Origin of the sequence: Bacillus sp. 22446 (assembly GCF_052044955.1) — a bacterium.
GTDB classification, from domain to species: Bacteria; Bacillota; Bacilli; order Bacillales; family Bacillaceae; genus Bacillus; species Bacillus altitudinis.
Window position 1 is genome coordinate 1 of record NZ_JBQEOD010000003.1, and the last position, 404478, is coordinate 404478.

The following is a 404478-nucleotide window of genomic DNA, read 5'->3' on the forward strand; positions in this document are numbered from 1 at the left end:
AGGTTTTCTATCACGCTGAAAAGAAGACAAAGGGCTAAAATAAAGTTCATTTTAGCCCTTTGTCAACAATCTGAGGAACTGCTTTGTGCAGTTCCTCAGTATTCAGACAAACCCCATATTCGTACTGCCTAGACTGCAAAGGTTTCCAACAATCTAAGGAATGCCTGTTTACATCAACCAATTCATAGCCCGCTGGACGTCATAAAGAAGGGTCATGATGAGAAAAAATAAGGCGATCGGTGTGATGGCAATGATAAAGGCCTGCCATATTCTCAGCTTCATCACAGCGACAAGGCCTAAAACAGCCATCCCAAATATCCATGTCTTGGTATACGCATCAACCAGTGGTAAAACACTGAGATAATACCATACTTCATAGTGCTGGTCTAAATAGGGTGAGATTTTCACAAATGTATACGGACCAAGCAACCCCACAGTAAAAATCCAAGTAAGAGCAAATAAGGTGGAAGGAAAAATGACCGTCAGTGTGCAAGCTTTGAGCACATCTCGATACGGCGCTTTACTGCCAAAAAACAGTCGTCCTAACCACTGTAAAATGAATGAACCGAAAAATAGAAGAAAATTGCCTACTAAAATACCAAAACCTGCTCCGTGTAACAGAATAAAAGGATATGGAATATGATTGCCCATATACTCACTAAAATACCCTTCGTACATCCAGCTTGTACCAGCGATACTTGCAAGGAGTATCATCAGCCACATGGGAATAGAGGTATGTTCATATGAGCGAATAATCGTTTTTGTCGCGACAAAAATTTTAAAGAATCGAAAAAAACCTTTTGCTTCCTCTTCTTGGGAGAGATCACTCTTCATATACTCCAATGTTCTTTACTCCTTTAATACACATAAATGATTACTTATATTACCAAAATTTTTACGTTTTTCAAAGATAGATCATGAAAAAAATCCAATTTTATAAAAAATAGGTCACTCTACAGTCTCTTTAAGAGGAGACACATATGATAACCATAGTTTAAAAGAGACCGAGGTGAAAACATTGACGAAAGTAACGGTCATTATGACGAGCTACAACAAAGCGGCCTACGTTGGCAGATCAATTGAAGCGGTGCTGCAGCAGACCTTGTCAGACCTTGAACTTTTTATCATGGATGATGGATCAAACGAACAAACTCTTGCTGCTATTGAGCCTTTCCGTAAAGATCCACGCGTCCATTTTATCCAAAGCGGGGTGAAAACGCTGGAGGAAAGAACGGCGAAAACACGCTATGCCGTCCTCATTAATCAAGCATTAGAACAGGCAAAGGGCGAGTATATTTCCTATGCCACAGATGACAATGTCTATGCACCAGACCGTTTAGAGAAGCTCACGAAATATTTAGATGCTCGTCCGAATGAAGAAATTGTCTATTCTAGTTCAAAAGTTATCTATTTAAATAGCGAAAAAGAGCCAGTAAAGGAAACGATTCGACCTGCGCAAACGGTGCAGTGGAATGCACCTTGTGCCATTGATCACTGCTCGGTTGTACATCGTGCATCCATTTTAACAAAGATTCAAGCTGAGTTTGGATCCTACTGGGACGAGAGTCCGAATTTTTATCGAATAGGGGATGCGCGGTTCTTTTTTAGATTAAATCACTTTTATCCGTTCTACCCTTTTGATGAGGTATTGGATACAAACTACATCACAGAACAGTCTATTCATTATCAGTTGGCAGAAGATGAGAAAAGCGATTTTATTCAAGCACTTCCTCCGCAGTCTACCTGCAGGGAGCTCCGCCATATATTAAAACAAAGACATGGGAGGTGACCTTAAGTGTCGCATTATATTCATCATTATTGGCAGGTGTACTTTGAGTATGTGAATCTGATGAAAGACTTATCCTATCGCCACATACCCCTTGGATTAATCAGTAATTTTTATCAATACATCAGCCCTGAAGTGAGGGAACGTATGGAAGATGAGGCGTTTGGTGAAGAGCTGACAACGACTTGTCCAAAGCCGCAAGACATTCAGCCATTTTTTGATCAGCATAAACAGCAGATCAAGCGTATCCCTTATCGTCCGAGTCATGGAAAGGTGCTGCTTCACTTTGAACACCTGCGTTTTACTGAACACAATTACATGCGGTTCCATCCGAACCAAACAGTGGTGCTCGCGCGCTGGAAGAAGGCTGATTATTTCGGATTACCAGTGATCAGCAAGCCGGAATTAGCCGGAGAGGTTAATAAAGAAGCTCATGTTGAATATATTGAAAAAGCAAATGCTCTATTGAAACCTTACGCCCACCATCCTGTCTTTGGCAATGTCTTTTTTAGAGAAAAGCTTCGGAAGGACATTGTGCAATTTATTGATGTGATTGACCAAATAGAAACGCTATTTGAGATGCAGCCGATCACAGCTGTCGTGGTTGGTACGACGGAGGACGCCTACAGCCGTGTGCTCGCCTTGCAAACCGTGAAGCGCCATCTCACAAGTATTTGTCTTCAGCACGGTGCGCTCATGGGAGACGAAGCCTTTTTGCCGATTTTCACCACCTGCCACGGGGTGTTTGGAAAATATGAAAAGGACTGGTATGTAGACAAAGGCTGTCAGCCTGAGCAGGTGGAGATCACAGGTCACCCGAGATTTGATTTGGTGCAGGAGCGAACACCGCTTCAACAGGAAATGGTCTTTCGTAAATTGAACTTCAATCCTGCCAAAAAGACTGTGCTCGTGGCAACACAGCCGTTTTCAGAAGCCTTTTACGGTGATGTTCTTAAAACGATTGCAAAACGGAAAGACATTCAGCTGATTATGAAGCCGCATCCGTGGGAAATCGCTCGAAATCGATTAAATGACTACACAGCGATTGAACGTGCGGGGAACCATGTGAGATTAATTAAAAAAGAGATCGACTTGTATGACCTCCTGCCGTATATGGATATGGTCATTACGCTCACATCAACAGTTGGTCTGGAAGCAATGCTCTTTAAAAAGAGTGTACTGATTGGAAAAATGACAGAAGGCAGAAGATACCCTTATTACGAGTCGCTTGGCAGCTGCCACATGGAAAACCCTATTGAGCTGGCCGATAAAGCGATCCGTATTTTATCGGATGAACAAGAAATGAAGCTGGCGAAACAGCAAGGGGCTCGTTTCATTCAAGAACATTATCCGCATGCACAATCGACCGATGTTCTGCTTTCTCTGCTCAAAACAAAAACAGGCGTGGATTTTCAGAGATGAAGATAGGGGTGTGCAAGCGATATGGGACAAAAGAGAGCACAATTTCTTCCTTATGCACTGCCTTTTATTGAACAGGAAGAAATTGATGAAGTCATTGGAACATTAAAGTCCGGCTGGTTGTCCACCGGACCAAAAGTTAGACAGTTTGAAGAAGAGTTTAGGCAGCTGACTGGAGCGAAGCACGCGATAGCAGTTAATTCATGTACAGCTGCTCTATTTTTAGCGTTAAAGGCGAGAGGTATTGGAGCTGGTGATGAGGTCATCACAACGCCTCTGACGTTCTGCGCAACAGCCAATACGATCATCCATACGGGGGCAGCCCCTATTTTCGTGGATATTGATCCGGCGACACTCAATCTAGATGCGAAAAAATTAGAAGCGGCCATTACACCACATACGAAAGCGGTTGTCCCTGTACATTTTGCTGGTCAATCGTGTGATATGGACCGAATTTTAACGATTGCCAAAAAGTATGATTTGTTCGTGCTGGAGGATGCCGCTCATGCCCTCTATACGACCTATCATGATCAACCTATTGGATCGATTGGTGATGCGACCGCTTTTAGTTTTTATGCAACGAAAAACATAGCGACTGGTGAAGGCGGCATGCTGACGACAAATGATGATGCACTTGCGGCTAGAATCAGAAGGCTGGCGCTTCACGGCATGAGTAAGGGAGCGTGGAATCGTTATGGAGAAAAGGGAACATGGTATTACGAGGTCGAGGAACCGGGCTATAAAATGAACATGTTTGACGTGCAAGCATCGTTAGGGCTCGTTCAGCTAAGCCGGTTGAAGGAGATGCAGACACGCAGAGAACAGATTGCGAAGACATACAATCAGGCATTTCAACATGAAGCTGGTCTCATCTTGCCGCCTGTACATGATGAGGGAAGACATGCGTGGCATTTATATGTGCTGCAAGTTGATCCAAAAGAAGCACTGGTCACACGCGATGACATGATTGATCAGCTGCAAAAGGAATATAAAATCGGCACGAGTGTTCATTTTATTCCCGTTCACTTGCATCCATATTATCAAGAGACCTACAACCATTCACCAGAGGATTTCCCTGAGGCACTCACTTATTACAAACGAACGCTTTCGCTCCCGCTCTATCCAAGTATGACAGATGAAGATGTGCAGGATGTCATCACCGCAGTCGTGTCAATTTTAAAAGACAAGAAGGCCTCTTCATGAAAGTCGTTCATGCAATAGACGATCAGGTGCTGGCAGCTTGGCTGAAAACATATGGTCATGAAGCGGAACGCATGGCAGGATTCAAGCAGTTTGCTCTTGTCAGCGGCGCTAAGCTCAAAGCAGTGCTGTTATACGATTGGTCCAAATGGGAGAGCGGCATTTTTGATAAGCATATTTTTCATGTGAAGTTTGTGGAAGCTGAATCAGCGCTGCTCTTTAAAGAATTGATGGAAAGATTCATCAATTGGATGAGAACAGAAAAATGTGATTTTTTCTTTTTACGTCTTGAGGCGGCTGATCTTGAAAAAAACCGCATTGTTCAAAAACTATCCCATGTGTATTATGTCGGTGGTCTCACTAGGCTTGAGGCACCGCCAGCCCTCATGGAGATGCCATCATCAGATCAAGATGTGGTGATGGGTGTGCCAGATGAAAAGGATTACGATGAGGCGGTATTACTAGGTGATCAGGCTTTTGTGAAAAGCCGTTATGCCCTTGATCCATATTTAGACCAGCGTGTTGTTCAGCATTTTTATCAGGAATGGATGAGAAACAACCTACTTGGACGCGCAGATATTAACCTCGTTGCCAAGGTGAATGATGAAGTGGTTGGCTTAATTCAAGGTATGACAAAGGGGCATGAGATGTGGCTTGAGCTTTTTGCGATTAGACCGGATGTTCAAGGAAAAGGGATCGGAAAAAAGCTGTTTATTGAGATGATGAAAGTGTCTCATCACAGAGGGCATCACTTCATTTCTGCGGGGACACAGCTTCATAATACGACAGCCATCCAGCTGTACGAAAAGATGGGGTTTAGGACAACAAATGCCTTTTTGTATTACCATGTGTGGCCGAAAAAAGGAGAGAGGTAAGATGGCGCATTTCTATATTGGAGATCGCAAAGTGGGAGATGGTGCGCCTGTCTTTATCATTGCAGAGGCAGGTATTAACCATGATGGAAAGCTGGATCAGGCACTTGCTTTAATTGATGTGGCAAAAGAAGCAGGGGCTGATGCGGTGAAGTTTCAAATGTTTCAAGCGGATCGGATGTATCAAAAGGAACCGGGGTTATACGAAACGGCCAAAGGAGAAGAAGTGTCTATTTTTTCTTTAGTGGAACAAATGGAGCTGCCGCCAGAATGGCTACCTGTCTTATTGACACGTTGTAAGGAAAAAGGACTGATGTTTTTAAGCACCGTGTGTGACGAAGAATCGGCTGATTTATTGAATCAAACGAATCCACCTGCTTTTAAACTGGCATCCTATGAAATCAACCATTTGCCTCTTTTGCGTCATACGGCTTCTTTTCAAAAGCCAATCATTTTTTCAACAGCTGGGGCCACCATTGCAGATGTTCATGAAGCATACGAAACGATTACGAGCCAGCAAAATAAGCAAGTCGCTATCATGCATTGTGTGGCAAAGTATCCAGCGCCTAGAGCATATACGAACCTGCGGGTGATTCAAACCTTAAAATCCGCTTTCCCTGAAGCAGTCATTGGTTTTTCAGATCATAGTGAACACCCGACAGAAGCGCCAGTAGCCGCTGTGAAGCTCGGGGCAGCAATGATTGAAAAACATTTTACAATAGATAAAACATTACCCGGAGCGGATCATTCATTTGCTCTTAATCCGGAAGAATTAAAGGAAATGGTTCAGCACATTCGAGCGGCAGAAAGGCAGCGGAATCAAGCAGAAATAGACGTTCATTCATTACCAGAGGAGCTTCTTGGCAGTTCTTATAAAACGACAACAGCCATTGAAGGACAAATTCGAGAATTTGCGTATCGAGGAATTTTTACGACAAAAGGCATTGCAAAGGGCGAAACCCTCACTTCAGAAAATCTAGCTGTGCTGCGCCCTGGACAAAAAAATCAGGGGTTGCATCCGCGATATATGCCGGTTCTACTTGGCACAAAGGCTGTGAGAGACATCCCAGCTCATACAGGTGTTTCGTGGAAAGACGTACTCACGCAGGAGTCTCATGATGATGCATGATGTGCTTTTTGTCATTCAGGCTAGGATGGGGTCAACAAGACTGCCCAAAAAAGTGATGAAACCGATCGGCGGCATGGCGCTGATTGATTTGATTGTGGAGCGGGTGAAGCAATCAGATGATTACCATCACAAAATGCAAAATCTTATGATTGCCACAACGGTCGAGCCAGAGGATGACTATTTGGCTCAATACTGTATGTCAAAGGGTTATAAGGTGTTTCGAGGTAGTGAGGCAGATGTGCTTGAGCGGTTTGCGCAGATTGTCCGCCAATTTGAACCTAAAACGGTTGTACGTTTAACGGGGGACAATCCATTTATAGATCCTTCGCTTTTGTCGAAAATGCTTGAAAAACATAGACAGGAAAAGGCTGATTACACATATACGAACGGAACACCACTCGGTATTTCCGGGGAAATGATTGAGGCATCTATTTTATGTGAAATCGACAAATTTCCCCTCACTTATTCAGAACGTGAGCATGTCACGCTGTATATCAGAAAGCATCCCGAGCAATTTCACCTTCAATTATTCACACCGCCCAAAGAACTTGCATATCCTGCTTATCGATTCACGATTGATACAGAAGAAGATTATGTGTTTGCTACCCGTTTATTAGAGAAAGCTGGTGGTTCTATTGCTGTGCCGACAGCTGAGCTCATTTCCATCTGTGAACAACATCCAGACATTGTTCGTTTGAATCAATCTGTGAGACAGAAGGATGCTGAATGAACAAAAAAATCATGATTGTTGTTTATGGGGGTTTTTTAAGAGGAATGGGTCATGTCGTCAGAATGAAACGTTTGGCAAAAGAACTGCTTCAGGAAGGGGACGATTTATATTTCTATACAAATGATCAGATTTGTGTAGAAATGCTTTCGAACCCAGAGTGGCACGTTCAGATGGTGCATGAGTCGAATGCGCTTCTACAAATCCAACAAGACATCAAAAAGCTAAAGCCTGACCTTTTAGTCATAGATGTCCTTGATTGTGATCTTCAGTTTCTTCAAACGATCAAAGATTCCTGCGATAGTGCGAGGCTGGTCTTATTTGAGGAAAAAAGAGAGGAAGCCTGTCAGCTTGCAGACACGGTCATAAACGGCATTTATGGCGGTCTGGACGGGAAGCACGAGCAGCTTAATGGCACGGCTTATTATCATGGAACGCCCTATTTATTGTTAGATCACGAGATTAATCGATTCAAAGACACATATGAGGTTCGGAAAGAATGTAAAAAGGTGGTCATCAGCCTTGGCGGTAGTGATCCGTGCGGCCTGTTATCAAAGGCTGTATCGGCGCTTCTTCAAACAAATCACCTAGACATTTTAGCGGTCGCAGGAAAAGCCTCTCACATCAAAGAGCAAGTAGAGGCAGAACATATCCAATTCATTCAACATACAGATCAACTACCGGTTCTTTTATCAGAAGCTGATGTGGCTATCGTAGCAGGCGGTATGACGTTATATGAGGTAATTTGTATCGGGGTGCCCAGCATTGTCCTATCGCAAGTAGACCACCAAGCAGTGACAGCGAGCATGTTTGCGCAAAAGGGCGCTTGTTTTCACCTTGGATTAGGTGACCTTGTGGAAGAAAAAGACCTGTTGCAAGCTGTTCAAAAACTGTCTGACAGCTATTTTCTCCGCAGAAGCATTCATCTTAATGGACGTTCACTCATTGATGGAAAAGGAATCGAACGAGTGAAAAACATTCTTATACACCTCATGAATTCACACCAAAAAGAACATAAGGATGTGTAGATGTGAAGGGAGTTATTTTAGCAGGAGGAAAAGGATCACGGCTGGCACCATTAACGAAGATTTTCAACAAACACTTGCTGCCGGTTGGTCCATACCCGATGATTTATTGGTCATTATTCAAACTGAAAGAAGCAGGAATTGTAGATGTGATGCTGATTTCACAGGAAGAACAAATACCGTTGTTTCAAAAGTTACTGGAAGATGATTGTGAACTTGGGATGAACATTGTGTATCAAGTACAGCCAGAAGCGTCTGGTATTTCCGATGGTTTATCCTATGCAAAGCCCTTTGCTCAAGGGGAAAAATTTGTGCTGATGCTTGGTGATAATGTATTTGAAGATTCATTACGCCCTTTTGTCGACGTCTTTCGGCAACAAGAAAGCGGAGCCAAGGTTTTATTGAAAGAGGTGGCAGATCCAAAACGGTTTGGCATTGCAGAAATTGATCCTGCTCATCACCGAATTTTATCAATAGAAGAAAAGCCAGAGCACCCGAGGTCATCTTACTGCGTCACGGGCATCTATTTTTATGATCAAGACGTCTTTCAATATATCGAGGAAATCTCGCCGTCAGATCGAGGTGAACTAGAGATTACTGATGTGAATAATCTCTACATCTCAAATAGCCAGCTGACCTATGATATGTTAAAAGGGTGGTGGATTGATGCAGGAACACATGAATCTCTCCACGAAGCATCTACAAAAATGTTTGAAACGATGAAGGAAAAAGAGGGATACGAATGACTAAGTCTTATTTAATTACAGGTGGAGCAGGGTTTATTGGACTGAATTTTGTGAAGCTGCTGCTTCAAGAATCCGATGTCCGGCTTACCGTATTTGATAAATTAACATATGCCAGTCATCCAGAGGAGATGGAATATTTATCAAAGCTACCTCATTTCCGTTTTGTTCAGGGAGATATTACGCTGCAAGACGAACTAGATCAAGTATTTGATGAAGCCTATGATGCCATCATTCATTTCGCAGCAGAATCACATGTTGATCGCAGTATTGAGTCAGCAGAACCCTTTATCCAAACAAATGTCCTTGGTACCTATCGTATGCTTGAAGCTGTCTTAAAGGGAAAGGCGAAAAAACTTATTCATATTTCGACAGATGAAGTATATGGAGATTTGGAGCCGGATGATCCTGCTTTCACAGAACAAACACCACTTTCACCGAATAATCCTTATTCAGCAAGCAAGGCAAGTTCAGACTTGCTTGTGAAATCTTATATCCACACCCACCAACTACCCGCAATGATCACAAGATGCAGCAACAACTACGGACCTTATCAGCATGAAGAAAAATTAATCCCAACCATTATAAGAAAAGCGGTCAATGGTGAAAAGATTCCGATTTACGGAGACGGCCAGCAGATCCGCGATTGGCTGTATGTAGAGGATCATGCGAGAGCCGTAAAACAAGTAGTAGAAAACGGAACAGCCGGTCAGGTGTACAATATTGGCGGCGGCAACGAGAAAACAAATCTTGATTTAACCAAAACCATTCTCACACATCTAGGCATCTCTCATGACCAAATCGCGTTTATTCAAGACCGGAAAGGGCATGACAGGCGGTATGCCATTGATGCCAGTAAGTTAAAAGAAGAGCTTGGCTGGGTGCAGGCAACTTCATTCGAAAAAGGTATCGAAAAAACGATCGATTGGTATCGTGCCAAATATGATCAAAGTGAAGAAGGGTGACCGATGAAAGTTTTAATCACCGGTGCAGGCGGCCAATTAGGGAAAGAATTGACGAAACAGCTGAAAGAAAAAGACATCACAGTCATTGCTTTAACAAGGAGTATGTTGAATATCACAGATCAACAGGCAGTCAGACATGCAATGAGACATTTCTGTCCGGATATTGTTGTCAGTGCGGCTGCTTATACGTCTGTGGATCAATGCGAAACAGAAACGGAAAAAGCCTATCTTGTGAATGGGATTGGCGCCTACTATACAGCGCTTGAAGCTAAAAACGTAGGGGCTGATGTATTACATGTCAGCACAGATTATGTGTTTGATGGGCAAGCGGATACCCCTTACCAAGTTGATGCACAAGCAGATCCGCAAACCATTTATGGGAAAAGTAAAAAACTTGGAGAAGAATTGATTCATCTTGTGTCAGATGAAGTGAAGATCATTCGGACATCGTGGCTTTATGGACATGAGGGACATAACTTTGTGAATACCATTCTTCGGCTGGCTGAAACGAAGGATCATTTGCGCATCGTCAATGATCAGTTAGGGTCTCCTACTTATACAAAGGATGCCGCAGAAGCTTTGATTCACTTGTTTGACCAGAAAGCAGGTATTTATCATGTCAGTAACCGAGCAAGCTGTTCATGGTTTGACTTTGCGGCAGAAATTGTGGCAGCAAGCGGTCTGTCTACGATAATTGAGCCCATTTCCACTGAAGAGTATGGCTTCCAAACACCTCGGCCCGCCTACTCTGTTTTAGACCTGCAAGCGATTGAAGCGACAGGCTGGAAGCCAAGACATTGGAAGGATGCACTTCACGAATACTTGCAGAAAGAAGGGAGATTCGAGCAGCATGATTGATGGTGTACAAACGAAAAAACTCTTGAAACATTGTGATGATCGCGGCTTTTTCGCAGAGCTTATTCGAGATGACGAACCGATGCTAAAACGATTTGGGCAGGCGTCGTGGTCGAAAAGTTTCCCAGGAGTGATCAAAGCCTTTCATTATCATGAAAAACAAGACGATGTTTGGTTTTTCCCAGCAGGTCATGCACAGGTCGTTTTATACGATTTAAGAGAGGATTCCCCGACAAAGGGTCAAACCGATGTGTATTATATGGGAGAAGATAATCCGATGCTGCTCCTCATCCCAAAGGGAGTTGCCCATGGCTACCGCGTATTAGGGGAGACGCCGCTGCAGATTGTGTATTTTACAACAGAATCGTACGACCCAAAAAACCCAGATGAGAAGAGAATTGCGTGGAATGATGAGGCGATCGGATTTAATTGGGAAACGACATTTAAATAGAGAAGAGAGGCCTTTCGCAGGAGAAAGGTCTTTTTTTGTTGAAATACATTCTGTATGTGTCATTTTATGTATATTGATGAAAAGGGATGTGGATGAGTTTGTCTAAAAGAATTGCATTTGTAACAGGGGCAAGTACAGGCATTGGAAAGGCAATCGCAATAAAACTTGCCGCCCAGAGCGATATGAAGGTGATCATCAACTCTAGAAATATGGCCTCACTTGAACAGACGAAACAGCACATTCAAGATATGACAGAAACAAAGGAACCGCTGTCTCTATTCTGTGGAGATATGTCGGTTGAAGCGGTGAGGTCGGAAGCCTTTGAAGAAATAGAAAAGGAGTTTGGCAGACTCGATGTGCTGATCAATAACATTCCAGGAGGAAAACCAGATACATTTGATTCATGTGAACCTGACCAGATGCTGGCTGCTTTCTCCCAAAAAGCCATCGCCTACGTAGATACAATGAAGCGTGCAGTAGCATTGATGAAAAGACATGAATATGGACGGATCATTCAAATTGTCGGGAACCTGTGGAAGGAACCTGGTGAACAAATGTTTACGAATAGTATGATGAATGCAGCGATTATTAATGCCAGTAAAAATGCAGCGACACAGCTTGCGTCGTCTAGTATTACGGTGAATTGTTTAAATCCTGGTTTTATTGCAACCGATCGGTATGAACAATTTATCGGCAATATGATGACGAAGCAGGGAGTGTCACGAGAGCAGGCTGTACAAGCTGTCGCATCAGGTATCCCAATGCAAAGAGTAGGCTCAGCGAGTGAGATGGCGTCATTGGCAGCTTTTATGGCATCAGAGGAAGCTTCTTATATCACAGGCCAACAAATCTCCGTAGACGGTGGAACGATGAAAAGTATATAAACTGAAAAAAACCCGCTATAGGCGGGTTTTTTGATGAAATCGAATGGGGAGGATGGACAGACGGTCGATAAAGAGAGCAAGCTCTTCAATCGGGGCAACCATGGAAATGCGTACATGACGGCTCCCATTGGCTCCAAATACTCCTCCAGGCGTGACGACAACATCGGCATGTTCGAGTAAATAGTCAGCAAAGGCATGAGAATGTTCAAAGTCATCAGGAATCGGAGCCCATAAATAAAAGGCGCCGGGTGGACGTTTGATTGTCCAGCCAAGCTTTCTCGCCGCTTGCCGGATGAAGAAATTGATTCGTTCAAGGTATACCGCCCTTAATGATTGAATATGACGGTCATCACTTTGCAAGGCAGCAGTCGCAGCATGTTGAAATCCGCCATACATACTGACAAACACGTGGTCTTGAAAGGTGTTGATGGCTTGGATGATCTCCTCATTTCCAACAGCAAAGGCGACTCTCCATCCTGCCATATTAAAAGTCTTTGATAGAGAATATAATTCGACGCCTACACTTTTCCCGAGAGGAGTATTCATGAAGCTCACGGGTGTTTGTTCATAATGAAATGACCCATAGGCGAAATCATGAATAACATACAGTTCGTGAGCGGCCGCAAAGGTAGCAGCCTCTTCAAAGAATGCCTCATTTGCGACAGCACCCGTGGGGTTATTCGGATAATTCAAGAACAGTACTTTTGCTTTTTTGACTACGTCACGATCAATAGAGGAGAGATCTGGTAAATAGCCATTTTTCTCTTCAAGTATGATACTGTATGGCTGGGCGTCCGCCATCAAAATGCCTGAATGATATTCAGGGTATCCTGGATCGGGAACGAGTGCGATATCTCCTGGATCAAGCAGACACTGACTCATGACATACAGTCCCGTTTTTCCGCCAGTGAAAAGAGCAATTTCCTTCTGCGGATCAATCTCAGCACCGAATTCCGATCTATAAAAATCTGCAATGGCTTGTTTGAAAAAGTCAAAGCCTCTAAAAGGGGCATATTGTTGAAATGGCAAAACACCCGCTGACTCCTGTAGGGCACTCACGATATGGGCAGGAGTTGGTAGATCAGGGTTTCCCTGACCTAGATTCATGATGTTTGCTCCGTTTTTTGTCTTTTGAGCAATTTTTTCAAAGACGGTGCCGAATTTCTGTTCAGGCAGCCGTTCAATCATTTTAGATGCTAACATTTTCACCACAGCAGCCTCTCTTTCTATCCCTTCACTAATTCATCCATTAACTGAATCGTTGCCTGTTTCTGAATGTTGCGGATGGACGCGGCAACGTCTTGTGAGGATGATCCTTTTAATTCAAGAGATACGATTCCATTAAAAGCTTCAAATAAAGCAAGATCCACCATAGTCCCTTTGGCAGGGAATGATTGACTGACAATCGCAGTATCTCCAACGAATGCCCCTTCTGGAATAGACACATGATCAATGGTAATATGTGTGGCTTCAGGTGGGATAAGCCCACTCTCTTTAAAATGCTGAGGGTACAGGTGGCAGTCCGCTACATAAAATGTATGTCCAGAAAGCAGCTGTTTTGGCAGTACAGCCTTTTTACCATCAACTAATACATCAATCAATAGCTTGGCCATATCGACGCCAAAGACCTTTTTAATATTCGGGATCATATTCCAGCCAGCGAATCGAGCCGCTGATTCGATCAGTCCAGTTTCTCGATTTTTCATGAGTTTGATTTCTGTATGGGTTGCACAATGTTCAAGACCTAGTCCTTCATTTGCCTTTCTTGCTGCTTCAATGATGATTTGTTTTGCTTCATTGTCTAAGATCGTCGGAGTGATATGAGCCGTTTCTGTAAAACCGATTTGAGGGGTTTTATCATGTATGACAAAAGGGAGATATTCGCCCTCTACGACCAGCCCTTCTACACTGACATAATCAGCATATCCTTCATCTTCATACCAATCTTCGTAAGCACCCTCTAAATACGTTTCAGCGACAAACGGTGCTTCATACGTGACAGCGTCTGGGACTGGTATGGTTTCCAAATACGATTGTACTTGTAAAAACAGATCATCACTTCCAGCCTTGTCATGAAACAAGGTGACGCCAATAGAACTGGCTAAATATGTAGGCTTTAAAATGAGCGGTGTTCCGATAGACTCAATGGCTTTTTGGAAATCAGATAAAGTCGTGACAGGCTGAGTTTTCACCGCTTTGACGCCAGAGGCGTTGAATGCAGCCCTCATTTGGCTTTTATCACGCGCCATTTCGGCTGCCTTGACACCAGCACCTCGCAGCCCAAGACGTTCAGCGGCCTTTGCCATCGGTGCAATGAATAATTCATTATTGGTCGTGATTGCATCTGCTTTGAAAAAGGAAGCCACTCGAATGAAGTCTTCCACAACTTCTTCTTCTGATTTTGGATAATCATCATGTGCCCAGTAAATAGAATCAGGGTGTTCAAAAGAAGGGTGTGTCTCAAAATAATCACGGTCTTTGATGACGGCAATGGAGTATTTTTCGATTAGCTCGGCATGTCCCTTTGTAATCGCAAAGGGTCTCGGGATATAAGAAACGATATGATACGATGCCGCCACGCTTTCATAAAACATATGGGGCGGGCACCCACCTAGATCAGCAATGACAAGTACAGTTTTTTTACTCAATGAAAGCACTCCTTTTATCTAGCGGTGTAACCGCCATCTGCTGTGACGACACTTCCAGTCATATAGCTGGATAGATCAGAGGCGAGAAAGAGCATCACGCCAGCAATTTCTTCAGGTTTTCCAAGCCGCAGCATAGGGTTCACCTTTGCTTTTTCCTTTTTGACGATCTCGAGACTTTCTGTGTGGTTGTCTAAAAAGGACTTCTCGTTTAATGGTGTATCAATGATGCCAGGGGCAATACAATTCACCCTGATTTGATGAGCGGCATAGTCAATGGCCATTGATTTGGTGAGCTGAATGACACCGCCTTTTGTTGCGTTGTATGCAGGAATGTCAGGCCAGCCCACAAGACCTCCGACAGATCCGGTATTGATAATACTTCCACTCTTCTTTTCAAGCATATGCGGCAATGTATGCTTACTCATGAGAAAGACGCCGGTCAGGTTGACCTGAAGAATACGATGCCAATCCTCCAGTGCCATCTCATGAATAGGTGAGACAATTTCGATGCCTGCATTGTTAATGAGGACATCAATGGCACCGAATCGGCTCAGCACGCTCTGAACGGTTTGGTGACAGTCAGACTCCTTCGTAATATCTGTTTTAAAAAATGCAAGGTGCTCATGCGGCAATGATTCAATTAGTTGGTTGCCGCTGCTTTCATTGATGTCAGCGACAGCTACTTTTGCTCCATGCTCGAGGAAGAGCTTGACAGCAGCAAGCCCAATCCCCGACGCACCCCCTGTAATGAGGACAACTTTTCCATCCAGCTTCATTTCTTCACCTTAGATGCTTTTGGTTTTAAGCGATTATAGCGAGGAGGGAAGAAGAGATTAATAGACTTTGATGCTTCTGGCTTTCGATTGATGGCCCCATGATCTTCCCTTGGATCACAGAAATAGGTGGTGCCAAATTCCATCTTTTCTGTAAAGCCTTCGATTGTCATATCATACCCTCCGCTGATGCAAATGCCGATTTGTTCATTTCTATGTTTATGAAAAGGCATTTCTCCACCGTTTCCAGGGATATTGGCAATCATCAGCTCCATCCAATCCTCCACAAAAAAAGTCACTTCCATGCCAGGGAGTAAATCCCGTGTTTTGAAAATGTCTAAGAAATAAGTGGGGGGAGCTGTATATTCTTCGTCATCCTTTAATCTCTTAATATCAATGGCGATCACTTCTTCATCTGTCAGATTTGAAGCGCCGTGAGGGACAAACGGTGGTGCGATATAGGCTGATTCTAATGGGGTGAGCAGTTGAGTCGATTGGCCGACAGTCATTTGAAGCTCGCCCTTTAACACAATACCGATTTGTGCTTCGGGATGTTCGTGAGGTTCAATGATCGTGCGGGGAGGGACGTATGAAATTAACACTTCCGTACCGCCTCTTACAGTGGAATATTGGATAACGCCATTATCCCATTCTAATTTTTTCGCTTGAGGAAAATATCGTTCTTGCGTCTTTTGTTCAGTTTGCATCTTACATCTCTCCTTTTCCGAATATGGACCAGCTCATGGGTATACTTTTAAACGTTCGAATGAAGATGAGGCCATATGTGGCTCTTGCCACCTCATTCGTTAAAGCAAAATCAAATTCGCCGTCTCTTACTTTCTGCGCGGCAGTACTTGTAGAATTAACAAGTTCAAATTCAGCATTTTGGTGAATGAAATATTGAATTAAATTGACAGGTGCAGGATGTGAGACAATTTTTAATTGGTGGAGCATTTGTTCATTGAATGGGAAATCAGGTCTGACAGCCAAACCATACATGGGCGTGTCACATCTGAAAATTTGTAAAAGCTGTAGATCTGGTCTCATGTAGAAGTGTTTGATGCCTTCATATGCGTGTGGGACGAGAGTAAATTGAAGTGGTTGAGAGAGAGTATGTTCAATGCAAGTTTCGAATGTGTCATAAAGGGATAGTTTCATATGAGTGCCGAGTGTAGTGGTGGATTGAGAGATGAAATGTTTTGCTGCGTATTCACTGCTTGTCCCCTTAGGGCCTAGAGTGTTGACTGTAAACATCTTAGGTGAAGGGCTTGGCTCTTCTTTGAAATGAAACACATCATCATTCTTTAGGATCATGTTTACCATCCAATCTTTTTCAAATTTTTACTAGATTATAAAATTTAAAATTGGTAATTGTCAACAAATTTTATAAAAAATGTAATATATGATGATATTAAAAATTGATCTAAAAAACTGCACATATCGAGATGTGCAGTGAAATGTGCTTACGTTTCAAGTGTAGTTGGCTGTTTTTTCTGTAAGGCGCGTTCTCGTTTATAGCTGACGAAGCTGATGATAAAACCAACAAGTGTGATCAATGCACAGACAAGACCTACCGTATGATATCCGAAATGGACATAAACGGGTCCCATCAGTGCGGAACCGAGCATAACAGCAAGGTTGGAGGCCAGGCTGTAAAAAGCCATCACTTTCCCGCGATGGGTTTGAGAGCAGTCGCTTAGAACGGTGCTTAGAAGCGTGACAGATAAGCTTTGCATAGCACCCCAAATAAATAGGGCGAAAATCAGCAACATCCACGAGAATGGCGCATAAGGAAGCAAGGCTAGAACAAGCGCAATTCCACCCAGCACAAAGACAAGGGAACGGGTTTTACCGAACCAGTCTGCTAATTTTCCAGTAAACATACTCATAGAAAAGCCGACGCCATAAGCCATAATAAGAAGTCCAGCTGTTGATTGTCCGCCATCAAACAGACTTTGCAAATAAGCACCTAAAAACGAGTACATGCCGTAAAATCCAAGCATATTGCAAAACGTCACAGTCAAATAGGCAGGCACACGATCAATTTTCAAAGCTCCCCATAAAGAGCCTGTTTTCTCTCTAGCTTGAGGTGCCTTCGGATCAGCTGCTCTGACTTGTTTTCTTGATTCAAGGATGACAAGCAGCAGGACAATGAGACTCATCATAGCGAAGATCCAAAACGTCCAGCGCCAGTTTAAACTCTGGCCGATAAAGGCGCCAATGGGCACACCAAGGACAAGAGAAAGAGACCAGCTCGAAACAATGAGTCCCATCACTTTGCCGCGATATTCGTATGGAACCCGGTCGCCCACAAGAGCATAGGCTGTTGGCACAAATACACCAGTTGCCAGCCCTGAAATAGCACGGCCTGCAAAAAACACGGTCAAATTTGGGGCAGCAGCACACATCACTGTTCCAATCAAAAAGAAAGACAGCCCAATCATCAAACACAGCTCTCTTGAATATCGGTCCCCTAAAGGAACGAGCAGCGGAGCTCCAACCAGCACAGCTAACCCATAAATGCTGATGGTTAGAGCGAGAACATCAAGAGAGTGCTGAAAGGAGTTTGATAAATCAGGCAGCAGTGGTGAAATCACCAGTTCCTCCGATCCCGCCGCAAAAACGCCAAGTGTGAGTGCAATGGCAAGTGTGATGGGAAATGTTTTAGAAGCCTGGCTGTCTAAAGATTCTTTCATCAAGTGATCCCTCCATACTTGCTTTTTCATTTAATTCCGTTAAAATAAATTCTACCATTATTTAGTTTTATTTTACATTTCGTATCATAAGTATCTTCATAAAATACTTTTCAAATGGAACGATTTTGGGATAGGAGCGTAACGAATGAAAATCACCGATGTGGATGTGCATATTTTAAACGAATTGAGAGGAGATGCCCGCTTATCAATGAGGGAATTGTCCAAACGAGTGAATTTATCAGCACCTGCGGTAGCAGAAAGAGTGCGAAAACTAGAGGATGCAGGGATTATCGAAGGGTATTCTGTTCAAGTCAATTATAAAAAGCTGGGTCTGATGATAGACTGTTTACTGGAAGTCACCGTATTAAATGGGGAGTATCAGCGTTTTGTGACATTTATGAACCAGCATCCACGTGCGTTCTTTGCTTATCGAGTGGCAGGACAGTCCTGTTTTTTCATTAAGCTGTCTGTTTCTTCTCTTGAAGAAATTGAAGCGTTTATTCAAGATGTGTCTGGCTTTACAAAAACGGTCTCTCATATTGTCTTATCAGAGCATTCCTTTACCCATCCCATTCAGGAACGTGTGAAACAAATAGAAGAGCCAGAAATGACCGTGGTGAAATAGAAAAAGGACCTGCCCTCAGGTCCTTTTGATTCGTTTATCTGACTGGTAGCTCATGATCGTAATGATCAATCCAATGAATGTTACACCTGCCGCAAAGAGCGAGACAAGCTGTAAATGTGTGATTTCGATAGCAAGACCGCCAAGCGCTGCACCGCCTGCATTTCCAATATTAAAGGCAGAATGACTGAGCGTTGATGCGAGTGTCGGGGCTTCATGTGCCATGTTCATCGTGCGGTATTGCAAGGTAGGAACGAGAATAAATGAAATGATTCCCCAAACAAAAATCGTCAGCACGGCAGGCACTTTAAAGGCAGATGTATATGTGAATAACAACAGGACAGTCATCAGCAAGATCAATGTGACGATAATACTCGGCATCAGCTTCCAGTCGGCAAGCTTTCCGCCGACTAAATTCCCAATGGTGACCCCAAGCCCAAAGAGGACAAGAATGAGGGTGACCCCGTTTTCCTGAAAGCCAGTCACTTGCAGCAGGATCGGGCTGATATACGTAAAGGCGGTAAACACACCCGCAAAACCGAATATCGTCATCGCAAAGGAGACGAGAACCTGCGGCTTTTTCAACACCGATATTTCATTTCGAATATCTAATACTTCTTCCTTCGATTGATTTGGTACTAAACTGATTATACCGATTAAGGAGATGAGACCAATGACGGCAATGACGAGAAATGACATGCGCCAGCCGAATTGATTTCCGATAAAGGTGCCAAATGGCACACCCAGTACATTGGCTACTGTCAGTCCTGTAAACATGAAGCTGATCGCACTTGCGCTTCGCTCCTTAGGAACGAGCCGTGCAGCCATAATGGCGCCGACACCAAAGAAGGTACCATGAGCAAATGACGTTAAAATACGTGCAGCCATCAAGAGACCATAAGAAGACGATACAGCTGCGACAGCATTTCCTGCTACGAAAAGAATCATTAATAGAATGAGGAGACGTTTTCTCGACATTTTTCCAGTTGATAACGTTAAAATAGGGCCGCCAACTGCGACACCGAGTGCATATCCGGTAATCAGCTGACCTGAAGCAGAAATAGATACATGAAGATCATTTGCGACATTTGGCAAAAGTCCCATGATCACAAATTCAGTCATGCCAATCGAAAACGCACCGAGCGTTAACGCAAAAATAGCGATGGGGAAGTTTTTCATGATGAGATCACCTTTCTAAACAAATACATAAAAAGGCTTCGGAGAGTTCCGAAGCCTTAAGAGTTTATCATACATGGAAATAAGACGCTAGTTGCTCGTTTGCTAATCGATTTCCAACAAAGAAGGAACCAAATTCGCCGTAACGTGCACTCACTTCATCAAATCGCATTTCGTAAACCAATTTTTTAAATTGAAGCACATCATCAGAGAAAAGAGTGACGCCCCACTCATAATCATCAAAGCCAACAGAACCTGTAATGATCTGTTTTACTTTCCCAGCATAGCTTCTGCCAATTAAACCATGGCTTCTCATAAGGGATTTACGTTCATCCATTGAAAGCATGTACCAGTTGTCATTGCCAGAACGTCTTTTATCCATTGGATAGAAACAGACATATTGAGAAGAAGGAAGCTCTGGATAGAGGCGCGCACGTACATGCGGGTTCTCGTAAGGGTCTCCGCCATCTCCGCCTCCTGCTAAGTAGTTGCTGAGTTCAACAACTGACACGTAAGAATAAGCTGGAATCGTAAACTCGGCTAGTCGTGTCTTGTTAAATTCAAGTTCAATTTCACCCAGTTCTTCCATAGTCGGACGTAAAATCATGAGCATAATATCTGCTTTTTGGCCGACAATACTATAGATTGTTTGGCTTCCAGCCTGATTGTGCTCAGCTGTTTTCCATTTTTCTAATAGACCTGTGAACTCATGAATGATGGCTTGACGCTCATCGCTTGTCAGCAACTTCCAAGCTGTCCAGTCGATCGTTCTAAAATCATGCAGTGCATACCAGCCGTCTAGTGTTTGAGCTGCTTCATTTGTAGTATGTTGTTCGCTCATTTCTTTCACTCCTATTTACAGTTTTCCATCTGTTCCAACTATAACATAGTTTGTCCAAATGAAGATGTGATCAAAACTTGAACGACGAAAACGCTTTTCTAGAAATTGATTTAATTAGTTTGAAAAATAAGAATTTAAATTGTAAGCGCTATAATGTAAGTTGGTAGTTTGAATTTATGTAGAAGAAGAGTATGCTTAAAAGAGAACGCTTTTTTTGTAAAATCAAGGAGGGTATTGAAGTGGCAGATATTTTTTCAACAGTTCAGGAAAAGGTTGCAGGTAAAGGAGTTAAGATCGTTTTTCCTGAGGGAATGGACGAACGCATTCTAACAGCCGTTCAAAAACTAGCAGATGGCAAAGTTTTGCAGCCAATTGTTGTAGGTAAGAAGGAAGAAGTAGAAGCAAAAGCAAAAGAATTAGGTCTTACACTTGATGGTGTTGACGTGTATGATCCTCATACATATGAAGGTTTTGAAGATCTTGTACAAGCTTTCGTCGAAAGACGTAAAGGCAAAGCGACAGAAGAGCAAGCGAGAAAAGCATTACTGGATGAAAACTACTTCGGTACAATGCTTGTGTATAAAGGTCTTGCAGACGGCCTTGTAAGCGGAGCAGCACACTCAACTGCTGACACAGTGCGTCCAGCACTTCAAATCATTAAAACAAAAGAAGGCGTAAAGAAAACTTCTGGCGTTTTCATTATGGCTCGCGGCGAAGAGCAATATGTGTTTGCTGATTGTGCGATCAACATTGCACCAGACAGCCAAGATCTTGCTGAAATTGCGATCGAAAGTGCAAACACAGCAAAAATGTTTGACATCGAACCACGTGTAGCAATGCTTAGCTTCTCTACAAAAGGTTCAGCAAAATCAGACGAAACAGACAAAGTATCTGAAGCGGTTCGCATTGCAAAAGAAAAAGCACCTGAGCTTGTTCTTGATGGAGAGTTCCAATTCGATGCAGCTTTCGTTCCTTCAGTGGCAGCGAAAAAAGCACCAGATTCCGTCATCAAAGGCGATGCTAGCGTATTTGTTTTCCCTAGCCTTGAAGCTGGAAACATTGGCTACAAAATTGCCCAGCGCTTAGGTAACTTTGAAGCTGTAGGTCCAATCCTACAAGGTCTAAATCAGCCAGTAAACGATCTTTCAAGAGGCTGTAATGCCGAAGACGTTTACAATCTTGCGCTTATCACAGCAGCTCAAGCACTATAAAATAGCATCTCGACTAGAGCAGTCAGTACGATAGATTCGTGCTGGCTGTTTTTTTATTTTGTCCAAATGTGTACAATAAAGGGTGAAAAGAAAACACGAATCGTAGATAAAGCCGATAGGATAGGCAGGTGCTATAATGGAGGATTTAATATATAAACTTCAGCATAAGGTCGCACTTTTAACCGATGCGCAGAGGAGAATTGCAGATTATATCGTACAAAATCCAATGGAAGTCGCTTTTTTAACTGTCGATAAATTGGCGTCAAAAGTCGGGACGAGTACAGCAACGATCATGCGATTCTCTGCTGCTGTGGGGTATTCCGGTTTTTCTGAGTTCCAAAAAGAGCTTCAATCAGCTATGAAGCATAAAGCCGACCCTCAAACGAGACTTGAAGCGAATCTCAAGCATTCAAATAAGAATAAGCTCTTGCATGACCATGTAGAACTTCAATTTCAAAATATCCAGTACGCACTAGACAATATCACGGAAGAAACCTTTCAGCAGATTGTTGGGAAAATAGCCAGCGCACGACACGTTTTGTGTACAAGTGTTCGAAGTGGAAGACCTGTTGGCGAATACATGTCGTTAGGAATCAATCGGCTATTGGGGAATTGCCAGTATATTGATGCAGATCAAAGTGACTGGGTGGATGATTTGGTTCATTTTAACTCGGGTGATTTCATTATAGCTGTCAGCTATCCGCGCTATGCAAAGCGTATGAAAGATTTGATGGAAGCAGCGAAGTCTTATGGGGTGGAAGTCCTTTTAATCACAGACAGTTACAGCTCTCCATTAACCAAATATGCACAATATGTATTACCATGTTCCTCAGCAAGTGTCGGCTCTCATAACTCTGTCGTATCTGCTATCTTTATCGTCGATTACATTTTAAGTGCCTTAGCGATGAATGATCCTGAAAGAACAAAACCACGTTTAGATCAAATCAATCATATGTTAACGAAAATGAGTTACCACACAACACATTAGTCGTGTGGAACTCATTTTTTATTTTTTGAAAGCGCTTTACTAATTGAAAACGAGGTGGTATGATCATATCACAAAAGTAATAAATATTACTTTAATAAAAATAAGTGTAATGAATATAACTCAAAGGGGATGGTGGAAACAATGAGTACTGTTCATTTCGTGTCAAATGATCTTATCGCTAGGGCAAAAAAGCTTAACTCGACATTGCTGTCAGACGTAATGGGGTGCACCGGCGCGATGGATCATCAAATCAAACCAGTTGCGAAAGGCATGAATGTAGTCGGCACAGCTTTTACTGTTAGCTTACGGCCAGGCGATAATTTATTTCTTCATCAAGCGATCTACTCTGCTAAAGAAGGAGATGTACTGATTGTTGATGGGAAAGACCATAAGGGTCATGCCTATTTAGGGGAATTGATGGCACATTCAGCAAAGGCTGTAGGAATAGAAGGAATCGTGATTGACGGGCTCGTTCGCGACAAAATCGCTTTAGAGGAGCTGGCTTTGCCAATCTACAGTAAGGGATTTATGCCAAACGGACCTTATAAAGATGGTCCTGGGGAATTAAATCAAACCATCTCGTGCGGCGGTGTCAAAGTAGCCCCAGGTGATCTAGTCATTGCTGACGATGATGGAGTCGTCATCGTTCCAAAGGAAAGGGCGGAACACCTGCTGACACTAGCGGAAGAGAAACAAGCGTATGAACATCAGAGATTAAAAACGATTCAACAGTATGTGGACGAAGGAAAGCAAGACATCAGTCTCTTAGCACCGGCATGGTTGGAAGGCAGAATGAAAAAATTTCAAGGATAGGGGAATCGGTGATGAAAATAGGCTTTATCGGATATGGTGAAGCAGCATATGAGCTGTCAACGGGATTGAAAACAGAAGGATTAGACCAATTTTATGCGTATGATGTCCTATTACAAAGTGAGAAATTAGCTGGCTCATTGAAAGAAAAAGCATCGCAAACAGGCGTTCAATTAACGAGCAGTATTAGCGAAGTCATTGAGAAATCTGATCTTGTGATTGCAGCTGTACCAGCGAATAAAACCTTAGAAGTGGCACAATCCGTATCGGGAAGTTTGAAAAAGAATCAATTATATGTAGATGTATCGGCATCAACACCAGACATCAAAAAACAAGTAGCAAACGAAATTGAAAAGCAAGAAGCGCTATTTGTAGATGCCGCCATGCTAGGGCCTCTTCCAATCAACAAACACAAGGTTCCGATCACGGCAAGCGGCAGTGGAGTTGACCAATTCATGAAAGTAATGAATGCTTATGGTATGAATATCACAAAAATTAGTGACCAGCCAGGAGATGCTTCGGCACTAAAGCTAATCAGAAGCATTTATATGAAGGGGATTGTCGGTCTCTTGATTGAATTTTTGGAAATTTCCAAAAAATATAATGTGGAACATCAAGTGATTTCTTCATTAAGCGATACAATCGATAGCAAAAGTTTTGAAGAGACCATGAACCGTCTTGTGACAGGGAGTGCATTGCATGCAAAAAGACGGGCGATTGAGCTGCTTGGCTCTATTGAAATGCTAGATGAAGCAGAGATTGATGCCAGCATGTCTCGGGCAGCACAACAGAAGCTTGAGAGATTAGCAGACTTTCACTTTGCTGAACGATTTGACGGGGTAAAACCTGCTAGCTGGGAAGAAGTCATTGACGTGATGCAGCAAGGGGAATAAATTGTAAGCGTTTTATTTAATAAAGGGGAGGCGAAGAAACGATATGGGTTTTATTGCGTTGATTGTGTTCATAGCTGTCATCATTATATGGAATGTTATGGTGAAACGGAATATGGGAGAAGCCATGCTACTAGGCTTTATTGCGACCACATTATTTGGCGGATTGGATGCGTTAAGACTTTTCTGGGATGGTTTAATATTTGCATCCACATATGAGGTGCTTTATGCAGCTGTCGCATTTGTATTCATGGCCTATTTAATCGAAAAGTTGGAATTAATTCATGCACTCTTACGAATCCTAAATTCGGTTGTAGGTAAACTTCCTGGCGGAGCGGCTTATATGAGTACGTTAGGTTCAGCAGTGTTAGGCGCTCTTTCAGGTTCAAATTCTGCAAACACAGCTGCGACTGGCTCTATCACCGCCTCTTGGATGATTAAATCCGGGTGGAGCCGGACTCATACGGCCACGATTCTAGCAGGGAATGGCGGACTTGGAGCGGCACTGCCTCCGAACTCTTCCATGTTTATCATGCTTGGGTTTGCACCAGTTGCCGCCCTTGTATCTGAGGGAGATTTATATATTGCCCTTCTAATAGGAGGACTGTATCAAGTCGTATACCGATTTATTTTGGTGTATCTTCTGGTGAAAAAGAATAAAATTCAGGCCATGCCGCCAGATGATATTCTTCCTTTCTGGGAAGCGGTGAAACAAGGGTGGAAGTCGATCTTTATTTTTTTCGGTGCCTTGATTCCTATCATGATCACCATTGGTCCGTTGGCAAACTACTTAAAAAGTAATCCAAACATCGGACCGGAGGCAATGGATCAAATTTCTTTAATTACGTGGATTCCGATTCTCATGATATTAATTAGTCTAACAATTGGAAGAAAAAAGGCGTCTGCACTTGATTGGTCTCAGTTTTTCAAGTCGGCTATTCCTAAGTTTACAACGATCGGCGCTTTGATGCTGTTTGCAGTGGCTGCTAGTCAAGTGCTTGCTGAATTAGGGCTCGCAGATGATTTGACGCAAATCACATCAGTACTTGCCATTCCGAAATGGCTCATGGTGCTCATTGTGGGTGTTCTTGTCACACTGGTGGCAGGCCCTCTATCTTCAACAGCGACATTAACAGCAGTTGGGCTTGTCTCATTTTCAGCTTTAATCTCAGTTGGAGTGGACCCAGTTGTGGCTGTAGTTTCCATTCTTGCTTTTTCATCAACAGAAGGCGCTTCCCCGCCTGCATCAGGGTCCATATTTATCGCTTCTGGTCTAGCAGGGGCCAGACCAGAAAAAACCTTTATCCCACTGATCCTCTATTATATGCTTCCGATCGTTGGCATTGGCTGGCTCATTGGAATGGAGATACTTCCCGTATAGAAAGGAGAAACAGATGAGAGTATTGATGGAATTCTTATTTAAAGTGCTGCTTGTCCTATTCCTAACGTCAGGAACGTTGTTGGTATTCGGTCAAATACTAGGAATACTCTTGCAAAAGGGAGATATGATCATTGCTAGTACGAACCTATTTAAAAATCCAACACTGGTGTTAAGTGCCTTTTTTAGCCTTGTCGGGTTTTCACTCCATTATATCCCTGAGAAGAAAGACGCTGCATGTAACGATCATGACCCAGCATCAGTCACTGAAACTTTAAAATAACCATCAAAAGCTGGATCCTATCGAAGGATTCAGCTTTTTTATGTGAATTAGGTATAAAAACCCAATACATACGATTCGTTTTTAAGTGAATTCGTTTTCAATCATATGCCTCTTGTGCTAGTAAATGGTAACATAACGGAGGACTATTTGAGGAATAGAGGTGTTTGACGATGTCTGGAGCTATCATCGGTTATACAACAGCCTTGTATTCGTTAAAGGCAGACATATCCATAAAAAAAGAACAAATCATAGAACTGAACATGTGTCGAAAAGAAATCAAAGAAGCAAAGTCTGCTCTGGCAGATGCTAACAAGAAAATGACTCATCCAGATTTGACTTCACATACATGGTTTGGCCATCTCGCAGATACGTTTGATGACATTCGAAACGAGATGGCATCCGCCAGTCAAGAGATAAAAAGTGTACAGCTGACCAATCTAGTGAACCGAATTGATGAGAAAATTAGCGACTTAAAATCAGAGATCCATTCATTAGAACATGAAATTCATTCGGTTGAAAGAAAAATAGAGAAAGAAAAGCAGAAACAACTGGAAGAAAAAAGAGGGTAGTCACATGAGCAGAGAAATTAAAATAGATGCCAGTCAGGTCAAACGAGTATTGCAGCATGCAAAACAATCAGGCGCTCAAATGAATGCAACACTTCCAACAACCATCAAAGGAAGAAATCAGCTCCTGACGGCAGACACATTAGAAAAAATCAATCAGCAGCTGAACGAATTAAGTACATCCTATATAGACATTCTTCAGAAACAACTTGTACAAACAGAACAAGCGGTGAACACCATGATCGAAACGGACAAGGCGCTTGCTTCCAGCAGTAAAAGAAAATAAAGGAGAACGCAATGAAAACCCTTGATGCTTTTGCGCTAATAAACGGAATTGACCAAACGCTGAATACATTAAAGCAGCAATCACAACAGATTAGCTCCATTGAAAAACAAATCCAACAGATCATCTCACTTGATGGCGCACTAAAGGGAGAGGCGGGACAAGCCATCCGCTCCTTTTATACAGAATGCCATATTCCCTTCCTGCAATTTTTTCAGGTTGTCATTGAGGAATACAGCTCTGCGCTCAAACAAACAAAGCAGGCACTTCATACCCTTGAATCAAATCAGCACGGCTTTATATCACAAGCATTTATTGAACACGAACTTGATCAAGGCTTAAAAAAAGCGGAGCGAGCGATTTCTGAAATCGTATCAGAGGCGAATCACGCCATTGGCAGAGTTGGTCATATTGTTCACTTGCCAAGTGTAGACGAATCAGCTTTTCAGCAAAACTATCAAAAGGCATGGCTTGAGACCTCAAGAACCATTGGTCTGCTTCATGCATTTGACAGGGAGCAGACAAGTGCTTTGCAAGAAACAAAAAGCTCCCTTCAAACAATGAAACAATTCATCAACACGCTAAGCACCATGTTCACCGGCCCAAAAATCGACATCACGAGTTATCAAAAAGGGTCTATTTTCAAAAATGGAAAAGAAGAAAAAATAAGCAACACGATCAGCGGATTGAATGACAAAATAGACAACACGAAAGAAAACCCGATGATGATCATGCTGAAGAAGCTGAGAGAGAAACAACAGGCGAATGTGGAGACGGTGGTTCGGGACGAATCTCATAAAAACATTAATCAACAAGTCACAGCAAACGATCCATCACTTACAATATTGCAAAGGGAAGCTGTGAACGGGAAAAACAAGATTCATAGAGACATCAGGGTCGTAAATGGTAAACTATATAACGTAAAAGGCATCAAAAAGCTAAAAGAATTCGACATCGCTGATGAAGTCGTCACAGATCCGTCGAACATTGATTTTATAGGCGGGAGATACACCGTTTACGCCAATAAACAAATCATTCGAACGTATATCGCAAACGGCGAAGTAAGAATAGAAGAAGTAGATAAAATCCCAGAAAGCCGGAGCCGAGGCAATGCGAAACGCATATTAGACGGTGAAGTTGTCTCAACAACCGAAAACATCATCCTAGAATACAGCGGAATCTATGACGGTTATCGAGCCGTCACCGGCAAAGACCCTGAAACCAGCAAAAATATTAGCAGCACCGACCAAGCCCTATCCGCAGCCTCTATTATCCCATTTATGAAAATCATTAAAGGCGGGAAATATGTTTTTAAGATAGATCAAGGGAAGAATGTGGTGAAGAGGGTTGAGAAGACAAGAAAGGGTACGGGTGAACTGATTAAATTCAAAGGTGATGAAGCTATTATTCATTTTGAAAAGCATAGTAAAGAGATAATGGGTGCAATGGGCAAAAACAAATACAATATCAAAAATTATCTTGAAGATGCAAATCACCTTATTCAAAAGGGACAATATGTACCAGAACTGAATGGATATGTAAGAATTGTTGGTGGAAAGGGAAGTGCAAAATACGGATTTGTTGGGCTCGATAGAAAAACAGGAAATATCACCACATTTCATATAAAATCGGTTAAAGAAATTTCTAAAAAAGCACCAAGTTTAGGGATAAAAACAAAGAAGTAAAAAAAGGGTGATCGTATTGAAAATAAAAAAAATAAACTGGATTTCACAAGAAGCCTCAGAAGCTGAAGTGATTGTAACAGATGGCGAACTGGAAATAATGTGTTTTGCTCAACCATTAAATTACCTTGAAGAAAATGAACTATTAGAACCTATTTATTGTTTAGATGTGTCAGACTTAGTGAAAGCTGAATTGTCAGAGTATAGAATTGAAAAATTAGATGATAATTTCAGTTATAGTTTTTTAGGACAATTAATTGATAAGCGTGATGAAAAAGTGAAGGTTGGCGGACTTTTATTAGAATTGGATTACAATATACCGGGAGATATAAATGAAGGCGATTTTATAAGTTTTAATTGTCAACGGTTAGATATTTATTAGTATGAGCCAAAGTCTTAAGGAGCATTAAATGCACAAAAAACAAGAACTAACAAAACAAATCCAAACGGTCATCAACATCCTAGAAAAAGAATATTCGCAAGAGATCAATCAAGGTGTACTTGAATTAATATATAGAAGATACAAGAATGCCCAAAGAATCATGCAAGCCAATGATGATCTCCAAAAAGTCTTTATCATTGGCGGAGTTAGGGCTTACTTGGATAGTCATAATGATTATCTAAATCCATTTTTAGATGAATTACATAAAGCGGAAAGTCTACTAAAAGAATTGTTGTATTGATTATATAGTGATAGGTAGAAGTCTTTGTATTAGAAAGCGATACAAAAACACAGAAAGGAATTCGTATGAATCAGAAAAAACACATCAACAAAAAAACAGTCAATTGGCTATTAAGCATCAGTGTTCTTCTCGTCATTGGGACAGCTTTTATGAGAGGGGTTTATGTCCCACATGCCGGTTCGGATTATCGAGGTTTTCCCATTGATTGGCTAGTCCTGCATTCAAATTATGGTGCTGAATTTCTATTTTTAGGTTTTATACTCGATGTCATCATTTTCTATTTTCTATTAAAGGTGCTCCTGCGGGTGTATAAAAGGATTATGACAAAATCAGCTGAATAAACGCTAGTTCAACCTTTTAGGAGGCGTTCAAAATGATTCATTTTTCTCAGATTCCCAACCTGGTCATAAACAAACCAGCAAGTGACATACATATCAAAGAGGCAGAAGCTGAACTAAATATGATGTTTCCTCATGCTCATCAAGTCTTACTGAAACAATCAAATGGATGTTCCATTGGAGGCGACCTGCTTTTATACGGAACTGAAGACATAGTGGAACGCAATAAAACATGGGAAGTCCATCATTATGCAAGCGGCTATGTAGCCATTGGTGACGATGGCGGCGGGCGAGTATTTCTTATGCGGCAGGCAGAAGAGGAGCAAAAAGTGTGGATTGTCGATGCTGGTGTGATGGACCCTCAGCATGCGGAATTGGTGGCTGAAGACTTGTTAAGTTGGGTAAGTCACGGCTGTTGCATAGAAGTTTAGTCTATTAAGGAGATGATCGATTTGCCGTGGAACACATTGATCGCTGCGGGCCTCGTGGTTGGGGTTCCTGTCGTTTTGATTGCAGCTGTTTATTTCATCTCGAAAAGGAAGAACAAGAAAACCAAAGCATCCAGTTGAAAAGCTCTGTGACGTTCCTTGTCATAGAGCTTTTTTCTCTCTCATTCTCCCTCCATGTTATAATAAACACAGTTTATGAACGAGAGGATATGCAGGACATGAAAAATGAACCTATTGAGTTACTGACACAGCCGACATGGCGAATCATAGATCAATCGAGCCTTGGACTCTATGTAGATCCAAAGCAATCTTTTGCGATGGATGATACGCTTTGTGCGTCGGTCGGGAAAGGACTCTCACCAGCGACAGCGCGTTCTTGGGTGCACCACAATACGATCGTTCTTGGGATTCAGGATACAAGACTTCCATTTCTCCAAGATGGTGTAAAGCTTCTTGAGGAAGAGGGATATCGCGTGATTGTACGCAATTCAGGCGGTCTTGCTGTTGTGCTGGATGAAGGCGTACTAAATGTGTCTTTAATCTTTGCGGAACAAAAGAAGGGCATTGATATTGACCGAGGATATGATGCGATGGTGGAATTGATCCGCCGGATGCTGTCGATGTATGAGGTGGACATTGAAGCCTATGAAATTGTCGGCTCTTACTGTCCAGGTAGCTACGATTTGAGCATCAATGGAAAGAAATTTGCCGGCATTTCTCAGCGTAGATTACGCGGGGGGGTCGCTGTGCAAATCTATTTGTGTGCAGATGGAAGCGGCCGGGAACGAGCTGATTTGATTCGCCGTTTTTATGAGGCGGCCTTAAAGGATAAACGGCATGAGGTGAAAGCGGTATTCCCTGATATACAGCCTGATACGATGGCATCCCTATCAGAATTAACTGGAAAACCCATTGACTGTGCGCTTCTCATGCGTCTTTTACTAGAAGAACTTCAAAAGCTGAGCGAGCAACTGACCGCTTCAGGGTTGACCACCGAGGAACAACTGGAGTTTGAGAAAAACATGACGCGGATGATTGAGCGGAATGAGAAAGTGTTCTCGTAAACATATCTTTCCATCTTAAAAATAAGGGTGATGTAATGGAAACGAAACTTCTGAAAGCGATTGAACTTCGAGAAAGTGGACAACTTCAAGAATCCAATGACATGCTCATCCGTCTTGTAGAAAAGTATCCAAATCATGCCTCCATTCACTATCAATGTGCTTGGAGTTATGATGTGTTAGGGAAGGAAAAACAAGCTGTCTTTTTTTATGAGAGGGCGCTTGAGCTAGGTTTGTCTTCAGAAGAAAGAGAAGATGCTTTTTTAGGATTAGGAAGTACATACAGAACCTTAGGGGAATATGAAAAGTCAAAACAGATATTCCTCCATGCGATGGAAGCTTATCCGCATAATAAAGCCATTCAAACGTTTTATGCCATGACTTTGTATAATTTAAATGAACATAGCAAAGCAATGGAAATATTACTGAACTGTTTAACTGAGACGACAAACGATCCTGCTATTTTGAGTTATCGAAAGGCCATTGACTTTTATTCAAATCAGTTAGATCGATTGTGGAAATGATTTATATAGACATGGAGGGGCAATGTAATGGAAGAATCCCCTCCTTTGCTATGACATTTTATATGAGATAGTCCTTTATGACATAAGAAAGAAGGAAAATGTTTTGTCATTCATCACCACGTATTACCCGCTGTTTATGCTTTGTATTTTGTCTCTTTTGTATATGATATATCGTATCCAGCCAATGGCTTCTACTGTGAAAAAAATCATCATTGTGCTATGTGTGTTAACAAATGCTGCCTATATTTGCTGGCGTCTCTTCTTTACATTGCCGCATGAAGGTACTTTTAATATTGTCATGGGCATTTTGCTTGTTGCCTGTGAATGCATTGGGTTTATCCAGCTGCTTGTGTTTTATACACTTGTTTGGAAGCCTTCAAATCGGAAACAAGTCATGATCAGTGATCTTGAAAGGCTGCCAACAGTTGATATTTTCATAGCTACATATAATGAACCGATTGAGGTGCTGAAACGCACTGTTGCAGGTTGTTTGAATCTCTCTTATCCGAAGGAAAGCGTTCAAATTTATTTATGTGATGATGGCAATAGGGAAGCTGTAGAGCAGCTTGCTTCTGAGTTTGGTGTTCATTATCTGACAAGAACAGATAACAGATTTGCTAAGGCAGGTAATTTAAATCATGCGATGTCTCAAACGGATGGAGAGCTGATTCTGACACTTGATGCAGATATGGTCCCTCTTCCTTCCTTTTTAGAAAAAACAGTGCCCTATTTTCATGATGGAGCAACTGCGTTTGTTCAAGTTCCACAGGCGTTTTATAACGAAGATCCTTTCCAATATAATATGTTCTCGAAAGATCGAATTCCAAATGAGCAGGACTTCTTCATGCAAACTCTCCAAGCTGGTAAGGATCGGTTTAATGCCGTCATGTATGTTGGGAGTAATACGGTATTTAGAAGAACGGCATTAGATGAAATTGGCGGATTTGCTACTGGAGTGATTACAGAAGACATGGCAACAGGAATGCTTCTCCAGGGGAAATTCAAATCTGTGTCTGTCGGAGAAGTATTAGCCGTCGGTCTGGCACCTGAAAGCTGGCTTGATCTGTTAAAGCAGAGAGATCGCTGGTCGAGAGGGAACATTCAGTGTGCCCGTAAGTTTAATCCTTTGAAGGTGCGCGGCTTAACGATTATGCAGCGCGTTCTTTATTTAGATGGCATTGTGTATTGGTTTAACGGTTTGTTTAAAATGATTTATATTCTCACACCGATTTTGTTTTTATTGTTTGGTATTCAAAGTTTCTGGGCAGATTTCCAGTCCGTTTTCATGTTTTGGCTGCCGGCGTTCTTTAGCTCGTATTTAGCATTTAAACTTGTGTCGAATCAAAAAAGAAGTATGTTTTGGAGTCATATTTATGAAAGTTCAATGGCATTCCACTTAGCTGGTGTGGCACTCAGTGAACTGTTCTTGAAGAAACGTGTTGAATTTCTGGTGACACCGAAGGGAATTCAAACGGACAAAAGGCATTTTCATTTGAAAACGATGATTCCCCATCTGATCTTCTTGCTGCTCTCATTGCTTGCCCTTGTGAAAATAGGTTACGATGTGAAGGTAAATGGGACGATGAACGCTGATCTCATGTTGATTAATATTTTTTGGGTGCTTTATAACGGTGCAGGCTTATTCATGGCACTGCTTGTGGCGTTTGATCGTCCGCGTTATCGGAAATCAGAGCGATTTGTCATTGAAAAAGAGGGGCATCTTCGTTCTGATCATCAAGATCAGTCTATTGCTTGTTTTCTACTAGATATGAGTGATTCAGGTGCGCGTCTATCCATTCCATTGGACCAAGCGTCTTCTCTATATCAAGGACAAACGCAATTGTTTTTTTCAGAGAATGAAAGCGTGTCGTGTGATGTGGTTTGGAGCTATCCAGAGGGAGACAAGCTGATGGTTGGTGTTGCTTTTACTGACACACAAAAATCAGAGTATTTATCACTGATCCGTTTCTTATTCACACGAGAGCATGTAGCGATGACGGATCGTGAGAAAAAATCGTATGCCGTTCGGACGTTTCTCCGCTTTTTAAGAGAAACGGAGAAGGTACCAAAGGCTCTGCGTCGCAAATGGATGAGAAGGCCATTGCAAGGTGTGACAGGCACGATCGCCTATGAGGACAGACTAGAAGAGAAGGTGCCGGTGATCATACATGATATCAGTTTATCTGGGTGCAAAATTGAGTTTGAAGATTCAATTGAATTAAATGGGAAAGTGCTGATCACCATTGACACAGAATCTCTAACGGATCAGCCGGCGATTGCGATTTGGACATCACAAAAACGTAGACGTACAATGGCCGGACTCAAGTTTGTTCAGCCTGAAATCAAGCAGATAGAAGAAAGAGAGGGAGTGGTTTCTTGAAATCCAAAAATGGCGGTTATCTCTATTTATTATGGCTTCCTGTCATCATAGGAGCCGGCTACTGCATTTCGCTTTTCGTGCCGTTTCTTCAACCTGTACTGACGCTTGGTATCGCAGGGCTTTATATTTTTATCTTTGGTGATTTTCAGGTGAGGCAAGTTAGGTATATTTTTATGTTCGTCTTCTTGATCAATGTCCTTTTTAGTGTGATGCTATTTTTGGATATTTAAAAAAGTGCTTCCCGCAGGTGGGGAGCACTTTTTGGTTATTCAGCCATTTTTTCAAGGTTGCCGTTCCGGTCCATTTTAAAGGTTGGTGCGGCACTGTCGTCCTCTTCAAACAAAACTAGTTTTCTTGCACGGTTCATGATTTTGACGAGTGTTTCATAATCTTCTTGAATGGTGAGCTGATCCTTTTCAAGCTTTTTCACTTCAGCTTCTAGTTGAGCCACTTTATGTGAAAGTTCGTTGTTTTCTCGTTTTAACCGGCTGTTTTCCATCCGTAAGGCAGAGGATTGCTGTCCATCGCCTTCATAGCGGCGTAAGAAATCAATGATATCCTCAATGGTTAACTCTTGGCGCTGCCCAAATGGATTGGATTCTGGCTTTTTCTCTGTCACTTGAGAAGCCTGTGACAATAAATGTGATAAACTAGCTAACTCTTCATTGTAGCTTTGATCCACAAACTGAAGCTGGTCGGCTGTTTCGGCTGCAGATGCAAACGTTTCTTCTTGCGCAGGTTCCAGTTCTTGAGAGAACTCTTCCTGTGTGATCGTTTCTTCAACTTGCGGCTGATAGAGCAAACGTTTTTTCGCAGGTTGTCCATTGCCGAGTGCACGCATGCGTTGTTTACGCTGTTTTTTGGCAAGTGCCAATGCTTTTTCATATTGATGCCGCACGACAGCATTCCATCTAAATCCGCATGCCGCTGAGGTACGGTTTAGCTTGTCTCCAACTTCTTCAAATGCGTTCAGCTGTGTACTGCCCTCTCTGACGTGACGTAAGACGGTTTCTGCCAGAAGGAGATCATTTTCCTCTGACCAAGCATCTTGTCTTTGTTTTGACATGTGTTTAAACCCCCATAAGATTTGATGGTATTAGATTAGCCAAGTTGAAGAAGGTTTATACAAGTTTGCTAAAAGGATAGTGGAAAATACTAGCTTTTATGTGAATACGTCTCTGTGCTGACAATGCTTCTTGCAACTCCAGTCGCTTCGATGTACAATGTTGGGTGGTATATTATTCACTCTTAGTTGTCCAACTGTTTCATATAGAATGAAGTTTCATCATTGAAAGGAAGCGTAAGAACATGGCTAATGAGTTTCGCGTATGTGACGATTGTGATGCGACGAACCTAAAAACGTTATTGCCTCGACTTAAATCGGTTGACCCTGATGCAAAAATTGAGATTGGCTGTCAATCGTATTGCGGTCCAGGACGAAAAAAGGCTTTTGCGTTTGTGAACAATCGCCCATTATCCGCACCAACAGAAGATGAGTTACTCGAAAAGGTTCAAAAAAAAGTCAAATAAATGTCACTGAATGTGTTCAGTCGACCTAAAAAGAGGTCCGTCCCTGTCAGGTCGGGCTTTTTACGTCCGTTCAATCTATGAGAACACATTCGCCAGCAAATTCAAGGATGTTTTCGGGAAAAGTTACCCGATATAATAGAAACACGTCTTAAAAAAAGAGGGACGAAACGATGGCGTATCCAAAAGGGAAATTATCCGAAGAAAAGGTATTTAAAGATCCTGTGCACCGCTATGTTCACGTACGGGATGCATTGATATGGGATTTAATCGGAACGAGAGAGTTCCAGCGCCTTAGACGAATTAAACAGCTAGGCACCACTTATTTAACGTTTCATGGGGCAGAACACAGCCGATTTAATCATTCACTCGGTGTATACGAGATTGTCAGACGAATTGTGGATGATGTGTTTAAAGGAAGACCCGAATGGGATGAAGGGGAGCGTGAGCTTGTACTGAGTGCCGCCCTGCTTCATGACCTTGGACATGGTCCGTTTTCTCATTCCTTTGAAAAGGTCTTTCATTTAGATCATGAATCGTTTACAAGAGATATCATTTTAGGGCAGACGGAAGTAAATGAAGTGCTGCGCCGGGTCAGTGACGATTTTCCAAAGCATGTAGCAGAAGTCATTGCCAAAACGTATCAAAACAAACAGGTGGTCAGTTTGATTTCAAGTCAAATTGATGCCGACCGAATGGATTACTTGCAGCGTGATGCTTACTATACAGGCGTCAGCTATGGTCACTTTGATATGGAACGTATTTTACGCGTGATGCGTCCAAGAGAAGATCAGATTGTGATGAAACAGAGCGGAATGCATGCCGTAGAGGATTATATTATGAGCCGCTATCAAATGTACTGGCAAGTGTATTTCCACCCAGTGACCCGCAGCGCGGAGGTCATTTTAACAAAAATCCTCCATCGTGCAAAAGAGCTGCATGAAACTGGCTACATTTTTACACATGCCCCGGTTCATTTTTATTCAATTTTTGAAGGAAATGTCACCACAGAGGACTATATTAAGCTGGATGAATCCATTGTCTTATTTTATTTTCAGGCGTGGGAAGATGAAGAAGATCACGTGCTGGCTGATTTGTGCCGCCGTTTTATGAACCGCCGTTTATTCCAATATACAGAGTTTAATCCAAACGAAGAAATGACGAAATATTTCAAGCTGACGGCTTTGTTCAAAGAAGCAGGAATTGATCCTGACTATTATTTAGTGGTCGATTCTTCCTCTGATTTGCCTTATGACTTTTATAGACCGGGCGAAGAAGAAGAGCGGCTGCCGATCCACCTTTTGACGCAAAGTGGTCATATTAAAGAACTGTCGAGACAGTCAGATATTGTTGACGCCATTTCCGGTAAACGAAGAACCGATCATAAACTTTATTTCCCGATGGACTTAATTGTAGATATGTCGGAAAAAGCTGAAGAAAAGAAGGCGATCATGAAGCTGCTTGGATTGGGATAAGGAAGTACTGAAAAAGGAGATGTCGGGAATTTGTTGAAAGAGCATGCAAAGTTGATGAAGGTGTTCTCTGAATCTGGGGAAATCGTTGGACGGAAGAAGCTGCAAAAAATGATTTACATAGCAAAAAAGCTAGATTTGCCTTTTTACGAGAAATACGATTTTCATTTTTATGGCCCCTATTCAGAGGAGTTGACGCTCAGAATTGAAGAGCTGTGCAACCTTGGATTCTTGGACGAAATGAAGGAAAAAAAGGGCGGATACTATCAATATCGCTATTCGCTGACGGACAATGGGAAAGAGTTTCTCGATCAGTGTGAAGTGGACATGCCTGACCTCAAAGTGCTGACGCAGCAGATGAATGAGCAATCGTCTCGTTTTCTAGAGCTTGTCTCAACGATTTTATACTTTGATGATCTGCCAAAAGATGAGGTAAAGGAAAAGGTCTTCACCATTAAAAGCAAGCAGCGCTATACGGACGAAGAATTTGAGGCAGCCCTTGCTTATATTGATCAGTTGAAGGAATTGAACTAACGACAAGAACCAGTTTGTGATAGCCAATGGCTAGAACAGACTGGTTTTTATTTTGCACGCATATAGAAACAGAAACAAGTCGACCTCATGGATCGACTTGTTTTTTAGGAATGATGATAAGAAAATCTTGCTAAAAATTGTTTTGTCCGTTCTTCTTTCGTCTGTTCAAAGACTTCTTCTGGTGTGCCTGATTCGACAATCACACCATCTTCCATGAAAATGACCCTGTCGGCAATATCATAGGCAAAGCTCATCTCATGCGTGACGATGATCATGGTGACGCCTGTTTGTGCCACTTGTTTAATGACGTCAAGTGTTTCACCTACAAGCTCGGGATCTAAAGCGGAGGTCGGCTCATCAAACAAAATGACCTCCGGATTCAATGCAAGTGCTCTTGCAATGCCTACTCGCTGCTGCTGTCCGCCAGATAATTGATGCGGATAGGCATCTTTTTTCTCTAGTAACCCTACTTTTTTGAGCAATTGGAGTGCTGTGTCATAGGCTTGGTCTTTCGGTTGTTTACGGGCAATGACTAAGCCTTCCATGACATTCTCAATTGCTGTTTTATGAATAAACAGGTCGTATTGCTGAAAGACCATGGCTGTTTTTCTGCGAATTGCTAGAATGTCTTTCGGTTTTGCTTGATTGAATGTGACAGTGGTGTGATGAATGCTGATCTCGCCTTGATCCGCACGCTCAAGAAAATTTAAGCATCTGAGAAATGTTGATTTCCCAGAGCCGCTCGGTCCTAAAATGACAACGACTTCGCCTTTTTCTACCGTTAAATCAATTCCCTTTAGAATTTGGTTTTGACCGAATGCTTTATGCACTTGTTTGATGTGAATCATGCGAACCGCCCCCTTTTACTTTTGTGTACATATTTCTCATATCCAGCAGTGATGGCTTCAATAGAGGCACACAAAGCCCAGTAAATAAGGGCAACAGCAATGTATGCTTCAAGATAACGGTAATTCACATTGGCTTTGATTAAAGCGCCGTTTAAAATATCGACCACAGATACCATAGAGACGAGAGAAGAGGCTTTGATTAAACTGATGAGCATGTTGTTCAGTAAAGGAAGAGAGATGGGAAAGACTTGTGGAATGATCACTCTTCGCAACACCTGCCTGCCTGTGAAACCAACGGATAGAGCGGCATCAAATTGACCCTTTGGGATGGACGCAAGAGAGCTTCGAAATATCTCTGATAACCCGCTGACGGCATATAAAGAAAGGGCGAAAATGGCAATCCATCGTCTATCTAAATCGCTAAAACGGATGGGCAGCGAAAGAGATGCAGCCAATTGATCGAGCGAATCGGAAAAAATAAGATAAGATACGAGCAAAATTAATACAACAGGAATGGCTTTAAAAATCGCCACAAACCATTTGAACAATGGAGACAATACAGGCACTTGATAAAAACGGATAAGGGCAATACCAAAGCCACAGATGGAGCCGAATACTAGCGGAAGAAAGCCTAATAGCAGCGTCGTTGGCAAATAATGAAGTGCGGCTACAAAGGCCTGAAACATAAAAGCAACGTCAAAATCCACTCAGATCGCTCCTTTCTTATGATGTAGTAAAGTCTCCGCCCAATATTTTTTTAGACAATTCAGCGAGCTTGCCGTTATCAATCAGTTTTTGCAGGGCTTGATCAATGTCCTTTTGAAGTTTTGTATTGTTTTTTTGGTATAAATAATACGTTTTAGATACGTTTACAGGCTTTCCGGATGTCACAAGATGAGCATTGAACTGTTTGTTTAGCTTATTGACGTCATACTTTGTGAGTAAGGCAGCATCGACCGTGCCATTCTGCAGGTTTTTGACTAAAATTTCGTTCCCGCCATCCCCGTAGACAATGTCAATTTTCCGATCATGCTTTGCGTTATATTGCTCTAGCAGATAAGCGAAATTACTTCCTGTAGAGGTGTGCACTTTGTGTCCAGCTAAATCGTCCAGGCTTTGAAAGTCATGACCGGATGCTTTATTCACCACCACATAGCTTGTATAATCTGTGTAGCCAACTTTTCCAAATAGATATTTCTTCTGACGCTCGTCATTGATTTCATATTGGTGTGCAGCGAGATCAACTTTACCGGCATCTAAAGCAGGCAGAATATTTTTAAACTCAAAGGATTCATATTTAAACTTATATTGTGGCAGCAGCTGATCCACTTCATCTAATACAGCCTTCTCGTAGCCTGTTAATTTGCCGTTTTCATCTAAGTAAACGAAGGGTTGATAGGCGTTCCCTGTCCCGATGACGATTTCTTTTGCATCTGGGTCATTATTGTTTGCTTCTGCTTTGATTTCATCCGATTGCTCATTATTTCCGCAGGCGGCAAGGAGCAATGAACCAAGTAGAAGCAGGCCGATGATGTAATGATTACTGAATATTCTGTTATTTTTCATGTAAATTCCTCCTCAGTTTATTTTGCACGTTTTTCTACAGTAAAGGCCGCTTCGGCTCTTTTTAAGGGAAGCAATGCCGTCTGACGCTGTTTTTTTGTTTTCGGTGTATTGATCCGTTTTTCCAATAGGTCAAATGATTTTTCTAACACCATACTTAAAATGATAAATATAACGGCAGCAATAAAGTATCCTTCTAATACGCGATAGTATAAAGCCCCTAATGTTTGAACCTTTCCGATCATGTCCATCACACCTAATGTAAAGGCGAGGGAGGTATTTTGTAATAAGTTGACAATGGCCACGCCGATATTAGGAAGGGCGATTCTCCCTGCTTGAGGAATAAGCGTTCTTCTATAAATCTGCCATTTCGTCAGTCCAATCGAGGCGGCCGCTTCATATTGAGATGCTGGGACACTCGATAGGGCAGATCGGAATATTTCTGAAAAATACCCAGCTGTATTGAGTCCATATGTAATATACAGAAAGATCAATTTGTTCCACATGGAGATATCAAGCCCTATTGTTGCAAGCACACCAGGCAGGCCATAAAACACAATAAACATTTGAACAAGGATAGGTGTTCCACGAATAAATGAGACATAAATTGCACTGAGCTGATGCAGGATGGGAATACGCTCAATTCGAAAATAAGCAAGAATGAATCCAAGAAAACTGCCAATCAAAGTGGCAAATAAAACGATCAGTAAGGTTGTTGGAAGGGCTGACAATACTTTAGGGAAGAGTGTGACGACATACTCCCATTTGAAAAACTCCCCCATGTTGAATCACCTCCTATGTTGAAGTCGTTTGGACTTTTTCTTCTGAGGGCGGTGCGCCTAATATGGCGGCATCGAACCGTTCAGGGATGAGGACTTTATACATTAATACACCTAAGTCGCCATTATCGGCTTCACGTTCAATATATGCTGTATAGCCTTTTCGTTCGTACATCTCTAGAAGCCAGGGGTGTTTCCGGCCAGAAGTACCCAGTGTGTATGCTGGTGCTTTAAATGTCTGCCGGAGCAAGGTGTTTTCTACATAATCGAGCAGCTTATTTCCGATCCCTTGACCGGCTAAATCAGGAGCTGTGGCAAACCACCAAACAAATGGATAGCCTGAAACCGGTTGAGTGCTCTCCCATGGAAAACGTATGGTGATGGTTGATATGAGCCGCCCGTCTCGTTCTAACACAACAGCAACGGATTGTTTGATGTTTTCTGTGACCATTTCAAGTGTGGCGTTCGTGGATGGCCAATCAATGCCCATTTCTCCAAGCGGTTTAAATGCACTGGACAGCAATTCTAGAAAAGCCGGTGCATCTTCTTCGGTAGCGATGCGAAAAATATCTCGACTCATGACAAACCTCCAATCAAAAGGGTAGTGTGTAATGTCAGCTCAACGCTTTTCGTAAAGCATCGATATCTGGATTCAGCAATGCTTGATACACGTGGGGATCACGGCTGATTTCTACTACTGGCACGTAACGGACGCCGTATTTTTCTTCTAAAATATTTCTGTAATGATCATGTTCTGTTACATCAATGGTTGAATAAGTAATGTGCTGTTCGTTGAAATAGGACTGAATGTCCTGACAATAGCTGCATCCATTTTTGCTCCATAAAATGATTTTTTGATTATTTGACATTAGACGCTCACCTCTTGGTTTATTTGGTTTTTGGCTGTTAGTTCATGATCAAATGCTTCTTTTAATAATGTGATAGACGCTATTCTTGCCTCAATGTCTACAATCGGAGATAGCACAATGAACTCATTGATATCATATGTCTCGGCTAGTTCAGTCAGCCGGCGATGAACGGTTTCTTTTGTGCCAGCGGTATAACCGGTTTTTTGAACGTGAATGTTGTAGTGTTCCTTGTTTGTTCCTTTCACCAGCTTTTCTGCATCTTCTAGTGACGTCACATTAAGCTTTCTTCCATCGGAAAAGGAGACCTTTACTGTTTCCTTTTGCTTGATGTACGAGAGGGCTTGTTCGTGGTCTTCTGCTATAGATACGGTGATGGCGAGAAGAAATTGCTGGTGCGTGTTCTGTGTCTTGAATTTTTGAAAAGTCTCTCTTGCTTCTTTTAATAATGCGTCATCCCCGTTAATAAAATAGGCAAACACAAAGGATATCCCAAGTTTTGCTGCGAATTCCGCGCTCTCAATACTGCCGCCTAGAAGGAACATGTCGGGTGATACGCTAGGAATTGGCTGAGCATTTAATTCATTTGCTTGTTCAGTAAGATACGTTTTGAGATCCACTAATTTTTGAGAAAAGTCTTTCCGTGACGCTTGATAATCTTCCTGAAGCGCTTGTGTCGAGAGGTTCAACCCTCCCGGTGCTTTCCCAACGCCTAAATCGACTCTGCCAGGCGCTAGTGATGCCAATACATGAAATGTTTCAGCCACCTTAAACGGGCTGTAATGCTGAAGCATGACACCGCCAGACCCAATTCGCAAATGGTTCGTTTTTGCTAAAAGATAACCAGCGAGGGCTTCAGGGGATGATCCTGCCACTTGAGAATTATTGTGATGTTCAGACACCCAAAACCTGTGATAACCAAGCTGATCTGCTGCTTCAGCCAATCTGACAGTATGCTGAATACCGGTCTCTGCTTTCTCGTTTTCACTGACGAGGCTTTGATCAAGAATACTAAGGGTGAGCGACATTGGCTGTTCCTCCTATTAGACTTTGATATTGAGATAGTGCGAGATTTAATCTGTTTGTGGCATCTGGATCAAGCACATAGCTATCTGAATCCTGCTTTGTGACCTGTTGATCGACAACATACACGCCAGATTGAACGACGGTTGCACCGAGTTGATGAATGATAGGTTTAAGTGCATATTCAATGACGAGCAAATGTCCGTATGTTCCTCCTAAAACACAGGGAAGAACGGGTTTCCCTTGTAACGCTTTCTGGGGGAGTAGATCTAAAAAAGTTTTTAAAATACCGGAAAAAGACGCTTTGTAGACAGGTGTTAACACAATGACACCGTCGCTCTCATTCACAAGCTCAATGGCTTTGACAATGTCTTCGTTTGAAAAATCTGCTCCTATTAAGGCACTGCTAGGAAGCTGGTGGACTTGAATGACATGAACATCAATCCCATGTAACGCCAAACGATGATGGATATGTTGCAGGACACCGGTTAACCGAGATTGGACGGAATGCCCGCCTGCTATAATCGTTACTTTTGCCAATTCATCTCCTCCATTTCTGATAATTCCTCCTAAACAACTTGGAATAGTTGATAATATAAATTATAATAAGGCAAACCAATAGAAAAGTATAATTAGTAATCATAAATACACGATTCAGATATTTAAAATATAGGGAGAAGAGGGGTTTTCATGGAGATTCGAGCGATACGCACCTTTGCCACGATCGTGAAATACGGAAATTTTTTAAAAGCAGCAGAAGCGCTGAATTATTCTCAGCCAACCATCACTTTGCACATCAAACATTTAGAAGAGGAAATTGGAGAGAAGCTTCTAGAAAGAGGGAAGACCTTAAAGTTAACAGCATCAGGACAGCTTTTTTATGAAAGAGCCAATTCTTTACTCAATGAATATGAGAAATTGACGAAAACACTCCAAGATTTAGAAGTGGGCATTGCGGGGTTCATTCGCATCGGTGTTTCTGAGCCTACAGCCAGCTTAGAATTTCCTGCACTTATTGCAGAATTCAAGGAAAGGTTTCCTAATGTAGAATTTTCTGTGCAAGTAGCGGATGCGAATACGTTGAGTTCCTTACTTTCTCATGATGAGATTGATTTTGCGATTTGCGGAGCACCAGAAGCTTCGATGGAGAATAGCTATAAGCCTCTTTTTCAAGATGATATCGTGCTGCTCGTCCCGTCTTCCCATCGATTAGCGGAAAAAGGGGTAGTGGAGGTGACAGATTTAAAGGATGAGACCATTTTATTCACGCCACACAATTGCCCCATCCGTATTCAAATTGAACAACAAATCGTCGATGTCATTGGGACCAATTACAATAAGTTAGAGATTACGAGCAGCATGTCCCATAAACATTATGTTCAGGCTGGATTAGGTGTCTCTCTTTTTACACGAACTGCTCATTCCTTTACCCTTCCAGGCACAAAGGTATTAGAAATAAAGGGCATTCATGTTTCCCCGCCAGTTGGTCTATTGAGGAAAACAAATGATTCGCCAGGAAGAGCCGTACTTCAATTCATTGATCTCATCGAAAATCGACTTCATCAACCAACATGAAAAGAGGGGTAGCCTTTGAGCTAACCCCTCTTTTCATGTTTATTTCACGGTTTGTTTAAGAAACTGATTTTTCTTAATAGGCAGACCCAAATTTTCACGAAGGGTATGAGCTGGATAATTCGGGTCGTAATATCCTCTTTCTACTAATATCGGAATGACGTGTTCCGTCCATTCAGATAAACCGCTTGCTAGAATAGGCGCGCCAAAAATAAATCCATCTGCGGCATCTTCTTCGATCCATTGGATCAGCTGGTCTGCCACTTGTTCATAAGTTCCGAAAAAAGCACTTTTGGGAGTGGTCACTCGTAGAGCGACTTCTCTTAAGGTCAAGTTTTGTTCTTTCGCCATTTTTTTAATCGATTCTGTTGTGGATTGAAAGCTGTTTGAACCGGCATCACCGATATCAGGAAATGGCTCATCAAGTGGAAATTGACTGAAGTCCAAGTGATCAAAGAACCTGCCCAGGTAATGAAGGGCTTCTTCAATAGAAACCAGATGTTGAATGGCTTCATATTTTTCTTCTGCTTCTTCGACTGTTCTCCCTGTAATCGGGTGGATGCCAGGGAAAATTTTGATATCAGCTGGATTTCTGCCCAGCGCTGCGGCTCTATTTTTCACGTCGCGGTAATATGCTTTCGCCTTCTCAAGTGAGTCTGCATTCGTAAATACTGCGTCCGCTTCTTTTGCGGCTAGATCCTTTCCTGCCTCTGACGCACCTGCCTGAAAAATCACGGGCTGACCTTGTTCAGATCGTTCGATATTCAAAGGACCTTTGACAGAAAAGTGTTTGCCATGATGGTTTAATGTGTGCAGTTTATCCCGATCGAAGAAAACCCCTGTTGATCGATCTCTTATAAAAGCATCTTCTTCCCATGAGCTCCATAGGCCGTTCACTACTTTTAAGTATTCTTCTGCAATTTCATATCGAAGTGAATGGCTTGGATGCGGACGAATGATGTGATTTTCAGCAGAGCCTTCAAGTGGGGAAGTCACAACATTCCATCCGGCCCGGCCTTTACTTAATTTATCTAGGGATGCGAATTGCCGTGCAATGGTAAAGGGCTCACTGTAAGAAGTGGATACGGTGCCCACAAGTCCAATCTGTTTCGTGACCGCTGCAAGAGCGGATAAGATGGTTAATGGTTCAAATCGGTTCAAGAAATGAGGAATTGAATGTTCATGAATATATAAGCCATCTGCGACAAAGACAAAACGGAAACCCGCTGCTTCTGCCTTTTTTGTCATTGCTTGATAATAATCAATGTTCACACTTGCATCTGATGGAACGGATTCATCCTTCCATGCATTCATATGACCTCCTGGACCATGTAACATTAATCCAAATTGTATGTGCTTGTTTTCAGACATGTGGATCGTCCCTTCTGTTTTGAAGTAGCATTGTTTTTATGTTCTTTATCATAAGGGAGAATCGCAAAGAAGTATAATTCGTATCAGTAAAGTCTGAATTTATCTTTTCTAATATCAATTTTTGCTTCTTTATATGGTGTGGCTGGGTCTATGACATCATTTTAGGAAAAGGCGGATGATTACTATGTAAATGACCCAGACCAAAAGTGCTGTTTTTTGATGAAATGTGTGTCAAAATATCCGAAAAATTAGTGAAAATGACATGATTCGACTTTCTTCCTGTATATCCAATTCCCTGTTTTTGACTGAATAGAAGGAAAATGGTGAATTTTCAGTGAATATATAACCTTGTGAAAAACAAAGGAGGGATAGGAATGAAAAAGCGTTCAGTCTTTTTGTCATTTTTATTGGTAGGTAGTTTGTTACCGGGGGTAAGTTCAGCTTCAGCACCAGTTGCAAGTGCAGGTCATGGGCATGATCATGGTCATGCGCCGTTCGAAACACATATTAGTGAAGGGTTGCCAAAGGCAAACGATTTTAAAGATTTGACGAAGGCACCTCCTATTGAAAGAGATGTGACAACAAAAATTTTAGACGAGTCTGGTAAACAGGTAGGGTCTAGAACCTTTAAAGCAAATACAGGAGATTCGATTTCAACAAAAGCTAGTACAGGCAGTCAGAAAGTGACCGTCTACGCAGTAGCTGATGCGCAGTATCGTGCGAAATATAGTGATTGGCAGACGCGCATTGTCAGCATCATTGAGCAAGCGGATGTGACATTTAACCGTGATCATGATGTGGACTTTGTCGTACAAGCCGTAGGGTCTTGGACGTCTTCAGGATCAAATGCATCACAAATTTTGTCTAACCTTCAGCGCAGCTTTGATGGCAGAGGATACGATTTTGTCACAGGATTTACAGCAAATCCAAACTTTGATGCTGGCGGAATCGCTTATGTTTACAATAGTGCACCGAGCGGAAGTGCATTCAGTGTCAACCTTGATCAAGGAACAGCGAATACAGCAAAAGCGGCTACACATGAATACGGCCATAACTTTGGTTTGCCGCATGACCCTCAAGGCAGCGGAATTGTCTGCCTAATGAATTATGATTATTCTTACACTGTCGATTACTTCGATGCGGCTCATAAAAATCAAGTGAACCGTAATAAAGCTTGGTACAGATAAGGTAAGAGACAAAAGGACAAACACCGAAAAAGTGTTTGTCCTTTTTATATGCTTACAGGTCGCTCATTCGCTTTCCTGCTACAGCATAATGTTCTTTTTTCATTTCTTCAATAATGACAGAGACTTTTTCTGCACCTGCGCCTGTTGTTTCAACAACGGCATCTGTGACTTTCTCCACAAGAGCTCTTTTCTGCTCATCTGTTCTTCCTTCAAGCATTTGAACGGTGATAATCGGCATGATGGCAACCTCCTTTTTCCTGTAGTGCTACGCTTCCCTTTAGTTTGAGGGACTTCTTATAGTATACTGAATGAAGTAAATCATTGTATAGAAAGAAAGAGGGATTCATGCCTTTGGACCAATTTCTTGTTTATCCATTAGAACTGATTCCATATGTCGCCATTACGCTTGTTGTGGCTTTTACGATGCACGAGCTGGCGCATGCATATGTTGCGTATCGTTTTGGAGATCCGACAGCTAAAAATCAAGGCAGACTGACGCTCAATCCATTGAAGCACCTTGATATTTTCGGGACGATCTTGATCTTTGTGGCTGGGTTTGGCTGGGCGAGGCCTGTACCTGTGAATCGGTACCATTTCAAAAACCCGCGCTTAGCAGGAATCTGCGTCTCGATTGCTGGCCCATTAAGTAACTTGGTGTTGGCGTTTCTAGGCTTTTTTGTGTATGTGCTTCTTCAGAAATTTGGCGGGGAGTCGCTCATGCGCTTTGAGCCGGGGATCGATTATTTCTTCCAAATCTTTATTAACTTGAACGTGATTTTGTTCCTATTTAACTTATTACCGATCCCGCCGCTGGATGGATATCGTATTATTGAGGATGTTGTCAGTCCCGGCATCCGTGCAAAGATGACGCAATTTGAACAGTATGGAATCATCATTTTCCTCATCTTCGTCATCACGCCGCTAGGTCAGTTTGTTTTTGGCCCTTTGATCGGAATGCGTAATCAAATTATTGACTGGTTTAATCTTATTTTGAAGCCGCTGCTTTAGGAGGTTTAGTGAATGGAAGGTAAAAAGAAGAAACCAATTGGTTTTAATATCATTAAAAAAACAGATGCAACGGATGGGCATGGAGGTTTTGGGGCAGGTGCCCTCAGCCTTGATAATATCTCGCCAGTGATCATTGATGTGGAGGAAAAGGAAGCCGTCATTGATATTGGTGCGATGCATGCAAGAAGTGCCGTCGAAAAAGGAATTAAATTTTTAAAAACCAAAGAAGAGGTACCTAACGGAAAACCGTATTGGCTCGTATGGGTGACGATTGACCGTAGAGAAGAGGGACCATATTATGCTGGTGTCACAGCTTGTGAAATGACGGTTGACCGCTCGATCCGCAGAGGATATAAATCACTTCCTGAGCATGTGAATTTAATGGATAAATCCATGAAGCGTAAAATCGTTGTCAGTCATATGGATGATGGTTCGAAAAAGGTGCTCGCTGATTTCTTGAAGAGTCACAATGAGGCGTTATGGGAAGCATCCACAGATGAATTAAAAGAAGGATTGGCTGTTCCTGAGTAATTGTGAAATTTTTGTGAAGAATGATGAATGGATACCAATTCCAGTCGTTTTTTCAGTAAACTGGTGTTAAAGCTAGGACATGGAGAATCCCGAGATGCAGATCTCGGGGTTTTTCATGTCCATTTTTAACGTTTCAGCCACTTTTCCCACCATTTCTTAGGCTGTTGATCCTGAGCCGTGTCTTGCTCAGATGCTTTGTTCTCGGCACCATAGCAGACACCGGTCGGCTCCGTTCCTTCTATAAAATAGGTAAATACCTTTGATTCGCATCCTGGGCCTGCGAGATCACCGGTTTGTGGATTGATATATACGCCTTTTACACCGTCTGGCGGCATGAAGGAGGAGGCTGGCTGGTTTGAGAGGGCTGATTCCATAAAGGAAGCCCATATCTTTTTCGCATAGGCGGTTTCTTTGACCGAGTCAATGGTGCGTCCTTTATCATAGCCGGTCCACACACCTGTGACGAGCTGGGGAGAGAAGCCGATCATCCAGCTGTCAGCGCCTGTCGTCCCTGATTTTCCTCCATAATTTCTGGTAAGATCTTTTGAAATGGTACGTCCTGTGACACTTGTATAGCCATTTAATTGATCATTGAACATCCCTGACATCATGTCAGTGGTGACAAATGCTGCTTTTTCATCTAGTACTTGCTCTCGTTTTTGTTTCTCCTCAAATAGTACGTTGCCCTTTGCGTCCGTTACTTTCGTAATAAAGGTTGGTTTGACGCGTTTTCCTCCATTGACCAGCATCGCGTAAGCATTGGTCATTTCGATTGGTTTGACAGGTGAGGTACCTAGCGCAAGTGAAGGCACTTGATCTAGTTTTTCGTGAATCCCAAACGCCTTGCCTGCACGTACGAGCTGTTCCATTCCTAAAAATAGATGGGTTTTGACCGCATAAATGTTATCAGATAGAGCCAAAGCCTGAAGCATCGTAATACCGTCATTGGCGTAATAGCCGTGATAGTTGCTTGGTGAATAAGCAGCGCCGCTTCCTTGCTCATCCAGTTCAAAAACGGTTTCCTCACTGCGCATCACCGTTGCTGGTGTAAACCCATTTTGCAAAGCCATGTAATAGAGAAGTGGTTTCATTGTTGAACCCGGCTGTCTTTTTGCTTGTGTGACCCGATTGAATGGGCTTTTCTCGTAATCTCTCCCGCCTATGAGGGCGAGCACATGCCCTGTTTGGGGATGGATGGCGGTTAAGCCAATTTGGATACCTGATTCAGAATCCATGATGTTGGTTAAAGTCTTTTCAGCGATTTTTTGTAATTCAGGTTGTAAGGTCGTTTCGATATGAAGACCATACGTTTCAATTTGTTCCTCGGTTAAACCCAGCGTTTGTTTCAGTTCGCGAATGACATCATCATAAAAATACGGGGCCAACTTTGCTTGCAGCTGCTTTTGCTTGAGCGGGCGATAGGACAGCTTTTCCTTGCTGGCATCAGCAGCCGCTTTTTTTGTGATCATGCCATCCTCTTGCATTTGCTTTAGGATCATCTTTTTTCTTGCTTCGGCTCTTTCTTCGTTCACATAAGGGGAGTAGAGAGAAGGCCCCTTAGGAATACCGGCAAGCAAGGCAGACTCAGCTAAAGTTAAGTTCTTCGCTTTTTTTCCAAAGTAAAGGCGGGATGCCGCTTCCACGCCGTATGCGCCGTGGCCATAATAAATGGTGTTCAAGTATCCTTCTAATATCTCATCTTTTGTATAGTTTTGTTCTAAGCGGATCGTGTAAAAGGCTTCATTCCACTTTCGCTTCCATGTTTTATCATGATCTAAATATAAATTTCGTGCGTATTGCTGGGTGATCGTGCTGGCGCCTTGTACCTTTGCCATTGCACGAATGTCTGCCACCGCAGCACCCGCCATGCGTTTCACATCAAAGCCGTGATGCTGATAAAAGGTTTTATCCTCAACCGCGACCACTGCCTGCTGTATATGAGGGGACATGTCCTTTAACGGAACCCAATATCTCTTTTCTCCAAAGCTTGATTCGCCAAGTTTAGACCCATCGGCTGCATAAATGGTCGTGGATTGGGGAACTTGAACAGAGGGAGCGCCTTGCCACTTAGCAAGTAAAAGAATCGTCAAAAAGACTGTGCCTGCAAATAGAAAAGCGAGCAAGCCGATAAAAAAACAGGCTCGAATCGTTTTCACGGTCATGCGGATTTTTTTATTACTCATGATTGTGTCCATGCAAAGCCCCCATTTTGACGGTTTTTTATCAGTATGGGACAAAGAAAACCGTTTTAAACAGGCGACTGCAAGGGTGCGCTTTAAAAATGAAGTTATCTCATGCGGTTCTTTACAATTTGATATGAATCCACTATACTTTTTTCTTGGACAATCGATATAGTCATAGCCGATAAAAGGCGCTAACAATAGATGTTTGTTTATTATTGGATGAGAGGAAGATGAACAATGAGCGAACTTTGGTATACAGAGAAGCAAACGAAGAATTTTGGCATTACATTGAAGGTGAACAAAACCCTTCACACAGAACAAACAGATTTTCAGCATTTAGAAATGGTGGAAACAGAAGAGTTTGGCAATATGCTGTTTTTAGACGGTATGGTGATGACATCAGAGAAAGATGAGTTTGTATACCACGAAATGGTGGCGCATGTTCCTCTTTTCACTCATCCAAACCCGGAAAATGTCCTTGTCGTAGGCGGAGGAGACGGTGGTGTTATTCGTGAAATCCTGAAGCATCCAAGTGTGAAAAAAGCGACACTTGTTGATATTGATGGCAAGGTCATTGAATACTCGAAGAAGTTCCTTCCTTCAATTGCTGGGAAACTAGACGATCCTCGTGTAGATGTAAAAGTCGGAGACGGCTTTATGCACATTGCGGAAGCCGACAACGAATATGACGTGATCATGGTTGACTCAACTGAGCCAGTTGGACCAGCTGTGAACTTGTTCTCTAAAGGTTTCTATGCAGGAATCTCAAAAGCACTAAAAGAAGACGGTATTTTCGTTGCACAGACGGACAACCCTTGGTTCACACCTGAGTTAATTACAAATGTACAGCGTGATGTAAAAGAAATTTTCCCGATTACCAAGCTATACACAGCGAATATCCCAACATATCCAAGCGGTCTTTGGACATTTACCATTGGTTCTAAGAAGTATGATCCACTAGCTGTAGAAGACAGCCGCTTCTTTGATATTGATACGAAATATTACACAAAAGAATTGCACAAAGCGGCATTCGTTCTGCCGAAATTTGTGAGCGATTTAATCAAATAAATCAAGCGAAATGGAAATGCGCAAATGTCAGTTTGCGCATTTTTTGAAGCGTAAAAGGAGGAATCTTGCATGAGATTCGACGAGGCTTATTCAGGAAAAGTGTTTATTGGAAGTCATCCGACATGGGAAGATGCGAAAGTCATTTTATACGGGATGCCGATGGATTGGACCGTCAGTTACCGTCCAGGCTCACGTTTTGGCCCGAACCGTATTCGTGAAGTATCCATTGGATTAGAGGAATACAGCCCTTATTTAGATCGTGAACTGCACGAGGTGCCATTCTTTGATGCTGGCGACATCCCGCTTCCATTTGGCAATGCACAGAAAAGCTTAGATTTAATTGAAGAGTATGTCGACAGCATTTTAGAAAAAGGGAAGTTTCCATTAGGAATGGGCGGCGAGCATCTTGTGTCTTGGCCGGTTTTCCGTGCGATGTATAAGAAATACCCTGATTTGGCCATCATCCATATGGACGCACATACCGATCTTCGTGAGGAATATGAGGGTGAGCCGCTTTCACATTCGACACCGATTCGTAAAGTGGCAGGACTTATTGGACCTGAAAATGTATACTCTTTCGGCATCCGTTCAGGGATGAAAGAAGAATTTGAATGGGCAAAAAAAGCAGGCATGCACATTTCTAAATTTGAAGTGCTGGAGCCATTGAAACAAGTATTACCAAAGCTGAAAGGCCGTCCAGTTTATGTGACAATTGACATTGATGTACTTGACCCAGCTCATGCACCTGGTACAGGAACGGTAGATGCTGGCGGTATTACGTCAAAAGAACTGCTGGCATCTATTCATGCCATTGCTGGTTCTGATGTGCATGTCGTCGGTGCAGACCTTGTAGAGGTAGCGCCTGTATATGATCATTCCGATCAAACGGCGAATACAGCAAGCAAACTTTTACGTGAAATGCTGCTTGGTTTTGTGAAATAACATTGATAGAGGAGCTTGTCATCTCATATGGACAAGCTCTTTTTTTACATTGGTGACATGATAAAGGAGGCAGGTCATGTTTTCTTCTGTATTGATGGTATTACTCGCTTTATGTGTATTAGCGGCAGGCTTTCTTACGTTGAAAAGAGAGCTTGCAGCGAGTCCGCCCACGTTCACCTCGAAAAAAGAGGCAAAGGATGAGATGGTTCATCTGTTTCAGGATCGAGGCTTTTTCTATCTTACTGGCATAGCGCTGTTTATGCTATTTGTTTATAAGCAAGGGCATCTTCTCCCATTTGATTTCTTTCAGGCATTTTTGGCAAGTTCAGGTATCCAAGCACTGTTTTATCTCATTAATCGAAAAAGCGCAGGGCTCAAGACTGGACTCGTGATAGGCGTGAGCTTCATTTTTCTTTTTTTCTAAAGAGACAGGTGAAGATAAAAAATGGGGTATCATCCACACGAAGATGAGAAATGATGGGATGATAGGCAATCGGGATTATGGTATACTATTTTAGTTAAACGGGTCTTAGCAAAGGAAGTGCAAAATGACACAAAACCAAATTTCAATTCATGTAAAGTCAGTGATGAAACCAGAGGCGGAACCGGCTGAAACGATCGAATTCCGAACAACTGGAACGTATCAAGAGAAGAATGACAAAACGTATCTCACTTACCATGAAGAACATGAAATGGGTCAAGTAAAAACTGTTGTCAAAATAAGTGAAAAAGAAATCTTTGTCATGAGATCAGGTGCAATTCAAATGAAGCAGCGCTTTCTCACTGGAGAAACGACCGTGACACATTACACGATGCCATTTGGCACACTTCAGCTCGATGTGCACACACATGGTATTGATCTTGATGTAGACAATGGGCTTCTACACATTACGTACGATATGCTGACAGGTGAAGATCAAAAGCATTTACATACATTATCGATTTCATATAAGGAGGATTTACGTTCATGAATATCGCAGAACAGGTCAAAGATGCGTTAAAAGAAGAAATCATTGCGGCAGTCGTCAAAGCAGGACTTGCTGATGAAAGCCAGGTGCCGGATGTTCTTTTGGAAGTGCCAAAAGACAAAACTCACGGTGATTATTCCACTAATATGGCGATGCAGCTTGCTCGCATTGCGAAAAAAGCACCACGTCAAATCGCCGAGGACATTGTGAATGCATTTGACAAAGGCAAAGCGTCAATTGAAAAACTGGACATCGCAGGTCCAGGATTCATCAACTTTTATATGAACAATCAATATTTAACAAAGCTTATTCCAGCTGTTCTTGAGGCAAAAGAGGCTTATGGCGAAACGAATACAGGCGGCGGTCAAAAAGTGCAAGTCGAATTCGTCTCAGCCAACCCAACAGGTGACCTTCACCTTGGACATGCCCGCGGCGCAGCTGTAGGAGATTCTCTTTGCAACATCCTTGATAAAGCAGGCTTCGACGTGAGCCGTGAATACTATATCAACGATGCAGGCAATCAGATCAATAATCTTGCTCTATCTGTAGAAGTACGCTACTTTGAGGCGCTCGGTCTTGAAAAAGAAATGCCAGAGGACGGGTACAGAGGAGAAGACATCAAAGGCATCGGGCAGAAACTTGCGGATGAATTTGGTGACCGTTTCGTGCATGAATCAGAAGAAGAGCGTATGAAATTCTTCCGTGAGTACGGTTTAAAATATGAACTAGAAAAACTACGTGTCGACCTAGAGAATTTCCGTGTCCCATTTGATGTGTGGTATTCTGAAACGTCTTTATATGAAAACGGAAAAATCGAACCAGCGCTAGAAACACTTCGCGCTAAAGGCTATGTCTTTGAAGAAGATGGCGCAACATGGTTACGTTCAACTGATTTTGGTGATGACAAGGACCGTGTCCTGATTAAAAAAGACGGCAGCTTCACGTACTTGCTTCCAGATATCGCATATCACAAGGACAAATTGGACAGAGGTTTTGACCAGCTCATCAACATTTGGGGAGCGGATCATCACGGCTACATTCCTCGAATGAAAGCGGCGATCCAAGCACTCGGATATCCAGAGGACAAACTGGAAGTCGAAATCATTCAGCTCGTTCACCTTTACAAAAACGGTGAAAAGATGAAGATGAGTAAACGTACAGGTAAAGCCGTCACAATGCGTGACTTGATTGAAGAAGTGGGCTTAGATGCCACTCGTTATTTCTTTGCGATGAGAAGTGCGGCGACACATATGGACTTTGACTTAGACTTAGCGATTTCTACGTCTAACGAAAACCCTGTGTACTACGCGCAATATGCACATGCGAGAATTTGCAGCATGCTCCGTCAAGGGGAAGAAAAAGGCTACGAGCCAAACCTTGAAAAAGCAGATTTCTCTCACATTCAGTCCGATAAAGAATACGATCTTCTGAAAATCATCGGCAGCTTCCCAGAGGTTGTAGCAGAAGCAGCAGAAAAACGTATTCCGCACCGCGTCACAAACTATATCTATGATCTAGCATCAGCCCTTCACAGCTTCTACAACGCCGAGAAGGTCATTGATGTTGAAAATGAAACAAAAACAACAGCACGTCTATCGCTCATGAAAGCAACACAAATTACGCTTGCGAATGCATTAAAACTTATCGGCGTATCTGCGCCAGAGAAGATGTAGTGGAATGAAGGAAAGCCCCGCTCTATTTTATGAGCGGGGCTTCTTTATATAAAAAACCCGCTATTCTCGAGAGATAGCGGGTTTTGAAAATTAACCAAGCGTATTAATAATGTTAGAAATAGAATCGAATAATTGGCTAAGTACATCAGAGAACATAGTTTGTATCCTCCCTTCGGCAAGCATGTAGTATGTGTGCGTTAATGGAATTATCCAAGTGTATTAATAATGTTAGAGATAGAATCGAATAATTGGCTAAGTACATCAGAGAACATGTTTTTGCCTCCTCTCTTTTCTTTTTACATCTACTTAACGAAGGGGATGAAAGGTTGGATCACTTTTTCTAAAAAAATTTTAAAAAGAAATAAAGGCATAGAAAAAGCACCCCATATGTGGGTGATTTTTTAGGTTTTATTTATGCATGAACACGCCATTGTATTTGTCCGCCGTCGCAGGAGAGCTCGGCACTCCCGCCAATCGGCAAGGTGAAGACCGGCTGTGTATGTCCGATATCGACATCGTAAATCACTGGAATGTGTTGAAGCATTGGGTGCTTATCTAGAATGAACCTCAAATGTTCCTCTGTCATCTTGGATTTCTTTTGAAAACGTCCGATGATTAACCCTTTAATGGATTCGGCATGCTGCAAGAGCGAGGCAAGGTCTCTGGCGAACATTTCAGGAAAGACCAAGTCATCATCCTCCACAAATAAGATGGCATCCTTGAGGTGAGGTATAAAGGGTGTCCCTTGCAGTAAGTTCAGTGTACAAAGATTTCCGCCATATAAGGTACCTTCAGCTGTTCCTTCCTGATAAATCCCCCATGTTGTCTGATGAAACTGCCTATTTGCTTGATCAAGATACCACGCATCATCACTCCACTTTGTAGAAGGGGTGACATCAAATGGCTCGCTACTCATCACGCACGCTTGAAACATGGCTGTCTGCTCCTCTTGTCCTTGTTCCATTTGGAAACTAGAGAAATGAGGACCTGAGTACGTCACCATGTCACATTTGGCGGTAATGGCGTTTGCAAGTGCGGTAATATCACTGTAGCCGCAAAGAACTTTTGGGTGCTGACGAATCAAATCATAATCTATATAAGGCAAAAGCTCATTGCAGTTAAAGCCGCCGATTGCTGTCAAAATGCCGTCGACTTCATCATTTGAGAATGCCTCATGTAGATCAGATAAACGGTGTTCAATAGAAGAAGAGGAATGCAGATCACATTCAAACACGTGTTGTCCAAAAGAAACAGTGAACCCTAATGCCTCTAAACGTTTTTTCGCCTGAGCTATTCCTTCTTCTGATAAAATGCTGGCACTTCGGCTTGGAGCAATTACCCGAATGTGGCTTCCCTTTTTTAAAGCAGATGGTGTACGCATAAGTCATTCGTCCTTTCCTTCACATATTTTCCATTATATCGGATCAAAACGCTCCAGTCTGTAAAAGCTAAAAGAAAGCAGCAAACCGTGCGTTTCAGACGAGCTGTGCAAAGGGTATGGAAAAGAAAAAGACAGAATGAGGGCGGAGAATGTGAAAAAGAGGAGACTGGAATTTCTATTTTTATATTTCATGATATTCGGGGCATATGTGGTGTTTTGGTGGCCGGTTCCAGCGTGGGGTTTTCAGCTTTACGCAGCTAGTTATATCGCCATCATTTTATTTAGTATTATTTCGCTTATGCTAGAGAACCGGACATCACAGCACACGCTGTTATGGATGTATGTACTGATCTTTTTCCCGATCATCGGCTATATGTTTTATTTGTTCTCGGGGCAGCTTTATGTCAAAGGACATTTGTTTAAATCAAAGAGAATGTATAACCGAGAAAAATTACGCAGAATATCAGAGCTTGAGAGTAAGCCGGATGAGACGCGTTTAACCGATAATCAGCGTGCTTTTTTTCATTACACAGAAAAAGCGACAGGGATGCATGTAAATACAAATAGTGATATGGAGATTTTAAAGAATGGAGAGGAAACCTTTCCTCGTATTTTTGAAGAATTAAAAAAGGCAAAAACGTTCATCCATATAGAATATTACATGTTCAAATCTGATTTCCTCGGTCACCGGATGATGGAGATCCTGATTGAAAAAGTGAAAGAAGGAGTAGAGGTTCGATTCATCTATGATGCGGCTGGCAGCATTCGCTTCTCACGAAAAGATATTAAACGATTGAAGCAGGCGGGGATAAAGGTCGCTCCTTTTCTGCCATTAAAATACGGATTCTTTAATCAAAAATTCAATTTCCGAAATCACCGAAAAATCGTGATTATTGATGGAGAAACAGGATTTGTTGGTGGGCTCAATGTCGGGAAGGAATATGTAGGACGCGATGAAAACATCGGCTTTTGGCGTGACACGCATACGATGTTAAAGGGTGAAGCCGTTCAGACACTTCACTCCATATTTATGCTGGACTGGGAGTATGTATCAGATGAAGTGTTAATTGATGATCCGAAGTATCACACCCCGCATCCTGTGACAGGAGAAGATGTCATTCAGGTCGTGCCGACTGGACCTGATATGAAGGAAAGTATGAGTGATTTATATGACGCACTCATTTCGAATGCACAGCAATTTGTTTGGATTGCGACGCCTTATTTTGTCCCAAATGAATCCATTCGCACAGCGTTAAAAATTGCGGCGACAAGAGGGGTGGATGTGCGTGTGATGGTGCCTGAGATTAATGATGGATTTCTCACGCAATACGCCACACGATCTTATTTTTCTGAGCTTTTGAAAGAGGGCATCAAGGTATATCACTATCAAAAAGGGTTCATGCATCAAAAGGTCATGATTGCAGACGGAGAACTTGCCTCTGTCGGAACGGCCAATGTTGATATGAGAAGCTTCCAACTCAATTTTGAGGTCAATGTCTTTACAGCGGCAAAGAAACCGATCGAACAATTGATGGCTCATTATGAGGAAGATATGAAAGAATGTGAGCAAATGGGGCCAGTTCATTTTTATAAAAGGGGCTTAAAGGAACGTTTAAAGGAATCGTTTGCGCGATTGTTTTCAGGTGTATTGTGAGGGCTTCCAGGGAAAGAAATCATTTCCTGATCTAGTATTTCGATAATGATTCCTCTATAATTGAAAATGATTATCAATTATAGAGGAAGTGAGGTTCTTTTACATATGCTAAAGCGCTTTTTTGCCTATTACAGGCCCTATCGTGGTCTGTTCTTTTTAGATTTCTTTTGCGCTGTTGCCGTTGGGCTCATGGAACTAGGTTTCCCGCTGATCGTGAACTACTTCATTGATACATTATTACCAACAGGGAACTGGACGGTCATTGCCTGGACCGCACTTGCGCTGTTTGTCATTTACGCACTCAGCTCAGTGATGCAATTTATCGTGTCGTATTGGGGGCACATGCTTGGCATTAACATTGAGACCGATATGAGAAAAAAGCTATTTGATCATTTTCAGCGTCTGTCCTTTAAATTTTTTGATAACAACAAAACGGGTAAGCTTATGTCTCGAATGACAAATGACCTCATGTACATTGGTGAGGTGGCGCATCACGGACCTGAGGATTTGTTTATTGCGATTATGACCATTCTTGGCGCCTTTGCCGTCATGCTCATGATTAACTGGCAGCTTGCCATTTTAACCTTCTTGATTATGCCAGTCATCATCTGGTTAGCCCTTCATTTTAATAAAAAAATGACACAGGCGATTACACAACTCAACAATGACATTGGAGATTTTCATGCAAGGGTTGAAAACAATATTGGCGGTATTCGTCTTGTTCAAGCCTTTGCAAATGAACATTTTGAGAAAAAGCGTTTTGCTGAAAACAACAACCGCTTTCGAAAAGCGAAACTTCTTTCCTATAAAATTATGTCAGTTAACGGATCAATCAGCTATATTCTCACAAGACTTGTGACGCTGTTTGTCCTTCTGGCAGGTACATGGTTTGTTCTTCAAGGTCAATTAACGGCAGGCGGATTTATCGCCTTTGTCTTGATCACAAATGTGCTATTCAGACCCATTGATAAGATCAACACGGTGATTGAAATGTATCCAAAAGGCATTGCCGGTTTTAAAAGCTATGTCGATTTGCTTGAAACAGAGCCAGATGTGAAGGATACAGAAGGAGCACGTGATCTTTACGGCTTGAAAGGTGAAATTGAGTATCGAAACGTGACATTTGGCTACGATGAGCACAGTCATGTATTGAAGGATATCGACTTGAAGATTAAACAAGGGGAAACTGTTGCGTTTGTCGGGCCATCAGGAGCGGGGAAATCGACCATTTGCAGTCTGCTGCCTCGTTTTTATGATGTGGACGAAGGAGACATCACCATTGATGGTGTGAGCACAAAATCGATGACTTTGTCCTCTTTAAGACAGCAGATTGGCATTGTGCAGCAGGATGTCTTTTTATTCTCAGGCACCATTCGTGAGAATATTGCGTACGGCAACCTAGAAGCGAGTGATGCAGACATTTGGGAGGCGGTGCGACGTGCCCATTTAGAGGAGCTCGTTCAGCGTTTCCCAGAAGGGTTGAATACGGTCATTGGTGAACGCGGCGTTAAGCTATCCGGCGGTCAAAAGCAACGCCTGTCAATTGCACGGATGTTTTTGAAAAACCCGTCTATTCTTATTTTGGATGAAGCGACGTCAGCACTTGATACAGAAACAGAAAAAGCAATCCAAGACGCACTAAGCGAACTGGCAGTCGGCCGGACGACACTCGTCATTGCTCACCGCCTTGCGACAATTAAACATGCAGATCGAATCATCGTCGTGACAGAGGAAGGCATTGAAGAACAAGGCCGTCACCAAGATTTAATTCAAATGGGCGGTGTATACAGCAGACTGCACGAAGCGCAGTTTGGTCATTGAAGAGAAGTGATTGAATGAGTCCAGCTATTAAGCTGGGCTCTTTTTCATATTGAGATATTTGCAACGCTGGCCATCAGTTTTACTGTCATCATATTTGGCCTGTTTAAGCTGTTAAATTGAAGTGTACTTTATTTTTAAATCTTAGCCCTTTTGAAAAAGGGCTTTTTTTGCTAGGATAGTAAAAACTCGTGTAGGAAGGATCTGATGGAATGAAGGGGCTTCGGCGTTTACAGAAGGGCGATAAAATAGGTATTTATTCTCCCTCAAGTCCAGCATCTGCTACCTCGCCTCTTAGGTATGAGCGGGCGAAGGAATGGCTTGAACAAAAAGGATTCATTGTGGTACCAGGATCATTAACAGGGAAAGAGGATCACTATCGTTCGGGAACGATTCAAGAACGAGCAGCTGAGCTGAATGAGCTGATGGCGAGAGAAGATTTGTCCTGTATCATGTCGATGATCGGGGGGACGAACTCGAATAGTTTGCTGCCTTATCTCGACTTTGAGCTGCTGATGAAGCATCCGAAAATCATGATTGGTTATTCAGATGCGACGGCGATTCTTTTAGCGGCTTATGAAAAAACGGGTCTGCCTGTTTTTTACGGGCCTGCACTTGTGCCGTCTTTTGGAGAGTTTGAACCATTTGTCAATCATACATATCAATCTTTCGAGGACATTCTCATTCATCCGCAGCCCATCCCATATCAGGTGAAAAAACCGCCCTTCTGGACGGACGAACGGATCAACTGGGAAGAGAAAATACGAGAAAAAGAAAAACGTCCAAACGATTGGATGTGCGTCATTGAAGGGCAGGCAGAAGGCAGACTGATCGGCGGGAACCTAAATGCCATGTATGGCATATGGGGAAGTGAATTCATGCCTCAAATCCAAAAGGGCGATATCCTTCTCATTGAAGATTGTATGAAAACCGCCTCCATCGTCGAAAAGAACTTCTCTCTGTTAAAGATAAATGGTGTGTTTGAACGGGTATCTGGTATCCTTTTAGGGAAACATGAGCTGTTTGATGATGAAGGAACGGGCAAAAGGCCGCACGATCTATTACTTGAAGTACTGGGAGATACAAAGAGGCCGCTCATCGCGGAATTTGACAGTGCCCATACGCATCCGATGCTCACGATGCCAATCGGTACACAAGTAAAAATGAATGCAGCGTCAGGCGAGGTTTGGCTGACAGAAGCATGGATATAAGAAAAAGAGCAGCCTTAAGGCTGCCCCAGCGTGTAGACAAACCCTCGCATTCGGTGTCAGTCCTGCGTGCCGGTGCTCACGAATGTGACATTCGCTCCGCGCCGGTACTCGTCCTTCCTAGACTGCAAAGGTTTTCAACTACGCTGAAAAGAAGACAAAGGGATAAAATAAAGTTCATTTTATCCCTTTGTCAGCCTAAGGCTGCCTTTCTTTACGATTACGAAGCATTCTCTTTTTCAAATGGCTGAAGAAGGTCTTGTGCCTCTTTTCCTTCTACCACGATTAAATAGTCTGATTCTAAATGAGTGAGCCTAAAGGTTTCTAGCTCTACGATGTTCTTAATGTTGCACATTGTTTTTTTAGAATATACATATAAACGATGCTGAGCGTGCTGGCACTTTTCGTATAGAGAAATAAGCTTATGTAAATTCAATGCTTTCGCAGCAATTCGGATTGAATAGATTTGTGACATCTTCATATCCTCCTGTTAAATACTTTCTCACAATAGCTTTGTTACCCCCGTTGCGATAGAGGTAAACCTTTCTCTACGATTTCCACTCAATGGTGCCTCCGCCCGTCCGCCGATTGCCTCTGATCGCTGACAGCTCCTCAACAAGACGGAGTAAGGCCTGATCCTTTTTCTTTGCCTCAATCATAAAATCCACATCACGACCATACGGCTTTAAAGCTTGAAAAAGTGGCAATACAAAGGACATCTCCACTCCATCCGCATGGCTTCGTATCGCCTTTTCTGATTTTGGTGAGGATAAGTGGATTTTAGGCGGTATGCCAGTGTTTGCCCACGTGTCAAACACTCTTGGCAGAATGTCATCAAGTGACGCATCATCATCTTTGTTTGCCATGTGATGGTGGTAATCAAATACAAACGGGATGCCATGCTTTTCACAAACATCAAGCGTTTCTAATGACGTGTATGTTTTGTCATCATTTTCAAGCGTCATTCTCGCCTTGATATGTGCAGGAAGCTGCTTTATATTGTCATCAAAACGCTGTAAAGCAGATGCCTTGTCACCATATGCACCTCCGACATGAATGTTCATATAGCCTTCCTTTTCAAGCTTCATGGCCTCAAGCATTTCATAATGATAGGTCATATCGATGACGGCATTTTCTGTAATGGATGGCTTTGGACTTGTGAACAAAGTAAATTGATTGGGGTGAAAGCTCACTCGTAATCCGTGCCGCTTTACGAGTTGACCAATCTCTAGAAATTCTTTGCGAAAGGGTGTCACAAAGTCCCACCGCACCTCAGGATGGGTGGCGAGCGGGACAATCGAGCTTGAAAAACGGTAAAGCGGAATATCATGGGCAATCGCAAAATAAAGCGTTCTTAATGTATTGACGAGGTTGGCTTTCGTCGTTCGCAATAGAGCCTCTGTCCTCTCTTCCTTTGAGAGCTTACTGTATCTTGCAAAGGTCAGCGACTTGGCAGGTGAAGCTTCCCATAAAGTGACGGCGTTGGATACATAACCAAATCGATAACGCATAGGTCAACTCCTTTATAAAAAATACGAGAACATGGCGCCTATCCACTCAATTGGACGCGTGAGAAGTGGGCGCTGTTTGTATTTTTCTTCAGTCATCAGTTCTGACACTTCCATGTGTTCACGAATCTTTTCCTCTACATGTGCGGTGAAGGCGGGATCATCAATGGCCACATCCACTTCTTCGTTGAAAAACAAACTTCGTTTATCAAAGTTCGCCGTACTGATCATACAGCGGCTATGATCGATGAGAATGGCTTTCGCATGATAAAACCCTTTATAAAAACGATACACAAGACATCCAGCAGCGATCAGATCTTTCAAATAATGAAATCCAGCTTCTTTCACAAGCGGGTGATCTGCCTTCATTGGGATGATGATGTCGACAGTCACGCCTCGCTTCCGTGCGTCAAGAAGGGCGCTTAGAAGAGGAGCTGATGGAATAAAATAGGGCGTGCAGATGGTGATTTGCTTTTTCGCCTGTTGAATATCGTGAAGAAATAAGGCTTCTAAAGAAAAACCTGCCGTCGCACGTGTAGTGCACTGTAATGTTCCCGGTTCCAGTGTAGGAAAAACCTCGTATTGCAGCTGGTGAATACCAGATGACCGGTACAAATCATTCAGAAACACATGCTGTAGGTCTGCGACAACCTGTCCTGTCATTCGCAGGTGATAGTCTTTCCAAATGCCAAACCTGCCGTTTTTCCCTACATATTCATCGCCGATATTAAACCCGCCAATGTAGCCGATCTTCCCATCGATCACCGTGATCTTCCGGTGATTTCTCATGTTCAAGCGATAAATGAAAAAAGGAAAACGTGGTTTGTTTAAAAAGTAAAATTGAATGCCGCTTTTCTCGAGCATCTGAATGGATGTTTGATCAAATGGATAGGAGCCTAACCGATCTGTGAGCAAAAAAACCGAAACACCTTGCTCTGCTTTCGCTTTAAGTGCTTGCAGAATCCTTTGCCCAATCTTGTCGTTCTTTACAATAAAGAACATCATATGAATAGAAGAAGAGGCTTGCTGTATATCCGTAAGCAGCTGATCAAACAGTGGTTCGCCATCATGATAAAAAACTGCATCGCCGCTTGTTTGGTCAAAAGACCGTTCAAAAGCATGGGTCGAAAAATATTTTCTCCCTATATAAAGATCTAGCCTGACGAGTAGAACAATGACGAAGACGACGAGTAGAATGATCAATGCGATCATGAAGGTTCCTCCTTTTTTACATATGACGATAGTGTACCCAAATGGGCAAAAAATATTGACTGAATACTCATTCATTATTTATGATAGAGGTACAACATGGAAACGGAACAAAGTGGGTTTTGGGGAATGAAAGGGGGAGCAAGATGAATAGCCTTTTAATTGTTAACTTGATTGCATTTGCGGCAGTGACCGCTTACGCTGTGTATTTGTTTATTTATCTCATTCGAACACGAGCGGCGTATATTCGTCTTGGCAAAAAAGAAGAATTTCAAAAAGACATGAAAAAACGCTTAGAACGTGTTTGGGTGAATGTGTTTGGGCAAAAGAAACTGCTGAAGGACAAGAAGAGCGGCATCATTCATGTGCTGTTTTTCTATGGATTTATTTTAGTGCAGTTCGGAGCCCTTGATTTTATTATGAAGGGACTTGTTCCAGACAGCGGGCTACCATTAGGTCCGCTTTACGGTGTCTTTACGTTCTTCCAAGAGGTAGTCACACTTCTCATTTTAGTGGCGGTGGTTTGGGCGTTCCATAGAAGATATGTCGAGAAGTTAGTCCGTTTAAAAAGGGGCTTTAAATCAGGGCTTGTCCTTTTGTTTATTGGCGGATTGATGCTGACCGTATTACTGGGAAACGGAATGAACATCATTTGGCATGGGCACTCACTATCAGCAACTGAGCCAATTGCTTCCGGCATTGCTTTCTTGCTGGGCTGGCTTTCACCACTTGCAGCAACAATTGTGTTCTATGTCGCATGGTGGGTGCATCTTCTTATTTTACTGACGTTCTTAGTGTACGTCCCGCAGTCTAAGCACGCCCATCTCATCGCTGGCCCGGTCAACGTATTTGTCAGCAGATTGGACCCGCCAGGCAAACTGCAAAAAATTGATTTTGAAGATGAGACACAAGAAACGTTCGGCGTTGGGAAAATTGAAGATTTCCGTCAATCTCAGCTGATCGATCTTTACGCTTGTGTGGAGTGCGGGCGCTGTACGAATATGTGCCCGGCGACAGGGACGGGGAAAATGCTGTCTCCAATGGATTTGATTTTACGATTAAGAGATCATTTAACAAATAAAGGGGCTGCCATTACTTCAAAGACACCGTGGGTTCCGCAGCTTGCTTTCAAGCAGACGACAGGAAATCAGCTGGCGATGCAGGCAAGAGGAGCTGGAGCGGAAGAATCTGCGGCGAGCGCAATGTATCATCCTTCTCTCATTGGTGAGGTCATTACAGAAGAAGAAATCTGGGCATGCACGACATGCCGAAACTGTGAAGATCAGTGTCCTGTCATGAACGAACACGTCGACAAAATCATTGATATGCGCAGATACTTAGTACTGACAGAAGGAAAAATGGATGCAGATGCACAGCGTGCGATGACAAGCATCGAGCGCCAAGGGAACCCATGGGGATTGAACCGAAAAGAAAGAGAAAACTGGCGTGAACTAAGAGAAGATGTGCATGTTCCGACAGTGAAAGAACTGAAAAAAGCAGATCAGACCTTTGACTATTTATTCTGGGTTGGATCGATGGGGGCATATGACAATAGAAGCCAAAAGATTGCTCTTGCCTTTGCAAAACTGCTCAATGAAGCAGGGGTTTCTTTTGCCATCCTAGGCAATAAAGAGAAAAACTCAGGCGATACACCGAGAAGACTTGGGAATGAATTTTTGTTCCAAGAGCTTGCTGCAAAAAACATCGAAGAATTCCAAAAAAATGACGTAACCAAAATCGTCACGATCGATCCGCATGCTTACAATTTATTTAAAAATGAATACCCAGACTTTGGACTTGAGGCAGAGGTGTATCATCATACAGAATTACTGGCAGAGCTAGTAAAAGAGGGAAAATTAACGCCTATTCATGAAGTGAACGAGGTCATTACTTTCCACGATTCTTGCTACCTAGGCAGATATAACGAGGTCTATGATCCGCCAAGAGATATTTTAAAAGCCATTCCGGGTGTGACACTGAAAGAAATGGAACGGAATCGTGAATCGGGGATGTGCTGTGGTGCCGGCGGCGGCTTAATGTGGATGGAAGAAGAGACAGGTACTCGGATTAACACAGCGAGAACGGAGCAGGCCTTACAGGTACAGCCATCCATCATCAGCTCAGGATGCCCATATTGTTTAACCATGCTTGGGGATGGGACGAAAGCGAAGGAAGTAGAAGAGCAGGTCGGCACATTTGATGTCGCAGAACTTCTTGAAAAATCAGTGTTTGGCGAAACGAGAACGCAGGCTTCATAAAGGTGTCAGGCCGATGGATCGACTGTCCATCGGCCGATAAATACCGAATTTTTAAGAGCTGTCTAGCATTTATGTAAGCGGTAACAAATAGGAGGGGAAAGAAATGAGCACGACGGTCATTGTATCTGGAGCGAGAACACCATTTGGGAAAATAGGTGGAACTTTAAGTCGTTTGACTGCTGCAGAATTAGGCGGGATGACGATAAAAGCTGCGCTGGAAAGAGCCTCAAATGTTCATGAAGTGGATGAAGTCATCATGGGCAGTGTCCTTCAAGGAGGACAAGGTCAAATTCCTTCAAGACAGGCAGCTAGACATGCAGATCTTCCTTGGTCGGTTCCGACGCAAACCATCAACAAAGTCTGTGCTTCAGGAATGCGCAGTGTCACGACAGCCGATCAAATCATTCGAGCGGGAGATGCCAATGTGATCGTGGCAGGCGGTATGGAATCCATGTCTCATGCTCCTTATCTTCTGAAAAAAGCACGATGGGGTTACAAAATGGGAGATGGTGCTGTACAAGATGCCATGATTTTAGATGGATTAACCTGTTCGTTTATAGGTGTTCATATGGGTGAGTATGGAAGCATGGCGGCGAAAGAGCTTGGCATTACACGAGAAGAACAAGACCTTTGGGCGTTAAGAAGTCATGAACGAGCCATTGAGGCGCAAAAAAGCGGCTTTTTTAAAAATGAGATCATCCCCGTTACCGTCAAGAATAAAAAAGGAGATCAGCTGATTTCAGAAGATGAAGCCCCGAGGCGTGATACGTCATATGAACGTTTGTCAAAACTGATGCCCGTTTTCGATCAGGCAGGTACGATTACCGCTGGCAATGCACCGGGTGTCAATGATGGTGCAAGTGCGCTTCTATTAATGAAAGACACATACGCCATGCAGCAAGGTGAAAAACCTCTAGCAGTTGTGCTTGGGCATGCGCAAGTGGCAGTAGAGGCAAAGGACTTTCCGAAAACACCAGCCTATGCCATCGAAAAAGTGTTAAAGAAAACAGGGAAGCGAGTAGAGGATATCGATTTGTTTGAAATCAATGAGGCTTTTTCAGCGGTTGCATTGGCATGCGAAAAAATGCTTGGGCTGGATCGGCGGAAAATGAATGTGAACGGAGGGGCAGTCGCGATTGGTCACCCGATTGGAGCAAGCGGAACACGTATTATATTGACCTTGATCCATGCACTCAGACAAAGAGGCGGCGGGATCGGCATTGCGGCGATTTGCAGCGGCGGGGGTCAAGGTGATGCGATCATGATCAAGGTGGATTAAAAGGGAGGCGTTCATTGTCATGAGTATAGAAGAGACCGTCATGGTCGTTGGGGCTGGTCAAATGGGCTCGGGTATTGCCCAAGTATTTGCACAGTCAGGTTATACCGTCCTGCTCCATGATACGGAAGAGGAGCAGATTCATCGAGCCATTTCCTCTATGACCAAACAACTGACGAAACGAGCAGAAAAAGGAAAGCTGGCACATCAGGCAGTCCGTGATATTACACAGCGATTGGCTGTTTCAACAGATCTAAAGGATGTACAGCAGACGCATTTAGTGATTGAAGCCGCATCTGAACAAATGAAGATCAAAAAACAAATCTTTGAAACCCTCGATCAATTTGCACCTGATGACACGATATTTGCGACAAATACGTCTTCCTTGTCAATCACAGAATTAGCAGCCGTGACGAAACGGCCAGAGAAAGTGATTGGCATGCATTTTATGAATCCAGTTCCCGTGATGAAACTTGTGGAAGTGATCCGTGCGCTACAAACGGATGATGCCACGTACCAATTTGTTTTTGGCACCGCAAAGACATTAGACAAAACCCCAATTGAAGTGGAAGACTTCCCTGGGTTTGTGTCAAATCGCATTTTGATGCCGATGATCAATGAAGCCATTTATACCCTTTATGAAGGCGTGGCAGATGTAGAAAGTATTGACGGCATCATGACGCTTGGAATGAACCATCCAATGGGCCCTCTTCGTCTCGCCGACCTCATCGGGCTCGATACTTGTTTATTTATTATGAATACCCTTCACGAGGGTCTTGGAGATAGCAAATATCGACCTTGTCCTCTTTTGAAAAAATACGTGAACGCAGGCTGGCTGGGCAAAAAGACAAAGAGAGGTTTTTACACTTACCACGACCACTCATAGGGGGAGTCAAGATGGATGTGCTGCTGACAGAAAAACAACGTCTTTGGAGAAAACGAATAGCAGAATTTGCACGCCAGCATGTATTCCCTGAAATAGAAGCGATGGAACAGGGCGTGTTCCCGAAAACGCTTTTAGCTGAAATGGGTCGGCAAGGCTTTTTAGGCATTCCGATCCCAGATAAGTATCACGGATTAGGGGCAGATTTCACAACCTATATCATGGCGATTCATGAATTATCCAAAGTAAGTGCAACCATCGGTGTCATTGTATCCGTTCATACATCTGTTGTGACGATGCCGATTTTGGCGTTTGGAACGACTGAACAAAAAGAATCCTACGTTCCCAAGCTTGCGTCCGGGCAGAAGCTGGGCGCCTTTTGTCTAACTGAACCGAAGGCAGGATCAGATGCCTCTAGTATTCAGTTGAAAGCAGAGCGCACAGACGATCACTATGTATTAAATGGAACGAAAATTTTTATCACAAGCGGCGGTGAAGCGGAAGTCTATCTTGTATTTGCCGTGACAGACCCTGCTTCTGCTAAGAAAAATATATCAGCGTTCATTGTGGAGAACGGGACACCAGGATTTACGATCGGAAAAGATGAGAAGAAGATGGGCCTGCATGGATCAAAAACAGTCACACTTCATTTTGACGGTGTTCGAATTCCAAAAAAACAGCTGCTCGGTGCAGAAGGAGAAGGCTTTAGGATTGCCATGTCTAGCTTAAATGCGGGGAGAATTGGCATTGCGGCTCAAAGCCTTGGCATTGCAGAAGCCGCATTAGCTGAGGCGGTGACGTATTTAAAGCAGCACCCAGCTGGCCTTGAAACGACCATTCGGTTGGGCGATCTGGGCACCAAGCTGGAAGCGGCAAAACTTCTTGTCTATCAAGCGGCTTCTTATAAAGAGGCCAATCGCCCTGTCACGAAGGAAGCGTCGATGGCGAAGTTATTTGCATCTAAAACAGCGGTTGATATTAGTACTGAAGTCATCCATTTGCTTGGTCTAGCCGGTTACACGAAGCAATACCGAGCAGAGCAGTACTTTCGTGATGCGAAAATTTGTGAGATTTATGAAGGAACAAGTGAAATACAAAGGCTGGTTATTTGTAAACAGCTAATATGAAGTGAGGTGGCTCATGATGCAGTTCCAATTAAGTGACGAACACGAAATGATACAAAAAATGGTGAGAGATTTTGCGAAAAATGAAGTGGAGCCAACAGCAGCAGAGCGAGATGAAACAGAATCGTATGATCCCGCTATTTTTCGTCAAATGGCGGAGCTTGGTTTAACGGGAATCCCTTGGCCAGAAGAAAATGGGGGGATTGGTAGTGATTATTTGGCCTATGTCATAGCGGTTGAAGAGCTCTCACGAGTGTGCGCCTCAACAGGCGTCACCCTATCTGCTCACACATCACTCGCCTCATGGCCAATCTATACATTCGGAACAGATGAGCAAAAGGAGACGTATTTAAAGCCGCTTGCAGAGGGACAGAAGATCGGCGCATACGCACTGACCGAGAGCGGCTCGGGCTCAGATGCCGGCGGAATGAAAACAACAGCAGTAAAAGCAGGGAATGAATACGTCTTGAACGGGGCAAAGATTTTTATTACCAATGGAGGCATTGCGGATTATTATATTGTGTTTGCTGTTACTGACCAGGATGCTTCATCGCGCAATACAACCGCTTTTATTGTAGAAAAAGAGACGCAAGGCTTCTCAATCGGCAAAAAAGAAAGCAAACTGGGCATCCGCTCATCGCCAACGACAGAAATCATCTTTGAAGACTGTCGTATACCCGAAAGGAACCGGCTTGGTCAAGAAGGCGAAGGTTTTAAGATAGCGATGATGACACTTGACGGCGGCAGAAACGGTATTGCCGCACAAGCTGTTGGCATTGCTCAAGGTGCTCTGGATGCAGCAGTCAATTATGCAAAGGAGCGTAAACAATTCGGCAAACCAATCATTCAGCAGCAAGGCATTGCTTTTAAGTTAGCGGATATGGCAACGGCAATTGAGGCCTCAAGACTGCTCACCTATCAGGCAGCATGGCTTGAAACGAAAGGGCTTCCGTATGGGAAAGAATCAGCTATGTCCAAGCTCTTTGCCGGTGATACAGCCATGAAGGTGACGACAGAAGCTGTACAAATCTTCGGCGGATACGGCTATACAAAGGATTACCCAGTTGAACGATACATGCGTGATGCGAAAATCACTCAAATCTATGAAGGTACACAAGAAATCCAGCGGCTGGTCATCTCACGGAAACTGCTAGATATGTAGAAACCAAGTAAAGACCACCTGATATGAGGTGGTCTGTTTTTATGATCTCATATCACCTGATCACTATGGTAAAATTGGGAAAAGAACCAAAATGGAGGTTATCATGATGAACACAACATTTATTGGCATTTTAGGAATCGTCACGATGATCATATGGATTATGGTCTCCACAGAGCTTTCAAAGTCTCCAAAAAGGAAGGAAGAAAAAGAAAACAGCCGCAGAAAACTCATTGTACTCGTGTCTGCGGGCACTTTATTCACCGTACCTTTGGTTTTTTCACTCATTCAGAATATCCAGCTGTAACATATCCATTCGACTAAACCGCTGCTGTCTGTTTTAATTTCACCCATTTGAAAAAAACAAAACGGACAAGCGGTCCCATAATCAACATTTGCAAAGGGAACGCCAACATGACATTATGACCGAAAATCGTTAAGTAATCAGATAGAATCGATTGTGTTTGAAATCCTGTGCTGATGCTTTGAACGACATATCCGCATAATGACATGAGACACACCATCCCAAACACGATAAAGATAGAAAGAGTGAGAATAAAATAGATTTTCTTGCCTTTTGGGGCAAAACGGTTGGCTGCTTTTTTTGCTGAAGGCCCAACAATACACATCTCAATCAACAACGTGATGGCAAAACCGATCACATAGGTGAGTACACCTTCTAACCATGTCATATGTCCAAGCCGTCCATTTAGAAATAGGTTATAAAAGAACATCACTGAAAACATACAAAAACACATCAAGACACCAAATTGTATATCTTCTTTTTTTGTCATTGGCAATTCGATCAACCTCTCAAAATTAGTCTTTTTATTATAGATTTCTGTTTCAATTCGTCGTAAGTGAACATTTTGTGAAGGAATAAATCCCCTTTTTTAAGAAGAGTAAATGGCTTTGTATTCATCAAAAGAGAAGACAAAAAAGCATGCAAAACGTGTGCTCCACACATGAATTATGCCAATTCGGCGCAAATGATTGACCGCTAGAGGCTCCTCTTGTGAAAAAATCAAAAATTAACATCAATAAAGGTGGCATAAACTCCCCTAATTTGTTTATAATGAGAGGTATGGTTTGTCGTAAGAATAAGGTATAAATACTTATTATTTCACTGATAAATGGATACATACATGTAATAGAAAGGGAGTGTCTGACCTTGAGTTTGAAAGAATACTCACAGGAACAGCTCAAACAAATGTCTTTAGTTGAACTTGCTTATGAAATTTTCAGAGACAGCAAAACGCCGATTACGTTTTCCGAGTTAATAGATGAAATGGTCCGTTTACAAGGGATACAAAAATCTGATCTTGATGATCGACTTGCTCAATTTTATACAGACTTAAATATAGATGGCCGCTTTATTTCGTTAGGTGATCAGAGATGGGGACTTCGCAGCTGGTATCCAGTTGATCAAATCGAAGAAGAAGTTCAGCCAGCTGTGAAAACAAAAGCGAAAAAGAAAAAAACAAAAGCTGCTGTCGTTGAAGAAGACTTCGATGATATTGAAGAGGAAGAAGAAATCGACGAGCTTGAAGAAGATCTTGATCTTGTTGAAGACGACGAGGACCTTGACCTAGATGATGAAGAAATCGATGAAGAGATAGAAGACTTCGACGAAGATGATGATGAAGATGATGACGGCTTAACGGAAATTGATGAAGACGATTTAGACGATGATGAGGAAGACAAATAACCCTCACAAACCGGTCCTGAAAACAGGACAAAACCGTCTTGACTTTCCAGAGCGAACTATGTAGTATGTATTTTGGGCTCTCTAAAAAAGAGTACGTAAAGATACGTTCATTTACGCTCCCTTTCATTTATTTGAAAGGGAGCTTTCTTATTTTTCAAGAGATTTAGGGATACACTCTAAAAGGATGAAGCTGTGCATGTCTAGTCATGCAAGGGTAAAAAAGAGAGGAGCATACGAAATGACAAAGTATATTTTTGTAACAGGAGGAGTTGTTTCCTCACTTGGAAAAGGGATCACGGCTGCATCGTTAGGCCGCCTTCTGAAAAATAGAGGGATGGATGTCACCATTCAAAAATTTGATCCATATATCAACGTAGACCCAGGGACAATGAGTCCATATCAGCACGGTGAGGTATTTGTCACAGACGACGGTGCTGAAACAGATCTTGACTTAGGTCACTACGAGCGCTTCATTGACATTAACTTGAATAAATACAGCAACGTCACAACTGGTAAAATCTATTCTACAGTCCTGAAAAAAGAGCGCCGCGGCGACTATTTAGGTGGAACCGTACAGGTCATTCCCCACATTACAAATGAAATCAAAGACCGTGTGTACCGTGCAGGGAAAGAAACGGGTGCAGATGTGGTCATTACAGAAATCGGTGGAACAGTTGGAGATATCGAATCCCTTCCATTCCTAGAAGCGATTCGTCAAATGAAGAGTGACATCGGCCGTGAAAACGTGATGTACATTCATTGTACCCTTGTTCCTTACATCCGTGCTGCAGGAGAACTGAAAACAAAACCAACACAGCATAGTGTAAAAGAACTTCGTAGTCTAGGTATTCAGCCAAACGTCATTGTGGTCAGAACTGAAATGCCATTGGCACAAGACATGAAGGACAAAATTGCGCTATTCTGTGATATTGATACGAAAGCAGTCATCGAATGTCAGGATGCAGATACCCTTTATTCGATTCCGCTTGATTTACAAAAACAAGGATTAGACAAGCTTGTATGTGAGCACATGAAGCTTGACTGTCAAGATGCGGACATGACGGAGTGGACGGCGCTTGTTGATAAAGTGCAAAACCTGTCAAAACAAGTCACGATTGGTCTTGTAGGGAAATATGTTGAGCTGCAAGATGCATACATTTCTGTCGTTGAATCACTTCGTCATGCGGGCTATGCATTTGATGCGGATGTTCAAATCAAATGGATCAACGCAGAAGAAGTCACAGCAGAAAATATGGCTGATTTCGCTCAAGATGTAGACGGCATTATTGTTCCTGGAGGCTTCGGAGACCGCGGAGTAGAAGGGAAAATCATTGCAACACAATATGCGCGCGAAAACAAAGTGCCATTCTTCGGAATTTGCTTAGGTATGCAAGTCGCATCTATCGAATATGCGAGAAACGTACTAGGTTTAGAGGGAGCGCATTCCGCTGAAATTGATCCAGAAACAGCATTCCCAATCATCGACCTTCTTCCAGAACAGAAGGATGTTGATGACTTAGGTGGAACACTTCGCCTCGGCCTATACCCTTGTAAATTAAACGAAGACTCAAAAGCATTTGCTGCATACAATGACGAAGTCGTGTACGAACGCCACCGTCATCGCTATGAGTTTAATAACGAATTCAGACAGCAAATGGAAGCAGCAGGTTTTGTCTTCTCTGGTACAAGCCCAGACGGACGCCTTGTTGAAATCATTGAACTGAAGGATCACCCATGGTTCCTTGCTTCTCAGTTCCACCCAGAATTCATTTCAAGACCGACAAGACCACAGCCGTTATTTAGAGATTTCGTTGGTGCTTCACTACAGGCATCTGAATCAAAATAAAACAAAAAACTGCCGAGAATAGCATCTTCTCGGCAGTTTTTTTATTCATATTCCTCAACGATTTCTTTCACAGTAAACGATAGAGCATGGTAGACATATAAGCAGGTCATCAGTGCAGGATAGCCGAACCTTGTTCCATCTTCTGCAGGCACAAGTGGTTTTTTGAGCTGAAAATCAATGTGGACATCACAATGGTCTTCAATGAATGATGTTTCCTTTTGTGCAGGACCGACCCCGACAATAGGTGTACCTTGTTCGTGCAGCTCTTTGACAAGGGATTGAATCTCTTGATCTTCTGGATCTGAATAAAATAAAAGCACCCTGTCACTTGGATGAAGTAAGCTGCGCTCCTTTTGATCCAGCGGCAGAACCTTCGCACCCGGAAACGGCTCCTTGCTCTCAGATGCCTCTAAGGCTACAGCCGCCAGTTCATTCTTGCCATGAAAATACACGGCATGTCCACTGACAACGGCCTGAGCAAGAAGGCGTGCACCGTCTTCGATCGCTTCGGCCTGTTTATCTCCAATACGTGAAAAAATACCTGATAATTGGGTAGTGAAAATTTTTAACAAGACTCATTTCCTCCTTCTGTCAGATCATTTTATAATAGAATATAAAGAGAATATTAGGAAAAATGCTCAGAAAATGTCGTAAAGTAAACTATTATAATTAAAGGAAATGTGAAAATCAAACAGAATTATTTAACAACAGCTCTTTTTATGGCGAAAAATGAAAGCAATGGGGTGTAACAGATGAATGAGAAAATTTTAATTGTCGATGATCAGTACGGTATTAGAATATTGCTAAATGAAGTGTTTCATAAAGAAGGCTATCAAACCTTTCAAGCCGCTAACGGACTGCAGGCATTAGATATTGTGAAAAACCATAGACCAAACCTCGTCCTGCTTGATATGAAGATTCCCGGAATGGATGGCATTGAGATTTTAAAACGCATGAAATTAATTGATGAAGACATCCGCGTGATCATTATGATCAGCTTATGGCGAACTAGATATGATTCAAGAGTCTAAAGAGCTCGGTGCATTAACGCATTTTGCTAAACCATTTGATATTGATGAAATCCGTGATGCAGTCAAAGAATACTTGCCACTCGAAACAAATGGCTAGATGGAAATGATTGAATCAAGTCATTCTGTTGCCGATTTGTCGAATAATTGGTATTCTAGATAAGAAGAAGAAAGCGATCTGACTTTGAAAGTTTACATATGGCGAGAAATTCTGGTCATGCTAGGGTGGAGAGCTTTTTTTAGTAAGCAAATTAGCTACATAGGGAGGATTTTTCATCATGCCTTTAGTTTCAATGACAGAAATGTTGAAAGACGCAAAGGAAAAAGGTTACGCTGTTGGACAGTTTAACTTAAATAACTTAGAATTCACGCAAGCGATTTTACAAGCTGCTGAAGAAGAGAAATCTCCAGTGATTTTAGGAGTATCTGAAGGAGCAGGACGCTACATGGGCGGCTTCAAAACAGTTGTCGCAATGGTAAAAGCGTTAATCGAAGAATATAATGTAACAGTTCCTGTTGCGATTCATTTAGATCACGGTTCAAGCTTTGAATCTTGTGCAAAAGCGATTCATGCAGGATTTACTTCTGTGATGATTGATGCTTCTCACCATCCATTTGATGAGAATGTAGCGACAACTGCAAAAGTGGTTGAGCTTGCACATTTCCACGGTGTATCTGTAGAAGCTGAGCTTGGAACTGTTGGTGGACAAGAAGACGACGTCATCGCTGAGGGCGTTATTTATGCTGATCCAAAAGAGTGCCAAGAGCTTGTAGAACGTACTGGTATTGACTGCCTTGCGCCTGCACTAGGTTCAGTTCATGGTCCATACAAAGGTGAACCAAACCTTGGTTTCGCCGAAATGGAAGAAATCGGTAAAACAACTGGACTTCCACTTGTTCTTCACGGCGGAACAGGTATCCCAACTGCTGACATCAAGCGTGCGATTTCACTTGGTACAGCAAAAATCAATGTAAACACTGAAAACCAAATTGCTTCTGCGAAAGCAGTTCGCGAAACACTTGCTGCAAAAACAGAAGAGTATGATCCACGTAAATATCTTGGACCAGCTCGTGACGCAATTAAAGCGACTGTTATCGGCAAAATGCGTGAATTTGGTTCTTCTAACCAAGCATAATTTGATGAGAACCGAAAGCCGCCTGAGTCACAGGCGGTTTTCTCCATATCTTGAGAAAGCGCAATCAAATTTACATTTCAGACAATTTATTGATAGGAGAGTGGCACAGTTATGTTATTTTTCGTAGACACAGCGAATATCGCAGACATCAAAGAGGCACACGAGCTTGGCATTTTAGCAGGCGTGACAACAAACCCTAGTTTAGTAGCGAAAGAAAAGGACGTATCGTTCCACGACCGCCTTCGTGAAATCACTGACGTGGTATCAGGTTCAGTTAGTGCGGAAGTCATTTCCCTCAAAGCAGAAGAAATGATCGAAGAAGGAAAAGAGCTTGCTGCTATTGCACCAAATATTACAGTTAAAATCCCAATGACAACAGACGGTCTTAAAGCGGTCAAAGCGTTAACAGACCTTGGGATTAAAACAAACGTCACGTTGATTTTTAGTGCAAACCAGGCACTTCTTGCAGCTAGAGCTGGTGCGACGTATGTCTCTCCATTCCTCGGCCGCTTAGATGACATTGGCCAAAATGGTCTTGATCTCATTAGTGAAGTGAAAACCATTTTTGATGTTCATGGATTAGATACACAAATCATTGCTGCATCCATTCGTCACCCGCAGCATGTGACAGAAGCTGCGCTTAGAGGTGCTCATATCGGCACAATGCCGCTGAAAGTCATCAAGCAGCTGACAAAACACCCATTAACGGATGCAGGCATTGAGCAATTTTTAGCAGACTGGAATAAATAAGTGATTGTGGCAGACGGATACCCATCCGTTTGCCGCAGTTTTCCTTAAATACGCTAAGAAATGTTTTGTGCAAAGAAGAGAACATCACAGCCTCGCAAAGCTTCGATTATTTTTCTTCCGACAAATTTCGTTTAACCTGTATTCTTTCTCTTGATATTGGCTAAATTTTGGACAAGACCTTTTAAAGCGCGACATCCACAAACAGTATAACTCCAACAGTGATCTTCTTTAAGAAGGGAGACAAATATGGAAAAGTTAAACATTGCCGGCGGTGACCCCTTGCGCGGGACCGTACATATTAGTGGTGCGAAAAATAGTGCTGTGGCACTGATTCCTGCCACGATTCTCGCTGATTCTCCAGTAACCATTGAAGGCCTTCCGCATATTTCAGATATTGACACATTACGAGATCTGTTAGAAGAGATTGGCGGAAAGGTCACGTTTGAAAAAGGTGAGATGGTTGTCAATCCTGCCTCCATGATCAGTATGCCGCTTCCTAATGGGAAAGTGAAGAAACTACGAGCATCCTATTATTTAATGGGCGCCATGCTCGGTAGATTCAAGCAGGCTGTCATTGGATTGCCAGGGGGATGTCACTTAGGACCTAGACCGATCGATCAGCATATCAAAGGCTTTGAAGCACTTGGAGCCGAGGTGACAAACGAACAGGGTGCGATTTATTTGCGCGCTGAAAAATTAGTCGGAGCCCGTATTTATCTTGATGTTGTCAGTGTAGGTGCGACCATCAACATCATGCTGGCAGCCGTGCTAGCTGAAGGGAAAACAGTGATTGAAAATGCCGCAAAAGAACCCGAAATTATTGATGTAGCGACACTGCTTGCAAGCATGGGAGCTAAAATCAAAGGTGCGGGGACGGATGTGATTCGGATCGAAGGTGTGGAATCTCTTCACGGCTGCAGGCATTCCATCATCCCTGACCGCATAGAAGCAGGTACATTTTTAATTGCAGGTGCAGCGATGGGGGATGAAGTTGTGCTTGATAATGTGATCCCAACTCATTTAGAATCAATTACGGCGAAACTTAGAGAGATGGGATTCACAATTGAAACAAGCAACGATCAAATGCTGATCGTTGGCAGAAATGAAGGACTCAAGCCTGTCGATATCAAAACCCTTGTGTATCCGGGCTTTCCGACCGATCTTCAACAGCCGATGACGGCTTTGTTAACAAAGGCGAAAGGCACGAGTGTCGTGACAGATACCATTTACTCTGCCCGTTTTAAACACATTGACGAATTGCGTCGAATGGGTGCTAATATGAAGGTGGAAGGAAGATCTGCCATTATTACAGGTCAAACGCAGCTTCAAGGTGCAAAGGTCAAAGCAAGTGATCTGCGAGCAGGTGCTTGTCTCGTTGTTGCAGGGTTAATGGCAGACGGTGTGACCGAAATCACAGGGCTTGAACATATAGACAGAGGATATAGTATGCTTGAGGAGAAGCTTGAAGGCTTGGGTGCAACCATCTGGCGTGAAAAGCTGAATGACCAAGAAATAGAAGAACTTCAAAATTCATAAGGCTTTGACTGTGAGAGGAGATTTGGACAAAAATGGAAAGAAGTTTATCGATGGAACTAGTACGGGTGACAGAAGCAGCTGCATTAAAATCTGCTCGTTGGATGGGTAGAGGTTTAAAAGACGAAGCGGATGATGCTGCAACAAGTGCCATGCGTGATGTATTTGATACGATTCCGATGAAGGGAACTGTGGTCATCGGCGAGGGAGAAATGGACGAAGCGCCAATGCTTTATATTGGGGAAAAGCTTGGAAACGGATATGGACCTCGCGTGGATGTCGCTGTTGATCCATTGGAAGGAACAAATATTGTGGCAAGCGGCGGCTGGAATGCTTTAGCTGTTATCGCTGTTGCAGATCATGGCAACTTGCTGAATGCACCTGATATGTACATGGATAAGATCGCAGTAGGTCCAGAAGCGGTAGGCTGCATCGACATTGAAGCGCCTGTCATTGACAATCTTCGTGCTGTTGCAAAAGCGAAAAACAAAGATATTGAAGATGTTGTTGCGACAATTTTAAACAGAGAGCGACATGAAAAGATCATTGCTGAGCTGAGAGAAGCTGGTGCAAGAATCAAGCTGATCGATGATGGTGACGTTGCAGGAGCCATTAATACAGCATTTGATCACACAGGTGTTGATATTCTATTTGGTTCAGGTGGAGCGCCTGAAGGTGTCCTTTCTGCTGTTGCGTTAAAAGCACTTGGTGGAGAAATCCACGGTAAGCTTCTTCCACAAAATGAAGAAGAGCTGAGACGCTGTGAGAAAATGGGGCTGGATGTTGGAAAAGTCCTCAGAATGGAAGACCTTGTGAAAGGCGATGACGCCATTTTTGCAGCGACAGGTGTAACAGATGGCGAGCTATTAAAAGGTGTTCAATTTAAAGGCTCTGTTGGAACAACACATAGTGTTGTCATGCGTGCGAAATCAGGTACTGTTCGATTCGTCGATGGCAGACACAGTTTAAAGAAAAAACCGAATCTTGTCATTCGTCCGTAATCTGAAAGCGGGTATTCTTTACCCGCTTTTCATATAGGTGTCAAATATATATCATTTTCTTTTTAAAGTTGAATATTCCCTGCAAATGAGGTAAAACTAAAGAGTGCTGCGAAATTTTCTGCGAATTTACTTCTTTTAAGCTTCAACAAGTTTAAATACTGCCGCATCATGACGATATACTCATTATCCTTCTCTATGTTGACAAAGCTCAATTTCACATTGTTCCTATCTTTACGATAAAACGAGTGGGAGCGTTACCATGAGAGCGAGGTCATTCCAACAAAAACGGAATTAAAAGCTAATCAAATACAATGGTCATGCATTTGTAATGAAATACATTGACTAGAAAAGTGTGGTGTCCATATTGAAAGATGTTTCGATTTCATCTTTGGAAAATATGAAATTAAAAGAGCTGTATGAGTTAGCAAAAAAGTACAAAATCTCTTATTACAGCAAACTAACAAAAAAAGAATTAATTTTTGCCATCTTAAAGGCGAATGCTGAGCAAGAGGATCTCTTATTTATGGAAGGGGTTCTAGAAATTATTCAGTCAGAGGGATTTGGTTTCTTAAGACCAATTAACTACTCCCCAAGTTCTGAAGACATTTATATTTCAGCTTCACAAATCAGACGCTTTGATTTAAGAAATGGTGATAAGGTGTCTGGAAAGGTACGACCTCCAAAAGAGAATGAACGCTACTATGGCCTCCTTCATGTCGAAGCGGTAAATGGGGACGACCCAGAATCAGCTAAGGAACGTGTTCACTTTCCTGCACTCACGCCGCTATTCCCTGATCGTCAAATGATTCTTGAAACACAGCCTAATCACCTGTCTACTAGAATTATGGATATGATGGCGCCAGTTGGGTTTGGGCAACGTGGTTTAATTGTTGCACCGCCTAAGGCTGGGAAAACCATTTTGCTCAAAGAAATTGCCAACAGCATCTCTGAAAATCATCCAGAGGCAGAACTGATTGTTCTTCTTATTGACGAACGTCCAGAGGAAGTAACAGATATCGAACGATCTGTTGCAGGTGATGTCGTTAGCTCAACCTTTGACGAAGTACCGGAAAACCACATTAAAGTAGCAGAGCTTGTATTAGAGCGTGCGATGCGTCTAGTTGAACATAAAAAAGATGTTATCATCTTAATGGACAGCATCACAAGACTTGCCCGTGCATACAACCTGGTCATTCCACCAAGCGGCCGAACGCTTTCTGGCGGTATTGATCCAGCTGCTTTCCATCGCCCAAAACGTTTCTTTGGTGCTGCGCGTAACATCGAAGAAGGTGGAAGCTTGACCATTTTAGCTACTGCACTTGTTGATACGGGATCACGTATGGATGATGTGATTTATGAAGAGTTTAAAGGAACAGGAAACATGGAGCTCCATTTAGATCGTTCTCTTGCAGAAAGAAGAATTTTCCCAGCCATCGACATTCGTCGTTCCGGTACAAGAAAAGAAGAACTGCTTGTGCCTAAAGAGCATCTTGATCGTCTATGGGCGATGAGAAAATCGATGTCAGATACACCTGATTTCGCTGAGAAATTCATGCGCAAAATGAGAAAAACAAAGACAAACCAAGAATTTTTCGATATTTTAACGCAAGAATGGAAACAAGCAAATATGTCTGCATCAAGAAGATAGCTTCCTGAAAAAATACATTTGCAATCATAGACTCACACTGTTATAATTTTATCATGTGCGTTTCAGAATTTATTCTGAGATATTAACTCTGTTTCCGAATTGGATTCAGGGCGGAAGGAGATGACAGTAGATGAAAACAGGAATTCATCCTAACTACAAAAAAGCTACAGTCAAATGCGCTTGTGGAAATGAGTTTGAAACTGGATCAGTAAAAGAAGAGGTACGCATCGAGATTTGCTCTGAGTGCCATCCTTTCTATACAGGCCGTCAAAAATTCGCTTCTGCTGATGGACGTGTTGACCGCTTTAACAAAAAATACGGTCTTAAGTAATAATAGATACAATAAACAGGCAGGAATCCGTTCTTGCCTGTTTTTTTACGTGGATTGATGGAACTTTAAAACGGGGGAGAAGACCTTATGTATGTGATGAAACAAAGCGGTTGGCTTGAAGTCATCTGCGGAAGTATGTTTTCTGGAAAGTCGGAAGAATTGATTCGGAGAGCCAAAAGAGCCACCTTTGCCAAACAAGAAGTAAAAATATTCAAACCAGCGATTGATAACCGGTATAGCACAAGCTCAGTTGTGTCACATAACGGTTCATCCGTCGATGGGATTGCAGTAACCTCACCAAAAGACATAATAACGCACATATCAGAACGAACCGATGTCATTGGCATTGATGAGGTGCAATTTTTTGATGAGACAATCATTGATATTGTCACTCAATTGGCTGATAAAGGCTACCGAGTCATTGTTGCAGGCCTTGATCAAGACTTCAGAGGAGAGCCATTTGGTGTTGTTCCGCATTTAATGGCATGTGCAGAGCTTGTAACAAAACTTCAAGCAGTTTGTTCGGTATGCGGCTCCCCAGCGAGTAGAACACAACGCTTGATCGACGGTAAACCCGCATCCTATGATGATCCCATTATTTTAGTAGGTGCGCAGGAATCATACGAAGCACGATGCAGACATCACCATGAAGTACCAAAATTAGATGTTGGTACAACACTTGACAATTAAAAAAATAGCAAATGCCGCTGTGTTTCGTTTTTCGAGATTTTGGCTGAACACCCATCATTTGTACTTAAATAAATTAAATAACGCTACGAAAAAATTATCTAATTTTCAACGCTTGCGTTTTGGTATAAGCAGGCATAAAATGACTAACTGTAGTGTAAAGCATTTAAACGAAAAGTTCGATTTCTTGTCATAATTTTTTTGATTAAGGATTTTTCTCCTTGATCGTTCTTTGTATTAATAGTTCACTTTATTTATATTTTAGAAAGAGGGTAGTTTTTGATGAACAACGTGAAGAAAACAAAAGAAGGGTACCTCGAAACCACTTTGACAGGTAAAGATGTATTATCGATTCCAACGTTGAACAAAGGCGTTGCTTTCTCTGAAGAAGAAAGACAAGAGCTTGGACTAGAAGGATTACTTCCTCCAACTGTTCTGACTTTAGAACAGCAAGCAGAGAGAGCATACAAGCAATTTCTAGCTCAGCCAGATCGTCTTCGTCAAAACGTATACTTAAGTGATTTGCAAAACCGTAACGAAGTATTATTCTATAAGCTTCTAACGGACAAGCTTCGTGAAATGCTTCCTGTTGTTTACACACCAACTGTTGGTGAAGCGATTCAAGAATACAGCCATGAATACAGAAGACCTCATGGTGTCTACCTTTCAATCGACAACATTGACGGCATTGAGAAAGCATTTGAAAACTTACATGCAACAGCAGGCGACATCGACCTCATCGTAGCAACTGACTCTGAGAGTATTCTTGGAATTGGTGACTGGGGTGTTGGTGGTATCAACATCGCAATTGGTAAACTAGCTGTTTACACGGCTGCAGCAGGAATTGATCCAAGCCGCGTGATTCCAGTTGTGTTAGATGTTGGAACTAACAATGAAAAATTATTAAATGATCCATTGTACATCGGGAACCACCACAAACGTGTACAAGGTGAAAAATACGAAGAGTTCATTGATGCGTATGTAAAAGCAGCACTTAAATTCTTCCCGAAAGCATTGCTTCACTGGGAAGACCTTGGAAACAAAAATGCGCGTAACATCATGAAAAAATACAACGACAACATCTTAACTTTTAATGATGATATCCAAGGTACTGGTGCCATTACTTTAGCGGGTGTTCTTGCAGCTGTCAAGAAAACTGGTACTCAATTGAAAGATCACCGTGTGATGATTTTCGGAGCTGGATCTGCTGGAATCGGAATCGCCGATCAAATGCGTGACACAATGGTTCTTGAAGGTCTAAGTGAAGATGAAGCAAACAATGCATTCTGGACGTTAGACTACAGAGGATTGCTAACAGATCAGTTTGAAGATGAAGTGCTTGATTTCCAAAAACCATACCTTCGTTCTTCTGATGAAGTAGAAGGCTGGGCTCGTGATGAAAAAGGACAAATCTCATTTGCTGAAGCTGTTCGCAGGGTGAAGCCAACCATTCTTATTGGTACATCAGGTCAAGGCGGCGCATTCACTGAAGAAATTATTAAAGAAATCGCAGCTCATACTGAGCGTCCAGTGATCATGCCGATGTCTAACCCAACTCCACTTGCTGAAGCAGTACCGGAAGATCTATTCAAATGGACAGACGGTCGTGCGCTTGTTGCAACTGGAAGCCCATTCGAAAATGTCGAGTATAACGGAATTGAACATGAAATCGGACAATCAAACAATGCGTTCGTTTTCCCTGGACTTGGTCTTGGTTCAATCGTAACGGAATCAAAAATCATCACAAAAGGCATGTTCGTTGCTTCAGCGGATGCGATTGCTGAAATGGTTGATCATGATAAACCAGGTGCTGGTCTACTTCCAAGCATTGATAAGTTACAAGAAGTTTCTATCAAAGTAGCTATTGAAGTGGCAAAAGCAGCAATTAAAGATGGTGTCGCAAGAAAAACACCTGAAAACATTGAACAAGCTGTGAAAGATGCTATGTGGATTCCTGAATATAAAAAAATTGTAAGAGCATAATAAAATGTGTAACGCGGCATTGTTTCGGGTAATGTAAGCAATGCCGCTATAAAATAAGAAACATGTAAAGGATTCAAGGAGGAATAGTAAGATGGACTTTTTAAATATTTTGATCCTCCTAGCACCGATTTTTTTCGTTATCGCGCTGGGTTGGTTCGCAGGGAACTTCGGCAGCTATGACGCTAAATCTGCAAAAGGTGTAAGTACACTTGTTACAAAGTATGCTTTGCCAGCGCACTTTATCGCCAGCATTCTGTCAACACCAAAAGATAAATTCTATAGTCAAATTCCATTTTTCGTTGCATTGATTTTCGGAATCGTAGGCTTTTATATCATTATCCTTTTAGTTACGAAATTTGCTTTTAAATATGATTTAACAGATTCATCTGTTTTCTCATTAAACTCAGCACAACCGACCTTTGCATTTATGGGGATTCCGGTCTTGGGCAGTTTATTTGGGGCTCAAGAAGTTGCAATTCCGATTGCTATTACCGGAATAGTTGTAAATGCATTGCTTGATCCAATTGCTATTATTGTGTCAACTGTCGGTGAAAAAACAAAAGGAAAAGCCAAAGACGGCGAAAGTTTCCTAAAAATGACGACGAAAGCGATTTTACACGGCTTATCAGAGCCGCTTGCGCTTGCACCGTTAGCAAGTATCATTCTTGTTCTTTTAGGATTTAAACTTCCTGAAATCGGACATGAAATGCTAGAGGAAATTGGAAGTGTGACATCAGGGGTTGCGCTCTTTGCAGTCGGTGTCACAGTCGGTATCCGCAAGATTAAACTGAGCTTACCAGCTTTCAGTATCGCATTGCTCAAAGTAGCTGTACAACCGTTACTTATGTATTTCATCGCCATTCTTATGGGTCTTTCGGCGGATGAAATTACAAAAGCTGTATTACTTGTTGCCTTCCCAGGTTCAGCTGTTGCGGCCATGATCGCCACTCGATTTGAGAAACAGGAAGCAGAAACAGCATCCGCATTTGTGATCAGTGCGATCATGTCACTCATTACATTACCAATCATTATTGCACTTACCGTATAATATAGTAGAAAGGCTGCCTCGTTAGGCAGCCTTTCTTAGCGAAATGAATGAAACAGAGGGAAGAGTGCACGCTTTTTTTTCATTTCGGGGTGTGCCTTTTCCTTTTCTTCTTCTTTTGATGGTTTTGGTTTTGTCAATGTGGCTGTGAGGCGTTCTAATTTTGCAGTTAATTCTTCAATTTCTCTTCTGTGCTGGAGGAGCTGGTAGGAAACGCCTTCATCTGCTTTCTTAGCGAGTTTCCGTTCCATTTCTTGAAAACGCGCTTCAATATGACTGACGTGTGATTGCTCTTGAAGGAGCTGTTTCATTTGTTTTTCTAAGGCTTCTATCCGTTTTGATGAGTCAGAAGTTTCTACAGTAGGTGATAATTGCTGGGCGGTTTCTTCATGGATCGGCAGTCTAATGTCATGGAGAATCACACCTTCGTTCATTTGGTGTTGGACCTCTTTGAGCAGCTGGACAATGTCATCATGAAATTCATAATGTCCTAGTTCATTCCGGGCGACAGGGATGTTGAGCTGTTTGACCCAGCGCTGAATGGTTTTTGAAGATACACCAATTTCCTTTGCAACCTCATTTGTATTCAAACCAAATGCCCTCCCTTTTTTCAATTACAAGTACCATTCTCTTTCGTGAGCATCCGTTCCTTCACGTTAGACAAAACAAGTAACCAATCGCCAAAGATCGTGTTTTCTAGTGAAAAATTGCAGAAAATCAATTGTTTTGGAAATTTTTTTGACTGTCATACCCCGCTATACTATAATTAGACTGTTACGCACAAAACAGAGGTGAAGACCATGTTAGACCGTTTAAAATCAATTGAAGAACGCTATGAAAAGCTAAATGAATATTTAAGTGACCCTGAAGTGGTGAACGACCCTAAGAAGCTTCGTGAATATTCGAAGGAACAATCTGATATTCAAGAAACTGTTGAGGTATATAGACAATATCGTGCGGCATATGATCAGCTAAGTGATGCGAAAGCCATGCTGGAAGATAAGCTCGATGCCGATATGCGCGACATGGTCAAAGAAGAAATTTCAGAGCTCACAGAGGAAACAGAACGTTTAGAAGACGAGCTGAAAATCTTACTCATCCCGAAAGATCCGAATGACGATAAGAACGTTATTGTGGAGGTTCGTGGTGCAGCGGGCGGAGAAGAGGCTGCACTGTTTGCAGGAAACCTGTACCGGATGTACAGCCGTTATGCTGAAATGCAAGGCTGGAAAACGGAAGTCATGGAAGCGAGTGTCACTGGAACTGGCGGTTATAAGGAGATCATCTTTATGATTAGCGGTAAAGGTGCATATTCTAAACTAAAGTTTGAAAACGGTGCACACCGCGTGCAGCGTGTTCCTGAAACTGAGTCAGGCGGCCGTATTCATACATCAACAGCGACAGTTGCTGTATTACCAGAAGCTGAGGAAGTTGAAATTGATATCCACGAAAAAGATATTCGTGTGGATACATTCGCATCAAGCGGACCAGGGGGACAAAGTGTTAATACCACAATGTCTGCTGTTCGTTTGACTCACCTTCCAACCGGTGTAGTGGTTTCCTGTCAGGATGAGAAATCACAAATCAAAAACAAAGAAAAAGCGATGAAAGTTTTGCGTGCGAGAATTTATGATAAATTCCAGCGCGAAGCCCAAGCTGAATATGATCAAACCCGTAAATCTGCTGTTGGAACAGGGGATCGTTCAGAGCGTATCCGTACGTACAATTTCCCGCAAAACCGCGTGACGGACCACCGTATCGGATTGACGATTCAAAAGCTTGATCAAATTTTAGAAGGAAAACTTGACGAGGTCATTGATGCATTAATTATGGAAGACCAAGCAAGAAAACTTCAAAATGCAAAATAAAGAGCGAACGATCTTTGAAGCCCTTAAATGGGCTTCTTCTTTGTTAACGGAAGCGGGCAGAGACCAAAACGCAGCAGAGTTAATGTTGATGCATGTGCTTGGATGGAGCAGAAGTGAACTTCTTGCCCGTTTTCATGATCCACTGCCAGAGGAGCAAGATTCTCAATTCAGCAAGTTCGTCGCACAGCACAAGCGTGGAGTGCCTGTGCAGCATTTAACGGGTGTTGAATTTTTTTATGGGCGTCCTTTTGAGGTAAACAAACACGTTCTGATTCCTCGTCCTGAAACGGAGGAAGTGGTGCTGGCGGCATTGAATATGATGAATCGCGTTTTTCCTAATGATCAGGCGCTCAAAGCTGTTGATGTAGGAACAGGTAGCGGTGCAATTGCGATTACGTTAGCTCTTGAAAAAGAATCTCTCACTGTGACAGCGACGGATATTTCACATGAAGCACTTGAAGTAGCAAAGCGAAATCAAGAAGCGCTTGGTGCAGACGTTCATTTTGTCCAAGGGGATTTACTTGAACCGATTATGGCTCAAGGTATCAAAGTCGATGTGTTTATTTCCAATCCGCCTTATATTGCGGCAGAAGAAATGGATGGTTTATCAGAGGTTGTCACAAAGCATGAACCTGTCAATGCGCTGACAGATGGGCGTGATGGCCTGTGGTTTTATGAGCGTATCGCCTGTGATCTCCACAAGGTACTTCATCAGCAAGCAGTGGTTGTCTTTGAAATAGGACATACACAAGCACAAGATGTAAAAGCGCTTCTTTTGCAGGCGTTCCCTTCAGCTGATGTTCATATCATTAAGGATATCAACGGAAAGGATCGAGCAGTTTGCGCACACATTCAAAACGGAAGTCCGGCTGAATAAAGTCGGACTATTTTATTATGTAAAGATGAAACTTATGGTAAAAGGGAAACGTATATATAGAAGAATGAACATTCTGATCATGATTTTTTACATAAATTTGTTTTGAAGGAGCGAATGGTGTGAACAGAAGGTATGCGATGGTGTTGGTCATCGTCAGTGTACTATTGATTGTGAGTGCTTGCGGTAAACCGAGCTTTAAAAAAGAAGCAGCAGCATTTGGGGAAAACTATAAAAAAGCACAATACACAGTGAATCGGACGGATGACCTATCTGACATGAAGGAGAAGTTGAAGGATTATTTAACCGAGCATGAATATCAAGAATATACACAAGACAGCATGTTTCCAAGTGTATTAGAAGCAGCAAAAGATCAAGATTGTCAAATTAAACTGAAAAAAATTACGTTTACACCTTCAGATGAAAGCGATGACAGGATTGAATTTGACTATGAAATGATCATTCAATTTATTGACCATAAAGGAAAGGTCAAAAAGGAAATTGAGAAAAAAGGCGCAATGACAGTGATCAAAACAGATGCGGGATTAAAAATCAGCCGAGATTGGGATGGGAGACTGTACCCTTCCGATTACCAATCCTCACTAAAAAGCCGTTCATAAGTTGTTGAATGGCTTTTTTGCATGCAGAAAAAACATTGATTCGCTCACCTCATGTAGTTGCTTTTTACTCATAATCTATTAAAAAAATCATTTTTGCTGTTTACGAGATGCGTTTCCTGGACACAATGTTTGTAGCGAAGAGAAAAAGTGGGGGGAACACATCATGTTCAAAAGTAAAATGATGATTTGTCTTTATATGTTTCTATTATTATGTGGTGCTTTTGCAAACCTTGGAAAAGAGGAGACGGCGGCTGCTTCTGCCAATCAGCCTGTTGTGATTCCAGATGAAGCCATTCGTTTACGCATTTTAGCCAACAGTGACCGGTCGGCAGATCAAGATGTGAAACGAAGTATTCGAGATGAGGTCAATGCCAATATAACGGAGTGGGTGAAAGACCTCACATCCATTGAAGAAGCCAGACGTGTGATTCGTTCAAAGCTTCCAGACATCAATCGTATCGCCAAAGCAAAATTAAAGGAACAACACATTGATCAATCCGTATCGGTCAGCTTTCAAAAAGCCTCATTTCCAACAAAGCTATATGGCAACTTTGTTTATCCTGCTGGGAAATATGAAGCCATTTTGATTACGTTAGGGGAAGGAGACGGAGCCAATTGGTGGTGTGTGTTATTCCCGCCTCTCTGCTTTATCGATTTTTCAAACGGAGAAGCGATCGCCTCACCAGAAGGAGATGATAAAGAGCAGGTAGCCGCAGAGCCATCAAATGAATCTGTCAATGAAGTGGTAAAAGAAGAAGAGACGGGTGAAGTGAAATTCTTTCTGTTCGAATGGGTCTCTAGTCTTTTCTCTTAAAAAAGGTCTAAATCTGTTTTTGCCTCATAGAGTTGAAGTAAGAGAACAAAAAGAGGTGAAAGCATGTATTATCAATTAAGAATAGCGACAGAAGAAGATGCCCCGGCTATTAATGCTTTTCTTGAAAAAGGCCAAGCAAAAGGCGGGGTGACGATTGCAGAGCGTACGTCATTTGTGGTCATGGAAGATGCAGACGGTGAGCTTGCAGGCTGTTTAGGTCTTGAACGACTAAATGAACAAGAAGGATTGCTAAGATCACTTGTGATATCAGATAAACTCGGCCAGGGGCATATCGTTTCTCTATTCCAAAGTGTTCAAACGCTAGGGGAAAAGCAAGGTGTGGACACCTTTTATGTTGTAGCCAATCACTCCTCTTCACATGATTTTTTAGCGCTGATGGGCTTTACGCCTATAGAGGAAATCCCAGAAAGTGTGTGGGTATCTGCGCATGCAAAAGAGTCGTTGGGAAAAGAGCAGGCGGTTGTGCTGCAAAAAACAGCTAGTTAATCACAAAACACCGGACTTATTCACATACTTATCCACTGTAAAACAAGCGTTATCCACAAATCGTGGACAACGCTTGTTTTATTTAGCATCATCTTTTATACTTTCAAAAGGATAATTGAGATATATCAACAGTTTTATCTTTTTTAAAAGGAGTTTGTATGATGTTAAATACAAAAAGGTGGTCTGTGGATTTAAAAAAGGATTTATCCACATACTATCCACAAATTGAACAAGCAGCTCTGTTGTTGCGGCAGAATGAAGTGGTCGCTTTTCCGACAGAAACGGTTTATGGACTAGGGGCAAATGCAAAAGAGACAGAGGCTGTGAAGAAAATTTATGAAGCGAAAGGACGCCCAAGTGATAATCCGTTGATTGTTCACATTGCGGATGTTCAACAGCTTCATGAATTTGCGCAAATAGAAAATGAAAAAGTAACAGCGCTGATGGATGCCTTTTGGCCAGGCGCTCTCACCATTGTTCTACCTTGTAAGCCGGGCACATTATCAAAGCAGGTGACGGCAGGTTTAACGACAGTAGGCGTAAGAATGCCTGATCATCCTGTTGCGCTTGAACTCATCCGAGCAGCTGGTCTGCCAATTGCCGCGCCTAGTGCCAACCGTTCGGGAAAACCGTCGCCGACACTTGCGGATCATGTCGCGAGTGATCTTGATGGGAAAATTGCTGGCATTGTCGATGGTGGTTCAACAGGTATTGGCGTGGAGTCAACGGTTGTATCCTGTATAGACGAGATTCCAGTGATCTTAAGGCCGGGCGGTATTACAAAAGAAGCGTTAGAAGAGGTCGTAGGAACGGTCAACATGGATCCAGGGCTGACGAAAAAGGATGAGGCGCCAGTATCGCCGGGAATGAAATACACACATTATGCACCTGAAGCACAAATGTATATATTTCATGGAAGTGATGAAGACATGCAGCTGCACATTCAGAAGTACCGAGCTGAAGGGCTAAAAGTAGGTGTGCTGACGACAGAAGAAAAGAAGGAATGGTTTGCGGCAGATGTAATCTTTAGCTGTGGATGGAGAGAAAAGCCTGAAACGGTTGCGGCAAACTTATATCGTGTGCTAAGACAATTTGACAAAACGGATGTAGACTTGATCATTTCAGAAGCCTTCTCAGAGCAGGGAGTTGGTTCTGCGATCATGAACCGTCTGCAAAAAGCGGCAGGAGGGCGTACTCTCTCTTCGTTCAAATAGTTCTAACCTTTCTTGGACAAACATAGGTTAAAGGAGAATGCGTGTCCAAGGGGGATTTACATGAATGAACTAGCTGGCGAATTGCTGACACTCAGTATCATGGCTTTTGCACTTGGAATGGATGCCTTTTCGGTTGGACTCGGCATGGGGATGATTCAGCTGAGATTCCGCCAGATCCTTTATATTGGACTTGTCATTGGGATATTTCATATGTTTATGCCTCTTTTTGGCATGCTGACAGGTCAGCTTTTATCTGGCTGGCTTGGGCTCCTAGCAACCTATATTGGCGGGGCGCTGCTTTTGGTGCTGGGTCTGCAAATGATCATCGCTTCTATCCGAAAAGAAGATAAGCCATTTATCGCACCTGTTGGGGCCGGTCTCGTTCTTTTTGCAACAAGTGTGAGTTTAGATAGTTTTTCCGTTGGCTTAAGCCTGGGGATTTACGGTTCTCGGGTGTTGATGACCATTTTATTGTTTGGTTTTTTTAGTATGATGCTCACATGGCTTGGATTATTACTCGGTAAACAGGTTCGGTCATGGGTAGGTTCATACAGCGGGGCGCTTGGCGGATTGATTTTACTAGCCTTTGGAATCAAATTATTATTTCCGCTCTAGCCAGTCTCCTTACATAACATGTAGAATGAAATGCTATATAATAGAAGAAAAGGAGGTCGAAAGATGAATATCTTATTTGTTTGTACGGGAAATACTTGCAGAAGTCCGATGGCTCAAGCCCTTTTTTCCTCCATTGCAGATGAAAAAGGCTTACAGGTCACTGTAAAATCAGCGGGCATCTTCGCCTCTGATGCAGGGAAGGCTTCTCCTCAAGCAGTCGAAGCATTATTTGAGAAAAGCATTCCACTCAATCACTCGTCGTCTAAACTAACAGAAGAACTTCTTCATGAAGCAGATTATGTCTTCACCATGACGATTCAGCATAAACAGTTGATTGTGGAGCAATATGCTCATGTGAAAGACAAGGTCTTCACTCTAAAAGAATTTGCGACAGGATCAGAAGGTGACGTGTCGGATCCATTTGGAGGGAGCCTCTCCATTTATCAGGAGACACGAGATGAACTAGAAACGCTATTGTATCAACTTGCTAAAAAGCTTAAACAGGATCACAAATCCTCATAAATGGACAACCTGTAAAACCGTTGCGCAAACGGTTTTTCTGCTTTTGTTTGCAAATGACTAGGCAGAGGTTAAAATATAACTGTAAATAAAAAATGAATGTAAGACATGACAGATTAACTCACCCTTAGGAGGAATTGCCCGATGAAAGTAGCCATTGCATCCGATCACGGCGGAACGAATATTCGTGAAGAAATCAAACAACTAATGGATGAATTAAAGATTGAATACATTGATATGGGTTGTGAATGTGGATCAGGTTCTGTAGACTACCCTGACTATGCTTTTCCTGTAGCCAATATGGTGGCAAACGGGGAAGTCGATCGCGGCATTTTGATTTGCGGGACAGGTATTGGTATGAGTATTTCAGCAAACAAAGTGAAAGGCATCCGCTGTGCACTGGCGCATGATACATTCAGTGCAAAGGCGACGAGAGAACATAACGATACAAATGTTCTTGCGATGGGAGAACGAGTCATTGGACCAGGATTGGCAAGAGAGATTGCTCACATTTGGCTGACAACAGAATTTACTGCAGGACGTCATGCTGTGCGGATTGGTAAAATCGCTGATTACGAAGAAAAGCACCTGTAAGGAGCGCTTAACATGAACATTGGTCAAGATTGGCTTGAAATGTTAAAAGAGTTTCATCAAACAGTTGAACTGCGAGCCGGCCACATTTTAGTGATTGGCTGCAGTACATCAGAAGTGGCTGGCGAGCACATTGGGACAGCGGGAAGTGAGCAAATTGCTGAAGCTATTTATCAAGAGCTCGATCAACTGAGACGCGAGACAGGAATCGAATTGGCCTTCCAATGCTGCGAGCATTTGAATCGTGCCCTCGTTGTGGAAGAAGAGGTGGCGTACCGGCTTAACTTAGAAATTGTAGCGGCAGTACCTGTCCGTAAGGCGGGTGGTTCTATGGCGGCGCATGCGTATCAGCAAATGGAACACCCTGTGCTGGTTGAATCCATTTCAGCGCATGCAGGGATTGATATCGGTGATACATTAATCGGTATGCACTTAAAGCGGGTAGCCGTACCGGTCCGTCTCAGTCGTCATCAATTAGGACAAGCACATGTGACGTTTGCAAAAACTCGTCCAAAGCTGATTGGCGGAGAACGAGCCGTTTATACAAGATCATAGTTCGGATATATTTCTAATATAATGTTGAATGATGAAGACGCTCCACCCCTTGAATATTCGGGTTTTCATAAAAAAGAAGTCGATTTTCCAAAAAAAACTTTTACATTTTACTCAAAAACCGTGTACAATGAGATGGTGAAAACATCGAATGGAAATAGATTGGAGAGGATTTCGCTGATGAAACATTTACCTGAGCAAGACGCACAAGTATTCAAAGCAATTCAACTAGAGCGGAAACGCCAGCAGGACAAAATCGAATTAATTGCATCAGAAAACTTCGTAAGCGAAGCAGTCATGGAAGCACAGGGCTCTGTCTTAACAAACAAATATGCAGAAGGTTACCCTGGTAAACGCTACTATGGCGGCTGTGAACATGTAGACGTTGTAGAAGATATCGCACGTGACCGCGCAAAAGAAATTTTTGGCGCTGAGTATGTGAACGTACAGCCTCACTCAGGAGCTCAAGCGAATATGGCCGTATACTTTACAATCCTTGAGCATGGCGATACAGTGCTAGGCATGAACTTATCACATGGCGGGCATTTAACACATGGAAGCCCTGTAAACTTTAGCGGCGTACAGTACAACTTTGTAGAATACGGTGTAGATAAAGAAACACAACATATCGACTACCAAGATGTACTTGAAAAAGCACGTGAGCATAAGCCGAAACTAATCGTAGCGGGGGCAAGTGCTTACCCACGTCAAATTGATTTCAAAAAGTTCCGTGAAATTGCCGATGAAGTCGGTGCTTACTTTATGGTGGACATGGCTCACATCGCGGGTCTTGTTGCAGCAGGTCTTCATCCAAATCCAGTTCCTTACGCTGATTTTGTGACAACGACAACTCACAAAACATTGCGCGGACCTCGCGGCGGAATGATTCTATGCCGTGAAGAGTTTGGTAAAAAGATCGACAAATCGATCTTCCCTGGTATTCAAGGTGGACCACTCATGCATGTGATCTCTGCAAAAGCTGTTTCTTTCGGTGAAGTATTGAACGGAGATTTCAAAACATATGCACAAAACGTGATTGATAACGCAAAACAACTAGCTGAAACACTTTTATCTGAGGATATTCAGCTTGTATCTGGTGGAACAGATAACCATCTTGTTCTCATCGACTTGCGCTCTCTTGGCATTACAGGAAAAATTGCAGAAAACGTTCTTGATGAAATTGGTATCACGGTGAACAAAAATGCAATTCCATATGATCCAGAGAAACCATTTGTTACAAGTGGTGTACGTGTAGGTACAGCAGCAGTGACAAGCCGTGGCTTCGATCAAGAAGCGATGAAAGAAGTCGGTTCCATTATTGCGCTTGCTCTGAAACATCATGAAGATGAAGCGAAATTAGAAGAGGCGAAAAAGCGTGTATCTGATCTGACAGCTCGTTTCCCTCTATATCAAGAATTAGATTATTAAGATGCAGACCCATTTGCCTATTTTTGGCATGTGGGTTTTTTTTGTAGGATTTGCGAATCATATTGAAAGATGATGTCTTTTTATGTAGAATTGTAGGAAGTGTGCAAAGTTCACCGGAAGATGACAGAAAAGGAGTTGTAGCAAGCAATGGCAAAGGTTTATGTATTTGATCACCCGCTTATTCAGCACAAACTTACATATATTCGTGACGTTCATACAGGAACAAAAGAATTTAGAGAGCTAGTGGATGAAGTCGCAACATTAATGGCATTTGAAATCACAAGAGACTTACCGCTTGAAGAGGTAGATGTAGAAACACCTGTACAAGTCGCTAAATCAAACGTGATCTCAGGTAAAAAACTCGGAGTTGTGCCGATTTTAAGAGCAGGTCTTGGAATGGTAGACGGGATTTTGAAACTCATTCCAGCTGCCAAAGTGGGACATGTCGGTTTATACCGTGATCCGAAGACATTAAAGCCTGTTGAATATTATGTGAAGCTTCCATCTGATGTGGAAGAGCGTGAATTTATCGTAGTAGACCCAATGCTTGCAACGGGCGGATCAGCTGTAGAAGCATTAAACAGCTTGAAAAAACGCGGTGCGAAAAACATCCGCTTCATGTGTCTGATTGCTGCGCCAGAAGGTGTAGAAGAAATGCAAAAACATCATCCAGATGTTGATATCTACATTGCGGCATTAGATGAGAAGTTAAACGAAAAAGGTTACATCATCCCAGGTCTTGGTGATGCTGGTGACCGTATGTATGGAACAAAATAAGAAAGATTCATGAAAAGCCCACATGCAAACGTGCATGTGGGCTTTTTTGAAAAATATGACAAACGGTTGATATCGTTCTTAGAAAAATCAATGTATACTGAACATTAGCAGTTTTTTTGAATGAATGTCACAACTCTCCTAAAGTTTGATGAAATTGTGAACATTTTGTGTGCTCTCTCATTATAGAAAAGTTTTTTAACTTTCAACGGATTGACACATCATAGACGCTATTGTATGCTAAACGAGGGTATTATGGTAAGGTTTTCATAGCCTATAGCACTCTACTAATCCTCATTGTGAACCCTTTAATAATCAGGGTTTGTATCAGCGAATGAAGCAGAATCCCATAGATCTAAAGATTTCAAGTCTGATTGCACAATTAGACCGATGGGTGATTGATTTTTTTCAAATAGGACGGCTTATCATAAGCGTCTTCTACGCAGTTTTCATCACCATTTATCACCTTTTTTACAATATTTTTCATCGGGAGTCAGATGAATGAACGATCCAAACGTCATTTTCCGCAGACAGAGTAAATATATGTTCTATTTATTGGCAATTTTTGTGTTTGGCTATGCCATGCCTGGTTTTAAACCACTGTTTCTTGGTTTCATTATCGGCACAATTTTTGCTTTCTTTAATTTATTCCTGCTTATTCGGAGAATGCATGCTTTTGATCGAGCAGTTAAAAAAGGAAAATCTATTCGTTCAATGGGAAGTACAGCCAGGTGGGCCAACGCAATTCTCGCAGTAGCGATTGCTTGGCGTTACCCTAACGAAGTTCATCTGGCAGGTGTTGTTATAGGATTAATGACAATATATCCTGTCATTATGATAGATTCCTTCATTCAACTTAAACGTTCTACTATGGAAGAGAGGTGAATACTCTTTGGGTCACAGTTCAAAAACTACAGAATTTTTAGGGTTAACGTTCAACTTATCCAATGTTCTCATGATTACGATTGCTAGTATCATCGTTCTTCTCATAGCGGTGCTGACTACTCGTGTTCTGGCTATTCGTCCGACAAAGGCGCAGAACTTCATGGAATGGATTGTTGATTTTGTTCGAAATATCATAGGTAGTTCGATGGACATGAAAACAGGAGCCCCATTTCTAGCGCTTGGCGTTACATTACTCATGTACATATTTGTTTCAAACATGCTTGGACTGCCATTCTCGATTACGGTCGATCACAACTTATGGTGGAAATCACCAACTGCTGATCCTGCAATCACAATGACACTAGCGGTTATGGTCATGGGATTGACACACTACTATGGTGTTAAAGCAAAAGGAGTCAAGGAATATACAAAAGACTACTTTAGACCAATCCCACTTTTAGTACCGCTGAAAATTATTGAAGAATTTGCAAACACATTAACACTTGGTTTGCGTCTTTATGGAAATATTTTCGCTGGAGAGATTCTTCTTGGTTTACTTGCAGGACTTGCGACTAATTTCTATTCGCAAAACCTTGCATTAGGTATCATTGGTACATTAGGTGCCATCGTGCCGATGATTGTATGGCAGGCATTCAGTTTGTTTGTCGGAACCATCCAGGCATTTATCTTCACCATGCTGACAATGGTGTATATCTCCCATAAAGTCAGCGACGAACACTAAAAAATTGAGAGTCCAAAAAGGACGTTATTTTAAAGGAGGAGCTTTTTAATGAATTTAATAGCAGCAGCAATTGCAATCGGTTTAGGAGCACTAGGAGCAGGTATTGGTAACGGTCTAATCGTATCTAAAACAGTTGAAGGAATCGCTCGTCAGCCAGAAGCTGGTAGAGAACTAAGAACTCTTATGTTCATCGGGGTAGCTTTAGTTGAGGCACTTCCAATTATCGCTGTCGTTATCGCATTCTTGGCATTCTTTGGTTAATATGTGAGAAGCGTTCTAATATGAATTTTAATGGCGAAGATCAGATTAGTTCGAAACTTCGCCATTCCTTTATGTTTTGTTTCTTAACATATTATTTAAAGAAGGGAGTTGCCGTACTAAATGTCTCAGTTACCAGTAGTTTTAGGAGCAGGTCTAAACACCGGAGATATCATATTCCAGCTGATCGCTATGCTCATCCTGCTTGCACTTTTAAAGAAATTTGCGCTTAAGCCTTTATTAGGGATTATGAAACAGCGTGAAGATTATATAGGAAATGAAATTTCAAGTGCTGAAGAAAAACACGTTCAAGCTGAAAAGCTTCTTGAAGAACAACGTGTCTTATTGAAAGAAGCACGCGAAGAATCACATACACTCATCGAAAATGCGAAAAAGATTGGTGAGAAACAAAAAGAAGACATCATTCAAGCAGCACGTCAAGAATCAGAGCGTTTGAAAGAGTCTGCTAGAACTGAAATCGTGAAAGAAAAAGAACAAGCTGTGGCTGCACTGCGCGAGCAAGTTGCATCACTTTCTGTATTAATTGCTTCTAAAGTGATTGAAAAAGAACTTGATGAGCAAGCACAAGAGAAATTGATCCAAGAGTATCTTAAAGAGGCAGGCGAAAGCCGATGAGCGTGACTATTGTCTCTAAGCGTTACGCTTCTGCTCTTTTTGACATCGTTCTTGCTTCTTCGGCAGTAGACGAAACTGAAAAAGAGCTGAATGAGATCAAAAAAGTTCTCAAGGCTGACCAAGAATTAAATGACTTTCTTGTTCATCCGAAGATTACGGCAGACAAAAAGAAACATCTGATTGCAGAAGCTTTCAAAGGTGTTTCGACATATGTTTTGCACACAATGTATTTACTGATTGACCGTGGACGCACGAATATTTTTCCTGAAATGGCGTCTGAGTTTGTGAAACTTGCAAACCGTACGAAACAAATAGACGATGCGATCGTGTATTCAGTGAAACCGCTCAGCGGAGCTGAAATTCAATCTTTATCTGAAGTATTTGCCAAAAAAGCCGGAGTCACATCACTGCGTGTAGAAAACGTGATTGACAAGGATCTAATAGGCGGAGTGAAAATCCGTATCGGAAACCGCATTTATGACGGCAGTGTCAGCGGAAAGCTTTCCCGCATTGAACGTCAGCTTGCAGGCGAAAATCGTTAGAAGGGGTGAAACCTTAGTGAGTATCAAAGCTGAAGAGATTAGCGCGCTGATAAAGCAGCAAATCCAAAACTATCAATCTGAAATTGAAGTAAAAGATGTCGGTACAGTCATTCAAGTAGGGGACGGTATCGCGCGTGTACATGGCCTTGACAACATTATGGCAGGAGAGCTTGTTGAGTTCTCTAACGGTGTAATGGGTATGGCTCAAAACCTTGAGGAGTCTAACGTAGGTATCGTAATCTTAGGACCTTACAAAGATATCCGTGAAGGTGACGACGTAAAACGTACAGGTCGTATCATGGAGGTTCCAGTAGGAGAAGAGTTAATCGGACGTATTGTGAACCCACTTGGTCAGCCTGTTGATGGACTAGGTCCAATTTTAACAAGCAAAACACGTCCAATCGAAAGTGAAGCACCAGGCGTTATGGATCGTAAATCGGTACATGAGCCGCTTCAAACGGGAATTAAAGCAATTGATGCCTTGATTCCAATCGGACGCGGACAGCGTGAATTGATCATTGGGGACCGTCAAACAGGTAAAACATCTGTTGCAATCGATACGATCCTTAACCAAAAAGATCAAGACATGATCTGTATCTATGTAGCGATCGGACAAAAAGAATCAACTGTTCGTGGTGTTGTTGAAACACTTCGTAAGCATGGTGCGCTTGACTACACAATCGTTGTCACAGCTTCTGCATCACAGCCAGCTCCACTTCTTTACCTTGCTCCTTATGCAGGTGTAACGATGGGTGAGGAATTCATGTATAACGGCAAGCATGTGCTTGTTGTGTATGATGACCTTTCTAAACAAGCGGCAGCTTACCGTGAGCTTTCATTATTGCTTCGTCGTCCTCCAGGTCGTGAAGCATTCCCTGGTGATGTTTTCTATCTTCACTCTCGTTTATTAGAGCGTGCAGCGAAGCTTAGTGATGAAAAGGGTGGCGGTTCTATCACAGCATTGCCTTTCGTAGAAACGCAAGCTGGTGATATCTCTGCATATATCCCAACAAACGTTATCTCAATCACAGATGGACAGATCTTCTTACAATCTGATCTCTTCTTCTCAGGCGTACGTCCAGCGGTAAACGCAGGATTGTCTGTATCTCGTGTAGGTGGTTCTGCACAAATCAAAGCGATGAAAAAGGTAGCAGGTACACTTCGTCTGGATCTTGCTTCTTATCGTGAGCTTGAAGCATTCGCTCAGTTTGGATCTGATCTAGACCAAGCGACTCAAGCTAAATTAAACCGTGGTGCTAGAACAGTTGAAGTCTTAAAACAAGACTTGAACAAACCGCTGAAAGTTGAAAAACAAGTAGCGATTCTTTATGCACTGACAAGAGGATACTTAGATGATGTAGCGATTGCTGATGTCAAACGCTTTGAAGCTGAGTTATTCATGTACATTGAAGAAAACCATAAAGACTTGTTTGACACAATCTCTCAAACAGGAAACATGCCTGCTGATGAAGAGTGGAAAGCAGCGATCGAAGGCTTTAAACGTACGTTTGCACCAAGCAACTAATTAGTAATCTTTCCGAGAGAAAAAGATTCTCTTTTTCTCTCTTTTCACGTAAATGAACACGGATTCCTGAAAAAAGGTGGTGAAATCTTTGGCCTCATTACGCGATATTAAGTCAAGGATCACGTCAACAAAAAAATCGAGTCAGATCACAAAAGCGATGCAAATGGTATCAGCTGCGAAACTGAATCGTGCTGAAAATAATGCGAAGTCCTTTGTTCCTTACATGGAGAAAATCCAAGAAGTCGTTGCGGCAATCGCAACTGGAACAAGTGCTAAGCACCCAATGCTTCTTTCCAGACCTGTTAAGAAAACAGGGTATCTCGTCATTACATCTGATCGAGGACTTGCAGGACCTTTTAACAGCTCGATTTTACGTGCCGCTTACCAAGCCATTCAATCTCGTCATCAATCTGCTGATGAATATGCGGTGATTGTGATTGGTAAAATCGGACGCGACTTCTTCAAAAAGCGTGGTATTCCAGTTATTTCTGAAGTAACAGGGCTTGGAGACGAAGTAGCGTTTGCTGATATTAAAGAATTAGCAAGCAGTACAGTGCAAATGTTCTCTGATGAAGCGTTTGATGAGCTTTACATGTTCTATAACCATTTCGTCAGTGCCATTTCACAAGAAGTAACAGAGAAAAAATTATTGCCGCTAACGGACCTTTCGGCCGCAGCGACACCAAATAAACGTTCCGCATCTTATGAGTTTGAGCCTTCTGAAGAAGAAATTCTTGAAGTTCTCCTTCCTCAATATGCAGAGAGTTTGATTTTCGGTGCGCTTCTTGACAGCAAAGCAAGTGAACATGCTGCAAGGATGACAGCAATGAAGAGTGCAACAGACAACGCAAAAGAATTGATCGACAGCCTGACACTCTCTTACAACCGTGCTCGTCAAGCAGCGATTACACAAGAGATTACAGAAATTGTCGGCGGAGCAGCTGCCTTAGAATAGAAATAATTGTCAGGAGGGAATGCAATGAAAACAGGACGCATCAGTCAGATCATGGGACCAGTCGTAGACGTTCGTTTTGAAGACGGTCACTTGCCTGAGATTTATAATGCGATCAAAGTTTCGCATAAAGCGGAAAGCGAAAGTGAAGTTGATATCGACTTAACTTTAGAAGTAGCACTACATTTAGGTGATGATACAGTGAGAACCATCGCAATGGCATCAACAGACGGTGTGAAGCGCGGTATGGAAGCTGTAGACCTTGGAAAACCAATTTCAGTACCAGTTGGTAACGTAACACTTGGACGTGTATTCAACGTACTGGGAGATAACATTGACTTAGATGAGCCACTTGGTGTGGAAGCGCAAAGAGACCCAATCCACAGACAAGCGCCTTCTTTTGATCAACTTTCTACAGAAGTTGAAATTCTTGAAACAGGTATCAAAGTTGTTGACCTTCTTGCTCCTTACATCAAAGGTGGAAAGATCGGTCTATTCGGTGGAGCCGGTGTTGGTAAAACCGTTCTGATTCAAGAATTGATCAACAACATCGCACAAGAACACGGCGGTATTTCTGTATTCGCTGGTGTTGGAGAGCGTACACGTGAAGGAAATGACCTTTACTACGAAATGAAAGATTCTGGCGTTATCGAAAAAACAGCGATGGTCTTCGGCCAAATGAACGAGCCACCAGGTGCACGTATGCGTGTAGCTCTAACTGGTTTGACAATGGCAGAGCATTTCCGTGATGAACAAGGTCAAGACGTATTGTTCTTTATCGATAACATCTATCGCTTTACACAAGCAGGTTCTGAAGTATCAGCCCTTCTTGGACGTATGCCTTCAGCGGTAGGTTATCAGCCAACTCTTGCAACAGAAATGGGTCAGCTTCAAGAGCGTATCACGTCTACAAACGTAGGATCGGTTACATCGATTCAAGCGATCTATGTACCTGCGGATGACTATACAGATCCAGCTCCAGCTACAACGTTCGCTCACCTTGATGCAACGACAAACCTTGAGCGTAAGTTGACAGAGATGGGGATTTACCCAGCGGTAGATCCACTTGCTTCAACATCTCGTGCCCTTGCACCTGAGATTGTTGGCGAAGAGCATTATGCGATCGCGCGTGAAGTTCAGCAAACATTACAGCGTTATAAAGAATTGCAAGATATCATTGCCATTTTAGGTATGGATGAATTATCTGAGGACGATAAGCTTGTGGTACACAGAGCTCGTCGTGTTCAATTCTTCCTATCTCAAAACTTCCACGTAGCAGAACAGTTCACTGGCCAAAAAGGTTCTTATGTGCCATTGCAAGAAACTGTTAAAGGCTTCAAGGAAATCTTATCTGGTAAATACGATCACCTTCCAGAAGATGCATTCCGCTTAGTCGGCCGCATTGAAGAAGTGGTTGAAAAAGCCAAAGAGATGGGTGTAGAGGCCTAATCTGGTCCTTAGGAGGGTAAAAGCATGAAGACCGTTCAAGTCAATATCGTTACTCCCGACGGCCCAGTGTATGAAGCGGATGTGGAAATGGTCAGTGTAAGAGCAGAAAGCGGTGAGCTTGGGATTTTAGCTGGCCACGTTCCAATGGTTGCTCCGCTAAAAATCGGTGCAGTTCGCTTAAAACATAGTGGATCAACTGAATTGGTTGCAGTAAGCGGTGGATTTGTTGAAGTTCGCCCCGAAAAAGTAACCATTCTTGCTCAGGCTGCTGAAACATCAGACAAAGTTGATGTAGATCGTGCAAAATCAGCGAAACAGCGTGCTGAAGAGCATTTGAACCACCCGAATGAAAGTGATGTACGCAGGGCGGAACTCGCATTAAAACGGGCATTAAACCGTTTAAATGTAGCAGGGAAATAAAACAGAAAATCCTTCTTATCACAGTGATAAGAAGGATTTTTTTTAGGATGACATGAGAGATTGATACATCGACACATACGGATGAGATGCTTGCTTTTCTAGATATAACTGCTCGCAAAATTGCGTACTGCAATGCCATGTTTTATTATTTCTGCGTAAGCCAAGCGTATATTGGTGCGAAGAGTCCATATAAGGCCGCACGACCCAGTCAGCATCTGAATGATGACGGATGATAACCTCTCCTAAATACACACTCATCATCGCTTCTAATGCATCTATTGGCATTTTCCACTCAGCAAAAAGCTGCTGACGGAAGGCATCGAAGTATAATGACTCTAACTGATAAAGGCTTTCCTCTGAGTAATCCAAAGAAATGTTATGAAAATGACACAATTGTGCTAATTCTTCTAGCTGTGTCTGTCTATAATCAAAGTAGAAAGCAATGGCTTCCCATTCATGTTCAAATGAGGGAACCAGTTCTCCGTACAAATCAACAAAGTCAGGAAAAGAATCTTTCAAATATGATCAGCTCCTTCCACCGCAGTATATCATCTCCTTCGCATCAGAATAAGAGGGGATTCACTCTAAATGTAGCTCTTTTTTCCAAATGATTCATCTTTCCGATTTTGGAGGATATAATGAAAGGGAGTTTTCCTTTACAGAAATCAATAAAAGGAGGATTCAAGTGTATGGAAGACATAGGACAACAAGCAATTGTCAGTATTGTGATCCACCTATTTTTTATTGCCATTACGTGGTGGGCATTGCTTGCGGTGAATATCGATCCACTGATTAAAAAAGGAAAAATTATTCAAGCTAGATTGCTCATGATGCTGATCACGATTGCTATTGCATCGGCAGTCAGCAATTTCTTCCTTGATTATTTAAATTTCTCCAGACAAATCCCTTATATGTTTTAACATAAAAGGTTTGGTCACTGCCTTCTGCGGGAACGTAAAAAGAAGTGTCAAAAATATGGCCTTTGATGACTTTTCCACGTATGCATTGATCTCCTTGCGGCAACACTTGTAGCAAGGGGGAATGACAAGTGAGAAAGTATTTAAAAGGTTGGCCATTATTTGCATTTATTCTTTTTTTTGTTCTGATGATTCAAGGTGTTCGGGCGGAAGAAACATCCACGCTCGCCCAAATAGCAGAAGGTATGAAAAACCAGCAAATCGAAGTAAGTGGATGGACGCTTCATGCCAAAACAAATATAGACATTTCATCCGAACAATTTTCAAAAAAAGTGAAACGTTTGAAAGACGAACTACGACAGTATGAGTGGACCGAAAAAAAAGAGAAACATGTCACCAAAGTCACAGGAATTTACAAAGATGAAAAAAATGATACATTATCGAAAATTTTACTCGTGAAGACCGACACAAAATCAAACCAAAAGTCGTATTTATTATATGAGCAAAAAGGTGCTCGCCCACTGAATACCTGGGAGCATACATATGATCAGTTCGTACGTCATGCAAAAAGCATATTACAAGAAAAATTTGTGATTTTTACTTGTCTCGATGGTCATGTAAATGGTATGATGGATGTTGTTTTGCAAAAAAAAGCTGAAATGATAGCAAATGAATTTCAAGCAAAACCTGTTGAGTATCTCGTTGAGTCTAATTTTGTGTCGCTTTCCGCTTACACAGAGAAGTGGGAACAGTTCATTATGACTTCAAATGATAAAATGAATGTTCAAATTGCCATCAGAAGTTCGGAAATGAACGAAAATCATACGATTACGGTTGGCACACCAATCGTAACGACTGAATATTAATATAGAGAATTTGGGACGCGGAGGGGAAGACCTTGGAAAAAATCATCGTCCGCGGCGGTCAAAAGTTAAACGGCACAGTTAAAGTAGAAGGCGCAAAAAATGCCGTTTTACCAGTTATCGCTGCATCTTTGTTAGCAAGTACAGAAAAAAGCGTAATTTGTGATGTACCTACGCTCTCCGATGTATATACAATCAATGAAGTGTTACGTCATTTAGGAGCAGAAGTACATTTTGAAAATAACGAAGTATCAGTAGATGCATCTCATGCACTAGAAACTGAGGCTCCGTTTGAGTACGTCCGTAAAATGAGAGCATCTGTGCTCGTCATGGGACCACTTTTAGCTAGAACAGGTCATGCAAGAGTTGCATTACCTGGTGGTTGTGCGATTGGTTCAAGACCAATTGATCAGCATTTAAAAGGCTTTGAAGCAATGGGAGCTAAAATTCAAGTAGGTAATGGTTTCATCGAGGCTGAAGTAAATGGCCGTTTAAAAGGTGCAAAAATCTATTTGGATTTCCCAAGTGTAGGGGCAACTGAAAACATCATCATGGCAGCAGCATTGGCTGAAGGAACGACGATTTTAGAAAACGTAGCAAAAGAACCTGAAATTGTTGATTTGGCAAACTACATCAATGCCATGGGCGGTAAGGTTCGCGGTGCTGGAACTGGTACAATCAAAATCGAAGGTGTAGAAACACTTCACGGTGCAAAACACAACATCATCCCTGACCGAATTGAAGCTGGTACATTTATGGTGGCAGCAGCCATTACTGAAGGAAATGTTCTTGTAAAAGGCGCTGTGCCTGAGCACATGACTTCACTTGTGGCGAAAATGGAAGAAATGGGTATTCAGATCATTGAAGAAGAAGAAGGTTTAAGAGTCATTGGACCATCTGAGCTCAAGCCAATCGATCTAAAAACAATGCCGCATCCTGGTTTCCCAACGGATATGCAATCTCAGATGATGGCGCTATTGCTTCGTGCAAACGGAACAAGCATGATCACAGAAACTGTGTTTGAAAATCGTTTTATGCATGCTGAAGAATTCCGCCGCATGAATGGCGATATTAAAATTGAGGGTCGCTCTGTGATAATCAATGGACCTGTTCAACTTCAAGGTGCTGAAGTGGCAGCGACTGATTTAAGAGCAGGAGCAGCACTTGTACTTGCTGGATTAGTGGCAGAAGGTCATACACGTGTCACTGAATTGAAGCATATTGACCGTGGATATGTGAACTTCCACCAAAAACTAGCAGCAATCGGTGCAGACATTGAAAGAGTAAATGATGAATCAGCAGATGTGACACAAGAACAAGTTGTATCAGATCTAAACGCATAATCATAAAAGAAATCAGTGTGTCCATTTGGGCATGCTGATTTTTTTTTAGAATCATAGACTGGTTGCATTTTCAAAAGCTTATCATTAGTGTATCCAATCGTTTTAAATTTTATTCATAAAGACGAACAGTAAATCAAATGATGAAGAGCACAAACATATCAGCAAAAGACTTGTCCAATGAATGAAAGAAGCTGTCATATTAGCTTGTCCTTGCCCATAGGATAAAAGAGATTCAATGACAAATGGGGGCAGCCAATATGAAACCAATGATATGGACAATCGCAGGAATTTGCATCATCATTTTAATGATTCCAACCTTACTCGTGTTGCCGACGTTCCAAGGAAAACCAGCAGCCAGCCAACACGTAGCAGCAGAACCATCAGTTAAAAAAGAAGTGAAAGGTTCAGTCAAATTGAAACAATCACCCGTCTCCATTCCCGTCTACCGTTCAGCGCATCAGCAGGTAGAAAACATCCCCTTAGAAGAGTATGTGATCGGTGTCGTCGCTTCTGAAATGCCAGCCGATTTTGAAATAGAGGCGCTCAAGGCACAGGCACTCGCCGCTAGAACGTATATCGTCAGACAAATGATCATTGATAAAACCGTCAAATCTCCACAGGGTTCTCTTGTAGATGACACCCAAATGTTCCAAGTGTACAAAAATAAACAGGAACTGAAGAAAATTTGGGGAAAAGCGTACAATTGGAAATTAAAAAAGGTCACAGAAGCGGTTGCCAGTACACAAGGGAAAGTACTGACGTATGACGAAAAACCAATTGATGCTTCCTTCTTTTCAACAAGTAATGGGAAAACCGAAAATGCAGAAGCTTATTGGAAAAATGAAATCCCTTATTTGAAAAGCGTCTCAAGCAAATGGGACGAAAAATCACCCAAATTCCAAAACAAGAAAACCATCACAGTGAGCGAATTTCAGCAAAAACTGGGTGTGACCCTTGGCCAGCAGCAGGTGGGAGAAATTGTAGAACGAACACCAGGCAATCAAGTAGCCAAAGCCGTCATTAACGGAAAAACATTGTCGGGCAGAGACATTCGCGAATCACTAGGATTGCACTCGGCAGACTTTACATGGGAACGAAAGGGTCAGCAAATCGTGATTACGACAAAAGGGTATGGCCATGGTGTGGGCATGAGTCAGTATGGTGCACATTATATGGCACAGTCAGGCAAAAAAGTAGAGGCGATCGTGAAACATTATTATCAAGGGATAAAAATTGAATCAGCTGATCGCTTTCTGAACACATATATGGCTAAGAAATAAAAGCAAAGGTGCCTCAAAATGGGGGCATCTTTTTTTTATGTGTAAAGAGGTTTGAACAGAATGTGACAAATTGCGACTTAAGACGCACCTCAGGAAATCTTAAACATTTACATCCCGACAAGAACCGATGGCCGATACAAAGCCCCTCGAAAGAATGAGAAAACGTGGGTGACAAAAGAGTCGTTAGGTGAATATATCTAGACATCTGACAGAATTTTAGTGATTTTGATGAAAGAGAAAAAGGGATCGAGTCCTATACCATTCCAAGACAGAATATTTTACGATTAAGATGTTTCAATCAAATACATAAGGAGGAAGGAAAAGCATGTTGAAAAAAGTATTTACACTCGTAACCTTAGCTGTATTGACATTATCAATGTCAATCTCTTCACCAGTATTTGCAGAAGCAGCATCAGCCAAAAAACATAAGAAAGATGTAAGAGTGACGATCTTACTTGATGCAAGTGGAAGTATGGCAAGAAAAGTGGATGGAGAGCGCAAATTCGATTTAGCAAAACAAGAGGTATTTAAATTTGCTCAGTCTCTTCCGAAAGATGCTAAAATCCGTATGAGCTTGTTTGGATCTGAAGGAAACAACAAAAACTCAGGTAAAGCTCAATCATGTGAAGTCATTAGAGGCGTTTATGGCGTTCAGCCTTATGAAAAGGATAGTTTCGAAAACTCTCTAAACGGTCTTGGACCAAATGGCTGGACACCGATTGCACGTGCTCTTGAAAGTGCAAAGCAAGCGGATAAGCAGCTTCATAAGGGAACAAAACACATTGTGTACTTAATTACTGATGGTGAAGAAACTTGTGGTGGAGATCCAGTGAAAGTAGCGAAAGAGCTTCATAACTCAAAGGGATCTACTGTAGTCAATGTGATTGGATTAGACTTTAACGATGGCTATGAAGGTCAATTGAAGCAAGTAGCTAAAGCTGGTAAAGGTCATTACTACCAAGCAAGCACTGGGAAAGAAATGGGTTCTATCCTTACAGCAGAATCATTAAAACTACACGAATAACTTGCTGAAGAAAAGGGAAACGATTGATTGATGCTTTCGTTTCTCTTTTTCTGTACAAATGAAAAAAAGGGAGATTTTTTAATGAAAAGAAATATTATATTAACCATTTTAGCGAGTCTTGTTCTGCTTCTTTCTTCACCAGCTCATGCTGTAACGAAAAAGGAGCCTGCTCATGTGGTGATTTTACTTGATTTAAGCGGAAGCATGGCACAATCGGTTGAAGGCGAAAAGAAAATCGATATCGCAAAACGCTCGATCCAAAGTTTCGCAAGTATTTTATCAGAAGATACACAAGTCTTGCTTCGTGTTTTTGGTCATGAAGGAACGAATAAAAATGCAGGAAAAGCCGTTTCTTGTGCAAGTTCCGAAGCAGTTTATGGATTTGGAACATATGAGCAAGCAACCTTTCAACAAGCGCTAAATGTGTATGGTCCAACAGGCTGGACACCACTTGCCAAAGCATTAACTGATACGAAACAAGATTTTGAAGATCACCAAGCTAAAGGAAAAAATATTGTATATGTTGTCAGCGATGGTGAGGAAACATGTGGCGGAAGCCCATCACAAGCAGCGAAGCAATTACATGAAGAAGGTATTGACACAATCGTCAATATCATTGGCTTCGATGTAAATGAAAAAGAAGAAAAAAGTCTAAAATCTGTTGCCAAAGCTGGTGGTGGACAATATCAACCAGCAGCAAATGCAGAAGAATTGAATCATATTCTTCAAAAAGAAGCGAACGCTTTTGGTCAATAAGATGTGAATAGACAGCTGGGGAGAAACCCCCAGCTGTTTTTTCATAAAGGATCAATTTAAAGTCGTTTCTAATTCATCAATCCGTTTCTCCACGTAGTGCTGATCTTTTCTTGCATGAAAGGTTTCGGCTTTTTCTAATATCGCGGTGGTATTGTATTCTGGAATCTGGGAATAGCTTTCGTAAACTCCTTTTGGTATTAACACGTTTCCTTCAGGCCAATAAACTGCAATATTTCCACGTTTCAGCTCTCCGAATTGAGCAACTCCTTGGTAGGATCCATATTGATTGAAAAGGACAACAGGATCGCCTTCTTGGACGTAAAGCTCTTTCGCATCTTCTTCATTCATCAAGATAGAATGCCGCTTTCCACCATTAAAGGCATCCTTTTCACTGTAAATCATAGAGTTGAATTGCTTGCCTCGTCTTGTCGTGATATTGAAATGCCCCTCAGTTTTTCGATATTGGGGCAGCTGTGCTGGGAGCAGGTGTCCTTTTCCATCCGGTGTTGGACACACCCCATCTTCGCAAAGCCATGCGCCACCCCATTGAAAGACATCCCCTTTATGACGCAAATGCTGGATCCCATCATAGTTCCGATTTGCGATGGCAATCTCACGACGAATGTCTTCAGCATGGTCAAAATGAATCAGCTTCGCATCTTCTGGACGAACCCTTTTTGCTAGGTCAATATAAATGTCCCATTCAGCTCTGGCTTCTTCAATGCGTGGCCCTTCAATTTCCGGACTGAAATACACCATGCGTTCCGTACTGGTTGATGTACCGCCGCCTGGCTGTTCATATCTTGTCATTGCAGGCAGAACAATCACAGTCTCTTCTGCTTCTACCAGTGTAGAGGTGTTCAAAATAATATCTTGATGGACACGGAGTTCAAGCTCGGATAGTGCTTTTTCAATCGCTTCAGGATTTGGCATTGTTTCTAAAAAGTTTCCACCGCTAGTAAACAGCATCTTCAGCTTTTGCGGGTGTTCTTTTGGAAGAGCCATTTTTTCAAATGATTGCCCAATCGTGTCACCATGCCATTTTGGAATATCAAATCCCCATATCTTCTCGATTCTTTTAATATTCTCTTCATCAAAATCACTGCCGGGCAATACGAATGGATCGGCACCCATTTCGCCTGAACCTTGGACACCGCTATGGCCACGAATAGGCATAACGCCACAATGTTTTCTGCCAATAAACCCGCGTAACATGGCAAGGTTTGCGACTTGTGATATATTATCAGTGGCAAAGCGATGCTGAGTGAGACCCATACTCCAAATAAACACCCCTGAATTGGCATTGGCAAGCAGTACAGCGAATTCCTTCATTCTTTCTTTAGATAAGCCTGACGATGCTTCGAGATCCGACCATTTTAACTGAGTGACATGCTGCTTTACATCTTTTATGCCGGTTGTATGCGCTTGGATAAATTCATGGTCAAGAGCGGAATGGGGCGCTTGCTCCTCCATATCAAACCAATGTTTGATGACACCATTCATAAACGCAATATCGCCGCCTATATTGACTTGATAAAAATCATCCGCTATTTTTGTGCCGAATAAAGCACTTTCTGGAATAGAAGGGACCCAATATTTTTCCATTGCAGGCTCTTTATATGGATTGATGACAATGATTTTGGTTCCTTTCTTTTTAGCGGCGTACATATATTTAGTCGAAACCGGCTGGTTGTTTGCTGCAACAGAGCCCCAAAATATCAATACATCTGTTCCAATCCAATCACTATAATTACAGCTGGATGCACCTATACCCAGGGAGCGTTTAAGAGCGGTTTTGCTTGGTGAATGGCAAATACGAGAAGCATTATCGATATGATTTGTTCCAATAAATCGCGCAGCTTTCGCCGCAGTATAGTACACTTCATTTGTAATCCCTCTAGCCGTTAAATAGAAAGCAAGTTGACGTTTATCAATCGATTTGATTTTAGCGGCGATTTGATCTAATGCACTATCCCAAGAAATGCGTGTAAAGGCATTCTCACCTTTTTTTCGAATCAGTGGATAAGGAATACGCCCAAGTTTTCGAAGAGACGTGCTATCCATTTGTTTGAGCCGCTCAATATCTTCGAACCATTTTGGATCAATAGCTGGCATTGTGTTAAGCCGTAGCACATTCAGTCTTGTAGTGCATATATGGGGTCCTGCTAGTGTTTGATCGTATAAACCTGATACACCAAGAGCACAGCCGTCACAAACGCCCTGAGTCAATATACGGTACGCATAAGGAAGATTATCTTTGTTCTCCCATGCCACTTTCATTGTGTCTCGAATGTGTTTCGGTTTTACTTTTCCGAGCCCCATAGGAGCAAAAGAGGCCCATAGCTTTGGTGAGGGTTTTTTGTTGAGTTTAATAGGCCCCTTGTGTTTTGTTTTTCCCATGATATCGTCACCCTCCTATCATTTTGTAAAGCGTTTTCATATCTAAAAATTACCTGTAGATTGTCATTCTGTCAAATTCATATTAAGAGCGGACCGTGACAGAAGAAGGAGCAGTAAGATTTGATTCACGAAGTTGTTTAATATCCTTCCGAATGAGAAGAGATATGATAAACGCAATGAAAAATAGGCCGGAGAAGACCATGAGACTTTGTGTGTAATTGCCTGTAATGTCACGAATAAAGGAGGAAAATAAAGGTCCTGCTAAACCAGCAGCGGCCCAAGCGGTGAGAATATAACCGTGTATGGCACCTAGCTGCTTCGTACCAAATAAATCTCCGATATAGGCTGGAATTGAAGCAAACCCTCCTCCGTAGCACGTATAAATGATTGCCATCACGATTGAAAAGATGAGCGGTTCTTTTAAGTTGGGAAGTAAGGGAAAAGCAATGAGCTGTATAGTAAAGAAAATCGTATACGTATTTGGCCTTCCGATATAATCAGAGAAGGATGCCCATCCGATCCGTCCTAGCCCATTAAAAGCACCTAAAATTCCAACAAGAGTAGCTGCTGCACCGGCCGTGAAACCAACATTTTCTTGAGCAAGCGGTGATGCTACAGAAATAATAGCAATTCCGCATGTGATATTGATAAAGAGCATGATCCACAAATAATAAAAGCGCCGTGTTTTAATGGCTTCATTTGCGGTGAGCTGTGATAAATCTTGAGGAATTTTCCTTTGGCTTGTTTTTAGCACGTTAAATTGTTTGACATCATCAGGTGTTGGTGGTGATAAATAAAGAGATGAAACGACCATGATGATAAAATAAGAGATTCCGAGAATATAGAAGGTGTTTGCAATATCAACTTTTTCAATGAGAAATTGAATAATGGGACTGCAAATCAGAGAAGCAAACCCAAAGCCCATAATGGCTAAACCCGTTGCGAGTCCTCTTCGATCTGGAAACCATTTGACTAATGTTGATACTGGAGCAATATAGCCTACACCTAATCCGATTCCAGCGAGTACACCATAAAATAAATAGAGGAGAGGTAATGAAGACATGTGGACAGCAAACCCTGATCCAGTCATCCCAATGCCGAAGAAAATAGCTGAGAAGAGCCCTGATGCCCTCGGCCCATACTTTTCAACGAAATGCCCCATAAAGGCAGCCGATAAACCTAAAAATAAAATAGCGATGCTAAATGTCAGGCTTATTTCTGTTAATGACCATTGAAAGGTTTGATGTAAAGGATTCGTAAAAACACTCCACGCATAAACAGATCCGATAGATAAATGAATCCCCACAGCACTTGTAGCGATCAGCCAACGATTTTTTGTTTTATTCATTGTGTTCCCTCCATATAAAGCAAACAAAAAGTTTGATAAGATAGAAATATGTTACATTTTTATGACTTTTTAAAATAATATCACAATTCGTCTGGTTCATATAACTAAATTTGTGTTGAAAGGAAGATCAGATCATGAATCCTTCTGTTAAAACGAAACGGCGCATACACCAATATCGCAAAGGTCAAATGACATGTAAAACAGATGAAGTTGTAGAAGAATTCCCTTTAACCGTGCTGGTGAATGGTGAAGAGTTTGTCACACTCGTTTGTTCACCGGATCATTTGAAAGAATTGGTGATCGGTTTTTTAGCTTCAGAAGGAGTCATTCGATTTGAAAAAGAGATTAAAAGGTTTACAATAGATGAAAGTATGGGTTTTGCATATGTTGACTTACATCACACAACTCAGTTCCAATCCTCAGATTTTACAAAACGAGTGATCGGATCTTGCTGTGGGAAAGGAAGACATTTTTATTTTCTCCAAGATGTGAAGACGGCAAAAACAGCCATTGACCGAATCAGTATTTCTGCTGAAACTTGTATTCATTTAATGAAATGTTTACAGGAGGAAAGTCAGTTATTTCAACATACTGGTGGTGTCCATAATGCTGGACTGTGTGATACAGAAAAGCTATTCATCACTAGGACGGATATAGGACGGCATAATGCGTTGGATAAAATCTATGGATATTGTTTACTTCATAAAATCCCACTGAGAGATAAAATCCTTGTATTTAGCGGCCGGATATCGTCTGAAGTTCTGTTGAAGGCAGCAAAATTAGGGGTATCAATCGTCATATCAAAATCAGCTCCTACTGAGTTAGCACTTAAAATGGCAGAAGAATTAAATATAACAACAGTTGGATTCGTAAGAGGAGAATCTTTTAATATCTATACTCATCATCAGCGTATTACAGAATAGGAGGCTAAGTATGGTCAGTATTTTGGATAAAAGACATCGACCATTGCGCGATTTAAGAATATCCGTAACAGATCGCTGTAATTTTAGATGTACGTACTGTATGCCTGCTGAAATCTTTGGACCAGATTATCCTTTTTTAGATAAAGAAGAGCTGCTTAGCTTCGAGGAAATTGAACGACTTGCTGCGCTTTTTGCAAAGGAATTAGGTGTGGTGAAATTACGTATTACGGGCGGTGAACCTTTAATGCGTAAAGATTTGCCCGTTTTGATAGAAAAACTCGCAAAAATTCCAGGTATTGAAGACATCGCTATGACAACCAATGGAACGCTGTTACCGTTGTACGCAGAGAAGCTAAAGAAAGCAGGTCTGAATAGAGTCACCATTAGTTTAGATTCTTTAAATCCAGATCGTTTTAAGCAGATGAATGGAAGACACATTTCTATCCAAAAAGTATTTGATGGGATAGAGGCTGCAAAAAAAGCTGGACTTGCTATTAAGATCAATATGGTTGTCCAAAAAGGTGTGAATGATCAAGATATCTTACCAATGGCAGCCTATTTTAAAAAAGAAGGACACATTCTACGATTTATTGAATTCATGGATGTTGGCAATACGAACAAATGGAATCTCAAGCATGTATTGACGAAAAAAGAGATTATGGAGCTAATTCATTCAAAATACCCTATCAAACCAGAACCCCCTCGATATCAAGGTGAAGTAGCCAAGCGTTATTTTTATGAGGATGGGTCAGGAGAGATTGGCATTATTTCTTCCGTTTCAGATGCTTTTTGTGGATCGTGTAATAGAGCTAGACTATCTGCACGTGGCGAATTATTCACCTGTCTTTTTGCATCATCGGGCTTTGATCTGAGACGATTCATCCGTAATTCAGAAAATGATGAATATCTAGTGAACATATTGAAGGAACTTTGGTCAAACAGACAGGATCAATATTCAGCTGAGAGAGAGCAAAAGAAAGATCAGAAAAAAGTTGAGATGTCCTACATCGGCGGGTAATGACAACAAAGTATCATGATCATCGATTTTTGAAAAGAAGAGAAAATGCTATAATCACTGTTGAAAATCTTCTTTTAACATCAGGACAATCTTTCCTATAAGCTCATCCCCATAAAAAAACAGCAGAGATTCTGCTGTTTTTTTAAAATGCTATTTTGTACCTCAAAATTGACGGAGTAAGGATGAAAAAAAGATTTTTATTCATTTTGTCCTGCTTTACATTGACAGGAACTATGCTAAGATCAAATCAATCTTTACCAACTCGATTTTTTCACTCCTGGAATCTGTCCTTTATAGGCAAGCTCACGAAAAGCAATTCGAGACATTTTAAATTTTCTCAAGTAACCTCTAGGACGGCCAGTTAATTCACAGCGGTTTTTTAAGCGAGTGGGTGAAGAGTCTCTAGGTAGTTTCTGCAAAGCTTCATAGTCACCTTTTTCTTTTAGCTCTTTCCTTAATTGTGCATATTTCAAAACGAGCTGCTGCCGCTTTTTTTCTTTTGCAATTTTTGATTTCTTTGCCATTTAAAACCCTCCTGGTTTAAGTGTGTATGTTCCATTGAAAGGGGTCTTCAAACGTTGTCCAATCTTGATCAAATTCTTCAGGTGTGAGTAAGCATTGATCTAGTGTACGAATAATATCTGCTTTAGGTAAATCTACACCGATAAAGACAAGTTTTGTATGTCGATCACCAAACTCTGCATCCCACTCATCTAGAATGTCTGGTTCCTGATTTAAGATCCGTGATCGTTCTTGCTCAGGCAAGGCAGCAATCCAGTATGCGATTGGTTCAATTGCCACAGATTTTCCGGCTTGTGAAATTAAAATGGTTAAATCATGATGTGTCGCTAGCCATGTAAATCCTTTCGCTCGAACGATTTGCTCTGGCATTTGATCTAACCATGCATTCAGTCTGCCAGTATGAAAAGGAAGCCTTCTTTCATAAACAAAAGATGAGATTTGGTATTCTTCTGTTTCAGGCGTATGCTGAGAGTGTCCAGCATTGATTTCTTTGATCCAGCCCGCAGAAGCACTAGATTTTTCAAAATCGAATAAACCAGTATTCAAAATATCACTAGGCTGTACGTTACCTTTAGAGGTTCTAATAATGGTTGCTTCTGGTTGAAGTTTGGTTAGCACGTGCTCAAGCCGATCTAGTTCTGATGCCGATACAAGATCACATTTATTGATAATGAGCACATCACAAAATTCAATTTGATCAATAAGTAAATTGGAAATCTCTCGTTCATCATCATCTGAAACTGCTTCTTTACGATCCAATAAACTTTCTCCTGACTGGAAATCTGTCCAGAAACGGTTTGCATCTACCACCGTTACCATCGTGTCTAATCTGCAAAAACGTGTCAAATCTATGCCCATTTCTTCATCAATGTAAGAGAAAGTTTGAGCGACAGGAATTGGTTCACTAATACCTGTAGATTCAATGACAATATAATCGATATTCCCAGCCTTACAAAGGCGTTCTACTTCAATTAATAAATCTTCTCTCAATGTGCAACAAATACAACCATTAGATAGTTCAACCAGTTTCTCATCTGATCGAGAGAGTTCTCCGCCTTGCTTAACTAATTCTGCATCAATATTTATTTCGCTCATGTCATTGACAATAACAGCTACTTTTAGACCTTTACGATTCTGAAGAACATGATTTAATATCGTGGTTTTTCCAGCTCCTAAAAAGCCGCTTAGAACTGTGACAGGTATTCTCTTATCCATTTGGTTTAGTCCTTTTGAACATAATCATTTTGTATGCCGCCTCGCTTAAATAGTAATCGTTACGATTTGAATCCCGAAAATTATTTTGTTTCCCGATGAAGGGTGTATTTCTTTAATCGTGGAGAATATTTTTTAACTCCAATCTGTCTGGGTTCGTTCGTTTATTTTTTGTAGTGATATAGTTTCTGTCACCTGTTTCTGTACAGGCTAAGGTGATTTTCACGCGCATAAGTGCTATAACCCTCCTTTATTCCGTAATGATTACGATTTGTATTTTAAAATGATAAAGGCTGATTGTCAAGTTTAGTATCAAGGCTATGCCAACTCAAATAAAAAAGGGGTATCGCATTTTATTGATACCCCTTTCTATTAATAAAAGTCACCAAGTTCTTCTTCGTAATAATCTTCGTACTGTTGGACATCGGTAGGAAGCTCTTGGAGAAAGGCTAGCCCGCCTAGTATAAACATCAAAACGATAGCGATGAATGAGAGAATAACTGCGGCAATACTTGAAATGGCAAACAGTGTCTGCATTTTCATCATCTTAGCATATTGTTCCAATAATTCTTCGTAAGAAGTATCAGGCGCTTGAATCAATTGTTCAGCTGCTTTCACGGATTTTTGGACATGAATTCCCATCATAATCAGAAAAACGCCAATGGCAGCAGGAAGAACAAGCCAAAACCCACTGAGGATGGATAGACCACCTGAAATATAAAGAAAGATGCTCCCAACCTTTCCCCACTTTGTTATTGAATGAAGAGATTGAATGATTTTCTCAGTTTGTTGCAATTGTGTTCACTCCTTTATGTATTCACTCTATATCATACTTGAGCAAGTAGTACTTTAGGAAGAGTGAATTGACCTTATTTCTATCTTTTATTTACTTTTTATGGATAAATAAATTATTTTCGAATAAGAAAAAAGTAACAATTACTACAATTATAATCGAAAAATTTTGTCGTAAATAAGAAAAGTAGTTTGAAGTAATTAGAAAATTTATCAAAATATGTTGTTAGTTGTCTATCAATTGGTTATTATTGTATTGTATTACCATAAAAATTGGAAGGTGGAATTCATATGTTAGATCGAATTTTAAACAAAATGACCAATGTTCAACCTGCAGCTGCTAGATGTATTTTGCAAAGATTGGTAACTTCTTGCCAATCAGCACCAACTTGTTTCCTTCAAGGCGTTGGAACTTTCCGTTACTATGTGGATCGTGACACAGGTGAGATTTGTACTAGCCAAGAACGCGTTAAATGTGGCTGCTAAATTTAAGTATCTTATTTATTAGGGTGTGAACGCATGAGCATAACTCCAATTTCATTAGTAACAAATGCTATGCAGACGTCAAATAAGCGTCAAGCAGGCCATACATCAAATTCTTTTTTGACCCAAGCAGCGCAAATTGTTCAAGGCGACCATTCTCCAGAAGAGAGAAAGGCGTTATTTCAACAACTGACTTTAGTTCAGCAAGGAAAAGATTTAGAGCTTCATGTTTCTAAATTAAAGGAACTAGAGAAAGAGGTTCAAAAAGAGGGGTCTTCTTCCGTTACTGTGAATCAGCACGGTGATCAAGTTGACATTTCAAATGAAGCTCGCAGTGAGTTTGAACAAGCTGAGGAACAAACATCCGCTTCAAGCGAAGCTAATGAAATCGCTGCAGAGGAAAAAGGGAAGGATGTTCAGCCAAATTCACAATAATAAAAAATGAGGCATGTGTTTGATGCTCTTCACATGCCTCATTTATCTTTAGTTTGCAGCTAGTCTTGAATAAAGACCGTCTGGAAAAGGTGCTGCATATGAGATGGTATCATTGTCTTCTACCATGATGTAGAACGGAAACTCCTGAATTTGGAATGCGTTTATCAATTGTTCGTCTACCGGAATAATTCGCAAGTTTGTTTCGTTATCACGATATAATTCTTGGTCCTTTTTTTGCCCGTTTTTCAACAAAATACTCAATGAAACGTTTAGTTTACGCTGCTTTTTTGTTTCTAGGAATTGTTCGAGTGATGGAATGCAGTGCGGACATGCTGTGTCAGTGAAGATCAGTAATTGTTGTGTACGATTTGTTTGCAGCAGATCATTCATGTGAATGGGTGATGGCTGTTCGAGAAGTGGATGCGCAAGTTTCTGCCCCACGTGTTTTATAGGTAAAATGATAAGCTGCATCTGTTGTTTTAAATAGATGATAATTCCAGCCGTTAATAGAAGACTGCAAATCATAAGAGCGAGCTGTATAAGAAAAATTGAATTCATCGTATATCGTCCTCTCAAAGTGAAGTTACGCAAAGCTATCATATTACAAATATCAAAAATATGTCAATTATACTAAATGGTGTAAGGTGGAGCATCTCATGAGTACAGTGAACCATTGTTTATATGCAATCTCCTATACTTGGGAAAAAAGTCGTTCTTATCTTCTTTTAACTTTGTTCATTCAAGTGATCGTTGGTTTTATGCCTTTGGCTAGTGTCTGGATTATTCAAACTTTGATTAATGAAATTATTTTATTTATGACGTCTTCAGGTGACATCCAAAAGGTTTTGTGGTTATTTGGACTGCAAATGGTCATTGTGATTTTAGGATATGGACTTCAATTCATTCTTCAGCTTAGTCAACAGAAAGCGACAAATCTGATTGGTCTGCATTTGAAAGGTGAATTGCTTCAAAAAGCGATAAGACTGCCGTTTATTACGTTTGAGCACCCGTCCTTTTACAATGAAAGTCAACGTGTGATGAACAGTCATCAGCATGTTCTCAGTATGGTGAGAAGTATTTTTACAATGATGAGCGCGTTGATTACTGTTGTATCACTTCTTATTTATATGATCGGTATTCATTGGGGCTTAGCGGTCATATTGTTCTTGTTTACCTTGCCTGTATTATGGATTGAACTTTTCTTTGGAGGCGCACGTTATCGATTAAATCGTTTGTTAACGGCTAATGATCGAAGAGAAATGTATGTATCTGATCTCGTCGCACAGCGAGATTCTTTAAAGGAAGTTCGTTTATATGGAATAGGGAATTATCTTCTTCAAAAGTGGAGAGGTCACTACGTTAAAAGTGCAGATGAAAAATATAATTTGCTGAAACGCCAAGTGCGCTGGGAGATGGCAGGCGGGTTGCTCATGACATTGGCCTATGTGTGCTGTGGTTTATTGATTGTCTTTCTTATTTTTCAAAAAAAATTAGCTGCGGGTACGTTTGTTGCAGTGCTACAAGCTGTACAAAACATTCAAAGTGGGTTTCAAGATTTAACGAGGGAATGTTCTAGTTTATATGAAACGAGCCTATATGTTGATGAAATGAGAGCTTTTCAAAAGAGAGAAGAGGAAATGCATGAACAGACGGAAGAGGCAGCATCGCTTCAGGGAATTGAGCATATCCAGTCCATTACATTAGACAATCTCTCTTTTACTTATCCGAATATGAAAAAACCAGCGATTGAGCATATTCATTTTCATATGAATAAAGGTGAACGAATTGCATTAGTAGGAGATAATGGGTCCGGTAAAACCACTTTAATCAAATGTTTAACCGGCTTATACGATCCAGATCAACAGAATATGCACAAAGTCAATGGAGAGGATATTTCCACCATCCATAAAAAGACCTATCATGCGAGAATGGCTGTTCTTTTTCAAGATTTTATGAAGTACGAATTCACTGTGAGAGAAAACATAGGGTTTGGCCGTATTGATGATATAGAAGAGGAAGAGCGGTTGATTTCAGCCGCCCGTCAAGCAGGTATAGAGAAAAGAATTAATGAAATGGAAGACACATATGATGCGCAGCTAGGTCGCTTTTTTGAAGAGGGACATGAATTGTCTGGCGGACAATGGCAAAAGCTTGCGATGGCGAGAACCTTCTTTAGAGAAAGTGATTTTATTATTTTAGATGAACCGACCTCTGCTCTCGATCCATTGTCGGAGATCTCACTCATTCGAAAGTTGTTCGATCATACGCAGGATCAAGGTGTTTTGTTTATTACACATCGTATGGGAGCGGCCCGCTTAGCAGACCGTATCATCGTCATGAAAGATGGTGCTTTCATTGAAGAGGGCAACCATGATGAACTGATGGCATTACACGGAGAATACAGAAGGCTATACGAGGCACAATCTCAACTATTTCAACAAAAGGAGATGGTGTAAGGTGAGTGTCTTTTATTTCATAGGAGTCTATTTACTAGGAATCATTTTTGCAGGTGCATGGCTGGATAAAGCAAGGAAACAGAAGGCACATGTCCAGCAGATCAATGCTTATCGGCTGCTGCCGCCTTCTTTCGCGGCACCCATGTTTTATGTATTTTTGTTGATTGAGTTGGTTTGTACGATTCATTTGTTTATATGGAACATGTCTGTCCTGCCTGCAGTGGGCCTTACAGCCCTGTTATGTATTTACTCTGGAGCGGTTACGTTCAATTTAATGAGGGGGCATCGTGATATTTCGTGCGGTTGTGGAGGATTACTGGAAAACGATCGCCTGCATTGGGGGATTGTGATTCGTAATCTGCTGATGCTTACTCTTGTGGCAGGGTTATTTTATGTACATCCTAGTGTTGAAATGATTTCATTGCGGTTGAAAATGATTTGTTTTCTCATTGCAGCGGCTGTCTGTTTGATCATAGCGGTCAGCCAAGAAATTGTGCTATTGAAGCGAAAGTGGATCGACTCATTCCAGATTGCAGATGGATCAATTATAGAAGGAGATAAAATGAAATGACAGATATTTTATTAATCATTGTGTTATTAATTGTCATTGCCCAGCTGGCTGTCGTGTTTTTGCTTGCCCGTTTTATCGGGAGATTTATGAATAAAATAAAATCTCTTGATGGAATTGAATTGAAGGAAGCGGATATTGGTGACCCGGCTCCGTTATTTCGCAGTTATTCGCATGTAGGTGAAAAGGTGATCTTGAAGGAGTATTTGCAAAATGGGCGAGCTGTGATGCTGTTATTTGTGAATTCTACTTGTATGACTTGTAAAAGTATTTTGTCTGATGTGCAGCCTCAAACTTCACATGATGATGCTCATGTGATTGTTATTAATGGAGATGAACAAGCCGATGATGCCTCGCTTCTTCAATTGCTGCCGGAGCAAGCTGTTTATATGCGCTCATCACAAATTATGGAGTTGTATGGGGTAACAGTTGTTCCGCAAGCGCTTCTGATTGATGAACATGGTATCATTCTGAAAAGAAAATCGCTTCAAAATGCGGAGCAATTTGAGCAGTTGGTGCATGCTTCATAAAAAAAGCGTCTCTTTCTTCAAGAGACGCTCCGTTTATAATTCTTTTCCTAAAATATCTAAGTCGTACCGATTGCCGTCCATTTCTGCGATGCGTGGCAAATGTCCCCAAGTCTCAAAGCCGTGCTTCTTAAATAATTTGATGCTGGCTTCGTTGTGGCCAAAAATAAAGGCAAGTAACGTTCGGATGCCTAATGAGGGTGCCAATTCGAGCGCCTCTTGTAAGAACAGTGACCCTAAACCTTTTCCTCGATAGTTTTGGTTCAAGTAAATACTCATTTCAACCGTACCGTTGTATGCGGGTCTGCCGTAAAACGTTTCAAAACTGAGCCAGCCGTAGATATTTCCTTCCTTATCTGTTTTCACATAGAGAGGACGTTTCTCTGAATGATTCAAAAACCACTGACGGCGGTCTTCTACTGTAACAGGTTCTGTATCGGCCGTTACTTCTCTTGAAGCAATCGTTGAATTGTAGATATCGACGATCTCTTTGAGGTCATCTTCTGTTGCCATGCGGTTGAAAGTTTTCACCATATGTACCTCCATCTTTTTTCATTCATCATACATATTATTGATGCGATTGCGCAAAATAAAAAGAAAAATGATTTCGTGTGTATATATTTTTTGAAAAGTGTTCAGAATGTTGCTGAGGTGATGAAAAATGAGAGAGGAAGAAAAGAAACGTACTTCCAAAATCACAAAAGTTCAGCAATTTTTCCGTAAGCGCTGGGTATTCCCTGCTATTTACTTGGTCAGCGCAGCGGTCGTGTTAACAGCCGTTCTTTGGTATCAAGCTGTATCGAAAGATGTGAAAGACCAACTATCTGATGGAAATCAAACAGGACAAGAACAGCGTGATGATGCCGTTGAAGTTGGAAAGCCAATTGAAAATGTCGCTATGCCGGTCCAGAATTCTGAGAATGTTTCTGTCGTGAAAAAGTTCTATGAAGCAGATGCTGATCAAAAAGAAAAAGAAGCAGCACTTGTAAACTATAATAACACCTATACCTTAAGCAAAGGTATTGATCTTGCAGATAAAGATGGCAAAGTGTTTGATGTCACAGCTGCTCTTAGTGGAACAGTCGTTCAGGCGAAAAAAGATCCAGTTCTCGGTCACGTTGTTGAAATTGAACATGAAGATGGATTGTCTACTGTGTATCAATCGTTGTCTCAAGTGAGTGTAAAAGAAGGCGATGAAGTAAAGCAGAATGATGTCATCGGTGCTTCTGGTAAGAATCTATATGGTGCTGAAAGCGGCAACCATGTTCACTTTGAAATTCGTATGGAAGGTTTAGCGCTTAATCCACTTAGCTTCATTGATAAGCCTGTTTCTTCCATTGAAAAAGCAGCGCAAGAAGTGACGGAAGAAGCAAAAGAACCTGCTCAGCCAAAAGCTGATGACAAAATGAAGGAACCTGCTGCTGACGATAAGGCAAAAGAGCCGGCTGAAGAAAAATCTGAAGATAAGTCTGATGAGAAGGGGAAATCCTCTGATCAAGAAAAGTCTTCAGATTCCTCTAAAGACCGCAGTCAGTCAGAAGAAACAAAACAATCTTAATGTCATGTCAGATCCTCTGTGTAGATAAATGCACAGAGGTTTTTTTCTGTCTTTAAAAAACCTCCGCCATATGGCGGAGGGGATGCTATAAGGCGGCAGGTCCTTCTTCACCTGTCCGAATGTTGATTGTATTTTCTATCTCATATATAAAAATCTTCCCATCCCCTGGTTCGCCTGTACGCAGTACTTTCTGTGCTGTTTCCACGACCTGTTCAACAGGTACTTTGCTTAAGACGATTTCAATCTTTAAACGTTCGTACACATTGCTTTCCTTTTTGACGCCACGGTATAGTTCCGTATGTCCCTTTTGTAAACCGCAGCCGTGCACATTGGAAAAGGTAATCGAGGTGACACCAATCTTTCCAAGCTCCACCTTTAATGTTTCAAAATTAGCTGGACGTGTGACAATCTCCACTTTATACATTTTGCTCATAGAGACACCCCTTTTTCTTTAATCTTGATATGCTTTTTCGCCGTGCATCGTTAAATCAAGACCGACTGATTCTTCTTCTTCAGTTGCGCGAATCTTGAAGAAGATGTTGACGACTTTGATGATCACGTATGTGACAACTGCAACAAAGACGTATGTGGCCACGATGGCGACAACTTGTTTCCAAAGTAAGCTTGGATCGCCGTAAAATAAGCCGTTGGCTCCGCCATCATTGACAGATGTAGTGGCGAAAAGGCCTGTAGCAATGCCTCCCCACGTACCGCCGATTCCGTGCAGACCGAATGCATCCAGTGCATCGTCATAGCCGAACTTGGCTTTGAGTGAATAGACGCCCCAGAAACAAACGATTCCACCGATGATCCCGATGATAATCGAAGCAAATGGTGTGACAAAACCTGCGGCAGGTGTAATCGCTACTAGGCCTGCAATGGCGCCGGAGATTGCACCTAGCATCGTTGGTTTTTTGTTGATCATCCATTCGACCAACAGCCAGCCGATGATTCCTGCAGCAGCTGCTGTATTTGTGTTAATAAAGGCATACATGGCGACACTATCTAATGTGAGGGCACTTCCTACGTTAAATCCAAACCAGCCAAACCAAATCACAGCTCCACCAAGAAGTGTGTAGATCAAGTTATGCGGAGAAGAACTTGCCGCTTCTTTTCGCTTCCCGAGAACAATGGCTACGACTAGACCAGCCACACCTGATGAAATGTGGACGACGTTTCCACCGGCGAAGTCAAGTGCTCCCATTTCGCCAATCCAGCCGCCACCCCATACCCAGTGTGCGACTGGAGCGTATACAAATGTGACCCAAAGGAGTGTAAACACGACCACCGCTGAGTAACGAATACGTTCAGCGAAGGCACCAGAGATAATGGCTGTTGTGAGGACGGCAAAGGTCATTTGGAACATCATGAACAATGAATGTGGAATCGTATCACTATATGAACCAGGTTCAAAGCCAACGCCTTTTAGTCCAACCCAGTCAAAGCCTCCGATCCATGCATTGCCTGGCGCAAAGGCCAGTGAATAGCCAAACACGATCCAGACGATAGAGACAATGGCTAGTGAGGTTAAGCTGTGCATTGTCGTACTTAACACGTTTTTACTTCTCACAAGTCCTCCGTAGAATAAGGCTAAACCCGGTGTCATTAACCACACGAGTAGTGCGCAGAAGAACATAAATACTGTATCACCCATTTGCATGCTGCATTCCCCCGAATCATTCAGAATTAATAGATTTCTTAATTCTTCATTATAGAGAGAAAAGTCATATATAACATATTCATGTAAGTTTATCTAACATGGTTTTTTGGTCATTATCAATATAAATGGATGAAAAGTTCGTGAAAAATGAGAATAAACGTGTATGAACGACGAAAAATAAAGGGCATTTGACCTATAAAATCGAACTGAGAAACAATTTGGTTCGCTCCTCTTGAGGAGAATCAAATAATTCTGATGGGGTACCTTGTTCGACGATTCGTCCTTCATGCATATAAACAACTCGGTCAGCTACTTCTTTTGCGAAGCCCATTTCATGAGTGACGATGACCATTGTCATGCCTTCTTTGGCAAGACTTTTCATAGTTTGCAGCACTTCGCCTACAAGCTCTGGGTCCAGCGCAGAAGTGGGTTCGTCAAATAACATGACATCGGGCTTCATGGCGAGAGCTCGTGCGATGGCAACGCGCTGTTTTTGACCGCCTGATAGCTTTGAAGGGTACACTTTTGCTTTATCCGCTAGTCCGACTTTTTCTAATAAGACATTGGCTTCAGTTATCGCTTGTGCTTTCTTTGTTTTTTTCACCATGACCGGTGCTTCGATGATGTTTTCAAGCACGGTTTTGTGCGGGAAGAGATTAAAATGCTGAAACACCATGCCTATTTTCTGCCTCATTTCATTTAATTGATCTCGTTTTGGATGAACGGGACTGCCATCAATGATGATCTGACCGTCATTTTTTATTTCTAAAAAATTCATACAACGGAGCAAGGTGCTTTTTCCAGAGCCGCTTGCACCAATTAAGACGACGACATCATTTTCATATACAGTGAGATCGATATCTTTTAAGACATGCAGCTCTCCAAAGTATTTATTCAGTTTTTCAACACGAATGATCTCTTTTGATTCTGTCATGCTTCTCCTCCTAATGATCACTGACTGAAAGTTTCTTCTCAACGGTTTGCACAGCGAATGTTAACAGCAGGACAAGAACTAAGTAATAGACAGCCACGACAAGTAAGTACGTCATGTTGTCAAAACTGTTGGAACCTTGAGTGGTGGCGATGTTAAAGAGTTCATTGACGCTGATGAAGGCGGCAAGTGATGAATCTTTTAAGCCGATAATAAACTGATTGCCGAGCGGGGGAAGGGCACGCCGCATCGCTTGCGGGAGAATGATACGTCTCATGGTTAGAAATCGCCCCATGCCAAGAGAACGTCCTGCTTCTTTTTGACCTTGATCGATTGATTGAATCGCACCTCTAAATATTTCTGCTATATAGGCACCGTTATGGAAGGCAAGCGCAATAGAGGCTGCCCAAAAGTCGGGTATATTTAATTCTGTAAGCCCAAAATACAGGATAAAAATCTGCACAATGAGTGGTGTCCCGCGTACAAGGAAGATATAGGCATTTGCGATATAACCGAAAACGGCTACGCGGGATATTTTTAGTAAGGCAAAGAAAAGCCCGATGAACATGCCGATGAAAATGCTGATGACAGTGAGTTGTAAGGTGAGCAGCATTCCTTCTAAGAAAACGCCTCTAGAATCAATCAGCGTTTGAAAAAAGTGTGATAAGGTAGGCAAAACAATCATCTCCATTTGAAGAAAGTGCGCCTAGAGAAAGGCGCACAATCGTGGTTTTAATCCTGTTTGACGGTAATATCTTCGTCAAAATACTTTTCGCTAATTTGTTTTAATGTTCCGTCTTTTTTGAGTGCATCAATCGCATCATTGATCTCTTTCATGAGTTCTTTATTGTCTTTAGAGACAGCGATTGCTTGCTCACTTTGCCCGAGTCTTTCTTGTGCTTCAATTTTAAGTTTTTTCTTCATGGCTTCTGCACCTGTGGCAAAATCAGTGACGACCGCATCGTGTTTGCCGTTGGCTAGTGCTTCTAAAGCGACAACATCACTGTCGTAATATTTTGGTTCCTGCCCGCTATGTTCTTTGGCAATATCCGCATAGGACGAACCTTTAGAGACAGCGATTTCTTTGTTTTTTAAGTCATCTGCACTGTGAATGTCTGCGCCGGGTCTTGTGAAGATTTGCGGACCGGAGTAGTAATACGGTTGAGAAAAAAGGACGTGTTTTTTTCGTTCCTCGTTGATGGTATGACTTGCAACGGCCGCATCAAATTTGCCTGCTTTGACGCCTTCGACGATGCCTGCGAATTTATATTTTTTCTGTACAGGCTCGAGGCCCATCTTGTCGCTAATCGCATTGCCGACATCAATATCAAAGCCGGACATCTGGTTTCCATCCATGTAACTGAATGGGTGGAATTCACCTGATGCTGCAAAAATAAATTTCCCATCTTCCAAAATCGGTGACCCTTTCGCTGTAGAATTACGTTTATCTCCGTTCCCATTTGTTTCATTTGAACCGCACGAAGACAGAAGTAATACTGCAACCGAGAAAAGGGCTGGGACCCAAAACCGTCTTTTTTTAATAATAAGCTTCTCCTCCTTTTCAGCCGTTCTCCGTATAAGGAGAAAGTAGGCTTTTAAATATGTGTAGCATCTTACCATTTGTTCCTCATATTCTCAATTTTATATGCGCTTTTCCAACACTTGCCCTTTTTAGAATGTATGTCTTGCTTTTCGGAGAGAGAACTTGAATTGCTAAGGGTAAAAAAGGGAAATGAATCTCATAATAACGAGGAGATAGACAAAGAACGTGTATGTCAAAAGAAGGGGGCGGGTGTATGATCAAATGGAAAGACAACCGGAATGTTTTTTTAACGGCGATTGCTTTTGGCACGATGTTAAATCCACTGAATTCCTCGATGATTTCTTTAGCCTTGCATCAAATTCAGCATGAGTTCGGTTTGTCGTTTACGACGGTATCTTGGCTCATTTCAACCTTTTATTTGGCCAGTGCGGTCACGCAGCCGGTGAGTGGACGAATTGGAGACCATGTGATGAGCCGGAGAACTTTATTTTTATTTGGACTAGTTCTAGTGGCAGTCTCAGCCATTTGTGCGCCGTTTGCCCCGACTTTTGCGGTGCTGATTGTAATCCGGCTTCTTCAGGCGATTGGAAGTAGTGCGATCTATCCTTCAGGTGTTGGACTGATTCGGGATCATGTGAAGGAACGACAAGCTTCTGCTTTAGCGGTATTGTCCATCTTTGCTTCAGCGATGACAGCACTCGGGCCGACACTTGGCGGGTTTTTGATGACGATCGGCAGCTGGCCGGCGATCTTTTTAGTGAATCTGCCATTCATATTGATCAGTTTTTTTCTAGGCCTTTCCTTGTTTCCTAAGGAGAAGAAGAAAAAATTGCGTATCGGAGACACTGTCCGAAAGCTTGATTTGCCAGGGATGTTTCTATTTACAGTTTGTATTGTCCTTTTGCTTTCTTTTTTATTATCACTATCTGATGGTATTCAGTATGTACAGGGCATTCTCTGTCTTGTGAGTGCGGGTGCTTTTATATGGTGGGAATATCAGGTGGATGAGCCATTTATCCAAATTCGGATGTTCAGGCAGGAGAAACGGCTTTCACTTGTGTATGTGCAATTTATCATTTTAAATATTTTCTTCTATTGTCTCTTTTTTGGCTTGCCAAGTTATTTTCAAGATGAATTGGGCTGGCGTGTGGAGATGACGGGTCTCTTTATGCTTTGCATGTCTGGCATGAGCATAATGGTATCGCCGCTGACTGGCAAGTGGGTAGATCGCGGCGATGAACGTCACCCTGTTTTGGCAAGTGCTGTGCTGATGCTGGCCGGCGCTTCCGCCATGACTTTCTTTTTTATTCCTGCGCCATTCTGGGGGAAAGGACTGGTTCTTGCTTTGCTTGGACTCAGTTACGGGATTGGAAATGTTGCGCTTCAAGCTGCGATGTTAAAAGCGAGCCCTCAACAAATGATTGGCACGACCTCTGGGCTTTTTCAAACATGCAGGTACCTTGGTTCCATTCTGTCATCTGCCGTGCTTGGCATGCTGTTTGGTGAGGAAATTGCAGGTTCTCATTTTGAACAATTAGGCTGGACATTGATCATGATTTCTCTTGTCGGCATTAGCGTCAGCCTTTATTTTTCGAGTATGGTCAGAGGAAAACAAACAATGAAAAAAGCGGCTGGGATAAAGTAGAAGAGAGGTCTTCCATACTTTATCGCAAGCCGCTTAAGAGTTGGACAGGTCTGATCCCTGATCCTTTGTCTTTCTTCTGAAAATTTTCCCTACAATTGTCTCGTAAAATGTCACGATACGGTCAATTGGAGAGTCAAAGAACTTCCATAATTTATTCATGATAAAGACAACCACAATCGATACGATCAAGCTGCCTAATACATCAAATGGATAATGATGACCGACCCAGATGCGGGAGAACCCTGTCAGTAATCCAAAAACAAGCAAAATATTGCCGAGTTTTTTATTACGGGATCGAATGGCTAGTGAAAGAGCCAGTGCACCTGTTGTGTGGTCACTTGGGAAGGAAGCGTCTGCTGAGTGCGGGATGAGTGTGTCGACTTTGTGCGCCACAAACGGCCGCTCTTCATAATAAAACAGCGTAATAGCAAAATTGACGATGAGTGCCACGATGCCTGTTACACCAGAAAAGAAGACATGCTTCTTAAATTTGTGATTACCTAAAAACCAGCAAATCAATAAGACGAGGGCATATACGAGAATGGCCTTTTTCGTAATGAAAATCATGGCCTGATCTAAAAACTCAGAATGATGAGCCATCCCGTGTATGACTTTAAACAATTCGTAATTCAAAACATCACCTATACTTTCGCTTAACGCCAACTATTTTTCAAAAGACCTATCTGTTCATTTGAAATATCCTATATTTTAGCATGTTTTCAGTGAAGTTTAAAACAGTATCCTATTCTGATAGGGAAACCTTTTGTGCTTTTGCTTCTTGCGGTTTTCGTTCGCTCCAATAAAAAACGCCCATGCTGAGTAACACGACAACGCCAGCAATGAGATATACATTTGAAAAATCTGTGAAGCTGACAAGCAGTCCGAAGACAAATGATCCAGCGGCAATCCCCGTATCATACAGGGTAAAGAAAGTTGCTGTGGCGTAGCCTGTACGGTGTGCTGGTGAGTGCTGTATCGCAAGTGTTTGTAGACATGGCACCAAAGAACCGTAGCCAAGGCCGATGACAGCGCCGGATAAAAGAAGCATGGTGGCTGTTTGGGTAGCGGTCAGCATCCATAAACCAATCGCAAAGAGAGCAATCGATGGATAGATCACAATATGAGGCCCGACTCGGTCAAACAGTCTGCCTGTAAATGGACGTGATCCAAGCATCGCAGCTGCAAATACAATGAAGAAATAACTGCTTGCACCCATCAGGTGAAGTGAATTAGCATAGACTGAAATAAATGAAATGATCGGCGAGTAACAGAAGGAGATAATGATTCCAACTGCTGCCGTTTTTAAAGCACCTTTTTCAAACAGGTGAGAAAAAGTGAATCGAAAGATGACACTTCCGCCGTTTTCAGGCTCTGGCTGTCTAATCAGCATCGTGAAAGCTGCACCGATAGAGACGATGATCGAAAAGAGAAGAAATAAAGAATGGAATCCTACTTTTCCGACTTGATTCAGTGCGATAAACGGACCGATAACCACAGCGAGGTTCATTGACATCACAAAGTATCCAAGACCCTCTCCTCGTTTATGTTTCGGAATCATATCAGCAGCAATGGCACTTGCTACGGTTGTCAAAATGCTGAAGAAGATGCCTTGCACGAAACGCAGCATGAGAAGTGTTTGGAATTGATCAATTGGAATGTATAAATAAGTGAGCAGGGCAAAAGCCGTTGAAGAAAAAATCGCCATGCGTTTCTTGCCGAATTTCTCAATAATGGCCCCTGAAAATGGCCTTGTCACAATTGCTGATAATAAGAAGACCGTCACAAGGAGGCCACCCTGTGATTCTGTTCCATTTAATTCATCCATTGTGTAAATGGGGAGTAGTGTCAAAAGGGCATAAAAAGAGGTGAATGTAAATAAATTCACTAGGACAATCATGATAAAGTCTTTTGTCCAAATGCGTTCGTTCATGGTGTATGTCACTTCCTATTCAGTTGATAATTTGTGTAAAAGTGTATGGAGGAGTTGTTTTTCTTCGTAGGTGAAATCTGAAAGACATTCTTCTTCAAATTGTTCCATCGTCTGTTTGATTTCTTTAAACTTTGTTTTTGCATCGTCTGTCATGACGATGAGATTCTCACGTTTGTCTTTTCCTTGGACTCGTTTCACCCAGCCGTTTGCTTCTAGACGCGTCACGGTTCTTGTAATCGTCGGTGCTTCGACGTTCAAATAGGTCCAAATGTCTTTTTGCGTTTTAGGGCCGAATGTATCCAAACAAAAAAGTACAGTCCACTGGGACATGTACAAGTCATAAGCAGCAAGCGCTTCGTTCGCTTTTTTAGACAGCAGCCGCGCGCTTTGATGTATTTGATGTAAACACTCTCTGTTTAACGTATCCATAGGCTCACCTTTATTCATTATTTATCTAGGTAAATAAAATCACCTTTCTTATTTTACGTGTTACACCGATGCTTGTAAAGTGAAAATTTTCGCCACTCGAAATGATTTTTTGTTTTGTCTTTTCTGATAAATCCCTTGTCCCATCTTCATTTTTAGCATATTCCCTATGCAATGCTAATACACTGTTACAAACCTGACAAAGAGAGTGTTTGAGGTGAGGGATCGTGTTTGGCATTTACTACCTAATGGATGAGAAATTAAGACGAACAAGCGCCGCTGAAAATGGATAATATTGATACGGATCTCATTTCACACTTCTCACATCCATTTTAGGGAGGTCGAGTGGTGTGCACGATTACATCAAAGAGCGAACAATCAAGATAGGAAAGTATATCGTGGAGACAAAGAAAACCGTTCGTGTAATTGCGAAAGAATTTGGAGTCTCTAAAAGTACTGTACACAAGGATCTAACAGAAAGACTGCCAGAAATTAATCCAGATCTGGCTAACGAAGTGAAGGAGATACTGGATTATCATAAATCAATCCGTCACCTGCGAGGGGGAGAAGCCACAAAGTTAAAGTATAAAAAAGAAGAAATTTTAGAAGGTGAGCCTGTAAAACAGTAAGCTTTAGTTCTTTGTTCATAAACATGATATATATATCTTCCTCTTATCGGTAGTTTCTAACCACAAATTTTGTAAAGACTTTTGTAAAGAAATATCTTTTTTTCTGCAAATTATGATAGAATATATAATTAGGGCAGAATGTGGTATTTGCTATGGAAACAGATTTTCAAGGAGGATATATATAGATGTTTGCTAGGGATATTGGAATTGATCTTGGTACTGCAAATGTACTGATTCATGTCAAAGGAAAAGGAATTGTGTTAAATGAACCATCTGTTGTCGCTCTTGATAAAAACAGCGGGAAAGTATTAGCTGTTGGAGAAGAAGCGAGACGTATGGTTGGACGTACGCCTGGGAATATTGTTGCGATTCGTCCATTAAAAGATGGCGTAATTGCTGATTTTGAAGTAACTGAAGCGATGCTCAAGCATTTTATTAACAAATTGAATGTGAAAGGGCTGTTCTCTAAGCCGCGTATGCTCATCTGCTGCCCGACAAACATTACATCTGTTGAGCAGAAGGCAATCAAAGAAGCTGCTGAAAAAAGCGGCGGGAAGCATGTATTTCTTGAAGAAGAGCCAAAAGTAGCAGCAATTGGTGCTGGTATGGATATTTTTCAGCCAAGTGGAAACATGGTCGTAGATATTGGAGGCGGAACGACAGATATCGCTGTCATCTCGATGGGTGACATTGTAACCGCCTCTTCTATTAAAATGGCTGGAGACAAATTTGACCTGGAAATTCTAAACTACATTAAAAAAGAGTACAAGCTGTTGATCGGTGAGCGAACTGCAGAGGACATTAAGATCCAAGTTGCAACGGTATTCCCAGACGCACGTCACGAAGAGATCTCGATTCGTGGACGAGACATGGTGACAGGATTACCAAGAACGATTACCGTCACAAGCAAAGAAGTAGAAGAAGCATTACGTGAATCTGTATCTGCCATTGTTCAGGCTGCGAAACAAGTTCTTGAAAGAACACCACCTGAATTATCAGCTGATATCATTGACCGCGGCGTCATCATTACTGGTGGCGGAGCGCTTCTAAACGGGCTTGATCAATTGCTTGCAGAAGAGCTGAAAGTACCAGTTTTTGTTGCAGAAAATCCAATGGATTGTGTAGCAGTTGGTACTGGCGTGATGCTTGATAATATGGACAAGCTGCCAAAGCGTAAACTCAGCTAATGATTTCCCTCATTCTTTTTAGAAAGAATGGGGGATTTTTATTAAAGAAGCCTGCCAATATGCCGATATATTTCATAGAAGATTGTGTACTGATGATTTTAGGTCATGTGAAAGAATTTGAATGAGGTGAGCACGTGTTAAAAGGACTATACACCGCAACATCTGCCATGATCGCTCAAGAGCGGCGGACAGAAATGCTTTCAAATAATATCGCAAATGCGAATACTCCAGGCTATAAAGCAGATGAAGGGGCCATGCGCGCATTTCCAGAAATGTTGCTAAGCCGAATGGAATCAGGACGTTTCCAAACATCTTCAGGCAAAGGCTTTAGTATCCCGCAGCAAACGGCGATTGGCGGAATTAATACGGGAACATACATGCAGGAATTGATTCCTCAATTTACACAAGGAACATTAAAAACAACGGATCAAACAACGGATATTGCATTAGTAGAAAATAATGTACCCATCAACCCGGAGACAAATCAAAAGTCAGCGCTTTTTTATGCTGTGAATACACCAGAAGGCGTTCGTTATACGAAAAGCAGTTCCATTACATTGAATGATCAAAATCAGCTGACGATCAATGGACGTGCCCTTCTCTCCGTGACAGGTCAGCCGATTACCGTTCAAAGTGAGAATTTCAAAGTGAACGCAGATGGAACCGTGAGTGAAAACGGACAAAACCTTGGACAAATTGATGTACGTGTTGCAATGGATACAAGAAACCTTGCGCGTGAAGGAAATGATTTATACCGTACAGCTGATAATCAGCCTCTTCCAAGTGCGGTCAATAACGGTCAAATGTCCTATACATTAAGCCAAGGTGTATCAGAGCTGTCGAACGTTGATGTGACGAAATCATATACAGAAATGACAACAGCCTACCGCGCATTTGAAACAAACCAAAAAGTGGTTCAGGCATATGATAAGAGTTTAGAAAAAGCAGTGAACGAAATCGGAAGAGTGTATTAATGAAGAAATGAAAGAGAGAGGAGGATTCTCATGCTTAGAACGATGATCAATGCAGCTGTGTCGATGAACGAGGTGCAAAAGCAGCTTGATATCATTAGTAATAACATCGCAAACAGTGAAACAACAGGGTATCGCGCGAAAAACACCCGTTTTTCAGAGCTGGTCAGACAACAGTTTAATCAGGTAGAAGAAAAAAATGAGCAGGTGGCAAACAGTCGTCTGACACCTGCTGGTTTAAGGCTTGGAACTGGAACGATGGTCAATGCATCCATTAACTCATTGCAAGGGTCTATTAAAGAAACAGGCCGTGACCTTGATGTTGCATTTGGTGCGCCATCTCAGTATTTGCAGGTTAATGCTGGCGGTAACATCCGGTATACAAGAGATGGCTCTCTTTATTTACAGCCAGGAAATAATCGGAATCAAGTCCAGCTGGTGACAAGCGAAGGCCATCCGATTCTTGACGAAAACGGGAATGAGATTGTCTTAAATGCGAATTTCCGTGATATTTCTATCGATAAAAATGGCCGGCTTACAGCTATTTCTCGAGGCAATCAACCGAATCAGCAGGTGAATCTTGGGGTTGTTCAAGTGAATAATTCTTCAGCACTCATCTCTGAAGGAGAAAATTTGTTCTCAGTCGACGGCAACTATCAAGGCGCTTTAACGGCACTGAATGGGGCAAACCGTCAGGCCATTCAACTTCAGCAAGGTGCACTTGAAACGTCGAATGTGGACATGTCTAAAGAATTAACAGACCTCATGACAACACAGCGTTCGTATCAGATGAACTCAAGAACCATTACGATGGGCGATCAGATGCTAGGACTCATTAATACCATTCGATAATGAGCAGGCGGATGTCAGCCTCTCATGATAAAAAAGGCGGCTCGCTCAAAGTCGCCCTTTTTTTTATAAAAATCTGAGACATCTGCAAGCAGGTCTTCAAGATCAATCCAGGCTTCTTTTCGTTCAAGACATGTGACGAGTGTAGCAATCTGTTCATCTGCCTTGGGCGTTTGGCTGTAGAGAAGGAATAAAATTTGGAACTTGATTCTTAATAGATCAAATTGGGCATCAACGGCTTCTTTTAGCCCTTTTTGAATATACTTCATTCCTTCATCAGTTAAATTCTCTTTAAAGCAGGAACGCACAGTTTCATAGAGACACGATACATAGGAGTGGGCAGATTTTCGGTATGCTGGGAGCCGAAGCGCTTTTTTAAAGTATTCTAGTGCTTCCTTATGACGGTTTTGTCTTGACTTGATAAAACCAGCGTCATAATACACGATACCAAGCAGTTCTTGGTCATCAATCATTTTCACGTATTCGATAATTTCAATAAAAATAGCTTCTGCTTCTTCATATTTTTTTTGATCACTAAAGTTAAGTGCGAGCACAATTTTGCACCGATAAATGCTGTGGATATCCCCGTGCTTTGCAAAGATATCCATGGCTTTTTCAACATGTCGAATGGATAACAGTGAATAGCGGTTGTTATAATAAACACCACTTGTACGGAAATGAAACTCCGCTTCCTCTAACTCATCGTCTAGCAGGGGAAGTTTTTCTTCTGCTTTTTCAAGATAATGAATGGCATCATTTTGATCGCTCTTTAAAGATTCGTATAAACCGAGAAAAAAGTAAAAATAATATTGTAGTTGATCGTTCATTTGATCTTTGTGGAGCATGAGTTCATGCTTCAGTTTTTCTAAGTCTTCTGTTTGATTCATCCAGAGCTGGTGCCGAAAAAGTATAAGCTGATAATGTAAATGAAGCTCCTGTTTCTTTGATAATCTACGTTTATATTTGGTTAAGGACATTTTGATCTCTTCAGCCTTCGAAAAATGTCGATGTTTTAGCATTGTATACCACGAATGGAGAAGTTTTTTAATGGATTTATCGCTTATAAAATTCATTTTTACCCTCTTATTCAATCAATGATGTAATATATATTACCATATTTGTGAAAAAACGATGAGTGTAGAGTGGATTATATTTCATGACAATAGGTAATGATAGATGTTATTTTTTACCATAAATGTGGACTGGACGTTGAAAAATGACTGCATTCATAATATACTTCAATAGGAATCAAATGAAGATTAGCGATATAGAAAAGAAGGAGAGATCAAGACATGCTTGATGCTCAGCAAATTCAAGACATTATTCCACACCGTTATCCATTTTTATTGGTTGACCGTATTCTAGAAGTTGATGGTGAGAAAAGAGCGGTTGGAATCAAAAATGTCACAGTAAATGAAGAATTTTTTAATGGCCATTTCCCAGGATACCCCGTCATGCCGGGTGTGCTTATTGTAGAAGCGCTTGCTCAAGTTTTTGGGGTCATCATGTTAGGTAAAGAAGAGAACAAAGGGAAAATTGGTTTGTTTGCAGGGATTGACAGCTGCCGATTCAAAAGACAGGTCAAGCCAGGCGATCAGCTACGTTTAGAGGTTGAAGTCACACGTCTTCGCGGTCCAGTTGCCAAAGGAAAAGCAGTTGCAACAGTAGATGGCGAAGTGGCATGTGAAGCAGAACTGACATTTTCTATCGGTCCGAAAGTATCGTAATGTGTCTGACGGTTCATCTTGTATGAACCGTTTTTTATATGGAAACATTCATCCAGATCGGATGAGGACTTGCTTTTTTGACAAAAAAACGTCATATTAGACAAAAAAAGATGAAGGTGATAAACAATGCTGAAAGAATTTAGAGAGTTTGCCGTCAAGGGGAATGTGATTGACCTGGCTGTCGGTGTCATCATCGGGGGAGCATTTGGCAAAATTGTCACTTCTCTTGTGAATGATTTAATTATGCCGCTTGTTGGTATTATTGTCGGGGGGCATGATTTTAGTGGATTGTCTATTAAAATCGGTTCTGCTCAAATTTTGTATGGAAGTTTCATTCAAACAGTGGTCGATTTCTTGATTATCTCCTTTTCCATTTTTATCTTTATTCGTTATTTAAATAAATTAAAACGGAAAAAGGTAGAGGAAGAAGAAGTGGTTGAAACGCCAGATCAAACGGAAGTGTTGTTAACCGAAATTAGAGATCTTTTGAAAAATCAAAGCCAATCGAAAGATGTGCAATAGAAAAAGAGCGGCTCATCCCGCTCTCAGCGTGTAGACAAACCCTCGCATTCTTTGTCAGGGCTGTGCTCCGGTGCTCACGAATATTAAATTCGCTCTGCTCCGGTGCTCGCCCTTCCTAGACTTCAAAGGTTTTCTATCACGCTGAAAAGGAAGACAAAGGGCTAAAATAAAGTTCATTTTAGCCCTTTGTCTAAGAGCGGCTCATCCCGCTCTTTTTTATGTGTTCTGTTTAAAAGCATCCAGCAGTTTTTCTCCTGATAGCCCCTCTTTGACGAGGTCTTTTAATACTTCTTCGGTTTCTGTTCTGTAACGATTTGTGATCATTTTACCGTCGAGTAATACAGATATGTTTTCTTCTAAGGCAACGATGTTTTTGACTTGGACCGATAGATGAACAGGGCGGTTGTTTTCTTTTGTAATCGTCACGAGAATCTTTACTTCTGTATGCTGCTGGAAGAGCACCTCAAACACTTGTCTATGCTTCTTTGGAATCAGTGCCTCGATCATCCAGTGATTTTCGCCATCTTCTTTATTAATGATTAAGCCGTCACGAAGGGGAATGCTGGACATTTTATCTTGCTTTGGATCAAGTTCGATTTTTAAATCAATCAGCCTAAAGGTTTTCATATTTATCACCTCACAAGCGTTCATTATTCGTAAGTATCATTATAGCATACAACATCTGTATAAATGAAACCGCTGCCTACTCAGAACTAGCTGCATATAAGTGAAAGGAGATGTTTTATGGAGTCCTATCAACTTCGAAACATACATATTGGTGAGGAAAAGGAAAGCAATGTGAGGGTCTATACATGGGGAGACATTCTCTCTTTTTGTGATGTGTATATGGAAGAAGGGGAGTCCCTCACTTTTCAATACGTGACAGACGATCAAATGGACTGTTTTGAATTTCAATTGTCAATTCATGATGGAAGGCTTTGTTTTTATTGGTTCGCGTGGGACGGGTCTGACTATATTCACATGCCTTCTAGTAATTGGATTCATTCAGATGTTTTTTATCAATTTATGAAAAATAAGTATTTCGTCAAACAAAATAAGATGATGTTTTATACGCAAGTGGTAAAAAGTAAAAATGATTGAGGAAATAAAGAATTTGAAGAACGATTTTATCATTTTCGTTTTTTGTCTCTTGTGCTATTTCTCAGTAGACTAGGGTTAGCTGAAAGGAAAGGAGGCAAAAGGCAAAGGTCTAGCATCTCGCAGCCCCCCTCTAGCTATAGCTGATAGACTTTGCCTTGTACACATATTCACTGCGTAATAGTAGAACCAAGGTTTCTTTGTATCAGTCATGTGTCCCCTGTGAATCCCCTTATGCGTATCCGGTCATGTAGCGTGACCGGGTACTCTTATATTCATTGATAAGCCGATCATCCCTTGCAAATAGTGGATACTCATTTCATAATGATGATGGATTTGATAAACGGAAGGTCAACTGAAAATGCAGGCAAAAAAGGAGAGACCGATGACAAACATTCAATTAATCGCAACGGATTTAGACGGAACTTTATTGAACAGTGAGCACAAAGTGAGTCAGGAAAACGAGCAGGCGTTAAAGGAAGCAGCGGCGAGTGGGATTGAGGTTGTCGTTTCAACAGGAAGAGCGTATTTTGATGTGAAATCTATTTTTGATCAGCTTGGGATGAATACGTGGGTCATCAGTGCAAATGGAGCTGTGATTCATGATCCAGAAGGTCAGGTATATCATTCGGCTGTTCTAGAAGAAGAAAAAGCAAAACACATCTTATCATGGCTTGAGGAGCGTGATTATTACTATGAAGTGTTTACGAATGAAGCCATTTACACACCAAACCGCGGCAGGGAGCTTCTGGCGATAGAAATGGACCGCTTAAAGAGTGCAAATCCAGAAACGGATCAGCGTGTTCTTGAGCAAGCGGCTGAAGTTCAATACAGCCAGTCTGGTTTTGCTTATATTGATACATATCAAGAATTGTTTCGTGAGGATCAGAAGCTTTCGTTTTATAACATCTTAGGTTTCTCATTTTTTCAAGACAGATTGAAAGCCGGATGGGATGCGTTTGGACATGATTCTGAATTAACATTGGTTAGTTCGGCTGATCATAACTTTGAAATTGGAGCAAAGGAGGCGTCGAAAGGGCAGGCGTTAACCAGGCTGGCAGAAAAGCTCGGTATTCCATTAAGCCGAACAGCGGCTGTAGGAGACAGTTTAAATGATGAATCGATGATTCGGGCAGCTGGGGTTGGAATTGCAATGGGGAATGCGAGAAAGGATATAAAAGAATTAGCTGATCACGTCACGTTAACAAATGATGAACATGGTGTGGCACATATGATTCAACATCTTTTGAAATAATTGAATCGTATGTATTTGTATAAATGACATAGGATGAAGCGCATTCTACAAAAGAGGAATTCAGAACTACTTCTATTTACACCCGCTATGGAACATCATATAATTTAATTATGAATATAACCCGCTTGTAAGGAAGTTAAGGAGAGTAAACGAATGGCGCTGGAATCTTATAAGTCCGACAATCTGCATTTAATCAAGGAAGCCTTAGACTATACTCAGGTTGGCCTGACGGTGACGGACCCGTCTTTACCTGATAATCCTTTAATATATGTGAACAAGGGCTTTTTAGATATGACAGGCTATCAAGAAACCGAAGTATTAGGAAAGAACTGTCGTTTCCTTCAAGGAGATGAAACTGAACAGATTGCTCTCAAACAAATTAGGGCAGCCATTGAAAACAAAGAGGCTGTCACTGTACAGTTGAAAAACTATAAAAAATCTGGTCAAATGTTTTGGAACGAGTTAAGTGTGGCGCCTCTATGGATTGATGAAAATGAAGGGAAACGCCTTTATTTCGTTGGTCTGCAAAAGGATGTTACGAAAGAGAAGGAACAGCAAGAGCTTCTTGAGCAATCCATTGATGAAGTATTGAATATTTCTGTCCCAATTGTTCCGGTGAAGGATGGTATTTCTGTCCTGCCGATCATTGGTACGTTAACAGCACCAAGATTTGATAAAATCATCTCAACAGTCTCCACTTATATCTCTCAATCCAAAGACGATTACTTTATTGTGGATCTGTCTGGTTTATTAGAGGTGGATTCATTTGTGGCAGATGCGATCTTTAAGCTGAATGATTTGATTTTAATGACTGGCACTGAACTGATCGTGACAGGTATTAAACCAAATCTTGCGATGAAAATGGGAGAAATGAGAGAGGACTTCCGTGAGTTGAACACGTATATGAATGTGAAATCTGCATTGAAAAAGCTGCAAATTTAAGCATTCCTTTAGATGAGATTAAAAAAAGAGGACTTTTCATCACGCCCTGAGAAAAGTCCTCTTTTTGCTGTCATTACGAAGATTGAGCGGCTGCACTTAACGTGAATAAATCTTCTAGTTCGTTCGTTGACAGCTCTGTAATCCAGCTTTCACTTTGGATAATTTGATCATTTAACGTTTGTTTTGTTTCGAGCATTTGATCAATTTTTTCCTCTATCGTGCCGGTTGTGATCATCTTATGGACGTGCACAAACCGCTTTTGCCCGATGCGGTAAGCACGGTCTGTTGCTTGGTTTTCTACAGCAGGATTCCACCATCTATCGTAGTGAATGACATGATTGGCGGCGGTTAAGTTTAGTCCGGTTCCTCCTGCTTTTAAAGAAAGAATTAAGATGTTGAACTCTTTTTTCTGGAAGCGTTCCACCATTTTGTCCCGATCATGTTTTGATAAGCTCCCATTTAAAAATTGAACTGGTTCTCCAAACATCTTTTCGGCGAGCTGTTTGATCATGTTGCCCATTTCAATATACTGCGTAAAAATGAGACAGCTTTCTCCTTGTTCGTGTATGGCTTTTAACAGCTCTGCTAATTTATCCATTTTTAATGAACGCTTCAACAATTTCACATCTGTTCCGCTCTCTTTTAAATAAAGAGCAGGGTGATCGCAAATTTGTTTGAGTCTGCCAAGCATACTTAAAATGATGGCTTTCCGCTGCATCCCTGTTAATGAGGCCATATGTTCGAATGTATCTTTGACCAGCTGTTCATATAAAGATGCCTGCTCTGCAGATAACGGGATGAATTCTTTTTCTTCTAGTTTCTCTGGCAGATTGAGTGCGACTTCTTCATCTTGTTTTGTTCGTCTTAATAAGAATGGCTTGATCAGCTGCTGTAGCTGTTGGATTCTTTTTTCTTCACGGTCTTTTTCAATCGGAAGGACGAACTTTTTATGAAAACTGGTCAGGCTGCCGAGATATCCTTTGTTCACGAAGTCGAAAATAGACCAAAGCTCTGTCAAGCGGTTCTCCATCGGTGTCCCGCTGAGGGCAATGTGGTGCTGTCCTTTTAATTGCCTAATGGCTCTCGATTGTTTCGTATGGGCATTTTTAATGTTCTGGGCTTCATCTAAGCAAATGGTATTCCATTTGGCTGCTGTTAATTCATCACGGTCAGAATGTGAGAGACCATACGAAGTGAGGACGATATCTGTTGATTCGTACGCTTTTGTAAAGTTCTCACCTTGTGGACGTGACGGTCCATAATGCAGAGCGACATTCAAATGTGGTGCGAATGTTTCAAGCTCTCTTTGCCAGTTCCCTAATACGGAAGTCGGTGCAATGATGAGAGATGGAGCGGCGTCTTGTTGATGCTCCTTCAAATAGGTGAAATAAGCGATCATTTGAATCGTTTTTCCAAGTCCCATATCATCTGCTAAACAAGCCCCGAATCCATGAGACCTTAAGAACAGAAGCCAGTTGACACCGTGCTGCTGATACGGGCGCAGTGTGCCCTTAAAGGACTCACTCATCTCATAGGATGGCAGCTCTTGTGTATCATTTAACTGATGAACAAGTCCTCGTAGTTGAGACGAAAGTTCAAATTGAATATGGGCAAAGGCCGAACTGTCTAGCAGCTCAGGAATCGACTCAGAGGAGGCCTCTTGGTCTGCGAGTTCACGTGATAAAATATCCGACATATGAAGTCCTTCGTTCTCAGCGCGCTCCATCCATTTCTTCATTTGCTGGATAAAGGTCGGATCGATTTTAATCCATTGTCCACGAATGTTGACAAGACGACGTTTACTTTGAACAAGCTCGTTGAACTCATCTTCTGTCAGCTCAATCCCGTTTGTGGCAAAGCGCCAATTAAAGTCCATAAGGGCATCCATTCCAACATGCGATTCGCCTCGTGGTGTGGAGGAAATCCGTGCTTTTAGCATCATGGTGCTTTCTTTGACGATCTGCCACCATGATGGGAGCAGGATCTCAATCCCCATGTTCACAAGTGTTTCACTCGCTTCAGATAGGAAGAGCCACGCTTCTTCTTCTGACATGAGGGTGGTACCAGATGTAAATGAGAGCCAAGGGACAATCTGACCGAACCGCTCCAGCTCTCTGGTGATTTTTTCTTGAAACGGACGCCATGATTTTTTTAAAGAACGGATGCCTTCAAAGAAATGCAGATCACTGTTTTTCTTATCACGCAAAAACAATTCAATTTTCCAATCATCCCCGTCGAAATCAGGCTCATTTAAACGCAAGCCGACAGTGAAAGGCGTCTCATCATCAATCCAGCCGATCGTTTCCAAGAAATCCTGTTCATCTAAAAAATGTCCTTGGAAGGAGGAAAGAGCAGGCGATTGTGCAGTCATTCGGTTCCATTTGTGCTGCAAGGCATCATCATACTGAATGTAATCCTGTACGGCAAAGGAGAACCAATCAGCTGTGTAGCCATCTAACAGGCCTTCTTTGTCTTTAAAGCGAAGCATGCCTTTTGTCCATGCCTCGAAATCTGGGACAAAATCTTCATCCTCGATGAATTCGTAAATGGTTGAGGCTGTTTTCATAAGCGGCTCTGTTTCATCCGTTAACGTCACATGGCTGAAAGTATTGAATGAATTTTTCCCTAGCAATTCAACGGTCATCCAAGGACTTAACAGGAAGGCAGGTGTGCCAATAAAGCTCACATCTTCTAAGAATGTTCCGTAAAAAGATGATTCGTGCCATTGGAAAAGCTGCCTCTTCATTTCATTTAGCGGTACAGGCTGTCCGTCCTCTGCTTGCGCTGAAATGGTGAAAGAGAAATCTTCGGTTTGTTCTGCATGAATGACAATTTGTTTATGGCGTGTCATCAATTAATTTTCCTTTCTTCATTTCCTCTTGGAACGCACGCAGCCGTTTTGTTGAATCTTGCAGCTGCTGTACATATCTTTCCCACACCGCGTTTTTTTTCGTTTTATGATAAAGCGTACGCAGTTTTTTGAGCATTTTCACAGATTCCCGGTAAGCACTTCGATTCTTTTGATCGAGAAGCAGTGAGATTTCCCGGTGGTACGAAGGAATGAGTGCTTCAGGCTCTTCCTTTGCAATCTGTTTGATCAGTTCTTTCTCCAATTCACTGATAGAGAAACCAACGAGGCTGTGTATTTCAATCCATTCTGCATAGCGTTCTTGTGCATATAAGAGCTGACTATATTCAGTAAAGGCATAAGGCATACAGATTTGGAGATAGCGTTCATACAAGAAATGATCTTTCGTCTGTTTAAAGTACGTGTCTAAATAAAAGAAGAAATCGCTGACGGCTCCACGCAGTTCTCTATAAGATAGGTCAAGCTGGCAATATTCTTCTAATACATATGTGATCTCTTGATACCAAAGTTTGAGACGCTTCCAGTCCTTGCGGTTTGTGAGGTCCTTTAGCCAATTGAGTACATTCGGCAGCATATCTGCATTGAGCAATTTTAATTGCTGGAAGAGTCTTTCGTCTTCTTTTAGCAAATAATCCATATGCATCAGCCCAATGGTGCGCTCAACCGTTTGTTCCTGCTGTTGGGCGCTCTTGAGTAATTCTGTTTCTTTTTTGACCCATTTCCCTCTATTTAATATAGTTCCCCACATTTCCATAAAGACCGCAACTCGTTCATGCTGGAAAGGTCCGCTGATTTGAAGAAGTGTCCGAACGGCAGTTGGTGTGTTTTCAAGAAACGGATCGAGGGAAAAGGAAAGGGCGTATGTCCTCAAGTGATCCACTGAATCAAAAATGGTGTTCATGAGCTGTTCTACATATGGATTCATCGAATAAAAGTCTTTTTCGGCATCAAGACGGCCGAGATCGATTAGCTCATGGAGCCTTAACCACACATCGATCGACGTATGAATCGCATACAAACTCTTGAATTCAGGTGAAGTGGGTGCGTGTTTTTTCAGGATCGATAAATAGCCGTAATACAAATGCTGTGGCGTTTGCTGGTGCTTCGGTGTCCGTTTCAGCCAGAGGTGAAATTCCTCCTGGAAAAAATTCAGCCAGCTCTGAAGTGATTGTTCATCTGGGCGCTTCACTTGGAAGTGCTGACGAATGAGTTCTTTGCTGCGCTGTAATTCATCCTTCTCTGACCAATTTTCTGTAAAGCCGGTCACACTCTCTACTTGAGCGTATAGCGAAAAGAAGACAGCGAGGATGTGTTTACATAGTCCATCAGCTGGACATGAGCAGCTGCTTCTCACTGGAAACAGCACATGAAGGTGGACTCTTGCTGCCACGACATCATGTACATAAGCTGACCATTCGGTATCAGACTCTTGCTTGAGCCGATATACGCTGTCCTGTCTATAAGTAATCAATGCTTTTTTGATGAGTTGTTTGTTTTCATCTGTTGCAGGAAGAAGTTCTTTGATCTGTTCGGCTGTTTGTTTGATTTCTTCTTCGTTGATGTTGTGCTGAAGCATTTGATCCGCTCCTAACCAAGTAAAAGATTCCAATTCTTTTATTATAGCTCAATGGTGATTTATAAAAAAGTTTTTCATGAAAATGGTCATAAATTTCAAAAGCTGTCGAATGATGTAATAGAGTATTGCATAAACCAACCATACAGCATATAATAATGAAATTAGTGGAATCGAAAGGATACAGACATGGATAATAAGGGTTTAAATCAAGAAGAGTTTTTAAAGATTTTGATGTACGCTCATGATATTGGTGAAAATTCCAATGATGTCACAACAAAAGAAATGCTTGAAAATCTGATTGCTCATATTCGAAATGGCCTTGTTTCATAAAAGTAGCCCCCTGCTCTCTCAGCAGGGGGTTTTTGTATGCTTTTATGAATGGAACGAAAATCCCCGGCATACGATGACATTACAAGCATAAGGAGTATGGGGAGCTGATGTGTCATGAAGGTTGCGATTGCAGGCTGTGGATATGTAGGGCTTGTCACAGGGGTGTGTTTAGCAGAGGCAGGACATGATGTGACATGTATGGATATTGACCGGCGGAAGGTCATGCAGCTGAAGCAAGGGAATCCTCCGATGTACGAGCCGGGATTAAAAGAACTGCTCAAACGGAATATGGAGCAAGGACGCATTCGTTTTCACATCAATGGAGTGTCAGCCTATTCGCAGGCTGACGTGTTAATGATTGCTGTCGGTACCCCGCAGCAGGCAGACGGTCAAGCTGATTTGCAGTATGTCTTTCAAGCGGCAAAGGAGATGGGCTTACAAGCAAAGCCAGGCGCAGTGCTTGTCGTGAAAAGTACAGTGCCTGTCGGAACGGGCGATCAAATTGATCATTTGATTCATCACGTGTTAGGTCGTAAGGAGCCATTATCTATTGCATCGAATCCAGAATTTTTACGAGAAGGGTCTGCCATCTCAGATACGCTGCGAGCGGATCGGCTGGTGATTGGAGCCGAAACGAAGAACGGATTAGATCAGCTAGAGTCTATGTATGCGGAATTCCACATTCCATTCGTGAGAACAGATCGGAAAAGCGCAGAGATGATCAAATACGCATCAAATGCATTTCTTGCCACAAAAATCAGCTTCATGAATGAAATTGCTTCGATTTGTGGAAAAACGGGAGCTGATGTTGAGAGAGTTGCAGAGGGGATGGGACTCGATCAGCGGATTGGTGCTTCGTTTCTTAGGGCAGGCATTGGTTACGGAGGTTCCTGTTTTCCGAAGGATACTAATGCCCTTGTCCAAATTGCAGGGCATGTGTCCCATGATTTTGAGCTATTGAAGGCTGTCATCAAAGTCAACAATGAGCAGCGAGCAAGTTTTATTCGAAGTGTGAAGGAGCGGATGGGAGAAAATTTGGAAGGGAAGAGAATGGCTCTTCTTGGCCTTTCCTTTAAGCCGAATACAGATGATATGAGAGAGGCGCCGTCAATCCCGATCGCTCATCAGCTCCATCAATTAGGAGCGGAGATCGTAGCCTATGATCCTGCTGCCGCTCGCAATGCAGCTCAAGAACTGCCTGATCAAGTCCTTTTTGCTCAAACGATTGAAGAGGCGATCAAGGATGCTGATGCGGTCTGTATATTAACTGAGTGGGCGGATATTCAGTCATTTCCACTTTCAGCTTATAAAGATTTCATGAGGCAGCCGATCATTTTTGATGGCCGGAATTGTCATACGCTTGAAGCGGCAGAAGTAGCTGGTGTCGAGTATCATTCTATTGGGCGCAGGCCCGTCTCTCCTATTTATATGTAATGAGAAAAACCGATAACTTCATGTGTTATCGGTTTTTGCGTTAATGCGGAAGAATGAATCCGCCATATAAAAATGCAGCCACAATCAGAAAGGCAGGGTGCAATTTGAATTTGGTCATAAAGAAAAATGAAATGGCGGCAATGGCAAGTGATTGTGTCCAGCCAATGGCTTTCACAGCATCTCCGCCAATTTCCCATGTTAATAAAAGCATCATCATGGCAATGACAGGCTGTACAGATAGGGTCATGCCTTTGACGACAGAAGATTGGCGAAAACGGTCAATGAGTTTTAGCAGTAAGATCAATCCGATCGCAGACGGCAGGACCGTCGCAAGCAGTGCAACGATAAAGCCTGGCCATCCCATGACATCATAGCCTACATAAGCCGCAATTTTCGTAGCGATTGGACCTGGAAGTGCGTTGGCTAATGCGAGCATATTGGAGAACCCTTCGTTTGTCATCCAATGAAAATGATTGACGATTTCTTCATAATTGAGCGGAATGGAGGCAGGTCCTCCGCCATACCCTAACAGATTGGATAAGAAGAATGCCCAGAATAAAAAGAGAATCAGCATCACGAAGACACTCCTTTCTCTTTATTTGTTCGAGTCCAGCGATCTTTCAGTTTGAAATGAAAGGCACCATAACATAAAAAGATGATGACAATGATTCCTGGATGAATCGAGAGTACTTGAAGACCGACAAATGCCAAAAGGAATAGGACGATTCCGAAGATCATGCCGAAGCCCTTCAACGCTTTTTGTCCAAATTCATATGCCATGATTCCTAACAGAACGGCAATTACTGGTGTCACAGCACCGATCATATTTTGAATGATGACTGAAGAGCTTAAGACGCTGACAAGTGTAACAAGTGCCACCATAGCGAGACATGTCGGTAAAATATGTGCAGCTGTTGCAACAATGGCGCCAGATACACCTTTTAAGCGATAGCCGAGGTATGCCGACATTTTCGTAGCAATCGGTCCGGGTAATGCGTTGGCGATGGCGAGTGTTTCTCCAAATTCGTCATCATTGATCCATTTGTATTTGACGACCGCTTCATGGCGAATGAGCGGGATCACAGAAGGTCCTCCGCCAAATCCCAGAATACCGGTTCGTACCATGGCGATCATGAGTTCAAGATATGATTGCAAGTGGTTCAACTCCTATCTACAATTTCATGCCCATTCGGCTTTTATATCGTTTAATGAGCATTTGACAGTCAACACTGACGACGCCTTCAAGCGGGTACAGCTTCTTTGTCAGGAACGTCTCCATTTCCTGTTCATTTTGAAAAATGCCATGCATATGCAGCTTGCTTGGTCCTGTCATATGATAAAGGCTTGTGACGGCTGTTTCCTGCTCAAGCTGAAGGGCGACTGTTTCTAAACATTTCGGCTCAACCTCTACGTTAAAAAAGACAGAGACATGAATGCCGATCTTTGCTGGATTAATGACAGCGGTGAATCGTTCAATGACACCTGCTTCAATGAGTTGCTGAATACGGGCTTGTACAGCAACACGGGAAAGGCCGACTTGTTTCCCTAGATCCGTGTAGGACATACGCCCGTCCTCGTGTAATAAGGAAAGAATTTGTTTATCTCTTTCATCTAATGTTAAGTTTGGAATGCGATATTCATGTGCCACCGTATAACCACCTTTCTTCTGTTGATATTCTATCATATTTTATTACGAATAGAATGTTTGATTTTTAATTGAGTAACGAAATGAAATAATAAAAGAAGATAACATATCTTTTTGCATAAAAAAACACCCCGACATCACCGGGGTGTGTTCATTTTATTTTTCTGGGCTGCTTTCCGCACTGGCAATTTGCTGTGCAAGGTCAGCACGATCAATGTCTGCTTGGAAGAACTCCTGCGTATTTGGAAGGTGTAAGTTCATGTGACGTTTTTGGGAAATTCGGATGGTCACTTGATCCACAGTGTAATCAAATACATGCCCGCCTATGCTTCGATCATCATCAATAAAGTGGAGATGATATCCACTTACCGCAATGCCATGTGCGTACTGTGGTGTACGGAAGCCTGCAATCGTTCCGCGAATATTTTCAAAATCGAAAATAGGCTGTGACTTGACTGCTTCCACCATCGGAACGTAAGGTTTTTCCTGTTTTTCAACCGTACGGGTTTGAACCTTTTTGAATGACCCATCGATGCGGATCGCATAAAAGACATTCTTGCTCGGTAAGATTCGGTCGATTTCTTCCTCTAGCTCTTTGGACGTCATCGGTGCATCAATTCGATGAACGATGTCCGTTTCAAAGAATGCTAGAGAACAGAATGGTGAATAATCTTGATCGGTTACTGGTGTGGCTGTTCCATCAGAGCGCAGTCGATAAAAAGCGCCGTCAAAGCCGATTAGTTCCCCATCTAATTGATTGAATGTGCCAATGCCAAAATCACCATGCTCGGGAATATTTGATAGGGAGAAATCTCCATCGTATACGGCTTCCAGCAAGGAGGTCATGGTTGATACTTGATAGACCTCTTGCTTTTTGTCCTGCGGTATTGTGTTGTTTTGTTGATTCATTGGGTGCATCATACCCATATCCGCTCACTCCTTTAACGTAATGTATCGAAGTCTTATCTGACGTTCGTTGTGTGTTTTTCACGAAAGACTTCTGGCCATTTTTGACTGGCGAGGTCTGGGTTGTCTTGATAGTCTATCGGAATATCAATAATAACGGGTCCTTCTATGTTTATACCCTTTTGAAGGACAGTTGAAAGCTCTTCAGGTGAGTTGACACGTAATCCAGTTGCTCCAAAGCTTTCTGCATATTTCACTAAGTCGATCTGACCGAACTCAACACAAGACGTACGGTCATACTTCATTTCCTGCTGGAATGCCACCATATCGTATGTGCTGTCGTTCCAAACGAGATGAACGAGATTTGTTTTCATACGCACGGCTGTTTCTAATTCCATGGCGGAGAAGAGAAAACCGCCATCACCTGAGACTGAAATGATCTTTTCATCTGGATTCAATATGGAGGCTGCAATCGCCCATGGTAATGCCACGCCAAGTGTTTGCATTCCGTTACTCACTAGGAACGTGTTCGGTTCATAAACACGGAAGTGGCGAGACATCCAAATGGCGTGCGATCCGATATCACATGTCACTTTCGTGTCATCTGGAATGATACGTCTCAACGTATGAATGACATCCAGCGGGTGTGATAAATGACTTTCTCTTTCTGGTGTTTTTTCGATATCACTTAACAGCTCTTGTAATTCTGTGACGAGATCTACGTTCTTTTTGCATAATGAAAGTGGAACGCTGTCATGAGCTAGATGTTGCACCGTTTCAGATATATTGCCCACAAGCTCAAGCGTCGGTTCATAGAAATGGTCAATATCTGCCTGCATGTCATCCACATGGATGATTTGCCGCAGCTGCGGTTTCAAATTCCAATGCTTCGGATCGTATTCGATTGGATCAAAGCCAATAGTTAAAATCACATCCGCTTTCTCAATGAGAAGGTCCCCTGGCTGATTACGGAATAAGCCGATTCTGCCCACATATTGAGGCTCAAGCTCTCTTGAGAGAACGCCGGCTCCTTGGTACGTTTCGACAAATGGGATACCAAGTGTTTTTAATAATGTTCTTGTCGCATTTGCCGCAGCTGGACGGCTAGCTTTCATTCCCACAATTGCAACAGGTAAGTGCGCATTTTGAATTTTGGCGATGGCCGAACTGATGAGAGCATCCGGTGCAGGACCTAGTTCTGGAGAAGGGTGAGCAGACACTGGTGTTTGTGTGGTGTGTTCGGTCACGACATCTTGTGGAAAGCTGATAAATGCTGCTCCAGCTTGACCTCTTTGTGCCGCGCGAAAAGCATTTGTTAATGCTTCTGGTATATTGTTTACGTCTTGTACTTCAACGCTATATTTTGTCACTGGTTTGAATAATGCCGCATTGTCGAGTGATTGATGTGTTCGTTTGAGCCGATCTGCACGGATGACGTTTCCAGCGATTGCAACAACAGGGTCACCTTCTGTATTGGCTGTTAATAGACCTGTCGCTAAATTGGATGCGCCAGGACCTGATGTGACGAGACAAACGCCTGGTTTGCCAGTTAAACGACCGACAGCTGCTGCCATGAATGCCGCATTTTGTTCGTGTCTGCATAGCACAAGCTCTGGACCTCTGTCTTTTAATACATCAAATACTGCATCAATTTTTGCACCTGGAATCGCAAAAACATGGGTCACACCTTGGGCAATGAGCGTATCGACAATCAACTCTGCTCCTCGTTTTGTTAGGGGTTGTGTTTGAGAATTCATTTACCCCGCACTCCTTTCGGCAAGTAAAATTTTTTATGAAAATATATTTTCATGATATGATTTACTATACATTTCACAAAATAAATTTTCCAATATATGTTTAACGTAGTTTTAATATGTTTCACGAATAAGTGTTTGAGGAGTGAAAGGATGGAACTGAGACATTTGCAGTATTTTGTCACAGTCGCGGAGGAGCTGCATTTCGGCAGAGCGGCCGCACGATTGAACATGACACAGCCTCCACTTAGTCAGCAAATTAAGCAGTTTGAGGAAGAATTGGGATTTCCTTTGTTTCACCGGTCTAAAAGGGTGGTGGAGTTAACAGCTGCTGGAAAGGTTTTTTTACATGAGGTTCGGGGGGTGCTGCATCAGCTTGATAAAGCCGTTGATCATGCCCGGCATACGGCAAGAGGGGAGCTCGGGAAGATTATCATCGGTTTCGTTGGTACAGCGACATATGATATTCTGCCGCCAGTTGTCCGTGAATTCAGAGAGCTGTACCCCTCTGTCAGTATTGAGCTGCAACAGCTCTCTGTCCCGCAGCAGCTAGAGGCGCTTTTGAATGGTGAGATTGATATTGGTTTTTTGCATCCTACATCACCGCAAGAAGAATTGGTCAGTCGTTTAATGAAGCAAAGTGAATGTATTTTTGCGATTCCGAAAAACCATCCGCTGGCGGAAAAAGAAGCGGTCACGATTGAAGATATTCGTGATGAGCCGATTATTTCTTTATCAAAGGAATCATGGCCGTCCCTTTATCAGCATTTTGTCCTACTTTGTGAAAAGTACGGATTTTCACCCAATATCGTGCAGGAAGCAGCAGAATATCAAATGGTCATTGGGCTTGTCACAGCGGGAATCGGAATTGCTATCATTCCAACATCGGCCCGGCGTTTATTTAATTTAGATGTGGTGTATCGGTCAATTGAAGGTGAGCAGCTACTCGCGGAATGGACCATTTCTTATAGACGAGAAAATCATAATCCGGCATTGTTTCATCTTGTCCATCATATTCTCCATCGTGCTGAGCCGGAGTAAGGGAAGAGAGAACTGGGTATGGTATGATGTCGTTACATACAAGAGGAGGCATGTCTGAAGTGATTACATTACAAATGGATCAGTTGTCACGAAAAGAAGCATATAAAGTATTATCTGGTTCCGTCGTTCCAAGACCCATTGCATTTATTACAAGCCTTTCTAAAGAAGAAGTCGTCAATGCTGCACCATTTAGTTTCTTTAATGTCATCAGCGGCCATCCTCCGCTGATCGCTGTTTCTATTGGACGTCGTCAAGGAGAGATGAAAGATACAGCAAAACATATCATCGACAGGGAAGAATTTGTTGTCCATGTGAGTGATGAAGCGATGATTGAAGATATTAATGAAACAGCTGCTACTTTGCCAGAGGAAGAGAGTGAGCTGACTCGTACCGGTCTTCATCAAGTGAAGAGCAGCGTGGTGTCAGTGCCAGGAATCAAGGAAGCACGCATTCGCTTTGAATGTCAGCTGGAAAAACATCTGACCTTTCAAAATGATGAAGGGGAGATCACAGTCGATCATATCATTGGCCGGGTGGTGTGTGCGCATTTAGATGAATCCGTCTATGATGCGGAAAAAGGATATATTTTTACGAATGAATTAAAGCCAGTTGCACGTTTAGCGGGGAATGATTATGCCCATTTAGGCACGCCATTTGTACTGAAGAGACCGGAATAACATCTAAAACCCCCGAGGCTATCGGGGGTCCAGCGTGTAGACAAACCCTCGCATTCTTTGTCAGTCCTGCGCTTCGGTGCTCACGAATGTCAATTCGCTCTGCTCCGGTGCTCGTCCTTCCTAGACTGCAAAGGTTTTCTATCACGCTGAAAAGAAGACAAAGTGCTAAAATAAAGTTCATTTCAGCACTTTGTCTACAATCTAAAACCCCCGAGGCTATCGGGGGTTTAGTGTTTATTTCTTTTGTTCTAGTTTCAATGGTGCGGCGATATTTTTTTCTACCTTTTTGCCTTTTAATACATCGTCCGCAGCGCCGACTGCCAGTTGACCGATCAGCTCTGGCTGCTGCGCGACTGTTGCAGATAGTTTTCCTGCTTTGATCGAGTTGAGTGCATCTTCGTTACCGTCAAAACCAACGACAAGAATGTCTTTTCCAGAGCTTTGGATGGCCTCTAGTGCGCCAAGCGCCATTTCATCATTGTGGGCAAAAACGGCTTTGATGTCAGGGTTTCCTTGAAGAAGGTTTTCCATCACGTTGAGCCCTTTTGTCCGGTCGAAGTCAGCGGCTTGTTTTGCTGTGACATCTAACTGTTTGTCTGCAATTTGATGGAAACCTTTTCCTCGTTCACGTGTCGCAGAAGCACCTGGTACACCTTCTAGTTCAGCCACTTTTGCTCCTTTACCGACTTTGTCGATGATAAAGTTAGCGGCCATTTCGCCGCCTTTGATGTTATCGGAAGCAACGAGCGCTTCAACCTTTCCGCTTTCTGCCGAACGGTCTAATGTGATGACCGGTATGTCTGAAGCATTCGCAGATTCGACAGCCGTTGATATGGCAGAGGAATCGGCTGGGTTAATGAGTAATGCATCAACCCCTTGTTGAATTAAATCTTCTACATCACTCGTTTGTTTGGCTGAATCATTTTGTGCATCGGCAATGACAACTTCGATGCCAAGCTTTTTCGCTTCTTTTGTCACGCCGTTTTTAAGAGAAACGAAGAATGGGTTATTTAAAGTCGAGATCGACAGTCCGATTTTCATGTCTTTTTTCTTGCCATCCTTTGTTGATTTGGCCCACTCTGGCGGTTCAAGCGAGCAGGCAGAAAGCATGAATAGTGAGAGAGTCACGATCAGGATTACATATTTTTTCATAGCAGCTGCCTCCTTAAGCAGATTTCTTTCTGTCGAGTAGGACTGCAATTAAGATGACAATCCCTTTCACAACAGACTGATAGAATGATGAAACACCAAGTAAGTTCATACCATTGTTCAAGACCCCGATAATGAGTACCCCGATGAGTGTGCCGACAATTCGTCCTCTTCCGCCGGATAGGCTTGTCCCGCCAAGTACAACGGCAGCAATTGCATCAAGTTCATACGACGTACCAGCTGTTGGCTGGGCTGAGTTGAGACGAGATGTTAAGATCGCACCTGCTAAAGCAGACATAAAGCCGGCTAATGAGTAAATCATGATTTTGACGCGTGGTACTTTAATGCCTGAGATGAGGGCTGCTTTTTCATTTCCGCCAATGGCATACGTTCTTCTGCCAAAAGGTGTTTTATGAAGCAAGACCCAAAGTACGATAAAGGTGAGAAGCATGGTGATCGCTGGAACAGGAATGCCTAAGAAATATCCACGGCCAAATAGCTGAAATGCATAGTTAGAGCCAAGCCCTGTAATTGGGTTTCCGTCTGTATAAACAAGCGTCAATCCTCTGAAAATCGTCATCGTCGCAAGTGTTGCGATAAAAGGAGCCATTTTTCCTTTTGTGATTAAAAGACCGTTGATCATTCCAAGGATGGCACCGATGATACATCCAACGATGATGGCAAGAATCGGGTCCAAACCAGATACAATAAAGCCGGCAGTCAGAGCACTAGACAGCGCTAGAATGGCACCGACAGACAAATCAATTCCTCCGGTTAAAATAACAAATGTCATGCCAAAGGCAATGAGGGCGTTAATGGAGATTTGTCTGAGTAAGTTTAAAATGTTTAATGGTTCTAAAAAGGCCGGATTTAAGATAGAAACAATGGCGACAAGGATGATGAGTCCTAAGAATGGCCCAAGCTTTTGCATGATGTGATCAAATCGTCCATTTGAAGTAAGTGGTTTCATGTTACTTCCCTCCTGTAGCTAATGTCATAATTCGTTCTTGTGTAGCTTCTGTTTTACTTAATTCGCCGCTGATGGTTCCTTCATGGATGACAAGCACTCGATCGCTCATCCCAAGAACTTCTGGGAGTTCAGAGGAGACCATCAAAATCGCAACGCCTCGATCCGTCAGCTCGTTCATAAGCTGATAAATTTCTCGTTTCGCCCCGACGTCGACACCTCTTGTCGGTTCATCTAGAATGAGTACCTTCGGTTGAATGCCGATCCATTTGGCGATGACGACCTTTTGCTGATTTCCACCGGACAGGCTGCGTGCAGAGATTTCAGATGAAGCGGTTTTGATCGTGAGTCGTTTGATGAGAAGGTCAACAAAGTCCTGTTCGTTTTTCTTATCAATCAGCCCCTTTGGAGAGAAGCTATCTAAGTTAGGCAAGCCGATGTTTTCCCGGATGGATGCATCTAGCATCAGTCCTTCATCTTTACGATCCTCCGTGATAAAACCGATGCCAAGTTTGACTGCATCACTTGGTTTTTTAATAACAGCCTTTTTCCCATGAACCCAAATTTCTCCTTGATCCAGGGGATCGAGTCCAAAGAGCGACCGCATCATTTCCGTTCGGCCAGCGCCCATTAAGCCTGCAACACCGACAATTTCCCCAGCTTTGACGGAAAAACTGACATCTTGAAAGCGGCCTTTCCTCGTTGCTTGCTTCACTTCTAGGACGGTATCACCAGTAGAAGGTGTGCGTTCAGGGTAACGATCGGTTAATTCGCGGCCGACCATTTTTTTGACGACTTCATGGAAATTCGTGTCCGGTATCGCTTTCGTATCGACCGTTTTTCCGTCACGCATGATCGTAATCCGGTCACAGATGGCGAAGATTTCTTCCATCCGGTGAGAAATGTAGACGATGGAAACGCCTTCTTTTTTGAGTGATTCAATGACCTGAAATAGCTTTTCAATCTCACGGTCTGTGAGAGCGGCCGTTGGTTCATCCATAATGATGACCTTCGCATCGGTCATTAACGCTTTCGCAATCTCAATCATCTGCTTTTGTCCGACAGAACAGCTTCCTGCCTCTTGATCGAGCGAGAGGTTGACAGACAATCGGTCGAGCTGTGCTTGGGCGAGGGCTTTCATTTTCTTGGTGTCTAGGAGACCAAGTTTTGTATAGATTTCTTTCCCGATAAATAAATTCTCTAGTACCGTCATATCAGGCCATATATTCAGTTCTTGATGAATGAAGGCAATCCCGTTCTGCTCGGCTTCTTTCGGATTTTTAAAAGCGGTTTCTTTTCCGTCGATTTGAATCGTTCCTTGATCCAGGGAATAGAGTCCTGTCAGCAGATTCATTAACGTTGATTTTCCTGCCCCGTTTTCACCCATAAGTGCATGGACTTCACCTGTGACGAGGTCAAAGGAGACCCCGGCGAGAACGGTGTTTTTTCCAAAGGCCTTATGGATGTTATGCATTTCAATGTTCATAAGTGGCTCCTCCTTTTAAAAGATGACACCGGCATGAAGAATGCAGTTTGCGTATGGGGTGGCTTCACCCGTGCGAATCACTGCTTTTGCCTGTTTGGTCATGTCTTTGAACGTCTCGTGATCGACTTCATTTAACGGATGTGAGAACGCTTTCTTTAGAAATAAATGATCTCTCTCATTGGCTTGTTTGATTTCACTGGCGATTGTGATGTGTTCAACGGCCATTTCCTCAAGAAGGAGGGAAGTAACCTCCTGAAAGGATGGTGTGCCGATGGATAATGCAAGGTCGATCTTGACCGGGCCTTCTGGAATGGGCAGGCCACAGTCTGCGATGACAATCGTATCTGTATGACCAAGGTCAGCAAGCACCTTGGCGATATGACTATTTAAAATACCATTTTTCTTCATTTCTTATTCTCCAATTCTTCTCTTGCTGGCATGCCGCCTTGGGCACCAAATTTTGTGACTGAGATAGACGCAGCTAAGTTGGCAAAAGCAAGTGCGTCGTATAGGGATTTTCCTTCTGTCAGTGCTACAGCTAGAGCGCCGTTAAAAGTATCACCAGCGCCTGTAGTGTCGACGGCTTTCACAGGATAGCCCGGTACCAACACTTCTTTTGATCCATCAAAGTAACGAACACCATTTTTTCCTTCTGTAATGAGTAATTTGTTTGGATATTGGCGCAAAGCCTCTGCTATGGTGAGTCCATCAAACATAAGAGCTGCTTCGTGTTCGTTTGGCGTGATGTAGGCAGCTTGATCTAATATTTGCTGAGAGACTTTGCGAGCTGGTGCGGGATTTAAGATGACTGGAATCCCTTTTTCGCTGCAAATGGCGCAGACGGCTTCGACTGTTTCTTCAGGAATTTCCTGCTGAATGAGGACGATTCCGATATTTTCAATAGAAGAAAGCGCATCTTTTACATAATGAGGTGTTACCTCATTGTTTGCTCCTTTGACGACAACAATGCTGTTATCCCCTTCAGCTAAAATGATATGAGCTGTTCCGCTTTCCATTTCGGTAACCGGTTTCATATAGGTGGTGCGAACACCTTGTGCTTGCAAATTGCTCATAATCTCCTGACCATACGCGTCATCACCAACTCGGCCGATCATATATACATCTGCACCGAGCCTTGCGCTTGCTACTGCTTGATTGGCTCCTTTTCCCCCAGGAACCGTTTTAAATGATTCGCCTAGGACGGTTTCTCCTGCATTGGGACGCTTATTCGATGTGACAACTAGATCCATGGAACAACTTCCTACGACAACTATTTGACTCATTGTGAATCCACCTTTCTTGTGGTCTCTCGTTCAATAAAAGAGACGGGCATTTGAATAACTGCTTGATCTATTGGCTGTTTTTGAATGGCTTTAATGATCAGCTTTGCGGCTTCTTTCCCCATATCATAGGCAGGCTGCCGGATCGTTGATAAAGAAGGGAAGAGCAGTTCGCTTTGCGGAATATCATCAAATCCAATGATTTGGACGTCTTCTGGAATGGCTTTTCCAATACGAAGCGCTTCGTGTACGACGGCTGCTGCGACGATGTCATTGCTGGCAATGATGCCATCTGTTTCAGGGTACAGCTTGAAAAGAGCCTTGGCGCTTTTTCGGGCTTCCTGAAAAGAAAAAGAAGCGTTAGACATCACATGAAAGTTAGCACCTTCTTCAGTCAGAACATCAAGTGCGCCTTTGAATCTTTGCCGCGCCGTTTGAAGATGAGCGGGCCCTTTTAGCAATGTGATTTGCTGACTGCCGCGTTTGATTAATTCCATTGCAGCCATTTTCCCACCTGCCGTAGCATCTGCAAACACAGAAGGTGCATTTGGAACGGTACGATCTAAGAAGACAACAGGCAGTTCATCATCATTGTACAAATCCGATTCAGGTTCGTTTGTGACAGCGATGACACCGACCACCTGGTTTTGCTTAAAGGTTTGTAAATAGGCCATTTCCTTCTCCCGATCTTCATCACTGTTTCCGAATAATAAGCGAAATCCGTTTGCATGAATCTCATCCTCAACGCCTCTAGCCAGCTGAGGGAAGAAGGGGTTTGTGATATCAGGTAAGATGAGACCAACTAATCTTGATTCTCTTTTAAAAAGGGATCGTGCCACTTCATTGGGGAAGTAGTTTAGCTCCTGCATCGCTTGTGTCACACGGGTTTTCGTATCAATATGGACGTATCCAGTATCATTGAGCACGCGTGAAACAGTTGCAACAGACACTTGAGCAGCTTTTGCAACATCTTTAATTGTAGCCAATGGAGTGCCTCCCTTCTTTGATGTGTAACCGTTTACACAGATAGATTATCATGAAAGCATTGAAAAAACAATCTTAAAAAAATAAAAAAAGAAAAGAAAGAGGACGTCTTCCTTTTCTTAACTAATAATGCCTGTTTGGGTAATGTTCACTTTGATTTTTGGGATGATTTTCACTTTTGGATAATCGGTGACCCAATTCATTTTCATATACTCATCATAATGTCTGACCCGGTATTTTCTGCCGAGGCTTAAGACGTCAGAATTTGCTTCTTGTAATGTAGCAACAATTTTTTCTGCTTCTTTTGTCAAGATGGTTGAAAGTCTTTTGTTGAGGATTTCAATTTTTTTGTCAGTATCAAGGTTATCTTTCGGATACTCAATGACAGAAGTATTAAATTCAAATTTGAGTGAGTATGTTAAGTTTTGATGATCAGGATTTAGAATCTCGATGTCTCTCTTTACATCAGTGACTTGAATCGTAATGTAATTGTTTTCTTTTGACTTCATGTCGCTTCGCACTTTTTTTGTGAAGTTGGCATACTTGCCCATTTTTCCGTCCATGATGGTGAGCAAGATCGCATCTTGACCGTACAACTCGCCTTTCTTTTTCTCATTATCAAATAGGGCAACACCTTTTACACTGATTAATTTCTTCGATTGATCAAAATGGATTAAGGGCAATGTGAAGTCCTCTCCAGTTTGGAGCATTTTAGATCGAATACTTTGAATGTTTTTAGGTGCTACTTGGGATGAGCGTGATGCGGTTGTGATCAAGTTATTTAAATAGTCACTCACAATGAGCTTTTCCTTCAGCAGCGAGTTAATCACTTCTTCACAGGTCCCTCCTTGAACAACGGCGAGATTTGCGAGGAGGGGGCTTTTCGGATCACGATAAAACATATCTAAGTAGGGCAGAAGACGATTTTGGGCAAATTCATCACCGATCAGCATCACCCGCATTTTCGACATGTCTATTTTTTGATCCACAATCCGGCTGAAGTTGGTTCTTGCTTTCCTTAAAGTAGGTGCTTCCGTTGTGAGAAGAGTGGTTAAAAAGCTGCCTGTATTTCCTTGCTCCATACTTTGAGACTGCTGCACCTTTCGATAAGTAATCGAGTACTTGGCATTGTCATCCTCTCCTTGATCAACAGCGGAGGTTAACACAAGAGAGATATTCTTTAATAAGTTTTGATCCCAGCAGCCAGGCATGAATATGAGAGACACACACATGAGCAAAGTCAGTATGTACTTATGACGCATGTGATTTCACCTTCCCTTTACGATGTTTGAAAAAGATGATAATGGCCATAAAGATCGGGAGTGTGTAAATAAATGAATATTGCGCAATGGTGGTAAAGTCATTAAAACGTTGAATTCTAAAATTATCGGTTGCAAGATAGCAGCTAGCCGCATAGATCAAAATGGCAAAATAAAAGACGTATTTTTTGTGGTCTTTTTTCTTGAGAATACTTGCTACGCCATTTGCACAGAAGTAGAGATAGTTACTAAGTGTGGCTAAAATGACAAATACCCAGAAACTAAGAAAAATTAAATCCGTCCGCTCAATCACACCGAACGAAATGGTTTTTAACAGATAAAGAACAGGATTTGGAATGATTTTAAGCTCAATCGGGCTGAAAAACATAAAACAAATCACTGTGATAAATAGGTAGTAAAGAGTCGTGCATATATTGGCAATGGTCATGACCTTGTATCGCGCTTTAATGGTGCCTTTCATCAGTGGAGAGATGATCAGAATCATCTCAAATCCATTCATAGATAATACAACATCCTTCAATCCAAGCTGAAATTGAGAGAAGTCCGTTTGGAAAAAGGGCATAAGGTAGTCGATATTGGTTCCTTTTAATGAATACAGCATGATGAGAGACAACAAGAGTAAAAAAGGAGTCAGAATAAAGTTGAATCTGACAATCGCTGTAATCTGTTCCTTGGCGATGTAAAGGATGGATATCATGAGTAGTAGGTTGATGACCCAATTGGGTGTAAGTGGTAAAACCCATATACCCAGAATTCTCGTGAAAATAGATAGAACGACAATACAGACTGAGGCGAAATAAATTGTATAAAGAGCCACTAAGATTCGCCCAACCCATTTTCCAAAAACCTCAATTAATGCCTCGAAAAATGATGTCTCAGGATATTTGTGAATGATATATATAAAAATGGTATTGATGATTTGGATAAAAAAACAGGCCAAAATGATAGCCATCCAGCCATCATGCCCCATATCTTTCATGAGCAAATGAGGCAGGGCTAAAATACCAACACCAATTTGAGATTGAATGATAAAAAAAACAGCTTGAGGTGGAGATATTTTATTTTTCATCCTTATTTGTCCATCCTCTCAAATTTTCAATTTGCTCTTTCTTTTTTGGATTTAAGTAAACAGGGCGCTTTTTGTACATCCACATCGGTAATCGAATCACAGTGTCTTTTAAGTCCTGCCAGTTAAATGGAGCCACTGGTGATAAGTACGGAACACCTAGTGATTCGAGGCGGCATAAATTCATCAATACGATCGACAGGCCAAATGAAATGCCAATAAACCCAAACATCGATGCCATGAACATGAGCGGAAAACGCAGCATCCTGATGGTAGACGTCATTTCAAACGAAGGAAGAACAAAGGAAGCAACAGCGGTCACGGCGACCACAACGATAAGAACATTGGAAATGAGCCCAGCTTTTACTACCGCATCTCCAATGACCAAACCGCCTACGATCCCAATGGTCTGTCCAATTGGTTTTGGCAGACGCACCCCAGCTTCGCGTATGAGCTCAATTGTAATCTCCATCAGCATTGCTTCAATTAACGGCGGAAAAGGAATGCCGATAATGGAATTTTTCATCGTAATCGCTAATTCATCCGGGACTACCTCATAATGAAAGCCGATGACTGCAATATAAAAAGAAGGCAAAATCACAGCGATGATACAGGCAATATAACGAAGAATACGAATAAACGTAGCTGGAATCCAGCGACTATTGTAGTCATCTGGTGATTGAAAGAAACTAAAGAACGTAATAGGCAGAATGATAGCCATTGGACTGCCATCCATCAGCACAACAATTCTTCCTTCAAGAATGGCAGATCTCACTTTGTCAGGTCGTTCTGTGTCAATAAGCTGCGGGAAGATGGAATACGAATCATCCTCAATCGCCTCTACAATAGAACCGGGGCTAAGCAGCGTGTCTACTTTAATAGAAGAAATTCGTTTGTTAACCTCATCTATCTTTTCTTGATTGGCAATATCAGAAATATAAACCGTCGCAACCTTTGTTTCAGATTTTGTACCGACCTTATGATACTGGATTGCAAGTTTTCGATCATTTAAGTGTGAACGCAGCAAATATAAATTGGTATCTAAACTCTCAACAAATCCATCATGTGCGCCTGCAATAATACTTTCAGAAGAAGGTTCAGAAATGGAACGCAGCGGCGGCTGCCCAACAGCAAATATTTTAATCTGTGCGGATTTTTCATCAAGGAAGGCAATACTTCCGGCAATAATGCTGTCGACAATCAGCGTCAAGTCACCTGTTTCGAGTGTACTAAGAGATTTTGCATAGTCCTGCTTTCCAGGAGGGCCAAGCAAGTTGCCAATAATGAAGTTGTTTAATTTACTTTCATCCACTCTTGTTTTAATAAAAAACAGCACTGATTTCGTTTCATTCACCATCAATTCCCGGTATTCAAAATCAGCGCTTTGTTGAAATGCTTTGTTCAGAATCCGAATCTTTTCCTCAAAACCGCCTGATAAAAAGTGTAAGCGTGTTTGCTCATTCGTATTTGGCATCTTTAGCCTCCTCTCACAGATTTTTTAACCATAGTGTAAGCCGAGAAGATGATTTTATGCGTCATCTTTGGGGAAAGCATGACACGAACCGACAACTTTCAACTAAAATCACATTAAAAATGTTAAGAAATGATGAATCTTGATAAAAAGAAATGAATAATGTTTCATTGTTTAGGTCATAAGGAGTGAATATCGTAAAGAGAGGCTATAACAAAATGATTAATCTTTGACATCTTATCCCAATTTTTTGTGACCTGAAAATAAGCAGATGACTTGATTTTTTGACAGGTGACCTTTGTCATAGGTCAACACATAGCGTTCTGACCGATGAGGATGACTTTCTAACCTGTTCATTTAAAAATATAAAATATTCTAAAACACGCACTATTCATTTAAAGCGCTGATATGACTGATTTCGTAGAGATGAAAGGGCTTTAAAACATTGATTCAAAATACATCTTAATAATTGTCGAAAAATTTAGGGAGAAAAGGACAAAAGATTTTTCACTGTTTGATGGTAACGCTTTCTCTTGTTTGAAGCAGAAATTCAGTCGTCATTTTGTCCGTCTTTTGGCCTTTTCATTTGAACGTGAGATAGGCAAATACGCCTTCTGATTAGAGGAATTTGGCATACGAGGAAGTGAAAGATTATGTTACATAATACCGATTGTGATTTTATGCTGAACCTATATACTGTTGATTGAATTTACATATCACACTCATAAAAAAAGGAGATGTAGATAAGCGATGTGGTTAATCGTTATAGCCTGTGTCATCATGTTAGGGATTGGCTTTATTGAAAAGAAGCGTCATCAGAAAAATATCGATGCCCTGCCGGTACGCGTCAATATTAATGGTATACGCGGAAAGTCTACCGTTACAAGATTGACAACCGGTATCTTAATGGAGGCAGGTTATAAAACTGTCGGCAAAACAACAGGAACGGATGCAAGAATGATTTATTGGGATACGCCAGAAGAGAAACCGATTAAAAGGAAACCGCAAGGACCGAATATCGGAGAGCAGAAAGAAGTTATGAGAGAAACCGTTGAAAGAGGAGCAAATGCCATCGTCAGTGAATGTATGGCGGTGAATCCAGATTACCAAATTATCTTTCAGGAAGAGCTGCTTCAAGCGAATATTGGCGTGATCGTAAACGTTCTTGAAGATCATATGGATGTGATGGGGCCAACTCTTGATGAAATAGCTGAAGCCTTTACAGCGACAATTCCTTACAATGGGCACTTGGTTATTACGGATAGTGAATATACAGATTTCTTTAAAGAGATTGCGAAAAAACGCAATACTGAAGTGATTGTTGCAGATAATTCCAAGATTACCGATGAGTATTTACGGAAATTCGAGTACATGGTGTTCCCGGATAATGCTTCACTTGCACTTGGTGTCGCACAAGCATTGGGAATTGATGAAGATACGGCATTCAGAGGCATGTTAAATGCGCCGCCTGATCCAGGAGCGATGAGAATTCTCCCATTAATGGACGCAAAAACACCTGGACATTTTGTAAATGGATTTGCGGCTAATGACGCAGCATCTACATTGAACATTTGGAAGCGTGTGAAGGAAATTGGGTATCCAACAGATGAACCGATTATTATCATGAACTGTCGTGCGGATCGCGTAGATAGAACGATCCAGTTTGCGGAGGATGTACTTCCTTATATTGAAGCAAGTGATCTTGTCTTAATTGGTGAAACGACAGATCCAATTGTGAAGGCATTTGAGGATGGAAAAATTCCGGCTGACCACTTACACAACCTTGAATATCAATCTACAGAACAAATTATGAACATGCTTGAGAAAAAGCTTCATAATCGAGTGGTTTATGGAGTCGGCAATATTCACGGCGCCGCTGAACCTTTAATCGAAAAAATTCAAGAATACAAAATTAAGCAGCTTGTCAGCTAGGAGGAAATATAGAAAATGTTCGGATCAGATCTTTATATCTCGTTAATTTTAGGTGTTCTACTCAGTTTAATTTTTGCAGAAAAAACAGGAATCGTACCAGCTGGGTTGGTTGTTCCAGGTTATCTGGCGCTCGTCTTTAACCAGCCAGTCTTCATTTTAGTTGTTTTATCTGTCAGCTTGCTGACATATGTGATCGTTCGTTTTGGTCTATCGAAATTTATGATTTTGTACGGACGCAGAAAGTTTGCGGCGATGCTGATTACAGGAATTGCCCTAAAGCTCATATTTGATTTCTTCTATCCAGTGGTTCCGTTTGAAATAGCAGAATTCCGCGGAATCGGAATCATCGTGCCTGGATTGATTGCGAATACGATTCAAAAGCAAGGTCTTACGATTACCCTTGGAAGCACATTACTTCTAAGTGGTGCAACATTTGCCATCATGTATGTTTACTATCTATTTTAAGATAAGGTGTGTCCAATGATGAATAAAAAATTGAGCTTTCAGGAAAAGCTGCTGAAAATCACAAAGAACCAAAAGAAAAAGACGAATAAACACGTACTGATTGCTTTACCGATTGTCATTGCTTGTACATTTCTATTTACATTTATCGGGAAAGCACAAGTGCCAACTGTAGAAAAGAATCCAGAAAACATCCTGACCGCTTCGTTTGTCGGAGATATTATGTTTGGAAGAAATGTAGAGAAAGTAACAGACCGCTATGGAAAGCAGCACCTGTTCCGCTATGCGAAGCCGTATTTTGATGTATCAGATTATGTAACTGGGAATTTTGAGCATCCAGTGGCTTCAGATAAGGAACAGGCAGCACAAAAGAATATTCATTTGAAAACAGATGAAGATTCTGTACAAGCGTTAAAGGATTTGAATTTCTCTGTACTAAACTTTGCGAATAACCATGCAGCAGACTACGGTGAAAAAGGCTTAAATAACACGATTGATGCCTTTGAAAAAGCTGACATGGATTATACAGGGGCAGGGCGCAACGTCAAAGATGCGAAGCAGAACATTTCATACAAAGAAGTGAATGGCGTTAAAATCGCTACCCTTGGTTTTACAGATGTATATGGAAAAGATTTTAAAGCAACAAATCGCAAGGCAGGTATTCTGCCAGCTGATCCATCTATCTTTATTCCGATGATTTCACAAGCTGCTGAAAAGGCAGATATCGTTGTTGTTCATGCGCACTGGGGACAGGAATATAACAATGAAGTAAACGACAGACAAAGAGAGCTGGCAAGAGCGATGTCAAAGGCTGGTGCTGATATCATTATCGGTGCACACCCGCACGTTCTTGAGCCGATGGAAGTCTATAACGGAACAGCGATTTTCTATAGCTTGGGGAACTTTATTTTTGACCAAGGCTGGTCAAGAACACGTGATTCTGCCATTGTTCAGTATCATCTGAATGAAGATGGAAAAGCGACATTTGAAGTGGTTCCAATGTACATCAAAGAAGCGACACCTGCTCCAGTCAAAGCAGGATCTCTTGAATCAAAATCGATTATCCGTATGCTGACAAATGGCACGAATGCGGATTGGAAAGAAAAAGACGGACATATTTTCTTTGAAGTCGATCATTCTGATAAAGTTCAAACATTAAAAGAAAACGAGGGGAAGGATAAAAAATGAAATTCCTTAAAGCAAGCTGGCCGTTTGTTGCGTTAATTTTAGTCTTTGTCTTTATGTCTGCTTTTAAATTTAGTGATAGCCTCACAGATCATGAGAAACAAAAGATCTCGGTTGAAATGCAGAAAATTGAACAGCAAAAGCAGTCAAAAGCGGAAGCGAGTAAATAAAGAAATGATGATGAAAAGAGCACGCGAGGCGTGCTCTTTTTTGACGGAAAAAGGTGTAAAATGAAAGAGGTCATGTCGAAACTATAAAAGAAAGGAGGAAGAGAGGATGAAATGGAAAGGAATACTGCTTGGAGGATGTGCCATTGTAGGACTCATGTTTATGTCTCAAACAGAGGTGTCTGCTCAAACAACATCTCCTTTAAAACAAGCGGAAACGCTGATAGGTACGCCTTATCATAAAGGAGGAATCGATCCGAAAACGGGCTTTGATGCGTCTGGCTTTATACAATATGTATACAAAACAACAGGTGCATTTGATTTGCCGCGAAAGGTGATCGATCAATACCAAATCGGTGAAAACGTATCATGGGGAAAAGCGAAGCCCGGAGACCTTGTCTATTTTCGCAGTCTTGAAGAAACAAAAGACATCCCGACACACGTTGCTTTGTACGCTGGAAATGATCAAGTGATCCACATCACACTCAGTCAAGGGGTGGTGAAAACAGATGTTAGCAAAAGTAAATATTGGACCGATCGGTTCTATGCGGTCAAACGGCTGCCTGTCTCCCAAGAGATGTCGGATGATCAACTGGTGAAAGATGCGATGAAATATTTAGGAATCCCTTATGTATTCGGGGCATCAGATCCAAAAGTAGGATTCGATTGTTCAGGTTTTTTACAATATTTGTTTGAAAAATCACTTGGGATTTATTTACCAAGAAGTGCTGAGCAGCAATGGATGGTTGGAGAGAAAGTAGCACGAGACGATATTCGGCCTGGAGACTTTGTTTTTTTTAGCAACACGTATAAAAAAGGAATTTCACATGTAGGAATGTACATCGGAGGAGACCGCTTTATTCATGCGAGCCGTTCGGAAAGTGTGACGATTTCTTATTTGTCTGAATCGTATTGGCGTGAGAAATGGACAGGTGCGAAACGATTAACTGAGCTGAAACTAGCGAAAGAAGACCCAGTCGTATCAAAAGCCGCTACGTATATTGGAGAAGTACCTTATGTAAAAGGTGGTGCGAGCCCAAAGCAAGGCTTTGATACAGCAGGATTCACGCAGTATATCTATCAAGAAGTGCTTGGAATTGAGATGCCTCGCTATGCGCCGGGACAAGTTAAAGCAGGCACACCTGTGAAACGATCGGAACTAAAGCCAGGAGATCTTGTCTTTTTTAAAGGGACTTCGTTGATGCCAGCCATTTATGCTGGTTCAAATCAAGTCATTCATGTGACGGTTTCAAATGGCGTTGTCATTACCAATATGAAAACAAGTACGTATTGGAAGGATAAATATGAGACGGCCGTTAGAATCAAAAAATAAAGAAAAAGCCCGATCAATGCTCGGATCGGACTTCTTGACTTCTCACTAGGCGCTGATCAGACAAGCGTCTTTTTTTCTTGAAATTGATTCTGCAAAAGCAGATCAATAAAATAGGCGACGCCATCTTCATGATTGCCTTTTGTGATATAGGTGCTTTTTTCTTTAATGACATCCACCGCATTCCCCATCGCTATCCTGTGTCCTGCTTCATCGAACATGGATAGATCATTGGGGCTATCACCGATCGCATAAATATCGGATGAGTCTACGCCATAATGGGCTGCAAGTTTTTTGAGGGCATGTCCTTTACCTGACTCTTTTGGCAGTACCTCAATGATATGTTCTCCAGATGAGGTCAAGGAGAGCTCAGGCATCTTAGAAAGAAGATCTCGTGCTTCTTGCAGCTTATTCATATCAAAGGAGAAGCATAGTAATTTATAAGTTGGTTCATTCGAATCGAAAATTTGACGGATGTCATCGACAGGTTTGATGCCAAACTGTTTAAATTGAGTCATCGCCCCTTCCCATAAATCAGCTACATCCTCATGAGGATTGGCGCTTTTGATCATATCAAATTCAGCTTTGAGCTTTTCTTTTCCATCAAATGGGGAAAGGAGGGCATCGTCTGTATAGACCTCGAAATAAATGTTCCGTTCCACTAATTCCTTTGCAGCACGTCTTCCAGCTTCTTGATCAAGGGTGATTCTGCTGAAGAGCTTGTACCCTTCTGTATGGACAGTTCCTCCATTTGCCGCAATAATGGGAATGTCTAAATCCCCAAGAAGCTCTTTTACATCAAAAGTCGCGCGCCCTGTACAAATGGTCACAATATATCCAGCTTCCTTCGCACGAATCAATGCTTGCCGGTTTTGAGCGGATATTTCACTTTTCGTATTTAAGAGTGTACCGTCTAAATCAATCGCAATCATTTTTTTCATTGCTGTTATATCCTCCTTCATTCATGCAATAGCCTCTTCAAAGTATGTACGATTTCCTTCATTCTCATGAAAGAGTCGGATCGTGGATTCCTCTCTTTAAGGCTAAACAAAAATGGTCAATTGATCAAGGATATAAGAAAAAGCGCCCAAAAGGACGCTTTTAGCGTGTAGACAAACCCTCGCATTCTTTGTCAGTCCTGCGCTCCGGAGCTCACGAATGTCAAATTCGCTCCGCGCCGGTACTCGACCTTCCTAGGGCTGAAAAGGTTTTCTACCACGCTGAAAAGAAGAAAAAGGGCAAACACCTTTTTCAACACATAAAAAGCGCCCAAAAGGACGCTTTCTGTGTTTATGATAATTCAAGCTGTTTCTTCAATTCCGTTTTGACTTCGTTCAGTTGGTTTTGATCCAATTGGTAATAATAAACGCCATTTGGCTGGTAATCAGATCCTTTTAGTTGAATCGTATCAACAGATTTCAATGAAGTGAGTAGTGGGAAAAGACCGACTAGTTCTTTCATTGACAGGTTAGTTGAGACGTTATCACCTAGAGTATCTATGATATTGTCATAAGACGGAATAGACGTTACTGATTTTGATTTATCGAAAATGGCTTTTAAAACTTCCATTTGACGCTGTCCGCGCATGAGATCACTGTCTGCTTTTCTTGTTCTCACATAAGCGAGAGCTTGATTACCATCTAGTGTGTGAGTACCCGTTTGCAGCTGAACTTTGCCCTTTGTATCTTTAAGAATCTGTTTCACAACATATTCATCTTTAATGTTAACGGAAACACCATTCAATTCGTTCACAATTTCCTTAAATGCTTTGAAATTACTTTCAATCACAAAGTCGACAGGGATATCTAGTAAATTCTCAACTGTACTCACCGTGAGGTCTGCATCACCAAATGCGTGTGCATGTGTAATTTTGTCATAACCATGACCTGGAATATTAACATATGAGTCCCTTGGAATACTTAATAATTTCACGGTTTTATTCGTACGATTTACTGTCGCTAATACCATTGCATCGCTTCGTGCTTGTTTGACGGTTTCGCCTGGTCTGCTGTCAATGCCAAGCAGCAAGACAGAAAAGCTGTCTTTCCCAGGATCAAATGCTTCAATCCGTTTGACAGATTGTGCACCGCGGTCTAGAGAGACTTGTGCTTTTTTTGCAGCCGATGTCACTTTATAGTAGGCATAGCCGGTGACAGAAGCGGTTGTCAGTAAAAGAATACCAAAAATAAAAAGAGTGACTTTCACCCATGGTTTTAAACGCTTTTTGCCTTTGCGTTTACTTCTTGTTTGATCCATATATTTTAAACCCTCGCTATGATTTTATAGTAAAGATGTCCTTCTTCATGCTTACAAACTAAAACAAATATACCTTAAAACGGGATATAGTGCGACATTTTTTTCACTAACGCTTAATTGACGTTTCCTTATCTAAAAAAGTTTCAATGATACGCAAATGAAATATATTTGTCATAAAACATCGAAATGTTTGAAATGACAGGAAGTGAGGAAAATGATTTTTCATAGAGAAACATCCAGTCATTACATAGATAAAAGAGGGGTTATGATCATGAAAAATCGGAATGGGTGGCTTTATTTCTTCGGCGCACTTGGCGGCGCCTTATATGGTTACGATACAGGTGTCATTTCTGGCGCTATCTTATTTATGAAAGAGGATTTAGGTTTAAATGCATTTACAGAGGGACTTGTGGTCAGCTCGATTTTAATCGGGGCGATGCTCGGGTCTTCTCTTTCTGGAAAACTGACAGATCAATTCGGACGGAAAAAAGCGATAATCGCCGCAGCCATTTTATTTATTATCGGCGGATTTGGAACAGCCCTTGCACCGAATACGGAGGTCATGGTCTTATTTCGAATCGTGCTAGGACTTGCTGTCGGATGCTCGACGACGATTGTTCCATTGTATTTATCTGAACTTGCGCCAAAGGAATCAAGAGGGGCACTTTCCTCATTAAACCAACTCATGATCACATTTGGTATTCTTCTTGCCTATATTGTGAACTACGTTTTAGCAGATGCAGAGGCATGGCGTCTGATGCTTGGAATTGCCGTTGTTCCTTCTGTGCTCTTGTTATGTGGTATTTTGTTTATGCCAGAAAGTCCTCGCTGGCTGTTTGTCCAAGGACAGGCGGACCGGGCGAAAGAAATATTGTCCAAACTTAGACAAAGCAAGCAAGAAGTTGAAGACGAAATTGCGGATATTCAAAAAGCAGAAAGTGAAGAAAAAGGCGGTCTTAAGGAATTACTCGAACCATGGGTGCGCCCCGCTTTAATTGCTGGTGTCGGTTTAGCCTTTTTACAGCAGTTTATTGGGACAAATACGATCATTTATTATGCACCAAAAACATTCACAAGTGTCGGCTTTGGCGATTCAGCAGCCATTTTAGGAACTGTAGGAATTGGTGCAGTCAATGTTGTCATGACGTTTGTTGCGATTAAAATCATTGATCGTGTCGGGCGGAAAGCGTTACTCCTATTTGGAAATGTAGGGATGGTTCTTAGTTTGATAGTTCTAGCAGTGGTCAATCGTTTTTTCGAGGGATCAACAGCTGCAGGGTGGACGACGATTATATGTTTAGGACTTTTCATCGTCATTTTTGCTGTCAGCTGGGGCCCGGTCGTATGGGTGATGCTGCCGGAGCTGTTCCCAGTACATGTCCGGGGAATCGGTACGGGGGTATCGACCTTCCTACTGCATACAGGGAATTTGATCATCTCGCTCACATTCCCAGCCTTGTTAAGTGCAATTGGCATCAGTAACCTTTTCCTTATTTATGCAGCCATCGGCATAGGTGCCTTCTTATTTGTGAAATATTTAGTCACAGAAACGAAAGGGAAAAGTCTTGAAGAGATTGAAGAAGATTTAAAAAAGAGAAACCGTGCCGTCGTGAATGACGAAGGGGAAACGGTATGAAAAAAGACCAGCTGCATGAGGCCGCTGGTCTTCCTTTGTTAAACAAACGTTTAATCAAGAAAGGACAATCACTCATCTTCTGAACGTGCTGCCTATGACATACATATGGAACAGGCGGGCGAAAGGTGGAAATGAGATGAAAGGAAAAACGAGCATTGTGATGCTGACGTACAATGAACTGCACCTAACGAAAAAATGTATCGACAGTATCAAGAAGCATACTCGGCGTGATGAATATGAACTCATTATCGTGGATAATGCTTCATCAGACGGAACAAAGGAATATGTGAGACAACTGGAAGATGTCGTGTTGATTGACAACGAGAAGAATCAAGGCTTTGCCAAGGGCTGTAACCAAGGGGCGAAAAAGGCAACAGGAGATAGTCTTCTTTTTTTAAATAACGACACGATTGTGACCGAAAACTGGCTTTTGCCTTTAAGAGAAGCCCTTTTTGCATCAGAGCGTATTGGCATGGTAGGGCCTGTCTCCAATTATGTAAGTGGTCCTCAGCTCGTTCAGCCATCTTACACAGATGTGAAGGAGCTTCCTGCCTTTGCAAAGGCATATACGGCTTCGAGAAAAGGTCAAAGAACATATGTGCATAGACTTGTTGGTTTTTGTTTGCTGGTCAAAAGAGAGCTGATCGAGGATGTAGGGTTATTTGATGAGCGGTTTGTATATGGATCATTTGAGGATGATGACCTTTGTCTGCGTTCTTTGCTAAAGGGATACCAGCTGCAAATCGTCCATGATTCATTTGTACATCATCACGGTCATGCCACATTCAATGCCAATGAAGAAACGAATATCTCTACATTGTTTGCGGAGAACAGGCTTCGATTTTTAGATAAATGGGGTATTGATTTAAACCTGATCTCCCCCCATCCATATTTTGCAGCACTGCTCCCTGAGGATGCCGTATGTGTGCTGGATGTTGGCTGCGGTGCTGGGGCGACAGGGCTTGAACTGATCAACCGGCAGTCCGTTGACATGTACGGAGTAGAGGCGGATGCATTAAAAGCAGAGATGGCAAAGGCGTATTACAAAGAAGTGATTGAGACAAAAGCGGAGGCGTATCCTTGGTCAGAGAAAGAAGCTTTTTTTGATGCTGTGATCTTTTCTGATGTGTTAGAGCATGTGTCAGATCCATGGCAGATGATTGCTCAAGCGCATGCGTCTTTAAAACCAGGTGGCGTGATCATTTGCTGCTTACCTAATATGATGCATGCGGAAGTACTGCTGCCTTTAATGGCAGGTGATTTTACGTATCAAGATGTGGGGATTTTAGATCGAACACATATGAGATTTTTCACACCAAATACAATGCGGGCGCTCTTTCCAGACCATTTGTTTCATCGCGTGATTGAACAGCCCATCAATGTGCCAATTGATCAAAACGTTCAATTGTTTTTTGACGAAGTGGCGAGAGTAGGAGAGTCACTTGGCTTTCAAACAAAAGCATTATCTGATCAAGTGACGCTCTATCAGCTTTTGATCGTTGCACGTAAAAAAGGCGGTTCCCCCTCCGGGTAATCCGCCTCAGCGTGTAGGCAAACCCTCGCATTCTTTGTCAGTCCTCTGCGCCAGTGCTCGCGAATCCTTCATTCGCTCTGCTCCGGTACTCGTCCTTCCTAGACTGCAAAGGTTTTCTATCACGCTGAAAAGAAGACAAAGGGCTAAAGCAAAGTTCATTTTAGCCCTTTGTCAACCATCTAAGGCGGATGACCGCCTTTTGTGCTACCATTTAAAGCTTTTCGTTGCGCCTTCTGCACCAAAGTTCAAAATGCTCACTTTGACGTCATATGCAATGTCTACTTCTTGAAATAGTGTATCCCATTCATTGCGGTGCTGATCCCAAAAGTCTGGATACTTGATGCGCACCTGCCGATTTAAAAGGATCGGGTCAACACCAACTTCTTTTTGCATGTGGTGGACAGCTTTTTGAATGCGCTCTTTGATTTTGCGTTCAAAAATGCGCTCAAATCGTTGGATGTATTGCTCATCGTATGAGTTTTCAGGGGGATATTGATCTTCTGATAGTTTCCCGTTTGTTTGTACACTAATTTTAAAGGAAATCTTTCCGTTCTTCAGATAGGGTTCAATCTTGGACTTTGCTTTCTTGATTTCATACGTAATCGGAAAGCCTTTGTAGGTGGCGGGTACGACTCCGCCTGAGATGCGATTCATGACCCAGTTTAAAGATTGGACATCTTTTGCTGGAATGAATCCTATCAGCTTTCGTGTTTTTCCATGGATAATGCCTGCACCATCATAGGTGAGTTCTCCGTTTACGACATCCACACTTTGGACAAGAAAGCTTGTACCCATCTGAAAGTAATCCGACGCTCGGCCAATACGTGTTGGCAGTAAAATCTTCCCGTTAAAGCTCCGGTTTTTTGATGTTTCAAAAATATGCTCAACTGGAACCTTTTGCTGTGATTTTAATTTTTGGTTGATGACTTTTGATGCTTCGTGCCGTGACACTAGGAGGTAACTGCTTCTTCGAACCTCATCATCTCGTATAAAGTGGTTGAGTGTCCCTTGAATATCATGATGCTCGGCTTGATCTTTGCCAAACAAAAAGATTTTGAGGTGATCACTGTAAATCGGCGGGTCCTTCAAAGCGACATTGCTGACTGCTTCCAGTACATTTTTCCCCTTTGAGACGACATTCACATAGCCAGGGGAATCTGCTTCTTGTGTTCCGCCCATTTTAGGGACAAGGTTTTGATAGGTAAGTTTGACTCCGTTATCATCTTCCTCGTCAATGCCAACACCGCGCACAAACGATAATTTCTCAATATCCTTTAAGTCCCAGCAGCCTGTCGATAAAAGCAAAAGACAGCAAGACAGAAAGGTGAGCCATAAACGCCGCACTTTCATGCAGATCGACCTCCCCATTTTTTACGTATCATGAGCAGAACAGCTGTTATAAAAGGAATCGCTAACACAACGAATAATGCATAGCCGAGTAAAGTCGAATAGTAAAAGACTTCATTGATATTTCTCGGAAAAAGAGAGAGAGCTGAGGTCAGCAAAAACAGCAACCATAGCAGTCTCGTTAAATTGGTTGTTTTAAAAACCGTTTGACAGCCTTTAATAGCAAATTGGAAAAAGCCAAGCATACAAATAAACTGCTGGCACGTCCAGATCGTCAGTAAGAAAATATCAAAGCGTTCAATGAAGACCCCTTCTAGTTCTAGCGCTTGAATGAGGGAGACAGTGGGCCAGGTGAGTGATTTCGTTTCTCCAACCGTCATGGAACCAATTACAATAAAGAGCGTGAGGGAGTAAATAAGTGTGGTGATTCCCACCCCGATCGCTGCGGCCCATTTCGCTTTTGACCATTTGTCTTTATAGACAAGCGGTACGACAAACAAAATGACTTCAAAGCCTGTAAATTGAATAAATGTTTGAGAGAACAAATTACTAAAATCTTTAAACCCGTGATTCATTACCGGGCGTAAGTAATCAAAATCAAATATTTTCAAACTAAACAGCATGAGCCCAATATAAATGATCATGGTCATCGGATAAATATATGTCACTATTTTCACTACCGGAAAAATTCCGCTTTTTAAATGATAGGTGGCCACTAGTAAAAAAATCATCACAATCACGGTCATCGGGGTCGATTGCAGCAGGAAAAATTGAACCACTTCCCCAAGTACACGCGCCTCAAAGCCAACAATGGCTAGTAAATAACCGATCAGCATTAGGTTGAAAATCGTGCCAAAGAATGCACCGGCTCCTTTTGTATTCGATTCAAAGATGGTATCCGGTGCATTCTTCTCCGCAATCCAACCTAGCAAAAAAGCAACGAAAGCAAAGATGACTCCCTGTATTAATACAATGATCCAGCCATCAGGGAATCCTGAATTGGCAGAACTGCGAGGAATGGTTAAAATTCCAGCGCCTATCATTGTAGAACTGCACAGAATGGTGATTTGTAACAATGATAGCTTCTCAGCTCTGTACATCGTTTACTCTCCTTGTCTTTTGAGATTTTTTGTCTTGGCTGTTTTCGGTCTTGATTTAAATAGCCCTATTGGTAAACGAACGTACGTATCTTTTAAATCTGAAAACGGTGAAGACAAAACAGGTGTGAAATAGTCAAAACCAAAGGTCTTTAGCTGCATCAAGTGACAAAGTACAAATAAATAACACATGATGAGGCCGTATAATCCAAACATGGCTGAACTGAAGATGGCCATAAACCGCAGAATGCGTAGGGGGAAGCTGAAATCATATGATGGAGCAGTGAAATCGGCTAGTGCCGTCAGAGACACAATAATGACCATTAAGGCACTGACGATATTGGCTTGGACAGCCGCCTGTCCAATAATGACGCCGCCAATCAGTCCAATCGTCTGCCCGATCGCCCTAGGAAGACGAAGTCCAGCTTCCCGCAGCAGTTCAATCGTAAACGACATCAAAATGGCTTCCACTACAGGAGGAAAGGGCACATTTTGCCGGCTGCCTGCGATGGTCAGTGCCATTCGTGTTGGTAATAAACCAGGATGATAGGAAACAAGGGCGATATAGAGTCCCGGTAAAAAGATCGTCAAAAGCACGGCAATATAACGGAGCAAACGCAAAAGAGTCGCACTTGTCCATCTTTGATAATAATCCTCCGGTGATTGCATCAAGGCAGTGAGAGTCATCGGCATAATGAGGGCAAACGGCGTCCCATCGAGCAAAATAGACACCTTTCCTTCTAACACAGAGGCAATCACCCGATCAGGACGTTCTGTATTTTGAATCTGCGGGAAAATAGAGATATGACTGTCTTCAATCAGCTGTTCTATGTAGCCGCTCTCAGGAATATCATCCATTTTGATTTGCTTCATGCGAGAAAATACATCATCTACTAGTTTGGGGTCTGCGATATCACGAACATATACAAGAGCAGCAGATTTCTTGTTACGAGTACCTATGTTCACCTTTTGAATGACAAGATTCGGATCGTTTGCCCGTTCACGAAGCAATGCCGTGTTTTTTTCAAGATTTTCAATAAATCCAATCCGGGGTCCTCTTACAAGGACTTCTGATTGCGGCTCCTCTACTTCTCTAAATTGAAAAAGATTCGTATGGAGCGCAAGCGCTTGTGTGGCTCTATCCACAAATAAAATAGCCCTGCCGCTGTATAACTGCTCGATGGCAAGGTTCATATCTTCCAGCACATCATTTTGAATACCAAAGAACGTTTTAGAAAGGAGAGAAAGTGTGGTGTGGTCGACCTCGGTGATGGTCAGTTCCTTTTGCATAGGTGAAATAATTTGTTTGGAAAGCATCTCAAATTCTGTGAGTCCTTCAACGTACACGAGACATGCAGAGACAGCGGAAGGACCAAATGAAAAAGAGTGGAACACGATATCATCACTTTTGCCGGCAAAGCTTTTGACACGCTGAATGACGGACTCTATATCTTGTTCAATACGACTTTTCATAATACCTCACCCTCATGTCTTTTTTTATAGAGTGACTCGGAAGGAGAAGAATTATGCAAATAGAAAAAAGAGAATCCCCTAAAATAGGAATTCTCTTCACATGTTTATCTCGCCAGCCAGCCGCCATCTACGGCTAAAATATGACCGTTCATATAATCAGAGGCAGGGGAGCTGAGAAAGACGGCGGCACCTGCTAGATCTTCAGGCCGTCCCCAGCGTCCAGCGGGGATTCGTTTCAGAATTTCTTCATTCCGGTTCGCATCGTCACGAATGGCTTGCGTGTTATTGGTTGCAATATAACCAGGCGCGATCGCATTGACCTGAATATGCTGACTTGCCCATTCATTTGCAAAAGCTTTCGTCAAACCTGCGACAGCATGCTTACTTGCTGTATAAGCGGGAACAAAGACACCGCCTTGAAATGATAGAAGGGAAGCGATATTGACGATTTTCCCTTGCCCTTTATTCAGCATCTGCTGTCCGACCTTTTGCGTGAGGAAAAAGAGACTGTTGATATTCACATCCATCACAGTATGCCAGTTTTCCTCTGAATATTGAGCGGCCTCTTCTCTTTTAATGGTCCCAGCATTATTGATCAAAATATCAATTGAATGCTGCTTTAAAAGGGCATCAACATCCCGCTTTGCGGACTTAGGATCTGAAAAGTCTACTTGAATCGCATGAAATGATCTGCCGGTCTGTTCGACAAGTTCTTTTGTTTCATCAAGCGGCGTATGGTGGTAGGTGCCGATGATATCTGCACCTGAACGGGCAAGCGCTACGGCAATCCCTTGCCCAATACCAGTTCCAGGACCTGTGACAAGAGCTGTTTTGCCTTCGAGGGAAAAGAGGGACGCTACATATGATGTCGTCGTCATTTCATTACCTCAGCTGGTCCATCGGGACAAAGTCCATATCTTTAAACGTATAGTTTTCTCCCGCCATTGCCCAAATAAATGAATAATTTGCGGTACCTGAGCCTGAATGAATGGACCAGGCAGGTGAGATGACGGCTTCTTCATTTGCTACAACGAGATGTCTCGTTTCAGATGGCTCCCCCATAAAATGAAAGACACGTGCGTCTTCCTCTATATCAAGATATAAGTACACTTCCATCCGCCGGTCATGTATATGAGCAGGCATCGTGTTCCATGTGTTATTGGTTTCAAGCTGAGTGATGCCCATCATAAGCTGGCAGCTTTGGATGCCGTCTGCATGAATGACCTGATACAGATTCCGTACGTTCGAGGCGGATGCTTCCCCTAAATGATTCGGTGTTAATTCAGCGATCGCAGCCTTTTGTGTCGGATACGCTCTATGAGCTGTGGCTGACACAAGATAAAATTTGGCCTGCTCACCTGATGAACTAGCAAACTGTACATGTTCGTGTCCAAGTCCAATATATAAGAAATCTTTATGCTCCAGCACAAATGACTCACCATCGACTGTAACCGTACCTTGGCCGCCGACATTCACAATGCCAATTTCCCGTCTTTCAAGGAAATATTCTGTACGTAAAAAGTCGCCGGCATCTAGCTTGATCGGTTCTGATGTCGGCATAACACCGCCAATCACCACACGGTCCTCATGCGAATAATACAGCTTCAATTCACCACTGACAAAAAGTGTCGGAATATGAAAATGACGACGAAGTTCCTCTGTTGTAAAACGCTTGACCTGCTCAGGATGTACAGCATAACGATTTTCCATTTGAGATAAGCCTCCCTTTCCATCTGAAACATATGATTATTTTATTTGGTATCGGTTTCAAGGAAAATTCTAGAGGAAAAAGAGAGCGGCGTCAACCGTTAATTTGTAATCGCTTTCTTTATTTGTATAAAAGCTTTTTTTCTTCATGTTCATGAAAAAAATCTTCTGATACAGCTCAACTTGTGGTATGCTTTTTTTAAGTTTATTTGAAATCGGTTTCGAAACAAATGAGAAGATCGATCTTGGGAGTTTTTTGTATGAAAGAGAAAAAGCAAACGAAAGTCACCATTAACGAAGTTGCAGCATATGCAGGTGTCTCAAAATCAACGGTATCCAGATACATCAATGGCAGAACAAATGAGATTTCTCCTGAAAAGGTAAAAAAGATAAAAAAAGCCATTGAGGAGCTCCATTATCGTCCGAGTCAGCTTGCCCAAGGATTGAAAGTAAGAAAGAGCAAGGTCATTGGTTTTATTGTGGCTGATATTACGAACCCGTTCTCTGTTGCGACACTTCGTGGTGTGGAAGAGATTTGTGATGAATATGGATACAGCATCATGGTGTGCAACACAGATAATCGTCCAGAAAAAGAACGAGAAATGCTTCTGAAGCTGCATGCGCATTATATTGAAGGGCTGATCATTAATACGACGGGTCAAAACAATGACATTTTGCAAGACTTTAAGCAAAATGGTGTACCGATTGTTCTTGTTGACCGTAAGTTACCTGAACTCAAGGTCGATACCGTCACAACGAATAACCGTGACATCACGGCTCGTCTACTTCATCAAATGGTTGAAAAAGGCTACGAACATATCGCTTTCTTTACTGAGCCGGTTGATGGGATTAGTCCTCGTGAAGAACGAAAAGAAGCCTATGAACAGACGGCCATGAGTCAACATAAGACACCTATGATTGCAGAAATCAATTTGAAGCAAAAGGAACAAATGCGAGATGAGATTTGTCGTTTTTTACAATCAAACCATCAGAAAAAAGCGATTTTAGCAGGCAATGGATTACTCATGCTGAAGCTCATCAGTGAACTCGTCGATCTTGGGGTGAAGATTCCTGAGGAGATAGGCATTGCCGGATTTGATGATACAGAATGGTATAAGCTGATCGGGCCAGGCATCACTACGGTGGCGCAGCCATCTCATGAGATGGGGAGAGCGGCGATGCAAAAAATCAAGACGCGTCTTGAAGGGGATAAGAGTGCACCCCAGACCATTCAACTTGATGGAGAAATCATTGTGAGAAAATCTTTATAAACGTCAGGCAGAGAAGAGTATACATACGTGCATGCTCTCTCTTTTTCAACTGTTTTGAAACCGGTACCAAGAAAGGGGAGAAATCAGTGAAAGCATTGGATGTGATCACATTTGGGGAATCAATGGCGATGTTTTATGCAAAAGAAATTGGCGAGCTTCACCAAGTGCATACGTTTCAAAAAGCACTTGCTGGTGCAGAGAGTAATGTTGCGGTCGGCTTGGCAAGATTAGGCTTTAGCGTAGGCTGGATGAGCAAGGTCGGGGTGGACTCACTTGGTACATTTATTTTAGAAGAGCTTCAAAAAGAAGGGGTCGATACGAAGGCAGTACTCCGTTCAAATGATGGAGCCAAAACAGGGATATTGCTGAAATCAAAAGTCATCGATGGAGACCCTGATGTGACGTACTACCGAAAAGGCTCTGCTGCGAGTACATTGAACCCAAGCGATTTCCCGTCCACTTACTTTCAGCAGGCAGGACATCTTCATATGACCGGAATCCCGCCTGCTGTGTCTAGTGAAATGAGAGCGTTTTCTTTTTATGCCCTTAAAGAAATGAAGAAAGCAGGAAAAACCATTTCCTTTGACCCGAACCTGAGACTTCAACTATGGGAAGAGGAAGAAGACATGATTCATACGGTGAATCAGATGGCTGCTCAAGTAGATTGGTTTTTCCCAGGGCTTGCAGAAGGTCAAAGACTCACGGGGTGTCATGAGCCGGAAGCAATTGCGGATGTTTATTTACAAAAAGGCGTCAAGCTTGTGGTCATTAAACTGGGAGCGGAAGGAGCCTATTTCAAAAGTGCATCCGGCCAAGGTGTAGTGGATGGTTTCCATGTGTCTCATGTCGTGGATACAGTCGGAGCTGGTGATGGATTTGCAGTGGGAGTGATGAGCGGTCTGCTGGACGGATTATCATATGAAAAATCGGTGACAAGAGGCAATGCCATTGGAGCACTTGCAGTCATGTCCCCAGGAGATCACGAGGGACTGCCGACTCGGGAAGAGCTTCAGGCATTTATAAAAGAAGCCAAACGATATCAAAGGCGACACGATATGAAGGGAGATGAGAGGTATGGGAAAGTCAGCAAGTATGAGCGTTAAAGAGAAGCTCGCAGCTTGTAAACTCATTGCGGTGGTCAGAGCAGGTAGTGAAGCAGACGGGATAGAGATGATTGGTCGTTTAAAGAAAAAAGGGGTGCGGGCCATCGAAGTGACATATACCACGCCCAATGCAGAGCGGATCATTGCATCTTACAAACATGACCACGACTTGATTGTCGGAGCCGGAACGATTACAACGCTTGAGCAGGCACAATCAGCCATTGAAGCCGGCTCTCAATTTATCGTCAGCCCGGGATACCTTCCTGTCATCGGAGAGCACCTATCTTTTCACGATACACTTTACGTTCCGGGTGTTTTGACCCCAAGTGAAATTATGCAGGCAAAAGCAAATGGATACAGCGTGTTAAAGCTTTTTCCGAGCGGCGCCTTCGGTTTGTCCTATATGAAAAATTTGCAAGGCCCGTTTCCAGAGATTGAGTTCATCCCAACAGGAGGCATTCATCCAGTCGATGTGCCAAAGTGGCTTGAAGCAGGAGCCGTGGCAGTAGGTGTCGGCAGCCAGCTTGAAAGCAGTACAGCAGAAGAATTACAAGCTGTTCTTTCTTCCACCATCATGTAGTACACATAAACAACCGGCGGATGACTGCCGGTTGTTTGTTCGTTTATCTGACATAAAAGATGGGAAGGCACTTCTCTTCACGTAAAATGAGCATAAAGGAGAGGTCGATATGTACATTCAACAAGATGAACTAAAAGATGGTCAAATTGAACAATTGATTCAAGCTCATTTAGAAGAGATGAAAAAACATTCACCGCCAGAAAGCATTCATGCCCTTCCGTTAGACGATCTGAAAAAACAAGACGTCACAGTATGGAGTGCAAGGGATGGCGAGGTGCTTCTTGGCTGCGGAGCCATCAAGGAGCTATCAAGTGAACATGGTGAACTCAAATCGATGAGGACGGCAGCAGCCCATATGCGAAAAGGCGTGGCGAAGCATCTGTTGACCCACCTTCTCCAAGAGGCGAAGCGGCGGGGGTATAAAAGAGTGAGCCTTGAAACAGGTGCGATTGCTTTCTTTGAACCGGCAAGAAAATTATATGAGAGCTTTGGCTTTCAATATTGCCCGCCTTTTGGTTCATACCAAGAAGATCCGAACAGTTTATTTATGACAAAGGAATTATAGAGGTCGAGAGAGTATGCTTTTATAAGCAGCTCTTTTTTTATGCGGCAACAATGGAAGGAGGCGGATGTGAATGAAAAGGTCGAAGTTGTTCGGAATAGGCGCATTTCTCACATTTTGTGTCGTATCTGTTCTTTTTTTATCTGTATTAGGTCAAGATTTAGTTAAAATTGAAAGCGCTTCCGAAGAGGCAGTATCAACTTATCAATATCACTTTGTTCTTGTACCGGAGGAACTTGATAATGAATATTGGCAATTGGTGCAAAAGGGAGCTGCTGATGCGGCGGAAGTTCATCGGGTGTATCTTGAATACCTAGGTCCAAAGCAGGCTGATTTGGATGATCACCTGAAAACCATTGATATGGCGATTGCTGGTCATGTGGATGGCATTATGACGCAAGGTCTTGATGCAAAGAAATATAAACCGCTCTTTCAAAAAGCAAGAGAGAAAGGTATAGATGTCGTCACAGTCGATACGGATGCAGAGGGGAGCAAGCGTCAAGTGTATGTCGGAACAGATAACTATTATTCTGGCTTTATCGCCGGACAGGCACTCATCGCCGATACAAAAGGCGAACAGTATGTGGGCATTGTGACGGGACGGCTTGATGCGATTCACCAGAAGCTTCGCGTGAAGGGGTTTCGAGATGCCGTTTCTGGTGAAAAACGCATTCATATTGCTGGAATAGAAGAGTCTGCGATTACGAAATCAGGTGCTTCCGGTGCTGCGTATAAATTGTTAAATGATCATACGCAGCTCACCGCATTTTATGGCACAAGTGCATTAGACGGTGTCGGCATTATTCAAGCAACAGAGCAATATCATTCATCTAAAGATGTTTATGTGCTCGCATTTGATACTCTGCCTGATACGATTCAAGCGCTGGATGATGGGAAAATTGATGCAGTGGTTGTACAGCACCCTTATGAAATGGGCTATCAAGCGGTTGAATCTCTTGTTCGTTTGCAACAAGGGGATAAACAAGAACCGCTTCAGTACACAGGGACGAGTGTGATTCGGCGAGGAGACCTGCCCCTTCATCAAACGGAAAGACCACAGGGGGTTCAGCCATGAGAAAAATACGAAGTAAGTTATTATTGGCTTTTTTAATTCTTGTGCTCCTTGGCAATGTGGCCGCTTTTTTTGTGTATTGGAGCAGTTCAAAAATCACATCAGAATATAGCAAGAGCTTTCGTTCCTTTCTCCTGCTGAATGATATTTCGACAGAGGCAAAAACGATGTATGAAAAGGTCAACGCCTTTGCCATCGAAAAGGATCAGGCGTTTGCCAAGGGGTATGCTAAATCAAAACAGAAAATGACATCATATGATCAAGCATTACTCAAAGATGCAGGGCTTCATGCCGCCATCCCGTCCATTGAAAAATATCAATATATGATGCGGACGCTCATAAACGAAAGTGATGCGACAATGAATCATGTCAAAAAAGGGAAAATCAAAGAATATGCTGCAAGTGTGAAAGAAGTAAGAACTGTGTCCTCTTATATACAAGAACAGACAATGACTCTTTTGGATGATGAATTATCTGAGTATCAAGTACTCTACCAATCCCTTCAAAAAAGACATCAAACGTATGCGCTTTTTACTCTATGTCTGTTTACATTATCGATAGGCATCGCTTTATGGATGGCCTATATCATTGCGGGTGGAATTTCAAGACCGATCGTTCATCTGTCTCGAAGTGCCAAAGAAGTATCAGAAGGAAATTTTGACGGTCCGAATTTGCATGTGTCATCAAAGGACGAAATCTCTGTGTTAAATCATGCCTTTGAGCGAATGCGGCGAGAGATGAAGGTCATGATTGAAGAGATGAAACAAAAGGCCGCTTTAGATCAGAAAATTAAAGACATGAAGCTGAAAACACTACAAAACCAAATGAATCCACATTTTTTATTTAATACATTAAACATCGTTTCACGTATGGCGTACTTAGAATCAGCTGATGCGACATCGAGATTGATACAATCCGTTTCTACGCTGATGCGGTATTCGCTATCTCCTCTCAGCGCATCTGTTACGTTAGAACAAGAAGTGAAAGTGGTAAAAGAATATTTTCATATACAAGAAACAAGATTTTCCGATCGTATTACATGCAAAACGACCATAGATGAGTCGTGTCTATCTGTTCACATTCCGAGCCTTACATTGCAGCCGCTTGTCGAAAATGCCTTTATTCATGGGGTAGAACCAAAAGAGGAGGGTGGGCTTGTAGAGCTCTCTATTGATCGAGATGATGGCTTTGTCATGATTCGGATTCGGGATAATGGACTTGGCATCAGTGATCAAGAGAAAAAGAGATTGCTATCGCAAGAGGAAGAAGATCTTTCAGACACACGTAGTAAAGGTCACTCGACAGGAATTGGACTTCGAAATGTGATGTCGAGGCTGCGTTTGTTTTACGGAGTGCAGGATGCCCTTCAAATTGATTCAAAGCCAAACGAAGGGACCACTATTCAATTGACAATACCAATCAAGGAGGAACGAGCATGCTGAACGTGCTGATTGTGGATGATGAAAAAATTGAACGAATGGCGATGCGTAAGTTCATGACCGAATGGCTGCCAGACTGTCATATTGCAGGGGAAGCTGCGAATGGAAAAAAGGCGGTGGAATTGGCGCGGTCTAAGCCAATTGACCTTGTGCTCATGGATATTCAAATGCCAGGCATGGATGGACTCACAGCGATCAAACAGATCAAAGCAAGCTGTCCTCATACTAAATTTATTATGCTGACAGCCTACGATACGTTTGATTATGCCAAGCAAGCCATGCAGGAAGGGGTCAAACAATACCTTGTCAAACCAGCTGATAAAGACGAAACCATTACAGCGATTCGTTCTGTTGCGGCAGAAATTCAGCAGGAGGTCTCCCTGCGGCAGGCGGAGAAAGTCAATCAGCAGTCAAAATGGCTGGAAGCTCATGTGTTAAACGGTCAATCTTATTCCTCCACAGCGTTTGAGCGGCTGTTTCATGATTTTCAAGCAGGTCTAGTGATCGCTGTTCAGCGGACAGGTGGGGATCAACTCCTGAATCATTTGCAGGAGTCTGCTCTTTTTCAAGCAGTGCCTATCAAAGTGAGCGGTGAGCTGTTTACATGCTTGATTTACAGCCGTCAATCACCTGGTCATCTAAAGGCGAATGTACTGCAAGCCATTCGCGCTGCTATGACAAGCGAACGGCATTCCCCTGTCATTGTTGGCATGGGTCATCCTGTCTCAAATCCACTTCAACTTCAGAAAAGTGCGGCAGAAGCGAAGCTTTCCTATTATCAGCGAAAAAAAGATGACGGTGCGGTTCGTTATGGCTTTTACTATACAGATAGACAACCTTACGTATTGATCAACTTGCCTGAGCTTGCCGATGACATGATGCTGGCACTAGAAGAAGGGAGAAGAGATGATGCTCTTGCTTACTATGATGCCTTCCAATTAGAAGGGGCAACCATTTCTCATGTGAAAGAGCTGCTCATTTTACTCAAATCACGACTTCGTGCAGATGTGCCGATTCTAGCTATCACCACAGAAACAGGATGCCGCCAATGCTGTGAACATTTATTTGATCTGTATGAAGCAAGAACCCAGACGGTGAATGATATAGAACGGGCGAAACGATACATTCAAACACATTTTTGCGAACATATCACGCTGGAGCAAACGGCCGCCTATGTTGATTTAAGCCCGACGTATTTCACCAAACGCTTTAAGGATGAGACAGGTCTGACGTTTAAAGAATATGTGACGACCTGTAGGATGGATAAAATGAAGAAGCTACTGAAAGAGAGTTCGCTTAGTTTAAAAGAAATCACCTATCAAGCAGGATATACTGATCCGAATTACGTCAGTCGTGTGTTTAAAAAAATGGTGGGCTGTTCACCGAAGGAATATCGAAAACAGGTCGTAAAAAAATGAAGAATTTCATAAAAAAGTGAAGAAGTTTGCCTGAAAAAAGGCAAGGATCTGCCAGTATACTTATTTTGATAACGCTTACAAAATAGGGGTGGGGGATCCATGATGAAGTTTAAAATAGGCTTTACTTTATTGGCACTCTGTATGCTGGTCGTCTCTGCTTGCAGTTCATCGACGAACTCAGATGCAAAAAAAGAGGGCGGAGCGGAGAAGCTAGAAATTTTCTCTTGGTGGACTGGTGCAGGTGAGGAAGACGGACTGAAGGCACTCATTCAATTGTTTGAAGAGAAAAATAAAGACATTCCAATTGAAAATGCAGCTGTCGCTGGTGGCGCTGGTACGAATGCAAAGGCTGTTCTAACAAGCCGGATGCAAGGAGATGATCCGCCAGCTACTTTCCAAGTACACGGGGGAGCAGAGCTGAATGAGAGCTGGGTAGCCGCAGGCAAAATGGAGCCGCTGGATGACCTTTATGAGAAAGAAGGCTGGAAGGATAAATTTCCAGAATCACTGATTGACCTTGTGAGCAAAGACGGGAAAATCTATTCCGTTCCAGTGAATATTCACAGAGGCAATGTGCTTTGGTATAACAAAAAAGTATTTGAAGATCAGGGCTTAGAGCCGCCAACGACGTTTGATGAATTTTTCAAAACAGCCGATGCCTTAAAGAAAAAAGGGATTACTCCACTTGCGCTTGGGGATAAAGAACCTTGGGCAGCGACTCATTTGTTTGAGAGCGTTCTTCTAGGTGTATTAGGTGCAGATGACTATCAAAAACTTTGGGCGGGCGACTTAAAAATGGATGATGCAAAAGTGAAGGAAGCGGCAGACATCTTTGGACGTATGCTCGAGTACGTCAACGACGATCATAGCTCGCGTAACTGGCAGGATGCCTCACAACTCGTGGCAAAAGGGGAAGCTGCAATGAATGTCATGGGCGATTGGGCAAAAGGATATTTTGTGAATGATCTAGATTTGAAGGTGAATAAAGACTTTGGATACGTGGCAACTCCTGGTACGGAGGGCAGCTTTATGGTCATCACGGATACATTCGGACTACCGAAGGGTGTCAAACAGCCAGAAAACGTGAAAAAATTCTTATCTGTCTTAGGATCTGTGGAAGGACAGGATGCGTTTAATCCGCTGAAAGGGTCAATTCCGGCTCGTGTGGATGCAGATGTATCAAAATATGATGAATACGGAAAATCGGCAATGAAGGCGTTTAAAGAGTCAAAGCTGGCACCGTCTCTTGCGCATGGCTCAGCTGCTGAAGAAGGTTTTGTCACGAAGGCGAACCAAGCCGTCAATATTTTCGTGACACAAAAAGACAGCAGCCAGTTCGTTTCTTCTTTAAAAGATTCAATGAAATAAAGATGAAAGAGGCGGCCGTTAGGCACCGCCTCTTTTTTAAAAAAAGGAGTGTAGCTTCATGCGCATGGACACATCGCCGATCACAAAAACACCAGCAGCAAAAGTGAAACGTGTTCGGAAAAAATGGAATGGAGACCAGCTGCTTGCCCTGCTATTTTTAGCACCGTCAGCTGTTTTATTATTCATTTTTGTTTACGGATTTATTGGCTGGACAGGATATGTTTCATTATCGAACTGGACATCGCTTGTTCCTGATTTTTCTTTCGCAGGTATGAAAAATTATGTCATGCTGTTTCAAGATTTTCGCTTTCAGTCAGATCTTCGAAACACGGTCTTTTTTACTTTATTCTTTATTGGAGCAGTCATTGCTTCTGGGCTTGTACTGGCCATTTTACTAGATCAGAAGATCAAGGGGGAATCACTTTTTCGGAATCTCTTCTTCTTTCCGATGGCCCTTTCCTTTGTGGTCACAGGTGTTGTGTGGCAATGGATCCTAAATCCATCAACTGGGGTGAATCTGTTTTTAAAAACTCTCGGCATCCAGCCCAAGTGGTACACGGATACGAACATTTTAGCTGGATTTGTCTGGGGGAAAATTGAGTTTGGTGTACCGGCAGCAATGATTGCAGTTGTCATCGCTGCTGTGTGGCAGATGACAGGGTTCTCACTTGCGATGTATTTGGCTGGTCTTAGAGGTATTCCAGAGGAAGTGAGAGAGGCTGCTAGAATGGATGGCGCAACCGAGTGGCAAATCTACTGGAAAATCATTTTCCCGCTGTTAAAACCAATCACAGCGAGTGTCGTCATTATCATGGCACATATTTCTTTAAAGATCTTCGATTTGATTTACTCGATGACAGGACCAGGTGCAAACTTTGTCACCGATGTGCCAGGTGTTTATATGTTTGAAATGACCTTTAGAGGAAACCATTATGCAGGTGGTGCCGCCATTGCGATCGTTATGCTGATTTCTGTTGCGGTCTTTATCGTGCCGTATCTCCTGTCTAGTCGGAAGGGGGCTTCATCATGATCGCAAGAGGGTTTGTCCGTCCAGTTCTTTATGCTTTATTAATACTGTGCAGTTTGTTTTTTCTCATGCCTGTTTATGTCATGCTCGTCACAAGCTTAAAGCCATTAGGTGAAGTGACCCTTGAGCGAATGTGGTCGCTCCCATCTACACTAGATTTCTCAAGCTACAAAATCGCTTTTGAAAAGTTATCACCCAATTTAATGAATTCTCTTTATCTAGTCATTCCTGCTACCTTATTGTCAGCTGTATTAGGTGCGATGAATGGCTATGTGCTGTCTAAATGGCGCTTTAAAGGATCAGAAGTGGTGTTTACCTTCATGTTGTTTGGTATGTTTATTCCATATCAAAGTATCCTCATTCCACTTATTCAATTTTTACGTGAAATCGGCTTGTATAACTCCATTCCGGGACTTGTGCTTGTTCATGTCGTATATGGCCTGCCAATCACAACACTCATGTTCCGCAATTTTTATGTAAGCATTCCTGATGAAATGATTGAATCAGCGAAGATGGATGGAGCCGGGTTTATCGGGATCTTCAGACATATGATTCTGCCGCTTTCCATCACAGGGTTTGTCGTGGTTGCCATTTGGCAGTTCACAAATGTGTGGAATGAGTTTCTATTTGCGGTCACTATGACCACAGCAGAGAATCAGCCGGTCATGGTCGCATTGCAAAATTTATCAGGCAGTCAAATTGTGCAATGGAATGTTCAAATGGCAGGTGCCATCTTGGCTGCACTGCCGACACTTTTGGTCTATATTCTACTTGGAAAATACTTTGTGAAAGGGCTTCTTGCAGGCTCTGTCAAAGGGTAAATTGATTTTCTTGTTATCGTTTTCATTCGGTGTACTGAAAGGATTGACTTCTCTTTAGATAGCGTCATAATAAAAGTTGAGACTTGCTAGTTTTCATCTTGCTAGGCAAGGATTATCAAAGGGTAGCAAAGGGAGGAGTCATCCTGAATGAAGCAGTCACCAATTTTTTTACTGCCTGAATTGAAGGAGAGAATATGGGGAGGTACAGCCTTAAGGGATCAATTTGGCTATGATATTCCTTCTGATCAAACGGGAGAATGCTGGGCAATTTCTGCTCATCCAAACGGACCAAGTGTCGTGCAAGATGGTCCATATAAAGGGGAAACGCTGATCGAACTATGGGACAATCACAGAGAATTGTTTGGGGGAATAGAAGGCGATCGCTTCCCGCTCTTAACAAAAATTTTAGATGCAAACCAAGACTTATCCGTTCAAGTTCATCCAGATGATGATTATGCGGAAAGACATGAAAATGGCGAGCTTGGAAAAACAGAGTGCTGGTATATCATTGACTGCAAAGAAGGCGCAGAAATGATCTACGGTCATAATGCAAGGACGAGAACTGAGCTTGTGACCATGATGAACAGCGGAGATTGGGAAGGCCTTTTGCGGCGAGTGAAAATTAAGCCGGGTGATTTTTATTATGTGCCTAGCGGTACCATTCATGCACTATGTGAAGGCACACTGGTTCTCGAAACGCAGCAAAGTTCAGATACGACCTATCGGGTGTATGATTATGAACGAAAAGACCAAAATGGCCATGAACGTGAACTTCACTTCACGCAGGCCATTGATGTCACAACGGTTCCTCATGTAGACGGTTATGCAGATGAATCAGTAGAAACTCGTCCAGGGGTGACCATTAGAACATTTGTAGAAGCAGAATACTTCTCTGTGTATAAATGGGAAATTGATCAAAAAGTAGAGCTATCGCAAGATTATCCGTTTTTGCTGTGCAGCGTTATTAATGGGGAAGGGTCCTTAGAGCATAATGGACATACATATCCGCTGCCAAAAGGAGCCCATTTTATCCTGCCGGCTGAAACTGGGAACTTCACCATTGAAGGATCTTGTGAACTGATTGTGTCACATATATAAAGAAAAAGAGGACTTCGAGAGTCCTCTATTTTTCTATTGCATAAAGGACTTGAAAGAGACTTGTTTTTGTCGATAAAGAGATTAGTAGACTATTATGCAAAGTTAAGAGAGGGACAGGGAACGTGAAAAAAACCATCAAGATTATGTTACTCGCAGCTGCCTTTGGTATGACATTACACACAGGCAAAGAAGTGCAAGCAGCCTCCTATGTCGATCAATCCATTTATACGATTAGCACCTCAAAAGTATTTACAACAGAAGCAGAAGTGAAAAAAGCGGTTGACACGTTGAAAAAGGATAAGAAATGGACAGCCACTTATCAAACGTCAGGAAATACATCGACCTATCAGCTAACTGCCTCAGGATATGACTCACAAGTAGCAGCGAGTGCAAGCGCCGCTGCATTAAAAAAAGAGTTAGGCATGAGCGGTACGGTGTCTCCAGTAGGTGACCGCCTTCCTTTACAGAAAATCGTATCTGATCCAATCAACGATGAAAGTCAGGCGAAAAAACTGACGCTCGAGCTGACGAAAACATCAGGACTCAATAGCGCTTATGAAGCTATCAATCAAAGCAGACCATCATATCAGGTCATATCAGGAGCCATTGATTCTGAAACGAAAGTCAAAAGTATCCAAACCGAACTGCAAAAACAGGCCGGAGTCACTAGTACATACCAAACCGAAAACAAAGCGGGCACCGTGTATCAGCTGATCTCAGGCAATATTGTTGGACAGAGTAAGGCGAATACCATCCTGCAAGGTTTTCAAAAGGAATCTGGTTTAAAAGCAGTACTCCAAACGGTAGCAGCAGGCAAACCGTATTACATCGTCACATCTGCTGCACAAACGAATCAGTCTAAAGCGCAAACCCTTCTGACCCAGCTACAAAAAGAAGCGAAAATCAGTGGGAAGATTCAGAAGGCTGGAGCTGTTAAAAATGTGTATAGCATGGAATCAGGCTATTTCAAAGACAATAAACAAGCAGCCTCAGCGGCGGCTCAGATCAAGAAACAAGCTGGTGCGTCAGGGACTGTGCAGCGAGTAGGAAAAACGAAAAATTATATCGTAAAGCTCAATCAATTAAATGACACAACTTACGCAAAAACAGTTGCCTTTTTCAAGAAAAAGAAATGGCGCTATACGTCTAAAAAGATCTCCTCTACACAGCCATATCAAGTAGTGACTGGGAATCTTTTGGGCGATGATCAAGCGAAAAAAGCAACGGCATTTTTCCAAAAGAAAAAAGTATCCGCCACAACGAAAAAAACAGGCAAAGCATCTGACAGCACGTATCGACTTGTTGTGAATCAAGCAACGGATCAGACAAAAATAAATAAAGGTGCTGCATACTTAAAAGCACAAAAGGTGACAAGCAGCATCACAACAGGCAAGGGACAAACAGTCAGTAAAGCATACAGCCTAAAGACAACCCCTGTATATGATCAAAGCAAAGTGAAGCAGGCGCAAGAGATCATGAAAAAAAATGGAGTTGCCAGCAGTACAAAAACATTAACAGAAGCTGTTAAGCAATACCGTATTACGACAGAGGCGACTGTGAATCAGACAAAACTGAATCAAGCCTTAAGTTATTTAACGAAACAAAAAATGAAAGCAGCCGCCCAAAAAACGGGAGCAACTGATTATGGTCAATATCAGATCAAGACTGGGGTCATTTCGACTGTTGCCTTAAGAGATCAAGGCATGACATTCTTCAAAAAACGAAATGAACCAGCTGCTTATACAACAACGACAAAACCGGCATATAAAATCAACATCACACAGCAGTTTACAGGATTACCAAATGCGAATGCGGCCATTGCTTTTGTGAAAAGCCAATACGGCTGGACAGCCACAGCGACAAAAATCAAAAACGGTCCAATGGTGATGCAGACGAATTATAACCTCACAGTCAATGAGATGGTAAACAAACAAATGAAGGTATCGCCGCAGACAGACGGTGCAGCCTATGTCTATGCGACATATGTAGACCCAGCAACGTCCACAGTGAATACAGACGGGCTAAATGTACGTTCTACACCTGATTCAAGTTCGGCAAGCAACATCGTCGCACAGCTGAACAAAGGAACAAAAGTGAAGCAGCTTGGAAAAGAAGGCAACTGGATCAAGATCAACCTTGGCTGGAGAAATGCGAGTTCAGCAGAAGTATTAAAATATGTAGACCCAGCGAATATCGTGGAGGGCACTCAATCTTATTTTCAATTTCTCAAACTCTCTGAAGCTGCAAATCTCAACCCGACTGAAGTGAATACGAAGATTTTAGCAGGGAAAGGGATTCTTGCCGGAAAAGGACAAGCCTTTATCACAGCAGCGAAAACGTATCATATTAACGAAATCTATCTCATTTCACATGCATTGCTTGAAACAGGTAACGGAAATTCCATTTTAGCGAATGGTACGATGTTTAATGGGAAAAAAGTATATAACATGTATGGTATAGGCGCATATGACAGCAACCCGAATTATCTCGGTGCAAAGTATGCGTATGAACAGCAATGGTTCACACCTGAGGCGGCCATTATTGGCGGGGCAAAATTTATTGGTAACAGCTATATCAATAACGCCACATACAAACAAGATACCATTTACAAAATGCGGTGGTCTGCGACAGCCACTCACCAATATGCAACGGATATTGGCTGGGCTTCTAAACAGGTCACACGTATGTATAGTTTGTATAACTTACTTGATAACTATACGCTGTATTATGATATCCCCGTGTATAACAAATAAAAAAACGTCCGTGCTTCTTAATGAGAAGCCGGACGTTTTTTGTGTAACAGCTGATGTTCAATAAAGGAAAGAAGCTGCTGACTTGATTTCCCTTTTGAATATTGGTTCCATTCCTCAGCAAAGGTTTTCAATAAGTCTTGATTGGCTGATTCGTTTAGCTGCTTAAGCTCCTCTAAGAGCATATCTTGAGTGACGCAAGCCTTTCCTGGAATGATGTCTTCATAACGTTCGACTAAGCCGCGTTTCATGCGATAAGTCTCTAGATCGTAAGTGAAGAACAAAACAGGCTTTCGGAGCAGCGCATATTCAAACACAATGGACGAATAATCTGTAATCAGGACATCGCATACAGAGAGCAATGGAAAGAGCGGCTGATCGGACACATCAAATATCCACTCACCATCTGTTTCTGCTTTGGCTAGGTGTTTCACTGCAGGATGAAGTTTGACGAGCAGGATATAGTCACCATTCAGCTCTCTCTGCAATTGTTCTTTAGAAAAAGGTAAGACAAGACCGTCCATTGCAAAGTCCCGGTAGGTCGGCGTATACAGCAGCATTTTTTTGCCTTTTGGAAAAATATCCGTCTGAAAGGAAATAGGGCGCTCATCATAGTACGCATCTGTGAAGGGGACACCTGTTGGCAAAAAACGATCGTCGTTGACGCCAAATGAAGTTTTGAAAATCTCGCGCATGTGATCTGAGCCAGTAACGATATAATCGAAAGACGCATAGACCCGCTTGAAACGCTGCAGATCACGAGAACTTCGGTGATGATTTGAAGCATCTTCAAGACCGAATTTTTTCAAAGCACCATTGGCGTGCCACACTTGAATACAAGTAGTAGAAGGTCTATTTCTTAGCACACTTGTCATCAGAAAATAATTATCTGTGACGACAACTTTGCTTTTTAGCATCGTATAGATACATTGAATGAGATGGATGGGATTTTTTTCATGAAAATAGCGAAATGACACATGAGGCACGTCCTTTTCTATCACGGAAGCATGCTTCGTATAGAGGACAGTGAGCTTCATTGTCATATTCGCCTGTTGTTGATAAGTATCGATGAGAGCAGCTGCATTCTCTTGGAATGAAACAAGCAGCGTCACCTGATTGTCACGAGGTTTCACGCCGCTCATGAGCCATCCAGCAAAAGAAACAAAAGCTGCATAGCATGAGATGATCATTGAGTGTATATTCATCATGTATCAGTCTCTCACAGCTGCTTCGTCTGATCTTTTACTTGCTCAGGATAGTAGCGCTTTTTCCCTTTGTTTTCTTTTAATACGGCAAAAGCGTACTTTGGGATATTCAGCATTCGTTTCCATCTCCACGGATTGACAATGAGTCTGTACAGCCATTCCGTATTTGTTTTAATCATCCAGCGTGGTGCACGCTTCACCGTTCCGCTAAATACATCAAAGCTTCCGCCTAAACCGATGCAAACAGCTTGCGGGAACAAATGACGGTATTCATAAATAAAGTTCTCTTGGTTTGGATAACCTAAAGCAACAAACACCATATCTGCTTTTGAACGAGCAATTTGTTTTGCCACAAATCGTTTATCCGCTTGATAACCATCACAGCTGCCTGCAATCACCACATTTGGATATTCCGTATCAATTCGCTGTTTGACAGCCTCGAGCACTTCTTCTTTCGCCCCATATAAAAAGATACTTTTAGATTGCTTGTTTGCGAGATCAAGCATAGACATGAAGACCTCAAAGCCTGCAATTCTTGATTTCAACGGATGGTTTATAAGACGTGACATCAAGACAACACCTACACCATCAGGTAAGACATAGTCTGCAGAAGAGATGACTTTATGATATGCATGATCCTTCATAGTTGCATAGCCTATTTCTGGATTCACCGTTGCAATCATTGCGCCTCTTCGCTGTGAAAGGTGGTGTTGGTTCATATAACTAATAAATTCGTCTAAGTCGCCATTTACATAAGAAAGGTTAGAGACCACTTCTGTTTCCACTGTATAAACCCCCTTTTTCTTTTTGTTATCTATTGTACGATCATTGTAAATTCATTCTTAACCTACAGATCATTTTATCACAGTTGCTCCATGAAATATTAACAATAACTTTACAATCCTTTTAATTTCATGACATTTTAATAAACAACTAGTCTCTAAAAACGTTGAAATACTGTATTGACGCAGTTTCACTATTTCATCCATTAAATTGGAAATAGTTTGTCTTTACATTTTCTTAACGTTTTTTAGGCATTATGATATAATGAGGTTCCGAAGAGCGAAAAAACATGACCGATGAGAATAGGATTACGGATAAACATTACTGCTTGAAGCAGTCGAATAAGGATGAAGAAAGGAGTTTATGTTTGCAATGAAGAAAGTTATTACTTACGGTACATTTGATTTATTACACTGGGGGCATATCAAGCTGCTAGAGCGTGCAAAACAGCTTGGAGATTACTTAGTAGTGGCCATCTCGACAGATGAGTTTAATTTACAAAAATCAAAAAAGGCTTATCATAGCTACGAGCATCGAAAGCTGATTTTAGAAACCATTCGTTATGTAGATGAAGTCATTCCAGAGAACAGCTGGGATCAAAAAGTCCGAGACGTACAAGAACATGACATTGATGTGTTTGTTATGGGGGATGACTGGGAAGGTAAATTTGATTTCTTGAAAGAGCATTGCGAAGTCGTTTACTTGAAGAGAACAGAAGGTATTTCGACAACACAAATTAAGGAAGAAATTGCTGGACTATAATAGATTGAAAAAAAGTACTTCTTATCTTTTGGTGAGAAGTGCTTTTTCATGTAAAATACAATAGCAAGTGATCATTTTTATAAGGAGAGCTTCCTGTGTTTCAAAATTGGATGAAGAAAAAAGGTGAACACACATTGGATCAACCTGAACTAAATGAAACAATGAAATCGGTTGAAATTCCTGACATGGACTACTACTTTATGATGGGGGATGTGCCAGAACAGGACAACACCTTAACGGATTCATTAAACTTAAGATTAAAATCATTGGCTGAGAAGAATAAACGAGCTACCATCTTAACTTTGAATTTTGACGTAAATGTAAAGGGGCATATTCGAAGCCTGGAGGAGAATGTCCACCCTCAAATTTCCATCTTGAATGTATTTGAACACTATATTTTACCGGAGAGCGGGAGTAAAAGGGTTTATTCGGAGTTTATTACAGGTACCGTATCGGAATCGATTAATGAAGTCGCTATATCTGAGGACAACTCAACCGTTCAAGTGACAAGATACGAACTACCTTCTTCCCCCATTCTGTATATAGATCAATTTAATGAAGAACAGCAATTGATGAAACGGGAAGAATACGATATACATGGCGCTTTACGAAGAGTACTTCACTATGTTCCTCATAATGGTGTCCCTTTTCTGGAAGAATTCATTAGAGATGATAGAAGTATCTACATGGAAACCATATATTCTGGGAGTGCCAAGAAGAATACAGTAAGGCATATTAATTGGTACAAGAAGACAGGCATCACCACATTTGTGAAAAAATCCGATATCGTACAGCAATGGCTATCTGATATTCAAACAAAAAATGAACGCATGAAATTGATGATTGCAGAAGATCGAGAGATAGATCACGATCTGTTTAAAATGGAAAAATCTGATTCAGTATTTTATGCTGCTTTTGTGCATGACGCACACTACGAGGAAAATCCCCGTCAATTGCACGCTCATTATGAAGAACTATTTAAACAAATCAGGAAGCAGCAGGTAGATGCTATTTTCTTTTGTCATCCGAAACATAAGGAAGATGTCGAAAACGTTTTAGGGGAACAATCTTCCTTTTATCTATTGCCACAGGATGATGGTTCTTCTTGGGGAGCAGCTCTTCAGAATATGCTTGATAATCGAGTACTTAAAGAAGAACTAAGAAGTGTTGTGGAACATGCAAGATGGATGTTGCGTGATGTAAGCTCTGAGCATCATGTCCTTCATCTGCAGCTTGAGATGGAAGGCGAAATGAACATTGCGGATCAGGTAGAAATAGATTTTGTAGGGTTTGATCGAGTCAATGGTGCTGAAATTATTTCTCAAACCATCAACGAAAATCAACAAGTGATTTTCCCGATTGGTCATTTTCAAACAAAGAAACAGATCGAAATCAATCAAACGAAACATGTCGATTTTTACATCCGAAGCAAGTCAAAAACACATCATCAAGAGGTGCTACAGCGTTTAGAAGTGGAAGAAGAACTGCTCACCAACAAACCTTCGCCAATAGATGGGTGGTCTTACCAAACGAAAAATGGTTACTACTCTTGGAAGATCAATTAAAGAACGAACTGTATTCTTTGTGAAAGCATGTGAATGAAAATGAAAAAAATCGTTACAATTTTATATATCATCGTTTTTAAACTCTTGTTTTTGGGTGTCAGTAAACTGCAGCCAAAAAAGAAAACGGTTATTTTTGAAAGCTTTAATGGAAAACAATTCAGCTGCAACCCGCGTGCTATTTTTGAGTATATGAAAGAAAATCACCCTGACTATACGTTGATTTGGAGCGTTAAAAAAGGGTATGAAGCACCGTTTCAAGAAAAGGGCATCTATTATATTCATCGTCTGTCGTTTAAATGGATTCTTGCAATGGCAAGAGCCGGGTATTGGGTTGTAAACAGCCGTTTGCCGCTATGGATTCCAAAACCAGGCCACACAACTTACTTGCAAACATGGCACGGGACGCCTTTAAAACGACTGGCTGTGGATATGGACGAAGTTCATATTCCTGGAGCAAATACGAAGAAATATAAAACGAATTTCACGAAAGAAGCATCGAAATGGGATTGTCTTATATCTCCTAATGCATACTCGACTGAGATCTTTACACGTGCGTTCCAATTTCAACAGACCATGATTGAATCAGGGTATCCAAGAAATGATTTTCTGTACAATCAGAATAATGAAGGAACGATAAGAGCGCTGAAGCAAAAGATGAACCTGTCTCTTGATAAAAAAATCATCCTCTATGCACCGACTTGGAGAGACGATCAATATTATACAATTGGAAAGTACAAATTTGAATTGGATCTTGATCTGCATGAGTTGAGGTCATCTATCGGAGAAGAATATATCATCATCCTTCGTATGCACTATTTAGTAGCGGAAAACTTTGATCTCGGACCATATGAAGGCTTTGCTTATGACTTCTCCCATTACGAAGACATTCGAGACCTTTATATGATTTCTGACCTACTCTTGACAGATTACTCTTCCGTGTTCTTTGATTATGCAAACCTTAGGCGTCCAATGCTGTTCTATGTTCCAGACATCGAAACGTATCGCGACAAACTAAGAGGGTTCTATTTTGACTTTGAACAAGAAGCACCTGGTCCGCTTGTGAAAGAAACAGCAAGTGTGATTGACTGGATCAAAGAGACAGAGAAATCGACCTTTACATTACCAGCTTCATTCGCATCATTTTATGAAAAATTTTGCTACTTGGAGAATGGAGAATCATCTAAGCGAGTCGTAGAGACCATTCTGAATAAGGAAAAAAGATGAAGGGCATAAATCAGGTAACATACTTTCATTGTATGTTTACCTGATTTATGCCCTTTTTGTAACTTTAGTTTTAGATCTTTAAGCCTGTAAATGACAAAATCTCTCTAAAAAAATAAAACTTTTTTAGCGAAATTTGTTGAAAATTAAAAGATTTAAAGTCTTTAGAATCAAAAAGATGTTGTTTTTAAGGCAGCATAAACCTATAATTGTTGTTATAGTTAAAAAATTGTTTAAATATGTTGTGTTTACCAATATGGATTGTCAATTGAAAGTGCAGGGGATTTGATTGTCAAAAAGGATTTTATTAATTTCTCAAAATTTCTACCCTGAAATAGGTAGCGCTGGTAATAGACTCAAGAATATATTTTTGATGCTGCACAGAAAAGGATACGATGTGAAAGTTTTAACAACGGATCCAACTTATCCAGAAAAAAATTTCTATGATTCTCATGACCTTTGGGACGAAGAAGAATTAAATAGTCAGAATGAAAGATTTATAAGAGTGAAAGTAAAAAACAAAAAATATGCTTTTAACTTTTTGAATAGACTTTTCTATTATCTAGAAATAATGCTTAGGATGATCATATTTATTTTTAAGGATAAAAATAAATATGATCTAATTTATGTTACAACCCCCCCGATTTTTGTCGCCTTTGCTGGGATTATTGCTAAATTTAGATATAAAACAAAAATGATTTTAGACATAAGAGACTTGTGGCCAGACTCTTTAAAAGGAGTGGGGATATTCAAAAATCCCATGATCATCGGTTTTTTTAAACTTGCAGAAAAATTTGTCTATTCAAAATCAGATCATATTATCATTAACAGCCAAGGTTTTCAAAAGCATTTACAGGAGCAAGAAGCTAAATTAACGTTCATACCAAACTCTGCAAGGCGTGAAGAACTGCCAGAAATTTCAGTAAAAAACACGAAGAAAGAGTTTAAAGTAGTGTTCGCAGGCAATTTAGGTCTTGCTCAAGATGTGCATGTCTTTCGTGATATTGTTACGAGTTTAAAGGATTATCATATCAGATTTATGATTCTAGGTTATGGAGTCAATAAGAAAGAATTAGAGAGATATATCATTGAAAAAGAATTGAAACACGTTGAATTTATTGATCCATTATCAAGAAAAGAGTGTCTCAAAATGATGGCGAATTGTGATATTGGTATAGCAACGCTTAATCGTTCAGTCATCTTTGAAACGGTTTTGCCAGGACGTATTATAGATTACTTGAGCTGCCAGTTACCTGTAGTGGCTTCACTTTCTGGATATTCAAAAAAATTAATTGAGCAAGAAAATGTAGGTTTAGTAGCTAAAACAAAAACGAGTGACGAAATGGTTTCTCTTATTTTACACTTGTATCATCATCCGGAGTTGGTTCAAGAAATGAAAACAAATTGCGAGAACTTTATTGAAAAGAATTTTTTATGGGATAATAATATTATAATTTTAGATAATGTAATAAAAAATACTATAAAAAAGGTTAATGAAGCATGAAAAAAAATGTATGTATGTTTGTATGGAACCACTTTACCAACGATGCCAGAGTTTTGAGAGAATGTACAGCATTGTCAGAAGACGGATCTGATGTCGATCTAATTTGTATCCACGATCCATCAATGCCTGGATTAAAGACATATGAGGAAATCAATGAAAGATTTCGTGTCCACCGAGTTAAAAGGTACCCTCGATGGTTAGTTTTATTTCAGTCTATGCTGACTTTGCTAAAGAAGAAAAAGTATCTTCTACTTCTTCTATTACTAGTGTGGGCTGCGGGTGTTTTTTATTTACCGATTATAACGATCGCCTTCACAATCCTATTTTCATCCTTACTTCTTAAAAAGGTGAGAACATTAATCATTAGATCAAGTATCTTTTTAAGAATGATTGTAAAAGGATGGAATAAAAATTATGATATCTATCATTCTAATGATTTAAATACTTTACCACAGGGTGTTATTTGTGCAAAGTTTAAACTTTTTAACAGAAAAAAACTCATCTATGATTCACATGAAGTTCAAACAAGTAGGACTGGGTATGATAGCAAACTATATGGGAAGATGGAATCTTTCCTTTTAAAGTTTGTTGATCAAATGATAGTCGAAAATCACACGAGAGCCAAGTACAACGAAGATCTCTATGGTTTTTACCCAAAAGTCGTTCATAATTATCCGTTCGATCAAAAAAAAGAGATAGAGAAAATAGATTTGCATGAGATTTTAAACATTTCCAAGGATGAAAAAATTCTGTTGTATCAAGGTGGAATTCAAACTGGTAGAGGTTTAGAAAATTTAGTTAAGGCAGCACCTAATTTTGAAGAAGGCATCCTCGTCTTTATTGGAGATGGCCGAATTAAAGAAAGCCTTATGCAATTAACGGAAGACATGAAGCTTACTGATCGAGTGAAATTTTTACCAAAGGTGCCTTTGGAAGATCTCCCTAGGTATACAAAAAATGCTTATTTAGGTTTTCAGGTATTGAATAATGTGTGTTTCAACCATTATTCAGCCTCTTCAAATAAACTATTTGAATATATTATGGCGGGTGTGCCTGTCATAGCATGTGACTTTCCAGAAATTAAGAAAGTTGTTTCAGGTGAAAATATTGGAGTAGTCGTTGACTCTCACGATCCGATTTCAATCGCAGCGGGTGTAAACAAGTTAGTTTTAAATCCTGAATTGCGTCATCAGTGCAGTGAGAATTGTCATCAGGCAAGGCTTAAATACAATTGGGAACAAGAAAAAAAATCACTTCTAAAAGTTTATGGACAAATTCAATCATAAGGAGAGTAAAAATAATGAAACTTTGTACAGTAGGTTTGGGGTATATTGGTCTGCCAACTTCAATTATGTTTGCGAAACATGGTGTTAAGGTCGTAGGAGTAGATGTGAAACCGAGTGTGATAGACTCTTTAAATAGTGGAACGATTCATATAGAGGAGCCAGGTCTCCAAGACGCTTTGACTGAAGTTATTAAACTTGAAAAATTTAAAGCTTCTTTAACACCAGAGGAAGCAGATGTCTTTATCATCGCTGTTCCTACACCTAACCGTGATGACATGTATAAATCATGTGATTTAACGTACGTAGAGAGCGCTGTTGAGAAAGTAATTCCATTCCTGAAAAAAGGGAATGTTGTAATTATCGAATCTACTATTGGTCCAAGAAGCATGGATGACGTGATTAAACCATTATTCGAAGAAAAGGGTTACGTTATTGGTGAAGATCTATATCTAGTACATTGTCCGGAAAGAGTTCTACCGGGTCAAATTCTTCATGAACTAATCTTTAATAACCGGATCGTTGGCGGGATCACAGAAGCTTGTACAGAGGCGGGAGCAAAAGTATACGAAACGTTTGTTCAAGGTGAAATTATTAGAACAAATGCCAAAACCGCTGAAATGTCTAAACTAATGGAAAATACGTTTAGAGATGTTAACATAGCACTTGCAAATGAACTTACCAAAGTATGTAATGATCTAGACATTAATGCGCTAGATGTCATTGAAATGGCCAATAAGCATCCACGTGTTAACCTGCATACACCTGGACCTGGTGTCGGCGGACATTGTTTAGCAGTAGACCCGTATTTTATTGTAGCGAAGGCCCCTGAAACAGCGAAAATGATTAACTTATCACGCTCAATTAATACATCTATGCCATACTATGTCGTCGAAAATGTTGAGAAACTTATGCAAAAAGTAGAAGGAAATAAGGTAACTATTTTTGGACTTACGTACAAAGGAAACGTCGATGATATTCGAGAAAGCCCAGCAATGGAAATCTATCATTTATTAAAAAATCAGAATAAATATGAAATCGATGCATATGATCCGCATGTGGATGAGGAGTTTGTCATTAAAAACTTAGAAGAAGCTGTTCAACAATCTGATTTAATTTTGATTCTAACCGATCATCAAGAGTTTAAAGAATTTGATTTTGAAAGACTTGATGGCATGAAAAATAAAATGATTTTTGACACAAAAAATGTTCTGCAAAACCGACATGAACATTTCACTTATATTAATTTTGGAAATCTCTCTTCTGAAATAAAAAAAGAAGAAGCCTTGGTTTAAATCTGCTTTTCCTTGGTGAATGTAAAGCTCGGTTTTAGTAGAAAGGAGTAGCAATGGATATACCTTCAACAGAAATTATTAAGACATTTAAAGAAAATGCTGACCAACCAGAAAAATGGTTATTAACAAACACTAGGGGAAAAAGAGTTTTTTTTCAATTTGGTTTAGAAGAAGCAGAAAGAAATTATCTATCCTATATTGGCAAAGAAGTGATTGAACAAGGCTCTTTGTCCAATCAGTCAGAGAAAATAGATACGTTTGTGTTAGGAAATGCTACTGAATTTATGTCAGATGTTGATCGATTAGTTGATGATGCATTACCATTTTTAAAAGATGATGGTGTGCTGTTATTTTGGATTAACCATAATCAAAATTCATTGCAAGTTAAGTCAATAGTTTCTTTAATACTTTACATGCATAAAAAGAATTTTCGTATTGAACAAGTCATCAGGTCTTCATGGACAGGATTTATTGCGATTCCTATAAGTTCTAGTGAGATAGACTTTGCGGAAAATCTATTGAGTATACTATCTCGAATAAAGCAGGTAGAAGATAATAGTCAAAATGAAAGTCAAAATCAAAACACTGAATTAACATCAAAACTTCTAAAAAGATTAGTAGAGTCAAAGGAAGAGAAGTTAAATTTGGTGAATAATGAGAGAAAAATATTAGAACAAGCTAATAAGATGGAAAAAGAACTAAACCTAATAAAAAAACGTTACAAAGCTCTATCCTCATCCAAATTAGGTAGATTGACACTAGCTTACTGGAGATATAAATCTCAAAAAAGAAAGAATAGGTGAATTTGTGTGGGGAATTACCAGAACCATTTAATGCTAAATCAAAAGAAAAAATCAAGTGCAAATCAGGAGCTCGCATATTATAAAGAAATGTTAAAAGTTTTTAATCAAAATAAAGACTTTAAAGAGTTAGAAAGTTTATTGGAAAAAACGCCTGATTTCAAATCTTCACAACTTTCAAATGATGTGAAGATTTTAGAAGACAAGAGAAAAGAATATGTACAATATCTGAAAAAAAATTACAAAAAGGGCTTTTATGATTCAGTCAAAGCCCAAATTGCCAACTTACCTTCAAGTAATGGTACAAAATACTTTCAAAAAAATAATGCTTCAATTGGGATTATCGCAGATGAGTTTTTATATAAAAGTTTAAAAGATGCAGCGAATTTCATTTATATTAATCAGGATAATTATAAAAAAGAAGCTGATAAAATTGATTTGTTTTTATTGTCCACTGCTTGGAAAGGATTGGATGGGAAATGGAAAGGACTCGGCAATCCAAAAATTAAAAAGGTAAGGAACGAAATTAAAGCAATTATTCAATTTTTCAAAAGTAAAAATATCCCTGTTGCATTCTATTCTAAAGAAGACCCCGTTAACTATGAATATTATGTTGACTTAGCGAAGCAAGCGGATCATATCTTTACAACTTGTAGTGAAGTGTTAAATGATTACAAAAAAGATTGTCCGAATGCTAAAACATATAATGTACTAGAATTTGCAGTAAACCCGCTTTATCATAATCCAATCGGGACTAGAATAAATAGAAGAGAAGATATTTTATTTGCAGGTTCTTGGTATCAAAAGTATCCTACGAGGCAAGAAGATACACGAGAATTATTTGAAGGCGTCATAAATGCAGGTAAAGATTTGACTATTGTAGACAGAAACTTCGAATTAGGATCAGACCGTCATTTTTATCCTAAGGAATATGTGCCTTATATTGTAGAGTCAACGGATCACGAAACTCTACAAAAGATACACAAATTATATGACTTTACTTTAAACCTTAACTCTGTAAAAGATAGCAATACAATGTTTGCCAATCGAGTCTATGAACTTCAAGCAACAGGGACAATTGTCATTTCGAACTACAGTGTTGGTATCAATAGTAAATTCCCTAATGTGTTCTTAGCTAATACGAGTAAAGAGCTAGAAGTTTATCTGCAGAAATTGTCAGATAAAGAAAGGTATCAAACGCAAATGGAAGGTGTGCGAACAGTTTTAAGGTCAGAAACTGCTTTTCATAGGGTACAAGAATTGATACAAGTAGTTAGTGATCGTCAGAATAATCTTCAGAAACGAGATGTTCTTGTAATTGCGGAAAAATTAGACGACCATACAATCAACATGTTTAATAAACAATCCTACCCTGATAAAAAGCTTGTCTCTCAAGATGAAATGACAGATGATCTGTACAGAAGTTTTGATATCGTAGCTTTTTTTAGCAGTAAATATGAATATGGTCAATTTTATTTAGAAGATATGATCAACGCATTCAAGTACACGAATTGTGACTATGTCACAAAAGATGCTTATGAGCATAACGGTGAGTTTACAAATGGTGTAGAACATAATTATATCGAAAAAATAGAAGATCGTTTTAGAACAGTGTTTTGGAGAGACTCGTTTCAATGGGAAGATATTAAGGAGATTTCAAATACGTCCATTCCTAATGGATACAGTATCGATCCATTAGAGCTATCAACAACTTCATATGGGATAGAGAAAAATCAGCAAGTACGTGAATATGATTTGTCGGTCATTATCCCTGTATATAATAATGGACGACATCTGCTTTACAAATGTTTCAGAAGCTTACAAAGAAGTTCTGTTTTTGAAAAAATGGAAATAATCATTATTGATGATGGATCAACCGATAATATGACACCTCACATAGTGCATACACTTGATAAACATTATGACAATGTGAAAACGTATATGTATCCAGAAGGTGGAAGTGGTAGCGCATCTAGGCCTAGAAATAAGGGTTTGGAGTTTGCTACAGCAAAATGGATAACTTACTTAGATCCTGATAATGAAGCGATAACAGACGGATATAAAGAGCTGTTAGATGGCTCCTTAGAAGAAGATCATGACATGTTTATTGGAGACATGGTTAGGCTTTCTGATGTCAAAGGGTTGTCTTCTTATTATCCTAATATGATGTCTCTTAATAAAGGAATTGATTACAGACGGGGACCTCATTCAGACTTTTTAATTAAAGCCTCATTTAAAGCCATGAGTATTCAGGCCTTAATCGTTAAAAGGGACTTATTGCTAAATCACGAGCTCAAAATGGTTGAAGGAGCAATAGGTGAAGATACTTTGTTCTTTCATGAAATGTTGTTGAAGACCAAATCTTTCAAGGTGATCAATACACCCGTCCATATTTATTATGCCATGGTAGAAAATTCTTCGATTAATCGAATCAATAAGAAATTCTTTGAAAAGTATTTCATACTCGAAAAGGAAAGAATTGATTGGTTAAAAAGGGAAAATTTATTAACATCTTACAAGCAAGATAAATTAGAAAATTATGTAGAAAATTGGTATTTGAAAAAGTTGAGTAATATTGAACATGATGATAAAGAAGCGGCAAAAAGAATATTAAGAGATATATTGAATTTGTATGAAGGTATGAAATGGAAAAGCCATAAGATATTAGAATTTCTGAAAGATAATGATTGATACTAAACGCCTTATGTTTAACATAAGGCGTTTAGTATTTGAAGTGTATGTTAAGAACATCGTCTAAAAACATAAATTCTACTGCCTGATTAATAGCTGTCTGTATAATGAAGACGAGATGTAAAAGTTTGTTTATACATCAAAGATGAAAAGAAGGAATTTTTCTGTTACAATTATGAGCGGTGCTTTTATCAATTTAAAGTCTATTCTATTCAATTAAAATTAAGGAAGATTAGAGTGAATGCATTGTATAAAATTCTAAAAGAGCAGTTTGGTTCAATGCCATTAATTTTAAGGTTAGCTGTATATGAAACCAAATCAAAATATCAATTGAATTATTTGGGCGTTCTGTGGCAATTATTGAACCCACTAATTCAAATTATGGCTTATTGGTTTGTGTTCGGTTTAGGTCTTAGAGGGGCCGGAAGAACCGCAGAAATGGCAGACGGTTCTCACGTAAGTATACCCTTTCTTATTTGGATGTTAGCAGGTTTAATTCCATGGTTTTTTATTAGTTCGACGATTACAGAGGGTGCGAATAGTGTTTTTAAACGCATAAACTTAGTATCTAAGATGAATTTCCCTATTAGTGCTTTGCCTTCAGTAGTCATCACTTCAAATTTATTCAGCTACTTTTTAATGATGGTTATTTATGTGATTATGCTCATAGCAAATGGCATCTATCCTGATATCCACTGGATTCAATATATTTATTATTTTATCTGTATGATTGCGTTTATGTTCGCTTTCAGTCTGTTTAATTCAACGATTAGTGTTCTTGTTCGAGATTATCAACAACTATTGCAATCCTTGACAAGATTACTCATGTTTTTGCTGCCTATCTTATGGGATATTGGAGATAAATTCACGGGTAAGTATGAATGGATTGCGACTACCCTAAAATTAAATCCCTTATATTATATTATTGATGGATTTAGGAAAAGTTTTATTAAAGGAGATTGGTTTTTTCAAGATGTCAAATATACGCTTTATTTTTGGCTGATTACACTTCTTCTTTTAATAGTTGGTTCATTGCTACATTTGAAATTTAGGGATAAATTTGTCGATTTTCTTTAAAAAGTAAGGAGATTATACGATGAAACTAAAGGTTTCGTTTCGAAACGTATCCAAGCAGTATTTTCTATATAAAAAGCAGTCAGATAAAATCAAAGGGCTGTTTTTTCCGAATAAAAATAATAAAGGTTTCTTTGCTGTTCGTAACGTTTCCTTTGATGTATATGAGGGTGAGACAATTGGTTTTGTTGGGATCAATGGGTCTGGAAAATCGACCATGTCTAATCTTTTAGCAAAAATCATTCCCCCAACAAGCGGTGAAGTTGAAATGGATGGTCAGCCCTCGTTAATTGCCATTGCAGCAGGGTTGAACAACCAATTAAGCGGGAAAGACAATATTCGTTTGAAATGCTTAATGATGGGGTTGACGAACAAAGAAATAGATGATCTTTATGAACAAATTGTAGAGTTTGCGGATATTGGTGATTTTATTGAACAGCCTGTAAAAAGCTATTCAAGTGGAATGAAATCTCGACTTGGTTTTGCTATTTCTGCACATATTGATCCAGATATCCTCATTATTGATGAAGCATTGTCTGTAGGAGATCAAACCTTCTATCAAAAATGTGTGGATCGCATTACAGAATTTAAAGAGCAAGGAAAGACGATCTTTTTTGTTAGTCACTCCATTGGTCAAATTCAAAAAATTTGCGACCGAGTTGCATGGATGCATTATGGCGAGCTTCGTATGTTTGATGCTACGGATAAGGTCGTAGAAGAATACAAAGGGTTTGTGAATTGGTTTAACAAGCTTTCTAAGAAAGAGAAACAAGAATATCACATGGAACAGAAGGAAGCTCGAAAAGGAGTACACAAGGCAGAAAAAGTCACTCGTTATAAAGATAGAGGAGAGAAACGTTCATTTTTTGGTCCTGCATTTCAAGTGACCTTTGTTACAATCTTGACGATTTTACTTGCTCTTTCGATGTTTTCAGATCGCCCACTTCGAACGCTGGCCACCTTTGGGGCCATTACGTTAAATAAAACAGAAGTGCCCCAGTCCACAAGTTCTCAGCCGAAGGATACGTCTTTAAAAAAGGTTGATCAACAAGGTATTGTTGTGGAAGATCCATTAACAGTCTATAAAGACCAAGCCATGAAGGAAAAGGCAGACGTCTCGTTTTCGTTTGGACAAGAAGTACAGGCTATAGGTGAAAATAAAAAAATCGTTCAAATTAAAACAGCAGCAGGAACGTATTTTGTGGAGCCGAAAGCCTTTAAGACGACGGATAAATTGAAGCCATTATCCATCGGACCAGGTCAGTTTAATTCTTATGTATCACCCGCATCTGCAGGTTCGTATGAGTACTTACTTTCTTTTCTTGGGAAAGAAGAGTCTGTGCTGAAGCAAAGAATGCAGACACTTAGCTCGGTCAAAAGTGAACAAGGCGATACCATTGAGCGGCTGACCACTGAGAAAACCGATTATGTGATTGAAAATGGCCAGGCAAATACGATGGTGTTCCACGAGATCATGCCCATCTCTCCTTCAACACTTGGACTAACAGAACAAAATGTCTGGATGAATGAGAAACAAACGAAATTCGCAGTAAAAGGCGAAAATCATCTATTTGTTATCGATAATGAACAGCATACGCTGACTGTTTCAGCGAGCAAATAAAAAGCTGCCGATGCCGGCAGCTTTTTTTAATTCACTTCTTCTTTTTCAAGAAGTTGTTTCATAAATGGAATGAGCTTTTTCTTTAGCTCTTCATCTTGAAGGGCAAACTCTAGCGTCGTTTCAATGAACCCTTGCTTCTCTCCGACATCATATCGTTTTCCTTCAAAATCATAGGCAAATACACGCTGGATGTCATTAAGCTTTTGGATGGCGTCTGTCAGCTGAATTTCTCCACCTGCACCAATTTCTTGTTGATCAAGGTACATAAAGATCTCTGGCGTGAAAATGTAGCGCCCTAAAATAGCTAAATTGGATGGTGCGGTTCCTTGCAGCGGCTTTTCAACAAAGTTTTTCACTTGATAGCGGCGGCCTTCTTGGGTAAGAGGATCAATGATCCCGTAGCGATGCGTATCGCTGTCTGCTACTTGTTGAACGCCGATCACTGATGATAGGGTTTTTTCATATTCATCCATCAGCTGGCGAAGTCCAGGTGTTTCGGCTTGGACAATATCATCACCTAATAAAACAGCAAAAGGTTCATCACCGATAAAGTTGCGTGCGCACCAAACGGCATGTCCGAGTCCTTTAGGTTCCTTTTGGCGGATGTAATGAATATCAGCAATATTAGAGGATTTTCTCACTTTTTCTAAAAGTTCACTTTTTCCTTTTTCTTCAAGGTTGCGCTCAAGCTCTGGCGCAAAATCAAAATGATCCTCAATGGCTCTTTTCCCTTTTCCAGTGACAATAATAATGTCTTCAATTCCTGACTCAACAGCTTCTTCAATAATATATTGAATAGTTGGTTTATCAACGATTGGCAGCATTTCTTTAGGCATAGCCTTTGTGGCAGGGAGGAAACGTGTCCCGAGACCTGCAGCTGGTATAATGGCTTTACGTACTTTTTTCAATGAACTTTGCACCTTCCTTACATAGATAACCGATTTAATAATCAATGTTAGTTCTTGGTCGTCTTTATAAAGTGTAACTTACAAATCATAGGAAAGACAAATGATTTCACTAAAAATGATTTTTAGATAGTTTACATTTTATATGTTAAATGTAAAGGAGGGTGAATGATAACGTTAATTCAATGTAAATTTCTTTTTTATATCATTAAATTTATCCTCCAAATTGTGTATAATTGAAAGTATTATACTAGGAAAGAGGCATAAACAAGTGAAAAAACTAAATGTAATGACTATTTTCGGTACTAGACCTGAAGCAATCAAAATGGCTCCACTTGTCCTTGAACTTAATAAACATCCACAAATAAATTCAATTGTCACTGTCACAGCTCAGCATAGAGAAATGCTAGATCAAGTTCTTGAGGCATTTTCTATTACGCCAGACCATGATCTAAACATCATGAAGCAGCGCCAAACATTATCTGAAATTACATCAAATGCATTGTTGAAACTAGATCAATTATTCCAAGAAGAAAAACCTGATATTGTGCTTGTTCATGGCGACACAACGACAACCTTTGCAGGAAGTTTGGCTGCGTTCTATCACCAAATTTCTGTCGGCCACGTTGAAGCGGGTTTAAGAACACACAATAAATACTCGCCGTTCCCTGAGGAATTGAACCGCCAAATGACAGGCACTATTGCTGACATTCATTTTGCCCCTACGGCTGAGGCGAAGCAGAATCTTTTAGTAGAAAATAAAAAAGAAGAGACCATCTGTGTGACAGGGAATACCGCCATTGACGCCCTGCAAACAACAGTCACAGAACAATATCAACATCCAATTTTAGAGAAGATCGGTTCAGATAAAATGATCTTATTAACGGCTCATCGCAGAGAAAATCTTGGTCAGCCGATGAAGAACATGTTTAGAGCGATTCGCCGTGTTGTCGAAGAATTTGAAGATGTTCAAGTCGTATACCCTGTTCATTTAAATCCTGCTGTTCGTGATGCGGCACAGACAGAATTCAGTGATCTTGATCGTGTGCACTTAATTGAGCCGCTTGAAGTGGTTGATTTCCATAACTTCGCTGCTGCGTCGCACTTTATTTTAACGGATTCAGGCGGTGTGCAAGAGGAAGCCCCTTCTTTAGGAAAGCCAGTATTAGTGCTTCGTGATACAACAGAACGTCCTGAAGGCGTGAAAGCTGGTACGCTTAAGCTCGCAGGTACAGATGAAGAGACCATTTACAACATGGCAAAACAGCTTCTAGTCGATCAGAAAGAGTACGACAACATGTCAAAGGCGTCTAATCCATATGGTGATGGACAAGCGTCGAAACGAATTGTCCAAGAACTCCTTCATCGTTTTGGTTTAAGTGATGAAAAACCAGCCCCATTTCAATCATAAAAAAGAAGACTACATTCCTGTAGTCTTCTTTTTTACTGCTCCAAACTATCCTTCAATTCCTTCTTCACTTTCGCTAAACTGCTCTCATCAAGTTGATAGTAGTAAATATTATTGATCCGTGTGCCTGTTCCCTTTAGCTCGTGCTGTTTCACATTTTGTCTTGCATCACGATAATCATTCATCATCGTCCACATGTCGTCAAAGGACATATTGGTTTTCATGTTGTTTTCAACGACTTTAAACATATCGCCGAATTTCGTAATAGATGAAATGTTAGCGCCTTTTGCAATGATGCCTTCAATGACTTGACGCTGTCTTTGCTGACGGCCGAAATCACCTTTAGGATCTTGCTTTCTCATTCTTGTATAGGCAAGGGCTTGATCGCCGTTCAGGTTAATTTCTCCTGTACCAAATGAATGGCCATCATAGCTGAAAGCAAACGTGCTGTTCACCGTAATGCCGCCAAGTGTATCCACAATGTCTTTAAAACTTTCCATATTCACTTTTACAAAGTAATCTACAGGTACATCAAGCAGTTCCTCTACTGTATCTGCAGCCATTTGTGTACCGCCGAAAGCGTAGGAGTGGTTGATTTTATCCATTGTGCCTTTTCCGACAATTTTTGTATACGTATCACGGGGGATACTCACCATCTCAGTTGTTTTCGTTTTCGGATTCACTGTCATGTATATTAATGTATCTGCACGGCCTCGGTCATTCTTTCTTTCATCGACACCCATGACTAAAATGGAGATCGGGTCTTTTTTACTTAAATCGACATCTTTGTCACGCTTATCTGACTTCTTTAAGTTCTCTTGAATGCCTGCGACAGTTGATGCGGCTGTATTCCAAAGATGATAGGCATAGCCGCCCGTTACCAATACAAACAAGCCAATAATAGATAAAATAATCCAAAGTGCTTTTTTCTTATTTCTTTTTCTCTCTGCTCTCATTCTGTCCCTCACCTTTTCTATGATTCTTCCATGATTATAGGTTTACGAATCTTGATAAACAAGTTATTTTTTTACTCTGAACCTAGATATAGACGTTGTAACAAAAAAAAGGTTTCAAAAAACCTTAAATTTACCTTAAAATATTAAGTTATAAGACGATACAAAGACATGAGGTGAAAAAAATGAAGAAAATCGTCGTTTTACCGTTCTTAATACTACTACTAGGTATCGTGCTCACAGCATGTGGAACGGCTGAGCAATCCTCAGGAGAAAACAAGACAAGCAGTTCAACTCCTCAGGTGCTGGAAGAAAAAGCTGAATTTATTGGAATGGCTGATGCACATACAGTCGAAGTAAAAAAAGTGAATACGACCTTAAGCTATGAATTTACGGATAATTTTAAAGATGTATTAAATGAATTTAAACCAGGTGACAAAGTAGAAATCTCTTACTTTATCAATGACAATGGTCAAAAAGAAATTCAAAAAATTGAAAAACAGAAGTAAAAAAAGATGGGCGGGATGAACAAAATTGAAGAAAACAGGCATTACACTTATCGTTCTCATGACAATGACACTACTAATTGCACCTTTTCAGTCTGCCATGGCCAGCTCGACAATTTCAGTGAAATTGTCTAATTATATCGGAAACAAAACAAGCATGGATATTTCAACAACTGGGGAATACAAGTTGTCAGGATCCAATGTTGCTGTGACGAAAAGATATGAGGGGAATAATAGATACGAAGTAGCCAATAGTATTGCTGATGCTGGCTGGAAGAATCCATCAACTATCGTTGTCGTAAATAAGGATGCTTTCGATCATGCAATGACCGTTTCTCCATTGGCTTATAAATTAAATTCACCAATTCTTTATTCTGGTGCTGCGAAGCTAACAAAAGCAACTGAGAACCAAATTAAAAAAATGAAACCCGATAACATCTTAATCATTGGGAATACAAAAAGTATTTCGTCTACAACTGAGAAAACCTTAAAAAAGTACGGGAAGATTAGAAGAATAAGTGGAAAAGATAAATTTGAAATATCTCAAAAAGTAGCCAAAGAGATGGGGAGTTATAAGCAGGCAATTGTTGCTGGTGGGGCTTCCTTTATGAATGGGACATCCATGATCTCTTATGCAGCTAGAAATGGGTATCCAATCTTATTAACAAAGAAAAATTCAATTCCGACTTATAAGATTCCTAGTAAGGTAATTGTAGTTGGAAGTACAAAAAGCATTAGCGAAAAAGTAGAAAAACAATTAAAAAAGACTTCACAAGTTACACGAATCAGTGGTGAAAACCGCTATGAACTTTCAGTTAACATCATCAAGAAATTAAAGTTAAATGTAGATAAAGTATATCTTGCTAAAGGTTCTAGCTCAAAATATGCAATTCCTATGTCACTTTTAGCAGCGAAAAATAATCGTACTATGATTTATGTCAAAAAAGATTCTTTCTCTTCTTCTTTAAAGAAACTTTTAAAAGAAAACGGCACACATACATATCATATAGCAGGCAGTTCAAGTGTGCTTTCAGATACGCTCAAAAACGCTTTAGCCAAACAAGTCTATCTGAAAAAAAATCAAAACTACCAATTGAATATTTCTAACGGAAAAATTTCATTAAAAGGCATTAAGACATATAACACAGTAAGAGTTGTTCCTGAGAAATATTCAACCAAAAATGTCCTTCAAATCGCAGGGAAGCCTTACTTAGGTAACGTCAACTTTGCTATTGAATCAGGATATATCAGGCCGACTAATGAAAATATTCCATTTGAAGACTATCTAAAAGGTGTTGTGCCAAACGAAATGCCTGCAAGCTGGCATGTTGAGGCATTAAAAGCACAAGCGGTTGCCGCTAGAACGTATTCAGTGAAAAGTATTGGAAAAGTCGTACCTGATACAACAGCCTTCCAAGTATATGGAGGATATAACTGGTACACAAATTCGACAAAAGCTGTTGATGCCACAAAAGGCAAGGTTCTAAAATACAACAATCAACTTATTTCAGCCACCTATTATTCTAGTAATGGTGGATACACTGAGGCGAGTGAAGAAGTATGGGGAAATGCACTGCCATACTTAGTCGCCAAGCAGGACACAAAAGATCCTGTCAATGCGTGGACACTGAAGTTGTCTAAAAAGCAATTAGGCACTACGTTGACTGCAAGTACAGCAGCTTCTGAGTGGTCTAAGGCAAAAGAAGCCAATGCTGCCGACCTTGCTGGTCTAAAATCATGGCTGTTGAAAAATAAAGAAGCAGCTGCATCTGACATGAGAATTGCATCTATTTCAAGCCTGACATTCTCAGGAAAAACAAAAGGTCAGCGTGCGAAGACCGTTTCAATCAAGCTGAATTACCATCTGAAAAACAAAACAGGTACGTATACAGTGAACAAAAGTACAACGGCAAGTATGAAAATGACAGAGTTTAGAACAGTCATGGGCGCAACAAAGGTGAAAAGTACGTTTGCGTCAGTAAAGAATAATACAAATGATTTCACGATTTCAGGAAAAGGTTATGGTCACGGCATTGGGATGAGTCAATACGGCGCCAAAGCTAGAGCTGAATCTGGAAACTCGTATTCTTCTATACTTTCGTTCTACTATCCAGGTACAAAACTAACAAATTATTAAAGTTAAGGGAGGACACAGAAGATGCGCTCAATGATTAAAACAGCCATCCTCAGCCTCATCGCCATTTTCATTATTGTTCCAACAGCTTCAGCGGACAATTCTGTATCACGAATAGATGGGGGAAATCGTTACTCTTTATCTGTCAATGTGGCGAAAAAAGGTTGGGGAACAGCGAATACCGTTGTGCTAGTAGGGAAAAAAGCTTACGCTGATGCAACAGCAGCTGTCCCTTTAGCGTATCAACATAATGCGCCAGTTCTTTTTACAAATAGTAAAAACCTTTCATCAGAAACGAAGAAAGGATTAACGTCATTAAAAGCGAAAAATGTGATTGCGATTGGAACGACGGCAAGTGTTTCAAATAATGTCATCAATCAAGTAAAAAAACTAGGGATTTCAACAAAACGAATTACGGGAAAGAACAGATATGAAATCTCTACGAATATTGCAAAGCAAATGAAAAAACCAGCTGGTGTAGTGGTTGTAGAAGGTCATTCGTATGCGCATGGGATTGCGATTGCGCCATATGCTGCACAAAAAGGTTTCCCAATTTTATATACAGATAAAAAGGGACTTCGTTCTGAAATTTCAACTTTCGCAAAAGCTAGTAATATTAAGCAAACAATTGTGATTGGCGGCGAATCGTATGTTACCAAAGCAGCATACAACAAGCTAAAGTCGCCAACGAGAATAAAGGGCGCTAACCGCTATGATATTGCAGCAAAGATTGTGAATAAGTATAAACTAAGTACGAGCAATACGTATGTCGCGAGAGGATTTGGTTATGCCTCTGCACCAGCAGCTGCTGGAATTGCAGCGAAAGAAAAGAAAGCTCTTTTATTAACAAATGAGAAAACTCTGCCTGTCCATACTCGGTCAATTATCGGCAGTAAAAACATATCGAAATTCACAGTAGTCGGAAATTCAACGACAGTGACGAATACTGTAGCATCTCAATTAAAGAACCCAGTTGTAGGTAAAAAAGTATTTCTTGACCCTGGCCATGGTGCTCAAGATTCTGGTGCTGTAGGATATGGTCTTTATGAGAAAAATTTAAACTTAGACGTAGCGAAGAGAGTGAACACTAAACTGAAAAATGCTGGTGCACTCACTACCATGTCAAGAACATCAGACACATTCGACAGTCTTCAAACACGGGTGAGCAAAGGTGCGTCAGCAAATGCAGATATCTTCATCAGTGTCCATGCGAACTCAAATGATAATAGCAGTGCAAATGGAACTGAAACATATTATGACAAAACATATGCGGCAACAAACAGCTTGAAGCTCGCGCAAAATATTCAGCCTAAAATGGTCAGTGCATTAGGCACAAGAGACCGTGGCGTGAAGACAGCTGCCTTCTACGTCATTAAATATTCTAAGATGCCAAGTGTTCTCTTAGAAACTGGTTTTGTTTCCAGTCCAGTTGATTCAAATATTTTGAAATCCGCTACTTATAAAGATCGATTGGCGTCAGGTATTTCAAGCGGTGTTTCAGGCTATTTTAGATAAGAAAACATACAGATGAGGGGTGCCGAAGATACACCTCTTAGGCTGCTCGAGAAACGACTCTCGGCAGCCTTTTTTAAAAGTACATGAAGTGTTTCCGGGTTCCAGGATGAAGGGTTCAAAACCAAGGAGGTTGACTTCATGCGTTCTTATATCAAATGTTTTGTTTTGATTGTGGTTTCACTATGTTTGTATGCACCATCAGCATTTGCGCAGCACAATGTATCGAAAATTGAGGGAAGTAATCGATATGAGGTGGCAGTTAACGCTGCAAAACGAGGCTGGTCGACAGCACCTACAGTTGTTTTAGTAGGCGGTGAAGCTTATGCTGATGCGCTAAGTGCTGTGCCGTATGCCTTTCAGCAAGGAGCCCCAGTGCTGTTAACGAATACTAGCAGTCTTTCAGGTGCAACTAAGTCAGGTCTTCAGCAGTTGAAAACGAAGCGTGTTATCATTCTTGGCGGAACCGCAAGTATTTCGCAAAAAGTCGTAGCGCAGCTAAAAGCAATGAATCTATCCGTATCGCGAATACAAGGAAAGAATCGATATGAATTGGCGGCAAACGTTGCTAAGCAAATGAAGAGTGCTGATACAGCTGTGATTGTGAATGGTTCTGCTTATGCAGACGCTGTGGCGATTGCTCCGTATGCTGCAAAACAGGGCTTTCCTATTTTATTAACCGATGCAAAGGGGCTGCGGCAGGAAACAGCCAATCTATTAAAAAGCAAAGCGGTGAAACGGACGATTGCGATTGGCGGGGAAACAAGTGTCAATCAAGCAGCCTATCAAAAACTGCCATCACCCGTGAGAATCAGCGGAGCCAATCGGTATGAAGTGGCAGCCCGAATTGCGAACACATACCCAATGAAGACAACCCAAACGTATATGAGTAACGGCTATGCATATGCCGATGCGGCAGCTGCGGCAAGTACGGCAGCCAAGCAAGGGCAAACCCTTCTTCTTACAGACGCTCAATCAGTGCCAGATGCGATTCGTCGTGTCATTGGGTCTAAAAAGATTTCAACATTTACAGTGTTGGGCGGAACATCAACCATACGAACCAGTGTGATCACACAGCTGAAAAATCATGTGTTAGGTGAAACCATCTTTATTGATCCAGGTCATGGTGCACAGGATGCTGGAGCGGTAGGAAATGGGCTGTTTGAAAAAAATGTTAATCTGGATGTCGCGTTAAAACTGCAAGCAAGGCTCAAACAAGCGGGTGCGCTGACGGTCATGTCTAGAACATCTGATACATTTGATTCCTTGCAAACACGTGTAAGCAAAGGATCACAGGCTGGTGCGGATGTGTTCATCAGCATCCATGCCAATGCAAATGATCATAGCGGTGCAAATGGAACAGAAACGTATTATGATGCGACGTATGCTTCGGCCAATAGTTTAAAGCTGGCACAAAAGGTACAGCCCCAGATGGTGAAAGCCCTTGGCACAAGAGATCGCGGTGTGAAAACAGCAGGATTCTACGTGATCAAGTATTCAAAAATGCCCAGCATCTTGCTTGAAACGGGGTTCGTAACCAGTCCGATTGATGCCAGTATATTAAAATCAACGACTGCCAAGGAGCGACTGGCTTCAGGAATCGCAGCAGGTGTATCTCAATATTTTGAATAAAATAGATCGGATGAATGATATGTCAAGTTAAAAATACATTTCATTTCAGGTTATTTTTGTTATAATCGAAACATAGAGGGTGGATTTTTCACGTATTTGCCTTCCAATGACAGCAAATCGACAAATCATGAAGAGGTGACGATCTTGAAAAAATTAATCACAATGCCGTTTTTAGTCTTACTTCTAGGTGTAATGCTCACAGCATGCGGCACATCAAATCAGTCAAACGATAACAATACGGATAACAGCAAAAAAGAAACAACTGAAGCAGCAGATCAAAAGAAAGAAAATGCAACAGATGAAAAGACGGAAGACAAGTCTGCAAGTGAAAAAGCAGATGATGAAAGCAAAGAAACAGCTGCTCAAACAGAAGACCAAGCAGGTCAATCTGATGAAGATGCAAAAGAAAGCTCAAGTAAGGAAATCACAAAAGAAGAAACGACAAATGATCAGTCAAAAGCTGAATCTAAAACAAAAAAAGAATCTACAACGAAGAAAAATGAAGTCACCAAAGAAGGCACATATGTCGGTTTGGCTGATGGACATACAATTGCTGTCAACATTGATGGAAAAGAAGTAGCCATTCAATTCGGAAATACATTTTCTAAACAAGTGAACAGCCTAAAAGAAGAATCAAAAGTGAAAGTAACGTATACAAAAGATGCAAACGGAACGCTTAGACTGAAGACGATCGAATCCGTAAAGGCAAAATAAAAAAAGACACGTAGACCCGCAGATATGCGGGTCTTTTTTACGTTTAAAAGGGCATAACTTGATATAAGGGCACATTCTTAACACACTTTTACAAGACTTAACAGCCCATTTACATTTGCTTAATGTTGCTCTGCTAAACTGACTTTCATAGAACATCTCTTTACACAACAACTACTTTGAATGGTGAGGTGCAGGTCAGTGAGCGCAGAGAAAGCGATGAACCTTTACAGAGAATATGAAGTGAGACGAAACCACTCTTTTGCTTTAACAGAACATATGGTTCGATATTTATTTGCAAAACGTTTCATAGATGTCGTGTTCTCGTTCATCGGATTGATGTTGAGTACGCCAATCATTTTACTGTTTGCCCTTTTAATTAAGCTAGAAACACCAGGGCCAGCCTTTTATATGCAGGAAAGGGTCGGAAAAGACGGTGTCTACTTTAAATTATGGAAGCTCAGATCGATGAGAACCAACGCAGAAAGCGGAGGAGCGAAATGGGCGCAAAAAAATGACCCTCGTATCACCAAAGTGGGGGCATTCATCAGAAAAACAAGAATTGATGAACTGCCGCAATTTATCAACGTGTTAAAAGGAGAAATGAGTATTGTAGGTCCACGTCCTGAAAGACCAATGTTTACTGCCGAATTTAATCGGACGATTCCAGGCTTTACAAAAAGACTGACAGTGAAGCCGGGGCTGACAGGTCTCGCTCAAGTAAATGGGGGATATGAAATGAGTCCAAGTGAAAAATTATCACACGACTTACAGTATATTCAAGACTTGACATTTTCTCTCGACACGAAGATTATGGTAAAAACGTTAAAAGTCATCGTGACTGGTGACGGAGCCAGATAAGTAAAGTAGGGAAGAGAAATGGCAAGTATGAAAAATCGCCTGCTGGGCGGAGCAAAATGGACAAGCTTGTCCGCATTGATCATTACCATCATCCAAATTGCACAGTTCGCCTTTTTAGGAAACGTAATGTCACTGAAAGAATTTGGACTCGTTGGCATGATCACAACTGTCACAATATTTACACAGATTTTACTTGATCTAGGCATCGGTGCTGCGATCATTCAAAAGGAACAAACGACAGAACGTCAGTTATCTACATTATATTGGATCAACTTGCTGACGGGGATTCTCTTGTTTTGTGTATTGATCCTCGCAAGTCCCTTGATTGCCGCCTTTTATGCCAGACCTGAGCTAGAAGGCTTGCTCAAATTATTATCAATCATGTTTCTCATTGCACCAATTGGTCAGCAATACCAATATATGATGCAGAAAGATTTAGCCTTTAAAACCTTAAGTACGATTGAGACGATAGCAACGATCATTTCATTGATTGTTCTACTCATCCTAGCCTTTTTTATCAATCCAATTGTGGCCTATGTGATCTCTCAAGTACTGCTTCAATCAGGAAAAGGACTCATGTATGCAGCGGCTTATTGGAAGAAGTGGCGCCCAGCACCCGTTTTCGCATTAGGGGAAGTGAAAGAGTTTTTCTCCTTCGGGGCTTTCCAGCTTGCGTCAAGACTCGTCAATCGGGCAGGTTCAAACATCGACATGATTTTAATAGGACGGTTTCTTGGAGCAGAGGCTTTAGGGATTTACAGCCTGGCTTATCAAATCGTCACAATTCCGGTGCTGAAAATTAACCCGATTGTGACGAGAGTGGCTTTCCCAGTTTTCGCAAAAAGTCAGCGTGATCACTCTAGGCTGCGTGAGGGCTTCCTCAGCATGACGAATATGCTTGCACTCATTAGTTTTCCACTACTCATCGGTCTTGCTGCCGTATCAGATAGCTTTATAGAAGTGGTGTTTGGAGAGAAATGGCTAGTGGCGGTCCCGGTTTTGAATATTTTGTGCATTGTCGGTCTACTTCGTGTGCTGATGAATCCAAATGGTTCCATCCTTCTTGCAAAAGGAAGAGCTGACTTAGCTTTTTATTGGGATACAGGCATGCTCATCGTATATGGATGCGCCTTATATGCAGGAGTCCATACTGGCAGTCTATTGTCTGTAGCTTGGGTCTACTCAGGGGTCAGCCTGCTGAACTTCATTGTCGGCAGGTGGCTGATGGCTTATGTCATTCAGCTAGATATGAAGGTGTATGTAAAATCACTCGTAAAGCCTGCTGTCATGACGCTGTTAATGGCCGCCTGCGCAGTGGCTGTTCATCAAGGGATGAAGCTGATATCAGCGGATATATTGCTTCAATTACTACTGACGATTGGTTTAAGTGCGGCTTTATATAGCTTGCTGCTTGTCAAAATGTATCCGCAGATGGCAGGGAAATTATGGAGAAGAGGTCGTTCGTCATGAAGGTGCTATGGCTGACAAGTGTATATCCTAGTGAAAAACATCCAAGTGAAGGCGTCTTCCATGAAACGCAAGTGCAGGAGCTGGTCAAACAGGGCGTAGAAGTGAGTGTGATTTGTCCTACTCCTGTCAATCCGCCCATCTTACGGATGCTTAAAGTTTCCTATCGTCAGAGAAAAGATCTTCCCGAGCAGGAAGTGAGGTGCGGCGTGCCGGTTTACAGACCGCCCTATACAGCGCTGCCTGGACAGCTAAAATGGGCTCAGCCGAGTAAACGAATCGCAGCTTCTGTCCTGCGCACAATGGAGCGTTATGAACTGTCACCGGATTTCATCCATGCGCACTTTGCCATGCCGTCTGGTGGCGCAGCAGCTGTGATCAAAAAGGAAGCAAACATCCCTTATCTTCTGACCTTACACGGCAGTGATGTGAACGTCTATCCAACCTATAGCCAAGGGGCGCTTGCAGCCTTTAAAGCAGCAGTAAAACAGGCGTCTGCTGTTCTCACGGTGAGTGAAGAGCTGGCAAAGAAAACACATGACATGACAGAGGTGGATGCGCAATGCCTCCCGCTTGGAATTCCGCTCAAGTCATTTTCTAGAACACCAGGGGATCAAACAGCCATCAGAAAGCAGATTGGTTTACCGCTTCACGACAAGCTCGTCGTTTTTGTCGGCCGTTTAGTCAAAGAGAAAGGTTTGCTTGAATTAGCGGAAGCTGTCAGCGGGATGGAGGGTGTAAAAGCCGTCTTTGTCGGAAAAGGCCCCCTCGCAAAGGAGCTAGCCGAACGGGCGGGAGAATCCATTATACTCCCGGGGCAGGTGCCGAATGAACAAGTCAAACATTATTTAATGGCAGCTGACCTGTTTGTCCTTCCATCCTACAGTGAAGGAATGCCGACTGTCGTCCTTGAGGCGCTCGCTTTAAAACTGCCTGTCATCGCAACACGGGTTGGTGGTCTCCCGTCACTATTTTCTATCTATCAACATCTGCTCATTGAACCGCGTTCAACGAGTCAGCTAAAAGAAGCGATTCACGCTTATCTTTATGAAAACAGATGGAACGAGCAAGTGAAGAACGATCTTCTCCACATCGTCCATACAGATTATTCATCATCACATAATGCTAAGCTCCTGATTCAGCAATATGAAAAGGTGCAGAATCAATCAACATCCACCGTTTAAACAGGATGAAATGTGCAAAGACTGATAGATAAACAGTTTGGAACGACCAATATGCTTTTACTGAGAGGATGAAACATGTTGAAGAAAATTGCTGTGATTGGAACAGGATATGTCGGGTTAGTATCGGGTACTTGTTTTGCTGATATCGGAAATCGCGTCATTTGTTGTGACATCGACGAATCAAAAATCAACAGCTTAAAAAGCGGTCTCGTTCCAATTTATGAACCGGGCTTAAAGGAATTGATTGAGAAGAATACAGAAGAAGGAAGATTGTGTTTTACAACCAATATTCCCGCTGCAATTCGAGAATCAGAGATTATTTATATTGCTGTAGGAACACCAATGACACCTCAGGGGGAAGCGGATTTAACATTCGTGAAAGCTGTGGCTCAAACGGTTGGGGAACACCTGAATGGCTACAAAATCATCGTGAATAAGAGCACAGTGCCGGTTGGAACAGGACGTCTTGTTCAAGCCATTGTTCAAAAGGCTTCACGCAGTAAATATCCATTTGACGTCGTCTCCAATCCAGAGTTTCTGCGGGAAGGTTCAGCTATTCAAGATACGATGAATATGGAGAGAGCGGTGATTGGCTCTACAAGCTCACATGCATCCACGATCATTAAAAAATTGCATGATCCGTTTCAAACAGAGGTGGTTGAGACCAATCTAGAAAGTGCAGAAATGATTAAGTATGCGGCAAATGCCATGCTCGCCACAAAAATCTCATTCATCAATGACATTGCGAACATTTGCGAGAGAGTTGGTGCTGATGTGGAAAAAGTCAGCGAAGGCGTTGGGTTAGACAGCCGGATCGGGCATAAATTTTTAAAAGCAGGTATTGGATTTGGTGGTTCTTGTTTCCCAAAAGATACGATGGCTCTTCTCAAAATTGCCGAAACAGCTGGCTACCGGTTCAAGCTGATCGAATCTGTCATTGAAACAAACAACCACCAAAGAGCCCATCTTGTCAGCAAACTGATGAGTGTGTTCGGTGATATTAAAGGAAAAACGATTTCCGTTTTAGGGCTCGCATTTAAACCAAATACAAACGATATGCGTTCAGCGCCAGCACTAGATATTATCCCAATGCTGAGAGAGCTCGGAGCTTTTGTCAAAGCCTATGATCCAATTGCTTATGTAGAAGCAGAAAGAGAGCTTGGCCCGCAGGCGGTCTTCAGCAATGATCTCTATGAAACAGTGAAAGATACAGATGCTTGTCTCATCTTAACGGAATGGGATGACGTACAGAAGATGGATAAGGATCAGATCAAGCAGCTGCTTCGTTCTCCCATTTTAATTGATGGAAGGAATTTGTTTGATCCAGCAGAAATGAAAGAGAGAGGATTTATTTACCAGTCCATCGGCCGCCCAGGCGTATGGGAAACAGAATTGGTATCGAAGGCACAATAATAGGGGGAACTTGGATGAAGAAAGTATTGGTAACTGGGGGAAGTGGATTTATAGGGTCTCATACGGTAGAGGCTTTATTAGAGAAAGGTTATGAGCCCATCGTTCTTGATAACTTTTCAACTGGATCGAAGGAAAATATTGCTCATCTTTCCGTACAATGCATTGAAGCAGATGTCACAAAATCAGAAACGGTCGATTTGATCAAACACATTGCACCAGATTATATCATTCATCTTGCAGCCCAAGTGAGTGTAGCCGTTTCGGTTCAACATTTCGTCTACGACGAAGAGGTCAATATTAAAGGTTCGCTGCATGTGATCAAAGCAGCGGCTGAAGCCGGGGTGGAGAAAGTGGTGTTTGCCTCATCGGCAGCAGTTTATGGAGACCCAGTCTATCTGCCGGTCGACACAGCTCATCCACTGCAGCCTGGTTCACCTTATGGCTTGTCAAAACTGACAGTTGAACGATACTTACACATGGCAAAATCACTCTATGATGTGGACTATTGTATTATGCGGTACAGCAATGTATATGGTCCGCGCCAAGACGCACGTGGTGAAGGCGGTGTTGTCTCAATTTTTTCTGATAAGTTTGCAAAGCATGAGGCACCTTTCATCTTCGGAAACGGGGAACAAACAAGAGATTTCATCTATGTAGGCGATCTAGCCGCAGCGAATGTTGCAGCTTTAACCGCTCAATCAAACGTTTGTTTAAATATCTCATGTGGTCATTCCATCACTGTGAATGAGCTGTTTCAAACGATGAAGCGAGTCACGAGATCAGATCTTGAACCGATTTATAAGCCGCAGCGTGCAGGAGATATTGTGCATAGTACATTGGCAAATGAGGAAACGAAACAAGTCTTAGCATGGGAGCCTGTTGTGACTTTACAAGAAGGTTTGGCTCGTACCATTTCCTACTATGAACAGGAAGTAAAGGCTTAATCCCTCAAATCGGATGGGTTGCTTAGGAGGAAAATAGGTATGAGTGTGAAACAAACAGCATGGCAAATCATGATCGGATGTATGTTATTAGCAGCGGGTATAGGGCTTGTACAAATGGCATCCGCACAGCCTATCGGGTTAAAGAAGATGGTGGTCATTCCGGTTTTACTTGTGGTGCTCATGGCGGCTGCTATATGTATGAAGCTCTACATGAATGGTGAACACATATTCATGTCAGCCATTTACCTTTTAATTGCATTAACATTTCTCAATAATGCTTTTTTCTCTATTAGTGTTGGGTTCTTTAGTCTCTTTCTCTACCGCATCATGCTCTTGGCTGTCTTTGCTTTATTCATATGGCGGATGAGAGACAAAGGAACGTACATATCCCAGTGGCAGCAAATTCGTGTTAAAGGCATTCTTGGTTTTTTCGCTGCATGGTTTCTTTACGGACTCATCTCACTGCTTTGGGCTCATTCGGTCACAGACGGCCTGAAATATATGTCTCTTCTTGCGATGGGAATGGGTTTTGTCTTTCTTGTGGTCATGTACATTCAGCGAATGGATCAGATCGTGACTTTTTATAGTATTTGGCTAGTCATGACTGTATTTGTGATGGGAATCGGGTTCTATAATCACTTGACCTTGAATCATTTACCGAATACCTCATTATATCTTGGACCAGCGTACAAACAGCACTATCCTACGGCTGTCTTCTTTAACCAAAATGACTTTGCGACGTTTTTATCTATTAGCTTTTTCTTATATGTGGCGTGCATGCGCCAAATGAAAAATGGTTATATCAAAGCGTTCGGATTACTAGGAGCCATCTTAGCGCTGTATCTTATTTTGTTAACAGAATCGCGCGCCAGCTTGCTTGGCATATTAGCTGGAGCGGCAATCTATGTATGGCTACTGATGCCTCGCTTTTTAAAAAAGTGGTCTATCATGGCAGCAGGCGGGCTTGGATTCATCTGTATCGCCATTTTTTCAGCCAAAATCTATTCTGTCTTTTATGACTTGTTTCTCGCTTCTCAGGTCGCTCATTCTTTTAGCGAACCACTTCCGTCCAACATTGCCCGGGCGAATTTAATCAAAAACGCCTGGCATTTCTTTACGAATTCATATGGATTCGGGGTTGGAGCGGGCAATGTGTCTTATTACTTAGCTCACTTTTCTATCTTTGATACAGATCAGGTCGTGGAAGTTCACAATTGGTTGCTAGAGGTGATGACGAATTTTGGGTTTGCCGTCATGCTAGGTTATATCTCAGTGTATGCCTATCTCATGTTCTCACTGTACAAACAATACCAATTGGCTGACACGAGATCAGCCAAGATGATCATTGAAGGTCTATTTGCTGCCATGCTGAGCTTTCTCGTCTCAAGTATCAGTCCGAGTTCGGTCTCGAATTTATATTTCCACTGGGTGTTTCTAGGTCTGGTGATCGCAGCGGTCAATATCATGAAAAATAAACAGCGCTTCAAGCCGTGGGCAAACGTGTGATGCTGAGTTTGTATGGCTACACTAGTGAAAAAGCAAATACGTCAATGTTGGGAGAATGAGCATGTCTGGTTTTATGTTAAGAATAGGGAAGCGAATGAAAAAATATATCGTCTGGCTTGTGCTGTTGCCTGTCGCATTAGCTGCTTTTGGTTTCTTTTTTGCCAAGGGGACAGTAGAACAGTCTAGTTACACAGCTGCTGTGATCTTGACGCTTGGGAAATATGACGACGGTGTGTATAACAATATGGAAGAAGTGACATCTCTATTAAAAAGTGATGCATTTCTGAATCAAGCACTCCGGGATGTAAAGGAAGAAGAAAGGCAGGATGTGAAAAATCGTTTGATTCTCACTAACCAGTCCGATACACAATTGCAGTTGTCGTTTACAGATGCTGATCAAGCTCGAGCTTTGGCGGTAGTGAAACAAGTGTCAGATACATTTTTAAAGCAGGACAAAGCCTTATTTACGAAAAGACAGCAAGTCATTGAAAGAAGACTATCCGCTCTTGAAGATGAATCTGTCAGCAATGACTCCAAAGTCGATAAAGAACGATTTTTATATGAATTGGAATCGACAAAGCTGGGTATGAAGCAGGCAAAGATTGTCGATCCTGCCCAAGTGCTTGATGAAGGGAACAAAGGGATGTCAGCGAAAAAACGAGCACTGCTTGGACTTGTCATTGGCCTTAGCATCTCGCTTATGTTTGTGGTGTTACCTGAAGTGTTCAAAGAATCTTAATGATGAACTGGAGATGAGTCTTAGGTGAACAATCAACCGTTAGTATCAATTATTACACCGGCGTATAATGCGGAACGTTATTTAACGGATACAGTTCATTCCGTCCTTGCCCAAACTTATTCCAACTGGGAGCTGATCATTGCAGATGATTGCTCAACAGATGGCACAAGGAAGCTGTTAGGGGAATTAAGTCAGACGGACGACAGAATCAACGTCATTTATTTAGAGGAAAACGGAGGAGCCGCTATTGCTAGAAACACAGCCATCAAACAGGCGAAAGGCCGCTTTATCGCTTTTTTAGATAGCGATGATATGTGGAAACAGACAAAGCTCGAAAAGCAGGTCGAGTTTATGTTAGAAAATGATCATGCCTTTACTTTCACGGCATATGACATCATTTCAGAAAATGGAGAGCCGTTACAAAAAACCGTCACAGCGCCGGCTCAGTTGAACTACAATGAAGCTTTAAAAAATACGATTATCGGCTGTTTGACGGTGATGCTCGATCTTCAACAGGTAGGACATGTGGAAATGCCAAACATTCGAACAAGGCAGGACTTAGCCACATGGCTCTCTATTTTAAAAAAAGGATTTACTGCCTATGGAATGAGTGAGCCGCTCAGTGAATATCGGATCGTGGGAAACTCGATTTCTAGTAACAAGTGGAAAGCAGCGAAAAAAACATGGTTTGTCTATAGAGAAATTGAGCAGCTTCATTTTGTGAAAGCATCTTGGTGTTTTATGCACTATGCCACAAATGCTGTCAAAAAGCGCTTATAAACAGAAGGGAAAAAAGGTGATAAAGGTGAAAGCAGAGTCGATCATACATGTGATTGTCGCAACGGGAGAATGGGGACACGATGGCCTAAGGTACAGACGGCATCGACTGGCGGAATTTCTTGCATCTGATCCAGAAACGAAAGAGGTCATCTGGGTATGCCCATCTTCCACTCGTCATTCAACTCCCTTTCAGCCTATAACGGATCGAATGAAGCAAATGACCATTCCTGATGTGCTCAAGAGCAAGTTTTTTCGCTTTGGCCGTTATCGAGATATGTTTTATTTTCATAAATTATCTCCTCTTCTTGAGCATTTACGTCAAGAAGAAAAGCAGGGCATAGCCGTCTGTTTATGGTATACGTTTCCGGGATTTCCGCTCTTATCCTCTTTATTTGAATGGAAACATATTGTGTATGATTGCAGTGACCTGTGGGGAGAGCCCATCAGCGGAAAAAACAACATTCTCTCTTATATGAGACAGCGAGTCATTGTAAAAGCAGAAAACCGCATTATTAAATATGCACACAGCATTACGTGCTCTTCACAATACTTACATGATCAAATCAAAAAAAGGCTCATGGGTGAACCGAAAGATGTCTTTACAGTAGAAAATGGCGTCGAGTATGATGTGTTTGCAAAAAGCAACCTCCCTAGCAGGGAAGATGTGCTAGAGGGAAGAAAGGGAACGGTTCTTGGCTTTATAGGTGGGATCAAGCCGAAGCTCGATTTTGACATGATCGTTCAAGCTGCTCGCATGCAGCCAGATTGGACATTTTTATTTGTCGGTCCGGATGGAACGAATGGAGATCCATCTTTTCAGCATGCACTCAAACTGCCCAATGTCATATGGACAGGAGCAGTCGCACCAGAAGAAGTGCCTGCTTATATGAAATTAATTGATGTAGGGATGATGCCATACAAACAGTCTCCTTACAATCAAGCGGTTTTTCCGCTCAAGCTGTATGAATTTTTAGCTGCCGGAATCCCAGTTGTTGGTTTAAATCTTCCATCAACGGAAAGGCTAAAAGAGAATGATGTGTATGAATATGTAGAGGGCGAAGATCCAGCTCTCTTCGTCGAAGCCTGCCAGAAAGTGATCAGTAAAAAAGATGACATGACATGCAGACATCTAAGACAAAGCCGGGCAATGAAAAAAGATTGGCACGCACTGTTCACAAACATGGTGGAATTAACGAATATTAAAGAAAACGCATAATTCATTCAGGATTGTGCGTTTTTATTTGTTTCTTCTTCTTAGGGGGAGCTTGTGATCATCCTATATTCAATTGTATAATGGAAAGAGCGGCCAATATACAAAATACAGATTTCAATTTAGAAGGAGACTGACCTATGGATTACGAACGCGCCTTATTAGCGTTTTTTGTCTCTCTGGCTACAGTTTTAATTGTGACACCAATCGTCAAAAAGTTTGCAATTAAGATTGGTGCAGTGGACCAGCCGAATAAACGAAAAGTTCATGATAGAGTAATGCCTCGAATGGGCGGTTTGGCGATTTTTATTGGGGTAGCGGCTGGAGCACTAGCAGGCGGGCTGTTTCTACATAATAAAATTACAGCTATATCAGTTGGCGCTGTACTCATCGTCATTTTAGGTATATTTGATGATAAATATAATTTAAGTGCAAAATTTAAATTTCTTGTGCAAGTCCTCGTTGCTTGCTTAATCGTGAGCACGGGCTTAAAAATGGACTTTTTCTCTGTTCCTTTCTTAACAGATCGACTGGAGTTAGGATGGATGGCATATCCCCTGACTGTACTATGGATTGTTGGGATTACAAATGCGATCAATTTAATTGACGGATTAGATGGACTGGCTGCCGGAATTTCGGTTATCGGTTTAACCACGATTGCCGTCATGGCATTTTCTGCGGACAAGATCCTGATTCTTTCGTTATCTCTTGTCGTCATTGGCAGTACCATCGGTTTTCTTTTTTATAACTTCCATCCAGCAAAAATATTTATGGGTGATACAGGGTCGTTATTTTTAGGCTATATGATCTCGGTCCTGTCACTTTTAGGATTGTACAAAAGTGTTACTTTGTTTAGTGTTGTTGTCCCTGTAATTATTTTAGGTGTGCCTATTTTTGATACGACCTTTGCGATCATCAGACGAATATTGAATAAACAGCCTATCTCAGCACCTGACAAATCACACATCCATCATCGACTGATGGCCTTTGGCTTATCACATCGAATGGCAGTGATTGTGATTTACATGATTGGCCTAGTCTTCAGCTTAAGCGCGATTTTGCTGACAAGTGCCACCATTTGGCTGTCATTGATCATCATCTTTTTACTGGTCATGTTTATGCAAGTTATTGCTGAAGTCACTGGATTAGTGAACGAAGAGTTTAAACCATTTACGAAATTCTACAAACGTATGGTCAAAAGACAATAAAAAACAGCCCGTTCCTCGGAAGGCGGGCTGTTTTTATTATTGTCCTGTTGTATTGCTCGAAGGAGTCGTGGTATCAGTTGTTCCTGTTTCACCAGAGGCTGGATTTGTTTGTGAATCTGTTTCAGATGATGACTCAGCAGGAAGCTTTAAATGTGTCCTTAACTCATTTTGCACCTCAGCCAAGTTGGTTTGATCTGGCTCAAAGAAGTATGTTCGATTTGGTCCTAGATAAAGGTCTGATCCTTTAATAGATAATGTTTCAGTATCGTCTCCTTTGAAACCACTGTAAATTTGCTGTAGAGCAAGTCCTTCTGTGATGCGGAAGTTGGTTGTTATATGATCACTTACTTCTTTTGCAATATTATCCACGTTTGCAATGTTATGAGGTTTCGCCATTTGATCAATCATGGCACGTAAGATTTGTTTCTGACGATCGTTACGCCCGAAATCACCACGTGGATCTTGTTTTCTCATTCGCGCGTAAGCAAGTGCCTCTTCCCCGTTTAAATGCATATTCCCTTTTTTAAAGTAAATCTTTTTCGATTTTTTGACGTCACTTTTTTCATTGAAGTCAAATGGAACGTCTATATCGATTCCCCCAACTTCATCAATGACATCCTTAAAACCGTCAAAGTCCACTGTTGCATATTTGTCAATTGGGATATGCAAGAATTGTTCGACAGTTTCAATCGTTTCGTCTTTACCGCCTTTAGCAAATGCCGCATTGATCTTTACTTTATTTCCCGTTGTGTCACTAGCAAGCTGTACTCGTGTGTCACGGGGGATACTGACCATTTTCATCGTTTTATCCTGAGGATTAATCGTTGCGACGATGAGTGAATCTGAACGGCCGTGATCACCATTTGTGGCGTAATCCTCTATGCCAACAAATAGGACAGAGAAAGGTTTTTTCTTTATATCAATGACAGCATCACGGAGTTTCGATTTCTCCCCGCGCTCTAATTCATCATAAGTTTTGTCAGCAGCTTGGAGTGTATTCACAATCTTATAAACTGCAAATCCGCCCATGCAGATAAAGAGAAGCAAAAATAAGACCAGAATCCGTTTGAAAATCTTTTTCTTCTTACTCTTTTTCTTTCGTACACGCACTTTTACTCGTTGTGCCATTCATCTGTCTCCTTTATCGGACCAACGTCCTTTTCTAAATAAATCAATTCGCCTTCTTTAGTAACACTCTTTCCATTAGTCAACTCAGTCATCCATTCAATGAACTGCTCTTTTTGTGTTTCTTCTACATACGTTTCAAAAATCACATCTTCTGCATAATGGATGTCTTTTAGCTGAAAAGATGAGACTCTAAGCTCATTCTCTACCTTTCCAAGCCATGTATAATCTATTGTTGTGTGCATCGTACGCATTAAACAGCGTTCTACCATACCAACATGATTAATTGCTTCAGACACAGATTTTCCGTACGCGCGAATTAATCCACCGGCACCTAGCTTAATACCGCCGAAATAACGAGTGACGACAACAACTGTATCTTTCAGCTTGCGTTTTTTTAGCACTTCAAGCATTGGTACCCCTGCCGTACCACTTGGTTCACCATCATCATTTGCTTTTTGAATCAGATCATGTTCACCGATCAAATAGGCGGAACAATTATGAGTGGCGTTCCAATGTTGTTTTTTTATGGATTGTATAAAGGTTTGTGCTTCTTCTTCTGAGACAGCACGTTGTATATGACAAATAAAACGTGATTTTTCAATGACGATCTCATGCTCGCCACGGCTTTTTACTGTGAGATAGCGGTTCAGCAAAAGACATACCCTCCTGACAAGCAAATTGTAAGGCTAGAGAAAATTTGCATTGGTTTTAGAATTTTACAGCGTATTTTGTTATGATGATAGGAGCGGAAAAAGGGTCGTCATAAAAATTTCATGATTTATACGCATTCTTTCATTATAATTCGACATAAAATGCAGATCAATGACATTTATAATAAAAAAAGATGACATCACTGTTACGGGAGGTAAAAGCCATGACAACACCTAAAATGGATCCGAAGTTATTGGATTCAATCATCATGAAAATGCTAAGTACAGTTGATGGCAGTAAGGACGAAGTATTTAGAATCGGCGAACAGTCCCGTCAACAATATGAAAGCCTAGTAGAAGAGCTCAAGCAAATTAAACAGCAAGTCAACGAAGTCATTGATTTTGGGGATAAACTAGAAGTACATACGAGACATGCTAGAAATCGTTTATCTGAAGTCAGCAGAAACTTCAACAAATTCAGCGAAGAAGAAATACGAGAAGCCTATGAAAAAGCACATAACCTGCAAGTAGAATTGACCATGATCCAGCAGCGCGAAAAACAGCTGAGGGAAAGAAGAGATGATCTCGAAAGACGATTGTTAAGCTTACAAGACGTCATTGAACGTTCAGAAACGCTTGTGAGCCAGATCACGGTCGTCCTCAACTACTTGAACCAAGATTTACGTCAGGTCGGTGTTTTACTTGAAGATGCTCAGGCAAAACAAGATTTTGGACTAAGAATTATTGAAGCCCAGGAAGAAGAGCGCAAAAGGGTATCACGAGAAATCCATGATGGACCTGCTCAGATGCTGGCAAACGTGATGATGCGTTCAGAACTAATAGAACGGATTTTTAGAGACCGTGGAACAGAAGAAGGCTTTAAAGAAATTAGAAGTCTAAGACAGAATGTGCGAAATGCACTGTACGAAGTGAGAAGAATCATTTATGATTTAAGACCAATGGCTTTAGATGATTTGGGTCTCATTCCGACACTGCGAAAATACTTAAACACAATTGAAGAATATGATGGAAAAACCAAAATTACGTTCCAGTGCTTAGGTGATACTGAAAGCGAAAGAATTGCTTCTCAATTTGAAGTGGCACTATTTAGACTAGCTCAAGAAGCTGTCACAAATTCTTTAAAGCATTCTGAAGCTGAAGAAATCTCTGTGAAGGTTGAAGTGACGAAAGACTTTGTCACCTTAATTATCAAAGACGATGGAAAAGGCTTTGATATGAAGGATGTTAAAACAAATAAAAACAAATCCTTTGGGTTACTTGGTATGAAAGAGCGCGTAGACTTACTAGAAGGTAAAATGACCATAGACTCAAAAATAGGTCTAGGGACATTCATCATGATTAGAGTACCGTTAACATTACAAAATAAAATTGTAAAATAGAGACAAAAGACATATTGACCATAAAGTTCAGGTGTAGAACAATAAACATGGGGAGGCGTAGCTTGTGACTAAAGTAAATATTGTAATTATCGATGACCACCAATTATTCCGTGAAGGTGTCAAACGGATTTTAGATTTTGAACCTACTTTTGAAGTAGTTGCAGAAGGAGACGACGGTGACGAAGCTGCACGTATCGTAGAACACTATCATCCGGATGTTGTCATTATGGACATTAATATGCCGAATGTAAATGGTGTGGAGGCTACAAAACAGCTAGTAGAGCTTTATCCCGAATCAAAAGTCATTATCCTATCTATTCATGACGATGAAAACTATGTGACACATGCATTGAAAACAGGAGCAAGAGGCTACTTGTTAAAAGAAATGGATGCAGATACCCTCATTGAAGCAGTAAAAGTAGTAGCTGACGGAGGCTCTTATTTACATCCGAAAGTCACTCATAACTTAGTAAATGAATTCCGACGCTTAGCAACAAGCGGCGTTTCAGCACATCCACAGCACGAGGTATATCCTGAAATTCGCAGACCACTTCATATCTTAACAAGACGTGAATGTGAAGTTCTTCAAATGTTAGCTGACGGAAAGAGCAACAGAGGTATTGGTGAGTCGCTCTTTATTAGTGAGAAAACAGTCAAAAACCACGTGAGTAACATTTTGCAAAAAATGAATGTAAATGACCGTACTCAAGCTGTTGTTGTAGCAATTAAAAACGGCTGGGTAGAAATGAGATAATGTTCCGGACAAGTACTCCTTTTTCGCCTGTTTTTAGTTCTCTCACATTCAAGTTAGAGAGCAATGATAGGCAGGTAAGGAGTCTTTTTCGGATATAGCGGGCTTGCCTATTGATTAGGCAAGCTTTTTTGATTAGTATTATAAATCTAGTGAAAAACAATGATCATTCTTTTTTAAAAAGCAACTTAACGGATAAGGAAGGTATTTAAGAATGAAAATAGCCGTTGTAACAGACAGTACTGCTTATATACCACAAGAACTACGTGATAAACATCATATTCATATGATCCCTCTGAATGTCATCTTTGGTACTGAAACATACCGTGAAGAAGTAGAAATGGATTGGAAGACATATTATGAAGAAGTCAAGAAACATAAAGATCTTCCAACAACCTCTCAGCCTGCTTTCGGTGAACTTATAGAATTATATGAAAAACTTAGCGAAACATATGATGCTGTGATTAGTATACATCTGTCAAGCGGAATTAGTGGAACATACAATAGTGCGGCCTCAGCAAATGAACTAGTTGACGGAATCGACATTTATCCGTTTGATACAGAGACTAGCTGTATGGCGCAAGGTTTTTATGTGTTAGAAGCTGCTGAAAAAATCCAAGATGGTGCTTCTCCAGAAGAAGTGATTTCCCATCTCAATTATCTGAAAGAAAATCAAAGAGCTTATTTTATGGTAGACGATTTAACTCATTTACAACGAGGCGGCAGATTAAATGGTGCTCAGGCTTTTATTGGAAGCCTCTTAAAGGTAAAGCCTATCTTGCATTTTGACAACAAGCTAATTGTCCCTTTTGAGAAGATTCGTACACGCAAAAAAGCCATTTCACGTATTTTTGAATTATTTGATGAAGATGCATCACGTGGTGTTCCAATGAGAGCAACTCTGATACATGGTAATAGAGAAGAAGAAGCAGATGAATTAATTGCGCACTTATTAGAAAAGTATCCTCATGTTGAATTTTATAAAAGCTACTTTGGTGCCGTGATTGGCACTCATCTAGGCGAAGGCTCTTTAGCACTTGGCTGGATCATCAGATAGATATCAAAATCCCCTTTTCTCATGGAAAAGGGGATTTGTTTTTCTATTTTTACAATTAGACGAAAGGCCTTCTCTTTGTACATAATGGGTCAACATGAATGGAAAGGTAGTGCGTGAAATTGAATCTGGAAAAAGCAATGGAACTCAGTCACAAGCTACAATCAAGGCACCTTCTTCCTGTTGAATGTCAATGTACACAGTCCGAATTGGAGTGGCTGGAGAATCAAGGATTTATCCATAGAACACCTGCAGTCGATAGGGTGGCGAGTGGTTTGATCTGCTGCCGGTGCGGTGTATCAAACAAGCGCTACTTTGCCCTCTCTCCGTGTGAAACATGTAAAAAAGACTGTGTATACTGTAGATCCTGCATCATGCTGGGAAAAGTAAGCGAATGTGGCTTTCTCTACGAATGGACGGGTCCACAAAAGAAAGAAACAAGACAAGTTGAATTAACATGGCAGGGAGAGCTTTCTAAAGGGCAAAAGAGAGCGTCCGATAGGCTAGTAGAAGCAATCCAAAACAAATTTGATCTGCTCGTTTGGGCTGTTTGTGGTGCGGGGAAAACGGAGGTGCTTTTTCATGGAATAAAATATGCGCTAAATAACGGAATGAGTGTTTGTATTGCGACGCCTAGAACCGATGTTGTACTTGAGCTTGAACCTCGAATGAGAAAGGCATTTCAAGGACTGAATATAGCTGCACTTTATGGCGGGAGTTCTCAAAGATTTCAAATGGCGCCGCTTATGATCGCTACAACCCATCAGCTAATGAGATATAAAAACGCCTTTGATGTCCTCATTGTAGACGAAGTCGATGCTTTTCCTTATTCAATCGATGAACGGCTTCAGTTTGCTGTTTTAAAGTCAATGAAAAAAACAGGAGTTAGAATTTACTTAAGTGCCACACCATCTAAAAAAATGCAAAAAGATGTTGCTCGTAGACAATTAGAAGCGATCAAAATTCCTCTGCGCTTCCACCAAAAACCGTTACCTGTCCCAACATTTCAATGGGTTGGAGATTGGAAAAAGAGATTAAAAAGAAATCGGCTTCCAGCATCTACAATGAACTGGCTGCATGAACATATCACAAAGAAAAAAAGAGTGTTACTCTTTGTTCCTTCTATTTCTACTATGAAGAAGGTAACTCATATTCTTCAAGGTCAAGATGTAAATGTACAGGGTGTTTCTGCGGATGATCAAGAAAGGAAGCAAAAAGTCCAGCATTTCAGAGATCATAGATACGATGTATTGGTTACAACAACTATTCTAGAAAGAGGCGTTACCATTCAAGATGTTCAAGTGGGCGTCTTAGGTGCGGAATCTCCTATTTTTACAGAAAGTGCACTTGTTCAAATTTCTGGTAGAGCAGGGAGACATCCAGATTTTTTTAACGGAGACGTGTACTTTTTTCATTTTGGTTTAACGAGAAGTATGAAACAAGCAAAGAAACATATCGTAAAAATGAATAATACAGCTGAAAAAGAGTTTTCTGAAAAATAGTGTGGGTTCAACTAAATCATGGTACATTATATTCACAAAACACAAATGGCAGGAGAGACAAAATATGCTACTCAATGCAAAAGAAATACTACTTAAAGAAATTCTCTATCAATATCTCAACCAATTAAACATGATTTGTCATTGTGAAAAATGTATAGAAGATGTATTAGCCATTTCTCTAAATCAAGTGAAACCGCAATATATAACAGATATCGATAAAATATCCTACAGTAAATCCGAGATGGTGGATAAACAGAAGAATACGGCGATGCTCGTCATTCTGACAGAAGCAGCTTCAACGGTCACTACATATCCAAGGTGCGAAAATCATTTGTCGTTGAACAAAGAAAAGCATTGATTTGTCCAATTTGTGAGAGCCATTTTGTGGCTGCTTTTACATGGAAATCATTCCTACTATTAAATGAAGATCGTTTATGTGTAGCATGTAAGAACCACCTCATGAAGATTCAAGGTCCTACTTGTCCCAAATGCGGAAGAGCGCAATCAAATGATCAATTGTGTCATGATTGTTCAAGGTGGAATAAACGACGGGATTTTGCTGAGATTCTTGTAATGAATCGGTCTGTTTATGCTTACAACGACTTTATGAAAGATGTTCTAGCTCGATTTAAATTTCGAGGTGATACGGCTTTAGCTGATCTATTTAAAAAAGATGTACAGTCAGCGTTTAAACGTTCTTTTTCAATCAAAGAACCGGTGCTTGTCCCAATTCCTTTGAGTAAAGAGAGATTAAAGGAAAGAGGATTCAATCAGTCAATGATGCTTGCTTCCATGATTGGCGGACCTATATTGGAGCCACTTATAAAAGTACATCAAAGGAAGCAGTCTAAGAAAAGAAAAAATGAACGTTTACATCAACAGAAGTTGTTTCAATTAAGGCAGGCAAACCCGATCGTTCTAAAGGATATCATATTAATCGATGATATTTATACAACTGGGGCGACAGTCTATCATGCAGCAAAAATTTTAAAAGACGCAGGCGCCAAAAGTGTTTCCTCTTTTACGTTGATTCGTAGTTAAAAATCATGACAATCAACCGATATTAAGAAAAGAAAATAACGTAAGGGGTTTTGGTTATGAATCAATTGGCAAACTGTCCACAATGTAATCAGTTATTTTTAAAAACCACCATCCAAACGGTTTGTAACAAATGCTTTGAAGAAGAAGAACGTTCTTTTGATATCGTTTATAAATTCTTGCGTAAGCAAAGTAATAGACAATCAACCATTGCTGAAATAGTAGACGCAACAGAAGTTGATGAAGAATTAATCCTGAAATTTATCCGTTTGAAAAGACTTCAAATTAGTCAATTCCCTAATATCAATTATCCTTGTGAAAGATGCGGCCAACCGATCAGGAAAAACAAGCTGTGTAGCCATTGTGAAAAGGATATAAAGACGCAAATCAGCCAAATGGACCAAGAAGAAGAGCGTAAAAGGGAGATTGAATCTAGGAAAAAAGACACCTATTATGCCATTAATCCTAAAAACGACTGATTCCCTAAACTAAGTTGCAGTTTGGTCGATAAAATGGATAGAATCAAGACAGACTGTAACGGAAAGCGAGAGGAATCCCGTGAAAATTAATCGATATGGAACACAACCAGTAAATCCTTACAAGAAAACATATGAGAAACAAACGTTGCAATCGAATCAAGCAAAATCAACTGACAAAGTCGAAATTTCTAAAAAGGCAATCGAAATGCAAAAGGTGCCGAATATCATGAAAGAACGTCAAGATAAAATAGACCAAATTAAAAAAAGCATTGAAGCCGGAACATATCAAGTAGATACCAAAGGCATTGCAGATAAAATGTTGAATTTTTATAAACAACAATAACAAAAGGGAGTAGCGTGAATGTCAGTAAAAATAATGATTGAAGAACTGCACCGTCTCTACGGATTACATGAACAGCTTCTAAAGCTGTCTAAGAATAAAACAGAAATGCTGAAAAATAATGAGATCGATGCTCTTTCAGAGGTTCTGAACCTTGAGCAAAAATATATTCAGGCCATTTCACAATTAGAAGAAAAGCGGATTGAAGCAGCAGTTCAATTTTTACAAAGTGATCAATCGCCGACAATCACCGCATGTATCGAAAAAGCTACAGGAACGGATCAAGAAGAGCTTATTTCGTTATATGAGAAGCTGAATGACATCATGGTGGAACTGAAAGATGTAAACGAACTGAACAAACAGCTTATTCAGCAGTCACTTCAATTTATTTCACTGACATTCGATCTTGTGAATCCTAACAAAGAAAATATGAATTACGGACAAAATGGTCTTGAGAGTTCAAAGCCTAAACAGCATAGGGCTTTGTTTGATTCAAAGGCGTAAACAAGGAGGATATCTATGGGTTCTACATTCATGGGACTAGAAACGGCAAAAAGAGGAATCACAGCCCAGCGTGCAGGGCTTTATGTCACATCAAACAACGTATCCAATGCAAATACTGATGGCTATTCAAGACAGAGAGTTACCTTTAAAGCAGAGAATCCTTACCCAGTGATTTCTGTTTATGATGGCAAGACATATGGCCAAATGGGGACAGGTGTCCAAGTTGGAACTGTTGAAAGAATTCGAGACAGCTTTTTAGATCTTCAGTATAGAGATCATAACAATAACTTGTCTTATTATGCGACGAAGTCTGATGCTCTTTCACAAATGGAAGGAGTGATGAATGATTTAACAGATGAAGGCTTGAATAGAGCCTTTGATAATCTCTGGAAATCATTACAAGTCTTATCAGAATCGAAAAATGCTGATACTGCTTCAGCCCGTACAGTTGTTAAGACAAGTGCTCAGGCTTTAGTAGATCAATTCCGCCTGCTAAATTCTTCTTTAACAACGATACAAAAGAATTTAAAAACTGAACTCGATTCAACGGCAAAAAATGTGAACACCCTATTAACTCAAATTGATGAAGTGAATAAACAGATTGCAACCGTTGAGCCAAATGGTTATCTTCCCAATGATCTTTATGATACGCGCGACGCTCTTATAGATCAGCTTTCCTCACTTGTTGATATTAAAGTGAGCTACAACCCTTCTGGAGGAAATGCTCTGGAAATTGCTGAAGGAACCGTTAACATCGACATTATCGGTGCTAATGGACAATCTGCTGGAACGATTTTAAATGGCATTACTAATGAAAAATCTGAATTGCAACTTTCCTATGATAATACGACAGGACTTGTTAACTCACTCCAATTTGGAACGACAACCATCGCAGCTGATCAATTACAAGTGAATGGTAAAGTAAAAGCACTTGTTGAGGCGTATGGCTACATGTCTAATGGAGATGAAAAAGGCATGTACCCGGATATGCTTGCTGAGCTGGATGAAGTAGCAAAAGTATTTATGGATGCTTTTAACGATGTCCATAAGCAAGGGTACACGTTAAATGGCACAAACGGACAAGACTTTTTCGATATCGAGAATAACAATGATTTGAATAAAGGTTTGGCAGCCCGTATCAAGGTGAGTGACTTGATTTTAGCATCAACAGATAACATTGCTGCATCTCTTAATCAAACGCAAGGTGATGGTTCGAATGCTACGCAATTAGCCAATATTCAAAATTTAAAGCTTGCAATCGGCGGCAATACCACAACGATTCAGGATTACTATCAGAATGTCATTGCCGAAATGGGGATACAAGCTAAAAAGAACATGACCCTTGAAAGCAGTTCAGCAGCTCTTGTGAATTCAGCCAATGAACGCAGGATGTCAACTAGTGCTGTATCTCTTGATGAAGAAATGACGAACATGATCCAATTTCAGCATGCGTATAATGCAGCTGCAAGAATTATGACGATGCAAGACGAAGTATTAGATAAAATAATAAACGGCATGGGTGTCGTAGGAAGGTAGGGTAACTGATGCGAGTCACGCAAAGTATGATTTCTCAAAATTCACTTCGAAATATTAGTAAAAGTTATGAAAAACTCTCTAAAATTAATGAGCAGGCACAGTCTGGAAAACGTTTCACAAAAACGTCTGATGATCCTGTGGCAGCAGTGAAAAGTCTTCAGTATAGTACAGCCATGTTTCGAAATGAGCAATACCAAACTAATTTAAATGAGGCACGAAACTGGATTGATACATCTGAAACAAGTGTCACTGAAATCATTGATATCATGTCAAATATACGAGATAAAGTACTCGATGCGGCCAATGGAACAAAACAGCCAGAAGATTTAGCTGCTATCGGAGTGGAAATTGGTCAGATGAAGAATCAAATCATTGATGCAATGAACACGCAGATGTTAGGTAAGTTTGTTTTTAATGGGACGAATACAAATGTTAAACCAGTTGTAGAGAATGCAGATGGTACATTTACATTTAACTTTGAAAACTATACAGATGCTAACGTTGTTCAATCGAACATTTCTGATGGAATCACATTAAATGTGAATTCAAATCCTCTTTCAGCTTTTGGTGGGCAATCTGCCAGTGGTCAAAATGTCATTGAAATGCTGACTGATTTAGAAAACTCATTAAAAAATGGAACGTTTACAAATTCTGATGATGCATTAGGAAATATCGATCAGTTTAAAGAAGTGATGAGTGCTGAGCGTTCAGACCTTGGGGCTAGATCTAATCGTATCGACTTAGTCGGAAGCCGTTTGACTTCGCAATTTGAAGTGCTGAAAAAGGCTAAATCAGATGCTGAAGATGTAGAAAGTGAAAAAGCCATCCTTGATCTTCTTCAACAAGAGACTGTGAATAGAGCTGCTCTAGCGACGACAGCTAAAGTGATTCAGCCATCCCTTGTCGATTTCTTAAGATAAGAAAAAGCATCCGTTGGGTGCTTTTTTGCATCATGGAGGTGAACCTATGCAAATTCCTAAATTGTTAATGGAGCAAACTTATGCGAAGCTACAAATGTCGACAACCCCTTCCAAGCAAGAAGTAGAGCAGCCAAGAGCGGAGCTTGAGATTCAGCAGCCAAGAGCTGTCATGAATATCACAAGGACACCGTCGAAATTAACCATAGATCAAACCGAGGCATTTGCCGATATGGATATTAAGTCGATTTTTAGGCGTTCTGAGGAATGGGCGGCTGAGGGGAAACGTGCGATTGGAGAAGGAATGGGACGTAGAGCGGAAGAAGGAAGTGAACTCATCAAGATCGAGAATGGTGGGAATGCGATTGCTGAGTTTGCGAAAATCAACGGCAGTCCTCCAGCAAAACAATTCAACATCGGTGTGATTCCTTCATTTTTTAGTGTGAAAATTCACTATCAGCCATCTGAACTTAAAATTGATGTGGAGCCGCAAAAAGCTATTATAGAGGCAACACCTCATAAACCAATTGTTAACTACCAGCCAGGTAAAGTTCATATTGATATGTTACAATACCCAGAATTAAAAATAGAAGTTGACGAAACAGGTCAAAATGGTGATAAGGTATAGTTAAGAAAAATGAAAAAGGTCGTGAATTATGATCATTCAAACAAAATACCATGGCGAAGTGACGATTAAAGAGGAGCAAATCATTCACTTCTCTAATGGGATACCAGGATTTCTGGATCAAAAACAATTTGTCATTTTACCTTTATCAGAAGAATCCCCATTTTTAGTTCTCCAATCTTTGGAAAATACAGAACTAGGCTTTATTGTCAGCAGCCCATTTTTGTTCTTCAATCAATATGAATTTGACTTAGAAGAATCGGTTGTAGACATTCTTGGGGTGGAAGATGCCAATGATGTGGAAGTCATGGTTATTTTAACAATGGGATCTTCTATTGAAAAAACGACAGCCAATTTAAGAGCGCCTATTATTGTGAATCGGAAAAACATGAAAGCCAAGCAGGTCATTTTGCATGATTCAGCCTATCATACAAAACATTTGCTAGAGGTGGCTTCCTCATGTTAGTTCTATCTCGTAAATTAAATCAATCGATTCAAATAGGCGACGATATTGAAGTTAAAATTATTGCGATTGAAGGCGACCAAGTAAAAGTCGGAATTGAGGCTCCTAAGCATATTGATATTCACAGGAAGGAAGTATACCTGTCTATTCAAGAAGAAAACAGCCGTGCTGCTAGCTTGTCCTTTGATCTACTTTCTCAATTATCCTCACAAAAAAAGTGAGGATTTTTTTATCCTATTTGTCTATCCTCCTCCGTGTGAAACCGTAGAAGTACACCATCTATATGAAACTTTAACAAATCGGGCCATCTATATTTAATTTAATAATTCAAAGCCGATATAAAAGATAGATCAAAGCACAGGAGCTGAATAACTATGTCTGTTGGTAAGTTGACTTCGCTAGAGCCACTGATTGATGCATTTCAAACCCGTGTTACGAATCATCAAAATGACAATGCAAACACTGATTTACAAGCAAATGGAAAAGTCGTTTCAAAAGAAGAAATTGAGAAAACGCTTCAAGGAGCAAATAAGCTGATTGAACCTACTCAATTTCATCTTCAATTTGAATTGCATGAAAAACTCAATGAATATTATGTCAAAGTCGTAGATAACCAAACCGAAGAAGTCATTAGAGAGATTCCTTCCAAAGAATGGCTTGATTTCTATGCGGCAATGACAGAGATTGTCGGTTTATTTGTCGATAAAAGAATGTAATTGAAGGGAGAACATAAACCATGGTTAATCGAATTACTGGATTTTCTAATGTATTTGATATTGATGAAATCGTCTCAAAGTTAATGAAAACTGAGCAAGCACCACTTGATAAAATGACACGTCAGAAACAAACACTTGAATGGCAAAGAGACAGCTATCGCGAGGTCAATTCAAAGGTCAAAGAATTAGATGATCTCATTGCCAAACTAAATTTAACATATCCGAGTACTTATGGCGCAAAAAAGGTCACTAGCTCCAATGAATCTGCTGTCACAGCAACTGGATCAACAAATGCTACCTCTGGCTCGATTAATGTGACTCAACTAGCGACAGCTTCCGTATTCAAATCTTCTGGTACATCTGGATTTACTGCTGCAAACGGTACGTTCGCGTTTGAGGTGACGACACCAGATTCTACGACACCCAAAACAGTGACCATTAATACGACTGATAAAGATACCCTTGATACAATCGTGTCAAAATTGAACAACGCTCAACTAGGTGTCACGGCTTATAAAGGTCAAATTTTTGATGGGACCAACTACGTAGATACAATTGCTCTGACTTCGCGTACGACTGGAGAAGGTGTCAGTATTAAGGCAGCGGATGGTGATTCTGCTTCATTTTTAACGCAATTAGGATTCCAAGTGGATGGAGATAATAAATTAGTTGCGACTACTCAAGGGCAGAAAGCGCAATACGAAATTAATGGTCTCAAAATGGAAAATAACAATAATACCTTCACGCAGGCTGGTATCACATATGAACTTAAAGGAACAACAGATAAGCCTGTCAGTTTGAACGTTTCAACAGATGTCGATGCCATCTTTGATAAAATCAAACAATTCGTTGATAAATACAATGAACTTGTTGAAGAGATCAATGGTAAAGTCAATGAAAAAAGAAATAGAGACTACTATCCATTAACAGCTGAAGAGAAAAAAGCCATGTCTGACAAAGAAGTCGAGCTATGGGAAACGACTGCGAAGTCAGGCTTGTTGAGAAGTGATTCAATTTTACGATCTGGTGCATCTAAATTAAGAAGTGATTTTTATGTTGATATTACGACAAGTGATGGGAATAAAATTCACATGACACAAATCGGAATTGCCACTTCAGATAAATATAAAGATGGCGGAAAGCTTGTCATTGATGAACCGAAGCTAAGAAAAGCTATTCAAGAAGACCCACAGAAGATTAGTCAAATATTTATGTCAGGTTCGCTAAATGTAGATTCAAAAGATAAAGATAAAGCGCAGCAGCAATATAAAGAACAAGGAATCATTCATCGTATCAAAAATTCCTTATCAGCCTTCTCGAAGAGCATTCAGACAAAGGCTGGTAGCACAACGATGGCATCAAAAGAATACGGACTTGGTAAGGACCTTGATTCTTTGACCGAACGAATGAGTACATTCCAAGATCGTTTAAAAATGGTGGAAGCTCGTTACTACAAAAAGTTTAACGCCATGGATAGTGCGATTCAAAAGCTAAACAACCAATCTGGCTATCTTTCTCAACTGCTTGGACAATAATTGGAGGTTTATAACATATGGCAATTCAGAACCCTTATGCCGCCTATCAGAAAAATTCTATTGAGACCGCAACACCGGCCGAGTTAACGCTTATGCTTTATGAAGGATGCTTAAAGTTTATTAGACTAGCAAAGCATGGCATTCAAAAAGAAGATGCTGAAATGAGAAACTTGAACCTGAAAAAGGCTCAAAACATCATCCAAGAATTAAATGTCACCTTAAATCGTACGTATGATGTATCAAAGAGCATGGCAAGTATGTATGACTACATCTATCGAAGACTGATTGAAGCCAATCTGCAAAATGACGAAGAGATCCTGAATGAAGTAGAGCAATATGTGACTGATTTCCGAGATGCTTGGAAGGAAGTCATTCAAACCGATCGAAAAGGGCGTCACCACTCTATTGGGGGATCTCTATGAGTATTGTGGACCAACTGCACGACCAAACGTTAAAAATGGCAGCGGAAATAGAGGCCAATCCGCAAAGCGAAACACTCATTGAAGACTTTGATGCTTTTTTAGTTGAGAGAGACGAACTAATGAGAGATATTCAACATGAGCTTTCCGTTCAAGAAAAAGAGAAAATCAAAGAAATCATTCAAACAGATCAATTGATGGCCAAGCAATTAACGGAGATTCAAAATGGGATCAAGGCAGATATTCAAGCCATTCAACGTAAGAAAACAAAACAGCTGAATTATCAAAATCCGTATCAGCCCATGACAAGTGACGGCGTATACTACGATAAACGGAAATAAATAGGTGAGACCTGTGGCGTATCGTTCAGATGACTATATTTTATTAACCACATATTATGACCTTCTATATACGATAGAAGAGAGTCTAAAATATTTAGATGAAATTGAGAAGGATTTTGCTAAAACAGAAGGGGATCGGATCTTTAATGATCTGATCCATGCCTTCTTTCATTTAGAGACAACACACCCGCTTCTGCTTTCAATTATTGAAAATGAGCACTTTGCTAAGACGATTCGATCGTTTGACCAAATTTTTTTAAGTTTCGATATACTAGCTTTCTATACATTCCCTTCAAATCACTTCCAGTCATTCCTTACATCATATTTTATACCTGAATATAGAAAGTGGATGGATGAAATACATGCCTGTATGAGGCCGTATGTCATTCATTAATTTTTGTTCAATTCAGACCATTCGGAGGAATTTATGAGACTAAAAAATCAATTTTTATTTGGGCTTATTGTCATATGTGTATTGTTTGTCAGTATTTTAGGATTTTCTAGCTTTATCTATTACAAAACAGATCAATCATATAAAGCACTCCTCACCAAAGAAGTAAAGCTGTACCAGACCTCACTGGAATTAGAGGCACTGCTGCAAAAGCAGGAAGCACAAATTAAAACGTATGTGGTTGTTCAGGATAGGAAAGTCTCACAAAATATTGAAGATACCTATGTTGATATTAATAAAAAAACAGGTGATGCTTTAAAACTGAGTACAGTCAAACAAGCAAAAAAATTGTTAGAAAAGATTTCTCAGAAGAATGAGCTTTATTATGAATCCACGAAAAGGCTATTTATCTCATTGAATACTAACAATCAAAAAGAATTCAACACCCGCCTCAGTCAAGAATTACAACCTATCGAACAAGAAATACATACCTTTACAAAAGAATTTGCTCAAACACAATTGAAACAGCGTGATCAAAAAATCAGTCAGCTCAATGAAGAAAGTAACCAATTATTGCTGACGCTTATTCTCGTTAGCGCAGCGATTATAGTCGGCTTTTTAGTCATTGGCACAAGGTTTGTTCATCGTATGACAAAACCGATTGTCTCTGTCACACATGCAGCAAGAAGAATGGCAGATGGTGACCTCACACTTGAAGAGATTGAAGTAACCTCTAAAAATGAAATTGGCCAGCTCGGTACGGCTTTTAACCAAATGACCGCTCATTTGCGTCAGCTCATCCTACAGGTGCAAAATGGATCAAGGCAATTAGCTGATTCTGCTGCGCAATTTGAAGAAACCATCAGTCAAACCATTTCGGCTAGTGAACAGACGTCTAGCTCGATTGAACAGGTCAGTGAAGCTTCACGTGAACAATCGGATGCAGTAGGAAAAGTAGCTTCTTCAATTCAAGAAGTTTCGACTGGTATGCATAATGCGGCTGAACATACGTCTGATGTTTCGGGTCACTCAATTTCAGTGACTGAAAAGGCTGAAGAGGGCGCATCCCTCATTCAACAATTTGTGAAACAAATGAGTTCTATTAAGGAATCTGTGAATGAACATCATTCTACAATGGCCAATGTACAAGTACAATTTACCGGCATTCAAGGCCTGCTGGGGAATATTCATGCCATTGCAGATCAGACAAATTTACTTGCTTTAAACGCAGCCATTGAAGCAGCAAGGGCTGGGGAACATGGACGAGGTTTTGCGGTTGTTGCAGATGAAGTCAGAAAGCTGGCGGAAGAATCAAGTCAGCTGACTGATCAAATTAGTCAGTTACTCGCCAACGTGAACAAAGATACTGAAAGATCGTCTCAATCTATGACGAAAGTGGAACGAGATGTAGCAGAAGGTGTGAAAGTATCGCAATTGTCTGAACAGAGCTTTCAAGAAATTCTGGAATCCATCCGTGATATCTCGATGAAAGCAGAGGAGCTTTCTGCTACGACAGAGCAAATCTCAGCTAGTACAGAAGAAATTTCTCAAACAATTGGTGTGATAGAAGAAGGAGCCAAACGAAATTCTGAGGAAACAGAGTACATGTCGGCGGCTGTTGAAGAATCACTAGCGGCGAATGAGGAAATGAAAGCAGCTGCGGAGGATTTAAAATCTTTGTCTCAATCACTGAAAACATCTATTTCATCTTTCAAGATTTAACAGTGCGATGGTCTTTTTCAAGAATCAAGCGAATATATATTCATCACCTATCAAGTAAAAGCTGAAGCACCGCAGGATTCGACAAATTTCAATAAAAATTCACATTTTTTTTACGTTTGAGCAGGAGAAAAGGAGGGAAAAGTAGAAATAAGTTTACATATCCTTAATTTTAAAGGAGGCGTTCTTTACATGAATTACAATGTCCGAGGAGAAAACATCGAAGTAACACCTGCACTAAGAGATCATGTCGAGAAAAAAATTGGAAAGCTGGAGCGTTATTTTGAGTCAGATGTTGATGCTTCAGTCAACGTGAACTTGAAATTTTACAACGATCAAGAATCTAAAGTTGAGGTTACCATTCCAATGACTGATCTAGCACTTCGAGCAGAGGTGCATAATGAGGATATGTACAATGCAGTAGACCTAGCAACCAGTAAATTAGAACGTCAAATTAGAAAACATAAAACGAAAGTGAACCGTAAATTCCGTGAGCAAGGTGCGAAAAAGCATTTATTTGCTGGAGGAAACGGTGCTTCCGAAGTAGCAGTTCAAGATGACGAAGAAATTGATGAAACAGAAATCGTCAGACAAAAACGCTTCAATCTAAAACCAATGGATAGCGAAGAGGCCATTCTCCAAATGAACATGTTAGGTCACAGTTTCTTTGTCTTCACAAATGCTGAGACAAATTTGACCAATGTGGTATACCGCCGAAATGACGGTAAATACGGACTCATTGAGCCGAACGCTTAATCATTCGTTCCTTTTGATCCGAAAATGACCTAAAAAAAGTAAACCCGTTCCCTTCATTAGGGGCGGGTTTTTTGTGCTAAATCATTGCAAATTCTTTGGAAATCAAGGAAGGTATGGTATGATAAATGCAGGTAAATATGGACCTGTCAAACTTTTGGACATGCCGAAAAATTGCATGAAATAGAGGAGCGTTATTATATGCTTGGAATCTTAAACAAAGTGTTTGATCCTACGAAACGTACGATCAGCCGATATGAAAAAAAGGCAAATGAAATCGAAGCTCTCGCTCAAGATTTTGAAAAATTATCTGACGAGGCTTTACGAAATAAAACGATCGAATTTAAAGAAAAACTTGAAAAAGGACAATCTGTAGACGACCTTTTGGTTGAAGCATTTGCAACGGTTCGCGAGGCATCACGCCGCGTGACAGGAATGTTCCCATTTAAGGTACAGCTCATGGGGGGGATTGCCCTTCATGAAGGTAATATCTCAGAGATGAAAACAGGTGAAGGGAAAACGTTGACATCAACGATGCCTGTTTATTTGAATGCTCTTTCTGGAAAAGGCGTCCACATTGTGACAGTCAACGAATATTTGGCAAGCCGTGATGCAGAGGAAATGGGCAAGATTTTTGAATTTCTTGGATTAACGGTTGGCTTGAACTTAAACAGTTTAGACAAAGATGAAAAAAGAGAAGCGTACGCTGCTGATATCACGTATTCAACAAACAATGAGCTTGGCTTCGATTATTTACGAGATAACATGGTGCTGTACAAAGAGCAAATGGTTCAAAGACCACTTCATTATGCCGTCATCGATGAAGTTGACTCCATCTTAATTGATGAAGCGAGAACACCTCTTATTATTTCTGGACAAGCTGCAAAATCGACGAAACTTTACGTACAAGCAAATGCTTTTGTTCGTACGTTAAAAATAGAAGACGATTTCACTTATGATATTAAAACAAAAAGTGTACAGTTGACTGAAAGCGGAATGACGAAGGCGGAAAAAGCATTTGGCATCGAGAACTTGTTTGACGTCAAACATGTTGCTCTTAACCACCATATCGCGCAGGCTCTTAAGGCGCATGTTGCGATGCAAAAAGACGTTGATTATGTTGTGGAAGATGGTCAAGTCGTCATCGTTGACTCCTTCACAGGACGTTTAATGAAAGGACGTCGCTATAGTGAAGGTCTGCACCAAGCCATTGAAGCAAAAGAAGGTCTTGAAGTGCAGAATGAAAGCATGACACTTGCAACCATTACGTTCCAGAACTACTTCCGTATGTATGAAAAGCTATCTGGTATGACAGGTACAGCGAAAACGGAAGAAGAGGAATTCCGTAACATTTACAATATGCAGGTTGTCACAATCCCAACCAATAAACCGGTTGTGCGTGATGACAGACCTGATTTAATTTACCGCACAATGGATGGCAAATTTAAAGCAGTAGCTGAAGACGTCGCACAGCGTTATATGACAGGACAGCCGGTTCTTGTCGGAACTGTTGCGGTTGAGACATCTGAATTGATTTCAAAACTGCTTAAAAATAAAGGCATCCCTCATCAAGTGTTAAACGCGAAAAACCATGAGCGTGAAGCACAAATTATTGAGGAAGCTGGACAAAAAGGTGCCGTCACAATTGCGACAAACATGGCGGGACGTGGAACAGACATCAAGCTTGGCGAAGGTGTGAAAGAACTAGGCGGTCTTGCTGTTATTGGGACAGAGCGTCATGAATCACGCCGTATCGATAACCAGCTCCGTGGTCGTTCTGGTCGTCAAGGAGACCCAGGGATTACTCAATTCTATCTCTCAATGGAAGATGAATTGATGCGCCGATTTGGTGCAGAGCGGACAATGGCGATGCTTGATCGCTTCGGTATGGATGACTCTACTCCAATTCAAAGTAAAATGGTCTCAAAAGCTGTTGAATCTTCTCAAAAACGTGTTGAGGGGAATAACTTTGATTCCCGTAAGCAGCTTCTGCAATATGATGATGTTCTTCGTCAACAGCGTGAAGTCATTTACAAACAGCGTTTTGAAGTCATCGATTCTGATAACTTGAAATCGATTGTGATCAATATGATTCAATCGTCTATTGAGCGGGCTGTTGGATCTTACACGCCGAAAGAAGAACTTCCAGAAGAATGGAAACTAGATGGTCTTGTTGAATTAATCAACACGAACTATTTAGATGAAGGTGCCATTTCGGTCAAAGATATCTTCGGTAAAGAAGCAGATGAGATCACCGAATTCATCATGGAGCGGATTAAAGAGAAATATGATGCAAAAGAAGAGACATTTGGCGATGAACAAATGCGTGAATTTGAAAAAGTCATCGTTCTTCGTGCAGTAGATTCGAAGTGGATGGATCATATCGATGCAATGGATCAGTTGCGTCAAGGAATCCATTTACGTGCATATGCACAAACCAATCCGCTTCGTGAGTATCAAATGGAAGGATTTGCGATGTTTGAGCATATGGTCGCTTCAATTGAAGATGACGTCGCTAAATATGTGCTAAAATCAGAAATCCAAAACAACCTAGAACGTGAAGAAGTCGTTCAAGGACAAACAACTGCTCATCAGCCTCAAGAAGGCGATGAGGAGAAAACAGTGAAGAAAAAGCCGGTGCGTAAAGTGGTGGATATCGGAAGAAACTCACCATGTCACTGCGGAAGCGGCAAGAAATATAAAAATTGTCATGGGAAGACAGAATAAGTAATGGAAAGAGGTGAAAACCTCTTTCTATTCATGTCAGCCCCCATACATCTATGAGGTGAAGGATATGGAATTAGTAGAAATTAGACAAGAGCTTGAAAATATGGCTAGCAGGCTAGCTGATTTTAGGGGGTCTCTTTGACCTCGATACAAAAGAAGCGAAAATTGCAGAGCTTGAGGCCACGATGTCAGAGGCTGACTTTTGGAATGACCAGCAAAAAGCGCAAGGTGTCATTAATGAAGCCAATGCACTGAAGGATTATGTGAATACATATCATGAGCTCAGTGAATCTCATGATGAGCTGCAAATGACGCATGATTTATTAAAAGAAGACTACGATGAGGATCTTCATGCAGAGCTTGAAAAAGAACTGAAGAACTTAACAAAACAATTTAACGAGTTTGAATTGCAGCTTCTTTTAAGTGAACCGTATGACAAAAACAATGCCATTCTTGAGCTTCACCCGGGTGCAGGTGGAACGGAATCACAGGACTGGGGATCGATGCTCCTCAGAATGTATACCCGCTGGGCAGAGCGCAGAGGCTTTAAGGTTGAAACACTTGATTATCTTCCTGGTGATGAAGCAGGAATTAAGTCTGTGACATTGCTGATTAAAGGACATAACGCTTACGGTTACTTAAAAGCAGAAAAAGGTGTCCATCGTTTAGTCCGTATTTCTCCATTTGATTCATCTGGCCGTAGACATACATCTTTCGTTTCCTGTGATGTCATGCCAGAATTTAATGAAGAAATTGATATCGATATTCGTACAGAGGATATTAAGGTGGATACGTATCGTGCAAGTGGTGCAGGGGGGCAGCACGTCAATACGACGGACTCTGCGGTTCGTATCACACACATCCCAACAAATGTCGTCGTGACGTGCCAAACGGAAAGATCCCAAATCAAAAACAGAGAACGTGCAATGAAAATGCTGAAGTCTAAGCTTTATCAAAAACGGATCGAAGAACAACAGGCGGAATTGGATGAAATCAGAGGAGAACAGAAAGAAATTGGCTGGGGAAGCCAAATTCGCTCGTATGTTTTCCACCCATATTCTCTTGTGAAAGACCATCGTACCAACACGGAGATGGGAAATGTTCAAGCGGTGATGGATGGAGATTTAGATTCCTTTATCGATGCGTATTTACGTTCAAAATTATCATAAAAACTCGGCTTCTTGCCGGGTTTTTTTAATTGTGAGAAAATATAATGAATATAAAGGAATACATATGCCATACTGACTCTATATCCTTTGTATGATGAAATTAGCAATTAAAGGGGGAAATAATTTGGGATTAAAACCATTACAAGAGACGTGGGATTTAGATGCCTTTTTTAAAGGAGGCAGTTCTTCATCAGAATTTATCACATACTTACAGCACATACAGCAGCTATTAGATGAGTTACGACAAAAGGTAGATGCCTTTTCAAAAGAAGATACACAAATTGAAAAAGAGTTAACAGCTGTCCTTGAAACGTATGAAATCACATATAAAAAATTAGCACAAGCAGGTTCATTTGTATCCTGTCTACAATCTCAAAATACAAAGGATATGAAGGCGGGCAGTCTCCGAGGGTCTATTGCCAAGCTGGAAGCTGAATTAGGAACCATTCTAGCAGGGTTTGATCAATCACTTGCTGAGATACCTACTAGCCAGTGGGAAGAATTAATGGATTCAGCCGCTTTCTCAGATGTTCGTTACATATTAAATGAACGAAGAGAACATGTGAAAGATCAACTGCCTGTTGAACAGGAAACACTCATTCAAAAACTAGCAGTAGATGGGTATCATGCGTGGGATGAACTTTATTCTAGCTTGGTGAACAAAATTACCATTCCATTTGAGCAAAATGGTGAAACACAAATGATTTCTGTAGGCCAAGCAGAAAATGCGATGGATGATTCAGACCGTGAAGTGAGAAAAGCCGTCTATCATAATTTAGAACATGCATGGACACAGGATGAACATTTGTTTGCAAGCACACTCAATCATCTCGCTGGTTTTCGTCTACAAGTATATGAAGCCAGAGGATGGGATCATATATTAAAAGAGCCCCTTGATATTTGCCGGATGAAACAAGAGACGCTCGATACAATGTGGTCTGTCATTGATGAACATAAGCAGCCATTCATTGATTATTTACAACGTAAAGCTGACATGCTTGGGGTTGATAAACTAAGCTGGTTTGATGTGGGAGCGCCTATTGGAAGTGAGACAAAAACCTATTCTTATCAAGACGCAGCCGCTTTTATTATCAAGCATTTCGCAGGGTTTGGAAAAGAGCTTGCTGCTTTTACTGAAAAAGCTTTTAATGAACGCTGGGTAGAAGCTGAGAATCGCCCAAACAAACGAGTGGGCGGTTTCTGTACGAATTTCCCTGATAGCGGAGAATCACGTATTTTTATGACCTTCTCAGGGACTCCATCCAATGTAGCGACACTAGCACATGAGCTTGGTCATTCGTTCCATCAGGAAGTCATGCAGGATGTTCGGATGTTGAATCGTAAATATGCGATGAATGTAGCTGAAACTGCGTCGACATTCGCTGAAATGATTGTGGCAGATGCTTCATTAAAAGAGGCGGCCAATGAAGAAGAGCGTCTCAGTTTGCTAGAGGATAAGCTGCAGCGCAGTGTGGCATTCTTTATGAATATTCAATCACGCTTCTTATTTGAACAACGTTTTTATGAAGAGCGCAAACAAGGAGAAGTGCCAGCTGACCGCTTGAATGAGTTGATGGTAGAAGCACAGAAGGAAGCCTTTGGCGACTCTTTAGATGAATACCATCCGCATTTCTGGGCGTCTAAACTGCATTTCCATATTACAGGTGTCCCGTTTTATAACTTCCCTTACACCTTCGGGTACATGTTCTCGCTAGGTATTTACGCAAAAGCATTGCAGGCTGGGGCATCATTTGAAGAGAAATATATTGCGCTATTAAAAGATACAGCGTCAATGACTGTAGAAGATTTGGCATATAAGCACCTAGGTGTCGACCTTACTCAAAAAGCATTTTGGGAAGAGGCCATTTCACTGGCTGTGGCAGATGCTGAAGAGTTTTTAGAAGCGACGAAGGCATAAAAAATGAAAAGCTCCCATTACGGGAGCTTCAGCGTGTAGACAAACCCTCGCATTCTGTGTCAGTCCTGCGCTTCGGTGCTCACGAATGTCAAATTCGCTCCGCTCCGATGCTCGTCCTTCCTAGACTGCAAAGGTTTTCAATCACGCTGAAAAGAAGACAAAAGGCTAAAATCAAGTTCATTTTAGCCCTTTGTCAACAATCTTGCAGCTCCCATTAAGGGAGCTTTTTTGCTGGTTTTACCCATTCCAGCATCGTCTGAACGATGTCTTTTTGTTGCGTGAGGACTGGAATGTCTGCAGGCTGATCCCCTTTTTGTTTGCCATACATGCCAAATTGAGCATGATTACCGCCTTTTATCTCATGATACACCGTTTGAGAAGGCAGCTGCTTTTTCGATTTTTTGATTTTTTCTCGTGTTGCGAGACCATCTTTTTCGCCTGATATAGATAATACTTGCAAGGAAGCCTGTTTCAAATCATCTGATGCAGGATAGGAGGCAAGGAAAAAGAGGCCGTCCAGCTTGCTTTGATTTTTCACTGCATACATAGCGGCAGCTGTTCCGCCTAGCGAATGTCCGCCAATGTACCAATGCTTGATGGCCGGATGACTTTTGAGGATATCCTCTGCCTTCTTCGTATTAAAAATCGCGAAGGAAAATGGCATGTCTGGGATAAAGACCGAATAGCCTTTCTTCATCAGCGCATTCCCTAGATAGGCATACGCAAGAGGTTCAACTTTTGCGCCAGGATATAGAATGATGCCAGTATCGCTTTTTGATGCTTCAAATGAATATACCCCATTTTTATGATCGACCTGCTCAATCTTCATCTGCTTTTTTAACGCTTCCGATGGTCCATATGTAAAGCGGCTCCATGTATAGAAAGCACCAAAAGCTAAGATGATGAGTGCAAGTAATGTAATACCGGTGATCTTCAGTATTTTCTTCATCGTATGTCCCTTCTTTCTCATGTACATATTAAATATACCATCATTTACTCTTCTGCCAAACGGCAAGTACGCTGATCCGGCTGTGTGATAAAGTATTAATCCATTAGCACTGCATTTGGCTGTTATTTACAATCTGAATGAGAGGGCTTAAAATAGGTGTGCATTCAGAAGTAACGGAGGAAGAAAGACATGAAGCAGGAACATTCTCAACTTTGGATTGAAGTGAAAAATTATGTACTTATTTTAATAGGATCAGCCATCGTGGCGATTGGCTTTAATACGTTATTATTACCAAATCAGATTGCTGCTGGCGGGGTGAGTGGAATCAGTACCATTATGCAGTCATTCGGTTTTGAAGCTGCATATGTACAATGGGGTCTCAATATTCCGCTCTTTATCGCAGGCTTTTATTTATTAGGTGGAACATTTGGGGTAAAAACGCTCGTTGGTTCTGTTTTTTTACCTTTAATGGTGTTCTTAACAAGACACATTGCTCCTGTCACCCATGAAGCACTGCTTGCCGCAATATTTGGCGGTGTAGTGATTGGGATCGGAATTGGGCTCGTTTTCCTCGGCAATGGTTCAACGGGAGGAACGGCACTTGCGGCCAAAATCATCAATAAATATACAGGGCTGACGTTAGGTACTTGTTTAGCGATGATGGACGGTTTGATTGTTTTGGCGGCCATGACTGTTTTTGGGATTGAAGAAGGACTGTACGCTGTGATCGGAGTGTTCATTTCTAGTAAGACGATTGATGTGGTTCAGGCAGGCTTTAGTCACTCGAAGATGGCCATGATTATTACGGGTCATGAGGATGAGGTCAGACAGGCGGTGTTTGATCAAATTGATCGTGGTGTAACGAAGATTTCAGCAGTAGGTGGGTACACCGACCATGATCGGCCTATTTTAATGTGTGTGGTAGGGCAGTCACAATTCACAAAGTTGAAACAAGTGGTAAAAGCGATCGATGCATCAGCGTTTGTCATCGTCATGGATGCAAAAGAGGTGCTGGGTGAGGGTTTTAAAAGGGCGTAAACAAGGATATAATAACGTTGACCAAATGATTGTAAGGGAGGGAAATACATGAAAAAGAGCGGATTAACGCTTCTTTTTGTCGCTATGCTTTTTGTACTTGCGGCCTGTGGAGGAAATTCAAGCAGCAGTGACAAAGAAGGCAGTAAAAGTGCTTCAAGTGTGAGCAGTGGTGAAGAGATTTATCAGCAAAACTGTATTGGCTGTCATGGAAAAGACTTATCTGGCGGAGGCGGCCCAAGCCTGAAAGAAGTCGGGAAGAAATATAATGAAAGCCAAATTGCAGATATTGCCCAGAACGGTAAAGGATCTATGCCAAGCGGAATGGTAGATGAAAAACAAGCAAAAGAAGTCGCCAAGTGGCTTGCAGAGAAAAAATAAAACCTTTGTCTAATCGACAAGGTTTTTTTATTTTCTATTTGTAGAAAAAGACTTTTGGATAGTATGAAAACGTATTATATTAAATTTTATTTAAAAAATAAGGGTAAAAAGACACGTTTTTCGGTTTTTGTTGCTCTATTTACCTTTTATTTATAAGTTTTGAAATATAAATGTAATACCATTGCGTCGATTCATGACGTATAATTGGAGTTGTTGAAATTTAGACGATTCAATTTTTTCATCTTTTTGGATGAAAAGGACATAAATTGCTTGTGCGTATCGAAGGGTATGTGCGTGACCATACATAACGTTTTTTGACGAGAAGTGTCAGAACATCATGATAAGCTGTTTGACAGCGAATAAGAAAAGATTAGGTGATTACATGATTGAAATGAAGGAAGTCTATAAGATCTATCCTAATGGCGTAAAGGCGATCAATGGAATCAATGTCTCTATCCATCCAGGAGAGTTTGTGTATGTTGTTGGTCCCAGTGGCGCTGGTAAATCCACGTTCATTAAAATGATGTATCGTGAAGAGAAACCAACAAAAGGGAAAATCTTAATTAATAACAAAGATTTAGGCTCGATGAAGGAAAAAGAAATTCCTTATGTGAGAAGAGAAATTGGCGTAGTATTCCAAGATTTCAAACTGCTTCCAAGTCTTACGGTCTTTGAGAACGTGGCATTTGCTCTTGAAGTCATTGGTGAACAGCCAAGTATTATTAAGAAAAAAGTGCTTGAGGTACTTGATTTGGTGCAATTAAAGCACAAAGCTCGTCAATTTCCAGATCAGCTTTCCGGCGGTGAACAGCAGCGTGTATCGATCGCTCGTTCGATCGTCAATCATCCTGAGGTTGTCATTGCAGACGAACCGACAGGAAACCTTGATCCAGATACTTCATGGGAAATCATGAAGACACTCGAAGAGATTAATAACCGCGGAACAACAGTCGTCATGGCGACACACAACAAAGAGATTGTAAACAGCATGAAGAAACGCGTCATCGCGATCGAAGATGGAATGATTGTGCGTGACGAAGCAAGAGGGGAGTACGGAATTTATGATTAAAACTCTCTCGCGGCATTTACGTGAGAGCTTCCGTTCACTTGGAAGAAACACGTGGATGACATTTGCATCAATTAGTGCGGTCACTGTCACATTGATTTTAGTTGGGGTTTTTCTTGTTATTATGCTCAACTTGAATAACATGGCATCGAACGCTGAGAAAGAAGTAGAAGTAAAAGTTCTCATCGATTTAACTGCGAATCAAAAGCAGCAGGATGAATTAAAAGCAGAAATTGAGAAGATTCCTGAAATCAGTGATGTGAAATACTCATCCAAGGATGATGAACTAAAAGCACTGATTAAAAGCTTTGGTGAAAATGGACAATCTATGGGATTGGTTGATCAAGAAAATCCATTGAATGATGCGTTTATTGTGAAAACAACAGATCCCCACGATACACCAAAAGTAGCGAAGAAATTAGAAAACCTAAAAGGGACGTATAAAGTCACTTATGGAAAAGAAGAGGTCAGCCGACTCTTTAATGTTGTCGGAGTGGCGCGTAATGTCGGCATCGCACTTATTATTGGGCTTTTATTTACAGCGATGTTCTTGATTTCCAATACGATCAAAATTACGATTTTTGCTAGACGTAAAGAAATTGAGATTATGAAACTAGTAGGTGCAACGAACTGGTTTATCCGCTGGCCGTTCTTCATCGAAGGATTACTACTTGGTGTATTTGGCTCGATTATACCAATCGCTGTATTGCTTGGCACGTATCAATATGCTGTCGGCTGGGTGGCACCAAGGGTACAAGGTTCATTTATTTCAATGCTTCCATACAATCCGTTTGTCTATCAAGTATCACTGATCCTTCTATTGATCGGTGCCATTATCGGTGTGTGGGGAAGTTTAACGTCCATCCGTAAATTCTTGAAAGTATAAATCTATTTATATTGATGGCAGCACTCGAAGATTCTATAGAAGATGTGACCGGTTGATCCAATTCATCCGGTCGACTCTTCATGCAGGCAGTTGTCATGGGAGGGGAATATCGTTTTGAAAAGAAAGCTGATGATGGCTGGAATGGCAGCGTTTATTGGAACAACGTGGCTATACATTCCAGGGAACGAAAATCGTGCATTCGCATACGAAGACCTAGATCAAAAACGTCAACAAATTGAAGAGAAAACATCGAAGACTGAATCAACCTTGAAGAAAAAGAAATCAGAACTGGCAAAGCTTGAAAAGAAAGAATCAAAGCTCAAGCAAGAAATTGAAAAAATTGACCAAAAAGTAAGTGCCGCAACTGAAAAAGTCGCTGAAAAAGAAAAAGAGGTCAAACAGACGAAACAAGAGATCAAAAAACTAAAAAAAGAGATTGAAGTCATCAACGAGCGAATTGAAAAGAGAAAAGCGATTTTCAAAGATCGAATTCGTTCTATGCAAAAAAGTGGCGGTACAATCAACTATTTAGATGTGCTGCTAGGTGCTCGTAGCTTTAGTGATTTTGTCAGTCGTGTGGGAGCTGTTACAACCATCGTCGAAGCAGATAAAGACATGATTACAGAACACGAAAATGATTTGGAGCTAGTAGAGCAAAAAGAAGCAGAGCTAAATAAACAGCTAAGTGGACTTGAAACATCTTTGAAAGAGCTTGAAACGTTGAAAAAGGACCTATCTAAACAGCAAAAAGAAAAAGGAAAAGTCCTTGGTCATGTAACGGAAGAAAAAGAACATGCACATGATGAACTAGGAAAGCTTGAAAATGAACAAGAAATTTTAGCGAATCAAAAAGCGGCGGTAAAGTCTGAAGAGGCACGCCGTCAAAAAGAAGAAGCGAAGAAAGCAGAACAAGCAGCTGCTGAAAAAAATGCACCTGCACCAAGTGGAGGATCTGATCAAGTGTCAGATACACCAACAAGTAGCTCAGGTTTCATTAAACCAGCTGCAGGCCGTTTCTCATCAGGCTTTGGCGGACGTTCTGGCGGACAGCATTACGGATTAGATATCGCTGCAAAAGGCACTGTATCTGTCGTTGCAGCCGCATCTGGAACAGTCACGAACTCAAGCTACTCGTCGAGTTATGGGAACGTGGTGTTCATTACACATAACATCAATGGCCAAACGTATCAAACGGTATACGCTCATCTTTCAACAAGAAGTGTGTCAACAGGTCAAAGAGTCGAGCAAGGTCAATTCCTTGGATATATGGGCAACACAGGTCAGTCTTATGGCCAGCATCTTCATTTTGAAATTCATAAAGGATTATGGAATGGCGCGAAATCAAATGCAGTCAATCCAGCGCAATATATCCGCTAAAAAAAAGCCGATAACAGCATGTTATCGGCTTTTTTCATGTAGATGAAATTAAAATAACAGCAGTAATCCGGCAATAATAGGTGTTAAAAGCACAGCGGATTTTAATAACAGTTTTGGCGCAAGGCGTGTAAATTTTGCCCCAATAAAAGCCCCTAATACGGTACCGATTAAGATCTGAACGAGCAGGATAAAGTCAACATAGCCTTCTGAAATATAACCAATTCCACCGCCAATAGAGATTGGAATAATCACTAGCATCGTTGTGCCAACAGCTTGTCTAATAGACAGCTTCAGCAAAATCAAAAGCCCCACTTGAATAAATGGTGCTGATCCGATACCGAACATCCCTGAAAGCATCCCTGATACAAGGCCTAATATAATGCCCCTGATCAGCAATTGGCGTGAAGAAAGCGGCTGCTGTTCAGCATCTTCTTTTAGGACAAACAATTTGATCATCATAAAAACAGCAGATAAAAAGAGCATACCAGCTGTTAAATAGTGCAGGCTATCCTCTGGAATAAAAGGAGCCACTTTTGCTCCGGCAAATGAAGCAATACAAGCTAGTGCACCGACAATCAAACCTGATTTGAGCTGGATATTTCCTTCTCGGTAGTGGCTGTATGCACCAGATAAAGTCGTAAATGCCATAGCAGCTAAAGATGTTCCAAGTGCAGTATGGATTGGTACATCAAAGATTAACGTCAGCAATGCGATGACAAAACCAGCCCCGCCAGCTCCTACAAACCCTAGTAAAATTCCTAATAAAAGCATTGTCAATATAATATACATAGCGAAGACTCCTTCTCGATCGTAACAAAATAAAAATTACACCTAATGAAATGATTAGTCAAGCCTCCTTAGGAGAATGTCTTTACATGAAATCCCTTCTTCTGGCATATAATAACTCAGGTCATCAGGAAGAGTTGAAGAAGGAGGCCAAATATGAAAAAACAAATCGCATCCATCATGGCAAGTGTCATTCTCATCATCAGTGCAGGGGTTGTGACGCATAAAGAGGCGACTCAGGCGGAGTCACCGAAAGCGGCTGCTGCAGTGGCTGGACAAGCTCAATCAAGTGATCGAGCGAAGGAAAACGGAATGGAGAAAATTGAGAAAGCCTATGACCTCATTTCGAATGAATATGTAGAGGAAGTGGATCGTCAAAAGCTGCTTGAAGGTGCCATTCAAGGAATGCTTTCAACCTTAAATGATCCGTATTCAGTATACATGGACAAGCAAACCGCAAAGCAATTTTCGGATTCACTTGATTCCTCATTTGAAGGAATTGGGGCAGAAGTTGGAATGGATGAAGGAAAGATTATCATTGTCTCTGCCTTTAAAAAATCCCCTGCGGCAAAGGCGGGTCTGAAACCGAAAGATGAAATCATCAGCATTGACGGTGAGTCGATGAAAGAAAAAAGCCTAAACGATGCTGTACTGAAAATAAGAGGAAAAAAAGGAACGTCTGTCGCCTTGAAAATCAGACGAAATGGAATTGAAAAAGAGCTAACATTCCATATCAAACGAGAAGAAATCCCGCTTGAAACCGTAACGGCTTCAATGAAAGAGGTCAATGGTCATAAAACAGGCTATATTGCGATCTCTAGCTTCTCTGAAGATACGGCGAAGGATTTCACGGCAAGCTTGAATAAGCTCGAGAAAAAGGGCATGGAAGGCCTTGTGCTGGACGTGAGAGGAAATCCTGGCGGCTATCTACAAAGTGTGGAAGACATTTTGAAACATTTTATCACAAAGGATCAGCCATATATTCAAATTGCAGAACGGAATGGCGATCGAAAACGATATTTTTCAAAACGAAAAGCACAAAAACCATACCCGGTCAATGTCTTAATTGATAAAGGAAGTGCATCCGCTTCTGAAATTCTGGCTGGTGCCATGAAAGAAGCAGGGAAGTATGAAGTGGTAGGTGACGTTTCCTTTGGTAAAGGGACTGTGCAGCAGGCGGTACCAATGGGAGATGGGAGTAACATTAAATTAACGCTGTATAAGTGGCTGACACCGAAAGGGAATTGGATTCACAAAAAAGGCGTTGTGCCGACCATTGCGATTCATCAACCAGATTACTTCACCGTCGGCCCGCTCCAGCTGAAAGAACCGCTTCAGCTTGATATGAACAATGAAGAAGTCAGACAAGCACAGACATTGTTAAAAGGGTTATCATTTGACCCAGGCAGAGTAGATGGATATTTTGACGAAGAAACGAAAAAGGCTGTACTCGCATTTCAAAGCACATACAATCTCGAAAAATCAGGTGTGATTGATTTAAAGACAGCGAAAATGATGAACAAGATGGTAGATGAAGTGAAATCTTATGAAAAGAATGATCTTCAGCTACAAACTGCACTAAAAGCACTATATCTCAAAAAATAAAGAGGCGAATAAATGCCTCTTTTTTTTGGTTCATAAGTGTTACGAACATGTAATAATTTATTCTTAAAAATATATTATATCGAGAAATATATTCATTTATTTTACAAAAAACATAACATTCCTTCGAATTTACCCGATAACATATTTATATAAGAGACTTTCTGTTGATTTAAACATGTCATGAAAATGAAACTTTTGAAAGTTGTATGTTACATAAATAATTCTTACAATAAAAAGTAGCACTCATTTTAAATATTTTATTTTTTGCGGATATTCAGCTTAAGCATTGAGCTGTACCGAGGTTTGCGCTTTTCTTAAAAGAACTAGTAAATGGGGGTACACAATTGAAAAGGGCAAGTATTGTGAGAGAGAAAAAATATTACGAGTTGGTAGAGGAGCTTAAGAGTCGTACGAAAGATGTGACGTTTTCGGCTACAAAGGCATTAAGTCTACTCATGCTGTTAAGCAGGTACTTGGTCAATTACACAACGGTAGAATCAGTCGACGAGATCGATGAAGACTGTGCTGAGATATACTTCAATTATTTAATGGATAATCATAAGAGACTTGGTATAAACTTAACCGACATCAAGAGGTCCATGCAGCTTCTCGGCGGCATACTAGATGTAGATGTAAATCACTATTTAAAAGATTTTTCACTGTCGAATGTCACACTTTGGATGAATCAGGAGAAATAAACCTGATGTCAAGCATCGATTTATTTGATAGAATAAGAGAAAATGCTTGACTTGGGCGGTGAACGATAATGAGCTCGGAGTGGATGGGAGCCGGATTAAAAGCGGTCGGTCTGTTTTTAATCCATCCTCTTTTTTATTTTATGATATTAATCAGCCTATTATATGGCTACATCCGCGTTAAGCGGGAGAGAAAAGCGTTTCAAACAAGAATAGAAGATGTTTACGATGAACTGAAATTTACATATTCAAAGGGATGGATTCCAGGAATTTGTCTATCGATCATATCTGTAGGCTTAGGGATTTCCCTTCCGCCTGGATTCATCGTGCTGATTGCAGCGATGACCATCGTTTTCTCTTTATTCTTTAAGGCGAGTGCGCTTTCGTCTGCATACACACTCGGTTTCAGTTTTATTGCGGCATTTGGACTGATGTCTGTTCAAGTGAGCCATTCTTGGCTGCCGCAGCTTTCAATGATGAATGCATCAGCCGTTGTGATCCTGTTAGGGCTACTGTTAATGACCGAAGGCATCTTAGCCTATCGAACGGCGCATTTACGTACATCGCCTGCAATGGTGATGAGTGCGAGAGGACTTTTGATCGGCCAGCAGCGAGCAAACCGTCTGTGGCTTCTACCACTTGTTTTGCTGATGCCGGCAGGTGAATGGACTTCTTCTCTGCCATGGTGGCCTGTGCTTCAAGTGCACGATCAAAGCTTTTCATTTATTGTGATCCCGTACATCATCGGCTTTGGCCAGCGTATTCAAGGATCGCTGCCAATTGTGAGTATTCAAATTACGTCACGCCGAATAATGATGCTCGGTCTAGTTGTTGCTGTAGTAGGTGCGGCAAGTATTTGGTTTGAGCCGATTGCGTGGGGAGCTGTTGTTCTAGCGATTGCAGGAAGAGCCTTTTTATCATGGAAGCAGAGGGCGAATGACAACGCTGCACCATTCTTTTTCTCTAAGCGGAATCAAGGGCTTATGGTGCTTGGTATCATTCCGAATACCCCTGCGGCTGATTTAAAGCTTGAGATCGGAGAAATTATTACAAAGGTCAATGGAATCGAGATCAAAACCGTTTCAGAATTTTATGAAGCACTACAAACCAATCGTGCTCTGACAAAGCTTGAGATCATTGGTCTCAATGGTCAGACAAGGTTTGAGAAACGCGCCTCTTACGAAGGGGAGCATCACCAGCTTGGTATCCTGTTTGTGAAGGACGATCCTCAGCAAGAGCCAACGGCGATTTCATCTTAAAAAAGCTGCTAGAGATGGCAGCTTTTTTCTTTTGGGCGCGTTTCTCTTCCATAGGATTCGCCCCATTCACGCATGGCAAAGATAATGGGCTTTAACGTATTTCCAAGAGAAGTCAGTGAATACTCGACACGAGGAGGAACTTCCTCATAGACTTCACGGTGAACAATCCCGTCTTGTTCAAGTTCTCGTAATTGCAACGTCAGGACACGCTGCGAAATTCTTGGCAGAAGCCGGCGTATTTCGTTGTAACGCTTTGGACCGCAAGTCAAATGATAAAGGATGACGCCTTTCCATTTTCCTCCGATGACATTTGTAGTGATAGACACGGGACAGCCATGATTCACAATACTGACTGGATTGGATGGTGCACTCATCTCAACATTCCTTTCTTAAACGAAAATGGTCATAAACGAACTTGTTTGTACCTAACGAACAAAAATGTGCGTACTTGAATCAATGGAAGCTTTTCTTTTACCATAGAGATAGACATCACACATTCGGGTTGTTTGTTTTCCTATCATAACAATTTCTATTAGGGAATGGAAAGAAATTGGATTGTGGGAACACACCTGTTCATTAGAAAGGATGAATAACATGCGAGACAAAGAGCTATTAAAAAAAGAAATCATTGAGGCGTATGAATTCCGTCATGCGACAAAAGAGTTTGACCCAGCGAAAAAGATTCCAGAGGATGATTTTGCATTTATTTTAGAAACAGGAAGACTTTCTCCAAGCTCTGTAGGGTTTGAGCCTTGGAAGTTCCTCGTTATTCAAAATGAAGCATTTAGAGAAAAATTAAAAGAGTATACATGGGGGGCGCAAAAGCAGCTTCCAACTGCCAGCCATTTTGTGATCATCTTGGCAAGAACAGATGCCCGCTATGATTCAGCATATGCAGAATACATCAACAAGCAAATCAAAGGAATGACAGACGAAACGTTTGAAATGGTCAAGGGGCGCTACAGAGAATTCCAAGAGAACGATCTTCATCTACTAGAAAATGACCGTACATTATTTGATTGGGCTTCAAAACAAACGTATATTGCCTTAGGTAACATGATGACAGCTGCGGCACAGATCGGCATTGATTCATGCCCAGTTGAAGGATTTAGCTACGATCACATCCATCGTATCTTAGAAGAAGAAGGGTTACTGGAGGATGGTCAATACGACATCTCTGTCATGGCAGCCTTCGGTTATCGTGTCACTGAGCCAAAACGCGGCAAAACACGTCGCCCGATGGATGAAGTAGCTGTTTGGATTCGTTAATCGCTGTTTGTCTGAAAAAGGTTGTTGACAATTGCGTGGTTAGTCAGTATATTTAAAAAATAAAATCTTTGACGAATATACAAATTTGACTATAAACGCTTTGACTTGAGAATAGTAAATGAACATCCGTTTTTTAAGAGAGCTGCGGGTCGGTGCAACGCAGTAAAACGAATCATTGAACTCGCTCAAAGAGCGGTAAGACTGAATGAATAGTAAGTCTTTACGTGTGACCTCCGTTATCGGGTTTTAAGTTGGATTCAGCCATGGCTGAATCAATAAGAGTGGTAACGCGGTTGCAAGGTCAGTCGTCTCTTCCGGGAGATGGCTGGCCTTTTTATATGCTTTTATCTCATATTTGTCTGAAGATTCAAATTTAAAGGAGCTATAGAAAATGGAAAAGGAACATGTGCAGTTAAAACGAACAATGACATCAAGGCATATTATGATGCTTGCGCTTGGCGGTGCCATCGGTGCTGGTCTGTTTAAAGGAAGTAGTTCTGCCATTGATATTGCGGGTCCTGCTGTCATTTTGGCATACATGATTGGTGGTCTTATTTTATTATTTATTATGCAAGGACTTGCCGAAATGACCGTTGCACGACCTGGAGCAAGAACATTCCGTGACTTGATTGAACCTGTGTTAGGAAAATATCCGGCCTATTTCTTAGACTGGATCTATTGGAAGATGTGGGTGCTGAACATTGCAGCAGAAGCGATTGTGTCGGCCATTTTTATTCAGTACTGGTTCCCACAAGTGCCAATCTGGATGCTTGTGTTAATCATTTCACTTGTAGTCACAATCATTAATGTTTGCTCAGTCAAAATGTTTGCTGAGACAGAGTATTGGTTAGCTTCTATTAAAATTGCTGTCATCATCTTATTTATTATCATTGGATTCACCATGCTATTTGTCTCATTCGGACAGCATGCAGCACCTGGATTGTCTAACTTAACGGATCACGGTGGATTTTTCCCAAATGGTACTGGCGGATTAATTGCAGCAATGCTGGTTGTCGTGTATTCATATGGTGGGACGGAGATGATTGGGGTCACGTTAGCAGAAACAAAAAACCCTGAAAAAGTCATCCCAAAGGCCATTCAAAGTACGTTTGTACGCATCATCGGTTTTTATGTACTGCCGTTCTTTATCATTGTCAGCTTAATCCCTTGGAATCAAGTAAACAATGAGCAAGTAAGTCCATTTGTGACAGTGTTTGCAACAATCGGAGTACCGTATGCTAGTGACATCATGAATGGTATTATCTTACTAGCGATTTTGTCTTCTATGAACTCTGGCTTGTATGCTTCATCACGGGTGCTTTATACACAGGCAATGGATGGCCGTGTATGGAAAGGATTCTCCAAGCTGTCAAAACAGCAGGTGCCTGTTCGAGCCATCCTTGTATGTACATCTACCTTGTATGCAGCTGTATTGATTTCTCTTTTTGTAGGAAGTCAAACGTTTAATTACTTAATGGGCTCTTTAAGTTACACAGTTCTATTCATCTGGTTTATCATTGCCGTCGGTCATTTGAAATCTCGAAGCGTCGCACAGCCAGGCGGATATCGCGTGAAGCTGTATCCTTTCACAACGTGGTTTTCAGTTATTGCGATCATGGCCATTTTTGTCGGCGTTGTATTCAATACACCAATTGTTCAAACGCTGGTCACCATGGGCATTTATTTAATCATTACACTTTCTTTCTTTATTAACAGAAAACGGTTTGAAACAGCCGTCTAATTTATTAAAAGCGTGCAGGACCTTCTGAAGGGTCTCGCACGCTTTTTTTAATGCTGTTTATATTGCTTGAAGTGGACAGGGGATTGAACGGGATGTGGCTTTGCCTGAAGGCCATAGCTCTCCCTGACGATATAAAGCGGCCGGTCCTTGGCTTCATCGTAGATTCGGCCGATATATTCCCCAATCATGCCTAACATAAAGAGGATGATCCCGCTAAAGAATAGCTGAATGACAATTAATGAACTCCAGCCGGTGATGGTGCTGTTAGTAAAAAGCTTTAAATATAAAACTAGAAACATCGAAATGAAGCCAATAGCTGAAAGGGCAATACCTGCTACGCTGGCTAGCTTTAAAGGTTTGTAAGAAAAAGATGTGATCCCATCCATCGAGAGCTTGAGCATCTTTTTGAGAGGGTACTTTGTTTCTCCTGCCAACCGCTCATCCCGAACATATTCTACCGCAATCTGTTTGAAGCCAACCCAGCTCACTAATCCGCGGACAAATGGGTTTTTCTCGCGTATTTTTTTCATTTCATGACACACTTTACGATCCATCAATCTAAAGTCGCCGGTGTCAATAGGAATATCTACTTCGGTGATTTGACGTAGCACTCGGTAGAAAAGGGAAGCCGTGTACTTTTTGAAAGCTGTTTCGCCTTTTCGTTGCGTGCGGACCGCGTATACGACCTCATAGCCTTCCTTCCATTTTTCAATCATGTCTAAAATCAATTCAGGTGGATCTTGTAAATCCGCATCAATCACTACGACAGCTTCTCCCTTTGCATAATCCATTCCCGCTGTAATGGCAATTTGATGCCCAAAGTTACGAGAAAAATCAATAAGTCTCACATGCGGATCTGTCTGGCAGTACCCTTTAATCAGTTCAGCTGTCCGATCCATACTGCCGTCATTGACGAAGAGAAGCTCATATGCTTCTCCCGTCGAATCCATGACGGTCTTGAGGCGCTGATACGATTCATGGATCACAAGTTCTTCATTATACACTGGGACTACAACAGAGTATTGTATGTTCTTTTCCATCAGTCATCGTTCCTCCCTTTTAATAGATGAATTAATCAACGGATAGTTCATAAAGAGTACCGCTCTCCATTCCGCCCATTCGTCCATTTGACTGATCATTTTGTTTTGATTGTTGGCTGTCTGTTTGCTGGTTCGTTTTGGATGTAGAGCTGTTCTGCCATTTAGAAGCAGTTACTTCTTTGCCATTTTTTTGAATCCAAGTGAGAATGTCAGAGCTGCCGCCTCTCATACCAGAAAGATAGAAGTATTTGATTTTGCCGTCTTTAATGAGCTGTTTGAATTCATTAAGCGTGAGAATGTTATCAGATCCACTAAATCCACCTAATGCCATAACAGCTTTTCCTGTTTTAATAATGTAAGGCGAAGCAGTGGTTGCATCTGTTGTCCCGAATAGGAATTCTTCTCCCGTATTGTTTTTCTCAAGATAGCTGATCAGCTTTTCATTGACTTGTGAACTCATGCTGCCACTTGAAGTTGCAAGCTGAGGACCAGCCTCTGGCAGCATACTGTTTCCTCCGTAAAGAAGAGGTGTGCTTGCCCAGTATAGGGGTGCGATCAGCATCCCAAGGATGGCAATGAGAGACATGAATTGTTTTAGTTTTTCTTTTCCTTTTATCAAAAGTAGAGAAAGGATCGTTCCAATACCAATGATACCGACTGCAATGCTTAATCCAAGACCGATTGTGCTTGTAAATGTGGATAGGATAAAGATTTCAAATGCGGTTGTGACGAATATCGCAATTGGCAGTAGCCATTTTTTAAAGCCAGTTCCTGTTTGAAACAATTGAGTCATAGACACCCATCCGGCTCCTGCTAATACAGCAATTGGCGGTGCCAGCATGATTAAATAATAGTGATGGAAAAATCCTGCTACACTGAAAAATGCAGCAACAGGTATAAGCCAAGCTAACCAAAATAGTGTTTCTTTTTGTCTTGTATTGAGACGTCTTCTTTCAAAGGCTGTCGAGAAGAAGATACCAATCGCACCAAAGAGCGCAAATGGAAGCAGCCAGCTGATTTGATCGGACAGTTCAGATTGGAACAGACGTAATGGCCCTTTTGTTCCTGTTCCAAACATGCCAGAACCACTTCCCATTTTTCCGCCCCCACCACTTGGCGGTCCATCACCATTACCGCCTGATGGCATATCAGGTGGTGTTGTGCCGTTTGCATTGCTTGGTGGTCCTTGCATTGAAGGCTGTTCCTGACTGGATGATTGGTTTGAATTGTCTGAGTTGTTTTGAGTTCCATTCGATGGCGGCTGAGGCATGGTGGATGAATTATTGTTATTTTGCTGATCACCCTGCTGTGAAGGTGGCTGTCCCTCACCCTGATTTGTGCCGCCTCCTCCGCCAGACTGTTGACCAGTCAACCGCTGAAGACCATTGTAACCAAAGGCTAATTCTAGTGCTGAGTTCGATTGACTTGATCCCATATAAGGACGATTGTCTTTGGAAGTGAGATCAACCGCTATAGACCATGAAGCAGATACACCTAAAAGAACAATCATTGAAATCATTAGCGATAACAACTTTTTCTTCCATGTCGTTCGATAGGCAATGATGTAAAACAGGACGAGAGCCGGTACAATCATATACGCTTGTAGCATTTTTGTATTAAAGCCGACACCGATCATTGCAAAAGAAGCAATCGCCCAAAGCACTTTCTGCTGTTTCACAGCCTTGAACATCATGGCTGTTGCGAGTAAAAGAATAAAGACGAGTAAACTGTCAATGTTATTTGTACGAGATACAGCAACTGCGATTGGTGTACACGCCATAATAAGCGCTGACAGTCTTGCAGCAGCCTGGCCAAATGTAGGTTTAACTAGGCGGTAGATTAAATAAACAGATCCAATGCCAGCTAAAGCTTGGGGTAAGATCACACTCCAGCCATGCAGGCCGAAAATTTTGGCACTGATCGTTTGCAGCCAGAAGGCGAGCGGTGGTTTATCCACCGTGACATAACCTGAGGGATCGAACGAAGCAAAGAAGAAATTATGCCAGCTTTGCATCATACTTGTGACCGCCGCTGTATAATAAGCGTTCACCGTATCGTCGTTCCAAATGTTATAAATGTTTAAAATGGCAGATAAAATCAATATGAAAAATAAATAAAGATCAAATTTCTGAAAGCGTCTAATCAAAAGCTTGTCACTCCTTTTTCTTAACTTGAAAAAAGTGTAACAAGCAAATATGAATAAATTGTTAATAAAAAAAGGCCAATTCTTTATTTTTCTGTTGAATAAAAACAGCTCTAGAAAAGAGCTGTTTTGTTTAAGATGTCATCTTATTTTATGAGGAGACAGGCGGAGTTTCAGTGGTCTCTGCACTTGGTAATTGTATAATAGCGGTCGTACCTAGGCCTTGTTCAGATTGAAGAACGAACGTGCCACGATGTTTTTTTATAATTTGATAAACAATGGCTAGTCCAAGACCAGAGCCGCCATCTTTTCTTGTGCGGGCTTTATTCACTCGATAAAAACGCTCAGAAACATGAGGGAGATCTCCTTTTGGAATTCCGCTGCCTTCATCTGTAATTCTCAATTCAGCAATTTGTTGGTGAACGAATAATTCAATCGAAATCGATTTTCCTGAAGGCGTGTAATGGATGGCATTGTCCAATAAATTACGAACGACTTGCTCAATTCGATCGCTATCACCATAAATAATACAATCCTCTTCGAGTTCTCGGTTGAACGAGATTCTCTTTTGACTAGCAATGAATGTCATTTGATCAAGAACATCATGAATAAGCTGCGCAAAGACGATCGGCTCCATCGTTAGTGGGTAAGATTCCCCCTCTAACTGTGCGAGATCAAGAAGGTCATGTACGAGCCGGCTTAATCGTGTGGATTCGTCTTGAATAATCTGCATGCCTTTCTTTTGATCAATAATGCCTTCTTCAATTCCTTCAGCATAGCCTTTCATATAACTTAAAGGCGTTCTCAGTTCGTGGGAGACATTGGCAAGGAACTCTCTGCGATGCTGTTCAACTTTTTCTAAGGTAGAGGACAGTTTATTAAAGGAACGGCTCAGCTGATTTAACTCATCCCCTTTTTTGGTCACAGCCATGCGTTTTGAAAAATCACCAGATTCCATTTCCATTGCAATTTCTTTCATTTGATTGATCGTCCTTACGACTTTATTAGAACTTTTATATCCAATAAAGAAAATCAAAAGCAGGATAATTAAAATAGAGATGCCAAGCGTTAATCGAATTTGAACAAACGGTTCATACACATCAGATAAAGGCATAGAGAGGAAAATGGTTCCTGATAAATCATTTTTGTTTGAGAACACAGGGATGGCAATTCCGAGAATATCTTGATGAAACTGGGGGTGTTCTCTAATTAACACAACTGTTTTCCCCTGAAGAAGCTTTTGGCGTTCTTTAAACGTAATGAGGTTATCGTTTGTATTCGTATCGAAAGGAATACCGCTTGAAAGCTCCATAGGATCATCAGTAAAAATAACACTTGCCTGACTTGAGTCATTTGCCCACTTCATTCTGTCAGTAAAATATGTGTCTTTCCCGTGTTTGTGATAGATTTCTGCCAGTTTCTTTCCTTGTAAACTTAAAGAATCAATCTGTTTATCTATATATAAGTGCTGGTATAAGTAATAAGTCAGGGCAAGAGCTGAGGCAGCAACGATGCCTATAACGGAAAGGATTAAGAAAAGCACTTTCCTTTTAATAGATAATGGCTTCATTTGTCCTCCTCAAACTTATAGCCGACACCCCAAACGGTCTTAATATACCGTTCCGCTTCCTTTAATTTCAGTCTTAGTGTTTTAATATGTGTATCGACTGTTCTTAAAGAGCCACTAGGTGAGTGTGATTCCCACAATTTTTGATAGAGCTGTTCACGGGAAAAGACTTGGCCTTGATTGAGCAGAAGAAACATAAGTAAATCAAATTCTCTTCTTGTTAAATTGATGGGCTTTTGCTTGAGATAGACTTGTCTGCCATCTTGATCGATCTCCAAGTCACCAATCATGATTCGACTGCGCTTTAAAGAAAGACCTCTAATTCGTCTTAATGTCGTTTCAATTCTAGCTGCAAGCTCACGTAGACTAAAAGGCTTCATGATGTAGTCGTCTGCTCCAATTTCCAGCCCCTTAATGCGATCCTCTTCATAACTTCTAGCTGTTAAAAATAAAATGGGGATTTGAGAGGTTTGCCTGATGCGCTGGCAGACTTCAAATCCATCCATATCTGGCATCATTATATCCAATACAACAAGGTCAATGGCCTCTTTTTCAAGCTGATGCAAGGCGCCCGTGCCATTATTTGCAGTTATCACGTGAAAGCCTTGTCTCTGCAAAAAGGAACCGATTAACTCAAGCATATCTAATTCATCATCTACTATTAAAATATTCATCTGTTCTTTCATTTCTTTTCCTCCAACATGATAGCATAAGGTCCTGCTGGGATGTTCAGTCGGTTCTTCAACATAAATGTATGTTTGTCGATGACGGATACTGAATTGTCATCTAAGTTACTGACATATATAGATGAGGAATCAGCAGTGATATAATTCGGATTTTGACCGGTCTCAACAGAGGAAAGTAGTTTGTTTTTCTCGGTATTTACTTTATATAGTGTATGGTCTCCATGACATAATACATATAAAGTAGAAGAGTTTTTTTCTGAAAAAAATGCGACTGGCATAACACCTAGTTTGATTTCTCGCTGTTTCTTACCTGTTTTAGGGTCGTAAGCAAAAATGCTCTTATTTAATGTGCCCGGTTTACCGTGTCCTCCAACCCAAATGGAATGCCCATCAAAATGAATGCCAGATGGCCGTTCTAGAACGGAAATCGTTCGTATCTTTTTTTTCTTTTCAATATCAATGACTGAAACAGAATGACTTTTTGCATTTAAAACAAACAACGTTCCAGAAGAAGACAACGCCATAGAAGAGGGTAATGTCCCGGTCTTCACAGTTGCTTTTATTTTCTTGTGCACTGTATCGATAAAATAAACGACATTTTTCTCTGAATCGGTCACAAGTAAAGTGTTGGTATCCGCATCATACGCAAGTGAAGTCAGACCTTTATTCACATCCATATAGTCCGCTGCTGTTCCTTTTTTTAAATTGATTTCTATAAGAGATTGTCCTTCCTTACTTGATGCAATGATCACGTCTTTGTTGATGTGAACAAGATCAGTGAGAGGATGTTTTAAATCAACGGAAGAGACAATTTTATTTTTTTGTAAATCAACGATTGAAAAGGAGGCTTTTTTTAGTTGAGAAATGACAGCAATTGATTGAGAGCTGCCAGGGGGCGTAAATTGCTGGTCTTTTCCGCAGCCTGCTAGGAAAAATAGTAGAGCTGACAAGCATATTAAAAAATATTTCACTCGTTTCATCCTTCTGCTCCTTTGGTGCTCTATTTTCAAAAAGCATAACACAAAAATTGTGAAAAAAAATCGAAGTTATGAATGCTGGAAGAAATGAAAAGAAGTTTTTAGGTGGGGAAGTAGAGGTAAATGAAAGCTGAAATTTCTTTTTCGTTTATTCATATGACATTTTTTCATGAGTAAAAGATCATTTTCACAGTTTGATCATTGTATCCATAATCGGTTACAGTAACAAATAATCGTAGCTCCCCCGCCCTAAATAGAGCGAAGGGAGTCATTAAGCAGAGTGTTCAGATGAATGAGAAGTGGGTTTCGTTTTTAGACGATGAGAGAGGAGGAAACCAAGAATACCTGCGCCCATTAATATGATAAATAAAGATTGAAAACCACTTAATATACCAATTAAAGTAGATGAAATGATACTTCCGAAATATCTAAAGGTAGAAAAAATCCCAGATGCAGAGCCGGATAAACTCTGATCAACAGATGTTAAAGAAGCCATCTGCATGCTAGTCATGCCAATACCTGATGAGATCCCCCCAGCGACTAATGTGATGATAAGGAGTGGTAAATTTGGGTAGCTACTTAGTGTGATCAGCATAACACCGGATAAAGTAAGACAGAGAAATGAAAATCGAATCATTTTTTTGGCGCCTTTTATTGGATGGAGCTTTGCCCCGAGTAATCCACTAATAGACATACAGAGTGAAAAGATCGAAAGGAAAATCCCGCTTTGTGTATGAGAAAGCGCGAGTTTTTGCTCCATAAACAGCGGCATAATGAGAAGAATCGCGTACATCACAAAATTACTAAGCATGATAGAAAGGTTAGCGTTCGTAAAGGTACTGTTTTTAAATAATGTCAAATCAATGATGGGATTTGTAACTTTCCGTACGTGTTTGAAAAATAAAGGAATGGAAATGACCGCTAGAACGCCATAGATCATGTATTCGTTTAATAATTGGCTTTTAGTAAACAAAATGAGTGTGGCGATCCCGATTGTTAAGTATAACGAACCGATGATATCTACATTGGCTTGTAAACGCGTATGTTTCATCTTCGGAATCATAAAAACGCCTGTCACAAGTGTGAGAATCAAAAATGGTATATTCACTAGGAAAATGGAATGCCAGTCAAAGCTCTGAATGAGAATAGAGCCGATAAAAGGTCCAAGTGCGGCACCAATTCCCGCTCCAAAACCGAAAAAACCCATAGTTTTAGAAAGCTTTTCATGTGATACTGTTGCTCGAATTAAAGCAATGCTGTTCGGCGTTAATATAGCTCCGCCTGCCGCTTGAATTGATCGGAAGCTAATAAGAAAAGCAAGGTTAGGTGCGAAAGCACATCCAATGGAGCCAACCAAAAAGAGTATCACACCAGCTAAATACATGCTGCGGTGGCCGTATATATCTCCCAGCTTACCCGCAATAGGTTGAGTGACTGCCATGACAATTAGATAAATTGTGACCACCCAAGTAATGTTTGATATGGATTGCTCGTAATAAGTTGATATGGATGATAGAGCGACTGCGATCATGGTTGAATTGACTGGAACTAAAATAGCTCCAAGCAGCAAAGAATAAATGATCAAGTTCTCTTTTTTAAGATTCAATGTGTTTACCACCTTTGTAAAAAAGAAGAATTTCACCCAATTAAGTGGGGGAAATTCCTCTCATGAAAATGTGTGTGCATGTCTCAATAAAGTCTTCTTTTTGTGTTAAAACAAGCTGAATGTCTTGCTCTAGCTGTTGAATGAAAAAGCCAAAATACGTGCTAATAAATATATCTGCATAGATGTCTTCTTTTCCTTCTAATACACGATGCTGAGCACTCATTTTTTTGAAATAATGAATCAGCATGTCTCTCAATTCTTGAGGATAAATTTTTTCATGGTCTGTTAAATCTTTAAACATAGCGGGTTCTCTCATGCTGATATAGATAAATTCTTTTTTTGAAGTCAAATCTTCAAGGAAATAGCTACCGAGAAATTTTAAATCGGTGTATAAATCGTCTTTAAATTCAGCTTCAAGGGTTTTGGTCGGTGTTGATTTCATTTTCATAATGGCAGCAATCACGCCGCGTTTGTTTTTAAAGTTACGAAAAATTGTCGCTTCACTTACATTCGCTTTTGTCGCAATTTCTTTTGTCGTTGTTTTTTGATAGCCCTTTTCAGACAATAATTCCATTGTTGCGCGAATGATCCGCTGATTTGTTGATTTTAACAAGCATACTCACCTCAGGTTATGAATGTGTTTGCAACAAAGTAAGTATACCGATAAAATCTGTGACCGCCAATATGATCCAAACGGTGACGACTATGCCCGTGAATGCTGATTTAATAACTGGATACGCCCATTGGCTCCATCTACTGTCACGAGGTCACCAGATTTTAGTTTTTCAGTTGCGATCCGTGTACCTAAGACAGCAGGTATCATATATTCTCTAGCGATAATAGCGGAATGGGACAAAATGCCGCCAGAATCGGTGATGACTGCTTTTGCGTCTCTAAATAAGCTGGTCCATAAAGGTGTCGTTGTTTTACAAACTAAAATGTCATCTTTTTCAAATTGTGAAAATTCATCAGCAGATGTAATGACTCTGACTCTTCCAGAAGTAATGCCGCTAGATGCACCAATTCCATAGATTGCATCGTCTGTGTTGTTTTCATTTTCCCTTAGCGAACCGAGCATTCTTTCTACTTGCTGCAATTCAGCTTCAGAAGGCGTTCCTGTATAAGCTGGTGGTTGGATGGATTCATTTTCCTTCATTTCAATTTTTCTTTGCTGAATGATCGAATCGTATGTGGTCGAAGTTGTGAGCGCATTGAGTACTTCATCATCGTAAAGATACCAAAGGTCTTCTTGATGAGGGATCGCTCCTTTTTGAACAAGAAGTTCACCAATTTTTAAGAGATAGAGTCTCGCTTTTGCATCTAACATGGCATCAATGTAAAAGTGATGATCATCTCGAATATTGGCTGCATGGAGTGCAAAATGATAAATTTCCTCAAATTTTGTTTTAAACGCTTCATCTGTCACTTGACTGATAAACTCTTCATACGTTTCTTGCCTTTTGATCACGGCTTGTGCAAATTCTTCATCAAAATCAGATTGATACCGAATGTTGTTTCTAATGATGTCCAAGACAAATTCAGGATTTTCCACCCATGTTTCCTCTGTAAAATCATGGCTTTTAACAGACCGCCAACCATAGACTTGGAGAAAAGCTTCTACGTCGGAAATGAAGTTTTTTCCTTTATCTGTGTGATTGAGGGCATATAATAGTTCAGCATTCGTTGAATGATCTTTAAATGCCTGAAGAAGCTCGGAATCTTGAAGAACGTCTTTTGCCAAGTGAGATAGCTTTTGATCTGTTTCAAGAGACTTGTTCATCACACCTATCATCATTTCATGCAGCAGGACGACTTGTGTTTGATCGCCAGTATATGAGACAAGCATGTCTTCAATGATCGCTGATAGAATGACTTGAGGTATGACAATGTCAAAATGGTCGTCATACGCTCTTAGATAAATCTCTTTTAATTCTTGAAAACCATTAATGGCTTCATCAATTGTTAGCGGTTGAGTGATTTGCCGATCAAGTTTTTCGTATAATGGGAACAAGTTTTGTTTTAAAATGCGATACATTCTTTCGCTTAAACGAGGAAACATTTCGAATAGGCTCTCGTCAAAAACTGGTTCCTCTGACGCTTCTGGCATAGACGGTGAAGAATACAAATGGCCTCTATAAAGCTTGATATCTTTAATATTAAGGTCTGGTACTTGATACTTCTCTCCGTTTTTCTTCATCCCGTTTTTTAAAGCAGGTATGATCAAACTTGAAAAAAGAGGACTTGTGGGTCCAGGCATATGATCGTCCATTGAGATCCAGAAGTCTTGCAGCTCTTCAGGTTTCATTTGAAAGGCTGCACCTGAGGAGCCATTTGCTGTATTGGAAAAAGAAGCAGTAATCGGTCTTGCTTGAAGTAAATAAAAAGTACCATCTGACATGCCGAATTCGATATCTACTCCATGTCCATAAAGTTCTTCTACTTGTTTTGTCATTTTCGTGATTTGGATCAATTGATCATCTTGAAGACAAAATTGGCCAGCCATCTCCTCACCTACGGGTTGTTCAATGACGCCCTCTTGACAGGGGACAATTTGGACTTCTTTTGTTCCTAGTGATTTTTCAATAGAGTACGTTTCTTTGTTTACAATAAATGTATCTGGCGTCACAAGGCCGGAGACGATGGCTTCTCCTAGTCCATAGCTTGCAGTCATCATGACTTCGTTTGTTTTTCCTGATACAGGATTCTCACTAAAGATGACACCAGAGATGTCAGAATGGATCAATCCTTGTACAACAACAGCCATGAGCGGCATCTCTTCCTCGTTCTCAATCATTTCTTCCTTATATTCTGTGACTCTTGCTGCGAAGTAAGACGACCAACATTCTTTGACGGCTTGCAAGAATTCTTCATTTGTTTTGATATTTAAATAGGTCTCGTATTGACCTGCAAAGGAGGCGCCTTCGAGATCTTCCGCAACAGAAGAGGATCGCACTGCAACGGATGGATATGTTTTCAACAATGATTGAAAGGATGAAAGTAATTCTGTCTCCATTTGTGAAGGAAACGAAGCTTCTGTGATTTTTCGGGCAAGGTTTTGATCAGTTGGATGGAAATTGTGATATGAAAGAAAGCTTGCAAAGCTGTTCGTTTTAATAATAAATCCATCTGGAACTGGCAGTCCGTGATTGTTTAATTTAATTAAATTCACGCCTTTTGCCCCTGCGAGTGATGCGGATTCTTCAGCCGCATGAAATAATACTGAATACATGGGAATGCCCCCTTATCCAAATAGCCAATGGTTTCATTTGTCTCTTTTTATTTTTTAAAATGATAGTGCGCACTATCATTTTCATCATAGAATTTATTGGATGTAACTGTCAAAGACGTAAAGACCTATCTTTAGAAAGGGGACGTTTTCACTAATTTTCCTCCTCAGCTATATCAAATGTCTTCAACCGAGAAGAAAAAAGCTGAAATTGAAAACTGTGAATTGTTCATTATGCCAATCTTTACTATAATCAAGGGAGTAGACCATGTAGAGGGAGGGTTTTTGTGATTACAAAAGCCATATTTGCACTTGTTTTTCCTTTCTTGCTCGTTATTTTATTTTCAAAGGTTACTTATAATCATTACGTTGGCATTGCATTAACAGCAGCGCTTTTATTTGCTTCGTATATGAAAGGCTATACAGAAACCTACTTTATCGTAGGATTAGATATTATTTCTTTAGTGGCCGGGGCATTGTTTATGGCCAAGAAAGAAGTCGAAAAAAGAGAGAAGGCTGAAAAACATCATTGATGTGATCCCTCTTGATGAAAAGAAAATGTTTTTGATTGCAGGAGCTGTGCTTACGATTCTAGTGAGTGCAGCTTCTTTTTTGTGGTTTTTCTGCTGATCGAATATCTCGCTCCAAAATGTTCCATACTGAAAGGAGGGTTTCTTTAGAGGGTTATGAGCCACGGCAGAGAGGGTATGGTTGTATTGGAAATAAAAATCAAGTCAGACACGAACTTTAGTTCGTATTTTTGTGTTCTTTTATGATAATATATTCATTAGATAGATTTCGTAACGAAACGGAGGCTTTGATGTGAGTGACCGCTTTGAATTAGTTTCTAACTATCAGCCCCAAGGGGATCAGCCAAAAGCCATTGAAAAGCTTGTGGAGGGTATCCATCAGGGGAAACAGCATCAAACGCTGTTAGGTGCTACAGGTACGGGAAAGACCTTTACTGTATCCAACCTGATCAAAGAAGTGAACAAACCAACACTTGTCATTGCGCATAACAAGACACTTGCCGGACAATTATACAGCGAGTTTAAGGAATTCTTTCCGAATAATGCTGTTGAATATTTTGTGAGTTATTATGATTATTACCAGCCTGAGGCGTATGTGCCTCAAACTGATACATTTATTGAAAAGGATGCCAGTATTAATGATGAGATCGATAAGCTAAGACACTCCGCCACATCCTCATTATTTGAGCGAAGAGATGTCATCATCATTGCCAGTGTGTCTTGTATTTATGGCTTAGGTTCTCCTGAAGAATACAGAGAGCTTGTGCTGTCTTTACGAACTGAAATGGAAATTGAACGCAATCAGCTGCTGCGAAAGCTTGTGGATATTCAGTATTCTCGTAATGATATAGATTTTCAGCGCGGAACCTTCAGAGTTCGAGGAGACGTCGTTGAAATTTTTCCTGCTTCACGAGATGAGCATTGTATCAGAGTGGAGTTTTTCGGTGATGAAATTGAACGTATTCGTGAAGTAGATGCTCTCACTGGAGAAATTCTCGGTGATCGTGACCACGTTGCTATTTTCCCAGCATCTCACTTCGTCACAAGAGAAGAAAAGATGGAAAAAGCGATTATTAATATTGAAAAAGAGCTTGAGGAACAGTTGGAAAAGCTTCGTGAAAACGGAAAACTGCTTGAAGCACAGCGTCTTGAGCAGCGGACAAGGTATGACCTTGAGATGATGAGAGAGATGGGCTTTTGTTCAGGGATTGAGAACTACTCAAGACATCTCACCTTACGTCCGCCTGGTTCAACACCTTACACATTGCTTGATTATTTTCCGGATGATTTTATGATTGTTGTCGATGAGTCACACGTGACCATCCCGCAAATTCGCGCCATGTACAATGGGGACCAGGCAAGAAAACAAGTGCTTGTTGATCATGGATTCCGTCTGCCGTCAGCACTTGATAATAGACCACTCACATTTGCTGAGTTTGAAAAGCACATTAACCATATTGTGCATGTATCCGCAACACCTGGCCCATACGAGCTTGAGAAAACGCCAGAGGTCGTGGAACAAATTATTCGTCCAACCGGTTTGCTTGATCCAATCATTGAAGTCCGTCCGATTGAAGGACAAATCGATGACTTAATTGGGGAAATTCATGCAAGGGTTGAGAAAAATGAGCGTGTGCTTGTGACGACTTTAACGAAGAAAATGTCTGAGGATCTGACAGATTATCTGAAAGAAATCGGAATCAAGGTCAATTATCTGCACTCAGAAATTAAGACACTAGAGCGGATTGAGATTATTCGTGATTTACGTCTCGGAAAATATGATGTGCTTGTTGGGATCAACCTTCTTCGAGAAGGTTTGGATATTCCAGAGGTGTCGCTCGTGGCGATTTTAGATGCGGATAAAGAAGGCTTTTTACGTTCAGAAAGATCCCTCATCCAGACGATTGGCCGTGCTGCAAGAAATGCAGAAGGCCGGGTTATTATGTATGCAGACAATATGACGAAATCAATGGACATTGCCATACAAGAAACAAAGCGGAGACGTGAGCAGCAAGAAGCGTATAATGAGAAATTTGGTATCACTCCGCAAACGATCCATAAGAAGATTCGAGATGTGATCAAGGCAACAAAAGTACATGAGGATTCGGAAGAATACGAAACAAAAGCAGCACCAAAGTTGTCAAAAATGAGCAAAAAAGAACGAGAAAAAGTGATCGAAAACATCGAGATGGAAATGAAAGATGCAGCAAAAGCGCTTGATTTTGAAAAAGCAGCAGAATTAAGAGATCTATTGCTAGAGCTAAAAGCGGAAGGATGAATGCCAGATGGCTATGGAACGAATAGAGGTGAAAGGGGCAAGAGCCCACAACCTTAAAAATATTGATGTCAATATCCCGCGCGATCAGCTAGTGGTCATTACGGGTTTATCTGGTTCGGGAAAATCGTCGCTTGCCTTCGATACCATTTATGCAGAAGGTCAGCGCAGGTATGTTGAATCACTGTCAGCCTATGCACGTCAATTTCTCGGTCAAATGGACAAACCAGATGTAGATGCGATTGAAGGGCTTTCTCCAGCGATTAGTATTGACCAGAAAACGACAAGCAGGAACCCTCGATCAACCGTTGGGACTGTTACAGAAATTTATGATTACTTGCGTCTATTATATGCTCGAGTCGGAAAACCGATTTGTCCTATTCATGGGATCGAAATTACATCACAGACGATTGAGCAAATGACAGACCGTATTTTAGAGTATCCAGAACGAACGAAACTACAAGTGCTTGCTCCGATCGTATCTGGACGTAAGGGAACACACGTGAAAGTACTTGATCAAATTCGAAAGCAGGGCTACGTTCGAGTTAGAGTTGATGGCGAAATGGAGGACCTGTCAGAAGAGATCGAGCTTGAAAAGAATAAAAAGCATTCCATTGAAGTGGTGATTGATCGAATTGTCGTGAAAGAAGGCGTGGCTGCACGGTTGTCTGATTCTCTTGAAACGGCACTTCGACTTGGGGAAGGCCGCGTGATGATTGATGTGATTGGACAAGAGGAGCTGTTGTTTAGTGAGCATCATGCTTGTCCGCACTGCGGATTCTCTATTGGGGAACTTGAGCCAAGAATGTTCTCGTTTAATAGCCCTTTCGGTGCCTGCCCAAGCTGTGATGGGCTTGGTTCTAAACTAGAAGTAGATCCAGAGCTTGTGATTCCGAATAAGGATTTGACTTTACGTCAGCATGCCATTGCCCCATGGGAGCCTCAAAGCTCACAATATTACCCGCAGCTTCTTGAGGCGGTATGTACACACTATGGAATTGACATGGATATTCCAGTAAAAGATATTCCGGCGCATTTATTTGATAAAATTTTATATGGTAGCGGCTCTGAGCTGATTTATTTTAAATATGAAAATGATTTTGGCCAGGTCCGTGAAAATGAAATCGAGTTTGAAGGTGTGCTTCGTAACATTGAACGGCGCTACAAGGAAACGAGCTCCGATTATATTCGGGAGCAAATGGAAAAATATATGGCCAATCAGCCATGTCCGACCTGTAAAGGATATCGCCTGAAAAAAGAAACGCTTGCGGTTCTCATCAATGGCAAACATATCGGAGAAATGACCGATTTGTCTGTATCTGATGCCCTTGATTTCTATGAGAAAATTGAGTTGTCTGAGAAAGATTTGCAGATTGCCCAGCTCATTTTACGTGAAATCAAAGAGCGCTTATCCTTCTTAAATAATGTCGGATTAGATTATCTGACATTAAGCCGGTCTGCTGGCACATTATCAGGCGGGGAGGCGCAGCGGATTCGTTTGGCGACACAAATCGGATCAAGACTGACAGGCGTTCTTTATATTTTAGATGAACCATCGATTGGTCTGCATCAACGGGATAATGACCGATTGATTGGAACATTGAAAAACATGCGTGATATCGGAAATACACTGATTGTCGTAGAACATGATGAAGATACGATGCTTGCCGCTGATTATCTCATTGATATTGGACCAGGTGCAGGGGTTCATGGAGGAGAAGTGATTTCAGCTGGAACACCAGAAGAAGTCATGAAAGACCCAAAATCGTTGACTGGACAATATTTATCTGGTGAGAAATTCATCCCGCTTCCGATTGAGAGACGAAAGCCTGACGGCCGATTCATTGAAATTAAAGGGGCAAAAGAAAACAATCTTAAAAACGTGAATGCGAAGTTTCCTTTAGGTGTCTTTACCGCTGTGACAGGTGTGTCAGGATCAGGGAAAAGTACACTTGTGAATGAAATTTTATTGAAATCCCTTGCCCAAAAACTGCACAGAGCAAAAGCGAAGCCAGGACAGCACAAAGAAATCAAAGGAATGGATCACTTAGACAAAGTCATTGATATTGATCAATCTCCAATTGGCCGTACACCAAGATCCAATCCTGCTACGTATACAGGTGTATTTGATGACGTGCGGGATGTCTTTGCGCAAACCAATGAAGCGAAGGTACGAGGCTATAAAAAAGGGCGATTCAGCTTTAACGTGAAAGGTGGACGCTGCGAAGCGTGTCGTGGAGATGGCATTATTAAAATTGAAATGCACTTTTTACCTGATGTATATGTGCCTTGTGAAGTGTGTCACGGGAAACGTTATAACCGCGAGACGTTAGAGGTCACGTATAAAGGGAAAAATATTTCCGATGTGCTTGAAATGACGGTAGAGGACGCACTTCAATTTTTCGAGAATATCCCGAAAATTAAGCGGAAGCTGCAAACGATCTTTGATGTTGGATTAGGATACATTACACTTGGGCAGCCTGCCACGACATTGTCTGGTGGAGAGGCGCAGCGTGTGAAATTGGCATCTGAGCTTCACCGCCGTTCAAACGGAAGATCCTTGTATATTTTAGACGAACCGACAACCGGTCTTCATGTGGATGATATTGCTAGGTTGTTAAAAGTGCTCCAACGCTTGGTCGAAAACGGAGATACGGTATTGGTCATTGAGCACAACCTTGATATTATTAAGGCTGCCGATTACCTTGTTGATCTAGGACCAGAAGGCGGTGCTGGTGGAGGAACGATTATTGCTTCAGGAACACCTGAACAAATTGCTAAAGAAGAAGCTTCTTACACCGGTCGATACTTAAAACCGATTTTAGAGCGTGATCGTGAGCGAATGAAACAGTTAGTCAAAGAAACAGAAAGTGTGACATCCTCATAAAGAAAAACCCCTCCGAAAGAGGGGTTTCAGCGTGTAGACAAACCCTCGCATTCTTTGTCAGTCCTGCGTGCCGGTGCTCACGAATGTGAAATTCGCTCCGCGCCAGTACTCGTCCTTCCTAGACTGCAAAGGTTTTCTATCACGTTGAAAAGAAGACAAAGGGCTAAAATCAAGTTCATTTTAGCCCTTTGTCAACAATTTGAAACCCCTCCGAAAGAGGGGTTTTCCTTTTATTGCACATCTTCCTTTGGCATTAAGTTACTGAGGTGCGTTAAATCCTTTAAAATATGAGTGCTGCTACTATCGAGCAGTACTTTTAAATAACGGATATCACCATACTTCGGATGAGACGGATGAATGGCCTCTAGCTCCTTGATCATATCGCTGTTCATGCTTTTCTGTTTCTGTATAAGGTCTAAAAGCGTTTGCGCCGTGTGGTTAGCATTATGATGATCTGTCAAAATAATTACCCCCTATAATGATAATCACCATCTTTTCAACATATTTTAAAGGGTAATCCATGAAGAATCTACACTTAGGTGCAAAAAGAAATAATTTGTGTCTAAGGTCATATGTAAATCGAATGAGTTTGAAACTTTTTATACGCCATAAACGTATGAGTTAGAAAGGAATTTTCATCATGAAGGAGCGAATATATATGAACAGAGATCAGTCGATCATTGCATCTATTTGTTATTTTAGTGTATTTTTCATGCCGTTTATTGTGCCGATCGTGGCATATTTTGTAGTGGATCAAAAGGAAACGAAACGGCATTCGCTGCGTGCATTGTGGTCACATGTTTTGCCAGTCGCAGCGTGTGTGCTGCTGGTTTTTGGAGCTATCCCCTTTTTATTGACGACACAGGCAAGCGACTCACTCGTTCCAGTGTTCACCGTACTTATCTTGTCCTTTTTAGTTGCCATTGGCTTTTTGATCTCTGTCATTTGGAATATCATTCAAGGTATTAAAGTGCTTCAATCCATCAAATCGTAGGAGGGCTTTGTATGAATGAAAAAGAACGCATTTTAAAATTAGTAGAAGACGGGACATTATCTGCAAAAGAAGCAATTACGCTACTTGAAAAATTAGAAGAAAATCAGTCCATTTCACTAGAAAAATCAACGGCTGATCACACCTTTCATGAAGAAAAAGCTGGCACAGAGAATAAAGGAACTGGTACTGAAAACCTCGGTGCAAAGCTGTTTGGATGGTTAGATTCGGCGGTGAAAAAGGTCAAAGATGTAGATCTTGATTTGAACTTTGGACAGTCCGTCGACGTTGAACACATTTTTCAATTCAAAGACGCGGCACTGTCTCATTTAGATATTCAATTGGCAAACGGCAGTCTCAATTTGATGCCTTGGGATGATGGGGATGTTCGGGCAGAGTGTCATGCGAAAATTTACCGTGCAGAGGATGGAGAGCAGGCAAGACAGCAATTTCTTCAACATCTGGATTGCGGACTTGAAGGGGACAAATTTTTTATCCGAACTGAAAAGAAGACCATGAAGGTCAATGTCACCCTGTATGTACCACGTATCCAATACGATAAGATCAAAGTCAAACTGTTTAATGGACCGATTCGCGGGGAAAAGCTAAAGACAAAAGAACTGGCTGCAAAAACAACAAATGGCGTCGTCTCTTTTGCCTCTTTACAAGCAGAAAAAGTCGGAATTGAAACAGCAAATGGACAAATCAAACTGGCTGATCACGAGTGTGGTATGATTGAAGTAGAAACCATTAATGGGCTCATTGACCTGCGCGGGAAAAGTGAATCAATTGATGCACAGAGCTTCAATGGGAACATTGCTGTTCAGCTGTCAGATGAGAAATGCCGTTCGATCTATGCAAAAACGACAACAGGCAGTGTGGACGTTCAGATTCCGCGTGCTTGTGCAGTGACTGCGGAGCTGAAAAGCAATCTCGGATCGATCTCTCATGAGCTGCTTGATGCAAATATGATTAAAGAGAAAAATGAAACGCTGCAAAAAGAGAAAATGATCAAAGCCAATCAACAGGCGGAGCACAATATATCCATTTTTGCAGAAACAAAAACAGGCTCAATCCAAGTAAAGCACCAATCAGACAAGGAGTGATTCTACATGAAGAAGCTTTATCGTTCAGCGACAGATAAAAAAATAGCGGGTGTTGTCGGTGGACTTGCTGAATACTTAAGTGTCGATGCATCCCTGCTTCGTATTTTAACGGTGATCATCGGATTTATGACAGCATTTATGCCGATCTTCTTGATCTACTTCATCTGGTATTTTGTTGTTCCGGAAGAAGGCACTAACTAAATGCTTAGATGGATCGTTAGTATTTTCGTCAATGCATTACTTTTAATCGTCATTGCTGGATATTTTGATTCAGGCATTCTGCCAGGCCTTGGTAGTGTGTATATTGAAGGCTTTGGCGCAGCGATTGTAGCAAGTATTATTTTGTCCTTGCTCAATATTTTAGTAAAGCCGTTTTTGATCATTTTAACGCTGCCAGTGACAGTACTTTCACTAGGATTGTTCCTCTTTGTCATTAATGCCATCACACTGATGATGACCTCAAGCTTTATGGGAGATAGTTTTAACATTGATGGGTTTGGAACGGCCATTTGGATGGCTGTCATTTTATCCATTTTCCATCTGCTCATACAGAAAGGAATCGTGGAACCGTTAGCGAAAAAAAGCTAACGGTTTTTTTGTGTGAATTTATATCGTTTCCCCGTTCCATCTGTCATAAAAACCGTCTTCAGGAGACACAATATCCGAAGGGAGGCGGTGCACGATGGTGAATGTGAGCAGACAAATCATTCTTTTGCTTTTTTTGAGCATTCTTTTTTGTTTCAGTCAGCCTGCTTCAGCAGGATCTTTGACACAAACACAAGTGAACATACGAAATAAGCCCTTTTCACCTTTTATCTTTGATCAATTTCAAGTAGATGTACGTCCGGTTCAAGGAAAAAAACGTGATCTTCAATTTCGGGCATCTATTAGTCAGTCAGAGCAAATTTTGTCTGCAAACTTGTACTATAAACAGAGTGATGAACTAGGATATCGATTGATCCCAATGGAACGATTGCCGGGGGTGAAACCAGAATTCACAGCGAAAATCCCGACAGATCAATTGTGGAATCCAACAGTTCATTACTATACAGAATTCTTGACGCAGAAGTCTGTCATCAAAACAACCGAACAAGCAGTTCACTTAAACGGATTTGAAGAGGACCTCTCACAAATTCCTGAGCTATTGATGACAGAAATCGTCGTGAATTCAAAAAACCGCAAAGGCAAGGATGCTTTTGAATTCATCGAGGTGTATAACACAACACATGCACCTATTTCACTTCGACATTACCAGCTTCGCTATCGCAATCCAGCGCAAGGCGTGGAGATGGATGATATATATTCATTCCACACAAGTCCGATCACCATTTCTCCTGGAAAACCGTATGTATTTTGGCTTAGAAAAAAAGGGCAGGAGCATTTAACGGTAGCGGACTTTAATGCGATGTACAAAAGTCATTTAAAAGAGGGCGAGCATCTATCGGTCATTGAGAGTAAAGGATTGTCCAATTCTAAATCCCGCCTTGTTTCTATCACAACAAATATAGGAGAAGAGGTATCGTCGGCATCCTATCGTTTAAAGCCTTCATTGTTTAGCGAGCACAGATCGTTACTGTTCAAGTACCCAATGGATGGTACGACACAAATGAAGCTGATCTCGAAAGTGGAGGAAGAGCCGACACCCGGAAAAGTGTTAAAAGCACAAATTCCAACTGAAAAAAAAGAAATATCACAAGATGTTCATAAACCTGTGATCGAAGATATGACAGACAATCAACCGATAAAACCAACTGAAGGCATTGAAATGAGAGCAGATGTGCAGGATGATCAGTCCGTCAAAACGGTCAAATTGCGATATCGAACCAATCGTCATGAAGATTTTAAAGAGGTGCTGCTTCAAAAGGATCATAATGATCGGCTGTTTCACTATATTATTTATTCACCTGAGCTCATCGGTAAAGATCGATTGGAATATCAGATTGAAGCGTCTGACGGCGAAAATCAAGCAATGACAATGAAAAAAACAATTGATGTGGAACAAGTAAGCAAGGCTCACGGCCTTCGATTGAATGTAGAAGAAGGAGATACGGTTTCAGGCGTATTTCACTTAAAAGCAACAGCAGATCAGAAAAAAAGCATACAATTAATGATAGATGGAAAACCGATTCGACAAGTATTCCCTGCACTTGAAGCAGATCCATATCTTGCATTTGATGTCAAAGGGACAAATTTATATTTTAAGAATGGTGTGTCTATAGGTAAGCACTTACTTTCCATTTTTGATGATTCGACAAAAGTGTATCGCACCTATACGATACCAATACCAGAAAAACACTTAGAAAAGGCAGGTCCACAAACGATATCATTCCATGCTGGGACGAAGTCATCGCCGTTTGACCGATTTCCTGGAGAAAATCACGATGATTTTGAATTGAAAAATGTCCAGATGATTTTATCGAATGGAACTCAAATTCTGCCTCTAAATGCGAGCCGGCATGAGGAATGGAAAATGGGCGACGGTGGAAGCGCTAAGAAAGTAAGAGCATTTCAGTTTCAAATCCCGAAGCAAGCATATGCTTCAAGCTATATTCAGTGGGATACAAGAAGGCTGAAAGAAGGAGTACATGTTGTTCAGGCTAAAACCGCAGACGAATCTCAATCTGTACGTGTGAAAGTCGATAACACGGGTCCGAAAATCAAGAGTAATATACAGGAAAATGACCAATATAAAGGCGTCTTTACGTTAAAGGCAAAGGTGACGGATCGTTGGAGTGACATAGCGGAGATGAAGGCATATTTAGATGGAAAACCGATCTCTTTACCTTATCAGACGTCCTCTAGCGAATTAGAACCTGGGGAGCACACATTGAAGATAAAAGCAAAAGATGCCGCTGGAAACAAATCAACTTTGAAAAAGGTTTTTAAGACGGTACATGAACACCCTGAAACGCCAGAGAGAGTGTCAGATAGGACAAAAAAGGAATCATCTAAGCAAACAGTGCTAACCAATGATCCTACTAATGATCAGTTAGATTACTCCTTTTACCGTGCCTATCAATATACATCGCTGCATCCGTCCATGAAGATTTTCAAATATGCAGCGGAAACAGAGCCGCCAAAACATTTAAATGAAACAAGGGAAATGATTTTTTCTGATCGAGAAAGAAATCGCATTGCATTTGCTGATGGTAAATCAGTGGAAACGAAAGATCTACAGCATTTTCCTTATCATCGCTTTCAAATCAAGGTTCATCACGATGTACGTGAAAAGGATGTTGTCGAGGCTGTATGGAAAGGAAGCTCATTATCAGGGAGAAAGGTAACGATGTATGCTTGGAATCATCAGCAAGAAAAGTGGGATAAAATCACTCATCACTTTGCCAAGGATGAAAAGGAATTTTACCTGAAAGGGCTGCTGTCAGTCAGACAGTATATGAAAAATCAAACGTTTGATTTGCTTGTACAAGATGAGATCAGTCAGACGTTAAAGCCTTATAAGATGGTGTGGATGTCTGATACTCAATATTATGCCAGAAGTTATCCTCACATCTTCAAAAAAATGGTCGAGTGGATCAGAGATCAAAGGGACCCATTAAATATTCAATATGTGTTCCATACAGGTGATATTGTGGATGATTCAAAGGACAAGCAGTGGAATCGTGCCGATACATTTATGCGTGTGTTAGATCAGCATCAGATTCCTTACGGTGTATTAGCTGGTAATCATGATGTCAGGCACAAAGACGGCCATTATAGGGAATATGGGAGATATTTTGGAGCGAAACGCTTTGAAGACAAGCCGTATTACGGTGAATCCTATCAAAACAATCGAGGTCATTATGATCTTATCTCTGCTGGTGGCAATGATTATATGATGGTGTATATGGGCTGGGGGATCAAGCAAAATGAGATTGACTGGTTAAATCGAGTTATTTCTGAACATCCAGATCGCATTGTCATTTTAAATTTCCATGAGTATTTGTTAGTGAGCGGCAATCGAAGCCCAATTGGAGATTTGATCTTCCATCAAGTGGTAAAGCGTCACCCGAATATTGTCGCAGTATTTAGTGGCCACTACCACGGAGCCAGTCGAAAAGTAGATGAGATTGACGATGATCATGATGGAAAAGTGGACAGAAAAGTATATCAAATCCTTGCAGATTACCAGTCAGGTCCTGAAGGCGGTCAAGGTTTTATGCGGCTGATCACTGCGGATCAAGAAAAAAATAAGCTTCATTTCACCACATACTCACCCTACTTGAATCAAGAACATTTTTATGATCCAAAAACGTATGGAGATCAAGATGAATTTTCAATTGATGTCGATTTAACACCAAAAATGAAATCCGTTAAAACCAATTATTTTGAATTGAATGTCTACACAAACGTTCTTCTTGGAGAAGTCAAAGGTGTGAAAAGTGGTAAAAAAGCAACCTTTGAATGGAAAGGGTTAAAGCCAAATCAAGAATATTATTGGTACACTGTCGCAAAAGACCGTTTCGAAGGGAAAGCGATTTCTCCTATATGGAAAATTCATACAAAAAATGATGATCAATCAACATTTCTTAGGAAATAAAAAACTGTGCTTTCAGGAGCACAGTTTTATCTTTCCATTGTGTGAGTGAGCTTGTATCGATCCCCTCTATAAACGGACATGACATACTCGAATGGAAGGTCATTTTGAAAATAAGTTGTTCTTGCAATGGAGAGAACAGGGTCCCCTAATGAAATAGACAGCACGTTAGCTTCTTCCTTTGAAGCAACATTGGCTTCAAGCTCCTGCTTGGCATGGGCAATGGTTAGACCTGTGTTCGCTTCTATATATTCATATAAAGATCCAGCTAAATGGTCCTTTGTGAGCTCGCCAGCAAATTTTTCAGGTATATAACTCGTTTCAATAGCCATTGGTTCATTGTTTGCAAGGCGGATTCGTTTTAATTCATAGACATCTTCACTGTTCGACAGCTGTAATGGTTGCAGCAAGTGCTCTGGGCATGCGACTTTTTTGAAATCAATCAACTGACTTGAAGCTTTGAGCCCACGTTGACGCATATCTTCTGTAAAGCTTGTTAAGCCCTGAAGCGGTTGTTCAAATTTCTTTCGGCTAACAAATGTTCCTTTTCCTTTTTGCCGGTATAAATATCCTTCGTTCACAAGGTTCGATAAGGCTTGTCTGACAGTCATTCGGCTAATACCAAAGCGTTCGGCATATTCTCTTTCAGAAGGAATGAGTGTATCAGGTGCTAACGTTCCATCCTCAATCTGCTTTTTCAAGTTCTCCATAATCTGATGGTACATGGGGATAGGTGACTGCTTATCAATAAACATGTGAAAATCCTCTCGTATTTAGCGTAGTGAACCAGCTTCTCGATCAATAAAAATCGTCACATCTTCATGAAGTTTCAGAGCAGATGCAGGGAAGTCTGGGTGAATCTCTGTTCGTTCTAAATATTGTATCACGTCCGCTTTTGATTTTCCTGATGCGAGAAGGAGAATTTTTTTACTTGAAAGAATGCTTGCAATTCCCATTGTAATGGCATGTGTAGGCACCTCATCAATAGAAGAAAAGTATCTTGCATTGGCTTGACGAGTGTGTTCATCTAATTGGACGACATGCGTCTTTGAATCAAAGGGAGTACCAGGTTCATTAAACCCGATATGTCCATTTTGTCCGATACCAAGTAGCTGAAGATCAATACCCCCTAAATCTTCAATGAGCTGATCATACCTTAAGCACTCTTCCTCCAAGTGAGAAGCAGCACCATTGGGGAGGAAATATTGATCTGATGGGAGATCAATATGGTCGAATAAATGACGCTTCATGTAAGTCATATAACTATTTTCATGATTTGGATCAATTCCCACGTACTCATCCAGATTCACTGTTCTTGCTTGTTTGAAAGATAATTGTTCTGTTTGATGCAAATGAATTAACTCTTTATAAGTCTCAATTGGTGTACCGCCAGTTGCCAGACCGAGAACCGCATCTGTTTTTGATTTAATGGTACGTGCAATGAAAGCAGCTGCTGCTTTTCCTAATTGATCTTTATCTGCAAATTCGATGATGTTCATCAGTGTGTGGCCTCCTTTTTTTCATAAACGATTTGTCCATGGCAGATCGTCATCATGAGTTCGCCAGATTCATCCCAAATGACCAAGTCTGCTAGTTTTCCAACTTCGATCGAACCGAGCTGATGATCGATCCCGAGCTGAGTGGCTGCATTTGTTGAGGTCATTTGAGCAATTTCTGTCCATCCACATTGTGTGATCTGTCTCATACGTTTGACCCCATCTTTCATTTGTAAAATCGATCCTGCAAGTGTTCCATCTGCCAGCAATGCTTTTTCACCGCTGACTGTCACAGTCTGTCCGCCAAATTCGTAGGTTCCCTCTCCAAGTCCTTTTGCACGCATTGAGTCTGTAATCATGATCAAACGTTCACTCCCCTTTGCCAAATACGCAAGCTTTACGGAAAGAGGATGTGAATGAATGCCATCTGTAATCAGCTCAGTCAAAAGCTTTTCGTTTGTAAGCGCAGCACCTGCAACATTTGGCTCACGATGCTGAAATGAACTCATCGCATTATAAAGATGCGTGACATGACGCGCGCCGTGCTTTGCTACTAGTTCAATCATGTCATGATTGGCATTTGTATGTCCAATAGAAGGAATGATATTTTTTTCTTTTAGCAGGGAAAGGAATGCAAAATCAGTATCTTCCTCAGGTGCAAAAGTGACAATTCGAATCAGCTGATCTGCTGCACTCAGCCATTTCTCAAAAAGAGGAAGGTTAGCCTGTGTAATCCATTGAGCAGGCTGCGCTCCAGCTTTATCTTTAGAAATAAAAGGACCTTCTAGATGAATGCCTAAACATTGTGCCTGACTTCCAGCCTGCTTTTTATTATAGGGTCTCCACTGTGCGACATTTTTAAGTGCTTGCTCAATCTCTTGGTGATTTTGTGTAATGGTTGTTGCTAAAAAGCTTGTCGTTCCTTCTGCGGGTAAGTGATCAGCAAGTGTATTCATGGCTTCTGGTGTCGCATCCATCATATCTGCACCATATCCCCCATGGATGTGAATATCAATCATTCCGGGGAGTAAATAAAAGTTTTCCCGGGAAATATATACTTTTTCATAATTTCCTGTCGGCGGTGATGTTGAAATATAGTCGATCTTGCCATCGCGTAAACCGACAAAACCGTTTTCAATGATTTCTGTCTTTGTCACAATATGAATATTGGAGAGCAATAAAGAACTGCTCATGATTGTGCCCCCTTATTCTCGTCGTTAGATTCAGTTTACCTTTTTTAAGTATAGTTGTCTATACCAGTAAATGTGATGAAACAGGATCAGGATAAAATACTATTTTGGGTTCATCATTGAAAGTGATAAAATAGAGCTGTATTTCTGAAACGCCTGCGATAAAAGGAGGAAGAAGCGTGCCGAAAGTTCGTACGAAGGACATAATGGAACAATTTCATCTTGAACTGGTAAGTGGGGAAGAAGGGATTAATCGTCCCATTACAATCAGTGATCTTTCCAGACCAGGTATTGAAATGGCTGGATATTTTACATATTACCCAAAAGAAAGAGTTCAACTTTTAGGGAAGACAGAGCTTTCTTTTTTTGAACAGCTCCCAGAACGCGAACGAAAGCAGAGAATGATGTCTCTTTGTACAGATATTACCCCTGCCATCATTTTGTCACGAGATCGTGAAGTACCAAAGGAATTGATCGAAGCTTCAAACGAAAATGGAGTGCCGGTTTTACGCTCAAGCTTAAAAACGACAAGACTTTCGAGTCGATTAACGAACTTCTTAGAAAGCAAGCTTGCACCAACGACTGCGATTCATGGCGTACTCGTAGATGTATATGGTGTAGGTGTGCTGTTAATTGGAAAAAGTGGCGTAGGTAAAAGTGAAACGGCTTTAGAATTAGTGAAGAGAGGACACAGGCTGGTTGCAGACGATTGCGTGGAAATTAGGCAAGAGGATCAGGATACGTTAGTTGGAAGCGCACCAGAGCTGATTGAGCACCTTCTAGAAATCCGTGGATTAGGCATTATTAATGTAATGACCTTATTTGGAGCGGGCGCTGTCAGAAGCTATAAGAGAATTACGATTGTTATGAACCTTGAGCTTTGGGAACAAGGCAAACAGTATGACCGTTTAGGACTTGAGGAAGAAAAAATGCGAATCATCGATACAGATGTACCAAAGCTGACCATCCCTGTACGTCCGGGACGAAATTTAGCGGTCATCATCGAGGTAGCTGCAATGAACTTCAGATTGAAACGAATGGGACATAATGCAGCGGAACAATTTACAAGTAAACTTGCCGATGTCATTGAAGACAATGGCCAGGATGAATAGGAGCTGTCTATATGAATGAAGCAATTCAACCAATTGATCCGATTGCTTTTCAGCTCGGACCTATTGCGGTTCATTGGTATGGTGTGATTATTGGGGTCGGAGCCCTGCTTGGACTCTGGCTCGCATTAAGGGAGTGTGAAAAAAGAGGCATCAATAAAGATATGTTTATTGATCTCATCTTATTTGCCATTCCTATCGCCATTATTTGTGCACGAATTTATTATGTATCCTTTGAATGGGATTATTATCAGCAGCACCCAAATGAAATCATCAAGATTTGGAATGGCGGAATTGCCATACATGGCGGACTGATAGGAGCGGTGCTGACAGCGATTGTCTTTACTAAAGTGAGAAAGGTGTCCTTTTGGAAAATCGCCGATGTCGCAGCGCCTAGTATTTTACTAGGGCAAGCCATCGGGCGCTGGGGGAATTTTATTAATCAGGAAGCGCATGGTGAGGCTGTTTCAAGAGCCTTTTTAGAAAATTTGCACCTGCCTGAGTTTATTATTAATCAGATGTACATTGACGGGACCTACTATCACCCTACGTTCTTATATGAATCATTATGGAATATCGCAGGCGTTTTGATATTAATCTTATTACGTAGAACATCATTGCGTCGAGGCGAAATGTTCTTGTCTTATTTAATCTGGTATTCAATCGGTCGTTTCTTCATTGAAGGAATGAGAACAGACAGCTTAATGCTGACTGAGCATCTTCGAATTGCACAGATGATTTCAATTGCCATATTTGCAGTGGCTGTTTTGCTGATTGTGTTTAGAAGAATCAAGGGATATGCATCTATACCGTATAAAGAGAACAACTCATCAAATTAAGAGCAAGGGGGATAAGAGATGGGGGAGACATGGAAAAACGGCTTGAAAGCAGGGTTATCGACAACTTGGACACTTGGAAAAGTCATTTTTCCGGTTACCATTATCGTTAGTATCTTGCAGCATACACCTGTGATGGATTGGATTATACAATTCATCCGTCCATTTATGGGCCTGTTTGGTCTTTCAGGGGAAGCGGCCATTCCGCTTGTTTTAGGAAATATGCTGAACTTGTATGCGGGTATTGCAGCCATCTTGACATTAGAGCTGCCTGTGAAGGAAGTGTTCATTTTAGCGGTCATGCTCTCTTTTTGTCACAACTTGATCATCGAATCAACAGTGGCGGCGAAGGTTGGGCTGCGGGTGTCTGTCATTTTGCTAGTCAGAATCAGTCTTGCCGTCGTGTCAGCAATTGTCATTCACCTCGTTTGGCAGGGGGGCGAGGAGCCGGCGCAATATGGTTTGCTGACAGCTGCTCAGTCGGCTGATGTGCCTTCTAGCTGGTATATGATCGTACTTCTTGCTTTACAGAAAGCTGTTCTTGGTGTGCTGCAGCTGGCTTGTATTGTCATTCCTCTCATGGTCATCATTCAATTCATGAGAGACTTAGGGTGGCTCCATACGCTGTCTAAGTGGCTGTCTCCTTTTACGAGAATGCTTGGAATGAAAGAAAATACGTCTATGACGATGGTGGCTGGTTTAACCATTGGTCTTGCCTACGGGGCAGGCGTCATGATGAAGGCAGTGGAAGAGGACGGTGTCAGCAAAAAGGATTTAACGCTTGCTTTCATTTTCCTTGTGGCCTGTCATGCGGTGGTCGAAGATACACTCATTTTCATTCCTTTAGGTATTCCAGTCTGGCCGCTTCTTCTTATTCGCCTTATTTCTGCTATTTTATTGACAGCTGCCATCAGCTATATTTGGCGGAGGCGGGAACATGCAGCTGTTAGAAAGGAAGCTATATGAACCCATCAACTATTAACACAGTGTTATTTGATTTAGATGGCACATTAATCAATACAAATGAATTAATTATTGCTTCATTTCAGCATACGCTTGATCATTATTACCCTGGTCAATACAGCCGTGAGGATATCCTTCATTTCATTGGTCCATCATTATTTGATACATTCTCTGCAATGGATCCGAATCTGACAGATGACATGATCCAGATGTATCGAACGTTTAATCATGAACAGCATGACCTGCTTGTGACGGAGTACGAGACGGTGTTAGACACGTTGGAAATCCTCCAGGATCGAGGGTTTAAGCTTGGTATTGTGACAACAAAAATACGTGATACGGTCTTAATGGGATTAAAGCTGACTGGATTGGAGCCATTTTTTGAGGTCATTGTCACACTTGATGATGTACAAAATGAAAAGCCGCATCCAGAACCAGTCCAGCTGGCATTATCCAAACTCGGCAGTGATCCGCATGAGGCGATCATGGTTGGCGATAACTATCACGACATTTTATCTGGTCAAGCGGCAGGGACGAAAACAGCAGGTGTTGCTTGGTCTATTAAGGGAGAAGAAGCCCTGTTAAAGCATCGCCCAGATTATATGCTGCAGAAAATGAGTGATCTCTTGGCGATTGTTGGAGCTGATTAAGTTGAGAAAAACAGATCGTTATCCTGTCAAAGGGGTCAATTCGCTTAGACAAGTCTATCGAACGGTCCCCTTTCTCAAGGTTGTGAAAAACTTTATCTTTATTCAAATGGCAAGGTATACGCCTTTTATGGGAATGAAAAATTGGATTTATCGCACCTTCCTTCGAATGAAAGTCGGGGAGGATACGGCGTTTGCTTTAATGGTGATGGTCGATCTCATGTTTCCTGAGAAAATCACTGTCGGTCGAAATAGTGTGATTGGCTATAACACGACCATTTTGTCCCATGAGTATTTGATTAAAGAGTATAGGCTTGGGGAAGTCTATATTGGTGATGAAGTGTTAATTGGAGCAAATTCAACGATTCTACCTGGAGTGACAATTGGTGATGGTGCGATTGTATCGGCAGGAACTCTTGTGAACAAAGATGTTCCGGCAGGCTCCTTTGTCGGAGGAAATCCAATGCGGATGATTTATACGAAAGAGGAAATGGAAGCACGTCAATCTTCGTCTGCTGAGTAGCTCGGCAGACTTTTTTGTTGACATTCCAACTTGGTGTAACTATAATGATTACAACAGAGGTGAGAAAACATGAAAATCAGCAGCAGATTTACTGTCGCTGTCCATATTCTGGCCTTGCTATCACTTGAAAAAGGTTCTTTACAGACATCGGAGGATATCGCAGGAAGTGTCAATACAAATCCAGTGGTGATTCGCCGTATCATGAGTAAGCTCAAAAAAGCAGGCCTAATCTCAACGAGTCTTGGCAAAGGCGGTTCTCAATTGAATCGCAGTGAAGATGACATGACACTGCTCGATGTGTATAAAGCGGTTGAAGTTGTGGATGAGGGAGAGTTGTTTCAAATTCATGAAAGCCCTAACCCTGACTGTCCGATCGGTGCAAATATTCAAGCTGTATTAGAATTAATTTTGTGCCGTGCTCAAAGTGCGATGGAGCAAGTGCTTGCTGAGATCAAATTAAGTGAACTAACGCAGGTTTTAATCAAAAAAATTGGATGATCTATTCAATTTTTTTTACCTCTGTTGTAACTATCGTGGTTACATCCTAAGTGATCAAAATAACAATATATTGTAGGAGGAATTTACATGAACATTGGAATCATTGGCGCAACAGGTAAAGCAGGACAACACATTTTAAAAGAAGCTCAATCGAGAGGGCACGAAGTAACGGCAATCGTTCGAGATGCACAAAAAGTGACCAATTCATCAGCAGCTGTTTTAGAAAAGGATGTTTTTCACTTAGAGGCAGGAGACGTCAAAGGTTTTGATGTGATCGTAAACGCATTTGGTGCACCAGCAGGACAAGAGCACCTTCATGTAGAAGCAGGGAAAAAACTCATTCATCTCTTGAAAGAGGCACCAGAAACGCGTTTAATCGTTGTGGGAGGTGCTGGAAGTTTATTTGTAGATGAGGCCAAAACAACTAGACTGATGGACACACCGGAGTTTCCAAAGGAATACCTTGCTACTGCTTCACACCAAGGAGAAAATTTAATAGATCTTCAAAAGACCGAAGGATTAAAATGGACATTTTTAAGTCCAGCAGCCTTCTTTAATCCAGCAGGCAAACGGACAGGTGCTTATGTGAAAGGCAAAGACCATCTTATCGTCAATTCAAAGGGTGACAGCTATGTGAGTTATGCTGACTACGCCGTTGCACTTGTCGATGAGATAGAACAAGCTGCTCATGTTGGAGAACGTTTTACTGTGGTTTCTGAAGCAGAATAAGAAATTAAAAACCCCGCTATTTAGCGGGGTTTTATGCTTTAATGATAATCGCCTGGCTGCCCATCTGTTTCCAAGAATCCTCAAACTGTTCACGATCGACTTTTTGATTCTTCTCTCCGTAAGGGTTATTTAAGTAGACATGATCTTTGTCATAGCCAGTGATGACGACGCTATGCATATTAAAGCTGATATCTATTTTCCCATTTGGTGTATTCCATGTTTCAATGTTATCTGTTTTGGCAAAGGTCGAAGTGGTAATGACCCAGACAGGATAACCTTTTTCAAGTGATTGGTAAATGGCCTTTTTAACTGGCTTGCCGGTTAAGTCAACGGCTTGATTACCTACATATTTTTTCGCAAGCTGATAAATGGGTTCGTGGTACACACCAAGACCTGGCCCATTCTCCATATCGCCTACAAACCCGTCATGAGGGTCTCCTTTTAAGCCATTCTCATAATTGAGCGGGACACGCTTAATCTCGTTTGCCAATGCGTTTTTCGTTATATGCTCATAGCCGCTGTAATGAAGAAGCATGGCTAAGCTCGTGACTTCGCATCCGTTATAAAGCTTTGGTGCATCCATTTGATTAAAGAGGATGACGTCTATGGCTTTTTTATTTCCTTTTAAACTAGAGTGTGTCGTTTCTGTTTTTTTCGTAGAACGTGTTTCTTCTGCTGCTAGTGCGGTATCATTTTCTTTTTCTTTGGCTTCTTGCGGTGACGTTGTTTTCTTGACTTGGTCGAATTGTGAAATGTAAATAAAGCCGAAATAAACAAGACATGCGCACAACAAAGTTAAGATTAATGTCTGGATGAATTTCACTGTAATCTCCTGTGTTATTCAATATTTTTAAGTATTATAGCATGTTCCTAAAGCAAAGAGATCAAAAAGGATTAGGTGTCATTTTAATGTAATATATGAACAAATGATTAAGGAAAAAAGGGGAAAATAAAAATGATTGATTTAATCACTTTATTTTGTTAGCATATTATCATATTAGCGAACTAAAGGATTCGGAATTTTTTGTTTTAATGTGTTGGAGGTGCGGAACATGTTCATGTTTGAAAAACCATATGGTATGCGAGATTCATTACCAGGATTGTATGAGACGAAGAAAAGAGTTAGGCATTCTTTAACAGAGGTCATGAATGGTTGGGGTTATCGTTTAATGGAAACGCCAACGCTTGAATTTTACGATACAGTCGGTGTTCAATCGGCGATTACAGATACGCAGCTGTTTAAGCTTCTTGATCAAAATGGTCAAACCCTTGTGCTTAGACCTGATATGACGGGACCAATTGCGAGAGTGGCGGCTTCAAAGCTTCACGAACAGGCGTATCCGCTTCGAGTCGGTTATGCAGCCAACGTGTTTCGGGCACAGGAAAGAGAAGGGGGAAGACCTTCTGAATTTGAGCAGGTCGGTATTGAGTTGATCGGTGATGGTTCGATTAGTGCAGATGCTGAAGTCATAGCGCTTGTCGTGTTTGCATTAAAAAATGCTGGACTTCAATCCTTCAAAATTGCGATCGGGCATGTGGCTTTGGCTGAGACCTTGTTTTTAGATGTACTAGGGAATACAGAGCGGGCGAACGTATTGCGCCGATTTTTATATGAAAAGAATTATGTGGGATACAGGCAGCATGTCAAACAATTGCCGCTCTCATCCATCGATAAAACAAGGCTGCTCCAGCTTTTAGAGCTGCGCGGCGGTCAAGAAGTGACCCAGCAGGCTGAAGAAATTGTGGTGTCACAAGAGGGCAAAGAAGTGCTGGCGGAGTTAAAGGCGCTGTGGGAGACACTTGAAGATTACGGCTGTACAGAATATATCCGTTTGGATTTAAGCATGGTTAGTCATATGAGCTACTATACTGGGATTTTGTTTGAAGTATTTGCAGATCATGTTGGGTCTGTGATCGGAAGTGGAGGAAGGTATGATCAATTGCTTGCTCACTTTGATGCACCCGCACCAGCTACAGGCTTTGGACTTCGATTAGACCGTCTTCTTGAGGCACTCGACGCAAAAGAAATAAATGAGCCCCAAGAGGCTGTGATTTTTAGTAAAGAACAGCGGCTTGAAGCATTTGATTTTGCAGAAAAAGAGCGGACAAAGGGCAAAAGGATTGTTCTCCAAGACTTAGCGGGTATTGAAAATATTGATGCCATGACCAAGGCATTTGAGCAAGTGACTTATTTTATCGGCGCTAGAAAGGAAGAGCAAAATGGGTAAAGTGTTGACAATGGCAATGCCAAAGGGGCGGATATTTGAAGAAGCAGCAGGGCTATTAAGACAGGCTGGATATCAGCTGCCGGAGGAATTCGAAGATTCAAGAAAATTAATCATTGATGTACCGGAAGAAAATCTCCGCTTTATTTTAGCGAAGCCAATGGATGTGACGACATATGTAGAGCACGGTGTAGCGGATGTGGGCATTGCAGGGAAAGACGTCATGCTTGAAGAAGCACGGGATGTGTACGAAGTGCTCGATTTAAACATTAGCAAATGTCATTTAGCTGTAGCGGGCTTGCCGGGAGCCAGCTGGGGCGGTGTCGCGCCGCGTGTGGCTACAAAGTACCCAAATGTCGCTTCTTCTTATTTTAGAGAACAAGGTGAGCAGGTGGAGATCATTAAGCTAAATGGTTCCATTGAATTAGCACCGCTCATCGGACTTGCCGATCGAATTGTTGACATTGTCTCCACCGGTCAAACACTTAAGGAAAATGGACTTGTCGAAACGGAACATATTTGTGACATTACGTCACGTTTTATTGTCAATCCTGTGAGCTATCGAATGAAGGATGCGGTAATCGATGAAATGGCGCAGCGTCTGGCAAGAATCATCGAAGGAGAAGGGGAGGAAACATCATGAACATCACCTACATACAAGATGGTGAGACAGACACTCTCTCACTCAAGCGTTCTCTAGATACAGGAACGGAAGAGCAGCGATTGGCTGTTCAGCGAATAATCGAAGAAGTGAGAAAAAATGGTGACGAAGCGGTACGGTCTTTCACGAAGCAATTTGACGGTGTCTCTATTGAACAGCCACTTGTGACGGAGGATGAAAAGACAAAAGCTTACGAACGTTTGGACCCGGAGATGATCCAAATCATCCAAAAAGCGATCCGGAATATTCGAACATACCACGAGCGTCAGCTGACCTCCTCTTGGTTTTATCACCAAAAGGACGGCTCAATGCTAGGTCAGAAAGTAACACCGCTCGATGCGGTCGGTGTATATGTCCCAGGCGGAACGGCCGCCTATCCATCATCTGTTTTAATGAATGTGATCCCGGCACTTGTTGCCGGCGTTGAGCGAATTGTCCTTGTGACACCGCCAGGAAAAGACGGTCTTCTGTCTGACGCTGTACTAGTAGCAGCGAAGGAGCTGGGCATTTCAGAAATGTACAAAATGGGTGGTGCTCAGGCGATAGCCGCTCTTGCATATGGAACGGACAGTATCCAGCCTGTTGATAAAATCACCGGTCCAGGAAACATTTATGTAGCACTTGCCAAACGGGAAGTATTTGGTCAAGTAGACATTGATATGATTGCGGGCCCAAGTGAAATTGCTGTTTTAGCAGATGAAACGGCAACTGCACATGAGGTGGCAGCTGATTTACTTTCACAGGCAGAGCATGATGCGTTGGCATCTAGTATTTTGGTGACACCATCTAAAGGATTGGCTGAAGCAGTGCAAGCAGAGGTGCAAGCGCAGCTTGATACTTTGCCAAGGAAATCAATCGCAGCACAATCCATTCAAGGCCATGGCCATATTTACGTGACAGAATCCTTGGATCGTGCAGTTGATATCGTGAACCAGTTAGCCCCAGAGCATTTAGAAGTGCTGACGGCGTATCCAGAATCACTACTTGGTCAAATCAAGCATGCTGGAGCGATTTTCTTAGGGCGTTACAGCCCAGAGCCGGTAGGGGATTACTTCGCAGGACCGAACCATGTGCTGCCAACAAACGGGACAGCAAGATTCTCCAGTCCGCTTGGCGTCACGGATTTCCAAAAGAAAACGAGCATCATTTCATATAGCAAAGAAGCTTTTGAAACACATAGAGAAAGCATTGCAGCTTTTGCAAGATTAGAAGGGCTTGAAGCACATGCAAGATCGATTGAAGCGAGAAAGCGGGAGGAATCAGAATGAGACAGGCGGAAACAGCGAGACAGACAAATGAAACGAACATTTCGTTAGCGCTAGAGATTGATGGTGAAGGAAAAGCAGATATTCAGACAGATGTCCCTTTTATGACGCACATGCTCGACTTATTCACAAAGCACGGGCACTTTAACTTAACTGTAGATGCAAAAGGAGACACAGATGTCGATGATCACCACACAACAGAAGATATTGGCATCGTGCTTGGGCAGATGTTTAAAGAAGCGCTCGGTGATAAAAAAGGAATTAAGCGCTACGGCTCTAGTTTTGTTCCAATGGATGAAACACTCGCCCAAGTAGTCGTGGATTTAAGCAATCGTCCTCATTTGGAAATGAGAGCCGATTTCCCTAGTCAGAAGGTCGGCACCTTTGATACGGAGCTGGTTCATGAGTTTCTTTGGAAATTTGCCCTTGAAGCACGAATCAATCTTCATGTGATCGTTCACTATGGAACCAATACCCACCATATGATTGAAGCCATTTTTAAAGCGATGGCACGTGCCTTAGATGAAGCAACAACCATTGATCCGCGTGTGAAAGGGATTCCGTCGACAAAGGGGATGCTCTAATGATTGGCGTCATTGACTATGGAATGGGAAATTTGTTTAGCGTATCAAAAGCACTGGAACGAGCAGGAGCGTCTTATATCGTGTCTTCTGAAGCAGAGGAGCTGAAAAAGGCAGATGCGTACATTTTGCCAGGAGTCGGTTCGTTTCGTGATGCGATGCAGCTATTAAGACAGACAGGACTTGAGGCGTTTATCCACCAAGTCGTGCAGGAAGGAAAGCTGTTATTTGGCATTTGCCTTGGCATGCAGTTGTTGTTTGAAGAAAGTGAAGAAGCAGGAAAAACAAAAGGGTTAGGCCTTTTAAAAGGACGTGTCGTTCTTTTGAAGGATCGTGATCAGGATGGACAAAGGCTGAAGGTGCCTCATATGGGCTGGAATGAGCTCACATTTCATCAGCCGTCACCATTATTTGACGGTGTGCCGGAAGGATTTGCATACTTTGTTCACTCTTATTATGTGAGCGGCATGAATCCAGAAGATCTATTGGCAAGTGCGCCCTATGGCGTTCAAGTACCTGCCATTGTTGGAAAGGGGAATGTGTTTGGAACGCAGTTTCACCCTGAAAAAAGCAGTACAACAGGAATGGCACTGCTGAAACAGTTTATTCAATTAGCAAACGAACAGAGGGTGAGCAAATGAGTGATTTTACATTATATCCAGCAATTGATATGAGAAATGGCAAATGTGTACGACTTGTGCAAGGAGACTATGACCAAGAAACCATTTATGGAGATTCACCGTTAGACATGGCGAGACGGTTTGCAAATGAAGGAGCGAAATGGATACATCTTGTTGATTTAGATGGCGCAAAAGCAGGAAAACGCGTGAATCACGAGCATGTGCTGGCGATTGCTTCATCATTAGATGTGAATGTCCAAATTGGCGGCGGCATTCGGACAGAAGAAGATGTTGCATTCTATTTAAACAATGGCGTATCGAGAGTCATTCTTGGCAGTTCAGCGGTGTCAAACCCGGTTTTTGTGAAAAAAATGCTGGCGCAATATGGAGAGAAAATTGCCATTGGCATTGATGCACGAAACGGTTTTGTATCGACTGAAGGGTGGCTTGAAACGTCGGAAGTGAAGGCGGAGGAACTCGGTAAGGAACTGGCAAAGGAAGGCGCAGAGGTCTTCATTTTCACGGATATTCAAATGGACGGCATGCTGTCTGGTCCAAATGTGGAAAGTACGGTTCGATTAGCAGAAGCAACTGGCAAACAAGTCATTGCCTCAGGTGGTGTCAGTGCAGTAGGTGATCTGCAAAAGCTGTCAGCACAAAAGCAGACAGGTGTGTCTGGTGCAATCATTGGCAAGGCGCTGTACACAAAGCAATTTACTTTAGCAGAAGCGTTTGAAGGGCTTGACAGCATATGATGACAAAACGAATCATTCCATGTCTTGATGTAAAGGAAGGGCGTGTGGTCAAAGGGATCCAATTTCTAGGGTTGAAGGATGCTGGTGATCCGGTCGAATTAGCGCAGATCTATGACGAGGAAGGTGCGGATGAACTCGTCTTTCTTGATATATCTGCCTCTCATGAAGGCCGAAAAACAATGGTGGATGTGGTCAAACAAGTGGCATCCACTCTCGCTATCCCATTCACGGTGGGCGGTGGGATTAACCACCTTGATGATATGAAGCGTATATTAAGAGCGGGGGCAGACAAGGTGTCTGTGAACACAGCGGCTGTTTTAAGACCGGAGCTAATAACAGAAGGAGCCGACTTTTTTGGTTCACAGTGCATAGTTGTTGCGATTGATGCGAAATACGATGAAGAGAAACAAGCATACATGGTCTATACGCACGGAGGACGCCGTCAAACGGATATAGAAGTGAGTGACTGGGCGAAAGAAGCCGTGCGAAGAGGAGCAGGCGAGATCTTGCTGACTAGCATGGATGCCGATGGTGAGAAAACGGGCTTTGAGCATCGTTTGACGAGGCTTGTATCAGAAGCAGTCACAGTGCCAGTTATTGCTTCAGGAGGTGCTGGCAATGCGCAGCATATGCTGGAGGCTTTTACAAAAGGTGAAGCTGATGCCGCACTCGCAGCCTCTATTTTCCATTATAAAGAAACCTCCATTCAAGAAGTGAAGACATATTTGAGAGAACACGGGGTGAAGGTAAGATGAAACAGGCAAACGAATTAACCTTTAATGATGCAGGTCTCATTCCTGCCATTGTACAGGATGCTCAAAGCAAGGAAGTTCTTACTTTGGCGTATATGAATCAAGAATCCTATGAAAAAACATTAGAGACAGGGGAAACATGGTTTTTTAGCAGATCGAGAAATGAGCTTTGGCACAAAGGAGCTACATCTGGACACACCCAGCGTGTTACATCTATTCGCTATGACTGTGATCAAGATGCCCTGCTTGTTCTAGTGACACCAAGCGGCCCAGCCTGCCATACAGGCAGCTATAGCTGTTTTTCAGAAGATGGCGTGAAACAGCAAAGGGGAGAACAAGACCGCTTTGCCATTTTAAATGAACTGGAACAGGTCATTGCGAAGCGGCAGATGGAAATGCCAGAAGGAGCTTATACAACCTATCTTTTTGAAAAAGGAGTCGACAAAATCCTGAAAAAGGTAGGGGAAGAAGCTTCTGAAGTGATCATTGCGGCGAAGAACCGAGATCAAGAAGAATTGAAATGGGAAACAGCAGATCTCCTGTATCACCTTCTTGTGTTATTACGTGAACAGCAGCTGCCTCTTGATGATGTATTAAAGGTATTGAAAAAGCGCCATCAAGGGGAATGAAAAGCTGGGGGTACCCCCGGCTTTTTGCTTTTAAATGAAAAACAAATCCTTCCTTTCCTTTTGTTCTATGTGACGACTCATGAAGTATGTTATACTACACACGGTACACTGTTCGAAATGGAGGGTATCGGTGAGTAAATACACTTCTCAAAATAATCACACACAAGTCGTCCAGCTATTCCAAGATGGGCATTACTTTTTTCATAAAGGTCTAAAAGCATATAGAGAAAGAAATCTGTCTAGGGCAAGTAAGCTGATCCAGCGGGCCATCGTACTTGAGCCTGAAAATGTAGAAATGCTGTCGCAGCTTGCCATTATTTATACTGAAATGGGTCATTACCAACAATCTAATGAACTGCTTGATTTTATCCTTGAACACTTGGATGAGAACATGTCAGAGTGTCACTACTTTAAAGCCAATAATTATGCGAATCTTGGACTGTTTCAAGAGGCATATAAGTCCGCTACTGCTTATGCTGCGCTGGAAGAAGACGGGGAATTTGCAGATGAAAATGACGATCTCCTCGATCTGCTTGATATGAGTGACGATGTTGATGAAGATTTTCCTTATGATCAGGATGATCTGATTGTAAAGCAGGATCAAGCCAACCATTTGCTAGAAAGCGGCAGGCTGGATGAAGCAATCGAGATGCTGGAACAGATGATTGTTGAGTATCCAGAGTTTTGGTCAGCGTATAATAATCTCGCTTTGGCCTATTTTTATTCTGGCCAAATCGATCAGGCAAAAGAAATGTTGAACCGGGTCCTTCATGAAAATCCCGGTAATCTGCATGCCCTTTGTAATCAGCTTGTTTTCTATCATTATGAAAAAGAAGAAGAAAAGGTCAATCTGTTAGCGAAGCAATTAACGCACGTGTATCCAATATTAAGTGAACAGCGTTATAAGCTTGGCGCAACATTTGCCCTTGTTGGAGAATTTGAATGGGCATTTAAATGGCTTTATTCTTTGTATAAAACAGGTTTCCAAGGTGATAGTACGTTTTTATACTGGCTGGCAAGTGCAGCCTATTATACGGGCCACAAAACGCTGGCGCAAAACGTCTGGGATAAGATGGTGGAAGAAGATATTGATGCAGATGAAATCAAGCCGTGGCAAGATAAACCAGAGGAGTCTGAGCCAATGGTTTCAATTGAGGAACGACTCACTGCCTACTATGTCAGCAAACAAAAAGGTGAACGTGACGTCTTGCAATCTGTTCTTGATTCCCGCGCTGCGAAAACGGCCTTTGAACAGCAGTTTATTGAGTTACTTTTATATGAAGATCAAATGGAAGAACGATCGTTTTCAGAAGATGCGGTCTTCGCAAAACAGGCGGCATCTGCTTTGGAAGAAGCGGTGCAGCCTGATAGCCACATGCCATATTTTTGGTTATTCCATATTATTCAGCAAGCACGCGCTTCAGGCGTAGAGAAGAAAAATGCCATTGCATGGGCAGCAGCTTCTTATTATCTATGGATGAATGAACAAGAAGAATCAGCTGTCAGCAAAAAAGAGATCTCAGCTTCTTTTCAGATCAGCGTTCAAACGCTGTCAAAATATGAGAATATTATTTGTGCGTTCATGGTTTGAATAGGTAAATAGATTCAGATAACAAAAGCATGGCCGAAAAGGTCATGCTTTTTTCTTGGATAAAAAGGTGGGATTTGCTAGGATTTGGCGAAGTATGACAATCTCGACATCTATTTGAAACATAAATGTAATAAAAATATTAGCTCATTTTGTCGATGTGTCATGTATAATGAAACTCGTGGATTAAAACAAAGATATATATTTAAATATTTTACTATACATAATGCAACACCTAGTGATAGAAACAATCTGGTCAACATCTGACTGAATCATCAGGAAGAAAGACACAGGAAGCACAGATTGGTCGCAGAGAATTTGCTGCTTTCTCATGTCGCTTGGGAAATTGTCAAAGGAGGAACTATACGTGAAAAAGTTTATTACTTTCGGTTTAGCTTCGGTGATTGGAGCGAGCGGTTTATTTATTCCATTTACTCATGAAGCAAATGCACAGAACTTTGAACAAAAGAAACAAGAACTAGACAGCAAGCAGTCAGAGGTAAACAAGAATCTTCAAAAGAAAAAAGAAGAGCTTTCAAAGCTTGAGGCAAAACAAGAGGCACTTGCGCTAAAGCTAAAAGAAATTGACGAAAAAGCTTTAAAAACAAGTGATCAAATCGAAGAAAAACAAAAAGAAAACGAAAAAACAAAAAAAGAAATCAAAGCACTGAAAAAAGAAATTGCTGATACAGAAAAACGTATCGAAGAAAGAAACGAATTCTTGAAAAAGCGTGTACGTGCGCTTCAAGAAAGCGGTGGTTCTACGAAATACATAGATGTATTACTAGGAGCAAAAAGCTTTAGCGATTTCATCAGCCGTGCAGGTGCTGTATCTACATTAATTAACGCAGACAGCGAAATCATTAAAGAACAAGAAAGAGACAAAGCAGAATTACAAAAGTCTGAAAACGAATTAAATACAAAGCTTGAAGATGTTCAAAAGACGCTTGCAAAGCTTGAAACACTTCAAACAGACTTAAATAAACAGCTTGATGAGAAAGACAAGCTATTCAAGCAAGTGAAAAAGCAAAAAGGAAGTGCCTCTTCTCAAATCAGCGAGTTAAACACTGAGGCAAACAGCATTGCATCTGAAAAAGACGCAACAATCGCTGCTCAAAAACAAGCTGAAAAAGAAGCAAGAGAAGCTGCTCAAAAAGCAAAAGAAGAAAAAGCACAAAAACAACAGCAGCGTCAAGCTAGTGTTCAAGCAGAAGACAACAGCTCTAATAACGACAGCGGTTCTTCTTCAAATAACAGTGGATCTTCAAATAACAATAGCAGCAGTTCACCAAGCAAAAAGCCATCTTCTGGCGGTGGATCACCTGTCAGCAATAACGTAGGCGGTATCGAAGGTGCAATCAGCACAGGTTCTACGATTGTAGGACAATCTCCATATAAATGGGGCGGCGGCAGATCACAAGCCGATATTGACGCACGTCGTTTTGACTGTTCTTCATTCGTTCGCTGGGCATTTGCATCAGCAGGCATCAACCTTGGACCAGTTGGCGGTACAACAACAGATACGCTTGTAGGTAAAGGAAGAGCTGTAAGTGCATCTGACATGAAACGCGGAGACCTTGTGTTCTTTGATACGTATAAAGTAAATGGACACGTTGGTATTTACTTAGGAAACGGTACATTCTTGAACGATAATAGCTCTCGCGGTGTTTCAGTTGACTCTATGAGCAACGTTTACTGGAAAAAAGCATTCAATGGCGTTGTAAGAAGAGTCGTTGAATAAATCATTACTTACTATATAACCGTAAACAGGCTTCCTTAAACAGCAGTTTAAGGAAGCTTTTTCTTTTTTTGAAGATATGAGCAAATGATTCGCTTATTACCCGCAGATTTAATAGGATATGGGTAAGGAATAAAAGCTAAGAGTGGAAATGATGCTCTCTGTCATGAATGGAAGCATCACCCAAGGGCATTCTAATAAGAAATGCTAGCAGCAATTGAAGAGGGAGTGACAGTTGTGTCAGAAGAAAAAATCTACGATACGATCATCATTGGAGCGGGTCCTGCCGGAATGACAGCCGCTGTTTATACATCACGGGGAAATCTTTCAACACTGATGATTGAAAGAGGAATTCCAGGCGGCCAAATGGCGAATACGGAAGATGTCGAGAACTATCCGGGCTTTGAAAGCATCTTAGGGCCGGAACTTTCAAATAAAATGTTTGAGCATGCAAAGAAATTCGGTGCCGAGTATGCGTATGGCGATATTAAAGAAATTGTAGATGGTGAAGAGTACAAAATCGTCAAAGCTGGTTCCAAAGAATACAAAGGACGCTCTGTCATTATTGCGGCAGGTGCTGAATACAAAAAAATCGGTGCACCAGGCGAAAAAGAACTTGGCGGCCGCGGCGTATCATACTGCGCTGTATGTGACGGTGCCTTCTTTAAAAACAAAGAGCTTGTCGTGATTGGCGGAGGAGACTCAGCAGTAGAAGAGGGTGTTTACCTCACTCGCTTTGCATCTAAAGTCACAATTGTCCATAGACGCGACAAACTACGTGCCCAAAGCATCTTACAAGCACGTGCATTTGATAATGAAAAAATCGACTTTATGTGGAACAAAACCGTCAAAGAAATCAATGAAGAGAACGGGAAAGTCGGCAGTGTGACATTAATTGATACCGTGACAGGTGAGGAAGAAGACTTCAAAACAGATGGCGTCTTTATCTACATCGGTATGCTGCCGCTGTCTAAACCATTTGAAAATCTAGGGATTACAAATGCAGAGGGTTACATTGAGACGAACGAAAGAATGGAAACAAAAGTTGAAGGAATCTTCGCAGCTGGAGACATTCGTGAGAAAACACTTCGTCAAATCGTCACAGCAACAGGTGATGGAAGTATTGCAGCACAGAGTGCACAGCATTATGTAGAAGAGCTTGCTGAAAAGCTAAAAGCAATGAAATAAACAGCTGTCGTAAATCCTTAATATTGCGTCACGGGCTTTTAACTGGAATGTAACACGGGTGAAACAATTATCCGTTATGATGAAACTAGTAATTGACCCCCTTTTATAAGGAATACATGTTTGGCACGGATGTGAATCCGTGTCCTTTTTTTTGCTTAAAATCAGAAATTCACGAGATGTTCACAAATGACGCATGGAGAACCGTTAGATGTTGTAAAATAAAGAATAGATAAAGTGCCCGTCACCATATTCATACGAAAACCTGTCTGTTTTCAGTGAAGAACGGGCATGTTCATTGTGGGAGTCATGATGAACCTGTATAATAAGAAAAAGACATAAAAGAGTAGGTGACAGCTGATGCAACGAGTAACCAATTGTGTGCTGCATCACGAAGATCAAGTTCTCTTGCTGCAAAAGCCAAGACGAGGCTGGTGGGTAGCACCTGGCGGCAAAATGGAGAGCGGAGAATCAGTCAAGGATTCAGTCGTTCGAGAATTTAGAGAAGAAACCGGCATTTATATTTTAAATCCGCAGCTAAAAGGCGTGTTTACCTTTATCATAAAAGAAGGCGATCAAATCGTTCAAGAGTGGATGATGTTCACCTTTATGGCAGATTCCTTTACAGGAAAAAACGTATCAGAGTCGGAGGAAGGCATTTTAAAATGGCATGATGTAAAAGATGTGCCCAGCTTGCCGATGGCTCCAGGAGATTCCCATATTCTTGACTTCATGTTGAAAGGGAAAGGACTTCTCCACGGGACTTTTACGTATACACCAGATTTTGAGCTGATTGCTTATCGATTAGATCCTCAAGGAGACTAATAAATGAACCGTTTTCATAAAGAAGGAGAGGGAGCAGGCATGAATACGCACAAACAAGATGATATTCAGCTTGTGATTATTACAGGGATGTCAGGTGCGGGGAAAACCGTTGCCATCCAAAGCTTTGAAGACTTAGGTTACTTTTGTGTGGATAACTTACCACCATCACTTTTACCGAAGTTTCTAGAGCTCATGAAGGAATCCAATTCAAAGATGAGCAAGGTGGCCCTTGTGATGGATTTGCGCGGACGCGAATTCTTTGATAGCTTAATTGCTGCCTTAGATGAGATGAGTGATATCGGCTGGATCACACCAAGGATTCTATTTTTAGATGCAAACGATAAGGTGCTAGTCTCAAGATATAAAGAAACGAGACGTTCTCATCCCCTTGCGACAACAGGTTTGCCGCTCGAAGGAATTGAGATGGAACGCGATCTGTTAGAAGAGTTAAAAGGCCGGGCTCAAATGATTTTTGATACATCGGATTTAAAACCGAAACAGCTTCGAGAAAAAATTGTTGCACACTTTGCCACGAGCCAAGGACAGGTGTTTACAGTGAATGTGATGTCCTTCGGTTTTAAATACGGTCTGCCAATTGATGCTGATCTTGTATTTGATGTGAGATTCCTGCCGAATCCTTACTATATTGAGAGTATGCGTCCACAGACCGGAAACGATGAAGAAGTGCGCTCCTATGTCATGAAATGGAGCGAGACACAAAAATTCACAGAGAAATTAATTGACCTTCTCAGTTTTATGCTTCCGTCCTATAAACGAGAAGGGAAAAGTCAGCTGGTGATCGCTATTGGCTGTACAGGCGGACAGCACCGATCAGTGACGCTAGCGAACTACTTATCGGAGTATTTTAAAAATGACTACTATACTCATGTCACTCACCGGGACATTGAAAAGAGAAGCAGAAAATAGATGACGACACTACCAAAGGTGGTCATTCTTGGCGGGGGCACTGGCTTATCTGTTTTGCTCAGAGGGCTAAAAACAAAGCCAGTGGATATTACCGCTATTGTAACGGTTGCTGATGACGGAGGAAGCTCAGGCAGACTGCGGCATGATTTGAATATTCCGCCTCCAGGCGATATTCGGAATGTCCTTGCAGCTCTCTCTGATGTTGAACCGCTTGTAGAAGACTTATTTCAGCACCGTTTTAACAAAGGGAATGACTTAACAGGCCACTCTCTCGGCAACCTCATTCTTGCGGCTATGACGAATATAACCGGTGATTTTTTTCATGCCGTCACAGAAATGAGCAAGGTCTTAAATGTGAGAGGAAAAGTATTGCCAGCAGCGAATTCAAGTGTTGTTCTTCATGCGGAATTAGAAAACGGGCAAGTGGTGACAGGGGAATCAAAGATCCCGACCTACGGTGAAAGGATTAAACGAGTCTTTCTTACACCCGATACGATTGAGCCGCTCCCAGAATCCATTCAAGTCATTCGAGAGGCTGATTTAATCGTTATTGGACCTGGCAGCTTGTATACCAGTATTTTGCCCAACCTGCTTGTACCGCATATTGGAGAAGAAGTGATTCGATCTAAGGCGAAAAAAGTCTATATTTGCAATGTCATGACACAGCCGGGGGAAACGCTTTCCTACAGTGCAGCTGATCATGTGCAGGCACTAAACGATCATATGGACCGACCATTTATCGATACGATATTTGTGAACAATAAAGAAATTCCAGAAGAAATCAAAGCAAAATATGCAGAAGAACAGGCGCAGCCTGTACAATTCGACACAGATGTACTCAAAGCCATGGGACTAGAAGTCATCCCAGGGGAAATTATTACATATGACCAGCATGTGATTCGTCATGATACGCTGAAAGTAGCTTCGCTGCTCGTCGATTTGCTGCATCAGAAAAAATAGGAATGGGGGTGGCAAGGATGTCATTTGCATCCGAAACAAAAAAAGAGCTGACTAATCTGGAAGTGAAGGACTGCTGCACAAAAGCAGAGCTTTCTGCCCTCATCCGTATGAACGGTTCATTATCTTTTTCTAATCGAAAATTGATTTTAGATATACAGACAGAGAACGCAGCCATTGCAAGACGTATTTATACCCTTTTGAAAAAGAAATACGATGTGACCGTCGAGCTGCTCGTTCGTAAAAAAATGAGATTAAAAAAGAATAATGTGTATATTGTCAGACTGGTAGAACGAGCGAAAACCATTTTAGAGGACCTAAAGATATTAGGTGAACAATTTGTATTTGAACGCAACATTTCAGAAGAACTTGTGAAGAAAAGATGCTGCAAGCGTTCCTATATGAGAGGTGCTTTTTTAGCAGGAGGTTCTGTGAATAATCCAGAAACCTCTTCGTATCACCTTGAGATTTTTTCACTATACAAAGAACATAATGATGCCCTTTGTGAGCTCATGAATCAATTCCATCTAAATAGTAAAACACTTGAACGCAAAAAAGGCTTTATCACATACATGAAGGAAGCGGAGAAAATTACGGAATTCTTAAGTGTTGTGGGTGCTCATAACTCATTGCTTCGTTTTGAAGATGTGCGCATCGTCCGAGATATGAGGAATTCAGTGAACCGGCTCGTCAATTGTGAAACAGCAAACTTGAATAAAACGATCGGTGCCTCACTGCGCCAAGTTGAAAATATTCAATTCATTGACGAAAAGATTGGACTAGACGCTCTGCCAGATAAGCTGCGTGAAATTGCGCAACTGCGTATCGACTACCAAGAAGTCACACTAAAGGAACTTGGCGAAATGGTGGAAAGCGGCAAGATCAGCAAATCAGGCATTAATCACCGTTTAAGAAAGCTAGATCAAATTGCAGAACAATTAAGAAACGGACAAGCTGTTACACTCAAATAGGGAAATAAAAAAGGGAGGCAGATCATATGGTGGAAAAAACGGTCACAATTCAGCTGAAAACGGGTTTGCAGGCACGTCCGGCTGCTTTGTTCGTTCAAGAAGCCAATCGTTTTGGTGCTGATATTTTTCTAGAGAAAGATGGGAAAAAGGTCAATGCGAAGAGTATTATGGGACTGATGAGCCTTGCGATCAGCTCTGGGGTCACCGTCAAACTAATAGCTGATGGAGCAGATGAACAAGAAGCCATCGATGCGTTAACGGATTTTATCAATCAAGAAAACTGAGTCTCTTCAAGGGCTCAGTTTTTTTAGGAGGGAAAGTTGTGATTCAATCAGCCTTTTTACAGAAAATTGGATACGAAGCCGCGTCCATTACCTTTGATCAATTGCCTGATTTACTAAGGAAGATGGCTTATACCTTTCCTTTTGAAAATAGATCTGTGGTGGGTAAACACGCCTATGCTTTGGATCCAGAAGGTTTGAAGCATCATCTTCTGGAAGGCAGCAGAGGTGGGCTTTGCTATGACCTCAATCCGCTCTTATATTATGTCTTAAAAGAGGCAGGTCTCGCTGTACAGCTCGTTCAAGGGACCGTATATAACAAAGAAGCGGAGAAGTGGGCACTTGATGGGACGCATGTAGCCATCGTCCTTCAACATCATCATGAGCGCTACCTCATTGATGCAGGATTTGGTGTGAATTTACCCCTTCAGCCCGTCCCTTTTACAGGTGAATGGGTGGAAGCAGCGTCCCTTCGTTTTCGAGTGAACGCAGAGGAAACAGAAAAAGGAACCCATTTACTCCAATTGGATAGGGGAGCGGGTGCTGAAACAGGTTATGCTTTCACATTAAAAGAAGTCGGTGAAGATACACTTGTGCAATTGAGGCATGAGATTTATGAAAATGAAGCCTCTCCTTTTAACAAAAGACCGCTTGCATCCAAACTGACACCAACAGGTCGTGTGATCGTGACAGAGGATCATGTCACGATACATGAACAGGACGAAGTATCAAAGAAACCACTCTCACAACCGTTTGAGGAGTACGTACAAAAACTGCTTCCGTAAACAATATGAAAAAAGACAGCCCTTTTGACTTAGGGCTGTCTTTTTATAATGATTAACGAATCCTCGTAAATGTCGCATAGTGATCGGTTGTTTTATAAATAAGCCAGTCATTTGAGTATACTAGGCGGTCTGCATTACGGAAACCGGAGACGTAGTTGATGTCGGCTTCACGCCATGTACGGCCACTAGCGGATGGAAGGCGTCCCTCCCGATTAGAGAATACGTCTCCACCGATGCTTTTGCCCGGCGCGACTTCAGCTAAATTTCCTTTTGATGCCACCCATCCGAGGGCGCTCGCTTGTGATTTGGTGATGTAATTATCAGGTAGTCGTTTATAGCGGATTAAGTAATCTGCTACACCATCAAAGGTATTAATGACGGCAAGGGTACGAAGTTCTGGTGCAAGCTGTACGGAAGCAGTCTCATTTGTGGCTGTTGGAGTAAGTGGTGTTTCTGCATGGACTTGCTGCGGGATAAATCCAGAAAACAGAATGGCAGCAATCAGAGCGAACAGAGTAAAAATCGAACTTATTTTTTTCATCTTGATCCTCCTCAAAAGGAAATGGGATGCCGTCCTCTTGATGCTTGTCTACCTCATATTATAGCACCGGCATATGAAGAGAATGTAAAGAATCAGGAGATTGGAAAAAATGAGGCTTTTTTGACCTACTGTCTCTAGATGACGTAAACAAAAAGACGCAGTTCCCTGCGCCTTTTTTCAATTAAGATGAGGCAAGCTCCTTCACAATATCAATAGGGGCTTTGCCGTCAATTCCATGAATCACATTATGAATGGCTCGTTTCAGCATAAGATCTCTTGTCGTTTCAGTAGCGGAACCGATATGCGGGGCAAGTGTGACATTGTCCATCTCTTTGAAAGGATGATCTTCCTGAAGCGGTTCTTGCTCATACACATCCAGACCAGCTCCTTTAATCCACCCTTCCTGCAGTGCTTGAATGAGGCTTTTCTCATCGACGGTTTTTCCGCGGGAGATGTTCACGAATAAAGCTGTCGGCTTCATTAATTTCAATTCCCGTTCTCCTATCATATGGTATGTCTCATCCGTCAGTGGTGTGATTAACACAATGATATCAGCTTGCTTCAGCAAGTCATCCAGTGCACAATATACAGCGCCATATGCCGATTCGGCTTTCTCGTTCCGGCTCCGGTTGTGATAGAGGACGTTCATATCAAAACCATGAGCGGCTCGTTTGGCTACTTGCTCACCGATTCGTCCCATCCCAATGATCCCAAGCGTTTGATGATGGACGTCAATGCCGAATATATCTTCTTCTTGAACAAATTTTGTCCATTTTCCCTTGCGGATAAAACGATCAAGCTCGGCAATTCTCCTCGCAGAAGAGAGAATGAGCGAAAAGGCAAGATCAGCAACGGTATGATCGAGTGTATAAGGTGTGTGCGTACCAATCACGCCTCTTTGTCTCATGGCTTCTAGATCAAAATTGTCATAGCCGACTGAATTATTGCTCACCACCTTGAGTTGGGGTGCATGATCTAATAAATCTTGATCAATTTTCGTACCAGATGTTAAAAGGCCATCAGCCTTCTGCAGCTTCTCAAATAATAGATCTCTTGGGATCGGATCCTTTGACTGCCATACCTCATATGTACAATGTTCTTTTAACATGTCTTCAAAAGCGGCAGGTAAGGGTTTGGCGACAAAAATATGTGGTTTCATCATCAACTCGCTCCTTTCACATGGTCATCTTTCTCTTTTTATTATAAAGCAACCATTTTGGCAGTACACGTTTGAATATGAGCTGCTCAATATTTAATATACTGAAATAACTGAAAAGGAGAGATTTTTATAGTGAAAGAGTAAATGACATGGCCATCTGATGTCTTTTTATGATGTAGAAAAACGAGTGATTAGTAGATGAGTCATAGAAAAACGCTAGATATTTCGAGAGATAATCTGACAAACTGGAAAAAAGATCGAGACTTTTTGATAGAAAATTTATTATATTTGCAGTGTATTAAACGGGATGGTCATTTTCTACTAAACCTTTTCATCGTCTTTTGGTGAAATGAGAGCCATCGTTTGTAAGCAAAAGCCGCATATCCCCTGTGCTGAAGCGGAACAAAGAGCAAAATAGAGAAAATGCTTACATATTCTCTCATCGTTTTCTCATTTTTTTCTTTTTTTTCTATCATTTTTCTTCTCTATGCTTGAGAACACACAAGGGAAAAGGAGGTCAGGTAAGGCGTTACAATCACTTAAAAAAGATAGGAGATGACAGGATGGATTCAACATTAGAACAGATTCTTCAGCATAATGCAGATTTTGTGAAAGAGAGACAGTATGAGCCTTTCAAGGCGGGAAAATTTCCTGAGAAGAAATTGGTTATATTAACTTGTATGGACACACGCCTGTTGGAATTATTACCCCAATCCATGGGGCTTCGTAACGGTGATGCGAAGATCATTAAAAATGCAGGAGCCATCGTCACACATCCATTTGGCAGTGTCATGCGGAGTATTTTACTAGCCATTTATGAGCTGAAAGCAGAGGAAGTATGCATTGTCGGACATCATGAATGCGGAATGGCAGGCCTTGCGGCAGACCCTTTACTTGAAAAGGCAAAAGCACGGGGAATTGAGGAAAAGTGTTTGAGCATTGTGAAAAGCGCAGGTGTCGATTTAAAGGGCTGGCTGACAGGCTTTGATTCAGTGGAAGAGAGCGTATCTCAAAGTGTGAAATTAGTCAAAGAGCACCCGCTCATGCCAAGTGATGTAGCTGTTCATGGACTAGTGATTCATCCGGCAACAGGAAAGCTGGATGTCGTTATAAAAGATAAACAGATCGATCCGCAATATACCTAAATCATCTTCACATACTTGAAGGAGGCCAACACATACCATGCGTTTTTATGGAAGATTTGAAGGTTATGATTCATCAAAGTTTAGACGCGATTTAATCGCTGGGCTTGTCGTGGGCGTTGTGGCAATTCCTTTAGGCATGGCTTTTGCCATTGCATCTGGTGTCGGACCAGAATACGGATTGTACACAGTCATCGTTGCCGGCATTTTGATTTCATTGTTTGGTGGTTCAAAGTATCAGATCGGCGGACCGACCGGGGCATTTGTTCCAATTTTATTCGGGATCGTCAGCCAGTACGGTATCGAAAACTTACTCATTGCTGGTTTTATGGCAGGCTGTATGCTTGTCTTATTCGGAATATTCAAACTAGGGAAGCTCATGAAATTTATTCCTCGTCCGGTTATCATCGGCTTTACTGCCGGCATTGCTGTCATTATTTTTTCAGGACAGATTGCCAACTTCCTCGGATTAAAGGGTGTTGAAAAGCATGAAAGCTTTTTCCTCAATATGAGAGAAATCGTGGTCCATCTCGGTACCGCAAACAGTCTCGCCATTCTCACAGCGATTGTTGGGCTCATCGTGATTTTGGCGGCACAAAAATACATTCCCAAAATACCTGGTGCTCTATTAGGTCTACTCGTTTCAACATTTATAGCTGTTCTCTTTTTTCAAGGACAAGTTGAAACCATCGGCTCTGCATATGGTGAAATCCCTCGTCAGCTGCCAACTTTCGCTTTTCCTGAATTAACGATTGAAAAAATAATTTATCTGCTGCCGCCGGCTATTGTCATTGCGCTTTTGGGCGGCGTGGAGTCGATCTTGTCAGCTATGGTTGCTGATAATATGAAAGGCTCAAAGCATGACAGCAACAAGGAGCTTGTCGGGCAAGGAATTGCCAATATGGCGGCACCGCTTTTCGGAGGGATCCCAGCGACTGGAGCGATTGCTCGTACGGCAACAAACATTAAAAATGGTGGAGCAAGCCCCATTTCAGGAGTTGTGCATGGTGTCGTCGTCTTGCTCATCTTAATGTTATTTGCACCATATGCATCGATGATTCCGCTTGCTGCCATGGCACCGATTTTGATGTTTGTGGCGTGGAATATGAGTGAGAAAAAAGAGTTTATCAATATTGTCAAAGTCAAAAATGCGGATTCCCTTGTGCTCGTCGTGACCTTCCTGCTAACGGTCATCGGTGATTTGATTATTGGCGTGACTGCAGGTCTCATTTTAGCGTTTATCGCCTTTATCAAAAAAATGAGCCAGACAACGAATATCCACACAAATGTCGCTGTTCCTCAAATCGACACGGCGGCTGCCTTAGAAAGGGAGACCGATCAGAAAGGGATTAGTATGTATTCGATTGAAGGGCCACTCTTTTTCGGTACAACCGATTCATTGGAAAATTCGATTTTGGATCATGTTCAGACAAAGCCGAAAACACTCATTTTGCTTATGAACAAAGTGAATTATATGGACACCTCAGCAGAAGCGGTTCTGATGAACATTTCCAATCGATTAAAGCATCACGATGGAAAATTGATGATTGTAGGGCTTCAATCACAGCCAAAAGAGCTTTTGCATCGTACCGGTCTTTTCCATCACATTGGAAAGCAGCATTTCTTTGAACGAACGGATGATATTTCACCACAGCAGCTATAAAAGGCTAAAAAAAGCACGTGACATGTCGGTCACGTGCTTTTTACCTGCTCTTTTTCACTAGAAAACCGTTGTGTGAGTTTCTGTTGATGGGAAGAGAAGATCTCTTCTACTGTTACATCATAGAGATCAGCTAGAACAAGTAGATTTCCTAAGACATCTCCCATTTCTTCAATAAGGTCCTTTCTTAACGCGGCGTCCTCCTGTGTTTTCTCATCAGGTCGATCGCGTCCAATTTCGACCGCCCTGACTGCGCGAGCGAGTTCACCTGTTTCTTCCATCAGGAAACCTAACCTGATAAACGGCCCGTATTCTGTCCAATTTCTCATTTTGTAGAAATCTTTGATCCATTTTTCCATTTCAGTTGTTTGCATTCTCTTTATACAGCTCCTTATATGGTGTTCACCTTCTGATTTTACACTATATATAGATGGAGCGGCTGTTTCTTTACAATGAATTATAGTAGAATGAGTGGGGGAAGAAATCATAGAGAGAGATGGAGCTGTTTTGATGAAAACGATTTGTGTGTTTGCTGGTTCGAATCCAGGTGTGAATGACCTCTACAAACAAAAAGCTGTCGAGCTAGGGGCTTATATGGCAGAGCAAGGAATCCGTCTTGTATACGGAGGCTCACGAATTGGCTTAATGGGCGCTATAGCGGATGAGGTATTAAAAAACGGCGGGCAAGTGATCGGAGTCATGCCAAAAGGGCTTTTTAGAGGAGAGGTTGTGCATCAAGAGCTCACTGAACTCATTGAAGTCAAAGGAATGCATGAACGAAAAGCGAAAATGAGCGAGCTGGCCGATGGGTTTATTGCCATGCCAGGTGGTTTTGGTACATATGAAGAATTATTTGAGGTGCTATGTTGGGCGCAAATTGGCATCCATCAAAAGCCAATCGGATTGTATCAAGTGAATGACTATTTCAATCCGCTCATAGACATGGTGAAGTTTAGTGTACAGGAAGGTTTTTCGAATGAATCACACCTTCAATTACTACATGCCTCTGGAGAACCGGAAGAATTGATTTCACAGATGGCTTCTTATCAAACACCAACTCTTCAACAGAAATGGACGGAGCTGTCTTAAAATAGATGCATAACAAAAAACCGTCTGTTCAAAGAGCAGACGGTTTGTTTTGTGATTATTTTTGTTCTTCTGTATTACGGGTCAAGACTTTGTCAATGAGTCCGTATTGAAGTGCTTCTTCCGCTGTTTTGAAGTTGTCACGATCTGTATCGCGCTCAATGACTTCAATTGGCTGACCAGTACGTTCAGCAAGTACTTGGTTCAGTTTATCGCGTAAAGAAAGGATTCGTTTTGCCGCAATTTCAATTTCTGTTGCTTGACCTTGCGCACCACCTAGTGGTTGGTGAATCATCACTTCACTATTTGGAAGGGCATAACGCTTACCTTTTTCACCAGCAGCAAGCAGGAACGCACCCATAGATGCAGCCATACCAATACAAATAGTTGATACCTTTGGTTTAATAAATTGCATCGTATCATAAATGGCCATACCAGCTGTGATCGAACCGCCAGGGCTGTTAATGTAGATAGAGATATCTTTTTCTGGATCCTCGGCTTCTAAGAAGAGAAGCTGTGATACGATGGAGTTGGCAACATTGTCATCGATCGCAGAACCAAGCATGATAATACGGTCTTTTAAAAGACGAGAATAAATGTCGTAAGCTCTTTCCCCACGATTTGTTTGCTCAATGACTGTAGGTATTAAATTCATAATGTTCCTCCTTCACCTTTTAGGTAAGTATGTAATTCAATGATACATTTTTGGTCAATAAAGGTCAAACAAAATGCTGACCTAAAATCAAATACCCCTATCCATTTTCCCCAAAACTCTTCCACTTCAAACCATCATATGAGTATATGTATGGGAATGAAGAAAATGCATCGACAGGGATAGTGATTAATCATTGCTTTCTTGCAGCATTTCCCTTATAATTTGATGTGCTGACGTTCAAAAAACAAATCGTGCGCTCGTAGCTCAGTTGGATAGAGCGGTGGTTTCCGGTACCACGTCTGCCGGGGGTTCGAATCCCTCCGAGCGCGTCTTGAGTATCCGATGGATTATTTATGAAAGAACTTGAAAACCCTTTGAAATCAAGGGTTTTTTTGTTTTTTTATGAGTGGTATTTTGTGAGTAAATTGAGAGGAACTTCACTATTTATTAGAGAGTTCATTTTGTATCGAAAAACACAGATTAATATTGTTAAAAAGACAAATTTTCTTGATGATAGACAATCAAGTAAACTTAATCTATTATTGGAGTATAAAGTCAGTTCATCAATATTCTCAAAGCTTGTTCAACGAAAAGGGCAGAATTCATTCATAAGGAGGCACTAATGAATTGTGAAAGTGTTTTACATCAAATTGAAGTAGCTGTTAAAACATTGATAAAAATAGTAAGGCAATTAGAAGAAACTGATTTACAAAAAAGACCAACACCTCATAAGCAGTCTATCGGAGAGTTGCTGGAACACATTGCGATCATTTGTGAAGCTGACTGGCGTATTGCGAATGAGGCGACCCAAGAAGAGATGGAAACATTTTATGCTAATGTATCATATAAAACTGTAAAGTCGATAGAAAAAGGCTTAATGACTAATTTCCATTCATTAAAAAATCATTATATGAAATTATCGGACACAGAACTACTGTCTCGTACCACTTCCTATTGGGGTGTGACATATACAAGGTATGAATGGTTGTTAGAGATATTAGCACATGTTTATCATCATAGGGGGCAAGTACACGCTATGCTTGTTCACTGTTACGATAAAGACCCTAAAATTTCTATGTTTGAATAACTGTCCTCAATTCAAATAACCATCCATCGTGTTGGTTCAAGTAATGTCAATTATACGTTCTTCGAGTTCATGCTCGACCTAGTTCACGATAGAACAAGGTCTCTCAAACCCTTCTTCATTAAGAGAGGGGTTTTTGTGTGGCGTTCACTTCTAAAACTTTACATCTATACCAAACTATTTATGCTATAATTAATAATCATTCTCAATTAAAGGTGGTTTCGTAAGTGAAAAAAATGATTTGGCTTATGAGTCTGCTGGCAGTATTGTTGGTGGCTTGCGGGCAGAAAGACAATAAAGAACAAGAATCAAATACTCGTACATATACAACTGAAACGGGTGAAAAGATCACCATTCCTGACAAGCCGAAACGAATTGTTGTGTTAACAGCACAGCTTGGAAATTTTAAAAAGTTAGGTGTGACACCTGTTGGCATGACAGATGTTTATCCTAAATCATCCTTTTTAGATGAAACAGGTGTGAAGAGGGTGCCGATAGAAAATGTGGAGGCAATCGCCAAACTGAAGCCTGATCTCATCATTGCTTATTCACAAAATGATCAAGTTGAAAAATATAAAAAGATCGCAAAAACAATCACTTTCACAACAAGTGAACATAGCTTTAAAGAGATGCATATTGAAATCGGAAAGATTCTTGGAAAAGAATCGTTAGCCAAAAAACAAATACAAGAAATGGACGAGCAGCTGAAAAAAGACGGCAAAGAGGTCAAAGCAAAAATTGGTGAAGACAAGACGTTCTCCATTATGGATGTGCAGCCTAAGCAGGTGTACTTATTTGGTACAGACTTTGGCCGCGGTGGGGAGGTCATCTATCAAGGGTATGGATTTAGCCTGCCTGAAAAAGCGGATAAGGCTCTTCCGAAAGAAGGGTATCTCGGTATTTCATTAGAAGAGATGAATGAGTATACAGGTGACTATTTACTTGTACCAACAAAGGATGGAAAAGCACCTAATCTAGATATCACAGGCAGCGGTGTATGGAAGAAGAATAAAGCAGTGAAACAAGGACATGTTTTATCCTATTCAATCAATGAATTTATCTATGCTGATCCAATCTCAATTGAAAAACAGTCTGCTACGTTTAAACAAATGCTACTTAAAAATTAATAAAAAGAAGACAAAGCACTTAAACAGGAGGCTTTGTCTTTTTTTCTGCTATCCTCTTAAAATACTAGCCATAAGACTCATTTCTGCCCTTTTCAGGCGTATTTGTTGAGCCCGATCACTGTATAAGATTAACATGGAAGGGAATTGACAATAAGGAGAGGATTCTTGTGGCGAAGGTTTTAATGATTACGTTCCCAGCTGAAGGACATGTGAACCCAATGTTAGGAATGATAAGAGCATTTGTTGATCGAGGTGATGAAGTGCATGTGGTCACAACTGAACATTATCAAAAGCGGATCAAACGCTTAGGCGCTCACATACATATACATCCAGATTATATTCGCACATTAAGTGTCGAAGAAAGCGATTTAGAGTCCATGCAGCCATTTTTCCATGCCATGCTACAAACGTCATTAGACATTTTAGAAGTGGTGGAAACTCTTTCTCAACAGCATTCATTTGATTTGGTCTATTTTGATATGTTTGGAGCAGGTGAGCTTGTGCGGGATTACTTACAGATTCCAGGCATCGGTTCGAATCCTTCTTTTGTGCTGCAAGAGGCACATTTTGATACACCTCTATACAGAAAAGATGAGAAGGCGGCTCATCTGTTAGAAGAAATACATGAACGTTTTGGCGTTCAGCCAAAGCATTTGATGCAATTCATGAAAAACCGTGGAGAGCTGAATATGGTGTATACAAGTGAATATTTTCAGCCGTCTGTTGATGCATTGGATGATTCGTTTGTTTTCATTGGACCGAGCTTTCTAAAACGTGCTGACCAGCACGATTTCCCGTTAGAAACGCTTGAGCGAGAGAAGGTCGTCTTTATTTCAATGGGAACGGTTCTTGGAGATACTGAAGCATTCTTTAATATGTGTATTGATGCCTTTGCCGACTTTGATGGAAAAGTGATTCTCGCAACTGGTGAAAAAATCGACATGTCTCTCCTAAAAGAAGCGCCATCTCATTTTCTCATCGAGCCTTATGTGCCGCAGCTTGAAGTCCTTGAACTGACAGATGTGTTTGTGACTCACGGCGGGATGAACAGTGTCAATGAAGGTATTCATTATCATGTTCCGATGGTTGTCATTCCGGTTGACAAAGATCAGCCGATGGTGGCAAAAAGACTGACGGATCTCTCTGCTGCTCGTGCACTCGATAAAGACCAGCTGACAGCAAAGCAGTTGAGAGATACTGTAGAAAGTGTACTGGGAAGTGACACGTACCGTGCTGGAATTGAAAAGATTGAAGAAAGTTTCCAAACAGCAGGTGGAACAGAAAAAGCATTACGTGTCATTGATCAGTTTATGCAAGCGAAACAGACTCAATCATGAGTCTCTCAGCGTGTAGACAAACCCTCGAATTCGCCCGCAGGTCTGTGCGCTGGTGCTCGCCCTTCCTAGACTGCAAAGGTTTTCTTTCACGCTGAAAAGAAGACAAAGAGCTAAAATAAAGATCATTTTAGCTCTTTGTCAACAACCTGACAGACTCAATCATGAGTCTGTTTTTTCGGTGAAAAAAGACATTGTATTTCCCAGATCTGTATGCTAATATTCAATTCGTAATCATTTCGATTAATAATCGTAATGATTACGATAAAATGAACATTTGGGGGAAGTACATATGAATCATCAACCTGTTTACATAAAGAAAAAGGACGAGAAAAAGCAGTCCTTTGTGACATATACCTTGATGCTGTTTTCAGTCATGGCTTGTTTTCTATTGGCATCTTGTTCTGAAAATAAGACCTCTTCCAGTTTAAGTGGAAGAGAAGATGATGAACTGGTGTATGCAAGTACAAAAGATATAAGAGACATTAATCCCCATCTATATGGCGGGGAGATGGCCGCTCAAAATATGGTGTTTGAATCGCTTGTTGTGAATACGGAAAAAGGCATTCAACCTGCCCTGGCCCAAAGCTGGGATATTTCTAAAGATGGAAAAACCTACACATTTCATCTTCGAGAAAACGTGACTTTTTCAGATGGTGAGCCATTTAATGCGAAGGCTGTCAAAATGAATATTGATGCAGTTGTCAAAAATATTGAAAAAAATGCTTGGCTCAATCTCGTGTCAGAAATTAAATCCACAAAGGCTGTAGATGAACATACATTTGTTCTCACATTGAAGGAGCCCTATTATCCAACATTAGAAGAACTTGGTTTAACACGTCCATTCCGTTTTATTTCTCCCAAAAGCTTTATTGATGGCACCACATCAAAAGGCGTCAAAGGTTATGCAGGTACAGGTCCTTATGTGTTAAAGGAACATAAGAAAAATCAATATGCCATTTTTGAAGTGAATCATCACTATTGGGGAAAGAAGCCAAAGATTTCAACAGTGAAATGGAAGGTCATGCCGGATCACCAAACGATTTTACTCGCTCTGCAAAAAGGGGAGATCGACCTCTTATTTGGAGCTGATGGTGACATGATCGACGGAGATTCATTTCAGGCTTTAAAAGAAGCTGGTCAATATGGGGTAACCGTGAGTCCTCCTGTTGGATCAAGATCTATTGTGATCAACTCCAATCAACCAATAACACAAGATCCAAAAGTAAGAGAAGCATTTCAATATGCCATTCAAAAAGAGATGATTACAGAAGGGATTTTAAATGGAACTGAACAGGTGGCACATACACTGCTCGCCCCATCAGTCCCTTACGCAGATATTCCGCTTAAAAAGAAAACCTATCAAAAAAAGAAAGCAGTGGCATTATTAGATGAGGCAGGCTGGAAGCTAAAAGAAGACGGCTATCGCTATCAAAAAGACAAGCCGCTCAGCGTGACCATTTATTATAATTCGGATAATGCAGGTGAAAGAACGATTAGTGAATCGATTCAGCAGGACTTCAAGCAGGTTGGAATCAAGCTGGATATTAGAGGTGAAGAAAAACAGGCATTTTTAGATCGTCAAAAAACAGGAAAGTTTGATCTTATGTACTCTCTATCTTGGGGACTTCCTTATGACCCTCAAACATACGTCTCTTCATTCCGTGTTGCATCCCATGCTGATTATCAAGCTCAGTTAGGATTGAAAAAGAAAAAGTGGCTGGATGAGACCATTACGAAAGTATTGGTGGAGCCGGATGAGCAAAAGAGGGCACAAATGTACCGAGATATTTTGACGTATATTCATGATGAAAATGTGTATATCCCTATTTCCTATTCTGTGACAAAGGCCGTTTATAATAAGCGCCTCAAAGGTGTAGATTTTTATGTATCTCAGTATGAAATTCCCTTTGATCGAATGTATTTTTCGTCATAAATCGGAGGCTGAGACATGACACGCTATATCATAAAACGATTATTGCTTCTTTTGCCGCTCATTGTATTCATTACGTTTTTTGCGTTTGTGCTACTTGCGATGCGTGCGAGTGATCCAGCTGAGGTCGCTTTACGTGTGAACCAAGTAACCCCAACGGAAGAGATGGTTGAATCTATGCGTCAAGAGCTAGGCTTAGATCAACCTTTTTTCATACGCTATGTCACATGGCTTAAAGACGGATTAACAGGTGATTTTGGCAGTAGTTATGTCACACATGAGCCTGTACTTGACCTGATGATGGAGGCACTTCCTGCGACTTTACAGCTTGCAGGGATGTCCCTTTTGTTTATTATTGTGCTGAGTTTGTTATTCGGAATGGTGTGTGCATATGCGGCACATACATGGTTGGATCGAATCGTGAGAGCATTTGTGTTTATTGCAGCTTCCATGCCTAGTTTTTGGTTGGGCATTTTATTTATCTGGCTTTTTTCAGTCAAATTTAACTGGGTCAACACGAGTGGAATGGAAGGGTTTAAATCGCTTCTTTTGCCAGCGATGACTCTATCGTTTGGCTACTTATCGACCTATGTGAGACTCATTCGAAATCAAATCCTAAAGTTTCAGCACGAGCCCTTTGTTTTTTATGCAAGAGCTCGTGGTTTAAAGGAACGAACCATTCAATTGAAGGTGATGAGACATGCCCTTCAACTAGCGGTAACAGCACTCGGTATGTCAATACCAAAGCTCATTGCAGGAACCGTCATTATTGAAAATCTCTTTGCTTGGCCAGGGGTTGGCCGTTTGTGTGTAACAGCTATTTTTCACGCCGATTTCCCTATGATTCAAGCCTATTTGTTTGTGATGGGAATTCTATTCGTTGTGTGCAACCTTATCGCGGACGTCATACAAATGATCATGAATCCGCAGTTGCGAAAGGAGGTCTGAGAACTTTGCCCGGATGGAATCGATTAAGAAAAGATCGCATAGCCATTCTGTCTATTTGGTTTTTGGCACTTGTCACATTAGCTGGGCTGTTTGCACCAGTGCTAGCGCCACATGATCCAACTGACACGAATATTCTTCAAAAATATGCCGGTGTGAGTCTAACATATCCGCTCGGAACGGATCAGCTGGGGAGATGCGTATTGTCGCGGCTCTTATATGGTATTCGGACAACGATGCTTGCTGCCGTGCTGACAATGTGTATCACGATGCTCATTGGCACGATACTTGGACTCATGGCTGGTTTTTTTAGAGGGAAAGTTGATGGAGCTCTAATGAGAATATGTGATGTCATGCTGTCATTTCCAGCAGAGGTGATGATTTTGGCCGTTGTGGGCATTATGGGACCTGGGCTTTTCAATATTATTTTGGCCAATGTCCTTGCAAAATGGGCTTGGTATACAAGGATGATTCGTTCGTCAGTCCTGCAATATACGAATGAACCATCTGTTCAGTTTGCGAAAGTATCTGGGGGTTCACCTTTTTATATCCTTCGAAAACATCTATTTCCTCGCATCTCAGGAGAGATTGCTGTCTTTGCTACACTTGACGCAGGCTGGGTCATTTTAAATATTTCTGCTCTGTCTTTTCTTGGATTAGGTGTGAGTGCACCTACACCGGAATGGGGCATGATGCTCAACGAGGCGAAGAATGTCATGGTGACGCACCCGGCTCACATGCTCCCGCCTGGACTTGCGATCTTATTTGTGGTCATGGCACTGAATTTTTTAGGAGACAGTCTTCAGCAGGTCATGAACCCTGCCATGCACCTTACCAACAAAAAAGGGGGGAGACGGTTTGCCTTTCATCGAGATAAAAAATCTGTCCGTACATGATCCGATTCAACAAAAGGATTTAGTGGCAAATATCACGTTTACATTACATAGACAACGTTGTTTAGGCGTTATTGGAGAAAGTGGAAGCGGAAAATCAACCGTTGCAAAAGCATTAATTGGCCTTATCCCTCCTTCGCTAGAGATGATTGGGAGCATTTTGTTTGACGGTGAAAAATTGACAAGTCAGACTTCACAGCAGTGGAGAGGAAAGCGAATTGGCTACATTCCACAAGATGCTATGAATGCGTTCAATCCAATTGAAACAATTGGTCATCAAATACTTGAAACGTTCCAGCGGCATTTGGGTTTACGTGGAAAAGAAGGGACAGCACATGCGATCACTGGGCTAGAACGTGTCCATTTAAACAATCCGCATATGTTAATGAAAAAATATCCTCATGAGCTGTCGGGAGGAATGCTTCAACGTGTCGTGATTGCCATTACGATCATGCTTTCTCCTGACGTGATCATTGCCGATGAGCCTACAGCATCATTAGATGCATATAACCGGCGCGAAGTCATCACACAATTACAGAGGCTGAAAGAAGAAACAGGAGCTGCCTTGATCATCATTTCGCATGATTTAGGCGTCGTTCAGGCAATCGCTGATGAATTGTTGGTGATGCACCAAGGGAAGATGCTTGAGCATCGTCATGCAAAAGAGATATTTACATCACCTGAGCATCCTCAAACGAGGCATTTACTAGAAACGAGGCTTCGCTTATCGGCACCCCTTGAAGCACTGAGGCAGCAGAAGAGAGTGAGGGCATTCCCATGCTGATCACAGCAAATCAACTACTTAAACATGGAGAAGATAAAGGGCGCTTTTTTCATAAAGAGGAATCCATAGCACGCATAGCTCAGGTTTCATTTCAGGTTGGAGAAGGTGAATGTGTCGGGTTAGTCGGTGAGAGCGGTAGTGGTAAAAGTACAATAGCACGTACGCTGCTTGGTTTAGAAACATTAGACGGCGGAGAGATAAAGATAGATGGATGGCCAGCTCATACATGGCGTAAGATGAACCGGGGGGAAATGAGTGTTGTTTTTCAGGATTATCTATCTTCTGTCCATCCTTCCTTTACAGTGAAAGAGATCATAGCAGAACCCATGCAAATAATAAAGCGAAACATGAATGTGAACCAAAAAGTGTTGTCCCTGCTCAAGCAAGTAAGACTTCCATCGTCTTTGCTAAATCAATATGCTCATCAGCTAAGCGGCGGTCAGCTCCAGCGTGTATGCATAGCAAGAGCCATATCGACGAATCCAGCCATTCTCATCTTAGATGAAGTCCTTAGCTCACTTGACGTTTCTGTCCAAGTTCAAATATTGGAGCTTCTTGAGACATTAAAGCAAGAGTTAGATATGACCATTCTCATGATTACCCATGATCTAGAGGCAGCCGTTTATTTATGTGATCGACTTCTTTTTTTACATGAGGGAAAACTTGTGGAAGAATGTAAAAGTGACCAGCTGTTTGAAGCGACTCATCCATTTACGCTCAAGCTAATAGACTCACTCATGCCTTTTCAGCTTGACAAAAAATAACCAATCTTTTATCGTATACGTAACAAATGACGGAAGGGTGACCCAATGCAATGAAGTACTAATCCTATGACCTGTAAGCAAAATGAAAGAACGAAGGCAGTGAGCAAACGATATGTGTTGCTATGTTTGCTGCGTTTTCATTTTTTAGCTTCGGAATAGGATGGTACAGCTTGGGAATCAAAGATTGAAGTGATGGATACGGGGGATATGTGTGCTCATTTGATGAACCGCATGTCATTCTGTATCGATACGCTTATTTTTGTACACCATTTTGCCTCCTATTCTGAGAATGGGAGGCTTTTTCATGTCTCCTGATACGAAAGGAGAGGGTTGGATGTTACTGAGAGCCCACCAATTAAAAGTATTTAGAAAGGATCGCTTGTTATTTGATATAGAGGAGCTGGCCATTCATCAAGGGGACCGAATCGGCCTTGTGGGAACGAATGGCAGTGGGAAAACGACATTGCTCCATGTACTGGCGGGTAGGGAAAAACCAGACAGCGGCACATTTGCACACACTACAACTTGTACGCTGCTTCCTCAACTAAAGACAGGAGATGGCAGACAAAGTGGCGGAGAGATGACTCAAGCTTATATTGAGAGAGCTTTAAGCCGGCCTTCTGCCCTTTTATTAGCCGATGAACCCACGACTCACTTAGATACGGAGCATATTGAGTGGCTAGAAGAAAAGCTTCGTTATCATCAAGGTGCTCTGATTGTCGTCTCGCATGACCGTGCTTTTTTAGATGCGTTATGTACAGACATTTGGGAATTGGAGGATGGGAAACTCAAACCATACAAAGGCAACTACAGCGATTTTGCCCGGGAAAAAGAACTCGAACATCGTCAGCAAGTGGAGGCGTACGAGGCGTATACCCAAAAGAAAAAACAGTTAGAACATGCCATGCAAAAGAAAATGAAAAAGGCCGACAAAGCGACAAAGCCATCTCCAAAGCTGAAATCCTCGGGGCCTAAAATTGCAAAGCCTTACTATGCAAACAAGCAAAAAAAGCTTCAAAAAACAGCCAAATCCATCGAAACAAGAATGGAGAAATTAGAAAAGGTGGAGAAGGTAAAGGAAGCCCAGCCTCTTCAAATGACGCAGCACACCATGAAGGAAGTGGCAAGCCGCACCATTTTTCGTGTCGAACATGTAGATGGCATGGCAGGAGATAAAGTCCTTTGGAAAAAGGCGAATGTAGAAGTGAGAGGCGGAGACAAAGTCGCGATCATTGGGAAGAATGGGAGCGGTAAAACGACATTTCTCCGAATGCTTGTAAACGGACATCCCGGGATTTTTCGTTCAGAAGCCGTGAAGATCGGTTATTTTAGCCAAGATCTTTCAGGACTGAATCTAGATGAATCGATCTTACAAAATGCACTGGAACAGGCGATTCAAGATGAGACTGTCGTTCGCACCGTTTTAGCGAGACTTGGGTTTCGGGGAGACGATGTGTACAAGCTGACGAACGTATTAAGCGGCGGGGAACGGGTGAAGACGATGCTTGCAAAGCTGCTCGTCAGTGATGCCAATGTTCTGATGCTTGATGAACCGACGAACTTTTTAGACCTTGCGGCAGTAGAAGCGCTTGAAGGACTTTTAAAAGATTACCCGGGCACAGTTGTGTTTGTCTCCCACGACAGGCGGCTCATTGAGCAGGTGGCTACTCGTATTCTTCATGTGCACGAGGGAACCATTGAACGCTTTGATGGCACCTATGAAGAATATAAACAAAAGGAAGAAAAGCCAGCTGCTACAAAGAAAGAAGAAGAGCTCCTGCTGATTGATATGCAGCTGTCTGAAGTGCTCAGTCGTTTAAGCATCGAGCCTTCTCGTGAGCTTGAAGAGACGTTTCAAGCATTGTTAAAAAGAAAGAAGTTGTTAGAGTCATAAAAAAAAGCCCCTGTGTTTACTGTACAGGGGTCTGTTCGTTTCGTTCTTTTTTCAATTGTTCAAGTTCGCTGACTGTGACAAGCTGGTAGCCTTGTTTGGTGAGTTCATGTATGATCTTCACTGCTGCTCGAGCAGAGCTGTCATAAATATCGTGCATGAGTACGGTTTTGCCATCTGCTACATGTGAGAGAACATGGTTTGTGATCTGCTGGCTGTTGCGAATTTTCCAGTCTTCAGGATCGACATCCCACAATGAAACGTTCATGCCAACCGCTTGATTGATGTCGGGATTTGTTCCTCCATATGGCGGTCTAAAGTGCGTAGGAGTATAACCGCTGGCCTTTTCAATCAGTTTCTGCGTGTCTTTTACTTGTTTGACCGCTTCTTTTAGAGGGAGTCTCGTTAATAAAGGATGATTATATGAATGGTTTCCGATCTCATTTCCGCCCTTTAAAATGTCGGCAAGCATTCCAGGATAATACTGAACCCTGCTTCCTAATACGAAAAAGGTGGCGTGTCCTTTATTTTCCTTCAGCGCTGCTAAAATGGTTGAAGTTGTGGCTGGGTTTGGACCGTCATCAAATGTGAGTGCGATGGCTTTTTTATTCGGATCAAGCTTTGGCTTTTGCGGCAGCTTGACGGCTTTTCTTTTTGGATTTGGTTCTTTGATTTCATTCTGATTTTTGGTCTTATTCATATATTCCGGCTTCAAGATATCTTTTAGTAGCGTCTTTTTGATCGCCAGCGTTTGCGGACCTAAGTCCTTTGCGGCTACTTGAGAAGCTGGGAAATAGAACTCTATATATTTCTCTTTTAAGGCGAATTGACTGAAGTTTTGATCAGTAGGGGCTGTTCCTTTTTGAAGGAGTGATAGATCCTTAGACAAGGTTTTATCTTTTTTAAGCTCCGTGTATGTAATATAGGATAATTTTTTCAAATAGTCCTTTTTTGGTTGAAATAAATCTTTTGTGTCAAGAAAGTCTTTTTTCTGAAAATCGAAATTGATTGTGACGTGATGAGTGGTTCCATTTTGCTGACCTGTATATGTGTAGGTCGTAAAATAAATGGCCGCAGATTGTTTTGCATAGTGCACCATGTCATAGTCAATATTCAGTTCAAACCGTTTGTTTTCATCAATGTCCTTTGCTTCACTAAATGTCTTTTTGAAATGTTCTAATGCTGAATTCGCATAGCTTTGAATCTTGTCATCTAGCTTTTTTTGATGAAAAAGTGGATAGTTCACCGCATATCTCATAAACTTCCCGTCATTTACAAGAGTGACAATTTCAACATTTTTATAATTCGTATCCTGCTTCACATTTTTCTTCTCTGTACCGCTTGCTTGCTGATTTTGAAAGAATGCAACTGCTCCAATGACGATGGCAAGCGCAAATAGGATGATACTCCATTTTCCCTTTACTGACACAACTTTCAATTCTCCTCTCATGACGGGTCATTCTTTATCCTTTTGACATCTGTTTGTAATATTTTTATAACAATTGACTTACTTTTGTAATTTTAGGGGATTTTCATGCGGAATGTCAACTATTTTCCTATTAAAATACTGTAATAATTGATAGGTCTTTCAGAACGAGAAAAAGCAGAAGGAAAGAATTCTCTTATTTGCCGTCTACCAATACCTTCAATAATTAAAAAATTGAGCCGTACATTGATTTTTCAGAGGCTGACGGCTATAATTTTGATGATTATGATTCTCATTTTCAAACTGACTTTTAATGAAGAAAAGGATGACACCGATTTTGCCGGATAAGCGAACATCTCAACAAAAACGATCATCACCTATTTTGTTCTTTTTATTGTTTTTTCTCGCTGTCATTGGTTTATTGGCGGCTATGTTTTTGGCTGTTTCCTACGGTGCAAAGTCATTGTCTTTGCAAACGGTCTGGACAGCTGTGTTTGACTATCAGTCTCATGTGACAGAGCAGCAGATCATTCATGAATTAAGGCTTCCTCGTGTGCTAGGAGCGGCGCTTGTTGGAGCGGCGTTTGCTGTGGCAGGTGCGCTGATGCAAGGCATTACAAGAAATCCGCTGGCAGATGCGGGGATATTAGGCATTAACGGCGGTGCGATGTTTGTAGTCGCTCTCTGTTTTGCTTTTTTTCCAGGAATGCCTTATTCGGCATTGATGTTATTTTCTTTTTTGGGTGCCGTTCTCAGTACACTGCTGATCTTTGCCATTGGGGCGGCTGGCGGCGTACTGACCCCACTTCGGCTCACTGTAGCTGGAGCTGTTGTTGCCGCATTGCTGCATGCGCTAAGCTCGGGTATCGCCATTTACTTTGATCTCAGTCAGGATCTGGCTTTTTGGTATGCAGGGGGTGTGGCAGGTGTCAAATGGCCGCAGCTGGTGATCCTTGCTCCAGTCATTCTCATTGTTATCGTTTGGGCGATGTTATTAGGACGATCCCTCTCGTTATTATCACTTGGTGAAGATGTAGCTGCGAATTTAGGGGTGAAAACCCGGCAAGTGCGAATACTAGGTATGGCTGCTGCGGTTCTGCTGGCAGGCGTGTCTGTATCGGCGGTTGGGTCTATTGGGTTTGTCGGGCTTGTCATTCCGCATATTGCACGAAAGTTGGTTGGGGTCAATTATCGTTTCGTCATTCCGATGTCAGCGATTTTAGGCGCAATGCTTCTCGTCTTCGCTGATCTTGCCAGCCGGACAGTAAATCCGCCAAGAGAGCTTGCCATTGGCGTCATGGTGGCACTTGTTGGTGTTCCTTTCTTCTTATATATTGCCAGAAAAGAAGGGAGGAACCTGTCATGAAAGAGAAACGGCGTGCTCTTGTCGTGACAGCCGTTTTGCTTTGTCTGAGTGCGGCTGTTGTGCTGTATAGTTTAAATACCGGCACGCTGAAACTCAGTCCTCTCGTTGTCGTCAAAACGTTATTTGGCCTTGGAGATTTCCAAAGTGAGACGGTGCTGTTTGATTATCGTCTGCCTCGAATCGTCGTGACGATACTAGCTGGAATAGGTCTAGGCATCGCAGGTGGCATTTTGCAGAGTTTATCCCGCAATCCACTGGCTGATCCTGGGATTATTGGTCTGAATGCAGGAGCCGCATTCGGCTTAATCATCTTTGTGACGTATTTTCACGTACTAGAAGGAAATCCATCTTTACTCATTCCGCTCTTTACGTTTGGTGGAGGCCTACTTGCGGCGGCAGTCATCGTTCTTCTTGCGTACGACAGGCATGAAGGGCTTGTGCCTATCCGGCTGATCCTTGTTGGAATTGCCGTAGCTGCGGGGTTTAGTGCATTGACGTTATATTTGTCATTGAAACTGGATGAAGATACATATACCTTCGCTTCAAGGTGGCTTGTGGGAAATGTATGGGGAAGAGACTGGATTCATGTACTTGCGCTCCTGCCTTGGATCGTATGTCTTGTCCCGCTTACGCTCATGCAGTCCAGCACACTCAATGCGTTAACGTTAGGTGATGCCGTCGCCTCAAGTGTCGGAGTACGTGTACAGCGCAAACGACTTTTTCTTCTCACCTTAGCTGTTGGTCTAGCGAGTGCAAGTGTATCGATGACAGGCGGAATTGGTTTTATTGGCCTTGTTGCACCTCATTTGGCGAGGCGTCTTGTCGGCTCACTGCACCAATATTTTTTACCAGTGAGCGCCTTGCTTGGATTGTTGATTTTGGTCAGTGCTGATACACTCGGACGTTCCATATTTGCCCCAAATGCCATCCCAGCGGGTGTGGTTGTGGCTTTTATCGGAGCACCTTATTTTCTCTATTTATTAACAAAAACAAAATAAGAAAGAGGAACTCATCATGAAAAAAGTACTTGTGTTTGGTTTAACGCTCTGTTTCTTGATTCTGGCCGCTTGTGGTCAACAGGAAACAAAGAAGACAACAAATCAAGATGAAAACGGAACACCTAAGATTGCATCCTTGTCGATTCATTTAACAAATGATTTATTAGCACTCGGGATAAAACCTGCTGGCTCTGTTGTAGGGGGAGACTTAAAAGATTTCCTTCCACATGCGAAGAAGCAGCTTAGCCAGACGAAAAAGCTGGGCATCGCAGCAGATCCTGATATGGAGTCATTGCTTGCTTTAAAACCAGATGTCATTTACGTCGATGAAGAACTGGCTGGACAAGACTTATCAAAATACAAGAAAATTGCCAAAACCGAAGTGTTTAATTTAAATGATGGCACATGGCGTGATCATTTGAAAAAAATCGGCAAGCTCGTCAATAAAGAAAAAGAAGCCGATCAATATATTAAGGACTACAATCAAGAAGCAAAAGAAGTCAAATCACTTATCCAGAAAAAGATTGCAAATGGAAAAGTGATGGCAATTCGTGTAACAGCAAAAGAGCTTCGAGTATTTAGTATGAAACGTCCGATGGGGCCAATTTTATACGATGATTTAGGACTGACACCTGTAGATGGTGTGAAAAAACTGGACAGCAAACGTCCATTTGAAGTCATTTCTCAAGAAGTGCTTCCTGACTTTGATGCAGATGCTATTTTTGTCGTCGTGAACCGTGATGATAAGGCGCAGCAGGCATTCAAACAGTTAGAGCAGACGCCAATTTGGAAAGGCCTAAAAGCCGTGAAGAAAAACCAAGTGTATCCGATTGCCGATCAGCCATGGTTAGATTATTCAGCTCTAGGCAACAAAATGGCAATGGATGAAGCAAAAAAGATGTTCTCTAAATAAACAGCACATAAATCAAGGCATCATTCCGCATCTAGGAATGATGTCTCTTTTTTTGATTCGTTCTTCTATTCATTCGCTTTTTGCATACATATGAGAGGGAACGAGCAGTATCGCCCGTATGAAAGGATAAGGGGAGGGGTTACATTGAAGGTTCAAAAAATTAGTGCAGGCACTATAGCGAGGCTTGTGCTGCTTTTATTGGCACTTGTGAACAGCGCTCTCACCGCTGCAGGGAAAAGCCCAATTCCAATTGATGAAGAAGGCGTGCAGCAATTCATTACGTTAGCCTTTCTTGGCAGCACATCACTATGGGCCTATTGGAAAAACAATGATATTACGAAAAAAGCACGAACCAAAAAAGAAGAATAATAGAAAACAGAGCCTTTTCATGCAAAAGGGCTCTCAGCATGTAGACAAACCCTCGCATTCGGTGTCAGTCCTGCGCGCTGGTGCTCGTCCTTCCTAGACTGCAAAGGTTTTCTATCACGCTGAAAAGAAGACAAAGGGCTAAAATAAGTTCATTTTAGCCCTTTGTCCATAAACTGAAAAGAGCCTTTTCATATAAAAAGGCTCTATTTCATCGAAGCGACAAGCGCCTCTCCCCGCAAATTGGTTTGATCTCAGTGGCTTACGCCCGGTGTTCTCCCATATTGGTAAGAAACGCTTTCACTTCCTCGATGGTTAAGCCAATGGCCTTTGCTTCACTCATGAGACGCTTCCATTCTGACATATTTGAGTCGGTCAGCTTTCTCTGATGGACATGTAACGTCTTTCCTTCCTGCTCCTTTCTGTAGGTTTGGAGCAGCTGATACAGTTCTTCTTTAGGCATGCCGGATTGGACGGCATGAACGATATGATCCCGCCACTCCTGTTCACCGCCCTCAGCGTAATGAAACATCATCGTTTCTGCATCAAACAGCTCTTGTAAATCAATGTCTAGTGATGAGGATACCTTTTTTAAAAACTGGACAGATGGATTACGATGGACACCACGCTCAATTTTACTCAAATACGATTTAGAGACATGGGCATCTTCAGCCAGCTGCTGGATTGAGTATCCTTTCCTCTTTCGGTAAATGCGTATCACCTTTCCTATCATTCGATATATGATCTCCCTTCTCCCCGGCGAATCGTTCTGCGACCTTTTCGTTCATTATAAGAAATAAATTGTTCTTTATAAAATTCAAAAACGTAAGAAACAGGAAGTAAACAAAAGAAAACGAACGATTTCGTTCTTTAAAAAGAACTATAAGACCTATTATGACATTTTTCTTTGCGGGTATTATCTTTTATAATCCAATCATTAACAAAAAGAAACCATATATAACCTTTTTATGATGAAATCGGGAGGTATCTATGAATGAGAATATAGGTTTTAAGCAGCTGTTTTCTGTCATAAAAGAGAAAATGGCCCTTCTGATCCTGATTGTCCTGATCGTAACGGGCATTTCAGCCTACTATCAGTTCTATGTCTCGACTCCTGTATATCAGGCAACCACTCAAATTCTTGTTCATAAACGAAGCAGTGATGCACAAGCGAATTTAAACGATATTCAGATGAACCTTCAATATACACGTACCTTTCAAGTCCTATTAAAAAGTCCAATCGTTATTGAAAAAGTAAAAGAAACACTCAATCTTACAGAATCGGCGGAAGGATTAAAACACAAAATTGCCACAAGTACAGAAAATGAGTCAGAGGTCATAAATATTTCTGTACAAGATGAGGACCGAGCGAAGGCAGTAGCCATTGCGAATACAGCCACAGAGGTGCTGCAAGAAGAAATCAAAAAAACCATGAATATGGATCGCATTAATGTTTTGTCTGAAGCCAAGCTGTCTAACACGATACTAATGAACTCACGTAAATTCGTTCACATCGTTCTGGCACTAGGCGCCTCTGTATTAGGGGGAATGACACTCATTTTCTTAATGAATTTACTCGATGATACGGTGAAACGAACACATCAAATAAGAGAAGAGATCGGATTGCCATCCCTCGGCAGTGTCTATCAGATGCAGGCAGACAGGAGGGCAAAAAAAGACAAGCAGTCCGTCATAACGGGAGGACAGAACATTGATTTTTAAGAGGAAAAAACGAGAAAAAAGAGATTTATCCTGTATTTCTGTATTAAATCCTCACTCTGTCATTGCGGAACAATTCCGAACGATCCGAACGAACATCGAATTCACGTCGATTCAAACGAGGCTGAAGTCGATATTGGTCACATCCTCCTTGCCGAAGGAAGGAAAATCATTTACGGCTGCAAATTTGGCAGCTGTTTTTGCACAGCAGAAAAAACGGGTTTTGCTCATGGATGCTGATTTACGTAAACCTGCCATTCATGAATATTTTGATCTAAGCCCGCACACCGGATTGACCAATGTGCTATTAAATAATTGCAGTTTGGAAGAAGCCATTTTACCTACACCAATTGAGCATTTAGAACTGCTTCCGAGTGGGACCATTCCGCCAAATCCCGCTGAGCTGCTTTCCTCCTCTTTGATGAAGCAGCTATTTTACGAGATTGAACAGCAGTATGACATGGTGATTGTTGATTCCACACCGCTTCTGCCTGTAGCCGATGCCAAAATATTAGCAAACCGGACGGATGGAAGCATTCTTGTGGTTTTAAGCGGTAAAACGAAGATTGCCGCTGTGAAGAAATCAAAAGAAGTATTAGAGGGTACGACAGGGAAACTGCTTGGGGCGATGCTAAATGGCAAGAAAGTGAAAAAGGGAAGGCACTATATGTATTAAAGAGATTAATAGGTGATGTCTCCTAATCTTTAACAACGGAGGCACTCGATCCTGCTGTGGGCATGACATATGCCTTAGATGCTCGTCATCGGTAGTGGGATGTGAGGACGGGTTTGATGCCCATTTTACGTAAGAATAATGATGTTTTAAAAAGGGGGAGGAGCGTTGACTTACGCCCAAAGATTATCAATCATCGTGGCACTAGATTCATATCTCATCTTAGTTGCCGTCTTTTTTGGCTTTCAATTTGTCCAAGAGGCGGCGTTAACCGTATATACATTTGAAATGCTCGTCATTTCTTCGCTCAGTCTACTGATCGGGCACCATTTGTTTTCGTATATTTTTCACGTGTACAAGCAAGTATGGGCCTATACAGGGGTTAGAGAGCTATTTTCTTTAATGAAGACCTTTGCGTGTTCATTTTTATTTTCCATGACGATGCTGTACATTTTTGTGCAGACATGGCCATTTCGCTTTTTATTTATTGTCTGGCTTTTCCATGTGTTATTCATCGGTGCATCACGAATGGCATCCAGGCTGTTTCATGATGGTGCCAAGCGGTTTCAAGTTGAAAAGGAGCGGGCACTAATCATTGGCGCTGGATCAGCCGGGACCATTATCGTTCGTCAGCTTCAGCAGTCGAGTGATGTACATATTGAGCCGGTCGCTTTCATTGATGATGACAAAACAAAGCATAAGCTTGAAATTATGGGGCTGCCTGTTCTTGGGGGAAAAGAACATATTCAAACGGCTGTTGCGATGATGGATATTCAAAAAATCATTATTGCTATTCCATCCAAAAGCAGTCACACATTAAAAGGACTATATAAGGAATGTGTAGCGACTGGAATCAAAACACAGATTATGCCGGAAATGGAACAGATTTTAAAAGGAACCCATGCGCTGAATCAATTGCGGGATGTACAGCCAGAGGATTTGCTTGGAAGAGAGCCGATTCAATTAGATACAAGCCGTCTATCCGTTCACCTAAAAGGAAAAACGATTATGGTGACAGGAGCTGGCGGGTCTATCGGGTCAGAAATCTGTCGTCAAATTTGTGTATTTTCCCCTCGGGCGATTGTGCTTGTGGGACATGGAGAATTTAGCATTCATTCTATTTTACTAGAGCTGAAAGAATTGTATGGAGACAGCATTAGCCTATATCCACAAATTGCGGATATTCAAGATAAACAAAAAATGAGTGAAATCGTTGGTCATTTTCAGCCGGATATGATTTATCATGCCGCTGCGCATAAACATGTCCCGCTCATGGAAATCAGCCCGAAAGAAGCGGTGAAAAACAATATTATCGGGACAAAAAATGTGGCAGAAGCTGCACATGAGCACGGAGTTGAAACATTTGTCCTCATCTCATCTGACAAAGCGGTCAACCCTGCCAATGTGATGGGAGCGACAAAGCGGTTTGCTGAAATGGTGATTATGCAAATGGGGGCAAGCAGTGAAACGAAATTTGTCGCCGTCCGGTTTGGGAATGTACTCGGAAGCAGGGGGAGCGTCATTCCGATCTTTAAAAAACAAATTGAAAAAGGCGGGCCAGTGACTGTCACGCACCCAGCCATGACAAGATATTTTATGACGATACCAGAAGCATCAAGGCTTGTTATTCAAGCTGGTGCACTAGCAGAAGGAAGGCAGATTTTTGTTTTAGACATGGGGGAGCCAGTCAAAATTGTCGACCTCGCAGAAAACCTCATTCACCTCTCAGGCTACACCACAGACCAGATTCCAATCACATTTACGGGGATTCGTCCCGGAGAGAAAATGTACGAGGAGTTACTCAACCAACATGAAAAAGCACAGGAGCAAATTTTCCCGAAAATCCATATCGGGCATGCCTTGGATGGTGATCCGTATGTGCTGAACCGCTTTATTCACGAATTTAATATGATGAGTGACGATCAATTAAGACAGGCCTTGTTTGCCGCCATTGAGTCGCATGATGTATTGCCTGAACCGATGCAACGAGAGGAGGAGCCACTTGCTAATGAAGAAAAAAGTCTTGTTTTGCGCAACGGTTGATTATCATTTTAAGGCATTCCACCTCCCGTATTTCAGATGGTTTCAGGAACAAGGATGGGAAGTGCATACAGCGGCAAATGGCCAGCTGGAGCTACCGTATGTGGATCAAGCGCATTCCATTCCGATTCAGCGTTCCCCTTTTCATTTGCACAACCGGCTTGCTTATGTGGAGCTGAAAAAGCTGTTAGAAAAAGAGCATTATCAGTTCATCCATTGTCACACACCGATGGGGAGTGTCATTGGCAGGTTAGCGGCTAAAGGGACGCGCAAAAAAGGGACGAAAGTTCTTTACACAGCGCATGGGTTTCACTTTTGGAAGGGGGCACCGCTTCAAAATTGGCTGCTTTATTATCCAGTTGAGAGATGGCTCGTTCAATATACAGATGCACTCATCACCATTAATGGAGAAGACTATGAAAGAGCCGATCGTCTGTCAAAAGAGAAGGCGGCTGTGCATTATGTCCCCGGTATGGGTGTCGATATGAAGCGATTTGCACCAGTTGATGACAAAGAAAAAGACCGCCTTCGTAAAGCATATGGTTTTACCACGCAAGATTTTATCGTGCTGTGTGCTGGTGAATTAAATGACAATAAAAATCAAGGAATGCTCATCAAAGCTTGCGCGCAGGTGTATCGGAATATACCACATGTGAAAATAGTATTTGCTGGAGAAGGGACAAGTCGGTCGTCCTATGAAAAGCTGGTCTGTCAGCTGAATCTTGAGGAACATGTACAGTTTGCGGGATTTTGCAAACACATCGAAGATTGGATGCATCTGAGCGATGTCTGTGTATCAACCAGCTTGAGAGAAGGACTTGGGATGAATCTTCTTGAAGCGATGTCTGCTGAAAAGCCGGTGATTGCAACAGAAAATAGAGGGCATTGTGAGCTCGTCAAACATGGAGTGAACGGCTTTTTAGTCAAACCGCATGATGTGAATGGTTTAGCCGTTTATTTACAGCAGCTCTATCATAAAAAGGACCAGCTTCACCTAATGGGGAAAGCGGGACGTTCTATGGCTCACGCATTTGCACAGGAGCAGACGGTAAGTGCGATGGAGGAAATTTACACAACGTATATGGATCAAAAAGAGAAGGTGATGTGAGCATGCGTCAGCCGAAAGTATCGATTATCATGGGTGTTTACAATTGCCAAGAGACAGTAGAAGAAAGCATTGAATCGATTCTCCGTCAAACCTATGAAAACTGGGAGCTCATCATATGTGATGATGCATCAACAGATGGCACCTATGAAAAAGTGCTGCACTATACCATACGTGATCCCGATAGAATTCGCCTCATCCGAAACGAACACAATCAAAGACTTGCCGCCAGTTTAAATCGTTGTCTCACTGAAGCGAATGGAGAACTGATTGCAAGACAGGATGGCGACGATATATCAGTGTCTACACGATTAGAAAAACAGGTTCATTTCCTTGAAGCACATCCAGAATATGATGTGGTTGGTACGGCGATGACGGTGTTTGATGAGTCAGGGGCGAAGGGCGTTCGAGCCCTTGTCTCAGAGCCTGATCGAAGGGTGCTAGCAAGAGGAACGCCTTTTTGTCATGGGACGATTATGATGAGAGCGTCTGCCTACAAGGCTTTAAATGGCTATCGTTCTGTAAAAACAACCAGACGGATGGAAGATATCGATCTTTGGATTCGTTTTTTTGCTGCGGGGAGAAAAGGCTTTAATCTGCAAGAGCCCTTATACCTTGTAAGGGAGGATGAAGCGGCCTTTCAGCGCCGGAAATTCCGATATTCAATGGATAATGCTTGGCTTGTGTTAAAAGCATGCAAGCAATTAAAATTGTCGCCGTTTGATTATCTCTTTGCGCTTAAGCCGGTCATCCGTGCCTGTATGTCACCAAAGATCATGAGGTTTTATCATCAGCGGAAACTTGGAGGATCTATGGTGAAAAGGAGGACGATTCGGGATGAGTGAGCCAAAGCGTGTACTTCATGTTGTGGGCGGAATGAACAGAGGCGGAGCAGAAACGATGATCATGAATATCTATCGTGCAATCGACCGGAATGTTCTTCAATTTGATTTCATTACCCACCGGGAGGATGTCTGTGATTACGATGAGGAAATTCGTCAGCTTGGCGGGCGGATTTTTTATGTCCCAAGTATTGGAGCATCCTCTCCATGGACGTTTGTCAAAACGTTGACGAAGACGATCAAGCAAACGGGACCTTATCAGGCGGTGCATGCACATACAGATTTTCAAACGGGCTTTTCTGCCCTTGCTGCGAAACTGGCAGGTGTGAAGATACGCATTTGCCATTCACATAATACGGCTTGGAAACAGTCTCCTAGCCGGGTTGATCATTTGATGCTCAAAGGGTTTCGTCAGCTGATCTTTGCCTTTTCTACGCAGCTTGTTGCATGCGGTGAAGATGCCGGTGTCTTTTTATTTGGGCAAAAAAGAATGCACGATGGACGAGTGGACATTTTGCCAAATGGGATTGATTTGGACCTTTTTTTTCAGTTGGAGCCAGAAGCGAAGGTGAAGATGAAAAAAGACCTCCATCTTCATGAGAGAAAACTGATCATTGGGCATATTGGCCGATTTCATGAGCAGAAAAATCATGTTTTTTTCATCGAGTTAGCGCAGACACTGAAAAAACAAGGGGTCTCCTTTCAGCTAGTTCTCATAGGAGATGGGCCGCTCCGGCCAGTGGTTGAATCATATGCAGAGAAAGCAGGATTAATGGAAGACATTGTGTTTACGGGCGTTGTCTCAGAGGTTCCGCAGTATATGAAAGCATTTGATGTGTTTGTGATGCCGTCTTTGTTTGAAGGTCTTCCTCTCGTATTAGTGGAAGCGCAGGCATCTGGACTCCCATGTGTGATTTCAGATCATATCACAAAGGAAGTCGATTTAGGCTGTGGGCTTGTGAAACGGAAATCCTTGCAAGATTCAGCACATGAGTGGATGAAAGCCATACTAGAAGCCTACCATGCAGACCCTCCTCTTCAGGAGACGATTATTTCTCAGCTTGGCCTTAGAGGATTTGATGTAAAACAGAACATCACCCGTGTGATGAATGTGTATGGATTGTAAGGAAGGATTGGCAGATGGCGGTTTATTTGGTGAACATGATCATGGTCTATTTATGGTCGAGCTTTGCTGCATTTTATGGCAGACGTGATGATACCATACAAAGCGGCTGGCGGCCGAACAAGCTTCTGGTGTTTTTTCCATTTTTATTTCTTTGTATTGTGGCGGGCATACGTTACAAAGTAGGAACTGATTTCGTCACCTATGGACAAATGTATGAGTTCTCCGTCACCTATGACAAGCCTTGGCATATTTTCGGATTCGGTGTAGACAAGGCCGCCACTGATCCGGGCTTTACATTGATCTTATGGATGCTCAATCAACTATCACATGAGCCGCAAATCATGTATATCACAGTTGGGATCATCACCTATTTTTTTATTATCAAAACACTTGTGCGATATGGACGGCCATTTGAGCTTAGTATGCTACTATTTCTCGGCACATTTCATTATTACGCTTCGTTTAATGGCATGCGGCAGTATATGGTGGCAGCGATTCTTTTTTATGCCATCCAGTTTGTCATCAAAGGTCAGTGGAAATGGTATTTTCCGCTCGTGCTTGTATGCGCGCTATTTCATTCCTCGGCACTCATTATGATTCCAGTCTATTTCATCGTCAGAACAAAGGCATGGTCTTGGATGATGCTTGTGTTATGCATGATTTTTCTAGGCTTAACCGCTCTGTATGACCGCTTTGTCTCCGTGTTTGTGGTGATGCTGCAAGGGAGTTCTTATGGTCACTACGAGGAGTGGCTGACAACGAATACGAATGGAATGAATGTGACGAAAATTGGTGTCTTGATTTTACCGTTATTGCTTGCGTTCTTTTGTCGAAAACGACTTCGTGAGCTGACGCCAGAGAGTGATTATATTGTGAATTTTTGCTTGCTTGGATTTTTGTTTGGCATCCTTGCAACGAAGGATGTCATTTATGCAAGATTTCATATTTACTTTGGTCTGTATCAGCTCATTTTACTACCTTATTTCACACGGATTTTTGATCAGCGAACCAATTTCTTTATGTATATCGGAATTGCGGTTTGCTATATTTTGTACAGCATCATGCTGATGCCGTTTGATTCTTCTGTTTTACCGTACCGAACAATTTTTACAAAGTAGATTTGAAGAAAGGTGGGGCTTGCTGTCATGCCAGCTATCAGTCTATTGGTCGCAGTCTATAACACTAGTCAATATGTGGAGCAGTGTCTTCAATCGATTGCAGACCAAAGCTTTTCAGATATAGAGGTCATCCTCATTAACGATGGATCTACCGATCACAGTGGAGACATCCTTGAAGCGTTTGCTGCGCGTGATGAGCGATTTCGGGTGATTCAACAAACCAATCAAGGGCTGGGAGCGGTGAGGAACAGGGGCATAGAAGAAGCAACAGGAACGTATCTTGCCTTTGTTGATTCAGACGATGTTCTCGCTCCTCAATACTGTGAGGCTTTATATCAAGAAGCCGAAAATACCGGTGCCGATCTTGTTGTCAGTGAATATTGGATTCAGTTTGAACAGTCAAAACGGATCATACCGACGACGCTGTTAGCTCAGCAGGAAGCCGATAAGACAAGTTTAATAGAATCATTATTACATGGTGAGATCACGGGATTCTCATGGAATAAGCTGTATCGGCGGGCATTTATCGAAAAGCATCATATCCGTTTTCCGTTGAGAGGTGAGCTTGAGAATATTGAAGATCAATATGTCACGCTGCGCTGTTTTTCTTTATCACGTGTCATTGCCTTTGTTCATGAGCCGCTTTATTATTACCGGGTTCATTTGTCATCCATTGTCCAGCGATATCAAAAGCAGTATTTTCAGCATGGACTGGCGTTTTATGACGCGCAGCGTTTGTTTTTAAAAGAGCATGATGAGCTGACACCATATGAGAAGGCTTTTTGTTTTTTTATCGTGAATCATACGCTGCATTGTATGCTCAATGAATGGAAGAGCCAAAATTCCCTGTCCTTTCAAAAAAAGCTTGGTCATATGCGTGAAATGGTGACACATGAAGCTTTTCGGAAGGCTGTGAAACAAGTGGAACCATCGAAGCTGACTGTGCGAAAGCGAATGATCTTATTCCTTGCTAGGCTGCAGTGGGTGTATCCGCTCTCTGCCGCAGCTTCAAGCTATCAAAAATGGATTGAATATCAAACGAGAAAATCGGGGTGATGAGTGTGACATTGCAGCAATTAAAAGCACATGCCGCAGAGTGGCTGCTCTTAAAGGTCAAGTATCCACTTCAATATAGGTTGAGCCGCCAAAGACTGCCAGAGCTGCGTCATCAGAAGAAAATCATTCTCACGCTGCTGCCGGCACATGACAACTTAGGTGATCACGCGATTGCCTATGCCAGCTACTGCTTTTTACAAAAGCACTTTCCAGACTATCAAATCATAGAAGTAGACATGCAGGAGATGTATCGTCTAGCACGTCCACTGAAGCACGCACGGCACCCAGAGGACATTGTCTGTATCATCGGTGGGGGCAACATGGGCGATTTATATCGATATGAAGAATGGACAAGACAATTTATCATGAACGCCTTTAAGTCCTATCCCGTCATTCAGCTGCCCGCTACTGCTCATTTTACAGAAACAAAGAGAGGGAAAAGAGAAGAACGCCGCGCCATTCAAGCATATCAACAACACCCGAGGCTTCTCTTGATGGCAAGAGATCAAACCACCTATCAATGGATGAAGCAGCATTTTCCTAATAAAGAGGTGTGGAAACAGCCTGATATGGTCCTGACATTAGACGAAACATCGAAGAGTCAAACCCGTAAAGGTGTGCTGCTTTGTCTGCGTGAGGATAAGGAGGCATATCTCACGAAAGAGAAACGAGAACAACTGCAGGAGCATATCAAAGAAACGTATGATCAAGTTGGTTTTATCACAACAACCATTGGGAAGCGAGTGAATCGAACGACTCGTTTAGAGGAATTATCCACGTTATGGACGCAGTTAAGACAGGCACAAGTCGTCGTGACAGATCGACTGCATGGCATGATCTTTTGTGCGATCACACATACACCGTGTGTTGTCATCAGGTCGTTTGATCATAAAGTCATGGAAGGATATGAATGGGTAGCGCACTTGCCATTTATGACCCTTTTGAAGGAACCAACGGAGGAAGCGGTGAAAAAGGCCATTCATCAGCATATGAAAACAAGCGGACAAAAGGAAGAGGAAGTTGGATGAAGGCCCTTAAACACTGCGTGAAATCACCATGAACCGTGCGTTTCTTTACAATGTCAGTGCAAATGTGATGACGTTTATCTTGATGATGCTGATGTCTGTTTGTTTAACGCCTTACATTGTTCATACACTTGGAGTGGAAGCGTTTGGTCTGATTCATCTGACGCAAAATATGATCAATTATTTATCGGTCATTACGGCTTCATTAAGTGCTGTGGTGGTGCGTTTTTTTTCTGTTGCCGCTCATAAAGGAGAGATGGAACAAGCGCAGCGCTATCTCGCTTCCTATTTTGTCAGTTCTCTCTTTTTATCCATCTGTCTTTTTTTACTTTGTCTATTCATGTCTCAGCAGCTGGTTGATTGGCTCCATGTGCCTGCTCATCTTGCAAAAGATACACAGATCGCCTTTGTGTTAGGGGGTCTTTTATTTATGCTCAATTTCGTCATGTCTGGTATTGGGGCGGCACCATTTTATGCGAACAAATTATATGTATCGAGTGTTGGACAGGCCATTCAGATGTTTGGCAGGGCGCTTGTGATTGTTCTGTTATTTACCGTGACAACACCAGCCATTTGGCATATTCCGCTTGCAGCCGTTATAGGGAGTCTCGCCGCTTTGGGAATGGGTCTCTATTATTTTAAGAAACTCATTCCTTGGTTTTCGTTTAAGTGGCGGTACGTTTCTTTATCTTCAAGTCTCACGCTGGTTCGATCAGGGGTGTGGCATTCATTTGAACAAATGGGCATTTTGTTGTTTTTACAAATCGATTTATTGATGACCAACTTACTGATTGGGGCAGAAGCGACTGGACAGTATGCCGCCATTTTACAATTTCCATTATTATTGCGCACCCTTGCAGGGACACTTGCGGTTGTGTTTGCGCCAACGATCACAAAATTATATTCAAATCAAGACGAGCAGGGGCTCATTCAATACGCTGCCAAAGCCATGAAATGGAGTGGTTTATTTGTGGCATTCCCCGCGGCTCTGTTAGGAGGTCTTGCCGGTCCGCTCATGCTGTTATGGCTTGGACCAGCCTTTGAGGAGCTGAAATGGCTGCTGATGATTCATGCGGCTTATTTGTGTTTCACGTTGATGTTTTTACCGCTGACCTATGTACCGACTGCCTTTAACCGATTTAAAGTGCCGGCGGTTGTGACACTCATATTAGGCGGTTCCAATGTCCTGTTCGCCTATGGACTGACTCACCTACTTCAGCTCGGGTTATATGGCATTGCATCAGCAGGAGCCGTTGTTTTATTGATGAAAAATATCGTCTTTCTCCCATTGTATACAGCCAAGATCACGAAACAGAAAAGTACCATCTTTTATAAACATACAGTCGTTCCGCTGTTTGGGGCTCTGTTCATATGGGGGATCTGTGCCGGCATTCAGGCTGTGTATGATGTGACGAGATGGTGGGAGCTATTTTGTATTGGCGGAATATGTTTCGTTCTCTACTTAGGCTATTTGTATCAATTTGCAGGAACAAAACAAGAGCGGATACAGCTCATGCGTAAGGTGAAACAAGCTGTTATTGAACGAGCTGTCTCCCGCTAGTGTGGAAAGGAGAAGCAATGATGAAAAGAATAATAGATGTGGTCGTGGCACTGACACTGCTCATCGCAGGGATTCCTCTTTTCCTTCTCATCTATGGACTCATTCGGTGGAAAATCGGAGCGCCTGTGGTGTTTCGACAAGAACGGCCTGGTCTGTACGGACAGCCGTTTATGCTTTATAAATTTCGGACGATGACCGAGGAATGCGATGAACATGGCGTACTGCTTCCAGACCATCTTCGATTAACAAAAACCGGCGCCTTTATTCGTAAGCTCAGTCTTGATGAATTGCCGCAGCTTGTCAATGTACTCAAAGGGGAAATCAGTCTCGTTGGACCAAGACCGCTTTTAATGGAGTATTTACAAATGTACACAGAGGAGCAAGCGAAGCGTCATCTTGTAAAGCCTGGTATCACTGGATGGGCCCAGGTGAATGGAAGAAATACTCTCTCTTGGGAGGAGAAATTCACCTATGACCTCTGGTATGTAGAGCACCAATCGTTTTGGCTCGATATGAAAATCTTATGGATGACCTTACTGAAAGTCATCAAAACAGAAGGGGTGCAGCAGCCAAATCATGCAACAGCTGAAAAATTCAAAGGAACTGATACGTAAAGAGCAGCCCATTGGCTTAATAGGGGCTGGCGGACACAGTAAGGTCATTCAGGAGTTGATTTTTTTGCATCCTGAGTACTCATTGTGTGCTGTATTAGACGATCGATTTGAGGAAGCTGACCCTCAAACCGGCATTCTGTATGGTCCGATTTCTATGAGTCAAAAGGTAAGAGATGAAATACCTGATATGCAATGGCTTATTGCCATTGGGCAAAACGAAATCAGACAGAGGATCAAAGAACGTCTCGAATTTGAAGAGAGGGCATTTGCCACACTGATTCATCCAGAGGCAGTTGTGAGCTCGTCAACGAAGGTTGGCCGGGGAACGGTTGTGATGGCAAGGGCTGTTGTGCAAGCAGATGCAGTGATCGGTGAGCATGCCATTATCAACACCGGTTCTATCGTGGAGCATGACTGCTTTCTCGAATCCTTTACGCACCTATCCCCGGGAGCTGTGCTCACCGGCTGTGTCTCTGTGCGAGAGGGTGCTCATATTGGAGCTGGGGCTGCTGTCATACCTGGCAGAACCATTGGAAGCTGGGCAGTAATCGGCGCAGGAGCGGCAGTGACCCGAGATATACATGATCAGAAAGTCGCTGTAGGCGTTCCTGCAATTGAGATCAAAGATCGAAGAGAAGGTGGGAAATCATGAGAGACAGGAAACGAATCTACTTATCTCCTCCTCATATGAGTGGAAAAGAACAGAAGAAAATAGAGGAGGCATTTAAAAGCAATTGGATTGCACCATTAGGACCGCTTGTAAATGAATTTGAGCAAGTGGTCGCGGATTATGCAGGCGTGAAGAGTGGAGCGGCATTATCTTCAGGAACAGCAGCCATTCACCTTGCCTTAAAACTCATTGGCGTTCAAAAGGGAGATATGGTCTTTTGTTCCACTCTCACATTTGTTGCCAGTGCAAATCCTATTTTATATGAACAAGCGACGCCTGTTTTTATTGATTCAGAAAAAGAGACATGGAATATGTGTCCGCTGGCGTTAGAGAAAGCCTTTGCTGAAACAAAACGACTTGGGAAAAGACCCCGTGCGGTTATTGTCGTTCATTTATACGGACAAAGTGCAAAAATGGATGAAATCATAGCGGTGTGTGAGGCATATGATGTGCCAATCATTGAAGATGCGGCTGAATCGTTAGGCAGTATATATAAAGGAAGAAAAAGCGGTTCAATGGGCAGGTTCGGTGTGTACTCTTTTAACGGAAATAAAATCATTACAACATCAGGAGGCGGAATGCTTGTCAGTGATGATGAATCAGCCATCGACCGCTGCCGATTTCTCGCGTCACAGGCAAGAGAACATGCCCTACACTATGAGCATCAAGAGGAGGGATATAACTATCGGATGAGCAACCTGCTCGCAGGTGTAGGAATTGCACAAATGGAAGTGTTAGAGGAGCGTGTTCAGCAAAAACGTCGCATTTTCGAGCGTTATCAAGATGCTTTAGCCGATATTGAGGGCCTTCAATTTATGCCAGAATATCAAGAAACCACATCAAACCGCTGGCTGACCACATTCACCATGGATCATCATGCACAGATGTCTCCAGTAGAGATGATAGATGCTTTAGAACAAAAGCAGATTGAAGCAAGGCGTGTATGGAAGCCACTGCACCAGCAGCCGCTCTTTCATGGTTATCCTTTTTATACAACAGCCGATGAAGTCCCTGCATCTGAGTTGTTATTTGAGACAGGTCTTTGCCTGCCATCTGGTACAAGCATGACAGACGCGGAACAGGAGCTTGTCATTGATACACTGTACAACGCCCTGCAAAAGAAAGCATTACCCTCCTCATAGGCTGCTCGTTCATCAGCAGCCTGCCTCTCTTTTTAACAAATCCTTTAATTTGTGGAATAATAAGGAATATATATTGTTATTTCGTTTCAAATATGATATTGACAACAGAGTCCTTCCTCCTTAAAATGAAAATGATTATCAGCATCAATTAGGAGGAGCAACCAACTTATGTCGATTTGGAGTAATTTTCCGAAAATTAAAATAAATACAATATTACCTATCCTACTGATCTTCTTACTAGTAGGCTGTTCTCAAGCAAATAATGGAGCAGGTGGAGACAAGGATCATCCCGATATGATCACCATGGCATGGCCAAGAGATATTGGCGAAATGAATCCGCACATATACAATCCATCACAATTGTTTGCCCAATCCATGATTTACGAACCATTGGTGAGCTATCAAAAAAATGGAAAGCTTAAACCTGAATTAGCAAAATCATGGGATGTTTCCAAGGATGGCAAGGTGTATACGTTCCATCTTAGAGACAATGTCACGTTCTCAGATGGATCTAAATTTAATGCGAATATTGTGAAAAAGAATTTTGATACGATTTTAAAAAACAAAGAAGTACATAGCTGGTTAGGTGTCATAAAGAAAATCAAAAAGACAGAAGCAGTGGACAAGCAAACGTTTAAACTCACATTAACTGAGCCTTATTATCCAACTGTTCAAGAGCTAGCTGTTGTGCGCCCCGTTCGTTTCCTAGGCGAAGCAGGTTTTCCGAAAAACGGAGATACATCAAAAGGAATCGAAAAACCAGTGGGGACAGGTCCTTGGGTATTAAAGACGTACAAAAAAGATGATTACGCGATTTTTGAACGAAATGACCACTACTGGGGAGAGAAACCAAAGGTCAAAGAAATCAAAGTGAAGGTCATTCCAGATGCCGAAACAAGAGTGATGGCATTTGAAAAAGGCGATGTAGATCTACTTTACGGAGAAGGAACGATTAGCCTTGATGCTTTTAAACAACTAGAGGCGAGCGGCAAGTATGAAACGAAGATGTCAGAGCCTGTAGCCACAAGACAGCTTGTCATGAACACAAAAGTCGATCAGCTGTCAGATGAGAAAGTGCGTCACGCCCTTCAGTATGCGATCAATAAAACATCATTGGTGGAAGGTGTGACCTCTGGATTAGAGGATGTAGCAGATCACATCTTGCCGACAAACATGCCATATACGTCAGGCATCCGGGTGAAATCTTTCCAGTATGATGTGGACAAAGCGAAGGCTTTACTGGATGAAGCGGGCTGGACACTTCCAAAAGGAAAAACCATACGGGAAAAAGACGGAAAAACGCTTGAGTTTAGTATGATGTATGACTCAGCAGAATCGATTCAAAAAACAATGGCTGAAACACTGCAGGCAGAATGGGCAGCCATTGGGGTTGGTGTCAAACTTGAAGGTGTCGAGCTGGCGACGCAGGTTCAGCGGTTTAAAGCGAACAAATTTGATATGAACTTCTTTAGCAATTACGGAGCGCCGTATGATCCGCATACATTTATGAACGTTGTCTCATCAGATGGTTTTGGATTCAAAGAGGCGATCTCAGCGTATCCGAATAAAGATAAGCTGATCAAAGAAATGACGGAGATTCCATCGACAACAAATGAAAACAAACGCAAAGCACTTTATTCGTCCGTCTTATCTTCCTTGCAAGATCAAGGGGCGATTGTGCCAATCTCTTATTTTAAAAAGACAGCTGTTTATCAAAAAGATGTGAAGGACTTTGATTTCCCTGCGAATCGCGATGAACACCCTTTCACAGGCATCAAGCTGAAGTAACAGAAGGAAGGTAAGCAAATGAGCCGCTATATCATCAAACGAATGTTATCCATCATTCCTGTATTTCTACTAGCCACACTGTTCACAACTGGCATGATTCATCTGTCACCAGTTGATCCAGCGGAGGCATATTTAGCAGCGGCTCATATTCAGCCTACTGATGAAGTATTAGCCCAAAAACGAAGTGAATTTGGTTTAGATGAACCTTTTTACATGCAGTACCTTCATACGATTGAAAAAGTCGTCCGTCTTGATTTTGGGCGGTCGTATATGACCAATCAGCCTGTGCTTGATGAGGTGATCTATCGAATACCTGCGACGATTCAATTGGCGTTCACTAGTCTGCTGATCGCAATTTGTGTCAGTATTCCACTGGGCTTTTTCAGCGGCTTGAGAAAAAACGGCGTTGTAGATCATATGAGCCGGATGATTTCTTTCCTAGGAGCATCTATCCCGACCTTTGTTTTGGGGTATTTGCTCATCTTCTTTTTTTCAGTGAAACTCGATCTTTTACCTGTTGAAGGTGTTGGTACATGGGAACATCTTGTACTGCCATCCGTTACACTGGCTGTGCCGTTAATTGCGATGTATACGAGATTATTGCGAGCGAGTGTGAGTGAGACGCTTCACGAGCCTTTTGTTCAATATGCGAGAATGAGAGGGCTAAAGGAACAATCGATTATGTTCAAACATGTCTTCAGAATGGCGATATCACCGATGCTGACAGGACTTGGCGTGAATCTTGGCAAGCTGCTCACAGGGACTATTATTGTAGAGGCTGTTTTTTCATGGCCTGGATTTGGACGATTTTTTATAGAAGCGATCTTTAACCGGGATCTGCCGGTCATTCAATTTTATGTGTTGATGGCGGCGTGTATCTTTATCTTAAGCAGCTTGATGGTTGATCTCCTTCAGCTGCTCATTGACCCCCGTATTTCTAGAAAGGAAGGCCGCCAGCCATGATGACAAAAGTAAAACACCTCTTCTATCATCAAAAGATGATCTCGATCTGTGTGGTGCTGCTCGGTCTCCTGCTCATTGTGACGGTATGTGCACCATGGATCGCTCCGCATGACACGGCGACTGTTAATCTTGCAATGAAACTAAAGGGATCTTCATGGGAGTATCCTCTAGGCACCGACCAATTGGGAAGGTGCAATTTATCTCGTATTCTATATGGTGCTCGTATTTCACTAGGCTGTGCGTTGTTAATCTTTGTTTCCTCTCTATCTATCGGTTTAATCGTAGGGCTGATATCTGGATATAAAGGCGGCTGGATCGATCACGTATTGATGAGATTGTGCGACGGGGTCATGGCATTTCCGAATTTGGTACTGATCCTTGGATTAGTCGGTATTTTTGGACCGGGGCTTTCTCAAGTGGTGCTGGCTTTGATGCTTGTGCAGTGGGTGTATTATGCTCGCGTCTTTCGAGGGATGGTGCTTAGTTTAAAAGAACAAAACTTTATTGCAGCTGCGAAGATTAGTGGTACTTCCCATTGGAATATCATGAGAAAGCATATGATTCCGAATGTACTGCCGCCACTCGCGGTTGTGGGCACACTTGAAATGGGCTGGGCGATTATGGACATTTCCGCCATGTCTTTTCTAGGCTTAGGGGTTCAGCCCCCTACGCCTGAATGGGGAGCGATGATCCATGAAGGAAAATCGTATATTCAAACAAATCCTCAGCTGATGCTTTATCCGGGTCTTGTGATTATGGCTGTGGTCATTCTATTCAACTTACTGGGAGAAGCCCTTTCAGAGAAATATGGCGTCAAACGTCGTGTGTAAAGGAATGAGTCAGATGGAAGAGTCTATTTTAAACATAGAGAACCTGCATGTGCATACGAAAACGCCGCAAGGAACCATTTCTCTCGTTCAGGAAATAGCATTTGAGGTAAAGCACGGTCAAATTGTTGGATTAATTGGTGAGAGCGGATGCGGAAAAACGGTGACAAGTATGTCGATCTTAAACATGCTTGATCGAAAAACAACGGAAGTGACTGGCAGTATCACTCTACAAGGTCGAGAATTGATCGGTTTGAGTGAACAGCATATGCGGTCTATTCGTGGCAAAGATCTCTCATATATTATGCAAAATCCAATGAATAGCTTTACGCCTGTATGGACGATTGGACATCAATTGATTGAAACAATCCGCCGGCATACAGCTGTCAGTAAAAGGCAGGCACGGGTCCAGGCAATTAAAGCCTTAGAGAAAATGAACCTGCCGCATCCAGATCAATTACTGAGTAAATACCCTTTTGAATTAAGCGGGGGGATGCTCCAGCGTGTCATGATTGCTATGGCTGCCTGTATGCATCCGCCTCTGATCATCGCAGATGAACCGACAACCGCATTAGATGTACACAATCAGAAGCTGGTGCTTGAGCACTTGAATCAAATTCGTCATGAATACGGAACGGCGATTTTGCTCATTACCCACGATCTTAGTGTGATTGCAGAAATGGCAGACGAGGTCGTGGTGATGAAACAAGGAAAAATCGTTGAAAAGGCTGAAGTTCTTGAGCTTTTTGAACACCCGAAGCATGATTATACAAAGAAACTTTTAGCAGCTCGTCCATCCATTCCAGCTGTTTGCCCGATTTGAGGTGAGAAAACCGTTGCATTTAATAGAAGTGAAAGCAGTGAGTCATTCATATGGCAACCGATCGTTTATGATGAGGACAAAAGGGAGAACCCCTGTCTTGAAAAACGTCCATTTGACCATTGAAGAAGGCACTTGTCTTGGATTATTAGGTCAAAGTGGTGCAGGGAAAAGTACACTCGGCCGCATCATCCTTGGACTAGAGAAGCCAAGTAGCGGACAAGTTCTGTTTGAAGGTCAGGATATCATTCGTGCAGATCAGCGGACACATCAGCATTTCCGCCGACATGTACAAGCGGTATTTCAAGATTCATATTCAGCGGTGAATCCAAGGTGGACAGTGGAACAAATCTTATCTGAGCCGCTTGAAAACTATGAACCAATGACCCGAAAAAAACGTCAGCATATACTGATTCACTGGTTAGAAAGAGTAGGGCTCAGTGAGCAAGATTTGTCCAAGTACCCATACCAATTTAGCGGTGGCCAGCTACAGCGGATCAACATCGCCAGAGCACTGGTGCTTCAGCCAAAGCTCATTGTGCTGGATGAATCAGTCAGTAGCTTAGATATGGTTACGCAGGCTGTCATTTTAGATTTGTTAGTCGAATTAAAGAAAGAGCTGAAGCTTGCATACTTATTTATCACACATGATTTGACAGCGGCCTATCATTTAAGTGATCAATTAGCGATTCTTGATCAAGGTGAACTTGTGGCTCAGTTTCAATCGAAGGATGATTTCTTTATATCAGAGCACGAAGCTGTGCTGAAAATGAAGGAGGCAACGCTCGCCAGCCACCCTTTGTCTCGAACGATTGGCAGGCCGGTTCGTTAACTTTTTCATTCCCTCAATGCCTCTTTTAAGAGAGGCTATTTTTCATGAAAGGCAGGTGGCATCGTGAACCATCGAGCATATTTAGCTTTGGCGATCCCTTTAACCATTTCAACGATGACCACGCCATTACTTGGAGCTGTCGATACAGCAGTTGTTGGCCAGCTTGCCAACCCCGCTTATATAGGAGGCGTCGCAGTCGGCAGTCTCATTTTTAGTACATTGTACTGGCTGTTTGGCTTTTTACGGGTAAGTACATCTGCTTTTGCCGCCCAAGCAAACGGAGCGCAGAACGAGGAGCAGGGTGTTCTTGCTTTTCTAAGGCCTTTTTTGCTAGCTATTATCGTCGGACTTTGTTTTATTGCTCTTCAATGGCCCATTATTCAATCCGCATTATGGATCATCTCTCCTGCTGCTGATGTGCGCGAATATGCAGCGGACTATTTTCATATTCGGATCTGGGGAGCGCCATTTACCTTGATGAATTACGTCATACTCGGCTGGCTGATGGGGATGGCAAAAATGAAAGAAGCCCTTTCTTTACAAATTTTGATCAATGTCATGAATATGATCTTGGCATTGATCTTAGTTCATGCGTTTTCTTTTGCCGTCAAAGGTGTGGCAGCGGCGACATTGATCTCTGAACTCACTGCTTTTGTGTTAGGGGTCTGGATTATCTTGAAGCATACGTCAAACGGTTTTCGGATGCCGTCTATCCAGCAGATGATGGACACACGTGCAGTAAAGAAAATGTTTCATGTGAATAAAGACTTGTTTATCCGAACGATCTGTCTGCTTGTTGTGATCAACATGTTTACAGCAAAGGGAGCTTCTTTCGGAACGGAGCAATTGGCGGCGAATGCCATTTTATTTCAAATTCACTACATCATGGCCTATTTGTTCGATGGATTTGCCAATGCGTCCAGCATCCTTGTCGGTAGATCAGTAGGTGCGAACGACCGAGCGCTTTATGATAAAACATTAACCCTTTCGAGACAATGGGCAGTTGTGATGGCATGTGCTATTGCGGCAGGTTACTTTTTCTTTAAAGTACCGATTTTGAGCCTGTTTACAAATTTGCCTCAGCTTCTTGATGTGACACTGCAATATGCCGATTGGCTCGTTCTTTATCCGTTTGCTGCTTGCTTTGGCTTGGTGATTTATGGTGTATTCACAGGTGCGACAGAAATTGCTCCTGTTAGGAATTCAATGTTGTTTGCGATGATTTTGTTTGTGGCTGTTCAGGCGGCAGTCATTCCGATATGGCACAATCACGGACTATGGTTTGCCTTTATCATTTATACTGTAGGGCGGTCCGGCTTTTTGATGATGTACAAATCGAAGCTGGATCAAAAGCTTTTCCTGCATGAAAAACACCCTTTGCAATCATGAGAAAGGGTGTTGTTTTTCGTCCATTTATTCGCTTTCTTTTTTCACCTTTTGGTACGCTTCATCGAGATGCTGAATTCGCTTCAAGACAACAGCATTTTTCGTCAATTGGTCCTGCACAAGTGTAGAAACCACCGACCGATAATAAGCGTTCATGGCATGAATCTTGTCTTCATGTTGATTCATGGCAATGTGCTGTTTTAAATTGTCGATAAAGTATGGAACGGAAAAAAGTTCAGACATGGAAATCACTCCTATTTCGTATATACGGTCCGTCAATCTTCATGTAAAATGATGAGAGGGAGGGGAGACAATGAGCCTTAAACTGCAACAAGAACTAGTATTAAAGCAGGTACTCACGCAAGAACTCAGGCAGGCGATTACGCTGCTGCAATTGAATTGTGCAGAGCTGGGTGAGTATCTTGATCAGTTAGCGCTTGAGAACCCTCTGATTGAGCGGAAAGACACGGACAGCTATCAACCAGTTTATCATAAAAAAACGCAAGATCGAATGACAGAGCCGTATCGTACGCATCAACAAGAAAGCCTGCAAATGTATTTAAAGAGACAGGCCATTGATTTGAATTTAAGTGAAAAGAATCAAAGGATTTTTCAATTCATGATTGAGTCCATTGATTCCAATGGCTATTTAAATGAACCGGTTGACCAAATGGCCGCTGTGTTACAGGCTTCGGCAGAAGAAGTAGAGGCCGTTCTTCATCAGCTTCAATCATTAGAGCCTGCCGGTATTGGCGCTAGATCATTGCAAGAATGCATCCTGCTCCAGCTTAGACGAAAAAAAGATCGCTGGTATGAAGCAGAGCTGATCATCGAAGGGCATTTCTTTCTTTTCGCAAGGAAGGCTTGGAAGGAAATCGCAGCTAAAACAGGTATGCCGTTGAAAACCCTGCAAGCCATACAAGATGAGGTGTCGCTTCTCGAACCAAGACCAGGCCTTCATTTCTCTTATGAAGACCAGGATGTGTATATAGAACCAGATGTGTTGATTACAGCTGCGGGAGGTCACATCACATTCGAGTTGAACCAGCGTGCTTTTCCGGACATTGAAATGAATGAAGGGTATTTCGCCATGATTCAAGATCAAAAGCGGCATGAAGCATACACGTATCTAAAGGAAAAGCAGCAGCAGTACAATTGGCTTGTTCAAGCGCTGAAGCAGAGAAAACAAACGATGACAAATGTCGTTCGTGAGATTATCTTACAACAGACTGATTTTTTCCTGACCGGGAAGCATAAAATGAAACCGCTTACGATGAAGCGGGTTGCAGATATATTACAAGTGCATGAGTCGACAGTGAGTCGAACAGTCAAAGGGAAAATGGTGCAGACCCCATACGGATTAATGGAAATGAAACAGTTTTTTCAAGCGAAACTAGAAGGGCATTCGCTAGAAGAAGCATCCAGCTACACAGTGAAGACCCACATTGCGGAGCTGATTCAATCAGAAAATAAGAAAAAACCGTATTCGGATCAGCAAATCATGACGCAGCTTCAGCAAACCTTTGGTATCCGCGTCTCTCGCAGAACCATTGCCAAATATCGTGAACAAATGAACCTTCCGTCTTCCACGCTGCGGAAGCGATATGATTAAAAAGAAGCACATGCCAGAAACAATGGCACGTGCTTCTTTTTTGATGAGTGGAAGAGTGATAGAAGATTTCTTGAGAATTGAAAAAAGGGAAGACGTGTGATCTGAATTTTGGGGTAAAGTATAAGATAGGGCATGAGCCGATAGGGTAGACAACAGTGATGAGGTGAGACCAATTGAAATATAAACAAATCAAAACGAAAAAAATATATGAAGAAATTGCGGATGCATTAATCGAATCCATTCGAACGGGGGAGCTACTTCCGGGCGAAAAATTAGACTCGGTTCAAGCACTTTCTGAAAATTTTCAAGTCAGCCGTTCCGCTGTGAGAGAGGCGCTGTCCGCTCTGAAAGCGATCGGATTAATAGAGATGAAGCAAGGAGAAGGCACATATGTGAAGCAGTTCGATCCTGAGCAGCTCACATTTTGTTTATCTCCTGCTTTTTTGATGAAGCAGCAGGATATCGTGCTGCTTCTTGAAGTGAGATCAATCATTGAATCAGGTGCTGTCAAAAAGGCAGCATTGCTGCGGACAGACGATGACCTCCATCGACTGCAGGAGGCACTAGAACAAATGAAGCGTGCAGAAGCGCATAAAGAAATTGGTGAGGAGGCAGACCTCACATTTCATCTTGCCATCGCCAAAGCCTCAAAGAATCATTTACTAGCGGCGTTAATGAATCAGGTCTCATCCTTATTAATGGAAACGATGCGGGAAACGAGAAAAATCGTGTTATTTTCAAGAAAAGCGTCCATACGTCAGCTTTATAAAGACCATGAACGTATTTATCAAGCTGTCATGGACAAGCAGCCAGAAGAAGCGGAGAGGGCGATGCTTACACATTTGGAAAAAGTAGAACAACTTCTTGGTGAGGTGCTGCAAGAACAGGAAGGAAAGCCAGATATACAATAAGCTGTGCCGCATAACGGCACAGCTCTATTATTGAAGAGAAATATGCAGCTTTTTCATTCGATATTGCAAACTTTGCCTGCTCATGCCCAATATCTTTGCAGTCTGTGAAATATTGTCGTCCATTTTATTTAAGTAATGGACGATGTATTGTTTTTCAAATCGTTCCATTTGGGTTTGGAAGTCAGTTGTATGATCTGAGCTCGTGTAGACGAAGGTATCAGCTGCAGCTGTAGGCTGCACCGGACTCATCTGCATGTGTTCACTAGGATGACCTTCTCCTTGCTTGAATCGGAAATGGTAAGGAAGGTGATGCAAGCTTAAGGATGTTTCGTCCATCATCATATTCATTCCAGCCTCAATCACATGCTCCAGTTCTCTTACATTACCTGGCCAATGATACGTTTGGAACAGGGCAAGTACCTCTTCATCAGCCGCCTTCACATTCATTTGAAACAGTTCATTATATTTTTGAATAAAATGCATGACAAATGTGGGGATGTCTTCTTTTCGCTCAGAGAGTGGCGGGATAAACAAGGTGACAATGCCAAGCCGGTAAAATAAATCCTTTCGCATCCGTCCACCTGCGATCGCATCTACAGGGTCCTCATTCATATTAGCAATCACTCTCACATCAATGGCGATTTCCTTTGTACTGCCTAACCTTCTTACACGTTTCTCTTGCAAGACGCGCAATAGTTTTGCTTGAAGAGCTGGGTGTAATGAGTTGATCTCATCTAAAAGCAGTGTACCTCCTTGTGCTTGTTCGAATAGACCGGGCTGATCTGTTGCCCCTGTAAAAGCCCCTTTTTGTGTTCCAAAAAGCAGACTTTCAATCAGGTTATCAGGCAGTGCTGCACAATTCTGCGTAATAAATGGTCCAGATGAACGGCTGCTGCCATTATGAATGCTTTGTGCAAATAGCTCTTTCCCCGTCCCTGTCTCACCAACAATCAGCACATAAGAAGAGGTACGTGTGGCTCGTTTCGCATGTTCAATCACTTCTAAAAAGGCAGGACTCTCCCCAATGATTGAATCAAATGTAAAGCGTGTGTTTCCTTTTTTCTTCATATTGTGATGAATGAGCCGTTCCAGTTTCGTGACATCATTCGAAATTTCAACCGCTCCTTGAATCAGACCGTCTCGTACGAGCGGGTATGTATGGTTAATCGTTGTGATTTCTTTACTATTGTAGTTGTGATACGTCTGCTTTGCATGAACCGTCTGTTTCCCGGTTCGCAGCGCTTGGACAAGTGTACTGTGCATCTCGTCCTGAAACACAAAGAGGTCTAAGACATTTTTATAAAGGACATCAGAACGTTTTAAAGATTCGATCTCCATCATTTTTTTGTTATAAACAATGGTATTGCCATTTTCGTCAATGGCGTGAACCCCAACATCAATTAAATCGAGCATTTGTTTATATAGATCAATCTCATTTTCGAGCTTTGCGGTATGCTGATCTTTTTTCACTTGCGCCACCTCCAGACATTACCTCTATTTTACATGAAAAATTTTGCGGTTTCCTCTAAATAATTTTGCATATGCAAAATTATTTTGCGTTAAAGATGAGCACAATCCTAGGCACAGAGCGATCACTAAGTTGGCATGATCCTTGCATAACATAAGAGTGAAGATGAACCCAATCAAAAGAGGCAAGCTTATAGAAGGAGGAATACACGATGACACAGACAAAAGCATTGATTCATCAAACAGAACAATACGGTGCGGCGAATTATCATCCGTTGCCAATTGTGATTTCAGAGGCTGAGGGAGTGTGGGTGACTGATCCTGAGGGCAACCGCTACATGGATATGCTCAGTGCATATTCTGCAGTGAACCAAGGACATCGCCATCCCCGCATTATTGAAGCGCTTAAAACACAAGCTGACCGCGTGACACTCACATCAAGGGCCTTCCATAATGATCAGCTTGGCCCATGGTATGAGAAAATCTGCAAATTAACGAATAAAGAGATGGCATTGCCAATGAATACAGGTGCCGAGGCTGTGGAAACGGCGATAAAGGCAGCGAGACGATGGGGCTATGATGTCAAGGGAATCGAAGAGAATCGCGCAGAAATCATTGCATGTACCGGGAATTTTCATGGTCGTACAATGACGGCTGTGTCACTTTCTTCGGAAGCAGAATATCAAAGAGGTTTCGGTCCGATGCTTCCAGGCATAAAGCTCATCCCTTATGGAGATATTGAGGCGTTACGCGAAGCGATCACTCCGCAAACAGCAGCTTTTCTCTTTGAACCGATTCAAGGAGAAGCGGGCATTGTCATGCCGCCTGAGGGCTTTATAAAAGAGGCAAAAGCGATTTGTGAGAAGGAACATGTGTTATTGATCGCAGATGAAATTCAAGTGGGCTTAGCGCGGACTGGCAAGATGTTTGCATGCGACTGGGAAGACATTGAGCCGGATATGCTGATTCTTGGTAAAGCACTTGGCGGTGGGGTATTCCCGATCTCATGTGTTGTAGCAAACCGTGATATTTTAGGTGTATTTAATCCAGGGTCTCACGGGTCTACCTTCGGCGGGAATCCTCTTGCGTGCGCAGTATCACTTGCTGCACTAGATGTGTTAATCGATGAGAAGCTTGCCGAGCGCTCATTGGAGCTAGGGCAATATTTCAAAGACAAACTGTCACGCATTCAAAGTCCTGTCATTAAGGAAGTCCGCGGGCGTGGACTATTTATTGGGATGGAACTGACTGAGGCAGCTAGACCTTATTGTGAGAAGCTCAAGCAAGAGGGGCTGTTATGCAAAGAAACCCATGAGACAGTGATTCGATTTGCACCGCCGCTTACCATTTCAAAAGAAGACTTGGATTGGGCAATTGCTCATATCCAAGCGTTATTTCAAGCATAAATGATCAAGGGGAGAATCCTTCAAATTCTCCCTTTCTCTTTCAATGAACGGCGTATTTTGTCAAAGGTTGATGAATAGAAGAGTGAAAGTGGGGAAACGGATTTGAAGCCAGAACAGCATAATGAACTAGAGCGTTCCATGAAAAGCAGACATCTCTTTATGATTGCCTTAGGTGGGGTCATCGGAACAGGCCTTTTCCTTGGATCAGGACTCATTATTCATCAGGCAGGCCCAGGGGGAGCCATTCTTTCGTTTATCATTGGCGGGTTGCTCATGTATTTGGTCATGCTCTGTCTTGGTGAATTAGCAGTGGCGATGCCGACAGCTGGTTCCTTTCAGGAGTATGCAACCAAATATATAGGTCCGTCCACAGGCTTTATGATCGGCTGGCTTTATTGGTTTAGCTGGGCATGTACAATTGGACTGGAGTTTACGTCAGCAGGCATTTTGCTCCAAAGGTGGTTCCCAGATATCCCTGTTTGGCTTTGGTGTCTTGCCTTTAGTGTCATCTTATTTTCCATCAATGCCATCTCGGCACGCAGCTTCGCTGAAACAGAGTTTTGGTTTTCAGCCATCAAGGTTGCTGCGATCTTATTGTTTATTATCATTGGAATTGGCGCAATTTTCGGAATGATTCACTTGAAAGGTGGGGAACCAGCCCCTCTATTTCGTCATTTGACGGATCATGGTGGACTTTTTCCTAATGGTCTTTTTGCGATTTTATTAACCATGGTCACAGTCAATTTCTCCTTTCAAGGAACAGAGCTTGTAGGGATTGCAGCAGGTGAGAGTGAAAGTCCAGAAAAAACACTCCCGCGCTCTATTCGAAATATTATTTGGCGGACGATGGTCTTTTTTGTTTTATCGATTGCGGTTCTTGCAGCACTTCTTCCATGGCAGACCGCCGGCGCAGTGGATAGTCCGTTTGTTGTGGTGTTGGACAAGGTCGGCATACCATACGCTGCAGATATCATGAATTTTATTATCATTACAGCCGTTTTATCTGTAGCGAACTCTGGATTATATGCATCATCACGTATGCTTTGGGCGCTTTCAAAAGACGGGAAAGGACCTGTTTTCACGAAAAAATTATCCAAGCGAAAAATCCCGATCAATGCCTTATTGGTGACAATGGGTGTATCTGCTCTATCACTGCTCACGAGTGTTGTAGCACCAAAAACGGTATATGTCTGGCTCATCTCCATTTCGGGTATGGTGCTTGTCGTGGTTTGGATGTCGATTTGTTTATCCCAATACTTCTTTAGGAGGCAATTCATAAAAGAGGGCGGAGATGTAAAGGATCTTGTCTTCCGAACTCCTTTTTATCCATTTGTGCCATTAGCAGGCTTTATCGCATTTGGCATTGTTCTTATCAGTTTATTCTTTATTGAGGATCAGCGGATTGGTCTTTATTGCGGAGTTCCATTTATGGCCGCCTGCTACATCATTTACTACCTCAAGATTAAACCGAAGGAAGATGCGAAACGATTTAATGAAGAGAAAGAAACGATACCGAAAACATAAGCAGGCGGCTTTTGACCGCCTGCACCTTTTCAAAGACAAATGCATTCAATATAGAAGAAAATAAATAGTTTTAAAAAAATAAAATGGCGGAAAGCTAGATGACAAGCAGGTTATCGGTCAAAATGTGTCTATTTTTTGTCTGAATGTGTTTGTAAGAGTTGAAAATGCAAGATTATCCTGTTAAAATAATTAAAGAAAGCAGGGATTGATTTTTTTTGGCTGTGGCGGGACGTTTTTTGTCACAGTGGGACGTTTTTAGTCCAACGTGAAAAGAAAGGGTCGTTAGCCATGAATCGTTTATTGGAAGCTCAAAAAAAATTATTACCAGATCTTCTCACAGTTATGCAAAAGCGCTACGACATTTTGCAGTACATCAGATTAGCTGAACCAATTGGTCGCAGAAGTCTTGCGACAAGTCTTGGTCTGAGTGAACGTATCTTAAGAGCTGAGGTTCAGTTCTTAAAGGAACAAAATCTGCTGGATGTCAAAACGAGCGGTATGATGCTGACGACTGAAGGTCATGCTTTGCTTGAAATGCTTGAAGGAATGATGAAGGACGTTTTAGGTTTAACCTTTTTGGAAAATACATTAAAGAGGAAATTAGGCCTGGAAGAAGTCATCATCGTTTCTGGTGACAGCGATGAATCCCCGTGGGTGAAGCAAGAAATGGGAAGAGCTGCTGTTCAATGTATGAAAAAAAGGTTTACTGGAAATAATATCGTCGCCGTCACTGGCGGAACGACGATGGAAGCTGTTGCCGAAATGATGACCCCTGATGCCAAAAACAGAGACATGATGTTTGTCCCTGCGAGAGGCGGTCTTGGGGAGAATGTAAAAAATCAGGCAAACACCATTTGTGCCCACATGGCTGAAAAAGCTTCCGGTACTTACAAACTGCTGTTTGTTCCAGGACAGCTGTCAGAAGGTGCTTACTCTTCCATTATTGAAGAGCCGTCTGTCAAAGAAGTGCTTCAAACGATTAAATCATCCACGATGCTCATTCATGGAATCGGTGAAGCAAAAACAATGGCGATGAGACGAAACACACCCGCTGAAGATTTAAAAAAGATTGATGAGCATGACGCAGTGACAGAGGCTTTTGGCTATTACTTTAATCGTGATGGCGAGGTCGTCCACAAAGTGCACTCCGTCGGCATGCAGCTAGATGATTTAGAAAGCATTCCACACATCATTGCTGTTGCTGGTGGATCATCAAAGGCTGGGGCCATTGAAGCTTATTTCAAAAAACCCCGCCGAACGGTTCTCGTCACAGACGAAGGAGCCGCAAAAGAGTTATTAAGGGAGTCAATCGATCCCTCAATATAAAACATTGTGACCTATAAAAGGAGGAAACATCATGGCAGTAAAAGTCGGTATTAACGGATTTGGACGTATTGGACGTAACGTATTTCGTGCAGCATTAAACAATCCTGAAGTTGAGGTAGTAGCGGTTAACGATCTAACAGACGCTAACATGCTTGCACACCTTTTACAATATGACTCTGTTCACGGAAAACTAGATGCAGAGGTTTCTGTAGACGGTACGAACTTAGTAGTGAACGGTAAAACAATCGAAGTATCAGCTGAGCGTGACCCTGCGAAATTAAGCTGGGGTAAACAAGGCGTAGAAATCGTTGTTGAATCTACTGGATTCTTCACAAAACGTGCAGACGCTGCTAAACACTTAGAAGCTGGCGCTAAAAAAGTCATCATCTCTGCTCCTGCTAACGAAGAAGATATCACAATCGTTATGGGTGTAAACGAAGACAAATACGATGCAGCTAGCCACGATGTCATCTCTAATGCATCTTGTACAACAAACTGCTTAGCTCCATTTGCAAAAGTACTTAACGATAAATTTGGTATCAAACGCGGTATGATGACAACTGTTCACTCATACACAAATGACCAACAAATTCTTGATCTTCCGCACAAAGACTACCGTCGTGCTCGTGCAGCTGCGGAAAACATCATCCCAACTTCTACAGGTGCTGCGAAAGCTGTTTCACTTGTATTGCCTGAACTTAAAGGTAAATTAAACGGTGGCGCTATGCGTGTTCCAACACCTAACGTTTCTTTAGTTGATCTTGTTGCTGAATTAAATCAAGATGTGACAGCTGAAGACGTAAATGCAGCACTTAAAGAAGCAGCTGAAGGAGAACTTAAAGGAATCCTTGGCTACAGCGAAGAGCCATTAGTATCTGGTGACTACAATGGTAATGCAAACTCTTCAACAATCGATGCTCTTTCTACAATGGTAATGGAAGGCAGCATGGTGAAAGTCATTTCTTGGTACGATAACGAGAGTGGATATTCTCACCGCGTTGTTGACCTTGCAGCTTACATTGCAAAACAAGGTCTTTAATTTCTCACACTGAAGGAACTCACTTGGTTCTTTCCTAGAGACACGATATAATGAAGACGGACAAGGGAAGGGGAAGCATCCCTTTCCCTTTTTCTCTGTATTTATCCGTTCTGCACGATTTCTCGTTTTGATGAGGGCAAAATGGGAAAAGGATAAAGAGAGACTTGTCCAATGCGTAAGGAAACCAGAATAAAGGAGGATCTCCTGACGAGCATGAATAAGAAATCAGTAAAAGACATTGACGTAAAAGGTAAAGTTGTGTTCTGCCGCGTAGATTTTAACGTTCCAATGAAGGACGGAAAAGTGACGGATGATACTCGTATTCGCGCAGCATTACCAACGATTGAGTATTTAACAGGACAAGGCGCAAAGGTACTACTAGCTAGTCATTTGGGTCGTCCGAAAGGTCAAGTTACTGAAGAACTGCGTCTGACACCTGTAGCAAAACGTCTGCAAGAGCTTCTTGGACAAGAAGTGAAAAAAGCAGATGAAGCTTACGGCGACAACGTGAAAAAGCAAATCTCTGACTTAAAAGAAGGAGATGTGCTAGTGCTTGAAAACGTTCGTTTCTATCCTGGTGAAGAAAAGAACGATCCTGAATTATCAAAAGCGTTTGCTGATTTAGCCGATGTGTATGTCAATGATGCGTTCGGTGCTGCACACCGTGCACATGCATCCACAGCTGGTATTGCAGCGTATCTTCCGGCTGTTTCAGGCTTCCTCATGCAAAAAGAGCTTGAGGTTCTAGGAAAAGCCATTTCAAACCCTGATCGCCCATTTACAGCGATTATCGGTGGCGCAAAAGTAAAGGATAAAATCGGTGTAATTGAAAGTCTTCTTGATAAAGTGGACAACCTGATCATCGGCGGCGGACTTGCTTATACATTTGTCAAAGCACTTGGCCACGAAGTAGGGAAATCTCTATTAGAAGAAGACAAAGTAGATTTAGCGAAATCCTTTATGGACCGTGCAAAAGAAAAAGGCGTGAACTTCCTGATTCCAACAGATGTTCTGGTAGCCGACGACTTTTCAAATGATGCGAATACAAGCATTGTGCCAATCTCTGAAATTCCAAGTGATTTAGAAGCACTTGATATTGGAACAGAGACAAGAGAGAAGTATGCTGATGTCATTAAAAACAGCAAACTTGTTGTCTGGAACGGACCAATGGGTGTATTTGAAATCGATGCATTCGCTAAAGGAACAAAAGCAATCGCAGAAGCACTGGCAGAAGCGAAAGATACATATTCTGTCATTGGCGGTGGAGATTCAGCAGCAGCTGTTGAGAAATTTGGTCTTGCCGATCAGATGAGCCATATTTCTACAGGCGGCGGCGCTTCACTTGAATTTATGGAAGGCAAAGAACTTCCAGGTGTGACTGCATTAAACGATAAATAAGACCAAAACTGCTATAAGGAAGTGTCAATCATGAGAAAACCAATTATAGCTGGGAACTGGAAGATGAACAAAACACTTGGTGAAGCTGTAAGTTTCGTTGAAGAAGTCAAATCATCTATTCCATCTCCTGACAAAGTGGAATCTATTGTCTGTGCACCAGCCCTTTTCCTTGAAAAGCTGAACAGCCTTTCTAACGGAACAGACCTTAAAATTGGTGCGCAAAACATGCACTTTGAAGAAAACGGTGCATTCACTGGCGAAATCAGCCCTGCTGCGCTTAAAGATCTTGGCATCGGCTACTCAGTGATCGGTCATTCAGAGCGCCGCGAATTCTTCGCTGAAACAGATGAAACAGTGAACAAAAAAGCACATGCTGCATTCAAGCATGGCATCGTTCCAATCATCTGTGTAGGTGAAACGCTTGAAGAACGTGAAGCAGGCAAAACAAACGAACTTGTCGCTGATCAAGTGAAGAAAGCACTAGCTGGTTTAACGAAGCAGCAAGTCGCTGAATCTGTCATTGCCTATGAGCCAATCTGGGCGATCGGTACAGGTAAATCTTCTACAGCGAAAGATGCAAACGATGTTTGTGCGCACATTCGCCAAACGGTTGCAAGCGAATTTGGTCAAGAAGCGGCAGACAGCCTTCGCATTCAGTATGGCGGAAGCGTGAAACCTGCGAATATTAAAGAATATATGGCAGAATCCGATATTGACGGTGCTTTGGTAGGCGGCGCAAGCTTAGAACCTCAGTCTTTCGTTCAATTATTGGAGGAAGGTCAATATGAGTAAGAAACCAGCTGCATTAATCATCTTAGATGGATTCGGTTTAAGAGGCGAAACAGTCGGTAACGCTGTTGCCCAAGCAAAGAAACCGAACTTCGACCGCTACTGGAACGAATTCCCGCATCAAACCTTAACGGCTTCAGGTGAGGCAGTGGGCCTCCCAGAAGGTCAAATGGGGAACTCTGAAGTTGGGCATTTGAACATCGGTGCAGGACGCATCGTGTACCAAAGCTTAACAAGAGTGAATGTGGCCATTCGTGATGGGGAATTTGAGAAAAACGAAACGTTCCTAGATGCAATGACTTATGCAAAAGAAAATGACAAGGCCCTTCATCTATTCGGTCTCTTGTCAGACGGCGGTGTGCATAGCCACATCCAGCATCTTTTTGCCTTGCTGAAACTAGCGAAAAAAGAAGGCTTAACAAAAGTATACATTCACGGCTTCTTAGACGGACGTGATGTTGGTCAGAAGACAGCGAAAGTGTACTTAAAACAGCTTGAAGAACAAATCAAAGAAATCGGTGTCGGAGAAGTGGCAACACTTTCTGGACGCTATTACTCAATGGACCGTGACAAGCGCTGGGATCGTGTGGAGAAAGCATATCGCGCGATGGCGTATGGTGAAGGCCCAAGTTATCAAAACATCTATGATGTCGTTGATGACTCCTATGAAAATGGAATCTACGATGAGTTTGTTATTCCATCTGTCATTACGAGAGAAAATGGTGAGCCGGTTGCAAAAGTAAACGACGGCGACTCTGTGATTTTCTATAACTTCCGTCCAGACCGTGCGATTCAAATTTCAAACACATTCACAAATGAAGATTTCCGCTCGTTTGACCGCGGGGAAGCACATCCGAAGGATTTACACTTCGTCTGCTTTACACACTTCAGTGAAACGGTAGATGGCTATGTGGCTTTCAAACCAGTGAATTTGGATAACACAGTAGGAGAAGTACTTTCTCAAAATGGATTGAAGCAGCTGCGGATTGCTGAAACAGAGAAATATCCTCACGTGACGTTCTTTATGAGTGGTGGACGTGAAGAAGAATTTCCTGGAGAAGACCGCATCTTAATCAATTCACCAGATGTCGCAACCTATGACCTCAAGCCAGAAATGAGCGCTTATGAGGTAAAGGATGCGCTTGTTGCAGACATCAATGCGGATAAGCATGATGCGATCATTCTGAACTTTGCTAACCCAGATATGGTGGGGCATTCAGGTATGCTTGAGCCAACAATCAAAGCCATTGAAGCAGTAGATGAGTGCTTAGGAGCTGTAGTCGACGCAATCCTTGCAAAAGGCGGACACGCCATCATCACGGCAGACCACGGTAACGCAGACGTGCTCATTACCGAAGAAGGAAAGCCGCATACTGCACATACAACGAATCCTGTGCCAGTCATCGTAACGAAAAAAGGTGCGACGCTTAGAGAAGGCGGCATTTTAGCTGATCTATCTCCAACGCTTTTAGACTTACTTGGACTTGAAAAACCAAAAGAGATGACAGGAACATCATTGATTCAAAAATAACAAATTGATTCAAAAGGAGAGAAATAACGATGCCATACATTGTTGACGTATATGCACGCGAAGTATTAGACTCTCGCGGTAACCCAACAGTTGAAGTAGAAGTTTACACAGAATCTGGCGGCTTTGGCCGTGCACTAGTACCAAGTGGTGCTTCTACTGGTGAATATGAAGCAGTAGAACTACGTGACGGAGACAAAGACCGTTACCTTGGAAAAGGTGTTTTGACAGCTGTAAACAACGTAAACGAAATCATTGCACCAGAGCTTTTAGGCTTTGATGTAACAGAACAAGTAGCGATCGACAAAATGTTAATCGAACTTGACGGAACAGAAAACAAAGGGAAATTAGGTGCAAACGCAATCCTTGGCGTATCTATCGCTGTAGCACGTGCGGCTGCTGATTTCTTACAAATTCCACTTTATCAATACCTTGGTGGATTCAACTCCAAAACGCTTCCAGTACCGATGATGAACATCGTCAACGGTGGAGAGCATGCGGATAACAACGTAGACATTCAAGAATTCATGATTATGCCTGTAGGTGCTCCAAACTTCCGTGAAGCACTTCGCATGGGCGCACAAATCTTCCATAGCCTGAAATCTGTATTAAGCGCAAAAGGCTTAAACACAGCTGTAGGTGACGAAGGTGGATTCGCTCCAAACCTTGGTTCTAACGAAGAAGCACTTCAAACAATCGTAGAAGCGATTGAAAAAGCTGGTTTCAAACCAGGTGAAGAAGTGAAACTTGCGATGGATGCTGCATCTTCTGAGTTCTATAACAAAGAAGACGGTAAATATCATTTATCAGGTGAAGGTGTTGTGAAAACATCTGCTGAAATGGTTGACTGGTATGAAGATATGGTATCGAAATACCCAATCATCTCAATCGAAGACGGTCTTGATGAAAACGACTGGGAAGGTCACAAACTATTAACTGAGCGTCTTGGCAGCAAGGTTCAGCTAGTAGGAGACGACTTGTTCGTAACAAATACGAAGAAGCTTTCTGAAGGAATCAAAAACGGCGTTGGTAACTCAATCCTCATCAAAGTAAACCAAATCGGTACATTAACTGAAACATTTGATGCAATCGAAATGGCGAAACGTGCAGGCTATACAGCTGTTATCTCTCACCGTTCTGGTGAAACAGAAGACAGCACAATTGCAGACATCGCTGTTGCAACTAACGCTGGACAAATCAAAACAGGTGCTCCGTCTCGTACGGACCGTGTGGCGAAATACAACCAATTACTTCGCATCGAAGATCAATTGGCTGAAACAGCTCAATACCACGGCATTGCTACATTCTACAACTTGAATAAGTAATGTAAAGTAACGCGCTGCGTGCGCTCTTTTGAAAAGAGCGTATCGCAGCGCTTTTTTTATGTTGAAAAAAAGACGCAAAGCTGGCTCAAGCGAATAGGCTCTGCTTCCTTTGTCATATCCTATTTTTGTAAAAAATCATCCTTCAGTCAGAGGAAAAACGATGAACTTGACGATTTATAAGCAATAAATCATGAAAACTCTACTAAAAATATGATCTGAATTGAACTTATGCTATTTGCATGGGGGTGGTATCATTTTACATATATTAGGGGGTGATGAGATGCTGAATCCTTTTAGCCTTCGTTTTCCAGTAGGCGTGTACATGTATGTCCTTCACCTACTGGCGGCATATGATGAAAGGAAGCAACGAATTCTAACTTCTAAGAACGTACAGAAAAATGCATTTTGGATTTATGTCCTTGCCGCTATCTTAGGCATTGTGACAGCTGCCGCTTTGATTTGGGCATGCAAAACATTTGGAAAAGGCTCGAAATTTTTAGGAGAGTTCAAGTTTTTAGGCCTGTATATTAAAATCAAATGCGGCTTCTAACAAATGGTGAGAACAGATGCGGGGTCATCTGTTCTATCTAAAATAAATGGAGGGACATGATGCTGACATTACACTTAACAGAAAAAACGTATAGCCGCACCTTTTCTCTCCGCGATATTCAGTTAAATGTAGAGAAAGGACGTATGCTTCTGCTTTTGGGGCATAATGGTGCAGGAAAAACCACGATGATTCAGTCTATGTTTGGACTGACACCATTTAAGGGGGTTGTCTCTTTAGATGGTAAACAGCTGAATTTTCAATCCTCAGCACATATCTCCTTTTTGAAAGAACATGTTTCCTATATTCCTGATGATCATGCTTTGTTTGATTATTTAACGCCGAGAGAATATTTCCATTTACTCCAGCTTCCAGATAAATTAAATGGACCTCGAGAAGAGACATTCATCGATCTTTTTGAGCTGAGACCTTATATGGATCAGCCAATTGCCCAGCTGTCTCATGGCAATCAAAAGAAAACCCAAATCATTTCACAGCTCCTTAGGCCTTGTGATTATTATGTATTCGACGAGCCAACAAATGGACTTGATCCAGATATGATGATCATCTTAAAAAAGGTGCTCATGAAGCTGAGAGATCAAGGGGCAGGCATCCTCATTTCAACCCATCATTTGAGCTTTGGTGAGACATTGTATGATCACCTCATGATCTTAAGAAACGGTGATATCAAGCTGGATATGTCACGTCAAGAAACAAACAAAACATTCCCTCATCAAGCACTTGAGGATATTTATAAAGAAGTGAATCAAGATTACTATATGCAGGTGGAGAGGTTGCTCAATGACTTGGACACGACACGTTCTTCATAAAATAGAATGGGGCATGCTCACAACGAAAATCAAGCAGCTCGGCAAAAAATATCCTTTGCAGCTTCTCGCCGCAGCCGTTTTTATGTTGCTGATCTACTCCATATACGTTGTCATGAGCCTGCGTTTTTTTATGCAAGTAGGGGAGAACGAACCAGTTGCTTTATACCTTCAATTTGTGAAAATGACCCTGCTGCTTTTGGGAGCAGGTATTGTCTTTTCCCGTCATAAAATGAAGCGTCAAGAGTATCAGTTCTTCTTTTTGAATAGTGCGATGCAAAGTGTCTCATTTGTCCTTTGTGTGTATTTCTTTCCAGTGCTGTTTTGTTTCATCATGCTTGGTCTGCTTTTTTTACCCATCCTATTAGGGCTGATCATTAGCGGCGTTACACTATCTTTGTATTGGATCATTGTGGTGGGGATCACTTGCTGTGGATTGGCGCTCTATACGCTTGCTTCTTGGATGCTGATACGCATTGGTGTGAGCCATTTTATATCAAAAACAAAAGAGCATTTACTGCTGCAAACGCTCGGATTTGTGACGCTCGGTGCTTTCTTGTTTCTCCTTTTTCAAAAAGCGGTTGAGATGATTCACGTATGGCCGTCTATTTATCTTGTATTTCTGATGATCTTTCTATGTGCAGGGTGGTTTTGGCTGAAGGGCTTGGCGGCTTGTTATGTCAATCGGATGTTTTTGCAGCTAAAGGTAGAGGTGAAGTCGTTTTCTTACCAAAAAATCAGATCGGATTCTTCATTTTTCACACATCTGCGGCAGGAGCTTGTTTATTTTAGTCGATCAGCTGTGTTTAAAGAACAAGGTATTTTGTTCCTGTTTCTTGTCTGTTTCACGATAGGTCTCCCATTGATCTTTACTCCGGCAGAGACTGGCTGGCTGTATGCTTTTATTGTGCAGTTTGCCTTAAAGGAGATCCTTATTATGCTTCCTCTGATGATTGGCAGGGAATATCATCTCCATCAGCGAGCCATTTTTATGCTAAATACATCAAAGGGTGCCTATTTATTATCAAGAATTTTATTTTATTACACAATGAATATATTGATTTATTTTGTCTATATCGGGCTTGCTTATTTCATGATAGGGGTCGAAAGTGAAGGGCACGGTTTGGCGAGTTTGTCCATTTTATTGATCACTGTCATGGCGGCATGTGTCGGGTTTGTCGTGAAGATTAGTGAATTTAATAAACTGTTTGTGATCGTGATGATGATTGCTGTGTTCAGTATGTTGGATATGCTTTTAGTCCAGTGGCTTTCAGCAAATATCCAGCTGCTCTCAACTGCCTATATGGCTTGTTCAGCCGCATTCTTCATCTTCATATATGCTGCCATGCTAAAGAGGCCGATTGTGCGATGATGACGCTTTTATTTTGCTTAATAGCCGTTGTGCTCATTCATGAACTCGGTCATATCCTGATGGTGATGGTGTGCAACAAAATTCAAAAAAGACCCATCTTTGATTATGTGGTGATGATCGATTGGAAGCACGTGTCGATTGTCCATGAGAAATTTTCACGGCCGGGTTTTAATGTGATGGTGGCACTTGCAGGTCCTGTGTTTCCAGTGATCTGCTCGGGTGTGCTTTTCTTCATGTGGAGGCATCCATTGACGCATCCATTGCTGCTTTTTTCTTTATTAAATACAGTGATGCTGCATCCAGCTTGCCCAGACGGGAAAAATATCATCACCAGTTTAAAAGAGATGAAAGGAGAGAACTAAATGGTTAAAGTATTTCATTCGTTTTCTAGCGGCTTAACGCTTGCGATGCTTTATGTGTTTGCTGTGTTTATGACGCCAGTATTTTTAATGCTGCTAGAGGTTCATCATGTTGAATCAAGTCCAACTTTATTTGGTATGCCATTTTATATCATGAAAATTGAACAGTATCAATTCAGCTCAGAGGCAACGCTCTTTGGGTGCGTGGTCTGTTTTTTAGCGGGTGCCGCTCTCTACTTCTTGATTCAATATGTGATTCATGCAGTGAAAAAGAGCAGAACATAAAAAAAGCAGGCTGAATGAAGTCAGTCTGCTTGAAGAACGAGTGACAACCGCACCATATCCATACACTGAATACCGTTCTCATAAATCGGTTCATCATAGTGCTTCAGAAAGAAATCGTGATCGATAGACGCCATGCGAAAACCGCATTTTTGATAAAGGGCGAGCTGCTGAATACTAGAGTTGCCTGTGCCAATTTCAATTGTATGAAAGCCAGCTGCCTTGGCTTCTGAAATAGCATGGCGGATCAGCTGCTTCCCAATTCCTCTACCTTGCCATGACTCTTTCACGGCGACATTCATGATTTCCACTGTCTGCTGAGACAGAGGCGTCAGAACATACACACCAATCATGTCCTGTTTATGAAAAGCAACATAACAAGAACCAGATTGTACATAGGCAATGACTTTTTCAGTTGAAGGGTCAGCTAATAGTAAAAGATCCATAGGAACAGATTGATCATGAGACAATGGCCGAATCTGTATCAAATCATTTCATCCTCTCTATTCTTTGATATACCCTTGTTTAACACCCCAATCATATTGATCCTGCACCCATTGAGAAGGAGGATGATGGGTGACATTTGGGTCTTTCTTAACAGTTGTTTTCCTAGTCGTTTGTGCTGCCTGCTTATTCGCTTGAGCCGTTGCTTTCGCTGATGCCAGTTCTTTTTGAAGCTGATCTATTTTTAACTCAAGCGCTTTACGCTGTTTGGTTTCTTTTTGATGCGCCTTCTTTTCTTTCTTCAGCTTGTTTGTGACGGTGGACAATTCCTTTTTTTGACCATCCATTTCATCTTTCATATCCGTTCCTTCTGACTTTAATTGTGTCAGCTGCTCATCATTCTTTCTCATTTCTTGCTGGTGTTTTTTCTCTGCCGCGGTGAGCGACTGCTGCTGCCACACAATCCAGCCAGTTGCACCTAGGATGATCACAGACAGGACAATGATCGTGATGTTTTTTTTCATGTTCTATTCCCCTTTCGTTAAACCTCTATTATCATCGGTTAAAACAAACCAGGTTTTAACAGAACAAGGGAATATTCGCATCAGATTAGCAGACACTATGAAAAAAGGAGGGTGTCTGTTGATTTCCTTTATGATTCATGTCATTGTGTCATTATTTGCTGTCTCAAATCCCATTGGAAACGTGCCTCTTTTCATCACTTTAACAGAAGGCTACTCAGAAAAAGAACGCGCCCAGACGGCCAAAAAAGCGATTGTTGTGTCTTTTATGATTTTGATTGCCTTTCTTTTGGCAGGCAGGCTCATTTTCAAATTGTTTGGCATTGATATCCATGCACTCCGTATCGCCGGAGGTATTTTTATTTTTGGTATCGCTTACAATTTGCTGAATGCAAAAGAATCACATGTTCAAAACCCTCATTCGGATGAAAAGGCAGAGAGCAAAGAGAAGGCCGATGTTTCGGTGACCCCGCTCGCCATTCCGATCATTGCCGGACCTGGTACAATTGCGACTGTCATGAGCTTAACGCCAGGAAGCCACCAAGTAACGCTTCATCTGCTTGCGATTCTTATTGGCATTGTGGTTGTACTTGCCATGACCTATTATGCATTTCATTATTCAAGTTTCATCATGCGAAAAATGGGGAAAACAGAGATGAATGTCGTGACACGATTAATGGGATTGATTCTAGCTGTTGTGGCAGTAGAGATGATTGGCGCAGGGATCAAAGGGATGTTCCCAATGCTAATGTCATAAGTGTATATAAAAAAGCTGTTTTCTTCTACAAAATTGTAAAATAAAACAGCTTTTTTTAAGGTTTTGGCACATGTTGAAATACTTCTTCACTTTCAAAGAACTCAATTAAACGGCTAATCCAGTCATAATAATCGAGACTTTCCTTGATTTCGGAAAGAAGAAGATTGATTTTATCTACTGTTTCTTCTGGCAGGTCATTTTGTTCAAGCAGCTCCAGCAATTCCTTGCATGTCTTCTTATGTGCCTTGCGATTTTTGCTGACAACACGTGACCAATTGGCTGCAAACAATGAAATAAAGGTTTGATATTGATCTTGCTCAACGTCATATAAATCTTTGCGTATTCCTTTTTCATAAACCTTTTCAGCAATATTCAGATCAAGCATTTCTCGAACGACTTGACTCATTCTTGTTTTGCTCATGCCGGTCGCCTCTGAGAGCTCACCGAGCGTCATTGGTTTACGGTTCATATGAATGATACCAAGCACTCTACCCACTGTGGCAGAAAGACCAAAGGCATTCATGTTCTCGGCAGCTTTTTCAATATAATGATCCTGTGCTTTTTGAATGGCGCCTAACGCTTGCTTGTCCATTCCCCGCTTCATCCCTTCACGACTGACAATTTGTAACACAATATATCATATACCTGTTTGTTCATGAAAACAATAAATATTGAGTATTTGCTCGTAAGTTGGAGGAAAAAGGAGGGATCGGTACATATCAGGCCGTTAACTGAAAATTTTAAATAAATCTTATGCAATACAAACACATCGTAAACTTTTTATTTTATAAAGTTTGCACTATAATAAATAAGGTGTAAATTTTCTGAAAATATATATCCGACTAATTGGAGGTGTCTCATTTGCTGAAACTAGAGAATGTATCTAAGACGTATAAAGGCGGAAAAAAAGCTGTCAAAAATATTGATTTAGAAATAGCAAAAGGAGAATTTATTTGTTTTATTGGACCGAGTGGCTGTGGTAAAACGACAACCATGAAGATGATTAACCGACTGATTGAACCTTCCTCAGGAAACATATTCATCGAGGGAGAAAACATTATGAAAAAAGATCCAGTCCAATTAAGAAGAGAAATTGGTTATGTGATTCAGCAAATTGGACTTTTCCCTCATATGACCATCGCACAAAACATTTCCCTTGTGCCGAAGCTGCTGAAGTGGCCGGAAGAAAAACGAAAAGAACGAGCGCGTGAATTGCTCAAACTCGTCGACATGGGGCCGGAATACTTAGAGCGTTATCCTCATGAACTCAGTGGAGGACAGCAGCAGCGTATCGGCGTTCTTCGCGCACTCGCAGCAGAACCCCCTTTAATCCTGATGGATGAACCATTTGGAGCACTTGACCCAATTACAAGAGATTCATTGCAGGAAGAATTTAAGAAACTGCAAAAAACGTTAAATAAAACAATCGTATTTGTCACACATGACATGGATGAAGCGATTAAACTTGCAGACCGCATTGTCATTTTAAAAGATGGAGAGATTGTCCAAGTGGGCACGCCAGATGATATTTTACGTAACCCTGTGAACGAATTCGTAGAAGAATTCATCGGGAAAGAACGTCTGCTTCAGTCAAACCCGAATATGGAACGTGTGGAACAAATGATGAACACGTCCCCAGTCACAATTACCGTCGAAAAAACATTGACAGATGCCATCTATATTATGAGAGAAAAGCGGGTTGATTCCCTGCTTGTCGTTGATGAAAATCATGTGCTGAAAGGCTATATCGACATTGAAACCATCGATGCAAACCGCAGAAAAGCAGCCTTCGTTGGCGATATTTTAAATACAGAATTTTATACAGTACAAGAAGGTGCACTCCTTAGAGATACTGTCCGAAAGATCTTAATACGCGGCATTAAATATGTACCGGTTGTCGACGCAAAAGGGCACTTAAAAGGCATCGTCACACGTGCAAGTCTTGTAGATGTCGTATATGACTCTATTTGGGGAGAAGATACCCCGGAGGCTGTCACTGAAATGAACTAAGGGAGGTGTACACATGGATCAAATCATCGATTTTCTTGAGAAAAATGGTGGGGAACTCCTCACAAAAATGTGGGAGCATTTATACATTTCTTTAATTGCCGTTGTGTTAGGCATTATCGTGGCCGTTCCTTTAGGCGTCATTCTTACACGAATGAAAAGAGGCGCCGGTTTTGTCATCGGCGTCGTGAATATCTTTCAAACACTCCCTAGTTTAGCGATTCTTGCATTTTTTATTCCTATTTTGGGAGTTGGAAAAATACCTGCGATCGTTGCGCTATTTTTCTATTCCGTTTTGCCTATTTTAAGAAATACGTATGCCGGTGTTCAAGGTGTGAACAAAAACTTGCTTGAATCTGGTAAAGGGATTGGCATGACGACATGGGAACAAATTCGTCTTGTGGAACTGCCGCTTGCTGTTCCGGTCATTATGGCAGGTGTCAGAACCTCAACGATTTATTTAATTGGGTGGACAACACTTGCTGCTTTTATCGGTGGAGGCGGTCTTGGTGACTACATTTTAATTGGGCTTCAGCTTTACCAGCCGGAATACATTATTGCGGGTGCAATCCCTGTCACTATTTTAGCGGTCATCATTGACCTTACATTGATGAAGCTTGAGAAAAAAGTAACACCAGAAGGCTTAAAAGGATTGAAGGAAGTTTCATAAGGAGTTGGCTCATGTGAAGAATCGAAAAACAAAATGGATCAGTGCACTGCTTGCCGGATGCTTGCTATTCATAAGTGGCTGTTCACTTCCTGGACTAGCCGGCTCTTCAGGGAGCACGCTGCGAATCGGTGCACAAAACTTTACAGAATCAGAAATTATGGCCTATATGGTGGGAGACATCATTGAGCATTACACAGATAAAAAGACAACCATTGTGAAGAATTTAGGCTCAAATACGGTGCAGCAAAAAGCAATGGAAAACGGTGATGTCGACATTTCGGCAACACGATATACAGGCACGGATTTAACAAGTACGCTAGGAATGGATGCAGAAAAAGATCCAAAGCGTGCAATGGAAATCGTCCAGAAAGAATTCAAAAAACGCTATGATTACAAATGGTTTGATTCCTATGGGTTTGATAATACGTATGCCTTTGCTGTGACGCAGAAGATGGCGAAGGAAAACAACCTAGAAACAGTCTCTGATTTAAAAAAGAATGCCAAAAATTATCGCTTCGGTGTAGATAATATTTGGCTGAAAAAGAAAGGTGACGGTTACGAAGGGTTTGTGAAAACATACGGAATTGAATTTGGAAGCACTTTTCCGATGCAGATCGGTCTAGTCTATGACGCATTGAAAAATGAAAAAATGGATATTGTGCTTGCCTATTCAACAGATGGCCGGATCAAAGCGTATAATCTCAAAATCTTAAAAGATGATAAACGATTCTTCCCACCATACGATGCATCACCAGTTGTCCCTGAGAAGGTATTAAAAGAAAATCCAGGACTGGACAAGGTGATCAACAGGTTGATTGGAAAAATCGATACCGAACAAATGCAAGAGCTCAATTATCAAGTCGATGGAGAACTAAAAGAACCAGCGACTGTTGCGAGAGATTTTTTAAAGAAACACAATTACTTTGAGTAAGATTGGGAGGTGTCAGAGCTGATGGACACACTGCAGCAATTATGGGCGTATTATCAACAGAACGGTTCATATGTGTTAGAAGAATTTTACCGGCATTTCCTCATGTCAGCGTATGGGGTATTATTTGCGGCAATTGTCGGAATACCAGTCGGCATCTTTGTGGCGCATTACCGCAAACTGAGCAATTGGGTGTTCGCAATAACCAATGTCATTCAAACCATTCCAGCGTTAGCGATGCTTTCTGTGTTGATGCTTGTATTAGGACTTGGCGCAAATACAGTCATCTTATCACTCTTTTTGTATTCGCTTCTGCCGATTATCCGTAACACGTACACAGGTATTGTCAGCATTGAGCATGCCTATTTAGAATCGGGGAAAGCGATGGGTATGACGAAATGGCAAGTGCTGAGAATGGTTGAATTACCGCTTGCTTTATCTGTCATTATGGCTGGTTTAAGAACCGCACTTGTGATCGCAATCGGTATTACAGCGATTGGGACATTTGTTGGTGCTGGAGGACTTGGTGATATCATCATCAGAGGATCAAACGCGACAAACGGAACAGCCATTATTTTAGCAGGTGCTATTCCAACTGCGCTCATGGCCATTATTGCCGACCTTGTCATGGGCTGGCTTGAACGCTATTTAAGCCCAACCAACAAGAAAAAAGAAAGCAAGGCGTTAGCTGAAAAAAACATGACATCCGCATAAATGCTTGAAAAGACAAAACCTCCTCTACATCTGTAGGGGAGGTTTTTTTATCATGATTAGGCGGCTCACATCAGGAGACATTTATGATTCAAGTGTGATCCATTCAGAGGACCACTTCGCAATTTCCTCAAAAACGGGTGCAAGTGAGCGCCCCATATCAGTTAATGAATACTCAATACGCACGGGTGTTTCAGCAAAAACCTCCCGTTTTACAATGCCTGCTGCTTCCAGCTCTTTTAATCTCTCAGATAAAACCCTTCCGCTTAAATTGGTCAGAGCTGCTTCGATTTCACTAAAGCGCTGTGAACCTGAGAGAAGCTGAAAAACAATCAGTGCCACCCAGCGTTTACTTAATAACTCAACTGCTTTTTCAAACCGCGGGCACATATCAGATTGATTCATCTTTCTTCACTCCAATCTGAACCCATTATACCGTAATTCTGTCAAAAATCGGCGCAAAAAGCTTGTCAATGATCAAAACATTTTACGATGACGAACGGCTGTTTAGTAGAAATAACAAATAGCGGTTTAAATCCTCTATCTCATGTTTAGAAAGGGTGGACCATATGTCCCCATTAAATATTTCAAGATCATCAAGTTCATATTGCTCTGCCGCTTCTTTTATTTGGGTAAAAGCCGTTTCTTCTTCCTTTATGACATAGGCAGAAGACGCTTCTTCAATATACCCTGCAGCCTGCATCATGTCCTCATAAGGTACTTTTAATGCACCTGCTAGTTTTTTAATTGTAGGAGGTTTCGGAATGCCGCGTTTCCCGTTTTCAATCCGAGAAATACCAGCAGCGCTGACCTCTGAATACATCGCTAATTGGTTCACCGATAGTTTCCTTTTCTCACGTAATGCTCTTAAATATGCACCGAAGTTCATCAACTCAAAACCTCACATGGTTAAAGATTAGTTATCTCTAGTGTACTCGATTTGTTGACTATTGGCAATAAGTGCACCATGAAAATATTGACATTAGTTAATAGTGGATGTATCTTATGTTTATGCCCCGCTATTTGTTCGCCTTTTTTTGGTTAATGAGCGTGAGAAAGTATTGATTCAGCTGGCTGATGTCTTGTGCGGTGAGTGATTCCCATTGGTCTCCATCGAAAATAGGGAGATGTTCTACATCCTTTTGAAGCGCCGTTTGATAGATTTTTAATATGGATTCATATTTCGGTTTCATTTCATGCACTTTTTCCTGTTCAATATAACCGGCAAGCAGCATTAAATCCTCATAAGGCACCTTCAAAGCGCGTGCTAATTTTTTTATGGTTAAAGGCTTTGGCACACCACGCTTTCCATTCTCAATCCGAGAAATACCGGCAGCGCTTACGCCTGAATACATGGCGAGTTGATTGACAGACATCTTTCTATTCTCTCTTAAAATGCGTAATTGTTCACCAAAGTGATTCATGTCATCGAACCTCACATTTCAGTATATGACTTATTTTAGTATGATCATTGACCAAAGGAAATAGAAAGGGCGTAAAAGTGTTGACATAAGTTAATGAATCCGGGAGATATGAGAGTCCTACATGTTGTACATATTGATCCTATAGGAGGTTGTAATGATGGTCGAAAAGATTCAGATCAGGCGGGCATTTGTGATGCAGTATATGATCGAAAACGATATGTCTTTAAATCAGCTCGCAGATGAAATTGGCATCTCTCCTGCCACACTCAGCAGGGTATTGAATGGTCACCGGAAGCCAGGACAGCTTGTCATTGGCAAAATGATTCATTACTTTGATAAAAAATTTGAAGATTTATTTTACTATGAAGATGTTGACAAAAGTCAATAAATGAAATCATCGTATGATCATTAAGGAGGCGGCTTCATTGAAAAGAACTGGAATGGTAAGACACATTGATTCGCTTGGCAGAATTGTTCTGCCTTCAGAAATGCGAAAGGTACTCAATATAAAAGAAGAGCAGCTGTTAGAAATTTTCATCGAAGATCAAACCATTATGCTGAAAAAATATGATGCAGATAAGAGCTGCTTATTAACTGGCCAAATAACGAAATACAACAAAAGCTATGGAAACGGTAACGTCGTGCTGAGTCCTGAAGGAGCTGAACGGTTGTTAGTAGAATTAAAACAGCTCTTAAAAGAAGAAGCAACTCGCTAAAAACGTTTTTTAACCTCAAAAATTGCATATAAAAAATGCTGCATACAATCCATTGGAGCGAAATTGAATCAAAATGACAAATAAAGTCGACAATATATAGGAAATCTTTATTTTGATGTTTCGTGACATGCACCTTGTTTTCATGTAAAATAAAGTTATGTGTACCAGTTTGTCTGGAGGTGTTTTCATGCACGCATTTGTTATCACATTACTCGTAATTGTCAGTATCGCACTTATCATCGTTGTATTATTACAATCAAGTAAAAGTGCAGGACTGTCAGGCGCTATTTCAGGTGGAGCCGAGCAGCTTTTCGGTAAGCAAAAAGCGAGAGGTCTTGACTTGATTCTTCACCGATTAACTGTCATTTTGTCAGTGCTTTTCTTCATCTTAACACTTGCATTGGCATATTTAGGCGTGTAGGCGCGAGTAACAGAAGGTCTGATCTTTTTTCAGACCTTTTTTTATTATCAGCACTCTTTTGTGTTTGGTTCATACATACAAGTGGAAAATATAAACCATATCAGAAGGAAAGGAAGTCACATCATGAAAGTTGTTACACCAAAACCATTTACGTTTAAAGGTGGAGAAAAGGCGGTGCTTCTTCTTCACGGTTTTACTGGGAATACAGCCGATGTTCGTATGCTTGGGCGTTATTTGAATGAAAGAGGCTATACATGCCATGCACCTCAATACAAAGGACACGGTGTACCGCCAGAGGAGCTTGTTCATACAGGTCCTACAGATTGGTGGAAAGATGTAGAAGAAGGCTATCAATTTTTAAAAGACGAAGGTTATGAGGAAATTGCGGTCTGCGGACTATCCCTCGGAGGAGTTTTTTCATTGAAATTAGGTTACACTGTACCTGTAAAGGGAATTGTACCTATGTGTGCACCTATGTACATAAAAAGTGAAGAAGTCATGTACCAGGGTGTACTAGATTATGCCCGTAACTATAAAAAATTCGAGGGTAAGTCAGAGGATCAAATTGAGCAAGAGATGGAAGAGTTCAAGAAAACACCAATGGGTACACTCAAGGCTCTTCAAGAACTCATTGCAGATGTCAGAAACAATGTTGACATGATTTATTCACCTACTTTTGTTGTTCAGGCACGTCATGATCATATGATTAATACAGACAGTGCAAACATTATTTATAACGAAGTAGAGACAGATGAAAAACATTTAAAGTGGTATGAAGAATCGGGCCATGTTATCACGCTTGATAAAGAGCGGGAGAAGGTTCATCAGGATGTATATGCATTCTTAGAATCACTCGATTGGTCAATTTAAATATATAGGGGGTTAGAGTGTGCAAAAAGAAGAATTTATGGATGAATTACTTGCGTTTATGCAAGAAGAGGCGTACAAACCATTAACGGTACAGGAATTAGAAGTCATGATGGAAATTACCAATCCAGATGATTATAAAGAGCTCGTCAAAGCACTTGTGATATTAGAGGATCAGGGACTTATCGTCCGTACCCGCAGCGACCGCTATGGTGTACCGGAAAAAATGAACTTGGTAAAAGGAAAGCTGTCTGCGCATGCAAAAGGATTTGCATTTGTGACACCAGAAGAGTTTGGACAGGATGATATTTTCATTCCGCCAAATGAGCTAGGCACAGCAATGAATGGCGACACCGTCATGGTTCGTGTCAGCCACAAATCAAATGGCACCAAAAAAGAAGGAACGGTCATCCGCATTCTGGAGCGTAATACTCAGACGGTTGTCGGTACCTATACAGAAACGAAAAGTTTTGGTTTTGTCATTCCTGATGATAAAAAAATCACAAACGATATCTTCATTCCGAAATCCGCTAAAAACGGAGCGGTCGAAGGTCATAAAGTCGTTGTCACGCTGACAAGCTATCCAGAAGGAAGAATGAGCGCAGAGGGTGAAGTGACGGAAATCCTTGGTCACAAAAATGACCCTGGCATCGATATTTTGTCGATTATTCATAAACACGGTCTACCAGGTGAGTTTCCGGAAGAAGCGCTCCAGCAGGCAGCAGACACACCTGAAACGATCGATGAAAAGGACCTTGAAGGTAGACGTGATCTGCGCAATGAAACGATCGTGACGATTGACGGTGCAGATGCAAAGGACTTAGATGATGCCGTAACTGTGCAAAAGCTCGATGATGGCAAATATAAGCTCGGCGTGCACATTGCAGACGTTTCTCATTATGTAACGGAAAACTCTCCGATTGATCAGGAAGCCTATGAGCGTGGAACGAGTGTGTATCTTGTCGACCGCGTCATTCCAATGATTCCTCATCGCCTGTCAAATGGCATTTGCTCATTGAATCCGAAGGTTGATCGTCTCACACTCTCTTGTGAAATGATCATTGATCGAAGTGGGAAAGTCGTCAAACACGAAATTTTCCAAAGTGTGATCAAAACGACGGAAAGAATGACCTATTCCGATGTGAATAAGATTTTAGTTGACCAAGATGAAGAGCTTTTAGACAAATACGAGCCGTTAGTACCAATGTTCCAAGAGATGGAGAAGCTTGCAGAAATTCTGCGTGACAAGCGAATGGAGCGCGGAGCAGTCGACTTTGATTTCAAGGAAGCAAAAGTGCTTGTAGATGATGAAGGCGCAGCAAAAGACGTAGTCATTCGTGAACGTTCTGTTGCCGAAAAACTAATTGAAGAATTCATGCTGGTGGCAAACGAAACAGTTGCCGAGCATTTCCACTGGATGAATGTTCCGTTCATTTACCGAATTCACGAAGAACCAAATCCTGAGAAGCTTCAGCGCTTTTTAGAGTTCGTGACGACGTTTGGTTACATCGTCAAAGGGACGTCAACGAACATTCACCCGCGCGCACTTCAAAGTGTACTTGATGCCGTCCGTGATCAACCAGAAGAAGTCGTCATTCAAACTGTGATGCTTCGCTCTATGAAACAGGCGAAGTATGATCCAGAAAGCATTGGCCATTTTGGATTATCAACGGAATTCTATACACACTTCACATCGCCGATCCGCCGTTACCCGGATTTAATCGTGCATAGGCTGATCAGAACCTATTTAATAGAGAAAAAGACAGACGAAGCGACCCTTGAAAAGTGGGGCCAACTGCTGCCAGAAATCGCAGATCATGCATCTACAATGGAGCGCCGCTCTGTTGATGCTGAGCGCGAAACAGATGACCTGAAAAAGGCAGAGTTTATGCTTGATAAAATCGGTGAAGAGTTTGATGGTATGATTAGTTCCGTCACGAATTTTGGACTATTCGTTGAACTGCCGAATACGATAGAAGGTCTTGTCCATGTGAGCTACATGACAGACGATTACTATCGTTTTGATGAACAGCACTTTGCCATGATCGGTGAACGTACAGGGAATGTCTACCGTATCGGTGACGAAATCACTGTCAAAGTGGTGAGTGTGAATAAAGATGAGCATTCCATTGATTTTGAAATCGTCGGGATGAAAGGCACTCGCCGTAAATCACCAAAAGACTTCAAGTTCAAAAAACGGACAGATCCACCAGCCAAAAAAGGACGCGGAGGTCAAAAGGCCTCTGGGGAAAAAGGCAAAGAGGATAAAGGCGGCGACTGGTTTACAGGTCGTAAAAAGAAGAAAAAGAAAAAACGCGTATTTGATAACGCACCGAAACAAAAGCGCAAAAAGAAAAAGTAATGTGACAAAAAGCAAATAGGGCATCACGCTCTATTTGCTTTTTGACCACGTGGCAGAAGCATTGTCCAAAGCTGGATTGTTTGATAAAATAATCCGTACGATTTGGACCGTGTCTGTGTCAAAAGGAGGGTGTACGCCAATGCCAAAGGGAGAGGGAAAGGTTGTTTCCCAAAACAAAAAAGCCAATCATGATTATTTTATAGAAGAAACATACGAAGCCGGCCTTGTATTACAAGGAACTGAAATCAAATCCATTCGAGCAGGAAAAGTGAATTTAAAAGATTCCTTTGCCAAAATCGAACGAGGAGAAGTGTTTCTTCACAATATGCACGTGAGCCCATACGAGCAGGGGAACCGTTATAACCATGATCCACTCAGAACGAGAAAGCTGCTTCTTCATCGCAAGCAAATCAGCAAATTGATTGGTGCGACAAAGGAAGAGGGCTACTCACTTGTTCCCATTAAACTCTATTTGAAAAATGGCTTTGCCAAAGTGCTAATTGGAGTCGGTAAAGGGAAGAAGAAATATGATAAACGTGAAGATCTGAAGAAAAAAGATGCGAAACGTGAAATCGAGCGTGCTTTCCGTGACCGGCAAAAGCAATTCTAGACGCATGCAGATGGCTTGCTGAGAGCGGAAGCATTATGCTACAATATGTTATGCAGTAAACAATCATTGTCGTCTTTTTACAGAAACCACCAGTTGTTTCGAGCGATGAGATTGTTATAATAGTCATATACGGAAGCAGTTAAGCTAAAGAACGTTTCCATCCCGTATATCCCTTTTACAAGGGGACGTTACGGATTCGACAGGGATGGTTCGAGCTTAGGCTGCGAGCCGAGAGGCGATCTCGTTAACACGCACCTAAATGTAACTGGCAAAACTAAAAGTTTTAACCAAAACTTAGCACTAGCTGCCTAATAAGCGCAGCGAGCTCTTCCTGACATCGCCTATGTGTCTGTGAGGAGCCCAATGAAGTAGGCTACGCTTACGTTTTCGTCTGAGGACGTAAGAAGAGATCCATCAGACTAGCTCTCCAAGCGCCCGTCAGCAGGCATGAGGATGAGTGAACACGTAAATATGTTGACTACGCTCGTAGACGCTTAAGTAATCGATGTCTCTGGACGTGGGTTCGACTCCCACCGTCTCCATCAAAACTTTTAGAATGCAGTCGTATCAAGGGTTTGAAAGCCCTTGGTGCGGGTCTGGCATCTTTAAAAAATGAATGGTTATATGAAATGACGCTATCACAGCGTCATTTTTCTTTGCTATTAGAAACTTAAACAATCTGAATTTTAAACAAAACTGGATGTTATCATACAGATAAAATACGTTCTTATTATTTTTATTTCAAGTCGGCTAGAACAGTGGTTTTTTTATGTTAAGTATGATAAATTGTTGTATCATAGAAGTATAGATGAAAACATTTTGGATAAACGAATTTCTAGTGAGTCGTCTTTTTAGACGAATCTTTTTTTTGAATAAAAACACGTTTTTGTTATAATATTTATTGTTTTTTAAATCATATTAAGTGATGAAAAGATCAAATATTGTTGTTTATATAAAATTTGGAAGAGGGATCTTATGTTATTTACTATTGTTATTCCTTATAAGGATACCAATAAAAAGTATACTGATAACTGCATGAAAAGTTTAGATGATCAAATTTTTAAAGATTTCGAAGTACTTTTGGTCCATCAAGATAGTCAACACCTAGAAGAAATTTTAGCGCCTTATACTTTTAATTATAGAACAATCAATATGGGACCCCATACAAATGCAGGCATTAGTAGAAATAAAGGCATAGAAGAAGCTCAAGGAGAGTACATCTTATTTTTAGATGCTGATGATTTCTTACATCCCAATGCGCTGATATATGCAAAGCAAATCATTGATCAAGAACAATTGAATGTTTTTAAGCTGAAAGTGAAAAAGACAATTGTAGACAGAAACACAACATTAAAGGAAAAGAAGCAGGCTTTGTATCAGCATGATACGTTGGATAACTTAAGTCATGTTTTGAAAAAATTAAATGTGGATGCAAATGAAAACGAAGTCATGCAGATGCTTTTTGAGGAGAATGTTGTATCAGCTCATTATCATGAAATTGCAAAAGAAAAGTTCTTTAAGAAGATTTCTTATCAATTAAAATCACATGGGTTCGTTGTTCAAAAGAAATATTTGTTGAACAATCAAATACAGTTTGATGAAAGCGCACCATTGTATAGTGATATTCCGTTCTTAATGAAAATTTATCAAGATGCATTCTCTATTTTGGAAACATCAATTTGTCTATACTATAAGCTGATCCATAATGATCCTATCAATTTCCCTTCACTTTCCCAGGAAGAACAGGATCATCGATTTGAAGAAATGTTCCGAACATTAAGCAAATCAATCGAACAATGTGACGATTTGGCTTTAGTGAAACAAGTGAAGCTTGAAGCGATCAGCCAATATTTATATAAGGTTGTAAAAAGCCCAGTGTTTAAAGAGGGCATTCAACGTTTAACGCCTATTTATCAGTCCTGTCAAACCATTTTGAATGCAGAGTCAAATCCAATCAAATTGAAGAAAAGACATTTAAAAGAAATTAATGCAATTAAGGTCGGGAATTATCATAAGGCATATCGTCTAAGTAAAAAGAGAGTTCTCTATTATAATCTGTATCAGGGCATAAAACCGAAAAAGAAGAGAGCAAGACAAAGAATCATTCAACAATTGTTCTTCTCAAGATTGCCTATTAAACCTAATACCATTGTCTATGAAAGCTTTTTAGGAAGAAACTATTCGGATAGCCCTAAGGCTATATTTAAATATCTTCTTGAGCATGAGCCAAATCAATGGAAGCATGTTTGGATTCTGAATGATAAAGAAATGGTGGCAAATGAAGAAGAATTTCAGCACAAGAACGTTAAAGTAATTAAGCGATTTAGCTGGAGCTATTTTTACTATGTCACAGTGGCAAAATATTTTGTTTTAAACATGAGACAGCCAAAGTCACTTTATAAAAAAGATGAACAAATTATCTTATCTACATGGCATGGTACACCACTTAAGAAATTAGTATTTGATATGGATAATGTAGTATCTGCAAATCCAGATTACAAAAAAGAATTTTATTTACAATCTCGAAAATGGGATTACCTAATTGCAGCAAACCCATATTCTGAAAAAATCTTCGAAAGTGCATTTATGTATCCGAAAGAAAAAATATTAACATATGGCTATCCAAGAAATGATATTCTGAAAAACTTTACAGATGCAGATAAAGTGAAGATTAAATCGAAGCTTGGTATACCTGCTGATAAAAAAGTCATTTTATATGCTCCAACATGGAGAGATGATGAATTTCATAAAGCGGGGCAATACAAATTTAATCTCACTTTAGATTTAAATTTGTTAAAAGAAAAGTTAGGCGAAGAATATGTCATCATTTTACGAATGCATTATTTCATTTCAGATAATATTGATTTAACAGGGTTTGAAGGGTTTGCCTTTGACTATTCTAAATATAATGATATCAATGATTTATATATTTCAAGTGACATCCTTATCACGGATTACTCGTCTGTATTCTTTGATTTTGCAAACCTAAGGCAGCCGATTCTTTTCTTTACGTATGATATTGATAAATACAAAGATGTGCTGAGAGGTTTTTATATTGATGTCGAAAAAGATCTGCCAGGTCCGTTATTGTATACGTCTGAAGAAGTGCTTCATAGCATTCAGAACATTGAAAGCGTAAAAGATGCTTACAAGGAAAAATACGATGTATTCCATGAAAGATTCTGTTCACTAGAAGATGGAAAAGCAAGTGAACGAGTGGTGAAGGAAGTATTTACTCGTAATCATTAAAGTTAAACCTCTACTTGCGATGGGACAAGTAGAGGTTTTTTCTATTACTAAGTCAAGCGTTCCTCTGAAAAGACTGGATCATTCGAACAAACAAAGGACAAACCACAATCAACGCCATCATCATCAAAAGCTCATCCGACATGATCTCCACAAATGTTGTCTGAATCACATAAACCGCAAGCAGCAGCAAATAACTCATTAAAAATAACAGCTTAGATCGTTTCTTCTGAAATGGCTTCTCTAAAAGAATCAGCATAAACAAACCTGCCATGATGATCAAAAAAGTCATCTCCTATCAAGCCTCCTTTTCATTCATCTCCACATTGTACAGATATTTCACTTGCAAAAATATGCTTTATCCTTAAATTAAGTAAGAAGTAATGAATAGATGGGGCGCCACGACTAGTAAAATGACGAACGCTTTCCAAAAAACCGCCAACCAAATCAAAATCACATCTTCCCATTTGAGACGTCCTCATATATAGTAAGATTAGACTAGTTCTAAATAACTGAAATTGGGGCGTTTACATGGATTCGATTGTTTTACATTTTATTGTGATCATGAGTGTTTCTGGCATTCTGTCCGTAATATTATCAATCATTGCTCATGCAAATCGCCATCGGTATATTGGCTGTCAATTGTTTATGTATATGTCTGGAGCAACTGCGATTTATATTTTTGGACATACATTTGAATTATTGGCGCGCACCCCTCAAGAAATTACATTTTGGGTTAGTTTTCAATACATAGGTCTTCCGTTTATTGCACCGTTCAGCCTGATGATTGTGCTGCAGTTTACTGGTTTCCATCAATATGTAACAAAGCGCCGCGTGCTTCTCTTCTTGCTGATTCCAATTTTAACCACCATTCTGGTGTTCACCAACTCTTTTCATTCACTCTTTTACCGAAGCATCACGATGAATACAGTAGACGGGTTTTTATTAGCTGATTTTACCATTGGTTATTGGTATATCATTCATGGGGTCTATACATTTGGCTGTTCTATGCTCGCTATTTTTATGCTGCTTTGGTTTTTACGTGTGAAGAAAGAATATTTGAAACAGGTTCTGATCTTGCTCGTTGGAATATTATTGCCGATCACGACCTCTTTTATCTATTTATTAGGTGTCACGCCTTTTCACATTGACCCAGTACCAGTGGTGATGTTTTTAACCAACGCACTCTACTTATGGGCGATTATGTCTTTTCATCTCTTTAAGCTCTCTCCCATTGCAATGGAGCGTGTGTTTGAACATATGTCAGAAGGTGTTCTTCTATTGGATCGATACCGAACACTGATTGATTATAACCCTGCGGCTGCATTGATCATTCCTGTGCTCGCTAAAAAGGGAATCGGCTATAAAATCGATGATATATTCTCAGGGATCATCAAAGAGCCAGCGTTTATACAGTGGCTGCGTTCTCCGCAGGATCATTCACAGTATGATTTAATGTGGGAAAAAGAGCAGCCCTTCTATTATCATCTCACTGCTTCTTCTCTTTTTAATAGAAGAGGCGAAGTCGAGGGCAGGCAAATTGTGATCAGCGATGTTACGGAGCAGCGACTATTGCAGGAAGAGCTGGAGCGCCGAGCATATATTGATGGTTTGACGAATATCTTCAATCGGTCTTCCTTTATTGAACGAACGCAGATGTTATTGGAAGAGGATGCGCAGGATACTGCGATATTGCTATTTGATATTGATTTCTTTAAACAAATCAATGATACGCATGGACATCATATTGGAGATGAGGCGTTGCGTCATGTTGTGTCCATTTGTCAGCAGCATTTGAAGATGGATGATTTATTTGGCCGATATGGTGGAGAAGAGTTCGCCATTTGTCTGCCGCATCATTCATTTGAAGAGGCATGTCATATTGCGGAACAGATGAGACATTCATTTGAAGTGAGTTTCTTTCAGACAGATGAGAAAAAAGTAAGAGTGACAGCAAGCTTTGGCGTCGCCCATACAGCGAATGATCCCTCTATATTAGAAACGCTTCTATTTGAGGCAGATCAAGCCTTGTATATGTCAAAACGCCAAGGACGTAATCGGATTTATGCATCAACTGGTTCGGACTATATGCTATACCAAAAGCAGGATCTTCCGCCTGCTTCTCATTGACTGTTGTCCTTCATTTAGATATGATAAACATAACATTTGAACGGTTTCCTAAAGGGGAGTAGCTTTTACGGTTTGGTCGTCATTACAGAAACATCCGTTGTTTCTCGGCCATTCCGGCATGAACATGTTAGCCAGACCTTTGCCTATCACACATGAGGCAAAGGTCTGGCTTTTTTTAAGGTCTTTTTGCATCTGTGTGGTTGGAAGCTGGACAAATGAGGGGTTTCAACATACAGATGAAAGGATGATGGATCTTGAAACAATATGTGATGGCGTTTCTATTTACCGGTACGTTTTTGTTAAGTGGATGTTCAGGACTGCTAGACCAAGTAAACGATACAACGACATATGTCACAGAGGCAAATGAGTATGTGACAGATATTCAGCAATTCACAGAGGATTTTCCACAGCTTGCGGAAGAAGCTGTACAAGATGCTGCCAAAAGAGCAGATTTGACGCAGCAACTTGAATCATTGAAAGCAGACATTCAAGAATTTAATGAACTCACAGCCCCATCAATAGCAGAAGACCTGCATGCACAAATCATGGAGAAAAATAAAGTGCTGTCAGAGGAGATTCAAACCTATTTACAGCAATTGAAAATGGACAACTTCGATGCTGCAGCTATTTTAGAGGATCAGCAAGGCCTCATGAAGCAGCTTCAGCAATCGGTCAGCCTTTTGCAAGATATTGAACAACTAACAAACTAGGATAAGCAAACGGTGATCACAGCATATCTTTGCCTTTTCAGGTGAAGATATGCTTTAATTGAATGTAACACAAGTATGATAGAAAAAAGGTGATCAGATGACAGAACATGAAGAAAGACATATCGCTTCGCCTAGAGCTGAGAAGGAAAAAGAGCAATTAATCAATCGCTTAAAACGAGTGGAAGGCCAAGTGCGAGGGATTCAGCAAATGATTGAAAACGATCGTTACTGCATAGATGTCGTGAATCAAATTTCTGCTGTCAATGCAGCTTTAAAAAAAGTGAGTCTTCAATTAATGGAAAAGCATACACATCACTGCGTAGCGGATGCCATTAAGAGCGGTAATGGGGATGAAGCCATTGAGGAGTTAATGAATGTCTTCACGAAGCTGACAAAATCGTAGCAAAAAGCGGATCATTTATGTTTACAATGATACCCTACTAGGGTATAGTAAAATTAGAAAATGATTGATGGAGGCGATGAGAAGTGGAACAAGCAACACTACAAGTGCAAGGCATGTCTTGCGGACATTGTGTGAAAGCAGTCGAAGGAAATGTAGGAGAATTAGCAGGTGTTGAATCTGTGAAAGTCCATTTAGATAAGGGTCAGGTGGAGGTTTCCTTTCACCCAGATCAAATCACGTTACACCAGATCTCTGATGTCATTGAAGAACAGGGATATGATGTCGTATAAAATGAGCATACGTGCTGCATAAGACAGCACGTATTTTTTAAAAATAACAATACCCCCATGGAGTATGTGGAGAGGTGAGATAAATGAAAAAAGAAATTGATTTTCAAATTACGGGAATGACTTGCGCCGCCTGTGCAGGCCGCATTGAAAAGGGCTTGAACAGGTTGGAAGGTGTGGACGACGCCAGTGTGAACTTTGCGCTTGAATCATCCCACATTGTGTATGAAACAGAACAACTCACAACAGAGGATCTAAAACAAAAAATTCAATCTCTTGGCTATGATGTGGTGATGGAGCAAGCAGAATTTGATATAGAGGGAATGACATGTGCGGCTTGTGCAAACCGAATTGAGAAAAAAGTCAACCGGATGGATGGTATTGATAAAGGATCAGTGAACTTTGCGCTTGAGTCACTTCAGGTGACATATCATCCAGGGAAAATATCTCCAAGTGACATAAAAGAGGCTGTGAAATCCATTGGGTATTCATTAATCGAACCAGCCGAAGAGCATGCAGAGGAAGGGAAAAAAGACCATCGCCAAGCAGCGATTGAGAAACAAACGGCACGCTTTTTGTTCTCGATGATTTTGTCATTGCCTCTTCTTTGGGCAATGGTCAGTCATTTTTCTTTCACATCGTTTATTTGGTTGCCAGAAGCGTTTATGAATCCATGGGTTCAGCTCGCATTAGCAGCGCCCGTCCAGTTCATTGTCGGCTGGCCTTTTTATGTAGGTGCTTATAAAGCGTTGAAAAATAAAAGTGCCAATATGGATGTCCTTGTGGCACTAGGGACATCGGCTGCTTTTTTCTATAGTTTATATGAAAGTATTCAATCAGCGGTTCAAGGCGCACATGAAGCGGCCCTCTATTATGAAACGAGTGCTGTGCTGATTACGTTGATTGTGCTCGGAAAGTTAATGGAAGCAAGAGCGAAAGGGAGATCATCAGAAGCGATTCAAAAACTGATGGGCTTACAAGCGAAAGAAGCTGTGATAGAGCGAGATGGGAAAGAAATGACCGTTCCTATTTCTGAAGTGAAAGTGAATGATCTTGTGTTCGTCAAGCCAGGTGAAAAAGTCCCGGTAGACGGAGAAATCATCGAAGGAACAACAGCGATCGACGAATCGATGATTACAGGAGAAAGTCTGCCAGTTGATAAAACCACAGGAGATACAGTCATCGGGGCAACCATCAATAAAAATGGATTTGTGAAAGTGAAAGCAACAAAAGTAGGAAAAGAAACGGCTCTTTCACAAATCATTCGAGTCGTCGAACAAGCGCAAGGCTCAAAAGCACCAATTCAAAGAATGGCAGATCAAATTTCAGGGATATTTGTCCCCATTGTTGTAGGATTGGCTGTGCTCACTTTTCTGATTTGGTATATCTTTGTTGATCCAGGAAATGTGACAGCAGCCCTTGAAACCTTTATAGCAGTCATCGTCATCGCATGTCCTTGTGCGCTTGGCCTTGCTACACCGACCTCTATTATGGCAGGCAGCGGCCGGGCAGCTGAATCAGGGATTCTGTTTAAAGGCGGAGAACACTTAGAGGTAACCCAATCACTAGATACAGTAGTGCTAGATAAAACAGGGACTGTGACAAAAGGGGAGCCGAGTCTTACAGATGTGATTGCTTCTGCCAATTGGACAGAAGATACGCTGCTTCAGTTAGCAGGATCGGCAGAACAGCAGTCAGAGCATCCACTTGCCAGAGCGATTACAGAAGGCATGAAGAATCGGGGTCTCCAAGCGGTCGAGGTAGAAGCCTTTCAAGCAGATCCTGGTCATGGAATTGAAGCAAGAGCTGCAGGACATGAGCTTTTGATTGGTACACGGAAACTCCTAAAGAAACATCATATCAGCTGCGAAGCACTAGAAGCAGTTGTGACTGAGCTTGAAGAACAAGGAAAAACGGCGATGCTCATTGCCATTGACGGCGAGCCAGCAGGTATTGTCGCCGTTGCTGATACAATCAAATCGTCTTCTTCTCAAGCGGTCGCTCGTCTCAAAGAGCAAGGGATTCACGTCGTGATGATGACAGGAGATAACAAACGCACAGCAGAAGCGATTGCGAGTGAGGCAGGCATAGATCATGTCATTGCTGAAGTTCTTCCAGAGGAAAAAGCGGCTCATATTGTAGCGCTTCAGAAACAAGGAAAAAAAGTGGCGATGGTTGGAGACGGCATCAATGATGCCCCTGCCCTTGCAACAGCAAATATCGGGATGGCTGTCGGAACAGGTACAGATGTTGCCATGGAAGCGGCAGATATTACGCTCATGACTGGAGATCTCCATGCCATTGCAGATGCACTTGAATTTAGCAGAAAAACGATGAGAAACATTAAACAGAATCTATTTTGGGCACTTGCTTACAATTGTATTGGCATACCAGTCGCCGCATTTGGGTTCCTGGCACCATGGCTTGCAGGAGCGGCAATGGCCTTTAGTTCTGTATCGGTTGTGCTGAACGCACTAAGATTACAGCGATTGAAACCTGTCAGAGAGGGTGTGGCAAAATGAAGCTGAATGTCAAATGGGTGTGGACGTTGAGTGCTGTGATTTATGTAGCCTTTGTATTGATAGGCTATGCGATTTATGTCGAACTTTCTCCTCTTCAAGAGCCGCCAGCTGATCATATGCAACATGAGACTTCATCAGAAGCGAAGTCCTCGCATTCGGTGTCAGTCCTGCGCTTCGGTACTCGTCCTTTCTAGACTTCAATGGATTTCTATCACAAAGAGCTAAAATAAAGTTCATTTTAGCTCTTTCTCAACAACCTGAGACTTCGCCAAAAGCGAAGTCTTTTTTTAACAATTTTGTGGAAAAACCCACCTTTTAAAAGATTTTTCATAAAAAATTCACTTCTTTTTGTTCCTTTTTGTCGTTTTTTGTAGGTTCATCGTTAAGATGCGATTAGGCAACAAAGAAAGCGTTATCAAAAAAAGGGGGTCCACGTATGAAAAAGTTAGGGTTAGCTTCTCAAATACTCATCGCACTTGTTTTGGGTGTTGTCGTAGGAGCACTATTTTATCAAAATGAAACCGTTATTAATGTGTTAACGCCGATTGGCGATATATTCATCCACTTAATTAAAATGATCGTTCTTCCAATTGTTATTGCTGCATTGATTGTAGCCGTTGCAGGTGTAGGCGATATGAAAACCATCGGAAGACTCGGTGGAAAAACCATTCTTTACTTCGAAATTGTGACAACGATTGCATTAGCAGTTGGACTGCTAGCAGCAAACGTTTTCCATCCTGGTACAGGAATTGATATGAGTAACATGGAGAAAGGCGATATCTCTAAATATGAAGAGACATCTAAGTCTTCTGCCGAAAAAGCTAGTTTCTCTGAAACGATTGTGCATCTTGTGCCAACAAACGTGTTCCAATCCATTGCAGAAGGTGATCTATTACCAACAATCTTCTTTACAGTGTTATTCGGATTAGGAATTGCAGCAGTTGGAGACAAAGGAAAACCAGTGTTAGGATTTTTTGAGGGCATCCTCGAAGCGATGTTCTGGGTGACCAATAAAGTGATGAAGTTTGCACCATTTGGTGTATTCGCGCTCATCAGTGTGACGGTGATCAAATTCGGGGTCGGAGCGCTTCTCCCGCTAGGTAAACTGGTACTTGTCGTTTACGGCACAATGGCATTCTTCGTTATTGTCGTACTTGGCATTATCGCAAAATTAGCTGGAACAAGCGTCTTTACACTATTTAGAGTGTTAAAAGAAGAAATCATTCTTGCATTCTCAACAGCAAGTTCAGAAGCTGTACTGCCTAGACTAATGGATAAAATGGAGAAGTTCGGCTGCCCGAAAGCGATCACGTCGTTCGTTATCCCAACAGGCTATACCTTTAACTTAGATGGAAGTGCCATCTATCAATCCATTGCCGCCATATTTGTTGCACAAATGTACGGCATGCCTCTTTCCATCTATGAGCAAATTACGTTACTATTAATCTTAATGCTCACATCAAAAGGAATGGCTGGTGTACCAGGTGCATCGATCGTTGTTGTCATCACAACACTTGGAGCAATGGGACTTCCTCTTGAAGGACTTGCCTTCATCGTTGGGATCGACCGTATCCTTGACATGGTTCGTACAACTGTTAACGTATTTGGTAACTCACTTGCAGCCATTGTCATGTCTAAGTGGGAAAAAGTGTTTGATCAAGAGAAATCGAAGAAGTATATTGAGGAATTAAAACAACAAACAAAAGCAGCGTAAAAGGAGATCTTTTCAAATGACGAAGCTACAGGACAAGCAAGTTCGTATCGAACGAGACTTTCTAGGTGAAAAGGAAGTAGACACTCAAGCGTATTATGGAATTCAAACATTACGTGCAGTAGAGAACTTTCCAATTACTGGCTACCATGTTCATGAGGAACTCATCAAAGCACTAGGGATTGTCAAAAAGGCAGCCGCACTTGCAAATATGGATACAAAGCGACTATATGCTGGTCTTGGAGAAAAAATTGTTCAAGCCGCAGATGAGGTTATTGAAGGAAAATGGAACAATCAATTTATTGTCGATCCAATTCAAGGCGGGGCTGGCACTTCAATGAATATGAATGCCAATGAAGTCATTGCAAACAGAGCGCTTGAACTACTAGGAAAGGAAAAAGGCGCTTATACTGAGCTAAGTCCAAACACGCATGTGAACATGTCGCAGTCAACAAACGACGTTTTCCCAACAGCGATTCATATTTCAACATTGAATATGATTGAAAAACTACTTTATACGATGGAAAACATGCATCAAGTCATGACAGAAAAAGCGCAAGAATTCGATCATGTCATCAAAATGGGACGTACGCATCTTCAGGACGCTGTTCCAATCAGACTTGGTCAAGAGTTTAGTGCATATGCAAAGGTTCTTGCTCGTGATATTAAACGAATCAAGCAGTCTAGACAGCATTTATATGAAGTCAATATGGGCGCAACTGCAGTTGGAACAGGACTGAATGCTGATCCTAAATATATTCGCCAGGTCGTTGGTTATCTAGCTGACATTAGCGGATTGCCGTTAGTTGGAGCAGAAGATTTGGTCGATGCTACGCAAAATACAGATGCTTATACAGAAGTATCAGCTGCACTGAAAGTATGTATGATGAATATGTCCAAAATGGCAAACGATATTCGTTTGATGGCTTCAGGTCCTAGAGCAGGCTTTGGTGAGCTGCATTTGCCGCCGAGACAGCCAGGTTCATCTATCATGCCAGGGAAAGTCAACCCAGTGATGCCTGAGGTCATGAATCAAGTGGCATTCCAAGTCATTGGAAATGACCACACGATCTGCCTTGCATCAGAGGCTGGTCAGCTTGAACTGAACGTCATGGAGCCAGTTTTAATATTCAACTTACTACAGTCTCTCAGCATGATGAAAAATGTATTTGAATCCTTTGTCGATAACTGCTTGCGTGACCTAAAAGCAGATGAATCTAGATTAAAAGAATATGTAGAAAAGAGTGCTGGTGTCATGACGGCGGTCAATCCGCATATTGGTTATGAAGCTGCTGCACGAATTGCGAGAGAAGCGATACTTACAGGCGTATCTGTACGTGAGCTTTGTCTGCAAAATGATGTGTTATCAGAGGAAGAGCTTGATATCATCTTAAATCCTTTTGAAATGACGAAACCAGGTATTGCTGGCGCATCACTTTTAGAAAAGGATCGTTTAGAAGATTAAGCGGCATCATGAGAAGCGCACACCGACAAATGTCCGGTGTGCGTTTTTTCATGGACTGTTTGTTTTTCTGAAGCTCACATAGTATACTATCGTCAATTATTAGGGATGTGACTGCGTTTGAATCTACTGAAAAAATGGTTGAATACAGAGCCTTATTTAATTATCATGCTCATTGTTCTGACTCCGATTGGGGGAGAGCTGAAATTTTATCCATTTGAGGATAGCTTTCGGGTCAGCTTTGGAACCGTTGTCTTTTTCTTTATCCTGCTTCAAATGAAAAAATTCCCGGCATGGGCAAGCGGCATCATTGCGGGGGGATCCGTGTTTGCATTCCGGGTGCTTCTTGATACCGCTGTGTCAGGCCACTTAGCGCTGGAAGAGGCCGTTTCTTTAAGATTTCCTTCCCTGCTGTATTACGTCGTCTATGGTACGCTTTTTTATGTATTACAGGTCAGACGTTTCCGTGATAAGCCTTGGCTCATTGGGGCGACAGGGATTATCATGGAACTATGTGCAAGTGTAGTCGAAATGATTGCACTCAGGGGAGCCATTGATGAAATTTTAACAGTGAGAACGCTGTTTCAACTATTTGTATTGGCGATTTTCAGAAGCTTTTTCGTATTGGCTTGTTATACGATGATTCGATTATACGAAGAACAGGCGAGAGAGCGCCAAATGAAGAAGGAAAAGGAACACCTGTTGATGCTGCTGTCGAATCTTTATACGGAATCTACATATTTTTATAAAACCCTTGCACATGCTGAGCACATTACAGCTACTTCCTATCAATTGTATCAATCACTGCATCATGCAAAGGATACGGAATCATTAGATTTAAAAAAACTCGGAAAAACAGCTTTGCAAATTGCAGGTGAGGTACACGAAATCAAAAAGGATAATCAGCGAATTTTTTCTGCCTTATCAAAACTGATTCATGAGGAAAACTTTCAGGAGTATGCAAGTCCTGCTCATATCGCTGGACTTGTGATTCGTATCCATGAAAATTATACGGAATCTCTTAAAAAACACATCGTTTTTCATTATGATGAAGAAGGACAGCACCCTGCTTATCATGTGTATACCATTCTATCTTTATTAAATAACATTGTATCCAATGCCGTTGAAGCCATTCCGGTGAATGGAGAGGTATCACTATCCATTTTGCGGAAAGAAAATGATGTGATTTTTCAAATCAGTGACAACGGGCCAGGCATTAAAGAGCGTAACCATCATGTGATCTTTAAACCGGGCTTCACTTTAAAATACGACCAAGCCGGGAACCCATCAAGCGGTATCGGTCTTTCCTATGTGAAAGACACAGCCGAGAAGCTTGGCGGAAGTGTTGAAATGAAGAGTATCCCAAATCAACAAACGATGTTCACTTTAACGATACCAATTGATCAAGTCAGCAGAAAAGAGGGGAATGGGAGATGAGATTTTTTATTGTTGATGATGATGAAGCCGTTCGTTCTTCACTCGCACAGCTCATTGAAGATGAAGAGCTTGGCATTGTGGCAGGGGAAGCAGGGGATGGTGCTGAATTAACAGCGAGCTATTTAAATGATTTGCACATTGATATCTTGTGTATTGATCTTCTGATGCCAGAAAGGGACGGGCTTGAGACGATTCGAGCGATCAAGGATGAATTTCATGGGAAATATTTAATGCTGTCACAGGTAGAAACAAAGGAACTCATCGGCCATGCATATACGCTCGGTGTCGAGTATTATGTGACAAAACCGATCAATCGGGTAGAGGTCTTAAGTGTGCTCCACCTCATGATTGAACGTCTGCATTTAGAGCACTCAATTGAAAATATTCAGCATTCGCTCAAATCGGTCATGCAGTTCCAGCAGCGCGGACAGACCACGAAAACGAAGCAGCGTGGGAAAAGTCTTGCAGAGGCAGGTCAGTTTTTGCTCGCGGAGCTTGGGATTGTCGGCGAAAAAGGGTCTAAGGATTTACTAGATATGATTCTTTTCACAGATCAGTATTTAGCGTTACATGCCGATCAGCACGACTCTTTTCCTTCATTAAAAGTAATTTTCACTGGCATCACAGAGGATAAATTAAACGAACCTTTTACAACAGCAGACATCGCAAGAGAAGCAAAAGCAGCGGAACAGCGGGTAAGACGTGCGATCAACCAATCATTGAAACACATCGCCTCGCTCGGGTTAACCGATTTTTCTCACCCAACCTTTGAAAACTATGCATCAAAATTTTTCGATTTTACCATTGTGCGTAAGAAAATGAGTGAACTCACAAAAGAGACAAGTGGAAGAGAAGAGCACACACGTATCAATGTGAAGAAATTTGTACAGGTGCTCTATTACGAGGCGAAACGTATTTTCATGGAAGATTAAAAAAGACATGCTCTCTATAAGGAGGGCATGTCTCAGCGTGTAGACAAACCCTCGCATTCGGTGTCAGTCCTGCGCTTCGGTGCTCACGAATGTCAAATTCGCTCCGC

398 protein-coding genes, 1 tRNA gene, 1 other RNA gene, 4 pseudogenes and 1 other annotated feature are annotated in these 404478 nt (G+C 41.5%); of the genes and pseudogenes, 297 read left to right on the forward strand and 107 right to left on the reverse strand.

Translation table 11 applies throughout. The features are described 5' to 3' along the window. Positions 1–168: 168 nt before the first annotated feature. Positions 169–843, reverse strand: coding sequence for a YIP1 family protein (locus ACTJJD_RS07305; protein WP_073413058.1), 675 nt, complete (start codon positions 841–843; stop codon positions 169–171). 175 nt (positions 844–1018) lie between these two features. Between ACTJJD_RS07305 and ACTJJD_RS07310 the strand changes: the two genes are divergently transcribed. From ACTJJD_RS07310 to ACTJJD_RS07365, 12 genes are all read left to right on the forward strand, one after another. Then, positions 1019–1789: a glycosyltransferase family 2 protein gene (locus tag ACTJJD_RS07310; RefSeq protein WP_440608343.1), complete on the forward strand. Its 771-nt coding sequence runs from the start codon at positions 1019–1021 to the stop codon at positions 1787–1789. A 6-nt stretch (positions 1790–1795) separates the two neighbouring features. Beyond that, a complete protein-coding gene (locus ACTJJD_RS07315; protein ID WP_440608246.1) occupies positions 1796–3208 on the forward strand; it encodes a capsular polysaccharide export protein, LipB/KpsS family in 1413 nt (470 codons plus the stop codon). 21 nt (positions 3209–3229) lie between these two features. After that, on the forward strand, positions 3230–4408 hold the full coding sequence (locus ACTJJD_RS07320) for a DegT/DnrJ/EryC1/StrS family aminotransferase (protein WP_440608247.1): 1179 nt from the start codon (positions 3230–3232) through the stop codon (positions 4406–4408). Next, positions 4405–5280 (forward strand): N-acetyltransferase family protein, encoded by an 876-nt coding sequence (locus ACTJJD_RS07325; RefSeq protein WP_440608248.1) that lies wholly within the window; start codon positions 4405–4407, stop codon positions 5278–5280. The genes ACTJJD_RS07320 and ACTJJD_RS07325 overlap by 4 nt, the downstream gene beginning before the upstream one ends. A gap of 1 nt (position 5281) precedes the next feature. Next, positions 5282–6406 carry an N-acetylneuraminate synthase family protein gene (locus ACTJJD_RS07330; RefSeq protein ID WP_440608249.1) on the forward strand — a complete coding sequence of 375 codons (1125 nt, stop codon included), beginning with the start codon at positions 5282–5284 and terminating at the stop codon, positions 6404–6406. After that, complete coding sequence (locus ACTJJD_RS07335) at positions 6396–7136, forward strand: cytidylyltransferase domain-containing protein (RefSeq protein WP_034647682.1); 741 nt, start codon at positions 6396–6398, stop codon at positions 7134–7136. Before ACTJJD_RS07330 ends, ACTJJD_RS07335 begins: the two co-directional genes overlap by 11 nt. Continuing rightward, complete coding sequence (locus ACTJJD_RS07340; protein ID WP_440608250.1) at positions 7133–8161, forward strand: glycosyltransferase; 1029 nt, start codon at positions 7133–7135, stop codon at positions 8159–8161. Before ACTJJD_RS07335 ends, ACTJJD_RS07340 begins: the two co-directional genes overlap by 4 nt. A gap of 2 nt (positions 8162–8163) precedes the next feature. After that, positions 8164–8904, forward strand: coding sequence for a sugar phosphate nucleotidyltransferase (locus tag ACTJJD_RS07345; RefSeq protein ID WP_440608251.1), 741 nt, complete (start codon positions 8164–8166; stop codon positions 8902–8904). After that, the gene (rfbB, locus tag ACTJJD_RS07350) at positions 8901–9866 is read left to right on the forward strand and encodes a dTDP-glucose 4,6-dehydratase (protein WP_024719470.1); all 966 of its coding nucleotides are present in this window, start codon (positions 8901–8903) and stop codon (positions 9864–9866) included. The genes ACTJJD_RS07345 and rfbB overlap by 4 nt, the downstream gene beginning before the upstream one ends. A gap of 3 nt (positions 9867–9869) precedes the next feature. Further along, on the forward strand, positions 9870–10724 hold the full coding sequence (gene rfbD, locus ACTJJD_RS07355; protein ID WP_343489787.1) for a dTDP-4-dehydrorhamnose reductase: 855 nt from the start codon (positions 9870–9872) through the stop codon (positions 10722–10724). Continuing rightward, a complete protein-coding gene (locus tag ACTJJD_RS07360) occupies positions 10717–11172 on the forward strand; it encodes a dTDP-4-dehydrorhamnose 3,5-epimerase family protein (protein ID WP_440608252.1) in 456 nt (151 codons plus the stop codon). Before rfbD ends, ACTJJD_RS07360 begins: the two co-directional genes overlap by 8 nt. A 92-nt stretch (positions 11173–11264) precedes the next feature. Further along, the gene (locus ACTJJD_RS07365; protein WP_440608253.1) at positions 11265–12056 is read left to right on the forward strand and encodes an SDR family oxidoreductase; all 792 of its coding nucleotides are present in this window, start codon (positions 11265–11267) and stop codon (positions 12054–12056) included. A gap of 15 nt (positions 12057–12071) precedes the next feature. Here the strand turns inward: ACTJJD_RS07365 and ACTJJD_RS07370 are convergent, their stop codons facing one another. The 6 genes from ACTJJD_RS07370 to ACTJJD_RS07395 form a co-directional block, all read right to left on the reverse strand. Beyond that, positions 12072–13265 carry an aminotransferase class I/II-fold pyridoxal phosphate-dependent enzyme gene (locus tag ACTJJD_RS07370; RefSeq protein WP_440608254.1) on the reverse strand — a complete coding sequence of 398 codons (1194 nt, stop codon included), beginning with the start codon at positions 13263–13265 and terminating at the stop codon, positions 12072–12074. Positions 13266–13282: 17 nt separating this feature from the next. After that, positions 13283–14704: an ATP-grasp domain-containing protein gene (locus ACTJJD_RS07375; protein ID WP_268430404.1), complete on the reverse strand. Its 1422-nt coding sequence runs from the start codon at positions 14702–14704 to the stop codon at positions 13283–13285. A gap of 14 nt (positions 14705–14718) precedes the next feature. Next, positions 14719–15480, reverse strand: a complete 762-nt coding sequence (locus ACTJJD_RS07380; protein WP_008343608.1) for an SDR family NAD(P)-dependent oxidoreductase — start codon at positions 15478–15480, stop codon at positions 14719–14721. Then, the gene (locus ACTJJD_RS07385) at positions 15477–16184 is read right to left on the reverse strand and encodes a cupin domain-containing protein (protein WP_342462072.1); all 708 of its coding nucleotides are present in this window, start codon (positions 16182–16184) and stop codon (positions 15477–15479) included. Before ACTJJD_RS07385 ends, ACTJJD_RS07380 begins: the two co-directional genes overlap by 4 nt. A gap of 1 nt (position 16185) precedes the next feature. After that, positions 16186–16791, reverse strand: coding sequence for a bacilysin biosynthesis protein BacA (locus tag ACTJJD_RS07390; RefSeq protein ID WP_440608255.1), 606 nt, complete (start codon positions 16789–16791; stop codon positions 16186–16188). Positions 16792–16940: 149 nt separating this feature from the next. Continuing rightward, complete coding sequence (locus ACTJJD_RS07395) at positions 16941–18173, reverse strand: MFS transporter (RefSeq protein ID WP_440608256.1); 1233 nt, start codon at positions 18171–18173, stop codon at positions 16941–16943. A 145-nt stretch (positions 18174–18318) separates the two neighbouring features. Here ACTJJD_RS07395 and ACTJJD_RS07400 point away from each other — a divergent pair, with 145 nt between their 5' ends. After that, positions 18319–18798: an Lrp/AsnC family transcriptional regulator gene (locus ACTJJD_RS07400; protein WP_440608257.1), complete on the forward strand. Its 480-nt coding sequence runs from the start codon at positions 18319–18321 to the stop codon at positions 18796–18798. A 15-nt stretch (positions 18799–18813) separates the two neighbouring features. Here the strand turns inward: ACTJJD_RS07400 and ACTJJD_RS07405 are convergent, their stop codons facing one another. Both ACTJJD_RS07405 and hemQ read right to left on the reverse strand, forming a co-directional pair. Then, a complete protein-coding gene (locus tag ACTJJD_RS07405) occupies positions 18814–19974 on the reverse strand; it encodes an MFS transporter (RefSeq protein WP_440608258.1) in 1161 nt (386 codons plus the stop codon). 67 nt (positions 19975–20041) lie between these two features. Next, positions 20042–20812 (reverse strand): hydrogen peroxide-dependent heme synthase, encoded by a 771-nt coding sequence (hemQ, locus tag ACTJJD_RS07410; RefSeq protein WP_024719459.1) that lies wholly within the window; start codon positions 20810–20812, stop codon positions 20042–20044. 239 nt (positions 20813–21051) lie between these two features. On the opposite strand from hemQ, the gene pta reads away from it, so the two are divergent. The 17 genes from pta to ACTJJD_RS07495 all read left to right on the forward strand — a co-directional run bounded on the left by pta (position 21052) and on the right by ACTJJD_RS07495 (position 34568). Then, entirely contained in the window at positions 21052–22023 is a 972-nt protein-coding gene (gene pta / locus ACTJJD_RS07415) for a phosphate acetyltransferase (RefSeq protein WP_008343597.1), read from the forward strand. A gap of 136 nt (positions 22024–22159) precedes the next feature. Then, a complete protein-coding gene (locus tag ACTJJD_RS07420; RefSeq protein WP_265784542.1) occupies positions 22160–23011 on the forward strand; it encodes a MurR/RpiR family transcriptional regulator in 852 nt (283 codons plus the stop codon). A 141-nt stretch (positions 23012–23152) separates the two neighbouring features. Next, entirely contained in the window at positions 23153–23824 is a 672-nt protein-coding gene (locus ACTJJD_RS07425) for an RraA family protein (protein ID WP_440608259.1), read from the forward strand. Positions 23825–23835: 11 nt separating this feature from the next. Beyond that, positions 23836–24714, forward strand: coding sequence for a prephenate dehydrogenase/arogenate dehydrogenase family protein (locus tag ACTJJD_RS07430; protein ID WP_242731212.1), 879 nt, complete (start codon positions 23836–23838; stop codon positions 24712–24714). Positions 24715–24757: 43 nt separating this feature from the next. Continuing rightward, entirely contained in the window at positions 24758–26092 is a 1335-nt protein-coding gene (locus tag ACTJJD_RS07435) for a TRAP transporter large permease subunit (RefSeq protein WP_242731210.1), read from the forward strand. 13 nt (positions 26093–26105) lie between these two features. Beyond that, positions 26106–26372, forward strand: a complete 267-nt coding sequence (locus tag ACTJJD_RS07440; RefSeq protein ID WP_045033886.1) for a hypothetical protein — start codon at positions 26106–26108, stop codon at positions 26370–26372. A 170-nt stretch (positions 26373–26542) separates the two neighbouring features. Beyond that, complete coding sequence (locus ACTJJD_RS07445; protein WP_242731208.1) at positions 26543–26941, forward strand: YwqH-like family protein; 399 nt, start codon at positions 26543–26545, stop codon at positions 26939–26941. Between the two features lie 4 nt (positions 26942–26945). Next, a complete protein-coding gene (locus tag ACTJJD_RS07450) occupies positions 26946–27224 on the forward strand; it encodes a YwqI/YxiC family protein (RefSeq protein ID WP_008343583.1) in 279 nt (92 codons plus the stop codon). Between the two features lie 11 nt (positions 27225–27235). After that, complete coding sequence (locus ACTJJD_RS07455) at positions 27236–28906, forward strand: T7SS effector LXG polymorphic toxin (RefSeq protein ID WP_242731206.1); 1671 nt, start codon at positions 27236–27238, stop codon at positions 28904–28906. Positions 28907–28922: 16 nt separating this feature from the next. Further along, positions 28923–29285: a hypothetical protein gene (locus tag ACTJJD_RS07460; RefSeq protein ID WP_017360093.1), complete on the forward strand. Its 363-nt coding sequence runs from the start codon at positions 28923–28925 to the stop codon at positions 29283–29285. A gap of 28 nt (positions 29286–29313) precedes the next feature. Beyond that, on the forward strand, positions 29314–29586 hold the full coding sequence (locus tag ACTJJD_RS07465; RefSeq protein ID WP_017368246.1) for a hypothetical protein: 273 nt from the start codon (positions 29314–29316) through the stop codon (positions 29584–29586). Between the two features lie 65 nt (positions 29587–29651). Next, complete coding sequence (locus tag ACTJJD_RS07470; protein WP_242731205.1) at positions 29652–29927, forward strand: hypothetical protein; 276 nt, start codon at positions 29652–29654, stop codon at positions 29925–29927. Positions 29928–29959: 32 nt separating this feature from the next. Next, positions 29960–30355, forward strand: coding sequence for an SMI1/KNR4 family protein (locus tag ACTJJD_RS07475; RefSeq protein WP_242731203.1), 396 nt, complete (start codon positions 29960–29962; stop codon positions 30353–30355). Between the two features lie 236 nt (positions 30356–30591). Next, complete coding sequence (locus ACTJJD_RS07480; RefSeq protein WP_035702395.1) at positions 30592–31437, forward strand: lipoate--protein ligase family protein; 846 nt, start codon at positions 30592–30594, stop codon at positions 31435–31437. A 35-nt stretch (positions 31438–31472) separates the two neighbouring features. Further along, a complete protein-coding gene (locus tag ACTJJD_RS07485) occupies positions 31473–31958 on the forward strand; it encodes a tetratricopeptide repeat protein (protein WP_440608260.1) in 486 nt (161 codons plus the stop codon). A gap of 103 nt (positions 31959–32061) precedes the next feature. After that, positions 32062–34338, forward strand: coding sequence for a glycosyltransferase (locus tag ACTJJD_RS07490; RefSeq protein ID WP_440608261.1), 2277 nt, complete (start codon positions 32062–32064; stop codon positions 34336–34338). Beyond that, entirely contained in the window at positions 34335–34568 is a 234-nt protein-coding gene (locus tag ACTJJD_RS07495; RefSeq protein ID WP_050826704.1) for a DUF5970 family protein, read from the forward strand. Before ACTJJD_RS07490 ends, ACTJJD_RS07495 begins: the two co-directional genes overlap by 4 nt. A gap of 35 nt (positions 34569–34603) precedes the next feature. Here ACTJJD_RS07495 and ACTJJD_RS07500 read toward each other — a convergent pair whose 3' ends face one another. Beyond that, a complete protein-coding gene (locus ACTJJD_RS07500) occupies positions 34604–35404 on the reverse strand; it encodes an RsfA family transcriptional regulator (protein ID WP_440608262.1) in 801 nt (266 codons plus the stop codon). Between the two features lie 242 nt (positions 35405–35646). Here ACTJJD_RS07500 and ACTJJD_RS07505 point away from each other — a divergent pair, with 242 nt between their 5' ends. The 3 genes from ACTJJD_RS07505 to ACTJJD_RS07515 all read left to right on the forward strand — a co-directional run bounded on the left by ACTJJD_RS07505 (position 35647) and on the right by ACTJJD_RS07515 (position 37871). Beyond that, a complete protein-coding gene (locus tag ACTJJD_RS07505; protein WP_003215259.1) occupies positions 35647–35868 on the forward strand; it encodes a DUF1450 domain-containing protein in 222 nt (73 codons plus the stop codon). Between the two features lie 170 nt (positions 35869–36038). Further along, positions 36039–37340: an HD domain-containing protein gene (locus ACTJJD_RS07510; RefSeq protein WP_007497716.1), complete on the forward strand. Its 1302-nt coding sequence runs from the start codon at positions 36039–36041 to the stop codon at positions 37338–37340. 30 nt (positions 37341–37370) lie between these two features. Continuing rightward, positions 37371–37871, forward strand: a complete 501-nt coding sequence (locus ACTJJD_RS07515) for a YwgA family protein (protein ID WP_007497715.1) — start codon at positions 37371–37373, stop codon at positions 37869–37871. Positions 37872–37975: 104 nt separating this feature from the next. Here ACTJJD_RS07515 and ACTJJD_RS07520 read toward each other — a convergent pair whose 3' ends face one another. From ACTJJD_RS07520 to ssuE, 8 genes are read right to left on the reverse strand one after another with little or no spacing between them, the layout of a single operon-like run. Next, positions 37976–38719 (reverse strand): amino acid ABC transporter ATP-binding protein, encoded by a 744-nt coding sequence (locus ACTJJD_RS07520; RefSeq protein ID WP_008343551.1) that lies wholly within the window; start codon positions 38717–38719, stop codon positions 37976–37978. Then, positions 38716–39426, reverse strand: coding sequence for an amino acid ABC transporter permease (locus tag ACTJJD_RS07525; RefSeq protein WP_082114267.1), 711 nt, complete (start codon positions 39424–39426; stop codon positions 38716–38718). Before ACTJJD_RS07525 ends, ACTJJD_RS07520 begins: the two co-directional genes overlap by 4 nt. 16 nt (positions 39427–39442) lie before the next feature. Then, the gene (locus tag ACTJJD_RS07530; RefSeq protein WP_008343547.1) at positions 39443–40285 is read right to left on the reverse strand and encodes a transporter substrate-binding domain-containing protein; all 843 of its coding nucleotides are present in this window, start codon (positions 40283–40285) and stop codon (positions 39443–39445) included. A 17-nt stretch (positions 40286–40302) separates the two neighbouring features. Next, positions 40303–41064 (reverse strand): amino acid ABC transporter permease, encoded by a 762-nt coding sequence (locus tag ACTJJD_RS07535; protein ID WP_008343545.1) that lies wholly within the window; start codon positions 41062–41064, stop codon positions 40303–40305. 13 nt (positions 41065–41077) lie between these two features. Then, entirely contained in the window at positions 41078–41641 is a 564-nt protein-coding gene (locus ACTJJD_RS07540; RefSeq protein WP_008343543.1) for a GNAT family N-acetyltransferase, read from the reverse strand. Between the two features lie 34 nt (positions 41642–41675). Further along, the gene (locus tag ACTJJD_RS07545) at positions 41676–41930 is read right to left on the reverse strand and encodes a glutaredoxin family protein (protein ID WP_008343541.1); all 255 of its coding nucleotides are present in this window, start codon (positions 41928–41930) and stop codon (positions 41676–41678) included. Continuing rightward, positions 41930–42955 carry an LLM class flavin-dependent oxidoreductase gene (locus ACTJJD_RS07550; protein ID WP_242731195.1) on the reverse strand — a complete coding sequence of 342 codons (1026 nt, stop codon included), beginning with the start codon at positions 42953–42955 and terminating at the stop codon, positions 41930–41932. The genes ACTJJD_RS07545 and ACTJJD_RS07550 overlap by 1 nt, the downstream gene beginning before the upstream one ends. After that, the gene (ssuE, locus tag ACTJJD_RS07555; protein ID WP_017368239.1) at positions 42939–43490 is read right to left on the reverse strand and encodes an NADPH-dependent FMN reductase; all 552 of its coding nucleotides are present in this window, start codon (positions 43488–43490) and stop codon (positions 42939–42941) included. Before ssuE ends, ACTJJD_RS07550 begins: the two co-directional genes overlap by 17 nt. 150 nt (positions 43491–43640) lie before the next feature. Between ssuE and ACTJJD_RS07560 the strand changes: the two genes are divergently transcribed. Then, positions 43641–44525 (forward strand): LysR family transcriptional regulator, encoded by an 885-nt coding sequence (locus ACTJJD_RS07560; RefSeq protein WP_008343536.1) that lies wholly within the window; start codon positions 43641–43643, stop codon positions 44523–44525. A gap of 39 nt (positions 44526–44564) precedes the next feature. Here ACTJJD_RS07560 and ACTJJD_RS07565 read toward each other — a convergent pair whose 3' ends face one another. Next, positions 44565–45893, reverse strand: a complete 1329-nt coding sequence (locus ACTJJD_RS07565; RefSeq protein WP_440600184.1) for an LLM class flavin-dependent oxidoreductase — start codon at positions 45891–45893, stop codon at positions 44565–44567. Positions 45894–46267: 374 nt separating this feature from the next. On the opposite strand from ACTJJD_RS07565, the gene ACTJJD_RS07570 reads away from it, so the two are divergent. After that, the gene (locus tag ACTJJD_RS07570; protein ID WP_035389836.1) at positions 46268–47080 is read left to right on the forward strand and encodes a zinc-dependent metalloprotease; all 813 of its coding nucleotides are present in this window, start codon (positions 46268–46270) and stop codon (positions 47078–47080) included. A 52-nt stretch (positions 47081–47132) separates the two neighbouring features. Here the strand turns inward: ACTJJD_RS07570 and ACTJJD_RS07575 are convergent, their stop codons facing one another. Beyond that, positions 47133–47318: a 2-hydroxymuconate tautomerase gene (locus ACTJJD_RS07575; protein WP_008343530.1), complete on the reverse strand. Its 186-nt coding sequence runs from the start codon at positions 47316–47318 to the stop codon at positions 47133–47135. A gap of 113 nt (positions 47319–47431) precedes the next feature. Here ACTJJD_RS07575 and ACTJJD_RS07580 point away from each other — a divergent pair, with 113 nt between their 5' ends. Further along, on the forward strand, positions 47432–48088 hold the full coding sequence (locus tag ACTJJD_RS07580) for a site-2 protease family protein (protein WP_029575408.1): 657 nt from the start codon (positions 47432–47434) through the stop codon (positions 48086–48088). A gap of 12 nt (positions 48089–48100) precedes the next feature. Next, positions 48101–48619 (forward strand): YwhD family protein, encoded by a 519-nt coding sequence (locus ACTJJD_RS07585; protein WP_007497712.1) that lies wholly within the window; start codon positions 48101–48103, stop codon positions 48617–48619. Positions 48620–48744: 125 nt separating this feature from the next. Here the strand turns inward: ACTJJD_RS07585 and ACTJJD_RS07590 are convergent, their stop codons facing one another. Continuing rightward, complete coding sequence (locus tag ACTJJD_RS07590; RefSeq protein WP_440608263.1) at positions 48745–50814, reverse strand: transglycosylase domain-containing protein; 2070 nt, start codon at positions 50812–50814, stop codon at positions 48745–48747. Between the two features lie 225 nt (positions 50815–51039). Between ACTJJD_RS07590 and speE the strand changes: the two genes are divergently transcribed. The 5 genes from speE to argS all read left to right on the forward strand — a co-directional run bounded on the left by speE (position 51040) and on the right by argS (position 55453). Further along, positions 51040–51870 carry a spermidine synthase gene (speE, locus tag ACTJJD_RS07595; protein ID WP_003214614.1) on the forward strand — a complete coding sequence of 277 codons (831 nt, stop codon included), beginning with the start codon at positions 51040–51042 and terminating at the stop codon, positions 51868–51870. A gap of 69 nt (positions 51871–51939) precedes the next feature. After that, positions 51940–52812, forward strand: coding sequence for an agmatinase (gene speB, locus ACTJJD_RS07600; RefSeq protein WP_008343514.1), 873 nt, complete (start codon positions 51940–51942; stop codon positions 52810–52812). 76 nt (positions 52813–52888) lie between these two features. Beyond that, positions 52889–53236, forward strand: coding sequence for a hypothetical protein (locus ACTJJD_RS07605; protein WP_035389831.1), 348 nt, complete (start codon positions 52889–52891; stop codon positions 53234–53236). A 124-nt stretch (positions 53237–53360) separates the two neighbouring features. Next, positions 53361–53783, forward strand: coding sequence for a DUF1934 domain-containing protein (locus tag ACTJJD_RS07610; RefSeq protein WP_024719435.1), 423 nt, complete (start codon positions 53361–53363; stop codon positions 53781–53783). Further along, a complete protein-coding gene (gene argS, locus ACTJJD_RS07615; RefSeq protein ID WP_017360071.1) occupies positions 53780–55453 on the forward strand; it encodes an arginine--tRNA ligase in 1674 nt (557 codons plus the stop codon). Before ACTJJD_RS07610 ends, argS begins: the two co-directional genes overlap by 4 nt. 412 nt (positions 55454–55865) lie before the next feature. Here the strand turns inward: argS and ACTJJD_RS07620 are convergent, their stop codons facing one another. Then, positions 55866–56834 carry a S66 family peptidase gene (locus tag ACTJJD_RS07620; protein ID WP_182488959.1) on the reverse strand — a complete coding sequence of 323 codons (969 nt, stop codon included), beginning with the start codon at positions 56832–56834 and terminating at the stop codon, positions 55866–55868. A gap of 151 nt (positions 56835–56985) precedes the next feature. Here ACTJJD_RS07620 and cls (ACTJJD_RS07625) point away from each other — a divergent pair, with 151 nt between their 5' ends. The 3 genes from cls (ACTJJD_RS07625) to ACTJJD_RS07635 all read left to right on the forward strand — a co-directional run bounded on the left by cls (ACTJJD_RS07625) (position 56986) and on the right by ACTJJD_RS07635 (position 61517). After that, on the forward strand, positions 56986–58488 hold the full coding sequence (cls, locus tag ACTJJD_RS07625) for a cardiolipin synthase (RefSeq protein WP_025208143.1): 1503 nt from the start codon (positions 56986–56988) through the stop codon (positions 58486–58488). 105 nt (positions 58489–58593) lie between these two features. Further along, positions 58594–60309 (forward strand): ABC transporter ATP-binding protein, encoded by a 1716-nt coding sequence (locus ACTJJD_RS07630; protein WP_281201179.1) that lies wholly within the window; start codon positions 58594–58596, stop codon positions 60307–60309. Between the two features lie 209 nt (positions 60310–60518). Further along, positions 60519–61517 (forward strand): S66 family peptidase, encoded by a 999-nt coding sequence (locus ACTJJD_RS07635; protein ID WP_065461241.1) that lies wholly within the window; start codon positions 60519–60521, stop codon positions 61515–61517. Between the two features lie 217 nt (positions 61518–61734). On the opposite strand, the gene ACTJJD_RS07640 is transcribed toward ACTJJD_RS07635, so the two are convergent. From ACTJJD_RS07640 to cls (ACTJJD_RS07650), 3 genes are all read right to left on the reverse strand, one after another. Further along, positions 61735–61989: a hypothetical protein gene (locus ACTJJD_RS07640; protein WP_008343494.1), complete on the reverse strand. Its 255-nt coding sequence runs from the start codon at positions 61987–61989 to the stop codon at positions 61735–61737. A gap of 73 nt (positions 61990–62062) precedes the next feature. Next, the gene (uvsE, locus tag ACTJJD_RS07645) at positions 62063–63025 is read right to left on the reverse strand and encodes a UV DNA damage repair endonuclease UvsE (protein ID WP_281201180.1); all 963 of its coding nucleotides are present in this window, start codon (positions 63023–63025) and stop codon (positions 62063–62065) included. Positions 63026–63037: 12 nt separating this feature from the next. Further along, positions 63038–64234, reverse strand: a complete 1197-nt coding sequence (cls, locus tag ACTJJD_RS07650) for a cardiolipin synthase (protein ID WP_440608264.1) — start codon at positions 64232–64234, stop codon at positions 63038–63040. Positions 64235–64377: 143 nt separating this feature from the next. Here cls (ACTJJD_RS07650) and ACTJJD_RS07655 point away from each other — a divergent pair, with 143 nt between their 5' ends. From ACTJJD_RS07655 to ACTJJD_RS07680, 6 genes are all read left to right on the forward strand, one after another. Next, the gene (locus ACTJJD_RS07655; RefSeq protein ID WP_181891286.1) at positions 64378–66489 is read left to right on the forward strand and encodes a (Fe-S)-binding protein; all 2112 of its coding nucleotides are present in this window, start codon (positions 64378–64380) and stop codon (positions 66487–66489) included. A 103-nt stretch (positions 66490–66592) separates the two neighbouring features. Next, the gene (locus tag ACTJJD_RS07660) at positions 66593–67768 is read left to right on the forward strand and encodes an acetyl-CoA C-acetyltransferase (RefSeq protein ID WP_440608265.1); all 1176 of its coding nucleotides are present in this window, start codon (positions 66593–66595) and stop codon (positions 67766–67768) included. Positions 67769–67787: 19 nt separating this feature from the next. After that, the gene (locus ACTJJD_RS07665) at positions 67788–68651 is read left to right on the forward strand and encodes a 3-hydroxybutyryl-CoA dehydrogenase (RefSeq protein WP_079919286.1); all 864 of its coding nucleotides are present in this window, start codon (positions 67788–67790) and stop codon (positions 68649–68651) included. Positions 68652–68662: 11 nt separating this feature from the next. Continuing rightward, positions 68663–69775 carry an acyl-CoA dehydrogenase family protein gene (locus ACTJJD_RS07670; RefSeq protein WP_440608266.1) on the forward strand — a complete coding sequence of 371 codons (1113 nt, stop codon included), beginning with the start codon at positions 68663–68665 and terminating at the stop codon, positions 69773–69775. Between the two features lie 16 nt (positions 69776–69791). After that, positions 69792–70934: an acyl-CoA dehydrogenase gene (locus tag ACTJJD_RS07675; protein ID WP_017360057.1), complete on the forward strand. Its 1143-nt coding sequence runs from the start codon at positions 69792–69794 to the stop codon at positions 70932–70934. Between the two features lie 103 nt (positions 70935–71037). Continuing rightward, on the forward strand, positions 71038–71238 hold the full coding sequence (locus ACTJJD_RS07680; RefSeq protein WP_226650561.1) for a hypothetical protein: 201 nt from the start codon (positions 71038–71040) through the stop codon (positions 71236–71238). Between the two features lie 13 nt (positions 71239–71251). On the opposite strand, the gene ACTJJD_RS07685 is transcribed toward ACTJJD_RS07680, so the two are convergent. Continuing rightward, positions 71252–71725, reverse strand: a complete 474-nt coding sequence (locus tag ACTJJD_RS07685; RefSeq protein ID WP_370539276.1) for a DUF2798 domain-containing protein — start codon at positions 71723–71725, stop codon at positions 71252–71254. 377 nt (positions 71726–72102) lie between these two features. Between ACTJJD_RS07685 and rpoE the strand changes: the two genes are divergently transcribed. Both rpoE and pyrG read left to right on the forward strand, forming a co-directional pair. Then, positions 72103–72639, forward strand: coding sequence for a DNA-directed RNA polymerase subunit delta (gene rpoE / locus ACTJJD_RS07690; protein WP_035389808.1), 537 nt, complete (start codon positions 72103–72105; stop codon positions 72637–72639). A 238-nt stretch (positions 72640–72877) separates the two neighbouring features. Beyond that, positions 72878–74485, forward strand: coding sequence for a glutamine hydrolyzing CTP synthase (pyrG, locus tag ACTJJD_RS07695; protein ID WP_017360053.1), 1608 nt, complete (start codon positions 72878–72880; stop codon positions 74483–74485). A 41-nt stretch (positions 74486–74526) separates the two neighbouring features. Here pyrG and ACTJJD_RS07700 read toward each other — a convergent pair whose 3' ends face one another. Further along, on the reverse strand, positions 74527–75057 hold the full coding sequence (locus ACTJJD_RS07700) for a DUF2529 domain-containing protein (protein ID WP_045033921.1): 531 nt from the start codon (positions 75055–75057) through the stop codon (positions 74527–74529). Positions 75058–75237: 180 nt separating this feature from the next. Between ACTJJD_RS07700 and ACTJJD_RS07705 the strand changes: the two are divergent. The 10 genes and pseudogenes from ACTJJD_RS07705 to ACTJJD_RS07750 all read left to right on the forward strand — a co-directional run bounded on the left by ACTJJD_RS07705 (position 75238) and on the right by ACTJJD_RS07750 (position 85630). Then, positions 75238–75613: pseudogene (locus tag ACTJJD_RS07705) on the forward strand (response regulator). A gap of 178 nt (positions 75614–75791) precedes the next feature. Next, positions 75792–76649 carry a class II fructose-bisphosphate aldolase gene (locus ACTJJD_RS07710; RefSeq protein WP_007497678.1) on the forward strand — a complete coding sequence of 286 codons (858 nt, stop codon included), beginning with the start codon at positions 75792–75794 and terminating at the stop codon, positions 76647–76649. A gap of 111 nt (positions 76650–76760) precedes the next feature. Further along, the gene (gene fsa / locus ACTJJD_RS07715) at positions 76761–77399 is read left to right on the forward strand and encodes a fructose-6-phosphate aldolase (RefSeq protein WP_003215343.1); all 639 of its coding nucleotides are present in this window, start codon (positions 76761–76763) and stop codon (positions 77397–77399) included. Positions 77400–77645: 246 nt separating this feature from the next. Then, on the forward strand, positions 77646–78935 hold the full coding sequence (locus ACTJJD_RS07720) for a UDP-N-acetylglucosamine 1-carboxyvinyltransferase (RefSeq protein WP_007497673.1): 1290 nt from the start codon (positions 77646–77648) through the stop codon (positions 78933–78935). Between the two features lie 32 nt (positions 78936–78967). Beyond that, entirely contained in the window at positions 78968–79933 is a 966-nt protein-coding gene (gene glpX / locus ACTJJD_RS07725) for a class II fructose-bisphosphatase (RefSeq protein WP_024718763.1), read from the forward strand. A 364-nt stretch (positions 79934–80297) separates the two neighbouring features. After that, a complete protein-coding gene (gene rho / locus ACTJJD_RS07730) occupies positions 80298–81581 on the forward strand; it encodes a transcription termination factor Rho (RefSeq protein WP_007497667.1) in 1284 nt (427 codons plus the stop codon). A gap of 130 nt (positions 81582–81711) precedes the next feature. After that, the gene (gene rpmE / locus ACTJJD_RS07735; RefSeq protein ID WP_003215407.1) at positions 81712–81912 is read left to right on the forward strand and encodes a 50S ribosomal protein L31; all 201 of its coding nucleotides are present in this window, start codon (positions 81712–81714) and stop codon (positions 81910–81912) included. Positions 81913–81999: 87 nt separating this feature from the next. Continuing rightward, complete coding sequence (locus ACTJJD_RS07740; protein WP_007497666.1) at positions 82000–82602, forward strand: thymidine kinase; 603 nt, start codon at positions 82000–82002, stop codon at positions 82600–82602. 279 nt (positions 82603–82881) lie between these two features. Further along, complete coding sequence (malS, locus tag ACTJJD_RS07745) at positions 82882–84582, forward strand: oxaloacetate-decarboxylating malate dehydrogenase (protein WP_061420482.1); 1701 nt, start codon at positions 82882–82884, stop codon at positions 84580–84582. 91 nt (positions 84583–84673) lie between these two features. Beyond that, positions 84674–85630 carry an AEC family transporter gene (locus ACTJJD_RS07750; protein WP_017368214.1) on the forward strand — a complete coding sequence of 319 codons (957 nt, stop codon included), beginning with the start codon at positions 84674–84676 and terminating at the stop codon, positions 85628–85630. A gap of 35 nt (positions 85631–85665) precedes the next feature. Here ACTJJD_RS07750 and racA read toward each other — a convergent pair whose 3' ends face one another. Next, positions 85666–86217 (reverse strand): chromosome-anchoring protein RacA, encoded by a 552-nt coding sequence (gene racA / locus ACTJJD_RS07755; protein WP_048001108.1) that lies wholly within the window; start codon positions 86215–86217, stop codon positions 85666–85668. 210 nt (positions 86218–86427) lie between these two features. Between racA and prfA the strand changes: the two genes are divergently transcribed. The 21 genes from prfA to ACTJJD_RS07860 all read left to right on the forward strand — a co-directional run bounded on the left by prfA (position 86428) and on the right by ACTJJD_RS07860 (position 103412). Continuing rightward, positions 86428–87495 (forward strand): peptide chain release factor 1, encoded by a 1068-nt coding sequence (gene prfA, locus ACTJJD_RS07760; protein WP_008343422.1) that lies wholly within the window; start codon positions 86428–86430, stop codon positions 87493–87495. Next, the gene (prmC, locus tag ACTJJD_RS07765; RefSeq protein ID WP_427243564.1) at positions 87485–88372 is read left to right on the forward strand and encodes a peptide chain release factor N(5)-glutamine methyltransferase; all 888 of its coding nucleotides are present in this window, start codon (positions 87485–87487) and stop codon (positions 88370–88372) included. Before prfA ends, prmC begins: the two co-directional genes overlap by 11 nt. 137 nt (positions 88373–88509) lie before the next feature. Beyond that, positions 88510–88989 (forward strand): hypothetical protein, encoded by a 480-nt coding sequence (locus ACTJJD_RS07770; protein ID WP_048001105.1) that lies wholly within the window; start codon positions 88510–88512, stop codon positions 88987–88989. A 163-nt stretch (positions 88990–89152) separates the two neighbouring features. Next, the gene (gene spoIIR, locus ACTJJD_RS07775) at positions 89153–89803 is read left to right on the forward strand and encodes a stage II sporulation protein R (protein ID WP_007497652.1); all 651 of its coding nucleotides are present in this window, start codon (positions 89153–89155) and stop codon (positions 89801–89803) included. Between the two features lie 63 nt (positions 89804–89866). Continuing rightward, on the forward strand, positions 89867–90310 hold the full coding sequence (locus ACTJJD_RS07780) for a GNAT family N-acetyltransferase (RefSeq protein WP_007497650.1): 444 nt from the start codon (positions 89867–89869) through the stop codon (positions 90308–90310). A 161-nt stretch (positions 90311–90471) separates the two neighbouring features. Next, positions 90472–91524, forward strand: coding sequence for an L-threonylcarbamoyladenylate synthase (locus ACTJJD_RS07785; RefSeq protein ID WP_440608267.1), 1053 nt, complete (start codon positions 90472–90474; stop codon positions 91522–91524). Positions 91525–91584: 60 nt separating this feature from the next. Further along, on the forward strand, positions 91585–92139 hold the full coding sequence (locus ACTJJD_RS07790; RefSeq protein WP_025208133.1) for a manganese efflux pump MntP: 555 nt from the start codon (positions 91585–91587) through the stop codon (positions 92137–92139). 63 nt (positions 92140–92202) lie between these two features. Beyond that, positions 92203–92661 carry a low molecular weight protein arginine phosphatase gene (locus ACTJJD_RS07795; protein ID WP_017360042.1) on the forward strand — a complete coding sequence of 153 codons (459 nt, stop codon included), beginning with the start codon at positions 92203–92205 and terminating at the stop codon, positions 92659–92661. A gap of 141 nt (positions 92662–92802) precedes the next feature. Next, positions 92803–93252 carry a ribose 5-phosphate isomerase B gene (rpiB, locus tag ACTJJD_RS07800; protein WP_003214714.1) on the forward strand — a complete coding sequence of 150 codons (450 nt, stop codon included), beginning with the start codon at positions 92803–92805 and terminating at the stop codon, positions 93250–93252. Between the two features lie 12 nt (positions 93253–93264). Continuing rightward, positions 93265–93804, forward strand: a complete 540-nt coding sequence (locus ACTJJD_RS07805; RefSeq protein ID WP_135009591.1) for a TIGR01440 family protein — start codon at positions 93265–93267, stop codon at positions 93802–93804. A 177-nt stretch (positions 93805–93981) separates the two neighbouring features. Next, positions 93982–95229, forward strand: coding sequence for a serine hydroxymethyltransferase (gene glyA, locus ACTJJD_RS07810; RefSeq protein ID WP_024718755.1), 1248 nt, complete (start codon positions 93982–93984; stop codon positions 95227–95229). 147 nt (positions 95230–95376) lie between these two features. Next, positions 95377–96006 (forward strand): uracil phosphoribosyltransferase, encoded by a 630-nt coding sequence (gene upp / locus ACTJJD_RS07815; protein ID WP_003214553.1) that lies wholly within the window; start codon positions 95377–95379, stop codon positions 96004–96006. 498 nt (positions 96007–96504) lie between these two features. Beyond that, positions 96505–96888, forward strand: coding sequence for an ATP synthase subunit I (locus ACTJJD_RS07820; RefSeq protein WP_007497639.1), 384 nt, complete (start codon positions 96505–96507; stop codon positions 96886–96888). Between the two features lie 7 nt (positions 96889–96895). Beyond that, positions 96896–97630, forward strand: coding sequence for a F0F1 ATP synthase subunit A (atpB, locus tag ACTJJD_RS07825; protein WP_007497637.1), 735 nt, complete (start codon positions 96896–96898; stop codon positions 97628–97630). A 48-nt stretch (positions 97631–97678) separates the two neighbouring features. Further along, complete coding sequence (gene atpE / locus ACTJJD_RS07830) at positions 97679–97891, forward strand: F0F1 ATP synthase subunit C (RefSeq protein WP_003214968.1); 213 nt, start codon at positions 97679–97681, stop codon at positions 97889–97891. A gap of 120 nt (positions 97892–98011) precedes the next feature. After that, positions 98012–98524: a F0F1 ATP synthase subunit B gene (gene atpF / locus ACTJJD_RS07835; RefSeq protein ID WP_007497634.1), complete on the forward strand. Its 513-nt coding sequence runs from the start codon at positions 98012–98014 to the stop codon at positions 98522–98524. Then, positions 98521–99066 carry a F0F1 ATP synthase subunit delta gene (locus ACTJJD_RS07840; RefSeq protein WP_007497632.1) on the forward strand — a complete coding sequence of 182 codons (546 nt, stop codon included), beginning with the start codon at positions 98521–98523 and terminating at the stop codon, positions 99064–99066. Before atpF ends, ACTJJD_RS07840 begins: the two co-directional genes overlap by 4 nt. Before the next feature lie 16 nt (positions 99067–99082). Then, the gene (gene atpA / locus ACTJJD_RS07845; RefSeq protein ID WP_008343398.1) at positions 99083–100591 is read left to right on the forward strand and encodes a F0F1 ATP synthase subunit alpha; all 1509 of its coding nucleotides are present in this window, start codon (positions 99083–99085) and stop codon (positions 100589–100591) included. Between the two features lie 88 nt (positions 100592–100679). After that, the gene (locus tag ACTJJD_RS07850) at positions 100680–101546 is read left to right on the forward strand and encodes a F0F1 ATP synthase subunit gamma (protein ID WP_007497628.1); all 867 of its coding nucleotides are present in this window, start codon (positions 100680–100682) and stop codon (positions 101544–101546) included. A gap of 24 nt (positions 101547–101570) precedes the next feature. Continuing rightward, a complete protein-coding gene (atpD, locus tag ACTJJD_RS07855; protein WP_008343395.1) occupies positions 101571–102992 on the forward strand; it encodes a F0F1 ATP synthase subunit beta in 1422 nt (473 codons plus the stop codon). 24 nt (positions 102993–103016) lie between these two features. Then, entirely contained in the window at positions 103017–103412 is a 396-nt protein-coding gene (locus ACTJJD_RS07860; RefSeq protein ID WP_008343393.1) for a F0F1 ATP synthase subunit epsilon, read from the forward strand. Positions 103413–103454: 42 nt separating this feature from the next. Here ACTJJD_RS07860 and ACTJJD_RS07865 read toward each other — a convergent pair whose 3' ends face one another. After that, a complete protein-coding gene (locus ACTJJD_RS07865) occupies positions 103455–103931 on the reverse strand; it encodes a hypothetical protein (RefSeq protein ID WP_035389791.1) in 477 nt (158 codons plus the stop codon). Between the two features lie 170 nt (positions 103932–104101). Between ACTJJD_RS07865 and ACTJJD_RS07870 the strand changes: the two genes are divergently transcribed. The 6 genes from ACTJJD_RS07870 (at position 104102) to ACTJJD_RS07895 (ending at position 109595) form a co-directional block, all read left to right on the forward strand. Next, positions 104102–104332: a DUF1146 family protein gene (locus ACTJJD_RS07870; RefSeq protein ID WP_242731191.1), complete on the forward strand. Its 231-nt coding sequence runs from the start codon at positions 104102–104104 to the stop codon at positions 104330–104332. A 128-nt stretch (positions 104333–104460) separates the two neighbouring features. Continuing rightward, entirely contained in the window at positions 104461–105195 is a 735-nt protein-coding gene (locus ACTJJD_RS07875; protein WP_008343385.1) for a YwmB family TATA-box binding protein, read from the forward strand. Positions 105196–105227: 32 nt separating this feature from the next. Then, complete coding sequence (gene murA / locus ACTJJD_RS07880) at positions 105228–106535, forward strand: UDP-N-acetylglucosamine 1-carboxyvinyltransferase (RefSeq protein WP_007497616.1); 1308 nt, start codon at positions 105228–105230, stop codon at positions 106533–106535. Between the two features lie 257 nt (positions 106536–106792). Beyond that, positions 106793–107815, forward strand: a complete 1023-nt coding sequence (gene spoIID / locus ACTJJD_RS07885) for a stage II sporulation protein D (RefSeq protein ID WP_008343381.1) — start codon at positions 106793–106795, stop codon at positions 107813–107815. A gap of 325 nt (positions 107816–108140) precedes the next feature. Then, positions 108141–108839: a VWA domain-containing protein gene (locus ACTJJD_RS07890; protein WP_008343379.1), complete on the forward strand. Its 699-nt coding sequence runs from the start codon at positions 108141–108143 to the stop codon at positions 108837–108839. An 81-nt stretch (positions 108840–108920) separates the two neighbouring features. Then, on the forward strand, positions 108921–109595 hold the full coding sequence (locus tag ACTJJD_RS07895) for a VWA domain-containing protein (protein ID WP_440608268.1): 675 nt from the start codon (positions 108921–108923) through the stop codon (positions 109593–109595). Between the two features lie 51 nt (positions 109596–109646). Here the strand turns inward: ACTJJD_RS07895 and ACTJJD_RS07900 are convergent, their stop codons facing one another. Further along, the gene (locus ACTJJD_RS07900) at positions 109647–111995 is read right to left on the reverse strand and encodes an FdhF/YdeP family oxidoreductase (RefSeq protein WP_047945746.1); all 2349 of its coding nucleotides are present in this window, start codon (positions 111993–111995) and stop codon (positions 109647–109649) included. 82 nt (positions 111996–112077) lie between these two features. After that, on the reverse strand, positions 112078–113343 hold the full coding sequence (locus ACTJJD_RS07905) for an L-lactate MFS transporter (protein WP_048002965.1): 1266 nt from the start codon (positions 113341–113343) through the stop codon (positions 112078–112080). Between the two features lie 134 nt (positions 113344–113477). Here ACTJJD_RS07905 and fdhD point away from each other — a divergent pair, with 134 nt between their 5' ends. Beyond that, positions 113478–114266, forward strand: a complete 789-nt coding sequence (gene fdhD / locus ACTJJD_RS07910; RefSeq protein ID WP_024718748.1) for a formate dehydrogenase accessory sulfurtransferase FdhD — start codon at positions 113478–113480, stop codon at positions 114264–114266. Positions 114267–114276: 10 nt separating this feature from the next. Further along, positions 114277–115284 carry a GTP 3',8-cyclase MoaA gene (moaA, locus tag ACTJJD_RS07915; RefSeq protein WP_322536068.1) on the forward strand — a complete coding sequence of 336 codons (1008 nt, stop codon included), beginning with the start codon at positions 114277–114279 and terminating at the stop codon, positions 115282–115284. 254 nt (positions 115285–115538) lie between these two features. Here the strand turns inward: moaA and rpsN are convergent, their stop codons facing one another. From rpsN to ACTJJD_RS07935, 4 genes and pseudogenes are all read right to left on the reverse strand, one after another. Beyond that, complete coding sequence (gene rpsN / locus ACTJJD_RS07920) at positions 115539–115808, reverse strand: 30S ribosomal protein S14 (RefSeq protein WP_008343369.1); 270 nt, start codon at positions 115806–115808, stop codon at positions 115539–115541. Between the two features lie 16 nt (positions 115809–115824). Next, positions 115825–117021 (reverse strand): GTP-binding protein, encoded by a 1197-nt coding sequence (locus tag ACTJJD_RS07925; protein WP_440608269.1) that lies wholly within the window; start codon positions 117019–117021, stop codon positions 115825–115827. A gap of 80 nt (positions 117022–117101) precedes the next feature. Further along, positions 117102–117250, reverse strand: a pseudogene (rpmG, locus tag ACTJJD_RS07930) (50S ribosomal protein L33). Positions 117251–117390: 140 nt separating this feature from the next. Next, the gene (locus tag ACTJJD_RS07935) at positions 117391–117813 is read right to left on the reverse strand and encodes a DUF5362 family protein (protein ID WP_007497598.1); all 423 of its coding nucleotides are present in this window, start codon (positions 117811–117813) and stop codon (positions 117391–117393) included. A 516-nt stretch (positions 117814–118329) separates the two neighbouring features. On the opposite strand from ACTJJD_RS07935, the gene ACTJJD_RS07940 reads away from it, so the two are divergent. After that, positions 118330–118728: a hypothetical protein gene (locus ACTJJD_RS07940; RefSeq protein WP_007497596.1), complete on the forward strand. Its 399-nt coding sequence runs from the start codon at positions 118330–118332 to the stop codon at positions 118726–118728. A gap of 48 nt (positions 118729–118776) precedes the next feature. On the opposite strand, the gene ACTJJD_RS07945 is transcribed toward ACTJJD_RS07940, so the two are convergent. Then, positions 118777–119286, reverse strand: a complete 510-nt coding sequence (locus tag ACTJJD_RS07945) for a thiol:disulfide interchange protein (RefSeq protein ID WP_144683470.1) — start codon at positions 119284–119286, stop codon at positions 118777–118779. A 98-nt stretch (positions 119287–119384) separates the two neighbouring features. On the opposite strand from ACTJJD_RS07945, the gene ACTJJD_RS07950 reads away from it, so the two are divergent. From ACTJJD_RS07950 to ACTJJD_RS07960, 3 genes are read left to right on the forward strand one after another with little or no spacing between them, the layout of a single operon-like run. Further along, a complete protein-coding gene (locus tag ACTJJD_RS07950) occupies positions 119385–121184 on the forward strand; it encodes an ABC transporter ATP-binding protein (RefSeq protein WP_272754714.1) in 1800 nt (599 codons plus the stop codon). A 1-nt stretch (position 121185) separates the two neighbouring features. Then, a complete protein-coding gene (locus tag ACTJJD_RS07955) occupies positions 121186–121755 on the forward strand; it encodes a MauE/DoxX family redox-associated membrane protein (protein ID WP_213407044.1) in 570 nt (189 codons plus the stop codon). Continuing rightward, entirely contained in the window at positions 121752–122282 is a 531-nt protein-coding gene (locus tag ACTJJD_RS07960; RefSeq protein ID WP_108611052.1) for a TlpA family protein disulfide reductase, read from the forward strand. Before ACTJJD_RS07955 ends, ACTJJD_RS07960 begins: the two co-directional genes overlap by 4 nt. A gap of 33 nt (positions 122283–122315) precedes the next feature. On the opposite strand, the gene ACTJJD_RS07965 is transcribed toward ACTJJD_RS07960, so the two are convergent. Beyond that, on the reverse strand, positions 122316–122813 hold the full coding sequence (locus ACTJJD_RS07965) for a GNAT family N-acetyltransferase (protein WP_081114213.1): 498 nt from the start codon (positions 122811–122813) through the stop codon (positions 122316–122318). 127 nt (positions 122814–122940) lie between these two features. Between ACTJJD_RS07965 and ACTJJD_RS07970 the strand changes: the two genes are divergently transcribed. Then, positions 122941–123837, forward strand: coding sequence for a M23 family metallopeptidase (locus ACTJJD_RS07970; protein WP_035389779.1), 897 nt, complete (start codon positions 122941–122943; stop codon positions 123835–123837). 85 nt (positions 123838–123922) lie between these two features. Here ACTJJD_RS07970 and ACTJJD_RS07975 read toward each other — a convergent pair whose 3' ends face one another. From ACTJJD_RS07975 to ACTJJD_RS07995, 5 genes are all read right to left on the reverse strand, one after another. Further along, positions 123923–124270, reverse strand: a complete 348-nt coding sequence (locus ACTJJD_RS07975) for a P-II family nitrogen regulator (RefSeq protein ID WP_007497589.1) — start codon at positions 124268–124270, stop codon at positions 123923–123925. Between the two features lie 18 nt (positions 124271–124288). Beyond that, positions 124289–125497: an ammonium transporter gene (locus ACTJJD_RS07980; protein WP_008343343.1), complete on the reverse strand. Its 1209-nt coding sequence runs from the start codon at positions 125495–125497 to the stop codon at positions 124289–124291. Between the two features lie 193 nt (positions 125498–125690). Then, positions 125691–126431, reverse strand: a complete 741-nt coding sequence (locus ACTJJD_RS07985) for an amino acid ABC transporter ATP-binding protein (RefSeq protein WP_008343342.1) — start codon at positions 126429–126431, stop codon at positions 125691–125693. A gap of 10 nt (positions 126432–126441) precedes the next feature. Next, positions 126442–127119, reverse strand: coding sequence for an amino acid ABC transporter permease (locus ACTJJD_RS07990; protein ID WP_007497584.1), 678 nt, complete (start codon positions 127117–127119; stop codon positions 126442–126444). 41 nt (positions 127120–127160) lie between these two features. Then, positions 127161–128048: a transporter substrate-binding domain-containing protein gene (locus ACTJJD_RS07995; protein WP_317328160.1), complete on the reverse strand. Its 888-nt coding sequence runs from the start codon at positions 128046–128048 to the stop codon at positions 127161–127163. A 176-nt stretch (positions 128049–128224) separates the two neighbouring features. On the opposite strand from ACTJJD_RS07995, the gene ACTJJD_RS08000 reads away from it, so the two are divergent. Further along, positions 128225–129616, forward strand: coding sequence for an MFS transporter (locus ACTJJD_RS08000; protein WP_440608270.1), 1392 nt, complete (start codon positions 128225–128227; stop codon positions 129614–129616). 33 nt (positions 129617–129649) lie between these two features. Here the strand turns inward: ACTJJD_RS08000 and ACTJJD_RS08005 are convergent, their stop codons facing one another. The 3 genes from ACTJJD_RS08005 to ACTJJD_RS08015 all read right to left on the reverse strand — a co-directional run bounded on the left by ACTJJD_RS08005 (position 129650) and on the right by ACTJJD_RS08015 (position 131975). After that, positions 129650–130249, reverse strand: a complete 600-nt coding sequence (locus tag ACTJJD_RS08005) for an undecaprenyl-diphosphatase (protein WP_217816083.1) — start codon at positions 130247–130249, stop codon at positions 129650–129652. Positions 130250–130358: 109 nt separating this feature from the next. After that, complete coding sequence (locus ACTJJD_RS08010) at positions 130359–131546, reverse strand: MFS transporter (protein WP_024718734.1); 1188 nt, start codon at positions 131544–131546, stop codon at positions 130359–130361. Between the two features lie 15 nt (positions 131547–131561). After that, positions 131562–131975: a MarR family winged helix-turn-helix transcriptional regulator gene (locus ACTJJD_RS08015; protein WP_282833336.1), complete on the reverse strand. Its 414-nt coding sequence runs from the start codon at positions 131973–131975 to the stop codon at positions 131562–131564. A 347-nt stretch (positions 131976–132322) separates the two neighbouring features. Here ACTJJD_RS08015 and spoIIID point away from each other — a divergent pair, with 347 nt between their 5' ends. The 4 genes from spoIIID to ACTJJD_RS08035 all read left to right on the forward strand — a co-directional run bounded on the left by spoIIID (position 132323) and on the right by ACTJJD_RS08035 (position 135611). Beyond that, positions 132323–132601, forward strand: a complete 279-nt coding sequence (spoIIID, locus tag ACTJJD_RS08020) for a sporulation transcriptional regulator SpoIIID (RefSeq protein WP_008343327.1) — start codon at positions 132323–132325, stop codon at positions 132599–132601. Between the two features lie 185 nt (positions 132602–132786). Next, positions 132787–133788: a cell shape-determining protein Mbl gene (gene mbl, locus ACTJJD_RS08025; RefSeq protein ID WP_007497573.1), complete on the forward strand. Its 1002-nt coding sequence runs from the start codon at positions 132787–132789 to the stop codon at positions 133786–133788. A 134-nt stretch (positions 133789–133922) separates the two neighbouring features. Continuing rightward, positions 133923–134762 carry a flagellar hook-basal body protein gene (locus ACTJJD_RS08030; RefSeq protein ID WP_017360018.1) on the forward strand — a complete coding sequence of 280 codons (840 nt, stop codon included), beginning with the start codon at positions 133923–133925 and terminating at the stop codon, positions 134760–134762. A gap of 30 nt (positions 134763–134792) precedes the next feature. Then, positions 134793–135611 (forward strand): flagellar hook-basal body protein, encoded by an 819-nt coding sequence (locus ACTJJD_RS08035; RefSeq protein WP_440608271.1) that lies wholly within the window; start codon positions 134793–134795, stop codon positions 135609–135611. A gap of 14 nt (positions 135612–135625) precedes the next feature. Here the strand turns inward: ACTJJD_RS08035 and ACTJJD_RS08040 are convergent, their stop codons facing one another. Further along, complete coding sequence (locus tag ACTJJD_RS08040) at positions 135626–136681, reverse strand: tetratricopeptide repeat protein (RefSeq protein ID WP_440608272.1); 1056 nt, start codon at positions 136679–136681, stop codon at positions 135626–135628. 219 nt (positions 136682–136900) lie between these two features. On the opposite strand from ACTJJD_RS08040, the gene fabZ reads away from it, so the two are divergent. Both fabZ and mscL read left to right on the forward strand, forming a co-directional pair. After that, positions 136901–137335 (forward strand): 3-hydroxyacyl-ACP dehydratase FabZ, encoded by a 435-nt coding sequence (fabZ, locus tag ACTJJD_RS08045; protein ID WP_007497564.1) that lies wholly within the window; start codon positions 136901–136903, stop codon positions 137333–137335. 126 nt (positions 137336–137461) lie between these two features. Further along, positions 137462–137857 carry a large conductance mechanosensitive channel protein MscL gene (mscL, locus tag ACTJJD_RS08050; protein WP_007497563.1) on the forward strand — a complete coding sequence of 132 codons (396 nt, stop codon included), beginning with the start codon at positions 137462–137464 and terminating at the stop codon, positions 137855–137857. Positions 137858–138073: 216 nt separating this feature from the next. On the opposite strand, the gene ACTJJD_RS08055 is transcribed toward mscL, so the two are convergent. Continuing rightward, positions 138074–138484, reverse strand: a complete 411-nt coding sequence (locus ACTJJD_RS08055) for a YwpF-like family protein (protein ID WP_003215215.1) — start codon at positions 138482–138484, stop codon at positions 138074–138076. Between the two features lie 117 nt (positions 138485–138601). Here ACTJJD_RS08055 and ACTJJD_RS08060 point away from each other — a divergent pair, with 117 nt between their 5' ends. The 3 genes from ACTJJD_RS08060 to ACTJJD_RS08070 all read left to right on the forward strand — a co-directional run bounded on the left by ACTJJD_RS08060 (position 138602) and on the right by ACTJJD_RS08070 (position 141152). Then, positions 138602–138958, forward strand: coding sequence for a hypothetical protein (locus ACTJJD_RS08060; RefSeq protein ID WP_024718729.1), 357 nt, complete (start codon positions 138602–138604; stop codon positions 138956–138958). Between the two features lie 391 nt (positions 138959–139349). After that, positions 139350–140210 (forward strand): Cof-type HAD-IIB family hydrolase, encoded by an 861-nt coding sequence (locus tag ACTJJD_RS08065; protein ID WP_216635359.1) that lies wholly within the window; start codon positions 139350–139352, stop codon positions 140208–140210. Between the two features lie 153 nt (positions 140211–140363). Further along, positions 140364–141152 (forward strand): STAS domain-containing protein, encoded by a 789-nt coding sequence (locus ACTJJD_RS08070; protein ID WP_017360015.1) that lies wholly within the window; start codon positions 140364–140366, stop codon positions 141150–141152. 73 nt (positions 141153–141225) lie between these two features. Here the strand turns inward: ACTJJD_RS08070 and ACTJJD_RS08075 are convergent, their stop codons facing one another. Beyond that, positions 141226–144003 (reverse strand): DEAD/DEAH box helicase, encoded by a 2778-nt coding sequence (locus tag ACTJJD_RS08075; protein ID WP_017360014.1) that lies wholly within the window; start codon positions 144001–144003, stop codon positions 141226–141228. After that, entirely contained in the window at positions 143990–145597 is a 1608-nt protein-coding gene (locus ACTJJD_RS08080) for an SWIM zinc finger family protein (protein WP_440608273.1), read from the reverse strand. The genes ACTJJD_RS08075 and ACTJJD_RS08080 overlap by 14 nt, the downstream gene beginning before the upstream one ends. 186 nt (positions 145598–145783) lie before the next feature. Between ACTJJD_RS08080 and ACTJJD_RS08085 the strand changes: the two genes are divergently transcribed. Both ACTJJD_RS08085 and ACTJJD_RS08090 read left to right on the forward strand, forming a co-directional pair. Continuing rightward, positions 145784–145927, forward strand: coding sequence for a hypothetical protein (locus ACTJJD_RS08085; RefSeq protein WP_003214884.1), 144 nt, complete (start codon positions 145784–145786; stop codon positions 145925–145927). Positions 145928–146041: 114 nt separating this feature from the next. Beyond that, complete coding sequence (locus ACTJJD_RS08090; RefSeq protein WP_242731171.1) at positions 146042–147361, forward strand: UDP-glucose dehydrogenase family protein; 1320 nt, start codon at positions 146042–146044, stop codon at positions 147359–147361. A gap of 40 nt (positions 147362–147401) precedes the next feature. Here the strand turns inward: ACTJJD_RS08090 and ACTJJD_RS08095 are convergent, their stop codons facing one another. The 5 genes from ACTJJD_RS08095 to alsS form a co-directional block, all read right to left on the reverse strand. After that, positions 147402–147935: a chromate transporter gene (locus ACTJJD_RS08095; protein WP_007497548.1), complete on the reverse strand. Its 534-nt coding sequence runs from the start codon at positions 147933–147935 to the stop codon at positions 147402–147404. Next, positions 147935–148495, reverse strand: coding sequence for a chromate transporter (locus ACTJJD_RS08100; RefSeq protein ID WP_135009809.1), 561 nt, complete (start codon positions 148493–148495; stop codon positions 147935–147937). Before ACTJJD_RS08100 ends, ACTJJD_RS08095 begins: the two co-directional genes overlap by 1 nt. 37 nt (positions 148496–148532) lie before the next feature. Continuing rightward, positions 148533–149009 (reverse strand): Lrp/AsnC family transcriptional regulator, encoded by a 477-nt coding sequence (locus tag ACTJJD_RS08105; RefSeq protein ID WP_017360010.1) that lies wholly within the window; start codon positions 149007–149009, stop codon positions 148533–148535. A 153-nt stretch (positions 149010–149162) separates the two neighbouring features. Further along, entirely contained in the window at positions 149163–149924 is a 762-nt protein-coding gene (gene budA, locus ACTJJD_RS08110; RefSeq protein ID WP_423232577.1) for an acetolactate decarboxylase, read from the reverse strand. Positions 149925–149968: 44 nt separating this feature from the next. Then, on the reverse strand, positions 149969–151669 hold the full coding sequence (alsS, locus tag ACTJJD_RS08115) for an acetolactate synthase AlsS (protein WP_242731169.1): 1701 nt from the start codon (positions 151667–151669) through the stop codon (positions 149969–149971). Between the two features lie 150 nt (positions 151670–151819). Between alsS and alsR the strand changes: the two genes are divergently transcribed. After that, positions 151820–152707 (forward strand): acetoin biosynthesis transcriptional regulator AlsR, encoded by an 888-nt coding sequence (gene alsR, locus ACTJJD_RS08120; protein ID WP_008343276.1) that lies wholly within the window; start codon positions 151820–151822, stop codon positions 152705–152707. 59 nt (positions 152708–152766) lie between these two features. Beyond that, positions 152767–153384 (forward strand): flavin reductase family protein, encoded by a 618-nt coding sequence (locus ACTJJD_RS08125; RefSeq protein ID WP_024718717.1) that lies wholly within the window; start codon positions 152767–152769, stop codon positions 153382–153384. A 234-nt stretch (positions 153385–153618) separates the two neighbouring features. Here ACTJJD_RS08125 and rbsB read toward each other — a convergent pair whose 3' ends face one another. From rbsB to ACTJJD_RS08170, 9 genes are all read right to left on the reverse strand, one after another. Beyond that, on the reverse strand, positions 153619–154536 hold the full coding sequence (gene rbsB / locus ACTJJD_RS08130) for a ribose ABC transporter substrate-binding protein RbsB (protein WP_008343273.1): 918 nt from the start codon (positions 154534–154536) through the stop codon (positions 153619–153621). 13 nt (positions 154537–154549) lie between these two features. Further along, complete coding sequence (rbsC, locus tag ACTJJD_RS08135; protein ID WP_008343271.1) at positions 154550–155503, reverse strand: ribose ABC transporter permease RbsC; 954 nt, start codon at positions 155501–155503, stop codon at positions 154550–154552. A 1-nt stretch (position 155504) separates the two neighbouring features. Then, a complete protein-coding gene (locus ACTJJD_RS08140) occupies positions 155505–156986 on the reverse strand; it encodes a sugar ABC transporter ATP-binding protein (protein WP_039165335.1) in 1482 nt (493 codons plus the stop codon). A gap of 15 nt (positions 156987–157001) precedes the next feature. Continuing rightward, positions 157002–157394, reverse strand: a complete 393-nt coding sequence (rbsD, locus tag ACTJJD_RS08145) for a D-ribose pyranase (RefSeq protein ID WP_007497529.1) — start codon at positions 157392–157394, stop codon at positions 157002–157004. Beyond that, positions 157391–158269, reverse strand: a complete 879-nt coding sequence (rbsK, locus tag ACTJJD_RS08150; RefSeq protein ID WP_217967761.1) for a ribokinase — start codon at positions 158267–158269, stop codon at positions 157391–157393. The genes rbsD and rbsK overlap by 4 nt, the downstream gene beginning before the upstream one ends. Further along, entirely contained in the window at positions 158266–159252 is a 987-nt protein-coding gene (locus tag ACTJJD_RS08155) for a LacI family DNA-binding transcriptional regulator (RefSeq protein ID WP_008343265.1), read from the reverse strand. The genes rbsK and ACTJJD_RS08155 overlap by 4 nt, the downstream gene beginning before the upstream one ends. Positions 159253–159369: 117 nt before the next feature. Then, the gene (locus tag ACTJJD_RS08160) at positions 159370–160512 is read right to left on the reverse strand and encodes a Ger(x)C family spore germination protein (protein ID WP_440608274.1); all 1143 of its coding nucleotides are present in this window, start codon (positions 160510–160512) and stop codon (positions 159370–159372) included. Continuing rightward, a complete protein-coding gene (locus tag ACTJJD_RS08165; protein WP_217967763.1) occupies positions 160502–161599 on the reverse strand; it encodes a GerAB/ArcD/ProY family transporter in 1098 nt (365 codons plus the stop codon). The genes ACTJJD_RS08160 and ACTJJD_RS08165 overlap by 11 nt, the downstream gene beginning before the upstream one ends. Beyond that, positions 161589–163070: a spore germination protein gene (locus ACTJJD_RS08170; RefSeq protein ID WP_440600227.1), complete on the reverse strand. Its 1482-nt coding sequence runs from the start codon at positions 163068–163070 to the stop codon at positions 161589–161591. Before ACTJJD_RS08170 ends, ACTJJD_RS08165 begins: the two co-directional genes overlap by 11 nt. A gap of 747 nt (positions 163071–163817) precedes the next feature. On the opposite strand from ACTJJD_RS08170, the gene pgsB reads away from it, so the two are divergent. The 5 genes from pgsB (at position 163818) to ACTJJD_RS08195 (ending at position 168146) form a co-directional block, all read left to right on the forward strand. Then, a complete protein-coding gene (gene pgsB / locus ACTJJD_RS08175; protein ID WP_007497522.1) occupies positions 163818–164999 on the forward strand; it encodes a poly-gamma-glutamate synthase PgsB in 1182 nt (393 codons plus the stop codon). Positions 165000–165014: 15 nt separating this feature from the next. Then, complete coding sequence (gene pgsC, locus ACTJJD_RS08180; RefSeq protein WP_007497520.1) at positions 165015–165464, forward strand: poly-gamma-glutamate biosynthesis protein PgsC; 450 nt, start codon at positions 165015–165017, stop codon at positions 165462–165464. Positions 165465–165482: 18 nt separating this feature from the next. After that, entirely contained in the window at positions 165483–166649 is a 1167-nt protein-coding gene (locus ACTJJD_RS08185) for a CapA family protein (protein ID WP_024718710.1), read from the forward strand. Then, positions 166646–166816, forward strand: a complete 171-nt coding sequence (locus ACTJJD_RS08190) for a hypothetical protein (protein ID WP_008343253.1) — start codon at positions 166646–166648, stop codon at positions 166814–166816. The genes ACTJJD_RS08185 and ACTJJD_RS08190 overlap by 4 nt, the downstream gene beginning before the upstream one ends. Before the next feature lie 106 nt (positions 166817–166922). After that, entirely contained in the window at positions 166923–168146 is a 1224-nt protein-coding gene (locus tag ACTJJD_RS08195) for a C40 family peptidase (RefSeq protein ID WP_048001904.1), read from the forward strand. A 56-nt stretch (positions 168147–168202) separates the two neighbouring features. Here the strand turns inward: ACTJJD_RS08195 and ACTJJD_RS08200 are convergent, their stop codons facing one another. Together ACTJJD_RS08200 and ACTJJD_RS08205 are read right to left on the reverse strand one after the other, a co-directional pair. Next, positions 168203–169084, reverse strand: coding sequence for a Cof-type HAD-IIB family hydrolase (locus ACTJJD_RS08200; RefSeq protein ID WP_440608275.1), 882 nt, complete (start codon positions 169082–169084; stop codon positions 168203–168205). Between the two features lie 349 nt (positions 169085–169433). Then, entirely contained in the window at positions 169434–170399 is a 966-nt protein-coding gene (locus ACTJJD_RS08205) for an LCP family protein (protein ID WP_017360001.1), read from the reverse strand. A gap of 271 nt (positions 170400–170670) precedes the next feature. On the opposite strand from ACTJJD_RS08205, the gene ACTJJD_RS08210 reads away from it, so the two are divergent. Next, on the forward strand, positions 170671–172035 hold the full coding sequence (locus tag ACTJJD_RS08210) for a sugar porter family MFS transporter (protein ID WP_100218329.1): 1365 nt from the start codon (positions 170671–170673) through the stop codon (positions 172033–172035). A 136-nt stretch (positions 172036–172171) separates the two neighbouring features. After that, positions 172172–173569 (forward strand): bifunctional glycosyltransferase family 2 protein/class I SAM-dependent methyltransferase, encoded by a 1398-nt coding sequence (locus ACTJJD_RS08215; protein WP_017368173.1) that lies wholly within the window; start codon positions 172172–172174, stop codon positions 173567–173569. A 204-nt stretch (positions 173570–173773) separates the two neighbouring features. On the opposite strand, the gene ACTJJD_RS08220 is transcribed toward ACTJJD_RS08215, so the two are convergent. The 5 genes from ACTJJD_RS08220 to kduI all read right to left on the reverse strand — a co-directional run bounded on the left by ACTJJD_RS08220 (position 173774) and on the right by kduI (position 179196). Beyond that, entirely contained in the window at positions 173774–174919 is a 1146-nt protein-coding gene (locus tag ACTJJD_RS08220) for a Ger(x)C family spore germination protein (protein WP_440608276.1), read from the reverse strand. Continuing rightward, positions 174916–176016 (reverse strand): GerAB/ArcD/ProY family transporter, encoded by a 1101-nt coding sequence (locus ACTJJD_RS08225; RefSeq protein WP_440608277.1) that lies wholly within the window; start codon positions 176014–176016, stop codon positions 174916–174918. The genes ACTJJD_RS08220 and ACTJJD_RS08225 overlap by 4 nt, the downstream gene beginning before the upstream one ends. 3 nt (positions 176017–176019) lie before the next feature. Continuing rightward, positions 176020–177486, reverse strand: a complete 1467-nt coding sequence (locus ACTJJD_RS08230; protein WP_024719277.1) for a spore germination protein — start codon at positions 177484–177486, stop codon at positions 176020–176022. A gap of 104 nt (positions 177487–177590) precedes the next feature. Continuing rightward, positions 177591–178364 carry a 2-dehydro-3-deoxy-D-gluconate 5-dehydrogenase KduD gene (kduD, locus tag ACTJJD_RS08235; protein ID WP_041091449.1) on the reverse strand — a complete coding sequence of 258 codons (774 nt, stop codon included), beginning with the start codon at positions 178362–178364 and terminating at the stop codon, positions 177591–177593. A gap of 4 nt (positions 178365–178368) precedes the next feature. Further along, positions 178369–179196, reverse strand: a complete 828-nt coding sequence (gene kduI / locus ACTJJD_RS08240; RefSeq protein WP_017368169.1) for a 5-dehydro-4-deoxy-D-glucuronate isomerase — start codon at positions 179194–179196, stop codon at positions 178369–178371. Between the two features lie 257 nt (positions 179197–179453). Between kduI and ACTJJD_RS08245 the strand changes: the two genes are divergently transcribed. The 12 genes from ACTJJD_RS08245 to ACTJJD_RS08300 all read left to right on the forward strand — a co-directional run bounded on the left by ACTJJD_RS08245 (position 179454) and on the right by ACTJJD_RS08300 (position 193705). After that, on the forward strand, positions 179454–180464 hold the full coding sequence (locus ACTJJD_RS08245; protein ID WP_048001910.1) for a LacI family DNA-binding transcriptional regulator: 1011 nt from the start codon (positions 179454–179456) through the stop codon (positions 180462–180464). An 86-nt stretch (positions 180465–180550) separates the two neighbouring features. After that, on the forward strand, positions 180551–181567 hold the full coding sequence (locus ACTJJD_RS08250; RefSeq protein WP_440608278.1) for a sugar kinase: 1017 nt from the start codon (positions 180551–180553) through the stop codon (positions 181565–181567). Then, on the forward strand, positions 181539–182147 hold the full coding sequence (locus tag ACTJJD_RS08255) for a bifunctional 4-hydroxy-2-oxoglutarate aldolase/2-dehydro-3-deoxy-phosphogluconate aldolase (RefSeq protein ID WP_440608279.1): 609 nt from the start codon (positions 181539–181541) through the stop codon (positions 182145–182147). Before ACTJJD_RS08250 ends, ACTJJD_RS08255 begins: the two co-directional genes overlap by 29 nt. Before the next feature lie 109 nt (positions 182148–182256). Beyond that, positions 182257–182712 carry a GNAT family N-acetyltransferase gene (locus ACTJJD_RS08260; protein WP_025208094.1) on the forward strand — a complete coding sequence of 152 codons (456 nt, stop codon included), beginning with the start codon at positions 182257–182259 and terminating at the stop codon, positions 182710–182712. 70 nt (positions 182713–182782) lie between these two features. Beyond that, on the forward strand, positions 182783–183784 hold the full coding sequence (locus tag ACTJJD_RS08265) for a sugar-binding protein (protein WP_440608280.1): 1002 nt from the start codon (positions 182783–182785) through the stop codon (positions 183782–183784). Continuing rightward, the gene (locus ACTJJD_RS08270; RefSeq protein WP_440608281.1) at positions 183781–185223 is read left to right on the forward strand and encodes a histidine kinase; all 1443 of its coding nucleotides are present in this window, start codon (positions 183781–183783) and stop codon (positions 185221–185223) included. Before ACTJJD_RS08265 ends, ACTJJD_RS08270 begins: the two co-directional genes overlap by 4 nt. Further along, complete coding sequence (locus ACTJJD_RS08275; protein WP_035702234.1) at positions 185217–186638, forward strand: response regulator transcription factor; 1422 nt, start codon at positions 185217–185219, stop codon at positions 186636–186638. The genes ACTJJD_RS08270 and ACTJJD_RS08275 overlap by 7 nt, the downstream gene beginning before the upstream one ends. Positions 186639–186737: 99 nt before the next feature. Then, positions 186738–188006 carry an ABC transporter substrate-binding protein gene (locus ACTJJD_RS08280; protein WP_008343221.1) on the forward strand — a complete coding sequence of 423 codons (1269 nt, stop codon included), beginning with the start codon at positions 186738–186740 and terminating at the stop codon, positions 188004–188006. A gap of 58 nt (positions 188007–188064) precedes the next feature. Next, a complete protein-coding gene (locus tag ACTJJD_RS08285) occupies positions 188065–189036 on the forward strand; it encodes a carbohydrate ABC transporter permease (protein WP_024719268.1) in 972 nt (323 codons plus the stop codon). Beyond that, the gene (locus tag ACTJJD_RS08290; RefSeq protein WP_007499907.1) at positions 189033–189854 is read left to right on the forward strand and encodes a carbohydrate ABC transporter permease; all 822 of its coding nucleotides are present in this window, start codon (positions 189033–189035) and stop codon (positions 189852–189854) included. The genes ACTJJD_RS08285 and ACTJJD_RS08290 overlap by 4 nt, the downstream gene beginning before the upstream one ends. 147 nt (positions 189855–190001) lie before the next feature. Next, positions 190002–190952, forward strand: a complete 951-nt coding sequence (gene manA / locus ACTJJD_RS08295; protein ID WP_440608282.1) for a mannose-6-phosphate isomerase, class I — start codon at positions 190002–190004, stop codon at positions 190950–190952. Between the two features lie 122 nt (positions 190953–191074). Beyond that, positions 191075–193705: a glucosaminidase domain-containing protein gene (locus ACTJJD_RS08300; RefSeq protein WP_440608283.1), complete on the forward strand. Its 2631-nt coding sequence runs from the start codon at positions 191075–191077 to the stop codon at positions 193703–193705. Positions 193706–193722: 17 nt separating this feature from the next. Here ACTJJD_RS08300 and ACTJJD_RS08305 read toward each other — a convergent pair whose 3' ends face one another. Both ACTJJD_RS08305 and ACTJJD_RS08310 read right to left on the reverse strand, forming a co-directional pair. Continuing rightward, positions 193723–194910, reverse strand: a complete 1188-nt coding sequence (locus ACTJJD_RS08305) for a CDP-glycerol glycerophosphotransferase family protein (protein ID WP_440608284.1) — start codon at positions 194908–194910, stop codon at positions 193723–193725. An 11-nt stretch (positions 194911–194921) separates the two neighbouring features. Beyond that, positions 194922–195692, reverse strand: coding sequence for a WecB/TagA/CpsF family glycosyltransferase (locus tag ACTJJD_RS08310; RefSeq protein WP_025208087.1), 771 nt, complete (start codon positions 195690–195692; stop codon positions 194922–194924). A 370-nt stretch (positions 195693–196062) separates the two neighbouring features. Between ACTJJD_RS08310 and tagD the strand changes: the two genes are divergently transcribed. The 10 genes and pseudogenes from tagD to tagH all read left to right on the forward strand — a co-directional run bounded on the left by tagD (position 196063) and on the right by tagH (position 209506). Further along, complete coding sequence (gene tagD / locus ACTJJD_RS08315; protein ID WP_008343212.1) at positions 196063–196452, forward strand: glycerol-3-phosphate cytidylyltransferase; 390 nt, start codon at positions 196063–196065, stop codon at positions 196450–196452. 95 nt (positions 196453–196547) lie between these two features. Beyond that, a complete protein-coding gene (locus ACTJJD_RS08320; RefSeq protein WP_440608285.1) occupies positions 196548–198017 on the forward strand; it encodes an alpha-glucosyltransferase N-terminal domain-containing protein in 1470 nt (489 codons plus the stop codon). A gap of 36 nt (positions 198018–198053) precedes the next feature. Next, positions 198054–199241, forward strand: a pseudogene (locus ACTJJD_RS08325) (CDP-glycerol glycerophosphotransferase family protein); the annotation flags it as partial. A gap of 286 nt (positions 199242–199527) precedes the next feature. Next, positions 199528–200742 carry a glycosyltransferase family 4 protein gene (locus ACTJJD_RS08330; protein WP_268390693.1) on the forward strand — a complete coding sequence of 405 codons (1215 nt, stop codon included), beginning with the start codon at positions 199528–199530 and terminating at the stop codon, positions 200740–200742. Next, entirely contained in the window at positions 200739–202028 is a 1290-nt protein-coding gene (locus tag ACTJJD_RS08335) for a glycosyltransferase (RefSeq protein WP_440608286.1), read from the forward strand. Before ACTJJD_RS08330 ends, ACTJJD_RS08335 begins: the two co-directional genes overlap by 4 nt. A 14-nt stretch (positions 202029–202042) precedes the next feature. Next, on the forward strand, positions 202043–203320 hold the full coding sequence (locus ACTJJD_RS08340; RefSeq protein ID WP_061420364.1) for a nucleotide sugar dehydrogenase: 1278 nt from the start codon (positions 202043–202045) through the stop codon (positions 203318–203320). Between the two features lie 53 nt (positions 203321–203373). Then, positions 203374–204123, forward strand: coding sequence for a hypothetical protein (locus tag ACTJJD_RS08345; RefSeq protein WP_440608287.1), 750 nt, complete (start codon positions 203374–203376; stop codon positions 204121–204123). A 6-nt stretch (positions 204124–204129) separates the two neighbouring features. Next, positions 204130–206811: a glycosyltransferase gene (locus tag ACTJJD_RS08350; protein WP_440608288.1), complete on the forward strand. Its 2682-nt coding sequence runs from the start codon at positions 204130–204132 to the stop codon at positions 206809–206811. Positions 206812–207048: 237 nt separating this feature from the next. Continuing rightward, entirely contained in the window at positions 207049–207888 is an 840-nt protein-coding gene (locus tag ACTJJD_RS08355) for an ABC transporter permease (protein WP_025208081.1), read from the forward strand. A 19-nt stretch (positions 207889–207907) separates the two neighbouring features. Further along, positions 207908–209506 (forward strand): teichoic acids export ABC transporter ATP-binding subunit TagH, encoded by a 1599-nt coding sequence (gene tagH, locus ACTJJD_RS08360; protein WP_440608289.1) that lies wholly within the window; start codon positions 207908–207910, stop codon positions 209504–209506. 26 nt (positions 209507–209532) lie between these two features. Here tagH and galU read toward each other — a convergent pair whose 3' ends face one another. Then, positions 209533–210414, reverse strand: a complete 882-nt coding sequence (gene galU / locus ACTJJD_RS08365) for a UTP--glucose-1-phosphate uridylyltransferase GalU (protein ID WP_440608290.1) — start codon at positions 210412–210414, stop codon at positions 209533–209535. Positions 210415–210682: 268 nt separating this feature from the next. Here galU and wecB point away from each other — a divergent pair, with 268 nt between their 5' ends. Further along, the gene (wecB, locus tag ACTJJD_RS08370; protein ID WP_008343196.1) at positions 210683–211822 is read left to right on the forward strand and encodes a non-hydrolyzing UDP-N-acetylglucosamine 2-epimerase; all 1140 of its coding nucleotides are present in this window, start codon (positions 210683–210685) and stop codon (positions 211820–211822) included. A gap of 32 nt (positions 211823–211854) precedes the next feature. Here wecB and tagU read toward each other — a convergent pair whose 3' ends face one another. Beyond that, positions 211855–212775 (reverse strand): polyisoprenyl-teichoic acid--peptidoglycan teichoic acid transferase TagU, encoded by a 921-nt coding sequence (gene tagU, locus ACTJJD_RS08375; RefSeq protein ID WP_440608291.1) that lies wholly within the window; start codon positions 212773–212775, stop codon positions 211855–211857. Positions 212776–212957: 182 nt separating this feature from the next. On the opposite strand from tagU, the gene ACTJJD_RS08380 reads away from it, so the two are divergent. From ACTJJD_RS08380 to ACTJJD_RS08450, 15 genes are all read left to right on the forward strand, one after another. Continuing rightward, on the forward strand, positions 212958–213281 hold the full coding sequence (locus ACTJJD_RS08380; RefSeq protein ID WP_024719258.1) for a hypothetical protein: 324 nt from the start codon (positions 212958–212960) through the stop codon (positions 213279–213281). 25 nt (positions 213282–213306) lie between these two features. After that, positions 213307–215415, forward strand: a complete 2109-nt coding sequence (locus tag ACTJJD_RS08385) for a SpoIID/LytB domain-containing protein (RefSeq protein WP_440600239.1) — start codon at positions 213307–213309, stop codon at positions 215413–215415. 21 nt (positions 215416–215436) lie between these two features. After that, positions 215437–216927 carry an N-acetylmuramoyl-L-alanine amidase gene (locus tag ACTJJD_RS08390; RefSeq protein ID WP_073412878.1) on the forward strand — a complete coding sequence of 497 codons (1491 nt, stop codon included), beginning with the start codon at positions 215437–215439 and terminating at the stop codon, positions 216925–216927. Between the two features lie 138 nt (positions 216928–217065). Then, positions 217066–218556, forward strand: a complete 1491-nt coding sequence (locus tag ACTJJD_RS08395) for an N-acetylmuramoyl-L-alanine amidase (RefSeq protein ID WP_440600240.1) — start codon at positions 217066–217068, stop codon at positions 218554–218556. Positions 218557–218700: 144 nt separating this feature from the next. Beyond that, positions 218701–219270: a hypothetical protein gene (locus ACTJJD_RS08400; RefSeq protein WP_019743577.1), complete on the forward strand. Its 570-nt coding sequence runs from the start codon at positions 218701–218703 to the stop codon at positions 219268–219270. Between the two features lie 198 nt (positions 219271–219468). Further along, entirely contained in the window at positions 219469–220128 is a 660-nt protein-coding gene (locus tag ACTJJD_RS08405; RefSeq protein WP_440600241.1) for a sugar transferase, read from the forward strand. A gap of 18 nt (positions 220129–220146) precedes the next feature. Then, entirely contained in the window at positions 220147–221598 is a 1452-nt protein-coding gene (gene tuaB, locus ACTJJD_RS08410; RefSeq protein ID WP_440608292.1) for a teichuronic acid biosynthesis protein TuaB, read from the forward strand. Further along, on the forward strand, positions 221595–222779 hold the full coding sequence (gene tuaC, locus ACTJJD_RS08415) for a teichuronic acid biosynthesis protein TuaC (protein ID WP_440608293.1): 1185 nt from the start codon (positions 221595–221597) through the stop codon (positions 222777–222779). The genes tuaB and tuaC overlap by 4 nt, the downstream gene beginning before the upstream one ends. Positions 222780–222854: 75 nt before the next feature. Continuing rightward, positions 222855–224192, forward strand: coding sequence for a UDP-glucose 6-dehydrogenase TuaD (gene tuaD / locus ACTJJD_RS08420; protein WP_008348289.1), 1338 nt, complete (start codon positions 222855–222857; stop codon positions 224190–224192). A gap of 14 nt (positions 224193–224206) precedes the next feature. Then, a complete protein-coding gene (locus ACTJJD_RS08425; RefSeq protein ID WP_224558745.1) occupies positions 224207–225136 on the forward strand; it encodes an NAD-dependent epimerase/dehydratase family protein in 930 nt (309 codons plus the stop codon). 39 nt (positions 225137–225175) lie between these two features. Continuing rightward, positions 225176–226642, forward strand: a complete 1467-nt coding sequence (gene tuaE / locus ACTJJD_RS08430; protein WP_224558744.1) for a teichuronic acid biosynthesis protein TuaE — start codon at positions 225176–225178, stop codon at positions 226640–226642. A gap of 61 nt (positions 226643–226703) precedes the next feature. Next, positions 226704–227381: a teichuronic acid biosynthesis protein TuaF gene (gene tuaF / locus ACTJJD_RS08435; RefSeq protein WP_440608294.1), complete on the forward strand. Its 678-nt coding sequence runs from the start codon at positions 226704–226706 to the stop codon at positions 227379–227381. A gap of 24 nt (positions 227382–227405) precedes the next feature. Beyond that, positions 227406–228161 (forward strand): teichuronic acid biosynthesis protein TuaG, encoded by a 756-nt coding sequence (tuaG, locus tag ACTJJD_RS08440; protein ID WP_440608295.1) that lies wholly within the window; start codon positions 227406–227408, stop codon positions 228159–228161. After that, on the forward strand, positions 228130–229377 hold the full coding sequence (gene tuaH / locus ACTJJD_RS08445; RefSeq protein ID WP_440608296.1) for a teichuronic acid biosynthesis protein TuaH: 1248 nt from the start codon (positions 228130–228132) through the stop codon (positions 229375–229377). The genes tuaG and tuaH overlap by 32 nt, the downstream gene beginning before the upstream one ends. Positions 229378–229511: 134 nt before the next feature. Next, positions 229512–230579 (forward strand): glycosyltransferase family 4 protein, encoded by a 1068-nt coding sequence (locus ACTJJD_RS08450; RefSeq protein ID WP_007499956.1) that lies wholly within the window; start codon positions 229512–229514, stop codon positions 230577–230579. A 36-nt stretch (positions 230580–230615) separates the two neighbouring features. On the opposite strand, the gene ACTJJD_RS08455 is transcribed toward ACTJJD_RS08450, so the two are convergent. Further along, entirely contained in the window at positions 230616–231707 is a 1092-nt protein-coding gene (locus ACTJJD_RS08455; RefSeq protein WP_025208065.1) for an LCP family protein, read from the reverse strand. Further along, positions 231692–232360, reverse strand: a complete 669-nt coding sequence (locus tag ACTJJD_RS08460) for a YigZ family protein (RefSeq protein ID WP_268450045.1) — start codon at positions 232358–232360, stop codon at positions 231692–231694. Before ACTJJD_RS08460 ends, ACTJJD_RS08455 begins: the two co-directional genes overlap by 16 nt. A gap of 221 nt (positions 232361–232581) precedes the next feature. Between ACTJJD_RS08460 and ACTJJD_RS08465 the strand changes: the two genes are divergently transcribed. From ACTJJD_RS08465 to ACTJJD_RS08585, 25 genes and pseudogenes are all read left to right on the forward strand, one after another. Continuing rightward, a complete protein-coding gene (locus tag ACTJJD_RS08465) occupies positions 232582–233757 on the forward strand; it encodes a sensor histidine kinase (RefSeq protein WP_003213166.1) in 1176 nt (391 codons plus the stop codon). 64 nt (positions 233758–233821) lie between these two features. After that, positions 233822–234511 (forward strand): two-component system response regulator DegU, encoded by a 690-nt coding sequence (gene degU, locus ACTJJD_RS08470; protein ID WP_008348273.1) that lies wholly within the window; start codon positions 233822–233824, stop codon positions 234509–234511. A gap of 211 nt (positions 234512–234722) precedes the next feature. Then, positions 234723–235565, forward strand: coding sequence for a DegV family protein (locus ACTJJD_RS08475; protein WP_440608297.1), 843 nt, complete (start codon positions 234723–234725; stop codon positions 235563–235565). A 119-nt stretch (positions 235566–235684) separates the two neighbouring features. Next, positions 235685–237064: a DEAD/DEAH box helicase gene (locus tag ACTJJD_RS08480; RefSeq protein WP_157774431.1), complete on the forward strand. Its 1380-nt coding sequence runs from the start codon at positions 235685–235687 to the stop codon at positions 237062–237064. Positions 237065–237128: 64 nt separating this feature from the next. After that, entirely contained in the window at positions 237129–237422 is a 294-nt protein-coding gene (locus tag ACTJJD_RS08485) for a late competence development ComFB family protein (protein ID WP_099496873.1), read from the forward strand. Next, positions 237383–237586, forward strand: a pseudogene (locus ACTJJD_RS08490) (hypothetical protein); the annotation flags it as partial. The gene ACTJJD_RS08485 and the pseudogene ACTJJD_RS08490, both read left to right, overlap by 40 nt. A gap of 51 nt (positions 237587–237637) precedes the next feature. Continuing rightward, positions 237638–238105, forward strand: coding sequence for a ComF family protein (locus ACTJJD_RS08495; RefSeq protein WP_017357863.1), 468 nt, complete (start codon positions 237638–237640; stop codon positions 238103–238105). 56 nt (positions 238106–238161) lie between these two features. Next, positions 238162–238581, forward strand: coding sequence for a TIGR03826 family flagellar region protein (locus ACTJJD_RS08500; RefSeq protein ID WP_017357864.1), 420 nt, complete (start codon positions 238162–238164; stop codon positions 238579–238581). 79 nt (positions 238582–238660) lie between these two features. Further along, entirely contained in the window at positions 238661–238924 is a 264-nt protein-coding gene (gene flgM, locus ACTJJD_RS08505) for a flagellar biosynthesis anti-sigma factor FlgM (protein WP_003213252.1), read from the forward strand. Positions 238925–238942: 18 nt separating this feature from the next. Next, complete coding sequence (locus tag ACTJJD_RS08510) at positions 238943–239425, forward strand: flagellar protein FlgN (RefSeq protein WP_007499977.1); 483 nt, start codon at positions 238943–238945, stop codon at positions 239423–239425. Positions 239426–239440: 15 nt separating this feature from the next. After that, on the forward strand, positions 239441–240961 hold the full coding sequence (gene flgK / locus ACTJJD_RS08515; protein WP_440608298.1) for a flagellar hook-associated protein FlgK: 1521 nt from the start codon (positions 239441–239443) through the stop codon (positions 240959–240961). A gap of 8 nt (positions 240962–240969) precedes the next feature. Beyond that, positions 240970–241881 (forward strand): flagellar hook-associated protein FlgL, encoded by a 912-nt coding sequence (gene flgL, locus ACTJJD_RS08520; protein WP_008348257.1) that lies wholly within the window; start codon positions 240970–240972, stop codon positions 241879–241881. 46 nt (positions 241882–241927) lie between these two features. Continuing rightward, positions 241928–242506: a DUF6470 family protein gene (locus tag ACTJJD_RS08525; protein WP_440608299.1), complete on the forward strand. Its 579-nt coding sequence runs from the start codon at positions 241928–241930 to the stop codon at positions 242504–242506. Positions 242507–242534: 28 nt separating this feature from the next. Next, the gene (gene fliW, locus ACTJJD_RS08530; protein ID WP_148779771.1) at positions 242535–242969 is read left to right on the forward strand and encodes a flagellar assembly protein FliW; all 435 of its coding nucleotides are present in this window, start codon (positions 242535–242537) and stop codon (positions 242967–242969) included. Then, positions 242963–243187, forward strand: a complete 225-nt coding sequence (gene csrA / locus ACTJJD_RS08535; protein WP_008348252.1) for a carbon storage regulator CsrA — start codon at positions 242963–242965, stop codon at positions 243185–243187. The genes fliW and csrA overlap by 7 nt, the downstream gene beginning before the upstream one ends. 153 nt (positions 243188–243340) lie before the next feature. Beyond that, entirely contained in the window at positions 243341–243682 is a 342-nt protein-coding gene (gene flaG / locus ACTJJD_RS08540; protein WP_007499987.1) for a flagellar protein FlaG, read from the forward strand. Positions 243683–243702: 20 nt separating this feature from the next. Continuing rightward, the gene (locus ACTJJD_RS08545; protein WP_440608300.1) at positions 243703–245217 is read left to right on the forward strand and encodes a flagellar hook-associated protein 2; all 1515 of its coding nucleotides are present in this window, start codon (positions 243703–243705) and stop codon (positions 245215–245217) included. Positions 245218–245234: 17 nt separating this feature from the next. After that, the gene (fliS, locus tag ACTJJD_RS08550; protein WP_008348247.1) at positions 245235–245639 is read left to right on the forward strand and encodes a flagellar export chaperone FliS; all 405 of its coding nucleotides are present in this window, start codon (positions 245235–245237) and stop codon (positions 245637–245639) included. After that, the gene (locus ACTJJD_RS08555) at positions 245636–245977 is read left to right on the forward strand and encodes a flagellar protein FliT (protein ID WP_148779769.1); all 342 of its coding nucleotides are present in this window, start codon (positions 245636–245638) and stop codon (positions 245975–245977) included. The genes fliS and ACTJJD_RS08555 overlap by 4 nt, the downstream gene beginning before the upstream one ends. A gap of 13 nt (positions 245978–245990) precedes the next feature. Further along, positions 245991–246371 (forward strand): hypothetical protein, encoded by a 381-nt coding sequence (locus ACTJJD_RS08560; RefSeq protein ID WP_008348244.1) that lies wholly within the window; start codon positions 245991–245993, stop codon positions 246369–246371. A 33-nt stretch (positions 246372–246404) separates the two neighbouring features. Next, complete coding sequence (locus ACTJJD_RS08565) at positions 246405–248090, forward strand: methyl-accepting chemotaxis protein (RefSeq protein WP_440608301.1); 1686 nt, start codon at positions 246405–246407, stop codon at positions 248088–248090. A gap of 189 nt (positions 248091–248279) precedes the next feature. Next, a complete protein-coding gene (hpf, locus tag ACTJJD_RS08570; protein ID WP_007499992.1) occupies positions 248280–248843 on the forward strand; it encodes a ribosome hibernation-promoting factor, HPF/YfiA family in 564 nt (187 codons plus the stop codon). A 198-nt stretch (positions 248844–249041) separates the two neighbouring features. Continuing rightward, positions 249042–251567 carry a preprotein translocase subunit SecA gene (secA, locus tag ACTJJD_RS08575; RefSeq protein ID WP_035701569.1) on the forward strand — a complete coding sequence of 842 codons (2526 nt, stop codon included), beginning with the start codon at positions 249042–249044 and terminating at the stop codon, positions 251565–251567. A gap of 67 nt (positions 251568–251634) precedes the next feature. Further along, a protein-coding gene (prfB, locus tag ACTJJD_RS08580; RefSeq protein WP_098680723.1) for a peptide chain release factor 2 occupies positions 251635–252736 on the forward strand; the annotation gives its coding sequence in 2 pieces (ribosomal slippage) (positions 251635–251706 and positions 251708–252736; 1101 coding nt in all). Between the two features lie 124 nt (positions 252737–252860). Beyond that, positions 252861–254654, forward strand: coding sequence for a M3 family oligoendopeptidase (locus ACTJJD_RS08585; RefSeq protein ID WP_046344580.1), 1794 nt, complete (start codon positions 252861–252863; stop codon positions 254652–254654). A 214-nt stretch (positions 254655–254868) separates the two neighbouring features. Here ACTJJD_RS08585 and ACTJJD_RS08590 read toward each other — a convergent pair whose 3' ends face one another. After that, positions 254869–255603, reverse strand: a complete 735-nt coding sequence (locus ACTJJD_RS08590) for an alpha/beta family hydrolase (RefSeq protein ID WP_079919133.1) — start codon at positions 255601–255603, stop codon at positions 254869–254871. A 189-nt stretch (positions 255604–255792) separates the two neighbouring features. Here ACTJJD_RS08590 and ACTJJD_RS08595 point away from each other — a divergent pair, with 189 nt between their 5' ends. From ACTJJD_RS08595 to ACTJJD_RS08615, 5 genes are all read left to right on the forward strand, one after another. Then, on the forward strand, positions 255793–256641 hold the full coding sequence (locus ACTJJD_RS08595; protein WP_079919134.1) for a YitT family protein: 849 nt from the start codon (positions 255793–255795) through the stop codon (positions 256639–256641). A gap of 48 nt (positions 256642–256689) precedes the next feature. Beyond that, on the forward strand, positions 256690–257019 hold the full coding sequence (cccB, locus tag ACTJJD_RS08600; protein WP_008348231.1) for a cytochrome c551: 330 nt from the start codon (positions 256690–256692) through the stop codon (positions 257017–257019). A gap of 382 nt (positions 257020–257401) precedes the next feature. Beyond that, positions 257402–258088: a cell division ATP-binding protein FtsE gene (ftsE, locus tag ACTJJD_RS08605; protein ID WP_008348229.1), complete on the forward strand. Its 687-nt coding sequence runs from the start codon at positions 257402–257404 to the stop codon at positions 258086–258088. Continuing rightward, positions 258081–258971, forward strand: coding sequence for a permease-like cell division protein FtsX (gene ftsX / locus ACTJJD_RS08610; protein ID WP_024719915.1), 891 nt, complete (start codon positions 258081–258083; stop codon positions 258969–258971). The genes ftsE and ftsX overlap by 8 nt, the downstream gene beginning before the upstream one ends. 114 nt (positions 258972–259085) lie before the next feature. Then, entirely contained in the window at positions 259086–260348 is a 1263-nt protein-coding gene (locus ACTJJD_RS08615) for a murein hydrolase activator EnvC family protein (RefSeq protein WP_046344577.1), read from the forward strand. A gap of 48 nt (positions 260349–260396) precedes the next feature. On the opposite strand, the gene ACTJJD_RS08620 is transcribed toward ACTJJD_RS08615, so the two are convergent. Continuing rightward, positions 260397–261137, reverse strand: coding sequence for a sulfite exporter TauE/SafE family protein (locus ACTJJD_RS08620; protein WP_008348223.1), 741 nt, complete (start codon positions 261135–261137; stop codon positions 260397–260399). 153 nt (positions 261138–261290) lie between these two features. Between ACTJJD_RS08620 and ctpB the strand changes: the two genes are divergently transcribed. From ctpB to ACTJJD_RS08635, 3 genes are all read left to right on the forward strand, one after another. Next, positions 261291–262739 carry a carboxy-terminal processing protease CtpB gene (gene ctpB, locus ACTJJD_RS08625; RefSeq protein WP_440608302.1) on the forward strand — a complete coding sequence of 483 codons (1449 nt, stop codon included), beginning with the start codon at positions 261291–261293 and terminating at the stop codon, positions 262737–262739. Between the two features lie 344 nt (positions 262740–263083). Beyond that, a complete protein-coding gene (locus tag ACTJJD_RS08630) occupies positions 263084–263437 on the forward strand; it encodes a swarming motility protein SwrAA (RefSeq protein WP_007500014.1) in 354 nt (117 codons plus the stop codon). Positions 263438–263505: 68 nt separating this feature from the next. Further along, on the forward strand, positions 263506–264693 hold the full coding sequence (locus ACTJJD_RS08635) for a PDZ domain-containing protein (RefSeq protein WP_236780778.1): 1188 nt from the start codon (positions 263506–263508) through the stop codon (positions 264691–264693). A gap of 8 nt (positions 264694–264701) precedes the next feature. On the opposite strand, the gene ACTJJD_RS08640 is transcribed toward ACTJJD_RS08635, so the two are convergent. Further along, on the reverse strand, positions 264702–265067 hold the full coding sequence (locus ACTJJD_RS08640) for a winged helix-turn-helix transcriptional regulator (RefSeq protein WP_017357877.1): 366 nt from the start codon (positions 265065–265067) through the stop codon (positions 264702–264704). Positions 265068–265287: 220 nt separating this feature from the next. Here ACTJJD_RS08640 and ACTJJD_RS08645 point away from each other — a divergent pair, with 220 nt between their 5' ends. Together ACTJJD_RS08645 and ACTJJD_RS08650 are read left to right on the forward strand one after the other, a co-directional pair. Continuing rightward, on the forward strand, positions 265288–265962 hold the full coding sequence (locus ACTJJD_RS08645; RefSeq protein WP_035701558.1) for an NAD(P)H-dependent oxidoreductase: 675 nt from the start codon (positions 265288–265290) through the stop codon (positions 265960–265962). A gap of 91 nt (positions 265963–266053) precedes the next feature. Continuing rightward, positions 266054–266278, forward strand: a binding site (T-box leader). A 75-nt stretch (positions 266279–266353) separates the two neighbouring features. After that, complete coding sequence (locus ACTJJD_RS08650) at positions 266354–267703, forward strand: amino acid permease (protein ID WP_008348215.1); 1350 nt, start codon at positions 266354–266356, stop codon at positions 267701–267703. A 47-nt stretch (positions 267704–267750) separates the two neighbouring features. On the opposite strand, the gene ACTJJD_RS08655 is transcribed toward ACTJJD_RS08650, so the two are convergent. The 8 genes from ACTJJD_RS08655 to ACTJJD_RS08690 all read right to left on the reverse strand — a co-directional run bounded on the left by ACTJJD_RS08655 (position 267751) and on the right by ACTJJD_RS08690 (position 278951). Next, positions 267751–268743, reverse strand: coding sequence for a glycosyltransferase family 2 protein (locus ACTJJD_RS08655; protein ID WP_025208052.1), 993 nt, complete (start codon positions 268741–268743; stop codon positions 267751–267753). A 31-nt stretch (positions 268744–268774) separates the two neighbouring features. Continuing rightward, positions 268775–270889 (reverse strand): ArnT family glycosyltransferase, encoded by a 2115-nt coding sequence (locus tag ACTJJD_RS08660; RefSeq protein ID WP_414834470.1) that lies wholly within the window; start codon positions 270887–270889, stop codon positions 268775–268777. Between the two features lie 148 nt (positions 270890–271037). After that, entirely contained in the window at positions 271038–272456 is a 1419-nt protein-coding gene (locus ACTJJD_RS08665) for a HAMP domain-containing sensor histidine kinase (RefSeq protein ID WP_156060575.1), read from the reverse strand. Continuing rightward, on the reverse strand, positions 272453–273139 hold the full coding sequence (locus ACTJJD_RS08670) for a response regulator transcription factor (protein ID WP_024719907.1): 687 nt from the start codon (positions 273137–273139) through the stop codon (positions 272453–272455). Before ACTJJD_RS08670 ends, ACTJJD_RS08665 begins: the two co-directional genes overlap by 4 nt. Beyond that, positions 273136–274119: a YncE family protein gene (locus ACTJJD_RS08675; RefSeq protein ID WP_045033991.1), complete on the reverse strand. Its 984-nt coding sequence runs from the start codon at positions 274117–274119 to the stop codon at positions 273136–273138. The genes ACTJJD_RS08670 and ACTJJD_RS08675 overlap by 4 nt, the downstream gene beginning before the upstream one ends. A 268-nt stretch (positions 274120–274387) precedes the next feature. Next, positions 274388–275722 carry an MFS transporter gene (locus ACTJJD_RS08680; RefSeq protein ID WP_212359823.1) on the reverse strand — a complete coding sequence of 445 codons (1335 nt, stop codon included), beginning with the start codon at positions 275720–275722 and terminating at the stop codon, positions 274388–274390. Between the two features lie 40 nt (positions 275723–275762). Beyond that, the gene (locus tag ACTJJD_RS08685; RefSeq protein ID WP_008348201.1) at positions 275763–276335 is read right to left on the reverse strand and encodes a TetR/AcrR family transcriptional regulator; all 573 of its coding nucleotides are present in this window, start codon (positions 276333–276335) and stop codon (positions 275763–275765) included. A gap of 90 nt (positions 276336–276425) precedes the next feature. Then, the gene (locus ACTJJD_RS08690; RefSeq protein ID WP_440600250.1) at positions 276426–278951 is read right to left on the reverse strand and encodes a PEP/pyruvate-binding domain-containing protein; all 2526 of its coding nucleotides are present in this window, start codon (positions 278949–278951) and stop codon (positions 276426–276428) included. Between the two features lie 284 nt (positions 278952–279235). Between ACTJJD_RS08690 and ACTJJD_RS08695 the strand changes: the two genes are divergently transcribed. From ACTJJD_RS08695 to uvrA, 3 genes are all read left to right on the forward strand, one after another. Then, positions 279236–279481, forward strand: coding sequence for a CsbA family protein (locus ACTJJD_RS08695; RefSeq protein WP_008348197.1), 246 nt, complete (start codon positions 279236–279238; stop codon positions 279479–279481). Positions 279482–279770: 289 nt separating this feature from the next. Beyond that, positions 279771–281756 carry an excinuclease ABC subunit UvrB gene (uvrB, locus tag ACTJJD_RS08700; RefSeq protein ID WP_058336968.1) on the forward strand — a complete coding sequence of 662 codons (1986 nt, stop codon included), beginning with the start codon at positions 279771–279773 and terminating at the stop codon, positions 281754–281756. 7 nt (positions 281757–281763) lie between these two features. Next, a complete protein-coding gene (gene uvrA / locus ACTJJD_RS08705) occupies positions 281764–284640 on the forward strand; it encodes an excinuclease ABC subunit UvrA (RefSeq protein ID WP_135009642.1) in 2877 nt (958 codons plus the stop codon). A gap of 230 nt (positions 284641–284870) precedes the next feature. On the opposite strand, the gene ACTJJD_RS08710 is transcribed toward uvrA, so the two are convergent. Next, positions 284871–285101, reverse strand: a complete 231-nt coding sequence (locus ACTJJD_RS08710) for a hypothetical protein (RefSeq protein WP_008348188.1) — start codon at positions 285099–285101, stop codon at positions 284871–284873. 197 nt (positions 285102–285298) lie between these two features. Here ACTJJD_RS08710 and ACTJJD_RS08715 point away from each other — a divergent pair, with 197 nt between their 5' ends. The 5 genes from ACTJJD_RS08715 (at position 285299) to ACTJJD_RS08735 (ending at position 291274) form a co-directional block, all read left to right on the forward strand. Further along, positions 285299–285634: a hypothetical protein gene (locus tag ACTJJD_RS08715; protein ID WP_008348186.1), complete on the forward strand. Its 336-nt coding sequence runs from the start codon at positions 285299–285301 to the stop codon at positions 285632–285634. A gap of 11 nt (positions 285635–285645) precedes the next feature. Then, positions 285646–286737, forward strand: coding sequence for a DUF4097 family beta strand repeat-containing protein (locus ACTJJD_RS08720; protein ID WP_007500040.1), 1092 nt, complete (start codon positions 285646–285648; stop codon positions 286735–286737). A 6-nt stretch (positions 286738–286743) separates the two neighbouring features. After that, on the forward strand, positions 286744–286938 hold the full coding sequence (locus ACTJJD_RS08725) for a PspC domain-containing protein (RefSeq protein WP_008348183.1): 195 nt from the start codon (positions 286744–286746) through the stop codon (positions 286936–286938). Next, positions 286939–287325 carry a phage holin family protein gene (locus tag ACTJJD_RS08730; protein WP_007500042.1) on the forward strand — a complete coding sequence of 129 codons (387 nt, stop codon included), beginning with the start codon at positions 286939–286941 and terminating at the stop codon, positions 287323–287325. It begins immediately after the preceding gene. Between the two features lie 94 nt (positions 287326–287419). Next, positions 287420–291274: a metallophosphoesterase gene (locus ACTJJD_RS08735; protein ID WP_440608303.1), complete on the forward strand. Its 3855-nt coding sequence runs from the start codon at positions 287420–287422 to the stop codon at positions 291272–291274. A 26-nt stretch (positions 291275–291300) separates the two neighbouring features. On the opposite strand, the gene ACTJJD_RS08740 is transcribed toward ACTJJD_RS08735, so the two are convergent. The 3 genes from ACTJJD_RS08740 to nagA are packed head-to-tail and all read right to left on the reverse strand — an operon-like array spanning position 291301 to position 293960. Then, positions 291301–292026 (reverse strand): GntR family transcriptional regulator, encoded by a 726-nt coding sequence (locus ACTJJD_RS08740; protein ID WP_340958956.1) that lies wholly within the window; start codon positions 292024–292026, stop codon positions 291301–291303. An 18-nt stretch (positions 292027–292044) separates the two neighbouring features. Next, positions 292045–292770, reverse strand: coding sequence for a glucosamine-6-phosphate deaminase (nagB, locus tag ACTJJD_RS08745; RefSeq protein ID WP_100324740.1), 726 nt, complete (start codon positions 292768–292770; stop codon positions 292045–292047). After that, entirely contained in the window at positions 292770–293960 is a 1191-nt protein-coding gene (nagA, locus tag ACTJJD_RS08750) for an N-acetylglucosamine-6-phosphate deacetylase (protein WP_440600072.1), read from the reverse strand. Before nagA ends, nagB begins: the two co-directional genes overlap by 1 nt. A gap of 176 nt (positions 293961–294136) precedes the next feature. On the opposite strand from nagA, the gene hprK reads away from it, so the two are divergent. The 7 genes from hprK to ACTJJD_RS08785 all read left to right on the forward strand — a co-directional run bounded on the left by hprK (position 294137) and on the right by ACTJJD_RS08785 (position 299262). Beyond that, the gene (gene hprK, locus ACTJJD_RS08755) at positions 294137–295069 is read left to right on the forward strand and encodes an HPr(Ser) kinase/phosphatase (protein ID WP_003212943.1); all 933 of its coding nucleotides are present in this window, start codon (positions 294137–294139) and stop codon (positions 295067–295069) included. 11 nt (positions 295070–295080) lie between these two features. Next, positions 295081–295905, forward strand: a complete 825-nt coding sequence (lgt, locus tag ACTJJD_RS08760) for a prolipoprotein diacylglyceryl transferase (RefSeq protein ID WP_440608304.1) — start codon at positions 295081–295083, stop codon at positions 295903–295905. A gap of 18 nt (positions 295906–295923) precedes the next feature. After that, a complete protein-coding gene (locus ACTJJD_RS08765) occupies positions 295924–296868 on the forward strand; it encodes a nucleoside recognition domain-containing protein (protein WP_440608305.1) in 945 nt (314 codons plus the stop codon). After that, positions 296865–297515, forward strand: a complete 651-nt coding sequence (gene ppaX, locus ACTJJD_RS08770; protein WP_440608306.1) for a pyrophosphatase PpaX — start codon at positions 296865–296867, stop codon at positions 297513–297515. Before ACTJJD_RS08765 ends, ppaX begins: the two co-directional genes overlap by 4 nt. Position 297516: 1 nt before the next feature. Further along, positions 297517–298035: an acyltransferase gene (locus ACTJJD_RS08775; RefSeq protein ID WP_024719892.1), complete on the forward strand. Its 519-nt coding sequence runs from the start codon at positions 297517–297519 to the stop codon at positions 298033–298035. 69 nt (positions 298036–298104) lie between these two features. Beyond that, positions 298105–298533: an Rrf2 family transcriptional regulator gene (locus ACTJJD_RS08780; RefSeq protein ID WP_024719891.1), complete on the forward strand. Its 429-nt coding sequence runs from the start codon at positions 298105–298107 to the stop codon at positions 298531–298533. An 87-nt stretch (positions 298534–298620) separates the two neighbouring features. Further along, positions 298621–299262, forward strand: coding sequence for an NAD(P)-dependent oxidoreductase (locus tag ACTJJD_RS08785; RefSeq protein WP_440608307.1), 642 nt, complete (start codon positions 298621–298623; stop codon positions 299260–299262). A gap of 31 nt (positions 299263–299293) precedes the next feature. On the opposite strand, the gene ACTJJD_RS08790 is transcribed toward ACTJJD_RS08785, so the two are convergent. Continuing rightward, complete coding sequence (locus ACTJJD_RS08790) at positions 299294–300085, reverse strand: C39 family peptidase (RefSeq protein WP_335364222.1); 792 nt, start codon at positions 300083–300085, stop codon at positions 299294–299296. A 229-nt stretch (positions 300086–300314) separates the two neighbouring features. Between ACTJJD_RS08790 and ACTJJD_RS08795 the strand changes: the two genes are divergently transcribed. From ACTJJD_RS08795 to ACTJJD_RS08875, 17 genes are all read left to right on the forward strand, one after another. Next, entirely contained in the window at positions 300315–301490 is a 1176-nt protein-coding gene (locus ACTJJD_RS08795) for an ATP phosphoribosyltransferase regulatory subunit (protein ID WP_017368113.1), read from the forward strand. Continuing rightward, entirely contained in the window at positions 301483–302130 is a 648-nt protein-coding gene (gene hisG / locus ACTJJD_RS08800; RefSeq protein WP_007500071.1) for an ATP phosphoribosyltransferase, read from the forward strand. The genes ACTJJD_RS08795 and hisG overlap by 8 nt, the downstream gene beginning before the upstream one ends. Beyond that, positions 302127–303416 (forward strand): histidinol dehydrogenase, encoded by a 1290-nt coding sequence (gene hisD, locus ACTJJD_RS08805; protein WP_440608308.1) that lies wholly within the window; start codon positions 302127–302129, stop codon positions 303414–303416. The genes hisG and hisD overlap by 4 nt, the downstream gene beginning before the upstream one ends. Beyond that, positions 303413–303997, forward strand: a complete 585-nt coding sequence (hisB, locus tag ACTJJD_RS08810; protein ID WP_017368110.1) for an imidazoleglycerol-phosphate dehydratase HisB — start codon at positions 303413–303415, stop codon at positions 303995–303997. Before hisD ends, hisB begins: the two co-directional genes overlap by 4 nt. Further along, entirely contained in the window at positions 303997–304635 is a 639-nt protein-coding gene (gene hisH, locus ACTJJD_RS08815) for an imidazole glycerol phosphate synthase subunit HisH (protein ID WP_073412795.1), read from the forward strand. The genes hisB and hisH overlap by 1 nt, the downstream gene beginning before the upstream one ends. Beyond that, complete coding sequence (gene hisA, locus ACTJJD_RS08820) at positions 304632–305369, forward strand: 1-(5-phosphoribosyl)-5-[(5-phosphoribosylamino)methylideneamino]imidazole-4-carboxamide isomerase (RefSeq protein ID WP_041091644.1); 738 nt, start codon at positions 304632–304634, stop codon at positions 305367–305369. The genes hisH and hisA overlap by 4 nt, the downstream gene beginning before the upstream one ends. Then, entirely contained in the window at positions 305366–306124 is a 759-nt protein-coding gene (hisF, locus tag ACTJJD_RS08825; protein ID WP_041507812.1) for an imidazole glycerol phosphate synthase subunit HisF, read from the forward strand. Before hisA ends, hisF begins: the two co-directional genes overlap by 4 nt. After that, complete coding sequence (gene hisIE / locus ACTJJD_RS08830) at positions 306121–306750, forward strand: bifunctional phosphoribosyl-AMP cyclohydrolase/phosphoribosyl-ATP diphosphatase HisIE (RefSeq protein ID WP_039169086.1); 630 nt, start codon at positions 306121–306123, stop codon at positions 306748–306750. Before hisF ends, hisIE begins: the two co-directional genes overlap by 4 nt. Positions 306751–306880: 130 nt before the next feature. Further along, positions 306881–308341, forward strand: a complete 1461-nt coding sequence (locus ACTJJD_RS08835; RefSeq protein WP_440608309.1) for a tetratricopeptide repeat protein — start codon at positions 306881–306883, stop codon at positions 308339–308341. Positions 308342–308705: 364 nt separating this feature from the next. Further along, on the forward strand, positions 308706–310079 hold the full coding sequence (locus tag ACTJJD_RS08840) for a C40 family peptidase (protein ID WP_041091649.1): 1374 nt from the start codon (positions 308706–308708) through the stop codon (positions 310077–310079). 234 nt (positions 310080–310313) lie between these two features. Further along, positions 310314–311264, forward strand: a complete 951-nt coding sequence (trxB, locus tag ACTJJD_RS08845) for a thioredoxin-disulfide reductase (RefSeq protein WP_024719880.1) — start codon at positions 310314–310316, stop codon at positions 311262–311264. 357 nt (positions 311265–311621) lie between these two features. After that, positions 311622–312086, forward strand: a complete 465-nt coding sequence (locus ACTJJD_RS08850; protein ID WP_008348133.1) for an 8-oxo-dGTP diphosphatase — start codon at positions 311622–311624, stop codon at positions 312084–312086. Between the two features lie 39 nt (positions 312087–312125). Further along, complete coding sequence (gene rapZ / locus ACTJJD_RS08855) at positions 312126–313013, forward strand: RNase adapter RapZ (protein WP_024719879.1); 888 nt, start codon at positions 312126–312128, stop codon at positions 313011–313013. After that, entirely contained in the window at positions 313014–313973 is a 960-nt protein-coding gene (locus ACTJJD_RS08860) for a gluconeogenesis factor YvcK family protein (protein ID WP_035389612.1), read from the forward strand. A gap of 17 nt (positions 313974–313990) precedes the next feature. Then, the gene (gene whiA, locus ACTJJD_RS08865) at positions 313991–314941 is read left to right on the forward strand and encodes a DNA-binding protein WhiA (RefSeq protein WP_008348125.1); all 951 of its coding nucleotides are present in this window, start codon (positions 313991–313993) and stop codon (positions 314939–314941) included. A 26-nt stretch (positions 314942–314967) separates the two neighbouring features. Then, on the forward strand, positions 314968–315225 hold the full coding sequence (locus tag ACTJJD_RS08870) for an HPr family phosphocarrier protein (RefSeq protein ID WP_008348124.1): 258 nt from the start codon (positions 314968–314970) through the stop codon (positions 315223–315225). A gap of 38 nt (positions 315226–315263) precedes the next feature. Then, a complete protein-coding gene (locus tag ACTJJD_RS08875) occupies positions 315264–316007 on the forward strand; it encodes an arylamine N-acetyltransferase family protein (protein ID WP_284565210.1) in 744 nt (247 codons plus the stop codon). Between the two features lie 52 nt (positions 316008–316059). Here the strand turns inward: ACTJJD_RS08875 and ACTJJD_RS08880 are convergent, their stop codons facing one another. Continuing rightward, on the reverse strand, positions 316060–316548 hold the full coding sequence (locus ACTJJD_RS08880) for a ribonuclease (protein ID WP_440608310.1): 489 nt from the start codon (positions 316546–316548) through the stop codon (positions 316060–316062). 181 nt (positions 316549–316729) lie between these two features. Continuing rightward, positions 316730–317707, reverse strand: a complete 978-nt coding sequence (locus tag ACTJJD_RS08885) for a 2-hydroxyacid dehydrogenase (protein ID WP_241215623.1) — start codon at positions 317705–317707, stop codon at positions 316730–316732. A 563-nt stretch (positions 317708–318270) separates the two neighbouring features. Between ACTJJD_RS08885 and ACTJJD_RS08890 the strand changes: the two genes are divergently transcribed. Both ACTJJD_RS08890 and ACTJJD_RS08895 read left to right on the forward strand, forming a co-directional pair. Beyond that, positions 318271–318852 (forward strand): beta-class carbonic anhydrase, encoded by a 582-nt coding sequence (locus ACTJJD_RS08890; RefSeq protein WP_024719876.1) that lies wholly within the window; start codon positions 318271–318273, stop codon positions 318850–318852. Positions 318853–318889: 37 nt separating this feature from the next. Beyond that, positions 318890–320512: a SulP family inorganic anion transporter gene (locus ACTJJD_RS08895; protein ID WP_440608311.1), complete on the forward strand. Its 1623-nt coding sequence runs from the start codon at positions 318890–318892 to the stop codon at positions 320510–320512. Between the two features lie 29 nt (positions 320513–320541). On the opposite strand, the gene ACTJJD_RS08900 is transcribed toward ACTJJD_RS08895, so the two are convergent. Beyond that, on the reverse strand, positions 320542–320883 hold the full coding sequence (locus ACTJJD_RS08900) for a MazG nucleotide pyrophosphohydrolase domain-containing protein (RefSeq protein WP_047945650.1): 342 nt from the start codon (positions 320881–320883) through the stop codon (positions 320542–320544). 136 nt (positions 320884–321019) lie between these two features. Here ACTJJD_RS08900 and ACTJJD_RS08905 point away from each other — a divergent pair, with 136 nt between their 5' ends. Next, positions 321020–321598 carry a TIGR00730 family Rossman fold protein gene (locus tag ACTJJD_RS08905; RefSeq protein ID WP_440608312.1) on the forward strand — a complete coding sequence of 193 codons (579 nt, stop codon included), beginning with the start codon at positions 321020–321022 and terminating at the stop codon, positions 321596–321598. 55 nt (positions 321599–321653) lie between these two features. Here the strand turns inward: ACTJJD_RS08905 and clpP are convergent, their stop codons facing one another. After that, complete coding sequence (gene clpP / locus ACTJJD_RS08910) at positions 321654–322250, reverse strand: ATP-dependent Clp endopeptidase proteolytic subunit ClpP (protein ID WP_007500118.1); 597 nt, start codon at positions 322248–322250, stop codon at positions 321654–321656. 253 nt (positions 322251–322503) lie between these two features. Here clpP and ACTJJD_RS08915 point away from each other — a divergent pair. The 10 genes from ACTJJD_RS08915 (at position 322504) to abc-f (ending at position 333008) form a co-directional block, all read left to right on the forward strand. Further along, positions 322504–322579, forward strand: a tRNA-Arg gene (locus ACTJJD_RS08915). A gap of 293 nt (positions 322580–322872) precedes the next feature. Next, positions 322873–323337 carry a DinB family protein gene (locus ACTJJD_RS08920; protein WP_050826635.1) on the forward strand — a complete coding sequence of 155 codons (465 nt, stop codon included), beginning with the start codon at positions 322873–322875 and terminating at the stop codon, positions 323335–323337. Positions 323338–323570: 233 nt separating this feature from the next. Then, complete coding sequence (locus ACTJJD_RS08925; protein ID WP_073413322.1) at positions 323571–324461, forward strand: ABC transporter substrate-binding protein; 891 nt, start codon at positions 323571–323573, stop codon at positions 324459–324461. A 167-nt stretch (positions 324462–324628) separates the two neighbouring features. Continuing rightward, positions 324629–325798, forward strand: coding sequence for a macrolide family glycosyltransferase (locus ACTJJD_RS08930; RefSeq protein WP_317328060.1), 1170 nt, complete (start codon positions 324629–324631; stop codon positions 325796–325798). A 289-nt stretch (positions 325799–326087) separates the two neighbouring features. Further along, the gene (gene nikA, locus ACTJJD_RS08935; protein WP_342494302.1) at positions 326088–327731 is read left to right on the forward strand and encodes a nickel ABC transporter substrate-binding protein; all 1644 of its coding nucleotides are present in this window, start codon (positions 326088–326090) and stop codon (positions 327729–327731) included. 15 nt (positions 327732–327746) lie between these two features. After that, positions 327747–328676, forward strand: a complete 930-nt coding sequence (gene opp1B / locus ACTJJD_RS08940; RefSeq protein WP_017368098.1) for a nickel/cobalt ABC transporter permease — start codon at positions 327747–327749, stop codon at positions 328674–328676. 5 nt (positions 328677–328681) lie between these two features. Next, positions 328682–329569, forward strand: coding sequence for a nickel/cobalt ABC transporter permease (gene opp1C / locus ACTJJD_RS08945; RefSeq protein ID WP_073412772.1), 888 nt, complete (start codon positions 328682–328684; stop codon positions 329567–329569). Continuing rightward, the gene (locus tag ACTJJD_RS08950) at positions 329532–330350 is read left to right on the forward strand and encodes an ABC transporter ATP-binding protein (protein ID WP_272511146.1); all 819 of its coding nucleotides are present in this window, start codon (positions 329532–329534) and stop codon (positions 330348–330350) included. Before opp1C ends, ACTJJD_RS08950 begins: the two co-directional genes overlap by 38 nt. Beyond that, entirely contained in the window at positions 330344–331114 is a 771-nt protein-coding gene (locus ACTJJD_RS08955; RefSeq protein ID WP_073412768.1) for an ABC transporter ATP-binding protein, read from the forward strand. Before ACTJJD_RS08950 ends, ACTJJD_RS08955 begins: the two co-directional genes overlap by 7 nt. Before the next feature lie 334 nt (positions 331115–331448). Beyond that, positions 331449–333008, forward strand: coding sequence for a ribosomal protection-like ABC-F family protein (gene abc-f / locus ACTJJD_RS08960; protein WP_440608313.1), 1560 nt, complete (start codon positions 331449–331451; stop codon positions 333006–333008). A 16-nt stretch (positions 333009–333024) separates the two neighbouring features. Here the strand turns inward: abc-f and ACTJJD_RS08965 are convergent, their stop codons facing one another. Beyond that, complete coding sequence (locus tag ACTJJD_RS08965) at positions 333025–334434, reverse strand: polysaccharide deacetylase family protein (protein WP_440600083.1); 1410 nt, start codon at positions 334432–334434, stop codon at positions 333025–333027. Positions 334435–334861: 427 nt separating this feature from the next. Between ACTJJD_RS08965 and ACTJJD_RS08970 the strand changes: the two genes are divergently transcribed. From ACTJJD_RS08970 to ACTJJD_RS08985, 4 genes are all read left to right on the forward strand, one after another. After that, positions 334862–335797, forward strand: coding sequence for a FecCD family ABC transporter permease (locus tag ACTJJD_RS08970; RefSeq protein ID WP_440608344.1), 936 nt, complete (start codon positions 334862–334864; stop codon positions 335795–335797). Further along, complete coding sequence (locus tag ACTJJD_RS08975; protein ID WP_440608314.1) at positions 335794–336795, forward strand: FecCD family ABC transporter permease; 1002 nt, start codon at positions 335794–335796, stop codon at positions 336793–336795. The genes ACTJJD_RS08970 and ACTJJD_RS08975 overlap by 4 nt, the downstream gene beginning before the upstream one ends. A gap of 16 nt (positions 336796–336811) precedes the next feature. Further along, complete coding sequence (locus ACTJJD_RS08980; protein ID WP_440608315.1) at positions 336812–337708, forward strand: iron-hydroxamate ABC transporter substrate-binding protein; 897 nt, start codon at positions 336812–336814, stop codon at positions 337706–337708. 144 nt (positions 337709–337852) lie between these two features. Further along, entirely contained in the window at positions 337853–338077 is a 225-nt protein-coding gene (locus tag ACTJJD_RS08985) for a phage holin (protein WP_440608316.1), read from the forward strand. Between the two features lie 259 nt (positions 338078–338336). On the opposite strand, the gene slrR is transcribed toward ACTJJD_RS08985, so the two are convergent. Beyond that, positions 338337–338807 carry an HTH-type transcriptional regulator SlrR gene (gene slrR, locus ACTJJD_RS08990; RefSeq protein ID WP_045034019.1) on the reverse strand — a complete coding sequence of 157 codons (471 nt, stop codon included), beginning with the start codon at positions 338805–338807 and terminating at the stop codon, positions 338337–338339. Positions 338808–339064: 257 nt separating this feature from the next. On the opposite strand from slrR, the gene ACTJJD_RS08995 reads away from it, so the two are divergent. The 19 genes from ACTJJD_RS08995 to ACTJJD_RS09085 all read left to right on the forward strand — a co-directional run bounded on the left by ACTJJD_RS08995 (position 339065) and on the right by ACTJJD_RS09085 (position 359384). Then, positions 339065–339796 (forward strand): YveK family protein, encoded by a 732-nt coding sequence (locus ACTJJD_RS08995; RefSeq protein ID WP_024719858.1) that lies wholly within the window; start codon positions 339065–339067, stop codon positions 339794–339796. Further along, positions 339786–340469: a CpsD/CapB family tyrosine-protein kinase gene (locus tag ACTJJD_RS09000; protein ID WP_048001965.1), complete on the forward strand. Its 684-nt coding sequence runs from the start codon at positions 339786–339788 to the stop codon at positions 340467–340469. The genes ACTJJD_RS08995 and ACTJJD_RS09000 overlap by 11 nt, the downstream gene beginning before the upstream one ends. Positions 340470–340634: 165 nt before the next feature. Continuing rightward, positions 340635–342509, forward strand: coding sequence for a polysaccharide biosynthesis protein (locus ACTJJD_RS09005; RefSeq protein WP_024719856.1), 1875 nt, complete (start codon positions 340635–340637; stop codon positions 342507–342509). Continuing rightward, positions 342475–343614, forward strand: a complete 1140-nt coding sequence (locus tag ACTJJD_RS09010) for a glycosyltransferase family 4 protein (protein ID WP_047945663.1) — start codon at positions 342475–342477, stop codon at positions 343612–343614. The genes ACTJJD_RS09005 and ACTJJD_RS09010 overlap by 35 nt, the downstream gene beginning before the upstream one ends. A 2-nt stretch (positions 343615–343616) precedes the next feature. Beyond that, positions 343617–344456 (forward strand): glycosyltransferase family 2 protein, encoded by an 840-nt coding sequence (locus ACTJJD_RS09015; protein ID WP_429586669.1) that lies wholly within the window; start codon positions 343617–343619, stop codon positions 344454–344456. Further along, entirely contained in the window at positions 344449–345579 is a 1131-nt protein-coding gene (locus tag ACTJJD_RS09020) for a glycosyltransferase family 1 protein (protein ID WP_440600086.1), read from the forward strand. Before ACTJJD_RS09015 ends, ACTJJD_RS09020 begins: the two co-directional genes overlap by 8 nt. A gap of 14 nt (positions 345580–345593) precedes the next feature. Beyond that, positions 345594–346697 (forward strand): EpsG family protein, encoded by a 1104-nt coding sequence (locus ACTJJD_RS09025; protein WP_440608317.1) that lies wholly within the window; start codon positions 345594–345596, stop codon positions 346695–346697. Positions 346698–346724: 27 nt separating this feature from the next. After that, the gene (locus ACTJJD_RS09030) at positions 346725–347753 is read left to right on the forward strand and encodes a glycosyltransferase family 2 protein (RefSeq protein WP_440608318.1); all 1029 of its coding nucleotides are present in this window, start codon (positions 346725–346727) and stop codon (positions 347751–347753) included. Further along, complete coding sequence (locus tag ACTJJD_RS09035; RefSeq protein ID WP_440608319.1) at positions 347753–348781, forward strand: polysaccharide pyruvyl transferase family protein; 1029 nt, start codon at positions 347753–347755, stop codon at positions 348779–348781. The genes ACTJJD_RS09030 and ACTJJD_RS09035 overlap by 1 nt, the downstream gene beginning before the upstream one ends. Positions 348782–348809: 28 nt before the next feature. Then, a complete protein-coding gene (locus tag ACTJJD_RS09040) occupies positions 348810–350339 on the forward strand; it encodes an MATE family efflux transporter (RefSeq protein WP_440608320.1) in 1530 nt (509 codons plus the stop codon). 20 nt (positions 350340–350359) lie between these two features. After that, positions 350360–350953, forward strand: a complete 594-nt coding sequence (locus ACTJJD_RS09045) for a sugar transferase (protein WP_440608321.1) — start codon at positions 350360–350362, stop codon at positions 350951–350953. Beyond that, positions 350916–351605, forward strand: coding sequence for an acetyltransferase (locus ACTJJD_RS09050; RefSeq protein ID WP_065461111.1), 690 nt, complete (start codon positions 350916–350918; stop codon positions 351603–351605). The genes ACTJJD_RS09045 and ACTJJD_RS09050 overlap by 38 nt, the downstream gene beginning before the upstream one ends. Further along, a complete protein-coding gene (locus tag ACTJJD_RS09055) occupies positions 351602–352765 on the forward strand; it encodes a DegT/DnrJ/EryC1/StrS family aminotransferase (RefSeq protein ID WP_165379137.1) in 1164 nt (387 codons plus the stop codon). Before ACTJJD_RS09050 ends, ACTJJD_RS09055 begins: the two co-directional genes overlap by 4 nt. Positions 352766–352933: 168 nt before the next feature. Beyond that, positions 352934–354553: a nickel ABC transporter substrate-binding protein gene (nikA, locus tag ACTJJD_RS09060; protein WP_048002931.1), complete on the forward strand. Its 1620-nt coding sequence runs from the start codon at positions 352934–352936 to the stop codon at positions 354551–354553. 18 nt (positions 354554–354571) lie between these two features. Beyond that, a complete protein-coding gene (gene nikB / locus ACTJJD_RS09065; RefSeq protein WP_440608322.1) occupies positions 354572–355516 on the forward strand; it encodes a nickel ABC transporter permease subunit NikB in 945 nt (314 codons plus the stop codon). After that, positions 355513–356346, forward strand: coding sequence for a nickel ABC transporter permease subunit NikC (nikC, locus tag ACTJJD_RS09070; RefSeq protein WP_440608323.1), 834 nt, complete (start codon positions 355513–355515; stop codon positions 356344–356346). Before nikB ends, nikC begins: the two co-directional genes overlap by 4 nt. 13 nt (positions 356347–356359) lie before the next feature. Continuing rightward, positions 356360–357166, forward strand: a complete 807-nt coding sequence (gene nikD / locus ACTJJD_RS09075) for a nickel import ATP-binding protein NikD (protein WP_125589619.1) — start codon at positions 356360–356362, stop codon at positions 357164–357166. A gap of 13 nt (positions 357167–357179) precedes the next feature. Further along, on the forward strand, positions 357180–357995 hold the full coding sequence (locus ACTJJD_RS09080) for an ABC transporter ATP-binding protein (RefSeq protein WP_281215699.1): 816 nt from the start codon (positions 357180–357182) through the stop codon (positions 357993–357995). Between the two features lie 63 nt (positions 357996–358058). Further along, complete coding sequence (locus tag ACTJJD_RS09085) at positions 358059–359384, forward strand: MATE family efflux transporter (protein ID WP_281215698.1); 1326 nt, start codon at positions 358059–358061, stop codon at positions 359382–359384. Between the two features lie 24 nt (positions 359385–359408). Here ACTJJD_RS09085 and yvfG read toward each other — a convergent pair whose 3' ends face one another. Further along, complete coding sequence (gene yvfG / locus ACTJJD_RS09090) at positions 359409–359624, reverse strand: protein YvfG (RefSeq protein WP_017359206.1); 216 nt, start codon at positions 359622–359624, stop codon at positions 359409–359411. A 70-nt stretch (positions 359625–359694) separates the two neighbouring features. Between yvfG and rpoN the strand changes: the two genes are divergently transcribed. Beyond that, entirely contained in the window at positions 359695–360993 is a 1299-nt protein-coding gene (rpoN, locus tag ACTJJD_RS09095; RefSeq protein ID WP_242731083.1) for an RNA polymerase factor sigma-54, read from the forward strand. Between the two features lie 173 nt (positions 360994–361166). Further along, complete coding sequence (locus ACTJJD_RS09100; RefSeq protein WP_242731081.1) at positions 361167–361904, forward strand: FadR/GntR family transcriptional regulator; 738 nt, start codon at positions 361167–361169, stop codon at positions 361902–361904. A 27-nt stretch (positions 361905–361931) separates the two neighbouring features. Here ACTJJD_RS09100 and ACTJJD_RS09105 read toward each other — a convergent pair whose 3' ends face one another. After that, on the reverse strand, positions 361932–363374 hold the full coding sequence (locus tag ACTJJD_RS09105) for a sigma-54 interaction domain-containing protein (protein WP_278193010.1): 1443 nt from the start codon (positions 363372–363374) through the stop codon (positions 361932–361934). Positions 363375–363583: 209 nt separating this feature from the next. Here ACTJJD_RS09105 and ACTJJD_RS09110 point away from each other — a divergent pair, with 209 nt between their 5' ends. The 13 genes from ACTJJD_RS09110 to ACTJJD_RS09170 all read left to right on the forward strand — a co-directional run bounded on the left by ACTJJD_RS09110 (position 363584) and on the right by ACTJJD_RS09170 (position 377096). Further along, positions 363584–364777: an ornithine--oxo-acid transaminase gene (locus ACTJJD_RS09110; RefSeq protein ID WP_008347715.1), complete on the forward strand. Its 1194-nt coding sequence runs from the start codon at positions 363584–363586 to the stop codon at positions 364775–364777. 138 nt (positions 364778–364915) lie between these two features. After that, on the forward strand, positions 364916–366301 hold the full coding sequence (locus tag ACTJJD_RS09115; protein WP_052463368.1) for an amino acid permease: 1386 nt from the start codon (positions 364916–364918) through the stop codon (positions 366299–366301). 288 nt (positions 366302–366589) lie between these two features. Continuing rightward, positions 366590–367627, forward strand: coding sequence for a sugar-binding transcriptional regulator (locus tag ACTJJD_RS09120; RefSeq protein ID WP_008347711.1), 1038 nt, complete (start codon positions 366590–366592; stop codon positions 367625–367627). A gap of 31 nt (positions 367628–367658) precedes the next feature. Next, positions 367659–368666: a type I glyceraldehyde-3-phosphate dehydrogenase gene (gap, locus tag ACTJJD_RS09125; RefSeq protein ID WP_007500174.1), complete on the forward strand. Its 1008-nt coding sequence runs from the start codon at positions 367659–367661 to the stop codon at positions 368664–368666. Between the two features lie 213 nt (positions 368667–368879). Then, positions 368880–370064 carry a phosphoglycerate kinase gene (locus tag ACTJJD_RS09130; RefSeq protein WP_017359212.1) on the forward strand — a complete coding sequence of 395 codons (1185 nt, stop codon included), beginning with the start codon at positions 368880–368882 and terminating at the stop codon, positions 370062–370064. Positions 370065–370094: 30 nt separating this feature from the next. Next, positions 370095–370856 (forward strand): triose-phosphate isomerase, encoded by a 762-nt coding sequence (gene tpiA, locus ACTJJD_RS09135; protein WP_017359213.1) that lies wholly within the window; start codon positions 370095–370097, stop codon positions 370854–370856. Further along, the gene (gene gpmI / locus ACTJJD_RS09140) at positions 370849–372384 is read left to right on the forward strand and encodes a 2,3-bisphosphoglycerate-independent phosphoglycerate mutase (RefSeq protein ID WP_017359214.1); all 1536 of its coding nucleotides are present in this window, start codon (positions 370849–370851) and stop codon (positions 372382–372384) included. Before tpiA ends, gpmI begins: the two co-directional genes overlap by 8 nt. Positions 372385–372413: 29 nt before the next feature. Then, a complete protein-coding gene (gene eno, locus ACTJJD_RS09145) occupies positions 372414–373706 on the forward strand; it encodes a phosphopyruvate hydratase (RefSeq protein WP_003212752.1) in 1293 nt (430 codons plus the stop codon). Between the two features lie 280 nt (positions 373707–373986). Then, entirely contained in the window at positions 373987–374256 is a 270-nt protein-coding gene (locus ACTJJD_RS09150) for a hypothetical protein (protein ID WP_008347702.1), read from the forward strand. Positions 374257–374315: 59 nt separating this feature from the next. After that, complete coding sequence (locus tag ACTJJD_RS09155; protein WP_242731079.1) at positions 374316–375083, forward strand: ATP-binding cassette domain-containing protein; 768 nt, start codon at positions 374316–374318, stop codon at positions 375081–375083. Next, entirely contained in the window at positions 375055–376452 is a 1398-nt protein-coding gene (locus tag ACTJJD_RS09160) for a hypothetical protein (RefSeq protein WP_440608324.1), read from the forward strand. Before ACTJJD_RS09155 ends, ACTJJD_RS09160 begins: the two co-directional genes overlap by 29 nt. Beyond that, on the forward strand, positions 376449–376814 hold the full coding sequence (locus ACTJJD_RS09165) for a hypothetical protein (protein WP_017368070.1): 366 nt from the start codon (positions 376449–376451) through the stop codon (positions 376812–376814). The genes ACTJJD_RS09160 and ACTJJD_RS09165 overlap by 4 nt, the downstream gene beginning before the upstream one ends. After that, positions 376815–377096, forward strand: a complete 282-nt coding sequence (locus tag ACTJJD_RS09170; RefSeq protein ID WP_008347692.1) for a hypothetical protein — start codon at positions 376815–376817, stop codon at positions 377094–377096. A gap of 20 nt (positions 377097–377116) precedes the next feature. Here ACTJJD_RS09170 and ACTJJD_RS09175 read toward each other — a convergent pair whose 3' ends face one another. Both ACTJJD_RS09175 and ACTJJD_RS09180 read right to left on the reverse strand, forming a co-directional pair. Continuing rightward, a complete protein-coding gene (locus ACTJJD_RS09175; protein WP_035389418.1) occupies positions 377117–377581 on the reverse strand; it encodes a GNAT family N-acetyltransferase in 465 nt (154 codons plus the stop codon). A gap of 15 nt (positions 377582–377596) precedes the next feature. Beyond that, positions 377597–378061 (reverse strand): hypothetical protein, encoded by a 465-nt coding sequence (locus ACTJJD_RS09180; protein WP_035389416.1) that lies wholly within the window; start codon positions 378059–378061, stop codon positions 377597–377599. 118 nt (positions 378062–378179) lie between these two features. Here ACTJJD_RS09180 and ACTJJD_RS09185 point away from each other — a divergent pair, with 118 nt between their 5' ends. Further along, positions 378180–378815, forward strand: coding sequence for a MarC family protein (locus tag ACTJJD_RS09185; protein ID WP_035389414.1), 636 nt, complete (start codon positions 378180–378182; stop codon positions 378813–378815). 55 nt (positions 378816–378870) lie between these two features. Here ACTJJD_RS09185 and ACTJJD_RS09190 read toward each other — a convergent pair whose 3' ends face one another. Further along, positions 378871–379407 (reverse strand): GbsR/MarR family transcriptional regulator, encoded by a 537-nt coding sequence (locus tag ACTJJD_RS09190; RefSeq protein ID WP_060832655.1) that lies wholly within the window; start codon positions 379405–379407, stop codon positions 378871–378873. Between the two features lie 269 nt (positions 379408–379676). Here ACTJJD_RS09190 and ACTJJD_RS09195 point away from each other — a divergent pair, with 269 nt between their 5' ends. Genes ACTJJD_RS09195 through ACTJJD_RS09210 form a run of 4 tightly spaced genes read left to right on the forward strand, consistent with a single transcriptional unit; the run spans position 379677 to position 383134 of the window. After that, positions 379677–380825 carry a betaine/proline/choline family ABC transporter ATP-binding protein gene (locus ACTJJD_RS09195; protein ID WP_041091316.1) on the forward strand — a complete coding sequence of 383 codons (1149 nt, stop codon included), beginning with the start codon at positions 379677–379679 and terminating at the stop codon, positions 380823–380825. 13 nt (positions 380826–380838) lie between these two features. Further along, on the forward strand, positions 380839–381492 hold the full coding sequence (locus tag ACTJJD_RS09200; protein WP_008347681.1) for an ABC transporter permease: 654 nt from the start codon (positions 380839–380841) through the stop codon (positions 381490–381492). A gap of 13 nt (positions 381493–381505) precedes the next feature. After that, positions 381506–382423: an osmoprotectant ABC transporter substrate-binding protein gene (locus tag ACTJJD_RS09205; RefSeq protein ID WP_008347678.1), complete on the forward strand. Its 918-nt coding sequence runs from the start codon at positions 381506–381508 to the stop codon at positions 382421–382423. Positions 382424–382444: 21 nt separating this feature from the next. Then, a complete protein-coding gene (locus tag ACTJJD_RS09210; RefSeq protein ID WP_008347676.1) occupies positions 382445–383134 on the forward strand; it encodes an ABC transporter permease in 690 nt (229 codons plus the stop codon). A gap of 81 nt (positions 383135–383215) precedes the next feature. Here the strand turns inward: ACTJJD_RS09210 and ACTJJD_RS09215 are convergent, their stop codons facing one another. From ACTJJD_RS09215 to ACTJJD_RS09225, 3 genes are all read right to left on the reverse strand, one after another. Then, on the reverse strand, positions 383216–383536 hold the full coding sequence (locus ACTJJD_RS09215; protein WP_007500199.1) for a winged helix-turn-helix transcriptional regulator: 321 nt from the start codon (positions 383534–383536) through the stop codon (positions 383216–383218). 82 nt (positions 383537–383618) lie between these two features. Then, positions 383619–384020: a helix-turn-helix domain-containing protein gene (locus ACTJJD_RS09220; RefSeq protein ID WP_008347673.1), complete on the reverse strand. Its 402-nt coding sequence runs from the start codon at positions 384018–384020 to the stop codon at positions 383619–383621. Between the two features lie 130 nt (positions 384021–384150). Continuing rightward, the gene (locus tag ACTJJD_RS09225) at positions 384151–384555 is read right to left on the reverse strand and encodes a helix-turn-helix domain-containing protein (protein ID WP_440608325.1); all 405 of its coding nucleotides are present in this window, start codon (positions 384553–384555) and stop codon (positions 384151–384153) included. Between the two features lie 154 nt (positions 384556–384709). Between ACTJJD_RS09225 and ACTJJD_RS09230 the strand changes: the two genes are divergently transcribed. From ACTJJD_RS09230 to ACTJJD_RS09265, 8 genes are all read left to right on the forward strand, one after another. After that, a complete protein-coding gene (locus ACTJJD_RS09230; protein ID WP_008347669.1) occupies positions 384710–384943 on the forward strand; it encodes a helix-turn-helix domain-containing protein in 234 nt (77 codons plus the stop codon). Positions 384944–384980: 37 nt separating this feature from the next. Then, on the forward strand, positions 384981–385271 hold the full coding sequence (locus tag ACTJJD_RS09235) for an AbrB/MazE/SpoVT family DNA-binding domain-containing protein (RefSeq protein WP_008347666.1): 291 nt from the start codon (positions 384981–384983) through the stop codon (positions 385269–385271). A 187-nt stretch (positions 385272–385458) separates the two neighbouring features. Beyond that, positions 385459–385692, forward strand: a complete 234-nt coding sequence (secG, locus tag ACTJJD_RS09240) for a preprotein translocase subunit SecG (protein WP_003212746.1) — start codon at positions 385459–385461, stop codon at positions 385690–385692. 123 nt (positions 385693–385815) lie between these two features. Continuing rightward, a complete protein-coding gene (locus ACTJJD_RS09245) occupies positions 385816–386562 on the forward strand; it encodes an alpha/beta hydrolase (RefSeq protein WP_008347663.1) in 747 nt (248 codons plus the stop codon). Positions 386563–386581: 19 nt separating this feature from the next. Continuing rightward, complete coding sequence (gene rnr, locus ACTJJD_RS09250) at positions 386582–388921, forward strand: ribonuclease R (RefSeq protein WP_008347660.1); 2340 nt, start codon at positions 386582–386584, stop codon at positions 388919–388921. A 139-nt stretch (positions 388922–389060) separates the two neighbouring features. Continuing rightward, positions 389061–389531, forward strand: coding sequence for an SsrA-binding protein SmpB (gene smpB / locus ACTJJD_RS09255; RefSeq protein WP_008347658.1), 471 nt, complete (start codon positions 389061–389063; stop codon positions 389529–389531). A gap of 181 nt (positions 389532–389712) precedes the next feature. Next, positions 389713–390076, forward strand: a transfer-messenger RNA (tmRNA) gene (gene ssrA, locus ACTJJD_RS09260). A 430-nt stretch (positions 390077–390506) separates the two neighbouring features. Next, positions 390507–392780, forward strand: coding sequence for a CDP-glycerol glycerophosphotransferase family protein (locus ACTJJD_RS09265; protein ID WP_440608326.1), 2274 nt, complete (start codon positions 390507–390509; stop codon positions 392778–392780). A 52-nt stretch (positions 392781–392832) separates the two neighbouring features. Here the strand turns inward: ACTJJD_RS09265 and ACTJJD_RS09270 are convergent, their stop codons facing one another. Then, positions 392833–393069, reverse strand: coding sequence for a hypothetical protein (locus tag ACTJJD_RS09270; protein ID WP_440608327.1), 237 nt, complete (start codon positions 393067–393069; stop codon positions 392833–392835). Between the two features lie 239 nt (positions 393070–393308). Here ACTJJD_RS09270 and ACTJJD_RS09275 point away from each other — a divergent pair, with 239 nt between their 5' ends. From ACTJJD_RS09275 to ACTJJD_RS09320, 10 genes are all read left to right on the forward strand, one after another. Next, positions 393309–394907 carry a histidine kinase N-terminal 7TM domain-containing diguanylate cyclase gene (locus ACTJJD_RS09275; RefSeq protein WP_058336929.1) on the forward strand — a complete coding sequence of 533 codons (1599 nt, stop codon included), beginning with the start codon at positions 393309–393311 and terminating at the stop codon, positions 394905–394907. Between the two features lie 254 nt (positions 394908–395161). Next, positions 395162–395617, forward strand: coding sequence for a DUF6376 family protein (locus tag ACTJJD_RS09280; RefSeq protein WP_017359233.1), 456 nt, complete (start codon positions 395162–395164; stop codon positions 395615–395617). Positions 395618–395714: 97 nt separating this feature from the next. After that, on the forward strand, positions 395715–396020 hold the full coding sequence (locus tag ACTJJD_RS09285) for a metal-sensing transcriptional repressor (protein ID WP_017359234.1): 306 nt from the start codon (positions 395715–395717) through the stop codon (positions 396018–396020). 83 nt (positions 396021–396103) lie between these two features. Beyond that, positions 396104–396310, forward strand: a complete 207-nt coding sequence (gene copZ, locus ACTJJD_RS09290; protein ID WP_017368060.1) for a copper chaperone CopZ — start codon at positions 396104–396106, stop codon at positions 396308–396310. A gap of 83 nt (positions 396311–396393) precedes the next feature. Next, entirely contained in the window at positions 396394–398829 is a 2436-nt protein-coding gene (locus ACTJJD_RS09295) for a heavy metal translocating P-type ATPase (RefSeq protein WP_440608328.1), read from the forward strand. After that, complete coding sequence (locus ACTJJD_RS09300; protein WP_041091910.1) at positions 398826–399023, forward strand: hypothetical protein; 198 nt, start codon at positions 398826–398828, stop codon at positions 399021–399023. The genes ACTJJD_RS09295 and ACTJJD_RS09300 overlap by 4 nt, the downstream gene beginning before the upstream one ends. A 242-nt stretch (positions 399024–399265) precedes the next feature. Beyond that, on the forward strand, positions 399266–400543 hold the full coding sequence (locus ACTJJD_RS09305; RefSeq protein ID WP_007500222.1) for a cation:dicarboxylate symporter family transporter: 1278 nt from the start codon (positions 399266–399268) through the stop codon (positions 400541–400543). Positions 400544–400559: 16 nt separating this feature from the next. Continuing rightward, the gene (gene aspA, locus ACTJJD_RS09310; protein ID WP_007500224.1) at positions 400560–402005 is read left to right on the forward strand and encodes an aspartate ammonia-lyase; all 1446 of its coding nucleotides are present in this window, start codon (positions 400560–400562) and stop codon (positions 402003–402005) included. Positions 402006–402122: 117 nt separating this feature from the next. Next, positions 402123–403439, forward strand: coding sequence for an ATP-binding protein (locus tag ACTJJD_RS09315; protein WP_048001827.1), 1317 nt, complete (start codon positions 402123–402125; stop codon positions 403437–403439). After that, a complete protein-coding gene (locus tag ACTJJD_RS09320; RefSeq protein ID WP_440608329.1) occupies positions 403436–404371 on the forward strand; it encodes a response regulator in 936 nt (311 codons plus the stop codon). The genes ACTJJD_RS09315 and ACTJJD_RS09320 overlap by 4 nt, the downstream gene beginning before the upstream one ends. Positions 404372–404478 lie beyond the last annotated feature (107 nt).

Excerpts from the sequence above, each read along its gene's own strand:
- ACTJJD_RS07320 (WP_440608247.1), top strand. The coding sequence starts at position 3,230 with ATGGGACAAAAGAGAGCACAATTTCTTCCTTATGCACTGCCTTTTATT.
- ACTJJD_RS07325 (WP_440608248.1), top strand. The coding sequence starts at position 4,405 with ATGAAAGTCGTTCATGCAATAGACGATCAGGTGCTGGCAGCTTGGCTG.
- ACTJJD_RS07330 (WP_440608249.1), top strand. The coding sequence starts at position 5,282 with ATGGCGCATTTCTATATTGGAGATCGCAAAGTGGGAGATGGTGCGCCT.
- ACTJJD_RS07335 (WP_034647682.1), top strand. The coding sequence starts at position 6,396 with ATGATGCATGATGTGCTTTTTGTCATTCAGGCTAGGATGGGGTCAACA.
- ACTJJD_RS07340 (WP_440608250.1), top strand. The coding sequence starts at position 7,133 with ATGAACAAAAAAATCATGATTGTTGTTTATGGGGGTTTTTTAAGAGGA.
- rfbB (WP_024719470.1), top strand. The coding sequence starts at position 8,901 with ATGACTAAGTCTTATTTAATTACAGGTGGAGCAGGGTTTATTGGACTG.
- rfbD (WP_343489787.1), top strand. The coding sequence starts at position 9,870 with ATGAAAGTTTTAATCACCGGTGCAGGCGGCCAATTAGGGAAAGAATTG.
- ACTJJD_RS07360 (WP_440608252.1), top strand. The coding sequence starts at position 10,717 with ATGATTGATGGTGTACAAACGAAAAAACTCTTGAAACATTGTGATGAT.
- ACTJJD_RS07365 (WP_440608253.1), top strand. The coding sequence starts at position 11,265 with ATGAGTTTGTCTAAAAGAATTGCATTTGTAACAGGGGCAAGTACAGGC.
- ACTJJD_RS07380 (WP_008343608.1), bottom strand. The coding sequence starts at position 15,480 with ATGAAGCTGGATGGAAAAGTTGTCCTCATTACAGGGGGTGCGTCGGGG.
- ACTJJD_RS07385 (WP_342462072.1), bottom strand. The coding sequence starts at position 16,184 with ATGCAAACTGAACAAAAGACGCAAGAACGATATTTTCCTCAAGCGAAA.
- ACTJJD_RS07390 (WP_440608255.1), bottom strand. The coding sequence starts at position 16,791 with ATGATCCTAAAGAATGATGATGTGTTTCATTTCAAAGAAGAGCCAAGC.
- ACTJJD_RS07395 (WP_440608256.1), bottom strand. The coding sequence starts at position 18,173 with ATGAAAGAATCTTTAGACAGCCAGGCTTCTAAAACATTTCCCATCACA.
- ACTJJD_RS07400 (WP_440608257.1), top strand. The coding sequence starts at position 18,319 with ATGAAAATCACCGATGTGGATGTGCATATTTTAAACGAATTGAGAGGA.
- ACTJJD_RS07405 (WP_440608258.1), bottom strand. The coding sequence starts at position 19,974 with ATGAAAAACTTCCCCATCGCTATTTTTGCGTTAACGCTCGGTGCGTTT.
- hemQ (WP_024719459.1), bottom strand. The coding sequence starts at position 20,812 with ATGAGCGAACAACATACTACAAATGAAGCAGCTCAAACACTAGACGGC.
- ACTJJD_RS07420 (WP_265784542.1), top strand. The coding sequence starts at position 22,160 with ATGGAGGATTTAATATATAAACTTCAGCATAAGGTCGCACTTTTAACC.
- ACTJJD_RS07425 (WP_440608259.1), top strand. The coding sequence starts at position 23,153 with ATGAGTACTGTTCATTTCGTGTCAAATGATCTTATCGCTAGGGCAAAA.
- ACTJJD_RS07430 (WP_242731212.1), top strand. The coding sequence starts at position 23,836 with ATGAAAATAGGCTTTATCGGATATGGTGAAGCAGCATATGAGCTGTCA.
- ACTJJD_RS07435 (WP_242731210.1), top strand. The coding sequence starts at position 24,758 with ATGGGTTTTATTGCGTTGATTGTGTTCATAGCTGTCATCATTATATGG.
- ACTJJD_RS07440 (WP_045033886.1), top strand. The coding sequence starts at position 26,106 with ATGAGAGTATTGATGGAATTCTTATTTAAAGTGCTGCTTGTCCTATTC.
- ACTJJD_RS07445 (WP_242731208.1), top strand. The coding sequence starts at position 26,543 with ATGTCTGGAGCTATCATCGGTTATACAACAGCCTTGTATTCGTTAAAG.
- ACTJJD_RS07450 (WP_008343583.1), top strand. The coding sequence starts at position 26,946 with ATGAGCAGAGAAATTAAAATAGATGCCAGTCAGGTCAAACGAGTATTG.
- ACTJJD_RS07455 (WP_242731206.1), top strand. The coding sequence starts at position 27,236 with ATGAAAACCCTTGATGCTTTTGCGCTAATAAACGGAATTGACCAAACG.
- ACTJJD_RS07465 (WP_017368246.1), top strand. The coding sequence starts at position 29,314 with ATGCACAAAAAACAAGAACTAACAAAACAAATCCAAACGGTCATCAAC.
- ACTJJD_RS07470 (WP_242731205.1), top strand. The coding sequence starts at position 29,652 with ATGAATCAGAAAAAACACATCAACAAAAAAACAGTCAATTGGCTATTA.
- ACTJJD_RS07475 (WP_242731203.1), top strand. The coding sequence starts at position 29,960 with ATGATTCATTTTTCTCAGATTCCCAACCTGGTCATAAACAAACCAGCA.
- ACTJJD_RS07480 (WP_035702395.1), top strand. The coding sequence starts at position 30,592 with ATGAAAAATGAACCTATTGAGTTACTGACACAGCCGACATGGCGAATC.
- ACTJJD_RS07485 (WP_440608260.1), top strand. The coding sequence starts at position 31,473 with ATGGAAACGAAACTTCTGAAAGCGATTGAACTTCGAGAAAGTGGACAA.
- ACTJJD_RS07500 (WP_440608262.1), bottom strand. The coding sequence starts at position 35,404 with ATGTCAAAACAAAGACAAGATGCTTGGTCAGAGGAAAATGATCTCCTT.
- ACTJJD_RS07505 (WP_003215259.1), top strand. The coding sequence starts at position 35,647 with ATGGCTAATGAGTTTCGCGTATGTGACGATTGTGATGCGACGAACCTA.
- ACTJJD_RS07510 (WP_007497716.1), top strand. The coding sequence starts at position 36,039 with ATGGCGTATCCAAAAGGGAAATTATCCGAAGAAAAGGTATTTAAAGAT.
- ACTJJD_RS07520 (WP_008343551.1), bottom strand. The coding sequence starts at position 38,719 with ATGATTCACATCAAACAAGTGCATAAAGCATTCGGTCAAAACCAAATT.
- ACTJJD_RS07530 (WP_008343547.1), bottom strand. The coding sequence starts at position 40,285 with ATGAAAAATAACAGAATATTCAGTAATCATTACATCATCGGCCTGCTT.
- ACTJJD_RS07535 (WP_008343545.1), bottom strand. The coding sequence starts at position 41,064 with ATGGGGGAGTTTTTCAAATGGGAGTATGTCGTCACACTCTTCCCTAAA.
- ACTJJD_RS07540 (WP_008343543.1), bottom strand. The coding sequence starts at position 41,641 with ATGAGTCGAGATATTTTTCGCATCGCTACCGAAGAAGATGCACCGGCT.
- ACTJJD_RS07545 (WP_008343541.1), bottom strand. The coding sequence starts at position 41,930 with ATGTCAAATAATCAAAAAATCATTTTATGGAGCAAAAATGGATGCAGC.
- ACTJJD_RS07550 (WP_242731195.1), bottom strand. The coding sequence starts at position 42,955 with ATGTCGCTCACCCTTAGTATTCTTGATCAAAGCCTCGTCAGTGAAAAC.
- ACTJJD_RS07560 (WP_008343536.1), top strand. The coding sequence starts at position 43,641 with ATGGAGATTCGAGCGATACGCACCTTTGCCACGATCGTGAAATACGGA.
- ACTJJD_RS07565 (WP_440600184.1), bottom strand. The coding sequence starts at position 45,893 with ATGTCTGAAAACAAGCACATACAATTTGGATTAATGTTACATGGTCCA.
- ACTJJD_RS07570 (WP_035389836.1), top strand. The coding sequence starts at position 46,268 with ATGAAAAAGCGTTCAGTCTTTTTGTCATTTTTATTGGTAGGTAGTTTG.
- ACTJJD_RS07575 (WP_008343530.1), bottom strand. The coding sequence starts at position 47,318 with ATGCCGATTATCACCGTTCAAATGCTTGAAGGAAGAACAGATGAGCAG.
- ACTJJD_RS07585 (WP_007497712.1), top strand. The coding sequence starts at position 48,101 with ATGGAAGGTAAAAAGAAGAAACCAATTGGTTTTAATATCATTAAAAAA.
- ACTJJD_RS07590 (WP_440608263.1), bottom strand. The coding sequence starts at position 50,814 with ATGGACACAATCATGAGTAATAAAAAAATCCGCATGACCGTGAAAACG.
- speE (WP_003214614.1), top strand. The coding sequence starts at position 51,040 with ATGAGCGAACTTTGGTATACAGAGAAGCAAACGAAGAATTTTGGCATT.
- speB (WP_008343514.1), top strand. The coding sequence starts at position 51,940 with ATGAGATTCGACGAGGCTTATTCAGGAAAAGTGTTTATTGGAAGTCAT.
- ACTJJD_RS07605 (WP_035389831.1), top strand. The coding sequence starts at position 52,889 with ATGTTTTCTTCTGTATTGATGGTATTACTCGCTTTATGTGTATTAGCG.
- ACTJJD_RS07610 (WP_024719435.1), top strand. The coding sequence starts at position 53,361 with ATGACACAAAACCAAATTTCAATTCATGTAAAGTCAGTGATGAAACCA.
- argS (WP_017360071.1), top strand. The coding sequence starts at position 53,780 with ATGAATATCGCAGAACAGGTCAAAGATGCGTTAAAAGAAGAAATCATT.
- ACTJJD_RS07620 (WP_182488959.1), bottom strand. The coding sequence starts at position 56,834 with ATGCGTACACCATCTGCTTTAAAAAAGGGAAGCCACATTCGGGTAATT.
- ACTJJD_RS07630 (WP_281201179.1), top strand. The coding sequence starts at position 58,594 with ATGCTAAAGCGCTTTTTTGCCTATTACAGGCCCTATCGTGGTCTGTTC.
- ACTJJD_RS07635 (WP_065461241.1), top strand. The coding sequence starts at position 60,519 with ATGAAGGGGCTTCGGCGTTTACAGAAGGGCGATAAAATAGGTATTTAT.
- ACTJJD_RS07640 (WP_008343494.1), bottom strand. The coding sequence starts at position 61,989 with ATGTCACAAATCTATTCAATCCGAATTGCTGCGAAAGCATTGAATTTA.
- uvsE (WP_281201180.1), bottom strand. The coding sequence starts at position 63,025 with ATGCGTTATCGATTTGGTTATGTATCCAACGCCGTCACTTTATGGGAA.
- cls (WP_440608264.1), bottom strand. The coding sequence starts at position 64,234 with ATGATCGCATTGATCATTCTACTCGTCGTCTTCGTCATTGTTCTACTC.
- ACTJJD_RS07655 (WP_181891286.1), top strand. The coding sequence starts at position 64,378 with ATGAATAGCCTTTTAATTGTTAACTTGATTGCATTTGCGGCAGTGACC.
- ACTJJD_RS07660 (WP_440608265.1), top strand. The coding sequence starts at position 66,593 with ATGAGCACGACGGTCATTGTATCTGGAGCGAGAACACCATTTGGGAAA.
- ACTJJD_RS07665 (WP_079919286.1), top strand. The coding sequence starts at position 67,788 with ATGAGTATAGAAGAGACCGTCATGGTCGTTGGGGCTGGTCAAATGGGC.
- ACTJJD_RS07670 (WP_440608266.1), top strand. The coding sequence starts at position 68,663 with ATGGATGTGCTGCTGACAGAAAAACAACGTCTTTGGAGAAAACGAATA.
- ACTJJD_RS07675 (WP_017360057.1), top strand. The coding sequence starts at position 69,792 with ATGCAGTTCCAATTAAGTGACGAACACGAAATGATACAAAAAATGGTG.
- ACTJJD_RS07680 (WP_226650561.1), top strand. The coding sequence starts at position 71,038 with ATGATGAACACAACATTTATTGGCATTTTAGGAATCGTCACGATGATC.
- ACTJJD_RS07685 (WP_370539276.1), bottom strand. The coding sequence starts at position 71,725 with ATGACAAAAAAAGAAGATATACAATTTGGTGTCTTGATGTGTTTTTGT.
- pyrG (WP_017360053.1), top strand. The coding sequence starts at position 72,878 with ATGACAAAGTATATTTTTGTAACAGGAGGAGTTGTTTCCTCACTTGGA.
- ACTJJD_RS07710 (WP_007497678.1), top strand. The coding sequence starts at position 75,792 with ATGCCTTTAGTTTCAATGACAGAAATGTTGAAAGACGCAAAGGAAAAA.
- fsa (WP_003215343.1), top strand. The coding sequence starts at position 76,761 with ATGTTATTTTTCGTAGACACAGCGAATATCGCAGACATCAAAGAGGCA.
- ACTJJD_RS07720 (WP_007497673.1), top strand. The coding sequence starts at position 77,646 with ATGGAAAAGTTAAACATTGCCGGCGGTGACCCCTTGCGCGGGACCGTA.
- glpX (WP_024718763.1), top strand. The coding sequence starts at position 78,968 with ATGGAAAGAAGTTTATCGATGGAACTAGTACGGGTGACAGAAGCAGCT.
- rpmE (WP_003215407.1), top strand. The coding sequence starts at position 81,712 with ATGAAAACAGGAATTCATCCTAACTACAAAAAAGCTACAGTCAAATGC.
- ACTJJD_RS07740 (WP_007497666.1), top strand. The coding sequence starts at position 82,000 with ATGTATGTGATGAAACAAAGCGGTTGGCTTGAAGTCATCTGCGGAAGT.
- malS (WP_061420482.1), top strand. The coding sequence starts at position 82,882 with ATGAACAACGTGAAGAAAACAAAAGAAGGGTACCTCGAAACCACTTTG.
- ACTJJD_RS07750 (WP_017368214.1), top strand. The coding sequence starts at position 84,674 with ATGGACTTTTTAAATATTTTGATCCTCCTAGCACCGATTTTTTTCGTT.
- prfA (WP_008343422.1), top strand. The coding sequence starts at position 86,428 with ATGTTAGACCGTTTAAAATCAATTGAAGAACGCTATGAAAAGCTAAAT.
- prmC (WP_427243564.1), top strand. The coding sequence starts at position 87,485 with ATGCAAAATAAAGAGCGAACGATCTTTGAAGCCCTTAAATGGGCTTCT.
- ACTJJD_RS07770 (WP_048001105.1), top strand. The coding sequence starts at position 88,510 with ATGGTGTTGGTCATCGTCAGTGTACTATTGATTGTGAGTGCTTGCGGT.
- spoIIR (WP_007497652.1), top strand. The coding sequence starts at position 89,153 with ATGTTCAAAAGTAAAATGATGATTTGTCTTTATATGTTTCTATTATTA.
- ACTJJD_RS07780 (WP_007497650.1), top strand. The coding sequence starts at position 89,867 with ATGTATTATCAATTAAGAATAGCGACAGAAGAAGATGCCCCGGCTATT.
- ACTJJD_RS07785 (WP_440608267.1), top strand. The coding sequence starts at position 90,472 with ATGTTAAATACAAAAAGGTGGTCTGTGGATTTAAAAAAGGATTTATCC.
- ACTJJD_RS07790 (WP_025208133.1), top strand. The coding sequence starts at position 91,585 with ATGAATGAACTAGCTGGCGAATTGCTGACACTCAGTATCATGGCTTTT.
- ACTJJD_RS07795 (WP_017360042.1), top strand. The coding sequence starts at position 92,203 with ATGAATATCTTATTTGTTTGTACGGGAAATACTTGCAGAAGTCCGATG.
- rpiB (WP_003214714.1), top strand. The coding sequence starts at position 92,803 with ATGAAAGTAGCCATTGCATCCGATCACGGCGGAACGAATATTCGTGAA.
- ACTJJD_RS07805 (WP_135009591.1), top strand. The coding sequence starts at position 93,265 with ATGAACATTGGTCAAGATTGGCTTGAAATGTTAAAAGAGTTTCATCAA.
- glyA (WP_024718755.1), top strand. The coding sequence starts at position 93,982 with ATGAAACATTTACCTGAGCAAGACGCACAAGTATTCAAAGCAATTCAA.
- upp (WP_003214553.1), top strand. The coding sequence starts at position 95,377 with ATGGCAAAGGTTTATGTATTTGATCACCCGCTTATTCAGCACAAACTT.
- ACTJJD_RS07820 (WP_007497639.1), top strand. The coding sequence starts at position 96,505 with ATGAACGATCCAAACGTCATTTTCCGCAGACAGAGTAAATATATGTTC.
- atpE (WP_003214968.1), top strand. The coding sequence starts at position 97,679 with ATGAATTTAATAGCAGCAGCAATTGCAATCGGTTTAGGAGCACTAGGA.
- atpF (WP_007497634.1), top strand. The coding sequence starts at position 98,012 with ATGTCTCAGTTACCAGTAGTTTTAGGAGCAGGTCTAAACACCGGAGAT.
- ACTJJD_RS07840 (WP_007497632.1), top strand. The coding sequence starts at position 98,521 with ATGAGCGTGACTATTGTCTCTAAGCGTTACGCTTCTGCTCTTTTTGAC.
- atpD (WP_008343395.1), top strand. The coding sequence starts at position 101,571 with ATGAAAACAGGACGCATCAGTCAGATCATGGGACCAGTCGTAGACGTT.
- ACTJJD_RS07860 (WP_008343393.1), top strand. The coding sequence starts at position 103,017 with ATGAAGACCGTTCAAGTCAATATCGTTACTCCCGACGGCCCAGTGTAT.
- ACTJJD_RS07870 (WP_242731191.1), top strand. The coding sequence starts at position 104,102 with ATGGAAGACATAGGACAACAAGCAATTGTCAGTATTGTGATCCACCTA.
- spoIID (WP_008343381.1), top strand. The coding sequence starts at position 106,793 with ATGAAACCAATGATATGGACAATCGCAGGAATTTGCATCATCATTTTA.
- ACTJJD_RS07890 (WP_008343379.1), top strand. The coding sequence starts at position 108,141 with ATGTTGAAAAAAGTATTTACACTCGTAACCTTAGCTGTATTGACATTA.
- ACTJJD_RS07895 (WP_440608268.1), top strand. The coding sequence starts at position 108,921 with ATGAAAAGAAATATTATATTAACCATTTTAGCGAGTCTTGTTCTGCTT.
- ACTJJD_RS07900 (WP_047945746.1), bottom strand. The coding sequence starts at position 111,995 with ATGGGAAAAACAAAACACAAGGGGCCTATTAAACTCAACAAAAAACCC.
- ACTJJD_RS07905 (WP_048002965.1), bottom strand. The coding sequence starts at position 113,343 with ATGAATAAAACAAAAAATCGTTGGCTGATCGCTACAAGTGCTGTGGGG.
- fdhD (WP_024718748.1), top strand. The coding sequence starts at position 113,478 with ATGAATCCTTCTGTTAAAACGAAACGGCGCATACACCAATATCGCAAA.
- moaA (WP_322536068.1), top strand. The coding sequence starts at position 114,277 with ATGGTCAGTATTTTGGATAAAAGACATCGACCATTGCGCGATTTAAGA.
- rpsN (WP_008343369.1), bottom strand. The coding sequence starts at position 115,808 with ATGGCAAAGAAATCAAAAATTGCAAAAGAAAAAAAGCGGCAGCAGCTC.
- ACTJJD_RS07925 (WP_440608269.1), bottom strand. The coding sequence starts at position 117,021 with ATGGATAAGAGAATACCTGTCACAGTTCTAAGCGGCTTTTTAGGAGCT.
- ACTJJD_RS07940 (WP_007497596.1), top strand. The coding sequence starts at position 118,330 with ATGAGCATAACTCCAATTTCATTAGTAACAAATGCTATGCAGACGTCA.
- ACTJJD_RS07945 (WP_144683470.1), bottom strand. The coding sequence starts at position 119,286 with ATGAATTCAATTTTTCTTATACAGCTCGCTCTTATGATTTGCAGTCTT.
- ACTJJD_RS07950 (WP_272754714.1), top strand. The coding sequence starts at position 119,385 with ATGAGTACAGTGAACCATTGTTTATATGCAATCTCCTATACTTGGGAA.
- ACTJJD_RS07960 (WP_108611052.1), top strand. The coding sequence starts at position 121,752 with ATGACAGATATTTTATTAATCATTGTGTTATTAATTGTCATTGCCCAG.
- ACTJJD_RS07965 (WP_081114213.1), bottom strand. The coding sequence starts at position 122,813 with ATGGTGAAAACTTTCAACCGCATGGCAACAGAAGATGACCTCAAAGAG.
- ACTJJD_RS07970 (WP_035389779.1), top strand. The coding sequence starts at position 122,941 with ATGAGAGAGGAAGAAAAGAAACGTACTTCCAAAATCACAAAAGTTCAG.
- ACTJJD_RS07975 (WP_007497589.1), bottom strand. The coding sequence starts at position 124,270 with ATGAGCAAAATGTATAAAGTGGAGATTGTCACACGTCCAGCTAATTTT.
- ACTJJD_RS07980 (WP_008343343.1), bottom strand. The coding sequence starts at position 125,497 with ATGCAAATGGGTGATACAGTATTTATGTTCTTCTGCGCACTACTCGTG.
- ACTJJD_RS07985 (WP_008343342.1), bottom strand. The coding sequence starts at position 126,431 with ATGACAGAATCAAAAGAGATCATTCGTGTTGAAAAACTGAATAAATAC.
- ACTJJD_RS07990 (WP_007497584.1), bottom strand. The coding sequence starts at position 127,119 with ATGGAGATGATTGTTTTGCCTACCTTATCACACTTTTTTCAAACGCTG.
- ACTJJD_RS07995 (WP_317328160.1), bottom strand. The coding sequence starts at position 128,048 with ATGGTAAGATGCTACACATATTTAAAAGCCTACTTTCTCCTTATACGG.
- ACTJJD_RS08000 (WP_440608270.1), top strand. The coding sequence starts at position 128,225 with ATGATCAAATGGAAAGACAACCGGAATGTTTTTTTAACGGCGATTGCT.
- ACTJJD_RS08010 (WP_024718734.1), bottom strand. The coding sequence starts at position 131,546 with ATGAACGAACGCATTTGGACAAAAGACTTTATCATGATTGTCCTAGTG.
- ACTJJD_RS08015 (WP_282833336.1), bottom strand. The coding sequence starts at position 131,975 with ATGGATACGTTAAACAGAGAGTGTTTACATCAAATACATCAAAGCGCG.
- mbl (WP_007497573.1), top strand. The coding sequence starts at position 132,787 with ATGTTTGCTAGGGATATTGGAATTGATCTTGGTACTGCAAATGTACTG.
- ACTJJD_RS08035 (WP_440608271.1), top strand. The coding sequence starts at position 134,793 with ATGCTTAGAACGATGATCAATGCAGCTGTGTCGATGAACGAGGTGCAA.
- ACTJJD_RS08040 (WP_440608272.1), bottom strand. The coding sequence starts at position 136,681 with ATGAATTTTATAAGCGATAAATCCATTAAAAAACTTCTCCATTCGTGG.
- fabZ (WP_007497564.1), top strand. The coding sequence starts at position 136,901 with ATGCTTGATGCTCAGCAAATTCAAGACATTATTCCACACCGTTATCCA.
- mscL (WP_007497563.1), top strand. The coding sequence starts at position 137,462 with ATGCTGAAAGAATTTAGAGAGTTTGCCGTCAAGGGGAATGTGATTGAC.
- ACTJJD_RS08055 (WP_003215215.1), bottom strand. The coding sequence starts at position 138,484 with ATGAAAACCTTTAGGCTGATTGATTTAAAAATCGAACTTGATCCAAAG.
- ACTJJD_RS08060 (WP_024718729.1), top strand. The coding sequence starts at position 138,602 with ATGGAGTCCTATCAACTTCGAAACATACATATTGGTGAGGAAAAGGAA.
- ACTJJD_RS08070 (WP_017360015.1), top strand. The coding sequence starts at position 140,364 with ATGGCGCTGGAATCTTATAAGTCCGACAATCTGCATTTAATCAAGGAA.
- ACTJJD_RS08075 (WP_017360014.1), bottom strand. The coding sequence starts at position 144,003 with ATGACACGCCATAAACAAATTGTCATTCATGCAGAACAAACCGAAGAT.
- ACTJJD_RS08080 (WP_440608273.1), bottom strand. The coding sequence starts at position 145,597 with ATGCTTCAGCACAACATCAACGAAGAAGAAATCAAACAAACAGCCGAA.
- ACTJJD_RS08085 (WP_003214884.1), top strand. The coding sequence starts at position 145,784 with ATGGATAATAAGGGTTTAAATCAAGAAGAGTTTTTAAAGATTTTGATG.
- ACTJJD_RS08090 (WP_242731171.1), top strand. The coding sequence starts at position 146,042 with ATGAAGGTTGCGATTGCAGGCTGTGGATATGTAGGGCTTGTCACAGGG.
- ACTJJD_RS08095 (WP_007497548.1), bottom strand. The coding sequence starts at position 147,935 with ATGCTGATTCTCTTTTTATTCTGGGCATTCTTCTTATCCAATCTGTTA.
- ACTJJD_RS08100 (WP_135009809.1), bottom strand. The coding sequence starts at position 148,495 with ATGATCGCCATGGTACGAACCGGTATTCTGGGATTTGGCGGAGGACCT.
- budA (WP_423232577.1), bottom strand. The coding sequence starts at position 149,924 with ATGCACCCAATGAATCAACAAAACAACACAATACCGCAGGACAAAAAG.
- alsS (WP_242731169.1), bottom strand. The coding sequence starts at position 151,669 with ATGAATTCTCAAACACAACCCCTAACAAAACGAGGAGCAGAGTTGATT.
- alsR (WP_008343276.1), top strand. The coding sequence starts at position 151,820 with ATGGAACTGAGACATTTGCAGTATTTTGTCACAGTCGCGGAGGAGCTG.
- rbsB (WP_008343273.1), bottom strand. The coding sequence starts at position 154,536 with ATGAAAAAATATGTAATCCTGATCGTGACTCTCTCACTATTCATGCTT.
- rbsC (WP_008343271.1), bottom strand. The coding sequence starts at position 155,503 with ATGAAACCACTTACTTCAAATGGACGATTTGATCACATCATGCAAAAG.
- ACTJJD_RS08140 (WP_039165335.1), bottom strand. The coding sequence starts at position 156,986 with ATGAACATTGAAATGCATAACATCCATAAGGCCTTTGGAAAAAACACC.
- rbsD (WP_007497529.1), bottom strand. The coding sequence starts at position 157,394 with ATGAAGAAAAATGGTATTTTAAATAGTCATATCGCCAAGGTGCTTGCT.
- rbsK (WP_217967761.1), bottom strand. The coding sequence starts at position 158,269 with ATGAGTCAAATAGTTGTCGTAGGAAGTTGTTCCATGGATCTAGTTGTC.
- ACTJJD_RS08160 (WP_440608274.1), bottom strand. The coding sequence starts at position 160,512 with ATGCGTCATAAGTACATACTGACTTTGCTCATGTGTGTGTCTCTCATA.
- ACTJJD_RS08165 (WP_217967763.1), bottom strand. The coding sequence starts at position 161,599 with ATGAAAAATAAAATATCTCCACCTCAAGCTGTTTTTTTTATCATTCAA.
- ACTJJD_RS08170 (WP_440600227.1), bottom strand. The coding sequence starts at position 163,070 with ATGCCAAATACGAATGAGCAAACACGCTTACACTTTTTATCAGGCGGT.
- pgsB (WP_007497522.1), top strand. The coding sequence starts at position 163,818 with ATGTGGTTAATCGTTATAGCCTGTGTCATCATGTTAGGGATTGGCTTT.
- pgsC (WP_007497520.1), top strand. The coding sequence starts at position 165,015 with ATGTTCGGATCAGATCTTTATATCTCGTTAATTTTAGGTGTTCTACTC.
- ACTJJD_RS08185 (WP_024718710.1), top strand. The coding sequence starts at position 165,483 with ATGAATAAAAAATTGAGCTTTCAGGAAAAGCTGCTGAAAATCACAAAG.
- ACTJJD_RS08190 (WP_008343253.1), top strand. The coding sequence starts at position 166,646 with ATGAAATTCCTTAAAGCAAGCTGGCCGTTTGTTGCGTTAATTTTAGTC.
- ACTJJD_RS08195 (WP_048001904.1), top strand. The coding sequence starts at position 166,923 with ATGAAATGGAAAGGAATACTGCTTGGAGGATGTGCCATTGTAGGACTC.
- ACTJJD_RS08200 (WP_440608275.1), bottom strand. The coding sequence starts at position 169,084 with ATGAAAAAAATGATTGCGATTGATTTAGACGGTACACTCTTAAATACG.
- ACTJJD_RS08205 (WP_017360001.1), bottom strand. The coding sequence starts at position 170,399 with ATGGATCAAACAAGAAGTAAACGCAAAGGCAAAAAGCGTTTAAAACCA.
- ACTJJD_RS08210 (WP_100218329.1), top strand. The coding sequence starts at position 170,671 with ATGAAAAATCGGAATGGGTGGCTTTATTTCTTCGGCGCACTTGGCGGC.
- ACTJJD_RS08215 (WP_017368173.1), top strand. The coding sequence starts at position 172,172 with ATGAAAGGAAAAACGAGCATTGTGATGCTGACGTACAATGAACTGCAC.
- ACTJJD_RS08220 (WP_440608276.1), bottom strand. The coding sequence starts at position 174,919 with ATGAAAGTGCGGCGTTTATGGCTCACCTTTCTGTCTTGCTGTCTTTTG.
- ACTJJD_RS08225 (WP_440608277.1), bottom strand. The coding sequence starts at position 176,016 with ATGTACAGAGCTGAGAAGCTATCATTGTTACAAATCACCATTCTGTGC.
- ACTJJD_RS08230 (WP_024719277.1), bottom strand. The coding sequence starts at position 177,486 with ATGAAAAGTCGTATTGAACAAGATATAGAGTCCGTCATTCAGCGTGTC.
- kduD (WP_041091449.1), bottom strand. The coding sequence starts at position 178,364 with ATGACGACGACATCATATGTAGCGTCCCTCTTTTCCCTCGAAGGCAAA.
- kduI (WP_017368169.1), bottom strand. The coding sequence starts at position 179,196 with ATGGAAAATCGTTATGCTGTACATCCTGAGCAGGTCAAGCGTTTTACA.
- ACTJJD_RS08245 (WP_048001910.1), top strand. The coding sequence starts at position 179,454 with ATGAAAGAGAAAAAGCAAACGAAAGTCACCATTAACGAAGTTGCAGCA.
- ACTJJD_RS08255 (WP_440608279.1), top strand. The coding sequence starts at position 181,539 with ATGGGAAAGTCAGCAAGTATGAGCGTTAAAGAGAAGCTCGCAGCTTGT.
- ACTJJD_RS08260 (WP_025208094.1), top strand. The coding sequence starts at position 182,257 with ATGTACATTCAACAAGATGAACTAAAAGATGGTCAAATTGAACAATTG.
- ACTJJD_RS08265 (WP_440608280.1), top strand. The coding sequence starts at position 182,783 with ATGAAAAGGTCGAAGTTGTTCGGAATAGGCGCATTTCTCACATTTTGT.
- ACTJJD_RS08270 (WP_440608281.1), top strand. The coding sequence starts at position 183,781 with ATGAGAAAAATACGAAGTAAGTTATTATTGGCTTTTTTAATTCTTGTG.
- ACTJJD_RS08275 (WP_035702234.1), top strand. The coding sequence starts at position 185,217 with ATGCTGAACGTGCTGATTGTGGATGATGAAAAAATTGAACGAATGGCG.
- ACTJJD_RS08280 (WP_008343221.1), top strand. The coding sequence starts at position 186,738 with ATGATGAAGTTTAAAATAGGCTTTACTTTATTGGCACTCTGTATGCTG.
- ACTJJD_RS08285 (WP_024719268.1), top strand. The coding sequence starts at position 188,065 with ATGCGCATGGACACATCGCCGATCACAAAAACACCAGCAGCAAAAGTG.
- ACTJJD_RS08290 (WP_007499907.1), top strand. The coding sequence starts at position 189,033 with ATGATCGCAAGAGGGTTTGTCCGTCCAGTTCTTTATGCTTTATTAATA.
- manA (WP_440608282.1), top strand. The coding sequence starts at position 190,002 with ATGAAGCAGTCACCAATTTTTTTACTGCCTGAATTGAAGGAGAGAATA.
- ACTJJD_RS08305 (WP_440608284.1), bottom strand. The coding sequence starts at position 194,910 with ATGATGAATATACACTCAATGATCATCTCATGCTATGCAGCTTTTGTT.
- tagD (WP_008343212.1), top strand. The coding sequence starts at position 196,063 with ATGAAGAAAGTTATTACTTACGGTACATTTGATTTATTACACTGGGGG.
- ACTJJD_RS08335 (WP_440608286.1), top strand. The coding sequence starts at position 200,739 with ATGAAAAAAAATGTATGTATGTTTGTATGGAACCACTTTACCAACGAT.
- ACTJJD_RS08340 (WP_061420364.1), top strand. The coding sequence starts at position 202,043 with ATGAAACTTTGTACAGTAGGTTTGGGGTATATTGGTCTGCCAACTTCA.
- ACTJJD_RS08345 (WP_440608287.1), top strand. The coding sequence starts at position 203,374 with ATGGATATACCTTCAACAGAAATTATTAAGACATTTAAAGAAAATGCT.
- tagH (WP_440608289.1), top strand. The coding sequence starts at position 207,908 with ATGAAACTAAAGGTTTCGTTTCGAAACGTATCCAAGCAGTATTTTCTA.
- tagU (WP_440608291.1), bottom strand. The coding sequence starts at position 212,775 with ATGAGAGCAGAGAGAAAAAGAAATAAGAAAAAAGCACTTTGGATTATT.
- ACTJJD_RS08380 (WP_024719258.1), top strand. The coding sequence starts at position 212,958 with ATGAAGAAAATCGTCGTTTTACCGTTCTTAATACTACTACTAGGTATC.
- ACTJJD_RS08390 (WP_073412878.1), top strand. The coding sequence starts at position 215,437 with ATGCGCTCAATGATTAAAACAGCCATCCTCAGCCTCATCGCCATTTTC.
- ACTJJD_RS08395 (WP_440600240.1), top strand. The coding sequence starts at position 217,066 with ATGCGTTCTTATATCAAATGTTTTGTTTTGATTGTGGTTTCACTATGT.
- tuaB (WP_440608292.1), top strand. The coding sequence starts at position 220,147 with ATGGCAAGTATGAAAAATCGCCTGCTGGGCGGAGCAAAATGGACAAGC.
- tuaC (WP_440608293.1), top strand. The coding sequence starts at position 221,595 with ATGAAGGTGCTATGGCTGACAAGTGTATATCCTAGTGAAAAACATCCA.
- tuaD (WP_008348289.1), top strand. The coding sequence starts at position 222,855 with ATGTTGAAGAAAATTGCTGTGATTGGAACAGGATATGTCGGGTTAGTA.
- ACTJJD_RS08425 (WP_224558745.1), top strand. The coding sequence starts at position 224,207 with ATGAAGAAAGTATTGGTAACTGGGGGAAGTGGATTTATAGGGTCTCAT.
- tuaE (WP_224558744.1), top strand. The coding sequence starts at position 225,176 with ATGAGTGTGAAACAAACAGCATGGCAAATCATGATCGGATGTATGTTA.
- tuaF (WP_440608294.1), top strand. The coding sequence starts at position 226,704 with ATGTCTGGTTTTATGTTAAGAATAGGGAAGCGAATGAAAAAATATATC.
- tuaH (WP_440608296.1), top strand. The coding sequence starts at position 228,130 with ATGCCACAAATGCTGTCAAAAAGCGCTTATAAACAGAAGGGAAAAAAG.
- ACTJJD_RS08450 (WP_007499956.1), top strand. The coding sequence starts at position 229,512 with ATGGATTACGAACGCGCCTTATTAGCGTTTTTTGTCTCTCTGGCTACA.
- ACTJJD_RS08455 (WP_025208065.1), bottom strand. The coding sequence starts at position 231,707 with ATGGCACAACGAGTAAAAGTGCGTGTACGAAAGAAAAAGAGTAAGAAG.
- ACTJJD_RS08465 (WP_003213166.1), top strand. The coding sequence starts at position 232,582 with ATGACAACACCTAAAATGGATCCGAAGTTATTGGATTCAATCATCATG.
- ACTJJD_RS08475 (WP_440608297.1), top strand. The coding sequence starts at position 234,723 with ATGAAAATAGCCGTTGTAACAGACAGTACTGCTTATATACCACAAGAA.
- ACTJJD_RS08485 (WP_099496873.1), top strand. The coding sequence starts at position 237,129 with ATGCTACTCAATGCAAAAGAAATACTACTTAAAGAAATTCTCTATCAA.
- ACTJJD_RS08495 (WP_017357863.1), top strand. The coding sequence starts at position 237,638 with ATGAATCGGTCTGTTTATGCTTACAACGACTTTATGAAAGATGTTCTA.
- ACTJJD_RS08500 (WP_017357864.1), top strand. The coding sequence starts at position 238,162 with ATGAATCAATTGGCAAACTGTCCACAATGTAATCAGTTATTTTTAAAA.
- ACTJJD_RS08510 (WP_007499977.1), top strand. The coding sequence starts at position 238,943 with ATGTCAGTAAAAATAATGATTGAAGAACTGCACCGTCTCTACGGATTA.
- flgK (WP_440608298.1), top strand. The coding sequence starts at position 239,441 with ATGGGTTCTACATTCATGGGACTAGAAACGGCAAAAAGAGGAATCACA.
- flgL (WP_008348257.1), top strand. The coding sequence starts at position 240,970 with ATGCGAGTCACGCAAAGTATGATTTCTCAAAATTCACTTCGAAATATT.
- ACTJJD_RS08525 (WP_440608299.1), top strand. The coding sequence starts at position 241,928 with ATGCAAATTCCTAAATTGTTAATGGAGCAAACTTATGCGAAGCTACAA.
- fliW (WP_148779771.1), top strand. The coding sequence starts at position 242,535 with ATGATCATTCAAACAAAATACCATGGCGAAGTGACGATTAAAGAGGAG.
- csrA (WP_008348252.1), top strand. The coding sequence starts at position 242,963 with ATGTTAGTTCTATCTCGTAAATTAAATCAATCGATTCAAATAGGCGAC.
- flaG (WP_007499987.1), top strand. The coding sequence starts at position 243,341 with ATGTCTGTTGGTAAGTTGACTTCGCTAGAGCCACTGATTGATGCATTT.
- ACTJJD_RS08545 (WP_440608300.1), top strand. The coding sequence starts at position 243,703 with ATGGTTAATCGAATTACTGGATTTTCTAATGTATTTGATATTGATGAA.
- fliS (WP_008348247.1), top strand. The coding sequence starts at position 245,235 with ATGGCAATTCAGAACCCTTATGCCGCCTATCAGAAAAATTCTATTGAG.
- ACTJJD_RS08555 (WP_148779769.1), top strand. The coding sequence starts at position 245,636 with ATGAGTATTGTGGACCAACTGCACGACCAAACGTTAAAAATGGCAGCG.
- ACTJJD_RS08565 (WP_440608301.1), top strand. The coding sequence starts at position 246,405 with ATGAGACTAAAAAATCAATTTTTATTTGGGCTTATTGTCATATGTGTA.
- hpf (WP_007499992.1), top strand. The coding sequence starts at position 248,280 with ATGAATTACAATGTCCGAGGAGAAAACATCGAAGTAACACCTGCACTA.
- secA (WP_035701569.1), top strand. The coding sequence starts at position 249,042 with ATGCTTGGAATCTTAAACAAAGTGTTTGATCCTACGAAACGTACGATC.
- ACTJJD_RS08590 (WP_079919133.1), bottom strand. The coding sequence starts at position 255,603 with ATGAAGAAAATACTGAAGATCACCGGTATTACATTACTTGCACTCATC.
- ACTJJD_RS08595 (WP_079919134.1), top strand. The coding sequence starts at position 255,793 with ATGAAGCAGGAACATTCTCAACTTTGGATTGAAGTGAAAAATTATGTA.
- cccB (WP_008348231.1), top strand. The coding sequence starts at position 256,690 with ATGAAAAAGAGCGGATTAACGCTTCTTTTTGTCGCTATGCTTTTTGTA.
- ftsE (WP_008348229.1), top strand. The coding sequence starts at position 257,402 with ATGATTGAAATGAAGGAAGTCTATAAGATCTATCCTAATGGCGTAAAG.
- ftsX (WP_024719915.1), top strand. The coding sequence starts at position 258,081 with ATGATTAAAACTCTCTCGCGGCATTTACGTGAGAGCTTCCGTTCACTT.
- ACTJJD_RS08620 (WP_008348223.1), bottom strand. The coding sequence starts at position 261,137 with ATGTATATTATATTGACAATGCTTTTATTAGGAATTTTACTAGGGTTT.
- ctpB (WP_440608302.1), top strand. The coding sequence starts at position 261,291 with ATGAAAAAACAAATCGCATCCATCATGGCAAGTGTCATTCTCATCATC.
- ACTJJD_RS08635 (WP_236780778.1), top strand. The coding sequence starts at position 263,506 with ATGAGCTCGGAGTGGATGGGAGCCGGATTAAAAGCGGTCGGTCTGTTT.
- ACTJJD_RS08640 (WP_017357877.1), bottom strand. The coding sequence starts at position 265,067 with ATGAGTGCACCATCCAATCCAGTCAGTATTGTGAATCATGGCTGTCCC.
- ACTJJD_RS08645 (WP_035701558.1), top strand. The coding sequence starts at position 265,288 with ATGCGAGACAAAGAGCTATTAAAAAAAGAAATCATTGAGGCGTATGAA.
- ACTJJD_RS08650 (WP_008348215.1), top strand. The coding sequence starts at position 266,354 with ATGGAAAAGGAACATGTGCAGTTAAAACGAACAATGACATCAAGGCAT.
- ACTJJD_RS08655 (WP_025208052.1), bottom strand. The coding sequence starts at position 268,743 with ATGGAAAAGAACATACAATACTCTGTTGTAGTCCCAGTGTATAATGAA.
- ACTJJD_RS08665 (WP_156060575.1), bottom strand. The coding sequence starts at position 272,456 with ATGAAGCCATTATCTATTAAAAGGAAAGTGCTTTTCTTAATCCTTTCC.
- ACTJJD_RS08670 (WP_024719907.1), bottom strand. The coding sequence starts at position 273,139 with ATGAAAGAACAGATGAATATTTTAATAGTAGATGATGAATTAGATATG.
- ACTJJD_RS08675 (WP_045033991.1), bottom strand. The coding sequence starts at position 274,119 with ATGAAACGAGTGAAATATTTTTTAATATGCTTGTCAGCTCTACTATTT.
- ACTJJD_RS08690 (WP_440600250.1), bottom strand. The coding sequence starts at position 278,951 with ATGTATTCAGTATTATTTCATGCGGCTGAAGAATCCGCATCACTCGCA.
- uvrA (WP_135009642.1), top strand. The coding sequence starts at position 281,764 with ATGGCTATGGAACGAATAGAGGTGAAAGGGGCAAGAGCCCACAACCTT.
- ACTJJD_RS08715 (WP_008348186.1), top strand. The coding sequence starts at position 285,299 with ATGAACAGAGATCAGTCGATCATTGCATCTATTTGTTATTTTAGTGTA.
- ACTJJD_RS08720 (WP_007500040.1), top strand. The coding sequence starts at position 285,646 with ATGAATGAAAAAGAACGCATTTTAAAATTAGTAGAAGACGGGACATTA.
- ACTJJD_RS08725 (WP_008348183.1), top strand. The coding sequence starts at position 286,744 with ATGAAGAAGCTTTATCGTTCAGCGACAGATAAAAAAATAGCGGGTGTT.
- ACTJJD_RS08730 (WP_007500042.1), top strand. The coding sequence starts at position 286,939 with ATGCTTAGATGGATCGTTAGTATTTTCGTCAATGCATTACTTTTAATC.
- ACTJJD_RS08735 (WP_440608303.1), top strand. The coding sequence starts at position 287,420 with ATGGTGAATGTGAGCAGACAAATCATTCTTTTGCTTTTTTTGAGCATT.
- ACTJJD_RS08740 (WP_340958956.1), bottom strand. The coding sequence starts at position 292,026 with ATGTTTATTGATAAGCAGTCACCTATCCCCATGTACCATCAGATTATG.
- nagB (WP_100324740.1), bottom strand. The coding sequence starts at position 292,770 with ATGAACATCATCGAATTTGCAGATAAAGATCAATTAGGAAAAGCAGCA.
- nagA (WP_440600072.1), bottom strand. The coding sequence starts at position 293,960 with ATGAGCAGTTCTTTATTGCTCTCCAATATTCATATTGTGACAAAGACA.
- lgt (WP_440608304.1), top strand. The coding sequence starts at position 295,081 with ATGAATGAAGCAATTCAACCAATTGATCCGATTGCTTTTCAGCTCGGA.
- ACTJJD_RS08765 (WP_440608305.1), top strand. The coding sequence starts at position 295,924 with ATGGGGGAGACATGGAAAAACGGCTTGAAAGCAGGGTTATCGACAACT.
- ppaX (WP_440608306.1), top strand. The coding sequence starts at position 296,865 with ATGAACCCATCAACTATTAACACAGTGTTATTTGATTTAGATGGCACA.
- ACTJJD_RS08780 (WP_024719891.1), top strand. The coding sequence starts at position 298,105 with ATGAAAATCAGCAGCAGATTTACTGTCGCTGTCCATATTCTGGCCTTG.
- ACTJJD_RS08785 (WP_440608307.1), top strand. The coding sequence starts at position 298,621 with ATGAACATTGGAATCATTGGCGCAACAGGTAAAGCAGGACAACACATT.
- ACTJJD_RS08795 (WP_017368113.1), top strand. The coding sequence starts at position 300,315 with ATGTTCATGTTTGAAAAACCATATGGTATGCGAGATTCATTACCAGGA.
- hisG (WP_007500071.1), top strand. The coding sequence starts at position 301,483 with ATGGGTAAAGTGTTGACAATGGCAATGCCAAAGGGGCGGATATTTGAA.
- hisD (WP_440608308.1), top strand. The coding sequence starts at position 302,127 with ATGAACATCACCTACATACAAGATGGTGAGACAGACACTCTCTCACTC.
- hisB (WP_017368110.1), top strand. The coding sequence starts at position 303,413 with ATGAGACAGGCGGAAACAGCGAGACAGACAAATGAAACGAACATTTCG.
- hisH (WP_073412795.1), top strand. The coding sequence starts at position 303,997 with ATGATTGGCGTCATTGACTATGGAATGGGAAATTTGTTTAGCGTATCA.
- hisA (WP_041091644.1), top strand. The coding sequence starts at position 304,632 with ATGAGTGATTTTACATTATATCCAGCAATTGATATGAGAAATGGCAAA.
- hisF (WP_041507812.1), top strand. The coding sequence starts at position 305,366 with ATGATGACAAAACGAATCATTCCATGTCTTGATGTAAAGGAAGGGCGT.
- hisIE (WP_039169086.1), top strand. The coding sequence starts at position 306,121 with ATGAAACAGGCAAACGAATTAACCTTTAATGATGCAGGTCTCATTCCT.
- ACTJJD_RS08850 (WP_008348133.1), top strand. The coding sequence starts at position 311,622 with ATGCAACGAGTAACCAATTGTGTGCTGCATCACGAAGATCAAGTTCTC.
- rapZ (WP_024719879.1), top strand. The coding sequence starts at position 312,126 with ATGAATACGCACAAACAAGATGATATTCAGCTTGTGATTATTACAGGG.
- ACTJJD_RS08860 (WP_035389612.1), top strand. The coding sequence starts at position 313,014 with ATGACGACACTACCAAAGGTGGTCATTCTTGGCGGGGGCACTGGCTTA.
- whiA (WP_008348125.1), top strand. The coding sequence starts at position 313,991 with ATGTCATTTGCATCCGAAACAAAAAAAGAGCTGACTAATCTGGAAGTG.
- ACTJJD_RS08870 (WP_008348124.1), top strand. The coding sequence starts at position 314,968 with ATGGTGGAAAAAACGGTCACAATTCAGCTGAAAACGGGTTTGCAGGCA.
- ACTJJD_RS08880 (WP_440608310.1), bottom strand. The coding sequence starts at position 316,548 with ATGAAAAAAATAAGTTCGATTTTTACTCTGTTCGCTCTGATTGCTGCC.
- ACTJJD_RS08885 (WP_241215623.1), bottom strand. The coding sequence starts at position 317,707 with ATGAAACCACATATTTTTGTCGCCAAACCCTTACCTGCCGCTTTTGAA.
- ACTJJD_RS08890 (WP_024719876.1), top strand. The coding sequence starts at position 318,271 with ATGGATTCAACATTAGAACAGATTCTTCAGCATAATGCAGATTTTGTG.
- ACTJJD_RS08895 (WP_440608311.1), top strand. The coding sequence starts at position 318,890 with ATGCGTTTTTATGGAAGATTTGAAGGTTATGATTCATCAAAGTTTAGA.
- ACTJJD_RS08900 (WP_047945650.1), bottom strand. The coding sequence starts at position 320,883 with ATGCAAACAACTGAAATGGAAAAATGGATCAAAGATTTCTACAAAATG.
- ACTJJD_RS08905 (WP_440608312.1), top strand. The coding sequence starts at position 321,020 with ATGAAAACGATTTGTGTGTTTGCTGGTTCGAATCCAGGTGTGAATGAC.
- clpP (WP_007500118.1), bottom strand. The coding sequence starts at position 322,250 with ATGAATTTAATACCTACAGTCATTGAGCAAACAAATCGTGGGGAAAGA.
- ACTJJD_RS08920 (WP_050826635.1), top strand. The coding sequence starts at position 322,873 with ATGAATTGTGAAAGTGTTTTACATCAAATTGAAGTAGCTGTTAAAACA.
- ACTJJD_RS08925 (WP_073413322.1), top strand. The coding sequence starts at position 323,571 with ATGATTTGGCTTATGAGTCTGCTGGCAGTATTGTTGGTGGCTTGCGGG.
- nikA (WP_342494302.1), top strand. The coding sequence starts at position 326,088 with ATGAATCATCAACCTGTTTACATAAAGAAAAAGGACGAGAAAAAGCAG.
- opp1B (WP_017368098.1), top strand. The coding sequence starts at position 327,747 with ATGACACGCTATATCATAAAACGATTATTGCTTCTTTTGCCGCTCATT.
- ACTJJD_RS08955 (WP_073412768.1), top strand. The coding sequence starts at position 330,344 with ATGCTGATCACAGCAAATCAACTACTTAAACATGGAGAAGATAAAGGG.
- abc-f (WP_440608313.1), top strand. The coding sequence starts at position 331,449 with ATGTTACTGAGAGCCCACCAATTAAAAGTATTTAGAAAGGATCGCTTG.
- ACTJJD_RS08970 (WP_440608344.1), top strand. The coding sequence starts at position 334,862 with ATGTTTTTGGCTGTTTCCTACGGTGCAAAGTCATTGTCTTTGCAAACG.
- ACTJJD_RS08975 (WP_440608314.1), top strand. The coding sequence starts at position 335,794 with ATGAAAGAGAAACGGCGTGCTCTTGTCGTGACAGCCGTTTTGCTTTGT.
- ACTJJD_RS08980 (WP_440608315.1), top strand. The coding sequence starts at position 336,812 with ATGAAAAAAGTACTTGTGTTTGGTTTAACGCTCTGTTTCTTGATTCTG.
- slrR (WP_045034019.1), bottom strand. The coding sequence starts at position 338,807 with ATGATAGGAAAGGTGATACGCATTTACCGAAAGAGGAAAGGATACTCA.
- ACTJJD_RS08995 (WP_024719858.1), top strand. The coding sequence starts at position 339,065 with ATGAATGAGAATATAGGTTTTAAGCAGCTGTTTTCTGTCATAAAAGAG.
- ACTJJD_RS09010 (WP_047945663.1), top strand. The coding sequence starts at position 342,475 with ATGAAGAAAAAAGTCTTGTTTTGCGCAACGGTTGATTATCATTTTAAG.
- ACTJJD_RS09015 (WP_429586669.1), top strand. The coding sequence starts at position 343,617 with ATGCGTCAGCCGAAAGTATCGATTATCATGGGTGTTTACAATTGCCAA.
- ACTJJD_RS09020 (WP_440600086.1), top strand. The coding sequence starts at position 344,449 with ATGAGTGAGCCAAAGCGTGTACTTCATGTTGTGGGCGGAATGAACAGA.
- ACTJJD_RS09025 (WP_440608317.1), top strand. The coding sequence starts at position 345,594 with ATGGCGGTTTATTTGGTGAACATGATCATGGTCTATTTATGGTCGAGC.
- ACTJJD_RS09030 (WP_440608318.1), top strand. The coding sequence starts at position 346,725 with ATGCCAGCTATCAGTCTATTGGTCGCAGTCTATAACACTAGTCAATAT.
- ACTJJD_RS09035 (WP_440608319.1), top strand. The coding sequence starts at position 347,753 with ATGAGTGTGACATTGCAGCAATTAAAAGCACATGCCGCAGAGTGGCTG.
- ACTJJD_RS09040 (WP_440608320.1), top strand. The coding sequence starts at position 348,810 with ATGAACCGTGCGTTTCTTTACAATGTCAGTGCAAATGTGATGACGTTT.
- ACTJJD_RS09045 (WP_440608321.1), top strand. The coding sequence starts at position 350,360 with ATGAAAAGAATAATAGATGTGGTCGTGGCACTGACACTGCTCATCGCA.
- ACTJJD_RS09050 (WP_065461111.1), top strand. The coding sequence starts at position 350,916 with ATGCAACAGCTGAAAAATTCAAAGGAACTGATACGTAAAGAGCAGCCC.
- ACTJJD_RS09055 (WP_165379137.1), top strand. The coding sequence starts at position 351,602 with ATGAGAGACAGGAAACGAATCTACTTATCTCCTCCTCATATGAGTGGA.
- nikA (WP_048002931.1), top strand. The coding sequence starts at position 352,934 with ATGTCGATTTGGAGTAATTTTCCGAAAATTAAAATAAATACAATATTA.
- nikB (WP_440608322.1), top strand. The coding sequence starts at position 354,572 with ATGAGCCGCTATATCATCAAACGAATGTTATCCATCATTCCTGTATTT.
- nikC (WP_440608323.1), top strand. The coding sequence starts at position 355,513 with ATGATGACAAAAGTAAAACACCTCTTCTATCATCAAAAGATGATCTCG.
- nikD (WP_125589619.1), top strand. The coding sequence starts at position 356,360 with ATGGAAGAGTCTATTTTAAACATAGAGAACCTGCATGTGCATACGAAA.
- yvfG (WP_017359206.1), bottom strand. The coding sequence starts at position 359,624 with ATGTCTGAACTTTTTTCCGTTCCATACTTTATCGACAATTTAAAACAG.
- rpoN (WP_242731083.1), top strand. The coding sequence starts at position 359,695 with ATGAGCCTTAAACTGCAACAAGAACTAGTATTAAAGCAGGTACTCACG.
- ACTJJD_RS09110 (WP_008347715.1), top strand. The coding sequence starts at position 363,584 with ATGACACAGACAAAAGCATTGATTCATCAAACAGAACAATACGGTGCG.
- ACTJJD_RS09115 (WP_052463368.1), top strand. The coding sequence starts at position 364,916 with ATGAAAAGCAGACATCTCTTTATGATTGCCTTAGGTGGGGTCATCGGA.
- ACTJJD_RS09120 (WP_008347711.1), top strand. The coding sequence starts at position 366,590 with ATGAATCGTTTATTGGAAGCTCAAAAAAAATTATTACCAGATCTTCTC.
- gap (WP_007500174.1), top strand. The coding sequence starts at position 367,659 with ATGGCAGTAAAAGTCGGTATTAACGGATTTGGACGTATTGGACGTAAC.
- ACTJJD_RS09130 (WP_017359212.1), top strand. The coding sequence starts at position 368,880 with ATGAATAAGAAATCAGTAAAAGACATTGACGTAAAAGGTAAAGTTGTG.
- tpiA (WP_017359213.1), top strand. The coding sequence starts at position 370,095 with ATGAGAAAACCAATTATAGCTGGGAACTGGAAGATGAACAAAACACTT.
- gpmI (WP_017359214.1), top strand. The coding sequence starts at position 370,849 with ATGAGTAAGAAACCAGCTGCATTAATCATCTTAGATGGATTCGGTTTA.
- eno (WP_003212752.1), top strand. The coding sequence starts at position 372,414 with ATGCCATACATTGTTGACGTATATGCACGCGAAGTATTAGACTCTCGC.
- ACTJJD_RS09150 (WP_008347702.1), top strand. The coding sequence starts at position 373,987 with ATGCTGAATCCTTTTAGCCTTCGTTTTCCAGTAGGCGTGTACATGTAT.
- ACTJJD_RS09155 (WP_242731079.1), top strand. The coding sequence starts at position 374,316 with ATGCTGACATTACACTTAACAGAAAAAACGTATAGCCGCACCTTTTCT.
- ACTJJD_RS09160 (WP_440608324.1), top strand. The coding sequence starts at position 375,055 with ATGACTTGGACACGACACGTTCTTCATAAAATAGAATGGGGCATGCTC.
- ACTJJD_RS09165 (WP_017368070.1), top strand. The coding sequence starts at position 376,449 with ATGATGACGCTTTTATTTTGCTTAATAGCCGTTGTGCTCATTCATGAA.
- ACTJJD_RS09170 (WP_008347692.1), top strand. The coding sequence starts at position 376,815 with ATGGTTAAAGTATTTCATTCGTTTTCTAGCGGCTTAACGCTTGCGATG.
- ACTJJD_RS09180 (WP_035389416.1), bottom strand. The coding sequence starts at position 378,061 with ATGAAAAAAAACATCACGATCATTGTCCTGTCTGTGATCATCCTAGGT.
- ACTJJD_RS09190 (WP_060832655.1), bottom strand. The coding sequence starts at position 379,407 with ATGGACAAGCAAGCGTTAGGCGCCATTCAAAAAGCACAGGATCATTAT.
- ACTJJD_RS09200 (WP_008347681.1), top strand. The coding sequence starts at position 380,839 with ATGGATCAAATCATCGATTTTCTTGAGAAAAATGGTGGGGAACTCCTC.
- ACTJJD_RS09210 (WP_008347676.1), top strand. The coding sequence starts at position 382,445 with ATGGACACACTGCAGCAATTATGGGCGTATTATCAACAGAACGGTTCA.
- ACTJJD_RS09215 (WP_007500199.1), bottom strand. The coding sequence starts at position 383,536 with ATGAATCAATCTGATATGTGCCCGCGGTTTGAAAAAGCAGTTGAGTTA.
- ACTJJD_RS09220 (WP_008347673.1), bottom strand. The coding sequence starts at position 384,020 with ATGAACTTCGGTGCATATTTAAGAGCATTACGTGAGAAAAGGAAACTA.
- ACTJJD_RS09225 (WP_440608325.1), bottom strand. The coding sequence starts at position 384,555 with ATGAATCACTTTGGTGAACAATTACGCATTTTAAGAGAGAATAGAAAG.
- ACTJJD_RS09230 (WP_008347669.1), top strand. The coding sequence starts at position 384,710 with ATGATGGTCGAAAAGATTCAGATCAGGCGGGCATTTGTGATGCAGTAT.
- secG (WP_003212746.1), top strand. The coding sequence starts at position 385,459 with ATGCACGCATTTGTTATCACATTACTCGTAATTGTCAGTATCGCACTT.
- ACTJJD_RS09245 (WP_008347663.1), top strand. The coding sequence starts at position 385,816 with ATGAAAGTTGTTACACCAAAACCATTTACGTTTAAAGGTGGAGAAAAG.
- smpB (WP_008347658.1), top strand. The coding sequence starts at position 389,061 with ATGCCAAAGGGAGAGGGAAAGGTTGTTTCCCAAAACAAAAAAGCCAAT.
- ACTJJD_RS09265 (WP_440608326.1), top strand. The coding sequence starts at position 390,507 with ATGTTATTTACTATTGTTATTCCTTATAAGGATACCAATAAAAAGTAT.
- ACTJJD_RS09270 (WP_440608327.1), bottom strand. The coding sequence starts at position 393,069 with ATGACTTTTTTGATCATCATGGCAGGTTTGTTTATGCTGATTCTTTTA.
- ACTJJD_RS09275 (WP_058336929.1), top strand. The coding sequence starts at position 393,309 with ATGGATTCGATTGTTTTACATTTTATTGTGATCATGAGTGTTTCTGGC.
- ACTJJD_RS09285 (WP_017359234.1), top strand. The coding sequence starts at position 395,715 with ATGACAGAACATGAAGAAAGACATATCGCTTCGCCTAGAGCTGAGAAG.
- ACTJJD_RS09295 (WP_440608328.1), top strand. The coding sequence starts at position 396,394 with ATGAAAAAAGAAATTGATTTTCAAATTACGGGAATGACTTGCGCCGCC.
- ACTJJD_RS09300 (WP_041091910.1), top strand. The coding sequence starts at position 398,826 with ATGAAGCTGAATGTCAAATGGGTGTGGACGTTGAGTGCTGTGATTTAT.
- ACTJJD_RS09305 (WP_007500222.1), top strand. The coding sequence starts at position 399,266 with ATGAAAAAGTTAGGGTTAGCTTCTCAAATACTCATCGCACTTGTTTTG.
- aspA (WP_007500224.1), top strand. The coding sequence starts at position 400,560 with ATGACGAAGCTACAGGACAAGCAAGTTCGTATCGAACGAGACTTTCTA.
- ACTJJD_RS09320 (WP_440608329.1), top strand. The coding sequence starts at position 403,436 with ATGAGATTTTTTATTGTTGATGATGATGAAGCCGTTCGTTCTTCACTC.